Below are 456,464 nucleotides of genomic sequence, written 5' to 3'. Positions count from 1 at the left end.
GCCGCCCGACAGCGACGACAGCTCGGTATCGGGCTGCAGGCCGATCTGCTGCAGCACGTCGTTGATGCGGCTCTCCAGCTGCCACAGATTGTGGTGGTCAAGGATGCTCTGCAGGCGCCCCATCTCGTTGAGGTTCTTCTCGCTGGGATCGAGCATCACCGCATGGGAAATCGCGTGGTAGGCCTTGAGGTGTTCGGCCTGCTCTTCCACCCCTTCAGCGACAAAGTCATAGACCGAACCGGTAATATTGCGCGGCGGATCCTGCTGCAGACGCGCCACCACCAGGTCTTGCTCAAAAATAATGCGGCCATCATCCAGCGGCTGTTCGCCGTTGATGATCTTCATCAGGGTCGATTTGCCCGCGCCATTGCGGCCGACCAGACAGACGCGCTCGTTCTCTTCGATATGCAGCTCGGTGTTGTCGAGCAGCGGCGCGTCGCTGAAAGAGAGGTAAGCGCCATGAATACTGATTAATGACATCTGAACTTATTCCTTACCGGCGTGAGTAATCAGCCAGCAGTTGTGAATTTGACGGTTGCGGGCAAAATCCTGCGACAGGGTTTTCTGGGTAATGTCCTGCGCCTTCAGGCCCAGCGACGCCAGCCCGTCGAGATCCATTTTAAAGCCGCGTTTATTGTTGGAGAACATGACGGTGCCGCCCGGGCGCAGCAGGCGTTTCAGGTTGCGCATCAGCATAATATGATCGCGCTGCACGTCGAAATCCTCTTCCATACGTTTGGAGTTAGAGAAGGTCGGCGGATCGATAAAGATCAGGTCGAAGGTCTCGTCGCTTTCGCGCAGCCAGCTCAGGCAGTCGGCCTGCATCAGGCGATGCTGACGCCCGGTCAGCCCGTTCAGGCGCAGGTTGCGCTCCGCCCACTCCAGATAGGTGCGCGACATATCGACCGTGGTGGTGCTGCGCGCGCCGCCCAGCCCGGCGTGCACGCTGGCGCTGCCGGTATAGGAAAAGAGGTTAAGAAAATCTTTATCCTTACTCATTTTACCGAGCATATGGCGCGCGATGCGGTGATCGAGGAACAGGCCGGTATCGAGATAGTCCGTCAGGTTGACCAGCAGGCGCGCGTTATACTCCTGCACCTCGAAGAAATCGCCCTTCTCGCCGAGCTTCTGATACTGATTTTTGCCTTTCTGGCGCTCGCGCGTTTTCAGCACCAGCCGGTTGGCGGGCAGCTCCAGCACGCTAAGCGTCGCACCGATAACGTCGAACAGGCGCTGGCGCGCTTTCGCGGCGTCGATGGTTTTCGGCGGCGCATACTCCTGCACCACCACCCACTCGCCGTAGCGATCCACCGCTACGTTATATTCCGGCAGGTCGGCGTCATAGAGGCGATAGCATTCAATGCCCTCCTGACGGGCCCATTTTTCCAGCTTCTTCAGGTTTTTGCGCAGGCGGTTAGCGTAATCTTCCGCAATCTGTGCGCCGCCTTCGCTGCTGTTTGCCGCCAGCTGATAGTTTTTCTGCACGCACTCGATCGGGCCGTTTTTCGCCTTGAACTGGCGCTCAGCGCGCAGCTGCAGGCAGCTCAACAGCTCAGGGGAGCCGCTGAACAGCGACAGCGTCCAGCCGCCAAAGTGCTGTTTCATAATGCGGCCGAGCTGGCTGTGCAGGGCAATAAGCGCCGGCTCGCTCTCCAGACGCTCGCCGTAAGGCGGGTTGCTTAACACGGTGCCGTGCTGCTCGCCCGGCAGCGGGTTTTTCAGCTGCAGCACATCCTGACGCGCGAAGGTAAAGAGATCGGCGATGCCGGCGCGGCGCGCGTTAGCCTGCGCCCATTCCAGCACGCGGCCGTCGCTGTCGTAGCCGAAGAAACGCGCCTGCGCGGCGGCGGTGCCGGCGCGCGCGCGCTGCTGCGCCTCGCTTTTCACTTCGCGCCACAGCGCATCGTTATGCTGACGCCAGTGGGTAAAGCCCCAGCGGCTGCGCAGCAGGCCCGGCGCGCGGTCGCAGGCGATCAGCGCTGCCTCAATCAGCAGCGTGCCGGAGCCGCACATGGGATCGAGCAGCGGCGTGGTCGGCTGCCAGCCGGAGCGCAGCACGATGGCCGCCGCCAGGTTCTCCTTAAGCGGCGCCTGGCCGGTCTGCTGGCGATAGCCGCGCTGATGCAGCGCGTCGCCGCTCAGATCGAGCGCGATGCTGGCGCGATCTTTATTCAGCCAGACGTTAATGCGGATATCGGGCTGCTCGCGATCCACGTTGGGACGCGGCAGCTTCTGACGGGTAAAGGAGTCGACAATGGCGTCCTTGACCTTTAATGCGCCAAACTGGCTGTTGCGAATCGACTCGTTGGTGCCGCTGAAGTGCACCACAAAGGTATGCTGGCTGCCGAACAGTTCGGTCCAGTCAATACTTTGTACGCCGACGTAGAGATCGAGATCGCTGTAGACGCCGAACTCGCCGAGCGGCAGCAGAATGCGGGACGCCAGCCGGCTCCACAGCAGACTCTGATACATCGTACGGTCATCGGCTTCAAAGTGAACGCCTCCCTGTACCACCTGCAGATCCTGCGCGCCCAGCGCGTCCAGCTCACTTTTTAACAGCTCTTCGAGCCCACGCGCCGTACTGGCAAAGAGAGAATTCATATCGTCACTATTACTCTTGAGAAAATTGCTGCGCATTATACCCTAAATAAGCGGCATTGTTGGAAGGCTACGCGCGCGGCTCTGGCCCGGCCGCTAACGAGGCTATAGCGTCCCGACGCCATGTATCATAAAGTTAGCTTCTTTTGCCGCCCACGCCCGCTTATCTGGAGATCGCCATGCTCTCGCTGTCCCGTCTGTTTATTCATCCGGTCAAATCAATGCGGGGTGTACAACTTTCCCACGCGCAGGCGCTGGAGAGCGGGCTGGCGTTCGACCGCATTTTTATGGTGACAGAGCTGGACGGCACCTTTATTACCGCACGCCAGTATCCCGAGATGGTGCGCTTTACCCCGGCGCTGCTGGCTGATGGCCTCTCTCTTCAGGCGCCCGACGGCAGTCAGGCGATGAGCCGCTTCAGCGATTTCGCCGCGCAGGAGGCGCCAACGGAAGTATGGGGCAACCAGTTTACCGCACGCATCGCGCCTGACGCCATTAACGCCTGGCTCAGCGCCTTTTTTCCTCGCCCGGTGCAGCTGCGCTGGGTTGGACCGCAGCCGTCGCGCCGGGTAAAACGCTTTGAGGGCGTGCCGCTCGGCTTCGCCGACGGCTTTCCCTTTTTGCTGGTCAACCAGGCCTCGCTGCAGGATTTACAGCAGCGCTGCCCGGCCAGCGTGCGCGCCGAACAATTTCGCGCCAACCTGATTGTCAGCGGCGCGCCAGCCTGGGATGAAGACAGCTGGGCAACGGTGCAGATCGGCGGCGTGATCTTCGACGTGCCCAAACCCTGCAGCCGCTGCGTCTTTACCACCGTCGGCACCGAAAGCGGCCGCAAACATCCAGAGGGCGAGCCGTTAAAAACCCTGCAGGGCTTCCGCAGCGCGCAGGACGGCAGCGGCGATATCGACTTTGGTCTGAATTTGATTGCGCGCGGCAGCGGCATCGTGCGCGTCGGGGACGAGGTGCAGGTGCTGGCGCGCCATACGCCGCGCGCCTACGGGCCTGGCGCGGTGGTAGAAACCCTTAAGCCGCAGCAGCAATCGGCGGCGACGGTGTCGGTCACCTGGCAGGGGGAACGGTTTCAGGGTGATAACCAGCAGGTGCTGCTGGAGCAGCTGGAGCAGCAGGGCTTTAAAATCCCCTACTCCTGCCGAGCGGGCCTGTGCGGCAGCTGTAAAGTGACGCTGGTGTCAGGAGAGGTAAAAGCGCTGAAGAAAAGCGCCATTCGCGACGACGGCACCATTCTGAGCTGCAGCTGTATTCCAGCCGGTGATATTGAACTGGCGTAAGGATTAGACCGCGTAAGCGAAGCGCGGCGCGCTCTCCGCATGGTGCGGCAGCAGGCGATCGTTCATGATTTTAATGGCGTCGCCCAGCACCATCTGCTTGCCCGCCAGGGTAAGCCCAGGCTGCGCCAGTAAACAGAGGGTGGCGTTGCCGCCGCTTTCTATTGCCAGCAGCCGCGCCTGTTCGCCGTTTTCCGCCAGCGTGACCTCAACCATATCTCCCGCCTCAGGCTGCAGCACGCAGGTCCAGGCGGTGAAATGCCAGCTTTTTGGCATCAGCGGCTTCAGGAAACGGCTCGCCACCAGCGCGTTAAGCGTCAGCTCGGCGCGCTGATTAGCGCTAAGCGAACTCTGCCGGCAGCGTTCTTCAAAGGTGTAGTAGAGGGCGGCGTCGTCAACGCTAAATCCAGTCTGGCGGAAGGCGTCGGGGGTCAGCATTTTACGGGGAAAGCGAGAGCGGAACAGCATACCGTCAGCCAGGTCCAGCATCATCCGGTCATGGTCGGCATCAAAATACCAGCGCCAGTTATCGTCAGGTTTCATCTTCATAATTTGCCTCGTCATTAACCGCCGCGTTTCTCTGCACAGACTCAGCGAAGCCCTGTTTATGGGGAAAAAGCTGAAAATAGGTACAACAGGGAAAAAATATAAACGAGCCGAAGTCAGAAATAAACCCCCCGGCGTCGTTTTATTAGAATTGTCTTAGAGATGGGTCACGATATCTTTTATTAATCCTGGCCCCTTATAAATAAAGCCGGAGTAAATCTGTACCAGCGTCGCGCCTGCGGCCATTTTTTCTCGCGCCGCGGTTAATGAATCAATGCCGCCGACGCCGATAATCGGCAGCGCGCCATCCAGCTCCTGCGCCAGCCGCTTGATGACCGCCGTGCTGCGCGACTGCACCGGACGACCGCTCAGGCCGCCTGACTCCGTGCTGTATCGCAGGCCGCTGACCAGCGAGCGATCCAGCGTGGTATTGGTGGCGATCACGCCATCGATATTATGGCGCACCAGGCTATCGGCAATTTGTATTAATTCTTCTTCAGAAAGATCGGGCGCAATTTTTACCGCGACCGGCACATATTTCAAATGCTGCTGCTCCAGCGCTTTCTGTTTCGCTTTAATCGACGCCAGCAGATCGTCGAGCGCTTCGCCATATTGCAGCGTGCGCAATCCTGGCGTATTAGGCGAGGAGATATTTATCGCGATATAGCCCGCATGGGCATACACCTTCTCCATGCAGATCAGGTAATCCTCTTTGCCCTTTTCCACCGGCGTGTCTTTATTTTTGCCGATATTAATACCGAGGATCCCCTTGAAGCGCGCTTTTTTGACGTTCTCCACCAGGTGATCGACGCCGAGATTATTAAATCCCATGCGGTTGATAATGCCTTCAGCCTCTACCAGCCGGAACATACGCGGCTTGTCGTTGCCCGCCTGAGCGCGCGGCGTCACGGTGCCGACCTCGACGAAGCCGAACCCCATCGCGCCGAAGGCGTCGATGCACTCCGCGTTTTTATCCAGTCCGGCCGCCAGCCCCAGCGCATTGTCAAAGCGTAAGCCCATGCAGGTCACCGGACGGGAAGGAAGACGCTGACGGATCAGGGCCTCCAGCGGGGTGCCGCTGATAAAACGCAGTTGCTGAAAAGTGAGTTCGTGAGCGCGCTCGGGATCGAGCTTAAACAGCGCAGGTCGGACGATAGGATAAAGCATGCACTCTCCTGGAGGTCGGAAGCGATGAGTTGTCGGGGTGCACGGGAAAAGGTGCGCCAGAATGGTAAAGGCCTCTGGCGCAAAAGTAAATTACTGACGGGACAAGATTATTGATCGAGATCAGCGCCTGCTGGCATAGCGCGCCAGGCGACGGCAAGCCTGCAGACCGCTGTAGATCGTCGGATAGTACCAGAGCAGTTTAAGGCGTTTGCTTTCGCCCGTGACCTTGCGCACCAGCTGATCGATAGTGGTATGCCAGGAGGCGGGCACCGAAATATTGTTTTTGCGGATCTCGATCAGGCAGCCGTACATCACCGGCTGATAGTAGATATCCAGCAGCTTCTCTTCCGGCGGCAAACCCTGCTCGCGCAGAAAGCTTTCGCTGCTGCGCCGGGCAATGTAGTAGTTCTCTACCCAGGAGAAGGTCGCCTTGCTCTGCGACAGGGAGGTCGGCATAAAGCGCTTGTTGTAGTAGCTTTTGCGCGTAAAGCCGATCTGCCGCGCCGACATATAGAGCGCAAACATATAGGGCGCGTCCTCATGATTCTGGATCGGCAGAAACTGTATGCCGGTGCGCAGAATGAGATCGCGGGAGAGAATGCTGCTCCAGAGCACGCGGTGCGCCGAGCGGTGCGGGATCATGCTGCGCAGCGTGTCGGCGCCGCCGGGCCAGACGCCGTCGACGTGGCGCTGATGAAACTGCTCATACTGACGCTCGGCGACCGGTTTGTCGGTAAACATACGCGCGCCAAAGCAGAACATCTCCATCTCGGGATGCTGCGCCAGCGTACGGCGGAAGTCGGCAAAGAGATCCCGGGAGACAAAATCGTCGGCGTCCATAAAGTAGATAAAGTCGCCGGTGGCAATCTCCAGCCCCTTAGTGCGCGCCGCGCTGACGCCGCCGCGCTCGCCGCGCAGCAGCGTCAGCTGCGGATGACGGGCGGCCAGCGCTTCCAGCAAGGCGATGCTGTCGTCGATGGAGCCGTCGTCGATAACAATCACCTGCTCCGGCGGAGAAGACTGGCCCAGCAGCGACTCGATCGCTTCCGGCAGCCAGGGCGCGCAGTTCCAGTTTGGCACGATAACAGAGATCGTCGCTGCGCGGCTGTCAGGGTTCCGTGTGCTCATTCTCGCTCCTCAATAGTAAAACGTTTGGCTCGGGCAGGCAGCAGACGCTTAATCACCAGGCTGTGCAGCAGACAGCAAACTGAAAGGTTTACCAGGCCAATCAGCCCAAGCCACAGCAGGTTAAGCCAGCGGTTCTGGTTCCACTCCACGGGCAGGAAGGTGCAAAGCCAGGCGATCAGCCCCGCCACCGCCCAGATCAGCAGCACGTCGCGCGTCAGCCAGGTAAAGTGAATGCCCGGCGCGAAGCGGCGATGCACCAGCCAGGCCCAGCCGGCCAGATAGAAGACGTTCTGCCCCAGCCACAGCCAGCCGGTGCCCTCTGCGCCATAGTGAATCGCTGCCCAGATGTTCAGCGGAACCAGGATGACGGCGAAGCAGGAGAAGCCTTTCAGATGCAGCTTGAGGTTGCCGTTGACATACTGCAGATGGTAAAGCAGGCCGCAAATAGCCTGCACGCCGCTACCCAGCGCATAGAGGCTGAGCACAAACGACATATCGGTCACTACCTGGGCGTTCTGCGTCCAGGCCCAGAGCAGCGGCGTGGCGAACATCGCGATAGTAATGCTGAGCGGCGCCATAAAGATCGCCACCGCCTGGGTGGTATAGCGGTAGAGCGTCAGGGATTCGGCATCCCCCTCCTTGCGCGTTTTAATACCGGTCATGCGCGGCACAATCGCCTGCATAATCGGGCTGCTGAGCAGGATAATGCCGGTAGCAGCGGTGGCGACCACGGTAAAGGAGCCGTAGGCGCTCAGCGGCAGCGTTTTAGAGAGCACCAGACGGTCAATTTGTGAAATAAAGGTCCAGATGGCGCTGGCGAACGCTGCACTCAGCGCAAAGCGAATAAAGGGCTTTAACACCGCCTTTAAATTTTCATGCTTCTGCTTACGCGCGGCGGCAGGCACCAGCTGATAGGATTTAGCGATCAGGCAGACCGCTTCCGCTATCGACACCGCCAGCTGCCAGATAAAGAAGCTCAGCACCGGGTTGGAGAAGAGCTGAATCACCAGCACCGCGCCGAAGGTACGCAGCGTTACGATGACCAGGTTGACGCCGTTAAGCCAGACCTGATGCTCAAAGCCGACAATCACGCTGCGGTAAGGGCTGGTGCGCCAGCGGATCGCCGCCGTGATCACCATAATGGCGACGGCAATGGTGACGTCAGCCGACGGCAGATGCCGCGCATCGAGCCAGTTATGGGCGATCCAGGGCGTGGCAAGCCAGCCGATGACCACCAGAATCAGCGTGGAGATAAGGAAGAACTTCGACAGCGCGGAGAAGAGCGCCGGGAACCAGATAAATTCCGCCTGGTTAGCGCGATAGCGCGCCGCTTCACGCATCAGCGTGGTCGATACGCCGGCGTCGAGCAGCTGGAGCCAGGTTAACAGAATCGAGAAAAAACCCACTAGCCCGTAAGCTTCCATCCCGAGATGTTGAATATAAAGCGGCACGACCAGAATACCTGACAGCGTCAGGTAAATCTGACCGACATAATTGGCGATCGCGTTACGTTTTATTGACATATGTATGATTGTATCTGGGCAGTTTTCTCGGAGGTCACAAGCGTGGCACACATCATCGGAGCTGCCTACCAGACATAGTCTTAAATTTATCTCTGGCGCTACGCGCCAGATTAAATCTGAGCTGGCGCGAAATAAGCCAGAAAGTGAAATAACATTTATTCGCGTTGAATAAGGTCCGGCAGGCAGGCATTCCAGCAGCAGCGAAAAAGTCAGGCCGCTTTTTTCAGCTCTTTTGTAACCTTATATTTTTGCAGCTGGATAAACAGGCGCGGGCGATTAATAAGCAGCCACTCTTTGAAGTTAACCGGCTTAAACTTGCCGCCCATATAACGAATCGCGTTAATAACATATTCCGGCACCGGCGTGCCGTTGTAGAGCGACAGATAAATCATCAGGCGGAACGAGTGCATTAAATAGGCTTTTTCCAGCTGCTTCTTCAGCGGCGAATGATCTAAATTCTGCTTAAGTATGCCGTAGGTCTGCATAAAGGCGTTGTAGCGCTGCAGAAAATAGTCATCATTTTTACGGCTGTTAGTCAGCGAGCCGCTGCGGACGCGCTGAAGATAGTAAACGTGCTGGCTCACCCAAGCGCGCGTCGCCTGAACGAAGACCGACAGCGTGAATTTATGATCCTCATGCACGCGATCGACAAAACGCAGGCCGTGCTGCACGATAAGGCTTCTTTTCACCGCGTAATTCCAGGCTGCGGAGGTATAGGAGCCGTTATTGAGCAGACGCGACAGCACCTGCTGCGGCGACTGCAGGCCGAACTGGTCGTGGCGCACTTTCGGACGGGTCTGGTTTTCACGGCCATCCTCAAACATCTGCGAACTAAAGCAAAACAGGTCAACGTCAGGGTGCGCGGCAGTGACCTGCTGCAGTTCGGCCACAAAGCCTTCCGGTACGATATCGTCTGGATCGCAGAAGAAAACAAACTCCCCCTGCGCGGCGTCGATGCCGGTATCACGCGCTTTACCCGCGCCGCCGTTGGGAGTGGTGATAATGCGAACCTGTGGCTGGTGGCCATATTTCTGCTCTACCAGTGCCAGGGTTCCGTCAGTGGAGCTGTCGTTAACAATGATAATTTCCGCGGTCGCGTCAGCCTGACGCAACAGGGAGTCGACACATTCGACAATATATTTTTCCACGTTATAAGTGGGAATGATGACTGATAGCAGCGTCTTTGCCATACATCTTTCTCTGGTTCGATTAAAAGAAAAAGCACGAGCATTACACAAATATTAAATTTGTGTTAAAGCATGGCGCAGAAAGAATTAAACGAGACGCAATCAGCGAATCTCTTCTCATGGTGGAATAGTATAAGCAGAAGATTTTTTCTATTAACAGGGCCAGCCTTTTATTAAGAGGCGCGTCCGGCGCTGAATCTATCACGGCAGGTAAAGTATCGAAGGAGATGCGCAGCGGTTACTTTACTTCGCTTAACTTTTCTGGCGAAACAGGCAACATTTTTAAACGTAAAAAAGGTCACAAAGCGTTTCAGTCTGGTTACTTTATTATCACTGAACGGAATTTATCTCTCCTTAACTGCCGCCGCCTGCATGGCGATATTCTGATAATAGCGATAGCGCCTCCCCAGCCCATCAGGCATAGTGACATTTGTCACATTTTTGCGCTTAACAGCGCGCCAAAAAGTTTGCCGGTTACATATTGCGCGGTTTAGCTAACCTGATTACTTCCCCTGTTCCCCCGGTATGCAAATACTTTTGCTGCTATTTGTTTAGCCAGAGTAAAGAATCCGTCTGGACCTGCTTTAGTCTTTTAGGATTTTTCTAAAGCCCGCACCGTCCGCTGCGCCAGCCCTTTCATTAATAAAGCAGCGCGTTTTGCACTTTTCACCTTTAGATTGCCGGATAAATCATTTAAGCCCTCCTCCCCGCTCTGTCAGGATGTGAGCATCAGTTCTCAACAATAGCTAATCAATAACTTTCAGTTATAAGGAGTAACAATGCGAGTTATTACGCTAGCTGGCAGCCCGCGTTTCCCGTCACGTTCAACCTCGCTGCTTACCCTTTGCCAGCGCGCGCTGGAAGCGCGTGGCGTTGAGGTTATCCCCTGGAATATCCAGAACTTTCAGCCAGACGATCTGATTAATGCGCGTTTCGATGCCCCGGCGCTGCTGGCGCTGCGCGACGATCTGCTCGCCGCCGACGGCGTTATCGTCGCCACGCCGGTTTATAAAGCCTCTTTCTCCGGCGCGCTGAAAACCCTGCTCGATCTGCTGCCCGAACGCGCCCTGGAGCACAAAGTCGTGCTGCCGCTGGCCAGCGGCGGCAGCGTGGCGCATATGCTCGCGGTCGATTACGCCCTGAAGCCGGTGCTGAACGCGCTGAAGGCGCAGGAGATCCTGCACGGCGTATTTGCCGAAGATCATCAGATTACCCATTACGATCGCCAGCCGGAGCTGCAGGCAGCGCTGGCGCGCCGGCTCGATGAGGCGGTGGAGGCGTTCTGGCTGGCGTTAACCCGCCATCATAAGCCGCTGGCTCAGGCTGTTTAAAGGAAGAAACCGATATGAAAAGCCTCACTGGCTGGCTACTCGCCGCACTTGCCGTACTGAGCCTGCAGGCGCAGGCGGCGGACGCCCCCGCGCAGATTCGCATCGGCTATCAGAAAGGTTCCGTCAGCATGGTGCTGGCGAAATCGCACCGGCTGCTGGAGCAGCGTTTCCCCGATACCAAAATCCAGTGGATCGAATTTCCCGCGGGTCCGCAGATGCTGGAGGCGCTGAACGTCGACAGTATTGACCTGGGCAGCACCGGCGATATACCGCCGCTGTTTGCTCAGGCGGCGGGCGCCGATCTGCTTTACGTCGGCTCGGAGCCGCCTAAGCCGAAAGCGGAGGTGATCCTGGTGGCGAAGAACAGTCCGCTCAACAGCGTCGCCGATCTGAAAGGGAAAAAGGTCGCGTTTCAAAAAGGCTCCAGCTCCCACAATCTGCTGCTGCGCGCGCTGCAGCGTGAAGGGCTGAGCTTTAAGGATATTCAGCCGGTTTATCTGACGCCCGCCGATGCCCGCGCCGCCTTTCAGCAGGGCGACGTAGACGCCTGGGCGATCTGGGATCCCTACTACTCCGCCGCGCTGCAGCAGGGCAACGTGCGCGTGCTGGCCGACGGCAGCCAGCTTAATCTGACCGGATCGTTCTATCTGGCGACGCGCAAGTTTACCGAGCAGAACGGCGCTTTCGTGCAGCAGGTGCTGGATACCTTTAGCCAGGCTGACGCGCTGACGCAGAGCCAGCGTGAGCAGAGTATCGATCTGCTTGCCGCCGCGATGGGCCTGCCGAAGCCGGTTATCGCCAGCTACCTCGATCACCGTCCGCCGACCCATATTTCGCCGGTCAGCGCGCAAACCGCCGCTGCGCAGCAGCATACCGCCGACCTGTTTTATTCCAGCCACCTGGTGCCGGTAAAACTGACGATCGCCGATCGCATCTGGCATCCCAGCACCCCTCTTCAGTAAGGAGCGAATAATGAGCTTATCCGTATTCTGGTTTCTCCCGACGCACGGCGACGGACACTATCTTGGCACCTCAGAAGGGGCGCGCCCGGTCGACCACGGCTATTTGCAGCAGATCGCGCAGGCCGCTGACCGTCTGGGCTTCGGGGGCGTGCTGATCCCTACCGGTCGCTCGTGCGAAGACGCCTGGCTGGTGGCCGCCTCGCTGATCCCGGTGACGCAGCGCCTGCGCTTTCTGGTGGCGCTGCGCCCCGGTGTGATTTCGCCGACCCAGGCGGCGCGCCAGGCCGCGACGCTGGATCGCCTCTCTAACGGCCGCGCGCTGTTCAATCTGGTGACCGGCGGCGATCCGGAAGAGCTGGCGGGCGACGGCGTCTTCCTCGACCACCATGAGCGCTATGTCGAGTCGGCGGAGTTTACCCGCGTCTGGCGTCGCGTGCTGGAGGGCGAAACGGTCGATTACGCCGGCAAGTATGTGAAGGTGCGCGGCGCGCGCCTGCTGTTCGACCCGGTGCAGCAACCACGTCCGCCGCTCTGGTTCGGCGGCTCCTCCGAACCGGCGCAGGATCTCGCCGCTGAACAGGTCGACGTCTACCTCACCTGGGGCGAACCGCCGGCGCTGGTAAAAGAGAAGATTGAACAGGTGCGCGCCAAAGCGGCGGCGCAAGGACGCAAGGTACGCTTCGGCATCCGTCTGCACGTTATCGTTCGTGAAACCAGCGATGAAGCCTGGCGCGCCGCCGATCGTCTGATTGCCCATCTCGACGACGCCACTATTGCGAAGGCGCAGGCCGCCTTCGCCCGCACCGATTCCGTCGGCCAGCAGCGTATGGCGGCGCTGCACAGCGGCCGCCGCGACCAGCTGGAAATCAGTCCGAACCTGTGGGCGGGCGTCGGCCTGGTGCGCGGCGGTGCAGGCACTGCGCTGGTGGGCGATGGCCCCACCGTTGCCGCGCGCATGCAGGAGTACGCCGACCTCGGCATCGAGACCTTTATTCTTTCCGGCTATCCGCATCTGGAAGAGGCGTATCGCGTCGGCGAGCTGCTCTTCCCGCATCTCGACCTTGAGGTGCCGCAGATCCCGCAACCGCGCAACGTGCAGGCGTTTGGCGAAACCGTCGCCAACGATTTCCGCCCGCAGAAAGTGTCGCAGAGCTGAGAGAGAGATCATGGCGAAAACCACTAAACGCATTACCAACCAGCTGGTGCCCTGGGTGTTCCCGGCGCTGCTGGTGGTGGTCTGGCAAATTGCCTCGCAGACCGGGCTGCTTTCGACGCGCATTCTGCCGTCGCCGGAAAATATCGTTATCACCTTCTGGCATCTGGCCGCCAGCGGCGAGCTGTGGCAGCACCTTGCCATCAGCGGCTGGCGTGCGCTGATCGGCTTTAGCATCGGCGGCTCCATTGGGCTGCTGCTGGGGCTGATCACCGGCACCTCGCGTCTGGGCGAGCGGCTGCTCGACACCTCAGTGCAGATGCTGCGCAACGTGCCGCATCTGGCGCTGATCCCGCTGGTGATCCTCTGGTTCGGCATCGACGAGGCGGCGAAGATTTTTCTGGTGGCGCTCGGCACGCTGTTTCCGATCTACCTCAATACCTACCACGGCATTCGCAATATCGATCGCGGCCTGGTAGAGATGGCGCGCAGCTACGGCCTTTCGGGCTGGAGCCTGTTTCTTCAGGTTATCCTGCCCGGCGCCCTGCCCTCGATTATGGTCGGCGTACGTTTCGCGCTCGGCCTGATGTGGCTGACGCTGATTGTCGCCGAGACGATTTCCGCTAACTCGGGCATCGGCTATCTGGCGATGAACGCGCGTGAATTCCTGCAAACCGACGTGGTGGTGGTCGCCATTATTCTTTACGCCCTGCTCGGCAAGCTGGCGGATGTCGCCGCCCTGCTGCTGGAGCGCATCTGGCTGCGCTGGCATCCGGCTTATCAACTGAAGGAGGAGAACGCATGAGCACTTCACTCTCTCCGGCGCGACTAAATGCCGGTACGCCGGTTGGCGTCAACGGCGTCAGCAAGCAGTACGGCAGCCGCACTATCCTGAATAATATCGATCTGCATATTCCCTCCGGCCAGTTTGTCGCGGTGGTGGGACGCAGCGGCTGCGGCAAGAGTACGCTGCTGCGCCTGCTGGCGGGGCTGGAGCAGACCACGCGGGGCGAGCTGCTGGCGGGCAACGCGCCGCTGCACACCGCGCGTGAAGATACCCGCCTGATGTTTCAGGATGCGCGCCTGCTGCCGTGGAAACGGGTGATCGATAATGTCGGTCTCGGCCTGAAGGGGCGCGAATGGCGCAGCGCGGCGCTGGAAGCGCTGGAGGCGGTCGGGCTGGCAGAGCGCGCTAATGAGTGGCCCGCCGCGCTCTCCGGCGGCCAGAAGCAGCGTGTGGCGCTGGCGCGTGCGCTGATCCACCGTCCGGGGCTGCTGCTGCTCGACGAGCCGCTCGGCGCCCTTGACGCGCTGACGCGTATTGAAATGCAGGGGCTGATTGAGTCGCTATGGCAGCAGCACCATTTTACCGTGCTGCTGGTGACACATGACGTCAGCGAAGCCGTCGCGATGGCGGATCGCGTGCTGCTGATCGAAGAGGGACAGATCGGGCTTGATTTGCTGGTGGACCTGCCGCGTCCGCGTCGTCGCGGATCGGTCAGGCTGGCGGAGCTGGAGGCGGAGGTGCTGGATCGCGTGATGCGCCGCAGTGAAAGCGAGCAGCCGGTGCGCTACGCCCACCAGCGTTAAAGTTAAAATAGTTGCGAAAACACTGGGTCAGGCACCCACGCGGATAGCATGGCCCGATCGCAAAGTCGCTCAAGGCATCCCTGCGCGCTCGGCCCGCGACATCCCTGTCGCGGGACGCTTTGCTCTTCGGCCCATGCTACCCGCGTTTCAACTCATCTGCGGTGTGTAAGGCGGGATTTACCCGCCATTGCCGTTTAAGCGTTCAGCGCGCGGGTGATCTTCTCATAGAGATCGCCCGACAGCTTATCCAGCCCCTGCAGCGTCACCAGCGCCTGACGCATCATCGCCTGACGATCGGCATCGTAGCGCTTCAGACGGATCAGCGGCTCGATCATCCGTGCCGCTACCTGCGGATTGCGGGTATTAAGATCGGTCAGCATCTCCACTAGGAACTGATAGCCGCTGCCGTCTTTAGCGTGGAACGCTGACGGATTGCCGGAAACGAACGCGCCGATCAGCGCGCGGATGCGGTTGGGGTTGCTCATGGTGAACGAGCGATGATGCAGCAGCTCGCGCACCTTCTGCAAGGCGTCCGGCGACGGGCTGGTCGCCTGCAGCATCAGCCATTTGTCCATTACCAGGCCATCCCGATGCCAGCGCTCGTCGTAGTGCGCCAGCAGCGCGCCGCGGCACGGCAGCTGCGCCGCAACCGACGCCGCCAGCGCCGCCAGCGCATCCGTCATATTGTTCGCCTGCTGATACTGCGTCTGTACCAGCCTGTCCGCCAGCGCGGTTTCGCCGAACGCCAGATAGTACAGGCAGACATTCTTCAGGGCGCGCTGCCCCATCGCGTCGTGCTCGATGCGGTACTCGCCCTGCTGATTAGCGTTGTAGACGGCATAGAACTCATCCGCCAGCTCGGCAGCCAGCGTGCGCACCAGCGCTTCACGCACCACCGCAATGGCCTGGGGATCGATCACCTCGAACAGCTCGGCGATCTCATTCTCTCCCGGCAGCGTCAGGATCTGTGCGGTCAGCGCCGGATCGCGCCCCTCGTCCAGCAGAACCGCGCGGAAGGCGTCGGCAACGTGCAGCGGCAGCGAGAGCGGCTGGCCCTGCTGATGGCGCGCCACGTTAAGGCGGATATAGGTAGCCAGCAGGCTCTGCGCCGCATCCCAGCGCGCAAAGTCGTTGCGCGCGTGGCGCATCAGGAAGGTAAGCTGAGCGTCGCTCCACTTATAGTCGAGCTTCACCGGCGCGGAGAATTCGCGCAGCAGCGACGGCACCGGCTGGAAGTAGACGTTATCGAAGATAAAGGTCTGGAACTCCTCGGTCACGTTCAGCACGTGGTGCACCGGATGGCCATTGTGCTGCAGCGGGATCACCTTGCCTTCGCCGTCATAGAGTTCGATATCGAGCGGGATATGCAGCGGCAGCTTCTCTTTCTGATCGGCCGTTGGCGGCGTGTGCTGCGTGACGTGCAGCGTATACTGCTCCAGCTCGGGGTTATAGTCGTCGCGCACCGTCAGCACCGGTGTGCCGCTCTGGCTGTACCAGCGGCGGAACTGCGACAGATCGACATTGGAGGCATCTTCCATCGCCTGCACAAAGTCGTCGCAGGTCGCCGCGCTGCCGTCGTGGCGCTCAAAATAGAGCTGCATTCCTTTCTGGAAGTTCTCTTCGCCAAGCAGCGTGTGCATCATGCGGATCACTTCCGATCCCTTCTCGTAGACGGTCAGGGTATAGAAGTTGTTCATCTCCATCACCTGATCCGGGCGGATCGGGTGCGCCATCGGGCTGGCATCCTCGGCGAACTGCGCGCCGCGCATTACGCGTACGTTATCGATGCGGTTAACCGCGCGCGAGCCAAGATCGGAGCTGAACTCCTGGTCGCGGAACACCGTCAGCCCCTCTTTCAGGCTAAGCTGGAACCAGTCGCGGCAGGTAACGCGGTTGCCGGTCCAGTTGTGGAAATATTCGTGGCCGATCACCGCTTCGATACCGAGATAGTCTTTATCGGTGGCCGTTTCCGCCTTCGCCAGCACATATTTAGAGTTAAAGACGTTCAGCCCTTTATTCTCCATCGCCCCCATATTGAAGAAGTCGACGGCAACAATCATAAAGATGTCGAGGTCATACTCGAGGCCGAAGCGCTCCTCGTCCCACTTCATGCTGTTTTTCAGCGAAGTCATCGCCCAGTCGGCGCGATCCAGATTGCCGCGGTCGACGAAGATCTCCAGCGCCACGTCGCGGCCGGAACGGGTTGTAAAGCTGTCGCGCAGCACGTCGAAATCGCCCGCGACCAGCGCAAAGAGATAGCAGGGCTTCGGGAAGGGATCCTGCCATTTCACCCAGTGTTTGCCCTGCTCCGCTTTGCCGCCGTCGATGCGGTTGCCGTTGGAGAGCAGGTAGGGATAGCGCGCTTCGTCAGCGATAATCGTGGTGGTAAAGCGCGCCAGCACATCCGGGCGATCCAGATACCAGGTAATATGGCGGAAGCCTTCCGCTTCGCACTGGGTGCAGAGCGCTTCGCCAGACTGATAGAGCCCTTCCAGCGCGGTATTTTTATCGGGATGGATATCGTTGACGATCCTGAGCTGAAACTGCTCCGGCAGCTGGCTCAGCACCAGCGCGCCCTCTTCCTGACGGTACGCGCTCCAGGGCGCGCCATCCACTTCAATGGCGATCAGGGTTAACGCTTCGCCATCGAGACGCAGCTCAGCCTGCGCATCGCCGAGACGTTTAACCTGGCTGATGGCGGTGACGCGCGTTGTCGCGGCGTCGAGCGCAAAGGTCAGGTCGATGTCGGTGATGGTGTAATCCGGCGCACGATAGTCGTGGCGATATTTAATTTGGGGCTGTTGCGTCATATTCCGTCTCGCATTGTTATAGGTTTACCGCCAAAGTCTAAGCGCGTTGCCTTTAGCTTGCCATGCACAATGCGCATCGCGGCATAAATAGCTACAATTCATTAACAACGGCACGTTTTACCCTCGACCCACAGTCGTGAAATATGCTGTGATCGGTCGCAGTTACTGATTTATACTCCTGCGTCTTTATGACTTTCACACACCGGGCTCTGCGCCGCCGAACAGGATGCTGAAACGCACCATGACAGGACATGCTTCCCCGATACTAACTTCCCTGCTGGATACGGACGCCTACAAGCTTCATATGCAGCAAGCCGTCTTCCACCGTTATCATGACGTCACGGTGGCGGCTGAGTTTCGTTGCCGCGGCGACGATCTGCTCGGTCTCTATGCGAACGAGATTCGCGAGGCCATTAACGCCATGCAGACGCTAGCGCTGACCGATGACGAATATACGTATCTCTCCAGCCTGCCCTTCTTCCACGCCGACTACCTTAACTGGCTGCGCGATTTTCGTTATAACCCCGACCAGGTGCAGGTGCGCAATCGCGACGGCCATCTCGCTATCCGCATCACCGGGCCCTGGCGCGAGGTCATTCTCTGGGAGGTGCCGCTGCTGGCGCTGATCAGCGAGGTAGTGCATCGCCACCGTTCACCGCTGGTGGGCGCGCAGCAGGCGGTTGACCATCTGCAGCAGAAGCTGAGCGCTTTTCGGCGCGAGGTTGCCGACATCGATATGTCGCGCTTTCGCCTGATGGACTTCGGCACCCGCCGTCGTTTTTCGCAGGAGGTGCAGCAGGCCATCGTCGCCACCCTGAAGCAGGAGTTCCCCTGGCTGATTGGCACCAGCAACTACGATCTGGCGCGCCGCCTGGCGCTGACGCCGGTCGGCACCCAGGCGCACGAGTGGTTTCAGGCCTTTCAGCAAATCAGCCCGGTGCTGGCCAACAGCCAGCGCGCGGCGCTGCAGGCGTGGCTCGACGAGTATGACGGCGAGCTGGGCATCGCGCTGACCGACTGCATCGCGATGGACGCTTTTCTGCGCGACTTCGGCGTCAACTTCGCCAGCCGCTATCAGGGGCTGCGCCACGATTCAGGCGATCCCGTCGAATGGGGCGAAAAGGCGCTGGCCCACTATGAGAAGCTGGGCATCGATCCGCACAGCAAAACCCTGGTCTTTTCCGACAATCTCGATCTGGATAAGGCGCTGGCGCTCTATCGCCACTTCGGCCAGCGCGCCGGCGTGGTGTTCGGCATCGGCACGCGGCTGACCTGCGATATTCCCGGCGTCAGGCCGCTCAATATCGTGATTAAACTGGTGGAGTGCAACGGCAAGCCGGTGGCGAAGCTCTCTGACAGTCCGGGCAAAACCATCTGTCAGGATCAGGCCTTCGTTCGCGCCCTGCGCAAAGCCTTCGATTTGCCGCTGGTGAAAAAAGCCAGCTAATCCTCGCTTTATCGGGGCGTTGACGCGCCCCGCTTCTGCTGTAATAAATCTCCCCTCCCGCCGGATTTTGCTTGTTTCCTTGCGACTCGCAAGTAACATAGCAACACCCCGGTCTGGGGAGATTGTTTAAACTCACTTCTTCTATATAGAGAGATATTTATGAGCGTAGTGCCTGTAGCGGACGTACTGCACGGTCGCGTCGCGGTTGACAGTGAAGTCACCGTACGTGGTTGGGTGCGTACCCGCAGAGATTCAAAAGCCGGTCTTTCCTTCGTCGCCGTTTATGACGGTTCCTGCTTTAATCCCGTTCAGGCCGTTGTGAATAATTCTCTGAATAATTATCAGGATGAGGTTCTGCACCTGACCACCGGCTGCTCCGTGATCGTGACCGGCACCGTGGTGGCTTCGCCGGGCCAGGGCCAGGCGTTTGAGATTCAGGCGACCCGCGTGGAAGTGACCGGCTGGGTGGACGATCCCGACACCTATCCGATGGCGGCGAAGCGTCACAGCATCGAATACCTGCGTGAAGTGGCGCATCTGCGTCCGCGCACCAACCTAATCGGCGCCGTGGCGCGCGTACGCCATACCCTGGCGCAGGCGCTGCATCGCTTCTTCCACGAAAACGGCTACTTCTGGGTGTCGACGCCGCTGATCACCGCTTCAGACACCGAAGGTGCCGGCGAGATGTTCCGCGTCTCAACGCTGGATCTGGAAAACCTGCCGCGCACGCCGCAGGGCGCCGTGGACTTTAACGAAGATTTCTTCGGCAAAGAGGCCTTCCTGACCGTTTCCGGCCAGCTGAACGGTGAAACCTACGCCTGCGCCCTGTCGAAAATCTACACCTTCGGCCCGACCTTCCGCGCGGAAAACTCCAACACCAGCCGCCACCTGGCGGAGTTCTGGATGCTGGAGCCGGAAATTGCCTTTGCCACGCTGGATGACGCCGCCGCGCTCGCCGAAGCGATGCTGAAATATGTGTTTAAAGCGGTACTGGACGAGCGCGCTGACGATATGGCGTTTTTTGCCGAGCGCGTGGATAAAGAGGCGGTTGAGCGTCTGCAGCGCTTTATCTCTACCGACTTTGCGCAGGTGGACTACACCGACGCCATTAGCATTCTGGAAAACTGCGGGCAGACCTTTGAGAACCCGGTCTCCTGGGGCATCGATCTCTCTTCCGAGCATGAGCGCTATCTGGCCGAGCAGCACTTTAAAGCGCCGGTGGTGGTGAAAAACTACCCGAAAGATATCAAAGCGTTCTATATGCGCCTTAACGAAGACAATAAAACCGTGGCGGCGATGGACGTGCTCGCGCCGGGCATCGGCGAGATTATTGGCGGTTCGCAGCGTGAAGAGCGTCTCGACGTGCTGGACGCGCGTATGGAAGAGATGGGCCTGAACAAAGAAGATTACTGGTGGTATCGCGATCTGCGCCGCTACGGCACCGTGCCCCATTCCGGCTTTGGTTTAGGCTTTGAACGTTTAATCGCCTATGTCACCGGCGTACAAAATGTAAGGGACGTTATCCCTTTCCCACGTACCCCGCGTAATGCAAATTTCTAAAATTATCTATTAATTATAAGAAATTCATATATATAACAAGGTCGGCACTGCCGGCCTTTTTTTATTTTTGTAAATTTTGAGTTCTCTCACAAAGTTCCCCAATATTTACATTTTGTAATACAAATTTTCTTTTAGAAACCAGATTACGAGTTTAGTAGCATTTTCAGTGTGGCATATCCCGCTTCGGGATGGAAAGATGCGTGCAGACACAGGAAGACACCAAACTTCTTTCAGGGTTCCGTAACGGTTTCTTGACGGCAGTGGCAGGTGTCCGAATAAACTCCAATGAGGGTAATAAATAATGATGAAGCGCAACATTCTTGCAGTGGTTATCCCTGCTCTGTTAGCTGCAGGTGCAGCAAACGCAGCAGAAATTTATAATAAAGACGGCAACAAGCTGGACCTGTATGGCAAGGCTGTTGGTCTGCACTATTTCTCTGATAATGACGGCAACGACGGCGACAACACTTATGTTCGCTTCGGTTTCAAGGGTGAAACTCAGATTAACGACCAGCTGACCGGTTACGGCCAGTGGGAATACAACATTCAGGCTAACAACTCTGAAGGCTCTTCTGACGCTCAGGACGGCAACCGCACCCGTCTGGGCTTTGCCGGTCTGAAATTCGGCGACGCTGGTTCAATCGACTACGGTCGTAACTACGGCGTTGTCTACGACGCCATCGGCTGGACCGATATGCTGCCAGAATTCGGCGGCGACTCTGGCTACTCAGACAACTTTATGAACGGTCGTAGCACCGGCCTGCTGACCTACCGCAACAAAAACTTCTTTGGCCTGGTAGATGGCTGGGACTTCGCGGCACAGTATCAGGGTAAAAACGACCGTGACGAAATTCGTCGTGCAAACGGCGACGGCTGGGGCCTGTCAACCTCCTACACCTCGCCGATCGGCCTGGGTATCGTAGGCGCATACAGCAGCAGCGATCGTACTAACAGCCAGGCGGCTGGCGTAGCTGACGGCACCGGCAATCTGGTTGGTCAGGGCAAACGCGCTGAAAACTGGGGCACGGCTGTTAAATATGACGCCAACAACGTCTACCTGGCGGCTTACTACGGTGAAACCCGTAACTCTACGCCGTTCACTCTCACCACAACAACTGGCGATACTACTGCGTTCGCTAACAAAGCACAGAACATCGAGCTGGTTGCACAGTATCAGTTCGACTTCGGTCTGCGTCCGTCTATCGCCTACGTGCAGTCTAAAGGCAAAGACATCGAAGGCGTGGGCGATGCTGACCTGGTTAAATACATCGACGTGGGCGCAACCTACTACTTCAACAAAAACATGTCGACCTATGTTGACTATCAGATCAACCAGCTGGATGACAACAACCGCCTGGGTCTGAACACCGACGACACCGTAGCAGTAGGCCTGGTTTACCAGTTCTAAGTTACCTGTCGCAGAAAAAACGGAGCTTCGGCTCCGTTTTTTTATGCCTGCTATTCGCCCCTTAGCGGCGCCCTTGTTATGTTTTTCCTGCGCCCGCGTCATCTTCGACGCCCGGCAACGATTTTTTGCGTAAACGGTTGGCAATGCGCAGCGCTGACGTTAACCTGAAGGCTCATTTCGTTAAAGTTCACGCTACTGGACACGACTCATGTTTGAATCTATCTCTGCGGCACCCGCCGATCCTATTCTTGGGCTGGCCGATCTGTTTCGCGCTGATGACCGCCCGCACAAAATCAACCTTGGCATCGGCGTTTATAAAGATGAAACCGGCAATACGCCGGTGCTCACCAGCGTAAAAAAAGCCGAGCAGTATCTGCTGGAAAACGAGACCACAAAAAATTACCTCAGCATTGATGGCCTGGCCGATTTTGCGCGCTGTACTCAGGAGCTGCTGTTTGGCGCAGAGAACCCGCTGATTGTCGCTGGCCGCGCGCGCACCGCGCAGACCCCCGGCGGCACCGGCGCACTGCGCGTTGCGGCAGATTTTCTCGCCACGCAGACGACGGTTAAGCGCGTCTGGGTGAGCAATCCAAGCTGGCCGAACCATAAAAATGTGTTTAACGCAGCGGGTCTGGAGGTGTGCGAATACGCTTACTACGATGCGGAAAACCACCAGCTCGACTTTGACGGCATGCTGGCCGCGCTGCAGGAAGCCAAAGCAGGCGATGTGGTTCTGTTCCACGGCTGCTGCCATAACCCGACCGGCATCGATCCCACGGCAGAGCAGTGGAGCCAGCTGGCGCAGCTCTCTCAGGCAAAAGGCTGGCTGCCGCTATTTGATTTCGCCTATCAGGGCTTTGCGCGCGGCCTGAATGAAGATGCGGAAGGCTTGCGTATTTTCGCCGCCTCGCATCAGGAGCTGATTGTCGCCAGCTCTTACTCTAAAAACTTCGGCTTATACAATGAGCGTGTAGGCGCCATCACCCTGGTGGCGGCCGATGCAGCGACCGCTGACACCGCCTTTAGCCAGGTGAAGTACACCATTCGCGCCAACTACTCCAACCCGCCGGCGCACGGCGCCGCGGTAGTGGCAACCATACTCAGCAATCAGGCGCTGCGTACCATCTGGGAGCAGGAGCTGACCGATATGCGTCAGCGCATCCAGCGTATGCGTCAGCTGTTTGTGAATACCCTGGCGGAGAAAGGCGCAACGCGCGATTTCAGCTTTATTATCCAGCAGAACGGCATGTTCTCTTTTAGCGGCCTGACCAAAGATCAGGTTATCCGTCTGCGTGACGAGTTTGCCGTCTATGCGGTCAATTCCGGCCGGGTGAACGTGGCGGGTATGACGCCAGATAATATGTCGGCGCTGTGCGAGGCGATTGTCGCAGTGCTGTAAAACAGCCGCACATCCCGCGCCCGCGCGGGATGCTTTGCGCTGAGACGCCTGCGTCAGGAGAGAGAATGGGCCGCTACGGCCCATTTTTTATTGCAGAAAAGGATTGCTTATACGTTCGCGCCCCAGCGTCGAGATGCTGCCGTGGCCGGGAACAAAGGTAATATCGTCACCCAGCGGCAGCAGCATCTCTTTAATTGAGGCGATCAAATCCTGATGGCTGCCCTGCGGGAAATCGGTTCGCCCTACGCCGCCGTGGAAAATCACATCGCCGGAAATCAGCAGACGGCCCGCGCGGTCGAAAAAGACGATATGGCCGGGCGTATGCCCCGGTGTATGCAGGATCGCCAGCTCCACCTCCCCGACCTGCACGCTGTCGCCCTCCTCCAGCCAGCGATCTGGCGTAAGGGGCGCGCACTCCGCCAGACCAAACATGCGGCTCTGCGTCGGCAGCGCGTCCAGCCAGAAGGCATCCAGCCGGTGCGGGCCAACGACTGGCACCTGATAGTGCGCCGCCAGCTCCGCCGCCGCGCCGACGTGATCCAGATGGCCGTGCGTCAGTAAAATCTGGCGAGGGGTAAGATCGAGCTGCTGGAGCGTTGCGATAATGGTCGCCGCATCGCCGCCGGGATCGACCAGGGCGGCGTCGCGCGTCGCCTCACACCAGATAACCGAACAGTTCTGCGCAAAGGCGGTAACGGGAATAATGTGGTAGTTCATAACGCTCCATGGCCGGCGCACGCAGCGTTGCCGGCGTCATTACCAGTGCCGTACCGGCCCGGTATCAATATGAACGAAGTTGCTGCGAGGATAATATCCTACACCACCCGCGCGCATTGTTAAGGCCGCTTTGCGGATGTTATTCAGCGCAATGCCTTCGATATGAAAATCCATCGCCTGCCCTTTGGTGTGATAGCTGTGCTTCGCTACGCCCGGGCCGCTTTCGCGCAGCATATTGTTGGTCGCCAGCGAGCGATAGCCGGAGACCAGCTGGATCGACTTGCGGGTTCCCAGCAGCGTCTGCAGTCGATAGATCTGATCGAAGAGATGGGGATCGATGCTTTTCGTCAGATTGGCGCGATAATCGCGGAAAAAGTGGTTCAGGCGAGCCAGCTCGCTCTTATCGTAACTTTTCCCATTAAAAAACTCAGTTTTAAGGGTTTCACCGGTGTGAAGATTGCTCAGCGTCAGCACGCGAGGACGCGACGTTGAAAGCGAGGCGATAGCGGCGTCAGGCAGCAGCGCCATGCCGGCCACAGCCGTTCCGCCAAGAAGCAATTTGCGACGTGTTAAGTTAAAACTGGACATGAAAAACGGTTACCTGAGATTGAAGCCAACGAAATGTGCAAAAACCGCACAAGGCCGAACCATAACCGGCTGGCCGGGTCACGTCAACCGACCTTACTCAGGTTTGTGCGGCGACCCTCATCAGGGTCGCCAGAGTAAAACAGAGCAAAAAAGAGGTGGGTAGAACAACAGCGGTTAAAAATCAAGGATTAGAGTAGTAGCTGCCCTGCGCGCGTGAGCACCTGGCTACCCGAACGCGCCGGATTATCATAATTGTAAATATCTGTGCGGAATTGCGGCTTGCCGTCATCAGCGACCCAGGCGGTCAGATAGTACAAATTAACCGGAATGCGATGGCGGATCGGAACATAACGCGTATCCCCCTGTTTTAGCTGATCGGAGATGCGAGAGTCATTCCAGCCAGCATCCTGCAGCAGCAGTCCCGCCAGCTCTGACGCTTTATTGACGCGTACGCAGCCTGAGCTGAGCGCGCGGATATCGCGCTGGAACAAGGCGTGGTTGGGCGTGTCGTGCAGGTAGATCGCGTCCGAACTCGGCATGTTGAACTTATAGCGGCCCAACGAGTTGGTGTTGCCCGGCGCCTGGCGCAGGCGATAGGGGAACGACGAGGCGGAGACCATGCTCCAGTCAATCATGCTGGGATCGATAACCTCCGCGTCCGCGCTCCAGCCGGAGAGCAGCGTATAGCCGTGCTTGTAGAGATAGCTCGGATCCTGCTTCACCCTGGGAATGATGTCCTGACGCACCAGCGTCGTCGGCACGTTCCACGGCGGGTTAAGCACCACGTTATTCAGCGCGCTGCGCATCAGCGGCGTTTTACGGTCGGGACGCCCGACAATCACGCGCGACGACAGGATCTTGTTGCCGTTGTTGTAGTAGGTCAGCGAGAAGTTAGGGATATTGACCATGATGCCGTTGTGCATATCGTCCGGCAGCAGACGCAAACGCTGGATATTCAGCGCCAGCAGCGCGGCGCGCATCTGCGGCGTCACGTTAAGCCATTCACGGGTGCGCGGCCCGATAGCGCCGTCGCTGCCGAGCCCTTGCCACTGCTGGAAGCGTTTAACGCCCTCTACCAGCGCGGCGTCATAGACGTTGTCGCTGACCGCATCAGCGGTGCCGTTCTGCACGCTGCCCGCCTGCTGCGGCGTCTGCGCAGCGAGATCGCCCACGCTGGCGGCCGATGGGCTGACCGCCACAGGCTGACCGCTCTGGCTCACCGGAACCGGCGCGGTTGGCACCGCATCGTCCGCAGGGCCCGGCGCGACCGGCTGCGCGGCGAGCATGCCGGTGCGCCGTAAGATTTCGCGCAGCGCCGGAACGTCATCGCTCACCTGACCCGGCCGCAGCGTTTCACGATTCTTCAGCTGGGGCCAGGGGCGCGAGTCGCTCAGCAGCTGCTTCAGCGCGGCGTGCATCGGCGCATATTGCGGATGCTGCGGCACCAGCGAAGCGACAAAGGCAGCGGATCCGCCGGCCAGCACCGCATTTTGCCACTGATTAACTACCGATACCGACGGCTGCGCCAGCTTGTAGGGCACATTGCTGTAGAGCCAACTTTCGCCCTGCGTCGGTACGCTGGAGACGAACTGCAGATAGCCCAGCATGGCGTCGCTCAGCACCACGTCGCGCGCAAAGCCGGTGATGCCGGGATCGGTCAGACGATCGACCCAGCGCGTAAACTGCGGCTGCACGCCTGACATGGCCACTTCCGCCAGCTGCTGCTGAAACTGCTGCACCGCCGCGCGATCTTGCCACATCGGCTGCATATTGTGCGCCGCGTAGAGGGTTGCCAGCGAGGCCAGATAAAACGGTGGCTCTTTGCCGGCAAAGGCCTGGCGCAGGCGCTGCTGGCTGTCGCTAACTGAAATGGACGCGTGCGTAGTGCCGGGTAACGCGGCAATAACGGCCGCGTGCGTCAGATGCAGAGGCGTAAAGGCCAGCGCTAGTGCCAGAAGCGAAAAAACATAATTGTTGGTTTTATTGGTCAGCAACATCCCTGCCCCCTCATTTGTTTACCACGCAGCGTTTCCTGGATCCGCTGCAACCGGGCTGCTACTCATATGCTGAGTATACAAATAAAAAACGGCATTTGCCTCACAGGACAAATGCCGTTTACAGATTACTGAAAGCGGTAATTTTTGACCAGATTAAACCTGCGAGTTTTCAGCCTCCAGCCCCGCCTGCTCTTCACTGTCGCGGCGCGTCGCTGGCGCGTCGGCAGAGAAGCCGCGCAGGCCGACCACGTGCACATGCTCCGTGTTATTGAACACTTTACGGACCAGCTTATAGGTGGTGCCTTTTTCCGGGCTGATGTTTTCCGGTGCCGCAATCACCAGCTGCATCTCCAGGCGTTCGCAGAGTTCAAACAGCGTGGCGATAGATCGCGCATCGAGACGCGCCGCTTCGTCGAGGAACAGCAGGCGGCAGGGAGAGATATCCTTGCCGCGCAGGCGGCGCGACTCCTCTTCCCAGCTCTGCACCACCATCACCAGAATCGACATGCCGGTGCCGATCGCCTCGCCGGTCGACAGCGCCCCGCTCTCGGCGCGCAGCCAGCCGTCGGAGCCGCGGTTAACTTCCACTTCCATCTCCAGATAGTTGCGGTAGTCCAGCAGCTCTTCGCCGATGGTCTGCGGCGTGCGCTGCCCCATATCAATCTGCGGATTAAGGCGCTGATAGAGCTTCGCCAGCGCTTCAGAGAAGGTCAGGCGGCTGCTGTTAAAGAGATCCTGATGCTGCTCATGCTCTTCCGACAGGGTATCGAGCAGCGTGGCGTGGGCCTCGCGCACGTTCACGTTAAGCCGCACGCTGCGCACCTGACCGAAGCTCACCATCTGCAGCCCCTGGTTCAGCTGGCGAATGCGGTTCTGCTCGCGCTGAATGGTTTTGCGGATAATATTCGACACGCTGCGCGAGCTGATCGCCAGCGTCTGCTCGCGCGCCGTCAGCTCTTCGGTCAGACGGTTCAGTTCGATCTCCATCTGCTCGATCGCCTCGACCGGATCGTCGGTGCGGATAATATCCTGACGGATGCGTTCGCGCAGATGCTGATAGACGGCGATAAAGAACTGGATCTTACGCTCTGGCCGCTTCGGATCTTCCGACAGGCGCAGCACGTCGCGCAGATGCTCGTTATCCGCCACCGCCAGGCGCAGCGCACCCAGCGCCTTATCTGACATTGAGCGCAGCTCATCGCCGCTCAGGTAGGCCAGCTCGCGGCGGTGCAGACGTCGCTCAACGCCGTTCTCTTTCACCAGACGCAGCACGCTGCACCAGCCCGCTTTGGCGCTGACCACCTGCTCGCGAATGCGGTGATAGTCGCGCTCCAGCACGCGCAGCCGTTTCTGCAGGTTCTCCATCTCCGCTTCGCAGAAAGTGAGCTGCTTTTCCAGCTGATTGCGTCGAGCGCGGTTGTGGCTCAGCGCGGCGTAAAGCTCGTCGCGGCGAATGCGCGCGCGCTCTTCCGCACTGGCGTCGGCCTGTACGCCGATATCCTGCATCTCCTGCAGCAGCTCTTTCAGCATGTCGCGTTTGGTGTCGTGCGAGCTTTTCAGAGAGGCCAGCACCTGGCTGTACTGCGCCATTTGGGTTCGCTGCTCGCGCAGGCGTTCGCGCGCGCGGCTGCGCTCGCCTTCAGCCTGTTCCAGCTGGCGACGCAGCTTATCGCTGAGATCGTTGTTGCCGTTGAGCATGCCGGCAGAGTCGCCGTAGCTGAAGTGGGCGCGGCGCTGCACCACTTCTGTCAGGGCAAACGCCTGCTGACGCGCGACGCGCTGCTGCTGCTGCGCCTGCTGATAGTCCGCCTGCAGCTGCTCATGCTGCTCGGGATCGCTCTGCAAGACGCCGATCAGCGACTCGAGCTTCGCCAGCTTCGCGCCGTGCTGATGCAGGAAGCGCGCCGCCTCCTGCGCCTCTTCGACCTGCTCGCGGATCTCGTCGCAGCGATCGGCCAGCGTCTCGTCCAGCAGCAGATTAACGCGCGGCAGCAGGCGGTTAAGCTGCGCCACGCCCTCTTTCGCCTGCTCATACTGCTGACGCTGCTGCTGGTTGTCGCTTTCATGCTGATTCAGCGCGCGCTCCAGCTCGCTGCGGCGCGCGTTGTACTGGCGAATCTGCGCTTCGGGATCTTCTTCAAAGGCGACCGCCAGATGGCTGCCGATAAAACGGCTGAAAGACTGATGCAGACGCTGCGTTTTCTGCACGTCGAACGAGAGCGTAGCATAGCGCTCCGCGAGGCGATCGCGCTCGTTGTGCAGCAGCTCCAGCTGATTCTCACGCGCGGCGCGGCCGAACAGCGGGATTTTCGGGAAGCGCGAATAGCGCCACTGGCGCTCCGCCACTTTCACGACCACGGCGTTTTGCAGCTCTTCGACGGCGAAAACGCTGTCGTCAAACGACTGCGGATCGCCCTCGATCAGATAGAGATCTTCCGGGCACTCCTCCAGCCCCTCGAGCTGCTCGCGCACCAGCGACAGATCCGGCACCACGATAGCGTGGCGCGACGGACCATAGAGCGCCGAGAAGTAAGGCGCGTCGTCCAGCGTTACGTCGTCGTAGATTTCAGAGAGCAATACGCCGCCAAAGCGTTCCGCCAGCTGCGTCAGGCGCGCATCTTCTGCGCCGCCGGGCTGGCTCAGACGTTCGATCTGGCGCTCTACGTCGCGTTTGCGCGCGGCGATTTCGTCGCGCTCTACCGTGGTTTCACGCTCGCGCTCCAGCAGCTGCTGCATATATTCGGTAATCTGCTGGCTGTTTTCCAGCGCCTGACCGGTCTGCTCGCTGAGCTGCGTCAGGATCTCCTGCGCCGCCAGCCAGTGTGGCGCGCGCGCGGTCAGGGTGGCGATACGTTCGCGCAGCGACTCCAGCTCCTGACGCATCACCATGCGGCGTTCGCCCGCGTCGGAAACGCTGGCGCTGAGCTGCTCGATCTGCGCTTCCAGCTCGCTATGCAGCCCTTCCAGCGCGTCGGCGTCATAGTGCGCGCCCTGACGCTTGCAGAACTCCGCCAGCAGCCGCTCCGCCTCATGCTGTTCGCGCAGGCGCTGCTCCAGCTCGTTAAGGCGCAGGCGCAGCGACGAGAGCTGCTCGGCGTAGTGACGCTGATTGGCGGCGTCGCGCAGCAGCTCGCGGCCGGTTTGCCAGGCCTCCTGGCGCGGCACGTTGCCTGCGATGCTGGTTACCAGCGCCAGCGCCTGTTCAAACTGGCTGTGCGCCGCTTCCGCCACGCTCAGCTTCTGCTCCAGACGCAGCAGGGTATCGGTCGCCTCCTCTTCGGTCGCCTGGAACCGCTGCTGCCACTCGCTGGCGTTGTCGATGGTGAGATCGGGCAGCTGGCAGAGCGTCCTGGCGCGCTCCAGCGCCTGCAGCGCCTGCTGATACTGAATCGCCCGCGTCTGCTGTACGTCGAGCGCCTGCTGGAAATCGGCCAGCTGGTTTTTCAGCTCGTCCACCTCCAGCTCCGCCGCTTCGACGCGCGCCTCGTTCTCTTCCTGCGCTTCGCGCGCTTCCGCCACCACTTCGTTCTGCTCTTCAAGACGATGGGTCAGCTCGTCGAGATCGGCCTCGTAGCGCTCAATTTTTTCCTGCTGGCGCATAGCGGTCTGCACCAGATTCAGATGATCGCTGGCGGCCTGATAGTCCGCTTCCAGATCGTTCTCCGCCCCGCCGTGCTCGGCCAGCTCGCGCGCCATCTCAATATGGCGATACTGCTCCGTAGCCAGCTGTTTGCGGCTGGAGAGGAGATCGCGGCGCAGCTGCAGCGCGCCATCGAGATGGATGCGCCGCTCGTTGGCGTGACGCATATAGTCCGCCGAAACATAGCTGGTGGCTTCGGAGATAAGATGTTTAAACAGGTCGCGATCGGACTGCGTGACGCGAATCGCCTCCAGCGTCATGCGGTTCTCGCGCAGCGCCGCTTCCATATCCTGAAACGCTTTGCGCACGCCGCTGTTTTCCGGCAGCAGGTAGTCGCGCAGCGAGCGGGTAATGGCGCTGGAGATACCGCCGTAGAGCGAGGCTTCGATTAGCCGATAGAATTTACTGCGATCGCCGGCGGAGCGCAGGCGGCGCGGCACGATACCGTGCTCGAACATCATCGCGTGATAGTCGGTGACCGAGCTGAACTGGCGGAACTGCACCTCTTCCTGCGCTTCAACGCGCTCTTTGACCTCGCTCAGCGGCAGCACGCGCGCCTGACGGCTGTTCATAATCTCGGTCAGCATATCGGTCGGCTGACTATCCATCGGCAGCCCGTGAATGCTGAACGGCTTGATGTCGACCTTTTTATCGCGCCCGGCTACCTGCTGCAGACGAACGCCGGCGATGACGCGCTGGTGACGCGAGTTGATAACGTCGAGCACCGCGTAGCAGACGCCGGCGCGCAGCTTGCCGTGCAGGCCCTTATCGCGCGAGCCGCTGGTCGCGCCCGCTTCCGTGGTGTTACGGAAGTGCAGCAGCGTCAGATCCGGGATGAGCGCCGTTACAAAGGCGGCCATGGTGGTGGATTTGCCTGCGCCGTTACCGCCCGACAGGGTGGTGACCAGTTCGTCGAGATCAAAGGTGCGGGCAAAAAAGCCGTTCCAGTTGATCAGGGTAAGCGAACGAAATTTGCCGCGTTCAATCATGCCTGTTCTTCCTCCGCGCTATCACTCGCGTCGCTGTCAATATCATCCTGCTCGCTGGTCGCGCTCACGCTGTCGAGCGCCATGGCTTCGCCGTCGCGGATCAGACGCAGCTGCGCCTCGCGCGGATCGTCGCCGCTGCGCACGTCGGCACCAAAGCGGAACACCGATTCGGTAATGCGGAATTTGCTGCTGTCGTTGCCCATAAACCACACCATGCCGAGTCGACGCAGTCGGCTCAGCGAGGCGCGCATTTTCTCCTGCAGCCTGGCCCGATCGAGATCGGAGCCGGTTGAGCGCTGGTTCACCAGCTTGAGCAGCTTATTCTCGTCAGCGAGCGTCAGCAGCTCGTCATAGAGCTCCTGCTGGGTGAAGATGCCCTCGTTCGCCAGACGCTCCGGGCTGAGGTAGAGATAGCAGAGCAGCTTGCCCACCATCATATCCAGCTCGGAGAGCACCGAGCGCGGGATCAGGGTGGTGGAGCGCGGACGCAGATAGAAAAAGCCCTCTGGCGCGCGAATAAGTTCGACGTTGTAGCGGGCGTAAAACTCTTCCAGGAAGGTCTGGTAGTCCATCAGAAAAGCGTGCTGGTCCAGCTCTTCAATGCCGATATGGCGACCGGCGCGCAGCTGGCTGTCGAGCGCGGGAAAAATCGGGTTCGCCAGTGCCTGCGCCAGCTTAAGCGGCATCACTTGTTCAATATTTGTCGATGACATGTGCCTGCACCTTGGCTCCGTAATCATTAATGGCCTGCCACTGCGCGGGCAGGCCGGCTAAATCGGCTTCCGCCACGCCGAGACGCACCGCCTGATCGACCACGATACGCGCCAGATCAAAGTGGCGCGCGCGCGGATACTGGGCAAGATAGTCGCGCATCACCGTGGCGAGGTTGAGCGGTTTCTGTTCAGATTTGTAGCTCAGCAGCGCCTCTTCAATCATCGCCGCCAGCTGTTCGCGGATTTCGTTAAACTCTTCATATTCCAGCTCGGCGGGCAGTTCGCCCATTACCTCGTCGTTGCGCAGCGTCAGATCCTCGTCGCGCATATCGAACAGGCGATCGGCGCTGGCGTAGGTGAGCACCCACGGCTGGTCGAAGTAGTTCTGCACCGACTGGCGCAAGCGCTGCGCGAATACGCGGTTCTTGTCCATGTCGATGGCGGTTCGAATAAATTTATGGACGTGGCGGTCATAGCCGATCCACAGGTCAATCGCCTGCTGGCCCCAGCTGATAATGCGATCCAGCTTGTTTTGCAGGTCAAATACCAGCTTATCGACGAAGCCGAGGTCGGGGCTGCTGAGGGTGGCGTCCTGAATGCGCAGCAGATTGGCCTGCAGCTTGTCACCCGCCGCCTCCAGCGTATCCTGCAGCTCGCGCAGCGTGCCGGAGGTTTCCGACAGCAGCATTTCACAGCTGGAGATCGCCGCGCGCCAGTCTTTGTTCAGCAGATCGGCGATATCGTTCTTCACCGCCTGCTGCTGTTCATCCATCAGGCGCTGCGTCATGTCGATACTGTCGAAAATCTCCGCCACGGAATATTTCAGCGGCGCGAAGACGTTGCGGTGCCAGTGGAATTCATCACCATCCTCTTCCGCCGCATCGGCGGCGCGCTTCAGCTCGCCCGCCACGATCGACAACTGCATCGACAGGCGCAGCGTCGAAAACTCGCGCTGGCGGATATAGTAGTCAGTGATGCCGATCGCCAGCGGCGTCAGACGATAAATGGCGTGGCCTTCCGTCATCTCGCTGGTAAAGCGGTTGATCAGGCGCTGCCGCACCATATCGTTGATGGCGTTATTGGCGCGCACCATCACGGTTTCATGGGTTTGCTCAAAGGCTTTGCTGACGTGCTGGAAAGCGTCGATCAGCTCTCCCTCACTCATTTCGCCATCCATACGCTCGCCGTTCAGGGTGGCGATGGCCAGCAAAAAGGCCAGACGATCGACCGGCAGCGCAAGGGAAAAGTCGTTCTTACGCGCCCAGCTGACCAGCTCGGGTACCGTCTGGGAAAATTCACTCATAGTTCGTCCTTCTGCCCTGGTTTACGCGCAGTCACGTGGATATAACGTCCCAGGCTTAAAAAGGGTTCCTGGCGACAGTAGCGTCGCTCCATCTCAAGAATGCTCGCATCGCCTCCGCCGTCCGCCGGCGGGGCTTTCATATAGTCGCTGAAGACGCGCACTCCCGTACGCTGTTCGATATCGAAGCCGCAGGCGGTGAGCCAGCGGTAGACATCGTCCGGATCGCGCGGGTAGTCGGGCGACAGGGAGCGCTTCTTCTGCTTCGCCATATTGACGCGCAGATAGCCGAAGTTTCCCAGCGTCAGATTGCGAAACACCAGACTGTGGCGGTTAAAAAACATCAGCGACATCACGCCGCCGGGACGCAGCGCGTCAAACAGCGCCTGCAGCGCTTTTTCAGGCTCGGCGACCCACTCAAGCACAGCGTGAAACAATACCAGATCCACCGGCGTATCCAAATGCTCGCCCACCTGCTGCACGGCGATTTGTCTGAATTGCATGTTGTGGCTCACATCCTGCGCTTCGGCATGCTGCTGCGCCCGGCGCAGCATCTCCGCCGAGAGATCGCAGAGCAGGATCTGGTGGCCGCGCTGCGCCAGCCCGCTGGAGATTTGCCCCAGTCCGCCGCCGGCATCCAGCACGCGCAGCGGCGCCGCGCCGAGCGTCGGCAGAATCGTCTCCAGCTCGTCCCAGAGGATCGCCTGACGCACCATCCCCTTGGTGGTGCCGTAAATATTTTGCGAAAATTTTTCCGCGAGATCGTCGAAGTTACGATCCTGCATGGCGTGGGCTCCGGTATGCTGCGCTCAGACTTGTGCTATTTTGTCACAGGCTCATGAAGAATGAACCTTTCATCCCCTTCTTCCTTTCCAGCTGCTGTTTTTTCGGACAACAAGGAGTTTTTTTGATGTTTTTTGGACTGAAAAAACTGGTGGGCGGGCTGTTGATGCCTTTACCCATGCTGCTGCTGTTGATGGCAGCGGGTATTTTACTGCTTTGGTTTAGCCGCTGGCATAAAAGCGGCAAAATTTTAGTCTCCCTGAGCTGGGCGCTGCTGCTACTGCTGAGCCTGCAGCCCGTCGCCGATCGCCTGCTGCTGCCGCTGGAGTCGCGCTACGCGACCTGGAACGGCGACCAGAAGGTCGATTTTATCGTGGTACTGGGCGGCGGCTATACCTTTAATCCCGACTGGGCACCGAGTTCGAACCTGATCGGCAACAGTCTGCCGCGCGTCGCTGAAGGCGTCCGCCAGTGGCGACGCAACCCGCAGGCGACGATGATCTTTACCGGCGCCGCCGCCGGACAGAATCCCGTCAGCAACGGTCAGGTCGCCGCCTCGGTGGCGCTGAGCCTGGGCGTGCCGCCGGATCATATTCTGGTGCTGGACCAGCCGAAAGATACCGAACAGGAGGCGCGCGCGGTGCGCGGCGTCGTCAGCCAGCGGCCCTTTCTGCTGGTCACTTCCGCCAATCATATGGCACGCGCCCTGAATTTCTTTCACGCCGCCGGCTTAACGCCGCTTGCCGCGCCGGCTAATCAGCTGGCAATTACCTCGCCGCTCAACTGGTGGGAGCGCGCGATGCCTTCCCCGCTCTGGCTGAGCCACAGCGAGCGCGTCGTCTATGAGGCGCTGGGACAGGCGTGGCAGTGGCTTAAAGGCGGCGGCGCGCCTTCAGCCCAGCCAGGGCAGTAGCTGCGCCCGGGCGTAATCAAAGCGTGCGCGATCAAACTCGCCATACTGCACCAGCCCCTCAATGCAGTCCCACAGCTGATAAAGCCAGCGCCGCCAGAGAAAACCTTCAGAAACCGGCGCGCACTGTAAATAGCGCGCCATCAGCGCCTGTTCCGCCGGGCTTTCGCCCAGCTGCCTCAGCTCATATTCGCGCGGCCCCCATAAAATAGCGCCGGGCTGGGTCATCGCCAGCAGCTGATCGCTGCGCGCATTTTTGACGATGCTGGTCAGGCGCAGATTGCCATGCAGCATGACGCAGGGATCGTCGAAGTCGCGAAAGAGGTGCGCCAGCTGCTCGCGGCTGCGGAATAGTACCTGGCGGTCGGCAAAAGTGAAGGCGGGCGGCTGCAGATAGCTGAGCGTGGACCAGAGCACTTCCACGCGCTGGTGAAACCAGGCAGGCCAGCTGTTCTGCTGGGTGCTGTCGACGGTGCCCACCAGACCGTGGCTGCTGATGCGATGCCAGGCGAGCAGCCCCTCAACCACCTCTTCGCACAGCTGCTGCCAGCGAGCGGCGTCGCGGGTCGGCGCCTCGGCGGAGACGCCGTTGAGGCGCGCCATCAGCAGCATTTCATGCACCGGCGGCTGCTGGCTCAGCACCAGGCCATAGACCGCCGGCACGGCGATTAGCCCTTCATGGCCAAGCAGCGCCAGCTTTTTCGCCTCCAGCGCAGCGCGTCCCTGATGACGGAAATATTTCGCCACCAGCGGCATCGGTTTGTCCTGGCGATCGTAGAGCGCATAAAGCCGCGTCGGCGGCTGTTCGCTGATGGTTTCGAGCCGGCCAACCGTCTCGCCTAACACCAGCGACAGTTCAGATTTGAGACTTTCCATGCATCCTCCTCAAGGAAAACATCACACCATCCTGGAGGCCTCAGCGGGCAAAAATATGGAAACAGATCAATAAAAGCGTCGGGGATGGCTCCCCGACGCCGTTAGCCCTGCAGCGCGGCGCGCACGCGCGCCAGATCTTCTGGCGTATCCACGCCTGTTCCCGGCACGGTTTCCGCGACGGCAACATGGATCTTTTCGCCATACCAGAGCACGCGAAGCTGCTCCAGCAGTTCGATACGCTCCAGCGGGCAAGGTGCCCAGGCGACGTAGCGACGAATAAAACCGGCACGATAGGCGTAGATGCCGATGTGGCGCAGCAGCGTATCGCCGATCGCCTCGCGGGAGGCGGCGTAGCGCTCGCGATCCCAGGGAATGGTGGCGCGTGAGAAATAGAGCGCATAGCCCTGCGCGTCCATCACCACCTTCACCGCGTTGGGGTTAAACGCCTCTTCCGCATCATGAATCGGCACCGCCAGCGTTGCCATGCCCGCCTGCGCGCCCGCCAGGTTCGCCGCCACCTGGCGTACGATTTCCGGTGGGATCAGCGGCTCGTCGCCCTGCACGTTGACGATAATCTCATCGTCGGCGAATCCGCAGGTTTCGATCACCTCAGCCAGCCGCTCGGTGCCCGACTGATGGTCAGCGCGCGTCATGCAGATTTCACCGCCCGCCGCTTCAACCGCCGTTTTCACATCCGGATGGTCGGTGGCGACAATCACGCGGCTGGCGCCGGAGGCGCGCGCGCGCTCCATCACATGAACGATCATCGGCTTACCGGCGATATCGACCAGCGGTTTGCCGGGCAGGCGCGTTGAGGCGTAGCGCGCGGGAATAATCGCCGTGAAACTCATGGGTGGATCTCTTCCACGACGAGGGTGCGCGCTTCGTTTTCCAGCAGCACTGGAATACCGTCGCGTACCGGAAAGGCCAGCGCGTCAGGTTTGCAGATCAGCTCCTGCTGGGCATTGTTGTAGTAAAGCTTGCCGTTGCACACCGGGCAGGCAACAATTTCGAGTAAACGGTGATCCATATGTCCTCCATTGCGGACCGATTGCATAAGGCGCTAAGGATACCATAGCGCAGTGTCTCAGCGTGCGCGGAAAGCAGCCGCGAAACTGCGGCGCAGACCGCAAAGCTCAGGAATCGAGCGCCCAGGCGGCAGGCCAGTGCGGCCGCAGCGCGGCGGGCATCTGTTCGAACAGCACACTCTGCGCCTCCTGCCAGGCCGCAAAGCGCTCAATCGCCTGGCGGATATCCCTGACGAATGCGGCGGTAACGCGCACCTCCGGCTCCAGCCAGAAATTCTTAATCACCAGCTGCCGCGCCTGACGCTGCATGCGGGCGTCCAGCCTGGCCTTGATCGCGCCGCGATGCAGCACCGGCAGGACGAAATAGCCGTACTTGCGCTTCGCCTCCGGCGTATAGCATTCGATGCGGTAGTCGAACTGGAACAGCTCCCGCGTGCGCCGCCGATCCCAGACCACAGGATCAAACGGCGACAGAATGGCGCTGTGCGTGGCGTTAAGCGGCGCGTCGAGCAGCGGCAGCAGATCGCAATGCAGCCACATTTCGCCCAGTCCGGCTACCTCGACCGGTACAATCTCGCCCCCCTGGCGCGCCCTCTCCAGGTAAGGCTTCAGCGCCACCCGTTTGAGACGGTAGTAATCGGGCAGCCAGGCGGCGCGGAAAATACCGAGACTGCGCGCGCTGTTGCGCAGCATTTCCCACTGCGCGTCCGCTTCGCTGAGCGCGTGCAGCGCATCCTGCCACTCCGGCAGCACGCGTGAACGCAGATCGTAGACCCGCTGAAAATTGCGCCGCTCGCTGACCATCAGCTCGCCGGCGCTGAAAAGATTTTCCAGATGACGCTTGTGCGGCTTCCAGGCCCACCAGCCGGGTTTGTGATCGGCGCCGCTGGTGAAGTCGGCGGCGCGAACCGGCCCCCGCTCGGCAATATGCCGCAGCAGCTCGTCGATCTCCTGCTGATGCTCCTGCATCCACCGGGCGTTATATTTCCAGCCGAGGCGCTCAGGTTCGAGCATGCGGTGGCGCAGCAGCCGGAAATCTTCGCGCGGGATAAAGCAGGCTTCGTGCGCCCAGTACTCAAACAGTTCGCCCTGCGCCAGCGCCTCTTCCAGCCAGCGCGGCGGGTAGCTGCCGAGGCGGCTGAACAGCACCAGCCAGGGGCTACGGGCGACGACGTGAATAGTATCGATTTGCAGCAGCGACATGCGCCGCACCGTGGCGAGCAGATCCGGGTAGCGCGCGCGTTTCAATGGCGTGCGCAGCAGACCCTGCGCCGCCAGATGAAGATTTCTTGCCTGTTGAAGCGAAAGCGAAAGCGTGGTGTTCATTCCCTTCCTGCGTTCGGCGTGAGGTTAGCTGACGGCCCTGCCTGCGCGCTGCCGCGCCAGGCGCTCGATCTCATCCAGCAGCGGCGCGACGGCGCTGCCGCTTAGCTCGGCTTCCACCGGCAGATACCACCAGTTGGGCTGGGCGAAGCCGCGACACTTAACCGCGTCTTTTTCGGTCATCAGCAGTATCTGGCCCTCGGCCACCAGGGCGGCGAGTTCCTGCTGGCTGTAGGCGTGGTGGTCGGCGAAGGCGATTTCAGCGACCGGCGTGACGCCATGCTGTTTAAGGGTAGTGAAAAAGCGCGGCGGATGCCCTATGCCCGCCATGGCCACCACATTGTCCAGCGCGGACAGCGGCGCGCGCTGGTGGGTATGCAGATTAACCGCATCGCCGGGCCGCAGCGACATCGCGATTTCGTCCGCCTCGGCGTGGCCGCCGTTAATAATCACGGCATCAACCTGGCGCAGGCGCGAAGCGCGCTCGCGCATCGGTCCGGCCGGCAGCCACCAGCCGTTGCCGAAGCGGCGAACGCCGTCGACCACGACAATCTCGCGATCGCGCTGCAGCGCGTAGTGCTGCAGGCCATCGTCGGTAATGATGAGATCGATATGCTGACTGAGGAGCAGCGCCTCCACCGCGGCGCGGCGCACCGGCGCGACCGCAACCGGCGCACCGGTGCGCTGGGCAATCAGCACCGGCTCGTCACCCGCCTGGGCGGTCGGCGTGTCGCCGTCGACCAGCAGCGGATAGCGTTCCGCTTTGCCGCCGTAGCCGCGCGAGACCACGCCTACGCTGAGGCCGCGACGCTGTAATGCCTGCACCAGCCAGATTGCGACCGGGGTCTTTCCATTGCCGCCGGCGGTGAGATTGCCGACCACTACTACCGGTACCGGCGCGCGCCAGCTTTTACGCCAGCCGCGCTGATAGCTGAGGCGGATCAGAGAGGAGATGGCGCCGTAGATCAGGCTAAGCGGCCACAGCAGCAGCCACAGCGGCGAGCGTCCACTCCAGATGCGCTCGATCATTGCCCAAACTGCATCTTATGCAGCTGAGCATAGGCGCCCCGCTGAGCAAGCAGCTCGGCATGGGTGCCGCGCTCAACGATACGGCCATCTTCCACCACCACGATCTCATCAGCTTTTTCGATGGTCGACAGGCGGTGAGCGATAACCAGCGAGGTGCGGTTTTTCTGCAGCTCGTCCAGCGCCGACTGGATCGCGCGCTCCGACTCGGTATCGAGCGCAGAGGTCGCCTCGTCCAGAATCAGAATCGGACAGTCGCGCAGCAGCGCGCGCGCAATGGCGATACGCTGACGCTGGCCACCGGAGAGCAGCACGCCGTTTTCACCGATTACCGTATCCAGCCCGTTATCCATCTTGTTGATGAAATCCATCGCGTGCGCCATGGTCGCGGCGCGCTCGATCTCGGCGCGGCTGTACTGCTCGCTGCGCGCATAGGCGATGTTGTTGGCGATGGTGTCGTTGAACAGATGAACATTCTGCGACACCAGCGCGACCTGATTACGCAGCGAACGCAGCGTGTATTCGCGCAGGTCGTGACCATCCAGCAGAATCTCCCCCTGCTGGATATCGTAAAAGCGCGTCAGCAGGCTGGCCAGCGTCGACTTGCCGGAGCCGGAGCGCCCAACCAGCGCCACGGTTTTGCCTTCCGGCAGCGCCAGGTTGATGTCGCGCAGCGCCGGAATATCGCGGCCAGGATAGCTAAAGGTAACGTTGCGGAATTCGACGTCGCCTTTGGCGCGCTCAATTTCGCGCGTGCCGGTGTCAACTTCCTGCTCGCTGTCGAGAATAGAGAAGAGCGTCTGACAGGCTGCCATACCGCGCTGGAACTGCGCGTTGACGTTAGTCAGGGATTTCAGCGGGCGCATCAGCGCAATCATCGACGAGAAGACCACGGTGATGGTGCCTGCGGTCAGCGTATCCATCACGCTGGGGAAGCTGGCGGCATAGAGCACGAATGCCAGCGCCAGCGAGGCGATCAGCTGGATCACCGGATCGGAGATAGATGAGGCCGATACCAGCTTCATGCCCTGCTGACGCATGCGGTTGCTGACGCGGGCGAAACGCTCCGACTCCACTTCCTGGCCGCCGAAAATCAGCACTTCTTTGTGCCCTTTCAGCATCTGCTCGGCGCTGGTAGTGACCTGCCCCATGGTGTTCTGCATGGTTTTGCTGATGCTGCGAAAACGCTTAGAGACCGAGCGAATCGCCAGAGAGACGATCGGCGCCAGAACAATCAGGATCAGCGACAGCTGCCAGCTGTAGTAGAACATCATAATAAACAGGCCGATAATCGACGCGCCCTCACGCACGACGGTAACCAGCGCGCTGGATGAGGAAGAGGCGACCTGCTCAGAGTCGTAGGTAATGCGCGACAGCAGCGTGCCTGTTGACTGCTGATCGAAGAACGAGACCGGCATGCCCATCATATGGCTGAAGAGGCGACGACGCATATTCATCACGACGTTGCCGGAAACCCAGGAGATGCAGTAGCTGGAAACATAGCTGGTGACGCCGCGGATCAGCATCAGGCCGATGACGGCCAGCGGCATCCAGATCAGAACCGATTTATCCGCTTTGCCGAACCCATCATCCAGTAAAGGCTTCAACAGGGAGAGCATAAGCGTGTCGCCCGCGGCATTAAGTATCAGGGCCACAGCGGCCACGCATAAACCCGCTTTATGGGGCGCGATCATCGGCCAGAGTCGACGAAATGTCTGCCACGTTGAGAGATCTTTATCTTGATGCATTATTTATTCACGCTGTTTGAAATAGCCGCTCATTCTACCTGGATTACCGTTTGACGCCAAACCACTGATGGTACCATCGGGGCAAAATTTGCTCTCTTAGCCCAGAAACCGCTATTTTACGCCCGTCGATAGAAAGGGTTAGCTGCCCCGAGCGGGCGGTGTCGTACCAGGCGAAGCCCGCGCGGCGATAGTTTTCCAGCACGCTGTTGACCGGCATTCGCCAGGCGTTGTAGCGCGCCATGGAGGCGATGGCGACACGTCCAGCGACGGTGCGCAGCAGCAGCGGCGTCGACGAGGTGCGGCTGCCATGATGCGGTACCTGAATGATATCGGCCCTGAGCCGGCCTTTTTCCAGCGCCACCAGCTGCCGCTCCGCCGACGCCTCCAGATCGCCCATCAGCAGCAGGCGCGTGACGCCGTCATCCACGCTCAGCACGCAGGAGTCGTTATTGTTGCTGATTTCCGAGCGCGCTGGCGGCCACAGCGCTTCAATATTTAACGCCTTCCAGCGCCAGCGCACGCCGCGTACGCAGGGCAGATGATCGGCCTCGAGCGTGGCGCTGCGTACCGGCACCGCGGGCCAGCGTTGCTTTATCGCGCTGAGCCCGCCGCTGTGATCGAGATGGCGATGGCTGAGCACTATCGTCTGAAGGCGCAGCCGCTTCCGCGCCAGCCAGGGAATAACGTGGCGCGTACCGGCGTTGCCGTTTTCCCAGGCAGGGCCGGTATCATAAAGCATCGCCTCCCTCCCCTGACGGATCACCACGCTTAGCCCCTGCCCGATATCCAGCATATCAATGCGCCAGCCCGGTTCGTCGCGCGGCCAGCGCCAGACCAGCAGCGCCAGCACCACAGCCGCACAGCTGACCGGCGCGGCGTAAAACAGCGCGCAGCGCCAGACAATCAGCCCGCCCCACAGCAGCAGCGCCAGCGTGGCGGCGTCATGAAACGCCCACCAGCCATCAGGTAAAGCCTTGAGCGCCGCCATTAGCCAGACGACAGAGAGATCGGCCAGCCGCCAGAGCGCGGCGCAGATCGCGCTGACCGGCGTCAGCATCGCCAGCAGGATAAGCGGCACGCTGATAAAAGTGATAACCGGGATCGCCAGCATATTCGCCGCCAGCCCCGAAAGGCTGATGCCCTCGAACAGCATGACCTGAAGCGGCGCCATCAGCAGCATCATGCCGAGCTGCAGGTGCAGCAGCTGAACCGGCAGCCAGCGCCAGCCGCGGCGGCAGCGCGCCGGTAAGGGAAACCAGTGAGACCAGGTCAGTAAAATGGCGACCGCCAGCGCCGATAGCCAGAAGCTTTCTGAGAGCACGCTGAGAGGATCGAGCAGCAGCAGTCCACCGACGCACAGGCTCCAGACCTGCCAGCCGCTGAGCTGCACTCCCCTGATGCGGAAAGCGACCCACAACGTCAGGGCGAACAGGGTTCGCTGAGCGGGCGCATCGCTGCCGGAGAGCCAGGTATAAAGTGCCGCTGCCAGCCAGTTCATCAGCAAGGGGAACCGGTAGCCGATAAGGCGCGCCGGCAGCGCCAGCTGAACCGCACGCGCCAGCAACCAGCCGCTGCTGGCGGCCAGCGCGATATGCATGCCTGAAATCGCCATCAGATGCGCCGTGCCCGTTTCCCGCAGCAGCCGTCGCAGTGCGTCGCTCATTTCTGCCCGCTCGCCAAAAGCGAGCGCGAGGATAACGGCGCGCTGCTCCAGCGCATTAATCATCGGCAGATCGCGCAGGATTAGCCGCCAGCGCCAGCTGCAGCTCAGGGATTCGGGCCGCTGCTGCTGAATACGGCCTCGCAGCCCCATATGATTCGCCAGCGCAAAACGCTGTGCATCAAACTCGCCTTCATTGAGCCTGGCGTGTACGGGTCGCAGGCTAAGCTGCATCGTCCATCGCTGCCCCGGGCACCAGTTCTGCTGGCCCTCTGCGAACGACAGCCAGGCGAAACGCGGTGGAAACAGGTAGCGCCCTTCTCGCGCTATCAGCTGTACCTTAACCTGACGCCTCTCCTGCCGGACTTCATCAATGCGCACGCTGTAGGTCGCAGGGGCGGCGCTGGCAGTTTCAATCGTGGTAACCGCTGAACGCGCGGCGCACAGCATCCAGGCGCACAGCAGCAGCGCTACCGCTGCGATACGCAGCCAGGCCGCCTGCCTCCACAGCATTAAGCTGCCCGCGCAGGCGATCGCCGCGATGACGATTGCCGACGGAAGCCGGTGCAGAAACAGCAGCGGCAGCGCGGCGAAAATAGCGGTTCTGGCAAATAGCGTCGCTGTCATTATGCTCTCGTCCCGGATTAACAGGCTGAGAGTATGCGGATAACAGGGCGCGCGGTCAGGCGGAGAGTGACGCGCTTCAGCGCCGCTTCGCAATAAAAGAGGATAATTTCAGCGAGGATACAGAGGATGTCGCACTGGCTCGCACAGAAACAGCAGGCAAAAAAAAACGACATCCTGGGATGTCGTTTCTGCGTTCGGTTACGGCTTAACCGTAGATGTTTGCACGGTCTCGCAGCTCTTTGCCCGGCTTAAAGTGGGGAACGTATTTACCTTCCAGTTCCACTTTGTCGCCCGTTTTCGGGTTACGCCCCGTACGCGGTGCGCGGTAATGCAAAGAAAAGCTGCCGAATCCCCGGATTTCAATGCGTTCGCCCTGAGCCAGCGTAGTGGCCATGTGCTCCAGCATCTCTTTTACAGCATCCTCAACGACTTTCGCCGGAATATGAGTCTGCTGGCCAGCAAGTCTTTCAATCAGTTCTGACTTGGTCATGTAACCTCCGGTTAATCCTTGTGGGAAAGGTATGACAGCTTGCTACCGTAACCGGGCAGATTTCCCTGCCCGGTTGCTTCAGGTCGATTACTCGCCTTTAGCTGCTTTGAACGCTTCAGCCATAGCATTGGAGAAATTGCTTTCTTCCTGCTTGTTGTTCACAGTTGCGATGGCATCTTTCTCGTCAGCTTCGTCTTTCGCACGGACAGACAGGCTAACAACGCGGTTTTTACGATCAACGCCGGTGAATTTAGCTTCAACATCGTCGCCAACATTCAGAACCAGGGTTGCGTCTTCAACGCGGTCACGTGAAGCTTCAGAAGCGCGCAGGTAGCCTTCAACGCCGTCTGCCAGTTCAACTGTAGCACCTTTAGCGTCAACTGCAGTTACTTTACCAGTAACGATGGCGCCTTTCTTGTTCAGGGTGATGTAGTTGTTGAACGGATCTTCAGCCAGCTGTTTCACGCCCAGAGAGATGCGCTCACGCTCTGCGTCAACCTGCAGTACAACGGCAGCGATTTCGTCGCCTTTTTTGTACTCACGAACGGCTTCTTCGCCAGTCGCGTTCCAGGAGATGTCAGACAGGTGAACCAGGCCGTCGATGCCGCCGTCCAGGCCGATGAAGATACCGAAGTCAGTGATTGACTTGATTTTACCTTCAACGCGGTCGCCCTTGTTGTGAGTCTCAGCGAACTGCTGCCATGGGTTAGATTTGCACTGCTTCAGACCCAGGGAGATACGACGACGCTCTTCGTCGATGTCCAGAACCATAACTTCAACCACGTCGCCCACGTTAACAACTTTAGACGGGTGGATGTTTTTGTTGGTCCAGTCCATTTCAGAAACGTGTACCAGACCTTCAACGCCTTCTTCGATTTCTACGAAGCAGCCGTAATCAGTCAGGTTGGTTACACGACCGGTCAGGCGGGTGCCTTCCGGGTAGCGCTTAGCGATAGCCACCCACGGATCTTCGCCCAGCTGTTTCAGGCCCAGAGATACACGGGTACGCTCGCGGTCGAACTTCAGCACTTTAACAGTGATTTCGTCGCCCACGTTGACGATTTCGCTCGGATGCTTAACGCGTTTCCAGGCCATATCGGTGATGTGCAGCAGGCCGTCGACGCCGCCCAGATCCACGAATGCGCCGTAGTCAGTGAGGTTCTTAACGATACCTTTGACTTCCATGCCTTCCTGCAGGTTTTCCAGCAGCTGATCGCGCTCAGCGCTGTTCTCAGATTCGATAACTGCACGGCGTGAAACCACGACGTTGTTACGTTTCTGATCAAGCTTGATTACTTTGAATTCAAGCTCTTTGCCTTCCAGGTGCAGGGTGTCGCGTACCGGACGCACGTCAACCAGTGAACCTGGCAGGAACGCACGAATACCGTTCAGCTCAACTGTGAAGCCACCTTTAACTTTGCCGTTGATAACACCGGTAACAGTTTCAGCGTCTTCGTAAGCTTTTTCCAGCGTGATCCAGGCTTCATGACGTTTAGCTTTCTCACGGGACAGCAGGGTTTCACCGAAGCCGTCTTCCACTGCATCCAGGGCAACGTCAACTTCGTCACCAACCTGGATTTCCAGTTCGCCGGCTGCGTTCTTGAACTGCTCTGCCGGAATGGCAGACTCAGATTTCAGACCCGCATCAACCAGAACGACGTCTTTGTCGATAGAGACAACAACGCCACGAACGATGGAACCCGGGCGGGTTTCGATTTCTTTCAGGGACTCTTCAAAGAGTTGAGCAAAAGATTCAGTCATATTGATAATCTTAGGATTCTTCAATTTAACGTCCACCTGACGTCACTGTCGGATGGGGTTGTTTCACATGCCCTGCGCGCTTTCCGTGGCACAGGGTTACAGCAATTCTGTTCGGCCGAAAAGATTAAACGCCCAGCTTTTTGCGGGCATATTCCAGCGCCTGATCAATGACTTGCTCGATGGATAACTGCGTAGAATCCAGAACCAGCGCATCGGCGGCGGGGACTAAAGGCGCAATGGCGCGGTTGCGATCGCGGTCATCACGTTCTTTTATCTCGGCTAAAAGGCGATCAAAGTTAACACTAAAGCCGCTTTCCTGCAACTGTAGCATACGGCGCTGGGCGCGCTCTTCCGGGCTGGCGTCGAGGAAAATTTTTACCGGCGCGTCGGGGAAAACGACCGTGCCCATATCGCGGCCGTCGGCGATTAAACCCGGCTCGTCGCGAAAGGCGCGCTGACGACGCAGCAGCGCTTCGCGCACGCGAGGAAAGGCGGCAATACGCGACGCAGTGTTGCTGACTTCCTGGGTGCGGATTTCACCGGTAACCTCTTCGCCCTCAAGGATTACCTGCAGTTCGCCCTCCTGCGAGACGAAACGCACGTCCAGATGGGCCGCCAGCGGCACCAGCGCCTCTTCGGCTTCAATATCTACCTGATGATGCAGCGCAGCCAGCGCCAGAACGCGATAGATGGCGCCAGAGTCGAGCAGATGCCACTGCATCGCTTCCGCCATCGCTTTGCACAACGTGCCTTTGCCAGCACCGCTAGGTCCGTCGACAGTTATAACCGGGGCAGTTGCCGTCATTATTCTCTCCTGTTGCTGCGCAAAATAGTCCAGCCTTCAGGCTGTTCAGAACTGGATGCATTATACGCGGACAAGGGGAATGACGTTACCTTTTAGCGGAGACATCGCTAAAAATTGCAGCAGATTCAGAACATATCTTGGTCAATGAGGCCAGAGGCAGTGAGAATGCCGGAAAGCGTCGCTCTCCGGCACGGTGAAAATCAGGCGATCTGGCTGATCTTAGCCAGCTGCTCGAAATAGTCGGGGAAGGTTTTCGCGGTACAGCCGGGATCGAGGATGGTCACGGGCGTATCGGAGAGCGCCACCAGCGAGAAGCACATCGCCATGCGGTGGTCGTTATAGGTACCAATCTCCGCATGACGCAGTTTTTCCGGCGGCGTAATGCGAATAAAATCATGTCCCTCTTCCACTTCCGCGCCGACTTTACGCAGCTCGGTGGCCATCGCCGCCAGGCGATCGGTCTCTTTCACGCGCCAGTTGTAGATGTTGCGCAGCTGCGTCGGACCTTTAGCGAACAGAGCCGTCGTGGCGATGGTCATCGCGGCGTCGGGAATATGGTTCATATCCATATCGATGCCGTTCAGTTCGCCGGCGGTGCAGGCGATATAGTCGCTGCCCCACTCCACGGTCGCGCCCATTTTTTCCAGCACGTCAGCAAAGCGGATATCGCCCTGCACGCTGTCGCGGCCAATGCCGGTAACGCGCACGGTTCCACCTTTAATGGCGGCGGCGGCCAGAAAATAGGAGGCGGAAGAGGCATCGCCCTCGACCAGATAGTCCCCTGGCGACTGATACTGCTGTTGACCCTTGATGATAAAGCGCTGGTACTGCTGGTTCTCGACCTCGACGCCGAAGCAGCGCATCAGATGCAGCGTAATATCGATATAGGGTTTGGAAACCAGCTCGCCTTTGATCGCGATCTGCGTATCGCGCGCCGCCAGCGGCGCGGTCATCAGCAGCGCAGTCAGAAACTGGCTGGAGACGCTGCCGTCAACGCTGACGTCGCCGCCGGTGAAGCCGCCTTTCAGGCGCAGCGGCGGATAGTCGCTGTTCTCCAGATACTCAATCTGCGCGCCGCCCTGACGGAGCGCGTCGACCAGATGCCCGATTGGACGCTCTTTCATCCGCGGCTCGCCGGTCAGAACGATATCCTGCTCGCCGAGACAGAGCGCCGCCGCCAGCGGTCGCATCGCCGTGCCGGCGTTGCCGAGAAACAGCTCCAGCGGCTGAGAAGCGCGCAGCGCGCCTGCCTGCCCCACCACCTCGCAGCGGGTGCGGTCGGCGGACAGGGTAAAATCGACGCCCAACGCCTTCAGGGCGTTCAGCATATGTTTAACGTCATCGCTGTCCAGCAGGTTCGTCAGACGCGTGGTGCCTTGCGCCAGCGCCGCCAGCAGCAGCGCGCGGTTAGAAACGCTTTTTGAACCCGGCAGGTTAACGGTGCCGTCAACGCGTGCAATCGGTTGTAAGGTCAGGGAGTCCTGCATGTGAAACCAAATCTCCAGAAAAGGACAAAACCCCGCCGCGAGGCGGGGTCTGAAGTCGGCGCAAGCGCCGACGCTACTGCTCAGGCTTAACCGTGGCGACGCGCGAAGTCCGCCATAAAATCGGTCAGCGCTTTAACGCCTTCCAGCGGCATCGCATTGTAGATCGATGCGCGCATGCCGCCTACTACGCGGTGGCCTTTCAGAGCGTGAAGCCCCGCGTTGAACGACTCCTCTAAAAAGAGGCTGTCCAGCGCGGCGTCCGCCAGCTGAAAAGGCACGTTCATACGCGAACGGTTTTCCGTCGCGACGTCGTTGCGGTAGAACGGGTTGCTGTCGATCAGGCCGTAAAGCAGGTCGGCTTTCGCCTGATTGATCTTGTCGATTTCGCCTACACCGCCCTTCTCTTTCAGCCATTTAAACACCAGGCCAGAGAGATACCAGGCAAAGGTCGGCGGGGTATTGAACATTGAGTCGTTCTCCGCCAGTACCTGATAGTCGAGAATAGAAGGAACCGACTGGCGGGCTTTGCCCAGCAGATCGTCGCGTACGATAACGATGGTCAGCCCGGCCGGGCCGATGTTCTTTTGCGCGCCGGCATAGATCACGCCATAACGATTGATGTCCAGCGGACGCGACAGAATGGTGGAGGAGAGATCGGCGACGACGATTTTGTCACCGAAGTCAGGCTGCTCGTCGATCGCGATGCCGTCGATGGTCTCGTTCGGGCAGTAGTGTACGTATGCGGCGTCGCTGCTGAGCGCCCACTGGCTCATCGGCAGGATAGCGCGCTTGCCGTCACGGGTGGTTTTGACATCCAGGGTGCGCGGCGTGCAATACTTTTCCGCTTCTTTGATGGCGCTGTGCGCCCAGTAGCCGCCGTCGACGTAATCCGCTGTGGTCGCCTCGCCCAGCAGATTGCCCGGCACCGCAGCGAACTGCGCGCGCGCGCCGCCGTGGCAGAATAAAACTTTGTAGTTAGCCGGGATTTTCAGAAGATCGCGTAAGTCCTGCTCCGCCTCTTCCGCTACCTTGAGAAACTCTTTGCTGCGATGGCTGATCTCCATAACGGAGGTCCCCAGACCGTGCCAGTTTGTCAGTTCTTGTTCTGCACGACGGAGCACTTCAACCGGCAGCATCGCTGGACCGGAACTAAAATTATAAATCTGCGTCATTTCCCCTCACCACGGTTATCCCAAACGGTTATGAATTGCTTACCGGTTTTATCACTGCCTTATGACGCCTGCAATGATAAATCGGGAAGGGATCACATTTTCTGAATCTGCCGCGCCGCAGCTTATGTTACAAATGTAATACAGCGCGAAATTTTGTGAGGCGACTCGTCAGGGGGAGAAAAAAGAGCGCTACTGCGACGTCTCTTGCGGGAAAATAGCGGGCAGAAATTTATCTCGTCTTCATAGCGCCACGACGGCAAAGTCCGTATCATTGCGCGCTTTACGCCCACTATATATGAGAGAGCGGCTCCATGACGCAAACGTTCATTCCCGGTAAAGACGCAGCACTGGAAGATTCCATCGCGCGCTTCCAGCAAAAGCTGGCCGACCTTGGCTTTAACATTGAAGAAGCCTCCTGGCTTAATCCGGTTCCTCACGTCTGGTCCGTGCATATTCGCGACCGCGATTGTCCGCTCTGCTTTACCAACGGCAAAGGCGCCAGTAAGAAAGCTGCGCTGGCCTCAGCGCTGGGCGAATATTTCGAGCGTCTCTCGACCAACTACTTCTTCGCCGATTTCTGGCTGGGTAAGTCGATCGCTAACGGCGACTTCGTTCATTACCCGGACGAGAAATGGTTCCCTCTGCCTGCTGACGGATCGCTGCCGGAGGGCATCCTGGATGCTCGCCTGCGCGCCTTTTACGATCCTGACAATGCGCTGACCGCGCCAGAGCTGGTGGATCTGCAGTCCGGCAACGCCGAGCGCGGCATCTGCGCCCTGCCCTTTACCCGCCAGTCCGATCAGCAGACCGTCTATATTCCGATGAATATCATCGGTAACCTCTACGTCTCTAACGGCATGTCGGCGGGCAATACGGCCAACGAAGCGCGCGTGCAGGGTCTTTCCGAGGTGTTTGAGCGCTATATCAAAAACCGCATTATCGCCGAAGCGATCAGCCTGCCGACCATCCCCGAGAGCGTGATGCAGCGCTATCCTGGCGTGGTGGAGGCGATTGCGCGCCTTGAAGCGGAAGGCTTCCCGATCTTCGCCTACGACGCTTCGCTGGGCGGCCACTATCCGGTGATCTGCGTGGTGCTGTTCAACCCGCAAAACGGCACCTGTTTCGCCTCGTTTGGCGCACATCCCGACTTCGGCGTCGCGCTTGAGCGTACCGTTACCGAGCTGCTGCAGGGCCGCAGCCTGAAAGATCTCGATGTCTTTACGCCGCCGACCTTCGACGATGAAGAAGTCGCCGAGCACGCCAACCTTGAGACGCACTTTATCGACTCCAGCGGCCTGATCTCCTGGGATCTGTTTAAAGAGAAAGCGGATTACCCGTTCGTCGACTGGTCGTTCAGCGGCACGACGCAGGAAGAGTTCGCTACCCTGATGGCGATCTTCCGCCAGGAAGGACAGGAAGTCTATATCGCGGATTACGATCATCTGGGCGTCTACGCCTGCCGCATTATCGTGCCGGGCATGTCCGATATCTATCCGGCAGAAGATCTGGTGCTGGCGAACAACAATATGGGCGCGAGCCTGCGCGAAACGCTGCTGGCGCTGCCCGCCAGCAACTGGAATCCGGAAGAGTATCTCGACTTGATCGCCCAGCTGGATGAAGAAGGCCATGACGACTTCACCCGCGTGCGCGAACTGCTGGGCCTGGCGAGCGGCAAGGACAACGGCTGGTACACGCTGCGTATCGGCGAGCTGAAGGCGATGCTGGCGCTGGCCGGCGGTGACCTCGACCAGGCGCTGATCTGGACCGAATGGACGATGGAGTTCAATGGTTCGATCTTTTCGCCGGAACGCGCCAACTACTACCGCTGCCTGCAGACGCTGTTGCTGCTGGCGATGGAGGATGAACGCGACCCGCTGCAGTATCACCACGCCTTTACACGCATGTATGGCGCGGACGCGCTGGAAGCGGCATCAGCGGCCATCAGCGGCGAAGCGCCCTTCTACGGGCTGCAGGCCGTCGACGACGATCTCAACGCCTTCCCGGCGCACCAGGCGCTGCTGCAGGCCTATGAAAAACTTCAGGCGGCAAAGCGTCGTTACTGGAAAAAGTAATAATGGACTCAGCCGTGCAAGGCTGAGTTAAACAGTTATGGCGCCAATATTATTGGCGCCATTTTTTTGTCATAAAATCCTTTTATTATTTCTGGTCGCTTATCCGCTTATTTTTTTAACACTATAGACTAGTCTGATAACATTTATTAACAATCAATACCCTGGCTGCCCTCCCACATTTCAAATAAGCTTATAAAAATTAAAAAATATTTATTATAACACATTCAATTACTTACATTATTTTTTCCGCTTACCGCCCTGCGCCGCGCCGCTCTCTTCTGGGCATATATGATCCAGATCAAATCCTGTCCTATACTCCTTTGTTAGTATTTTTCCAGACATCTTTTGGAGAGCGTTAGTGTGAAAGCTGACAACCCTTTTAATCTGTTATTACCGGCCGCAATGGCTAAAGTGGCGGAAGATGCTGGAGTTTATAAAGCCACTAAACATCCCCTGACCACGTTTTTCCTTGCCATCACCGCCGGCGTTTTTATTTCCATCGCCTTTGTTTTCTATATCACTGCCACCACCGGCACCGCAGGCATGCCCTACGGCGTGGCGAAGCTTATCGGTGGTATCTGCTTCTCGCTGGGGCTGATTCTGGTGGTGGTGTGCGGCGCCGATCTCTTTACCTCTACCGTGCTGATTGTCGTCGCGAAAGCGAGCGGTCGCATCACCTGGGGACAGCTGGCGCGCAACTGGATTAACGTCTATTTCGGCAACCTCGTGGGCGCGCTGTTTTTTGTCGCGCTGATCTGGTTCGCTGGCGAGCATATGACGGCCAACGGCGCATGGGGCCTCAATGTATTGCAAACCGCCGATCACAAAATGCACCACAGCTTTATTGAAGCCGTCTGCCTGGGCACGCTGGCGAACCTGATGGTCTGTCTGGCGGTCTGGATGAGCTATTCCGGCCATAGCCTGACGGATAAAACGCTGGCGATGATTCTGCCAGTCGCCATGTTCGTTGCCAGCGGCTTCGAACACAGCATCGCCAATATGTTTCTTATCCCGTTAGCTATCGTCATTCGCGACTTTTCCGGCCCGGCGTTCTGGCAAGCCGTCGGCACCAGCGCCGACCAGTTCCAGGCGCTTACGCCCGTCAACTTTATTCTCGACAACCTGATTCCGGTCACGCTCGGCAACATCATCGGCGGCGGCCTGCTGGTTGGGTTGACCTACTGGGTGATCTATTTACGCAACGGTTCTACCGCACATTAATGATTCTGACCGACGCCGCGTAGCTGGCGGCGCCAACGTAACGTCTTCTTAGATAAGGCAGGTATATCATGACCGATCTGAATACAAAACAGGCTGCGGCCTGGGAAGGATTCGCTCAGGGCGAATGGCAGAACAGCGTCAACGTTCGCGATTTTATTCAAAAGAACTATACGCCGTATGAGGGCGATGAGTCCTTCCTGGCTGGCGCCACCGAAGCGACCACTAAGCTATGGAACGACGTGCTGGAAGGCATTAAGATTGAGAACCGCACGCATGCGCCCGTCGATTTCGACACCGATCTCGCCTCAACCATTACCGCGCACGACGCGGGCTATATTAATAAATCGCTGGAAAAAATCGTCGGCCTGCAAACTGAAGCCCCGCTGAAACGCGCCATTATCCCGTTCGGCGGTATCAAAATGGTGGAAGGTTCCTGTAAGGTTTACGGCCGCGAGCTGGACCCTAACCTGAAAAAAATCTTCACCGAATACCGTAAAACCCATAACCAGGGCGTGTTCGACGTCTATACCCAGGATATCCTGCGCTGCCGCAAATCGGGCGTGCTGACCGGTCTGCCGGACGCCTACGGCCGTGGCCGCATCATCGGTGACTATCGCCGCGTCGCCCTCTACGGCATCGACTTCCTGATGCAGGACAAACTGGCACAGTTCCACTCGCTGCAGAACGATCTGGAAAACGGCGTAAATCTGGAAGCGACCATCCGTCTGCGTGAAGAGATCGCCGAACAGCATCGTGCGCTGGCCCAGATCAAAGAGATGGCGGCCAAATATGGCTGCGATATTTCCGGTCCGGCAACCAACGCGCAGGAAGCGGTACAGTGGACCTACTTCGGCTACCTCGCCGCGGTGAAATCGCAGAACGGTGCAGCTATGTCCTTTGGCCGCGTTTCTACCTTCCTCGATATCTATATCGAACGCGATATGAAGGCGGGCAAACTTACCGAAGAGCAGGCGCAGGAGCTGATTGACCATCTGGTAATGAAGCTGCGTATGGTGCGCTTCCTGCGTACGCCGGAATATGATGAACTCTTCTCCGGCGACCCTATCTGGGCAACAGAATCGCTGGCGGGCATGGGCGTCGACGGCCGTACGCTGGTGACGAAAAACACCTTCCGTTTCCTGAATACCCTCTACACCATGGGTCCATCGCCGGAGCCGAACATGACCATTCTGTGGTCAGAAAAACTGCCGGTGAACTTCAAGAAATATGCCGCCAAGGTCTCCATCGATACGTCATCGCTGCAGTATGAGAATGACGATCTGATGCGTCCAGACTTCAACAACGACGACTACGCCATCGCCTGCTGCGTCAGCCCGATGATTGTCGGTAAACAGATGCAGTTCTTCGGCGCGCGCGCCAACCTGGCGAAAACCCTGCTGTACGCAATCAACGGCGGCATGGATGAAAAAATGAAAATGCAGGTCGGCCCGAAAGAGGCACCTGTAATGGACGACGTGCTCGATTTCGATACCGTTATGGCGCGTCTGGACCACTTTATGGACTGGCTGGCGAAACAGTATGTAACCGCGCTGAACATCATCCACTACATGCATGATAAGTACAGCTACGAAGCTTCGCTGATGGCGCTGCACGATCGCGATGTCTATCGCACCATGGCCTGCGGTATCGCCGGTCTGTCAGTGGCTGCCGACTCGCTTTCCGCGATTAAATACGCCAAAGTAAAACCGGTCCGCGACGAAGATGGCCTGGCTATCGACTTCGAAATCGAAGGCGAATATCCGCAGTTTGGTAATAACGATCCGCGCGTCGATGACCTGGCCTGCGACCTGGTTGAACGTTTCATGAAGAAAATTCAGAAACTCGCCACCTACCGCAACGCCGTACCGACGCAGTCAGTGCTGACCATTACCTCTAACGTGGTTTACGGTAAGAAAACAGGTAACACCCCGGATGGTCGTCGCGCTGGCGCGCCGTTCGGACCAGGTGCTAACCCAATGCACGGCCGCGATCAGAAAGGCGCAGTCGCTTCGCTGACCTCTGTCGCTAAGCTTCCCTTCGCCTATGCGAAAGATGGTATTTCCTATACTTTCTCTATCGTGCCGAACGCGCTGGGTAAAGACGACAACGTACGTAAAGCTAACCTTGCCGGCCTGATGGATGGTTACTTCCATCACGAAGCGAATATCGAAGGTGGCCAGCACCTTAACGTTAACGTGATGAACCGCGAGATGCTGCTGGATGCGATGGAACACCCGGAAAACTATCCGCAGCTGACCATCCGCGTGTCCGGCTATGCCGTCCGCTTCAACTCGCTGACAAAAGAGCAGCAGCAGGATGTGATAACCCGTACCTTCACAAACTCGCTGTAAGCCTGACGCATTAAGCTGTAAAAAGGCTCCTTCGGGAGCCTTTTCTCCAAGGCCCGTTTTGTCTGCGATCTCACGGCAGAAATCAGTCAAAACCGACTTTATCATCAAGCACAACAGAGATTGTGCGCCTGCTGACAGGCTAACCTGGAGAAACATCGCAATGTCTTGCAAAGGTCGTATCCACTCATTCGAATCCTGCGGGACGGTTGACGGTCCCGGCATCCGTTTTATCACCTTCTTTCAGGGCTGCCTGATGCGCTGCCTCTACTGCCATAACCGCGATACCTGGGATACGCACGGCGGAAAAGAGATTACCGTCGAAGAGCTGATGAAGGATGTGCTTTCCTATCGCCACTTTATGAACGCGTCCGGCGGCGGCGTGACCGCGTCCGGCGGCGAGGCGATCTTACAGGCTGAGTTCGTACGCGACTGGTTCCGCGCCTGCAAAGCGGAGGGCATTCATACCTGTCTGGACACCAACGGCTTTGTGCGCCGCTACGATCCGGTGATAGACGAGCTGCTGGAGGTCACCGATCTGGTGATGCTCGATCTGAAACAGATCAACGACGACGTTCACCAGATTCTGGTCGGCGTCTCTAATCATCGCACCCTCGATTTCGCCCGCTACCTGCAGAAGAAAGGCAAGCGCACCTGGATTCGCTACGTAGTCGTGCCAGGCTACTCCGACGACGACGACTCGGCGCACCGGCTTGGGGAATTCACGCGGGATATGGATAACGTCGAGAAAATTGAGCTGCTGCCCTACCACGAGCTCGGCAAGCATAAATGGATTGCAATGGGCGAGGAGTACAAGCTCGACGGCGTGAAGCCGCCAACGAAAGAGACCATGGAGCGCGTGAAAAACATTCTCGCCAGCTACGGCCATCATGTGATGTATTAACAAAGAGGGAGCCCTGGGCTCCCTTTTCTTCGCCGTGCTTCAGACGGCTGTGCGGCAAAATCAGGCGTGCGCCACCGGCGTTGCCTGCTGATCGGCCTTACGCAGCAACATCATCAAATAGACCAGCGCCACTCCGGCGATCATCACAAACAGAATACGATCGGAATAGCTCTGCATCAGCACCGCCGTCATGCTGGGCCCCGCCAGGCTGCCGATGGTGTAGCTCAACAGCAGCGCCTGGTTCATCGCCACCAGCTCATGATGCGCCACGGTTTCACAGGCCCATGACATTGCTACCGGATAGAGGGTAAAACCCGCCAGCCCCAGCACAAAGAGCGCCGGTGCCATCGCGGCATTGGTGAGCATCGCTATCGCGCCGAGGATCACCACAAAGACCTGAACGCGCAGCACCAGCAGGCGGCCGAAGCGATCGGCCAGACGGCCTACCGGCCACTGTCCGACGATACCGGCGCTGACCAGCAGCGCCATCCAGTAGCCGACGTTGGCGTCGCTCATGCCCTGATGCGAGAGATAGAGCGGCATCAGGCCGTAGAGCGATCCCAGCACGATGCCGGAAATAATACAGCCGTTGATCCCGAGCCGTGAGCTACGACGACGCAGCATCGGCCAGATCTTGCCCGGCGCGGCTTCGGTCGCCTCGCCGGCGGCGGTGACTTTAACGAACACCAGCGGCAGAATAGCGCAGATCATCAGCGCGGTAAGCCAGGGAATAACGCTAAACAGCTCGGTCGAAACTTTGCTTACCAGCAGCTGGCCTGCCACGGTGCCCAGATAGTAGATAATCATATAGGCGGCCAGCAGCTGGCCCCGGTTGCGTACCGTGCCGCTGCAGAGCAGCGCGCTCTCGACCACCACCCAAATCAGCGCGCAGCCGATGCCGGCGCCGAAACGCAGAAGCGACCAGGCCCAGAAGCCATCCATCATCAATAAACCGGCGGTCGCCGCGGCAAACAGCGTGGTGGCCAGGTAGTAGCTGCGGTTAAAGCCGTAATGCTTGATCAGCCAGCCGGCCACCAGCGTGCCCGCCAGATTGCCGGTATAGAAAGAGGAACTCACTACGCCTACCTGCCAGGTCGCCAGCGCATCGTGAGTCAGCCACAGCGGAACCAGCGTATTGAGCACAGCAATTGCAACCGTCAGCAAAAGCAGGCCGCAAAGCAGCAGCACCACGGGACGTGACCATGTGGACATAGGGATAAAACCAAAGAAAAGAGAGGAAGTTGCGCGCAGTTTGCCACTGGCTAATTTAAAGGAAAAGCACAAAAAAATAGCGCAGCACATTTTGCTGCAAGATAATTTAATTTATTAATCTTCAGTAGGTTATAGAAGTGTCAAACCAGACGGGATTTAACGCTATCTCAATGAAAAACAGGCTTTTTAAGCGCGACGCTGCTGCACATGTCGATAACGTTTATTTCTGATAACTTTTCACCGCAGGCGGGCTCTGGATATAAAAAACCCGGACGGGTCCGGGCTTATTTATCACGCGCGTATCAGCCGATAAACTCTACGCCGTTCATATAGGGGCGTAACACTTCCGGCACCTGAATACGGCCGTCAGCCTGCTGATAGTTCTCCAGCACCGCTACCAGCGTACGGCCGACCGCAAGGCCAGAACCGTTGAGGGTATGCACCAGACGCGGTTTCTTGTCGGTTTTGCTGCGGCAGCGTGCCTGCATGCGGCGCGCCTGGAAATCCCACATATTGGAGCAGGAGGAGATCTCACGATAGGTATTCTGCGCCGGCAGCCAGACTTCCAGATCGTAGGTCTTGGCGGAGCCAAAGCCCATATCGCCGGTGCAGAGCAGCACTTTGCGGTACGGCAGGTTAAGCAGCTGCAGCACTTTCTCTGCGTGACCGACCAGCTCTTCCAGCGCATCCATTGACGTCTCAGGCGTGACGATCTGCACCATCTCCACCTTGTCGAACTGATGCATACGGATCAAGCCGCGCGTATCGCGACCGTAGGAGCCAGCCTCAGAGCGGAAGCAAGGCGTATGCGCGGTCAGTTTGATCGGCAGGCTTTCCTCTTCCACAATCTCGTCGCGCACCAGGTTGGTCAGCGGCACTTCCGCCGTCGGGATCAGCGCATAGTTGCTGCTCTCTGACTCCTCTTCCAGCGGTCGGGTATGGAACAGATCTTCGCCAAACTTCGGCAGCTGACCGGTGCCGTACAGAGTCGCGTGGTTAACCAGATAGGGCACGCTGGTTTCCAGATAGCCGTGCTGCTCAGTATGCAGATCGATCATAAACTGGCTCAGCGCGCGATGCAGACGGGCAATCTGTCCCTGCATTACCACAAAGCGCGAGCCGGTCAGCTTCACCCCGGAGGCGAAGTCGAGGCCTTTTGCCATCTCGCCCAGCTCGACGTGATCTTTGGCCGGGAAATCAAACTGGCGCGGCTCGCCCCAGCGGCTGACTTCCTGGTTCTCGCTGTCATCTTTGCCCAGCGGCACTTCATCCGCCGGCAGGTTTGGCAGTGCCAGCGTGAAATCACGAATTTCGTTTTGCAGGGCGTCCAGTTCCGCTTTAGCCGCGTCCAGGCGTTCGCCCAGCGCGTTCACTTCCTGACGCAGCGGCTCGATATCTTCCCCACGTGCTTTGGCCTGACCGATGGATTTGGATCGGGAGTTACGCTCAGCCTGCAGATTTTCCGTTTCGACCTGCAAGACTTTACGACGCTCTTCCAGGGAGCGCAGCGTTTCCACATCCAGTTTAAATCCTCGGCGTGCCAGTTTTTCTGCGACTGCGTCTGGCTCATTACGCAGCAGATTGGGATCGAGCATGCTTATCCTGTGTAATAAAAGGTTGAATAAAGGGACGCACTCCCGCTGGAATGCATTGAAATCCTTGCCCACCTTACCGTAACGTCTGTTTTAGCGGTAGCGTTTTGTCGGGCTATTTTGATCCTGTTCGGCCAGCCAGGCGAGCTTTTCGCCAATTTTACCTTCAAGCCCGCGCTGGGTCGGCTGGTAGTAGCGCGTCTGTGCCATTTCCGGCGGAAAATAGACCTCGCCAGCCGCATAGGCGTGCGCTTCGTCATGGGCGTAGCGGTACTCTTTGCCCAGCCCCATCTCTTTCATCAGCCGGGTTGGCGCATTACGCAGATGCTCCGGCACATCATAGTCGGGGTGCTCGCGCGCATCGCGCATCGCCGCCTTAAAGGCGTTGTAGACGGCGTTGCTTTTCGGGGCGCAGGCAAGGTAGACGATCGCCTGTGCGATAGCGCGTTCCCCCTCCGCAGGCCCAACGCGGGTAAAGCAGTCCCAGGCGGCGATTGCCACCTGCATTCCGCGCGGATCGGCGTTGCCGACATCTTCCGAGGCGATTGCCAGCAGCCGCCGCGCGACATAGAGCGGATCGCCGCCGGCGGTGATAATACGCGCATACCAGTAAAGCGCCGCATCCGGCGCGGAGCCGCGCACCGATTTATGCAGCGCGGAGATCAGGTCGTAAAAGCGGTCGCCTTTGTTGTCGAACCGCGCGGCGCGCTCGCCGGAGACCTCGGTCAGCAGCTGCGGCGTCAGCTCGCGTTTGCCCTGCGCGTTGATCTCCGCCATATCCGCCATCATTTCCAGCGTATTCAGGGCGCGGCGTGCATCACCGTTCACCAGCTCGGCGATCATACGTCGCGTATTGTCGGGCAGAAGAATATCGCTGTCGCCATAGCCGCGGGTTTTATCCTGCATCGCCTGATCGAGCACCTGCTCAATATCCTCTGTGGTCAGCGACTTCAGCAGATAAACGCGCGCGCGAGAGAGCAGCGCGGAGTTAAGCTCAAACGAGGGATTTTCGGTCGTGGCGCCAATAAAGGTGATGGTGCCGTCTTCAATATGCGGCAAAAACGCATCCTGCTGGCTTTTGTTGAAGCGATGCACTTCATCGACAAACAGAATAGTGCGGCGGCCAACCTGACGGCTGTGGCGCGCCCGCTCGATCGCTTCACGGATCTCCTTGACGCCCGAGGTGACGGCGGAGATACGCTCGACGTCGGCATTGCCGTAGCGCGCGATAATCTCCGCCAGCGTGGTTTTACCTGTACCCGGCGGCCCCCAAAGAATCATCGAGTGCAGATGGCCAGCCTCGATTGCGCGCGGCAAAGGCTTGCCGGGCGCCAGCAGATGCTGCTGCCCGATATACTGCTTAAGCGTTTCGGGGCGCATACGCGCCGCCAGCGGCTTAAAATCTTCAGAGGAAAAATCCAGAGACAGATTACCCACGCTCACCTCACTGACGCTGGTCGTCTACCGTCACCCCTTTAGGCGGCGTGAAGGTAAATTTATCTGGACTGATGGCGCCGTTTTTCTGACTTTTCAGCTGGTAGCTGCTGCGCTGACCGTCCTGCTCAATGGCGCTGAACTGATTGATGGTGCCCGACGGCGTGACCGACAGGGTAAACTGCTTGAGATTGCCATCGCTGTTTTTCGGCGTCAGCTCGAAGGTATCGCCCTGCTGCTTGATGTTGTACTGCTGCCAGTCGCTCGGCTGATTGCGCGCAATCAGCATAAAAGGCGTATTGCTGGTGGCATTTTTCAGCAGGCTGACGCTGGCCTGTTCAACAAACGGGTTATAGAACCACAAATTTTTGCCGTCAGAGATAATCACGCTCTCGTCCGGCGCGGTCATGTGCCAGTTAAACAGGCTGGGACGCTTCACCCAGAGCTCGCCCTCGCCTTCCTGCACGCTGGCGCCGCTGCTGTCGGTCACTTTTTGGCTGAAGCTGGCGTGGAAGCTGTTCACTTTGTTCAGTCGCTGCTGCAGATCGCTGGAAGCATCCGCCATTACGCTGGCAGAGGCAAAAACGGCCAACAGGCCAGGCACGATTACGCTTAATTTCATCCGCTTCAATTCCTTATTTATCTCTATCCAGTGAATACCGTTTTAATTCTGGTCGCCGTTTTGGCATTGGGCCAGGAGAAAAACCCGAAAGCTTTCTCTGATATAAGGGGTAAATGTCGCCTGAACAATGGGCCAGTAAAAACTGGCCCATGATTGTTTGTTGCAAAGCGTTTCGCGTTACATGTCGTGCGGCGGCGGCGAGAGCACCTCTCGGTTGCCGTTGTGGCCTGGCTCCGAGACGATGCCCTGCGCTTCCATCTGTTCGATAATGCGCGCGGCGCGGTTATAGCCGATACGGAACTGACGCTGTACGCCAGAGATAGAGGCGCGACGCTTGTCGACCACAAAGGCCACCGCCTGATCGAACAGCGGATCCAGCTCCTCATCGCCTTCCAGGCCGCCAGCACCGCCCTCGCTCTCTTCGCCCGCGGTAATGCTTTCAATGTATTGCGGACGTCCGCGCGCCTTCCAGTCCTGCACCACGGCGTGCACTTCCTGATCGCGCACGAATGCGCCGTGCACGCGCACCGGCATGGAGGAGTTAGGCGGCATATAGAGCATGTCGCCCATGCCCAGCAGCGATTCGGCACCGCCCTGGTCGAGGATGGTACGGGAGTCGATCTTGCTTGAAACGGTAAAAGCGATACGCGTTGGAATGTTGGCCTTGATCAGACCGGTAATCACGTCCACTGACGGGCGCTGCGTCGCCAGCACCAGGTGAATGCCCGCTGCACGCGCTTTCTGCGCCAGACGCGCGATCAGCTCTTCAACCTTTTTACCGACCGCCATCATCAGGTCAGCGAACTCATCCACCAGCACCACGATATAAGGCAGTTTTTCCAGCACCGGCGGCGTAATATCCATGCTGTCGCCCGGCTTCCAGAACGGATCGGGAATCGGACGGCCCATCGCTTCCGCCTGTTCCACTTTTTCGTTGTAACCTGCGAGGTTACGCACGCCAAGCGCCGACATCAGCTTATAGCGCCGCTCCATCTCGCCGACGCTCCAGCGCAGCGCGTTAGCTGCGTCTTTCATGTCGGTGACAACTTCGGTCAGGAGATGCGGAATGCCTTCATAGACCGACAGCTCGAGCATTTTCGGGTCGATCATGATAAAGCGCACCTCTTCCGGCGTCGCCTTGTAGAGCATGCTGATGATCATGGTGTTAACGCCCACCGACTTACCGGAACCGGTGGTACCGGCGACCAGCAAGTGCGGCATTTTCGCCAGATCGGCAACCACCGGCTGACCGGCAATATCTTTACCCAGCACCACTGAGAGCGGCGACGGGTTATCACGGAATTTGGCGCAGTCGAGCACTTCGCGCAGATAGACCGTCTGGCGATGTTTGTTAGGCAGCTCCAGGCCAACATAAGGCTTGCCTGGGATCACCTCAACCACGCGCACGGCAACTGCCGAGAGCGAACGCGCCAGATCGCGCGACAGGTTAGAGATGCGCGCGGCCTTAACGCCCGGCGCCAGATCGAGTTCAAACCGGGTAATCACCGGACCCGGTGAAATACCCACCACCTCAGCCTTCACGCGATAGTCGCCCAGGCGCGCTTCGACCAGGCGCGCCGTTTGCTCCAGCGCAAACATATCGACCGGCTCCTCTTCCGCTGGCGGCGAGGTCAGCAGATCGAGCGTCGGCAGCGGCGTAGAGGGTTTCTCCAGCGGCTGGTTATGACGCATCAGGAAAGGATGGATCAGGCTGTTATCCAGCGAGCCGGGCTGCGTCGCCGACGGCTGTGCAGCGGCAGGTGCAGGCGTCTGAGACGCAGGCTCTGCGGCGGCCGGCGCGTAAGCAGCAGCCGCAGGTTCAAAGGCGGCGGCAGGTTCAAACGCGGCGGAAACTGTCGGCGCGGCCACGGAAACCGCTGGCTGAGCAGCCGGCGCTTCCACGGGCTGTTGCCACGGCGTATGGGTCGCCGCAGGCGCTTCAGGCTCCGGCGTGCTGGCGATGGTGAAGAGCGGTTCATTCGGCCCCTCATCCACCAGATCTTTCATAGGCGAGAAGTCGAACGCGGCGGAGGTATCCAGGCTAAAGGCAGGCGTCTTCTCTTCCTGCTCTTCAGTGCCATAACGCTGCTGCTGCTGAGCGGCGAACTGCTGCGCCAGCGCAGCCTGCTCCATCGCCGCTTCTGCGTCGGGCTCCTCTTCCTGCTGCCAGCTCTCACCGTAGCGCTGCTGCTGCTGGCTGGCGAACGCGTCACGCAGCTGCGCCTGCTCTTCAGCCTGCTGCTGCTGTTCAGTCCATTCGGCATGCGCCTCTGCAGGCCGATCGGCCTCGGCGCGCTGCTGCTCCTGCGCTTTGGCTTTTTCTTCCGCCATACGCTGAGAAGGCAGCTTGATGCCGTAAGAGGCAAGCTCGCGGCGCGTGGGCAGTTTTACCGGATTAGGACGCGGCAGGGCCGGCCCAATGCCCTGCTTCACCTGAGGATTGTGAGTAGCTTCAGGGACAACATCGAACAGCGGCGCTGATGCGGCCTGGCCGGCGGCGGCCGTTGTGCCTGCCGCAGCGGTCATATCGGCATCGCGCCAGTTGCCCATCTGCGGACCATCATCCTCTTCCCAGCCGGTAAAGGCGGGCGCAGCGGGCTCCTGAGGCAGATCGAAATGATAGCGAGGCGGCTCGGCGGGCTGAACCGGCGCCGGGGTAAAGGCGCTGGTGGTCTGCTGAGGTGCGGTGAACGGGCTGGCCGCCGCAGAAGATGTGGCCGCGGCCGACGTGGCAGCAGGCATGACGCTACCTGGAGTCGATATCGCAGCGCCGAAAGCCGGTGCTGCCGCAGGAGTCGCGGTTGCGGCAGTAGCAGAAGCCAGAGTTGCTGCGGTAGCCGGAGCTGCAGCAGCAGCGGAAGTCAGGGCTGCTGCGGGAGCCGGGGTTGCGGCAGCAGCGGGAATGGTGGTTGCAGCTGCAGCGGGAGCCTGCGCCGCCGCAGGTTCAGCTGACAAAGCCGCACCGGCGGCCGCTGTAGCGGCAGTCGAGACGGGCGACGCCACAGCAGATACGCCCGCAGCCTGGGCGGCTGACGTCAGCGCGGCGTCCGTCGCCGCAGCGGCTTTCGCCAGCAGCGGATCGGCCGTCTGCGGGACGGCGTGGCCAGCCTGCGCGCGCGGCGCGGCGAGCAGCACGTCTTCTTCATCCTGCGCGGTCGCCTCAAAGCGCGGCGCGACGTCAGCGTCGAAGTCATCCTCCTCTTCCTGCCACGGCTCGTCGCGACGCGAACGGTTGCTGGCGAACGTCAGCACGCCCATCACCACGCCGCCGATGCGCTCGGCGATAGTCAGCCATGACCAGCCGGTATAAAGCGTAATGCCTGCCGCCCAGACGCACAGCAGCGCCAGCGTACCGGTAGCCGGCGTGAACCACGGCGCGATGGCGTTGCTCACCAGGCTGCCGATAACGCCGCCGGAGGCGAAATACCAGATATCGTCGGCGTTGAGCGCGGCCAGGCCGCAGGTGGTCACCACCAGCGCCAGAACGCCGATCAGGCGCAGGCCGATAGCGAAATAGTCGATGTAATCCTGCTGATCGCGCTGGCGGAAGGCGATCCAGCACAGACCCACAATCACTGGCGGAATAGCGTAGGCCATCACGCCGAAGATAAACAGCAGCGTATCCGCCAGCCAGGCCCCCACGCCGCCGCCGAGGTTATGAATCGGCTCATGCCAGGCAGTTTGCGACCAGCTCGGATCGGAAGGATTGAAGCTGACGAGCGAGACCATCAGATAGACGGCGAAAAGCGAGACGAGAATAAGCAACGCTTCCAGCAGACGGCGTCCGCTGCTCAGCGGTTTTAACGAAACTTCTTTGTCTTCTGTGTATTCCTGGCTCAAGAGAACTCTCCAGGTGCCTGTAAATTATGAAGGCAACAGCGTCGGGCAAGCCCGACGCTGGTCCTGTATGAATTCACAGGAGTGTATCGAAATATCGCAGGTTTTGCACCTGCGCTGCGTTATCGGGTTTTAATCACCAGCCGATTACTCTGTTTGACCTCTTCCATCACCACGTAAGTGCGGGTGTCGTTGACCCCCGGCAGGCGCAGCAGGGTTTCGCCAAGCAGCTTACGGTAGGCGGACATATCCGGCACGCGCGTTTTCAGCAGGTAGTCGAAGTCGCCGGAAACCAGGTGACACTCTTGAGTTTCCTCAAGTTTTTGCACAGCGGCGTTAAACTGTTCAAACACATCCGGCGCACCACGATTCAGAGTAATCTCAACGAAAACCAGCAGTGATGCATCAAGATAGTGCGGGTTAAGTTGCGCGGTATAGCCAAGAATAAAACCCTGACGTTCCAGACGACGCACACGCTCAAGACATGGCGTGGGCGATAATCCTACGCGTTTGGAAAGCTCTACGTTGGAAATACGACCATCTTTCTGAAGCTCATTCAGAATGTTTCTGTCGATTCTGTCGAGATCTTTTCCGGGGCGTTTCTTATTGTCTACCATTATTATTGTCTCTCTTAATTCCTTCCCTTTACCTGCCGCGCCCTGGAAACGTTCACTGTTCAAGGCATTAGTGAAGCGACGAATCAGAGCCTGTGCGCTGTCGCGCATCCATCCGCATGACGCATGTTGTCTGTCCACATCATGCGTCATTACCCATGTCAGGCTGTAATTTATCGGGAACAAAGGGCAAAACGAGGAACGAAATCCTGTTTTGACTCTCTCCTTCTTCTTCGCTTCTGCCATTGTTTTCGCAAAAGCGCAGGCGATTGTCAAAGTAAAAAGACCAAATTCAGTACAAGATGCCAGACAGACCGCTGGGTAACTGTTTTTAAATGAGAATTTTTATACTTTTGCACCAGTAAAAGCCGATTATTGCCCCTTTTTAGCGCAGCCGGCGTGCAGAACCCGCCGTTATCGTCTACGCCGCTTGCAGCTATCGGTAACAAAATTCCCCAGCCCTTTTTTTGCCACGGTAAATTCCCTACAATTCCAGGTCATGTTGTCAGCCGAATGAAACTGAGGATCATATGAGTACGGCCAAACACAGTAAATTGCTCATTCTGGGCTCAGGCCCGGCGGGTTATACCGCAGCGGTCTATGCTGCTCGCGCTAACCTGAATCCGGTGCTGATCACCGGCCTCGAAAAAGGCGGTCAGCTGACCACCACGACCGAGGTAGAGAACTGGCCCGGCGACCCGCACGATCTCACTGGTCCCTCGCTGATGGAGCGCATGCATGAGCATGCCGAGAAATTCAATACCGAAATCATTTTCGACCATATTCACACCGTCGATCTGCAGAACCGTCCGTTCCGTCTTACTGGCGACAGCGCGGAATATACTGCCGACGCGCTGATTATCGCCACCGGCGCATCGGCGCGCTATCTGGGCCTGCCTTCCGAAGAGGCGTTTAAAGGCAAAGGCGTTTCCGCCTGCGCCACCTGCGACGGCTTCTTTTACCGCAACCAGAAAGTAGCGGTAATCGGCGGCGGTAACACCGCCGTGGAAGAGGCGCTCTATCTGGCGAACATCGCGGCGGAAGTGCATCTGATCCACCGTCGCGACAGCTTCCGCGCGGAAAAAATCTTGATCGATCGCCTGATGGAAAAAGTGAACAGCGGCAATATCGTGCTGCATACCCATCGCACGCTGGAAGAGGTAGTCGGCGACCAGATGGGCGTGACCGGCCTGACGCTGCGCTCGACGCTGAACGAAGCGGAAACCGAGTCGCTTGAGGTGGCGGGCCTGTTCGTCGCCATCGGGCACAGCCCGAACACGGCCATTTTCGAAGGTCAGCTGGCACTGGAAAACGGCTACATCAAGGTGCAGTCGGGCCTGCACGGCAACGCTACCCAGACCAGTATTCCCGGCGTATTTGCCGCGGGCGACGTCATGGACCATATCTATCGCCAGGCGATCACCTCTGCCGGGACCGGCTGTATGGCCGCGCTGGACGCCGAGCGTTATCTCGACGGTCTGGTTAAAAACGATCGGTAAGTTGTTAATTAGCTGATCTAACTTATACGGGGCGACTGTTTTTCAGTCGCCTTTTTTTATGCCTCCGTGCTAGATTCAGGCGCCTGAAGAGCTACCTTCTTATCCTTTTTTGGGTATCGACAACGCTACGGTCTCGCATGAACAAAACCCGGCAACAGGAACTGACCCGCTGGCTGCGCCAGCAACGCGCTTACGGCGGCCGCTGGCTGCGGCTGACGTCGCTGTTTGGACTGGCGAGCGCGCTGGCGATTATCGCCCAGGCCTGGCTGCTCGCCTTTTTGCTGCAGGCGCTGATTGTCGAACAGCGGCCGCGCGGCGATCTGCAGCTCCCCTTCGCGCTTTTGCTGCTCTGCTTTGCGCTGCGCGCGCTGCTTAACTATGCGCGCGAGGCTGCAGGCTTTCGCGCCGGCCAGGCAATTCGCCAGGCGCTGCGCCAGCAGGTGCTGGATCGCCTCTCCGCGCTCGGGCCGGCGTGGATCCGCGGCAAACCGGCAGGCAGCTGGGCGACGCTGCTGCTGGAGCAAATTGAAGAGATGCAGGAGTATTACGCGCGCTATCTGCCGCAGATGACGCTGGCGGCGCTGATCCCCTTATGCATTCTGCTGACCCTTTTCCCACTCAACTGGGCCGCTGGCCTGATCCTGCTGGTGACCGCACCGCTGATCCCGCTGTTTATGGCGCTGGTCGGCATGGGCGCGGCTGACGCCAACCGCCGCAACTTCGTTGCGCTGGCGCGCCTTAGCGGCGATTTCCTCGACCGCCTGCGCGGACGTGAAACCCTGCGCCTGTTCCATCGCGCCGAAGCGGAAACCGCCGCCATCGCCGTCTCCACCAGCGATTTTCGCCAGCGCACCATGGAAGTGCTGCGGCTCGCCTTCCTCTCCTCCGCCGTGCTGGAGTTTTTCGCCTCGCTGGCGATTGCGGTGGTCGCGGTTTACTTCGGCTTCTCCTATCTCGGCGAGCTTCATTTTGGTACCTGGGGTAGCGGCGTAACGCTGTTTGCCGGTTTCGTCGCCCTGATTCTCGCGCCGGAGTTCTTTCAGCCGCTGCGCGATCTCGGCGTGTTTTATCATGCGAAAGCGCAGGCGGTGGGCGGTGCGGATGCCCTGGAGCGCTTTATGCGCGAGAGCCCGCAGCCTGCTGCGGCCGACGAGGGTGCAGCGGAGTTGCCTGACGACGCGGCTCTGACTCTTGTCGCTCAGGATTTAATTCCCCTGAGCGCGGAGGGCAAAAAGCTGTGCGGCCCGTTCGACTTTACCCTTGCGGCCGGGGAGCGCGTGGCGCTGGTCGGCCAGAGCGGCGCAGGCAAAACCGTGCTGATGAATGTGCTGCTCGGCTTCCTGCCCTATCAGGGATCGCTGCGCGTCAACGGCGTCGAGCTGCGCGAGATGAGCCGCGCCTACTGGCAGCGGCAGATCGCCTGGCTCGGACAAAACCCGCAGTTGCCCGCCGGGACGCTGCAGGAGAATATTGTGATGGGAAACAGGCGAGACGAGATCGATCTGCATGCCCTGCTCTCTGACTGCGGCGTCAGCGAATTCTTGCCGCGCCTCTCGGCAGGCTTACAGACGCCGGTCGGCGACGACGGCGCGGGGCTTTCCGTTGGCCAGGCGCAGCGCATCGCGCTGGCGCGCACCCTCTACAAGCCTGCGCGTCTGCTGCTGCTGGACGAGCCCGCCGCCAGCCTCGACAGCCGCAGCGAGCAGCATGTAATGCGTGCGCTTGACAGCGCGTCGCGCCGCCAGACGACTCTGATGATTACTCACCAGCTCGATGCGCTGCAGCAGTGGGACGCGGTCTGGGTGATGCAGGATGGCAGGCTGGTGCAGCAGGGCTGCTGGCGCGAGCTGGCCGCCGAGCCGGGCCCGTTTCGCCAGATGGTCTCGCATCGTCAGAAGGAGATTTGCTGATGTCCGCTCTGCGTCCTTTCCTGCGCCTGTTTTTGCGTCATCCGTGGCGGCTGTCGCTGGGCGTGCTGCTCGCTATCGTAACGCTGCTCGCCAGCATCGGCCTGCTGGCGCTGTCGGGCTGGTTCCTTGCCGCCTCCTCGCTGGCGGGCCTCGCCGGACTCTACAGTTTTAACTATATGCTGCCGGCCGCGGGCGTTCGCGGCGCGGCGATCACACGCACCGCCGCGCGCTATTTCGAACGGCTGATCAGCCATGACGCCACTTTTCGCGTGCTGCAACACCTGCGCGTCTTTACCTTCAGCCGGCTTATCGCGCTGGCGCCGGGTCAGCTGGCGGCGTTTCGCCAGGGCGATCTGCTGAACCGTTTTGTTGGCGATGTCGACACGCTCGACCACCTGTATCTGCGGGTCATTGCGCCGCTGGCTGGCGCGTTCGTGGTAATTGTGGTGGTCACGCTGGGCATCAGCCTGCTGGACGTGCGGCTGGCGCTGACGCTGGGCGGCGTCATGCTGACCACGCTGCTGCTGTTGCCGCCGCTGTTTTATCAGCTGGGCGCGCCGGCCGGGCGTGCCATTGCGCAGCAGCGCGCGCAGTGGCGCCTGCGGCTGATGCACTGGCTGAGCGGACAGGCTGAACTGGCGATTTACGGGCTCTCCGATCGCTGGCGTGAGCAGCTCGACCGCGACGAAGCGCGCTGGCAGAAAGCGCAGCAGCAGCAGCAGCGCCTGCAGGCGCTGTCGCAAAGCCTGCTGCTGCTGATAAGCGGTGCCACCGTGACGCTGCTGCTGTGGATGAGCGCGGGTAGCCCCTCATCCGGCGCGCTTATCGCACTGGTGGTCTTTTGCGCGCTGGCCGCCTTCGAAGCGATGGGCCCGGTCGCCGGCGCCTTTTTGCCGCTGGCACAGGTGATCGCCGCAGCAGAGCGCGTCACCGGCATTATCGAGCAGACGCCCGCCATTCGCTTTCCGGCCAGCGCGCGCTGTGCAGCGGGCAGCCTCTCGGTGGCGATCGACAACGTTACTTTCCGCTATCCGCACCGCCCCGAAGCGGTGCTGGATCGGTTTTCGCTGCAGGTGCGAGCGGGCGAACGCGTAGCGCTGCTCGGCCCCACCGGCTGCGGCAAATCCACCCTGCTGTCGCTACTGACGCGCGCCTGGGACACAGAGGCGGGATCGATCGCGCTGCAGGGGATTGCGCTGCGCAGCTGGGACGAAAAATCGCTTCGTCAGCGCATCAGCGTGGTCACCCAGCGCGTGCATCTGTTTAACCAGACGCTGCGCGAGAACCTGCGCGTCGCGCGTCCCGATGCCAGCGATGCGCAGCTCAGCGACGTGCTGCGCCAGACCGGCCTGACGCGGCTGCTGGAGAACGAAGAGGGACTTAACGCCTGGCTTGGCGAAGGCGGTCGTCCGCTGTCAGGCGGCGAACTGCGTCGCCTGGCGATTGCCCGTGCGCTGCTGCACAACGGCGATCTCTGGCTGCTGGACGAGCCTACCGAAGGACTCGACGCCGCCACCGAACATCAGATTCTGGCGCTGCTGCAGCAGGTCACCGCTGGCAAAACCCTGATCCTGGTGACGCACCGGCTGACCGGGCTGGAAGCGATGGATCGCATCTGCGTAATGGAAAACGGCCTGATTGTTGAACAGGGCACGCATAACGAATTAATCTCAAAAGAGGGGCGCTACTGGCTTTTCCAGCAGCGCTTTGCGCTATAGTCTTAGCGAAAAAGCGACGAGTAGAGATGCGATGAGACTGGTGCAACTGTCACGGGAATCCCTTCATTTTCCACCGCCGGAGATGGCGCTGCGCGAGCCGAACGGCCTGCTGGCGATGGGCGGCGATCTCTCCCCTGCCCGCCTGCTCAGCGCCTACCAGCACGGCATCTTCCCCTGGTTTTCGCCGGGCGATCCGATTTTGTGGTGGTCGCCCGATCCGCGCGCGGTATTGCTGCCGGAATCTTTTCACCTCAGCCGCAGCATGGCGCGCTTTCATCGCCGCTCACCGTTCCGCGTAACGATGAATCAGGCCTTTTTCGAGGTGGTAGAAGGCTGCGCCGCCGGCCGCCAGGAAGGCACCTGGATCACCTTCGAGGTGAAGCGTGCCTGGCAGCGTCTCTACGAGCTGGGCCATGCCCACTCCGTCGAAGTCTGGCAGGATCAGCAGCTGGTGGGGGGCATGTACGGCCTCGCGCTGGGGCAGATATTCTGCGGCGAATCGATGTTCAGCCGCGCCGAGAACGCCTCGAAAACCGCTCTCTGGGTCTTTTGCCAGCATTTTATTAAATATCAGGGCAGGCTGGTGGATTGCCAGGTTTTAAATCCACACACCGCCTCGCTGGGGGCGCGCGAGATCCCGCGTGTCGACTATTTGCAGTATGTTCAGACCCTTGCCTGGCAGCCTGTCAGTGCCGGTTGCTGGCGTACTCAGACCCTTTTTTAAGCCCGCGCAGATGTTTTGCACACAATCAGGCGTAAAAGTGGTATAATAGTCGCGTTTGGTATGTCGTCCGCGCTTCGCAACGGCGAGCCGGAATTGCCAGGCTGGGAATCACAACGCACTCCCGGAACTGTTTCAGATGAGCGCGTGTTACCGCCTACTGATGCAGATTCTTAGCCCGTTAATCCCCCGCAGACGTCACATAAACACCCGAATTTAACCGAGATGCTCGTGCCCTCGCGCGAAGCACGGCGAAGCGTTGGCCTTACCGCCAACGTTTCTTTACATAAATCGTGGAATTCGGCATTATCTTGCCGGTTCACTGAAAGCTAGTCCACCCAGAGGATTCGATGGCCAAAGAAGACAATATTGAAATGCAAGGTACCGTACTTGATACGTTACCTAACACCATGTTCCGTGTAGAACTCGAAAACGGTCACGTGGTTACCGCTCATATCTCCGGTAAAATGCGCAAAAACTATATCCGCATCCTGACGGGCGACAAAGTGACTGTTGAGCTGACCCCGTACGACCTGAGCAAAGGCCGCATTGTCTTCCGTAGTCGCTAAGCGGCTTCGTTTCGCTTTCGCCGCCTGAAAGGCGGTGAAAAAAAAGGCCAGATTCGCATCTGGCCTTTTCTATTTCTACCGTACGGCGTTTAGTGAACCGTGCCTTCCGTTTTGCGTTTTTCCGCGCTGAGGAAGTGGTAGGTCAGCTGATTCTTCTCTTTGTCGAGCGCCACAGAGACCGATCCGCCATCCACCAGCGAGCCGAACAGCAATTCGTTGGCCAGCGGTTTCTTGAGGTTTTCCTGCACCGTACGCGCCATCGGACGCGCGCCCATCGCCTTGTCGTAGCCCTTCTCCGCCAGCCAGTCGCGCGCTTCGTCGCTGACCTCCAGCGAAACGCCCTTCGCATCCAGCTGCGCCTGCAATTCGACAATAAACTTGTCCACGACCTGATGGATAACTTCCGGTGACAGGTGGCGGAACCAGATAATGTTGTCGAGACGGTTGCGGAACTCCGGCGTAAAGATCTTTTTGATCTCTTCCATGGCGTCGGTGCTGTTGTCCTGATGGATCAGACCAATCGACTTACGCTCGGTTTCACGTACGCCCGCGTTTGTGGTCATCACCAGCACCACGTTGCGGAAGTCCGCTTTACGCCCGTTGTTATCCGTCAGCATGCCGTTATCCATCACCTGCAGCAGCAGGTTAAAGACGTCCGGATGCGCTTTCTCGATTTCATCGAGCAGCACCACCGCATGCGGATGTTTGATCACCGCATCGGTCAGCAGACCGCCCTGATCGAAGCCGACATAGCCCGGAGGCGCACCAATCAGGCGGCTCACCGTATGACGTTCCATATATTCGGACATATCGAAGCGCAGCAGCTCAATGCCGAGCGCCTTCGCCAGCTGAACCGTAACCTCGGTTTTCCCGACGCCGGTCGGACCGGCAAACAGGAAGGAGCCGACAGGTTTGCGATCCTGGCCCAGTCCGGCGCGGCTCATTTTGATCGCTTCAGTCAGGGCTTCAATGGCGTTATCCTGGCCGAACACCAGCATCTTCAGGCGGTCGCCGAGATTTTTCAGGGTGTCACGGTCGGTAGCTGAAACGCTCTTCTCAGGGATACGCGCAATACGCGCCACCACGGTCTCAATATCAGAGACGTTAATGGTCTTCTTACGCTTGCTGGCCGGCATCAGACGCGCACGCGCGCCCGCCTCATCGATCACGTCGATCGCCTTGTCCGGCAGATGACGGTCGTTGATATATTTCACCGCCAGCTCAACCGCAGCGCGTACCGCTTTCGCGGTGTAACGCACGTCGTGATGCGCTTCATACTTCGGCTTGAGACCGTTCAGGATCTGCACGGTTTCGTCCAGCGTCGGCTCCGTGATATCGATCTTCTGGAAGCGACGCGCCAGCGCGCGATCTTTTTCGAAGATATTGCTGAACTCCTGATAGGTGGTAGAGCCCATCACGCGGATTTTCCCGCTGGAGAGCAGCGGCTTGATCAGGTTAGCCGCATCGACCTGGCCGCCGGACGCCGCGCCTGCACCGATGATGGTATGGATTTCATCGATAAACAGAATGCTGCTGTTGTCCTGCTCCAGCTGCTTCAGCAAGGCTTTAAAGCGCTTCTCGAAGTCACCGCGATATTTTGTGCCCGCCAGCAGCGAACCGATATCGAGCGAGTAGATGGTGCAATCCTTCATCACTTCCGGCACGTCGCCCTGCACGATGCGCCAGGCCAGGCCTTCCGCGATGGCGGTTTTACCGACGCCCGATTCACCCACCAGCAGCGGGTTGTTTTTACGACGGCGGCACAGCACCTGAATGGTACGCTCCAGCTCTTTGTCGCGACCAATCAGCGGATCGATTCCGCCGACGCGAGCAAGCTGATTAAGATTGGTGGTGAAGTTTTCCATACGATCCTCCCCGCCTGCTTGCTCTTCGTTAACCGGATTCTCACTGTGCGGCGCCTGACCAGGTTCGTCTTTACGCGTACCGTGAGAGATGAAGTTCACCACGTCAAGGCGGCTCACTTCATGCTTACGCAGCAGATAGGCCGCCTGCGACTCCTGCTCGCTGAAGATGGCGACCAGCACATTGGCGCCAGCGACTTCGCTGCGGCCCGATGACTGGACATGGAATACCGCGCGCTGCAGTACGCGCTGGAAGCTGAGCGTAGGTTGGGTATCGCGCTCCGCTTCACTGGCGGGCAGCACCGGTGTGGTTTGTTCGATGAACGCTTCGAGTTCTTGCCGCAGGGCGACAATATCGACGGTACAGGCTTCCAGTGCCTCTCTGGCCGACGGGTTGCTGAGCAGAGCCAGCAACAAATGCTCGACGGTCATAAACTCATGACGGTGCTCACGCGCTCTGGCGAAAGCCATGTTTAAACTGAGTTCCAGTTCTTGATTGAGCATAGGCACCTCCCCCAATTATCGCTCTGACAACCTCACCTTAACTATATGAGGGCGAGTTCAGGCTTTTTCCAGCGTACACAGCAATGGATGCTGATTCTCCCGTGCGTACTTGTTCACCATCGCGACTTTGGTCTCCGCCACTTCGGCGGTAAAAACACCGCAGATCGCCTTTCCATGGTAGTGAACTTTCAGCATCAGTTGCGTTGCACGTTCAACATCATAAGAAAAGAACTTTTGCAGAACGTCAATAACAAATTCCATAGGTGTATAATCGTCATTATTCAGGATGACTTTATACATAGAGGGCGGCTGCAGTCCCTCTTTCGCTTTGTCTTCGGCCAGGTGTTCAAAGTTAAGCCAGTCGTTAGTATTTGCCATAATGTTCCGTTGAAATTCTGCGCATCGATACGGACGATTAACTGTCCATACGTAGAGTTTAACACGCCTGTCAAGCACCCTTCTGCCGCATCGATTTTTTGCGAAAAAACCTGCGCGCGACCTGTATCACAAAATTCGCAATAGCGTTAACTGCCTCAAATTTTGATGATTTTGTCCCTACGCTCTCCGGTGGTTTGCTTGACGCCAGGGGCCCTTTCTCTACATTCTACAGACACAAGCTGATTGAGTTTTAAACAAACTTGACCCCAGCTTTAATTTACTCACCTGGTTATCAAAATGTCTTGCGAGGGAAGTAAAAGCATGGAGACGGGTACTGTTAAATGGTTCAACAACGCCAAGGGCTTCGGCTTTATCTGTCCGATCGGCGGCGGAGAAGATATCTTCGCGCACTACTCTACGATTCAGATGGATGGCTACAGAACATTAAAAGCCGGCCAACAAGTTCAGTTTGATGTTCATCAGGGCCCGAAAGGCAATCACGCCAGTTTGATCGTGCCGGTGGACGCTGTACAGCACGCCTGAACTGCTATCACCCCATTCTGAACGCTCTCCCAAAAAATGCCAGCCGTGTCGCTGGCATTTTATTTTATTGCGCACGTGCGGTTAATCCGCCTTGCCGCGCGCCAGCCACATCACGCGGGAAAACATCTGGCGCATCAGCGGCGGCATCGCCTGCTCTCCGCGCTCGGCGGCGGCCGTTGCCACGGCGATCGCCAGCTCCGGCTTGGAGGCGTGCTGAAGCGCTTTGGTAATAATACGCCTTGGGCTTAGCGCCGCATTTAACGGCAGATGCGCCATCTGCAGATAGACATTTTTAAAGCCCGAGCTGAACAAGAAATGCTCCATATCGAGGGCGGGCAGCTGCGTAAGATGGTGGTCGCTCTCATCATGGGCCTTCATCTGGCTGCGCGCCGTGGCGGCGTATTTATTGCCGGCGTCGTCGCCGTCGGTCAGCACGTGCCAGGCGATGCCCATGCGCGCGGCGAACTTCAGCAGCGGCTTCAGGCCCGCCTGCGCGAACTCGATCACCTTAACGCCCTCCGCCGCAAAGTGGAAGCCGCACTGGCGCGCCAGCTCGTTGATAATCCATACCTCGGTTTCGCCCTCCACCAGCAGCCAGCAGCGGGCAAAGAGCGCCGACGGCCGGTTGACGCGAATATGGAAGCCGATACGGCGGCTCTCTTCGGCGCTCAGCCCCTGCGGGCCGATACGCCAGGCGGCGACGCGCGTCGGCTCACGCACCAGCCGGCAGACATTTTCCACCGGCGTCAGCGACAGCAGTTCGCCGGAGTTGGTGGTGGCGATTTTCTGTAGCGGGATAAGATCGAGCAGATTCCAGGCCACCGACAGCATAATGGGATGCAGCCGGGTTTCCGGATCTTCAATCAGCAGCAGCGGACGCGCCTCGGGCGAGATCGCCGCCGCGCCGCGCGCCTGCGCCAGCAGCACAAACATGCGTAGCAGCACGATCTGCTGGCTGCGCGAATCGGTTTCGCCGATCAGCTGATTAAGCCGATCGAGCGCGCGCCAGCCGTGTGCGCCGTTGCGCGTTTGCGGATCGCTGCGCCGCGCGCCGCCGTCAGCGGGCTGCAGCACCAGAAAATAGTGCTCCATCAGCTGCTGCAGGGTGGCGACGCCCTGCCGCAGCGTTTCATCGCTGATCTGATGGGGCTGCGACGCCAGCTGCCGCGTCAGGCTGCTGATATCCGCCGCCAGTGCGCTGGCCTGGGTGCTTTGTGCCTGCGCATCCTCTGCGTCATGGCGTGACCGCCGGCTAAAACGCGCATCGCGCAGACGCAGCACCGGATGCAGCCGCGCCAGCTGTCGTATCGCCTCCTCGCTGCCCGTCAGCGGCAGTACCTCGCCGTCGGCGCGCAGAAAGCGACGCGAGGCGGTAACCTCTCTCGCGCGCAGCCGGGCGCGAGTGCTGAAGTAGAGCCAGCGCGTGCCCTGGGCGTCGCGCTGCCAGAACGGCGAGAAAGCCGCCGCCTGCTCGCTGCCGTCATCGCGAAAATGAAACTGGATCTGTAACCGCCGCACCGGGCTCTCTTGATTGCCGGGCGTAAAGTGAAAATCGTGCCGGGAAAACTGATAGGGCGTCTCCTGGGGCGCAAGCAGCAGGCTGAGAGCGTCCAGCAGACTCGATTTCCCCCAGGTATTTTCGCCAATCAGCAGGGTAGTCTGGGTGAGCGGCAGCGATAAATGATTAATGCCGCGAAAGCCGCTAATCTCGATATGTTCCAGAATCATGAAACTCTCCTCAGGTCCAGCCATGCCGCTGTAATACAAAGGTTTACTCTATCAGGCTTTTTCGCTAGCGTGTCCGCACTCTCTGCAAGGAAACGCATCCGTTATGTACTCTGGGCTTCTTATTATTCTGCTGCCGCTGGTGGCGGGCTGGCTGCTGCCGCTGCATCAGCCCGCATTTTTACGTCTTGTGAATCGTCTGCTGGGCTGGATGGTTTATATCATTCTCTTTTTTATGGGCATCAGCCTCGCCTTTCTCGATAATCTCAGCCGCAATCTGCTTAGCGTCTTTCATATCGCGCTGGTGAGCGCGCTGGCGATCCTGCTGTGTAACCTGCTGGCGCTGCGTCTGCTGGAAAAAAAGCGCCCCTGGCAGCACAAGCATAGACAGGAAGCGCTGCCGTCGCGGCTGCGTATGGCGCTCGACTCGCTGACGCTGTGCGGCGTGGTGGTGGTGGGCTTTCTGACCGGGCTGACGCAGCTCGCCTTTCTGCGCCACGCCTCGACCGCCAGCGAATATGCGCTGATCCTGCTGCTGTTCCTCGTCGGGGTGCAGCTGCGCGGCAGCGGCATGACCCTGCGCCAGATTCTGCTGAATAAACGCGGTATGCTGGTGTCAGCTGTGGTGCTGCTGAGCGCGCTGCTGGGCGGCGCGATTGCCGCCGCGCTGCTGGGTCTGCCGCTGAAAACCGGCCTGGCGCTGGCCAGCGGTTTCGGCTGGTATTCCCTTTCCGGCATCCTGATGACCGAGGCGTTCGGGCCGGTGATCGGCAGCGCCGCCTTTTTTAACGATCTGCTGCGCGAGCTGACCGCTATTATGCTGATCCCGGCGCTGATTGCCCGCCACCGCTCCAGCGCGCTGGGGCTGTGCGGCGCAACGGCGATGGATTTTACCCTGCCGGTGCTGCAGCGCGCGGGCGGTAACGAAATTGTGCCGGCCGCTATTGTGCATGGCTTTGTGATGAGTCTGCTGGCACCGCTGCTGATCGCTTTTTTCTCTGCGTAACGCACAGCGCACTTTTTCACGGCTGCGCTGGCGAAACCTCGTCTAGTCTTCTCTTTTTGTCCGCCATCTGGAAGATGGCTTGCAGCCAGAGGAGAGTACGATGAAACAGACCGTTGCGGCGCTGATCGCAAAAACGCTGGAAAACGCCGGCGTTAAACGTATCTGGGGGGTGACCGGAGACTCCCTGAACGGGCTGAGCGACAGCCTGAACCGCATGGGCACCATTGAGTGGATGCCGACGCGTCATGAAGAGGTCGCCGCCTTCGCTGCGGGCGCGGAAGCGCACGTCAGCGGCGAGCTGGCGGTCTGCGCCGGCTCCTGCGGGCCGGGCAACCTGCATCTGATTAACGGCCTGTTCGACTGCCACCGCAACCGCGTGCCGGTGCTGGCGATCGCCGCCCATATTCCCTCCAGCGAGATCGGCAGCGGCTATTTTCAGGAGACGCATCCGCAGGAGCTGTTCCGCGAATGCAGCCACTACTGCGAGCTGGTCTCAAGCCCGGAGCAGCTGCCGCAGGTGCTGGGCGTTGCGATGCGCGAGGCGATCCTTAACCGCGGCGTATCGGTGGTGGTGCTGCCGGGCGACGTGGCGCTGAAGCCTGCGCCTGAAGGCGCCTCGTCCGCCTGGTATCCGCCGCTGCTGCCGCAGGTTCTGCCGCAGGAGAGCGAGCTGGCGCTGCTGGCACAAACGCTGAACGAGGCCAGCAATATTACGCTGCTGTGCGGCAGCGGCTGCGCCGGCGCTCATGACGAAGTCGTGCGGCTGGCGGAGACGCTGAAGGCGCCGATCGTCCATGCGCTGCGCGGCAAAGAGCACCTTGAGTACGATAACCCTTATGATGTCGGCATGACCGGGCTGATCGGCTTCTCATCGGGCTATCATGCGATGATGAACGCCGACACGCTGCTGCTGCTCGGCACCAAATTCCCCTATCGCGCCTTCTATCCCGAACACGCCAGAATTATCCAGCTCGATATCAACCCCGGCAGCCTCGGCGCGCACTGCCATCTCGATCAGGCCTACGTCGGCGCGGTGAAGCCGACGCTGCAGGCGCTGCTGCCGCGGCTGGAGAAAAAAACCGATCGCCACCATCTCGACAGCGCGCTGGAGCATTACGCCGACGCGCGCAAAGGCCTGGACGAGCTGGCGAACGCCAATGATAAGCAGGCGATCCATCCGCAGTATCTGGCGCAGCAGATTAGCCACTACGCCAGCGATGACGCGATTTTTACCTGCGACGTCGGCACGCCCACCGTCTGGGCCGCGCGCTATCTGAAGATGAACGGCCGTCGCCGTCTGCTTGGCTCCTTCAACCACGGTTCGATGGCGAACGCCATGCCGCAGGCGCTCGGTGCCCAGGCGCTGAACCGCGATCGTCAGGTGGTGGCGCTGTGCGGCGACGGCGGCTTCAGCATGCTAATGGGCGACTTTATTACCCTGGCGCAGCTTAAGCTGCCGGTGAAGCTGGTGATCTTCAATAACAGCGTGCTGGGCTTTGTTGCAATGGAAATGAAGGCGGGCGGCTATCTTACCGACGGCACCGAGCTGGACAATCCCGACTTCGCCGCCATTGCTGAGGCGTGCGGCATCAAAGGGCTGCGCGTAGAGAAGGCGTCCGAGCTTAACGGCGCGCTGGAGCAGGCGTTCGCGCACCCCGGTCCGGTGCTGGTGGACGTTATCACCGCTAAAGAGGAGCTGGCGATGCCGCCGCAGATCAAGATGGAGCAGGCGAAAGGCTTCAGCCTTTATATGCTGCGCGCGATCCTGAACGGCCGCGGCGATGAGGTGGTGGAGCTGGCGAAAACCAACTGGCTGCGGTAAAAGAGAGAGAAGACGCTGAGCGTTGATGTCTCTTTCAGCGTGCTCAAAGCCTGGATAGAGGGTGGCATGGGCACCTGCTGGTATTCCTAACGGGCGTTTACGCCCGCTTTTCTTTTCTCAGGAGAGCAACGTGATCGATTTACGCAGTGATACCGTAACCCGGCCGAGCGCCGCAATGTTGCAGGCGATGATGGCCGCCGAAACCGGCGATGACGTCTATCGCGACGATCCCACCGTCAACGCGCTGGAGGCGGAGGCCGCCCGACTCAGCGGCAAAGCGGCCGCGCTGTTCTTCCCCACCGGCACCCAGGCCAATCTGGTGGCGCTGCTGAGCCACTGCGAGCGCGGCGACGAATATATCGTTGGCCAGCAGGCGCATAACTACAAGTATGAAGCGGGCGGCGCCGCGGTGCTGGGCAGCATCCAGCCGCAGCCGATCCTTGCCGCCGAAGATGGCACGCTGCCTCTCGATCTCGTGGCGGCGGCCATCAAGCCGGACGATATCCACTTTGCTCGCACCCGCCTGCTCAGCCTGGAGAACACCCACCATGGCAAGGTGCTGCCGCTCGACTATCTCGCCCGCGCCTGGGCGTTTAGCCGCGAGCGCAAGCTGGCGCTGCATATCGACGGCGCGCGCATCTTTAACGCGGTGGTGGCACAAAAAGTGACTCTGGAAGCGATCGCGCGCTACTGCGACACGCTGACGATCTGCCTGTCAAAAGGGCTGGGCACGCCGGTGGGATCGCTGCTGTGCGGCGATGAAGCCTATATCGAGCGCGCCCGCCGCTGGCGCAAAATGGTGGGCGGCGGCATGCGCCAGGCCGGCATTCTGGCGGCGGCGGGCCTCTATGCGCTGCAGCACAACGTGGCGCGCCTGCAGGAGGATCACGATAACGCCGCATGGCTGAGCCAGCAGCTGCAGCAGGCGGGCGTCGAGGTGGTGGATCAGCAGACCAATATGGTATTCGTGCGCGTGCCCGCCGAGCAGATTGCGCCGCTGAAAAGCTGGTTCGCCGAGCGCGAGGTGCTGCTCAGCGTCGGGCCGGTAACGCGTATCGTCACCCATCTCGATGTCGACCGCCATGCGCTGGAGCAGCTGGTCGCCTGGTGGAAAGCGTTCCTGCAGCGCTAATCGCCATATCTCTCCAGCAGCGCCTCGGCAATTGCCAGGGTCTCCGCGTCCGGCAAACCGCGATAGTCCGCCGGACGAAAATGCATCTGGAACGCCGCGATGAGCCGCTGCTGCTGACGCGGCGTAGCGGCACCGCTGACCTCATAGCCGTAGCGCGATAGCGCCGCCAGCAGCCTCTCCATCGCCACCGGCGACTCCGCCGCCCTGCCCGCTAAATAGTGCTGCACGCGCGACGCCTCCGGCCAGGCGCCGATGCCCTGCTGCGCCAGCGTCCGCCACGGAAACAGCGGGCCGGGATCCTGCTTGCGCTGCGGCGCGACGTCGCTGTGGCCGACGATATTCTGCGGCGCGATGGCGTAGCGCCGCGCGATATCCTTTAGCAGCAGCGTCAGGGCAGCGATCTGCGCCTCGGTAAAGGGCTGCCAGTCGCGCCCGGTCAGGGTGCGCCTGTAGCCGCGGTTCACCAGTTCAATACCGATCGAGGTGTCGTTAAGGCGCGTCGCGCCGCGCCAGAAGCTGGGGCCGGCATGCCAGGCGAGCTGTGCCTCCGGCACCAGCTGCCAGATCACTTGCTTTCCGGCGCGCTGCGGCGGCTGACGGGGAATAAGATAGTGGGCGCTGACGTCGCGATCGGTCAGGGTCGCCAGCGAAGAGGGAAAATCTTCGGCGGTATAGTGAATGACGATCGCTTTAATACGTGGCCTGGCGCCGTAGGCCGGATGCCGGGTGTCAACCCAGTAGCCCTGCCGCGATTCCAGCCCGCTCTGGCAGCCCGCCAGCAGTAGCGCCAGCGCGGCCAGCAGCAGCCTCAACGGAGTTTCACCGCCGTACCGCTGACGCTGACCATCAGCATGCTGCCATCTTTGCCAACGGTTTCATAATCGATATCGATGCCGACCACCGCGCTGGCGCCCAGCGCCTTCGCCTGTGCTTCCAGCTCTTCAAAGGCGATTTCGCGCGCCTTGCGTAGCTCTTTCTCGTAGGCGCCGGAGCGGCCGCCGACCACGTCGCGAATACCGGCGAAAAAGTCGCGGAAAATGTTAGCACCGAGGATCGCTTCACCGGTGACGACGCCGCAGTAGTCACTGATGCTGTGTCCTTCCAGCGTGGGCGTGGTGGAAAATTTCATCGCTCTCTCCTGATATGAAATAGGTGCCAGGGCTCTTTCAACTAAAAAGCACGGCTATACTCTATGCTAAAAATAGCGCTTTGCCAGAGAACAATAAGGAAATCGAGATGAGAAACAAAGCCTTTGCGCTGCTGCTTCCCGCCGCGCTGCTGCTCTCCGCCTGTAGCACGGTAGAGCCGGTGATTAAGGACAACGGCCCTCGCACCGCGCCCTGCGTTGAGGGAGGCCCCGACAGCGTCGCGCAGCAGTTTTACGATCTGCGCGTTCAGCAGCCGACGCCAGGCCTGCCGGGCAGCGATCGGCTGGCGAAATATCGTCCCTACCTGAGCGAGCGCCTCTATCAGGCGCTGCAGCAGGCGAACGCGCAGAGCGGCAACGCCACTGCCCCGTGGCGCAGCGGCGATCTCTTCTCCAGTCTGGCGCAGGGGCCGACCGCCGCCAGCGTGGCGGACAGCTCTACCATCCCAAACCGCGACGCGCGCAATATTCCGCTGCGCGTCGAGCTGAGCCGCGACGGCAAAAGCTGGCAGGATGAGGTGCTGATGATCCGTGAAGGCACCTGCTGGGTGGTGGATGACGTACGCTACGTCGCCGACTGGGCGCATCCGGGTGGCGGCACGCTGAGCCAGACGCTGGAGCAGGCGAAAAAATAATCTCTTCCCCGGCGCGCCGCTCTCCTGCGGCGCGTCTCTTTTGCGGCTGCGCCGCCCGGTTACGCAGCCTGCCGCTAAGTGGCGCGATTTTGTGCTACGCTTTACCTGCTTCGCTGCAGTTTAATAAATTTTAACCCACTCCATTTGCATAACTATTCTGGTGCGGTTAAGATTCGCGGCACTAATGGCTATTCAAAATTTGCGCATGAGTATTCAACTAAACGGGATTAACTGCTTTTACGGCGCCCATCAGGCGCTGTTTGACATCAATCTGGATTGCCCGCAAGGCGAAACGCTGGTGCTGCTCGGCCCAAGCGGCGCGGGGAAAAGCTCACTCCTGCGCGTGCTTAACCTGCTGGAGCAGCCACGCTCGGGCAGCCTGAAAATCGCCGGTAATCATTTCGACTTCAGCAAGACGCCGTCCGACGCTGCCATCCGCGAGCTGCGTCAGAATGTCGGCATGGTTTTCCAGCAATATCATCTCTGGCCGCATCTCACCGTGGTGCAGAACCTGATCGAAGCGCCGTGCCGCGTGCTGGGCCTCAGCAAAGCAGAGGCGCGCGCGCGCGCCGATAAGCTGCTGGATCGCCTGCGCCTGACGCCCTATGCCGACCGTTTCCCGCTGCACCTTTCTGGCGGCCAGCAGCAGCGCGTCGCCATTGCGCGCGCCCTGATGATGGAGCCGCAGGTGCTGCTGTTTGACGAGCCGACCGCCGCGCTCGATCCGGAAATCACCGCGCAGATCGTCAGCATTATTCGCGAACTCGCCCAGACGCACATTACTCAGGTCATCGTGACGCACGAAGTGGAAGTAGCCCGTAAAACCGCCAGCCGCGTGGTTTATATGGAGAACGGTCATATCGTGGAACAGGGCGATGCCAGTCGATTTACACAGCCGCAAACCGAGGCGTTTGCACATTATCTTTCGCATTAAGTCAGGAAGCTCCCAATGAAAAAAATCGTACTTGCTGCACTGCTTGCTGGTCTGAGCCTGAGCGCGTCGGCGGCCCAGACTATTCGCTTCGCCACCGAAGCCTCCTATCCGCCGTTTGAGTTCGTCGACGCCAGCAACAAAATCCAGGGCTTCGACGTTGATCTCGCCAATGCGCTCTGCAAAGAGATGAACGCCACCTGCACCTTTACCAACCAGGCGTTTGACAGCCTGATCCCGAGCCTGAAGTTCCGCCGTTTCGACGCGGTGATGGCCGGTATGGACATCACCCCCGAGCGTGAAAAACAGGTGCTGTTCAGCAAGCCCTACTATGACAATTCCGCGCTGTTTATTGCGCAGAAAGGCAAAGTGGCCGACGTGGCCGCGCTGAAAGGCAAGCGCGTCGGCGTGCAGAACGGCACCACGCACCAGAAATACCTGAACGACCAGCATGCCGATATCATCACCGTGCCTTACGACAGCTACCAGAACGCGGTGCTGGATCTGAAAAACGGCCGTATTGATGCGGTGTTCGGCGACACGGCGGTGGTTAACGAATGGCTGAAGCAGAACGCCAGCCTGGCGGCGGTCGGCGATAAGGTTACCGACAAAGCCTACTTCGGCACCGGTCTCGGCATCGCCGTGCGTCAGGGCAACACCGATCTGCAGGCGAAGTTCAACGCCGCGCTGGAGAAGGTGAAGGCCGACGGCACCTATAAAACCATCTACAGCAAATGGTTCCAGCAGTAATTAACCATGAGTGAGTTCTATCCTCTCGCCAGCGCCGCCGGCATGACCGTCGGCCTCGCTGTTTGCGCCCTGATCGCCGGCCTTGCGCTGGCGATGATTTTCGCCGGCTGGGAGTCGCTGCGCATCAAGCCGCTGGCGTGGATCGGCACGGCGCTGGTGACTTTAATTCGCGGCCTGCCGGAAATTCTGGTGGTGCTGTTTATCTATTTCGGCGCCTCGCAGCTGCTGCTGGTGCTCTCCGACGGCTTTACCCTCAATTTCGGCCTGTTTCAGCTGCCGGTGCAGGTTGAGATCGAGAACTTCGACGTCAGCCCGTTTCTGTGCGGCGTTATTGCGCTGGCGATCCTCTACTCCGCCTACGCCTCGCAAACGCTGCGCGGTGCGCTGAAGGCGGTACCGCAGGGTCAGTGGGAGTCGGGTCAGGCGCTGGGCATGAAAAAGTCCGCCATCTTCCTGCGTCTGATTATGCCGCAGATGTGGCGTCACGCGCTGCCCGGACTGGGCAACCAGTGGCTGGTGCTGTTAAAGGATACCGCGCTGGTGTCGCTGATTAGCGTTAACGATTTGATGCTGCAGACCAAAAGTATCGCAACCCGTACCCAGGAGCCCTTTACCTGGTTTTTGATTGCCGCAGCCATTTATCTGGTGATTACGCTGCTGAGCCAGGCGGTGCTGCGCCGTATTGAGCTGCGCACGACGCGGTTTGAGCGGGGGAACGGCTGATGCTGAGCTACTTACCTGAGATTCTGAAAGGGCTGCATACCAGCCTGACGCTGACCGTCGCGTCGCTGCTGGTGGCGCTGGTGCTGGCGCTGCTGTTTACGGTGGTGCTGTCGCTGAAAACGCCGCTGCTTAACCCGCTGGTGAAAATCTATATCACCCTGTTTACCGGCACCCCGCTGCTGGTACAGATCTTCCTGATTTACTACGGTCCCGGCCAGTTTCCCAGCCTGCAGAGGATTCCCTGGCTCTGGCACCTGCTGTCGCAGCCGTGGCTGTGCGCCATGCTGGCGCTGTCGCTAAACAGCGCCGCCTATACCACGCAGCTCTTTTACGGCGCGATGCGCGCTATCCCGTCAGGCCAGTGGCAATCCTGCGCCGCGCTGGGGATGAACCGCAAGGATACGCTGCGTATTCTGCTGCCCTATGCGTTTAAGCGCGCCCTCTCCTCCTATTCCAACGAGGTGGTGCTGGTGTTCAAAGGGACCTCGCTCGCCTACACCATTACGCTGATGGAGGTGATGGGTCATGGCCAGCTGCTTTACGGCCGCACCTACGACGTGATGGTGTTCGCCGCCGCCGGACTGGTCTATCTGGTGGTGAACGGCCTGCTGACGCTGATGATGCGGCTGATAGAGCGACGCGCGCTGGCTTTTGAGCGCAGAAGTTAATATCCAGGCGAGCAATGCTCGCCTTTTTAATTTTTTACTCACAAATATTGCATAAGGATTCATTTACTGGCATCGTGTCAACCATTCCGCCTCTGGTATGGTTTTCAGGAGTTATACAGTGAAAAAATGGATCCTTGCCGCCGCGCTGGCGACGCTGACTCTAAGCGCCCACGCGGCGGATACCCTCCGTTTCGCCTCTTCCGCGACCTATCCCCCGTTTGAATCGCTGGATCGCGACAATCAGATTGTGGGATACGATATCGATCTGGCCAAAGCGATCTGCCAGCAGCTGCAGACGGAGTGTACCTTTACCAACAACGCCTTCGACAGCCTGATCCCTTCGCTGAAGTTCCGCCGCTTTGACGCGGTGATCTCCGGTATGGATATCACCGAGGATCGCAGCAAGCAGGTCGATTTTACCCAGCCCTACTACGCCAACTCCGCTATCGTTATCGCGCGTAAAGGCAAGTTTAGCGATTTTGCCTCGCTCAAGGGCAAGCGTATCGGCGTTGAAAACGGCACGACGCACCAGAAATATCTGCAGGAGAAGCATCCTGAGATCGTCACCGTCGCCTATGACAGCTATCAGAACGCGATTCTCGATATGAAAAATGGCCGTCTTGACGGCGTGTTCGGTGATACGGCGGTGGTGAACCAGTGGCTGAAAACCAACGCTGATTTAGCGCCGGTAGGCGAACACGTGACGGATAAGGCTTACTTCGGCACCGGCCTGGGCATCGCGGTGCGCAAAGGCAACGACGCGCTGCGCGACAGGCTGAACGGCGCGCTGGCGGCGCTGAAGAGCAACGGCACCCTGCAGCAGCTGAATCAGAAGTGGTTCCCTGAGTAACCCGCAGCTATGGGCCAGCGGACAGGCGTCCGATCGGTTCTGCATCGTTCCTGGATCTGATGCTCAGGACGCTGGCCCACCCTCCTCTTCCGCGCGGCGGCGCGTCAGCAGGCACAGCACTTCGAAGTGCGCGGTATGTGGAAACATGTCGAACAGCTGCACGCGCGTCACGCGATAATCTGCCAGCCGGGCGATATCCTGCGCCATGCTCTCGGCATTACAGCTTGAATAGAGAATGGTCTCCGGCGCCATGCGGCTGAGATAGTCGCAGAGCGCCGCGCCAATGCCGCGCCGCGGCGGATTAACCAGCACCAGGTCGGGCACCGCGTCGCGCCCGGTAGCGAAGGCGGTCGAGTCCAGCGCGGCGAAGTTGACCTTTTCCAGCCCCAGCATCTCTGCCGAACGCTGCGCGCAGGCGATCGCCTCGGCGCTAATCTCAATGCCGGTCAGCTGCATCTGCGGTGTGGCGCAGTGCAGGCCGAAGCCGCCGACGCCGCAAAAGAGATCCCACATGCTGCTGATGCGCAGCTCGCTGACCCAGTCGCGCGCGGTGGCGTAAAGCGCAGCAGCGACCTGCGGGTTGGTCTGGAAAAAGCTTTGCGGACGGATCCAGAGCGGCACCTGATTGAAATTCTCCGCCAGCGACTGCGACGGCGTCAGGGCTATTTCCTCATCCCCTTCCAGAATTGCCATATGCACCGGCTGAATATTCGCCGAGATAACCTTTAGCTGCGGCAGCTGCTGCTGCAGCCAGGGCAGCGCGGCGCGCAGCTGCTCCAGCTTTTCACGGGAGCGCAGCACAAAGCGCAGCATCATGCCGCCCTGCGTGCTCTCGGTGAGCAGCAGAAACTTCAGCTCGCCGCGCCTGCGCGCCACGTTATAGGGGGTAAGGCCCGCCCAGGCGATAAAGGGCTTTAGCGCGGCGAAAACCGGCGCGAAGCTGGCGGGATAAAGCGGGCAGGCGCAGAGATCCACCGCGCTGCCGTCGCGCTGCACCATGCCCAGCACCGGCCGCTCGACGCTGCCGCTGACCACCATCTTCGCCTTGTTGCGAAACGCCTGCTGCGCCGAGGTGACCGGCGGCAGCCACTGCCCGACCGGCTGCTGCGCCAGCAGCGCCTTCAGCCGCGACTGCTTGTCGCTGAGCTGCTGTGAATAGGGTTTTTCCAGCCACTGGCATGAGCGGCAGCGGTCGGCGTCATAGAGCGCGCATTGCATGGGGTAAGGCCTGTGTCATTCAAGGGGGTCGGGCGGAGCGCGATTGTATCACCGCTTGCGGAAAAATGCGCGGCTGGCGGTCGGCACAAACAGCAGCCCAAGCACCAGCAGATCGGGCAGCTTTTGCATCAGGGTATGGTGAATGATCTGCGCATTGCTGGCGCCGCTGATGCTGAAGATCTCGGGATAGATAGTGCCGGTCGACGCCAGCAGCATATAGAACAGCACTACCGCCTGAGTGATGGCGAAGCCCCAGCGGCCGCGGTTGCTGCCGCGCAGCAGCAGAAAGGCGCAGCGCAGCTCATAGAAAAAGATCAGCTGGCTGGCGATAAAGATAAGGGTAGAGTCCCAGGCCTGCGCGCTGCGATGCACAAAATTGACGATCTCCTCGACACCCAGCTCGTTCGCCAGCATCAGCACGCTCAGACAGCGCGTGGCGATAATGGCGATGCCCGCTACCGTGACCGGTACGGGGGCAAGAGAGAGAAAATCGCCTTTTTTCAGGGTTTCGGACATGGCCAGGCTCCATCACTGCACGCAGACGGGCGGAAAAATCCGCCCGCCTTTATAGTGGCAAAGATCAGTGATTTCAGCCACGTCTGGCCTTCTGAATATCGCGAATCCGCTGCTTTTCTTCATGCGCCATCCAGCGCCAGGCGATAAAGCCCACCAGCCCGACGACGAACAGGATCAGCGACGCCAGCGCGTTGATCTCCGGGTTAACGCCGCGCCGCACGGTGGCGAAGATCGCCATCGGTAAGGTGGTCGCGCCCGGCCCGGTGACAAAGCTGGCGATCACCAGATCGTCCAGCGACAGGGTAAAGGCGAGCAGCCAGCCAGTGACGATCGCCGGAGCGATCATCGGTACGGTAATCACAAAGAAGACCTTGAGCGGCGTCGCGCCCAGATCCATCGCCGCCTCTTCAATCGAGCGATCCAGCTCGCGCAGGCGCGAGTTGATCACCACCGCCACATAGGCGGTACAGAAGGTAACGTGCGCCAGCCAGATGGTCAGCATGCCGCGATCGCTCGGCCAGCCAAAGGCGTTACCCATGGCGACGAACAGCAGCAGCAGCGACAGGCCGGTGATCACGTCGGGCATTACCAGCGGCGCGGTCAGCATAAAGGCGAAGCCGGTGTGCCCGCGGAAGCGGCCAAAGCGCACCACCACCACCGCGGCCATCGTGCCGAGCACCACCGCCATGGTAGCGCTCAGCGCGGCGATGGTCAGACTTAACCCGACCGCATCCAGCATCGCTTCATCCTGGAACAGCACGCGATACCAGTGGAATGAGAAGCTCTCCCACACCGTTACCAGCTGCGAGCTGTTAAAGGAGTAAACCACCAGCAGCAGCATCGGCGCATAGAGAAACAGGAAGCCGCAAAGCAGAATGGCGGTGCGCCACGGCGAGCGAATCGCAGGCAGCTGATTCATTCCTTCTCTCCCATTTCACGGTTTTGATGCTTATGGAACCAGACGATCGGCAGGATCAAAATCAGCAGGATAATCACCGCCAGCGCCGAGGCGACCGGCCAGTCGCGGTTGTTGAAAAACTCCTGCCACAGGATGCGGCCAATCATAATGCTGTCCGGTCCGCCGAGCAGTTCCGGGATCACGTACTCGCCCACCGCCGGGATAAATACCAGCATTGAGCCGGCGATAATGCCCCCTTTGGTCAGCGGCACGATAACGCTGAAAAAGGTTTTCAGCGGCTTCGCGCCGAGATCGAGCGAGGCCTCTACCAGCGAATAGTCGATGCGCGTCAGCGCGGTATAGATCGGCAGCACCATAAACGGCAGATAGCAGTAAACGATGCCGATATAGACCGCCGTGTTGGTATAGAGGATCACCAGCGGATGGTCGATAACCCCCAGCCACATCAGAAAGCGGTTCAGGATGCCGTTGTTATTCAGCAGCCCCATCCAGGCGTAGACGCGCACCAGAAACGAGGTCCAGGAGGGCAGGATCACCAGCAGCAGCAGGATGGTGCGCATCGAGGGCTTGCTGTGCGCCACCGCCCAGGCGAGCGGGTAGCCGACCAGCAGGCAGATCAGGGTCGAGATCGCCGCCACCTTTAGCGACTGCAGGTAGGCGTCCACGTAGAGCGGATCGTCGGTCAGCGTCAGGTAGTTGCCGAGATTAAGCACCAGGTTGAGCTGATCGTCAGCCCAGCTGATCAGCTCGGTATAGGGCGGGATGGCGCGCGCGATATCGGCAAAGCTGATTTTCAGTACGATTAAAAACGGCAGCAGGAAAAAGAGCACCAGCCAGAGGTAAGGCAGCGCGATCGCCAGCTTGCGGCCGTGGCGCATTTTCATGCGCGTCGCCCAGCGCTGCAGCGGCGTACCCGCCAGCCGTGCGCCCGGCGGTTTGCTGGGGTGAAAGAGTTGACTCATTGCGTCTCCTTAGGCCGTCAGAACCACACAGCTGTCAACATCCCAGCAGAGGCGGACTTCATCGCCCCAGGTTGGCTGCCCTTTGCGGAAGCGGTGGGCGTTCTGCAGCTGGGCGCTGATCATCTGTCCGCTTTTCAGCCGGACGTGGTAGATAGAGAGATCGCCAAGGTAGGCGATATGCACCACTTCCCCCACGGCAAAGTTGTAGCCATCCGCCGGAACCTCCTCGCACAGCATCACTTTTTCCGGGCGCAGCGCGACGTGAACCGGCACGTTATCCGGCACTGACACATCGGAATCGACCTTCAGCGGATGCACCAGCCCCGGGCTGTCGATCACCAGACCATTTTCCTGACGCTCGCGCAGCATGCCGCTAAAGACATTCACCGAGCCGATAAATTCGGCGCTGTAAACGGTGGTCGGATGCTCGTAAATCTCTTCCGGCTCGCCGATCTGCACAAACTTGCCGCGGTTCATAATGGCGATGCGGCCCGCCATGGTCATCGCCTCTTCCTGATCGTGCGTCACCATGACGCAGGTCGCGCCGACGCGCTCCAGAATATCGACCACCTCAAGCTGCATGCGGTCGCGCAGCTTTTTATCCAGCGCGCCCATCGGCTCGTCGAGCAGCAGCAGCTTGGGGCGTTTCGCCAAGCTGCGCGCCAGCGCCACGCGCTGACGCTGACCGCCGGAAAGCTGATGCGGCTTGCGCTTCGCATACTCCTGCATATGCACCAGCGCCAGCATCTCCTGCACGCGCGCGTTGATTTCGCCCTTCGGCAGTTTGTCCTGCTTCAGGCCGAAGGCGATATTCTGCTCCACCGTCATATGGGGAAAGAGCGCGTAGGACTGAAACATCATATTGACCGGGCGCTGGTAAGGCGGCACGTGGGAGAGATCCTGGCCGTCCAGGACGATCTGGCCGCTGGTCGGCGGCTCAAAACCCGCCAGCATGCGCAGCAGCGTCGATTTGCCGCAGCCCGAGGCGCCGAGCAGCGCGAAAATTTCGCCTTTATAGATGGTCAGGCTGACATCGTCCACGGCGTGCTGGCCGTCGAACGATTTGGTCAGGTTGCGGATCTCCAGCAAGGGCGTTAACGCCTTTGCGGTTTTAGGTTGGGGACGAGGGATCGCGTCGTTCACTAACAGTCACTCCGGTCTACGCGGAACGGCTAAGCCAGCCGCAAAAAAAGGAAAACAGAGGCCAGCGCAGCGCCTCTGTTCCAGGTTGTAAGCTTACGAAATAAAGAGCCGCTTATTTTCCGCTTTTCACTCGAGTCCATGCGCGAGTGCGCGCGCGATCCAGCTTCGGATCCTGCACCTTCAGCACGAACAGCTTCGACATCGCTTCCGGCGTCGGGAAGATGCCCGGATTGTTGCGGATATCGGCATTGATCAGCGGCAGCGACGCCTTGTTACCGTTAGCGTAGGACATCTTGTTGGAAACGTCGGCAATCACTTTCGGATCCATGATGTAGTTCAGCCATTGATAGGCGGCGTCGACGTTTTTCGCATCTTTCGGGATCGCCATCATATCGAAGAAGGCGAGCGCGCCCTCTTTCGGCACGCTATAGGCGAGATGCACGCCGTTTTTCGCCTGCTCAGCGCGGTTTTTCGCCTGCAGAATATCGCCAGACCAGCCGATAGCAACGCAGGTGTTGCCGTTCGCCAGGTCGTTGATGTACTGCGAGGAGTGGAAATAGCGGATGCTGGGACGCAGCTTCAGCAGCAGATCGGTCGCCGCGCCAGAGTAATCTTTGGCGTCTGAGCTGTTGGGATCTTTACCCAGATAGTTGAGCACGGTGGCAAAAATCTCTTCCGGCGCGTCGAGGAAGGAAACGCCGCAGCTCTTCAGCTTTTCAAGGTTTTCCGGCTTCAGCACCAGATCCCAGCTGTTAACCGGCGCGTCGGCGCCCAGCGCGGCTTTCACCTTCTCGACGTTATAGCCGATGCCGGTGGTGCCCCACAGATAGGGAATCGCATATTTGTTGTCTGGATCGTGCTGAGCAACCTTTTTCATCAGCTCAGGATCGAGATTTTTGTAGTTCGGCAGCTTGCTCTTATCCAGCGGCTGGAAGACGCCGGACTGCAGCTGGCGCGCGAGGAAGCTGGATGATGGCACCACCACATCGTAGCCGGTGCTGCCCGCCATCAGTTTGCCTTCCAGCACTTCATTGGAGTCGAAGACGTCGTAGACCACCTTAATACCAGACGCCTTTTCAAAATTCGGCACCGTGTCCGCCGAGATATAATCTGACCAGTTATAGACATGCAGCGTTTTATCTTCCGCCATCGATCCTGCAGAGGCGACCATCAGTACGCCGGTAACCGCAGCTGACAACCATTTTTTTTGATTGAACATCTTTTTATTTCCTCCTGAGCGGATCGTTACAGGCTGGCTAAAGCGGAACCCAGCGCTGCGAGCTGTGCGTCAATTCACAGACACAATGAATCAATATTCATTGAGAGTTTAATAGTAAAAACTGATACCTGCGCTGCGAATCCACGTCTTATGCAGCCCCGCAAGAATAGCCTCGCTACCCTGTCGCTACCATACCCCAGCGTAAAAAACGCCTTTTAGCGACAGGTTATGCATGTTTGTGCTATGTGGTCTGGCAGGAACGGCACAAACCACGAGAAATATCTGGCAGTAAAGGGCAAAATGCAGAATAAAAAATGGTGGGCCGGAAATGAAAACTGCCGCATAAAGCGGCAGTTAAAACGGGTCGGAAAAGGGGCTGTTCTAGTGCAGCAGCGAGTGGCTGAAGCTCACCGGCGCGCGCTCTTCTTCTTCGCCCATCATCAGCAGATTATTGGCGAAGGCTTCCATAATCACCATGGAGACCTGCTCTTCGCTCTGCTTCATAAAGCTGGCGAACTGGCCAAAGGTCAACCCGGCGCTGGTCGCAAGGGACTGGCAGACAATTAGCTTCGGCAGATTGTCGTCCTGAATGTCGACAAAGGCTTTTACCGTTAGCGAACTGGCGTTGATCTGCGACAGATCGCCGACCAGCGGGATCAGCGCTGTTGGCTTTACCTCCGCCAGCGCGGAGAAGAGAATAACGTTGTCGACCAGATCGATTTTGGCGTCGAATACCCCATCGAAATTTTGCATGTGCGGCAGATGAAGTGCCTGACAGGCATCACATTCGAACCAGGTGATATTTTGCTGATCCAGCCAGCGACGCAACAGGTCGATATCCGGAACGACAAGAGAATCCATCGTAGTGTCCCAAGGGGTGAATAAACAGGCGACTAAGCTTACGGAAAAAATGCGCATGACGCTACGAAAACCGCTGAAAAGCGCGCGTCAGCCGCCGGTTTTAAGACTGAAACCGGGCAAAGCGTTGCGCTCTATCCAGTCGATCATCCGCCCGGCGATATCGATGCCGGTACGGGTTTCGATCCCTTCCAGGCCAGGCGAGGCGTTAACCTCCATGACCAGCGGCCCGCGCCGCGCGCGCAAAATATCGACGCCCGCCACGTCCAGTCCCAGCGTCGCAGCCGCTTTAACCGCGATGGCGCGCTCCTGCGGCGTAATCTCTACCGGATGCGCTTTGCCGCCGCGATGCAGGTTAGAGCGAAAATCGCCCTCTTTCGCCTCGCGTTCAATCGCCGCGACCACTTCGTCGCCGATCACCAGACAGCGCACGTCCCGTCCCTGCGCTTCCTGAATAAACTCCTGCACCAGAATATTCGCGTTAAGGCCGCGGAAGGCGTCGATAACGCTCTCCGCCGCCTGCCGCGTCTCCGCCAGCACCACGCCGATACCCTGCGTGCCTTCCACCAGCTTCACCACCAGCGGCGCGCCTCCCACCATGGCGATCAGATCCTGCGTATCGTCCGGCGACGAGGCGAAGCCGGTTACTGGCATATCAATGCCCTGACGCGCCAGCAGCTGCAGCGAGCGCAGCTTGTCGCGCGCGCGGGCGATCGCCAGCGACTCGTTGAGCGGGTAGCTGCCGCACATCTCGAACTGGCGCAGCACCGCCGTGCCGTAAAAGGTGGCGGCGGAGCCGATGCGCGGAATAACCGCGTCGAAATGGCCGAGCGCCTCGCCGCGGTAGTGCACCGCCGGCGACGCCGGGTTGATATTCATGTAGCAGGAGAGCGGATCGATAATTTGAATCTCATGCCCGCGCTGCTCGGCAACCTCACGCAAGCGTCGGCAGGAGTAAAGTTGCCCGTCGCGCGACAGGATAGCGATTTTCATTATCGATCCTCTTCAGCGTTAGCGCGTCGCCCAGCCCTGCTGGTGCAGGTAGTCGAGCATAAAGGGGCGCGTCTCTTTTACGATCAGACGCTGAATCAGTTCGCTCCAGGTCTCGCTGCGCTGATTGCTGTCGCGCTGCTCGTAATAGATCTCTGTGCGGCTGTCGTAATCGGCCAGCACCTGCGGATCGATCGGCTGATAGCGGTTTTCATGCACCAGCATCGCGTGGGGCAGGCGCGGCTTAAGGTCGGGCACGGCAGCGGGATAGCCGATGCAGAAGCCGAACAGCGGCAGCACGAATTTCGGCAGGCCGAGCAGCTCAGTAACCTGCGCGATATTGTTGCGGATACCGCCGATAAAGACGCCGCCCAGGCCGAGAGATTCGGCGGCGACCATGGCGTTCTGCCCCATCAGCGCGGTATCGACGCAGCCGAGCAACAGCTGCTCGGCGCGGCCCAGCTGCGCATCGGGACAAATCTGCAGATGGCGGTTAAAGTCGGCGCAGAATACCCAGAACTCCGCGGCGTCCGCCACCCACTGCTGACCGCCAGTCAGCGTAACCAGCTGCTGGCGCAGCGCAGGATCGGTGATGCGAATAATCGAAGAGCACTGCAGAAAGCTGGAGGTGGACGCCGATTGCGCCGCGGCGATAATCGCCTCACGCTGTTCTGCACCGATCGCCTGGTCGGTAAAGGCGCGAATTGAACGGTGGCTGCACAATAGATCGATAGTCGGTGTCATTAAGGTCTCCGGCGAGTCTCATTTTTATTAACGGTGCGACCAAACAGCTGCGGCGCCATCGCTTGCGCGGTGCGCCATATCATCAGCCAGGCGGCGGGCAGCATCAGCAGAATACCGATAATCAGCAGCGCAGTCGCCAGCGTCTTGCCGTCAGCATTCGCGGGCAGCGGCAGCCAGCGGTTGGCCAGCAGCAGCGCGCACAGCGTCAGCAGGCCGCCGAGCGCTTCCATGATCAGCAAGACTTTGGGTAAACGCGCCACATTGATCATCAACATTCTCCTGGGTCGCACCGGGCTTAGGCCGTCAATTATGGTCAAGGTTCAAAAACTTGCATAGACGACGCGCATCAGACTAACAGGCATTTCCTGCTTTCTTTAAGCGGTTTGAGCGGGCATCATAATGACCATCCATCCTGAGCTTATGTGACATGGGTCACATTAAATAGCCCGAATTAAGGAGCTTTTCATGGTTACTGTGATTTTTGGTCGTCCTGGCTGCCCCTATTGCGTCCGTGCGAAAGAGCTGGCCGACAAGCTCAGCGCCGAGCGCGACGACTTTAGCTACCAGTATGTAGATATCCAGGCGGAAGGCATTACCAAAGCGGATCTGGAGAAAAGCGCGGGCAAACCGGTCAGCACCGTACCGCAGATTTTTGTTGATGAGCAGCATATCGGCGGCTACACCGACTTCGCGGCCTGGACGAAAGAAAACCTGAGCGCATAAGTTTTTTTGCCAGCGCAACGGGCCGACTCGGCCCGTTTTTTCGTTCTGGCGTCAGCGCCAGACGATGCGCGCCAGGCGAACCAGCAGCGCGCCGCTGCCTGCCCAGAAGAGCGCGCTCAGGCTCCAGACCAGCAGGGTAAGCCAGCTGGTGTGGGCCAGCAGCGTATTATGCAGCAGCACCACGCCCAGCAGCGTACCCCAGAGCGCCATCAGCAGCGTGCTTTTTAGCGGGCTATCCGCATGCAGCAGCGCCATTACCGCGCCCGGCAGCAGAAAAAGCAGCAGCTCTGGCTGTCCGCCCAGCGGCACATTGCCCACCAGCCAGTAACGATGCGCATAAATAAACACCAGACTGTAGAGCACAATGCCAGGCATCGCACTGGTCCAGCGTAAGGAACGCCGTGGCATATCACCCCCATCTATTGAAAATCATCACAATGACAACAACCTGCCGCGCTTTCTGGTGGAAATAAAATGAAACAGGCCGTTAGCGGTATGAAATTATAAGCTAATGGCTGAGGGTGATTTTTATGATTAGAATACCTGCCGTCTAAGAGTGACCTGTTTAAATCAAACAGCAGGCTCACTGCGCGGCCTGCACAAGATAGCGAAAAACAGGCCTCTCATCAACAGCTTACAAGTAAACAAGAAGTTAAACAGTGAACATAAACGTCGCAGATTTGTTAAGCGGAAATGACGTTCTGTTATTATTTGTCGTTTTAGCACTCGGCCTTTGCCTGGGTAAATTGCGCCTCGGCTCAGTGCAGCTAGGAAATTCCATTGGGGTATTAGTCGTTTCTTTATTACTCGGGCAGCAACACTTTGCGATAAATACCGCCGCATTGAGCCTCGGCTTTATGCTGTTTATTTTTTGCGTCGGCGTTGAAGCAGGCCCTAACTTTTTCTCTATTTTCTTCCGCGACGGTAAAAACTATTTTCTGCTGGCGATCGTGATGGTGCTCAGCGCCCTGCTGCTGGCGCTCGGCTTCGGCAAACTCTTTGGCTGGGATATCGGGTTGACGGCGGGGATGCTGGCGGGATCGATGACCTCGACGCCGGTGCTGGTCGGCGCGGGCGATACGCTGCGGCAGAGCATCAGCAACCGCGATCAGCTGGCGCTGATGCAGGATCACCTCTCTCTCGGCTACGCCCTGACCTATCTGATCGGTCTGGTGAGCCTGATTTTCGGCGCGCGCTATCTGCCGCGCCTGCAGCATCAGGATCTGCCTACCTGCGCGCAGCAAATCGCACGCGAGCGCGGCCTGGATGCCGACAGCCAGCGCAAAGTCTTTCTGCCGGTTATTCGCGCCTACCGCGTCGGCCCGGAGCTGGTGGCATGGAGCGACGGCAAGAATCTGCGCGAGCTGGGGATCTATCGCCAGACCGGCTGCTATATCGAGCGCATCCGCCGCAACGGCATTCTGGCCAGCCCGGACGGCGATGCGGTGCTGCAGCTCGGCGACGAAATATCGCTGGTGGGCTATCCCGACGCGCACGCGCGCCTCGACGCCAGCTTCCGCAACGGCAAAGAGGTGTTCGACCGCGATCTGCTCGATATGCGCATCGTGACGGAAGAGATTGTGGTGAAGAACCATAATGCGGTGAATAAACGCCTCAGCAAACTCAATCTCACCGATCACGGCTGCTTCCTCAACCGCGTTATTCGCAGTCAGATCGAGATGCCGATCGACGACAGCATTATGTTGCATAAAGGCGATATTTTGCAGGTCAGCGGCGAGGCGAAGCGCGTGAAAAACGTGGCGGATCGCATCGGCTTTATCGCGATCCACAGCCAGGTGACCGATCTGCTGGCGTTCTGCGCCTTTTTTATCGTCGGGCTGATGATCGGCCTGATCACCTTTCAGTTCAGCAACTTTAGCTTCGGCATCGGCAACGCCGCCGGGCTACTGTTCGCTGGCATTATGCTCGGCTTTCTGCGCGCCAACCATCCCACCTTCGGCTATATCCCGCAGGGTGCGCTGACTATGGTGAAAGAGTTCGGGCTGATGGTGTTTATGGCGGGCGTGGGCCTGAGCGCCGGCAGCGGTATTAATCACGGTCTCGGCAGCGAAGGCGCGCTGATGCTGCTGTGCGGCCTGCTGGTGAGCCTGCTGCCGGTGGTGATCTGCTACCTGTTTGGCGCCTACGTGCTGCGCATGAACCGCGCGCTGCTGTTCGGCGCGATTATGGGCGCGCGCACCTGCGCGCCAGCGATGGAGATTATCTGCGACACGGCGCGCAGCAATATTCCGGCGCTGGGCTATGCCGGTACCTACGCCATCGCCAACGTGCTGCTGACGCTGGCCGGCACGCTGATTGTGATTATCTGGCCGATTTTGCCCTTATAAAATTTTTTTGACTCCGTCCAGAACTTTTTTGTTAAGGGTGAGTCTGAATAAGTGCCACTGCTTTTCTTTGAAATCCCCAAATTGTGGAGCCCGCCAGCTTTTTGCTGACGGGTTTTTTTATGCCTGCGATGAAGCCGGTCGCGACAGGCAGAGCGGGCAAAGGATGCGCGCACCGTCACCGAACCTAAACCGTTCTGCAACCTGCGTGTCATTTAGGAGCTGGCGCTATATCTCCCGCCCTGCCGCATCGCCAGAATAGGCCTTTTCTTTGGCATTTTGTGCGCAGCGGCGAACGGGTGCAGTTATAAGATGAGGATTTCTTACCATTATGGAAGCGCTAAACCACTCTCTGTTTTTATTTATTAACGCGACGCCCGCTTCGCCAGGCTGGCTGCTGGCGCTGGCGACCTTTATCGCCAAAGATCTTATCGCCATCGTGCCGCTGCTGATTGTCGCGCTCTGGCTGTGGGGCCCGCGCGACCAGCTGAAATCGCAGCGCGTGCTGGTGTTGAAAACCGGCATGGCGCTGATCTATGCGCTCTCTATCTCCTGGTGCGTCGGCCAGCTTTTTCCGCATCCACGTCCGTTCGCTATCGGGCTGGGCTATCAGTTTCTGCATCATGCGCCTGACGACTCCTACCCGAGCGATCACGGCACGACCATTTTCACCTTCGCGCTGGCGTTTATCTTCTGGCACCGCCTCTGGTCGGGCGTGATGCTGATGGCGCTCGGCAGCGCCATCGCCTGGTCGCGCGTCTATCTCGGCGTACACTGGCCGATGGATATGCTGGGCGGATTTCTGGTGGGACTGCTTGGCTGTCTGGCGTCGCATCTCGCCTGGCAGGGATATGGCGCGCGCATGCTGGCGGCCATTAACGCCCTCTACCGCGCGCTGTTCGCCCTGCCGATACGCAAGGGCTGGATTCAGGATTAAGAAAGCTGGTCTGAAAGCGGATAGCCCTGACAGGCAACCTCACCGTCTGAAGCGGATGGCGTGGGCAGAGTAGCAAAGCGGCCCGCGACAGGGATGTCGCGGGCCGAGCGCGCAGAGATGCCTTGAGCAACGTTGCGATCGGCCTATGACCTCCGCATCTGCTCAGCACTTACAGCGCGCCGGTGTTAGCTAAACCACTTGCCGAACAGCGAGTGGAACTGCATCAGCACGAAATCGACGATGCGGCTGAAGAAATTGCCCTCCGGCACCTCCTCCATCACCACCAGCGGCCGCTGCTCAATGGTCTTGCCGTCAAGCTGGAAATCGATCGTACCCACCACCTGATTTTTCTTTAATGGCGCCTCAAGCTGCGGCGTGGTCAGGGTATAGCTCGCCTTCAGATTCTTCATCTGCCCTTTCGGCAGCGTCAGCGCTGCATCTTTCTCAACGCCGAGGTTAACCTCTTTACGATCGCCGAACCAGACGCGCTGCTGGGCGAAAGGCTTATCCGCCTTAATTGGCGTCACGGTCTCAAAAAAGCGGAAACCCCAGGTCAGGAGCTTCTCGCTCTCGCGAAAGCGCGCGGCGTCGCTGGCGGTGCCCAGCACCACCGAGATCAGCCGCATATCGTTTTCGGTGGCAGAGGCCACCAGATTATTGCCCGCCCCCGAGGTATGGCCGGTTTTGATACCGTCCACCTGGAGATTGGTGCTCCAGAGCAGACGGTTGCGGTTCATCTGGCGAATATGGTTAAAGGTAAACTCTTTCTCTTTATTCAGCGCGTACTCTTCCGGCACGTCGCGGATCAGCGCCTGGCCAATCAGCGCCATATCGCGCGCGGTGCTGTACTGCCCTTCCGCATCCAGCCCGTGCACCGTCATAAAGTGGGTGTTCTTCAGCCCGAACGCTTTGACATAGTTATTCATCAGCCCGATAAAGGCGTCCTGGCTGCCGGCAACATAGTCCGCCAGCGCAATGCAGGCGTCGTTGCCCGACTGAATAACAATGCCTTTATTCAGCTCCGAAACAGGAATGCGATCGCCGGGCTTGAGGAACATCAGCGACGAGCCTTTGAGTTTGGGATTGCCGGTGGCCCAGGCGTCCTGGCCGATAGTGACCATATCGTCGCGCTTGATTTTGCCCGACTTCAGCGCCTGGCCGACCACATAGCTGGTCATCATCTTGGTCAGGCTGGCGGGATCGAGCCGGTCGTCCGCGTTGCCCTCTGCCAGCACCTTACCGCTGGCATAATCCATTAATATCCAGGCTTTGGCCTCGACCTGAGGCGGCGCCGGCGCGTCTACGGCGAGAGCAACGGGGGCGATAAACAGCAGTAACGAGGCGGCAGCAGCGTGCCGCAGGCGGCGTGAGGAGCGAATAGTTGTCATGTGCGAGGAAATTCCATGTTAAATCGCGGTTTTAAGGCAAAAACCTACAGAGTGAAACGCTACCCTCTGCAGCGCATGAAAAAAACCGCCCAACCGTAAAGTTTTATAGAGTTTAGTAGAGTAACCCTGGCATGCGCCGGGCGCGCCTACCAGTTTCGCGCGGGTGAAGCGCACGGAAAAGCCGGTGAAATTCCGATTTTTCGCAGAAGGGTTAAGACCGTCACAAAATTCTGCCAGGCTGTTGTGAGTCTACAGAGGAGACCCACCATGGACTTAGCCGTATTCGATCTCGACGAAACCGTTATCTGCGCAGACAGTACCGGCCTGTGGCTGCGCTGGCTGGTGTCGCAGGGCTTTGCCCGTGAAGAACTGCTGGCGAAAGAGCAGGCGCTGATGGCGCAATACTATGCCGGCACGCTGGCGATGGAAGATTATATGGCGCTGACGCTCTCGCCGCTGGCCGGTCTGGCGGCGCCGACCGTCGCGGGCTGGGTGCGCCGCTGGATCCAGCGCGACATCCTGCCGCGCGTCTATCCAGAAGCGCGCGACCGCATCAGCTGGCACCAGCAGCGCGGCGACAAAGTGGTGATCTGCTCCGCCAGCGGCGAACATCTGGTGACGCCGATCGCTGAACGGCTGGGTGCGCACGGCGCGCTGGCGATTGGCGTAGAGGTGGTGGATGACCGCTACAGCGGCCAGACCTACGGCACCATGACGTATAAAGAGGGCAAGGTCACCCGGCTGAGCGACTGGCGCGCCCTGCAGCAGGAGCAGGCGTTCGCGCGCACCTGGGCCTACAGCGACTCGATGAACGACCTGCCGCTGCTGGCGCAGGCCGATCACGCGCTGGTCATCAACCCGGATGCGCTGCTGCATCAGGAAGCGCTGAAGCGCGGCTGGGAAGTCTGCCGCTGGGCGCGCTGATTAGCCGCGAGGCGCACCGGCCTGCTGCGCAAGTCCCACCTTCAGCAGCTTGCCGTTGTCGCTGTCGGTGAGCACGTAGAGATAGCCGTCCGGCCCCTGCCGGACGTCGCGGATACGCTCGTCGCGATCCTTCAGCAGGCGCTGCGTCTCCACCACCTTCTCGCCGTTAACGCTGAGCCGTATCAGGCTCTTATCTTTGAGCGCGCCGATAAACAATGAATTTTTCCACTGCGGAAAGCGTGCGCTGTTATAAAACGCCATGCCGCTCAGCGCAGGCGACTGTTTCCAGTAAAACACCGGCTGCTCGGTGCCCTCAACGTGCGATCCTTTTGACTCCGGCACCTTGCTGCCGCTGTAGTCGATGCCCCAGGTCGCCAGCGGCCAGCCGTAGTTTTTGCCTTTTTGCGGAATATTGACCTCATCGCCGCCTCGCGGGCCGTGCTCACTTTCCCATATCTGCTGCGTCCAGGGATTGAAGGCCAGCCCCTGCGGATTGCGCAGGCCCGAGGCCCAGATTTCCGGGCGCGCGCCGCTGCGGCCGACGAAGGGGTTATCCTTCGGCACGCTGCCATCCTGGTTTAGCCGCAGGATTTTGCCGGTCAGCTTGTCGAGATCCTGCGCGCTGCTGCTGTGAAAGTTATCGCCGAAAACGACATAGAGATAGCCGTCGCGATCGAAGGCCATGCGCGTGCCGAGGTTATTGCCCGCCGAGAGCTGCGGGGTCTGACGGATAACCGGTTTAAAGCCGGTCAGACGCCGGTTATCTGCGCTGAGCTGGCCGTAGCCGACCACCGCCCCCAGCTCGCCGCTGTCGCTCGCTTCGGTATAGCTGAGCCATACGCGACGGCTCTGCGCAAAGTCCGGCGCCAGCACCACGTCGAGCAGCCCCGCCTGCCGGCGCACCGCCGCTTTCGGCACCCCGTCGATGGGCGGCGACAGGCCGCTGTCGGGTCGCCAGCTGCGCAGCTCTCCGCTCCGTTCGGTAATCAGCAGCGTCTGGTTATCCGGCAGAAACGCCACCGCCCAGGGATGATTAAGCCTGTCCTGTAAAACCTGAACCTCTACCTCCTCCGCCAGCGCGGGAAGATTAAACAGCGCGCCGCCGAGTAGCAGCGCGGCAGTGAGTCGGGCCATAGTGTGCTCCAGTCGTCAGGGGATGAGCTTAAGGGTAGCCAGCACGACCAGATAATGTTCAGGCTTTACAAAAGATTAAAGAAGGCGTCCCTGCCCAACGTGCGGGACTCAGGGCGCGCTGAAGTGCACGGCGTCGCTGACCGTATCGTCAATGGCGCTTTTTACGTCGCCGTAGGTAATGGGCGCGCTGCTGTTGTTAAGCGGCTTGCCGAACGCCTTGCGTACCACCTTAATCAGCGGTTTGCCGGTCTGGGCGTCGCGTGCCTCAATCTCCAGAAACAGCGCGCTGTTTTGGGTGCGGTGACCGGTCGCCGCCATAGTGCTGGCGATCACCGCCGCCACCGGCACCACCTCATAGAACTGCACGCCCTCGTTTTCCGCCGTCACGCCGGTAATGGCGCTGCGAACGATCAGCGTATGTGGGCCAGGCTTAGTCACCAGCTGTTTACGTTCCCCTATCGCCGCTTTCAGGCGGGAGTCGGCATAGCTGCGGATGTGATCCAGCGTCTGCTGGCTGACGCGCGGCGTCGGCTTAGCCGCCGGATAGTAAACCACCGGCGTATAGACTACCGAGGTATAGTCACCGTCGCGGTAATCGGGCGAGATCCAGCGCAGCGTGGGGCGATCGCTGGCTGAGGTGGCGGGTTTAAGCTGGCTGTAATCAGTGATAAAACCGGAATATTGCTGTTTACTGGTAACGTGTGAGGTGCATCCCGCCAGCAGCATGGCGCTCGCCAGTAGGGTCAACAGGGAAATTTTGCGCATAGTCAGTTCTCAAATGGAAACAGGACCTTAATAGCTTAGATAATCCGTTGAGAACGCGCCGGGGGAAGCAGAAAGAAAACGCCCGCTGCACAGGCAGCGGGCGAAAGGCTTACTCGAAACAGGTTTCCGGGTTATCGGAGAGCGAAATAAAGCTCTTGCCGCCTTCGGTCAGGGCGATGATTTTGCCTGACTCGATATCGTAAACCCAGCCGTGCAGACGCACTTTGCCTTTACGCAGCGCCAGCGCCACCGACGGATGCGTCTTGATGTTGTTCAACTGGGCGATAACGTTCTCTTTCACCATCTCGTTCAGCTTCGCTTCCGGCGTATCATACTGGCGCTCTTCCACCACGGTTTTCGCCGCATCGGCGTAGTGCAGCCAGTGATCTACTGCCGGCATGTTGTCCATGCACTGACAGGAAGCGATAGCGTTCATCGCGCCGCAGTTGGAGTGGCCGCAGATGATAATTTCGCTTACGCCCAGCACCATAACCGCATATTCGATGGTAGCCGATACGCCGCCTGGCTCCGGCCCGAACGGCGGCACGATATTGCCCGCGTTGCGGATCACGAAGAGCTGACCCGGCTCCTGTTGGGTCACCAGCTCCGGTACTAAACGGCTGTCAGAACAGGAGATAAACAGCGCTTTCGGATTTTGGTTCGACGCCAGGCTTTTGAAAAGATCCTTCCTTTCAGGAAACACATTCTGTTGAAAACTCAGAAATCCGTTAACGATCTCTTTCATCATTGCGCTCTCACATTATCCACATAGTCGACTGCGGCGACAGGTGTCCGCAGCTGCCTTGTTATCTGCTTATTATTGAATTCACAGTAAATTTGAATTTCGGATTTAAGCACCAGGTCGCGCTAAACTCAACCCTGTTATGATTATTGACAAAAGATGCGGCGCTGGCAGATAAGAATTTTAGCTGAAATTCCCAGAGGTTAGCCGCTAAAGGTCTGGACGCGACGTTTGCACTTATTTACGAAGTCAGCGGTAAATGACCACCTTTTCAGCAGGCGAAATCGATGCGTATCTTACTGAAAAGACGCCATAATCTCCCTACAAAAAGCGCGGTATTTCAGATGGGACAGGACGAAATGGCGCGCCCAGCGCTGGCGACGTGCCGAATAGGGCCAGCGTCAGGTGGAGGTGGGTTACGACATTCTGCTGGTAGCGGACGAGGCGGATTTAGCCATAGAGCTGTTGATGCGCCTGCTTACGCCTCAGGTAGTCCTCATCTTCGCGCAGGCGATCCCAGTACGCTTTGAAAACGGCCGCCGCAGCGGCCTTTTCTTCATCGACGCCGCGCGGCAGTTCATTGCCCTCCGCGTCATACTTGCGACCGCCCTTATGATTGCTGTAGCGGCGCGCGCGGGTATAGCCCATCTGAATGAACTTGCGCGCCATATCCATACCGACAAAATCATCCTGCGCGCGATACTCCTCAAACAGCGCCATAATCTTCGCCGCCGAGGCCTCAGCTATCGGCACGGTGCGGAAGCGCCAGTGCGGCAAGATCTCGCTTTTATACGGCTCGACCATCAGCACGCCCTGCTCGCCGCGCCCGACCTGATAGCGCTCCGGGTGCTTGCGGAAGTCGATAGTTTTAAAGTCCTGCTCGTAATCGAATTTTTTCATGTCTTGAGTTTAGGATCGAGTGCGTCGCGAAGCCCGTCGCCAAGCAAATTAAATGCTAAAACCGTGAGAAAAATCGCGAGGCTGGGGAAAATCGCTACGTGCGGCGCCAGCACCATATCGGCGCGCGCCTCGTTGAGCATCGCCCCCCACTCCGGCGTCGGCGGCTGCGCTCCCAGCCCGAGAAACGACAGGCTGGCGGCGGTAATGATCGAGGTGCCGATGCGCATGGTGAAGTAGACCACGATAGACGACACCGTGCCGGGCAGAATATGGCGCAGCAGGATGGTGGCGTCCGAGGCGCCGATGCTGCGCGCCGACTCAATATAGGTCTGATGTTTCAGCACCAGCGTATTGCCGCGCACCAGACGGGCGAATGCCGGAATGCTGAAAATCGCCACTGCGATAATTACGTTGCTCATGCCGCTGCCCATAATCGCCACCACCGCAATCGCCAGCAGAATGCCGGGAAAAGCGAACAGCACGTCGCAGATACGCATGGTGATACGATCCCAGGCCCCCTCGTAATAGCCCGCCAGCAGACCGAAAAAGGTGCCGATGGCCGCGCCGATCGCCACCGAAAAGAAGCCGGCAATCAGCGAAATGCGCGTGCCGACCAGCACGCGGCTGAAGATATCGCGGCCCAGCGAATCGACGCCAAACCAGTGCACCAGCGAAGGGCCCTGGTTGAGCCGGTCGTAATCGAAATAGTTTTCGGCGTCGAACGGCGCGATCAGCGGCGCGATAAACGCCAGCACGATCAGCAGCAGCACGAACAGCCCGGAGGTCATCGCCACCGGCTGGCGGCGGAAGCGCCGCCAGAACTCGCTCCAGGGCGTACGAACCCGATTTTCCGTCGTCAGCGGCAGGCTTTTCAGCACCGCTTCGCGTCGCCAGTTTTTCATTGCGACTCCTTACCTGTAGCGAATAGCGGGATTGATTGCCGCATAGAGCAGATCGACAATCAGGTTAATCAGGATGAACTCCAGCGAGAAGAGCAGCACTTCGGCCTGGATCACCGGGTAGTCGCGCATCTCCACTGAATCCACCAGCAGGCGGCCAAGGCCGGGCCAGTTAAAGACCACCTCCACCACGATTGAGCCGCCGAGCAGAAAGCCAAACTGCAGGCCCATCATGGTAACCACCGGGATCATGGCGTTGCGCAGGCCGTGCTTGACCACCACCAGCGATTCGCGCACCCCTTTAGCGCGCGCGGTGCGCATATAGTCTTCCTGCATGACTTCCACGAAGGAGGCGCGGGTAAAGCGCGCCATCACCGCCGCTACCGCGGCGCCCAGCGTGATGGATGGCAAAATATAGTGGCGCCAGCTGTCAGCACCGACGGTCGGCAGCCAGCCCAGCTCGACGGAGAAGATCTGCATCAGCAGCATGCCGAGCGCGAAAGCAGGAAAAGAGATGCCCGAGACCGCCAACGTCATGCCGAGGCGATCGGGCCAGCGGTTGCGCCACACGGCGGAGACGATGCCGATCGCCATACCAAAAATCACCGCCCAGATCATGCTGGCCAGCGTCAGCCACAGCGTCGGCATAAAGCGGGTCGCGATCTCTTCCGCCACCGGCCGCTTCGAGACCAGCGAATGGCCAAAGTCGCCCTGCAGCGCATTGAGAATAAAGTGCCAGAACTGCTGCGGCAGCGGCTGATCCAGTCCCAGCTCCTGGCGAACCAGCGCCACTACCGTGGCGTCGGCGTCCTGACCGCCAATAAGGCGCGCCGGATCGCCCGGCAGCAGGTGAACGAACAGGAACACCAGCACCGCGACAATCAGCAGCGTCGGGATAAGCCCGAGCAGACGTTTAATAAAATAGTTAAGCATGCGAAATCCTGCGCAGCGGCGGCCAGCCCGCGCGGGCTGGCCGGTCGGGTTACTTCAGGTCGGCCTCGTCAAAGCTAAATGAGGTGTCGGGCATCACGTAGAACCCGGTCAGCGACGCCGTATTGGCGGAAACCAGCTGCTCCACCACCAGTGGGATCCACGGATGGTCGTTCCAGATTTTATCCTGCGCGTCTTTATAGAGGCTGGCTTTGCGCTCGCGATCGGTGGTCTTCAGCGCGTCGGCCAGATCTTTATCCACCTGCGGATTGCTGTAGAAAGCGGTGTTAAAGATGGCAGGCGGCCAGGAGGTGGTGGCGAACAGCGGCGTCAGCGCCCAGTCGGCTTCGCCGGTGGAGGCGGACCAGCCGGTATAGAACATGCGTACGCCGCTCTCTTTCTGCCCTTTACTCTCTACCTCCGCGGCGCGCTGGCCCGCGTCCATCGCCGTTACCTTGACCTTCACACCCACCTGCGCCAGTTGCTGCTGGGTAAACTGCAGCACTTTTTGCGCGGTGCTGTGGTTGTGCGACGACCAGAGCGTGGTTTCAAAACCGTTGGGGTAGCCCGCTTCCTTCAGCAGCTCGCGCGCTTTGGCCGGGTTATATTGTATCGCCGGGTAGGTCTGCGCAAAGTCGATCGACGGCGGCACGATGCCGGTCGCTGGCTTCGCGTAGCCGGCAAAGGCGACTTTGGTCAGCGCCTCGCGGTTAATGGCGTACGCCAGCGCCTCGCGTACTTTCGGGTTGTCGAACGGCTTCTGGGTGACGTTCAGGCTGATATAGCGCTGCATGATCGACGGCGACGTCACTACCTTCAGCTTCGCGTTCTTCTCCAGCAGTTTGGCCTGCTCAAAGGGGATCGGGAAGGCGAAGTTCGCTTCGCCGGTCTGCAGCATCGCCGCGCGGGTGTTGTTGTCCACCACCGGACGCCAGGTGATGCTGTCGAGCTTTGGATAGCCCTTCTTCCAGTAGCCGTCCCACTTTTTCACCTTCACGTAGTCGGTCTGGTTCCAGGTCACCAGCTCATAGGGGCCGGTGCCGACCGGGTGAAAACCGATCTCTTTGCCATACTTTTTCAGCGCGGTCGGTGAAATCATCGCCGCGGCCGGATGCGCCAGGTTGTTGATAAAGGCGGAAAAAGGCTGTTTCAGCGTGATCTTCACCGTGGTGGGATCGACCGCCTCGGTAGTGGCGATATATTTAAACAGGTTGTAGCGCTTAAGGTGATTATCGGGATTGCTGGCGCGCTCCAGGTTGACCTTAACCGCTTCGGCGTTAAAGTCAGTGCCGTCCTGGAATTTAATTCCCGGACGCAGCTTAATGGTGTAGGTGAGACCGTCCGGGCTGGCCTGATAGCTTTCCGCCAGCACGTTGGTCAGCTTCATCTCTTTATCGAAGCCGAACAGTCCCTGATAGAACGATTTCGCCACCGCCTGCGACAGCGTGTCGTTAGCGTCGTAGGGATCGAGCGTGGTGAAGTTGGACCCGACGGCGATAACCGCGTCTTTTGCCGCCCAGGCGGGCAGCGCCGCCATGGCGCTCATTACGCCTGCAGCCAGTAACCCTTTACGCATTGCGTTGTGCATCATGTTCTCCTGTATCCCTGCTTAGTGTGATTGTGATGTCAGGTGCTGCTGATTGCGTGGCGCGCAACGAAATGGCCCGGTGCCACCTCCATCAGCGGCGCCACTTCAGGCTCATCACCCAGCGCGCGCACGGCGCTGGGTATTTCATCCACCATCAGCGCGCGTTCGCGCCGACGATGCGCCGGATCCGCCACCGGAACGGCGGCCATCAGCTTGCGGGTGTAGGGGTGGCGCGGCTGCTCAAACACCGCCTGGCGCGGCCCTATTTCAACGATCTGTCCCAGATACATAACCGCCACGCGATGGCTGATGCGCTCGACAACGGCCATATCGTGGGAAATAAACAGGAAAGCGATGCCAAACTCGCGCTGCAGGTCGAGCATCAGATTGACGATCTGCGCCTGGATTGAGACGTCAAGCGCCGACACCGACTCGTCGGCGATGACCACTTTGGGATTGAGCGCCAGCGCGCGCGCGATACAGATGCGCTGGCGCTGGCCGCCCGAGAACTCATGGGGATAGCGCTGCGCGTGCTCTGGCAGTAGCCCCACTTTTTCCAGCAGCCAGGCGACGCGCTGTTCCGCCTCGCGGCGCGGCATCACCTTGTGTACCAGCAGCGGCTCCATAACAGAGAAGCCCACCGTCAGACGCGGATCGAGCGAGGCGTAGGGATCCTGAAAGATAAACTGGATATCGCGCCGCAGGTGCGCCAGCGCCGGGCCGCTCAGGGTGTCGATGCGCTGGCCGTTGAAGGTGATGGTGCCGCCCTGGCTCGCCACCAGCCGCAGCAGCGAGCGCCCGGTGGTGGATTTGCCGCAGCCGGATTCGCCTACCAGCGCCAGCGTCTCGCCGGCGTAGAGATCGAAACTCACCTTCTCTACTGCGTGAACGCGGCGCTTAACGCGGTTAAACAGGCCGCCGCGAATATCAAAGCGCGTCACCAGATCGCGCACCTGCAAAATCGGATCGAGATCGCGCCGCGCCGTATCCTGCGGCGTCTCCGGCTCCGCCTGTCCGCCCGGATGCAGCAGCGGAAAACGCGCGGGCAGCGGCTGGCCGCTCATCGCGCCGAGTTTTGGCACCGCGGCGAGCAGCGCCTGAGTATAGGGCTGCTGCGGCGCGTCGAACAGCTGCTGCACCGGCGCGCGCTCCACCACGTCGCCGCGGTACATCACCTGCACGCGATCCGCCATTTCCGCCACGACGCCCATATCGTGGGTGATAAAAATCACCCCCATCTGCATCTCTTTTTGCAGCACGCGGATCAGCTGCAGGATTTGCGCCTGAATCGTCACGTCGAGCGCAGTGGTCGGCTCATCGGCGATCAGCAGCGCGGGACGGCACGACAGCGCCATGGCGATCACCACGCGCTGACGCATACCGCCGGAGAGCTGATGCGGATAGCGCGACAGCACGCCCTGGGCTTCGGGAATGCGCACCAGATCGAGCATGCGGCGCGCTTCCGCCAGCGCCTGCTGGTGGCTTTTGCCCTGATGCAGACGGATCGATTCGGCGATCTGCTCACCAACGGTGAAAACCGGGTTAAGGGAGGTCATCGGCTCCTGAAAGATCATCGCCATATCGGCGCCGCGTACGCGACGCATCACGCCCGGCGTTGCGCGCGCCACGTCCAGCAGCTCGCCGCTGCGGCGGCGCAGCAGAATATCGCCGCTGACCTCGCCGCCCGCCTGCTCAATCAGCCGCATCAGCGCCAGCGAGGTGACCGATTTGCCGGATCCAGACTCGCCCACGATCGCCAGGGTTTCGCCGCGCTGCACCTCCAGCGAAAGGTCGCGCACCGCGTGCGTGATGCGCCCTTCATGGCTGAAGCGCACGTTGAGATTGCGTACCGCCAGAACCTGCTCCGGCGCCATTTGCTGCGTCATGCCTGCTCCTTAGCCTTCGCGGTAGATGCCGACCTCAATCTCTTCGCCCACGCGCGCCACACCGCGGTACATGCCTTCGCTGTTAAACGGCAGCGCCACGTTGCCAAAGCGGTCGATAGCGATCAGCCCGCCGCTGCCGCCCAGTTCGGGGATGGCGTCGTGGATCACGTTAACGCAGGCCTGCTGCAGCGAGTGGCCGCCGTAGCGCATCTGCGCGGCGATATCATAGGCCGCCAGGGTACGGATAAAGACCTCGCCCGTGCCGGTGCAGGAGACCGCCACCGTATCGTTGCTGGCATAGCAGCCCGCGCCCGGCAGCGGCGAGTCGCCGACGCGGCCCGCCTGCTTGTTGGTCATGCCCCCGGTCGACGTGGCGGCGGCGAGATTGCCCTCCGCGTCGATCGCTACCGCGCCCACGGTGCCAAATTTACGGTCGGGATCGAGCGGGTCGTCAGACTTCGCCGCGCCGTCGTGGTCGAGCACCATCTCGTCGCTCGCCAGCGCGCGCTGCAGCTGCTCCCGGCGTTCCGGCGTCGAAAAAAAGGTGGGGTCGACCTCCTCCAGCCCGTGCTCCCGCGCAAACTGCTCCGCGCCCGCGCCGATAAAGAGTACGTGCGGGCTCGCCTCCAGCACCTTGCGCGCCGCCAGCACCGGGTTGCGCAGGCGCGACACGCCCGCCACTGCGCCCACCGCCAGCGTGCGGCCGTCCATTACGCAGGCATCCAGCTCGTGCGTGCCCTGATGGGTAAAGACCGCGCCCCTCCCGGCGTTGAACAGCGGGCACTCTTCCAGCAGCCGCACCGCCTCGGTCACGACGTCCAGCGCGCTGGCGCCCTGCGCCAGCATCTGCTGCCCTACGCTGAGGATATCGCTCAGCGCCTGACGGTACGCCTGCTCTTTTTCTGCGCTCATTGCCGAGCGCGTAATGGCGCCTGCCCCACCGTGAATGGCGATGACTGCTTTAACCATAACGCTTGCCCTGTCCTTTTACCGGCGTGAAAACACTGATTTAAAATGGTTTTCAGCCAAATTAAATGATTTTTGACTATAGAAAGCCTGCCTGAGCTTGTAAAGCGGAAACTGGCGCGTCGGCCATAACCTTTTATTGTGGCTTATGCCGCGGCGGAAATGTGACTCCGCTGGCAATTAGCACCATAATAGTCAGCAACTGTCTTTACTCAGGTTACCAATACGATGGAAAGCTTTACCGCAGGATTAATTTCTCTGGAAGAGGCGCAGGCGAAAATGCTGGCGCAGCTTCAGCCTCTCCGCGATCGCGTCAGCGTGCCGCTGGCCGACGCGGTTGGCCGCATTACCGCCGTACCGGTGGCGTCGCCGATTGACGTTCCGCCGTTCGATAACTCGGCAATGGACGGCTACGCCGTACGGCTGGCCGATATCGCCTCCGATCGACCGCTGAAGATCGCTGGCAAAGCCTTTGCCGGCGCGCCTTTTAACGGCGACTGGCCAGCGGGAAGCGTGGTGCGCATTATGACCGGCGCGCCGGTGCCGCCGGGCTGCGAAGCGGTGGTGATGCAGGAAGAGACGCGCGAGGTTGAAGAGGGCATTGTCATTAACGCGCCGGTGCGGGCGGGACAAAATATCCGGCTGATCGGCGAAGATATCCGCCGCGACCAGCCGGTGCTGGCGGCGGGCGTGCGCCTCGGCGCGGCGGAGCTGCCGCTCCTCGCCTCGCTCGGCCTTGCCGAGGTCAGCGTATTGCGCAAGCTGCGCGTTGCGGTTTTCTCCACCGGCGACGAGCTGCAGCCGGTCGGCCAGCCGCTGGCGCCCGGCCAGATTTACGACACCAACCGCTTTACCGTCTCGCTGATGCTGCACAAGCTCGGCTGCGAAGTGATCGACCTGGGCATCATCAAAGATGATCCGCAGGCGCTGCGTCACGCCTTTGCCGAGGCGGATCGCCAGGCGGATGTGGTGATCAGCACCGGCGGCGTGTCGGTGGGCGAAGCGGATTTCACTAAAGCCATGCTGGACGAGCTGGGCGTTATCACCTTCTGGAAGCTGGCCATCAAGCCCGGTAAGCCTTTCGCCTTTGGCCGCCTCGCCAGCAGCTGGTTCTGCGGACTGCCGGGCAATCCGGTATCGGCCGCCGTAACTTTTTATCAGCTGGTGCAGCCGCTGCTCGCCGCCCTGACCGGCCAGAGCGAATCGCCGCTGCCGCCGCGCCTGCGCGCGCGCGCCGCCTCACGCCTGAAAAAATCCCCTGGCCGTCTCGATTTCCAGCGCGGCGTTATGAGCCGCGGCGCGGACGGCGAGCTGGAGGTGCGCAGCACCGGCCATCAGGGCTCGCACGTCTTTAGCTCGTTTGCTGCCGCCAACTGCTTTATCGTGCTGGAGCGCGATCGCGGCGCGGTCGAGCCGGGCGAATGGGTTGAGGTTGAACCTTTTAACGCGCTGCTGGAGGGGTGATGCTACCCGAACTCAGCGATGAAGAGATGCTGCGCTATAACCGCCAGATTGTGCTGCGCGGCTTCGACTTCGACGGCCAGGAAAAACTCAAGGCGAGCCGCGCGCTGATCGTCGGTCTCGGCGGGCTGGGCTGCGCGGCGTCGCCTTATCTGGCTGCCGCGGGCATTGGCGCGCTGACCCTGCTCGACTTCGATACCGTCGCGCTGTCGAATCTGCAGCGTCAGATCCTGCATCACGACGCGGATATCGGCCGCGCCAAGGTCGACTCGGCGGCGGAGAGTCTGGCCGCCATCAACCCGCATCTGCATATCGATACCCATAACGGCGTACTGGAGGAAGCGGCGCTTGAGGCGCTGATCGCCGGGCATCAGGTGGTGCTCGACTGCACCGACAACGTGCAGATCCGCGAACAGCTCAACCGGCTTTGCCGGGCGCGCGGCGTGCCGCTGGTGTCCGGGGCGGCCATCCGTATGGAAGGTCAGATTAGCGTCTTTACCTGGCAGCCAGGTACCCCCTGCTATCGCTGTATCAGCCGCCTGTTCGGCGAACAGACGCTAAGCTGCGTTGAGGCTGGCGTGATGGCGCCGCTGGTCGGCGTGATTGGTGCCATGCAGGCGATGGAGGCGATTAAAGTGCTGAGCGCCTTTGGCACCCCCGCTGCGTCGCGGCTGCTGATGTATGATGCGATGAGCGCGGAGTTCCGCAGCATGAAGGTGGCGCAGGATGCGCACTGCGAAGTGTGTGGTAAATAAGTAAGGGGATAGCCTGAGCTATCCCCTTTATAAAGCCGTCTGCCTGTTTTGCGCTAACGCAAGTGGCGTTGTTATTCGCCTGCGGTAACTGACCCGGCCCTGCTTATCTTGCTGCCAGCAATCAGTAAATACCCTGGCTGCGCAGATAATCTTCGTAGGTGCCGGTAAAGTCCACTACGCGGTCCTCTTTGATCTCCAGCACGCGGGTCGCCAGCGAGCTGACGAATTCGCGGTCGTGCGAAACGAAGATCAGCGTGCCTTCATACATCTCCAGCGCCATATTCAGCGATTCGATCGACTCCATATCCAGGTGGTTGGTCGGTTCATCCATAATCAGGATATTGGGTTTCTGCATCATCAGCTTGCCGAACAGCATGCGCCCTTTTTCACCGCCCGACAGCACCTTCGCCGGTTTTTTGATGTCGTCATGGCTGAAGAGCAGACGCCCCAGAATGCTGCGCACCGCCTGCTCATCATCCCCTTCCTGCTTCCACTGGCTCATCCAGTCGAAGACGCTAAGGTCATCGGCGAAATCGGTGGCGTGATCCTGCGCATAATAGCCAATGCGCGCATTTTCCGACCATTTAACGCTGCCGCTGTCTGGCGCAAGTTCGCCCACCAGCGTTTTCAGCAGCGTGGATTTACCAATACCGTTGGCGCCGATAACCGCCAGCTTCTCGCCAACTTCAAGCAGCAGATTGAGATTTTTAAACAGCGGGCCGTTATCAAAACCTTTGGTAAGCGCTTCGACTTCCAGCGCATTACGGAACAGTTTCTTGTCCTGTTCAAAACGAATAAAGGGGTTCTGACGGCTGGACGCTTTAACTTCATCCAGCTTGATTTTATCAATTTGTTTCGCGCGCGACGTTGCCTGACGCGATTTAGAGGCGTTAGCGCTAAAGCGGCTAACGAAAGACTGCAGCTCGGCAATCTGCGCTTTTTTCTTGGCGTTGTCCGCTAATAAACGTTCGCGCGACTGGGTGGCCGCCGTCATATACTCGTCATAATTGCCTGGATATACGCGTAATTCGCCGTAATCGAGATCCGCCATATGAGTACAAACCATATTCAGAAAATGACGGTCGTGCGAAATGATGATCATGGTGCTTTCACGCTCGTTCAGCACCTGCTCCAGCCAGCGGATGGTATCAATATCCAGGTTGTTGGTTGGTTCGTCCAGTAACAAAATATCGGGATTTGAAAATAACGCCTGCGCCAGCAGCACGCGTAATTTCCAGCCCGGTGCAATTTCGCTCATCGGGCCATAATGCTGCTCGACCGGAATGCCTACACCGAGTAATAACTCGCCAGCGCGCGATTCGGCGCTGTAGCCATCCATCTCGCCATAAAGCGCTTCCAGGTCCGCAACTTTATAGCCTTCCTCTTCGCTCATTTCCGGCAAAGCGTAAATGCGGTCGCGCTCCTGCTTTACTTCCCACAATTCATGGTGACCCATGATGACGGTGTCCAGCACGCTATATTGCTCAAACGCAAACTGATCCTGTCTTAACTTACCGATGCGTTCATTGGGATCGTAAGAGACATTACCGCCGGTAGGCACAAGGTCGCCGCCGAGGATTTTCATAAAGGTGGATTTACCGCTGCCGTTTGCACCGATTAAACCGTAACGATTACCGCCGCCAAATTTTACGGAGATATTTTCGAACAGTGGCTTGCTGCCAAACTGCATGGTGATATTGCTGCTTACTAACACGGCATTGACCTTTATGGCTGAGTGAGGGGAAAAACGGCGGCCATTATGCCAGACATCGCCTTACGCATGCCAGCGCCAGGCGTGCGCCCTGAGGCAAGCCGCTGGCAGTGGGGGAAAAATAAAAAGCCGGTGGCTGTTCAGGCCACCGGCTCCCACTTGCAAGGATTGGGTAAATTTAGCCGATCAGGAAATCGTCAAGGCTTTTGCCGGAATCCAGCGCCTTTTTAATTGCCGCTGGGGTACGGCCCTGGCCAGTCCAGGATTTTACTTCGCCGTTCTCGTCAGTATATGAATACTTGGCGGGACGCGGCGCGCGCTTGGCGCGTTTTTTACCGGTTTCCAGCGCACCCAGTAATTCGTTCGGGTCGATACCGTCAGCCAGCAGCATTTCACGATATTTAGACAGCTTTTCTTCTTTTTCGCGGTTTTGTGCTTCTTCAGCTTCCACTTCTTCACGACGTTCCGTAACGACGACGGTTAATTTCTCCAGAATTTCTTCCAGATCGCTCAATGGCAGTTCACGTGCCTGAGCACGTAATGTGCGAATGTTGTTCAGAACTTTAAATGCGTCACTCATTACAATGTCCTTGACTAGGGGTTTAATAAAACTGTAGCGACAAGATTACCCAATTCAAATAAAAAAATAAATTAATTTTCTACAACAGAAAATTCCGAAGTGTGAAGATGAATTTTGTTAGCGGAAACTTAAGCGAATTCTTACAGTGTTATTAATGATGAATTAACACTACACCTCTGGATAAAAGAGGCGGCTGAAATCGTTTTCATTCAAGGCTGATGGGTTAAATAGTGCCGCGGCCTGGGATAAAAAACGATATAAGGTGCTTCAAAAATAATATTTTACAAATAGTGTCAGGCCAGCTGTCACAGGGTGCCGACCTCCAGTTTAACCAGAGGCTGGCACAAATGGATAAAAAAAAGCCGGCGCGTGCGCCGGCTCCTGCCTGAATTGATAACCTTTAATTATGATGTTTTATTTGCGGGCCGTCCCAGGGGTTCGCGCACAAACTCATCATCGCGCGAGAGCGTTTCATGCAGATAGTGTTCAATCTGCTCAAGGCTACGATTACGCGTTTCCGGTACGCACTTAATGACAAATATCGCGCCTGCAATGCCTACCAGCGCAAAGATAAAGAAAGCGCCCGCCAGACCGACGCTTGCCAGCAGCACCGGAAACATAAGCGAAATAAGGAAATTGGCGATCCACATGGCGAATACCGCGCCGCCCATAAAAATACCGCGCAGGCGCGTCGGGAATATTTCAGACAGCAGCAGCCAGGTGACCGGTGATAACGCGCCCTGCTGAAAGCTTAAAAACAGCAGCATGCCCAGCAGCACCATATAGCTGCGCCACATATCAGGCTGGCCGTTAACGGTTTCCGGCATAAAAAGCGTTACCGCGCCGATAAAAATCAGACAGGCGGTGCAGCCAAACTGGCCGATCATCGTCAGCGTCCGGCGCCCCATTTTTCCCAGCAGCCAGATGCCGACAAAGGTCATTACCACCGAGATGGCACCGTTGGCGATGGTGGCAAAGAGTGCCGCGCTGTCATCCATGCCGACCGCTTTCAGCATGGTCGGCGCGTAATACATAATGGTATTGACGCCCGTCAGCTGCTGAATAACCGCAATGCCCATGCCGATCAAAAACAGCCTGAACAGCCAGGGTTTGCGCAGCTCACTCAGGCGCGGGCGCTGCTGCTGCTCTTCCGTCAGGGTCTCTTCAATCTCCGTCAGCTCCCATTCCACATCCTGCCGGGCGCGGGTTCGCTCCAGCACCCTGCGCGCCTCCGCCAGACGCCCTTTCATCGCGTACCAGCGCGGCGTGTCCGGCATAAACATCATACCGAAGAAGAGCAGCACCGCCGGCAGCGTCGCCACCGCCAGCATCCAGCGCCAGGTCGTTTCCCCACCCCAGGCGGCATTGAAGCCGGCGTTGGAGATATAGGCCAGCATCTGGCCGGAGACGATCATCAGCTCCTGCAGCGTCACCAGCTGGCCACGTCGGTTGGCCGGGGCGATCTCCGCAATATAAACCGGCACGGTGGCCGCCGCGCCGCCGACGGCGACGCCCAGCACCAGACGGAAGAAAATCATCCAGGCCACATCCGGCGCCATGGAGGTGCCCAGGGCGCCCACAGCGAAGATAACGGCTAATACCAGAATAATTTTTTTCCGTCCGGCCGCTGCCGCGAAATGGCCGGAGAGCAGCGCGCCGAAGGCCGCACCGAATAGCAGGCTGCTGGTCACCAGACCGGTAGTGAACGGCGTCAGATGGAGTTCCGGGCCCATAAACAGCAGCGCACCCGAGATAACGCCGGTATCGTAGCCAAACAGCAGGCCGCCAAGCGTAGCAACCACGGCGATAACTTTGACAAAGGGTTCGGTGCGAGCGTTGCTGTTCGGCCCTGAGGCTTTATTTAGCGTAAGGTAGGATTCTCTGGACATGTCTTCTCCCGATGTTGTGCAGGTGTCCAGTGAAAATAGATTATTTCTATCGCAAATAGAAAATATGAAATATTGGTTTTGCGTGGTGAATCATGTGCACCGCTTATTTTTGCCTGACCGATCACATTTATGCCCTGTAAGGCTTTACCTTATCGCCTGAATCGCGGCGTGGATAAAAAGCGCTGAAGGGTTAAAAAGAAATTTTTATTTCATTGCTGGCGGCGCGGCAGCGCGCCTGATGAGGGTCGGCTGCGGCCGGATGCCGCAGCCGAAAGCAGAGAAAAAAGCTAACTGGCGCTGGCGGCAGGGCCGAAAACGTCGAACTGCGGCAGCGTGACCTTTTGATAGGTCTCCCAGCCGCCGCCCAGCGCCTTATAGAGCGCTACCAGGTCGAGCGCGCTCTGCATGCGCGCCTGGGTCGCCTGCTCCTGCGCCTGCGCCAGCTGTCGCTGCGCGTCCAGCACGTCGATAAAGGTCGAAATGCCCTGACGATAGCTGTCGCTGGCCAGATCGAAAGCGCGCTGCAGCGAACCGGTGGTTTCATCCAGTGCCGTAACGCGCGCCTGATCGGCGCGATAACTCACCAGCGCGTTTTCCACATCCTGCAGCGCGGTAAGCACCGTCTGGCGATAGTCGAGCGCCGCGCTCGCCTGCTGGGCGCGCGCCAGCTTCACGCTGGAGACCAGACGACCACCCTGAAACAGGGGGATCGACAGCGAGGGGCCGACGGAATAGAAGTGGCTGCTCCAGTTATCGAGATAGCTGACGTCGGTATTGCGTACCCCGAGCTGGCCGGTAAGCGACAGGCTGGGGAAGAGCTGCGCCACTGATACACCGATGTTCGCCGTCTGCGCATGCAGCGTCGCCTCAGCCTGCCGAATATCCGGGCGGCGACGCGCCAGCGTGGCGGGAATGCCAACCGGCACAATCTGCGGCAAGGCAGGCATCGCTTTCGGCGTAAAGAGCTCATTATCCAGCGCGCCTGGCGTTTTGCCCAGCAGCACCGCCAGCCCGTTCATCGCCTGACGCGCCTGCGACTGATACTGCGGCAGCTGCGCCTGTAGCGAACTGAGCTGCGCGCGCGCATTCTCCACGTCGGTAAGGGGCGCCAGTCCGTTGCGCTGCTGGCTCTGCGTCAGCTCCCAGCTCTGCTGCGCCACCGCAATCTGCTGCTCCAGCGTGGCGACCGTCGCCTGCGCGCCGCGTAGCTGCAGGTAGGCGCGCGCCACTTCAGCCTCCAGCGAGACCAGCGCATCGTTGCGCTGCTCAATGGCCGCCTGGGTTTGCGCATCCGCCAGCTCGACCTGGCGGCGGACTTTGCCCCACAGATCCAGCTCCCAGCTGGCGTCGAAGCTGCCCTGATAGAGCGTTACCGGCTGGTCCAGGTTGCTGAGCTGGCTGGCAGTCTCGCTATCCAGCTGGTCGGTGGCGCCGTTGGCTTTCAGCAGCCCTTCCAGGCCCAGCTGCTGACGCGTAACTTTCGCGCTACCGTTCAGGCTGGGAAAGAGGCCGCCGCGCGCCTGCGCCAGTTCCTGTCGCGCGCCAGCGATGCGCAGCACCGCCTGCTGCAGCGTCAGGTTCCCCTCGACCGCCCGGGCGATCAGGCTGTTGAGCTGCGGATCGTTAAAGCTTTGCCACCAGCGCGTATTAACGGCGCCGGGCGCGGTTTTCGACGCCTGCTGCGCGTCCAGCAGATGATAGCCGCCGGGCATCTGCGGCTTCGGCGCCTCATAATCGGGGCCGACGGCGCAGCCCGCCAGCCAGAATGCCAGCGTCAGCAGGCTAAGCGGTCTTGCCAGCGCGCGCGTAGAGTTAACCTTCATGTCAGTGTGCTCCTGCACTGCCTTCGCTCTTAATCGGCGACAGCAGCCAACAAAATGGAATCAAGATCAGGGCGACGATGCTCAGGCCCGTAAAGACGTCGATGTAGGCCAGAATGCGCGACTGCGCCACCATCTCCTGATAGAGCTGACCGGCCGCCAGCGTGGCGGGATCGCCTACCGCCGAGGTAAAGTCGCGGATCGCCTGCGCCCAGTGCTGCACGGTGATATTGAACGGCTCGTTGAGCGGCGTCATGTTATGCACCATATGCGCCGATCGCACCTGCTCGCGCTCGGTGATCGCCGCGGTGGAGAGCGAAATACCGATCGAGCCCGCGACGTTGCGGAACATGGTAAAGAGCGCTGAGGCGTCGGCGTTGAGGCGCTGCGGAATGGTAATAAAGGCGATGGTGGTCAGCGGCACAAACAGGAACCCTAACCCAATCGACTGCGCGCTGCGCATCAGCACCAGGGTTTTAAAATCGACATCCGGCGTCAGGGTCGAGGAGTACATAAACGCCAGCGCCAGGCAGGTGAAGCCAAAGGCGATGATATAGCGTGTCTGCACCCGCGGCATCAGAGCGATAACCAGCGGAATGGTGAGCACGATCAGGATCGCGCCCGGCGACAGCACCAGTCCCGACCAGGTCGCGGTATAGCCGAGATCCTGCTGCGCCAGCTGCGGCAGCACCACGGAGCTGCCGTAAAGGATCATCGCCATGCCCGCCATCAGCAGCCCCGACACCCAGAAGTTGCGATCCTTCATCACCAGAATATCTACCACTGGCTTGCGGGCATACATCAGCCAGTAAACCGCGCCGACGATGCCGACCAGCGCCAGCGTAGCGAACAGCACGATAAAGTGCGAGGCGAACCAGTCTTCATCTTCGCCGCGGTCGAGAAACACCTGCAGGCAGCCCAGCCCAAGGGTGATCAGCCCGATGCCGATATAGTCAATTTTCAGCCGCCCTTTCGCCCATTTGCGCTCCCAGGGCGGATCTTCCAGCAGCTGATAGATCGCCAGCACCGTCAGGATGCCAACCGGGATGTTAATAAAGAAGACCCAGCGCCAGCTGTAGTTATCGGTGATCCAGCCGCCGAGCGTCGGCCCGATAACGGGCGCCACGATAATGGCGATAGAAGAGAGGCCGAACGCCTTGCCGCGATCTTCCGGCTTAAAGTAGTCGAGCAGCACCGACTGCTGCACCGGCTGCAGGCCCCCGCCGAAAAATCCCTGCAGCACGCGGAACAGGATGATCTGCCACAGCTCGGTGGCGATGCCGCACAGAAACGAGCAGATGGTGAACATCACGATGCAGATCAGGAAGAACTGCTTACGGCCGAAGAGTCGGCTGAAAAAGGCGGAGATGGGCAGGACGATACCGTTCGCCACCAGATAAGAGGTCAGCACCCATGTGGATTCGTCATAGCTGGAGGAGAGCGAACCGGCAATATGGGGCAGCGCCACGTTAACGATGGTGGTGTCCAGGATCTCCATAAACACCGCCAGCGTGACGGTCACCGCCACCAGCCAGGGGTTGCTGGAGGGTTGCCAGCTCTGCGCCTGGCTCATTCCACGGTAACCTTAGGCTCTACCGACAGACCGAGCGGCAGCGGATGGTTTGGATCCAGCCCTTTGTCGATAACGATTTTCACCGGTACGCGCTGGACGATCTTCACATAGTTGCCGGTGGCGTTCTCTGCCGGGAAGGTTGAGAAGCGCGAACCAGAACCCATCTGAATGCTGTCAACGTGCCCTTCCAGCTCCATATCGGGCCAGGCGTCGACGCTAATCGCCACTTTATCGCCGGGATTCATGCGCGCCAGCTGCGACTCTTTAAAGTTGGCGGTAATCCAGATATCGGGCGAAACCAGCGAAAACAGCGAGCTGCCCGCCTGTACCAGCGTGCCGAGCTGCACGTTGCGCTTAGTGACGAAGCCGTCATAGGGCGCGCGCACCTGGGTATAGGAGAGATTCAGCTCGGCGGTATTCAACTGCGCCTGCGCCTGCGCGACCTGCTGCTGTCGCGCCTCTACGTTGGTTTCCTGCTGGCGGATCTGCAGCGCGACCTGCGAGGCGACTTCCACCTGCGCTTTGGCGCTCTGCAGCTGCGCCTGGGCCGAACGCAGCTGTGCGGCGGCGGTATCGATATTTCGCTGGCTGGTGGCGCGCGGGTCGACGCCGCGCTGACGGCGATAGTCCGCCTCGGCGTTCAGCAGGTTAGCCTGCGCTTTTGCCTGATCGGCCAGCGCCTGGTCGCGCTGCGCCGGATACTGCACCTTCGAAAGCGCCAGCTGCGCCTGCGCCTGATGCAGCTGTGCCTGCGCCAGACCGAGCTGCGCTTTGGCCTGGTCACGCTGAGCCAGGGTGTCGCGCGGATCGATCTCTACCAGCAAATCGCCTTTTTTCACCCGCTGGTTATCTTTTACCAGCAGCTTTACCACGTAGCCGGACGCTTTAGGCGCGATGGTAACCGCATCGCCTTCGGTAAAGGCGTCGTCGGTGGTCTCTTCGTTGCGCGTGCTAAACCAGAACCAAAAGCCGACAATGACCATGATCACCACCACAATGCCTAGAATGATCAGTGGTTTTTTGCCGGGTCTTTTGCGTTCGGGCTCATCGTTATTCTGGTCAGACTGCTCACTGGATGGATCCTGCTTTTTCTTCACATCATCCTGATGAGATTCGCCTTTTTCATTCTCGCTCATAGTCAGTTCCGCATAGCTAACGCCCTAATTCCAGGGCATAAAAGGTCAGATAAACAGTAGATGGTAAACTGACATTTTCCAGCGTTTCTTGACCTTTCCAGACAAAAGAGGCACAACCTGCAACATTTTAGTAAGCGCAGCGGACGTTAGTGCAGTAAGCGCAGCAGCAGCCAGCCGCTCAGCATCGACCAGGCGAGCATCGGAATGGAAAAAAGATGAAACTGCCACCAGACCGCGCGGTCTTTCGCCATGCGCAGCGCGATCAGGTTGGCAAGGGAGCCAGGCAGCAGGCCAAAGCCGCCGATATTTACCGCCCAGGCGAGCACCTCGGAAGGCGGGATCTTCTGCAGCAGCAGAATCGTGGCGGGCACGTTGCTGATAACCTGCGACAGGCCGATGGCCAGCAGATAGATTGCGCCGTCGCCGAAGTGGGACACCGCGTCGAAGTGGCGCTGCACCACCGGCAGATGGGTAAGCAGGTAGACGTCGATAAACATGGCGATAAACACCACCAGCAGGCTCCAGTCGATAGCGAGCAATACCCTGCGCGCCATTAACAGATAGCAGCCCATAATCAGCAGCAGCGCCCAGCCGGTCATCTGCCACTCGAGCGCGGCGACGAACACCAGATAGAGCAGCACGCTGACGGCAAACAGCGGCTTCTGCCACGCGCGCGACTCGTCGTTGTCCTGTTTTTGAATATCGCGCGGCTTAAAGCTGAACCACGTCAGCGCCAGCAGCGTCACCAGCAGCAAGACCGCCAGCGGCGTCATTTGTAAGATAAATCCCGCCACGCTGAGTTTGCCGTGGCTCCATAACAGGATATTTTGCGGGTTGCCTACCGGCGTCAGCAGCGATCCGGCATTGACCGCCAGCGCTTCAAAGATAATCAGCCGGGAGAGAGGCAGGCGCGAATATTTGCGCAGCGTCAGGGTCAGCGGCACCAGAATAAACAGCGCCACGTCGTTGGTAAGAAAGGTAGAGAGCAGCGCGGCGGCCAGCACCATAAACAGCGCCAGCGCGCGTTCATGGCGAAAACGGCCAATCAGCCGCGCCCCCAGCACGTCGAAATAGCCGCTGGTTTCCAGCCCTTTGGTTAGCAGCAGCAACCCCGTCAGCGTGACGATAGTGTGCCAGTCGACTGCGCCAGGCAGATCACTCCAGTGAAAATTCGCCAGCAGCAACAACACCGCGCCGAGCGCTAACAGTAAATGCAGAATACGATCATGCAAAAAAGGGCGTAGCACGGTGAGCATGGTAGCGAGTCCGGTGATTAGTGACGGCTTTCGTAAAACTTCTGGAAGACAGCGAGGGTTTCATCGCTGACGTGATGCTCGATGCCTTCGGAATCGCGACGCGCGGTTTCCGGGCTGATGCCCAGCGCGAGCAGGAAGGTTTCCACGATATGATGGCGGGCGCGGCTTTCCGCCGCCAGCTTCTCGCCCTCGCCGGTGAGAAAGACGCCGCGATAGGGAACCTGTTCCACCAGGCCAGCGCTGCTGAGACGTTTCAACATTTTGGCGACGGTGGGCTGGGAGACGCCCAGACGGGCCGCCATATCAACCTGACGCGCTTCGCCGAATTCACCGATTAAATCTGAGATCAACTCAACGTAGTCATCGATCAGTTCGCGACGATGCGCTTCGCGAACCTGTCGAAATCCTTCGACATGCTCTTCGATATCTTTCAGGGGTCCAGGCGGGACAGAGACCCCAGTTTTGGCACGACGACTCATTCAGCTTCCTCTTTATTATTCTCCGCGCCCGCGCAGCGAGACGGGTTTGCTGCGCTCATTGTAAACCAGGCACAAAGAAGCTCAAATTTTTCGTAAATAGCATTGGCTACAGGGTATAGCCAGTGCTATATTTGTCGATATTGTAGGCAAACGCGCAGGCAATGGAGAGACGATCGTGCAGGATCCTTATCTGTTACTACTGCTGTTTCTCCTGTTTATCGCCGGGCTTTGCCTGCTATTACGACGTTACTGATTGGGAGGTCGATATGAGCACCCTGAAATGCTGCCTTGACTGCGGCAAATGCTTCCAGACTGAGAAACCGGCTTCATCCGCAGCGCTGAAATCCTGGCTTTGCCTGCTGAGCCGCTCCCCGTTTTCGCTCCGCCTGATGCTGGTTGAAAAACTGCTGGGCACAAAACAGAACGCTCGCCACTGCCCGAATCTTATCTGGCGCGGCTGACGCGCACCCGCTTACAGGCAGCCTCAGCGTTTTGCCTGAGCTGCTCCGCTATTCGCCTTTCCCCTCTTTCTTAACCTCGTCGCGCTGCTGCGCTGCAACCTTGCTCACTCCAGCGGACGCGCTTAAAAAAGAGATAAAAAAAACGGCCGCAAAGGGCCGTTTTTTCTGCAACTGGTCTAAGCAAAACTTAGAAGCTGTAACCTACGCCAGCAATCCAGGTGCCAACGTCGACGTTACGGATGCGGCTCTGCTCGTAACCAACGTCGATAGCGAACTGCTGGTACGGGTTGAACTGCAGACCGGCACCGTAGGAGAAGCCTACGTCGCTGGAGTCGCCTTTGTCGCGAACGACGGTGTCGTTCTGCTGGAATTTACCGTAGCCGATACCAACCACGCCGTAGATGCTCGCCCAGTCGTTCAGACGGTAAGCAGGACCTGCGGTGAAGCCGTAGTACTGGCCTTTGTTGTACACGCCAGATTCAGTGCGATCTTTTTCGGTGTAGGTGAAAGAACCGATCCAACCCAGCGGGTTAGAGCCGTCTTCATAACGGTATTTCAGGTTGAAACCGTTCGCTTTGTTAGCCACGCCCTGATAGTCGGACTGAGCGTAACCGCCGGTGACTGTGCTCTGCGCCATTGCGGAACCCGCAGAAACTGCCAGAACACAAGCCAGTGCTGAAAGACATGCAATTTTTTTCATAACCACCTCAAATGTGATAATACTTCTCTCCTGACAACGCTAAAAATATAACAAAACTCAGCCAGAAACTCTGCCCGCAAATTATTGTCTAACAGAATGTTTGGTGTAACAGAAAGTTAATGAAGCTTCCTATGCTATTCATTTTCCTTATATTTTCCGTCATTAAACTGCAATGAATTTCTCGCAAGAAAAATTGTCGTTTAAGTTAAATCCTAAAAAAACCTGACATTTCTTTACGCTACTGGCCCTGAAAGCGGTTAAAATTCGCGCGATCGTCCAGGAATTTACCTGATAGTTCCCTCTGCTTTTACCCGCCATTCGATTAAACTGAGCCTCTTATTGCCTCTCTGCTGACCATCAGGATGCGTTCACAGGATGTCACTTTCTCTTTCGGGTAAAACCTCTGCTCCGGCTTTGTCGGTCGCCGTACTACTGATCGCGATGCTGTCGCTACAGGGCGGCGCGTCTCTGGCTAAATCACTCTTTCCTGCGGTAGGTGCTACCGGTATCACCGCGCTGCGTCTCGGGCTTGGCACCCTGATGCTGTGCGTTATCTTCAAACCCTGGCGGCTGCGCTTTACGCGCGAGCAGCGCCTGCCGCTGCTGATGTACGGGCTGGCGCTGGGCTGCATGAACTTTCTCTTTTACCTGTCGCTACGCACCGTGCCGCTCGGCGTCGCGGTGGCGCTGGAGTTTACCGGCCCGCTGACGCTGGCGCTGCTGGGCACGCGCCGCCTGCTCGATTTTATCTGGGTGGTGCTGGCGGTTGCCGGACTCTGGTTTCTGCTGCCGTTCGGCGACAGCATGAAAACTATCGATCCGCTGGGCGCGGCGCTGGCGGTGGGCGCGGGCGCCTGCTGGGCGCTCTATATTCTGGCGGGACCGCGCGCTGGGGCGGAGCACGGCCCGGCGACCGTGGCGATGGGCTCGCTGATCGCCTCCGTTATCTTCGTGCCGCTCGGGCTGACGTTCGCCGAGCCGGGCATCTGGCACTGGAGCGTGATCCCTGTCGCGCTACTGGTCGCCCTGCTCTCAAGCGCTATCCCCTACTCGCTGGAAATGGTGGCGCTGACGCGCCTGCCGGCACGCATTTTCGGCACGCTGATGAGCCTGGAGCCTGCGGTAGCGGCGCTGTCGGGCATTTTGTTTCTGGGCGAAACGCTGTCGCTGAAGCAGAGCCTCGGCCTGCTGGCGATTATTCTGGCGTCAGCCGGCGCAACGCTGACCCTTAAGCCCCGAAATAACCAGCTAAAAGAAGTTGAAATAACCCCACCGCCGACGCAATAAGTTATTCCGCCTGCGTATAACGCGGGCTAAATAATATTCAGCCGCTTCAGGCGGCTTTATTTTAACCAATGATAAACATTATTATTATCATTCTGAAACATACTGTATAATCTCGGCGGAAATAAAAAATTAAATTTTTGATAATTAATGGTTTTGCTGTGAGCGAGTCATCTTTGGCAGACAGACGCGCGGTTATTGCCGCTTGCTCTTTATATGTAAATGCCAGCTATTTCAGCCATCGATAAGCTCAATCCTGCAAAGACGCAAAGCGCTGCTATACTTATTCCCGTGCTTGATTAGGACAACCCATCAAAGAGAGGATTCATACGATGAGTACCGCAAAACTGGTTAAAACGAAGGCTTCCGATCTGCTTTACACCCGTAACGATGTGGCTGACGACGAGAAAAAAGCCACCATTGAAGTGCTCAATCGTCTGGTAGTGGAATTTATCGATCTGTCGCTGATCACCAAGCAGGCGCACTGGAACATGCGCGGCGCTAACTTTATCGGCGTACATGAAATGCTGGACGGTTTCCGCACCACTATTACCGATCACCAGGATACCATTGCTGAACGCGTGGTGCAGTTAGGCGGCGTGGCGCTGGGCACTACCCAGGTCGTAAACGACAGAACCCCGCTGCAGAGCTATCCGCTGAACATTCACAGCGTGCAGGACCACCTGAAAGCGCTGGCTGACCGCTACGCCATCGTGGCCAACGATACCCGTAAAGCGATTTCTGAAGTGAAAGATGAAGACACCGCAGATATCTTTACCGCGGCATCGCGCGACCTTGATAAATTCCTGTGGTTTATCGAGTCGAACATCGAATAAAAGTGAATGCAGTTATCAGGCGGGGAAACCCGCCTTTTTTATGCCTGCTTAACCTCATGATCACTATTTTTTGACCTTCATTACATTTCTGAACGCCTCTCCTTCCCACGCCTGACGGCGCATGCAAAGGTGCATTGCACCAGAATAATCCTATGCACCATTATGGTGCTCAGTTTTGGTGCAAAAGTTTTTGCCCTTGCAAAATCGTGTCAGCTTTCAGGTTTAAGCCATTGATTGTGATTAAAATGAAAAGTTGGCATAATTTTTTCATATGGTAAGCCGTAAACACCGCTCTCGGGTCGGGAAGTAATAAGGAAAAATGATGAAGTCACTGTTTAAAGTCTCTGTGGCCGCGCTGGCGCTGGCCTTCTCTCTCTCCTCCACCGCAGCAGAAAAAAAACTGATCGTCGCCACTGACACCGCTTTCGTTCCTTTTGAGTTCAAGCAGGGCGACAAGTATGTTGGCTTTGACGTCGATCTGTGGGCCGCCATCGCCAAAGAGCTGAAGCTGGACTATACCCTGAAGCCAATGGACTTCAGCGGCATTATCCCTGCCCTGCAAACGCGCAATATCGACCTGGCGCTGGCGGGCATCACCATTACTGACGAGCGTAAAAAAGCGATCGAATTCTCTGACGGCTACTACAAAAGCGGTCTGCTGGTGATGGTTCGCAAAAACGAGAACAACATCAAAGGCATCGACGACCTGAACGGCAAAGTGGTCGCGGTGAAGAGCGGCACCGGCTCCGTGGATTACGCGAAAGCGCATATTAAAACCAAAGATCTGCGTCAGTTCCCGAATATCGACAACGCCTATATGGAGCTGGGCACTAACCGCGCCGACGCGGTGCTGCACGACACGCCAAACATCCTTTACTTTATCAACACCGCAGGCAAGGGCCGCTTTAAAGCAGTAGGCGACTCTATCGAAGCGCAGCAGTATGGCGTCGCGTTCCCGAAAGGCAGCGACGAGCTGCGTGAAAAAGTAAACGGCGCGCTGAAGACCCTGAAAGAGAACGGCACCTATAACCAGATCTACAAAAAATGGTTCGGCAGCGAACCTAAATAATAAATTTTTGCTTTTATTTTAGGCAGGGCCGCGCGCCCTGCTTTTTTCCACCGCAACACAACTGGAGTCACACCATGGAGTTTGACTGGAGCGTCATCTGGCCCGCCATGCCGGCGCTGATTGAAGGCGCGAAAATGACCCTGCTGATCTCGGTGCTCGGCCTGGTCGGCGGGCTGATTATCGGCCTGGTCGCCGGCTTCGCCCGCGCCTACGGCGGCTGGATCGCTAACAACCTCGCGCTGGTCTTTATTGAGATCATTCGCGGTACCCCTATCGTCGTGCAGGTGATGTTTATCTACTTTGCGCTGCCGATGGCTTTCCCCGATCTGCGCATCGATCCGTTCACCGCCGCGGTGGTGACCATTATGATCAACTCAGGCGCCTATATCGCCGAAATCACGCGCGGCGCGGTGCTGTCGATAAACAAAGGCTTTCGCGAAGCGGGCCTGGCGCTGGGTCTGTCGCGTCGCGAAACCCTGCGCTACGTTATTATGCCGCTGGCGCTGCGCCGTATGCTGCCGCCGCTTGGCAACCAGTGGATCGTCAGTATTAAAGACACCTCGCTGTTTATCGTTATCGGCGTGGCGGAACTGACGCGTCAGGGCCAGGAAATCATCGCCGGTAACTTCCGCGCGCTGGAGATCTGGAGCGCCGTGGCGATTATCTACCTTGTGATTACGCTGGTGTTGAGCTTTGTGCTGCGCCGCATCGAGAAAAGGATGAAAATCCTGTGATTGAATTTAAAAACGTTTCAAAGAGCTTTGGCACAACTCAGGTGCTGCACGATATCAACCTGAAGATTAACCAGGGTGAAGTGGTAGTGATTATCGGGCCGTCCGGCTCGGGCAAATCGACGCTGCTGCGCTGCATCAACAAGCTGGAAGAGATCTCCAGCGGGGAGCTGGTCGTCGACGGCCTGAAAGTCAACGATCCCAACGTTGACGAGCGCCTGATCCGTCAGGAAGCGGGCATGGTGTTCCAGCAGTTTCACCTGTTCCCGCAGATGAGCGCGCTGGATAACGTGGCGTTCGGCCCCATCCGCGTGCGCGGCGCGAATAAGCAGGATGCGCATAAGCTGGCGCGCGAGCTGCTGGCGAAGGTCGGTCTGGCCGAGCGCGCGCACCACTTCCCTTCTGAACTCTCTGGCGGCCAGCAGCAGCGCGTCGCTATCGCCCGTGCGCTGGCGGTGAAGCCGAAGCTGATGCTGTTCGACGAGCCGACCTCTGCGCTGGATCCCGAACTGCGCCACGAGGTGCTGAAGGTGATGCAGGATCTGGCGGAGGAAGGTATGACGATGGTGATCGTCACCCATGAGGTGGGCTTCGCACAGAAAGTTGCGTCGCGCCTGATCTTTATTGATAAAGGCACCATCGCAGAAGATGGCGATCCCGATGCGCTGATCACCCAGCCGCCGAGCGATCGCCTGCGCGAGTTCCTGCAGCACGTTTCCTGATTTTCCGGGCCGACATGCGTCGGCCCGTCGCCTTTTCCCCCGAGTAAGGCTATTTTGCCAGCCGCTGCGCCCGCGTCGCGGCTGGCATAAAGCTCCAGGCGAGGAAACGGCTCTGCTTCTGACCCTGCGCCATATTCACCACGCGCACCTCCGCCGCATCGAGCGCCTGCAGCTGTTTTTCCAGCGCCGGCAGGTTCTCACGGCGCGACACCAGCGAGGTGAACCAGATGCACTGGCGCGCCAGAGCCACGCTCTCGGCGATCATCTTGCCGACAAAGGCTTTTTCGCCCCCTTCGCACCACAGCTCGTTATGCTGCCCGCCGAAGTTGAGCGGCGTCGCGCTCTCCAGCCTGAGATTGCGCGCTTTACGCTGCGAGATGGCCGCCGCTTCCGCCGCCGAGGCGTGGAACGGCGGATTGCAGATTACGGCGTGGAAAAATTCATTTTTATTCACCACCCCCGCCAGTACCGCCTGCGGATTTTTCTGCCGACGCAGGCGAATCGCCCGCTGTAAGCCGGGATTGGCCGCCACGATACCATTAGCCGCCTTGAGCGTCCCCTCGTCGATATCCGTGCCGGTAAAGCGCCAGCCATACTCCGCCTGGCCGATCAGCGGGTAGATGCAGTTCGCGCCGCAGCCGATATCGAGAATATCCGCCTGCGGGATCACGCCGCGATTGTCCAGCGCCAGCAGATCGGCCAGATAGTGCAGATAATCGGCGCGGCCCGGCACCGGCGGACAGAGCGCGCCGGGCGCCAGCTGCCACTCGATGCCGTAAAACAGCTTCAGCAGCGCCTGGTTGAGCAGCATAACCGCCTCCGCGTCGGCAAAATCGATCGACTGCGCGCCGTAGCCGTTGGGCCGCACTTTAGCCGCCAGCGGCGGATGCGCAGCGGTCAAGGCGGCAAAGTCATATTCGCCCTGATGGCGGTTGCGAGCGTGGAATAAATGAGTGGCTGGCTTGTTCATGGCGTCTCCCGTTTTGCAGGCGCGTACAATACGCCGCAGCGCCGGGAAAATAAAGCCGCACAATCCGCTTACACATTTCTTCCCGATGCAGCCGATGCTGTAGCGCTAAGATATTGTTAACACTTCGCTACGGGATAAAAGATGACGCATAAACGCTACTCCTACCAGCCGCGCGCTGGCCACGGCCTGCCGCACGACCCGCTGAACGCTATTATCGGGCCGCGCCCGATTGGCTGGATCAGCTCAATTTCCGCGGCGGGCCAGCGCAACCTGGCGCCCTACAGCTTCTTTAACTGCTTCAACTACCATCCGCCCATTATCGGCTTCGCCAGCAGCGGCTGGAAAGACAGCGTGCGCAATATCAGCGAAAGCAAAGAGTTCGTCTGGAACCTGGCGACGCGCTCGCTGGCGGAAGCGATGAACGAGAGCTCGGCGTCGGTGCCGCCGGAGCAGGATGAGTTCGCGCTGGCGGGCGTCACGCCGCTGGCCGCCTCGCAGGTGAAGGCGAGCCTGGTGGCGGAAAGCCCGGTGAACTTCGAATGCCGCCTGACGCAGCTGATCCAGCTGCAGGATGCGCAGGGCAACCCGCTCGACAGCTGGCTGGTGCTGGGCGAGGCGATCGCCATTCATATCGACGAGTCGCTGCTGGATGAGGGGATTTACCAGACGGCGCGCGCGCAGCCTATTCTGCGCGCCGGCGGGCCGAGCGCCTATTACGGCATCAGCGAAAACGAACGCTTCGACCTGACGCGTCCGGACGCGCGCCGCAGCTAAGCGCGGCGCGGCCTCTGCTACAGAACGTTGCCGCGCACGATAAAGCGCTGCATCAGCGGCTTCAGCACCTTTTGCAGTGCTGAAGCCCGCTCCTGCCGCCAGGCGAACGGCGGCGTCTCATCCATATAGTTGCGCTGTGCCAGCTCCAACTGCACCGCCTCTACCTGCTCTTCCGGCTGACCATAGGCGCGCGTAATATAGCCGCCCTTAAAGCGTCCGTTGACCACCCAGCTGTAGTCGCTCTGCGCCGCGCAGACCGCTTCCAGACCCTGCGCAATCGCAGGCCGGCAGCTTTTGCCGTCGTTGGTGCCGATATTGAGATCCGGCAGACGCCCCTCAAACAGGCGCGGAATGACGCTGGCGATTGAGTGGGCGTCAAACAGCAGCGCGTAGCCGTGCTCCGCCTTCAGACGCGCCAGCTCCTGCTGGATCTGCTGGTGATAGGGCTGCCAGATATCGCGGAGATAGCCTTCACGCTGCGCCGCAGAGGGGGTCTGGCCCGGCGCAAAGGTCGGCGAGCCGTCAAACAGGGTTTCCGGAAAGAGACCGGTGGTGGCCGTGGCGTAAAGCGGCTGGTTATCCGGCGGGCGATTCAGGTCGATGACAAAGCGTGAATAGCGGCCGATAAGCACGCTGGCCCCCAGATCGCGCACAAAATCGAACAGCAGCGGAATATGCCAGTCGGTGTCGGGCAGGCCGCGCGCCGCCTCGCTCAGTCCCGCTTCCACCTCCGGCGTGAGCAGCGTGCCGGCGTGAGGAATGCTGACCAGCAGCGGCAGGCTGCCCGGCGTAAAGTCAAAAGGTGTCATTGCGCTTCTCCGCGATAGATAACGGTACAGGGCAGCTCGCCGCCCAGCCAGTAAACCAGCTCCGCCGGACGCGCCAGCGGCCAGTGGACGAAGTTCGCCACTTTGCCCGCCTCCAGCGAACCGTGCGTCTGCTGCAGCCCCAGCGCCTTCGCGCCCCAGAGCGTCACCCCCGCCAGCGCCTCTTCCGGCGTCATGCCGAACAGCGTACAGCCCATATTGAGCATCAGACGCAGCGAGAGCGCGGGCGAGGTGCCGGGATTGGCGTCGCTGGCCAGCGCCATGGGCACGCCGTGCTGGCGGAACAGCGCCACCGGCGGACGCTGGGTTTCGCGCAGCAGATAGAAGGCGCCGGGCAGCAGCACCGCCACCGTTCCTCGCTCGCCCATCGCCCGGGCGTCCTCTTCGGTAGCATATTCCAGATGGTCGGCGGAGAGCGCGCCGTAGCCCGCCGCCAGTCGCGCGCCGCCCAGCGAAGAGAGCTGCTCGGCGTGCAGCTTCACCGGCAGGCCAAGCTCGACGGCCTTATCGAACACGCGCGCCACCTGCGCCGGGGAAAAGGCGAGATGCTCGCAGAAGGCGTCGACCGCATCCGCCAGCCCGTTGGCTTTTACCTGCGGCAGGATGCGCTGGCAGATCAGATCGACCCAGCCGTCGGGATCCTGTTTAAACTCCGGCGGAAAGGCGTGCGCCGCCAGGCAGGTCGCCAGCACGTCAACGGGCGCGCTTTCGCCCAGCTGGCGAATGGCGCTCAGCATGCGCAGCTCGCTCGCCTCATCCAGCCCGTAGCCCGATTTAATCTCTACCGTGGTGACGCCTTCCGCCAGCAGCCGGTCGAGCCGCCAGCGCGCCGATGCCACCAGCGACGCCTCGCTGGCTTCGCGCGTGGCACGCACCGTCGAAAGAATGCCGCCGCCCTGCGCGGCGATTTCGGCATAGCTGGCGCCGTTAAGGCGCTGCTCAAACTCCGCGCTGCGGTCGCCGCCAAACACCAGATGGGTATGGCAGTCGATCAGCCCCGGCGTCAGAATGCCGCCGTCGAAGCGGTGCTGCTGACGCGGCGTAAAATCGGGCATCTCTGCGCGCGGCCCTACCCACACCAGCCTGTCGCCTGCTACCGCCAGCGCACCATCTTCGATGATGTGGTATTTGCCTTCGCGCATGGTGACCAGATCGGCCCCCAGCCACAGGCTGTCGATCGCTTTGCTTTCCGCCATTGCGCTTTCTCCCGTTGCGGACGATTTACTCCGCCTTTTAAAGTATGTATATGTATATACAACTACAGCCGGTGAGGATCAACTATGGCAACCTTTTTTGCTCCACGCGCGCTGCTGGCCGACGGCTGGCGACATCAGGTGCGCATTACCGTTAACGATGCCGGGGTGATTGAGCGCGTGACGCCCGACAGTAACGCGCAGGACGCTATCCGCCTGCCCGGCGCGACCCTTCCCTCTGTCGCCAACCTGCACTCGCACGCCTTTCAACGCGCCATGGCCGGGCTGGCGGAGGTCGCGGGCGATCCCCAGGACAGCTTCTGGACCTGGCGCGACCTGATGTATCGCATGGTGCAGCGCCTGACGCCGGAGCAGGTTGGCGCTATCGCCGCATACCTCTATATCGACATGCTGAAAGGCGGCTATACCCAGGTAGCGGAGTTTCACTATCTCCATCACGACCCCAGCGGTGCCCCCTATGCGCAGGACGCGATGCTGCAGCAGCTGATGCTGGCCGCCGAAACCGCCGGCATCGGCCAGACGCTGCTGCCGGTGCTCTACAGCCACAGCGGCTTCGGCGCGCAGCCGCCGCTGCCAGGCCAGAGACGCTTTATTCAGCAGACCGACGCCTGGCTGCGGCAGCAGGAGCGGCTGGCGGCGAGCGTGCGCGATAAGCCGCTGCTCAATCGCGGCCTCTGCTTTCACTCGCTGCGCGCGGTGAGCGAAGCGCAGATGCGCGAGGCGCTGGCAGCCAGCGACAGCAGGCTGCCGGTGCATATTCATATCGCCGAACAGGAGAAAGAGGTCAACGACTGCCTCGCCTGGAGCGGCGAGCGCCCGGTAGAGTGGCTGCTTAACCGCTTTGAGGTTGATGCGCGCTGGTGCCTGATCCACGCCACGCATCTCGACAAGCGCGAAATCACGCAGCTCGCCGCCAGCCGCGCGGTGGCCGGCCTCTGCCCCACCACCGAGGCCAATCTTGGCGACGGGATCTTCCCGGCGGCGGAGTTTATCGCCCAGCGCGGGCGCTGGGGCATCGGCTCCGACAGCCACGTCTCCCTTAGCGCGCTGGAAGAGCTGCGCTGGCTCGAATATGGCCAGCGGCTGCGCGATCGCCGCCGCAACCGCATCACCACGGCGGAGCAGCCTTCAGTGGGCGATCTGCTGTGGCACGGCGCGGCGCGCGGCGGCGCGCAGGCGTGCGGTGTCGCGCTCGGCGAACTCTCGCCGGGCAAACGCGCCGACTGGCTGGTGCTGGCGGAGGATGAATGGCTCGACAGCGTGGACGACCAGGCGCTGCTCAACCGCTGGCTGTTTGCCGGACGCCGCGAACAGATCCGCGAGGTGTGGGTCGCGGGCCGTATAGTAATCGAGGCGGGACGCCACGCCGCAGAAGAAAGCTGCGCGGCGGCGTTTCGCCAGGCGATGGCGGCGCTGCGATGAGAACGCGCTTCTGTTACGCCGATCTTCCGGTCAGCCGCTGGCGCAACGGCGGCGGCGAGACGCGCGAAATTGTCAGCTATCCGCCGGGCGACGCGGATTTTGCCTGGCGCGCCAGCATCGCTACCCTCGCCGGTGACGGCGACTTTTCGCGCTTTCCCGGCATCGATCGGGTGATTACGCTGCTGCGCGGCGGCGAGGTGTGGCTCAGCGCGCCCGACGCTTCCCACCGGCTGCAGCCGCTTCAGCCGTGGCGCTTCCCCGGTGAATGGGCGATTCATGCCGCGCTGCAGGGTGAAAGCGAAGATTTTAATATCATGACGCGGCGCGACAGCTGGACGGCGCAGGTGGCCGTAACCGCGCAGGCGGAGGCCAGCCTGCACGGCGTCGCCTGGGTTATCGCTGGCGAGTGGCGGCTGGCGAGCGGCGAACAGTTAAGCGCCGCGCAAGGGGTCTGGTGGCTGGATGAGGAGACGCAGCTGACGCCGGTTACGCCGGACGCGCAGCTGCTGCTGACGCGTCTTAGCCGTGTCCCTTAAAGCGGCCGAGCAGCTTATAGCGCGATCCCGGATAGAGCAGGCGCGCGTAGGTGACGATTTTGGTGTCGCTCCAGGTCTGGCGTCGAATCAGCAGGCAGGGCTCATGCTCATCCAGCGAAAGGTATTTACGCTGGCGCGCATCCGGCAGCACCGCCTCGACGATATGCTCGCCCGCGGTCAGCGGCGCCACCTGCATCAGATAGGTATAGGGGGTAAGCCGATGGTAATCCTGGCTCAGATAGTCTGGAGCCACCAGCGGGTTGACCAGGCGATCCTCCAGCTGCACCGGCAGATCGTCCTCGTAGTGCACGATCAGCGAATGGAAAATGGTCTGGCCGGTGCTTAAGCCGAGCACCGCCGCCTGCTCGGGATCGGCTTTATTCTGGCCGATCGCCAGAATCTGACAGCGGTGCTGATGGCCGCGCTGGGCGATCTCATCCGCGATGTTATGCACCTCAAGCATCGCGGTGTAGCCTTTCATCTCGGCGACGAAGGTGCCGACGCCCTGCATCCGCACCAGAAAACCCTCGCTGGTCAGTTCGCGCAGCGCACGGTTAATGGTCATGCGGCTGACGCCCAGTTCGTTGACCAGCTCGCTTTCGGACGGCACGCGCTGGTTCGCCTTCCAGCTGCCCGCGCGGATCTGGCTGACGATCGCCTGCTTGACGCGCTGGTAGATTGGGGCTGGCTCATCGCTCATCGCGGCTGCCAGCTGTGCGATTGCCGTATGCTCGACCATATTCATTTCCTTATTACGGTAGTGCCTGAAGTTTACTGTCTCGCGGCGTAAATGTATATACATCTTCCGCCGCGCCCGCCCTGCTTATGCCCGTTAGCGGGCAGGTGAATTTGTGATCGCGCTGGCATAGCAAATGCTTATAGCTTGCCAGTTGTATAGACAAGAATAGACACTTGTGTTTCACTCGATTTCATTCGCTGCGCAGAGAAAAAACGGTTTGGTTTTTTGCTCAACGCGCTTACTTGTATAGACAGGAGTAGACTATGTCAGGTTCGGCTCAGGCGATTCGCCTGGTTCCCGGTGAAGTGGATCTTGCCGCGCTGCGCAGGATTTATCAGGGCGGCGTGACGCTCGCGCTCGATGAGCAGGCCCATGAGGCTATTCTGCGCGCGCAGCAGACCGTGGATGAGATCGTCGCCTCTGGCAAGGTGGTGTACGGCATCAATACCGGTTTCGGCAAGCTGGCCCAGACGCAGATCCCCGCCGCCCGCCTCGCGGAGCTGCAGCGTAATCTGGTGCTGTCGCACAGCGTCGGCCTGGGGGATCTGCTGCCCGACAACGTGACGCGCCTGGTGATGGCGACCAAAATTATCAGCCTGGCGCGCGGCCATTCCGGCGTGCGTATCGCACTGATCGACGCGCTGCTGGCGTTGTTTAATGCAGGCGTGATGCCCTGCATTCCCGAAAAAGGCTCGGTCGGCGCCTCCGGCGATCTGGCCCCCCTCGCCCATCTCTCGCTGATGCTGCTGGGCGAAGGCCAGGTGCGCGTCGACGGCGCGCTGATCCCCGCACGCGAAGGCCTCGCCGCCGTCGGGCTGGAGCCTTTCGTGCTCGGCCCGAAAGAGGGTCTGGCGCTGCTTAACGGCACTCAGGTGTCGACCGCGCTGGCGCTGCGCGGCCTGTTCGAGGCGGAAAACCTGATGGCCGCCGGGCTGATGGCGGGCGCGCTGTCGCTGGAGGCGATCAAAGGCTCGCTGAAACCCTTCGATGCGCGCATTCACCAGGCACGCGGCCAGCGTGGGCAAATCGTGGTTGCCGCCGCCGTAGAGAAGCTGGTTAACGGCAGTGAAATTCTCGGCTCGCACGTCAACTGCGGCCGGGTGCAGGACCCCTACTCGGTGCGCTGCGTGCCGCAGGTGATGGGCGCCTGCCTCGACAACCTCACCCACGCCGCGCGCGTGCTACAGATCGAATCCAACGCCGCGTCGGATAACCCGCTGGTGTTCAGCGACAGCGGCGACGTCATCTCCGGCGGCAATTTCCACGCCGAGCCGGTGGCCTTCGCCGCCGATATTATCGCGCTGGCGGTGGCGGAGATTGGCGCTATTTCCGAGCGCCGCATGGCGCTGCTGCTCGACACCGGCCTTTCTGGTCTGCCTCCTTTTCTGGTGCGCGACGGCGGCGTCAACTCCGGCTTTATGATTGCCCAGGTCACCGCCGCCGCGCTGGCCTCAGAGAATAAGTCGCTGGCGCATCCGGGCAGCGTCGACAGCCTGCCGACCTCCGCCAATCAGGAAGATCACGTTTCGATGGCGACCTATGCAGCGCGCCGCCTCGGCAGCATGTGCTTTAACACCGCCGCGGTGGTCGGCATCGAAGCGATGGCGGCGGCACAGGGCATTGAGTTCCACCGCCCGCTGCAAAGCTCCACGCTGCTTGAGCGCGAGATAGGTCGTATTCGTCAGCAGGTCGCCTTCCTTGAGGAAGACCGTCTGCTGGCACCCGATATCGACGCCATGCGTCAGTGGGCCAGCCGCTGCGACTGGCCCGATTTTCTCACGGCGCTGCTGCCCAGCCAGCAGACCGTCTCTTCTGGTGAATAAGGAATCTGCTATGAGCGAAACTCTCTCCCAGGCCGTGGCGCGCGAAGTACGTGCGCCGCACGGCACTACGCTGCACTGCGCCAACTGGCTGATCGAAGCCGCCTGGCGCATGATCCAGAATAACCTCGATCCCGACGTCGCCGAGCGGCCTGAAGATCTGGTGGTTTACGGCGGCATCGGTAAAGCGGCGCGCAACTGGGAATGCTTTGAACAGATCCTGCGCTCGCTGGAGCTGTTGCAGCCTGATGAAACCCTGCTGATCCAGTCGGGCAAGCCCGTCGGCGTCTTCCGCACCCACGCCGACGCGCCGCGCGTGCTGCTGGCGAACTCCAACCTGGTGCCGCACTGGGCCAACTGGGATCATTTTCACGAGCTGGATAAGGCCGGGCTGATGATGTACGGCCAGATGACCGCCGGCTCCTGGATCTATATCGGCGCGCAGGGCATTGTGCAGGGCACCTATGAAACCTTCGTTGAAGCGGGTCGTCAGCACTATAACGGCGATCTGGCCGGACGCTGGATCCTGACCGCCGGTCTGGGCGGCATGGGCGGCGCGCAGCCGCTGGCGGGGGTGCTGGCGGGCGCCTGCGTGCTGGCCATCGAGTGTCAGGAGTCGCGCATCGATTTTCGTCTGCGCACCCGCTATGTCGATCACAAAGCCTATACGCTGGACGAGGCGCTGACGCTGATCGGCGAGGCGACGCAGGCGAAACAGGCGATCTCTGTCGCCCTGCTGGGCAACGCCGCCGAGATCCTGCCGGAGATGGTAAAACGCGCCCGTGCAGGCGGCCTCAAGCCCGATATCGTTACCGATCAGACCTCCGCGCACGATCCGGTGAACGGCTATCTGCCGATCGGCTGGGACGTGGCGCGCTGGCAGTCTGAACGTACCAGCGCGCCGAAGACGGTAGAAAAAGCGGCGCGCGCCTCGATGGCGGTGCACGTGCAGGCGATGCTCGACTTCTGCCATATGGGTATCCCGACGGTGGACTACGGCAACAATATTCGCCAGGTGGCGCTGGATGAGGGCGTTGAGAACGCCTTTGATTTCCCGGGCTTCGTGCCGGCCTATATTCGCCCGCTGTTCTGCGAGGGCAAAGGGCCGTTCCGCTGGGTGGCGCTTTCGGGCGACCCGGAAGATATCTACAAAACGGACGCGAAGCTCAAGGAGCTGTTTCCGCAGCATAAAAGCCTGCATCGCTGGCTCGATATGGCGCAGGAGCGTATCGCCTTCCAGGGGCTGCCGGCACGTATCTGCTGGCTGGGGCTGGGCGAGCGTCACCTGGCCGGGCTGGCGTTCAACGAGATGGTGCGCAACGGCGAGCTGAAAGCGCCGATTGTGATTGGCCGCGATCATCTTGACTGCGGTTCTGTCGCGTCGCCGAACCGCGAAACCGAGTCAATGAAGGATGGCTCCGACGCGGTCTCTGACTGGCCGCTGCTTAACGCTCTGCTGAACACCGCAGGCGGTGCGACCTGGGTAAGCCTGCATCACGGCGGCGGCGTCGGTATGGGCTTTTCGCAGCATGCGGGCGTGGTGATCGTCTGCGACGGCAGCGAGCAGGCCGATCGGCGTCTGGGCCGCGTGCTGTGGAACGACCCCGCCACCGGCGTGATGCGCCATGCGGACGCCGGGTATGAGCGCGCGCAGGCCTGCGCGGCCGAGCATGGGCTTAATTTGCCGATGGTGAAGTAAGGGGTGCCGGGGCGGGCGGCGGGTTTTGTCCCGCCAGGCGAGAGGGCTCAGGTTCGCTGCGCGTATGGGGCTGAGCGGGGTTCCGCCTGCCGGGGGTTTGACTGCGCAGCAGGTGGCTTATGTTCGCTGCGCGAACGGGCGCTGAGCGGGTTTCGCCCGCTGGGGGTTTGACTGCGCAGCAGGTGGCTTGTGTTCGCTGCGCGAACGGGGCGCTGAGCGGGTTCCCGCCCGATGGGGGTTTGACTGAGCGGCAGGTGAGGCTCTGAGTGGGTTCTGCTCGCTGGCGGTTTGACTGCGCGGCAGGTGGCTTGTGTTCGCTGCGCGAACGGGCGCTGAGCGGGTTCCGCCCGATGGGGGGTTGACTGCGCGGCAGGTGAAGCTCTGAGCGGGTTCCGCCCGCCAGGCGGCAGGGAGTTTCAGCAGCTCCGCTGCCGGCGTGCGTGTTAAGGGGCTCGCCAGCCCCTTAACAATCCCGGCTTCCGGCAGCCTCCACGCCGCGCTTCGCGCGGTCCCTTCGTTGCTTACGTCGGCCCCACGGACCGGTCGGGACAGGCCGTCCTGGCCTGGCCCTCCCTCTCGCCGACGTCCTGTCGGCTCGCCCTGGCCGCCGTGCGCGCCTCAGCGTGTCGGATGCCTCTGATACTGCCCCGCCTGTAATTTCCTTGTTTTTTTATTAACGGCTGCGTTGTCTGTATGCAGGGTTTGCACTTGCAGCGATAAGGTTGCGCCTTTAGAAATCAGGACGTGCAGCGGGGGGTGTGGGGGCCATCGCAGCCGCTGAGCGGAGGAAGGATTTCAGGACGAGCGGCAGGGATGCCGCGAAGAGGCTGGCATGAGCCAGGGATGGCGAATCCAGCCGGTCCGTCAGAAATCCTGACAGAGCGAAGGGACCCGCGCAGCGGGCGGGTGAGCTGGCCCGGGGCGCGGGTGCAGGGCCGGCGCCTACCGGCCCTGCTCGGTCGCCCGCAGAGGGCGAAATGAAACTGCCCGGCTGCCGGGCGAACGAAACCTGCTCAGAGCCACCTGCGCAGCAGACACCCCACCCAACAAACGAAACCCGCTCAGAGCCGCCTGCGCAGCAAGCACACCGCCCAACAAACGAACCCCGCTCAGAGCCGCCTGCGCAGCAAGCACACCGCCCAACAAACGAAACCCGCTCAGAGCCACCTGCGCAGCAGGCAACCCGCCAGCCGAACAAACCCCACTCAGCCTCCCTGCGCAGCAGGCTCCTACGCAAACAAAACCTGCTGCCCGCCTTAGCGCCAGCTACCCTCATCGTAACAGCCCCACACGCGCTAAGCGCAAAAGAGAGGCAAGAAAGCCACCCCATACCGCCCCCAGCCGGTCTGCCGCGCCTTATTCCCTTTGGTTCTGACCTATAGCCAAATTCCCAGCCGGGAAGATAGACGCGCCTGCGCCTTGCCACTAAAGTGGAGATTCATCACTACAGGAGCGCGATTCCGCATGACCTTATCCCCTGCCCTGCTCGACAAAGCCCAACACTGGCGTCATCAGCTGCACCGCGAACCGGAACTCGGTTATCAGGAGCATAAAACCAGCGATCTGGTCGCGCGGGAGCTGGAACTGGCGGGACTACAGGTGCATCGCGGGCTGGCAGGTACGGGCGTGGTCGGCACGCTGCGCAACGGCGAAGGCCCGGTTATCGGGCTGCGCGCCGATATGGACGCCCTGCCCATTACCGAAAAAGGTGCCCCGCAATGGCGCTCAGCAAATCAGGGCGTGATGCACGCCTGCGGCCACGACGGCCATACCTCGATACTGCTGGCGGCGGCGCTGCAGCTGGCGGTCACGCGTCGCTTCCGCGGCACGGTACACTTTATCTTTCAGCCCGCCGAAGAGAATCTTGGGGGGGCGCGCAAAATGGTGGAAGAGGGTTTATTTCAACGCTTTCCCATGGATGCGATCTATGCGCTGCATAACTGGCCGGGCATGCCGGTGGGGTCGCTGGCGGTCAATCCCGGCGCGATGATGGCGTCGCTCGATTCGTTTGAAATTACTCTGACCGGCAAGAGCTGCCACGCGGCGATGCCGGAAAGCGGCGCCGATCCGATGGTCGTGGCCGCTGAACTGATCCTGGCGCTGCAAACCATTCCGTCGCGTCGCCTCTCGCCACTCGCCTCGGCGGTGGTAAGCGTCACGCAGATCCACGGCGGCGAAGCGATTAACGTTATTCCGGAAACGCTGGTGCTGCGCGGTACGGTGCGATGTTTGCAGACCGACGTACGCAACAGGGTACGCGGTCTGATCGAAGAGTTTGTCACTACCCTGCCGCGCCCGTTCGGCGTCAGCGGGGCTATTCACTGGTATCCTGGCTATCCGGTGACCGCCAACCATGCCGAACCGGCTGAGCAGGTGCGCAGGGCGGCGCAGCAGATGTTAGGCGAAGAGCAGGTTCGCTGGCAGGTGAATCCCTCAATGGCGTCGGAAGATTTCGCCTGCATGCTGGATGTCTGTCCCGGCGCCTATTTCTGGCTGGGCGCCGATGGCGCAACGCCTTCTGCGCCGCTGCACAATGCCGAATATGACTTTAACGACGCGCTGATCCCGCTGGGCGTGACGTTCTGGCAGCGCCTGGTCGAACAGGCGCTGCCGCAAAGCTAACCTAAAATCCGGCGTCGCTCAGCCGCATCAGGCCCGCTTCCAGCGACGCGCTCTCGCCGCTGGCGCGCAGGCAGCAGGCGATTTGCAGACGCAGCGACTGCGGCACCGGACACTCTCCCTTCAGCACCCTTTCCGTCCAGCGCGCGGTCGCCTCGGCCGACTTATCCGCCGGCAGCTCCGGCGCCGCTTCCGGCTGGCGCTCTGTCCAGACTTCCGCTTCGCCTCCTGCACCGGGAATAAAGCTGATTGCCGGACAGCGCAGCGGGCTGGCGTAGACCTCTCCTTCCGTGCCGTTCAGCAGAATGGCGGGCGCGTCGATATCGCTAAAGAACTTCGCGACGCGCGGCACATATTCAGGATGCGATACGCTGGAGAGACGCAGCGCTTCGCGTTCGCCGAACGGCGTCGCCAGCTTCACCAGCGTATGGGCGCTGCTGCGCACTCCCATGCGCCAGCGCAGCGAGAGCTGCTGCGCCATTGGCGGGCAGAGATGGTCAATGGTGATAAAGGCGAGATCGCCCCGATCAAGCGCCGCCTGCGCCTGCTGCTGCGTCGTCACCGCCGCGATGCCGAGGGCGGCGAACACCGCCTCGCTGGTGACGCGCGTCGGATCGTCGCTGACGCCGTGCACCAGCACCGGAAAGCCCAGACGGTTAAGCAACAGCGCCAGCAGCGGCGTCAGATTGCCCTGACGACGCGCGCCGTTGTAGCTGGGGATCACAACTGGCTGCGGACGCTGCGCCGGCGCCTGCAGCGACATCATGCGCGCCTGCATCGCCTGATAGAAACCGCGCATCTCCTCTTCGCCTTCACCCTTGATGCGCAGCGCGATCAAAATGCCGCCCAGCTCCAGCTCCGGCACTTCGCCCGCCAGCATCGCCGTATAAAGCGCCTGCGCGGTGGCGAGGTCGAGATCGCGCGCGTGATTTTTGCCGCGCCCGATCTCTTTAATCACTTTGTTCAGTTCCATTCTTCGCTTCCGGTCAGGGGCCGCGCCAGGCGGCGGCCAAAAGTTAGTCAGTGGTTAACGCTTCGCCGCCGGACGCCGGGTGGGACGCCGTTTATTGCCGGTCAGCGCCGGCGCGCGTTTCACCTTCAGCGCGGCGGGTGCCTCCGGCTGCTCAATAGGAAACACCGGCAGCGCGGCCAGCAGGCGGCTGCCGTAGGCTTTGCTCAGCAGCCGACGGTCATAGATTACGATTTCGCCGTAGCACTGATGACTGCGGATCAGGCGTCCTACCTGCTGTATTAGCGTAAAGGAGGCGCTCGGCAGGCTTTGCACCTCAAAGGGGTAGCGATTCAGGCTCTTGAGCCATTCGCCCTCGGTCAAAATTACCGGACTGTCCACCGGCGGAAAAGCGATTTTATGAATATGTACCTGGCTCAGCAGCTCGCCTTTTAAATCCAGCCCTTCGGCGAACGACTGCAGGCCGACCAGAATGCTGGTCTCGCCCTGCGCCACCCTTTTGCGGTGCAGCTCCACCAGGCGCGAGCGCGGCTGATCGCCCTGCACCAGCATGGTCAGGCGCAGCTCCGGCAGCTGCGCAACGAACTGCTGCATGGCGCGCCCGCTGGCGAACAGCACCAGCACCCCTTTATGGGTCTCTTTTTTCATCTGCTGGCGGAAAAAGGCCGCCATTTCGGCGATATGTTCCGCCTCGTTAGCCAGCAGCGGCTCATAGCGCATCTGCGGGATCACCAGCTTGCCCTGCTCGACATGGTTAAAAGGCGAGTCGAGCGCCACGAAACGGTCACCGGCTTTCTCGCTCAGGCCGGACATCTCCTGCAGGCGGCCGAAGCTGTTGAGCGAGCGCAGCGTGGCGGAGGTCACCACCACATGGGGGATTTTGCGCCACAGCAGTTTCTCCAGCTGATCGCTGACGCGAATACCGGCGCAGTGAAACAGCAGATGCGGCTGCCCGTCGCGCAGCTCACGCGTGATCCACTTCGACACCGGCGCGCCCGACGCTTTCGGCATCGCCGCCAGCCGCCACAGCTTGCTGACCGATTCGAACCAGCCGAACTGGCGGTTAAGCTGCAGCAAATTGCGGTGCAGGCGCATCAGATCGACGCTGCCGGTCTGTTCGCTGAGGGCGTTAATTAATCCTTCCGCCAGCCCGCGCAGCGCGTCACTTAGCTTAAACAGGCGCGCGCAGAGCGCCAGCAGCTCTTCAGGCAGCTCGCCCAGCACGAAGCGAAACTCGCCCGGCTGATTGTCGGCGGGCAGCAGCGGATTGAGCGCCTGGCTCAGCGTGGTCAGCAGCTCGCGCAGTTCCTCGCAGTGCGCCTTGAGGCGCTCTGGATTGCTGAGCGGCGGCGGCGATTTCGGGCGCATCTGCGTCATAATACCCTCGACCAGCCGCACGAAGAGATCGAGCTGCAAACTGCTCCAGCCAGGCGTGACGTCGGCGCTCATCTCCAGCGCGTCGCGCGCTACCTCCGGCAGATGGTGACCTTCATCCAGCACCAGCATCAGGTGTTTCGGCGGCGGCAGCACCGACTCATTCTCCATCGCCGCCATTACCAGCGCGTGGTTAGCCACCACCACATCTGCCTGCTCGATTTCACGGCGGGCGACGAAGAAGGGACATTCGCGATACCAGCGGCAGTGCGAGCCGAGACAGCTCGCCTTGTCGGTGGAGAGACGCTGCCACAGGCTGTCGCTGATGTTCTCTTCGCTGTGATCGCGCAGTCCGTCCCAGGCGTAGCTGGCGAGCGACTTCTCCAGCCTGCCGCACTGCGTCTGCTCCTCCTGAGTGCCGCTCACCGCCTCGTCGTCGAGATAGAGCAGCAGATCGCCCTGCTGATCGTCGCTGGCGGCCAGCGCCGCCAGATTGCGAGGGCAAACGTAGCGCCCGCGCCCGAAGGCGGCGGTAAAGGTGAGATCGGGAATGATCTTTTTTAACAGCGGCAGATCTTTAGTAAAGATCTGATCCTGCAGCGCCACGTTGGCGGTGCTGACGATCAGCGTCTTCTCTTCGGCGCGGCTTGCCGCAATGCCGGGGATCAGATACGAGAGGGTTTTGCCGACGCCGGTCGGCGCCTCAATCGCCAGATGACGCGCGTCGTCGCCCGCCAGGCACTTCGCCACTTCGGCGATCATCTGGCGCTGCGGCGCGCGCGGAATAAAGTCCGGCACCTGCTGCTGTAGCGCCTTATACCACTGCGCTATCTGGCTTTTAATTGCTGCTGTCAGGGCCATAGTCGTTTTACCGCCGGGTGAAAATGGCCTGTATTTTTACACAGTAATCCGCCAGCGTCAGCTTTGGGGCGCATTTTTTCGCGCCGTCTCGAAGAATTACGCAGCGGAAAAATCTTGTCGTAGCCAGCAGCCGGGCTTCAGCGCTATGGTGTCGCATCACCACCGTTCTCATAAGGAAGAAGAGATGAGAGTTTCCCGCCGCGCCGTTACGGCTGTCTGCGCCCTGCTGCTCTGGTCGGCGCAGGCCGCCGCGCAGCCAACATATCAGCTGGAAAAGGTGGTGGAGCTGAGCCGCCACGGCGTGCGCCCGCCGACGCCGGGCAATCGCAAAGAGATCGAGGCCGCCACCCAGCGTCCCTGGACGCTATGGAGTACGCGCGACGGCGAGCTGACCGGCCACGGCTATGCGGCGGTGGTGAATAAGGGGCGCTGGGAGGGCGAACATTATCGCCAGCTCGGCCTGCTGCCCGCGGGCTGCCCGCAGCCGCAGGATATTTACCTGCGCGCCAGCCCGCTGCAGCGCACCCGCGCCACCGCCGAGGCGCTGGCAGACGGCGCCTTTCCCGGCTGCGGCGTGCCGGTGCATCGCGTGGCGGGCGAAGCCGATCCGCTGTTCCAGACCGACGCCTTCGCCGCGACGGCGATCGATCCCGCGCAGCAGCTGGCGGCGGTCACGGCAAAGGCGGGCGACCTGGCCGCGCGTCAGCAGGCGCTGCAGCCCGCTATTCAGGCGCTGAAGCAGGCGGTATGCCTCTCCGATGACCGCTGCGCCCTGTTCGATCAGCCCTGGCAGATCCGCCAGAGCAAAAGCGGCCACGCCTACATCGCCGGCCTGAGTGTGATGGCGAGCATGGCGGAGACGCTGCGCCTCGCCTGGAGTGAGAACCTGCCGCTCAGCCAGATCGCCTGGGGTCATATCACCCGCGCCGCGCAGATTACCGCTATCCTGCCGCTGCTAACGGCGAACTATGATCTCAGCAACGACGTGCTCTACAGCGCGCGAAAGCGCGGCTCAATCCTGCTGGATACCATGCTTAACCATATTGCGCGGGATGACGCTGAACCAAACGCGCGCTGGCTGCTGCTGGTCGCTCACGACACCAATATCGCTATGGTGCGCACCCTGATGGGCTTTAGCTGGACGCTGCCCGGCTACGCACGCGGCAATATTCCGCCCGGCGGCAGCCTGGTTTTTGAGCGCTGGCGCGACAGCGCCAGCAACCAGCGCTTCCTGCGCGTCTATTTTCAGGCGCAAAGCCTGGATGATCTGCGCCATCTGCAGCCGATTGACGCCGCGCATCCGCTGCTGCGCCAGGAGTGGCAGCAGGCGGGGTGCCGCGCGACGGCGGAGGGAACCCTCTGCCCGCTGGCGAGCGCCGTGCGCACCCTGAGTCGGCAGATTGACCAGCAGGCGGTGACGCCTGTCAGCTATGCGCTGCCCTGATCATCCAGCCGCTTGCCCAGGCACTGTGATTGCGGCATCGCGGTATAAGGTCCGTACGCGGCAATGGGCTGATAGCCGTGACGCGCGTAAAAAGCCAGCGCGCGCGCGTTGACGCGCCGCGTTTCCAGCCACAGCTGCCGATATCCCTCCCGCCGCGCCTGTTGCTCAAGAAAGTGCAGCAGCGCCGCGCCAGCGCCCTGGCTTCCGGGCAGCGCGAACATGCGTTTAAGCTCAGCCACGCCGGGCTGTAACGGGCGAAAGGCGCCGCAACCGATCGGCTGCCGCAGCCCATTGCGGGCCACGGCGAAGCAGCGTCCCGGCATCATCATCTCCGCCGCATTAAAACGGGCGCGGCCGCTGCTGCCGGTTAGCTGCGTCAGGGTGTCAGAAAGCTGATCCAGCAGCCAGCGAGCGTCGGGGTGGTCCACCTCTTCACGCGCTACCAGAATCATGGCAGACGCGTCAGCGGTTTAAACATCACCGTTGTCGCCTCCAGCTCGCCCGCGATCGATTCGGCGTAGTCTGGAATCGAGCCGGCGATCTGCCAGCCGAGCGACAGATAGAGCTGCGTGGCGACATCGCCGCTGCGGGTGTCCAGCACCAGCAGCGTTTTCCCCAGCGCCTGCGCCCGCTGCTCGGCCAGCTGCATTAGCTGGCGCGCAATGCCCTGCCGTCGGGCGGCGGGATGCACCAGCAGCTTGCTTATCTCCGTACGATGGCGGCCGTTGGGCATCCCGGCCGCGCTCAGGGTTAGCGTGCCGACCACCCGCTGGTGCTGGCGCGCGATGATAAGTTCATTCTCGCCCTCGGCGAGGCTGGCTGCGCGCTGCTGCCAGAAACGCGCCATCACCGCGCGGTCCTGCGGATCGGTAAAGCCGATGCTGGCACCGTCCGCCACGCACGCCTGCAGCAGATCGCTGAGGTGGCCCTGCTCAATGCGCGCCTGCTCTGCATTAATCCATTCATAAGTCGTCATGGTTTACACACCGCCAGCACATAGCGCGCGCCGTCGGTGAGATGCGCCTCAAACGCCGAGCGGCCGGTCAGGTGAAAACGCAGGCAATCGCCGCTCTGTAAGGTCCAGCTCTGGCTCTCCATGGTGACGGTCAGACCGCCCTGCTGCAGCCAGATATGCTGCTCCAGCCCCTGAACAGGGGGCGCATCGTAATCGATACGCGCGCCCGGCCGCAGCTGGCCTTCCACCAGCTCAGCCCGGAAGTGCGCGGCGGGCGGCGAGACGTTGCGGCGCACGAAGCCGCTTGCGTCGTCGCGCCATACCGGCTGCTGTTCCGGCGTCAGCAGCAGATTGACGCGCTCTTCTACTTCACTTAGCAGCCGCGACATGGTAAGACCATAGGCGACGCACAGGCGATTCAATAAGGCAGCCGTTGGGCTGGTTTCGCCGCGCTCAATACGCGACAATGACGCCCGGCTGATGCCGGTCGCGGTGGCAAGTTCATCCAGCGACCAGCCGCGCTGAACGCGGAGTTCCGCCAGGCGAGCCGCAAGGCGTTGTTCAGTCTCTTCAGTCAGCATGATTCTTATCTCATATTTGGGAATAAAATCTCATATGTGAGATTAAGCGTGAAACTGACGCCAGGGTCAACTTGTACATTTAAAAAACATTTGTACAAGTTGATCCTGTTGGTTAAGGTTATTGGATCGCAGTCAGGAAGTTTGGGGAAGTTATGGCCTTTTACAGTATCGGTGACGTCGCCGAACGCTGTGGAATAAACCCAGTCACGCTGCGCGCGTGGCAACGACGCTATGGGCTGTTAAAGCCGCAGCGATCGGAGGGTGGACATCGTCAGTTTGATGACGAGGATGTGCAGCGCATCGAAGAAATTAAACGCTGGATCGAAAGCGGCGTGCCGGTAGGTAAAGTCAAAGCGCTGCTCGAAGGCGAAAGCGTCAACGTCCACCACGGCTGGGGCAATCTGCAGGAAGAGTTGATGAGCGTGCTGCGCCACGTCAAGCCCTCAAAGCTGCGCGCCAAAATCGCTACGCTCGGGCGGGAAAACCCGGTGGATGCCCTTATCGATCACGTCATTATGCCGGTCCGGCAGAAACTTGGTCTGGATCAGAACACCGCGCGCGTTATGAGCAGCCTGCTGGACGGCGCGCTGATTGACTATGTCGCCTTCTGTCTGGCCGGCAGCCGTAAAAAAGCAGGTAAAGACGCGCTGATCCTCGGCTGGGCGGTCGAGGACCGCACCCGCATCTGGCTGGAGGCCTGGCGGCTCTCGCAGGAGGGCTGGCGGCTTGACGTGCTGGCAGAGCCGCTCGATCTGCCGCGACCCGAGCTTTTTCCCGGTCAGACTATCTTTGTCTGGACCGGCAAAAAGCTTACGCGTCGCCAGCAGGAACAGCTGACGCACTGGCAGGAGCAGGGATATACCATTCGCGCCCACGAAACGCGCTTTCAGTAAAACGCACGCAGGGCCCTTTTCGCCTCGCCCTGCCCGCGTTATTATCCCCGCCTTTCCGGCTTTAATCAGGTTTCCGCATGAACTGGCAAAAAATCTTCTTCGCAACGCTGTTTTTCATTATGGCCGTCGGCGGCACCGGCGGGCTGATGCTGGTCGGCTACACCCTTATTCTCCACTCACGCTAAGCCAGCGCTGCAGGCGCTCAAACAGGCGGTCACTGACAATCGCCAGCAGCGCCACCAGCAGCGCGCCCTGAATAACGTAGGCGGTGTTGAAGCCGCTCAGGCCGATGATCACCGGCGAACCGAGACTCTCCGCGCCGACGGTCGAGGCGATGGCCGCCGTGCCGATGTTGACAATCACCGAGGTGCGCACCCCCGCCAGTATCACCGGCGCAGCCAGCGCCAGCTCTACCTGCCATAAACGCTGCCATGTGCTCATGCCGACGCCGTCGGCGATCTCCCGACTGCTGGCGGGCACGCTATCGAGTCCGGCCAGCGTGCCCTGTAAAATCGGCAGCAGGCCGTAAAGCAGCAGCGCCACCACCGCCGGCCAGGCGCCAAACCCCATTACCGGCACGGCGATCGCCAGCACCGCGACCGGCGGAACCGTCTGTCCGGCCGCGACGATAGTCTCTACCATCGGCCGGAAGCGGCGTCCTGCGCGTCGCGTCACCAGTACGCCGCCGCCGACGCCCACCAGCAGCGCCAGCGCGCTGGCGGTCACCACCAGAAAAAGATGCGCCAGCGCCAGCTGTAAAAAGCTCTCCTGCTGATAGAGCGGACGCGCCTGCTCGGGGAACCACCAGGCGAAAAGCGGTCCGCTGTAGGGCAGGCCAAGCAGCAGCGCCATAAATAAAACAATCAGCCAGAGCAGCGGGTCTTTTAGCCAGCGCATTATTGTCCCTCGCGCAGGGTCAGCAGATCGCTGAAGTAAAGCACGCCCAGCGGCTGCTGCCGCTCATCCACCACCGGCAGTTTATCGGCGCGCCGGGCGATAAACTGCGACAGCGCTTCGCGCAGCGACTGCGCGGCCGCCAGCGGCTCCCCCTCCAGCCACTCGCCGCGCCGCGCCGCGTTGCCTACCTGCCCCAGCGACAGCAGACGCACCCCCAGCTCGCTTCTGCCGAAGAAGTCCTGCACAAAGTCGTTTTTCGGCTGCGTCAGCAGCGTGGCGGGCTTGCCCTGCTGCACAATCTCCCCTTGATCCATCAGCACGATGTTATCCGCCAGCGTCAGCGCCTCGTCGATATCGTGCGTCACCAGCACAATGGTGCGGCCCGACAGGCGATGGATACGCAGCATCTCCTGCTGCAGCGCGCCGCGCGTAACCGGATCGAGCGCGCCGAAGGGTTCATCCATCAGCAACACCTCCGGGTCCGCCGCCAGCGCGCGCGCCACGCCTACGCGCTGCTGCTGTCCGCCGGAGAGCTGATGCGGCAGACGCCGTCCCAGGTGCGCATCCAGGCTGAGCAGCGCCAGCAGCTCCTCAACCCGCGCGCGGATGCGGGCTTTCGGCCAGCCGAGCAGCGCAGGCACGGTGGCGATATTTTTTTCCACCGTCCAGTGAGGAAACAGACCGATCGACTGAATGGCGTAGCCCATGCGGCGGCGCAGGTCGCGCGCGTCAAGCTGGCGGATCGACTCGCCGGCGAACAGGATTTCCCCCTCGTCGAACTCCACCAGCCGGTTAATCATTTTCAGGGTGGTCGATTTGCCGGAGCCCGAAGTGCCGAGCAGCACGCTGAACTCTCCCTCGCCGATCTGCAGCGTCAGATCTTTTACCGCCGCTTTGCCGGCAAAGTGCTTACTGACGCCGTTAAAGTGAATCATGGGTTTTCTCCAGCAGGGAAATCAGCAGGCGGAACAGCGCGTCAATCGCCACCGCCAGCGCAATCACCGGGATAACGCCGAGCAGCACCAGATCGAGCGCGCTGCTGAGCAGTCCCTGAAAAATAATGGCGCCGAAGCCGCCTGCGCCGATTAGCGCGGCGATCACCGCCATGCCCAGCGTTTGCACCACCACCACGCGCAGCCCGGCGAGCCAGACCGGCAGCGCCAGCGGCACGTCAACGGCGAAAAAGCGCTGCAGTTGGCCCATACCCATGCCGCGCGCGCTTTCGCGCACGTCGCGCGGCACCTGCTGCAGCCCGGCCACCACGCTGCGCACCAGCGGCAGCAGCGCATAGAGCGTTAGCGCGATCAGCGCCGGCGCCATGCCGATGCCGCTGACGCCCCAGCTCTTCAGTCCGGGGAAGGCGGTTGCCAGCCCGGCCAGCGGCGCGATCAGCAGACCGAACAGCGCCACCGAGGGCACGGTCTGGATGACGTTTAGCACGCTGAAGACGCCGCTCTGCCACGCCGGACGTCGGTGCAGCAAAATGCCGAGCGGCAGGCCGATCAGCAGCGCAGGCAGCAGCGTGCCGCTGAGCAGCGTCAGGTGCCGCGCCAGCGCCGCGTCGAACACCGCGTGACGGTTGGCGTACTCTTTCAGCAGCGACAGCGCGTTCAGCTCGCCGCTAAACAGCATCAGCAGCGGCAGCAGCCAGATCTGCAGATTAAGCAGCAGCTGCCAGAACCTGTTGCGCGTCAGGGTGCGCGCCAGCTCCGCGCACAGCAGCAGCGTGACGCCGCACGCCAGCCACAGGCCGCCGCCGAAGCTGGTGCGCGCCAGCGCGCTACCCTGCGCCGCCAGCCTCGCCGCCTCGTGCCCGCTCAGCCACACCATACCGGTCAGCAGCGCGTCGCAGGCGAGCAGCATCAGCGCCAGCGCCGCGCGCGTCGGACGCGCCCACAGCAGCAGCCAGAGCGCCGCCAGCGGCAGCGCCAGCCATCCGGCATCGCTGACCTGCCCCAGCATCAGCGGCTGGCCGGAGACCAGCCGGTTCGGCGCGTAGCTGAGAAACGGCAGCCAGTAAAGCGCCAGGCTTAACAGCAGCAACAGCAGCAGCGCGACCGGCTGGCGCCGCGCCGCCAGCATCGCATCCCGCGATAGCGCCATGGGTTACAGCAGCTTCTGCTGCTGCAGCCATTCACGCGCCACGCTGCTGGCGTCCTGGCCCTCAACGGCGATCTTCGCGTTCAGCTGCTGCAGGGTTTTCTCATCCAGCCGACTGAAAACCGGCTTCAGCCAGCTGTCGATATCGGGCCAGGCTTTCAGCACCGAGGCACGGATGACCGGCGTCGGCGCATAGATTGGCTGCACCCCTTTAGGATCGCTCAGGGTTTGCAGACCCAGCGCCGCCACCGGGCCGTCGGTGCCGTAGGCCATCGCCGCGTTGACGCCGGAGGTCTGCTGCGCCGCCGCCTTGATGGTCACTGCCGTATCGCCGCCCGCCAGCGAGAGCAGCTGGCTCTGCGTCAGCTTAAAGTCATAGGCTTTTTCAAAGGCCGGCAGGGCGTCGCCGCGCTCGATAAATTCCGCCGAAGCCGCCAGCTTGAAGGTGCCGCCTTTTTTCAGGTAGCCGCTGAGATCCTCAAGCGAGCTGAGTTTGTTCTGCTGGGCGACATCCTGGCGCACCGCGATGGTCCAGGTATTGTTCGCTGGCGCAGGCGTCAGCCACACCAGCTGATTTTTATCGGCGTCGAGCTTTTTCACCTTCTCATAGCCCTGGCGCGCGTTTTTCCAGGCGGGATCTTTTTCGTCATTGAAGAAGAACGCGCCGTTGCCGGTATATTCGGGATAGATGTCCAGTTCACCGGCGGTGATAGCGCCGCGCACCACCTGCGTGGTGCCGAGCTGGATTTTATTCACCGTTTTGACGCCGTGCTTCTCCAGTACCTGCAGGATCACATTGCCCAGCAGCGAACCTTCCGTATCGATTTTCGAACCCACACGCACGGGATCGGCAGCCTGCGCCGCCCCTGTCGCCAGCAGCAGCGCGGCTGCCGTCAATGCCAGAAAACCAGACCTTGCCATAAGGTGTTCCTTTAATTTGGTTATATGTGAGGTGCTTATAGAGAATAGTCGTTTCGTCATGCATCGCGTAACACATTGCCTGAAGCGTGAAGCGTCGCGCCTCAACTTTTTCATATCGTTATCGGTGCGGTTATAACTGAAATGAATTTACGTCCAGACGTCTGGACGCTAAGCTGTCCATCACTTCACCTTAACCACAGATAACATCATGACCGACCTGACTTCTTCTTCTGCCCACGTGGCGCTAACAGGGAACCGACCCGAAGGCGAAACCCAGTGGATCCGCAGCGCAGCGGACGTATCGCGCCTGATTAACAGCGGCGACGGGGCGCGCAGCAACGCGCGCATCGTGGTGGCTATCGCGCTGGGCGGCGTGTTTCTCGACGCTTACGATCTCGGCGCGCTGGCGTTTGGCATTAAGGATGTGGCGCGCGAGTTCAACCTGACGCCGACCGGCACCGGCATGGTCGCCTCCGCCATTACCTTCGGCGCCATTGTCGGCGCGCTGATCGGCGGCTACCTCACCGATAAGATTGGCCGCTATCGCGTTTTTATGGCGGATATGTTCTTTTTCGTGGTGGCGGCGCTCGCCTGCGCCTTCGCCCCCAATGAGTATGTACTGGGCGGCGCGCGCTTTGTGATGGGGCTGGGGGTCGGCATCGATCTGCCGGTGGCGATGGCTTTCCTTGCCGAGTTTTCCCGCCTGCGCGGCAAGGGCAATAAGGCCGCCAGCGTGGCGATGTGGTGTCCTACCTGGTATGCGGCGATCAGCATCTCTTATCTGCTGGTGCTGCTGCTCTATGGGGTGCTGCCAGAGAGCCATACCGGCTGGCTGTGGCGCCTGATCCTCGGCTTCGGCGCGGTGCCGGCGCTGATCATTATCGCGATTCGCAGCCGCTATATGAGCGAGTCGCCGGTCTGGGCGGCCAGTCAGGGCGATCTGCAAGGCGCGGCCGCCATTTTACGCAGCGGCTGGAATATCAACGCGCAGGTGGCGGAAGAGGCGTCCGCGACGCCCGTCCAGCCTGCGCGCCGGGCCAGCTGGCGCAACTACGGCGCGCTGCTGCGCGGCGTCTACCTGCGGCGCACCCTGCTGGCGACCATCACGTCGGTCGCCTCCTCCTTTGCCTATAACGCGGTGGCGTTTGGCCTGCCGGTCATTATCAGCAGCTTTTTCGCCCAGTCGATGCTGACCACCATTCTGGTGTCGCTGGCGCTTAATCTGCTGTTCGCCTTTGTCGGCGGCGTGCTGGCGGTGCGGCTGGTGCCGCGCCTGGGCGCGTGGAAGATGTCGGTGGCGGGCTACGCCTGTCAGTGTGTGGCACTGCTGGGGCTGGCGCTAGTCGGGCGTCCCGAAGGCGGTCAGGAAGCGGCTATCGCCATTGCGATGCTGGCGCTGTTTCTGTTTGGCCAGGGCTTTGGACCCGGTTCGCATACCATGACCTTCGCTTCGCTCAGCTATCCGACTTCGCTGCGCGGCGTCGGGGTCGGTTTTAACCAGACGCTGATGCGCGGCAGCTCGACCCTTTCGCTGTTTCTGTTTCCGGTGCTGGTCGCCGCGCTGGGCACCGGCGTTTTCTGGGTGATTTTCCTTGCGCCGCTGGCGGGTCTGCTGGCGCTGCTGGCAATCCGCTGGGAGCCGTCGGGCTACGATGTGGACGCGGAAGATTTTGTCGGGCGTTAACGGGTTGCGTGCTAACGCTGAAGAGAGGGCCGATCGCAAAGATGCAAAACCAGCCCGGCCCCTCTCTCCTGCTTGCAGGCAGTCCGCAGCGGGTGCCGCTTTACGCCGGCATACTCAACGCATTTAAGTAGGCGGGTATGCGCGGAAAGGTGTAGAGAAACCAGGGCGTGAACTGCTGCGGCTCATCAAGCATGGCGCGCTGAATGTCGCCGACGGAGCGGTAGCACCAGTCGTCCGCCTCCTGAGGATTGGGCGTCGGCAGATCGTCGCTGACGGCAAAGTAGACATGGCCATACTCATGCTCAATCAGGCCGTTGCTCAACGGCAGGTTGTAGCTCAGCTCAAATACCGGCGTCAGCGACAGCTCCAGCCCCATCTCTTCCAGCAGGCGGCGCTCCGCTGCCTGCTGCGTCGGCTCCGCCGGATAGGGGTGACCGCAGGTGGTATTACTCCAGAGGCCGCCGCAGTGATATTTGCCGCTGGCGCGGCGCTGCAGCAGCAGCTCCCCGGACGAATTAAATACGTAAACCGTTACCGCGCGGTGCAGCAATCCCTTCTCATGCACTTCCAGCTTTTCCATTTTACCGGTAGGACGATCGAGATGGTCGACGAGAATAACTTCGATAGCAGACATGAGGATTCCTTAAGATAACTCCTACTATTCTGGCATATCCCTGCCGCTTCATGGCGCGTGAATTCGTGCGGTTCGCTGCAAAACAAGCACGGGCTCGCCTGCGCGAACCCGTGGATAAAAGACATGATGGTGAGGTGAGCCACAGGCTGCGATCGCTGGCAGGCAAAACGGGCGGTTTCTGGCAGCCGCATTTTGCCTTTGCCGACGAGCCGGTGAATCACGCCTACAGACGGAAGCTTTGCACCACCTGCTCCAGCTGAACGCTCTGCTCTTCCATCGCCTGCGCGGCGGCGGAGACCTGCTCCACCAGCGCGGCGTTCTGCTGCGTGGTACCGTCGAGCTGGGTGATCGCCACGTTGACCTGCTCGATGCCCATGCTCTGCTCGCGGCTGGCGGACATGATTTCGCTCATCAGCGTGGTGACGCTGCTGACGCCCTGCATCAGCTCGTCCATGGTCTCGCCCGCCTGCTCCACCAGCTGGCTGCCGGCGTCGATATTGGCCACCGACTCTTCGATCAGCTTTTTGATTTCGCGCGCCGAGTTGGCGGAACGCTGCGCCAGGTTGCGTACTTCAGAGGCAACCACCGCGAAGCCGCGGCCCTGCTCCCCTGCTCGCGCCGCTTCCACCGCGGCGTTAAGCGCCAGGATATTGGTCTGGAAAGCGATGCTGTCGATAACGCTGATAATATCGACCACCTTGCGCGACGAGTGATGGATCTCGCCCATGGTGCTTACCACCTGACGCACCACTTCCGTGCCGCGCGCCGCCACCTGCGAGGCGTTGCCCGCCAGCTGGTTGGCGTGGGTGGCGTTGTCGGCGTTCTGACGTACGGTGCCGGTCAGCTGCTCCATCGAGGCGGCGGTTTCAACGATTGAGCTGGCCTGATCTTCGGTGCGTGACGAGAGATTGGCGTTGCCGCTGGCGATTTCACGCGACGCGGCGGTGATCGCCAGCGCGCTGTCGCCTACCTGCCGCATCAGCCCCTGCAGATAGCTGATAAAGTTGTTAAAGCTCTGCGCCACGGCGTTGAACTCCGGGCTGTTGCTGGTCGGCAAGCGCTGGGTCAGATCGGCTCCGCCCTGCGCCAGCGCGTCGATGTTGCGATGCAGCAGGTTAAGACGCTGCATCATCGCGCGGATAAAGCCCAGCAGCACCAGCAGCAGCACGATCGCCAGCGGGATCTGCACCAGGCCGAGACGCGTCAGCATGCTGTGCGTCTGCACGGTCAGCAGGCTGGTCGGCACATCGCTGGCCAGATACCACGGGCTGCCAGGAATAGCCTGCAGAAACAGCGTATGTTCGCCATCCTCGCCGTCAAAGGTCGCCTCTGTCGGCTGCGTGCCCGCGCCGCTCAGCAGCCCTTTCAGCGCCGCCGCCATCGGCAGCTGCAGATCGCTCAGGTTCTCCAGTTTCGGCGTGCCGTCCACCAGCGCGGCGTTGCCCACAACTTTGCCATCGGCCTCAACGATCAGCACGCGTCCCTGAATGGCGTCGCCCATCTCTTTTGCCAGATGGTTGAAAAAGCCGAGGGTAACGTCGATGGTGGCGACGCCCCAGACGGTGCCGTCACGATAGATTGCCATGGCGCAGTTGGTACGCGGCTGCGGACTGGCGGCATCCTGGTAGGCTTTCGCCCAGGCGCACTGCCCTTTCGGCGCGGCCATTCCATCTTTGTACCAGGGTTGCTCCCAGTATTTGTCGGCGGCGTCGGAGTTCCAGTAGGTATTGACCTGCAGCTGGTTGCTGGCGTTGCGCGCAAAGAAACTGCTGTCTTTCTCTTTCGCCGGATCGCGGCGGTTTGGCAGCGGCCAGATGCCGCCGCCGAAGACGTTGCTGTCCTGATACTGGTTCACCAGCGCAGGCAGCATCTGATCGATGGCGGCACTCTCCATCACGCCTGCGGCTTCGGTGATAGCGCGCTGCTGCGCCTGTACGCGGTTCATCTGTTCCACAATCCCGGTCGCCAGCGCGTCAACCTGGTAGCGCACCAGCTGGCTCTGGTTAGCGGTCAGCTGCGGCGCGATAAACTGCTTAATCACCACCACCGTGATAAGCATCAGAACGAGAAAAAAGAGTACAAGAACCGCAGTGATGCGGGACTGAGTTGTTTTTAGCATCTGCTTTCCCCTGGCAGAAACGGCGCGATTGCCTGATCAGGGTTAACGGCGCAGCAGTAGCTAACTTGAGATGCGCGAGATCACAAATTTAACAATTCGTTGATAAAGGTGATTATTTAGACAGTAACGACCTGACAGCGCGCCGGGGAAACAGCGCGCTGACGTTAGATTTCGCTGTCCACCACCTGCTGGCGCGGGCGGAAGATATGGTTATTACCCGCCGCCATTAGCCGCTCTACCAGCTGCTGGCCGCCCAGCTCATCCGCCTGCGCGAACTGGCGCTCCGCTTCGGTAATGGGGGTCGCCCACAGCAGATTAGGCCGATCGCCGTCGCGCTTGGGCAGGGAGAACTGCGCGCTGTCGTCCGCCAGCGCGTTGGCGAGCAGAAAACTTTCAAAGCCGACCGGCGCCACTTCCGACGCCAGCGTATGGCCCTCGCCCAGCCAGGTAAGGCGCGCCCAGGGCAGATGGGCGAACTCCGCCAGCGCGCTCGCCATCTGCACCGCGTTGCCTTCGGTCATCACCTCGCCATCCACCGCCATCGCCAGCTCAACGCGGCGATACTGCGGCGCCAGCTCGTCAAACAGATAGTCGACCTGCGGCATCGGACGAATGCTCATGCCGAGCGTAAGGAAATACCATACGCCCTGATGCCAGTGCTGAGAGATGGCCATCGGCGGCCAGCTGCCCTGGTCGATGGCGTAATATTTCACCGACTCGCCGAACTGCGTCTGATAGCGCTGCATCAACGCCTGCTGCACCCGATCCCACTCGTTGCCGTCGTGCCAGTCGCGCCAGAACTGGCGCTGATGTTCCGCACGCGCGTAGTAATCGTTGGTGGAGGCCGATCCCAGCGGCGCGGTGAGCCGGTTTTTTTTGATGCAGCCAGCGGAGAAGCTGACCTGCTTATCCTGGTAGAGGCTCCAGCCGGGGATCACCGCCAGCAGTTGGCCGTAGTACCATAACGCCGCGCCGTCATCGCTCGGCTCCCACAGCACCTGCAGGCCCGCCGGATCGAGCGGCGGCTCCGCCTCCAGCGTGCGGCAATACTCCGCGCTGAGCAGCGGCGCAATGCCCTGCTCCATCGCCGCGCGATCTTCCTGCGCCGGCGCCGGCAGCAGATTGCGCAGCCAGCAGCCGCGCACCGCATACTGGCTGCGGAACAGATCTGTCGGCCAGATATAGAAGTAAGCGGTGCGCTCATCCTGTTCGACAATCGCCGTCAGTGTATGTTGCTGATTGTGGACCTCAGCAATCAGAGGTTGGTAAGTCATAGCGCCTCGACAAAGCTTAGGGATCCATTTCCCCGAGATTAGAGCAGGATCCCGGCTGCCGCCACGTTAGACAAGGGTAAAACTCTCAAAGTCGGCGCCATACGCCAGCGCAAGGGTAAGCAAAGGTAAAGCGAGGAACGCTACGAGGCGCATAAAGGCGCAACGCCGCTAAAGAGTTGGCGGCCCGGAGAGTGAAACGCTATTCGCGTTTCTCGGGCGCGGCCGCATGCTATGGTCGATCTACCTTTGTTATCGGAGGCGCATGATGCAGCCCGTTACCGATTTCGCATGGCGCGAGCTGGCGGTTCTCGCGCTTTTTCTCTGGCTTCTTTATCGCTACACCTGGCTGACGCTGTCGGTGACGCTGATGGCGATCGGCATCGCGGCGCTTATCGTGCTGCCGGTCGATTTGACCTTTAGCCTGGGTTCGCTCGCCGCTATCGGCACCGGGCTGGGCCTGCTGGCGCACCAGCTGCAGCAGCAGCGGGCTGCGCGCCAGCGCCAGACGCGCGCGCCGCGCAGCTATACCCGGCCGCACGATGAATTCCATACTTAACCGGCGATGACCTTTCCCGGCGCGGCGCTGTTAAGCGGCAGCGCTGTTCCGGCAGGATAATGCTCAGAAAAGGTTAAGAAGGCGTTAAGGCTGGCGCCCCATGCGCAGCATGGCGCGATGGTATGCGCCGCGCGTAATTGACCAGCGCAGGGTTTTCGCCAGCAGCCGCATTTCGGCGTCGAGCAGCGCGCGCGACAGCGGGCTGAAGCGATAGCCCGAGAGCTGCTGCGCCCAGTCGGGTAGCAGCGCCATGCCCGATCTCAGCATCACGTTCATCGCCGGCTTCGCCTGCCACCCTGGCGCAGGTGCCTCGCGCAGCAGCCGCGTCACCTCAGCGGTGCGCTCATCGTAGCGCAGCTCGCCGCGCATCGCCTGCAGGTAGCGCCCCACCGCCTCAACGCTTTTCGGCACGTGGGCGGCGCCCAGCGCTTCGGCGATCAGCGCCGCTTCCTGATAGTAGCGATCCTGATCCCCCAGGCTGAGCTGCGAATTTTTAAAGCGCAGATGCGCGGCGAGAAAGGCGCTGGTTTCCGCGACGTGTACCCAGGTGAGCAGGCGCGGATCGCTGGCGGCGTAGGGCTGGCCGTAGTTATCGACGCCGCTGACGCGCAGGTGGATATTTTTCACCCGCTCAATCAGCAGGCTGGCGTCGTGGCGGTTGCCGAAGGTGGTAACGGCGATAAACTGACTGGTGCGCCGCAGCCGCCCCAGCATATCCTGGCGAAAGTTAGAGTGATCCCAGACGCCCGCCAGCGCGGAAGGATGCAGCATCTGTAACAGCAAGGCGCTGATGCCGCCGCACAGCATGGCGGGAAAGTCGCCGTGTACGCGCCAGATTACGCTGTCGGGGCCGAACAGGCCGGGATCGCCCGGCGGCTGCGAGATATCAAACTCGTTGAGCGCCAGGCCGTTAACGCGAAAGACCTGATTCTGGATGCGGTTGCGGATGCTGTTCATAGCGGCGTGGCTGGATAAGTGGGCCCTCTTCTCCCGGCGGCAAAGCCGGGAGAAGCCTGTGGTGCCTGTTTACAGATAGTCGAACTGCGCGTTCTGGGTGCGCACCGAGTCGAGTCCAATCATCACGTTGAACTTGCCTGGCTCCGCCACCTGCTGCATCTGCTGGTTCCAGAACTTCAGCGCGTCGACGTCGATCTTAAAGCTGACCCGCTGCGATTCGCCCGCTTTCAGCATAATCCGCTTAAAGCCGCGCAGCTCGCGCACCGGACGGCTGATCGAGGCGACCGGGTCGTTCAGGTACATCTGCACCACCGTCGCGCCGTCGCGATCGCCGGTGTTGGTTACCGTGACGCTCGCCTCGACGGTGCCGTTACGCGGCATGGTGGTCGCCGACATTTTCACCGGCGACACGCTGAAGCGGGTGTAGCTCAGCCCGTAGCCAAACGGATAGAGCGGGCCGTTCACCGAATCATAGTAGTGCGAGGTGTATTTGTTCGGTTTAGCGAAGTTATAGGGACGACCGGTCGGCAGATGGTTGTAGTAAAGCGGGATCTGCCCCACCGAGCGCGGGAAGGTGATCGGCAGCTTGCCGGACGGGTTGTAGTCGCCAAACAGCACGTCAGCGATGGCGTTGCCGCCTTCGGTGCCGCTAAACCAGGTTTCCAGCAGCGCGTCCGCCATGCGATCTTCGTTGACCAGCGTCAGCGGTCGGCCGTTCATCAGCACGATGACCAGCGGTTTGCCGGTGGCCTTCAGCGCTGCCAGCAGCTTCTGCTGGCTGGCGGGAATAGAGAGTTCGCTGCGGCTGGAGGCCTCATGCGCCATGCCCTGCGCTTCGCCAACCGCCGCGACCACCACGTCCGCCTGCTTCGCCTTCTCGACCGCTTCGTCAATCAGCGCCTGCGGCGAGCGCGCGTCGACCGACACCGCCTGCTCGTAGAGGTTAAGGAAGTCCTGAACGCCCTTGTTGTCGCTGAGGTTGGCGCCTTTCGCATAGAGCAGCGTCGCTTTACCCGCGGTGGCGTTGCGCATCCCCTGCAGCAAACTCACCGACTGCTTCGCCACGCCCGCCGCCGACCAGCTGCCCATAATATCGCGCTGGCTGTCCGCCAGCGGCCCAATCAGCGCAATGGTGCCGGCGCGCTTCAGCGGCAGCGTATTGAGCCGGTTTTTCAGCAGCACCATGCTTTTACGCGCCACGTCGCGCGCTTCGGCGCGGTGCAGGCGGCTTTCGGCGTTGGTGTCCTGCGGATCGCTCTCTTTAGGGCCGAGATGGCTGTAGGGATCGTTAAACAGCCCCATATCATATTTCACGTTAAGTACGTGGCGCGCCGCGTCGTCAATCTCCGCCATGCTCACCGCGCCGCTTTTCACCAGGCCCGGCAGATATTTGCTGTAGTACTCGTCGCTCATGCTCATGTCGATGCCCGACTTCAGGGCAACGCGCACCGCATCCTCGGGATCGGTCGCTACGCCGTGCTTGAGCAGCTCTTTGATCGCGCCGTGGTCGCTGATGGTGATGCCTTTGAATTTCCACTGGTCGCGCAGCACCGTTTTCAGCAGCCAGCCGTCGGCGGTGGCGGGCACGCCGTTAAGGGAGTTAAGCGCCACCATCACGCCGCCGCTGCCGGCGTCGAGGGAGGCTTTATAGGGCGGCAGATAGTCCTGGAACAGGCGCTGCGAGCTCATATCCACCGTGTTGTAGTCGCGGCCGCCTTCGATGCCGCCATAGGCGGCGAAGTGCTTAACGCTGGTCATAACCGCGTAGCGATCGGCGGCGCTTTTGCCCTGCATCGCCTTCACCATGGTGCTGCCCATCTGCGAGGAGAGCCAGGTATCTTCGCCGAATCCTTCGGAGATGCGGCCCCAGCGCGGTTCGCGGCTGACGTCCACCATCGGCGCCCAGGTCATATTCAGACCGTCGTCGGCCGCTTCATAGGCTGAGACGCGCCCGACCTGACTGACGGCGTCGAGATCCCAGCTGGCGGCCAGCCCAAGCGGAATAGGGAAAATAGTGCGCTGGCCATGTACCACGTCATAGGCGAAAAAGAGCGGAATTTTCAGGCGGCTGAGCTGCATCACCTGATCCTGCATGGCGCGAATATCCTGACGCGTCACGGTATTGAAAATCGCGCCGACCTGCCCTTTATGGATCATGTCGCGGATCATCTCTTTCGGGTTGTCTGGTCCCACGCTGATGAGCCTGAGCTGGCCGATCTTCTCGTCCAGCGTCATTTTGGTCAGGAGTTGATTAACAAAAGCGTCGCGCGCCTGCGCGTTCATGGGGTGCGGCCCCGTCAGCTCTTCGGCCAGCGCGGGTTGCAGAGCGAGTGAGACAGCGAGACTAACAGAGTAAATCCATTTCATCAGGTCGGGTTCTCTTAAGTAACTGCGCAATATCGAATAAACAGGCGGCAGTGTGCCACAAGTTGAGGATAGCAGGTAGCCGTCAGCGTCACACTGCCTCGCGCTTTTCGCTGACGTGCTACAGTAAGTGCGCCATGTAATGACAAGGGAGTTGCACATGAACCATCCAGCGTCTCATTCCGCTTTACTCGCCGATCTGCGCCGCCAGGTTGGCGCTTCCCACCTGCTGACCGACCCGGAGCAGACCGCACGCTACCGCAAAGGCTTTCGCTCCGGCGAAGGCGAGGCGCTGGCGGTAGTCTTCCCCGGCACCCTGCTGGAGCTGTGGCGCGTGCTGCAAACGCTGGTTGCCGCCGACGCCATTATCCTGATGCAGGCGGCCAATACCGGCCTGACAGAGGGCTCTACCCCCAACGGCAGCGACTACGACCGGCCGGTGGTGATTATCAGCACGCGGCGGCTCGATAAGCTGCAGCTGATTGACGAAGGTAAGCAGGTGCTGGCGTTTCCTGGCAGTACCCTTTATCAGCTGGAGAAAACCCTGAAGCCGCTGAACCGCGAGCCCCATTCGGTGATCGGCTCCTCCTGCATCGGCGCCTCGGTGCTGGGCGGCGTCTGCAATAACTCCGGCGGCTCGCTGATTAAACGCGGCCCGGCCTACAGCGAAATGGCGCTGTTTGCCCAGGTGGATGAGCAGGGCAAGCTGAAGCTGGTAAACCATCTCGGCATCGATCTCGGCGCGACGCCGGAAGAGATACTGGGACGGCTGGACGACGAACGCTGGCGACCAGCGGATGTGCAGCACGACGGACGCCACGCCTCCGATCCCGACTATGCCGACCGCGTGCGGCACGTTGACGCCGATACCCCGGCCCGCTTCAACGCCGATGCGCGTCGGCTGTTTGAGGCCTCCGGCTGTGCGGGCAAGCTGGCGGTGTTCGCGGTGCGGCTGGATACCTTCCCCTGCGAGCCGCAGCAGCAGGTGTTCTATATCGGCACCAACGATCCGGCGGTACTGAGCGATATTCGCCGCCATATTCTCACCCACTTCACCCATCTGCCGGTGGCGGGCGAATATATGCATCGCGATATTTACGACATTGCCGAAGTCTACGGCAAAGATACCTTTCTGATGATCGACAAGCTGGGCACCGACAAGATGCCGCTGTTTTTCACGCTGAAGGGGCGCGTCGACGCCTGGCTGGCGAAGCTGAGCTTCGTGAAGCCCCACTTTACCGATCGCCTGCTGCAGCGCATCAGCGCCCTGTTCCCGGCGCATCTGCCAAAGCGTATGAAGCAGTATCGCGATAAATATGCGCATCACCTGCTGCTGAAGATGTCCGGCGCGGGCATCGAGGAGGCGCGCGACTATCTGAACGCGTTTTTCCGCGAAGGCGGCGGCGCGTTTTTCGAATGCGAAGGCAAAGAGGGGGCGCACGCCTTTCTGCATCGTTATGCCGCGGCGGGCGCGGCGGTGCGCTATCACGCGGTACATGCCGACGAGGTGGAAGATATTCTTGCGCTCGATATCGCGCTGCGCCGCAACGATCGCGACTGGTTTGAAACCCTGCCGCCGGAAATTACCCAGTCCCTGAGCCATCGCCTCTATTACGGCCACTTCTTCTGCCACGTGTTTCATCAGGATTACATCGTGAAAAAAGGGGTGGATGCGCATGCGCTGAAGGAGCAGATGCTGGCGCTGCTGGAGGCGCGCGGCGCGGAGTATCCGGCGGAGCATAATGTCGGCCACCTCTATCGGGCAAAGCCGCAGCTGGCCGATTTCTATCGTCAGCTCGATCCCACCAACACCTTTAATCCGGGAATTGGCAAAACCAGCAAGCAGAAAGGCTGGGCGGTGAAGCAGCCCTGAAAACGGGGCGTTCTCTGACAGGGGGACGTTTGCTGACGGCTCAGGGTGGGAAACGCGGGTGACCATCGAATCTGTCACCCGCGCAGGTGCCCCTTGCTGGCTTAAGGCTGCGGATCGGCCGCCTGCTCCGCCATCTGCTGGCGGCGCTCGATAATCATGGTCTGCGGCGTCGACAGCACAATGCCCTCTTTGCGCAGGCGCGTCAGAATATCGAACAGCAGGTCGCTTTTCGCGCCCGCAATCTGGCGCTGGCTGGCGACGTTGCCGGTAACGCTCAGCACGATGCCCTGCGCCGTCAGATCTTTAAACGAGACCGACGGCTCCGGCGCCTCGAGAATACGTTCGTTCTCGTTATAGACCTCCAGCAGCAACTCGCGCACCCGCACCGGATCGATATTGAGCGGGAAGGTCAGCGTAATGGTCACGACGCCCTGCGCGTTGCCCATGGTGGCGTTGCGCACGTTCTGCGAGATAAACTGCGAGTTCGGCACGATTACCGTCGACTTGTCGCCCAGCTGGATCTCGGTGGCGCGCACGTTGATGCGGCGGATATCGCCCTCGATGCCGCTGATGGTCACCAGATCGCCAACCTTAACCGGCCGCTCGGTCAGCAGGATCAGGCCGGAGATAAAGTTTTTCACAATCTCCTGCAAGCCAAAACCGATACCGACCGACAGCGCGCTGACGATCCACGCCAGCTTGTTCCACTGCAGACCCATAATCGACAGCGTCAGCAGGATCACCAGCACGTAGCCAATATTGCTGAACAGCGTGATCAGCGACACGCGCATGCCGGCGTCCATGGTGGTCTTCGGCAGGAAATCGCTGTCGAGCCAGCGGCGCACGCTGCGCAGCACATAGATGCCCACCACCAGACAGATAATGGCGTTGACCATGTGCGCCGGCACGATGTTCAGCGACTCCAGTCCTTTGCCGCCCCAGAACTCAATCGCCTTTTGCAGCAGCTCGATCGGCGTTGAGGACGCGAAGGTGCCGTTAAGCAGCGCCAGCGCGACAAAGCCAATCAGCAGGGTTTTACCCAGCGCGGCCAGCAGCGTTGCCGCCTGCTGCAGATGGCGTTCGTCGATATTCAGCGAGGTTTGCAGTCGTCGGCCGGTAAGGCTGTTGACGGAAAAGAGGCTTTCGCAGCCGTCGTTAACCAGGTGGCTAAGGAAGTAGAAGGAGCCGAACAGAATGCCGCACCACACCACCTCGTAACTCAGGAAGCGCGCCAGGGTAACGTAGCCGATAATCAGCGACAGCAGAATGGCGACCGCCGTCAGCGTCAGCGCCATCTGAATCAGCCCCACCAGCGTCGAGCGCACTTCCGGCGCATTACCCTCTTGCACCATGCGGCGGCGCACGCGGTTGGTGCGCATGCTGATCGCCAGCGCGGTGCTGCCGATCAGCAGCGCCGTCAGGCCGTTGGCAAAAATGGTGGTGTTGAGGCTGGTGCCAACGGTGTAGTTAAAGTTCTCTACCGTCTGGAAAATAAACACCAGCGCGGCGGTAATCGGCGGGAACGGCTTCAGCGCCATCGCCACTTCGTTAGAGATAGCGGGCAGACGCCAGCTCGGCCGACGCGTAGAGAGAAAGGCGCGTCCCAGGCCGGCGATCAGGCCGCAGAAGACGCTGAGCTTCACCAGACTGACAACGAAGTCCTGCACGTCGCCGGAGACCTCATCGCGGCGCGCGAACGCCAGCGCGGTGAAGTTAAAGGTCAGCACCACCGCCGCCAGCGTGGTCAGCGCGATCGCCGCGGCGAGGAAGCTGCGGCGCAGCCGCCCTTCCGGCATTTTGTGAATGCTGATCCAGGCGAGAAACTCTTCGCTGTAGCGACGTCCCAGCGTCATTACCAGTATTGCCGCCAGCAGCCAGGCGATGGTGCCGAAGCGGTAGCCTGGCTCCCACGACAGCGCGGCGGTATCCTGTAAATCCTGCAGGAAGCCGTCGATCTTCTCGTTGTCCAGATCCTGCTTCACAAACAGCGGCGCCCAGAAGCGCGGGCCGAGAATACTGCCGGAGTTGAGCGCCAGCTGGGTTTTCATCAGATCGCGGCGCAGGTTGGTGATCTGCGACGAGAGCATCAGGGCGCTGTTTTTAATCCCGTCCGCCTGCTTGATCTGATCGTCCAGCTTGCTCTTTTGCGACTCCAGCGAGCTGCGCTTGCGGGTCACTTCCGGCGTCTCTTTGACGCCGCTGTCCGCTTTGGGCGCGGGGCCGAGCACCGCCAGCTGGGCGTCAAGCTGCTGACGCTGCGGCTGCAGCGCCTGCGCGAGCGTATCGGCATTGCCCGACAGCTCCAGCGCCAGCTCGTTAAGCTGCGTCAGCTGGTTTTCGTTGGTCTGTCCCGACACCTGACCTTTAATCTTGTCGAGGACCTTCTGCATTTTCGGCAGTTCAACCGCCGCGTTCACTTTGGGCGCGGCGTCGGTTTGCTGTGCGGCATCGGCCACATCGTCGTCTGCCATGCTCCAGGCGGGGAACAGCGCCGCCGTCAGCAGCATCAAAAGCGGTAAAAAGAGGCGTAACGTAAACATTATAGAGGTTCCAGCACAAATTCAGGCGAACGACCATCGCATTGGCGCGTAGTTTAGGGCCAGGCGCATCGGGAAACTATAGGAATGCTGGCCGTTCTCGTCGAACAGGTTGCGGCGTCCGCGCGGGCGGACGCCGGTAAAGGGTTATTCCACTACCGCCGCGCCGTGAACGTTGTTCACCACCAGCCCCGCCTTCTGCTTTTTATAGGCCAGTGCCGCCGCCGGGACCGGCGCCGCCTTGCCGGTTTCCAGCCAGTCGCGCAGACGGTTGGCGTCAGCGAAGTGGGTATATTTGCCGAAGGCATCCAGCACCACCAGCGCCACCGGCCGGTTATTGATCATGGTGCGCATCGCCAGGCAGTGGCCCGCTTCGTCGGTATAGCCGGTTTTGGTGAGCTGAATGCGCCAGTCGTTTTTGTAGACCAGATGGTTGGTATTGCGGAACGGCAGCGCGTAGCTCGGATGGGTGAAGACCGCGGTCTGTTCTTTCGTGGTGCTCAGCTCGCCCAGCAGCGGATAGTTGCGCGTCGCGCGCAGCAGTTTAACCAGATCTTCCGCGCTGGAGACGTTTTGAGTCGACAGGCCGGTCGGCTCGACGTAGCGCGTATGGGTCATGCCCAGCGCGCGCGCTTTGGCGTTCATGGCGCGGATAAAGGCGTCGTAGCCGCCGGGATAGTGATGCGCCAGGCTGGCCGCGGCGCGGTTCTCCGATGACATCAGCGCCAGCAGCATCATATTGCGGCGGCTGATTTCGCTGTTGAGCTTGACGCGGGAAAAGACGCCGCGCATCTCCGGCGTGTGGCTGATATCCACCGAAATTCGCTCATCAAGGGGCTGCTTCGCATCCAGCGCCACCATCACCGTCATCAGCTTGGTGATAGAGGCGATAGGACGTACGCGATTGGGATGGCTGGAGAAGAGCACTTTCCCGGTGTTGAGATCGACGATCATCGCGCTGCCCGAGGCGATTTGCGGTTCGCCGACCGGGGCAAGCTGAGAAAGTGAGGTAGCCGCCTGCGCGGGCGCGATAGCCGCCTGGCCGCCGAACAGCAGCGCCAGCGAAAGCAGTGAATAGCGAATGGTTACAGGCATCTTATAAAAAGACCGATTAGGATAGTACGCCGTGTTTTACACAGGCCGCCCGCCGCAGAGCCGACTACGCGGAGGCTGGCAGCAGCATAATACGCGGAAGCGTAAGAAATTTCCTGGCGAGAATGTTTCCGGGCGTTAAAAAAAACGTCCTGGACATCGCTGTCACAGGACGCTTTGCACGGCGGCGCACCTTATCCGCCGTCGGTACGGCTGGCCAGCGGGTCAGAACAGCCGCGGCCCGTAGCCCCACAGCACCACGGTCAGCGCCAGCAGCACTTCGAACACCAGCACGCCTATCGCCAGCGTCGAGCCGGAAAAGCGCAGGCTCTCGTCACGGTCGATATTCAGGAACAGCGGAATGCCGATATAGAGCAGGTAGCCGGTATAGACCAGCGCCAGCGCGCCCGCCAGCACGCAGAGCCAGACCAGCGGATAGAGCGCCACAATGCCGCTCAGAAACAGCGGCGTGGCGACATAGCCGGCGAACACCGTACAGCGCTGGACGCTGGGCCGCTGCGGGTAGTCGCGCGCCATCCAGTGAATGACGCGGCCCATCACCGCCACGCCGCCTAAGATAATCAGATAAAAGAGCACGCCGAGCGCAATGCCGGTTAACAGGTTGAGCTGGACAAACTGACCTTCGCCCAGATTCCACCCCAGCTGCGTCGTGCCGATAAAGGCGCAGATCACCGGAATCGCCGCCATCAGCAGAACGTGGTGGGTGTAATGGTGCGAAACGCTTTCATTCTCTTGCTTGATATCGCGCATTTCCCGATCGGGATGCGCCATAAGACCCCAGACATGATTCATATCATCACCTCGCAGATGCGACAGGCCGCCCCGAATCCACGTCGCCGATCCCTCAGGCAGCATCACCTCAAGTATAAACGGCGTTGCTGCTTTTGTAGCCAGCGCGGCGGCAATCGGTAAAAAATAGTTACCGGCAGAGCCGCCTGCCTGAAGGATTTGCCGAAGCGGTATAGAATGTAGAGATGGCTGACTGAACAGGGAGTTTACTTTTGCATTTCGATATCAACGGATTAATCACGCAATATGGCTATCTGGCGCTGCTGATCGGCTGTATCGCCGAAGGAGAAACCTTTACGCTGCTGGGCGGCGTGGCGGCCCATGAAGGACTGCTGAACTTTGCTGGCGTGGTGCTGGCGGCGATGGCCGGCGGCGTGATCGGCGATGAGTTGCTCTACTGGATCGGCCGTCGCTACGGCACGAAAATTCTGCGCAAGCTGAAGAAACATCAGGATAAGGTGGGCAAGGCTAATCGGCTAATCCAGCGTCATCCCAGCCTGTTTGTGATCGGCGTGCGCTTTATGTACGGCTTTCGCATTATCGGCCCGATTATTATCGGCGCCAGCCACCTGAAGCCGCTGAAGTTCCTGCTGCTGAATATTATCGGCGCGGCAATCTGGGCGACAATTTTTGTCGCCCTGGGGTACTTCGCCGGCGGTATTATCGCCCCCTGGCTGCACAAACTCGACCAGCACCTGAAGCATATTCTCTGGCTGGTCGCCGCGGTGCTCTTCGCCTTCGCGCTGCGCTGGGTGATCCGTCGCTGGAACACCCGCCGCGCCGGTTAGATATCTTTCCCGCCGTAGAACTGCGGATTGGCCAGCATAAAACCGCCATCGACGACAAAGGATTGTCCGGTGGTGTAGCTGGCCCACTCTGAGCAAAGCCAGGCCACCAGGCTGGCAATCTCCCGCACGTCGCCCGGCCGTCCAATGGGAATCTCCGGCGTCTTAATCTTCTGCGCGTCGCCGTCGCCCATATTGTTCATCGGCGTGGCGATCGCGCCGGGTGCCACCGAGTTCACCAGAATATTATGGTTGATCAGGCTGATGGCCATCGACTTGGTCAGGCCGCCCATGGCGTGCTTCGCCGCCGTATAGGCGACGGCGTCGGGCAGCGGCGTATGCTCATGCACCGAGGTGATGTTGATAATCCGTCCGCCATCGCCCTGCTCCACCATTTTGCGCGCGGCGATCTGCCCGCAGACAAAGGCGCCATCAACGTCGACGCTAAAGACCTTACGCCACTCCTCAAACGGCGTGTCGAGGAATGGCGACTTAGCGTTGGCGCCCGCGTTGTTGACCAGCGCGTCGATGCGGCCCAGCTTGTCGATCAGCGCCGAGAGCGAGCGGCCGCCCTCCTGGGGATCGGCGAGATCGAGATGAATGATTTCCGCGCGGCGGCCTTTGTCGCGCACCAGCCGCGCCGTCTCCTGCGCGCCCTCTTCATCGGAACGCCAGGTGATGCCGAGATCGTAGCCCTGCTCCGCCAGCATCAGCGCGCTGGCGCGGCCGATGCCGGAATCAGATGCGGTAACGACGGCGACTTTGTTCTGTGGTGTGGTCATGATTGCCTCCTCAGGATATCGGGTAAGCTGAAGTATAGAAGCAATCCCGGTATGTCCAGCGGCGGCCGCTTTTGCCGGTTTGGCTATAGTTAACAGATTGCCCGCTATGGAGATAAGGATGAGCACGATAAAACGCCCGATCGAAGATCACGGCATTATTGGCGATCTGCGCACCTGCGCGCTGGTGGCCAACGACGGCACCATTGACTATCTCTGCTGGCCGGCGCTCGACAGCCCCTCGGTGTTCGCTGCCCTGCTCGACAGCGACGACGCCGGGCTTTTTTCGCTGGCGCCGGAGTGGGAAAACGTGCGTCGCCAGCAGCTCTACCTGCCGGATACCAATATTCTGCAGACGCGCTGGCTGGGTGCAGAGGGGGTCGCGGAGATCACCGACTATATGCCGATCTGCGACGACGAGAAAAAGCAGCCGCGCCTGGTGCGCCGGATCAAAATGGTGCGCGGCAGCGCCTGGTTTAGGATGCGCTGCGCGCCGCGTCACGACTACGCGCGCGCCGAAACCCGCGCGCAGGCCGCCGGCGACTGCATCGATTTTTACGCGGAGAACCAGCCGACGCTGCGGCTCGCCGCCACCGTGCCGCTGACCTGCGAAGCGGACGCCGCCACCGCGCATTTTGAACTGAAGTCAGGGGAGCACGTCGAGTTTGAATTTGGCAATCAGGAGGACGCGCGCATCGGCGCCGTCGCCACGGAAACCTGCTTCGAGGAGACCATTAACTACTGGCGACGCTGGAGCAGAAAAAGCACCTACAGCGGACGCTGGCAGGAGATGGTGCAGCGCTCGGCGCTGGCGCTGAAGCTGCTGACCTCCAGCCAGCACGGCTCTATCGCTGCCGCCGCCACCTTTGGCCTGCCGGAAGAGCTGGGCGGCGAGCGCAACTGGGACTATCGTGCCTCCTGGATACGGGACGCCTCATTCAGCATGTATGCGCTGATGCGCCTCGGCTACGTCGACGAAGCGAAACACTTTACCCGCTGGGTCGGCCGCTGCGTCGAGAACAGCCACCACGACGAGATGCGCCTGCAGGTGATGTATCGCCTCGACAGCGGCGTTGAGCTGCATGAGATAGAGCTGCTTAATCTCTCTGGCTACGCCAACTCGCGCCCGGTGCGCATCGGCAATGACGCCTGGCAGCAGACGCAGCTCGATATCTACGGCGAGCTGATGGACGCGGTCTATCTGTCGAACAAGTATGGCGAGGCGATCTCCGAACGCGGCTGGCAACACGTGGCGCAGATGATCGATATGGTATGCGAAAGCTGGAACCAGCCCGATGCCGGTATCTGGGAGATGCGCGGCGAGCCCGAGCACTTTCTTCATTCACGCCTGATGTGCTGGGTGGCGCTGGATCGCGCGCTGCGCCTCGGTATGAAGCGGTCGCTGCCGATGCCCTACGCCCGCTGGGACAGCGCGCGCAGCGAGATCCGCGCCGATATCTGGCAAAACTTCTGGAACGCCGAGCGCGGCCATTTCGTCTCGACCCGCCACGGCGATCATCTTGACGCCTCGATGCTGCTGATGCCGCTGGTGCGCTTCGTCGGCGCAACCGATCCCGAGTGGCTGTCGACGCTTGACGCCATCAAGCGCGAGCTGGTGAGCGACGGCATGGTGCGCCGCTATAACATCGACGAGACGCCCGCCGACGGCCTGAGCGGCTCGGAAGGCTCCTTTGGCGCCTGTTCGTTCTGGTACGTGGAGTGTCTGGCGCGCGCCGGGCGCATCCACGAGGCGCACTTTGAGTTTGAGAAGCTGCTGAGCTACGCCAATCCGCTGGGGCTGTACGCCGAGGAGTTCGACAATCACGGCCGTGCGCTGGGCAATATGCCGCAGGCGCTGACCCATCTGGCCCTGATCAGCGCCGCCTTTTTTCTCAACCGCAAGCTGAGCGGCGAAGTGACCTTATGGCAGCCCTGAGCGGCTTCGTTATTGCGGCAGGGAGGCCCGATAACACAGTCGGTTACCTAAAGTCTGCGATGGCTGCTAAAATCCTGATTCACAACATCGAAACAATGCCCATATAATGTGCAGCCGGCCACGCTGACCGGTACGGGTTCGATAAACTGACAAGCCTGCTAACAGGCCATAACGACTTGTAAAATATGAAAATGATTCGCGCGTTTGCTTCAATGGCTCTGGCGCTGGCTGCATTCAGTCAGTCCGCCTTCGCTGTGGTTTACCCCTTACCAGCCGCCAACAGCCGTCTGGTTGGGCAAAATATTGAGATTACCGTCCCTCAGGACAACAAACTGCCGCTGGAAGCCTTTGCGGCGCAGTACCAGATGGGCCTCAGCAATATGCTGGAAGCCAACCCGGGCATGGACGTCTACCTGCCGCAGGCGGGTAAAAAAATGATCATTCCGCAGCAGTTGATTCTGCCTGACGCCCCGCGCGAAGGCATCGTGATCAACAGCGCGGAGATGCGCCTTTACTACTATCCGAAAGGCACCAAAACCGTTGTGGTTCTGCCGATCGGTATTGGTGAGTTAGGCAAAGATACGCCGATTAACTGGACGACTAGCGTACAGCGCAAGAAAGCGGGTCCGACCTGGACGCCGACCAAAGCGATGCACGCAGAGTACGCTGCGCGCGGTGAGAACCTGCCGGAAGTCTTCCCGGCCGGCCCAGACAACCCGATGGGCCTCTACGCGCTCTATATCGGTCGCCTGTACGCCATCCACGGCACCAACGCCAACTTCGGTATCGGCCTGCGCGTCAGCCACGGCTGCGTGCGTCTGCGCGCCGACGATATCAAATGGCTGTTTGAGAATGTGCCGGTCGGCACGCGCGTGCAGTTTATCGACCAGCCGGTTAAAGCAACGGTGGAGCCGGACGGTTCGCGCTACGTAGAGGTGCATAACCCGCTCTCAACGACCGAAGAGCAGTTTAACTCGCGCGAAGTGGTGCCGATTACCCTGACCTCTGCGGTCACGAAAGTGATCACCGACGCCAGCGTCAGCCAGGATCAGGTCAACGCGGCGATTCAGAACCGCACCGGTATCCCGACCAAAGTCAACGGCGTTGCCGACAGCGTGCCGACCGCGCCGACCGAAGTACCGGAAGCGCCAGACGCACAGCCAAAAGAAGAGCCGATGACGCCGGTTACGCCGCAGGGCGCGAACATTGTCGATCCGAATGCTGCACCGCAGGCACAGCCTGCTGCGCCAGCGCCGGCTCCGGTTAATAACCCTTCTTAAGGGTTGCTGGTTTATCGCTGTTATCAAAGCCCGCTTCTGCGGGCTTTTTTATTCTGAGGATCGCGCCATGACCGCTTTTCATCAACTTACCGCCACCAGCCTGCGTGGCGAGCTTATTCCGATGGCTGACTACGCTGGCAAGCTGGTTCTCGTGGTCAATACTGCCAGCCATTGTGGCTTTACGCCGCAGTACGCAGGTCTTGAAAGGCTTTACAAGAAGTACGCCGACCAGGGGCTGGTGGTGCTGGGTTTTCCCTGTAACCAGTTCGGTAAGCAGGAGCCCGGCGGGGCCGACGAGATCGCGCAGACCTGCCACGTCAACTATGGCGTGAGCTTTCCGATGTTTGAGAAAGTGGCGGTCAATGGCGCCTTAACGCACCCGGTGTTTGGTTATCTGAAAGAGGCGCTGCCCGGCGTGCTGGGCGGGCGCATTAAATGGAACTTTACCAAGTTCCTGATTGGACGCGACGGCAAGCCGCTGAAGCGTTTTGCGCCGATGACGACACCAGAGAAAATGGAAGCGGCAATTCTTGCGGCGCTTTAAAGCCTGGCGGCTCGCAGGCTCCGCGCAGCTCTCAGAGCGGATCGGCCAGCTCAGCATCTAAAAAAGCCGGCATCTGCCGGCTTATATTTTTACGTTAATCCTGTTACTGACAGCAGGCTGGAAAATCAGCGACCGACGCGGTTCCCATCTTGATCAATGACCTGTTCGCCATCTTCTTTGGTAAAAGGGGCCTGCTGCGGGTTTGGCAGAATATCCAGAACCCCCTCAGACGGCCGACAAAGCTTTGTGCCGAGAGGGGTCACAACCACCGGACGGTTGATGAGGATGGGATATGTCAGCATGGCATCCAGCAGTTCGTCATCGCTGAATCTCTCCTCTGCCAGTCCGAGCTGCTCATACGGCTCCGTATTCTTACGCAGCAGCGCGCGCACGCTGATCCCCATATCCGCAATCAGCTTTTGCAGCTCGTCGCGCGCTGGCGGCGTTTCCAGATACAAAATTACCACGGGTTCCGTGCCGCTGTTGCGGATAAGCGCCAGGGTATTACGCGACGTCCCGCAGGCCGGGTTGTGGTAAATGGTAATGTCAGACATAAGCGGTGCTCCGTTAAGGCGCTGCCCGCACGCAGCACCCGATTAAGGTTAAACAGTCAGGCGCAGGGCCAGCGCGGCCAGCGTCACAAAAAGCACAGGCAGGGTCATTACGATGCCCACGCGAAAGTAATAGCCCCAGCTGACGGTGATATTTTTCTGTGCCAGTACGTGCAGCCATAGCAGGGTTGCCAGGCTGCCGACAGGGGTAATTTTCGGACCAAGATCGCAGCCGATAATGTTGGCGTAAATCATCGCCTCCTTCACCACGCCCTGAGCGCTACTGCCATCAATGGAGAGCGCACCAACCAGCACGGTGGGCATGTTGTTCATCACCGAAGAGAGAAAGGCCGTCAGAAAGCCGGTGCCCAGCGTGGCGCCCCATACGCCGTGCTCCGCAAAGCGGTTCAGGGCGGCAGAGAGATAATCCGTCAGGCCGGCGTTGCGCAGGCCATACACAATGAGGTACATGCCCAGCGAGAAGATGACTATCTGCCAGGGCGCACCTTTCAGCACCTTACGGGTATCGATCGCGCCCCCTTGCCGGGCCACCAGCCAGAGAATAGATGCTGCCACCGCGGCTACCAGACTGACCGGGACGCCGAGCGGCTCCAGAGCAAAAAACCCGGCCAGCAGCAGAAACAGCACCAGCCATCCGGCGATAAAGGTTTGCTTGTCACGAATGGCATTCCGTGGCGCCTTCAGCTTTGCCAGGTCATAGGTGACCGGGATCTCTTTACGGAAAAAGAGATGAAGCATAACCAGCGTAGCCGTGACGGAGGCGATATTGACCGGCACCATGACGGCTGCATATGCGCCAAACCCCAGCTTAAAAAAGTCCGCCGTAACGATATTGACCAGGTTGGATACGATAAGCGGCAGGCTTGACGTGTCCGCGATAAAGCCTGCTGCCATCACAAACGCCAGCGTGGCGCCGGGGCTAAAGCCCAGCGCCAGCAGCATAGCAATAACGATTGGCGTCAGGATAAGCGCCGCCCCATCATTGGCGAACAGTGCCGCTACCGTTGCGCCCAGCAGAACAATCCAGGTAAAAAGCAGCCTGCCTCTGCCGCCTCCCCAGCGTGAGACGTGCAGTGCAGCCCACTCAAAAAAGCCGGACTCATCAAGCAGCAGGCTGATGATGATAACCGCAATAAACGTGGCCGTGGCGTTCCAGACAATCTGCCACACGGCCGGAATATCCCCGATATGCACCACGCCGGTCAGCAGCGCCAGAGTGGCCCCGATAACCGCACTCCATCCAATACTGAGTCCCTTTGGTTGCCAGATAACCAGTACCAGCGTCAAAACGAATATCGTGCCCGCCAGAAACATACGTTCTCCTTTAATAAACCGCCCGCCTGGACCATTAAATGTCCTCAGCGCGTATAGATACGAAAAAACAGATATGTATAGTTAAATTTTTAAATGCAGACAGGCTTGCCGTTAGTGGTCACGTTTTCCCGCTCAGCCTGCTGGCTGAGATGCAGAATGCGATCCCGCTGGCACAGGTAAGCCTGTTCAATGACCGCTGCCGCCCAGGCAGGCATATGCGGCGACAGCCGGTAATAGATCCATTTGCCATCGCGCCTGTCGATAAGCAGACCGCTCTCTCTGAGCAGCGCCAGGTGGCGGGAAATTTTTGGCTGAGCTGCCCGGAGAATAGAGGTAAGCTCACAGACGCAAAGCTCCCCTTTTTCGCGCAGCAGCAGCACCACGCTGAGTCGGGTTTCGTCAGATAACGTTTTGAAGAGCTGAAGAGGATTAAGCTGAAGCATGACGACTCCTGTCGCTGAAACAGGAGTAGTATCGCTGCGTGCGGATTGACGATCAACTACACATTCGAAAAAACATATATCTGACCAGCCAGGATTTTCTCTTTTCCAGGCCGGCTTTGCCCTTCGCCTCCCCTCACTTCCCCGGCCTTCTCAGCGCCAGCCAGCCCGCGACAAAGGTAAACGCCAGCACCACCAGCACCAGAATCAAAAAGCCGTGCGGATTACCCGCCAGCGGGATGCCACCGACGTTCATACCGAAGAAGCCAGCCACGATATTGATCGGCAGCGCCAGTACGGTAATGACGGTTAACAGAAACAGCGTGCGGTTGCTCTGCTCCATCAGGCGCGCGGCAATCTCCTCCTGCAGCAGCCGGATGCGCTCCATCAGGCTGGCGAGGTCGTTAAGCACCACGCTGAACTCCTCGGTAAAGGCGCGCAGTTCGCGCAGCGTATCGCGATTCAGCCACGCAGGCGGACGATTCAGCAGGCGAAACAGCGCGGCCGGCTCCGGCGCCAGCAGACGCTGAATGCGCAGCAGCATGCGGCGCAGCTGCCCCAGCTCGCTGCGGTTCGCCTTGATGGCCGGGCTAAGCAGCCGCTCCTCAATCGCGTCCACCGCAAGGCTGCTGCGCCGCACCACCTGCTCCAGCTGGCGCTCCTGCTCGCCCAGCAGGCTGAGCAGCATCTCTTCGGCGTTGCGAAAGGCGCACGACTGCAGGCGCTGATGCATACGTTCAATCATCGCCACCTGACGATAGCGCGCGCTGACCAGCAGCTGGCGCCGACACCAGATCCAGAGCGTGGCGTTCTGCGCGCTGTGCTCTTCCTGGCTAAAGGTGACGTCATTAAGGATCGCCATCAGCGCTTCCCCCTGCTCCGCCAGCCGGGTGCGCGACGAGGCGGAGTGAATCTCTTCAAAGAAATCTTCATCAACCTGAAAATGGCTCTGAACCCAGTGCTGGGCGCGGGCGTGATTGAGATTGATATGCAGCCAGAGAAACTCGCCGGCGCGGCCGCTCGCCTGCCTGCACCGCCTCGCGCGCGTTGAGGCGGCGCGGCGGCGCGTCTGGGGAGATCAGGTAGCCGTAAATTAAGCCGGCGACCTCGTCGTCGAAACTGGATTTATCAGGGGCAAGCAGTAGCTCAGCAACCATGGATGGAGTAGATGTCAGGGCGGACCAGATCCACAGCCTGATGCAGAGTGATGACAGAATAATGACAGCGGCCCGGCAACATCATTGTTCTGTCATATAAAACGCGTATCCCTGCCAGTAATGGGTGCGATCAGGGCGCACCCGCCACTCTCCACCGAGGTGTTTATGAGCGAAAACAGCCTGTCGTCATCCCCATCGGTTGCCGGACGTCCTAATCTTACCGGCAAGCGCAGCCGCTTTTCAAAACCGCTGTTTGTGATTCTGCTGGTCGCCGGACTCTCCTTTGCCGGGTTTAATCTCTTTAGCGACGTGCAGGAGACCGACACGCCGGTCACCAGCTACGTTCCCTTCTTTTTGCTGGGCCTGGCGCTGGTGATCGCGCTGGGGTTTGAGTTTGTCAACGGCTTCCACGACACCGCTAACGCAGTGGCGACGGTGATCTATACCCACTCGCTGACGCCCGGCGTCGCGGTGGTCTGGTCAGGCCTGTGCAACTTTCTCGGCGTACTGCTCTCCAGCGGCGTGGTGGCGTTCGGTATTATCTCGCTGCTGCCGGTAGAGCTGATTTTACAGGCGAGCAGCGGCGGCGGCTTCGCCATGGTCTATGCGCTGCTCTTCTCCGCCATTATCTGGAACCTGGGCACCTGGTATCTCGGCCTGCCCTCCTCCTCTTCCCATACGCTGATCGGTTCGATTATCGGCGTCGGCGTCGCCAATGCGCTGCTGCACGGCCGCAGCGGCATGAGCGGCGTGGACTGGGATCAGGCGATTAAGATCGGTTATTCGCTGATCCTCTCGCCGCTGGTGGGCTTTATCTGCGCCGCGCTGCTGCTGCTGGCGATGAAGGCCTTTATCCGCAACCGCGAGCTGTATGAAGCGCCGCAGAGCAACGAGCCGCCGCCAGCCTGGATCCGCGGCGTGCTGATCCTGACCTGTACCGGCGTCTCCTTCGCGCACGGCTCCAACGACGGCCAGAAAGGCATGGGGCTGATTATGCTGATTCTGGTGGGCACCATGCCGATCGCCTATGCGCTGAACCGCTCGCTGCCGCCGGATCAGATCCCGCGCGTGGCGGCGCTGGCGCAGGTAACGGAAAACCAGCTGCTGCAGCTACAGCCCGCCAGCGCCCGTCCGCCGGTCTCGCGCGACGTGCTTACCGACTACGTGCGCACCGGTCAGATGAACCCCAACGTGCTGCCCGCGCTGGCGCTGACGCTGGGCGATATCAGCGAGCAGATCCGCCGCTACGGCTCAATGGAGAATATTCCGGCGCAGGCGGTGTCAAACACCCGTAACCAGATGTACCTGACCTCGGAGTCGATCAAGCATATTCAGGCCAATAAAGTCGCGATGCCGGAAGAGACGCAGCGCAATCTGACGGCGATTAAGCAGGAGCTGGACAGCGCCACGCGCTTTATTCCGATGTGGGTGAAGGTGGTGGTGGCGATTGCGCTGGGCCTCGGCACCATGGTGGGCTGGCGTCGCATCGTGGTTACCGTGGGTGAGCGCATCGGCAAAACCCATCTCAACTACGCGCAGGGTGCCAGCGCTGAGCTGGTGGCGATGGCGACCATCGGCGCGGCGGACAGTTTCGGCCTGCCGGTTTCCACCACCCATGTGCTCTCGTCCGGCGTGGCGGGCAGCATGGCGGCCAACCGCTCCGGCCTGCAGCTCGCCACGCTGCGCAATCTGGCGATGGCGTGGATCCTGACGCTGCCGGTCTCTGTTCTGCTGGCCGCCGGGCTCTACGCCCTTTTCTCGCAGTTTTGATGGCTGACGGCGCGGCGTTACGCCGCGCCGCTATAGCGCTGCATCAGGCGCAGCGTAATGGCGAAGGCGCCCAGCACCATTATCGCCGCCGCCAGATAGACCGACTGCATGCCCCAGTAGCCAATCAGCAATCCCGCCACCGGGCCGGTCAGGCCGAGTCCCAGATCGAGAAACGCCGAGTAGACCCCGAGCGCCGAGCCCTGATCCTGCCGCTCTACCTGCTTTACCGCCTCCACGCCCAGCGCGGGGAAAATCAGCGAAAAGCCGCAGCCGGTCAGCAGCGCGCCGAAATCCACCAGCAGGCTGCTCTCTGCCTGCCAGATAATCAGCAGCCCGGCGCACTCCAGCAGCAAGGAGACGATAGCGACGCGCAGCCCGCCGAAACGCGTAATGGCACGGCTGAAGAGCAGGCGAAACAGCACAAAGCCGAGGCTAAACAGCGACAGCGCGAAGGCGGCGCCGCTCCAGTCGCGGCTGGCGAAATAGAGGGTAATAAAGGTCGAGATAACGCCGAAGCCGATGGTGCCGAAGCCGAGCGCCAGGCCAAACAGCCAGACGCGCGAAAAGACGCGATGAAACGGAATGCGCTGCCCCTGGCTCACCTCGACCGCCGGTTTGCGGCTCGCCAGCAGGTAACCCACGACGCCCATCAGCGCCACCAGACCCGCAAAGCCGCTGATGCCCAGCCCCTGGTTCAGCATCACCCCGAGCGGCGCGCCAATCGCCATCGCCAGGTAGGTGGCGACGCCGTTCCAGGAGATGACGCGTGCGGTCTGCAGCGGCCCAACGATGTTCATGCCCCACAGCGTGGAGCCGGTGCTGCTGAAGCTTTCGCCGACGCCGAGGAACAGGCGTCCGACTGCCAGCAGCAGCAGGCTGATCGACGGCCAGTCGCGGCACAGCGCGGCGATAATGGTCATCACGCCGCTCATACCGCAAAGCAGCGTGCCGAGCATAACTACTCGCTTTGGCCCCAGGCGATCCGCCAGCCGGCCCGACTGCGGACGGCTCAGCAGCGTGGCGAAATATTGCAGGCTGATGATCAGCCCCGCCATAAACGAGCTGAAGCCGAGCTGGTTATGCACGAATCCCGGCAGCACCGCCAGCGGCAGCCCGACAGAGAGATAGCAGAAGAAGGTGAAGATCAGAACAGAGAGAATGCGTTTGTTGAGTTGACCGTTAGTCAGTACCGCGACATCAGACATAGCAGGCTGGCTTGTTGTGAAAAATGGCTTTCACTATACGCTTAGCCTGCTAATGGGTCGCCTGAATTTTTGTCACAGGGCCAGAGCAACGGCCTGCAGGTCGATCGCCTCGGCGATAGCGGAGGAGTGTTTCAGCGCGCGAATATTGGTAAACAGACCGTCGGCCTGCGGATAGGCTTTGCGCAGGTAGCCGAGCCACTGCTTAATGCGCGCGACGTGGTAGAGGCCGGTATCGCCCTGCTTCTCCAGCCGCGTGTACTTCTGCAGCAGCGCCACCACCTCTGGCCAGGCCATCGGCGCCTCGTTGTACTTCACGACACGACTGAGGTTCGGCACGTTGAGCGCGCCGCGACCGATCATTACCGCATCGCAGCCGGTCGCTTTCAGACACGCCTGCGCGCTCTGCCAGTCCCAGATCTCGCCGTTCGCCACTACCGGGATGCGCAGCCGCTGGCGGATCTCGCCAATCGCCTGCCAGTTGATCGCCTCAGCGCGGTAGCCATCCTCTTTGGTGCGGCCATGTACCACCAGTTCGCTGGCGCCCGCCTGCTGCACCGCGTCGGCGATTTCAAAGCGCCGCTCGCCGGAATCCCAGCCGAGTCGCACTTTTACCGTGACCGGCAGATGCGACGGCACCGCCTCGCGCATCGCTTTCGCGCCGCGATAGATCAGCTCGGGATCTTTCAGCAGCGTGGCGCCGCCGCCGCTGCCGTTCACCAGCTTCGAGGGGCAGCCGCAGTTGAGATCGACGCCCCAGGATCCCAGCTCGGCGGCGCGCGCCGCGTTTTCCGCCAGCCACTCAGGATGCTGACCGAGCAGCTGCAAACGCACCCGCGTGCCCGAAGGCGTGCGGCTGCTGTTGCGCAGCTCGGGACAGAGCCGGTAAAACGATTTTACCGGCAGCAGCTGATCCACCACGCGCAAAAACTCGGTGACGCAGAGGTCGTAATCGTTGACCTCGCTCAGCAGCTCGCGCACCAGCGAATCCAGTACGCCCTCCATCGGGGCAAGCAACACCCGCATGGCGTTACGCGGTTCCGGTTTTCTTCGCAGCCGGACGACGCGACGGACGCGCAGGCTTAGCGCCCTGCTCCGACTGGCTCTGACGGCGTGGCTGCGGCGCACGTTTGTCGCCCTGCGGACGTGAAGATGACGGCGCGCCGCCCTGTCCACGACCGCGACCGCGCGGCTGCTGTTGCTGGCCGCGACCGTTCTGAATCGGCTCCGCCTTGATGCTCGGATCCGGCTCGTAGCCCGGTACCGCCATGCGCGGGATCTCGCGCTTCAGCAGTCGCTCGATATCGCGCAGCAGCTTGTGCTCATCCACGCAGACTAACGAGAGCGCGGCGCCGGTTGCGGCGGCGCGGCCGGTACGGCCGATGCGGTGTACATAATCTTCCGCCACGTTCGGCAGCTCATAGTTCACCACGTGCGGCAGCTCTTCGATATCGAGACCGCGCGCGGCGATATCGGTCGCCACCAGCACGCGGATGGCACCGGTTTTAAAGTCGGCCAGCGCGCGAGTACGGGCGCCCTGGCTTTTATTGCCGTGGATCGCCGCGGCGGTGATGCCGTCTTTATTCAGCTGTTCTGCCAGGTGGTTGGCGCCGTGCTTGGTGCGGGTAAAGACCAGCACCTGCTGCCAGTTACCTTCGCCGATCAGCTGCGAGAGCAGCTCCCGCTTGCGCTTTTTGTCGACGAAATGCACCAGCTGCGATACCTGCTCAGAGGCGGTATTGCGGCGCGCCACTTCGACCTGCTCCGGGTTATGCAGCAGTTTTTCCGCCAGCGTTTTAATGTCGTCGGAGAAGGTTGCGGAGAAGAGCAGGTTCTGACGCTTCGCCGGCAGTTTGGCCAGCACGCGACGGATATCGTGGATAAAGCCCATGTCCAGCATGCGATCCGCTTCGTCCAGCACCAGCACTTCGATCTGCGACAGATCGACCGCGTTCTGGTGCTCCAGGTCGAGCAGGCGGCCCGGCGTGGCGACCAGAATGTCGACGCCGCCGCGCAGTTTCATCATCTGCGGGTTAATGCTGACGCCGCCGAATACCACCAGCGAACGCAGTTCAAGATATTTGCTGTAGTCGCGCACGTTTTCGCCGATCTGGGCGGCCAGCTCGCGCGTCGGCGTCAGGATCAGGGCGCGTACCGGACGGCGGCCGCGGCCCGATGCAGCCGTCGTTGAGAGTTTTTGCAGCAGCGGCAGCGTAAAGCCGGCGGTTTTGCCGGTACCGGTCTGCGCGCTGGCCAGCAGATCGCGCCCGGACAGCACCACAGGGATCGCCTGGCGCTGGATAGGCGTAGGTTCACGGTAGCCCTGTTCAGCGACCGCACGCAAAATATCGGCGCTCAGGCCGAGAGAGTCAAAAGACATTAAGTGTTTTACTCCGGTCCGCCCTGACCGCGATTCACGGTGTAGTTTTCAGGGGGGAAAGTGACGCCAGCCGAGGGCTAACGTGTGAAAAGGGCACAAACTACGATGCGTAAGCCAGGCAGTGTAGCAGCTTTCGTCGCGGGGTGCGAGAAAGGCGAAAATAACAGGGGCCGCCTTGCGGCAGCCCCCGGATAGCGAACCCAGAAGGTTAGCTACGCTTCTTCTGGATGCGCCCTGCCGGCTCCTTCGCCAGCAGCGAGACCAGCGCCGGCCCTACCAGCATCACCACGCCCAGCATGCCAATCAGCAGGGCGTTGTGTATGTAGCGCGAGACGATAAACAGCGTCATCATCGCCGCGCCAAAATAGTAGGTGGTGGTCGCTTCTTCAAGATAATCACCGATGCTACGCAAACGAACACTACGCTGCAGGACCAGCATGGCGATAAACACCACGGCATAGGCGGCTACCAGCGTGCTGCACACTTCGATCAGAGCTTTGTGTTTCCAGCCCCAGATCAGCGCGGCGATCACCAGCGCATGCATAGCAATATGCACGCAGGTTTGTCCGGTGATGATTTGAACACGATTAGACCATTTCATTCTTTTCTCCTGGCAGACCCAACAGATCGCCCAAGTGCAACCGGCACAGGCCGGTAACGGTTTCCTCAATGTAAAGCAATTTTCGGATAACGCCCTAAATTTCCATCCTTATCCGCACCCGTTTGTGACAAAGACTACACTTTACTTTTGTTGCTGATGAAAAGGAGTGCGTCGAGAGTATGCCACAAACTAAGCAAGGATTTTCCTTTAAAGTCCTGACGATCAATACCCACAAAGGATTTACCACCTTTAACCGTCGCTTCATCCTGCCGGAACTGCGCGAAGCGGTACGCGCCACCTCAGCAGATATCGTCTTTTTGCAGGAGGTGATGGGCACCCATGCCGTCCACCCTCTGCATCACGAGAACTGGCCGGGGACGCCGCACTACGAGTTTCTGGCTGACACCATGTGGAACGATTTCGCCTATGGCCGCAACGCCGTCTATCCAGAAGGGCACCACGGGAACGCGATTTTGTCACGGTTTCCCATTCAGGAGTATGAAAATCGCGATATTTCTGTTGCAGGAAGTGAAAACCGCGGCATGTTGCACTGCAAAATCAGCCTGCCGGAGCCGCACGGCACGCTACACGTTATTTGCGTGCATCTGGGCCTGAAAGAGGCGCACCGCCACGCCCAGATGAAGATGATGTGCGACATGGTGGCCTCGCTGCCGCACGACGCGCCGCTGGTAGTGGCGGGTGATTTCAACGACTGGCAGCTGCGCGCTAATCACATTCTGAAGCATGGCGCAGGATTAAAAGAGGTTTTCAGCATGAAACACGGTCGCCCGGCGCGCACCTTCCCTGCGCGCTTTCCGCTGCTGCGGCTCGATCGTATTTACGTACGCAACGCCACCGTCAGCCAACCCTGGGCGCTGCCGCGTAAGCCCTGGTCGCACCTGTCCGATCACGCCCCGCTCGCCGTGGAGATCCACCTATGAATTTTGAATGGCGAGAAGGCAACAGTCTGCGCCTGCTGGAAAACGGCGAAGAATTTTTCCCGCGCGTATTCGGCGCGATTCAGCGCGCCGAGCGCAGCGTGATGCTGGAGACCTTTATCCTGTTTGAGGATGAGGTCGGCAACGCGCTGCACCGCGAGCTGCTGGCTGCCGCGCAGCGCGGCGTAAAGATAGAGGTGATGGTGGACGGCTACGGCTCGCCGGATCTCTCCGACAAATTTGTTAACAGCCTGACGGCTGAGGGCGTGCGCTTTATCTATTACGATCCGCGTCCGCTGGTCATGGGGATGCGCACCAACGTCTTCCGCCGCCTGCACCGGAAAATCGTGGTGGTGGATGAGGTTATTGCCTTTGTTGGCGGCATTAACTTCTCCGCCGAGCACAACACCAGCTACGGCCCGGAGGCGAAGCAGGACTACGCCGTCGAGGTCAAAGGCCCCATCGTTGACGATATCACCCGCTACGTGCGTGAGGCGATGGGCAGCGAAGCGGTAACGCGCCGCTGGTGGGGCGGCCGCTCCCATCGTCCGGCGGTTAACGCCACCCCCGGCAACGCCCAGGTGCTGTTCGTCTATCGCGACAACGACGACCACCGCGACGATATTGAAAAGCACTACCTCGATATGCTGCGCACCGCGAAAGAGGATGTGATTATCGCCAACGCCTACTTTTTCCCCGGCTATCGTCTGCTGCGCGAGATGCGCAACGCGGCGCAGCGCGGCGTGCGGGTCAGGCTAATCGTGCAGGGCGAACCCGATATGCCGATTGTTAAAGTCGGCGCGGAACTGCTCTATAACTACCTGGTCGATGCGGGCGTTGAAGTCTATGAATATATTCGCCGCCCGCTGCACGGCAAGGTGGCGGTGCAGGATCGTCAGTGGTCGACCGTCGGCTCCAGCAACCTCGATCCGCTGAGCCTGTCGCTTAACCTTGAAGCCAATCTGATCGTCTACGATCGCGACTTCAACCAGACGCTGCGCGACAACCTGGAGCAGCTGCTGGCGAAAGATTGCCAGCGCGTGCAGGAAGATCGGCTGCCGCCGCGCAACTGGTGGCAGCTGACCAAAAGCGTGGTGGTGTTTCACTTCTTACGCCATTTCCCGGCCATCGCAGGCTGGCTTCCCGCGCACACACCGCTGATTGCGCAGGTCGACCCGCCGGTTCAGCCGGAGATGGAGACGCAAGACCGTGTCGAAACAGACAATGAAGGGGCTAAATCCTGATGGCGGAAAAACATCCAAAGTGGAAGCTGGCGAAGAAGGTGCTGACCTGGCTCTTTTTCATTGCGGTGATTGTGCTGCTGGTGGTCTACGCGCGCAAAGTGAACTGGGAAGATGTCTATAACGTCATCGTCAACTATAACCGCCTCGCGGTGCTGAGCGCCGTCGCGCTGGTGATCGTCAGCTACCTGACCTACGGCTGTTATGATCTGATCGGCCGCGCCTACTGCGGCCACAAGCTGGCGAAGCGGCAGGTGATGCTGGTCTCCTTTATCTGCTACGCCTTTAACCTGACGCTAAGCACCTGGGTTGGCGGCGTGGCGATGCGCTACCGGCTCTATTCGCGGCTGGGGCTGGACAGCGCCACCATCACGCGCATCTTCTCGCTCAGCATCGCCACCAACTGGCTCGGCTATATCCTGCTGGCGGGGGTGGTGTTCAGCGCCGGCATGGTGCCGATCCCCGGCGGCTGGTTTATCGGCGAGACGACGCTGCGCATTATTGGCGTCGTACTGCTGGCGGTGGTGGCGATCTTTCTCTGGGCCTGCGCCTTTTCAAAGCGCCGCAAGTGGACTATCCGGCGTCAGACGCTGCAGCTGCCGTCGCTGCGCATGGCGCTGTTTCAGTTCGCTGTCTCTTCCGCTAACTGGCTGGTGATGGGCGCGATTATCTGGCTGCTGCTGGCGCGTCAGGTGGATTACCCTGTTGTGCTCGGCGTGCTGCTGATCAGCAGTATCGCCGGGGTGATTATTCATATTCCGGCCGGGATTGGCGTACTGGAGGCGGTGTTCCTGGCGCTGCTGAGCGGACAGCATGCGTCGCACGGCACCATTATCGCCGCGCTGCTCGCCTATCGCGTGCTCTATTTTATCCTGCCGCTGCTGCTGGCACTGGTGCTCTATCTGATGCTGGAGAGTCGCGCGAAGCATCTGCGCGCGAAGAATGAACAGAAACTGCAGAAGAGTGCCTAGTGCGACACTGCTCCATCCCGCCAGCCCGGCCGGGATGGAGCACTTTACCGGTTAACGACGGTTGCCGAAGATACGCAGCAGCATCAGGAACAGGTTGATAAAGTCGAGATAGAGCCTCAGCGCGCCCATAATTGAATAGCGGCGCAGCGACTCGCGGTCGCGCACGTCGATCTGCTCGCCAATCTGGCGCAGCTGCTGGGTATCCCAGGCGGTCAGTCCCACAAACAGCACCACACCGATATAGGTAATTGCCCACATCAGCGCCGGGCTTTTCAGCCAGTAGTTCACCAGCGACGCCAGCAGAATACCAATCAGCCCCATAAACAGCAGGCTGCCGAAGCGGCTGAGGTCGCGTTTCGTGGTATAGCCGTAAAAGCTCATCGCGCCAAACATCCCCGCCGTGATAAAGAAGGTGCTGGCGATAGAGGTATAGGTATAGGCGATAAAGATGCTGGCCATTGTCAGCCCGGTCAGGGCGGAATAGAGCATAAACAGCCCGGTAGCAACCGCGCCGCTCAGGCGATTCACCATGCCGGAGAGCACAAAGACCACCGCCAGCTGGGCGATAATCAAACCGAAGAAGGTCATACGGCTGGAAAAGATAAAGAACATAATGCGTTCGTTGCCCGCCGCATACCAGGCGACAAAGGCGGTGAGCAGTAACCCGCAGGTCATCCAGCCGTAGACCTGCGCCATATAGGTTTGCAGGCCGCTGGTCGCGGGCTGCACCAGAGAATCATTGCGTGGATATCGATCCATGATGCACCTCATGTAAGTGAAAAGGCGCCGGCAAGCCGACGGATATGCCTAATTGTGGCACAGCATAGCTTAACTGACCCACAACGCACGCCTCAGCGGCGCGATAAACACTGTTGGTAACGGCTGTCGACGCGCTGCGCGAACCAGGCCGTGGTGAGATTGCGGGTGATTTTCGGGCTCTCCAGCCTGATGCCCGGCAGCATCTCACGCGGCAGCGGGCGACCGGCCATCTTGTCCGCCAGCGCGAAAACCTGCTTCCAGAGCGTGCTGTCGCTGAAGCTCGCCTGCTCCCCTTTCTCCAGGTCGCGGCGAATGGCGCTGTCGCTCATATCAATCTGCTTCGCCAGGGTGCGCACCGCCAGCTCCGTCGCGCCCGCCTTGTCCGAACCGTAAAGGATCAGATCGCCATCCAGCGCCAGCTTCATTCCGGTGGCGCGCGCCACCGCCGCCTGGAAGGCCGCGTTGCGGCTGGCGTACCAGCCGGCGTTAAAGTCGGCGAAGCGGTAGAGCGGCTTGCTGTAGTCCGCCGGATAGCCAAGCAGATGCATAATGCCAAAGTACATGCCGCCGTGGCGGGTAAAGACCTCGCGACGAATCGACCCGTCTACCGGCCACGGATAGCCTTTGGCATGGGCTTCAGCAAAGCTGATACTCACCTGCATCGGGCCGCCGGTGTGGATCGGGTTCAGGTTACCGAACAGCGTCTGCCCCATCGGCACCATATCAATAAAGTCGTCGAAGATGGCGCTCAGCTCTTTTTCGCTGCGCACTTTGTCGAGCCGCGCCGCATAGCTCTCGCCGTTAGAGGATTTGATCAGCAGCGCGGTGCGCACCAGGAAGGCCGGCACATGCACTTTCGCCGCGCGGCGCTCAATTTCACCCCAGGCGATTTTCGACAGGCCGGGCACCGCCGCCTCGGCGCTGAAGTTCGACTCCTGATCGGCCACGGCGATGGCGGCGCACAGATTGCTGACGCTGGGGTCGATCTGCTGGGTGCGGAACGCGGTGTAGATATCTGTAGCCCAGCCGGGCTTATCGCTGACGTGGGCGGGCAGCAGGCGCTGAATTTGCGCCTTGACGTCGGCCGGCTGACGCACCGGCGCCTCGGGCGTTTTTTTGCTGCTACAGCCCACCAGCACCAGCGCGGCGAGCAGTGAGAAACGTTTGAGGGATGCGGAAACTGACATAGCTGTCCTTGCAGGAAAACAAACCCTTACCTTAGCACCGAAGCGCGGACAAACCATCAGACAGGGCGTAAATTCCCATGCTGCCGTCGCGCTTGCGTATCGCCGTTTCTCAGCCAGGCTGAGGTTTTCTCGCGTAAAAGGAAATAGTTATGCAAAAACTCTGGCTCGGTGCCGCCATTGCCCTGCTGCTCAGCGGCTGTGGCGCAAATAATACGCCCGCTCAGGTCGCCTCGCCCGGTGCGCCCACCTCGGCAAAAATGAAAGCGCTCGCCACCGGCGCAGACCTGCTGCAGTCGCGTCCGCCCATTGAGGCGATCAACACCTATCTCGACGGCTTTCACTTCTATAACGGCGACCAGAATGGCCAGATGGAGGCGCACCACTACGTGACGGTGCTGAACGACGACGTGATGCAGGCGGTAATCTACGACGGCAACACCAAAGACGCGCGGCTGATGGGGGTGGAATACATTATCAGCGCGCGGCTCTATCAGAGCCTGCCGCCGGAAGAGAAAAAGCTGTGGCACAGCCATGAATATGAGGTGAAATCGGGCACGCTGATTGCGCCGGGCCTGCCGCAGACGGCGGACCACGCGCTGATGGCGCGCATCGCCAACACCTACGGTAAAACCTGGCACACCTGGCATACCGATCGCGATAAAACCCTGCCGATCGGCATACCGGCGCTGATGATGGGCTTTACCGCCGACGGCCAGCTCGATAACCGCCTGCTGGCGGATCGCGACAAACGTTTTGCTATCGACAGCCGCAAGCTGCGGGCGTCGCGCGCCGATATTGTCACCCAGCCGGTGGTGCCGGGCGCCAACGCCTGGCAGCGCGGCGAGGTTATCCAGCTAAAACGCGTCTCCGGCGGCGGCGAACACGCTCACGGCAAGACCCATTTCGGTCCGGCGGAGCAGCTCAGCAAGCCTTAATCCCAGCGCTGCGCGGCCTGATGGTCGCTGTCGCGGGCGTCGACCCAGCGATCGCCCTGGGCGGTGGCTTCACGCTTCCAGAAAGGGGCGCGGGTTTTCAGGTAGTCCATAATAAATTCCGCGGCGGCGAAGGCGCTGCCGCGGTGCGCGCTGGTGACGCCGACAAACACAATCTCATCGCCAGGGAACAGCTCGCCGATGCGGTGGATAACGCTGACGCGCTGGAGCGGCCAGCGGCTGCGCGCCTCCTCGACAATTTCGTGCAGCGCTTTTTCCGTCATCCCCGGATAGTGCTCAAGGGTAAGCGCGGCGACGCTGTCGCCCAGATTGTGGTTGCGCACCTTGCCGGTAAAGGTCACCACCGCCCCATCTTCACTGGAGGTTGAAAGCCAGGCGTACTCGTCAGCCATGCTGAAAGGCGCCGCGCCGACGCGAATTTGCGTTGCCATCCTAACCTCCCGTGACCGGCGGGAAAAACGCCACTTCGTCACCGGCCTTCAGCGGATGTGACATCGGCACCAGGGTCTGATTTACGGCGGCCAGCAGTTTGCCCGGCTCCAGCGCCAGCGCCCAGCGATCGCCTTTTTGCGCCAGCGCAGCGCGCAGCGTCGCCACGTCGGGAAAGTCGGCGGGCATCTCCAGCGCGCTGGTGCCTGCCAGCTCGCGCACCTGGGCAAAAAACAGCACCTTAATCATGGGCCACCGCCTGGAAATCGCCGGACTTGCCGCCGCTTTTGCTCAGCAGGCGCAGCTGATCAATAACGATATCTTTCTGCACCGCTTTACACATGTCGTAAATGGTCAGCGCCGCCACCGACGCGGCGGTGAGCGCTTCCATTTCGACGCCGGTTTTGCCGCTCAGGCGGCAGAGAGAGGTAATGCGCACGCGCTGATGTTCCGGCTCGGCGACCAGGTTAACTTCAACTTTGCTCAGCATCAGCGGATGACAGAGCGGGATCAGCTCCCAGGTGCGCTTGGCGGCCTGAATGCCGGCGATGCGCGCCGTGGCGAAGACATCGCCTTTATGGTGGCTGCCGTCGACGATCATCTGCAGCGTCTCGGCGGCCATCAGCACCAGCGCCTCCGCGCGCGCCTCGCGCACCGTTTCCGCCTTGGCGGAGACGTCGACCATATGGGCTTCGCCCGCGGCATTAATATGTGTCAGTTGCATGGCTTACAGCTTCTTTAGGTGTGAAACGAAATTACAGGGGCCGGTGCGGGCGTCGATCTGGTCGGCGATAATGCGCTCCCAGGCGCTCTCGCAGGCGCTGGTGGAGCCCGGCACGGCGAAAATCAGCGTGCCGTTAGCCATACCGGCGACGGCGCGCGACTGCAGCGTCGAGCCGCCGATATCCTCCCAGGAGAACATGCGAAACAGCTCGCCGAAACCCTCAATTTTGCGATCGAACAGCGGCTCAATCGCCTCTGGCGTATTGTTCTTCGCGTTAAATCCCGTGCCTCCGTTGATCACCACCACCTGCACATCCAGGCTGGCGATCCAGCGCGACACGATGGCGCGAATGCGGTAGCGATCTTCAGCGACGATGGCGTGATCGACCACCACGTGACCCGCTTCGTGCGCGGCAGCGCGCAGATAATCGCCGGAGGTGTCGCTGCTGGCGTCGCGTCGATCGGAAACGGTCAGCACCGCCAGGTTGACCGGAATAAATTCACCCGTAGATTTGCCCATTGGCTCGCTCCTGAGATTAACCGCCGATAAAGGAAAGGTTCTGCGTGATGCCGGTATTCCCCTGATGCAGGAAGTGCGTCTGCTTCTTCGCGCCCAGGCTGTGCGCGATACGCGCCTGCAGCTCCCCCTGCTGCGCGTCAGAAACCAGCAGATCGCGCAGCGGCACGCCGCTGTCGCCAAACAGGCAAAGGTGCAGATTGCCGTGCGCCGAGACGCGCAGACGGTTGCAGCTGGCGCAGAAATCACGCGAATAGGGCATAATCAGGCCGATCTCGCCAACGTAGTCAGGGTGATAAAAGACCTGAGCCGGACCGTCGCTGCGGCCGCGTTCGCGGCGCTGCCAGCCCTGCGCCACCAGCTGGTCGCGGATCACCGCGCCAGAGACGTGCTGCTGGCGGAACAGCGCGCCGCCCTCGCCTGTCTCCATCAGCTCGATAAACCGCAGCTGAATCGGGCGCGTGCGGATCCAGTCGAGAAAGGTTTGCAGACTGCGGCTGTTGAGGTCGCGCATCAGCACGCTGTTGACTTTGACCTGCTGGAAACCCGCGTCGAAGGCGGCGTCGATGCCCGCCATCACCTGATGGAACTTATCCTGTCCGGTAATGGCGTGGAACTGGCGCGCGTCGAGACTGTCTACGCTGACGTTCAGCGCCGTCAGCCCGGCATCGCGCCAGGCGGCGACGTCACGCGCCAGCCGATAGCCGTTGGTGGTAACGGCGATCTGACGAATGGCGCGGTTTTCCCGCACGGCGGCGATAATATCGGTAAAATCGCGACGCAACGACGGCTCGCCGCCGGTCAGACGCACCTTTTCGGTGCCGGCCGCGGCGAAAGCGCGCGTAACGCGTCGAATTTCATCGAGTGAAAGAAAGCTTTTGTTGCGCACGCCCTGCGGCTTGTAGCCGTCGGGCAGGCAGTAGGTGCAGCGGAAGTTACAGACATCCGTCACCGAGAGACGCAGGTAATAAAACCGACGTGCAAATGCATCAGTAAATTGTGACACCAGAACACCTTTTCCAAATACGGGAGATGCAGGCATTTCTTTCTGCACCCTGGCAGCGCGTCGGCTGCGGCCTGCACCCCCTATCATTTGACTTAGGCGTACAGGCTTTGAGTGTATGTCGCCCACATGGACGACATGGTTGGCAAATGGTAGCGCGAATTTGGCTGCTCTGCCATCCACTAATTTCGCTGTATATATTGATATACAACGTTTTTTCGCCGCATTTTCGCGGCAGTAGCGTTAATATGGCCCGCTAAAAAAGATGCCGTTACGGTTAGTCGGCAGCGGGTGTAAAGAGGAAATATGAACCGAACTTTGTCAGACCTCGATCGCGTGGTGGCGCTGGGCGGCGGACACGGGCTGGGACGCGTGATGTCCGCCCTGTCGCCGCTGGGCTCGCGCCTGACCGGCATTGTCACCACCACCGATAACGGCGGCTCTACCGGGCGCATTCGCCGTTCAGAAGGCGGTATCGCCTGGGGCGACATGCGCAACTGCATCAATCAGCTCATCACCGAGCCGAGCGTCGCCTCGGCGATGTTTGAGTATCGCTTTACCGGCAACGGCGAGCTGTCCGGGCATAACCTGGGCAACCTGATGCTGAAAGCGCTGGACCACCTTAGCGTCAGGCCGCTGGAGGCGATCAATATTATTCGCAACCTGCTCAAGGTTGACGCCTTTCTTATCCCGATGTCGGAGCAGCCGGTCGACCTGGTGGCGTTAGACAGCGAAGGCAATATGGTTTACGGCGAAACCGACATTGACGCCATGCAACAGCCGCCGCAGGAGCTTATGCTGCACCCGAACGTCACGCCGACGCGCGAAGCGCTGGAGGCGATCGCCGAAGCGGATCTGATTCTGATCGGACCGGGCAGCTTTTATACCAGCCTGATGCCGAGCCTGCTGATGGAGGAGATGGCGCGCGCGCTGCGCCGTACGCCCGCCACCATGGTGTTTATCGGCAACCTGGGGCGCGAGCTGAGTCCTGCCGCCGCCAGCCTGACGGTGGCGGATAAGCTGGCAATGATGGAGAAATATATCGGCAAGCGGGTCATTGACGCGGTGGTGGTCAGCCCGGCCGCCGATACCGCCGGCGTGGAAGATCGCCTGATCGTCCGCGAGCCGCTGGAGGCCGCCGATATCCCCTATCGTCACGACCGCCAGCTGCTGCGCGTGGCGCTGGAACACGCCATCCAGCGATTTAGCTAAGCCGCTACGAGGCGGCGATAAAGAGTTCGCGCAGCTGATGCAGCTTGTCGCGCACGTTCGCCGCCTCTTCGAACTCCAGGTTTTGCGCATGCTGCTGCATCTGCGTCTCCAGCTCGTGGATCTTCTTCTGCAGCGCCTGGGGCGTCAGCGCCAGATAGCTGGCATCCGCCTCGGCGGCACCGCGGCTGCTGGCTTTGGCTTTGCCGCGCGTCTTGATGACGTTCTGACCCAGCTCGAGGATATCGGTGATCTTCTTGTTGAGCCCCTGCGGCACAATGCCTCTTTCCTCGTTGTACTTCTGCTGCTTCTCGCGACGGCGTTCAGTCTCTTCAATGGCGCGCGCCATGGAGTTAGTGATCTTGTCGGCGTAGAGGATCGCCTTGCCGTTAACGTTACGTGCGGCGCGTCCGATGGTCTGGATCAGAGAGCGTTCTGAACGCAGGAAGCCCTCTTTGTCCGCATCGAGGATCGCCACCAGCGACACTTCCGGCATATCCAGCCCTTCGCGCAGCAGGTTGATCCCCACCAGCACGTCGAACTCGCCGAGACGCAGATCGCGGATGATCTCCATACGCTCGACGGTATCGATATCTGAGTGCAGATAGCGCACCTTCTCGCCGTGCTCTTCAAGGTATTCGGTAAGATCTTCCGCCATACGCTTGGTCAGCGTCGTCACCAGCACGCGCTCGTTGAGGGTAACGCGCTTGCGGATCTCCGACAGCAGATCGTCCACCTGAGTCGCCACCGGACGCACCTCCAGCAGCGGATCGAGCAGGCCGGTAGGACGCACCACCTGATCGATCACCTCGCCGCCCGACTTCTCCAGCTCGTAGTTGCCCGGCGTCGCCGAGACGTAGATAGTCTGCGGCGCCAGCGCCTCAAACTCTTCGAACTTCATCGGGCGGTTATCGAGCGCGGAAGGCAGGCGGAAGCCATACTCCACCAGCGTCTCTTTACGCGCGCGGTCGCCTTTATACATGCCGCCGATTTGCGGAATGGTAACGTGCGATTCATCGACGATCAGCAGCCCGTCCGCGGGCAGATAGTCGAACAGGGTCGGCGGCGGCTGGCCCGGCCCGCGCCCGGAGAGGTAGCGCGAGTAGTTTTCGATGCCCGAGCAGTAGCCAAGCTCGTTCATCATCTCCAGATCGAACTGGGTGCGCTGCGTCAGGCGCTGCTCTTCCAGCAGCTTATTGTTCTCCAGCAGCACCCGACGGCGATCCGCCAGTTCAACTTTAATATCTTCCATCGCCTGCAGGATACGTTCGCGCGGCGTAACGTAGTGCGTTTTGGGATAGATCGTAAAGCGCGGCACGGTGGAGAGAATCTGTCCGGTAAGCGGATCGAACAGCGACAGCCGCTCGACCTCTTCATCGAACAGCTCGACGCGCAGCGCGGTATCTTCCGACTCCGCCGGGAAGATATCGATCACCTCGCCGCGCACGCGGAAGGTGCCGCGCTGAAACGCCTGGTCGTTGCGCGCATACTGCAGCTCCGCCAGACGGCGCAGAATGCTGCGCTGATCGATAATCATGCCGCGCGTCAGGTGCAGCATCATTTTCAGATAGAGATCGGGATCGCCGAGGCCGTAAATAGCGGAAACTGACGCCACCACGATCACGTCGCGACGCTCCAGCAGCGCCTTGGTCGCCGACAGACGCATCTGCTCAATATGTTCGTTTACCGAGGCGTCTTTTTCGATAAAGGTGTCGGAGCTCGGCACATAGGCTTCAGGCTGGTAGTAGTCGTAGTAGGAGACGAAGAACTCCACCGCGTTATCGGGGAAGAACTCTTTCATCTCACCATAGAGCTGCGCCGCCAGGGTTTTGTTGGGTGCCAGCACCATCGCCGGCCGGTTGAGATCGGCAATAACGTTGGCGACGGTAAAGGTCTTGCCGGAGCCGGTTACGCCGAGCAGCGTCTGATGGGCAAGACCATCCTCCAGCCCCTCTTTGAGGCGACGAATCGCCTCTGGCTGGTCGCCGGAGGGCTGAAAGGCGGAATTTAGTTTAAAGACTTTACTCATGAGATGCGGTTCCTGCTGAAGAATGCGGCGGCTAGCCGAGTCATTTTACTCTGCCGTGGCGATTTTGCCAGAAAATAATACTGGATAAATCACCAGTAACGCGGCACATTAGCAGGCTGGCGCCGCGCTGCGTCTCTTTCGCTGTAACAGTGCGACAACATTTTTGCCGTTGCGCAAGGTTATCCCCAGCCGGAGCGGATTTATAACATTTGTCAAGAGACCGTCATTAAATTTCAGCCGTAATACGCAGCGGAGAATTCTCAGGCTTGTTTTTTATTAACTATCTGTTTTATATATAAATAATCCAAAAGCCCAGTTTCTCAGCATTATGTAACCAGGCCGCGTATTTCCTCGCTTGCGCTCTGTTTTCACTGTCTAATGCACAAGGTTATCCACAGGAATGGTGGATAACTAAAGGCAGCCCTTTCGCCATCGGCTGTGCATAATTTTTTGTTGTTAAGCCGCCCGCGTGAAAAAAAATTTTTTCCGCTTAAATTCCCGCCGAAAACGTGGCGGTTAGCTATGCTTTTTCAGCCTGGCGCTGAATTTTCAATCAGCCACGACCCACTTTAAGACCAGCTAAATTCAACAGGCTGCCTTGTCACAGCCCTGTTGCACCAGAAACGTTAACGCATCAGCACCGTGAAAGTGCAGCACCCTGATTACCTGAAGCAATTGTTAAGCATTTTTCATCTTTTCCCGGCTAATTGTGCCCCGCTGAAGCTTTAACTGCCTCAGGACGATTCTGGCCCGGTAATTGCAATGTTTATCGGGAGAGTTGAGGGAAGTAAGGCAAGGCGACATTCGCGATAGCGCCACCGTTGAAGACTTGTTTGCCAGACGTCAAAGAGCGGAAGCATTCAGGCAAAATCTGCAAGAGGAGAGTCAGATGCTGAGTTTACGTTCGGTGAATCAGTTTTATGGGCAGAACCATATTCTGTGGGATGTGGATCTCGACCTGCCGCCCGGCACCTGCACCGGCGTGCTGGGGCGTTCGGGCATGGGGAAAACCACGCTGGTAAACTGCATTATGGGTCGCCTGCCAGTTAACAGCGGCTCGATGACCTGGCAGGAGGATGGCTTTCCGCCGCGCGATCTGCTGCTACAGCCGGCCGAGCAGCGCGCGCGCATGGGCATCGGCTATGTGCCGCAGGGACGCCATATCTTCTCGCAGATGAGCGTGGAGGATAATCTGCTGATCGCCCTGCTGGCGGGCAGCGGTCAGAGCGAAAAACCACACGTGATCCCCGAGATGGTGTTCGACCTGTTTCCGGCGCTCTATTCGCTGCGACAGCAGCGCAGCGGCGAATTGCCGGTTGACCAGCAGCAGCAGCTGGCGCTGGCGCGTGCGCTGGTGCTGCGTCCCAGACTGCTGATTCTTGACGAGCCCACCGACGGCATGTCGCCCTGGCTGGAAGAGGAGATGGGCAATCTGATCCGCCGCCTGAATCTGGATTACGGCCTGACCGTGCTGCTGCTGGAGCAACGCGTCTCGCTGATCCGCCGCGTCGCCGACTACTTTCTGCTGCTGCACCGCGGCCGCAACGTCGCGCAGGGGCGCGTGGCGCAGCTGGACGATCTCACCGTCAACAAGTGGCTGACGGTGAGCTGAACGCTAGCGGGGCAGCGTTACGAAGCGGCCGCAGTCCGCCTGCGCCGCCGCGTCGGGCAGCCAGGGGATTTCGCCGAGAAACGGGGCGGGAATACGCTGTTTCAGCGTCGCCATATAGGCCTGATGCCGCTTGCCCGGCGGTTCGATATCGTTGGCGATCCAGCCCGCCAGCCGCAGGCCGCGCGCCTGCACCGCATCGGCGGTGAGCATGGCGTGATTAATGCAGCCCAGTTTGACCCCGACCACCAGAATGACCGGCAGCTGCTCCTGCGCAACCCAGTCGGCGTAGGTTTGCGTCTCTGACAGCGGCGTATACCAGCCGCCTGCCCCCTCGACCAGCACCCACTCCGCCTGCGCCTCCAGCGCGCGCAGCCCGCTTGAGAGCGTGTCAAAGGCGATAGGCCTGCCCTCTTCCGCGCTGACGATATGGGGCGCTGTCGGCTCGATAAATGCCAGCGGATTGACCTGCTCATAGCGCAGCGCCAGGCTGCTGTAGCGCTGCAGTGCCAGCGCGTCGCTGTTGCGCGCCCCCTCTGGCGTGACGTCGCAGCCGGACGCTACCGGCTTATAGCCGGCGGTGCGGTAGCCCGCCGCGCTCGCCGCCTGCAGCAGCGCGCCGCTGGCGACGGTTTTGCCGACCTCGGTGTCGGTACCGGTAATAAACCATTTCATCGTTGCGTGACTCCAAAAAGCAGTTGATAGGTCAGACGGTAGCCCTGCGCATCGCGCGGCCACAGCGCTTCGAGCCGCGCCAGCCGCTGCCGCGTCAGCGGCGCGCCGTCCCGGCCCTGGTGCAGATGCGTGGCGCCGATGCCCTTCAGCGATCGCATCGCGCTCAGCGCGCTGGGAAAATGCATCACCTGCGTCTGACGGATAAAGCAGAGATTGAGACCGGCACCTGCCGCGCGCACCCGATCTTCAGTTAAAAAGCGATTGGCGTGCTCGCCGACGCCCAGCGGGCGCCAGGCGTCGTGCACCTCCTGCAGCGAACCGGCCAGCAGCGTTGAGAAGAGCATGACGCCGTCGGGACGCAGCACGCGAGCGAACTGCTGCAGCGCGGTGCGCAAATCGCTGCTCCACTGCACCGCCAGATTACTCCAGACGCAATCGACGCTCTGGCTCGCCAGCGGCAAGGCGTCGATATCGCCCGCCAGATAGCTGCTCGCCGCGTCGAGGCTGCGCGCCTGCCGCAGCATCTGCGGCGAGAGATCGAGCGCCACGACGCGCTGCCCGCGCTGTTGCCACAGGCGGCTGTACCAGCCGGTGCCGCAGCCCGCGTCGAGCAGATCGCCCTTGACCAGGGGCGGTGCCAGCGCCAGCAGGGCGTCGCCGCAGCGGCGCTGCAGCTCGGCGTGCTGTTCGTAATGGCCCGCCGCGCGGCCAAACGCGCGCGCTACCGCCTCTTTATTCACCCGCAGCGTCATGCAGCGCCTCCAGCAGTGCGTCGATATCCTCTGCCCGATGGGCAGCGGTCAGGGTAATGCGCAGCCGCGCGGTGCCGGGCGGCACGGTCGGGGGGCGAATGGCGCTGACCCAGCAGCCCGCCTGCGCCAGCCGCTGCGACAGCGCCAGCGCGGCGCCGTTGTCGCCGACGATCAGCGGCTGTATCGCGCTGTCGGACGGCATCAGCGACCAGGGCAAGCCCGCCGCGCCGCGGCGAAAGCGCTGAATATTGTCGCTGAGCCGCTGACGCAGGGCGTCGCCGCGCTGCACCTCGCCCAGCGCCGCCAGCAGCGCACTCGCCTGAGCGGGCGGCATCGCCGTGGAGTAGATAAGGTGACGGGAGAACTGCAGAAAATAGTCGGCGGTGGCGTCATCGCACAACAGCGCCGCGCCGCTGACGCCGAAGGCCTTGCCAAAGGTGACCACCAGCAGCTCCGGCTTAACACCCTGCCGCCAGCAGCTGCCGCGCCCCTGCTCGCCCACCACGCCGACGCCGTGGGCGTCATCCACCAGCAGCCAGCCGTCGGCGCGGCGGGCAGCGGCGGCGATCTCCGCCAGCGGCGCGCTGTCGCCGTCCATGCTAAAGATCCCCTCGGTAATCACCAGGGTTTCGCCGTCGCACGGCGACGCCAGCCGCTGCGTCAGGCTTGCGACATCGTTATGGTGAAAGCGGCGCAGCGTCGCAGGCGTATGGCCCGCCGCATCAAGCAGCGAGGCGTGCGCCAGCCTGTCGGCGATAATGCGGTCCTGTTTCTGCGCCAGCAGATGCACAATCGCCTGATTGGCGGCGAAGCCGGAGATAAACAGCAGCGCGCGCGAATAGCCGAGCCAGTCGGCGAGCTGCGCCTCCAGTTCGCGGTGGCGTTCGCTGTAGCCGGTGACGTGGCTCGACGCGCCAGCCCCCGGCGCCCCCTGACGCCAGCCGGCGATCACCGCCGGATGCTGGCTCAGGCCGAGATAGTCGTTGCTGGAGAAGTGGCGATACAGGTTGCCCTCAACCTGCAGCGTGCGGGTATCGTTGCGCGCTACCAGACGGCGCTGCCGCCAGCCATCAGCGGCGCGGCGCATCGCCAGCGCCTGCGCCATACGCGTGGAGAAGCTCATTACAGCGCCGCGTTATAGAACTGTTCTGTGTCGGCGTGGAACAGCTGCTCGCTCAGCTGCTGCTGCTGTTCGTTATCGCCGTGTGCGGTGTGGGTATGTTCCGGGTTAAGGCCCAGCTTGCGGAACAGCAGCAGGTCTTTATCCTCTTCCGGGTTCGGCGTGGTGAGCAGCTTGCAGCCGTAGAAAATAGAGTTGGCACCCGCCATAAAGCACATCGCCTGGGTCTGCTCGTTCATCTGCTCGCGGCCCGCTGAGAGGCGTACGTGCGAGGTCGGCATCATGATGCGCGCCACGGCGATGGTGCGAATAAAGTCGAACGGCTCGACGTCGTCATTGTCCGCCAGCGGCGTGCCTTTGACCTTTACCAGCATATTAATGGGCACGCTCTCCGGCGGCGTCGGCAGGTTCGCCAGCTGCACCAGCAGTCCGGCGCGGTCGCTTACGGTCTCACCCAGCCCGACGATGCCGCCCGAGCAGACTTTGATCCCGGCGTCGCGCACTTTGCCGAGCGTATCCAGCCGCTCCTGATAGCTGCGCGTGGTGATGATGCTGCCGTAAAATTCCGGCGAGGTGTCGAGATTGTGGTTATAAAAATCGAGCCCGGCGCCCGCCAGCCGCTGCGCCTGACTGTCGCTTAGCGTGCCAAGCGTCATGCAGGTTTCCATTCCCAGCGCTTTTACGCCCTGCACCATCTGCTCCAGATAGGGCATGTCGCGGTCGTTAGGGTTTTTCCACGCCGCGCCCATGCAGAAGCGGCTCGATCCCGCCGCTTTTGCTTTGCGCGCCGACGCCAGCACCTCCTGCACCTCCATCAGCCGCTCGGACTCAAGGCCGGTTTTATAGCGGGCGCTCTGCGGACAATATTTGCAGTCTTCCGGGCAGGCGCCGGTTTTAATCGACAGCAGCGTGCTGACCTGAACCTGACGCGGGTCGAAATGCTGGCGGTGCACCTGCTGCGCCTCAAACATCAGCTCAAGAAAAGGTTTATCAAACAGCGCCTGCGCCTGCGCCAGAGTCCAGTGTTGTGCCATTGCCTACTCCAAAAAAAGGGTGTCATCCCGACAGTTAACGTGGTTATACTTGTAAACTAAATCTTTTTATTTTGGTTTACAACTACCATGTTCACCTCTCAGGACGCCGAATTTGACCGCCAGCACATCTGGCATCCCTATACCTCAATGCGCGATCCCTTGCCCTGCTACCCGGTGGTTGCAGCGCAGGGCACGCAACTGCAGCTGGCTGACGGCCGCGAGCTGGTGGACGGCATGTCCTCCTGGTGGGCGGCGATCCACGGCTATAACCACCCGCGCCTGAACAAGGCGATGCAGGATCAGATGGCGCAGATGTCGCATGTGATGTTCGGCGGCATTACGCATCCTGCGGCGGTGAAACTCTGCCGCCAGCTGGTGGCGATGACGCCCGCCGCGCTGGAGTGCGTATTTCTCGCCGATTCTGGTTCGGTCGCGGTGGAAGTGGCGATGAAGATGGCGATGCAGTACTGGCTGGGCCGCGGCGAAACGCGCCAGCAGTTTCTTACGCTGCAGCGCGGCTACCACGGCGACACCTTTGCGGCGATGTCGGTGTGCGATCCCGATAACTCGATGCACAGCCTGTGGCGCGGCTATCTGCCGATGCACCACTTCGCCGCCGCGCCGCAGTGCCGCTTTGACGATCCCTGGGACGAGCGCGACGCGGATGACTTTGTCCGCCTGATTGAGCAGCACCATGCGCAGCTTGCCGCGGTGATCCTTGAGCCCATCGTGCAGGGCGCGGGAGGAATGCGCTTCTATCATCCGCGCTATCTGCAGCGGGTGCGCGCCTGCTGCGATCGCTATGATGTGCTGCTGATCGCCGACGAAATCGCCACCGGCTTCGGCCGCAGCGGCAAACTTTTCGCCTGCGAACATGCAGAGGTGACGCCCGATATTCTCTGCGTCGGCAAGGCGCTGACCGGCGGCATGATGACGCTGGCAGCGACCCTGACCACGCGCCGCGTCGCCGAGGCTATCAGCGACAGCCCGGCGGGCTGTTTTATGCACGGGCCGACCTTTATGGGCAATCCGCTGGCGTGCGCCGTCGCCGCAGAGAGCCTCGCGCTGCTTAACGAAGGCCACTGGCCGCAGCAGGTGGCGCGCATTGAGCAGCAGCTGCGCGACGAGCTGATGCCGCTGCGCGCTGCGCCGCAGGTGGCGGATGTGCGCGTGCTGGGGGCGACTGGCGTTGTTGAGACGCGTCGTCCGGTGAATATGGCCGCGCTGCAGCGCTTTTTCGTCGAGCGCGGCGTCTGGATCCGTCCCTTTGGCCGCCTGATCTATCTGATGCCGCCCTATATCATCACGCCGCAGGCGCTGCGCCAGCTCACCCAGGCGATTGCCGAGGCGCTGACGCAGGAGGCGCATTTCAGCGCGTAAACGTCGCTAACTGCTGGAACCGCCTCTGTTTTTCGCTAAGATGGAAAGCGTTCATACTGAAGGTTCATGACAACCGAGGAGAGAAGATGCGCGTTTTCAGCAATGACTTTAACGACGGCGACAAAATGCCGGAGCGCCAGGTGTTTAACGGCATGGGCTACCAGGGAGATAACATCTCTCCGCACCTGGCGTGGGACGATGCGCCGGAAGGCACCAAAAGTTTCGTTGTGACCTGTTTCGATCCCGATGCGCCGACCGGTTCCGGCTGGTGGCACTGGGTGGTGGTAAATATTCCCGCCAGCACCCAGCTGCTGGAGCAAGGCGCCGGTTCCGGCCAGGCGATGCTGCCGCAGGGGGCGCTGCAGACGCGCACCGATTTCGGCAAAGCGGGCTACGGCGGCGCAGCGCCGCCGCAGGGCGAAAGCCATCGCTATATTTTTACCGTGCATGCGCTGGATGTAGAGACGATTGAGGTAGACGCCGAGGCGAGCGGTGCCATGGTCGGCTTTAACGTGCACTTCCATGCGCTGGCGAGCGCCAGCATTACGGTGAACTATTCGTAACGGATTTGAAGGCGGCGCGCGATAAGCGGCGCCGCTACGCCAGCGATTAGTGACGGATTTGCGCCAGCTCCGCCTCGCTCAGGCCGGTCGCTTGCTGGACCGACTCGCTGGCCATGCCCATCTCCAGCAGGCGTCGCGCGACTTCAAGCTTGCCCTCGTTGCGGCCCGCCTGACGGCCAAGCTGGATGCCTTTTTCCATCCCTTTTTCCATCCCTTTTTCGATACCTTTCTGTTCAAGCTGTTCTGCAATAGTCATCAATTCCTCCTCCTGCTGCGGCATCCGCTGTGCCAGCTCGCGAACAAAAGCTTTGGCGTCTGAGGTTTCGCCAGCCTGAAGAATGTAGTGTATCAGCGATATTAACTGCGATGAAGAGAGATAGCCGGCCAGAAGGATGGACGCCAGCTTGTCCAGAATCTCGATTAAGTCGCGTTGATGAATATGCTTTTGCAGCAGCGTCAGCGCGGCCATCGTGCGATGACCGGCAATCTCTTCATCAGGTATCACGGTGACGTCTACCAGCGGAAACGCGCTGCCGTAGAGCCCCGCCGCCAGCGCCGGATCGCTGAACTCATCCAGCCAGCAGGTTGACCAGGGATAGGGGCGGCGCTTGCCCACGTAGAACAGCACCGGTATCACCAGCGGCAATTTTTTATGACCGGCATCGAGATGGCGCTGCATAGCGGCTACCGCATAGCGCAGCAGCCTGAATGCCATATGTTTATCCGGCGTGGACTGGTGCTCAATCAGCACATAAACATAGCTGTCATCGCCGGCGGTGGTTTTCAGGCTATAGAGCACGTCGCTGATATAGTGTCGCAGATCGTCCTCAATAAACGAGCCGGACTCCAGCTTTAGCGTGCTGAGATCGCAGACGGCGCGCAGTTCAGGCGGAAGGTGGATTAACATAAAATCGCGGGCGATTTCCGGCTGGGCGAGAAACTGCCGGAACGCAGCGTCGTGCGGGGTGGGCGTGCGGTTTTTCTTCTTCATCGTTCCTGACTCCGAAAAAAACAATCCGCCTATCCTGTCACAGCCTGAAGGGGTCGATATTGATCCTGCCGCGGCCTCCTGCCATTTAGCTAAAGGCGCGCGGGGCCGCGACCCCGCTGCACCTGAGTTATCTGCTTAGTCGAGCTGGTGGATCACCACCCACATCGGGCCCTGGCCTACCGCGTAGCGCGCCAGCGGAGTCAGCAACCCTTGTGGCTCGCTGATGCGGTACACTTCGATATGGTGCGATTTCTGGCCTGCCGCCACCAGATAGCGCCCGCTGTTATCGATATTAAAGCCGCGCGGCTGGGTTTCGGTCGGCTGATAGCCCTCGATAGAAAGCAAGCCGCCATCTTCGCTGACGCTGAACACCGTAATGGTGCTGCTGGTGCGATCGCAGGCGTAAAGGAAGCGGCCATTGGGCGTCAGATGGATATCCGCCGCCCAGCGCGTTTCGTTAAAGCCAGGCGGCATCATGTCCAGCGACTGCACGCGCTCAACTTCCCCGCGCGCGTTGCTCAGCGCCCAGACGTCGACGGTGCTGTCGAGCTCGTTGACGCAGTAGGCGTAGTTGCCGTTGGGATGAAACGCCATATGGCGCGGGCCCGCGCCCTCTACCGTGGTGACCTGCGCCTGCGTGCGCGGCGCCAGCGTGCCGTCAGCGCTCAGCGAATAGAGGCAGATGCGATCCTGCTTCAGCGCCGGGACGAACAGCGTCTGATTGACGTTGTCGATATTGGCGGAGTGGCAGCCGTCCAGCTCGCGGATCACCTGCGTCGGCGCCTGCGGCAGGCCATCTGCGCCAATCGGGCTGACGCTGACGCAGGCGTCGTTATAGGAGCCGCAAAACAGGTAGCTGCCGGTGCGATCGGTGGAAATATGGGTCGGACTGCCCGGCAGCGGCGCTTCGCCCGCCTCGCTCAGGGTGCCGTCAGCGGCAATGCGGAACGCCAGCACGCGGAAGTTCGGGCGCACGCCGACGTAGAGAAAATCTTTTTTCGGGCTGACCATCATCGGCTGAACCTGGCCGGAAACGTCAGTTACCTGCAACAGCGAAAGCGCGCCCTCTTCATCTAACCGCCACGCGTGGATCTGCTGGCTCTCGGGACTGGCGGTATAAACGACTTGTTTCATGCATTCTCCTTGTTCGCAGCCTGTCAGTTTATGTCTGTGGCTCACTGTAGCCTGTTTTGCCACGGTGCGCCGGAATCATTTGTGCCCTGCTTTTTGTCTCAGGCCCGCGCCCGGGTGTAGACTCGATGCCTCTTTAATCCTTCAGACGGAATAAGCCATGAGCTATCGCGTAATCGCCCTCGATCTTGACGGCACACTGCTGACGCCCGCAAAAACCATCCTGCCCCAGTCAATCGAGGCGCTGAAGCGCGCTCGCCAGGCTGGCGTAAAAGTGGCTATCGTGACCGGCCGTCACCACTGCGCCATCCACCCTTTTTATCAGGCGCTGGAGCTTGATACACCCGCAATCTGCTGCAACGGCACCTATTTGTATGATTATCAGGCAAAAAAGGTGCTGACTGCCGATCCGCTGGATAAGGATCAGGCGCTGCGCGTCATTGAGATGCTGGATGCGCACCAGATTCACGGCCTGCTCTACGTCGACGATGCGATGCTCTATCAGACGCCAACCGGCCACGTAACGCGCACCCTGAAATGGGCTGAATCACTGCCGCCGCATCAGCGTCCGCTGTTTGTTCAGGTGCCGAACCTGGCGCAGGCGGCGCGCGACGCACAGGCGATCTGGAAGTTCGCGCTTTCCCATGAAAACACCGCCGAACTGCAGCAGTTCGCGACGCACGTGGAAGCGGAGCTGGGACTGGCGTGCGAATGGTCGTGGCACGATCAGGTGGATATTGCACAGCGCGGCAACAGCAAAGGCAAGCGGCTGGCGGAGTGGGTCGCCTCACTGGGCCTGACCATGCAGGACGTTATTGCCTTCGGCGACAACTACAACGATCTCAGCATGCTGGAAGCGGTCGGGCTGGGCGTGGCGATGGGCAATGCCGACGAGGCGATCAAGGCGCGTGCGAAGCAGGTGATCGGCACCAACCTTGAGCCGGGCATCGCCGCGGTGATCGAGCAGCAGCTGCTCTAGTCAGGCGGCGACCGACACGCTTTTTATCTGGGCATAGAGCCACTGATCCGGCCGAATGCCCAGCTCATCTCGCGCCCAGGGCGAAATGCGCGCCCAGAGTTCGCTGACGCCGATGCGCAAGCGAACCTCGACCTGATCGCCCACCTCAAGCAGCTCCACCACCTGCGCCGGCAGTATATTGCGTATTGAACTGTGCTGCGGCTGCTGCAGCGCCAGCGAGACGTCCGCCGAGGCGATGCGGATGCGCAGCACCGTTTTTACCGGATAGTTAACCCGGCTTACCCAGATATGCTGGTTGCCAAGCGACAGCGCGCTCATGGGATAGTCGGGATGATGCTCCAGCACCTGCACGCGCAGCACGCTGGTCAGCTCGCTTACCGGCAGCCAAGGCCGCATCGCGCTGCTGCTCCAGACCTTCTCCAGCGGGCCGAAAGCCTTAACGCCGCCGCGATCAAGCACCAGCACGTTCTCCGCCAGCTGTAAAATTTCATCCAGGCTGTGGGTAACGTAGAGCACCGGAATATCGACCTGCTTCGCCAGCTTCTGCAGATAGGGCATCAGCTCGCGCTTGCGCGGCAGATCGAGCGAGGCGAGCGGCTCGTCCATCAGCAGAATATCGGGCGCGCTCAGCAGCGCGCGGCCAATGGCGACGCGCTGCTTTTCACCGCCCGACAGCGACAGGGGAAAGCGATCCAGCAGCGTTTCCAGCCCCAGCAGCGCCACCAGCGCATCGAACTGCCCTTTCATCGCGGGCGACATGCCGTAGTGCAGATTGCCGCGCACGCGATAGTGTGGAAAGAGCCGTGCATCCTGAAATACATAACCGACGCGGCGTTTTTCCGGCGGCAGCATTACGCCCTTTTCTACGTCGAGCAGCACGCGGCCGTTCAGCGCAATCGTGCCGCGCTGCGGCTGCGTCAGACCGCTGATGGCGTTAATCAATGAGGTCTTGCCGGCGCCGGAGACGCCAAATAGCGCAGTAATCCCCTTCGCCGGGATCTGCGCGTCGATATCGAGCTGGTGATCCCCCAGCCGCTGTGAAAAATTCAGCGTCAGCATCAGGCACCCATCCTTTTACGGCCCCAGCGCGCCAGCCATTCTGAAATCAGCAGCGACAGCAGCGCCAGCGCGATGGCGATAACGCAGAGCCGCGCCGCCGCCCCCTCAGCGCCGGGGGTTTCAATCAGGGTAAACATCGCCAGCGGCAGCGTGCGCGTCTCCTGTGGAATATTAGAGACAAAGGTAATGGTAGCGCCGAACTCACCCAGCGAGCGGGCAAAGGCCAGCACGGTGCCGACGATAATGCCGGGCAGGGTCAGCGGCAGCGTGATGGTGAAGAACACGCGCCAGCGCCCGGCGCCGAGGGTACGCGCCGCCTGCTCCAGCCGCAGATCCACCGCCTCCAGCGCCAGCCGGATGGCGCGCACCATCAGCGGAAAGGCGATCACCGCCGAGGCGAGCGCCGCGCCGCGCCAGCTAAAGGCGAAGCTAAAGCCGAACCAGTCATAGAGATACTGGCCAATCACGCCGCGCCGGCCCAGGCCTATCAGCAGCAGATAGCCCACCACCACCGGCGGCAAGACCAGCGGCAGATGAATAATGCTGTCGAGCAGCGATTTGCCTGGAAACTGGCAGCGCACCAGAATCCAGGCCGTAAGGATGCCAAACGGCAGGCTGAACAGCACCGCGATGCTGGAGACTTTCAGGCTAAGCACCACTGCCTGCCATTCGGGATCGCTGAGTATCATGCTTTTGGGGAGAATCCGTACTGTTTGAATACCGCGGCCGCCTGCGGCCCTTTCAGATAGTCATAAAACGCCTTTACCGCGGCGTTGCTATGCCCTTTTACCATTGCCATCGGGTATTCCACCGGCTTATGGCTGTCAGCCGGGAACGTGCCGACCACCTGAACTTTCTCGCTGGCCACCGCGTCCGAACCATAGACGATGCCGTAGGGCGTCTCATTGCGCTCAACCAGCGCCAGCGCGGCGCGCACATTATTGGCGCGCGCCAGCGACGGCGAGAGCTGCTCCCAGGCGCCCAGCTTCTGCAGCGCTTCCTGCGCGTAGATGCCGGCAGGCACATGGTCTGGATCGCCGACCGCCAGCCGCTCGCCTTTCAGCAGGCTTTGCCAGTCGGTCTGCTGATTCAGCGTCACCGACTGCACGCCGGCGCTGCGCGGCGCCACCAGCACCAGCTCGTTGCCGAGCAGGGTCACGCGCGTGGTCTCCTCCATGCTCTTTTTCGCCACGGCGTCATCCATCCACTGCTGGTCCGCTGAGATAAAGAGATCGGCGGGTGCGCCCTGCTCAATCTGGCGCGCCAGGGTAGAAGAGGAGGCGAACGACGAGACCACCTCCACGCCGGTTTTCTTTTTATACTGCGTCGCAATCTCCTGCAGCGCGTTAGTCAGCGACGCGGCGGCGAAGACGGTAATTTTTTCAGCAGCAACCGCCTGACCGGCCAGCGTGACGCTCAGCGCGGCGGTAAGGCCCCAGCAACAGGATCGGAATGACATGGTGTTCTCCAGTTATGCGTTGTGTAAGTGATGATACAACGCGCGCCAGAACAGCGTGAAAAAATTATCGGCAGGAAAAGAAGAAGGTTGAGCAGGCACAATAAAAAACGCCCGCTCAGGCGGGCGTCGGGGAATTAACGGGTAGAGCGTGAAGCGTGTTCGCGGCGGCCAAATTTCGAGATGACGTTGAACACCTCGCCCAGACCATAAATCAGGCCCAGCATAATTGCCATCACCACCGGCACCATAATCACCGCCACAGCAAGGCTTTTTAACAGTTCCAGCATGGAAGTCTCACTCAGCAAAGCAAAAAAGTGATTGTAACGTCTGAGGAAAAAAACGCACTGCCCTTTTCGTGCTTTTACTTTTTGCGCCGCTCCCCGCTATGATCGTTGCATTTACCCGTTCTGGAGACGCCACTATGCAGGCTGAACTATCCCTGTCCATCCGGCTGCAGCAGAAGCTGTTCGCCGATCCGCGCCGCATGATGTTACTCAAGCGCATCCGCGAAACCGGCTCTATCAGCCAGGGCGCAAAGCTGGCGGGCATTAGCTACAAAAGCGCCTGGGATGCGATCAACGAGATGAACCAGCTGGCTGACGACGTGCTGGTGGAGCGCGCCACCGGCGGCAAAGGCGGCGGCGGCGCGCGGCTGACGCGCTACGGCGAACGGCTTATCCAGCTGTTTCAGCTGCTGGAACAGATTCAGCAAAAGGCGTTTGACGCGCTGCAAAACGACGCGGTGCCGCTCGACAGCCTGCTGGCGACCATCGCACGTTTCTCTCTACAGACCAGCGCGCGCAACCAGCTGTTCGGCACGGTCGTGGCCCATGACCAGCAGCATGTGGTACAGCATCTTCAGGTTCAGCTGGCCGACGGCGTCACCCAGCTAAAGGTGGCGCTGACCGAGCGCAGCGTGGCGCGCCTGCAGCTTGAGGCGGGCAAAGAGGTGCTGGTGCTGATCAAAGCGCCGTGGATTCAGATCAGCCGTGAAGCCTCTCAGGGGGATAATCAGCTGAGCGCGCAGGTAAGCCAGATTGAACCCGGCGAGCAGATGAGCGAAGTGCTGATGACCCTGCCGAGCGGCGAAACGCTCTGCGCCACGCTCACGAACCAACAGGTGCAGCAGCAGGATCTGCAGCCGGGCGCGCGCGTCACGGCGAGTTTTAATGCCGAACACGCGATTATCGCTACGCTGCTCTGACCTGCGCGCCATGATTTGACTTCCCTGGCGGCACTGGGTACAACCCGGTATTACAGTGCATAAAATGGGACACAACATGGCATTATTGCAAATTTCGCAAGGCACGTTTCGTCTTAGCGACACCCGATTACTTAACCTGAACGATCTCCGCCTGGCGGGCGGTCAGAGCTGGGCCTTCGTCGGCGCCAACGGCAGCGGCAAGTCATCGCTGGCGCGCGCGCTGGCGGGCGAGCTGACGCCGGAAAAAGGCGACTTCACCAGCCAGTTCGCACGCCCAACGCGCCTGTCGCTGGAACAGCTGCAAAAGCTGGTCGCCGACGAATGGGAACGCAACAACACCGATCTGCTGAGCGAAGGCGAAACCGATACCGGCCGCACCGCGCTGGAGATTATTCAGGATGACGTTCAGGACGAGGCGCGTGCGCAGGCGCTGGCGGAGCGGTTCGCCATTGACTACCTGCTCGACCGGCGCTTTAAATATCTCTCAACCGGCGAGACGCGCAAGGTGCTGCTCTGCCAGGCGCTGATGAAACAGCCCGATCTGCTGATCCTCGATGAGCCCTTCGACGGCCTGGACGTTGCCTCGCGCGCCAGCCTGACGGAGACGCTGGCGAACCTGCAGCAGCCCGATGTCGCGCTGGTGCTGGTGCTCAATCGCTTTGACGACATTCCCGGTTTTGTTCAGCAGGTCGGCGTGCTGGCGGAGTGTACCCTGACCCACGTCGGCGCGCGCGAGGCGATCCTCGCAGAAGCGCTGGTGGCGCAGCTGGCGCACAGCGAACGGCTGGAGGGCATGGCCCTGCCGGAGCCGGATCATCTCGATCGGCTTCCGCCGCTGGCAGAGGATACGCCGCGCGTTATCCTGCGCAACGGCGTGGTTCGCTACAACGATAAGGCGATCATTAACGGGCTGAGCTGGCAGGTCAACGCCGGTGAACACTGGCAGATTGTCGGACCGAACGGCGCCGGAAAATCGACGCTGCTGAGCCTGGTGACCGGCGATCACCCGCAGGGCTACAGCAACGATCTCTGGCTATTCGGCATCAAACGCGGCAGCGGCGAAACCATCTGGGATATTAAACAGCATATCGGCTACGTCAGCAGCAGCCTGCACCTGGAGTATCGCGTCAGCGTCAACGTACGCACCGTGATCCTCTCCGGCTTCTTCGACTCCATCGGCCTCTATCAGGCCGCGTCGGAGCGGCAGAAGGCGCTGGCGCGGCAGTGGCTGGCGCTGCTCGGTATGGATAACGCGCTGGCGGACGCGCCGTTCCATAGCCTCTCCTGGGGCCAGCAGCGCCTGGTGCTGATCGCCCGCGCGCTGGTGAAGCATCCGGCGCTACTGATCCTCGACGAACCGCTGCAGGGGCTGGATCCCATTAATCGCCAGCTGGTGCGCCGCTTCGTCGATATTCTTATCGGCGAGGGCCGCACCCAGCTGCTGTTCGTTTCGCACCACGCCGAAGACGCGCCGCGCTGCATTACCCATCGACTCAGCTTTGTGCCTGCCACCGAAGGCTACACCTGTCAGCAGGAGCGCCTGGCTTAACCCCCGCGACGCCGCCTGGCGGCGTTTGCCTGTTCCCCCCGCGCAAGTGATGTAACCGCTACCATTGCTCCGCGCTTTTCTCCTGTTTATCCACCAGCAAAACGCTTTGAATAAGAATTTTCAGCTTGTGTAAACGATTCCATTTATCCAGACTTGATCACGCTTTACCGGGCGCTGATGTGCTACTTTTTAACCCTGCCTGTCTGGCTTTTTGACGTTAACCAGGACTCAACATGGAAAAATTTAACCCGGTCGATCATCCGCATCGCCGTTACAATCCGCTGATCGATCAGTGGATCCTCGTTTCGCCCCATCGTGCCAAACGTCCCTGGCAGGGCGCGCAGGAAACCCCTTCGCAAGAGAAGCTGCCGGCGCACGATCCCGACTGCTTCCTCTGCGCGGGCAATACGCGCGTCACCGGCGATAAAAACCCTGACTATAAAGGCACTTACGTTTTCACCAACGATTTTGCCGCGCTGATGACCGATACGCCGGAAGCGCCGGAGAGCAGCGACCTGCTGATGCGCTGCGAGAGCGCGCGCGGCACCAGCCGGGTTATCTGCTTCTCGCCCGACCACAGCAAAACCCTGCCGGAGATGTCGCTGCCCGCGCTGGAAGAGGTGGTAAAAACCTGGCAGGCGCAGACCGCCGATCTCGGCCAGCACTATCCCTGGGTACAGGTTTTTGAAAACAAAGGCGCGGCGATGGGCTGCTCTAACCCCCATCCGCACGGCCAGGTATGGGCCAACAGCTTCCTGCCTAACGAAGCGCAGCGCGAAGATACGCATCAGCGTGCCTACTACGCCGCGCACCGTTCGCCGATGCTGGTGGACTACGCCGCGCGCGAACAAGCCGACGGCAGCCGTACCGTGGTTGAGACCGAACACTGGCTGGCGGTGGTGCCCTGGTGGGCGGCCTGGCCATTCGAAACGCTGCTGCTGCCGAAAGCCCATATCAAACGCCTCAACGACCTCTCGCCGGAACAGAGCGTGGATCTGGCGAAGGCGCTCAAGCAGCTCACCAGCCGCTACGACAACCTTTTCCAGTGCTCTTTCCCCTACTCCATGGGCTGGCACGGCGCGCCGTTCAACGGCGAAGAGAACGATCACTGGCAGCTGCACGCGCACTTCTACCCGCCGCTGCTGCGCTCGGCAACGGTTCGCAAATTTATGGTCGGCTACGAAATGCTGGCTGAAACCCAACGCGATTTAACGGCGGAACAGGCGGCGGAACGCCTGCGCGCCGTAAGCGATATTCATTTCCGCGAGGCACAATAATGTTGAAAACCACCACGCAGCAGATTTTCACCGATACCTTCGGCTATGCGCCGACCCACACCATTCAGGCACCGGGCCGCGTAAACCTGATTGGCGAACATACTGACTACAACGACGGCTTTGTGCTGCCGTGCGCCATCGACTATCAGACCGTTATCGCCTGCGCGAAGCGCGACGATCGTCAGGTGCGCGTCGTGGCGGTGGATTACGATAATCAGCAGGACAGCTTCTCGCTCGACGCGCCGATCCTCAGCGTAAAAGAGCCGATGTGGGCCAACTACGTGCGCGGCGTGGTGAAACACCTGCAGAAGCGCGACGCCAGCTTTGGCGGCGTCGATATGGTGATCGCCGGCAACGTACCTCAGGGCGCAGGCCTCAGCTCGTCGGCGTCGCTGGAAGTGGCGGTCGGCACCGTATTCCAGCAGCTCTATCACCTGAAGCTTGACGGCGCGGCTATCGCCGTTAACGGTCAGGAGGCGGAGAACCAGTTCGTCGGCTGCAACTGCGGCATTATGGACCAGCTGATCTCCGCGCTGGGCAAGAAAGATCACGCCATGCTGCTCGACTGCCGCACCCTCGGCACTCGTCCGGTCTCAATGCCGAAAGATATCGCGGTGGTGATCATCAACTCTAACTTCCGTCGCAATCTGGTAGGCAGCGAGTACAACACGCGCCGCGAGCAGTGCGAAACCGGCGCGCGCTTCTTCGCCCAGCCGGCGCTGCGCGACGTGGATATCAATCAGTTCAAAGCGGTGGAGCATGAGCTGGATCCGCAGGTCGCGAAGCGGGTGCGTCACGTGCTGACAGAGAACGCCCGTACGCTGGAAGCCGCCGACGCGCTGAGCAGAGGCGATCTGAAACGCATGGGCGAGCTGATGGCGGAATCACACGCCTCGATGCGCGACGACTTCGAAATTACCGTTCCACCTATCGACACCCTGGTTGAGATTGTTAAGGCGGAGATTGGCGAGCGCGGCGGCGTGCGTATGACCGGCGGCGGCTTCGGCGGCTGCGTGGTGGCGCTGATGCCGTTCGATCTGGTCGATAGCGTGAAGGCGGCCGTAGCGGAACAGTACGAGGCGAAAACCGGCATCAAAGAGACTTTTTACGTCTGCACCGCTTCAGAAGGAGCCGGCCAATGCTAAGCGACGTCAATTCACACGCGCCAGACGGTCAGCCGTGGCGTATTACCGTGCTGCGCAACGCCAGCGGCATGGTCGCGACCTTTATGGACTGGGGTGCCACCTGGCTGTCGGCGCGCGTGCCGATGCGTGACGGCAGCGTGCGCGAAGCGCTGCTCGGCTGCGCCACGCCGTCCGACTATCTGCATCAGGATGCCTATCTCGGCGCCACTATTGGGCGCTACGCCAACCGCATCAGGAAGGCGACGCTGGTGCAGCAGGGGATTCAGCTGACGGCGAACCAGGGCGAGCACCAGCTGCACGGCGGACCGCAGGGCTTTGACAAGCGCCGCTGGCAGATCGTCAGCCAGAGCGAGAACAGCGTGGTTTACCGTCTGGACTCGCCGGACGGTGACCAGGGCTATCCCGGCAACCTGCTGGCGCAGGTAAGCTATACGCTGGACGATGACAACTGCCTGTCGATCAGCTATCAGGCAGAGGTCGATCGCCCCTGCCCGGTCAACCTGACCAACCACGCCTACTTTAATCTTGATGCGCATCATGGCGACGCGCGCCAGCATCGCTTACAACTGCTGGCCGAACAGTATCTGCCTGTGGACAGCGACGGTATTCCCAACGCGCCGCTGAAAGCGGTGGCGGGCACCAGCTTCGATTTTCGCGCGGGCAAGAGCGTGGCGCAGGATTTTCTCGCCGATGCCGATCAGCAGGCCGTGAAAGGATACGATCACGCCTTTCTGCTTAACAGCGCCGGCGACGCCAGCCAGCCTGCCGCGCATCTCTGGTCCGCCGATGGCGAACTGCAGCTGACCGTGACCACCGCCGCGCCCGCGCTGCAGTTCTATACCGGCAACTACCTGGCGGGAACGCGCGCGCGCGAACAGGAAAGCTATACTGCTTTTCAGGGCATTGCGCTGGAGAGCGAATTTTTACCCGATTCGCCGAACCATCCTGAATGGCCCCAGCCGTCATGCTGGCTGCAGCCGGGCGAGCGCTGGGAGTCGGTAACGCGCTATCGCTTCACGCCGCGCTGAGCCGCCGGCTGAAAAACGCGCAGTGCGTCGCCGACAGGCTTACACCCTGCGCCGTTTTCCGCTATGGTATGGCGCTATCCATGTGCCGCCGGGCGCGCGCGCCGGGTTGGTTGCAGCAAAGTTTCCATTATCAAAGAAACATTAAAGAGTTAAGGAGTTAACTATGGCCGTAACTAAGCTGGTTCTGGTCCGCCACGGCGAAAGTCAGTGGAACCAGGAAAACCGCTTTACCGGATGGTATGACGTGGATCTTTCTGATAAAGGTCGCACCGAAGCCAAAGCAGCCGGTCAGCTGCTGAAAAAAGAAGGTTTCGTCTTTGATTTCGCTTACACCTCCGTGCTGAAACGCGCCATTCACACCCTGTGGAATGTTCTCGATGAGCTGGATCAGGCCTGGCTGCCGGTTGAAAAATCCTGGCGTCTGAACGAGCGTCACTACGGTGCGCTGCAGGGCCTGGATAAAGCGGAAACCGCAGCCAAATATGGCGACGATCAGGTGAAACAGTGGCGTCGCGGCTTTGCGGTAACGCCGCCGGAGCTGGATCGCAGCGATGAGCGTTTCCCTGGCCACGACCCGCGCTATGCGAAGCTGAGCGCTGAGCAACTGCCGACCACCGAGAGCCTGGCGCTGACTATCGATCGCGTTATCCCTTACTGGAACGAGAGCATTCTGCCGCGCATCAAGAGCGGTGAGAAAGTGATCATCGCGGCGCACGGCAACTCCCTGCGCGCGCTGGTGAAATACCTCGACAACATGAGCGAAGATGAGATCCTTGAGCTGAACATCCCGACCGGCGTGCCGCTGGTGTATGAGTTCGACGAGAATTTCAAACCGATCAAACACTACTATCTGGGCGATGCCGACGAGATCGCAGCTAAAGCTGCTGCCGTCGCTAACCAGGGTAAAGCAAAGTAAGCATTAGCTGAAATGTAAAAAGGCCAGACAATGTCTGGCCTTTTTTATGGCTGCGAATTGAATGTTGAAAACTATAAAGGCGCACGGCATTCAAAACGCGGTAAGCATGGACCGAAGAGCAAAGCGTCCCGCGCCAGGGATGGCGCGGGCCGAGCGAGCATGGATGCCTTGAGCGACTTTGCGATCGGTCCATGTTTGCCACGTCAGCACCTTGCTGTCCTTCGCTGTTAATCAGCCGCGGCGCTGCTTCACTGCTGCGGCCAGCTGGCGCAGCACCTTGTCGGTGTCACTCCAGCCGATGCAGGCGTCGGTTATGCTCTTGCCGTAGACCAGCGGCTCGCCGCTCTCCAGGCTCTGGTTGCCCTCAACCAGATGACTCTCAATCATTACGCCGATAATGCCGCGCTCACCGCCCGAAATCTGCGCTGACACATCATCCGCCACTTCCATCTGCTTTTGATACTGCTTGCTGCTGTTGGCGTGGCTAAAGTCGATCATCACCTGCTGCGGCAGACCGGCTTTCTCCAGCCCGGTTTTCACCGCGCTGACGTGCTGCGCGCTGTAGTTCGGCTCTTTGCCGCCGCGCAGAATAATATGGCAGTCGGCGTTGCCGCTGGTTTCGACAATCGCCGAGTGGCCATATTTGGTCACTGAGAGGAAACAGTGCGGCGAACCAGCGGCGTTGATGGCGTCGATCGCCACCTTGATGGTGCCGTCGGTGCCGTTTTTAAAGCCGACCGGACAGGAGAGCCCTGACGCCAGCTCGCGATGCACCTGCGATTCGGTGGTGCGCGCGCCGATAGCGCCCCAGCTCATCAGATCCGCCACATACTGCGGGGTAATCATATCGAGAAACTCGCCCGCCGCCGGCAGGCCGCTGTCATTGATCTCCAGCAGCAGCTGACGCGCCAGGCGCAGACCGTCGTTCAGCTGGAAGCTGCCGTCCATATAGGGATCGTTAATCAGCCCTTTCCAGCCAACGGTGGTGCGCGGCTTTTCAAAATAGACGCGCATAATCACTTCCAGCTCACCCTTCAGCTCGTCGCGCAGCTTCAGCAGGCGCGAGGCGTACTCTTTTGCCGCCTGCGGATCGTGAATGGAACAGGGGCCAATGACCACCAGCAGACGATCGTCTTCGCCCTGCAAAATCTGGTGGATCGACTCGCGCGCGCGGGCAACGGTGCGTGCGGCATTATCGGTTGCGGGAAACTTTTCCAGCAGCGCAACGGGAGGCAACAGCTCTTTAATATCGCGAATACGTAAATCATCATTCTGGTAATTCATAAATCATTCCATTTATTTCTGGCCCAACGCGCGTCGGGCACAACCCGTCCAATTTATCCCGTCGCGCCCGGAGTGTAAATTCAGGGCGCATCTTAAATGCACGCGTGAAATTTGCATTTATAGGGTTCTCAGCTAGGCTTTTACATGTAAGCACTGAGGAATGCTTCGCTTACATTATTTATCCCTTCCGGACGACCTTTGGGTGAAATTAAATTTCGCCGGAATCTCTTTGCGTCAAACTGCACCATCGGGTTCAAAACAGCAGCTATCATTGATTACAGGAGCATAATGATGAATAAGTTTGCAATTATCTTTCTGACGGCAGCAATGACTTTAGGCAGCGGCGCGGCAATGGCCGACAATAACGGTACGGCTAACCAGGCGGCTGAAGCAGGCGCAGCAGCAGGCGGCGCGAAACAGAATCTTCCGCCGAATAACGTCGACAACAGCAAAATTAATAATACCGGCACCAATACCAATCCAGCGGCCAACGGCGGCACCACCAGCGGCAGCAACATGTCCGCCAGTGAAATGGATCAGAATAGCCAGTGTAAAGATGGCAAGTGCCCGGATATTAACAGCAAGGTGCAAACCAAAGAGGGCGGCGGCACGGTCGACCGCAAAACTGACGGCACCTCGCAGTAATATCTTCTGGAGAGCTTCGGCTCTCCATTATTTTTCTCTGCGTTAACTTCCGCTATGCTGGGGCAATGAATTCTGTCAGGAAATGTTCATGGCCTCGCTGTTGTTAATAGACGATCACCCGCTGGTCGAAGTGGCGCTGGAAGCCGCGCTCGACCGGGCACCCTTTCCCATCCATTTACGCTCCGCCGCCAGCGAACAGCAGGCGCGCCAGCTGCTGACGCAGCCCACCGACATTATCGTGCTGGATATCGGCCTGCCGGACGGTGACGGGCTGGAGATCCTGCGTCGCCTCAAAATTCACTTCCCGCAGATCCCGGTGCTGATCTATTCGGCGCAGCAGAGCAGTCACTATGTGCGCAGCGCGCAGGCGCTGGGAGCGGCGGGCTACGTGGTCAAAAGCCAGCGGATGGAGCAGCTGCTGAGCGCAATTATCGCCGTGCTGGGGGGACAGCTCGCCTTTCCCCCCGAGGTGACCGCCCCTGCCCTGCCGCTTACCAGCAAAGAGCAGCAGGTGCTGGCGCTGCTGGCAAGCGGCCTCTCAAATCTGCAGATCGCCGAGCAGCTGCACATCAGCAATAAAACCGTCAGCACCCATAAAAAGAACATTCTGGAAAAAACCGGCGCGCGTTCCGTAGTGGAGCTGGCCGACCTGTGGAAAGCGCAGCAGTGAAACGATTTCTGCTGCTGCTGTTGCTTGCTCTGACGACTACGCTGGCCTGGGCCGAGCTGCGGCCGGTCAGCAGCCTGGATCTGCCGATGATGATGCCGGTCAGCGGCGCCGACGCGATGCAGGGAAAAACCCTGCAGGTCGGCCTGCTGGAGGAGAGCAACGCCCCCTGGACGATGCGCGTCGGTGACGAGCTTTATGGCCTGGACGCCGATGCGCTGGCCGCGCTGCATCAGCTCACCGGCGCCCGGTTTACGCTCAGGCTGTTCGCCGATCGCGCGCAGCTGATGGCGGCATTGCAGAGCGGCCAGATCGATTTTGCGCTGGGCGCGCTGGCGAACCCGCTTCCGGCGGGCGTGCTGCACAGCGAAAGCTGGTTCAGCAGCCCGCTGCGCATCTATCGCAGCCAGCGCAACGCCCGCGCCGTGATGTTCAACAGCGAGAATGCGCAGCTTGCTATCAGCGAAGTCACGCTGGCGCAGCTGCCCGCGGCGGTGGCGCAGAAGCACCGCTGGCGCACCTACAGTAATGACCTGCAGGCGATCTCGACGCTGCTTAACCAGCAGAACGACTATGTGGTGGCGGATGAGATCAGCGCCAGCTTTCTGCTCAGCCAGCTGCAGCAGGGCGAAATCTATCAGATCGCTTCGCAGCTGGATGTTGGCCAGCTGACGCTGCGCGCGTTTGCGCGCGATGCAGCGCTTATCGACTGGCTGAATCAGAGCCTGCGCCAGCTGCCCGCCGAGCTGGCGACCACCCTGCAGTCGCGCTGGGGCGCGCCGCTGCCGCGCTATCAGGATACGCAGACTCTGATGCTGAGCGCGGCGGAGCGCGCATGGCTCAGCGCCCATCCGGTGATCTATTACGCGGCGGAGAGCGACAACGCCCCCTGGAGCTACCGTGACGGCAACGGCGCGGCGCGCGGCTACAGCGTCGACCTGCTCAACGCCATCGCGCAGAGCAGCGGCGTGCGCTTCGCGCCGCGCTGGGTCGCCGGTCCGCAGCAGGCTGACGAACTGCTGGCGCAGCGTCAGGTGATGCTGCGGCTGACGCAGCCGCTCAACGGCGACGCCTCGCAAAACGCCACGCTGCCGGTCTGGCGCGCCCTGTGGGGCATCTACAGCCGCCGCGACGCCAGCTTCAGCCGCTGGCACGATCTGGCGGGCAAGCGGGTCGGTATCCTGCGTGACGATGTCGCGACGCGGCTGCTGCCGCCGGAGGTGACGCCGCAGGTGTTTGCCGATCGCGCCAGCCTGTATGAGGCGCTGGCAAACGGGCAGATCGACGCGCTGGCTGATAATGTGCTGTCGGCGCGCTGGCGCATTGCCGCGCGCTACGGCGATCGGCTGCGTCTCGCCTTTGCCGCCAGCGATATCGCCTGGCCAGTGGCGCTGGGCGTTGCCGCCGACCAGCCGCTGCTGCGTCCGCTGATCAACCGCGCGCTGCAGCAAATTCCCGTCGATACGCAGCGGCAGATGCGCGACGGCTGGCTGACGCCGCCGCAGCCGACCAATGCGATGACGATGCGTGCGCTGCCCCAGCTGGTGCTGGCCGCGGCGGGCGTGGCCATCGTCGTGCTGCTGCTGCTGCTGGCACGCCGTTACTGGCAGCAGCGGCGCGAACGTCTTCAGCGCCAGCAGGCCGAGCGCGCCAACGCGATGAAAAGCCAGTTTCTCGCCACCGTCAGCCATGAGCTGCGCACGCCGATGCAGGCGATCCTCGGTTTGCTGGAGCTGGAAAAAACGCGGTCTACCAACCTCTCGCTGGTCTACAGCAGCGCCCGCTCGCTGCTGACGCTGCTGAACGATCTGCAGGATCACGCGCGCATTGAGAGCAACAGCTTTACCCTTGCGCCGCGTCCGCTGGCGCTGGCGGCGTGGCTGGCACAGCAGCAGCGTTTTTATCACCCGCTGATGCGCGTGGGCGGCCCGACGCTGATCGTCGAGGCGCTGACGCCGCTGCCGGAATGCGTGCTGATCGATGCGGATCGGCTGCAGCAGGTGATCAATAACCTGATGACCAACGCGCTGAAATTTACCGCCCAGGGCGAAATTCGCCTGACGCTCGCCGCCGGCGAGCAGCTGATATTTAACCTGCGCGACAGCGGCAGCGGCATTCCGCCGGAAGAGCAGCCGAAGCTGTTCGATCCCTGGTATCAGGCGCCGTCGGGCAAAAAGGTGTCGGTGCAGGGCAGCGGTCTGGGCCTGTTTATCTGCCGCGAGATCGTGCAGCGCATGGGCGGCGATATCGCGCTGCGCTCACAGCCAGGCCAGGGTACCGACGTCACGGTGACGCTGCCGCTGGCGCGCTGCGAGGCCGCGCCGCAGGAGAGCGCCGCGCTGCCCCGCTACGCCGCGCTGCGCTGCGCCATCGTTGACGATCACCCCGCCAATCTGATGGTGCTGCAGCAGCAGCTGGCGCGCTTCGCCGTGGAGGCGGACTGCTTCGCCGACGGGCGCGCCCTGCTGCGCGCCGATGCCGAGCGCCCCTACGATCTGCTGTTTATCGATCAGATGATGCCGCGGCCGGATGGCCAGCTGCTGTTGAGGCTGCTGCGCCGCCGCGATCGTCAGCGCCAGCGCGCCGCGCTGCGGGTGCTCTGCTCCGCCGACGCGCAGCTGCTGAGCCTGCCGCTGCAGGCAAACGAGCGCGTGCTGATTAAGCCGGTGCAGCTCAGCGATCTCGCCGCGCTGCTGGCGCATTTCGACCAGGATCCGCTGGCGGCGCTGGATGACAATCTGCGCCAGCTGGCGCAGCAGAGCGAAAAATTTCTGGCCCGGCTCAGCCAGACGCTGCGCGACGCGCTGAACAACGACGTGGCGCGCATCACGGCGGCGCGCGCGGCGGGCGACTGGCCGCAGCTGGCGGAGGCGGCGCACCGCATGAAGGGGAGCTGGCTGCTTATCGGTCTGGAGCAAGGTGCTGAACTCAGCCAGCGGCTGGCAGATCGCGCCAGAGAGCAGCAGGACGCGCCGGATGAATGGGATTTGCTACTATTACTCACCAACAGGTTACTGATAAAACTGGACTCTTATGGCTCATAACCACACTCACAGCGCGCCGGCGGGCAATCGCAAACGCCTCGCGGCCGCTTTCGCCGTCACGGCAATTTTTATGCTGGCGGAGGCGGTCGGCGGCTGGATCTCCGGCTCGCTGGCGCTGCTGGCCGACGCCGGGCATATGCTTACCGACGCCGCCGCGCTGCTGATGGCGCTGCTGGCGGTGCAGTTCGCCCAGCGCAAGCCCAACGCGCGTCATACCTTTGGGCTGCTGCGTCTCACCACGCTGGCCGCCTTCGTCAACGCTATCGCCCTGCTGGTAATCACCGCCCTGATCGTCTGGGAGGCGCTGCGCCGCTTTTATCAGCCGCAGCCGGTGACCGGCGGGCTGATGCTCGGCATCGCGGTCGCGGGCCTGCTGGCCAACCTGCTCTCATTCTGGCTGCTGCATCACGGCAGCGAAGAGAAGAACCTGAACGTGCGCGCCGCCGCGCTGCACGTTATGGGCGACCTGCTCGGCTCGGTTGGGGCAATTGTCGCAGCGCTGATTATCCTCTATACCGGCTGGACGCCCATCGACCCGATTCTGTCGCTGCTGGTGTCACTGCTGGTGCTGCGCAGCGCCTGGGCGCTGCTGCGCGAGAGCCTGCATGAGCTGCTGGAAGGTGCGCCAGAGGTGATTAACGTTGAGAAGCTGGCGCGCGACCTGACGCTGAATATTCCAGAAGTGCGCAACGTGCACCATGTGCACGTCTGGCAGGTCGGCGAGAAGCCGGTGGTGACGCTGCATGTGCATGTGATCCCGCCTTACGATCACGATGCGCTGCTGCAGCGCATCCACCGCTATCTGCACCAGAAGTATCAGATTGGACACGCCACGGTGCAGATGGAGTATCAGCCGTGCGCCACGCCCGACTGCGAGCTGGGCTTTGACGACGACGGCTCAGACGCGGCGCACCACCATCATCATCATCACGGCGAACAGGCGCATCATCACTGACGCGCCAGCGCGCGCGAGCCATGCTGGCGCGCGCTCGCTATCCACATCCGCGATCCGTTCAGGGCGATCAGCGTCAGGATGGCGTACTCCAGCGACATGGCGTATACCCCCTGGCGCGCAAAGATCATCACGCTGATAACGTTGATCACCACCCAGAGCAGCCAGTTTTCGACATATTTGCGCGTCATCAGGATCATCGCCACGATTGAGAGCACCATCATGCAGGCGTCCCAGAACGGGAAGGCGTCGGGCTGCAGCGTCGGCATCGCCACCTGCAGGCCGAGCGCGTTCATCAGCGACACGGCGATCTGCGTCAGAAAGGCGAAAACCGGATCGATATAGCGCGTCATCAGCGCAATGGCGATAACGCAGACCGCGCCCCACCCTAGCGCCTTCGGCAGCGGCAGCCAGCGGATTTTCAGCGCCGCCTGGCGATCGTCGGTCTGCCGGCTCCAGGCGTACCACCCATAGACGTTGGCGACGAAAAAGAAAAGCTGCAGCAGCAGGCTGGCGTAGAGCTGGATCTGAAAGAAGATGGCGGCAAACAGCGTGACGTTAATCAGGCCGAACGGATAGTTGATCACTTTCTCCAGGCTGGCGAGCCAGATGCAGAGCAGACCCGCCAGCGTGCCGATGGCTTCAATCCAGGAGAGATCGTAGCCGCCCGCGCCAAGCGGGATATGGACCAGGATATTGCTTGTGCTGAAAAAATCCATCATGCGTTCCTCAGGCGTTCCCTTTTACCTTCAGTTTAAGTGCCGCAGCAAAAGAGAGCATGCGGTTGAGCGGCAATAATGCCGCCTCGCGCAGCGCGGCATCAACCTCTATTTCATGCTGCGCGCCGCCCTGCTCCAGCCCGTCGGCGATCGCTTTCAGGCCGTTCATCGCCATCCACGGGCAGTGGGCGCAGCTGCGGCAGGTCGCCCCTTCGCCCGCGGTCGGCGCTTCCAGCAGGGTTTTTTCCGGCACCGCCTGCTGCATTTTGTAGAAGATACCGCGATCGGTCGCCACGATCATTTGCGGATGCGGCAGCCGCTGCGCCGCCTGAATCAGCTGGCTGGTCGATCCCACCGCGTCGGCGAGATCGACCACCGCCTGCGGCGATTCCGGATGCACCAGCACCGCCGCGTCGGGATAGAGCGCCTTCATACGCAGCAGCGCCTGGGTTTTGAACTCGTCATGCACAATGCAGGCGCCCTGCCAGCAGAGCACGTCCGCGCCGGTTTTCTGCGTGACGTAGCGGCCGAGGTGGCGATCCGGCGCCCAGATGATTTTTTCGCCCAGGCTGTCGAGATGGTCGATCAGTTCAACCGCGATGCTGGAGGTGACCACCCAGTCGGCGCGCGCCTTGACCGCCGCCGAGGTGTTGGCGTAGACCACCACGGTACGGTCGGGATGGGCGTCGCAGAAGGCGGTGAACTCGTCGATGGGACAGCCCAGATCGAGCGAACACTCCGCCTGCAGCGTTGGCATCAGCACGGTTTTTTCCGGGCTGAGGATTTTGGCGGTTTCGCCCATAAAACGCACCCCCGCCACCAGCAGCGTCGACGCCGGATGCGCGCTACCGAAGCGCGCCATCTCCAGCGAGTCCGCCACGCAGCCGCCGGTCGCTTCCGCCAGCGCCTGAATTTCCGGGTCGGTGTAGTAGTGAGCCACCATCACCGCGTCGCGCTCTTTAAGCAGGCGTTTGATTTTGCTCAGGTAAAATTCTTTTTCGTCGCCGCTGAGGCGCGCGGGTTTTGCTGGAAAGGGCCAGGCTGCGTTTTCTGTATCGAATAAAGCACTCATCACACCGCTCTCGTTTTATCAAATGAACGAAAATCGCTGAAAATGGCGAAAACCTGCGTTCAGCCCGCCATCATGTTTTATATGCTAAACAAGATAGCGGAAACGCGCAGCGGTGTCGTGCTCTTTTTATACGCGCGGCGGTGAAGACTCCTCGGCAAACAGCGGCAGCACCGCCGCCTTTTGCGGCATTTCCAGATCCAGCAGAAAGGCTTTTACCTCCAGGCCGCCGGCAAAACCGGTCAGCTTGCCGTTGGCGCCGATGACGCGATGGCAAGGCGCGACGATCGAGATCGGGTTTCTGCCGTTGGCCGCGCCAACCGCGCGCACCGCCTGCGGATGGCCGATCTGGCGGGCGATTTCGCTGTAGCTGCGCGTTTCGCCAAAGGGGATCGCCACCAGCGCGCTCCACACTTTTTTCTGAAACTCGGTGCCGACAAAGTCGAGCGGCAGCGTGAAGGCGCGGCGCTCGCCGACAAAGTACTCCCGCAGCTGGCGTTCCGCCTCCATCAGAATTGGATGCGCCTCGTCGCGCGTTTGCGGCAGAAAGCGCGCGCCGTGCGGGTCGTCATTTTTCCAGAGGATGCCTGCAAGCCCGCGTTCGCTCGCCACCAGCTTTAGCTCGCCCACCGGCGTGGAGACAAGTTTGTAGTGATACATAATGCTGTTCTCCCTGTTTAAGACATCCGCTATTGTCGCATTTTAGCCATACTGCGCTGGCCGTTTTCGGCCACCAGACTAAACTGCTTTGCTGTCCGAAAACAGCGAGTCTGCATCAGAAAGCGGGTATAGGCTCTGTTTATTTGCAGGAGTCACTATGTTCGATCCTGAGATTGCTTATCAGGCGCTTACCTCGCGCGATACCCGTTTCGACGGCGTGTTTTTCGTCGGCGTTACCTCGACCGGCATCTACTGCCGCCCCATCTGCCCGGTTAAAGCGCCGCAGCAGAAGAACTGCCTGTTTTTCGCCAGCGCCGAAGCGGCGGAGAAGGCCCATTTCCGCCCCTGCCTGCGCTGCCGCCCCGAGCTTGCGCCGGGCAATGCGCCGGTCGATCAGCCTCACCGCGTGGCGGACAGGCTGATTCAGCGCATCGAAGAGGGCATGCTGGAGGAGAGCGAAGGGCTGGAGGCGATCGCCGCCGAGTTTGGCGTCAGCCTGCGCCAGCTGCGCCGCATCGTGCAGCAGGAGCTGGGCGTGTCGCCGCTGGAGCTGAAGCAGACGCGGCGCATGCTGCTGGCGAAGCAGCTGCTGACGGAGACGCAGCTGCCGGTGACGGAAGTTGCCTATGCCAGCGGCTTTAGCAGCCTGCGCCGCTTTAACGATGTGTTTCGGGCGCGCTATCGCCTGACGCCGAGCGCGCTGCGCAAAGGCGTCAGCGCCTCGACGCGCGCGCAGCCGGGCGACAGCACCACCCTGCTGATGGTCTACCGGCCGCCCTACGACTGGCAGGCGATGCTGGCCTTTTTGCAGACCCATGTGATGAAAGAGGTCGAGGCGGTGCAGGAGGACGCGTACCGCCGCACCGTGGCGCTGGGCCGCTGCCGCGGCTGGATCAGCGTGTCGCATCTGCCGCAGAAGAGCGCGCTGCAGCTGACGTTTTCTACCTCGCTAACGCCGGTGCTGCCGCTGCTGCTGCGCCGCCTGCGCGATCTGTTCGACCTTAACGCGCAGCCGCAGCTGATTGCTGCCCGGCTGGCGCAGGATGCGCTGCTGGCGCCAGGCCTGGCGCGCCAACCCGGCCTGCGCGTGCCGGGCGCATTCGACGCCTTTGAGCTTGGCGTGCGCGCCATTATCGGTCAGCAGGTAACGGTGAAGGCCGCGACCACCGTGAGCAGCCGTTTTGCCGCCGCCTTTGGCGAGCCCTGCGTGACCCCCTTTGCCGATTTGACGCGCTACGCCGCGCTGCCGGAGCGCGTCGCCAGCCTGACGGTGGACGACGTCGCGCCGCTCGGTATCGTCAGCGCGCGTTCACGCGCCATTATCGCCTTTGCGCAGGCGTGCGCCGGGGGATCGCTGCGCTTTAACGCCACGCAGTCGCCGGAGGCGGTGATGAAGCAGCTGGTGGCACTGCCGGGCATCGGCCCCTGGACGGCGCACTATATTGCGATGCGCGCCCTGCGCTGGCCGGACGCGTTTCCCAAGGAGGATATCGCTATTCGTAATAATCTGGGCGGCCTGAAGCCCGCCGAGGCGGAGGCGCGTTCGCAGCAGTGGCGTCCGTGGCGCAGCTATGCGGTGATGCATATCTGGGAGAATCTCACCGTAGCAAAGGCGAAGAAAGAATCTTAACGAGGCGCAGGATAGCCATAGCTGCAGGTATAGTGCGCGGCGCAGAGGTAGCGAGCGCGATCGCAAAGGAATCCCACATCCCTGTGGGTCGTGCAGGATTTGCCTCGGCCCGTCCAGGGCCTCGCCCTGCGGGTGATGCTGCGCATCAGCCTGAATCGCCTCGGCGATTCAGTCGAACCTGCGCAGCTTCTCATCCTGCACGCTAGCCTGCGTGCGCACAGAAACGAAAAAAGCGCCCAGTGGGCGCTTCTTTCTGAATTGGTGGGTCGTGCAGGATTCGAACCTGCGACCAATTGATTAAAAGTCAACTGCTCTACCAACTGAGCTAACGACCCGCTCGGGGCTTACAACCCGCAAACCTGAAGCCTGCGTAAAGATGGTGGGTCGTGCAGGATTCGAACCTGCGACCAATTGATTAAAAGTCAACTGCTCTACCAACTGAGCTAACGACCCATCTTTAGGTTGTGAAGCAATGCTGAAGTTTCGCAGCAACAGAGAAGAAAACCTGTTCGCTGAGAAGATGGTGGGTCGTGCAGGATTCGAACCTGCGACCAATTGATTAAAAGTCAACTGCTCTACCAACTGAGCTAACGACCCATCTTCAGGCTTGCCAGACACATTTGCAATCTGTCCCGGCAACGGCGGCATATATTACTGATTTACCGAGGTAGCGCAACCCTTATTTTCCACCAGCAGCGTCAACTGCTTACCTTTCATGCTGCCAGACCAGAAATCAGGCAAATTCCGGTGCTGGCTGCACAAATTACAGCCCGTCGAGACGTTTTTGCGCCTGCTTTGCCGAATCGGTATTGGGGTAAAGTTTTATCACCTGCTGGAAAACGGCCTTAGCTTTCGCCGTGTCCTTTTTCTCCTGCATGATAACGCCAACCTTTAACAACGCTTCAGCCGCCTTCGGCGACTTCGGGTAATTTTTAACCACGGTGGCGTAATAGTACGCCGCGTCGTCTTTTTTACCCTTGTTGTAGTTCAACTGACCCAGCCAGTAATTGGCGTTCGGCTGGTAGGTTGAGTCAGGATAGCGCTTGACCCACGCCTGCAGCGCGGTAATCGCCTGGTCATACTGTTTTTTTTCCAGAATCAGCGCCACCGCGGCGTTATAGTCGCTGTTGGCGTCGCCGCTCTGCACCGGCGCGCCTGATGAGGCTGCAGCCGCGCCGCCTGCGTCTGCCGCTGCGCCGGTATCGGCGCTCGCCGCTGGCGCATCCGTGCCGCTTTGCGCCGCGCTGTTTGCGCCGCTGCTGCTCAGGCTGTCGATCTGCTGATAGAGCTGCTTCTGCCGCTCGATAACCTGATTAAGCTGGTAGCTGTTTTGCTGGATTTGCCCGCGCAGCGAATCGATGTCGCTTTGGTTGTCACTCATCTGCTGCTGCAGTTGCTGCAGAAGCTGAGCCTGGGCGTTGGAAATGCGTTCAAGAGTGGTGACGCGGTCTTCGACCGAGCCAGAGCCGACGTTACTGATTGATGCCTGGGCATTAGCGGCCCAGGGGGCCGCTACGCCAACCAGTAACGACAGACCCAACAGGTGAAGTCTGAAGTTACTAATCATGTGATTCTCTTAGTAGACCAGAACGGCACGACGGTTTTTAGAGTAAGCCGCTTCGTCATGACCCAGAACAGCCGGTTTCTCTTTACCGTAAGAGACGATAGACATCTGGTCAGCCGACACGCCTTTGCCCTGCAGGTACATCTTCACGGCGTTAGCACGACGCTCGCCCAGTGCGATGTTGTATTCCGGCGTACCGCGCTCATCCGCGTGACCTTCGATGGTCACTTTGTATGACGGGTTGCTGCGCAGGAAGGCTGCGTGCTGGTCCAGCATCTGAGCGTAGTCAGACTGCACGTCATACTTGTCCAGACCGAAGTAGACGATGTTGTTCTGCTGCAGCTGCTGCATCTGCAGACGCGCCTGCTCGTCAGAAGACATGTTGCCGTTGCCGCTGCCGTTCATGCCAGCACCGTTGCCGTAAGCGCCGTCAGCGCCCATGCCAGTCTGGTCATTGTTGTTATTTTTGTGTGAGCTACAAGCGGCTACAGCCAGAACCGGCAGAGCCAGCATCAACCCTTTCAGCACTTTGTTCAGTTGCATTTTTTTATCCTGTTATATTGTTTATCATACATTTAACCCCCTGCTGCGCAGGGGACCTATGCATTACAGATACGGCGACCAGGCAGGTGATTTTACCTGTCCATCAGTTGCCGGAAGACGCGCTTTGAAACGCCCATCTGTTGATACCAACTGCAACACGGAACCCATCCCCTGAGTAGAGCTATAGATTACCATCGTGCCGTTTGGAGCCAGACTTGGCGATTCATCCAGGAACGTGCTCGTTAACGTTTGAACGGCTCCCGTTACCAGATCCTGTTTGGCGACATGCTGAGCGCCACCGGCGCTGCTGATCATCACCATGGTTTTACCATCGGCAGAGACATCCGCATCCTGGTTTTGTGAACCTTCCCAGGTAATACGTTGTGGCGCACCGCCGTTGATACCAATTTTATAAATTTGAGGCGCTCCAGCCTGATCCGAGGTGTACGCCAGCGTCTGGCTATCCGGGAACCAGCTCGGTTCTGTGCTGTTGTAGCGACCGTCGGTGATTTGACGCGTCTGGCCGGAAGCCAGGTCCATCACATAGAGGTTCAGGCTGCCTGTTTTTGACAGCGCGAAAGCGAGTTTCGTCCCATCCGGCGAGAAGGCCGGCGCGCCGTTATGACGCGGGAATGAGGCAACCTGGCGAATAGCGCCGTTTGACAGCGTCTGCACCACCAGCGCCGATTTACCGCTTTCAAAGGTCACGTAGGCCACTTTGCTGCCGTCTGGCGACCAGGCCGGAGACATCAGCGGCTGAGGCGAGCGGTGCACCACAAACTGGTTAAAGCCATCGTAGTCAGAGACGCGCAGCTCATACGGGAACTGGCCGCCGTTGGTCTGCACCACGTAGGCGATACGGGTACGGAATGCGCCCTTAACGCCGGTCAGCTTTTCGAACACTTCGTCGCTGGCGGTGTGCGCAGCATAGCGCAGCCACTGTTTAGTAACTTTGTAAGAGTTCTGCGCCAGAACGGTTCCCGGCGCGCCGCCGGTGTCCACCAGCTGATAGGCAACCTGATAGCTGCCATCTGGATTCGGCGTGACCTGACCAACGACCACCGCATCGATACCCAGCGCGCTCCAGGCGGCAGGCTGAACTTCCTGCGCGCTGGTCGGCTGCTGCGGCAGACGTGAACGATCGATGGGATTGAATTTACCGCTGTTGCGTAAGTCAGCAGAGACGATGCCGCCAACATCCTCAGGCGCGGCGCCTGAGCCAGCCCATTTAAACGGCACCACACCAATTGGGCGCGCGGTGTTTACGCCCTGCGTAATTTCAATGCGTACTTCTGCGTGGAGCATTGCCGCCCACAGCAGAACAAAAAAACCTAAGGTTACACGAAGTGCCTGCTTCATCTTTTCTCCCTTACCTGAACCTGAGTTCATGATAATTCGCACAGTTCCTGAAAAACACGAGTATTCATTAAGTACGGCAAGCTAACCTTAGTCCAACCTGCCGTGGGTTACTGCATTATTCCGGTTTGAAACGCATCGGCGCGTTTTTAAACACTTCATAGACTGCTTGCGATGGCGGCTTAGGAATACGAGCCTGCTTCGCGGCAGCAATCGCCGCCTGGCATAATGCTGGGTCGCCACCTTCAGATTTAACGTCAATCAGCAAACCATCGGGCGCCAGCTTGATACGCAGGTTACACTCTTTCCCCTTATAAGTATCAGCATCATAGAAGCGGCTCTGAATCGCGCCCACAACCTGTCCCAGATAAGAGTTGATCTCTGCGCCTGACGCGCCGGCTTTCTTCTGATTGCCCTGCCCTGCCGTGCCGCCGCCAGCGGTGCCACTTTTCGGCGCATTCTTACCAGAGGTCAGGCCGCCAAGCAGATCGTCGACGTCGCTGCTGTTTTTCGCCGCTTCCGCCGCCGCTTTTTTCTTCGCGTCGGCGGCAGCCTTCGCTTTCGCGGCCGCATCGGCTTTGGCTTTCGCCTCGGCCGCCGCTTTCTCTTTAGCGGCTTCCGCTTTTTCTTTTGCTTCCTGCGCCGCCTTCTCTTTGGCTGCTTCAGCTTTCTCTTTTGCTTCCTGCGCCGCCTTCTCTTTGGCCGCTTCAGCTTTCTCTTTCGCTTCCTGCGCCGCCTTCTCTTTGGCCGCTTCAGCTTTCTCTTTCGCTTCCTCGGCCGCTTTGGCCTTCGCCTCCTGCGCCGCTTTGGCTTTCGCCTTCGCATCGGCTGCTGCTTTTGCCTCGGCTACCGCTTTCTCTTTGGCGGCGGATGCGGCGGCGGCTTTCGCCTGCTCTTCCGCTTTTTTCTTCGCGTCGGCAGCAGCCTGTTTCGCCTGCTCTTCCGCCTTCTGCGCCGCCTCGGCAGCCGCCTTGGCCTGCGCCTGCGCTTCCGCTTTCGCATCAGCTTTCGCCTGCGCCGCGGCCGCCTCAGCCGCTTTCTGCTGCTCCTGCGCTGCTTTGGCTGCGGCTTCCGCCTGTTTCTGCTGCTCAGCCTGCGCTTTCGCCGCTTCCTGCGCCTGCAGGCGCTCTTTTTCCAGCGCTTTCAGACGCTGCTGTTCCGCGGCCTGCTTCTGCTGCAGCTCTTCAGCCTGCTGCTGCGCCTGTTTCTCACGCTGCTTCTCGGCGCGCTGACTGTCGCTTTTCTGGTTCTGCTGACGATTGTACTGCTCGACCACGGCGCCGGGATCGACCATTACCGCGTCGATGTCGCTGCCGCCGCCGCCGCCGCTCGCCTCAATCTTCTCGTTGAACGAGCTCCAGATCAGCAGGGCGATCAGCACCACGTGCAGAGCCACCGATATAATTATCGCGCGCTTTAACTTCTCGTTTTGCTCGGTTGCCTTCGACACACTCGGTTCCCAAAAAACGGTTCGACTTTAAATCGGCTGCGTCATCAAACCGACAGATTTAACGCCTGCCTGGTGCAGCAGGTTGAGCGCTTTAATAATTTCGTCATAGGGCACATCCTTCGCGCCGCCGATTAAAAAGACGGTTTTCGGATTCGCCTCGATGCGACGCTGCGCCTCGCTTACCACCTGCTCCGGCGGCAGCTGCTCCATACGATCGTGATCCACCACCAGGCTGTACTGGCCAACGCCCGAGACCTCAACGATGACCGGCGGATTATCGTCGCTGGAGACCGTTTTCGAATCGGTGGCGTCCGGCAGATCCACTTCTACGCTCTGGGTAATGATCGGCGCTGTCGCCATAAAGATCAGCAGCAGCACCAGCAGGACGTCGAGCAGCGGAACGATATTGATTTCCGATTTCAGGTCGCGGCGGCCGCGACCACGTACTCTGGCCATGGGTTACCTCCGCTTACTTCGCGCTGTCGCTGGAGAAGGCCTGACGGTGCAGGATGGCCGTAAACTCTTCCATAAAGTTGTCGTAGCCCTGCTCCAGTTTGTTAACGCGCTGGTTCAGTCGGTTGTAGGCCATTACCGCCGGAATTGCCGCAAAGAGGCCGATCGCGGTGGCGATCAGGGCTTCAGCGATGCCGGGTGCAACCATCTGCAGCGTCGCCTGTTTCACCGCGCCCAGCGCGATAAAGGCGTGCATAATGCCCCATACGGTGCCGAACAGGCCGATATAGGGACTGATAGAGCCGACGGTGCCGAGGAAAGGAATATGGTTTTCCAGCGTTTCCAGCTCGCGGTTCATCGAGATGCGCATTGCGCGGCTGGCCCCCTCCACCACCGCTTCAGGCGCGTGGCTGTTGGCGCGGTGCAGACGGGCGAACTCTTTAAAACCGGCGTAGAAGATCTGCTCTGAACCGCTCAGCTCTTCGCGACGCCCCTGACTCTCCTGATAGAGACGCGACAGCTCGATGCCGGACCAGAATTTATCTTCAAAGGCTTCCGCCTCGCGTCCCGCCGCGTTCAAAATTCGGGTGCGCTGAATAATGATGGCCCATGAGGCAATGGAAAAGCCGATCAAAATCAACATGATAAGTTTGACCAGAAGGCTCGCCTTCAGGAACAAATCAAGAACGTTCATGTCAGTCACTGCTTGAACTCCGCGACAATAGACTTGGGAAGCGCAATCGGCTTCATAAGATGTGGGTTAATGCAGGCAATCAGGACTTCTGCTTCATTCAGGACTCTGCCTTCTGCATTCACGATACGCTGGGAAAATGTCATGGTTGCGCGCGTCATCGCGGTCACTTCGCTCTGGATCTCCAGAAGGTCGTCAAGACGCGCCGCCGCAACATAGTCCACCGTCATGCGCCGCACCACAAAAGCCACCTGCTGTTCCAGCAGCCTTTGCTGATTGAAATGGCGCTGACGCAGCATTTCGGTACGTGCTCGTTCATAAAAAGCGATATAGCTGGCATGGTAAACCACGCCACCAGCATCGGTGTCTTCGTAATAGACCCGAACCGGCCAGCGAAACAGCGTTGTACTCACTCTACATCCCGGTCTCGTTTTTAAACGTTGCTACTATACGCAAGAGATTTGGGGTTGGGAATGGGATGCCAGAGCCAGGAGAAAATAATTATCGGAAGGTAACAATCAGAAGGATTTTCAGTAGATTTCTTGACCTGCCGCTGACAATACCCCACGACCAGCGGCGGCAATTGCTCGTCAGCGCCAGAACCAGTAGAGCGCAAACAGCAGAACGATCAGAGCCACCAGCGGCGAGAAGAGCGCCTGCCAGCGCGTCCGGCGCGGATGAAAGCCTGTGCCGTGGATCACGCCAGCGCAGACCGCCCAGATAACCAGAATGCCCTGCCAGACCGACAGCGTGCTGGTGTGCGCGGCGTAGCGCGAGGGATCCCAGAATAAGCAGCCCGCAACAATCAGCGCCAGGATGAGCGAAAGGGCCCGCAAGGGCCCTTTGTTCATCAGACGGTATGACGTCCGAATCAGTTTGCGCATCAGGCGCGCTCGTCCTGCGCGGCGCTATCTTCAACGTGCTCCAGCGCCAGCGCGGTGATGATGCCGAAAGCGCAGGCCAGCAAGGTGCCGAGAATCCAGGCAAAGTACCACATGCGTCGTCTCCTTAATCAGTAGAGAGAGTGCGTATTGCGCTCAATATGTTCTTTAGTAATACGCCCGTACATCTTGTAGTAGCACCAGCTGGTGTAGGCCAGAATAATCGGGACGAAGATAATGGCGGCAAAGGTCATCACCGTCAGGGTGCGCTGGCTCGAGGTGGAGTCCCACATTGTCAGGCTCATGCCGGGTTCAATGCTCGACGGCATGATAAAGGGAAACAGCGCGATGCCGGCGGTCATAATCACGCACGCCAGCGTCAGCGACGAGCTGATGAACGCCCAGCCCCCCTTCTCGCAGCGCGAGAAGATCACCGTCAGCAGCGGCAGCAGCACGCCGAGCAGCGGGAAGAGCCACAGCACCGGCATATGGTTAAAGTTCACCAGCCAGGCGCCCGCCTCGCGCACCACGGTTTTACCCAGCGGGTTCGACGCCGCGTGGTGATCGATGGCGCTGGTAATCACGTAACCGTCGATGCCATATTTCACCCAGACGCCCGCCAGCGCGAAGCAGACCAGCATCACCAGCGCCGCCACCTGCGCCACCGCGCGCGACCGCAGGTGCAGCTCGCCCTCGGTACGCATCTGCAAATAGGTCGCGCCCTGGGTCAGGATCATCGCCACGCTGACCACGCCCGCCAGCAGCCCGAACGGATTGAGCAGCTGGAAGAAGTTGCCGGTGTAGTCGAGGCGCAAGAATTCATCCGCATGGAACGGCACGCCCTGCAGCAGATTGCCGAACGCCACGCCAATAACCAGCGGCGGCACAAAGCTGCCGATGAAAACGCCCCAGTCCCACATGCCGCGCCAGCGCATATCTTCAATTTTAGAACGATAATCGAAACCCACTGGACGAAAAAAGAGTGACGCCAGTACCAGAATCATCGCCACATAGAAGCCGGAGAAGGCGGCGGCATAGACCATCGGCCAGGCGGCAAACAGCGCGCCGCCGGCGGTGATCAGCCAGACCTGGTTGCCGTCCCAGTGCGGCGCGATGCTGTTGATCATAATGCGGCGTTCGGTGTCGTTGCGCCCCATCAGACGCGTCAGCATGCCGACGCCCATATCAAAGCCGTCCGCCACGGCGAAGCCCACCAGCAAGATGCCGATCAACAGCCACCAGACAAAGCGCAGAACTTCATAATCAAACATGGTTGCTCTCCTTAACCGCGTGCCGGCTCAGCCGCCGTTGCGACCTGCTCATGGTGATAGCGTCCGGTTTTCAGGCTGCTCGGCCCGAGGCGCGCGAATTTAAACATCAGGTACATCTCCGCCACGAGGAAGAGCGTGTAGAGACCGCAGATCAGCAGCATGGAAAAGAGCAGATCGCCTACGGTCAGCGAGGAGTTGGCCACCGAGGTCGGCAGCACTTCGCCAATCGCCCACGGCTGACGGCCATATTCGGCGACGAACCAGCCCGCCTCGACCGCAATCCACGGCAGCGGCATACCGTAGAGCGCCGCCTTCAGTAGCCAGCGAGACTTGCCGACGCGGTTGCGGATCACGCTCCAGAAGGAGAAGGTAATAATGCCCAGCAGCAGCACTCCCGCCAGCACCATGATACGGAAGGCGAAATAGAGCGGCGCCACGCGAGGAATAGAGTCTTTCACCGCCTGTTTGATTTGCGCCTCGGTGGCATCCGCCACGTTCGGGGTATAGCGTTTCAGCAACAGCCCATAGCCCAGATCCTCTTTGCTCTGGTCGAAGGCCGCGCGCACCGCCGGATCCTCGCTGCCGCCGCGCAGCTGGTTCAGCAGCGCGTAGGCTTTCATGCCGTTGCGGATGCGCACCTCATGCTGCGCCATCAGATCTTTCAGGCCGGTGACCGGCGTATCGATAGATCGCGTGGCGATCAGGCCAAGCAGGCCAGGGATCTGCACCGCCGCGGCGTTTTCCTGTTTCTCCTGATTCGGCAGGCCAAACAGCGTAAAGGCTGCCGGCGCAGGCTGGGTTTCCCATTCGGCTTCGATGGCGGCGAGCTTGGTTTTCTGCACGTCGCCCATTTCGTAGCCCGACTCATCGCCCAGCACGATAACCGACAGCACGGCCGCCATGCCGAAGCTGGCCGCAATGGCGAACGAACGCTTCGCAAAGGCAACGTCGCGGCCCTTCAGCAGATACCAGGCGCTGATGCCGAGGATAAACATCGCGCCGGTGGTGTAGCCCGCCGCCACGGTATGCACAAACTTCACCTGCGCTACCGGGTTAAGCACCAGCTCAGAGAAGCTCAGCATCTCCATACGCATGGTTTCGTAGTTAAACGCCGAGGCGATGGGATTCTGCATCCAGCCGTTCGCCACCAGGATCCAGAGCGCCGACAGGTTAGAACCGAGCGCCACCAGCCAGGTGACCGCCAGATGCTGCGTTTTGCTCAGGCGATCCCAGCCGAAGAAAAACAGGCCGACAAAGGTGGATTCCAGGAAGAACGCCATCAGCCCTTCAATGGCGAGCGGCGCACCGAAGATGTCGCCGACGTAGTGAGAGTAATAAGACCAGTTAGTCCCGAACTGAAATTCCATGGTCAGGCCGGTAGCTACACCCAGCGCAAAGTTAATGCCGAATAACTTGCCCCAGAATTTAGTCATATCTTTATAAATTTGTTTGCCGCTCAGGACGTAAACCGTTTCCATAATGGCCAGCAAAAACGCCATACCCAGCGTAAGCGGGACAAACAGGAAATGGTACATCGCCGTTAAGGCAAACTGTAAACGCGACAGCTCGACGATATCTAGCATAATGACTCCTTGCTCCTCGCATGACCTTACTTTGCGAATAACAACGACGAACAGCTGGCATTAACGCAGTGAATAAGATCAGGAACGACTGTTTATTAATTCCAGTTTTTTATTACTGATAGATCTCACTCATTCGCGGCCCGAGGTGAGCGAGTAACAGTGGTGAAACTTCCCCGAAAAACACCATTCAGTTCAATTTCAGGCTGGCGAGAGAAAAGCGGCCGGCATTGATTTACCGCTAATTAGCGCAATCTCCTGAGTCTATTTGGAAGCGACTGAATTGATGCAGCGCAATTAAAACCGGTTGGCTTACGCTTTGCCAGCGGTAAAGTTTGTTAAATAGCGGGGTTTGTTGATCTGGATTAAAGCTTTTAATATCGCGATATGTAGCAATAAGAATATTGTTAATTAGTTGTCACTGATAAATAGCGTAATTAAGAAAAGCATTACCTTTCATCTCACTTTTTAACTTTCCTTCTTAAAAGAAACTTTTTGGCTTCTCCCCGCCAGAATAACGGATCGCACCGCCCTGCTCTCGCCGCAGGCAAAAAAAAAGCCACCCCGAAGGGTGGCCTGATAGCTGATGCATCCGCGCTTATTTCGCCGGCAGCACCGCTTTTACCGCGTCGCCGATATCTGCGAGGCTGCGCACGGTTTTCACGCCCGCCGCTTCCAGCGCCGCGAACTTCTCGTCCGCCGTGCCTTTACCGCCGGCGATGATTGCGCCCGCATGGCCCATACGCTTGCCTTTCGGCGCGGTCACGCCGGCGATATAGCCAACAACCGGCTTGGTAACGTGCTCTTTAATGAACGCCGCCGCCTCTTCTTCCGCGCTGCCGCCGATCTCACCGATCATCACGATCGCTTCGGTCTGCGGGTCATCCTGGAACATTTTCAGGATGTCGATGAAGTTAGAGCCTGGGATCGGGTCGCCGCCGATGCCGACGCAGGTCGACTGGCCGTAGCCGATGTCCGTGGTCTGCTTCACCGCTTCATAGGTCAGGGTGCCTGAACGCGACACGATGCCGACGCGGCCCGGCTGGTGAATGTGGCCCGGCATGATGCCGATTTTGCATTCGCCTGGGGTGATCACGCCCGGACAGTTCGGGCCGATCATACGCACGCCCGCTTCGTCCAGCTTCATTTTCACCGTCAGCATATCCAGCGTCGGGATACCTTCGGTGATGGTGATGATCAGTTTGATACCGGCATCAATCGCTTCCAGGATACCGTCTTTGCAGAACGGTGCCGGAACGTAGATTACGGTTGCGGTCGCGCCAGTGGCTTCTACCGCTTCGCGCACGGTGTTGAACACCGGCAGGCCGAGATGGGTGGTGCCGCCTTTACCTGGCGTCACGCCGCCAACCAGCTGCGTGCCGTAGGCCAGCGCCTGTTCAGAGTGGAACGTACCCTGACCGCCAGTGAAACCCTGGCAAATCACTTTAGTGTTTTTGTCGATCAGAATAGACATTATTTCCCCTCCGCAGCCGCAACAACGCGCTGTGCCGCGTCTGTCAGGCTGGTTGCTGCAATGATGTTCAGGCCGCTGTCCGCCAGTTTCTGTGCGCCCAGCTCAGCGTTGTTTCCTTCCAGACGTACCACAACCGGTACGTTAACGCCCACTTCGGCTACCGCGCCGATGATGCCGTCAGCAATCAGGTCGCAGCGTACGATGCCGCCGAAGATGTTGACGAATACCGCTTTTACCGCGTCGTCGGAGAGGATGATTTTAAAGGCTTCGGTAACGCGCTCTTTGGTGGCGCCGCCGCCTACGTCGAGGAAGTTAGCCGGCTGGCCGCCGTGGTGCTTAACGATGTCCATGGTGCCCATCGCTAGGCCTGCGCCGTTAACCATACAGCCGATGTTGCCTTCCAGCGCCACGTAGTTCAGTTCCCACTGCGTAGCGTGTGCTTCACGCGGGTCTTCCTGGCTCGGATCGCGCATTTCACGCAGCTCCGGCTGGCGGAACAGCGCATTGCCGTCCACGCCCAGTTTGCCGTCGAGGCAGACCAGGTCGCCCTGCTTAGTGATCACCAGCGGGTTGATCTCTACCAGCGCCAGGTCGCGCTCGAGGAACATGGTCGCCAGGCCCATAAAGATTTTGGTGAACTGGCTGACCTGCTTACCGGTCAGGCCGAGTTTGAACGCCAGCTCGCGGCCCTGATAAGGCTGCGGGCCCGCCAGCGGATCGAGCGCCATTTTGTGGATCAGGTGCGGGGTCTCTTCCGCCACTTTCTCAATCTCAACGCCGCCTTCGGTAGAGGCCATAAAGACCACGCGACGGGTAGCACGGTCAACCACCGCGCCCAGGTAGAGTTCCTGATCGATGTCGGTCGCCGCTTCAACCAGGATCTGGTTTACCGGCTGCCCTTCGGCGTCAGTTTGATAGGTCACCAGGCGTTTGCCCAGCCAGTGTTCAGCGAAAGCACGGATATCTTCCTTGCTGTTAACCACTTTCACGCCGCCCGCTTTACCGCGTCCACCGGCATGAACCTGACATTTTACTACCCACGGGCCTGCACCAATTTTAGAGGCCGCTTCTTCTGCTTCGCGTGGCGTAGTACAGGCGTAGCCAGTGGGTGCCGGCATACCATACCGTGCAAACAGCTGTTTCGCCTGGTATTCGTGTAAGTTCATGATGTTCTATCCATTCAGGTCTGAAAAGATTAATAAGGTTGGGCGCGCCGGATTCTGGCGCGCCCGGCAAAAATCAGACGTCCAGCAGCAGACGTGCCGGATCTTCCAGCAGCTCTTTCACCGCCACCAGATAGCCGACCGATTCACGGCCGTCGATCAGACGGTGATCGTAGGAGAGCGCCAGATACATCATCGGCAGCACCACAACCTGACCATTCACCGCCATCGGACGATCTTTAATGGCGTGCATACCCAGGATGGCGCTCTGCGGTGGGTTGATGATCGGGGTCGACATCAGCGAGCCGAACACCCCGCCGTTGGTGATGGTGAAGTTACCGCCGGTCAGCTCCTCGACCGTCAGCTTGCCGTCACGGCCTTTGATCGCCAGCTCTTTAATTTTCTTCTCGATGTCTGCCATGCTCAGCGCATCAACATCTTTCAGCACCGGCGTCACCAGGCCGCGCGGCGTAGAGACCGCGATGCTGACGTCGAAGTAGTTGTGGTAAACCACATCTTCGCCGTCGATAGAGGCGTTCACTTCCGGGAAACGCTTCAGCGCTTCAACCACCGCCTTGAGATAGAAGGACATAAAGCCCAGGCGCACGCCGTGACGCTTCTCGAAGGATTCGCCGTACTGCTTACGCAGATCCATGATCGGCTTCATGTTCACTTCGTTGAAGGTGGTCAGCATCGCCGTGCTGTTTTTCGCTTCCAGCAGACGCTCGGCCACGCGCTTGCGCAGACGGGTCATCGGCACGCGTTTTTCGCTGCGGTTGGCGACCGCTGGCTGCGGTGCAGCTTCAGCGGCGGCCGGGGCAGCTTTCGCCGCGGCAGGTTTGTTCGCCAGATGTTTTTCCACATCTTCGCGGGTGATACGACCGCCAACGCCGCTGCCTTTAATCTGCGAAGCGTCGAGATCGTGTTCGGCGATCAGACGACGAATCGCCGGGCTCAGCGCATCGTTGCTCTCTTCTTCCAGCGACGCGGTCTGGCGCTGCGCCGGCGTGGACTCGTTGGCCTCAGCTTTCGCGCTGGTCTCTTTGCCTGCGCTGTTGCCCTCTTTCAGGCGGCCGAGAATCTGGCGTGAGGTCACCGTTGCGCCCTCATCTTCCAGCACGGCTTCCAGCACGCCGTCAGCCTGGGCTGGCACTTCCAGTACCACTTTGTCTGTTTCGATCTCTACCAGCACTTCGTCGCGGTTTACCGCATCGCCTGGTTTTTTGTGCCAGGTTGCCACGGTGGCATCGGCAACGGATTCAGGCAGGTCGGGAACGAGAATATCTACGCTACTCATTATCTTTCCTTTTAAATTAACCAAGGTTCAGCGCGTCATTAACCAGGTCTTGCTGCTGTTGTTGATGTACGGACATATAGCCCACGGCCGGCGAAGCGGAGGCCGGACGGCCCGCATAGCGCAGTGAAGCACCAAACGGAACCACTTCGCGGAAGTGATGCTGGCTGCAATACCATGCGCCCTGATTCAGCGGCTCTTCCTGACACCAGACAAAATCCTGCACATGGGCATAATCTTTTAACGCTTCCTGCACCGCTTTATGCGGGAACGGATAGAGCTGCTCGATACGCACGATGGCGACATCGGTCTGCTCATTTTTACGGCGCTGCTCAAGCAGGTCGTAGTAAACCTTACCGGAACAGAGCACCACGCGTTTCACCTGCTGCGGATCGAGCGCGTCGATTTCGCCGATGGCGGGCTGGAAGCTGCCGTTGGCCAGTTCATCCAGCGAGGAGATCGCCAGCGGATGACGCAGCAGCGATTTCGGCGACATCACGATCAGCGGACGGCGCATACCGCGCAGCGCCTGACGACGCAGCATGTGGTAAACCTGCGCCGGCGTTGAAGGCACGCACACCTGCATATTCTGCTCAGCGCAGAGCTGCAGATAGCGTTCCAGACGCGCGGAAGAGTGCTCTGGACCCTGGCCTTCATAGCCGTGCGGCAGCAGCATCACCAGGCCACACATCCGGCCCCACTTCTGCTCGCCAGAGCTGATGAACTGGTCAATTACCACCTGTGCGCCGTTGGCAAAGTCGCCGAACTGCGCTTCCCAGATGGTCAGGGTACGCGGCTCTGCAGTGGCATAGCCATATTCGAACGCCAGCACCGCCTCTTCCGACAGCACGGAGTCCCACACCTTGAACTGCCCCTGGCCATTATGGATATGGTGCAGCGGCGTATAGGTTGAGCCGTTGGACTGATTGTGGATCACCGCATGGCGATGGAAGAAGGTGCCGCGACCGGAGTCTTCGCCAGAGAGACGCACCGGAATGCCCTCATCCACCAGCGTGGCGTAGGCCAGGTTCTCGGCGCCGCCCCAGTCGAAAGGTTTGTTGCCTTCCGCCATCTCTTTACGGTCGTTGTAGATCTTCGCCACGCGCGCCTGCACCTCAACCGCTTCCGGGATCTGGCTGATACGACGCGCCAGCTCCTGCAGACGTTTGGGTTCGACGGTGGCCGGGTAGCTCTCATCCCACTCATGGTTGAGATAAGGCGACCAGGTAAAGGAGTGCAGGCTCATCGGGCGCCATTCGGCCACCACGCATTCACCCGCATCCAGCGCGTCGCGGTAGAGATTGACCATCTCGGTCGCATCTTCCGGGCTGGCGGAGCCTTCCGCCGCCAGGCGATCGGCATAGAGCTTACGCGGCGTCGGATGCTTTTTGATTTTCTGGTACATCAGCGGCTGGGTCGCGCTCGGCTCGTCGGCTTCGTTATGGCCGTGACGGCGGTAGCACACCAGGTCGATAAAGACGTCGCGCTTAAAGGTGTTGCGATAGTCGAGCGCCAGGCGGGTAACAAACGCCACCGCTTCCGGGTCGTCCGCGTTGACGTGGAAGATCGGCGCCAGCACCATTTTACCGATATCGGTACAGTACGGCGTCGAGCGTGCGTCGCGCGGGTTAGAGGTGGTGAAGCCCACCTGGTTGTTGATCACGATACGGACGGTGCCGCCGACTTCGTAGCCGCGCGCCTGAGACATGTTCAGGGTTTCCTGCACCACGCCCTGACCGATAACCGCGGCGTCGCCGTGGATAGTGATCGGCAGAACCTGGTTGCTGCCCGGCGAATCGAGACGATCGAGACGCGCGCGCACCGAGCCCATCACTACCGGGCTAACGATCTCCAGATGCGACGGGTTAAACGCCAGCGCCAGATGCACCAGGCCGCCTTCGGTCTCGACGTCAGACGAGAAGCCCATATGGTATTTCACGTCGCCGGTGCCGAGGTGATCCTTATGCTTGCCGGAGAACTCGTCGAAGAGATCCTGCGGCTTTTTGCCCAGCACGTTGATCAGCACGTTAAGACGACCGCGGTGCGCCATACCCAGCACCACTTCGCGCGTGCCGCTTTTACCCGCGTGGCGGATCATCTCGCGCAGCATCGGGATCAGCGCATCGCCGCCCTCCAGCGAGAAGCGTTTCGCGCCGGGGAATTTCGCGCCGAGGTATTTTTCCAGCCCTTCTGCCGCGGTCAGCTCTTTCAGGAAACCTTTTTTCTCTTCGCTGCTAAAGGCTGCACGGCCCGCCGCCGATTCGAGACGCTGCTGGATCCAGCGCTTTTCTTCGGTGTTGTTGATGTGCATGTACTCTGCGCCGATAGAGCCGCAATAGGTCTGCTGCAGCGCGTCGAAGAGGTCGGCCAGCTTCATGGTCTCTTTGCCGATGGCGAAAGAGCCTACGTTAAAGCTTTCCTGAAAATCGTCCTCGGTCAGATCGTGAAAGGCGGGATCGAGGTCAGCGACACGATCCTGCTTCCACAGGCCAAGCGGGTCGAGATTCGCATGCTGATGGCCGCGAAAACGGAAGGCGTTAATCAGCTGCAGGACTTTAACCTGCTTTGAATTGGCAGCCGGATCGGAGACGGTGGAGGTGTAACGAGATGCATCTTTCGCCAGGCGACGAAAGTATTCGCGCGTGGTGGAGTGAAACTGTTCAGGCTTCACGCCGGTGCCCGGCAGCTGTTGGAACATCGTGCGCCACACTGCATCGACAGAGTCCGGATCGGTCAGGAAATCCTCATAGAGTTGCTCTATGTAAGACTGGTTCGCGCCGGCCAGCCAGGAGGAGTCCAGCCAGGGCTTCATCGCGCTGTTCTGCATTGTGATCCCTTAAGCATTACTATGCTTTTTTGAGGTTTCATTTGTTGCCGCTTTCGCGGTTTGCCGTAGTGAGTTCAGCGATACGAGCCTGTGCGCTCACACGCGCCCTGCCCGTAAGGGAACCTTGCTAAGCGTGGCTCCGCCGCGCTTAGCAAGGCTTCCGTAAAACGCCGGGAACCTGAGGTTCCCGGACGAATTAAGGTGTTACGCCCCCCGCTGCAGCAGCATCGACTTGATATGGCCGATGGCGCGCGTTGGGTTCAGCCCTTTCGGACAGACGCTCACACAGTTCATAATGCTGTGACAGCGGAAAACGCTGAAAGCGTCGTTCAGATTGTCCAGGCGCGCTTCGGTTTCAGTGTCGCGGCTGTCAATCAGGAAGCGGTACGCGGCCAGCAGGCCCGCCGGGCCAACAAACTTGTCTGGATTCCACCAGAACGACGGACAGGAGGTGGAGCAGCAGGCGCAGAGGATACACTCATACAGACCATCCAGATGCTCGCGCTCGCCCGGCGACTGCAGATGTTCGCGCGCCGGCGGATTCTCTCCGTTATTCAACAGGTAAGGCTTAATCTTCTCATACTGCGCGTAGAATTGCCCCATATCTACGACCAGGTCGCGGACCACCGGCAGGCCCGGCAGCGGACGGATAACGATTTTCTTCGTGCCGTTGCCCAGCGCGGAGATCGGCGTGATACAGGCCAGACCATTTTTGCCGTTCATATTCAGGCCGTCGGAGCCGCACACGCCTTCGCGGCAGGAGCGACGAAACGCCAGCGTCGGATCTTTCTCTTTCAGCCGGATAAGCGCGTCCAGCAGCATCATGTCGCGGCCGTCTTCCGATTCCAGCGTGTAATCCTGCATGCGCGGCGCGGCGTCAACCTCAGGATTGTAGCGATAAATTGAAAACTCGAGTTTCATGATCGTCTCCGCTATTAGTAGGTACGCACTTTCGGCGGGAAGGCCGCGCGCAGTTTCGGCTGCATGTTCACCTCGCGGCGCGTCATGCTCTCGGTTTCGGGGACGTAGAGACTGTGGCACAACCAGTTTTCATCATCGCGATCCGGGAAGTCGAATCGACTGTGCGCGCCGCGGCTTTCGGTGCGGAAGTTAGCCGCAACCGCCGTGGCGTAAGCCGTTTCCATCAGGTTATCCAGCTCCAGGCACTCAATACGCTGGGTATTGAAGTCCGGTGAACGGTCATCCAGACGGGCTGATTTCAGACGCTCGCGAATCTGTTTCAGCTCTTCCAGACCCTGCTTCATCGCATCGCCTTCGCGGAATACTGAGAAGTTGTTCTGCATGCAGCGCTGCAGCGCCTTACGGATTTCTACCGGATCTTCACCGGTAGTGTTGCTTTCCCAGCGGTTGAAACGCGCCATCGCGGCGTCGATTTCGTCCTGAGTGGCGTCGCGCAGCGGGCCCTGTTGTTCGATGCACTCCATCAGATGGACGCCGGCCGCGCGGCCGAACACCACCAGGTCCAGCAGCGAGTTGCCGCCGAGACGGTTGGCGCCGTGCACCGATACGCAGGCGATTTCGCCGACGGCAAACAGGCCAGGGATCACTTCATCTTCGCCCTGCGCGTTGACGCGCAGCGCCTGACCGGTCACTTTGGTCGGAATGCCGCCCATCATATAGTGACAGGTTGGAATAACCGGAATCGGCTCTTTGATCGGATCGGCGTGCGCGAAGGTGCGAGACAGTTCGAGGATGCCCGGCAGACGCGACTCCAGCACTTCGGCACCCAGGTGATCAAGCTTCAGCTTGATATGCGGACCCCAGGGGCCATCGCAGCCGCGGCCTTCGCGGATTTCAATCATCATGGAGCGCGCGACCACGTCACGGCCCGCCAGATCTTTGGCGTTCGGCGCGTAACGCTCCATAAAGCGTTCGCCATGTTTATTCAGCAGGTAACCGCCTTCGCCGCGGCACCCTTCGGTCACCAGCACGCCCGCGCCGGCGATGCCGGTCGGGTGGAACTGCCACATCTCCATATCCTGCACCGGCACGCCTGCGCGCAGCGCCATGCCGACGCCGTCGCCGGTATTGATATGCGCGTTGGTGGTGGACTGATAGATACGGCCTGCGCCGCCGGTCGCCAGAATGGTCGCTTTGGCTTTGAAGTAGACGGTTTCGCCGGTTTCAATGCAGATCGCCGTACAGCCGACGATGGCGCCATCCTGATTTTTTACCAGGTCGAGCGCATACCATTCGGAGAAGATGGTGGTTTTGTTCTTCAGGTTCTGCTGATAGAGGGTGTGCAGCAGCGCGTGGCCGGTACGGTCCGCCGCCGCCGCGGTGCGTGCCGCCTGCTCGCCGCCGAAGTTTTTCGACTGGCCGCCGAACGGACGCTGATAGACGCGGCCGTCTTCCAGACGGGAGAATGGCAGACCCATATGCTCCAGCTCCAGAATCGCTTCCGGGCCGGTTTTACACATATATTCGATCGCGTCCTGGTCGCCGATATAGTCGGAACCTTTGACGGTATCGTACATGTGCCATTCCCAGTTATCTTCATGGGTGTTACCGAGCGCAACGGTAATACCGCCCTGCGCAGACACGGTGTGGGAACGGGTTGGAAAGACTTTCGACAGCAGGGCGCAGCTCTGGCCCGACTGGGAGATTTGCAGTGCGGCGCGCATTCCCGCGCCGCCTGCGCCGATCACCACGGCATCAAATTCTCTGACTGGCAAATTCATTTACACACCCCACACCACAACAGTTCCATAAATTGCATACGACAACAGCGCGACCACAATCACCAGCTGCAGAATCAGACGAACAGCGAGACCTTTTACGTAGTCGGTCAGCACTTGCCACATACCAATCCAGCCGTGGATCAGAATGGAGAACAGCGTCAGCAGGGTGAACACTTTGGTGAATGACGAGGCGAAGAAGCCGCGCCAGACATCATAGGTCAGCGTGTCGGTCAGGGCGATAAAGCCCACGATGTAGAGGATGTAGAGCGTTATGAGGATTGCCGAAGCGCGCAGCAGCAGCCAGTCCTGAATGCCGCTGCGGCCCAACGCGGATGCATTGCTTACCATACGAGAACTCCTGCCAGGATTGAAAGCACGACAGTAATACCGAAGGTGACCCAGGCAGATTGGCGGCCGATAGCCAGCGTCTCAGCAAGGTAACCAAAGTCCATCAACATATGACGAATCCCGCCCACCGTATGGAACGCCAGCGCGGTAAGAATGCCCCACAGAATAAACTTCACGAAGAAGCTATCCATAATGGCGGCAGCGTGCTGGAAACCTTCCGGGGAAGAGAGAGAGGTGCCCAGCAACCAGAGCAGGATACCGAGAGCCACAAAGGTTATGACGCCGGAAACGCGATGGAGAATGGACGATATTGCAGTAACGGGAAACCGGATCGTCGAGAGATCCAAGTTGACAGGTCTTTGTTTTTTCACGGTTTTGCCCACACAGCTCTTTTTTATTTTGCTTCCTCCGGTCCCTGAGGCGGAGTCGAATCACAGGTGTGTTCAGACTTTAACCGTCACCAAATCAGCAACATCCAGTGTTAATTGACGCGGTAGAAACGCTGGGTGGCTCCTGGTGTCAGGGGGTTTCCGGAGACCTGGCGGCAGTATAGGACGATCACATTCTTATTACAATTACCCTACAATCTCTTTGGGTACATTTGCGTGAAACAGTGATCCGACTCACGAATTTCACATTTAATACAAATTTAATTATCTGATTTGACAAAAGTTCAACAATTCAGTTACAAACTAGGGCATCAAACCCCAGTGATGCATAAAAGTTATGGGGATACACTTTCCCCTAAGCACAAGTTATGTAACATTCTGATCATGAACACCCTAAAACAACAGGTTGTTGATTACCAGAAAGTTATGTCCAGACCGGATCTTTAACAACCGCGATATGCAGAATTTCATGACTGCCTCGTTCCCTGCCGGGACACGCCTCTCACTCTGTACCCTGCACCCGTGTTGTTACCGCAGAGTGTTATTGTGAAGTTAATGGCGACCGCAACATGACCGCTTTTCAGGTGTCTAAGATCCATACTTACATAAGGCGCTATGGAGACGAAAATGACAGATAAAAAAGTGACGCTAACCCTACAAGATGAAACGGCTCTTGAGCTGGACGTGCTGAAAGGCACCCTTGGGCAGGATGTGGTTGATGTTCGCGCCTTAGGCTCCAGCGGCCTTTTCACCTTTGACCCGGGTTTCACCTCTACAGCGTCCTGCGAATCCAAAATCACCTTTATCGACGGCGATGAAGGCATTCTGCTGCATCGCGGCTTCCCTATCGATCAGCTGGCGACCCACTCTAACTATCTCGAAGTGTGCTATATCCTGCTGAACGGCGAAGCGCCGACCCAGAAGCAGTTTGAAGAGTTCCGCGAGACGGTGACCCGCCACACCATGATCCATGAGCAGATTACCCGTCTGTTCCACGGCTTCCGTCGCGACTCGCATCCGATGGCGGTCATGTGCGGCGTGACCGGCGCGCTGGCTGCCTTCTATCACGACTCGCTGGATGTGAATAATGAGCGTCACCGTGAAATCGCCGCGTTCCGCCTGCTGTCGAAAATGCCGACCATGGCGGCGATGTGTTACAAATATTCTATCGGCCAGCCTTTCGTTTATCCGCGCAACGACCTCTCCTACGCCGGCAACTTCCTGCATATGATGTTTGCGACGCCTTGCGAAGAGTACAAGGTGAACCCTGTGCTGGAGCGCGCGATGGACCGTATTCTGATCCTGCACGCCGACCATGAGCAGAACGCCTCAACCTCTACCGTGCGTACCGCTGGCTCCTCCGGTGCCAACCCGTTCGCCTGTATCGCTGCGGGTATCGCCTCGCTGTGGGGACCGGCGCACGGCGGCGCGAACGAAGCGACCCTGCGTATGCTGGAAGAGATCAGCACCGTTGAGCATATTCCGGAATTTGTGCGTCGCGCGAAAGATAAAAACGACTCTTTCCGCCTGATGGGCTTCGGTCACCGCGTCTACAAAAACTACGATCCGCGCGCCACCGTGATGCGTGAGACCTGCCACGAAGTGCTGAACGAGCTGGGCATGAAAGATGACCTGCTGGAAGTGGCGATGGAGCTGGAACATATTGCGCTGAACGACCCCTACTTTATCGAGCGCAAACTTTATCCGAACGTCGATTTCTACTCCGGCATTATTCTGAAAGCGATGGGCATTCCGTCCTCGATGTTTACCGTGATCTTCGCCATGGCGCGTACCGTCGGCTGGATCGCGCACTGGAAAGAGATGCACGACGAAGGGATGAAGATTGCCCGTCCACGTCAGCTCTATACCGGCTATACCGAGCGCGAATTTACCTCTGCGCTGAAGAAATAACCGCAGCGGCCTCTGTTTCAGGCCGCACAGAAGCCTGGAGAGCGGGTCTGGCTACCCGCTCCTCAGGCTTTTAATCCGTCTGTAAGGCTAAATTGTGCGCGCTTTTATCTTAGTGCTGGCAGCCCGGACACCAGTAAAAGGGCCGCGACGACAGCGTCCCCTTCTGAATAATCTCGCCGCAGCGCCGGCACTTCTTACCCTGCCGGTGAAACACCTCAAAGCGAAACGCCGCGCCGTGATGGTACTTCTTCATGGTGCCGCGCATGCGGTAAGAGTGACGCGGGATCGCCAGCAGCGCCTCGCTGAGCCGGTCAAGCTGCTCATCCGTTAAATCTTGTGCGCGATGATGCGCCAGCAGGCCCGCCTGCCAGAGGATCTCCACGCGCAAATAGTTGCCCAGCCCCGCCAGAAACGCCTGATCGAGCAGCAGCCCGCTAAACTGACGGCGGCGAAAGCGCGGCGAGAGCAGCCGCTCGCGCACCGTCGCAACCTCAAGCTGCGCATCGAGTACGTCGGGCCCCACGCGATTTAAAAAGGGATGCGCCGCCAGCGACTCGGCATTCAGCAGTTCGATATCGGAGGCGCTGTAAAGCAGAATAGCGCGATCGGCGACCGCCAGCCGCACGCGCAGCTGGCGTTTGGTTTCCGGCACCGTGCCGCTCTCCACCACGCGCCAGACGCCGTAAAGCTGGTTATGGCTGTAGAGCGTCAGGCCGTTGGAAAAGTGCGTCAGCAGCGCTTTGCCGCGCGTCTCAATGGCGTTGACCTGCTCGCCCACCAGCGCGGGCTCATAAGTTTTGAGTTCAGGAAAGGCAAACCAGACCTCCGTCAACGGTTTGCCGACAATGGCTTCCTCAAGCTGATCCGCCGCGCGGCGGATCTCCGGTCCTTCTGGCATTTTCGTCCTCTCAGTGCGTTGCGCCGCCGGCAACTTTCAGGTCAGTTTCCGTCTCCAGCGAGACGCGGATCGCAATCTCCAGCGCCTGCATAACATGGTCGCGCGCCATGCTCGGCGCGCCAGGGTGCTGCGCCGCCTGCTCCGGCAAATAGGGAATATGCACAAAGCCGCCGCGCACGCGGTTGCCCTGGCTATGCAGCCGGTGCAGCAGGCCGTACATCACCCGGTTGCAGGTAAAGGTACCGGCAGTCTGCGACACCGAGGCGGGAATGCCAGCCGCGCGCACCGCCGCGACAATCGCCTTAATCGGCAGCGTGGAGAAATAGCCCGCCGGGCCGTCCGCCACGATCGGCTCATCCACCGGCTGCTGCCCTGCGTTATCGGCGATGCGCGCGTCGTCGACGTTGATGCCGATGCGCTCGACGGTGATGTCGCTGCGCCCGCCCGCCTGGCCGACCGACAGAATCAAATCGGGCTCGACCTCATCCATAGCGGCGTAGAGCACGCCCAGCACGTCGCTGAAGACTACCGGCAGCTGACGCGCTACGATGCGCGCGCCGCCAGTCTCCTTGCCCTCAAGCGCCCGTACCGCTTCCCACGAGGGATTAATGCTCTCGCCGCCAAATGGTTCGAACGCCGTCACTAATACCGTCTTCATACTGACCTCACCGGAACATCAGGAAATAGAGTAGAAATACGTTAACGATTAACAGTAGCACACCGGTTGGCACCTGGGCCTTGATCACCGCGTTGCGATCCGGCAGCTCCAGCAGCGCGGCCGGCACGATATTGAAGTTGGCCGCCATTGGCGTCATCAGCGTGCCGCAGTAGCCCGAGAACATGCCAATCGCCGCCATTACGGCGGGATCGCCATGGTGCTGCAGCACCAGAATCGGAATGCCGACGCCGGCGGTAATAATCGGGAACGCGGCGAAGGCGTTGCCCATTACCATGGTCAGCAGCGCCATGCCGACGGCGTAGACCGTGACGGCGACAAAGCGGTTGTCGACGGCCAGATAGTTCGCCGTCAGATGGGAAATGGCGCTGCCAACGCCGGCGCTGGTGAAGAGCAGGCCGAGGGTGGCGAGAATTTGCGGCAGAATAAAGGCCCAGCCGATGGCATCCAGCAGACGGCGCGTCTCCTGCATCGACTGCACCGGCTTCTCGTGCGTCATTTTCAGCGCAATCAGCCAGCCCAGCAGACAGCCGATCATCATGGAGAACAGCGTGACCAGCGTCGCATGATTGCCTGCGCCAAATACCGCTTCCTGCAGGCCGGGGATATGGTTAAAGGCCAGCACGCCAATGACCGTTACCACCGGGATCGCCAGCGCGGGCAGGAAGAGCCGGTTGCCGAGGCGGCGGGCGCTGACCTGCTTCTCCTCGTCGCTGCGCTGATGGTAGCGGCCAAGGCGGACGCCGCCGCAGCCGGCGATCAGCGCCATCGCCACGACCAGCACGCCGACGCCAATATGCAGATAGCGCACGCCCAGTTCCGGCGTGCCGCTCAGCGCGCTTACCAGCTGCGTTGTCCAGTCGCCGACCAGAAATATCAGGCCGTAGAGCGCCCAGAACAGGCCGGTGGTGAAGCGGCGCGGGTTATGGCTGTCGCGCCAGGAGAGCACGGCGACCACCAGCAGAATCACGCCCGCCAGCCACATCAGATATTGTTGCTGGAACATTAGCGGCCCCCTTTCGCTTTCAGCGCGGCGCCATTCAGCGCCTGCAGCTCGCGCGCCAGCTGGCGGTCAAGCCGCACCATACGCGCCGAATGGATAAGAAAGGCGGCCACGGCGGTGGGAATGCCCCAGACGGCGATATGCAGCGGCTCGGTCTGAATATTGGCCGACTCCAGCATAAAGTTGTGCATAAAAATAATCGCGCCAAAGGCGACGAAAATATCCTCGCCGAAGAAGAGCCCGACGTTATCCGTCGCCGCCGACATAGCGCGCAGACGATGCCGCACCTCCGGCGGTACCTCGCCGTAGCGGTTCTCGGTCGCCCCTTCCGCCATCGGGGCCAGCAGCGGACGCACCATCTGCGGATGACCGCCAAGGCTGGTCAGGCCAAGCGCCGCCGTCACCTCGCGCACAAAGAGATAGACGATCAGCAGACGTCCGGCGGTAGCGGTTTTGATCTGCGCGATCCAGGCCTGCGCGCGCTCTTTCAGACCGTGCCGCTCCAGCAGGCCGATAACCGCCAGCGGCAGCAGCAGGATTAGCGGCAGGTTGCGCGTATTGAGAAAGCCCGCGCCCAGTTTTTCCAGAATATCGCCCAGCGGCATCAGCGCGGCGAAGCCGGTGACGAAGCCAGCGACAATCACCACCAGCACCGGATTGAAGCGCAGCAAAAAGCCGATGACGATTGCCGCAATGCCCAGAAGCGGCCAGAGGTTGATCACGTTATCCATGTTTACCCTTATGTTGAAAAAGCCCGGCTGCGAGGCCGGGCAAAGAAGGAAAAATTACGCGCTGGTGACGGCAATCTGCTCGGCGGCGAAGAGATCGCGCAGACGCTGCGCAAACAGCAAGGCGTGCGCGCCGTCGCCGTGCAGACAGACGGTCTGCGCGTTTACAGCGACCCACTCGCCGCTGACGCTCTCGACCCTTCTCTCTTTAACCATGGTCAGCGTCTGCTGAATAGCGCGCGCTTCGTCTTCAATCATCGCGCCCGGCTGGCTGCGCGGCACCAGCGCCCCGCTGCTGAGGTAGCCGCGATCGGCGAACACCTCTTCGCGCGTGCGCAGCCCGTGGTGCGCCGCGGCGCGTATCGACTCGCTGCCCGCCAGACCGACCAGAATCAGATCCGCGTCGATCGCCTTTACCGCGCGCGCGATGGCGTCCGCCAGCGTCGCGTCGGCGGCGGCCTGGTTATAGAGCATGCCGTGCGGCTTAACGTGTACCAGCCGTTCGCCTTCGCTCTCCGCCAGACTCTTCAGCGCGCCGATCTGATAGATCATCTGCGCATAAACCGTTTCCGGCGGCAGCTGCATCGCGGTGCGCCCGAAGTTTTCGCGATCCGGGAAGCTGGGATGCGCGCCAATTGCCACGCCGAACTCTTTTGCCCAGCGCACCGACTGCAGCATGGTCTGCGCGTCGCCAGCGTGAAAACCGCAGGCGATATTGGCGGAGCTGACCAGCTGCAGCAGCGCGCGATCGCTGTCGCCGCCTTCCCCGAGATCGGCGTTCAGATCAATCTTCATCAGCAAGTCCCCATGCCATATGATCCAGCGCGCGCCGCTGATGCATGCGGGCCTGCATGGCCACCGGCAGCGAACACTGAAGAAAGTGAATCGGCTCGCCCAGACGGATCTGCGCCAGCTGATAGAGATCGGCGTCGATCACGCAGGCGATACGCGGATAACCGCCGGTGGTCTGCGCATCGGCCATCAGTACGATCGGCTGCCCGTTCGGCGGCACCTGCACCACGCCGGGCACCAGCCCGTGCGACAGCAGCTCGCGGGTGGTTTCGCGTTTCAGCTCCGGCCCCTGCAGGCGATAGCCCATGCGGTTGCTCTGCGGGCTAAGCGTCCAGGGCGTGCGCCAGAAGGCCTGCTGCGCCTCGCGGCTGAACTCATGATATTCCGGGCCCGGCAGCGCGCGAATGCGGTTGCTCCACAGCAGCTGACGCACGCCCGCCTTGCGCGTAAAGACCCGCGTCGGCTTGCCGAGCGGCAAACGGTCGCCATCTTCCAGCTTGCGCCCTTCCCAGCCGCCGAAGCCAGCTTTCAGATCGGTGCTGAGCGAGCCGAGCACCGGCGCGACGTCGAAGCCGCCGTGGATCGCCAGATAGCTGCGCATGCCGTGCAGCGGCATGGAGAGCGTCAGCACCTGCCCTTTCTTCACCGGCAGCCGCCAGCCGGTCCAGACCGGTTTGTCGTCCAGCTCGGCATTGCAGGCGGCGCCGGTTAAGGCGAACCAGCCGTCGCGCATAAATTCCGCCTTGAACTGGCCCAGCACGATTTCCAGCACCGCGCTGTCCGGCGCGTTGCCGACCAGCAGATTGGCGGTGCGCATCGCCGGCAGGTCGAGCACCCCACCGACGCTGATGCCGGACTGACGCCAGCCGGCGCGGCCGCTGTCCTGAAGGGTTGTCGCCAGTCCGGCGCGCAGGATCCTTAACATATGCCCTCCTTTTGCGGCACAAAGCGCACGCTGTCGCCGGGACGCAGCAGCGTCGGCGGCTGCTGTTGCGGATCAAACAGCGCGACGGGCGTCCGCCCCAGCAGCTGCCAGCCGCCGGGCGTGGCGAGCGGATAGATGCCGGTCTGGCTGCCGCCGATGCCCACGGAACCGGCCGGTACGCTCAGGCGCGGTTCGGCGCGGCGCGGCGTGTGAAGACGGCTGTCAAGGCCGCCCAGATAGGGGAATCCCGGCTGAAAGCCGATAAAATAGACCACGTAGTCGATGCTGCTGTGCAGCTCCACCACCTGCTGCGGCGTCAGGCCAGCGCAGTCGGCTACCAGCTGTAGATCCGGCCCGCCGTCGCCGCCGTATATTACCGGGATCTCCACCAGCCGCGACGTCGCCTCCAGCACCTCGCTCTCTTCCCACCAGCGCTGCAGACGTTCAATGGCGTCCGGCGCGCTCTGCTGCGGGTCGCGCAGCAGCAGCGTGATGTTGTTCATGCCTGGAATCACATCCACCACCTGCTCATGCTGCTGCAGATGCTGCGTTAATCCCCAAATGCGCTGCTGGCTTTGCAGCGATACCGGCGGCTCAAGCTCCAGCACCACCGCCTGTTCGCCAAGCAGATAACATCGTGCTCGTTGCAAATTCCACCTCCACTTTTCCGCTGCGCGAGGCGCGACGGCTGACGATTATCAGAATAAAGCGAATAGTTATGCGAAAGTGTCAGAACAGTGTCAACAGATTTGCGCCCGAAAGCGGGCGCGTCGGAGGAGAATAATCAGGCGGGATTGGCGATATCGATAAAGGTGACGTCCAGGCCATGCTCGCTGGCCAGCCACTCGCCCAGCGCTTTAATACCGCCGCGCTCGGTGGCGTGGTGGCCAGCGGCGAAGAAGTGAAGCCCCTGCTCGCGAGCGCTGTGAATCGTCTGCTCGGAGACTTCGCCGGTGATATAGGCGTCAACGCCGAAGCTGGCCGCGCTGTCGATAAAGCCCTGGCCGCCGCCGCTGCACCAGGCGATGCGACGGATCTGCGCCGGGGCGTTGTCGCCGCAGTGCAGCGGCGCACGCCCCAGTTTTTCTTCGATGCGGCGCGCCAGCGCCTCGCCGCTCAGCGGCGTTGCCAGCTCGCCCCAGAAGACCAGCGGCTGGATCTCGCCTTTGACTTCGATATCCAGCAGCTTCGCCAGCTGGGCGTTGTTGCCCAGCGTCGCATGGGCGTCAAGCGGCAGGTGCCAGCCGTAGAGATTGATGTCGTTCGCCAGCAGCGCGCGCAGGCGATTGCGCTTCATGCCTTTAATGACCGCCGGCTCGCTTTTCCAGAAGTAGCCGTGATGCACCAGTATCGCGTCGGCGTTGCGCGCCACGGCTTCATCCACCAGCGCCTGGCAGGCGGTTACGCCGGTGATCACGGTTTTCACTTCGGTTCGTCCCTCAACCTGCAGGCCGTTCGGCGCATAGTCGCTGAAGGCGCCGCTGTTCAGCTGCTGGTTGACGATATTTTCAAGTTCGTAATGGTTCATAACGGCTCCATGCCGCCTCAGGCTGCGTTTTTCGCGCGCACAAAGGCGTCTAATGTCTTTTTACGTGCCTGCTTATGTTCCACGATTGGCGCCGGATAATCGAGTCTCTTGTGGTTTTTCTCTGCCCAGCGCTGCGGCTGATGGATATCGCTGTCCGGTACCTCTTTCAGCTCCGGCAGCCACTGACGGATAAATGCGCCCTGGCTGTCGAAGCGCTCGCCCTGGGTGGTCGGGTTAAAGATGCGGAAATAGGGAACCGGATCGGTGCCGGTCGACGCCGCCCACTGCCAGCCACCGTTGTTCGCCGCCAGATCGCCGTCGATCAGGTTTTGCATAAAGTAGCGCTCGCCTTCGCGCCAGTCGATGAGCAGATCTTTTACCAGAAAGCTGGCGGTGATCATGCGCAGGCGGTTATGCATCCAGCCCAGCGCGTTCATCTGCCGCATCGCCGCATCCACAATTGGGTAGCCGGTTTTGCCCGCCTGCCAGGCGGCAAAGTGCGCGTCGTTGCGCTGCCAGTCTACGTGGCGCGTCCAGTCAACAAAGGGCTGATGCCGACAGAGCGCCGGAAACGCTACCATCAGGTGACGGTAAAACTCGCGCCAGATCAGCTCGTTGAGCCAGGTAAAGAGTTGGCTCTGCTCCAGCGCGCGCGGATGCTCATGCAGCACGCGATGCAGGCACTGACGCGGCGACAGCACGCCGGTGGTGAGATAAACCGAGAGTCGGCTGGTGCCGTCTACCGCGGGCGCGTCGCGCGTGGTGCAATAGTCGACGATCGGCTGACGGGCGAAATGGCGCAGCCGCTCCAGCGCCGCGCGCTCCCCTGGGGGAAAGCGCTCGCGGTCGTACTCTTGCAGGGGATAGTCGAAGCGCGCTGGCGCGGCCCCCGCCTTAATGGCGCCGCCGTGGCGCGGTTTCGGCGCGGCGACACACTCCGGCAGCTGCTGCTGCAGCCGCCGCACAAAAGCCTTGCTGAACGGGGTGTAGACTTTGTACATCTTGCCGTCGCCGGTCTGCACGCTCCCTGGCGCCAGCAGCACGCTGTCGTCAAATCCCTGACAAACCACGCCCGCTTGATCGAGGCGCTTTTCCGCCTCGGCGTCGCGCCTGCGTTCGTTCAGCTCATACTGATAGTTATAAAACAGCGCGTCGACGCGATGCTTTTCGCAGAAGGCGCTCAGCAATTCCAGCGAAGCAGCGAAGTCGTCGCACGTCTGGGTGTAGAGCGCAATGCCACGATCGGCCAGCGCCTGCTGCAGTTCAAGCAAGCTGTCGTAGATAAAAGCCGCCTGTTTCGGCGCCATATCGTGCTGACGCCACTGCTGCGGGGTGGCGATAAACAGCGCGATCACCTTTGCCTCGGGGTCGCGACAGGCGGCGCTCAGCGCCAGATTATCGTTTACGCGCAGATCGTTACGCAGCCAGACCAGATGCGTGCGCATATTACTGGCCGTAGCGCAGGCGCAGCGCCTCCGGGTAGGGATCGAAGTAGCGCTGCTGCGTCAGCCAGGGGTGCGGATATTGCGTCATATAGTGCTTCAGCATGGTAATGGGCGCCAGCAGCGGCTGTACGCCGCAGCGGTAGCGATCGATCAGCTCCGCCAGCTCCTGGCGCTGCGGCGAGCTGAGCTGACGGCGGAAATAGCCCTGCGCGTGCATCAGCACGTTGGTGTGGTTACGACGCGACGCCGGCTGCGACAGCAGCGCCATCATGCGGTTGCGATATTCAAATGCGAACGCCTCCAGTGAATCCCACTGGCTCATCGAGGCGACGAACGGCCCAAGCTCGCGATATTTCTCCTGCGAGTGCGCCAGCATCAGCAGCTTATAGCGGCTGTGGAACGCGATCAGCTGCGCGCGCGTTAAGCCGCGCTGCCACATCTGGTTAAATTCGTGCAGCGCGCAGATGCGTCCTACAAAGTTCTCGCGCAGCACCGGATCGTGCAGGCGACCATCCTCTTCCACCGGCAGCCAGGGCAGTTCCGCCTTGAGCTTTTCGGCGAACAGCCCCATGCCCGCTTTACGGTTGTTGTTGGTGTCGGGTTCATAGACGCGCACGCGCTCCATACCGCAGCTGGGCGATTTAGCGCACAGGATGTAGCCGCACAGATGATGCAGCGATTTAACCCGTTCGGCAGACCAGTCGTTCATCTGCTGGGTCATCTCTTCGCCGCCCTCTTTGCTGAAGCAGAGATGAATTTCTTCATCGCGCTGTTTTACCAGCCGCAGCGCCGGACGCGGCGTCGGCAGGCCTATCGCCATTTCGGGGCAGATCGGTTCAAAGCGTACAAAGGGCGCGAGATCGTTGACGGCAAAGGCCAGACGTTTATGACCGCCGTCGAAACGGACTTGTTCCCCCAGCAAACAGGCACTGATACCCAGCGGAATTTTTACGCTCATACTTGTACAACCTCCGAAATCTTGTAGAGGTTTAAGTGTAGCTGAAAATTGCGTGAATAACAGCCTCCAGCCAGCGCTGGAGAGGCTTTTCTCTGTGACGAGGCTTCAGAAACAACAAAGCCCGACGGTTAAATCGGGCTCTGTTTCGCTATGCGGACGGCTTACCAGAAGACGCCGCCTGCAGCTTCGCTTTGCGCCAGCCAGACCGGCTTGGCGCTGGTTTTGCACCACATGCGATGAAGATAGCTGTAAAAACGCGCGCGATCCTGGCGAAACAGCATCACCGGCAGCGCCACAACGCCCAGCAGGATAACCAGCGCACGACGCAACAGGATTTTAGAAAAGGGATATTTTTGATACATCGTTGGCCTCCTTTAAAGCTGTGACTGAAATGTGATCTTGCTCAGATATTACGCTTCCCTGTGTAATTTTGCTACTCATCCGACCACTATTTTTCCCTTTTTAAGACTCATCTTCAGATGATAATGAAAGTAAGTTACAAAATGGTTAAAGTCTTGATCACGTTATGATCAATTCGCAGCCGGATATTTTGCTGCTACAGTAGCGCCAGGTTTTCAGGCATGGAGCACCGCTGCGTGGCCACCGTATTAATCGTTGAAGATGAAAAAGAGATCCGGCGCTTTGTGCGCCTGGCACTGGAAGGGGAAGCGCTGAAGGTATTTGACGCCGATACGCTGCAGCGTGGGCTGATTGAGGCGGCAACGCGCAAACCTGACCTGGTGATCCTCGACCTGGGCCTGCCCGACGGCGACGGACGCGATTTTATCCGCGAGCTGCGCCAGTGGAGCGCCGTCCCGGTGATTATCCTGTCGGCGCGCGTTGACGAGCAGGATAAGATCGACGCGCTCGACGTCGGCGCGGACGACTATCTTACCAAGCCTTTCGGCATCGGCGAGCTGCTGGCGCGCGTGCGCGTGGCGCTGCGCCGCCATCCCGGCCAGCAGCCGGAGCCGGTGATTCGTTTCGCCGACGTCAGCGTCGATCTGGCCGCGCGCCGCGTGGTACGCGCCGATAAAGAGGTTCACCTGACGCCTATTGAGTTTCGTCTGCTGGCCGTTCTGCTGAACAATATCGGCAAAGTGCTGACGCAGCGCCAGCTGTTAAGCCAGGTGTGGGGGCCGAATGCGGTTGAGCACAGTCACTACCTGCGCATCTATATGGCGCATCTGCGTCAGAAGCTGGAGGCGGATCCGGCACAGCCGAAACACCTGCTGACTGAAACCGGCATCGGCTACCGCTTTGTGCCATAAAAAAAGCGCCCGACGGGCGCTTGATGCGGAGTATTGAGCCGCCTGAAAACCTTCTGGTCTGTCGGTCGGCTCAATTTTATCAGGCGTTTTTCAGCACTTCGCTGACGATCTCTACCGCTTCTTTCTCAATCTGCGCGCGATGTTCCGCGCCCAGGAAGCTTTCGCAGTAGATCTTGTAGGCGTCTTCGGTACCTGACGGACGGGCAGCGAACCAGCCGTTTTCCGTCATAACCTTCAGGCCGCCGATAGAGGCACCGTTGCCCGGCGCCGCCGTCAGACGCGCGGTGATCGGATCGCCCGCCAGGGTATCGGCGCTGACCATCTCCGGCGACAGCTTAGAGAGCGCCGCTTTCTGTGCAGAGGTGGCAGGCGCCTGCAGACGGTTGTAGCTCGGCGCGCCGAAGCGTGCAGCCAGCTCGTCGTAGTGCTGCTGCGGGTTCTTGCCGGTGACCGCGGTGATTTCCGCCGCCAGCAGGCAAAGAATGATGCCGTCTTTATCGGTCGACCAGGCAGAGCCGTCGAAGCGCAGGAAAGAGGCGCCCGCGCTCTCTTCGCCGCCGAAGCCGAAGCTGCCGTCGAACAGGCCGTCAACGAACCACTTAAAGCCCACCGGCACTTCCACCAGCTTGCGGCCAATGTCGTTAACCACGCGGTCAATCATCGCGCTGGAGACCAGCGTTTTGCCAACGGCGACCTCTTTGCCCCACTGCGGACGATGCTGGAACAGGTAGTTGATCGCAACGGCCAGATAGTGGTTCGGGTTCATCAGGCCCGCCGGCGTGACGATGCCGTGACGGTCATAGTCCGGGTCGTTGCCGAACGCCAGATCGAACTTGTCTTTATAGGCGAGCAGGCCCGCCATGGCGCACTCAGAGGAGCAGTCCATGCGCACCACGCCATCTTTATCCAGATGCATAAAGCGGAAAGTCTGGTCGATGGCGTCGTTCACGATGGTCAGATCGAGCTGGTAGTGCTCAGCGATGCGCTTCCAGTACTCCATCCCGGAGCCGCCGAGCGGATCGACGCCCAGCTTCAGGCCCGCTTTCTGGATAGCGGCGAAGTCGATAACCTGCGCCAGCCCTTCAACGTAAGGCTGGATCAGATCTTTCTCGACGATGCGGCCGCTCGCCCACGCCTGATCCAGCGGCAGGCGTTTGACTTCCTGCAGGCCCGCTTTGATCAGCTGGTTGGCGCGATCCTCGACCACTTTAGTGACGTTGGTATCGGCCGGGCCGCCATTCGGCGGGTTGTACTTGATGCCGCCATCTTCCGGCGGGTTGTGCGACGGCGTAATGACGATACCGTCCGCCTGTGCGCCGCCCTGCTTGTTGTGCTCAAGGATAGCGTTGGAGATAGCGGGCGTCGGCGTGTAGCCGTTGTCCTGCTGCACAATGACGTCTACGCCGTTTGCGGCCAGCACTTCCAGCACCGACAGAATCGCCGGCTCGGAGAGCGCGTGCGTATCTTTACCGACGTAGCAGGGTCCGGTGATGCCGTTTTTCTTGCGCTCTTCTGCGATGGCCTGCGCGATCGCCAGAATATGGTGCTCGTTAAAGCTCTGACGTCCTGCGCTACCGCGATGCCCTGAGGTGCCAAATTTCACCGCATGGTCCGGGTTCGCCACGTCGGGCTGCAGGACATAATACTGTGATGTTAACTGTGCAACGTTAATCAAATCGCTCTGCTGGGCGGGTTGCCCGGCACGGGGGTGACTGGCCATTGGCGCTTCTCCCTGACGCTTCAGTTTAAATGGTGCCGCAAACTTTCTCAGCCAGCTCCTGCGGGAACTGCATTGAGACCATGATGTGTTCCACCATGCTGCATTTACGGCCGGTATTGGTATTGGTGATCACCCAGTACGGCGTGCCGGGCACATGCTTCGGCTTAGTATGGGTGCCATTCTGCAACAGCGTTTGCTCGTCGCCCGCAAAATAGACGCGCGTACGGCCCTGCAGCGACGCAGTGGCTTCAGCAAAGGCCGAGGGATCAAGACGATAGAGCGTTGAGAGAACCATCATAAAGCGATTAACCGCTTTCTTCTGTTCGGCATATTCATCCGACAGCAGCAGTTCACGCACGGCGCGCACGCGATCCTGCGGGCGGTTTTCCGCACGCACGGGCTGGATCGCTTTTTGCGTCGCGTCGCCGGCGGCTAACGGCGCCGCCGCCGCAGGTGCGCTTTGACCGGCGTTAAATTTAAGCATCCGCCGCAAAATGTCAGAGGCGCTCTCGCCGATATGTTGCGTGTGGCTGGCGATATAGCGGTAGAGGTCTTCGTCAACTTCGATCGTTTTCATCTTTTTCCGTACGGTTTCGACTCGTGACAGAACCACGCCAGCCTGAAAAACGCCGCTGCAACGCAGAGTTGCTGGCGAGACGGGCGGGTTCTAACATAAGGATTATAAAGTTAAATCCAGGCGGGCTGATAGCATTCGCACGCTCAGACGGCAAAAGTCGGAATATGCCCTAAAGCCTGCTGTGTCGTCGCGCCTGGAAAGGTGAAAGCATGATAACCTAACCCAAGGTCCCCATCTTAAGAACTTTGCCATGATTTTAAATGCTCGTCTGCAAACTGACCAATCAATCGCTGATTCCTTGCCCATCCTGCTTATTCACGGCCTGTTCGGCAGCCTGGATAACCTTGGCGTGCTGGCGCGCGGCCTGAAAGACGCGGGTCCGCTGATACAGGTTGATGTGCGCAACCACGGCCTCTCGCCGCGCGCCGACGAGATGAGCTATCGCGCCATGGCGCAGGATATGTTCGATACCCTGGACGCGCACGGTATCGATCGCGTCGCCGTTATTGGCCACTCAATGGGCGGCAAAATCGCCATGGCGATGAGCGCGCTGGCGCCGCAGCGCCTGGCGCGTCTGGTGATGATCGACATCGCGCCGGTGGATTATCAGACGCGTCGCCACGACGAGATTTTTGCCGCTATCCGCGCCGTCAGCGACGCAGGCGTCCGCCAGCGCAGCGAGGCTGCGCAGGTGATGCGCGCTCATATTAAAGAGGAAGGCGTTATCCAGTTTATTCTCAAGTCGTTCCAGGAGGGCGAGTGGCGCTTCAACGTTCCGGCGCTATGGGAAAACTACGCTACACTCTCTGGCTGGGAAGCGGTGCCCGCCTGGCCGCATCCCGCGCTCTTTATTCGCGGCGGCGACTCGCCCTATCTCGACAATCAGCATCGCGACGCGCTGCTGCGTCAGTTTCCCGCCGCCCATGCGCACGTGATCAGCGGTGCCGGCCACTGGGTACACGCCGAGAAACCTGATGCCGTATTGCGCAGCGTTCGTCGCTTTTTTGCGCTTTAAAAGCAAAAGCTTGCCGTTCGCGGTTTAGCATTGGCGTCATCACTTCCGCTGGAGTATGATGGCGCGCTAAATTTTGCCGCTGTGCGTTTTTTGCGGCGGCAATGGCCCATTTCTCGTTATAAGCGCGCCTGTTCGCGCCCCTAGTTTTACTAACCCATGGCAAAAGAAAACACTGATCGCACCACGCTGGATCTGTTTGCAAACGAGCGTCGGCCCGGCCGACCGAAAACCAGTCCGCTTTCGCGTGATGAACAGCTGCGCATCAATAAGCGCAATCAACTGAAACGTGACAAAGTGCGCGGGCTGCGTCGTGTCGAACTCAAAATGACCAGCGAAGCCGTGGACGCGCTAAACACCCTGGCTGAGCAGCGCAACATCAGCCGCAGCGAACTGATTGAACAGATGCTGCTGGCGCAACTCAAACTGGGCTGACGCGCGCAAAGCGCACGCAGAAGCAAATGGAGCGGCTTTTCGAGTTCCGCCCTTTTGCCCGCTCTGCTATCATTCGCTTAATTGTGCGCTCCGCGCATGCACTCATTATCAGGATTTAAGAGGTTATTTACCCCATGGCAATCGTAGGCATCTTCTTTGGCAGCGATACCGGCAACACCGAAAACATTGCAAAAATGATCCAGAAACAACTGGGCAAAGAGGTTGCGGAAGTACACGACATTGCCAAGAGCACGAAAGAAGATCTCGAGGCGTTCGATATCCTGCTGCTGGGCATTCCGACCTGGTACTACGGCGAAGCGCAGTGTGACTGGGACGACTTTTTCCCGACGCTGGAAGAGATCGATTTCAACGGCAAGCTGGTGGCGCTGTTTGGCTGCGGCGACCAGGAAGACTACGCAGAATATTTCTGCGACGCGATGGGCACCATTCGCGACATTATCGAGCCGAACGGCGCGGTGATCGTCGGCCACTGGCCAACCGAAGGCTACCACTTTGAAGCGTCTAAAGGCCTGGCAGACGACAAGCACTTCCTTGGCCTGGCTATCGATGAAGATCGTCAGCCGGAACTGACCAGCCAGCGCGTCGAAGCATGGGTGAAGCAGATTTACGATGAGCTGCAGCTGCAGGCGATCATCGAAGCCTGATTACCCACATACTCAATGTGGGCGCTGGCTCACATTGAGTTAATGGTTTTTCCTATAGAAATAATAGCTACAGTTTTTTAACTTTTATCTTCGATTCTGTACAATACCCACATCGGTTATCTGCTTATTTCTCCCGCGAGGTCAGGAAGTTAGCGAAATGATAACGAACCTCCTGCATTTCTCCGCCCGGCGCCGTTACGCATCTTCTTACAGCCCGTGTTGATTTCAGGCGTTTACCTCGGTTTTCATTTTAAAACTTCACCTCTATAATGAGACGCAAATGAGAATAGATAACGAACGACATTCAAGGCAAGGCGCCTCAAGTAACCAGCAAAGTAACAGGACAATATCCGCATGACTGACAACAACACCGCATTAAAGAAGGCTGGCCTGAAAGTCACGCTGCCCAGACTTAAAATTCTGGAAGTGCTTCAGGAACCTCAGTGCCATCACGTCAGCGCGGAAGATCTTTATAAACGCCTGATTGATATGGGCGAAGAGATTGGTCTGGCTACCGTTTATCGCGTACTGAACCAGTTTGACGATGCGGGCATCGTGACGCGTCACAACTTCGAAGGCGGGAAATCGGTTTTCGAACTAACCCAGCAGCATCATCACGATCACCTGATCTGTCTGGACTGCGGCAAAGTCATCGAATTCAGCGACGAATCAATCGAAGCGCGCCAGCGGGATATCGCCACCCGCCACGGCATCAAGCTGACGAACCACAGTCTCTATCTCTACGGACACTGCGCGCTGGGCGATTGCCGCGAAGACGACACGCTCCACGATCAGTAAAGATGTGCTATGCAGTGATTTTAAAAGCCGGTATGCGTACCGGCTTTTTTTATGGCCGTCAGGCGACCAGCGTTTCGTGCAGGTAGCGCCAGCGGGGAATGGAGGTGGTGCAGTCGAGGATTGCCAGTGAGATGCGCGCCTGATCGCTGCCGTTCATCATCTGTAGCTCGCGGTACTGAATAGTGACTTCATCTTTACGCTGCGAGATCACCGCGTGCTCGCTGGTGGCAATGCGCATACCTTCACGGCGCCCCTGCAGCTGACGGAACAGATCTTCGGTCTGATTTAAATCGAGCAGCCTGCCCTGCGTCGTGACCATGCGGAAATCGGGATGGAAGTGCGAAAGCAGCAGATGGAAGGTATCATCCTCGCCGGATGGCTGGTTGAATATACGTTCGATTAACTGATGTAAAACCACCACGCTGTGTTTTGCTTCCTGACCAAGAGCTGTCATCTTTTTTCCTTTTTATGCCCGCATAGCCTCTTTAAAGAGCGAATAGCCTACCTGAAAAAAAGAAATTCACATCTGTAAATTGATTAATTTTCGTTAACTCAGATAATTGCCAGAGTGGTCCGACAAGCTTTAATCGTTTGTTACAGAACAATAAAACGCCCTTGCGCCGATTGCAGGTATAAAAAAGGGCGATTGCTCGCCCTGTAATGATTTTATCACGCCGTTAATGCAAAACCTTAATCGCCGATTTTTGCCCAGGTATCGCGCAGGCCAACGGTGCGGTTAAACACCAGCTGGTTTGGACGCGAATAGTGGCTGTCGGCGCAAAAGTAGCCTTCTCGCTCAAACTGATAAGGCGCTTCCGGGCTGGCGTTCTGCAGGCCAGGCTCAACAAATCCCTGACGGATCTCCAGCGACTTCGGATTGATGGTGGTCAGGAAATCCTCTTCCGCGCCCGGATTCGGCACGCTAAACAGGCGATCGTAGAGGCGGAACTCTGCTGGCAGCGCATGGTCCGCTGAAACCCAGTGAATGACGCCCTTCACCTTGCGGCCATCTGCCGGATCTTTGCTCAGGGTATCAACGTCGCAGGTGCAGTAGATGCAGGTAATATTCCCCTCTTCATCTTTCGCAACGCGCTCGGCGCGGATCACGTAAGCGTTGCGCAGACGCACCTCTTTGCCCAGCACCAGTCGCTTGTACTGCTTGTTAGCTTCTTCGCGGAAGTCGGCGCGATCGATCCACACCTCACGGCCAAACGGCACTTCACGCGTGCCCATCTCCGGCTTGTTGGGATGATTTGGCATAGTGATGACTTCGTTATGGCCCGCCGGCAGGTTTTCAATGACCACTTTCAGCGGATCGAGCACCGCCATGGCGCGCGGTGCGTTTTCGTTCAGATCGTCACGAATGCAGGACTCCAGCGACGCCATCTCAACCACGTTGTCCTGTTTGGTGACGCCGATACGGCGGCAGAACTCGCGGATCGAGGCGGCGGTGTAGCCGCGACGGCGCAGACCCGATACGGTCAGCATGCGCGGATCGTCCCAGCCCTCTACCACCTTTTCACTGACCAGCTGCGTCAGCTTACGCTTCGACATCACCGCATATTCAAGGTTAAGACGGGAGAACTCATACTGGCGCGGATGCACCGGAATAGAGATGTTATCCAGCACCCAGTCATAGAGGCGACGGTTGTCCTGGAACTCCAGCGTACAGAGCGAATGGGTGATATTTTCCAGCGCATCGGAGATGCAGTGGGTAAAGTCGTACATCGGATAGATGCACCACTTTTTGCCGGTCTGGTGATGTTCGGCGAACTTAATGCGGTAGAGCACCGGATCGCGCATTACGATAAAGCTGGAGGCCATATCGATTTTGGCGCGCAGGCAGGCTTTGCCCTCGGCGAATTCGCCGTTGCGCATTTTTTCAAACAGCGCCAGGTTCTCTTCCACGCTGCGATCGCGATAGGGGCTGTTTTTGCCCGGCGCGGTCAGGGTGCCGCGGTATTCACGGATCTCTTCCGGCGTCAGCTCGTCGACATAGGCCAGACCTTTGGTGATCAGTTCAACCGCGTAGTGATAAAGCTGATCGAAGTAATCTGAGGAATAACGAACGTCACCACTCCACTCAAAGCCCAGCCACTGTACGTCGCGCTTGATGGATTCGACGAACTCCATATCCTCTTTAACCGGGTTGGTATCGTCGAAACGCAGGTTGCACTGCCCCTGATAGTCCTGAGCGATGCCGAAGTTCAGGCAGATCGATTTAGCATGGCCAATATGCAGATAGCCATTAGGCTCAGGCGGAAAACGGGTATGCACGCTGTTGTGCTTACCGCTCGCCAAATCTTCGTCAATGATCTGACGAATAAAGTTAGTTGGGCGGGCTTCAGCCTCACTCATCTCTCAATCCTCAATACGTATAGCGGATGGTTTGTACCACGAAGTAACGGAGTATGATCCACAAAGCGTCGAAGGGAAACAACCGGTTTGTTAAGGCGATAAAACGAAAAAGGCAGGAATCGCTTCCTGCCTGCTTTTTTTTACAGCGATGCGGTTAAGGGCTTAGCTTTTAACCTCGTAAAGCGGGGTTTCGCCAGCCACCACCTGCCCGGTCGCCAGCAGCGTCAGCCCGGCGAAATCTTCGCTGTTGCTGATCACCACGGGGCTGATCATCGAACGGGCACTGGCGTTGAGGAAATCGAGATCCATCTCCAGTACCGGCTGACCCGCCGCAACCGTCGCGCCCTCTTCCACCAGCCGGGTAAAGCCTTTACCACCCAGCGCCACGGTGTCGAGACCCATATGCACCACAATTTCAACGCCGCTGCTGGTTTCCAGGCAGAAGGCATGATTGGTGTCGAAGATTTTCACTACGGTGCCGGCAGCGGGTGCCACCACGGTTTTTCCGGTCGGCCTGATCGCCAGCCCTTCGCCTACCGCCTGGCTGGCGAAGGCTTCGTCAGGCACCGCCTCCAGCGCGACGACTTCACCGCTGACCGGCGCCATCAGCGTCACAATGGTTTTGGTCTCGCGGTTCAACACCCCCTGCGGTTTTGCCGCGGGTGCCGCTGGCGCGCTCGAAGCGCCGCCCGCAGAGGCGACCGGCCCTTTCGTCAGGACTTTTTTCATTGCGGACGCAATGCTTTCCGCCTGGGTGCCGACAATCACCTGCACGCTCTGCTTGTTCAGGCGAATAACGCCTGACGCGCCCAGATTTTTGGCCACCGACTCGTTGACCTGCGACGAGTCTTTAACGTTCAAACGCAGACGCGTGATACAGGCGTCGATGCCGGTCAGGTTGTCTGAGCCGCCCACCGCGCCGATATAGCGACGCGCCAGCGACTCGGTTGCGCTTTCGCCGTTGCCGGAGTGGTCAACGTTCACGTCGTAGCCGTCCGTTTCGTCGCCCGCCACCGCCAGCTCGCGGCCCGGCGTCATCAGGTTAAATTTCTTAATGGTAAAGCGGAATACCACATAGTAGAGCACAAAGAAGACGATGCCCTGCGGGATCAGCATCCACCAGTGGGTCGCCAGCGGGTTGCGGCTCGACAGCACCATATCCACCAGACCGGCGCTAAAGCCGAAGCCGGCGATCCACTGCATGCTGGCGGCGATAAACACCGAGATACCGGTCAGCACGGCGTGGATAACGTAGAGCACCGGCGCGACGAACATAAAGGAGAACTCCAGCGGCTCGGTAATGCCGGTGAAGAAGGCGGCAAAGGCCGCGGCCAGCATAATACTGCCGACTTTGACGCGGTTTTCGGGACGCGCGCAGTGATAGATCGCCAGCGCCGCGCCAGGCAGACCGAACATCATGATCGGGAAGAAGCCCGCCTGATAGCGCCCGGTGATGCCGACAATGCCGGTGCCGTTAGCGATCGACTGTGCGCCGCCGAGGAATTTCGGAATATCGTTGATGCCCGCGACGTCGAACCAGAATACCGAGTTCAGCGCGTGGTGCAGACCAACCGGGATCAGCAGACGGTTAAAGAAGGCGTAGATACCTGCACCGACCGAGCCCAGCTTCTGAATATGTTCACCAAAGTTCACCAGGCCGTTGAAGATCACCGGCCAGATGTACATCAGAATAAAGGCCACCAGGATCATCAGAAAAGAGACCAGAATAGGCACCAGGCGACGGCCGCTAAAGAAAGAGAGCGCCTTCGGCAGTTCCACATGGCTGAAGCGGTTATAGACCTCCGCCGACAGGATACCCACCATAATGCCGACAAACTGGTTTTGAATTTTGCCAAAGGCCGCGGGCACCTGATCGGCCGGGATCTTCTGGATCATCGCCACTGCCGCTGGTGAACAGAGCGTGGTCACCACCAGAAAACCGACAAACCCGGTCAGCGCCGCCGCGCCATCTTTATCTTTTGAGAGGCCATACGCCACGCCAATTGCGAACAGCACCGACATATTATCAATAATCGCCGAGCCCGATTTTATCAGCAGCGCGGCGAGAGCGTTGCTTGCGCCCCATGCGTCCGGGTCAAGCCAGTAGCCGACCCCCATGAGTATTGCGGCGGCTGGCAGGACCGCTACCGGTACCATCAGCGCGCGGCCGACTTTTTGTAAGTAACCTAACATTTGTCCTTTCCCCCTATGAGACTGACTTGTCGCCCTGCGCCGCTTGCTTTTTATTGTCAGCCGCAGGGGTTGAATGACACTACACTTCACGGTGCGCAGTGTAATGACAAATTAATTCGCCTCGCAAATTATACGCGTCTCTTCTGTGATAATTATCACCAAAAGGCACCATTAACTGCCGATACGTCTGGCGAACCACCCCAACTTATTTTATGATGAAAAATATCAAGACGCAGCGATCGCGCGCTGAATCCGGTTTACGGCTTTACCACCAGGCTAACTGCGTCGTCCCCTTTTCTTTTCTCAGAATGAGGTGAAACATGCGACTTATTCCTTTGGCTACCCCTACGCAGGTCGGTAAATGGGCAGCCCGTCATATCGTTAATCGTATCAATGCCTTTAACCCCACCGCAGACCGTCCCTTTGTGCTGGGACTGCCGACGGGCGGCACGCCGCTGGAAGCTTATAAGCATCTTATCGAGATGCACAAAGCGGGCCAGGTCAGCTTCAGGCATGTGGTAACCTTCAATATGGATGAATATGTCGGCCTGCCGAAAGAGCACCCGGAAAGCTATCACAGCTTTATGTACCGCAACTTTTTCGATCACGTTGATATTCAACCAGAAAATATCAATCTTCTGAATGGCAATGCGCCAGATATTGACGCAGAATGTCGCCAGTATGAAGAGAAGATCCGCGCGCTGGGCAAAATTCATCTGTTTATGGGCGGCGTTGGTAACGATGGCCATATCGCCTTTAACGAACCCGCTTCTTCGCTCGCCTCGCGCACCCGCATTAAAACGCTGACGCACGACACCCGCCTGGCGAACTCGCGCTTCTTCAACGGCGATGTGGATCAGGTGCCGAAATATGCCCTGACCGTCGGCGTCGGCACGCTGCTGGATGCGGAAGAGGTGATGATTCTGGTGACCGGCCATGTCAAAGCGCAGGCGCTGCAGGCCGCCGTGGAAGGCAACGTCAACCATATGTGGACCATCAGCTGCCTGCAGCTGCATGCAAAATCGGTGGTGGTATGCGACGAACCCGCCACCATGGAACTGAAAGTGAAAACCGTTAAATATTTCCGCGAGATGGAAGCGGAAAATATGAAAGGCGTGTAAGACGATGTAGTAATGCCCGCCGCGAAGCTCTGGCGGGCTCAGCCGGGAGAACCACGATGTACGCATTAGTAAACGGCCGAATTTATACCGGTCATGAAATTCTGGATAACCACGCGGTGGTTATCGCCGATGGGCTGATCGAACGCGTCTGTCCGCGCGACGCGCTGCCAGCCGATATCGCCCTGCGCGACGTCGCAGGCGCGCTGATCGCTCCCGGCTTTATCGATTTGCAGCTGAACGGCTGCGGCGGCGTGCAGTTCAACGACGACATCGACGCCCTGAGCGTTGAGACACTGGAAATCATGCAGCGTGCCAACGAAAAGTCGGGCTGCACCAGCTTTCTGCCTACCCTGATTACCAGCAGCGACGAGCTGATGAAGCGCGCCATCGACACCATGCGCGCCTATAAAAACAAACATCAGCATCAGGCGCTCGGCCTGCATCTGGAAGGCCCCTGGCTGAATAAAGCCAAAAAAGGCACCCATAATCCCGATCTAATCCGCCTGCCCGATCCGGCGCTGGTGCGCTACCTGTGCGATAACGCCGACGTCATTACCAAGGTGACGCTGGCGCCGGAAAACGCCGGCGACGCGGTGATCCGTCAGCTGACGCAGGCGGGCATTATCGTCTCCGCCGGCCACTCCAGCGCCACCTATGAGGAGGCCAAAGCGGGCTTCCGCGCGGGCGTGACCTTTGCCACCCACCTCTATAACGCGATGCCCGCCTTTGCCGGACGCGAGCCGGGCCTGATCGGCGCGCTGTTCGATTCCCCGGATGTTTATTGCGGCATTATTGCAGACGGGTTGCACGTCCATTACGCTAACGTACGCAACGCGAAGCGTATTAAAGGCAACAAGCTGGTGCTGGTCACCGACGCCACCGCGCCCGCAGGCGCTGAAATTGATAAATTCATTTTCGCAGGCAAAACAATATACTATCGCAATGGCCTGTGCGTGGACGAGAACGGCACCCTGAGCGGCTCTGCGATTACTATGATTGAATCGGTACGCAACGCCGTCGAACATGTCGGCATCGCGCTGGATGAAGCGCTGCGCATGGCGACGCTCTACCCGGCGCAGGCAATGGGCGTGGAAAAACAGCTGGGCACGGTCGAAGCGGGAAAAGTCGCCAACCTCACTGTTTTTACGCGTGATTTCAACATCACTAAGACGTTTGTCAACGGAGACGACGTCCTGAGCGAGTAAGCACTGAATGACCACTGGCGGCCAGACACAAATAGGAAATGTCGATCTTGTCAAGCAACTCAACAGCGCGGCCGTTTACCGGCTAATCGACCAGCAAGGCCCTATTTCGCGCATTCAGATTGCCGAACTTAGTCAGCTTGCGCCCGCCAGCGTCACCAAAATTACCCGCCAGCTGATTGAGCGCGGACTGATCAAAGAGGTGGATCAACAGGCCTCCACCGGCGGTCGCCGCGCGATCTCCATCGTAACTGAAACGCGCAATTTCCATGCTATCGGCGTGCGGCTCGGCCGCTACGATGCCACCCTGACGCTGTTCGATCTCAGCGGCAAGTCACTGGCGCAGGAAGATTACGCCCTGCCGGAACGCACCCAGGAGACGCTGGAGCATGCGCTGTTCGCCGCTATCGACAGCTTTATTGAGGCGCACCAGCGTAAAATCCGCGAGCTAATCGCTATTTCGGTGATCCTGCCCGGCCTGGTTGACCCGATAAACGGCGTGATTCGCTATATGCCGCATATTGCCGTCAGCCACTGGCCGCTGGTGGCCGGACTGCAAAATCGCTTTAAGGTCACCAGCTTTGTCGGTCACGATATCCGCAGTCTGGCGCTGGCGGAGCACTACTTTGGTGCAAGCCGCGACTGCGCCGACTCGATTCTGGTGCGGCTCCATCGCGGCACCGGGGCCGGCATTATCGCCAACGGCCATATTTTCCTTGGCAGCAACGGCAACGTAGGGGAAATCGGCCATATTCAGGTCGATCCGCTCGGCGAGCGCTGCCACTGCGGCAACTTCGGCTGCCTGGAGACCATCGCCGCTAACGGCGCGATTGAAAACCGCGTACGCCATCTGCTCAGCCAGGGCTACCCCAGCGTGCTGACGCAGGAGGCCTGCCAGATGGCACAGATTTGCAAAGCCGCCAACCAGGGCGATGCGCTGGCGTGCGAAGTCGTTGAGTATGTCGGCCGCTACCTGGGCAAAGCGATCGCCATTGCCATCAACCTGTTCAACCCGCAGAAAGTAGTGCTGGCGGGGGAGATCACCGACGCTGAGAAAGTGCTGTTCCCGGCCATTGAGGGCTGTATCAACACGCAGGCGCTCAACGCCTTCCGCAAAAATCTGCCGGTGGTGCGTTCCGAACTCGATCATCGCTCCGCAATAGGCGCCTTTGCGCTGGCAAAACGCGCTATGCTCAACGGCATTCTGCTGCAACATTTACTGGAAGAGTAAACGCGACCCGGACTGAAACTATGACGATAAAAAGCGTAATTTGCGATATTGACGGCGTGTTAATGCATGACAACACCGCCGTACCCGGCGCGCAGGAATTTCTCCAGCGCATTCTGCAAAAAGAGATGCCGCTGGTGGTGCTGACCAACTATCCTTCGCAGACCGCGCAGGATCTGGCGAACCGCTTCGCCAACGCCGGCGTCGAAGTGCCTGACTCGGTGTTCTATACCTCCGCGATGGCCACCGCCGATTTCCTGCGTCGCCAGGAGGGCAAAAAGGCCTACGTCATTGGTGAGGGCGCGCTGATCCATGAACTCTATAAAGCGGGCTTTACCATCACCGACGTCAATCCCGATTTTGTGATTGTCGGCGAGACGCGCTCCTTTAACTGGGAGATGATGCATAAAGCCGCCTTCTTCGTCGCCAGCGGCGCGCGCTTTATTGCCACTAACCCCGATACCCACGCGCGCGGCTTCGTGCCCGCCTGCGGTGCGCTCTGCGCCGGTATTGAAAAAATCTCCGGCCGCCGCCCGTTTTACGTCGGCAAGCCCAGCCCCTACATCATGCGCGCCGCGCTGAATAAGATGCAGGCCCACTCAGAAGAAACGGTTATCGTTGGCGATAACCTGCGTACCGATATCCTGGCCGGTTTTCAGGCGGGACTGGAAACCATTCTGGTGCTCTCCGGCGTCTCGACGCTAAGCGATATCGACGCGATGCCTTTCCGTCCCGACTGGATCTACCCTTCTGTCGCCGATATCGACCTGTTTTAATCGCTCGCTTCGCGCCGCCTGACGCCAGGCGGCCGCTTCCCCCTGCGCTCCCGTCGCCTGCCTGACGCTTTTTTCGCCACATTTAGCCATTCATTGCCGATCCATCAAAGAAATGGCATTTAAATTGAATAAGCTTCAAATAAATTGACCTGGCAACAATCTTTTTATCAGTAAAAGGCGAATATGCTTGCATTGATTGCATGAAATAGCGCATTTTCTTATACATCACGCAGCCGCTGGCTGCCGGACAGGCAACGATAACATCGCCGACAGGCGAGCTCAGGAGTCAGAATATGTGTTCTATTTTTGGTGTGCTGGATCTGAAAAGCGATCCGATTGAACTGCGTAAAAAAGCGCTGGAGAGTTCTCGCCTGATGCGTCACCGCGGGCCGGACTGGTCTGGCGTATACGCAGATGATAAGGCGATTCTCGCGCATGAGCGCCTGTCGATTGTCGACGTCAACAACGGCGCACAGCCGCTGTATAACGCCGACCACACCCATGTTCTGGCGGTTAACGGCGAAATTTATAACCACCAGGCGCTGCGCGCCGAGCTGAGCGACCGCTATCAGTTCCAGACCGGCTCCGACTGTGAAGTTATCCTCGCGCTCTATCAGGAGAAAGGGGTTGATTTTCTCGATGACCTCGAAGGGATGTTTGCCTTTATTCTGTGGGACAGCGTGAAGCAGCAGTATCTGATTGGCCGCGACCATATCGGCATTATTCCGCTCTATATGGGCAACGACGAACACGGCAACCTGTTTGTCGCGTCGGAAATGAAAGCGCTGGTGCCGGTGTGCCGCTCAATTAAAGAGTTCCCGCCGGGAAGCTATCTCTCCAGCACCGACGGCGAAATTCGTCGCTACTGGCAGCGCGACTGGATGGAGTACGCCGCGGTAGAACACAACGTCACCGATGCGGCGGGCCTGAAGCATGCGCTGGAAGAGTCGGTGAAAAGCCACCTGATGTCAGACGTGCCGTACGGCGTGCTGCTCTCCGGCGGTCTGGACTCCTCTATTATTTCAGCGGTAACCAAACGCTTCGCCGCGAAACGCGTCGAAGATCAGGACAAAAGCGACGCCTGGTGGCCGCAGCTGCACTCTTTCGCGGTCGGCCTGGAAGGCTCGCCGGATCTGAAAGCGGCGAAAGCGGTGGCGGAGCACCTGGGCACGGTGCATCACGAGATCCACTTTACCGTGCAGGAAGGGCTGGATGCGATTCGCGATGTGATCTATCACATTGAAACCTACGACGTCACCACCATTCGCGCCTCAACGCCGATGTACCTGATGTCGCGTAAAATCAAGGCGATGGGCATCAAAATGGTGCTGTCGGGCGAAGGCGCAGATGAAGTATTCGGCGGCTACCTCTACTTCCACAAGGCGCCGAACGCCAAAGAGTTTCATGAAGAGAACGTGCGTAAACTGCTGGCGCTGCATATGTATGACTGCGCGCGCGCCAACAAAGCGATGTCCGCCTGGGGCGTGGAGGCACGCGTGCCTTTCCTCGACAAGAAATTCCTCGACGTCGCGATGCGCATTAACCCGCAGGACAAGATGTGCGGCAGCAACGGCAAAATGGAAAAACACATTCTGCGCGAATGTTTCTCTTCCTATCTGCCGGAAAGCGTCGCATGGCGTCAGAAAGAGCAGTTCTCTGACGGCGTCGGCTACAGCTGGATCGACACGCTGAAAGAGGTAGCGGCGAAGCAGGTAAGCGATCAGCAGCTGGCGACCGCGCACTTCCGCTTCCCGTACAACACGCCAGCGTCGAAAGAGGCCTACCTCTATCGCGAAATCTTCGAAGAGCTGTTCCCGCTGCCGAGCGCGGCGGAGTGTGTGCCGGGCGGTCCGTCGGTCGCCTGCTCCTCTGCGAAAGCGATTGAGTGGGACGAAGCCTTTAAGTCGATGGACGATCCTTCAGGTCGCGCGGTGGGTGTGCACCAGTCCGCTTATAAGTAAGTAAAATAAGCCATAACCAAATGGGCCTTGCGGGGCCCCTTTTTTTTAGCTTTGATGTGGTTACGATCAAAATTTGCCGAATAATTCATCAGCCTGGTTACAAGCCAGACAAACAGGCGTCAGGAGACGAAAATCGGCAAAAAATGTGTTGACGCTCCACAGCTCAATACGCATAATGCGCCCCGCAACGCCGATGAAGGTAACGCGAAAAAAGATGGCTACGTAGCTCAGCTGGTTAGAGCACATCACTCATAATGATGGGGTCACAGGTTCAAATCCCGTCGTAGCCACCATCTTTTTTGCGGGAGTGGCGAAATTGGTAGACGCACCAGATTTAGGTTCTGGCGCCGCAAGGTGTGCGAGTTCAAGTCTCGCCTCCCGCACCATTTCAGTCTTCGGCAGCCGGATGGGGTATCGCCAAGCGGTAAGGCACCGGTTTTTGATACCGGCATTCCCTGGTTCGAATCCAGGTACCCCAGCCAATCCGATACGCTCTCGTGGATACGAGTCGACGAATGGGATATCGCCAAGCGGTAAGGCACCGGTTTTTGATACCGGCATTCCCTGGTTCGAATCCAGGTATCCCAGCCACATCGGGTGCAGTAAGCAGTACATTTGGCTACGTAGCTCAGCTGGTTAGAGCACATCACTCATAATGATGGGGTCACAGGTTCAAATCCCGTCGTAGCCACCAAATTATTGGGGTATCGCCAAGCGGTAAGGCACCGGATTCTGATTCCGGCATTCCGAGGTTCGAATCCTCGTACCCCAGCCATACAAGACAATTTGACAAGACACTATTGGGGTGTCGCCAAGCGGTAAGGCACCGGATTCTGATTCCGGCATTCCGGGGTTCGAATCCCTGCACCCCAGCCAAATTGACAACAAGGCCCGCTTTTGCGGGCTTTGTTGTTTTTGTCGTCTGCTGATTTTTTTCACCCTGAGCGTTTTCAAACAGCAACGCAGCGGTTAAATCTGGCCGCGGTGGAGCTTCCCGACGAGCCAGGCGTCCCGCGACGGAAAAAAGGCCGGGAACGTTTTGAACAACGCAGCGCGCTGGCCCGTTTACGGACGCTTCCCAGGGATGAGGTGCGTAACCGCGCGGGCCGAGCGGTCATGAATAACGAACAGCGACGTTGCGATCGGGGAGCCTCTCCGTGGCCGCGCACGAAGGCAACAGCCGCTCCCGCTTTCGCTCATGGAAGCAGCCTGCAACTAAAGCCCCAGCGCATACCGCAGCACCTTGCGCTTCAGCGCGCCCGAACGCTCGGCCGCCATCAGCCCCAGGTTGCGGGCGAACTTCAGCGGCGGCAGCCGGTTGCTGAAGGTGAAATAGAACAGATCCATCCCGCTCTGCATCAGCAGGTTATCGCGGCGACGCTGCGACTGATAACGACGCAGCACATTTTCAGACGCCCACTCCTGCGCGTTGGCGCGCGCCTCCACCAGCACATCCACCAGCGCGTCCACGTCGCGATAGCCCAGGTTGACGCCCTGCCCCGCCAGCGGATTAATGGTATGCGCCGCATCGCCGATCAACGCCAGTCCGGGCAGCACATAGCGCTGCGCATGACGTCGCACCAGCGGGAAGCTCGCCGCCGTCTGCGCTTTAAAACGCCCCAGCCGAGCCGGGAAAGCGGCGGCAATCTCCTTCTCCAGCTGCGGCAGCGGCATCCCCTGCAGCTGACGGATACGCGCCGGCGCGTCATACCACACCAGCGAGGCGCGATTGTCATACAGCGGCAGAAAAGCGCGCGGCCCCTGCGGGGTAAACTGCTGCCAGGTCGCGTCGCCCGCCGGATGCTCACAGGTGACACCGATCAGCAGACAGGATTGCGCGTAGCTCCAGCCGTCGATGCCGATGCCCGCCATCTGTCGCACCTGTGAGTTTGCTCCGTCGGCGCCAACCACCAGCCGGGTATGCAGCGCCTCGCCGTCGCTGAGATCGAGTCGCCAGCCGCCGTTCTCCTGCTGCAGACCCGCGAGCGTTGCAGGCGCGCGCAGCGTGATATCGAGCTGCACCATTCTTTCCCACAGTGCGCGCTGCAGCACGCTATTCTCGACCATAAAGCCCAGCTCCGGCAGGCCGAGCGACGCGGCGTCGAAGCTGACGTGAGCCGTCTGCCACTCCCAGGTTTCCAGCTTGCGATAGGGCGCAAAGCGCATCGCCTGCACGCGCGGCCAGACCTCCAGCTGTTTCAGCAGCCCCGCCGAGGCGCTGCCGATGGCGGAGATACGCACGTCGGGATCGCTGTCGGGGTCAAAAGGCGCAGGCTCCGCGCGCTCCACCACCGCGACGCGAAACTGCTGAAGCGCCAGACCGCACGCCAGCGCAGCGCCGACCATGCCGCCGCCCACCACCACCACATCAAAGCGGTTATCCTGCATTGCTCATCTCCTTCTGATCTCTACCCGCCGCAAAAAAAGCGGGATAACTGGCGCAAAGTGTACCGGAAAAACGTCCCGGCGGCAGAAATGGCCGGCCAGGGGCGCGACGGACTGGCGCTTGCGCCGTGGATATGCGAAGTATGGCGGCTATGCGCTGGTCACAACAGCGTCAAAGCATTACAATACGCGCCCTGCACCTCACTGCACTGAATCAATGGCTAGTTCGACAATGAAAAAACTGCATATCAAAACCTGGGGCTGTCAGATGAATGAGTACGATTCATCCAAGATGGCTGACCTGCTGAACAGCACCCACGGCTACACGCTGACCGAGGAAGCTGACGAGGCGGACGTGCTGCTGCTCAACACCTGCTCTATTCGTGAGAAGGCGCAGGAGAAAGTTTTCCATCAGCTGGGCCGCTGGAAAACCTTAAAAGAGCGCAACCCTGATTTGATTATCGGTGTCGGCGGCTGCGTGGCGTCGCAGGAGGGGGATCATATTCGCCAGCGCGCCAGCTATGTGGATATCGTGTTCGGTCCGCAAACCCTGCATCGCCTGCCGGAAATGATCAACAGCGTACGCGGCAGCAAAAGCCCGATCGTCGATATCAGCTTCCCGGAAATCGAAAAATTTGACCGTCTGCCGGAACCGCGCGCGGAAGGTCCCACCGCCTTCGTCTCCATCATGGAAGGCTGTAACAAATACTGCACCTTCTGCGTCGTGCCCTATACGCGCGGCGAAGAGGTCAGCCGTCCCTGCGACGATATCCTGCTGGAGATCGCGCAGCTGGCGGCGCAGGGCGTGCGTGAAGTTAACCTGCTGGGCCAGAACGTCAACGCCTATCGCGGCGCAACCTTCGACGGCGAAATCTGCACCTTCGCGGAGCTGCTGCGCCTGGTGGCCGCCATTGACGGCATCGACCGCATTCGCTTCACCACCAGCCACCCGATAGAGTTCACCGACGATATTATCGAGGTCTACCGCGATACGCCGGAGCTGGTGAGCTTCCTGCACCTGCCGGTTCAGAGCGGCGCAGACCGCATCCTGACGCTGATGAAGCGCGCCCATACCGCGCTGGAGTACAAAGCGATTATCCGCAAGCTGCGCGCCGCGCGTCCGGATATTCAGATCAGCTCTGACTTTATCATCGGCTTCCCGGGTGAAACCCAGCAGGACTTCGAACAGACCATGAAGCTGATTGCCGACGTTAACTTCGACATGAGCTTCAGCTTTATCTACTCTGCGCGTCCCGGCACGCCGGCGGCAGATCTGCCGGACGACGTCTCGGAAGAGGAGAAAAAGCAGCGCCTCTATATCCTGCAGGATCGCATCAACCAGCAGGCGATGGCATGGAGTCGCCGTATGCTCGGCACGGTGCAGCGCATTCTGGTGGAAGGCACCTCGCGTAAAAACGTGATGGAGCTGTCGGGCCGTACGGAAACCAACCGCGTGGTGAACTTTGAAGGTTCACCGGAGATGATCGGCAAGTTTGTCGATGTCGAGATTGTCGACGTCTATACTAACTCCCTGCGCGGCAAAGTGGTGCGCACCGAAGATGAGATGGGCCTGCGCATCGTAGAAAGCCCGGCATCGGTTATCGCGCGCACGCGCAAAGAGAACGAAATCGGCGTCGGCACCTTCCAGCCTTGATACGCTTTTCACTCAGCGGCGACGCTTCTCGCGCCGCCGCTCTTTTCTTCTGCACGCCCTTGGTTTCTGGACGCGCTGCCCAAATATCATTAGCTACGCTTGCGCCCCGGCGACATGCCATAAATAATTTCTTAAAGTGCCGAGGTTAATCGATCCGGCATCAGCACCCATTCTAACTGGCCCTGAGTGACCCAAAGGATTCGTTTGAATATCGAAACTCGTGAAATCGCCCTTGAACCGGCAGATAACCGCCGACTGATGAGCCTGTGCGGTCCGTTCGACGACAACGTCAAACAGCTTGAGCGTCGTCTGGGCATTGAGATCAACCGTCGCGACAACAGCTTTAAGCTGGTTGGCCGCGCACTCTGCGTTAACGCCGCGGAAGATATTCTGCGCACGCTTTACGTCGATACCGCGCCGGTGCGCGGCGTCATCCCGGATATCGATCCCGAGCAGATCCATCTGGCGATTAAAGAGAGCCGCGTGCTGGAGCAGACCGCCGACAGCGTGCCGGACTTCGGCAAAGCCGTGCATATTCAGACGAAACGCGGCGTTATCAAGCCGCGCACGCCGAATCAGGCGCAGTATATTGCCAATATCCTTGACCACGACATCACCTTCGGCATCGGCCCGGCCGGTACGGGTAAAACCTACCTCGCGGTCGCCGCGGCGGTGGATGCGCTGGAGCGTCAGGAGATTCGCCGTATTCTGCTAACGCGCCCGGCTGTGGAAGCGGGCGAAAAGCTCGGCTTCCTGCCCGGCGATCTGAGCCAGAAAGTCGATCCCTACCTGCGTCCGCTCTATGACGCCCTGTTCGAAATGCTCGGCTTCGAGCGCGTCGAAAAGCTGATGGAGCGCAACGTGATTGAGGTCGCCCCGCTCGCCTATATGCGCGGCCGTACGCTGAACGACGCCTTTATTATCCTGGATGAGAGCCAGAACACGACTATCGAGCAGATGAAGATGTTCCTGACGCGTATCGGCTTTAATTCCAAAGCGGTGATCACCGGCGACGTCACGCAGATTGACCTGCCGCGCAGCACCAAATCGGGCCTGCGCCACGCCATTGAAGTGCTCTCCGAGGTTGAAGAGCTGAGCTTTAACTTCTTCCAGAGCGAAGACGTGGTGCGTCACCCGGTGGTGGCGCGTATCGTAACCGCCTATGAAGCCTGGGAAGAGGCGGATCAGAAGCGCCGCGACAAGCTGGCGGAAGAGCGCAAGCGCGAAGCGCTGGCGGCGCAGAGCGAGGCGCAGGAGAGTAAATGAGTCAGGTAATTCTTGATCTGCAGCTCGCCTGCGAACAGACCGGCGGCCTGCCTGACGAGGCCGCGTTCCAGCGCTGGCTGGAAGCGGCGGTTACCCCTTTTCAGCCGGAAAGCGAAGTCACCATTCGCCTGGTGGACGAGGCGGAGAGCCATGAGCTAAATCTGACTTATCGCGGTAAAGACAAGCCGACCAACGTGCTCTCTTTTCCCTTCGAGGCGCCGCCGGGCATTGAGCTGCCGCTGCTGGGCGACCTGATTATTTGTCGTCAGGTGGTGGAGCAAGAGGCGGAAGAGCAAGGGAAAAGCCTTGAAGCGCACTGGGCCCATATGGTGGTACACGGCACGCTGCATCTGCTGGGCTACGACCATATCGACGATGACGAAGCCGAAGAGATGGAAGGGATCGAGACAGAGATAATGCTTGCTCTTGGTTATCCCGATCCGTACATTTCGGAAAAAGAAGACGCCTGAGCCGCTGGCTCAGTTTATCCCGCTGTCGGCGAGGACGCCGACAGCGACCACCCTCACCAGAGAGATCTCTAAAAAAACGCCATGAGCGACGACCATTCTCAAAACAGCGACGCACCCAGTAGTAAAAAGGGATTTTTTTCCCTGCTTATCAACCAACTGTTTCACGGCGAACCGCAAAACCGTGATGAACTACTGGAGCTGATCCGCGACTCCGAGCAAAAAGAGCTGATTGACGAAGATACCCGCGACATGCTCGAAGGGGTGCTGGATATTGCAGAGCAGCGCGTGCGCGACATTATGATCCCGCGTTCGCAAATGATTACCCTGAAGCGCAACCAGTCGCTGGATGAGTGCCTGGACGTGATTATCGAGTCCGCGCATTCACGTTTCCCGGTAATCAGCGAAGATAAAGACCATGTCGAAGGCATTTTGATGGCGAAAGATCTGCTGCCGTTTATGAGCAGCGAATCTGAGCCGTTCAGCATGGAAAAAGTGCTGCGCCCGGCGGTTGTGGTGCCGGAAAGCAAGCGCGTCGACCGCATGCTGAAAGAGTTCCGTTCTCAGCGCTATCATATGGCGATCGTTATCGATGAGTTTGGCGGCGTGTCCGGCCTGGTCACTATCGAGGATATCCTCGAGCTGATCGTCGGCGAAATCGAAGATGAATATGACGATGAAGAAGATCGTGATATCCGCCAGCTGAACCGCCAGACCTATACGGTGCGCGCCCTGACCCCGATTGAAGATTTCAACGAGGTGTTCGGCACGCAGTTCAGCGACGAAGAAGTGGACACCATTGGCGGACTGGTGATGCAGGGATTCGGCCATCTTCCCGCCCGGGGAGAGAGCATTGACATCGACGGTTATCATTTCAAGGTCGCCATGTCCGACAGCCGTCGTATCATCCAGGTACATGTAAAAATTCCGGAAAACTCGCCGTTACCCCAACTGGATGACGAATAACTCTATGTCTCTGGCCCTGCTTTACCCGCGCCAGCGGGTACGTTTGTTGCTGGCATTGTTAACGGGTGCCCTTGGCACCCTCGCCTTCTCGCCCTATGATTTTTGGCCCGCCGCGCTGCTGTCGCTGTGCGGCCTGCAGCTGCTGACGCTGGATCGACGCAGCGGCCAGGCCACCGCCATCGGCTTCGCCTGGGGTTTTGGCCTGTTCGGCAGCGGCATAAACTGGGTCTACGTCAGTATCGCCACCTTCGGCGGCATGCCCGGCCCGGTCAACGTCTTCCTGGTGATTCTGCTGGCCGCCTATTTATCGCTCTACCCCGCGCTGTTTGCCGGCGTGCTGAACCGCATCTGGCCGCGCGCCACGCTGTGGCGTCTGGCGCTGGCGGCCCCGGCGCTGTGGCAGCTGAGCGAGTTTCTGCGCGGCTGGGTGCTGACCGGCTTCCCCTGGCTGCAGTTCGGCTACAGCCAGATTGACGGCCCGCTGAAAGGCCTGGCACCGCTGGCGGGGGTGGAAACCCTCACCTTTATTTTGATGATAGTCGCGGGTCTGCTGGCCTACGCGCTTCACCAGCGCAGCGTGAAAAGCGCTATCGCTGCGCTGCTGCTGCTGGCGCTGCCCTGGCCGCTGCGTTATATCCACTGGACCCAGCCGCAGCCGGCGCGCAGCGTCGACGTCGCGCTGGTTCAGGGCAACATTCCGCAGTCAATGAAGTGGGATCCGCAGCAGCTGCTCAGCACGCTGCGCGCCTATAACGGCCTGAGCCAGCCGCTGATGGGCCGCGCACCGCTGATTATCTGGCCAGAGTCGGCAATTACCGACCTGGAGAGCAATCAGCAGCCTTTCCTGCGTGCACTCGACGACGAGCTGCGCCAGCGCGGCAGTGCGCTGATTACCGGCATCGTCGATTCCCGACTGGAGCAGAACCGCTATCACGACTACAACTCGGTGATCGTACTGGGCGGCGCGACGCCCTACAGCTACCAGAGCACAAACCGCTATCAGAAAAATCATCTGGTGCCTTTCGGTGAGTTCGTGCCGCTGGAAAACCTGCTGCGGCCGCTGGCGCCCTTCTTCGATCTGCCGATGTCCTCCTTTAGCCGCGGCGACTATCTGCAGCCGCAGCTGCGGGCGGCGGGCTACCACCTCACCAGCGCCATCTGCTATGAGATTGTGCTGGGGGAGCAGGTGCGCGCCAATTTCCATCCCGACACCGATTTTCTGCTTACCGTCTCCAACGATGCCTGGTTCGGCCACTCTATCGGCCCGTGGCAGCATTTCCAGATGGCGCGCATGCGCGCGCTGGAGCTGGGCCGACCGCTGCTGCGCGGCACCAATAACGGCGTAACCGCCGTGGTAAATGCGCAGGGCGAAGTTGAGAAGATCCTGCCGCAGTTTACCCGTGGCGTGCTGCTGGATAAGGTGACGCCGACCACCGGCGAAACGCCATACGCCCATGCCGGTCTCTGGCCGGTCTGGCTGCTGACGCTCTGCGCCGCGCTGCTGGCGCTGTGGCGTCGCAAAGCCTGATCTGCCCTACGGCGGCGAGCGCGCTGCTCGCCGCCTTCTCCCCATATTCCGCTCGCCTTCTCCCCTTCTTCCACGATTTTCTGCTGCGCCATTGATCTGGCACGATGCTTGCTATCAGTAACACGGTTTCCTGTAAACCGGGCGGAGTGACGCGTTAATGCGGGCTGGACTGCACCGTTAAAAGGCACAGGGGCGCACCTTTAGCGCGCAACCCGGTAAATACGCCTCAATTTGGTGCGGAACACCTCGCAAATTAAGAAACTTTTTCGTTTCATAACATTAACAATCCGCTATGTTAGTAAATATTCTTAGCGCGCCGACGCGATGAGATAACAAAAAAAGCAGCAGGAAATACACACAACATCACACATCTGCGCAGTTTATATTCTGCGCGACATATCTCGAAGGAGTTGGACCATGCAGATTCGCAAAGTGGCATTATCGCTTTTGCTGGCAGGCGTAGCGGCAGCGGGCGCAGCCCAGGCGGAAGACCTCAGCGGCACCCTGAAAAAAATCAGCGATAATGGCGTTATCGTTGTAGGACATCGCGAGTCATCTGTTCCTTTTTCTTATTACGACAACCAGCAAAAAGTCGTGGGCTATTCGCAGGCTTACTCCAGCGCCATCGTTGAGGCGATTAAAGCGAAGCTGAACAAGCCGGATTTGCAGGTCAAAATGATCCCGATTACCTCACAGAACCGTATTCCGCTGCTGCAGAACGGCACCTATGACTTCGAGTGCGGCTCCACCACCAATAACCTCGAGCGCCAGAAACAGGCTGCGTTCTCCGACACCATTTTTGTTATCGGCACGCGTCTGCTGGTGAAAAAAGGCGGCGACATCAAAGATTTCGCTGACCTGAAAGGCAAAACCGTGGTCGTTACCTCCGGCACCACCTCGGAAGTGCTGCTGCATAAGCTGAACGACGAGCAGAAAATGGATATGCGTATCATCAGCGCAAAAGATCATGGCGACTCGTTCCGCACGCTGGAAACCGGCCGCGCCGTCGCCTTTATGATGGATGACGCGCTGCTGGCTGGCGAACGCGCCAAGGCGAAGAAGCCGGACAACTGGGAGATCGTCGGCACGCCGCAGTCGAAAGAGGCCTATGGCTGTATGCTGCGTAAAGACGATGCGCAGTTCAAAACCCTGGTCGACGATACCATCGCTAAAGCCCAGACGTCGGGCGAAGCCGCGAAGTGGTTCGATACCTGGTTCAAGCAGCCGATTCCGCCGAAGAACCTGAACCTCAACTTCGATCTCTCAACGGATATGCAGGCGCTGTTTAAAACGCCAAACGACAAAGCACTTAACTAACAACGACAACAAGGGCGGCCTCGCTGCCCTCTCGATTGCTGAAAACCCGGCGCGGACAGACAAGCTGCTCAGGTCGTTCCCCTGAAGCAGGCCATACAGACGCCGTTCATCAATCTTCAGGGTAGCTTAGCTACCCTTTTTTACCGGAGCTCGTTATGGGTATCGACTGGAACTGGGGCATCTTTCTCGAACAGGCCCCGTTCGGCAACACGACCTACCTTGGCTGGCTGTGGTCCGGATTTCAGGTGACCATTGCGGTCTCCTGCTGCGCCTGGATTATCGCCTTTCTTGTAGGATCTTTATTCGGCATTCTGCGCACCGTGCCTAACCGCCTGCTTTCGGCGATCGGCACCTGCTATGTCGAGCTGTTCCGTAACATCCCGCTGATCGTGCAGTTCTTCTTTTGGTATCTGGTGGCACCGGAGCTGGTTGGCGAGAAGCTCGGCATGTGGTTCAAAGCGGAGCTGGATCCCAATATCCAGTTTTTCACCGCGTCGGTGATCTGTCTCGGCCTGTTTACCGCCGCTCGCGTCTGCGAGCAGGTGCGCGCCGCGATTAACTCGCTGCCGCGCGGGCAAAAGAACGCCGGGCTGGCAATGGGCCTGACGCTGCCGCAGACCTACCGCTACGTGCTGCTGCCCAACGCCTACCGCGTGATTGTGCCGCCGATGACCTCGGAAATGCTTAACCTGGTGAAAAACTCCGCTATCGCCTCCACCATCGGGCTGGTGGATATGGCGGCGCAGGCGGGCAAGCTGCTCGACTACTCGGCGCACGCCTATGAGTCGTTTACGGCGATTACGCTGGCCTATATCGCCATCAACCTGGTGATTATGCTGATTATGAGTCTGGTGGAGCGCAAGGTGCGCCTGCCGGGTAATCTGGGAGGAAAATAATGTACGAGTTTGACTGGAGTTCGATTCCTCCCAGCCTGCCCTACCTGCTTAACGGCATGGTGATTACGCTGAAGATCACCGTAACCGCCGTGGTATTCGGCATTCTCTGGGGCACGCTGCTGGCGGTAATGCGGCTGTCGACCTTTAAGCCGATCAGCTGGTTCGCCCGGCTCTACGTAAACCTGTTCCGCTCTGTCCCGCTGGTGATGGTGCTGCTGTGGTTTTATCTGGTGGTGCCGAGCTTTCTGCAGCAGGTGCTGGGGCTGTCGCCCAAAACCGATATCCGCCTGATTTCGGCGATGATCGCCTTTTCGCTGTTTGAGGCGGCCTACTACTCCGAGATTATTCGCGCCGGTATTCAGAGCATTTCGCGCGGCCAGTCTAACGCCGCGCTGGCGCTCGGCATGACGCACTGGCAGTCGATGCAGCTGATTATTCTGCCGCAGGCCTTTCGCGCCATGGTGCCGCTGCTGCTGACGCAGGGCATCGTGCTGTTTCAGGATACCTCGCTGGTTTACGTGCTGAGCCTGGCCGACTTTTTCCGCACCGCGTCGACAATCGGCGAGCGTGACGGCACCCAGGTGGAAATGGTTCTCTTCGCCGGTCTGGTCTATTTCGCGATCAGCCTGAGCGCTTCGCTGTTGGTCAGCTATCTAAAAAGAAAAAGGACGGTTTAAATGATTAACCTGAAAAACGTTTCTAAGTGGTATGGTCACTTTCAGGTGCTGACCGACTGCACGACCGAAGTCCAGAAAGGGGAAGTGGTCGTGGTATGCGGCCCATCGGGCTCGGGCAAATCGACCCTGATCAAAACCGTGAACGGCCTGGAGCCAATTCAGCAGGGCAATATTCTGGTGAACGGCATCGAAGTGAACAACAAGAAAACGAACCTGGCGCAGCTGCGCAGCAAGGTCGGCATGGTGTTCCAGCACTTCGAGCTGTTTCCCCATCTCAGCATTATCGATAACCTGGTGCTGGCGCAGGTAAAAGTGCTGAAGCGCGACAAGGCCGCCGCGCGGGAAAAGGGATTAAAACTGCTGAATCGCGTCGGGCTTTCCGCCCATGCGCAGAAGTTTCCCGGCCAGCTGTCGGGCGGCCAGCAGCAGCGCGTAGCGATTGCGCGCGCGCTCTGCATGGATCCTATCGCCATGCTGTTCGACGAGCCGACCTCGGCGCTCGATCCGGAAATGATCAATGAAGTGCTCGACGTGATGGTGGAGCTGGCGCAGGAAGGCATGACGATGATGGTGGTCACGCACGAAATGGGCTTCGCCCGTAAAGTAGCGAACCGCGTCATTTTTATGGATGAAGGCAAGATTATTGAAGATACGCGTAAAGATGACTTCTTTAATAATCCGCAGTCCGATCGCGCGAAAGATTTTCTGGCGAAAATTCTGCACTAGCGGGTAGGCCTGGCGCTTGCGCGCCAGAACCCTCTCGCTGCCAGCCGGCCTGCGACACGCTTGTCGCGGGCCGTTTTACTCTTCGGACGCGTTCATCCGCAGCACACTCGCCCTTCTTACGGCTCAAAGGGCTGACGCTGAAACTGATCGTGTCCGCACTCCGGGCAGCGCGTTAAGATCTCAGGCGTATAAATCGCGCGCGTAAAGTGACACTTCTCGCACACCAGATTGCCCAGCCCCACCACCTCGCCGCTCTGATAAACCCCGTGATGATGCAGATCCTGGAATACCTCGCGCCACTCCAGCTGGCTCTTGTCGGTAATATCCGCCAGCTCTTTCCACAGGCTCTCGCGCATGATGCGCATAAAGAGCGAATCGTTCACCTTCTCTGGCTGATGGATCTCCTGATAGCTGCGTGCAAACTCTTGTAAATCTCGTCGAACCGCCGCTAGCGCCCGATCGATTTCGTCGGGCGTCGCGGCGTCGCTGGCCATCAGCTGCTGACGTCGCGACGTCACCAGTGCGTCAATATCCCGATCGCCCTGGCGCAGGCGCTCGGTCAGCGCGGCCAGGGACTCACGGTAAATCTGCGCTACTTTGTTCATTTTATTCTCCTTTCTGCGCGGGTATGCCAGCTTTAAGTTTAGCCGCTTTGCGCCGTTTGCCGCGCTGTCTGGCAAAGCGAATCGGAATATGCGAGCGGGATACGCCCTTCTGCGAGAAATCGCCGCAACAGGGCGGTGAAGTGTTGTTGACCGGCAGCCATATGGGTATGCTATGCGGATCTTAAAGTAAGCTAAGCGTTATTCATTAAGGACCACAGGCTGCCATGCAAGAGCAATACCGCCCGGAAGAGATAGAATCCCGCGTCCAGCAACACTGGGACGAAAACCAAACGTTCAAAGTGACCGAAGATGAGAGCAAAGAGAAATATTACTGCCTCTCCATGCTGCCCTATCCTTCTGGCCGCCTACATATGGGCCACGTGCGTAACTACACCATCGGCGACGTGATCGCCCGTTACCAGCGTATGCTCGGCAAAAACGTGCTGCAGCCCATCGGCTGGGATGCGTTCGGCCTGCCGGCGGAAGGCGCGGCGGTAAAAAACAACACCGCGCCCGCCCCCTGGACCTACGACAATATCGAATATATGAAGAACCAGCTCAAACTGCTGGGTTTTGGCTATGACTGGAGCCGCGAGCTGGCAACCTGCAAGCCGGAATACTACCGCTGGGAGCAGTGGTTCTTCACGAAGCTCTATGAAAAAGGCCTGGTTTATAAAAAAACCTCGGCGGTGAACTGGTGCCCGAACGATCAGACGGTGCTGGCGAACGAACAGGTTATTGATGGCTGCTGCTGGCGCTGCGACACCAAAGTCGAGCGCAAAGAGATCCCGCAGTGGTTCGTTAAAATCACCGACTATGCCGATGAGCTGCTTAACGACCTCGATACGCTGGAAGACTGGCCGGAGCAGGTCAAAACCATGCAGCGTAACTGGATCGGCCGTTCCGAAGGGGTGGAAATCACCTTCGACGTCGCCGACAGCGAAGAGAAAGTCACCGTCTACACCACCCGTCCGGACACCTTCTTCGGCGCCACCTACGTCGCGGTCGCCGCGGGTCATCCGCTGGCGCTGCAGGCCTCAATGGGCAACCCGGTGCTGGCTGACTTTATCGCCGAATGCCGCAATACCAAAGTCGCCGAGGCAGAGATGGCGACGATGGAGAAAAAAGGCATGGCCACCGGCCTGTTTGCCATCCATCCGCTGACCGGCGACAACGTGCCGGTCTGGGTAGCTAACTTCGTTCTGATGGAGTACGGCACCGGCGCCGTTATGGCGGTTCCGGCGCACGACCAGCGCGACTGGGAGTTTGCCACCAAATACGATCTGCCGATCAGGCCGGTTGTGCTGAACCAGGACGGCAGCGAGCCGGACGTCAGCGCCGCCGCCATGACGGAGAAAGGCACCCTGTTCAACTCCGGCGAGTTCGACGGTCTGAGCCATGAAGCGGGCTTCAACGCTATCGCTGACCTGCTGGCTGCGAAAGGCGTCGGCGTGCGCAAGGTCAACTACCGCCTGCGCGACTGGGGCGTCTCCCGTCAGCGCTACTGGGGCGCACCGATTCCGATGGTGACGCTGGAAGACGGCACCGTGATGCCAACGCCAGAAGATCAGCTGCCGGTGATCCTGCCGGAAGATGTGGTGATGGACGGTATTACCAGCCCGATTAAAGCGGACCCGGAGTGGGCGAAAACCACGGTAAACGGCCAGCCGGCGCTGCGTGAAACCGACACCTTCGACACCTTTATGGAGTCCTCGTGGTACTACGCGCGCTACACCTGCGCCAACTACGATGAAGGCATGCTGGATCCGGCGGCAGCCAACTACTGGCTGCCGGTCGATCAGTATGTGGGCGGTATCGAACACGCCATCATGCACCTGATGTACTTCCGCTTCTATCACAAGCTGCTGCGCGATGCGGGCCTGGTTACCTCAAATGAACCCGCTAAGCGTCTGCTCTGTCAGGGCATGGTGCTGGCGGACGCCTTCTACTACCTCGGCGCGAACGGCGAGCGCAACTGGGTCTCTCCCATCGACGTCACCGTCGAGCGCGACGAGAAAGGCCGCATTGTGAAAGCGACCGACAGCCAGGGCCGCGACGTGATTTACGCCGGCATGAGCAAAATGTCGAAGTCGAAAAACAACGGCATCGACCCGCAGCTGATGGTTGAGCGTTACGGTGCGGACACGGTTCGCCTGTTTATGATGTTCGCCTCACCGGCGGAGATGACGCTGGAGTGGCAGGAGTCAGGCGTAGAAGGGGCGAACCGCTTCCTGAAGCGCGTCTGGAAACTGGCTTACGAGCATACCGCGAAAGGGGCGACGACGGCGCTGGATATCAGCAGCCTCAACGACGATCAGAAAGCGCTGCGTCGCGATCTGCATAAAACCATCGCCAAAGTTTCCGACGATATCGGTCGTCGTCAGACCTTTAACACCGCTATCGCGGCGATTATGGAGCTGATGAACAAGCTGGCGCGTGCGCCGCAGGAAAGCGAGCAGGATCGCGCGCTGATGCAGGAAGCGCTGCTGGCCGTAGTTCGCATGCTCTATCCGTTCACCCCGCACGCCAGCTATGTGCTGTGGCAGGCGCTGGGCGGCGAAGGCAGCGTGGACGACGCCAGCTGGCCGGTAGCGGACGAGGCGGCGATGGTGGAAGATTCGCTGCTGGTGGTTGTGCAGGTAAATGGTAAAGTCCGTGGTAAAATTACCGTGGCCGCCGATGCAACGCAGGAGCAGGTTCAGGCTCGCGCCGCCCAGGAACATCTGGTGGCGAAGTACCTTGACGGCGTCACCATCCGTAAAGTGATTTATGTACCCGGCAAACTGCTTAACCTGGTCGTAGGTTAAGTTCAGGAGGAACTGTGCGACATCTGATTATCAGGCTGTTTGTCCTGCTGGCGGTGATGGTTACCGCCGGCTGTGGTTTTCACCCGCGCGGCACCACGCAGGTGCCGAGCGAGCTGAAAACGCTGATCTTGAACAGCGGCGATCCGTACGGTCCGCTGGCGCGCACGGTGCGTCAGCAGCTGCGTATCAACAACGTCACTATCGTTGAGGATACCAAACAGAACCGTACCGATATCCCTACGCTGCGCCTTGGTGGTGAAACGCAGGGCCGCGATACCGCCTCGGTGTTTATCAGCGGTACAACGGCGGAGTACTCGCTGATGATGAACGTGACGGCGCAGGTTCTGCTGCCGGGCAAAGGCATCTATCCGATCAGCACCACGGTTTATCGTTCATTCTTCGATAACCCGAACGCGGCGCTGGCGAAAGATGCCGAGCAGGAGATGATCGTGCAGGAGATGCGCCAGCGCGCCGCCGAGCAGCTGGTGCGTAAACTGCTGACCGTGCACGCCGCGCAGATGAACCAGAAAGAGACGCTGCCGGCGTCGGCCAGCGAACCTGCGGTGCCCGCGCCAGCCTCCTCCTCTTCCGCTACCCGTACGCAATGATCAGGATCTATCCTGAGCAATTAGGCGCGCAGCTCCGTGAGGGGCTGCGCGCCTGCTATTTGTTAGCCGGAAACGAGCCGCTGCTGCTGCAGGAGAGCGCCGACGCGATACGCGCCGCCGCCGTTGCGCAGGGGTTCGAAGAACATCTGAGTTTTACGCTCGACGCCCAGACCGACTGGGAAAGCCTCTTTGCCAGCTGTCAGGCGCTCAGCCTGTTTGCACAGCGTCAGACAATGACGCTGCTCTTCCCGGAAAATGGCCCCAACGCCGCGATGGCCGAACAGCTGAATAAGCTGGCGGGCCTGCTGCACGGCGATATTTTACTTATTTGCCGCCTGGCGAAGCTGACCAAAGCCCAGGAGAACAGCGCCTGGTTTAAGGCGCTCTCTGCCCATGGCGTACTGGTGCCGTGCCAGACGCCGGAGCAGGCGCAGCTGCCGCGCTGGGTGGCGACGCGCGCTAAAAGCATGAAGCTCTCGGTAGACGACGCGGCGATCCAGCTGCTCTGCTACTGCTACGAGGGCAACCTGCTGGCACTGGCGCAGGCGCTGGAGCGTCTGTCGCTGCTCTGGCCCGACGGCAAGCTGACGCTGCCGCGCGTCGAAGAGGCGGTCAGCGATGCGGCGCACTTTACGCCGTTTCACTGGGTGGACGCCCTGCTGGCGGGCAAAAGCAAGCGCGCGCTGCATATTCTGCATCAGCTGGAAAAAGAAGAGAGCGAGCCGGTTATCCTGCTGCGCACGCTGCAGCGCGATTTAATGACGCTGCTGCACCTGCAGCGCCATCAGGCGCAGCAGCCGCTGCGCACGTTAATGGATCAGCAGCGCATCTGGCAGAACCGTCGCGCGCTGTTTACCGAGGCGCTGCAGCGCCTGGACGGCGCGCGCCTGCAGCGCGCGATTCACCTGCTGACGCAGATTGAACTAACCCTGAAGCAGGACTACGGGCAGCGTATCTGGCCGCAGCTGGAGACGCTCTCGCTGCTGCTCTGTCATCGCCATTTTCCTGCGAGCTTCGCCAGTGTCTGAACTCCACGCCCTGTTCGGCGGCACCTTCGACCCTATCCACTTCGGCCATTTGCGGCCGGTAGAGGCGCTGGCGCAGCAAACCGGCCTGGCGCGCGTGCTGCTGCTGCCCAACAACGTGCCGCCGCACCGTCCGCAGCCGGAAGCGAGCGCGACGCAGCGCGTCGATATGCTGCGCTGCGCCATTCGCGACCGGCCGCTGTTCGATATCGATACCCGCGAACTGCTGCGCGAAACGCCGTCGTGGACGGTGGCGACGCTGGAGGCGCTGCGCGCTGAACGCGGGCCGGCGCAGCCGCTGGGATTTATTATTGGCCAGGATTCGCTGCTCAACCTGTCAGGCTGGCACCGCTGGCAGGATTTGCTGTCGCTCTGCCATCTGCTGGTGTGCAAGCGTCCGGGCTATCCGGCCCAGATGGCGACGCCGGAGATGCAGCGCTGGCTGGACAGCCATCTGGCGAGCGAGACCTCGCAGCTGCATCAGCAGCCTGCGGGCTTTATCTGGCTGGCCGATACGCCGCTGGTGGATATCTCCGCCACGGAAATTCGTCAGCGCCGCCGCCAGGGGCTCTCCTGCGATCGGCTGCTGCCGCCGGCCGTTATCGACTATATCGACCGCGCAGGCCTCTATCTGAAATAAGCGCCGGTCGGACGTATATCACACAGGCAAAGGCGTGCTATACTGCGCGGCTTAATTTTTTGGCTGCCTTATCGGGGCCAGCAGCCGGCCCGCTACAATCCGTATTAAAGGGGAACCTTTTGCAAGGTAAAGCACTCCAAGAGTTCGTTATTGATAAGATTGATGATCTTAAAGGTCAGGATATCGTCGCGCTCAACGTTCAGGGTAAATCCAGCATCACCGACTGCATGATCATCTGTACCGGCACCTCGACGCGTCACGTCTCGTCTATCGCCGATCACGTGGTGCAGGAGTCGCGCGCCGCCGGATTGATCCCGCTTGGCGTAGATGGCAAAAACACCGCTGACTGGGTAGTGGTCGATCTGGGCGACGTCATCGTACACGTCATGCAGGAAGAGAGCCGCCAGCTTTATGAGCTGGAAAAACTCTGGAGCTGACGCGTGAAACTGCAGCTTGTAGCCGTAGGCACGAAGATGCCCGACTGGGTGCAAACCGGTTTTACTGAGTATCTGCGTCGTTTTCCCAAAGATATGCCGCTGGAGCTGGTAGAAGTCCCTGCCGGAAAACGCGGCAAAAACGCCGATATCAAGCGTATCCTGGAAAAAGAGGGCGAAGCGATGCTGGCCGCAACCGGCAAGGGCAACCGCATCGTCACGCTTGATATTCCCGGCCAGCCGTGGGAAACGCCTCAGCTTGCTCAGCAGCTGGAGCGCTGGAAACAGGACGGCCGCGACGTCAGCCTGTTGATTGGCGGTCCGGAAGGATTATCGCCCGCCTGCAAAGCCGCCGCCGAGCAGAGCTGGTCGCTTTCCGCGTTGACGCTGCCTCATCCGCTGGTGCGCGTGCTGGTCGCTGAAAGCCTCTATCGCGCCTGGAGCATCACCGCCAATCATCCTTATCATCGTGAATAACCGGTAAGGCTAACCCCGACATTTTAAGTAGCGGATGAAATTACAAAGCAACGCCTTTCGCGATTACAGTGCCGAACAGAAACTCTTTGTCCGTCGGGCGCTTATTGCGTTCTTCGGAATTCTGGTGCTCTCCAGCGTGCTGGTGGTCAATCTTTACCACCTGCAAATCCTGCGCTTTGAAGATTACAGTACCCGCTCTAACGAAAACCGCATCAAGCTGGTGCCGGTGGCGCCGAGCCGCGGCATTATCTACGACCGCAACGGCACCGCGCTGGCCCTCAACCGCACCATCTATCAGGCGGAGCTGGTGCCGGAAAAAGTCGACAACCTCAAGCAAACGCTGGAAGATCTGCGTCCGGTGCTCGATATCACCGACGAGGATCTCGACGCCTTCGATAAAGAGCGCAAGCGCTCACGTCGCTTTACCTCTATCCCGGTCAAGGTCGGCCTCAACGATGTGCAGGTGGCGCGCTTCGCCGTTAACCAGTACCGCTTTCCCGGCGTTGAGGTAAAAGGCTATCAGCGTCGCTACTACCCGTACGGCCCGACGCTGACGCACGTGGTCGGCTACGTCTCTAAAATCAACGACCGCGACGTGGCGCGCCTCGATAAAGAGGGCAAGTGGCCAAACTACGCCGCAACGCACGATATCGGCAAGCTGGGCATTGAAAGCTATTACGAAGATGTGCTGCACGGCATTACCGGCTATGAAGAGGTCGAGGTCAATAACCGCGGCCGCGTAATCCGCCAGCTGCACGAGCAGTCGCCACAGGCGGGACGCGATATCTGGCTGACTATCGATCTCAAGCTTCAGCAATATATCGAAACCCTGCTGGCCGGCAGTCGCGCGGCGGTGGTGGTGAGCGATCCGCGCACCGGCGAAATCCTGGCGATGGTCTCCACACCCAGTTACGATCCCAATCTTTTTGTCGACGGCATTTCGAGTAAAGATTATCGCGGCCTGCTCAACGACGAGAATCGCCCGCTCTATAACCGTGCCATTCAGGCCTCTTATCCCCCCGCCTCGACGGTGAAGCCCTACGTGGCGGTCTCTGCGCTCAGCGCCGGGGTTATCAACCGCAACACCAGCCTGTTCGATCCCGGCTGGTGGCAGCTGCCCGGCTCGGAAAAGCGCTACCGCGACTGGAAAAAATGGGGCCACGGCCGCCTCAACGTTACCAAATCGCTGGAGGAGTCGGCGGATACCTTCTTCTATCAGGTGGCGTATGACATGGGCATCGATCGCCTCTCTGAGTGGATGAACAAATTCGGCTACGGCCACCGCACCGGCATCGATCTGCCGCAGGAGAGCGCCGGTAATATGCCGACGCGCGACTGGAAGATGAAGCGCTTTAAAAAGCCGTGGTATCAGGGCGATACCATTCCGGTGGGCATCGGCCAGGGCTACTGGACCGCGACGCCGCTGCAGATGAACAAGGCGCTGATGATCCTGATTAACGACGGCGTGGTAAAAGTGCCGCACCTGCTGCGCGCCACCCGCGAGGGACGCACCATGGTGCCCTGGCGTCAGCCGCCGGGCGAGCCGATCGGCGACATTCACTCTGGCTACTGGGAGATCGCCAAAGACGGCATGTATGGCGTGGCGAACCGCGCAAACGGCACGGCGCATAAAAGCTTTGCCGACGCGCCCTATAAGATCGCCGCTAAATCGGGTACCGCGCAGGTCTTCGGCCTGAAAGAGAACGAAACCTATAACGCGCATAAAATTGCCGAGCGGCTGCGCGACCATAAGCTGATGACCGCGTTTGCTCCCTATGACAAACCGCGCGTCGCCGTCACCATGATCCTGGAGAACGGCGGCGCAGGCCCGGCGGTCGGCACGGTGATGAGACAGATTCTCGACCACATTATGCTGGGCGATAACAATACGGCTCTGCCGGACGCGGTCCCTACCCCGCCCGGCTATGAAGGTGAATAACGATGTCGATGAACGATAGCCCGCAGAAAAGATCGATCTGGATGCGTATCCACATCGATCCGCTGTTTATGCTGGTGATTCTGGCGCTGCTCACCTATAGCGCCATTGTGATCTGGAGCGCCAGCGGACAGGATCCGGGCATGATGGAGCGAAAAATCGGCCAGATTGCGATGGGCCTGGTGATGATGCTGGTGCTGGCGCAGGTGCCGCCGCGCGTCTATGAGGGCTGGGCGCCCTATCTCTATATTGTTTGCGTGATATTGCTGATCGCGGTGGACGCTTTCGGCCATATCAGTAAAGGGGCGCAGCGCTGGCTCGACCTCGGCGTGGTGCGCTTTCAGCCCTCGGAGATCGCCAAAATCGCCGTGCCGCTGATGGTGGCGCGCTTTATCAACCGCGACGTCTGTCCGCCGACCCTGAAGAATACCGGCATTGCGCTGATCCTGATCTTTATGCCGACGCTGCTGGTGGCGGCGCAGCCTGACCTCGGCACCGCAATCCTGATTGCCGCCTCGGGGCTGTTCGTGCTGTTTCTCTCTGGCATGAGCTGGAAGCTGATCGGCGTGGCGGTGGTGCTGGTCGCGGCCTTTATTCCGGTACTCTGGTTCTTCCTGATGCACGACTATCAGCGCGATCGCGTCATGATGCTGCTCGACCCGGAAAGCGATCCCCTTGGCGCGGGCTACCACATTATTCAGTCAAAAATCGCCATCGGCTCCGGCGGCCTGCGCGGCAAAGGCTGGCTGCACGGCACCCAGTCGCAGCTGGAGTTTTTGCCGGAGCGCCATACCGACTTTATTTTCGCCGTGCTCGCCGAAGAGCTGGGCCTGGTGGGCGTGCTGATCCTGCTGGTGCTCTATCTGCTGCTGATCCTGCGCGGTCTGGTGATCGCCGCGCGCGCCCAGACCACCTTTGGCCGCGTCATGGCGGGCGGATTAATGCTGATTTTGTTCGTTTATGTTTTCGTTAATATTGGCATGGTAAGTGGTATCTTACCGGTGGTTGGCGTCCCTCTGCCGCTGGTCAGCTATGGCGGCTCGGCGCTCATCGTGCTTATGGCGGGATTCGGCATCGTGATGTCGATCCATACTCACAGAAAAATGTTATCTAAAAGCGTTTAAGAGGCTGCACATGCGTAAGGAATGGCCTGCTGTTGCTCTGGCACTACTGGTTTTGACCGCCTGTACCACCACCGAGGAACCGCAAAACACCGCGCCGCCGCAACCGGCTTATAACGGCCCGGTGGTGGAAATACCGGGCGTCGAGCCGAAATATGAGCCCACTAATCCTGGCACCAGCCAGGATTACAGCGCGAACGGCAAGTCTTACCGTATCGTCAAGGATCCGTCGAACTTCAGCGAAGTGGGATTAGCAGCCTGGTACGGCGACGAAGCGCAGGGCAAACGCACCGCCACCGGCGAAAGCTACGATCCCGATGCGCTGAGCGCGGCGCACCCTACGCTGCCGCTGCCCAGCTACGTGCGCGTCACCAACCTCGCTAACGGTCGCCAGATCGTGGTGCGCGTCAACGATCGCGGCCCCTATACGCCGGGACGCATTATCGACCTGTCGCGTGCGGCGGGCGATCGCCTCAATATCTCTAACAACACCCGCGTACGGGTGGACTATATCAAGGTCGCACCGGACGGCACCCTCTCTGGTCCCGGCACCATCGGCACCGTGGTGGCGAAGCAGAGCTACGCCCTGCCCGCGCGGCCCGATCTCGGCGGCAACGGCGTGATGAACGGCAGCAGCGAGCCTGCCGCCGCGCCGGTACCGGCGCAGGACATTCGCGCCGTCGACAACAGCAGCCTGCAGAGCAACGGCGAAATGGGCGCACCGGTCAGCAGCAGCGGTTTCCTCGGCGCACCTCAGCCGCTGGCCAGCGGCGTGCTGGAGGGCAGCGAGCCTGCGCCGCAGCCTGTCGCCGCACCTGTGCCTGCCGCCGAACCCGCAGCGGCGGCGCCAGCCGCCCAGCCGACGCCGACCGGCGCTTTTGTGGTGCAGGTAGGCGCCATCAATGATGCTGCGCGCGCGCAGCAGATGGCGCAGAGTCTGGGCCAGAAATATGGCGTGCCCGGCTCGGTGGAGAATGCCGGCAATAACGTCTATCGCATTCAGCTTGGCGGTTTTAAAAACCGCGCCGACGCCGCTGCGCTGCAGCAGCGCCTGAATGCCAACGGCCAGGCGTCATTTATCACCAGCGCGCGTCGTTGAACCCCGGCTCACCGCGCCGGACATCTCTGCTAACAACAGAATGACAAAGCCAGATGCCTGTAAAACAGGCATTTGCTATGATAAGCCACTTTTTTTTAACCTTAACTCACGGATGTTGTAGTCCATAACATGAACACGCTGAAACCCTCTCGTTTTCTGAAACGCCTGACAGTGGGATCACTGGTCGCTTTCTCACTCAGCCACGTAGCATTTGCTGATGACGTCAACCTCAAAACGATGATCCCGGGCGTGCCGGATATCGATGCCGAAGCCTATGTACTGATCGACTACAACTCGGGCAAAGTACTGGCCGAGAAAAACGCCGACGCCCGTCGCGATCCTGCCAGCCTGACCAAAATGATGACCAGCTATGTTATTGGTCAGGCGGTCAAAGCGGGCAAGATCCATCAGGAAGATGTGGTTACCGTGGGCAAAGATGCCTGGGCAACCGGCAACCCGGTGTTCAAAGGCTCGTCGCTGATGTTCCTTAAGCCTGGCGATCGCGTGCCGGTCTCTCAGCTGACGCGCGGCATCGTGCTGCAGTCGGGCAACGACGCCTGCGTGGCGATGGCGGACTATGTCGCTGGCAGCCAGGACGCCTTTGTCGGCCTGATGAATAACTACGTGAAGGCGCTGGGCCTGCAGAATACCCACTTCCAGACGGTACACGGACTGGATGCGGACGGCCAGTACAGCTCGGCGCGCGATATGGCGCTGATTGGCCAGGCGCTGATCCGCGACGTGCCGGAAGAATATTCGGTTTATAAAGAGAAAGAGTTCACCTTTAACAATATTCGCCAGACCAACCGTAACGGTCTGCTGTGGGATACCAGCCTCAACGTCGACGGCATCAAAACCGGCCACACTGAATCGGCTGGCTACAATATCGTCTCTTCCGCCACCGAAGGCCAGATGCGTCTGATCTCGGCGGTGCTGGGCGGTCGTACCTTCAAAGGACGCGAAGTCGAGAGCAAAAAGCTGCTGATCTGGGGCTTCCGCTTCTTTGAAACCGTGGCACCGCTCAAGGCGGGCAAAGAGTTCGCTTCTGAGCCGGTCTGGTTCGGCAACAGCGATCGCGTCCAGCTGGGCGTAGAGAAAGACGCCTACCTGACCATTCCGCGCGGCCGCATGAAAGATTTGAAAGCCAGCTATGTGCTGAACAACAGCGAACTGCACGCCCCGCTGCAGAAAAATCAGGTCGTGGGCAGCATCAACTTCCAGCTCGACGGCAAAACCGTGGAACAGCGTCCGCTGGTGGTGCTGAACGAAGTGCAGGAAGGCGGATTCTTCAGCCGCATCATCGATTACATCAAGCTGATGTTTCACCACTGGTTCGGCTAAGCGGCCTGGCGGTTGAAAAGTCGCCACGTCGTCGCCATAACTACGCTATGATAATGCTCCCGCTTCGGCGGGAGCCTGTTTTTTATGCACCGGAGTCAATATGAAAACCAAACTGAATGAACTGCTCGAATTCCCTACCCCTTTTACCTATAAAGTGATGGGTCTGGCGCAGCCGGAGCTGGTTGATCAAGTGGTTGAAGTGGTGCAGCGCCATGCGCCCGGCGACTACTCGCCCGACGTTAAGCCAAGCAGCAAAGGCAACTACCACTCGGTGTCGATCACCATTAACGCCACGCATATCGAACAGGTGGAAACCCTGTATGAAGAGCTGGGCAATATCGATATCGTGCGCATGGTGCTGTAAGTGCCGCCGTCGGCGAAGGGTCTTGGTCTTGCCCTTTGCCGACGTTATACTCAGCCTTTCCTCCTTAACCGGACCGCCGTTTTGTCAGCAGATACGCTTCTTATCCGCCAGCTCGGCCAGCGCGACTGGCAACCCGTCTCCGATGCCATGCATCAGTTCACCGATCGCCGTAACGGCGACAGCCGCGACGAAGTCTGGCTGGTAGAGCATCACGCCGTTTTTACCCAGGGCCAGGCCGGCAAAGCTGAGCATCTGCTGATGCCGGGCGATATTCCGGTGGTCCAGAGCGATCGCGGCGGCCAGGTGACCTATCACGGCCCAGGCCAGCAGGTCATGTACGTGCTGATTGACGTTAAGCGCCGCAAGATCGGCGTGCGCCAGCTGGTGACCGCGCTGGAAGAGACGGTTATCAGCACGCTGGCGCACTTCGGCGTCGAGGCGCGCGCCCGTCCCGATGCGCCGGGCGTCTATGTGGGCGACGAGAAGATCTGCTCGCTCGGCCTGCGCATCCGCAAAGGCTGCTCGTTTCACGGCCTGGCGCTTAACGTGGCGATGGATTTAACGCCCTTCCTGCGCATCAATCCCTGCGGCTACGCCGGGATGCGCATGACGCAGCTCAGCGCCTTTCAGCCTGGCGTCAGCCTGGCGGACGTGCAGCCGCTGCTGGTGGCGGCCTTTGCGCACCAGCTGGGCTTTACCCAGGTTGAGTGGCTGGCGGCTGAAACCGCGCCGCTGCCTTAACCGCGCATGCGCATTTACAAAATTGTAACTTTTACCGCCGCCGGACGGCTGCTTCTGCCAGGCGGAACTGATATAATTTTTGAAATTTTATCAAATAAATTTGAAAGCTTTATCGCTGGCCTGAAGGCGAAAGCTCTCATCACGCAATCCGACCGGAACCTGCAGACTTATGAGTAAACCAATTCAGATGGAACGCGGCGTCAAATATCGCGACGCAGATAAAATGGCGCTGATCCCGGTAAAAACCGTGGTGACGGAACGTCAGGAGCTGTTACGCAAGCCCGAATGGATGAAAATCAAGCTGCCTGCGGATTCCAGCCGAATCCAGGGCATCAAGGCGGCGATGCGCAAAAACGGCCTGCACTCGGTGTGCGAAGAGGCCTCCTGCCCTAACCTGGCCGAATGCTTTAACCACGGCACCGCGACCTTTATGATCCTCGGCGCCATCTGCACCCGCCGCTGCCCGTTCTGCGACGTGGCGCACGGCCGCCCTAACGCGCCGGACGCCGGCGAGCCGCTGAAGCTGGCGCAGACAATCGTCGATATGGCGCTGCGCTATGTGGTTATCACCTCGGTAGACCGTGACGACCTGCGAGACGGCGGCGCGCAGCACTTCGCCGACTGCATCAGCGCGATTCGCGAAAAGAGCCCGAACATCAAAATCGAAACGCTGGTGCCCGATTTCCGCGGCCGTATGGATCGCGCGCTGGAGATCCTCACCGCTACGCCGCCCGACGTCTTTAACCACAACCTGGAGAACGTGCCGCGCGTCTATCGCCAGGTGCGTCCGGGCGCGAACTACGACTGGTCGCTGAAGCTGCTGGAGCGCTTTAAAGAAGCGCATCCCTCAATACCGACGAAATCGGGTCTGATGGTGGGCCTGGGCGAAACCAATGCGGAGATTATCGAAGTGATGCGCGACCTGCGCCGTCACGGCGTTACTATGCTGACGCTGGGCCAGTATCTGCAGCCGAGCCGTCACCACCTGCCGGTTCAGCGCTACGTCAGCCCGGCCGAGTTTGACGAGATGAAAGAGGAAGCGCTGGCGATGGGCTTTACCCATGCCGCATGCGGTCCCTTTGTACGATCTTCCTACCATGCGGATATGCAGGCGAAAGGTCTGGAAGTGAAATAGACCTGGCGCCCTGCCTCAGGCAATAAAAAACCAGACGCAAAGGGTCTGGTTTTTTTATGTCCGTGAGAAATAAATAGTTACATCTATTCTCTGACGGTCACGAATCACTCTTTATGGGTGACGCGTTCCGCCGGAACATCTTCAGCCGTTGTTTTGGTCGCGGTGGGTTCTTCGTCTTTCATGGCTTTTTTGAAGCCTTTGATTGCGGAGCCCAGATCGCCACCCAGTGAACGTAACTTGTTGGTGCCAAAAAGCAGTACGATAAGCGCACCGATGATCAGCAGTTTGGCAATACTGATACCTTCCATACTTTACCTTTTCAACCTAAGCGAAAACGAACGCTGCTATTTACGCGCAGATCGCCGCCAACCTCAACTAGATTCTGTAACAGAGTAAGATCGGTGACGCCGCGTTAAATAAAGCGGCTTAAAAACGCCTGGGTACGCGGATGCTGCGGCTGCGCGATAACCTGCTCGGGTGGCCCCTGCTCTACCACCACGCCGCCATCCATAAACACCACCCTGTCGGCCGCTTCGCGCGCAAAACCAATTTCATGGGTCACCACAATCATGGTCAGCCCCTGATCCGCCAGGGTGCGCATGGTGGCCAGCACCTCGCCCACCAGCTCCGGGTCAAGCGCCGAGGTTGGCTCGTCGAACAGCATCAGCGTCGGCTTAATCGCCAGCGCGCGAGCGATCGCCACGCGCTGCTGCTGCCCGCCAGAAAGATGCCGTGGCCAGGCGTCTGCTTTGTCGCTGAGCCCCACCGTGGCCAGCAGCGAACGCGCATAGGCGATCGCCTCGTGACGCGGAAACTTATGCACGCCGATCGGCGCCTCGATAATGTTCTGCAGCACCGTCAGATGGGGATAAAGATTAAACTGCTGAAACACCATACCGATCTTCTGGCGCTGAAGGGCGATCTTACGCGGCGAGAGGCGATGCAGAACACCCTTTTTCAGCTCATAGCCAATCTGCTCATCTCCCACCATGATCGAGCCGCCGTTCATATCTTCCAGATGATTGATGCAGCGCAGAAAGGTCGATTTCCCCGAGCCGGAGGGCCCCAGGATCACCACCACCTCACCTGGAAATACGTCGAGATCGATCCCTTTTAATACCGGGTTATGGCCGTAACTTTTATGAACGTTACGCGCGCTGACCAACGGCGCGACAGCACTCATATATCCTCCTTCTGCAGCAGGCGCGCGCCGGAGAGCGGCCTGGCTGGACGCGGTTTCGCCGCCTCTACCGTGCGGCGCGTGCCGCGCGCGTAGTAGCGCTCTATTGCCGACTGGCCGACGTTAAGGATCGAGGTAATCAGCAGATACCAGATCACCGCCACCATCAGCATCGGGATAATTTCAAAGGTGCGGTTGTAGATCGCCTGCACCGAATAGAGCAGATCGCCCATGGCGATAACGCTCACCAGCGAGGTCGCCTTGATCATGCTGATAAGCTGGTTGCCGCTGGGCGGAATAATGGCGCGCATCGCCTGCGGAATAATGATGCGTCGCAGCGCGCGGCTGCGGCTCATGCCAAAGGCCTGGGTGGTTTCAACCTGGCCGTTATCCACCGACAGCAGCCCGGCGCGGATAATCTCCGCCATATAGGCCGCCTCATTCAGCGCCAGCCCGGCGATGGCCGCCGTCAGCGGGGTGATCAGATCGTTGGTGTTCCAGCTGGCCCAGGTCACGGATGTCCAGGGCAGCGTCAGCGAGAGAACAGGAAACAGGGTCGAAAGGTTGTACCAGAATATCAGCTGCACCAGCAGCGGCGTGCCGCGAAAAAACCAGATATAGAGGCTGGCGAGGCCGCTCAGCAGCCGGTTCTCCGACAGACGCCATACCGCCAGCAGCAGGCCCAGCCCGGTGCCGAGGATCATTGAGACAAGGGTCAGGCCGAGCGTGACCTCCAGCCCTTTCAGCACCGACGCCTCGGTAAACCACTGCAGCACCACTTTCCATTCAAAGTTAGGGTTGGTCGCCACCAGCCAGAGAAAGTTGGAGGCGACGATCAGCGCCACAATCCAGGAGACCCAGCGTCCCCAGGCGGGTGCGCTGCGGGCGAAGGCCACGTCGCGCTGCTGCACGTCGGCCTTATCCCTGGCTCGTGTATTATGGGCGTTCAGACTCATTTTACCGCCCCTTTCGCCAGGTTAAGACCCGGCGCGCTAATCATATTGCCATCCAGCTTCCACTTTTTCATGATGGCAGCGTAGGTGCCGTTCTGGTAAAGCGCTTTATAGCCGTCCAGCACCACCTGGCCGAGCGGCGATCCTTTCGGCACCACCGTACCCTGGAAAATATCGCCAAAGCCGTTTTTCTGTCCCTTGCCCGCCAGCTCAAGCTGGCCGCTCGCCTGCTCGATAAAGTAGGTCAGGGGCGCCTGCGAAGAGAAGAAGGCGTCAGAGCGCTTCGAGCGTACCGCAAGAATAGAGGAGGGCTGATCGGTAAAGGATTGCACCACCACGGCCGGTTTGCCCGCCGCCACGCACGCCTCAGACTGCTTGCGGATCACCTGCTCTGCCGAGCCCGCCGCCATGACCGCGATGCGTTTGCCACAGGTATCCTCCAGCCCGTTGATCTGCTGCGGATTGCCCTTCTGCACCCCGAACACCACAAACTCCTGCACGAAATCGATAAAGTCCACTTTCTGCTGGCGATCCGGGTAGTCGCCTATCGGGCCGATCGCCAGCTGGTAGCGCCCCGAGTTAATGCCGGAGAGCACCCCCGACAGGCCGCTGACCGTGGCGTGCTCGATTTTCACGCCCAGCAGCTGGCTCAGCGCGGTGCTGAGGTCGGCGGAGGCACCGTCCATGGCGTGCGGCCCGCTGACAATTTCATAAGGGGGAAAGGAGCCGTTATTAACGGAGATCATCTTGCCCGCCTGTTTAATGGCCTCGGGCAGGCGGTCATGCAGCGCCTGGTCGACCTGCTGCGTCGGTATGGCGTCGGCGGCGTAGGCCAGCGAGGCGTTCAGCCCCAGCGCCAGCAAAATGGCGGTTGCACTCTTTTTCACGGTGGTTTCTCCCTGGCATTTTATTCTGTTTTGAGTTCCGGACGGGCGAAGCGACGATTCTCCAGCACCGGCAGCACGCTGCGCGCGTAGACGATGCGCTGCGGGTCGATATCCGCAAAGACCAGCGCGGTCGACTCAGGCGCTTTGGCGATGGCAACGCCAAGCGGATCGATCACCAGGCTGTTGCCGATATTGCGCGGGCCACACTCGCCCACTGCCACCATATAGCAGGTGTTCTCCAGCGCGCGTGCCGTGGTCAGCAGCTCCCAGTGCATCTCTTTTAGCGGTCCTTTCACCCAGGCGGCGGGCAGCACCAGCACCTCGGCACCGTCCAGCGCCAGACGCCGCGCCAGTTCGGGAAAGCGTACGTCGTAGCAGGTCATCAGCCCCACTTTCATGCCGGCGACCTCAATCAGCGGCGGGATAACGGCGCCGGGATTGACGCGCTGCGACTCCTGCATGGCAAAGGCGTCGTAGAGGTGCAGTTTTTCATAGGCAGCGATAATCTCACCGTTGCGCAGGGCAACCAGCACGTTCAGCGCCTTGTCGCCCTCCGTTGGCACATGCACGCTCATCATGGTGGTTAAGGCGCTGCCCTGGCTTTTCGCCAGCAGCTGCGTCAGAAAAGGGCCGTCCAGCGGCTGGGCCGCCTTCAGCACCAGATCGGGATCGGCGATATCGCGCGCCAGCACCCCTTCCGGCAGCACCAGCAGATCGGCGCCGCCCGCGTCGGCGCGCGTCATCAGATCGAGGCAAATTGCCGCGTTTTCCTGCCATTCGCGGCTGACCGCGAACTGCCCCATCGCTACTTTCATCATCACTCCCCCTTGCTGGCCGCCGGGAAGATCGCTTCCGGCGTCAGGCGCGTTTTTGTCAGTCCCTGCTGATAAAGCTCATCGGCAAAGTCGGCAATCATCTTCTTGTTAACCGCAAATCCGTTCTGATTCCAGCTGGCGGGCAATTCCTGCGCGGTGCGTCGCAAATCATCCAGCAGCCAGGGCGTGGTGTCGGCGTACTTCTCCCGCTTCTGCATCCACAGCCGCCATGAGCGGTCGATAATCTCGCTGAGCGCCTGCGGCAGCCAGGGATGCGCCTCGGCCAGTGCCGGCTTGAGCGCCAGTATGTGGATGCCCGGCACGTAGCCGACGCGGTGGAAATAGTCGCGCTCCGCCTGCTGGAAATCGGGCTGAAGCTGACGCAGCCCCGATCCCGGCAGGAAAAAGCCTTCCGGCATAAAGGGGGTAAACACCGCGTCCAGCTCCCCTGCCCGCAGCAGGTCGAGCAGCGGGCGCTCGCCTGGCGCGGCCTCAATGCGCCCCGGACGGCCAAAGCCCGCCAGGCGATCGACCACGGGATGTGCCGCGGTCAGGCGACCGGCGAACCAGTAGGCATCGTCGATCTCTACGCCCGCCTCGCGCAGTACGGTGCGCGTCCAGGTGTTGCCCGAGTCCTGCCAGCCGGTGACGCCGATACGCTTGCCTTTAAGCTGCGCCGGCGCGGTGAGCGGACTGTCGGCAGTGGTGATAATGCAGCGCTGACGAAAGCCGCGCATCAGAAAGTGCGGTATGCCCAGCAGGCCGGATTCGCCGCGGGCGCGCCCTTGGGCATAGCGGCTAAAGGAGACTTCGCCCCCCTCATAGTCAGGGCTGTCAGCCAGGTTATCCACCAGCGTGCCGACGCGATCGATAACCAGCTCAAATCCCTCTGGCTGAAGGTCCCCCAGCGCCAGCGGCGTAAAGTAGTCCCAGTCGCGCACGGCCAGTCTGACGATTAATTTGCTCATGTATGCCCCGTTGACAGGTTGCGCCCTGCCGCGCCGATGATTTATTCATCAAGTAGTGCTTGAATTTGATACTAGTTCGGGAATACTTATCTGAACAATCATTAATTCGTTACTGAACAAATTATTTTCTTATGACGCAAACGGTGGATATCGACTGGCTGAGCGAGCAGATAAGCGACGCCTCAGTAAAGGGCATCGCGCTGGCGGCCTCAACGCTGATCCGCGAGGGCAAAATTGCGGTGGGTATGCAGATGCCCGCGGTGCGCGAGCTGGCGGAGAAGCTGGGGGTCAGTCCGGCGACGGTGTCGGCAGCCTGGGGGCAGCTTAAAAAGCATAAGGTGCTGGCGGGCAAAGGGCGCAGCGGCGTCTGGGTATCAGGCAACACCGTGATGCCGCGCCCGATTCGCTTTGAGAAAATCGGCAACTACGGCGATAACATCCGCGCCGATCTGGCGATGGCCTCGCCCGATCCCGCGCTGCTGCCTGACCTGCAGCCTGCCCTGCTGGCCGCGCTGCAGTCACCGCACCTCAACAGCTATCACCGCGAGGCGATTTCACCGCTGCTGCTGTCGGCCATCACGCCGCGCTGGCCCTACGCGGCCGAAGCCTTTCTGGCGACGGATGGCGGCTTCGACGCGATGAATCTGGTGGTGCAGACGCTGATAGCGCCGGGCGATCGCGTGGTGATTGAAGATCCCACCGCAACGCGACTGCTCGATATGCTCGATAACGTCGGCGCGGAGATCCTGCCGTTAGCCTGCGACGATGAGGGGCCGCTGCCGGAGATGCTCGCCGCGCTGCTGCAGAAGTCGCCAGCGATGGTGATCTACCAGCCGCGCACCCATTCCGCGACCGGCAACAGCGTCAGCCAGGCGCGTCAGGCGGCACTGGCACAGACGCTGGCGCAAAGCACGACCCTGATCGTTGAAGATGACGGTCTGGGCGATCTCTCCGCCACCCCCGCCTGGAGCCTCGGCACGATTTTTCCTGACCGCACCCTCCACGTGCGCTCGTTTTCCAAAGCCTACGGCCCCGATCTGCGGCTGGCCGTTCTGTCCGCCACCGCGGAGATGGTGAGGCGCATTCAGGCCTGGCGCAACTTTGGCGTCAGCTGGACCAGCCGGATTTTGCAGGACAGCGTCGCCTGGCTGCTGCAGGATGCCGCGACCCAGGAGAGGATCGCCGCCGCGCGCGCGACCTACCGCCAGCGGCGCGAGCGCATGCTGACGGCGCTGGCGGCGCACGGGCTGAAGCTGCCGATGCGCGACGGACTCAGCATCTGCATACCGGTGGCGTCCGAGCAATATGCGATGATCACCCTGGCGGCGCGCGGCATCGCGGTGCTGCCCGGCGAACGCTGCCGGCTGGGGCCGACGCAGTTTATCCGCGTCAGCATCGCCTGTTTGCAGGCGACGCAGCTGGAGATGCTGGCCAGCGCGCTGGCCATCGCCGCCGGACGCGAGGCGCGGCTTAGTTCAGACCTTTGATATGGTAGCGCGGCGACTCTTCATAGCCTTCGCGCAGGTAAAACTGATTCGCCTTCAGCCGCGACGCGTGGCAGTGCACTTCCATACGGTCACAGCCGCGCTGCGCCGCCATCGCTTCAGCATGCTGCAACAGCTGCTGGCCAACGCCCTTGCTGCGCTCTCCTTCGGCGATGCAAAAGTAGCTGATGCGCGCAAAGTCACCCGCCAGCGCCAGCTGGGGAATAAAGTGCATCGACAGGAATCCCAGCACCTGCGTGCCATGCTCGGCGACCAGCAGCATCTCGTCGGGATCGCTGCTGAGCTGGGCAAGGCGTTTATCGATAAAACTCTCGGTGCCGCCGTAGCCTAATTCGGCCAGCAGCGCGCTGAGCGCAAAGCTGTCTTTCGCCTGTGCCTGACGTATATTCATCCTGCCTCCTGAAGAAGATAATGGTGCCGCTCTTTTATATAGCGTCGGCAGGAAAAAAGCTGCAGGCAAGGGTTGTTATAATAATGTTACGCGGATTTTATGTGACTGACGCCGCAAATTCAGCAGCGTCACCCCTTTGTCACCGGCGGGTAAGGTCAGGTTAATCTTCGCCTGCGAAGCTGGCGCTGACAGCCCGAGGAGAAGAGGATAATGAGAAGCGTGATGCCGCGTAGTCTGGAGGAGGCCGTAACGCTAATGCTCGCGCTGAGCAGCGTAGCCGGTGGGTTCTGCGCCTTCTTTCAGCCATAAAAAAACCCGCCATGCGGCGGGTTTTTGAAATTCTGACTGTTAACTTACAGGCTGATAACGTTAGCAGCAGATGGGCCTTTGGCGCCTTCGGTGATTTCAAACTCTACGCGCTGACCTTCAGCCAGAGTTTTGAAGCCGTTGCTCTGGATAGCAGAGAAGTGAACGAACACGTCTTTGCTGCCATCTTCAGGAGTAATGAAACCGAATCCTTTGGATTCATTAAACCACTTAACGTTACCTTTAATCTTGGACATCTATATTACCTTTACATGAAAAATGGACACTAAACTGTGTCGGCGTCTAGTACAGCAATTGCAGTGACATTTGTCCAGTGAGAATTGATGAAAAAGTGATAAATATCGCCTTTTTTTCACTTCGATCCCCTTTACCGCCGCGCCTGAAAAGCTAAAACTGCAGCCGCAGCCAGGCAAAATAGACGTTACCGTTATTGTAAGTGCCTGGAACATAAGTCATCTGAAAATTCAGCGGACCCAATCCTGTCGACGCCAGCGGCAGCAGCGCCGGAACGGGAATATAGCGCCAGTTATCGCGCGCCGTCACGCCGGCGGTATAGCCCGCGCCGAGATGAAAATCGCTACCGTCAACGGGATGCCAGGTCGCCTCCCAGCCGTAGCCAGCGAACGGCTCCCACTTGTTAAAGGAGTCTTTAAAAGCCATCAGGTAGAGACCGTGCCAGTTGCCCTTTTCGTCATAGCGCGAAATGCCGCCCCCTGCCCCCCAGGGGCGCTCGTTATAGCGACTGATATGTTCGTCGTCGTAGGTCCAGCGGTTATGCCAGGTGATGGCGGGCAGATAAAAATCGCTGTTTTGCGGCTGCGCCCAGGTCTGCTGCACGTTATTGCTGAAGCTGTGCCAGCCGTTCTCGACAGATTGCGTAAGGGGGAAGCTCACAACTTTTTCCTGTAACTCGACGGCGCGTCGGCCAGCGTGCCGCCTGCGCCCGGGTGAATAAAATTCTGCATCAGAAGCGCGATTATACCCAGGTGAAATCAAACCGCGGCAAAACAGGCCGGGCACCGCGTTTCTGGCAGCTGGAGCAACGCTGCCTGCGCAACTTCCTGTACCGGGTCGGCCGCTAACGGGTCGCGCTCCGTAAGATAACCAACGGATATAGTAACCCTATGTAATAGTTAAAAAATCAACTGCCGCGGCTACAAGGTAACTCACATTAATTGTTTAGAAGTTTTGATAAATAAAGCGGAGGAATTTGTTAGAATGGCGCCTGTTTGTTTCAGGCATGGAGAGCATTAGTATGGTAATGAAAATTCGCTGCACCACCTGCGGCAGTGCGAAGTTTACTTTTACCCACGATCCTTCAGCAGATCCGGCGCTTCACGGCGCGCGCTGCGCCAGCTGCAACAAGGGCCTGACCGCGCAGGATCTGTTGCCGAATACGCTTGTCGATCCTATTGCGCGCTGTCTGGTGGCGCAGACGTCAAAGAAAGCGAGAAGCAAGGGCACCTGAGCGGTGCCCGCGTTAATTCAGAAAATTAACTTAAATACGCCGGTCAGCGTCAGTAACCCAACAATGAAAATGATGGCGATAATCCACAAAATTATTTTCATATCCATGTTCCTTTGCCAGTAAAAAAACCTTTTCACAGAAGAGTATAGCCTGTCGTTGCGTTTTTGCTGGGGCGGCTCCTTGCTGGGCTGGCGTCTGGCTTTCCAGATAAACCCGAACTATTTCTGCGACGCCGGTCGCAGCAGCTGTTTTTTTAACCTGCTTACGCTTCGTTTGCTTCTTTGCGACCCGCTAAACTTTTTGCGGCAAAGGCAGGCCTCTGCGACGACTACCGTAAGACGAGTAACAAGGAGACGCTATGAGCACGATAAATACCAGTATGGGTCGCTACAGCCTTAAGGCGAAAAATGCCGGCGATCACATCAAAGGGTCTTTCGCTATTAACGATGAAGGCGGCACGCAGCTCACCATGCAAGAGTTTGATGAGCATTACCTTGATGATGTGGTTAACAACGTGATTTACCCCGTTACCGGCGGTAATCGCGAGATTACGCGCGCGCTGCGCGAGCAAATGGTCAAAGCCGGCTTTGAACAGCCGCATTAACCCCTGCTCTGGGCCACGCCTCGTGGCCCTTCGCCCCGGCTGAAACCATCACTTGCCGTTGCTTTTTTTTGGTCGCAGGATGCGCTGTACCCATAAAAAGGAGAAGAGCAAGGTGAGTGAACTCTATCGTATCGATGCTGCACGGCTGCACGCGTTCGTACAGGCGATATGGCTGCACGCGGGCAGCGAAGCCGACGAGGCGCGCCTGGTGGCGGATCATCTGGTGGCGGCAAATCTGGCCGGACACGACTCCCACGGCGTTGGCATGATCCCCAGCTATATGCGCTCGTTCAGTCAGGGCCATCTGCAGCTTAATCAGCACCCGGTGCTGGAGAAGGACGCCGGCGCGGTGCTGACCTTTCACGCCCATGGCGGCTTCGGCCAGGTCGCCGCCTTTGAGGCGATGCAGCAGGGTATCGCGCGCGCTAAACAGCTGGGGATCGCCGCGGTCGGCCTGCACCACTCGCACCATATTGGTCGCATCGGCCACTGGGCGGAACAGTGCGCGGCGGCAGGCCTGGTCTCTTTTCATTTCGTCAACGTAATGGGCGACCCGATGGTAGCGCCGTTCGGCGGCAGCGACCGCCGCTTCGGCACTAACCCCTTCTGCGCCATTTTTCCGCGCCGTGACGCCAGCCCCCTTTTGCTCGATTTCGCCACCAGCGGCATCGCCTTTGGTAAAACGCGCGTCGCCTGGAATAAAGGCGTCGACGTACCGCCCGGCTATCTGATCGACCATCAGGGCAAGCCCACCGAACACCCTTCCGTTATGCACGAGGCGCCCTGGGGCTCGCTGCTGCCGTTTGGCCTGCATAAAGGCTATGCGCTGGCGACCCTGTGCGAAATCCTTGGCGGCGCACTCTCCGGCGGGCGCACCACCCATGATGAAACGGTGCTCGCCAGCCATGATGCGATCTACAACTGCATGACCACCATTATCCTTAATCCGGACGCGTTCAACGCGCCGGCGATGCAGCAGGAAGCGGAGGCCTTTCTGGCGTGGGTGAAGCGCTCGCCGCAGAGCGGCAGCGAGCCGATTCAGGTACCGGGTGAATGGGAAGAGGCGAATCGCGCACGGCGCGAGCGTGAGGGGATCCCGCTGGACGCTAACAGCTGGCAGCAAATCTGCCAGGCAGCGACGCAGGCGGGCATGCCTGACGAGGAGCTGGCCGCGTTTCGCGCGCTGGTCAGCTAGCAACGCCGCCGGGCAGCGCCCGGCGGTAACGCTTAAATTACCATCGACAGCAGCATACAGCCCACCAGACCGCACACCGAAATAATGGTTTCCAGCGCTGACCAGGAGCGAATGGTCTCGCCAATCGTTAGGTTGAAATACTCCTTGAACAGCCAGAAGCCAGGATCGTTAACGTGAGAGAAGATAACGCTGCCTGAGCCGACCGCAATCACCATCAGCTCCGGGCTGGCACCGCTGCTGGCGATCAGCGGCGCGACGATGCCGCCGGCGGTAATCGCCGCGACGGTCGCGGAGCCAAGCGCAATACGCAGCACGGCGGCAATTGACCAGGCCATAAAGATTGGCGAAACGTTGCTCTCCTGCATCATGGCGGCGATATATTTATCGACGCCGCTGTCCACCAGCACCTGCTTGAACGCCCCGCCGCCGCCGATAATCAGCAGCATCATGGCGATGATTTTAATTGAGTCGGTAATGGTGCCCATTACCTCATCCATACTGCGCCCGCGATTGAGGCCGAAGGTGAAGATAGCGATCAGCACCGCAATCAGCGTCGCCATCACCGGGTCGCCGAAGAACTCCGCGTAGGGCAGCAGCGCATGCCCTTTCGGCAGCACCATTTCCGCCAGCGCGCGCAGCGCCATCAGCACCACCGGCACCAGCGCGGTCCAGACGCTGACGCCAAAGCCCGGCATCTCTTCTTCGCTAAAGGTTTTCGGGTTGTATAGCCCTTCCGGAATCGGTTTATCGATGCTTTTCAGGAAACGGGCGTACACCGGGCCGGCGAGGATCACCGTCGGGATGCCGAGCAGCGTGCCCCACAGCAGGGTTTTGCCCATATCGGCGTTAAACAGCGTGGCGATCGCCGTCGGGCCAGGATGTGGCGGCAAAAAGCCGTGCGTCACCGACAGCGCGGCCGCCATCGGCACGCCGACGTAGAGCAGCGGCACGCGCGCCGAGGCGGCGATGCTGAACACCAGCGGCAGCATCAGCACAAAGCCGACTTCATAAAAAAGCGCGAAGCCAACGGTAAAACCGGTCAGCACCAGCGCCCACTGAATATACTGCTTGCCGAATTTCTCAATCAGCGTGGTGGCGATACGCTGCGCGCCGCCGCAGTCGGCCAGCAGTTTGCCGAGCATGGCGCCGAAGCCCATGATCAGCGCCAGGCTGCCGAGCGTGCCGCCGACGCCGTTTTTGATAGAAAGAATCACTTTATTGACCGGCATGCCCTGCATCATGCCGACCACCAGCGCCACCAGAATCAGCGCGATGAATCCATTGAGTTTGAAGCGAATCATCAGCAGCAGCAGTAACGCCACGCCGATCGCCACAATAAGTAAGGGCATAGATTTTCTCCACCTTTCTGACCGGCCAGCGCCAGCAGCATATTGTTATCCTGGGTCCGAAACGGACATTGGGTACGGCATCGGAAAAACGAACTCACAGTCGGACACAACCTGTTACCAGTAACATGTTAAGGGTAACATCCTGATGAAAGCACCTCCCTGCGCAGGCTGAATTTCTGTTTTGCGAAGGTGATCAACTTTTCATCGCAGCGTTATCAGAAAGTTTGCCGCTGCCGCCGTTCGGCTTTTGGTTACACTCTCTCTTTCCCTGATGACATAAGGATGTTGCGGTGAGTGAGAACCTGATCGAGCTGTACAGCAATCAACGAACCCTCTCTGGGCGCGGAAGCATCAATAAGCTGGTGCCGCTGCTGCGCGCCGATCCTCAGCCAACTCTGCTGTTCTGCGGCCGCTCCTTTCTTAACGGCCCGATCTATGCGCGTCTGAAAAGCGAATTAAACGATCTCATTATTGGTTATGAAATCGTGACGCATGAAGCGTCGCCGGCTGAGATTGACGCCTGGGTCACACGCTGGCGCGGTCATGTGGATCGAGTCGTGGCAATAGGCGGCGGCAGCGTGCTTGACGGCGCCAAAGCGTTCAGCGCCATGATGCAGCATCCGCTCCCTACCGCGCGCTATCTGGAAAAGGTCGGCGATACGCCGGTGCAGGCGGTGACGCTGCCGCTGATCGCCGTGCCGACCACCGCCGGCACCGGCAGCGAGGCGACGCAAAACGCCGTCGTGACCGATCAGCATGAGATCAAGGTCAAGGCTTCGCTGCGCCATCCGGTGTTTGTGCCGCAGGTGGCGATTCTGGATGCGGATTTGCTGAAAGGCGCGCCCGATAAGGTGCTGGCAACCTGCGGCATTGACGCCTTTACCCATCTGTTCGAGGCCTACCTCTCCAGCAAGGGCAACCTGTTTACCCGTCAGCTGGCGCTAACCGGGCTGCGCCAGTTTGTTCAGGCCTGGCCCGCGCTGAACCGCGACGATGCAGAGGGCGACGCAGCGCGCGAAGCGATGATGCTCGCCTCCTGGCTGGGGGGCGTTTGCCTCAGCAGCGCCGGTCTGGGCGTGATCCACGGCATCGCCGGCGAGCTGGGTGCCATCAAGCCCTGGCACCACGGCGAAGTGTGCGGTCGGCTGCTCTTTCCGTTTCTCGATCTGCTGGCGGAAAGCGAGGATGACCAGCAGCAGCGGCTGATACAGGATTTGCAGCAGCAGCTGTTCGCCGTGCCGGAGGCACAGCCGGCGCGCTTTCTGAAAAACTGGCTGCAGCAGCAGGCCATTACGCCCTTCTGGCAGGAGGCGGAGACGCTGAGTGGCGAAGAGGCTGAGTGGATTCTGGCGCGCGCCAACAGCAAAAACGCGCGGGTGAACTACAGCCAGCAGGCGATGCGCAGGATGCTGACGCAGGCCTGGCACGTAACGCCAGCGCAGGGATAACGGACAGCAACGCCGCTGCCCGTCAGCGCCAGATTCAGGCGAACGGCGGCGCGCCCGCCAGCATCTGCTCAATCACCTGCAGCACGCCCGCCTCGTTATTGGCAGGGGCGGCGTAGCGCGCCGCCTCTTTAACCCGCTGCGGCGCGTTGGCCATGGCGAAGCTAAAGCCGGACTGTTTCAGCATCTCCAGATCGTTACCGCCGTCGCCGAACGCCAGCACCTGCTGATGCCCGATGCCCCAGCGCTGCGCCAGAATATTGAGTCCGTTAGCCTTGTGATGACCCGGAACGATAAGGTCCACCGAGCCGTGGCCGCTTGAGGTCGCCGCCACCGCTCCCGCGTGCAGCCGCTGAATATCCGCCATCAGCGGCTCAACGCTCTCGTCGGAGAGATTCAGCGCAAACTTAAACAGCCGATCGTCGCCGGTCTCCTCCAGCGAATCAATTCCCTTTAGCCGATGGCAGTAGTGGCGCATTTTCACCAGCCACTGCTCTTCCACGCCGTTAAAGTAGTAGGCGCTTTCCCGTCCGCACAGGATATAGCGCAGCCCCGGATAGCTGCCTTTTTGCAGCGTCTCGAGTACCGCTCGCACATCCGGACGGGAAAAGGCGCCGCAGAACAGCTCTTCTTCGCCATCCAGCACCCAGGCGCCGTTCTCCGCCACAAAGGCGATTTCGCTGGCGACAGCGGGAAAGAAAGATTTCAGCTGGTAGTACTGATTGCCGCTGGCGACGACAAACTTAATGCCGCGCGCTTTCATCTCTTCATAGCAGCGCATAAAGCGCGGACGATCGTACTGCTTCTGGTTATCGAGAAAGGTGCCGTCCATATCGACCGCCACCATTTTTACCGCTGTCATCGCGACTCCTTAATCAGGCGAAAGGAAACAGTATGGAAGCAAAGCATAGCCTGGCGAGCGTAAAAAAAGAGGTGCCGGCGCGTGCGCGAAGGCGGGTTTACAGCAGAGCGAGGCGGAGAGCAAAGAGAACGGGCGGCCGGGGCCGCCCGGGAGAGAAGCTTAGTTAAAGGCGTTGCCGAGGATCAGCGAGGTGATAATGCCCGTTGCGGCGGCAATCAGTACGTAGTTGCCGTCAATGTAGGACCAGTACTCGCCGCGCGGCGGCTCTGGCAGGCGGCGCTCGCGCCAGTCGTCAACCCGATAGTGGGGGCCGCGATACTCGTGCGGCATCGGATGGCCACGGCGGAAATCGTGTCCGTTCCAGGCGAAATGATCCCGGTCGCGATCGTCATGGCGGTCGCGGTGCGGATTGCCGGCGAAGCGATCGCGGTCCGGGCCGCGGTCCGGGCCGTGACCGTGCGGGCCACGATCGCGATCGTCGTGACGGTCGCCATCGTGACGGTCGCCGTCATGCTGCTGCCAGGGCTGGCCGTGGTGGTCGCCCGGGCCATCAGCCCAGGAAACCGTGGAAATCAGTGAGCTGCATGCAATAAAAGTCGCGATAACGCGTAATGTTGTTTTTTTCATTGTCTACCTCCAGTGGCAACAGCGATAGTCGCGCTGTTAAGCCTTACTATCGGCGATATCGGCTCGAGACTTCATCTCCAAAAGTCTTAAAAATCGGTAACTTACACACTATTACGCCCTTTAGCGCTTCCTTAACACTCGGCAGAAATTGTGGAGACGGCTGGACCTGCGTCCGCACAGCGGACGGCGCGGTGAAGAGAACGGCTTTTCGCCTGCAACAGCGCGGCCTGCGCGGCGGGAAAATTGAACCGGGGGCAAAAATGAAAAACCCGATCGAAAGCGATCGGGGGAATCGAAATTCCTTATTACCGAATACCGGCGAATCCTTGCCAAATCAAGGAAAAACTAGAAGTAACAACACCACATCACGAGTGTTGAAGAATGAGAATAACATCATCGCTATTATTTTGTCAGCGCCAGCCAGCCGAATTAAGATATTTCCTGATTTATATAACGCCTGCCCCGCTTATTTTACGCTTCGAACAAGCGGCTTCGCTAAATATCCCCACCGCGCCTTTTCAGGGCGGGTTAAACAGGTATGGGGTCTGACCAGATTGCACTATTAATTATTTTGACTATTAATTTGCCTGCTAAATATTACTGCCTGAAAAGGCTGGCGCACCGCCCTGTCCCAGGGTCGCACGCCGCTGCGGCTCAGGCGTTGTGAACCGTGGCGCGCAATTATAAAATGACAACTTTATTTTCACTTTATTTACGCTTTGCCTGTTAATCAGCAGCGCGCAAAAAGATCGATATATCTGTCGGCCAGTCAGCACCACACAAAAAGCGCGCCTGTCTGCCAGTAAAATAGCCTCAGCCTAAATATTGTGGCAAATCCTCTATCTCCAGGGCGCTAAAATAGTAGCCCTGCAAGCCGTAAAGCGGGATATGCTCCAGCGCCGCCAGATCGTCTTTATTTTCGACGCCTTCTACAATTATCTGCGGACAATAGCGCTGAATATTGGCCATCAATATCGGAAAAATCGATTTATCTTTCTGTTCCCAGAAAAAGCGCTTGTCGATTTTTACCGCGTCAAATAAACCGGTATAGAGCGCTTCCAGATTAGCGAAGCCGGTGCCGAGGTCGTCAAGGAAGAAACGTATGCCGCGCGCCTTAAGCCGCTGCAGCGCGTCGCGCGCGTCGCGATCCTGCTGAAAATCGATCGCCTCGGAGACCTCCAGCCGGATCACGCTTGCGGTGCTGAAGAGCCAGCCCAGCCGCGCATCTGCCTCCAGCATGGTCACCATATCGCGATCGATATTGACGCTGACAAACAGGTGGTGCTCCTCAAGCAGCGCCACGATCGGCGACAGCTCGCTGAGCTGCGCATAGAGCAGGTCGCGCTTCTCACTCTGCGGCATATTCTCAATCACCATAAAGGGATTGCGCGATTTGCCCGCCAGCGAGGTATAGCGCGTCAGCAGTTCAAAGCCTATCGCAACGCCGCTCTGCGACATAACCGGCTCAAGGATAAATTTTTTACTCAGCGTAGAGGCAAGGGTGTGTGGAGTCATAAAAACCTCGGGCAAAGCCCAAACGGCAGCGATTGCACGCATAAAGCCCGCGAAGGCCGACTGCATGCCAGGCGCTGCCCAATGAATAGTCTGTTTTTGCACTCCCTGTTGCACGGTTTATTACGTCCGCGCGAAATAAACGCGCGCATTTCACCATGTTTTTTTATTTTGGCAATCTTTTTCGACGGGTGACGTAGCGCCGCCTGACAATAGCGGAAACAAAAGTAAATAGCGCTTTGCTTAAGAGTAGCGGAAGATGGCGTGGCAGAAAGGTAAATTAACCGCGCGTTTTGTCAACGCGCGGCCGGTGGCTCAGGGTGCGCTGAGGGTGATGGGCGCATCCGGCAGACGGGTAAAGTGGGTCACGATGTAGTGGTAATCCGCGGTGGGATCGAGCTGCGCAAACGGCTGCGGATAGAGATCTTTCGCCAGAATCTCCATGCCGATAATGTTATAGGGGTGATTATAGAAGTGGTGATAAACCCCATAGACGCGGCCGTTCTCGACGGGCGCAATTTGCTTCAACCCGCTGCGGTTCAGCAAACCGCTAAAGGTGGCTGAGATCTGCTGCGGCGTGGTGTTATAGCCAAACGGCAGCACGCTCTGATTAGGGCGCTTCGAGCCGGTCATAATATAGACGTCCGGCTTCATGGCGATAATCTTCTCCAGCGAGACGAAGCCAGCGTTGCCCGGCAGCAGCGCGGAGCCGATATTCTTACCGCCGACCGCCTCCACCAGCCCGCCCCAGCCGTTGTGGCCGTGGGTGAAACAGCAGTTGTCGCTGTTGCCGGCAATCGGCTCGATAAACACCGTCGGCTTCTGCGGCACCCGGGCGATAGCCGCATCGAGCTGCTGTAAGCGCTGCTGATAAAAGGCGGTATAGTCCGCCGCCTCTTGCTCGCGGTTGAGCACCTTGCCGAGCAGCGCCACGCTGCGCGCGGTGTTCTCTTTCGGGTGCAGCTCATAATCGATAAACAGCACCGGAATATTAAGCCCTTTCAGCGTATCCAGCACGCCCGACTGCTGCAGCGCCGATTTCGCCCGCAGCTGGGCGATCATCAGGTCCGGCTTCTGCGCCAGCACGCTTTCGAGGTTAACCTGTCCCTGATCGTTAAAGCCCATATCGACGATGCTGCTCGCCTGCGGCCAGCGCTGCTTCAGCAGATCCCAGGTCTGGGTATCCTGCTTTTTCGGCAGGTTATTCCACGCCACCACGCGCTTAAAGGGGTTGTCGCGGTCAAGCAGCGCCAGCGCCAGCACGTCGCGGCCATCCTGCAGGATCAGATGCTGCGGCTCATGGTCGAGCCGAATGGCGTTGCCGTCGAGATCGGTGATCTGCAGCGGATAGGTGGTGGCGCCGCACGCCGCCGATGTCAGCAGCCCTGCCAGCAGAACGCCCTTTTTCATCGCTTACTTCCTTAGTAACTAATAATTATTCTCAATAAAGTTAGCATGTTGCGGAGCGTAAAAGCTATACCGCGGCTAAACGGCCCGCGCTTAGCGGGCCACGGCTTTTTAGCTGAGCAGAGAGTAGAAGATAGCGGAGATCGCCACCAGGCCGACCAGCACCACAAACAGATTGCTGAGATGGCCGCTGTATTTGCGCATCGCGGGAACGTGGCGGATGGCGTACATCGGCATCAGGAACAGGATGATCGCGATCACCGATCCGCCGAGGGTTTCGATCATATCGAGAATACTCGGGTTCCAGCTCGCCACCAGCCAGGTGCTGAGCAGCATAAACAGCGCGGTGGCCCGGTTCAGCTTCGCAGGCGCCAGGCTTTTGCCGCGGCTGTGCAGCATTTTGTTTACCAGCCCGTTAAAGCCTTCACGCGCGCCGAGATAGTGGCCGAGGAAAGATTTGGTAATGGCAACGATGGCGATCAGCGGGCCGAGCCAGGCGATGACCGGAACGTTAAAGTGGTTGGCGAGATAGGAGAGTATGGAGATGTTCTGCGCCTTCGCTGCGGCGAGATCCTGCGGCGACAGGCTGAGCACGCAGCTAAAGACGAAAAACATCACCGTCGCCACCATCAGCAGATGGGAACAGGCGAGAATTCGCGAGCACTTGCGCTCAGCGCCCTCGCCGTACTCTGCGCGCTTGGCCACCGCGAACGAAGAGATGATTGGCGAGTGGTTAAAGGAGAAGACCATCACCGGAATCGCCAGCCACAGCGTCATGGCGATCCCTTTGCCGCCGTCGCTGTTATGCAGCGACAGGGTCTGCAGCGCCGCGCCGTGCCAGTGCGGGATCAGATAGACCGCCAGCAGCATCAGCACCGCGACAAAGGGAAAGACCAGAATGCTCATCGCCCTGACGATCATCTGTTCGCCGAAGCGCACCACAGTCATCAGGCCGATAATCAGTATCAGCGACAGCAGCACGCGCGGCGGCGAAACCAGCCCCAGCTGGTGTTCGATAAAGCTCTCTACCGTATTGGTGATCGCCACGCTGTACATCAGCAAAATGGGAAAGATGGCGAAAAAGTAGAGCAGCGTAATGATTTTGCCCGCGCTGACGCCGAAGTGCTCTTCCACCACGTCCGTAATATCCTCTCCCGCGTTTTTACCGGAGAGCACAAAGCGGGTCAGCGCGCGGTGAGCGTAAAAGGTCAAAGGAAAGGCGAGGATCGCCATAATGATCAGCGGCAGGAGACCGCCAACGCCCGCATTGATCGGCAAAAAGAGAACGCCTGCGCCGATAGCGGTGCCGTAAAGCCCCAGCATCCAGGTGGTGTCGGTTTTGCGCCAGCCGCGTTCAGCGGGCGCCTCTGCGGCTGCGGTCAGCGCGCCGGTTTGCGTGGTTTTCATCTGCCTGTCCTGTCTTCATGACGTCAACGCCGTCGAGGGTGAGTAGGCATCGACGGCCGCATGGCCGCGCCGCCCTGCTCTGCCGCGGGGCGGCAGCGCGAGAGATCGCGGCAAAAAAATCGCTTCTCCGCAGCGGGAGTAAACGATTGCGCAGGATTTTTACACACCTTAACGACAGGCTTCAACCGCGATGCGCTAATCGTGCATATTTCGGCCGGATATCGGCGATTGCAGCGGCCAGCCGCGTGGTTGCAGGCCGCCGACGCACCTGGCTTAAATTTTTAAACGAAACCACAGATTGGCGTTACAAATGGCGGTCGTGCGTTCTATAGTTCACCCGCAACACTTAACCCTGAGGTTTATGCATGCGTGTTAAAGGACTAAATATCGGTTTCTTCATCGTCATCCTGGCGATAGTGACCGTTGCGTTTTTTGATGTACTGGCGCCCTACTTTTCCCCGATTCTCTGGGCCGCTATCCTGGCGGTGATCTTCGCTCCGCTGAAAACCTGGCTGCGCCACAAAATGGGCGATCGCAACGGCGTGGCGTCGCTGGTTACGCTGCTGATCATCTGCCTGATTGTGTTTACGCCGCTGGCGATTATCGCCTCTTCGCTGGTGGTAGAGATCAACACCCTCTACCTTAAGCTGCAGACCAATTCGGCGCAGTTCCCGGCGGTATTCGCCGATCTGCTCCACCACCTGCCGCGCTGGCTGCGCAGCTTCCTCTCTGAGCATGAGATGAATAACGCAACGCAGATCCAGCAGAAGCTGTCGACCTTCGCCCTGAAGGGCGGGCAGTATATGGCGGGCAGCGTTTTCCTGATCGGCAAAGGCACCTTTACCTTTACCGTCGGCTTCGGCGTAATGCTTTATCTGCTCTTCTTCCTGCTGAAGGATGGCTCCTATCTGGTGCATCTGATTCTGGAGGCGCTGCCGCTTTCGACCTACGTGAAGCATCACCTGTTTATGAAGTTCGCCGCCGTTTCGCGCGCCACGGTTAAGGGCACGGTGGTGGTGGGTATTGTGCAGGGGATTCTGGGCGGCCTGGCCTTCTGGTTTGTCGATATCGACGGCAGCCTGCTGTGGGGCGCACTGATGGCCTTCCTGTCGCTGATCCCCGCCGTGGGCTCGGCGATTATCTGGGTGCCCGCCGCGATCTTCTTTTTCGCCACCGGCGCGCTGTGGAAAGGGCTGTTCCTGGTCGGTTTCTTTGTGGTGATCGTCGGGCTGGTGGACAATATCCTGCGCCCGCTGCTGGTGGGCAAAGATACCAAAATGCCTGATTACCTGATTCTGATCGCCACCTTAGGCGGCATGGAGATCTACGGCATTAACGGCTTTGTGATTGGTCCGCTAATCGCCGCGCTGTTTATCGCCTGCTGGAACCTGCTGTCGGGCAAAGATAACCGCGATAACGTCGAAGAGATTGACGAAGAGTTTATCGAGGAAGGGAAAAAGCATTCTGACGAGGCGGCTATCGTCAATGACCGCGGGTAGTCGAACGTTTTTTTAAGCTGCATCCTCTCTGCGCGCGGCAGAGAGGGCGAAGCGCAGTCGGGTTATCTCTCCCGCGCTGGCAGTACACTGAGGGCCGCTTACGCGGCCCTGCTTTTAGTGAATCGCGTCGGTTTTGCCACGCCAGTGGTTATAGAGACGCAGCGCCGCAGGCTGAATCGCGTCGGTGCTCTGCAGATAGGCGATCTCATCCATTCCGTCGAGTTTCTCAACTTCGTTGATATCGCCATGCAGCGCAATGGCCTGCAGCGACGGCTGTAGTTCCGCCGGCAGCGCGGGCCACGCCGCCAGCGCGACGCCGGTCATATAGCCGAAGCACCACTCCTCCACCACCAGCAGTTCACGGCCGTCCATTTCCCGGTAGCCAAACAGCGGCTCAAACTGCTCCGGGTAGAGGCTGAGGCGCTCGGCGATATCATTCATCATCCGCGCCGCCAGCGTATTAAAGCGCTGCTCATCCGCCGGATCGTCCCACGCCGGCGCGCTTTCGCCCCAGATAACCGGCTTCATTGCATCCAGCGCCAGCGGCGACGGGCTGGAGAGCGCGGCGGTGAAAAGACCGTCCAGCTCGCTGATATCAATCAGGCCGTCTTCGCTGTCGTGCTCCATCAACACATCTTCCATCCACTCGATTTCGTCTGCGTTCAGTGGGCCTGTAGCCATGGTAATTCCTCTTGTGGTGTGTCGAAGGTGGGGGCGGCGCGCGCTGGCAGGCAGCCCTGTGAAAAGTTGGGTGAGAGAACGGCGTCTCAGCAGGGAATCCGTTTTACTGCGGCTAGTGTGCCTGAGAGCAGGCGCGAAGCCAACCAGAGAGTCCGGCTGCGGGCCGACGCCCTCTCTACGCCTGGTATGAAGCGGGTCACGAATTTGATAAAGGAAAACCGGGCCGTCAGAGGCGCCTCGCGGCCGCTTTATACGCGCTATCGCCAGTGGCTGCCGTGCCTCGCCCGCTTCAGCAAATATATTAATGTGCAACACGCATCAATCGATACATAAAATGCACTTATTAACTCTCCTTTCCTGTTCCAGTCTTTAGTCACAACAAAGTAATGATTCATTAACATTACGTAAACGCTGGAGCATTTAATGGAAACCACCTCTGCACCAATCAACACGGTTCGCGCCCGGGCTGGCGCGATCTTTCGCGTCACCTCGGGAAACTTTCTCGAGCAGTTCGACTTTTTTCTGTTCGGCTTTTACGCCACCTATATCGCGCACACCTTTTTTCCGGCGAGCAGCGAGTTTGCCTCGCTGATGATGACCTTCGCCGTTTTCGGCGCAGGCTTCCTGATGCGTCCCATCGGGGCGGTGGTGCTGGGCGCCTATATCGATAAGGTGGGCAGACGCAAAGGGCTGATCTTCACCCTCTCGATTATGGCGACCGGCACCTTCCTCATCGTGCTGATCCCTTCCTATGCGGCGATCGGCTACTGGGCGCCGCTGATTGTGCTGGTGGGCCGGTTGCTGCAGGGCTTCTCCGCCGGCGCGGAGCTGGGCGGCGTCTCGGTTTATCTCTCTGAAATCGCCACGCCCGGCAAAAAAGGCTTCTATACCAGCTGGCAATCCGGTAGCCAGCAGGTGGCCATTATGGTGGCGGCGGCGATGGGTTTCGCCCTTAACGCCCTGATGGATGAGAGCGCGATTCGCGAATGGGGATGGCGCATTCCTTTCCTGTTCGGCTGCCTGATCGTGCCCTTTATCTTCTTCCTGCGCCGCAATCTGGAAGAGACGGCGGAGTTCAGCGCGCGCCGTCAGCATCCTGAGATGCGCCAGGTGTTCAGGACGCTGCTCGGCAACTGGAAAACCGTGATAGCGGGCATGCTGATGGTGGCGATGACCACCACCGCCTTCTATCTGATCACCGTCTATGCGCCGACCTTCGGCAAAAAAGTGTTGATGCTCAGCGCCTCGGACAGCCTGCTGGTCACGCTGCTGGTGGCGGTATCCAACTTTATCTGGCTGCCGATTGGCGGGGCGATCTCCGATCGCTACGGGCGTAAGCCGGTGCTGGTCACCATGGCGCTGATCGCCATCGCCACCTCCTACCCTGCCCTTAAGTATCTGGCGGCCGATCCGAGCTTCTACTCAATGCTGGGCGTGCTGCTGTGGCTCTCGTTTATTTACGGACTCTATAACGGCGCCATGATCCCGGCGTTAACGGAAATCATGCCGGTCTCCGTACGCGTTGCGGGCTTCTCGCTCGCCTACAGCCTTGCCACCGCGCTGTTTGGCGGCTTTACGCCCGCCATCTCCACCGCGCTGATTGAAGTGACCGGCGATAAAGCCGCGCCCGGTTTATGGATGAGCTTTGCCGCCGTCTGCGCGCTGCTGGCGACCCTGTTTCTCTATAAGCAAGAGGCGGTCCATCATCACGCCGCTAAAAAAACCTTTGGTTAAGGAAAAACAGATGAAAAGAGTGTTACCCCGCCTGCTGCTGATCGCGCCGCTCTGCGTGATGAGCTGGGATGCACCGGCAAAAGAGATCACGGTGATGATCTCAGGCGGCTTCAAGGCCGCATGGGAGAAGCTAAACCCCGCCTTCGCCGCCGACAAAGGCTATACCATCAGAACGGTGCCCGGCCCGTCGATGGGCCAGTCGCCGGAGGCGATCCCTAACCGGTTAGCCGCCGGCGAAAAAGCGGACGTTATTATTATGGTCGGCTACGCGCTGGACAAGCTCGACAAAGAGGGGCGCCTGCTGCCCGGCTCGCGCACCGAGCTTGCCGATTCAAAAATCGGCGCGGTAGTGAAAAAAGGCGACGCCGTCCCCGATATCAGCACGGTAAACGCGCTCAGGGCGACGCTGCTGAAAGCGCACTCTGTCGCCTATTCTGACAGCGCCAGCGGAAAATATGTTGAGTCGACGCTGTTTAATAAACTGGGCATCGCTGAGCAGCTGAAGCCGAAAGCGAAGATGATTGAGAAAACCCCGGTGGCGCAAAGCGTCGCCAGCGGCCGTTACCAGATCGGTTTCCAGCAGGTCAGCGAACTGCTGCCGGTGGCCGGCGTAACCTTTATCGGCAAGCTCCCGGAGGAGATGCAGTATGTGACCCGCTTTGCCGGCGCGGTCTCCAGCCGCTCTACCCAGCCGGAAGAGGCGAAAGCGCTGCTGGCCTATCTCTCTTCGCCAGAGGTGCAGCAGCAGATTCAGGCAACCGGCCTGGATTCCGTTAGCGGCCGTTAGCCTGCCCCTCAGCCGCGTTTATCGCAATAATCATCGCCTCCAGCTCACCGGCAAGATGCGGCAGCTCTTGTCCGGTGCGCTTCACAATGCCAACCGTGCGGCGCACGGTTGGCTCATTCAGGGGAATGGTGGCTAAAAACGGATGTGCTGTTTTCGGCATCGCCATTCCCGGCACAGCGGCGATCCCCAGCCCGGCCTCTACCATGCCCAACAGCGTCGTGACGTGACGCGTTTCGCAGACGCTCGGCTTTTCCGGCTCGATGCCGCTCAGCGCCTGATCGAGCAGGTTGCGGTTGCCCGAGGATTTATCCAGCCAGACATAGGGCCAGCGATAAAACTCCCGCCAGCTCAGGCTCTTCCTGTCGGCGAGCGGATGGTTGCGCGGGCAGACGGCGACATAGGCCTCATCCACCAGCGGCAAAAATCTGACATCCGGCTGCGGCGCGCCGGTAAAGCTCAGGCCGAAATCGGCCTGGCCTGAGATTACCGCGTCGTAGACGTCGCCCGCGCTGGAATCGATCAGCCTGATACGCACGCGCGGATAGTGCAGCTGAAACTGCGCGATAACTTTGGGCATAAAATAGTAGGCGGCCGACGGCACGCAGGCGACGGTCACCAGGCCGGTTCGGTGCGGATTGAGATCCCCGACGTCGGCAATGGCGCTCTCGAGATCCTTCAGCACCTGCTGCGCGCGAGGCGCGAAACTTCGGCCCGCCATGGTCAGGCTCACCCGCCGCGTGGTTCTTTCGAATAGCCTGACGCCAAGCGACGTCTCTAACTTATCGATGCGGCGGCTCAGTGCCGGTTGAGAGAGATGAATCGCCTCCGCGGCGGCTTTAAAGCTCCTGAAGGTCACCAGAGCCTGAAAAGCGTAGAGATCGTTAAGGTCGACGTTTAACGTCATCGGCTTCATATCGCAGTAGGTTCCAGATTGACGGCGGTAAGCGCCTTATTCTACAGGGATATGCCGCCGTTGCGGGGATCTTTGCTGCAGCGTCGCCGCTCTCCCGTCACCTTAATCCTCTTTGCAGGCGACCAGCCCGCCAAAAAACGCCGGCGGCCGGTCAGGTCTCGCGCTGGCTGGTGCAGAACGAGACCCCAACCGGACGATTGCTGGCGTAGCCGCAACAGCCGGTGCGTCGCCGCCCGCCCTGGGGTATAAAGGAGGCAGGCACATTTCTGCATACTGAGGCGGTGACGTGATGACGGATGAAAAAAGAGGCATTACCCGCGAAGCGGAACTGGAAGCGATCTATGGCGCGGTCGCCAGACCTTCGCTAACCAAGGAGACCGACCATATCCATCCCGCCTACCGCCCTTTTATCGAGGCCTCGCCTTTTGTGGCGCTGGCGACCTCGGGGCCGGGCGGGCTTGACGTCTCGCCACGGCGCGATCCGGCTGGCTTTATCACCATCGAAGATGCGAAGACGCTACTGCTGCCTGACCGACGCGGCAACAACCGCATCGATAGCCTGCGCAATATTCTGCACGATAACCGCGTGGCGCTGCTTTTTCTGATCCCCGGCATTGGCGAAACCCTGCGGGTGAACGGCACGGCGGAGATCTGCACCGATCCCGCGCTCCTCAGCCGCTTCGCCGTCAATCGCCAGCTGCCGAAAACGGTACTGCGCATCGCGGTGGAGCGCGTCTTTTTTCAGTGCAGCCGGGCGATTATTCGCGCAAAACTCTGGGACCCCGCCGCTCAGATCGCGCGTGACCGGCTGCCCACTCCGGGCACGATTCTGCATCAGCTTTCCCAGGCGGAAATTGACGGCGACGCCTATGACCAGGCGCTGCCCGATCGCTTAAAGAGCACCCTTTACTGAGCCTGGGCGGCGCGCCGGGTTTTGCATCTTCTGTGGCGTCAGGATTACCATTTACGCTTCGGTTAAGGAGACCCGCGAGGATAACAATGCGCAACGATATCAATCAGGAGATTACCTTCCGCAAGCTCAGCGTGTTTATGATGTTTATGAGCAAAGGCAATATTGCGCGCACGGCGGAGGCGCTCGATCTGAGCAGCGTCAGCGTGCATCGTGCGCTGCACACGCTGGAAGAGGGAATCAACTGCCCGCTGTTTATCCATAAGGGACGCAATCTGGTGCCGCTGCCCGCCGCCTGGACGCTGCTGGAGTATTGTCAGGATGTCACCGCGCTGATGAGCAAAGGCATCGAAGAGGCAAGGCAGGTAGCGGGCGTCGGCTGTGGCCGCCTGCGCATCGGCACGCTCTACTCGCTTACGCTGGAGACCATTCCCCGCCTGATTATGGGCATGAAGCTGCGGCGGCCCGCGCTTGAGCTCGATCTCACCATGGGCTCCAACCAGATGCTGCTGAATATGCTTGAGGATGACGCGCTCGATGCGATTCTCATCGCCACCGACAGCGGCCAGCTCAGCGGCGCGAATTTCGATGTGATCCCGCTGTTTCACGATGATATTTTTCTCGCCGCGCCGGCGGGTGAAAAGCTCGATACCACGCAGGAGGCGGATCTGCGCGACTACGCCGACCGCGACTTCGTCTCGCTGGCGGAAGGCTTCGCCACCTACGCCGGATTTCAGGAGGCGTTTCAGGTGGCGGGATTCGAACCGCGCATCGTCACCAAAGTGAATGATATCTTCTCGCTGATAAGCCTGGTGCAGGCGGGCATGGGCTTCTCGCTGATCCCCGGCCGCATGAGAAAGGCCTATGAGAGCAGCGTGCAGCTGGTGAGGCTGGCAGAGCCTTACCAGATGCACCAGCTGGTTTCCATCGTCTACTCACACCATCGCGAGCGCGATCAGGATCTGCTGGCGCTGGCCGCGGAAGGCCGCATGTACGCGCGCAGCCTTAGCGGTTCAGCCGCGTAGCCAGGTGACACGCAACCTCAACGCTGTTGCGCGCCATGCAGATCGCCTCGCCCTGCCAGCCCGCCTGAAGCGTCAGCCCGGTCAGCACATTGCCCGGCGGCATCTCAATCGCCAGCCTGGCGTCGCGCTGATTGGCGGCGATAACCGCGTCGTTCCACTGCACGGTGCGCGCCATATTGTACGCCAGATCGTCGGCGATTCTGGCCGGCTCCCAGATCACGCGCCCGCTGGAGCCGCTCAGGTAGGCGCACGCGGGCCGCGACAGCGAGACCGAGGCGAAGGCGCTGGCCAGCTCGGCGGCGGGCTTATCCAGCAGCGCGCAGTGGGACGGCACGCTGACCGCCAGCCGCGTCGCCTTGCTGGCGCCTGCGTCGAGCGCCTTTTGCGCCACCGCCGCCATATCCTCGTCGCGTCCGGCGATCACCGTCTGGGTCTCCGCATTGATATTGGCGATATAGGTATTGCTGCCCACCATCAGCTTTTCCAGCCGGGTTAGCGTCAGGCCGACGATAGCGGTCAGGCCGTAGCCGTGGGGATAAGCGCGCTCCATCAGATCGCCGCGCAGCGCCACCAGCCGCAGCGCGTCGGCGAAATCGAGCGCCCCTGCCACCACGGCGGCGGGATAGGCACCGATCGACAAGCCGCTGACAATATCCGGCTTCACGCCGTTTCTGATCAGCTCGCGCGCCCAGGCGACGCCGACGATCAGCAAGCAGAGCTGCACCGCGCGGGTGTGACGCAGCGACTCGGCGCTGTCGAGCGCGTCGGTCTCCTCCCCCAGCACCGCGCGCACGCTGCTCAGCAGCGCGTCGCCATCGGGCAGATTGCCCAGCATGCCGGGACGCTGCGTGCCCTGGCCGGGAAAGGTAAAGAGTATTTTCATAAAGTCTCCCTGCTCCAGGGTGAGGTGGTCAGCAGCGGGCCAGCGGCGGTTTTTACCAGCGCGCGCCCGTCGCGCAGCCACTCGCTGAGCGCGAAGGCGCCTGACGGCGTTTCAACCTGGGTATCGACGCGGCACGGCAGCCTCTCCGTCTGCGCCTGCCACTGCTGTAAAAGGTCGCGCGCCAGCGGCTGCGGCGCGCGGATGGTTAAGTCGAGATCGCTGCCGGAATGCAGCACCGGAATAGCCGTCGCCAGCGCGTAGCCGACGCTGCCGGTAATGCCCCAGCGCCAGGGCCAGCTCAGCTCGCTGAGGGCGAGCGCCGCCTGAACCGGGGGAAAAGCCACAAACGGCGACGCCAGCAGGCAGGCGCGCTCGGCGACCCTTTCTGGCGTGGTGACGCGCAGGATATCCGCCGCCTGCACCCAGGCGGCGGCGCGCTGCTCCCGCCGCGCGCCGCGCACGCCGACCGGAATACGATCCGCCGTAACGACATCGCGCCGCACCACCACCGGCAATCCGGCGTGCCACTGCTCGCTGACCCACCCCTCGTTTACCGACAGCAGTGCGCTATCGGCGCGAAGCCAGAGGAGATCGTGAGGGCGTGGCGTCAGCGTCATATCAAATACCTGAAGTCAGAGTAATAAACAGCGGCAGGGAAAGAATACACAGGATCGAGCTGAGCAGCAGCACCGCCTCCGCATCGGGCGACTGCACGCCAAAGCGGTTGCCGAAAACCACGCCGAAGAAACCGGCAGAGAGCGCGATCATCAGGATGGCGGTAATGGCAACCGGGCCGCTCAGGCCGAGCGCGAGCACAATTCCCCAGGCGATAAAGGGCTGAACCAGCAGTTTGACGACGGTGCCGACGCCAACCACCGCGTTGAGTTTCAGCTTACGCGCTGAGAGGATCACACCGGTCAGGAACAGCGCAGCCGCCGTGGCCGCCAGTCCCAGCGGTTTAATCGCCGACAGCACCAGATCCGGCATGGTAATACCGATGGCCGACAGCACCACACCCACCAGCGGGCCAAGCACGATCGGTTTTTTCACCGAACGCCACATCAACACCGGCAGCATGGCAAGCGTTGATCCCTGGTTCTCGCCCGCGGTGCGCGCCTTTTCGCGCTCCAGAATCAGCAGGCAAAGCGGCGTCAGCAGAACGGAACCGCAGGCGATGGATATCGCCACAGAGAGCGAGGTGGTGGCGTTTTCACCCAGTACGCTGCCGAGGATCGGCAGGCCCAGCGCGGCGTAGTTTGGCAGCGCTACGGTCAGGGTCAGCACGGCAGCATCCTGGGGCGATTTTTTAAAGACTTTGGTCGCCATAAAATAGATAAACGCATAGGTAATCCACATGGCGCCGGTAAGGACCACAATCAGCGGCCACTGCGCCACTATTCCCGGCCAGGAGGTCTGTACCGTGGCGCTGAACAGCGCGGCAGGCAGCGCAAAGTCCATAACGAAGATATTTAGCAGCGAGACATTTTTATTGTCGACCATTCCCGCTTTACCGGCCCAGAAGCCGAGCAGCATGATGACAAATATTGGCGCAAGGGCATGAACAATTGTGTAAATCATAAATCACCTGTATTTAAGAAATAAGATTTCAGTCACGCGATGTTTATAATTTCTAAAAGCGGCCCCTGCGCCGGGGTGCAATGACGCACCCCGAACGGACCGTTTCCGGCAGGTCTTTTTTTTATTTATTTAGTTACGGCTATTACCAGGCTGCGCGCATTCGCTCGCGCACCAAAGATGAGCTGCGGCGGTTTTCCGCGCCGAGCCGGGTTTTCAGGGAGGGATCCTGACGCGTATCGGCAATCGCCTTTTGCAGCGCAATCTCTACCTGCGCCAGATCGGCGTCGGACGGGGCGTCAGGATTGCCCACCGTCAGCAGATCGGCCAGCAGGCCCAGCGTGGCAAAGTTGCTGACGTCATAGGCCATCGGCGGTATGGTCGCCGCCAGTTTCTCCAGCGCGTCAACCGTACGCAGCGTAATACGCGCGGCGGACTCTTTCCCCATCGCATGGACCAGTACGCCCCGATCGTTAATGGCGATCAGGCGGTTCGCCTGGTAGCCGTGCGCCAGAAATGCCCCCGACATCGCCTTGCCAACGATCAGACCGATCACCGGATGGCCGGCGAGGCGCGCTTTGGCATAGGCACCGGCGGCACCCGCCAGCGCCTGATGAATGCCGAACGCCTCTTCGCGTCGGCCATAGGCCTGGCTCGGCACGTCAATCACCGCGATAATCGGGCGCTTCACGCTGCTGTTTTGATCCGCGTCGATGGTTTCATTCACCACCTTCGCCAGCGTCCAGCCCTCCAGCAGGCCCACTTCGCCTTTGGCGGCGCGGGGATAGTGGTTGTTTGCATCGGGTACGACAGCGATCAGACGGACCGGCTCGCCGTTGAGTTCGCCATCGGCTACCTGAACCGAGTCGCACAGGCCGCTGAGGCGCTGCGCATTAGGTGCCAGTTTTTCCAGCCAGGTCGCACCGCGGCTGATAGTCTGGGTCATTATTTATCCTCCCGGGCAAAAAGCTGTTTAATCTGCGCCGTATCCGCCTGCTGACGCGTATCGAAACCGGTCAGACGCGGCAGAAAGTCGGCATAGTTGTCGCTGCGATGCTGCGTCGGCACGCCCTTCTCGATAAAGCTGTTCATCGCGCTTTTCACGGCGTTGACGCCGTCATCGACCAGCGCATCGACCAGGCCGCTCGCATAGCGGATTTCACCGCCGGTCATGCTCCAGATAAAGGGGCGGTCGCGCGAGTCATACTCGTCAATGCCCGCTTCCTGCTCGATAACCTGCGGGCCGTTCAGCCCCAGCCGCGCCTCGCGCGTCACAATCAGGTAGCTGCAGAGCGCGGCAGCAATCGACATGCCGCCGAAGCAGCCAACGGTGCCGGCGATAATGCCGATAACCGGCGTATAGCGGCGCAGATCGACAATCGCGGCGTGGATATCAGCAATCGCCGCCAGCCCCAGATTCGCCTCCTGCAGGCGCACGCCGCCGGTCTCCAGACAGAGCACCGCCTGGGTCGGAATGCCGTTGCGGTTGTCTTCCGCCGCCAGCTCCAGCGCCGCCGCCATTTTCGCGCCGGACACTTCGCCCATACTGCCGCCCTGGAAGGTGCCTTCGATGGCGATCACCACGGCGGACTGGCCGTTAATGGTGCCGCGCGCCACCACCATGCCGTCGTCGGACTGCGGCACGACGCCCTGCGGCGCCAGCCAGGGGGACATGATCCCCTCAAAGGGATCGAGCAATTCGCGGTAGCTGCCTTCATCCAGCAGCGCATGGGCGTGCTCGCGGGCGCGCAGTTCGATAAAGCTGGGATCGTTACGCATGGCTCACCTCTTCAAAAACCTGTTCGATACGGATGCGCGCAACGCCCGGCGTCGCGCCGAAATCGTGGATCACCAGCTGCCCGGCAGGCAGGCCGTTGATCAGGCTGAGGCGGTCAAACAGCGCCTTCCAGCGAGCGTCGCTGTTGTCGAGAGAGGTGGTGATATCAATACTCAGCGTTTGCCCTTCGGCGGCGGTGAACAGCACTTCCATATCACCGGAGCCAACGACCCCTGCAAGCGCTCTGCCGCTGAAGGTGCGGTTAGCAGGGAAAGATAATGTGATGTGTTCCATAACGTCCTCTAAAGAAAAGAGTGATGGGCAGTAACGGCTACCCTGTCAATGAACAGCGTGGCGGCCAGCAGATCGGCGGCACCGCCCGGCGAGGCGTTCAGCGCCAGCATTCCGGCGTCGAGGCGTGCCAGCGCCTGCTGGCCCTGCGCCGTCATGCAGCCTCCGGCCAGCAGCACCGCGCGGGCGCCCGCCTGCATCGTCTGCAGGCCTTCAAGGCCGGCGCGGGAGAGCACGCAGGTGTCGCTCAGCGAGGTCATGATCGCCATCAGCGCGTCCAGTCGGGCTTCGCTTTCGCTCGCACCCGCCGCGCGGCTGCGCAGCAGCTGTGGCAGCGCCAGCCTGACGACGTGAGGAAAGCCCTGCTGCGCCTCTTCCCGCGCCCCGGGCACGCGATAGCGATGCGTCGCCTTTAGCCCTTTGCTGAACAGCTTCGGCGCGGCGCGGTCAGGCAGGCAGGCGAGCGACGCCGCAGTACGAGCAAGGTGCGCCGGGTCGGCGCTGCCGCCGTTCATCGCCGCGGCGCTGACCAGCAGGCCCAGCGCCCAGATCGCGCCCCGATGGGTGTTGACCCCGCCGGTGGCCGCCATCATCTGCCGCTCCCCTTCCCGCCCGAGGCGGCCAACCGCTTCGCGCAGGGCGATATCCGCCGGACGCTGCCAGCACTGACGCGCCAGCTGCAGAAAGGTCGGCTGCAGGCTGCGGGCCGAGCGCTCCATTAGCGCCAGCGTTAAATCGTGATGCGCGCCGTTGCCGCGGCTGTCCACCAGACCCGGTTTCGGACTGAGTCGCGCCTCATCGATCAAACAGTCGCGCGCGATGGCGGCCAGCTGGCTGACCTGCGCCTCGGCTTGAGTCTGTGACAGGAGTTTCATTACCAGCTCCGGAATTTTGCCGGTGGGTTGTAGAGCCCGCCTGACCATTCAACCAGGTCCGCGACGCTGCCTGCGGCAAGCAGTGAGCGCGTCGCCTCTGAGCGGCGGATGCCCATATCTTCCGGATAGACGACCTTGCCGCTTTTACGCAGCGCGGCCACGCGCGCAGCGTCAACGCCCAGACCGATATCGGTGATGCCCGCTACCGCCGCCACCATAGCGCGGCGCTCTTCAAGGCTGTCGGCGCGGTAGAGATAGGCGATGCCCTCTTCGGTCAGCACGTGGGTCACGTCGTCGCCGTAAATCATCACCGGCGCCAGCGGCATACCGGACGATTTGGCCACCTCAACGGCGTCAAGCTGCTCAACGAAGGTCGGCTTCGCGCCCGCCTGGAAAGTTTCCACCATCTGCACCACCAGTTTTTTACCGCGCTGCATCGGGTCTGGCTCGGTGATCATATTGAGCCAGGCAGGGGTTGCATGGCGGCGGCCGTGCGGATCGTGGCCCATATTAGGCGCGCCGCCGAAGCCGGAGAGGCGTCCGCGCGTAACGGTTGAGGAGTTTGCCAGTCCATCCACCTGTAGCGTGGCGCCGATAAACATATCGACCGCGTACTGACCCGCTAACTGGCAGAAGGCGCGGTTCGAGCGCATTGAGCCATCAGAACCGGTAAAGAAGATATCGGGACGGGCGCGGATATACTCTTCCATCCCCAGCTCGCCGCCGAAGCAGTGCACGCTCTCTACCCAGCCGCTCTCAATGGCCGGGATTAGCGTCGGATGGGGATTCAGCGTCCAGTGTTTACAGATTTTGCCCTTTAGCCCGAGCTGTTCGCCGTAGGTGGGCAGCAGCAGCTCAATCGCCGCGGTGTTAAAGCCGATACCGTGGTTAAGCGACTGCACCTGATGTTCGGCGTAGATGCCTTTAATCGCCATCATCGCCATCAGGATATGCTCCTGTTTGATCAGGCGCGGATCGCGGGTAAAGAGCGGTTCGATAAAGAATGGCTTGTCAGCCACCACAATGTAATCGACCCAGGAGGCGGGTATATCGACGCGCGGCAGGTCGCTCTCGTCATCCACCAGTTCGTTAACCTGTGCGATAACGATACCGTCGCGGAAGGCGGCGGCCTCTACCAGCGCCGGGGTATCTTCGGTGCTGGGGCCGGTGTAGAGATTGCCTTTACGGTCAGCTTTATAGCCGGCAATCAGCGCCACGTTGGGGCTAAGGTCGACATAGAGTCGGGAGTAGAGTTCGATATAGGTGTGAATGGCCCCAATTTCCAGCTGGCCATCCTGCAAAAGCTGAGAAATACGTAAGCTCTGTGGGCCGGAAAAGGAGAAATCGAGTTTACGGGCGATGCCCTTTTCAAAAATATCGAGGTGTTCACTGCGGCCCACGCTGGGCATAATCATATGCAGGTCATGTATTTTTGCTGGATCAACATTTGCCAGCGTACGCGATAAAAAGTCTGCCTGCTTCTGGTTATTTCCTTCGAGGACAACGCGGTCGCCTGGCGCTATTAAACGCTCCAGTGCTTCAACCGCTCTTTCAGTCGGGATCACTTTACCGTCTACAGGAAAGGAGGCCAGACGACGCGCTTTTTCACTGCGGCGTGTGTTCCATTCCCGAACCGGCGCTTGACCAGTGTGCATTATAACCTCCTGATTCAGATAAGCATTCTTTCGTTTATGCTGAGGTAAGTCTGCGCTTTCTGTGCAAGTGGTTCAATTAAGGCAAGCGGACAATCGTTAGTCTTAGAGTAATGATTAAGGATGTGCAGGTTGAGATAAACGAAGCATGAGAATTGAGTGTAGACCTCATCCTGAACAGGAAAAGGTCAGAAGAGAATATTTCTTCAGTATGAAAATAATATTACCGTCCGCGCGCTGGCTATTATCCGCCGGGAAAGTTTCCCGGCCAGGATAATGCGTGGATTATGCAGGTTATTTTATCTCGTCAGAGAGCCCCATAAATAAAGAGCGGGTATTTTTAATAAAGTGTTGCATATCGTAAGTTTGTCTTCCCGCTTTCCAGCAAAGATAGAGCGACGTCGTAATATCGGTACCGGTAATATCCAGAGCGGCCACGTCCTGGCGCAGAAAGTTGCGCTGTGAGGAGGGAATACAGGTGATCCCGATGCCCATCGCCGCCAGGTTAATGGCGGTATTGACATCCCGCGCCCGCACAATTTTCACCGGCACCAGATCCGCCTCGGTAAAGAGACGCAGCATGGTGCCGCCCAGCCCGATCCCCTCGGGATCCTGCTGCAGGATCAGCGTCTCGTTCGCCAGATCCTGCAGGGCGATCGCCCCGTCGCCTGCGCGTGGATGATTATCTGGCACCACCACGCTTAGCGCCGACTGGTGAATTTCACAGCGGGCGATACAGCGAAAATCGGGAATCGGCCCGCGCAGGATGCCGACATCCAGCTCTCCGCTCTGTAACAGAGCAATCTGCTGATTGACGTTATATTCCGCTGGCTCCAGCCGCGTCTGGGGAAACTGGCTGCGAAAGCTACGCAGCGCGCTGACCAGCAGCGGCTCCAGCACCGCGGTGCCCACATAGCCGAGCCGCAGCACGCCCTGGCTACCGGCGGCCACCTCTTTGACGGTCGCGCGTAAATTTTCCAGCCGCTGCACCGTGCGCTCGGCTTCATCAAGCAGCAGCTGCCCCTGCTGGGTCAGGCTGACCTGACGCTTGTTACGCTCAAAGAGTTTCACCCCCCAATTCTGCTCCAGCGACTGAATATGCTGGCTCAGCGCAGGCTGTGTCAGGCTGACCTCGGCCGCCGCGCGGGCAAAGTGGAGCGTGCGCGCCAGGGTAATAAAAGATCGCAGCTTGGCATAGTCCATAATCTACCTGATAACGAATGCTTATTAATAAACCGATAATACCAATTAGATCGTTATCAGTCTCGCCATTATCCTCTTCTCTGTCAGGCATCCTGCCCCGCCGGGCAAGCAAGCTTTCACAGAGTCAGGAGGTTTCATGAGAATTATTGTCGGTATCACCGGCGCAACGGGCGCGCCGCTCGCCGTCACGCTGCTGCGCAAACTGGCTGAAATCCCCCATGTTGAGACGCATCTTATCGTCTCCCGCTGGGGCAAAACGACAATTGAGCATGAAACCGGTTTGCACCTTAACGAGGTTAAAGCGCTGGCGGATGTCTGTCACAGCTCGGGCGATCAGGCCGCAACCCTCTCCTCTGGCTCTTTTGTCACCGACGGCATGATCATTATTCCCTGTAGCATGAAAACCCTCGCCGGGATCCGCAGCGGCTATGCCGAAGGGTTGATTGGCCGTGCAGCCGATGTCGTGCTGAAAGAGCAGCGCAAGCTGGTGCTGGTGGCGCGCGAAACGCCGCTCAACACCATTCACCTGGAAAACATGCTCGCGCTGTCGCGCATGGGCGTCAGCATTATTCCTCCGGTTCCCGCCTGGTATAACCATCCCAAAACGCTGGCGGATGTTGAGAACCATATTGCCGGTCGTGTACTCGACCAGTTCGGACTGGATACCCCGCAGTCAACCCGCTGGCAGGGCCTTACCCGCTAACCCTTTGGCTGCGCTTTACTTTTCTTAAGGAGAGAACGATGACAGATAAATCGCTTCAGGCGACGGACGGCAAAAGTTTCGACCTCCGTGCCGCTATTGACATCTTAAAGCAGTATGACGGTGAATATATCGAAACCAGCGAGCCGGTCGATCCCGCCGCCGAACTTTCTGGCGTCTATCGCTATATCGGCGCTGGTGGCACGGTGATGCGCCCCACCCGCACCGGCCCTGCGATGGTATTTAACAAAGTAAAAGGCTATGACGATTTCCGCGTTCTGATCGGCCTGCTCGCTTCACGTCAGCGCGTGGCGCGTCTGCTGGGGGTGCCGAAAGAGAACCTGGCGCAGCTGCTGCGCGAATCGGTGCATCACGCCATTGCGCCGGTGGTGATTGCTAACGAACAAGCTGCCTGTCAGGAGGTGGTGCATCTGGCCACGGACGAGGGATTTGATATTCGTACCCTGCTGCCCGCGCCGACCAATACCCCTGAAGACGCTGGCCCCTACTTCACGCTGGGCATGTGCTACGCGGCGGATCCAGAAACGGGAGAGCATGATGTAACTATTCACCGCCTCTGCGTCCAGGGCAAAGATGAAATCTCAATGTATTTTGTGCCGGGGCGTCACCTCGATCAGTTCCGTATCAAAGCGGAGCAGGCGGGCAAAGCGCTGCCGATCACCATCAGCATCGGCGTCGATCCGGCGATTGAGATTGGGGCCTGTTTTGAGCCGCCGACAACGCCGCTGGGCTTTGATGAGCTGGCTATCGCTGGCGGGCTGCGGGGACGCGCCGTCGAGCTGGTTCGGGGCGTTGCGGTTGACGCGCGCGCCATCGCCAACGCGGAGATCGTGATCGAAGGCGAGCTGATCCCCAACTATCGCGTGCAGGAAGATCAGCACACCCACAGCGGCAAAGCGATGCCGGAGTTCCCTGGCTATACCGGCGAAGCGCAGGCGGCCGTACCGGTTATCAAGGTGAAAGCCGTTACCCATCGTAAAAACCCGATTCTGCAAACCTGCATCGGCCCAAGCGACGAGCATACCAACCTGGCCGGTATTCCGACCGAGGCGAGCATTCTCGATATGGTGGAGCGCGCGCTGCCGGGCCTGGTGAAAAACGTCCACTGCCCGTCGCCGGGCACCGGCAAATATATGGCGGTGCTGCAGATCAACAAACGCAGCGCGCAGGATGAGGGGCGTCAGCGTCAGGCCGCTCTGCTGGCTTTCTCCGCCTTCTCCGAGCTTAAGCACGTTTTCCTGGTGGATGACGACGTCGATATTTTCGATTTAAGCGATGTGATTTGGGCAATGACCACCCGCTATCAGGCCGATGTGGATACGGTGTTTATTCCCGGCGTGCGCTGCCATCCGCTTGACCCGTCGCAGGATCCGGCGTTCAGCCCCTCAATCCGGGGGCACGGTATCACCTGCAAAACCATTTATGACTGCACCGTGCCTTACGATCTGAAGGCTAACTTCCAGCGTTCGCAGTTTATGGAAGTGGATGTCGATCGTTTTGTGCCGGGCTTTATGGATGGTCTGAAATAACGCCCCGCGGTCGTTGCGCAGCGTGACCCGTCAGGCAACGACCCCAGCTCTTTTATGCGCTGCCGAACAGGCCTGCAGTGGCTGTCCGGCAGCGGCGTCTGATTAACCCGGCATCACTTAAGCTGACTTTCCTCTCTCTTCACCGGCTCTGCTTCTGTGCCGTGCGTTTAACAAGCACCCGAAAGCGTAGACGGCCGCCCTCTTTTCCCCCTTTTTCGCCTGAAATCAGCGCCAGCTATTTGTTGCCATCCATAGCAGAACGCGGCGCGGGCTGGCGCGCCCGGCGTAGATTTTAAAGCGCCTGATGGCGCTGCAATCCAGCGTATTCCTCTGCCGTAATGGCTATGAAAGATATTTCATTTTGTTACTGACTTGACCGAAGCGGGGTTTAGTGACCAGGCTTAAAGCGTCTTGCAACAGAACGCGCAAGGCATTTCAAAAACCTTAACCAGGATGGAGGCAATATGGTAAGCAAATCAGAAATCTTAGATCACGCTCAGGTTGTAGACGTTAACGGCGAACATGTCGGTATCGTCGACCATTTTGAGGGCGAAGATAAAATTAAGCTGGCCAAAAGCGATCCTGAAGCTGGCGGCAAACACCACATCATCCCGTTAAGCTGGGTGAAAGAGGTCGATGACAACAAGGTTATCCTCTCTAAATCGAAAACCGATGTGGAAAGTGAATGGCAGTCTGCCTGATTTTCCGCGCCGCGGCCTGCGCCGCGGCGTCTGTTTTCCCGCATCTCAACCCCACCGTTTCCAGCCCCTCTTTTTTTATCCGCCGTTAACGCATCTGTTGCTGTCTACGCAATCAGCCTGCGCGGGACGCCCGCTGTGCCGCAGTCTGAACAATGGGGCGGAAAGGCGCGACTTGTCTTACTGTCCGGCTTCAGAGTCGGCGGGATGACAGAGAGCAGCTGATGCTCTGCATAGAGCCATACGCCATTGCGAACTCCCCCTTCTGGCGGCTATCGGACATTAACTGAGCAAATTGTGATTCACATCTTATTTACATCACAAATAAAATCTTAACAGTAGCGGGGCACAAATTAACATCGCTATAGTAGTTTTATATTGTACAACCTTGTTGTACAAAGTAAAACAAAGCGAGGATCCTCTATGCCAAACGCAGACAACACCTTTATCAAACGCGATATCACTCGCGTTTCGCCAGAGCTGGTTAAACAGGCCGCGGAATTTCAGGCCGCTATCCTGGCGGATGTCGCGGGCCGTCGCGGCACGCTGCACGGTCGCGTTAAGCCGCTTGCCGCCACAATGAAAGTGGCAGGCCCCGCCATCACCGTTGAGGTTCGCCCCGGTGACAACCTGGCGATCCACGCGGCGCTGGCTATCGCTCAGCCTGGCGATGTGATTGTGGTGGATGGCAAAGGCGATATCAGCTGCGCGCTGATTGGCGAAATTATGTCGACCCAGGCCCACGCCTCCGGTATTGCCGGCATCATCATCGATGGTGCGGTGCGCGATGCGGATGCGCTGCGCGAAAATGGCTTTCCGGTTTTCTCGGCGGGTCTGAACCCCTGCGGCCCGACAAAGTCTATTGCCGGCCGCGTTAATTATCCGACTTCGGTTGCCGGTGCGTCGATAGAGCCGGGTGACCTGATTATTGGCGATGCCGACGGTGTGGTGGTGTTACCGCGCGAGGCCGTCCCTGCCCTGCTTGACCTGGCGCAGAAAAAGCTGGATGCCGAGAATAAACGTATTGCAGGCATTCGTGATGGCGATATTCGCGCGCCCTGGCTGGAAAAAGCGCTGCGTAATGCCGGTATGCTGGCTGACGGGGAGGCGCTGTAATGGCTCACTCTAAACCGGTTATTCTGATCACCGGCAGCGATATTGCGCCAGAGGCGCTGGCGCTGCTGACCAACTTTGAGCTGGTCTTTGCGGGCAGGCAGCCGAACGAAGATGACTTATGCCAGCTGTGTGAGCAGCACGATCCCGTTGCCTTTATCGTGCGCTACGGCAAGATCACGGCGCGCATTATGGATGCGGCCCCGAATCTGCGGGTGATCTCCAAGCACGGCAGCGGCATCGACGTGATCGATCAGAAAGCGGCGGCGGAACGGCACATCAGCGTTCAGTCAGCGCCGGGGGCAAATGCCGCGGCGGTGGCCGAACACGCCTGGACCATGATTCTGGCCTGCGCAAAATCGGTGCTGCCGCTGGATCGCCGTATGCGCGAGGGACACTGGGATAAGTCCACCCACAAGTCGGTAGAGCTGGAAGGCAGAACGCTGGGTCTGGTTGGGCTGGGCGCCATCGGCGCACGGGTGGCCCGTATCGGCAATGCGTTCGGCATGAAGGTGTTGGCTTACGACCCCTTCGCCAAAACCTTTCCCGACGGCTGCCAGTCCGTCTCGCTGGAGACGCTGCTGCAAAGCGCGGATGTGATCTCTCTGCACTGCCCGCTGACCGACGACACGCGCCATATGATCAACCGCGACACCCTGGCCCTGTGCAAAAAAGGGGCGATACTGGTCAACACCGCCCGCGGCGGCCTGATTAACGATGAGGATCTGCTGCGCGCGCTTAACGATGGCACCCTGAGCTGGGCAGCGCTCGACAGCTTTACCGTTGAACCCTTAACGGCTCCCCATATCTGGCAGGCGGTCGGGAACGTTATCCTGTCACCGCACATTGGCGGCGTAAGCGATAACTCGTTCGTCAAAATGGGCACGGCTGCGGCCAGTAACGTCCTGAAAGTGCTGGCAGAGCCGCTGAAAAGCGAAGGTGCGCTGCCATGATGTTCCTGTCCCCGCCAGAGATACGCACCACGACGCTGTTTACGCGTCTGCCTGATACGTTCCGCCAGCCAGACCCCGGCAATGCCTGGGCGCAGGCCAACCGGGGCGGCCAGCCGGTCGACTCGTTTCTGGAGGGACCGGTATGGCATCCATCAGGATGCCTTTACCTGACCGACATCCCTTACGGCCGCATTTTTAAAGTGGATATGCAGGGCAACTGGGAGCTGATCGTACAGTACGACGGTGAGCCGAACGGCATGAAACTGATTTCGGCGGATACGCTGCTTATCACCGATTACCGCCACGGTTTAATGAAGCTGTCGCTGAACGATCGCAGCGTGACGCCCTGGCTAGCCCGACGCAACAGCGAAAGCTTTCGCGGCGTCAACGATCTGACGCCAGACAGCCAGGGGAATCTCTATTTCACCGACCAGGGGCAGACCGGACTGCACGATCCCACCGGCCGCGTCTACCGCCTGTCGCCGCAGGGAAAGCTGGATTTGCTGCTCGATAACTGCCCCAGCCCGAACGGGCTGGTGTTATCGCCAGATGAAAAAGTCCTCTATGTGGCGATGACGCGCGGCAACGCCATCTGGCGCTGTCCGCTACAGCCAGACGGTTCCGTCAGTAAAGTGGGTCTGTTCTTTACCTCCTGGGGCCCCAGCGGGCCTGACGGGCTGGCGATCAATGCCGATGGCGAGCTGCTGATTGCCAATCCAGGGCTGGGACGCGTCTGGCATTTAAATGAGCTGGCTGAGCCGGTAGAGATCCTCACCAGCCCGCTGGGCCGGTCGACCACTAATCTCTGCTACGGCGGTGATGATTTACGCCAGCTGTACATCACCGAATCCGTTTCAGGCTCGATACTGACCTGCTCAATGGCCACGCCCGGCAAGCCTGTTCCCGTCCCGTCCCTCGTTCCTGCCAGATAAAAAGGTGTGCGCGCCACGCGCACAGGAGATCGCTATGGCCCTGCTTACCTCAACTGAAGAGAATAACAGGACTTCATTGCCGGGCGCGCCCGGCGTGCAGAGTCCCCTCAACGAGCACGATTTTACCCTCAGCGAAACGGCGGCAAGAAAAGCCTTCAGACGCATGCTGCCGTTTATTTTTATTTGCTATGTCGTCAGCTACCTGGACAGAACCAACGTGAGCTTTGCCGCGCTGGGGATGAACAGTGATTTAGGGATCACCGCCGAACAGTTCGGTTTTGGTGCCGGAATGTTCTTTATTGGCTACTTCCTGTTTGAAATTCCCAGCAACCTGATTATGCAAAAGGTGGGCGCGCGCGTCTGGATTGCGCGCATTATGATCTCATGGGGGCTGATCTCCATGCTCACCGCCTTTGTAACCGGCCCGACGAGCTTTGCCGCTGCGCGTTTCCTGCTGGGCGTGGCGGAAGCGGGCTTTACCCCAGGCATCTATCTGTTTTTCACCTACTGGTTCCCCGGCAGCTGGCGCGCCAGAATCACGGCGGCCTTTCTGGTGGGGATACCTGTCGCCAATATCATTGGCGCGCCGGTTTCAGGTGCGCTGATGCAAATCACCCATCACGAGCATATTCGCAACTGGCAGTGGCTGCTGCTGATTGAGGGCGCGCCGGCGGTGGTTTTAGGCATTGTCTGTCTGTTCTTCCTGAGCGATAAGCCAGCGAAAGCGAAATGGCTCAGCGATGCGGAAAAAAGCGTGCTGACCCGACGCCTGGAGTCGGAACAGCAAAAGATCGCCGCCTCCCACGGCTCGAGCCTGAAGGATGCGTTGAAAAATCCCCTGCTCTACCTGCTGGCCTTTATCAACTTTTGCGGCATTGTCGGCTCCATTGGGGTTGGCCTGTGGATGCCTCAGATCATTAAACAACTCGGCGTCAGCCATACGCAGACGGGCTTTCTGACCGCCGTGCCCTATCTGTGCGGCGCGGTAGCGATGCTGCTGTGGGCGCAGCGCGCCAACCGGGCAAAAAACCGCATCGTCTGGATTAGCGGGGCGCTATTTATCGCTGCGGTTGCCCTGGCCACCAGTGCGCTGGTGGATGAGCCGGTGCTGAAAATGATCGCCCTCTGCTTTACCGTCAGCGGCATCCTCTCTTTTCAGGCCTCGTTCTGGGCGCTGCCTTCCGGCTTTCTGACCGGCAGCGCGGCCGCAGGCGGGCTGGCGATGATCGTCTCCGTTGGTAACCTAGGCGGTTTCTTTGGGCCTTCGCTGATCGGCTATATCAAACAGATGACTGACGGGTTTATGTGGCCGCTGCTGGCGGTCTCTGCTGTGCTGCTGCTGGGCTCGCTGGCTGTCGCGCTGGTGAAAGATCCCTATCGTCATATCTGACCCTGCCCTGTCAGTGCAACCCGGTTGTACTGACAGCCCTGAGGCGTGCAGCGTGCGCCGGCACGGAAGCCGGTACCTGTTACTGGTAGGTCATAGTGAAGGAGGCCGTTGCGTTGACCGTGCCTGGCTGAAGCGCTGTTTCGGTTTGATAGTAGGCGGCACGAAACGGAATTTTCACGTTTTCCCCCTGCGTTGCCACGGTGCCGTAGTGAATAGCGGTGCCGAATTGCACGGGCGCATTGTTATAGAGTAACTGGATACCTACCCCTTTTGCCGTTGATTCACTGCTTAATCCCAGTACGCCATTGACCGCGTCGGCGAGGGGGGAGACGTTATCCAGCGTTACGTTAACGGAGGTCTGCGCGTCGCAGTTAAGCGAAAGATTAAAATCAACCGGATTTTGCGTGCTCCCCACCCCGCTGAATTTGGTGGCAAATGTATATCCCATATCGATATTTAAATGGGTATCCAGCACCTCACAGGCGACGGTGCGGGTATTCACCGCCGAGATAAAATATTTAAACAGCGAAGCCCGCTTAACACTGGGGCTCACCGGCGTGCTGTACTGCATAGCAATGGTGAGCGGGCCAACAATATCGGTTTTCGGCGTCATCGCCGTTTTAACCAGCTCGAACGTGTCATTGAAAGTGGCACCTGTTTGAGAAATACCTCGGTTCCACGTATTCAGATTAAGGCTGCCGTTGGTTACCGTACTGGTTGCGCCGGTGGTGCTGGAGTAGTTTTTCCACCTCAGGCCGATCCCCTCAACGTTGGTGTTGCGGACGCCCTCCAGCACCGAGGGGCCATTATCACTATTGGAGGGTGCCAGCTGAATGAGCCAGGATCCCTCCGCTGTCGTCTGGCCTTTCACATCGCATTTGACAGGATGACTAATTGTCACCGTGCCAAGCACCGCTCCCACCGGCTCGTCACGCTGAATAAGAATATTGTTATCGAAATTAACCGTCACATCGGATGCGCTACATAAGGCATAAGCCTGGGTCGACAGGAGACTGGTCGCAGCCAGGGCCAGAATGACAAAAAACCTGTTCATACCTGATTCCTTAATTATGCAAAAGTAGAGAAGGCGAGGCTCTGCGCACATTGCAGCGGGTTGCCGTTGTGTTATCTAACGGCAGGTTGCCGTTGCGTGTTGAATCACATCGGGACGGGGCGAAAAGGTGATTTTGGCCTGACAGGATGTTTGCCCCCAGCTGACGGAAATGGCATCGCTGCTATTCAGTCCGCTAAGAAAAACCTCGCCCTCGTTGCCCACGATGCTCATCAGGTCGCTATTTTTCACCCTGACCATCGCGCCAAAGGGCACAGGTTTATGATTGAAAAGCAGTTTCACCAGCGCGCGATAGCCGGTGGCGACCTTGTATGACGCGCGCACCACGGCACCGCGAGTCGGCACCACGGTGACTACCGATTCTGCAATATCGGTTTCAGTACCCAGCGAGCGGGTATCAATCCCGACGGCGTTTTCCTGATAGGCACTGACGTAGGGCACGACCGCGTATCCGCGCCAGTCGGTTTTTACCCCCGGATTGTTGCGAACCTTCAGGCCGGACGCGCCCGGCGCTTCGACCAGCGCCACGGTGTCGCCCAGTGGCTGTGAGAAAGTCACCCCATGCTTATGGGCGATAACGCCCCCCTGTAAGCCAAAGTTAAACTGGCGGTTATCGCGGCCAGCGTTATAGCCAGCGCTCAGGGTGCCATAACCCCCTTTATAGGTACCGCTCACCGAGCTTCGCGCTTCGCCGCCCGATGAGGCATAGCCCTGCTGAAGGGAGTAGCTCAGGTTGTTATCCGCCAGCGCCGTTCCGCTCAGCCCCACCTGATGCGTTTCCGGGCCATTTTTTTGCGCGTTTACGCTGTAGCTGACCCAGCTTTGCGGCAGCCATTTGCTAAGCGGCACCTGCATACTGAACGCGAGTATCTGATCTTTTTTTTCATAGCCCGGCGTTTCGCTGTAGGTGTAGCCCAGCGAATAGCTGATATCGCTAATGCTGGTATTGATACCGGTGCTGATGCTGCGCTCATATCCCGTGCGTCGCCAGTAGTCCTGCTGGTAGGCACTGATATAAAAACTGCCCCAGCTCGACAGCGACTGACTCAAATTAAGCTGGAGACGGCTACGTTTGTTGTAACGCTGCGAGGAGTAGTCGTTAACCTCCTGAAAGGTATAGAACCCCTGCGTTGAGTAACGGTAGCTGGCCAGCGTAACGGTGGTGTCGGTGGTGGTCACCGTTTTTGAGTACTGTAGTCGGTAGGATTGCCCCTGTTGCCGGGTGGTTTTCCCGTCCTGCAGCTTACTCTCCGCCAGCGTCGCATCCGCCGAGATCGAGCCCAGTTCGCCAAAGCTGACGCCAGCCCCGACGACGCCAGAAAGGTAGTTCTCTGCGCCAAGGGCGCCTGCGTAAAGCGTCAGGCGGCTGGAAACGCCATAGGCCAGCGTTCCCATGCCAAATGTGGGCGTTTGCGCACCCTTTTTACTGGTGCGGTATTCGCCGCCGCTCAGGGCATATTTAAGGCGCCCTTCGCGCAGCATCACGGGCACCGCTGAAAAGGGCTGAACGAAACGCTGCTCGCTGCCGTCCGCCTCCTTCACGGTCACCTCAAGGTCACCACTTGACGAGGTGGGATAGAGATCGCGGATCGCAAAGCTGCCCGGCGCAACGTAGGTTTGATAGACCGTATAGCCATTCTGCTTCACGGTGACCATGGCATTGGTGCGGGCAATACCCCGAATAATCGGTGCAAAACCGCGCATACTCTCCGGCAGCATAGTGTCGTCAGAATAGAACTGCATACCGCGAAACAGAAAGCTGTCAAAGATCTCGCCGGGTGTGCTGCTCTCCCCGACCTGGAACTGCCCTTTTAAAAACTGAATATCGCGGCTCAGCACGGTACTGACCGAGGAGACGTTATGCTTTCCGCCGCTTTTGATCGCGGTGCTGTAGTTACGCAGACGCCAGGGGCCCAGATTGACCCCGCTTTGCAGGTTCAGGTAGAACTGATCGTCGGTGCCGCCCTGTTTTGTCCAGTTGCGAGACCCATTGAAACTGTAATTTAACAACAGCGCGGAAATGCCCTGATCCCAGCGCGCAGGATCGACCTGGCCCCGCGCGTGGTTTTCCAGCGCAGACTGCGGAATAGAGATATCCAGCCGCTGCCTGTCAAAATCCAGGCTGGCCTTCGCATCTGGAATAAAATCACCCGGGTTGGTAATAATAGTGCTGTCGGGAAGCTCAGCTAGTTTAGAAAAGGCGCTTACGCGCACGCCCAGCTGCGCTAATATCGTTCTGTTCAGCTCAGGCGCCAGTCCCAGCCCGTTAATGGCGACGAAAGAGATATTGTCAGTACGAACATATTCATGGTTAAGCCATATTTGAACCCGATAGGTTCCAGGCAATTGCTCTCCCCGTTCAAAACGGCTTAAATCAATACTTTTTGCCGCGGCGCTCGTTTTTTCAAGCGCATCCGCCATAAAATAGAGTTCACCAGCCCTGGCTGGCGTGACAGCGGAAATAAACAACGCGATTGCTGACAAACGAACAACCCTATACGGCCGCGTGGCTGAGGAAAATAAATATCGGGTGCCAAAAACAGTCTTCACTTTGCTTTCCTGCCTGGGTGAGTAGCTGATTCTGTTCAGGAATTACGGCAGCGTCTGGCGCGCCTCTTTTGTAATGCCGCCAAAGTCATTAATGGCTTTCCAGACCACATCCTGCCCGCTGCCTGCGACGGTCGCTGAGGCAAAGGGTGAAACCATCGGCGGCTGCTTAATCGTCTTTCCCCCCACCGTCAGGGAGTAGAGCGAAATAAAATAGGGCGTCGGATTAGTAATAACGATCTGGTTTCCATTTTGCTTAAATACCAGGCTGCGCCAGGCCTCGTTCGCTTGATCATTTTTTAAGGCAGCAGGACGGTAAAAAAGCTTAATTCGGGTTTTAACCGCAATCAGCAACCGGTTCTCATCTGACTTTTCCATACCGGGAATAGACTTAACGTTTAGCCAGAAAACAGATTCACGATCGTCGGGCAGCGTTTTTTCACCGGTATAAATAACGCGCAGCGTGTTCTCATGTCCGCCGTCGAGACGAAATAACGGCGGCGTAACAATAAAAGGGGCTTTTTCAGCGGCGTGTTCATTCAGCTCTACCCATGACTGAATAAGGTAGGGTATGGAATCTTTACTGTTGGTAACTGAAATATCCGCCTCTTTATCAGCGGCGTTATAAACTAAACGTGTGCCGCCAACGGTTACGCTGGCCTGCGCAATGGTCGTGAAAAAACACGCGGCAAGTAAAAAAATTGCGCGGATGCAAAAGCTCATTGATTCGCTCCCAAGTGCCGTCGGGCGTTAAACGGGCGTGCGCAAGGCACGCCCGGGGTATTACTGATAGCTGATGGTGAAATCTGACGTGGCGTTGGCGGTACCGGCAACGATCGTCTGCTGCGTGGCTTTATACTTCGCAACGAACGTCAGGGTGTTGCTGTTTGCGGCGACAGCAGGCGACCCTGTAGAAGTGGTATCCAGCGTGATGCTTTTTGACTGCGTAGCCAGCGGGATGGGCGTTACACCATCTTCCTCATAGAGCGCAACACCGACGCCCTGCGCCGTCTGATCGCTGTTTAGCGCCAGAATGTCGGAATCGTTCGCGTTCGCGGTCCCGTCAAATTTGACCGTAACAGTGGGCAACGATGAGGGACAGTTGTTCAGCACAATGTTAAAGCGCGTCGCCGCGGCAACCTGGCCTACGCCGGTGAAGGCGCTTTTAAGCACTTTGCCCAGATTAACGGTCTGGCTGGCAGTGCTGGTATCAACAGTACAGGCCGAATCTACAACCTCTCCGGTGAAGTTAATGGTTCCGTCGGCCGCATGCGCGGCGAATGAGCTGCCCGTCACGACAGCCGCCGCCAGCACATTGCGAATTGCACAGGTTAGTTTCTTTTGCATCGGTTTATCCTCAGTGTACAATAAGCTGCGTCGAGACCATTTCGACGCAGGAAAAACACCCTTCCAGAAATTAAAATTATTGAGAGCATCTTTAAAAGATAAAATAAAAAACCCTGGCTTTTTTACTAAACAGCGCTGCACGCTGCGCTCTGAAAAATATAAAAATTATCTTCCGGCAATTTTCTACACCAGAAGGGAAATTAACTGCTTCATCTCAAGGCTATTACTAAGAGAAAGCCTGTTTCTTAAATAAACCATTTTGTTAATATCGCTTTTATCCTCACAAACATAGCGACAAGTTACAGGATCATAAACCGCATCGAGAAATGCCATATGCTCAGGCGACAACATTAAAGAGAGCCGGTAGCGCAATGCATCTTTTAATCTGCAAGGCCGGTAGCCCAGGGGAGTCCTGACCGCCTGATCGCACAATTTTTTGAGCTCGTTAATTGTTGTCACCAGGCCAAAAAGCTTCAGGTAATTGTTTTCAGCTATCTCCTCAGGCGCAATAAAATAAATATTTTTTATTCCCTTACGCGCGCTCAGGCAGGCATAAATCCAGCGCACATCCTCACCACACTCGTGTAAGGTATCAATAAGCACGCAGGGCTTTTCAAAAATCGAAGCACAGACTACAAACTCAAGCCGATTATCGAAGAAATATATCTTTCTCTCTTGAGAGGAGAGAGACATTATCGCCTGCCGAATAGCAAAGTTGCGAGTAAATACCAGTAATGTCGTCAACATCTATTCCTTTTGTAAAACAGATAACACTTAGCTAAGGCGAGGTTTTGACAACATATACGCGTTCCAGCGCGTCTCTATCTATTTTATACGCTTTCCCATCCAGCCTTGAAAAAGGGTATCTTTCAAATCCGACGCTATTAAAAGCAAACTGGATTTTCTTTATCATCGACAGTAAATAGGATTTTGAACAGCGCAGACCATAATCTTCAAAGACATGCACAATAATGTCATTATCGTATACGACTTCGGTATCCATTCCGGCAAGTAAATACTCAAACAGCCTGGCCTTTGTTGCTCCAAATCTTTTTATTCGACCATTTTTAATATTGATCAGCGTTCTGGTAGAAAGCCTGTACTCCAGGCTCTGGAATATATTGAATCCATAAAGAACCTTGTCAGAGACAGAAGGCATAATAACTCCTTAGGGGGGTAACTATCCCATATCTATGACACCTTTGACGTATGTCAGTGACAATTGACCGGCCACCGGATACGTTAAAAATATTATTTCAATGAAGAAAGCGTGACAATGAGACTGTTTTATAAAAAATAAAAACTAAAAACCAACATAAAAACAACACAACAAACTGTTTTTAAAATTGAGGTAGTTTTAAATACTAAATGAAAGCAGAATGTTACCCCTTGATGGCTATTTTTAACACAAAAGCAACCCTAGATAATTTATCTAAAAATTTTAATATTTTAGCCATAAAAACCACAATAAAGAAATTAACCAGCTTAATCATATGGTTAGGAAGATTCTAAATGGCGCGTAAATACTATCTTAACGGATGTAATTTAGGAATAGTCAGGACAATACTTTAATCCCCGCTAATAACCCGAATACACAAATAGATTTAATTTTACAAATGACCTCTTCTTCCTGCTGCGCAAAGGCCAGATCCCCATTAAAAACCAGTAAAATCAAACCATTAAAAAAACAGTAATCCAGATCAAATTATGCAGAACCTTGCCAGGTTGCTTTAATTAACCTGCATCAAACTGTGTAATTTTCTTATCAGCAAGGGGGGAAATCAGGCGTATGGCAAAATCCTGTTTGCAGCTCGGTCTATCCGATCGTTTAAGACAACGCTGATATTTAGTCACGCAGCTAAATTAATAATAGAGTAAGGAAAAGGCTGGCGGAAAGGAAATAAAGGAAGCGATCGGTTAACCAGCAGAGGATAAGAAGGAGACAGGAAAGGCCAGCCGCAGAAAGCACAGGCGCCGCACAATCTATGCGGCGCCGATCGCTCAGTAACCCACGCCTGAACAGTTAACCCCCTGACTATTATTGAGCCAGTCAATAACGCACTGGTTATTTCCTTTATTCAGATAGTCAAATTTCACGCTAAAGCTGTTGGTGGCAAGTATCGATTCCACGGTCGGCACCCAGCTGCCATACTGGCCTGCGACAGCATACTGCGAGTCATTTTTCCACGGGTGCGTGAACCAGTTATCCGTCACGATAATCGGCCCACGCTCAGGCTGTCCTCGTACGCCGATTGACGATCGATTACTGGTGCCCTGCTCGCCGTAGTCGAACCAATTATGCGTCACCTCCATAAACTCGCCGGCAATGTCTCCATAGCGGTGCATATCAAACTGATGATAAGCGCCCTCTTTGCCGCCGTTAAGCACCAGATTATGGTGCGCCGCATAGCCCTCGCCCGATCGTCCGTTGCCGGCAATGGAATGTCGGTTGCTGTTAAAGACGTTACAGGCGATCTCCGCCGTTGCGTTGCCATTCTGGGTCACCACGCCATAGCCGAGTTCAGATTTGATATTGTTGTGAATATAGCTGTGGTGAACGCGCACGTTGGTGGCGGTTTTTACGCTAACCGCCGCCCATGGCCAGCCCCACAGCTCCATATTGTCCACTTCAATATCGTGGCTGCCCGGAACGGTCTGTATGCCGATAGTAGAGCTGTCGGTATCGGTTCCTTTATAGGGCCCTTCATAGCGAATACCCGATATGCGCGAGCGGCTGTCCATCGCGATAATCGGGAAAGCATTTTTCTGCTCACCGAGATAGGGAATACTGAGGCGCGCCCCGTCGCTGCCGTTCAGGCCACGATCGCTGAAGATGGTGGTGCCGGTTTTAATAAACAGCGCATTTTGCTTCACCGGAAGCTCGATTTCGACATCGCCGGGGATATAGATATAGTCGGTGCCCGCGTCGACCAGCTTCTTCAGCGTGGCATAATCCCGGGCTTCCTTGTAGTTAACGCTCGCTTTATCAACGCGCGCGGCGTAACCGCTACCGCCTCCCACCACCGAGCATTGCCCGCTGGCATCCAGCAGACGGGTAGTGACGACAACATTGAGCGCCAGCGGCGCTGAAAGGTTTCCTTTCTTATCCACCGCGCGAAGGGTGACGGGGTAGCGGTTTTCACCGCCGACCTCAAAGCCCGGCAGCGTCAGATGAAAGACCCCCTCTTTCTCCTCAATCGCGCCGCCTGCCGCCTGAAACGCTGAGGCGTCAGTCTCATAGCGAGCCACGCCGTACAGGCTCTGCACGTCCGGCGAGACCACCAGGGTTGCGCGCTCGGTACCGGTTAGCGCGGTATCAGCCGTCAGGGTGAAGGGAGCCTGGCTGACGGAAACGTCCATGGTCACAGGTTCGCTGCTGTTCCCGAGGCCATCTTTAGCCGTAACGACAATGGCGTAGTGGTTACTCGCGCCCGCCCGCCATTCCGGCAGGGTGAAATGGAAATTCGGCATGGTTCCGGCAATTTTCCCCCCGGCAGCGATAAACTCCTCAGCGCTGAACTGAACTTCACCGGCCGCTGTCCCCTCCGTAACGACGCTGACAGCGGCGTCCACCCTCTGTTGTTCAGTGCCCGTCAGGGTGCCCGGCGCGGTTACGGTAATATTCACCGGCTGCACTTCCAGCGTGACGCTGACGGGTCGGGATGAACGTCCCTGTTTATCCCAGGCTACCGCGGTCAGGATATAGCGATTATCGCCCGCTTTTTTCCACAGCGGCAGGGTGAAGCGATAGCCATTTGCGCCATCCTGGCTAATGCTGCCTCCCGCGTTGAAAAAGGCTTCGCCCTGCCATTCGATGCGATCGATGCCGCCCTGAGCGCTGACCTGCGGTGCCACCACAAGCTGATCGCCCGACTTTCCTGACAGCTTGTCGTCAAGCACCAGACTGATGCTTGCCGAGGCCACTGAAATGCGGGTGGTGACCGGCAGCGAACGGCGGTTCTGGTCGTCCGCCGCGGTCAGCGAAAGGGTATACTGGTTGGCGGTGCCATCCGACCACGCCGGTAGCGTCAGCCACACCCTCTCTTTTTCCACCTCAACTTTCCCCCCGCTGGCGATAAACTCCGACGCCTCCCACTCCAGCCGGGTGATCGCTGTTTTCGCCGCGATCTTGAGCGGTAGCGCGACACGGGTACCCTCGGTGCCTGACAGCGTTTGCGGCAGCGTCAGGACGATAGAGCGAGGTTCAACCACGATTTTTGCCGAAGCGGTGTTAGAGACATTGCCCACGCTGTCGGTGACCGTGACTTCCACCGGGTAACTGTTTTCACCGTCAGCGCGGTAAGGCGGCAGGACGACGTAATAGTTCAGGCTCAGGCTCTCCTCTGTTGCCCGCTGCGTCTGAATAAACTTGCCACCGGCAGCGAGAAACGCAGGCGCCTTCCACTCTACTTTACTGACCGCGCCTCCCAGGCTGCGCGCATTCAACCCCGTCGCCAGCCTCTGCCCCTCTTCTCCTTTAAGATCCCCGGCCAGCGAGATTTTGACATTCAGCGGCAGCACCTCCACCTCAACGCGGAAGGGGTCTGACTGATTGCCCTTTTCATCCAGCGCTCGCCCGACCAGCTGATAGCGATTGGCTCCAGCAGGACGCCATTCGGGCAGAGAGAGCTGATAGCCGCCGTTTGCATAGTAAACGCTGCCGCCAGCGGCAAAAAAGTCATCCCCCTGCCAGCCAATACCGGTCACGGTATAGCGTGAAGTGATATTGAGATTGAGCATCAGCTTGCTGCTTTCGATGCCCGATACGCTCTGACTGGCCGTAATAGAAAAGAGCCGATCCTTTTTATACTCAAGGACGATAACGTTGTTTCGATCCACCAGATCGTACCGCGATCCCGCCAGCGTTCGGTTAAAGCGAACGCGGTCGGGATCGAGCTGGGTTTTAAGCGGCGTGCCGAACTGCCAGGAGAGGTTAAGGCCGACAGAGAATTCGTCGCGCCCGCCGCGGGCATTAAGCGTTTTTTGCATCGAGATGCCCACCAGCGGCACGGGCGTATAGCTGACGCCCAGGGTAAACAGCTCTGGATTTTTTTGCAGATCGTCCGGCCCGAATACGCCGACCCGATCGCCATAATAGCGTGCCCAGGAGAGCTTGCCGCCCAGCTGAGGTAACGAGGGCAGCCACGCCTCGGTGCGTACATCAAAGCCGTTCGCCACGCGTTCGTGATAATCACTAAAGTCGCGCGAGCGTTTCCAGTCGCTCAGGCGAAAATAGCCGTTGGCAGAGAGGCGAAAAAAATCGCGACCATATTCCAGACCGGTGCCCAGTCGCTTATGTTTACGGCTAATGTCGTAGTCATAAAAAAGATTGCTGCCGAGCATGGTCTGCTCTGAGGGCCAGTAGCGATAACCGAAGCCGATATTGGTCATGGTTCTGCCATCGATGCGCCTTATTCCCGTCTGAGAAAAAAACAGGTGGCTGCGGGTATCGCTAACGGGAAGTAAAAAATCGAATTCGCTTCCGTCGAAATGTGCGCTGCTTAAATTGAGCCTGGCACGAGCGGTGCCGAAGGGAGCCAGACCTTGCTGAACGGCAGAGCTAAACAGCCCGGAAGCCAGGGTGCCCCCGACGGCGCCGAGACGGTCGGCTGACGCATCCTGACCGAGCGCCTGCGCCAGTTTCGCGCCCGCGCCCGCTCGGGTCTGCAGGGCCGCTTCTTCGCTGCGCTGCTGCTGCGTCTGGAACGCCCGATAAACATTCTCTCTGACCGTAAGCGCGTCGTGGCGGGCGTCACTGACGCTTGCGACAGCCAGTCCCGGCTGAATAAATAAGGCAAAATAAAATCCGCGTTTACACTCAGGACGACGTGGATAGCAGGCCACCATGCAGATAATCACTCCATTGATTCAAATGGCGTTCTCCGGCTGAAAAAGCGGAATGCCGGAAAGCCATTAGGATTATTTTAAATAAATCGAATGACAAAAAATAAGCGAGCATTATACCTTCTCTTATTCCAGTCGTTCAGGTAACCCTTAAAAATCAGAAAAAAGATCCTGAAAAATCTTATACCAGGCAAGCAGATAAGCTCAGGCACACCTGAACCTTTGGCTATATATCCGGCTCAGGGGGTGTATATCCAGGATTATTTTAAAATGAGTGGATTTTCAAACTGAAATGATATGTCTGGTGGGCAAAGGACATCTATTGATAAATAATTTTCTTTTCTCGTCGGAACGCTGATAAGGGTAGCTGGCGCCTGTTTCTTTTTGCCCGAGCGTCTGTTTCCAGAGGCAGGATATCAATCGGGTGGTCAGCGCGAGGGATCGCTGTCTGAAAAGCAACAGGGCTGAATAAATCTTCTGCTCCCCTTAATCCGTAAGCCGCGTTTCCGGCTATGTCGATCCGCCTGGAGCCTGATGGAGAGTGAACCAGGCGGAATTGCCGTTCTGCGCCCCTCTTCCCGAGGGGCTTTGTTAAATTAAAAAGTGACCCAGTTGTTCTCAGCAGATGAAGCGATTACCGGCCTTTTAAGGCTGGCTCTGCTATCCGGCACGCTATGCCCGGCGGATGTGGAGGGGGGCAGACGGAAGACGGAGACGGTTTTTTCCAGCCCAAGCGCCTGCTCTTCAAGACTGCTGGCCGCCGCTGAAGACTCTTCAACCAGCGCCGCGTTCTGCTGTGTGGTGGTATCCATTTCCGTCATCGCCTGAGCAATCTGGGTAATGCCCCGATTCTGCTCATCCGACGCAGCGGCGATTTCGCCCATGATATCCCTGACCTGAGAAACAGATCGGACGATATCCTGCATCGTATCCCCGGCGCGATTAACCAGTTCAGTTCCGCCGTTTACCCGATCCAGCGACTCCCGGATTAACGTTTCAATCTCTTTTGCAGCCAGAGAACTCCGCTGTGCCAGATTCCTCACCTCGCCGGCAACCACTGCGAACCCACGCCCCTGCTCACCCGCACGGGCCGCTTCAACCGCCGCGTTTAGTGCCAGAATATTTGTCTGGAAGGCGATGCCGTTTATCACGGTAATTATCTCGCCGATTTTCCCGGAGCTCTGGCTGATGCCGCCCATAGTGGCAATGACGTCCCTGATGATTTCCCCGCCCCGCCCCGCATTATGCGAAGCCTCAGTTGCCAGCTGGCTGGCATGATGCGCGTTTTCGGCGTTCTGTTTTACCGTTGAGGTCAGCTCTTCCATACTTGCAGCGGTTTCAACGACGGCTGCCGATTGCTGCTCGGTTCGGGATGACAAATCGATATTGCCTGCGGCAATTTCCGAGGAGGCACGCGCCACCCCATTTACCCCGTCACGAACGCGCGAAATGATGGTTCGAAGGCTCAGGTTCATGGTGTTGACGGCTGTCATCAGCTGACCCAGCTCGTCAGCGCGCGTGCTGGCGATTTCCGACGTCAAATCGCCTTCCGCAATACGCTGCGCGGAAGAGAGGGTTTCTTTAAGGGGACGGGTAATGCTGCGCGTCATCTGCCAGGCAATCAGAAGGCTGAGCACAATGCAGGCGATAGTGGTAAAACCAATCTGCCAGAGCGCCGTCTGAATATATCTGCCAGCCATTTGTGACTGATAAAGCGCCAAATCTGTCATCGTTTTATTCAGAATCACTGCGGCCCCGGTCATCTCATCTGAGGCCACTTTTTCTGCAAGGGCTTGCTGTGAATATTTTTGCAACAGAGCAGGCATGGCTGCGCTTTTCTGCAGCATAGCGGTTAATAATCCACTGAGTTGAGTGTCATCAGAGGCGCCCGCTGTCACCATAAGCGGCTGAATTTCATCGAGCTGCCTGATGAGGGTATTCAGCAAGGGTTCATCTGGCTTTCTCAGATAGTCGCTTAATTTCAAAGAGAGAGTCAAGTTTCGATATCAAGGAAAAAAGCGTCGTCGCTGTTTCAGATGTTGCAACAGGCACGCGCGTACTGAGCTGCCCGGCAAATAGAGGAAAAGCTATCGCTGTTATCTCCGCTAATGCGCCGTCGGTGCTGTTGGTCGCGGCAAGAAAGCTCTCCCGTTTATCCCGGTACGCTTTCAGCGTTTGCTCGAGCCGAACGACTTTCGCCTCCCCTTCAGCAGACCATGCGTGTTCCTCCAGATTATCCTTCGCTACGGTCAGCTTATTCATCGCCATCCCGTTAAGCTCAAAGTACTTTTTATCCCTTGTATATTGAAACAGCGTGCGATTGAGTCTGGCGTCACTGAGCGTATTGGCCATATCAACGATAATGTCACGCTTGGCTGAGTTTTCCTGAATGCTGAAAAAACAGCGAAACGCAAGCACCGCAATAATAACAGACGCAAGAATAACTAACGTGAAGCCGAGCGTTAGCTTGCCGCCTATCTTTAGATTTTTGAGAATATTCATAAATTTCATTGATGCTGCCCCCTGTTTAACAGTTTTCTCAGTGGCGAAAAGCCTGCTGGATATCTGCTTTATCGGAACAAAATCCATAAAATTTATATCTGTTTTCAGGCGCAGCGCATCTGCCTCAAATAAAATTGACGAGAATCAATCTTTGCCAGAAAAGAATTAGAGGCACGACATTAAGAGCTCTAACTATTCACCGAGAAACAGTAAATATCAAAAGGAAAATAAATGCTGCCCCTGGCAGTCAACCTGAAGGTTTATGGCATCCCTGGAAGTTATCATTAACAGGCTAAGCCATCAACTAATGCCGAAACCCCCTTCAATGAATTGAAAAGATTAGCTTTTTCAAAAACATGTCGGGATAGGCTGACGCCATTTAGTCTTCCCCTACGCTAAAGAGTGACGGCAATAAATGATTTTAATCCTGCTCTGCATTTATACGGCTCGCTTCGTGCGAAAAGTTGAGATCGCTTCTGTCCGCGAACAAGGATTTATTTTTTGCAAAGTATGATAAATATCGAGCTGCCTTTGCAAAAGTAAGGGCATGCGCATCGAAAGATGCGTTGCAGCATAAGCCAGATGCAAAAAACCTCTCCGCCAGCCCTAAAGTAAACAGTAAAAATGACGTTAACTGTAATTGCCTCACCAGGGTAATTATTAAAAAGTAAAACACCTTTTACCCCCCTTAAATGGGGGGTTCTTTGTTACAGGCGCAGCAAGCCCACCCCCGCACCTGCCAGAGGGAATAGCGGGGATGCGATCGTTTTTATACAAAATGCGACTCACCCGGTTCAACAGCCGATAATAAACTCTGGCTACTATGCTACGGCGCCTGTCACCGACCGATAATAAGTCGGCAAAATGGCAGCAGATTTAAACCTGTTTTATCGTTTTTGACGCAATGAGATAAGGATATTAAGAAGAGAAAATGGCACGCCCTACAGGATTCGAACCTGTGACCTACGGCTTAGAAGGCCGGTGCTCTATCCAGCTGAGCTAAGGGCGCACGGGGATGGCGAGGATTATACGGCGAGACCTCAACGAGTCAACGATTTTGGCCGCTGTCGCAATGCATATGCCGAAGAATCAGACAACGGGCGGCGATTCAGAACCTGACAGCGCGCCGCGCTTCTGACAGAATAGGCGCCTTTCCCCGAATCAACACAACACAGTGGATTTCCTCTCTGATGGCAGCAAAAATTATTGACGGTAAAACGATTGCGCAGCAGGTGCGCCTTGAGGTTGCGGAAAAAGTAAAGCAGCGTCTGGCAGCCGGTAAACGCGCGCCCGGTCTCGCGGTCGTTCTGGTAGGCGAAAACCCCGCATCGCAAATCTATGTCGGCAGCAAACGCCGCGCCTGTGAAGAGGTCGGCTTTGTGTCGCGCTCTTACGATCTGCCCGCGACCACCAGCGAAGCTGAACTGCTGCAGCTGATTGACGCTCTCAATGACGATCGGGAGATTGACGGCATTCTGGTGCAGCTGCCGCTGCCGGCCGGCATCGACAACGTCAAAGTGCTGGAACGCATTACGCCTGATAAAGACGTTGACGGCTTCCACCCCTACAACGTCGGCCGTCTCTGCCAGCGCGCGCCGACGCTGCGTCCCTGTACGCCGCGCGGCATCGTGACGCTGCTGGAGCGCTACAATATCGATACCTACGGCCTGAATGCCGTGGTGGTTGGCGCCTCCAATATCGTGGGCCGTCCGATGAGCATGGAGCTGCTGCTGGCGGGCTGCACCACCACCGTCACCCACCGCTTCACCAAAGATCTGCGTCATCACGTCGAGCATGCCGATCTGCTGGTGGTCGCCGTTGGCAAGCCGGGCTTTATTCCCGGCGACTGGATTAAGCCGGGCGCGGTGGTGATCGATGTCGGCATCAACCGACTGGAGAGCGGCAAAGTGGTGGGCGACGTCGATTTCGACACCGCCTCGGAGCGCGCCTCATATATCACGCCGGTGCCGGGCGGCGTAGGGCCGATGACCGTCGCCACGCTGATCGAAAACACGCTGCACGCGTGCGAAACTTATCACGACAGAGAGGAAGCATAATGGCGACTTTTAGCCTGGGTAAACACCCACACGTCGACCTGTGCGATCTGCTGAAGCTGGAAGGCTGGGTAGAGAGTGGCGCACAGGCGAAGATCGTCATCGCCGACGGCGAAGTGACCGTTGACGGCGCGGTAGAAACCCGCAAGCGCTGCAAAATTGTTGCCGGACAGACCGTCGCGTTCGCCGGACAGCGCATCACCGTTACCGCATAAACAGCCTGCAGGCGGGTGAGCTGGCCGCAGGCGCCAGCCCCCGCTACGCCTCTCGCCTCTGCTACGCTCTGAACACCGCCCTCTTCCACCAGCGCCGCCGCACCCTCTGGTTGCCGCAGGCTCAGGCTATCCGCCTGGCATAAAAAAGGGCGCCTGAGCGCCCTTTTTGCGGTTACTTACGACGCCAGGTCGAGCCCTGCGGCCCGTCTTCCACAATCACGCCCAGCTCGTTGAGCTTGTCGCGCGCGATATCGGCCTGCGCCCAGTTTTTCTCTCTGCGCGCGTCGGCGCGCGCCTGCACCCAGCGCTCAATCTCCGCCACTTCGTCGGCGTTGCTCTGCGCGCCGCTCTGCAGGAACTGCTCGGGATCCTGCTGCAGAATGCCCAGCACGTTGGCAATCTCGCGCAGCTTCGCCGACAGCGCGTTCGCCGCGTCGCCGTTCTCCCCTTTCAGGCGGTTGACCTCGCGCGCCATATCGAACAGCACCGAATAGGCTTCCGGGGTGTTGAAGTCGTCATCCATCGCCGCGCGGAAACGTGCGTCAAACGCTTCGCCGCCCGCCGGCTCGGCGTTAGGGTCGGTGTGGCGCAGCGCGGTGTAGAGGCGCTCCAGCGCGGCGCGCGCCTGGTTAAGGTTCTCTTCGCCGTAGTTAAGCTGGCTGCGGTAGTGGCCCGACATCAGGAAGTAGCGCACCGTTTCGGCGTCATAGTGCTCCAGCACGTCGCGCACGGTGAAGAAGTTGCCGAGGGATTTCGACATCTTCTCGCGATCGACCATTACCATGCCGGAGTGCATCCAGTAGTTAACGTAGGGGCCGTCGTGGGCGCAGGTTGACTGAGCGATCTCGTTCTCATGATGCGGGAACATCAGATCGGAGCCACCGCCGTGAATGTCGAAGTGTTCGCCGAGCTGCTTGCAGTTCATCGCTGAGCACTCGATATGCCAGCCCGGACGGCCGTTGCCCCACGGCGAAGGCCAGGCGGGCTCGTCCGCTTTAGACATCTTCCACAGCACGAAGTCCATTGGGTTGCGCTTCGCTTCGGCCACTTCCACGCGCGCGCCAGCCTGTAGCTGCTCCAGATCCTGACGCGACAGCGCGCCGTAATCGGCATCGCTCAGCACATCGAACATTACGTCGCCGTTGTCGGCAACATAGGCGTGGCCGCGTTCAATTAAACGCTCCACCAGCTCGATAATCTCAGCAATATGACGCGTGGCGCGCGGCTCCTGATCCGGCGGCAGAATGCCGAGCGCGGCGAAATCTTTGTGCATCTCGCCAATCATGCGGTTGGTGAGGGTTTCGATACTTTCGCCGTTCTCGTTGGCGCGTCGAATGATTTTGTCGTCGATATCGGTGATGTTGCGCACGTAGTTCAGACGATAGCCGCAGTAGCGCAGGTAGCGCGACACCACGTCAAACGCCACGAAGGTGCGTCCATGTCCGATATGACAGAGGTCGTACACCGTGATACCGCACACGTACATACCGATTTCACCGGCATGGATAGGTTTGAATTCCTCTTTCTGTCGACTCAGGGTGTTATAAATCTTTAGCATTGAACAGTTCCGTTTAGACGAGTGCGGTAAACACTTTTATCAGGTTATTCAGTTATTGTGCCGTATTTTTCGCGCTTGCGCGACGGCAGCGTGCCGAGAGCGCCGCGGGCGTGCTGACGCGTCATCAGAATTTATGATATAAGGGGCGTCGACAAAAATGGCCAGCGCACTTTGCGGCGGCCAGAGAGCTGACGACAACCTTTACAGGACGAGAATGATGGTTACTTTCCAGACCAACCACGGCGACATCGTAATTAAAACCTTCGACGATAAAGCGCCTGCTACCGTGCAAAACTTCCTCGAATACTGCCGTGAAGGTTTCTACGACAACACTATTTTCCACCGTGTTATCAACGGCTTTATGATCCAGGGCGGCGGTTTTGAGCCAGGCATGAAGCAGAAAGAGACCAAAGCTGAAATTCGCAACGAGGCGAACAACGGCCTGAAAAACACCCGCGGCACCCTGGCGATGGCGCGTACCTCTGCTCCGCATTCCGCTACCGCGCAGTTCTTCATCAACGTTGCCGACAACGACTTCCTGAACTTCCGCGACGAAAGCCTGCAGGGCTGGGGTTATTGCGTGTTCGCAGAAGTTGTAGAAGGTATGGACGTGGTCGACAAAATCAAAGCGGTTTCTACCGGCCGCAGCGGCATGCATCAGGACGTACCGAAAGATGACGTCGTCATCCAGAAAGTAACCGTCAGCGAGTAATGTCGCGCACCCTGTTTATCGCAGATTTGCATCTGTGCCAGGAAGAACCGGCGATCACCGCCGGTTTTCTGCGTTTTCTGGCGCGTGAAGCGCCGCGCTGCGACGCGCTCTATATCCTCGGCGATCTGTTTGAAGCCTGGATCGGCGATGACGATCCCAATCCGCTGCACCAGCAGGTTGCCGCTGCGCTGCGCGCGCTGCCGGTACCGGTCTACTTTATTCATGGCAACCGCGACTTCCTGCTCGGCAAGGCCTACGGCCGCGCCAGCGGCATGACGCTGCTGCCGGAAGAGCAGGTGCTGGAGCGCTACGGTCACCGCGTGCTGATCCTGCACGGCGATACCCTCTGCACCGACGACGCGGGCTATCAGCGCTTTCGCGCTAAGGTGCATCAGCGCTGGCTGCAGCGCCTTTTTCTCGCCCTGCCGCTGTTTATCCGCCAGCGTATCGCCGCGCGCATGCGCGACGGCAGCAAACAGGCGAACCAGCATAAGTCGCTTACCATTATGGACGTCAACGCCGACGCCGTTGAGGCGGCGATGCTGCGCCAGCAGACCCGGCTGATGATCCACGGTCACACCCATCGTCCGGCCATTCACCGCTTTACGCTGCAGGGAGCGCCTGCCGAGCGCGCGGTATTAGGGGCGTGGCACGAGCGCGGCTCAATGATCCAGCTCGACGCCAGCGGCATCAGCCTTATCGAATTCGACTTCTAAAACGCGGCTAAACATGCCGGAACGGCCGCGACGCAACCGTTTTCCTTACGCCTTTCTCATGTTATTCTCTGTGCCCTTCTTTACCTGCCCGACCGGCCAGGTTCGTTTGTTTATTCACAGGAGTTGACCGCATGTCATCCAACGCCGCCCCGGCCCGCATTGCTATTGTAATGGGCTCCAGAAGTGACTGGTCCACCATGCAGTTCGCTGCGGAAATCCTTACCAGCCTGGACGTGCCCTTCCACGTTGAAGTGGTCTCCGCACACCGCACCCCGGACAAACTGTTCAGCTTCGCCGAAACAGCCGCCGATAACGGCTATCAGGTGATTATCGCGGGCGCGGGCGGCGCGGCGCATCTGCCGGGCATGCTGGCGGCGAAAACCCTGGTGCCGGTGCTGGGCGTGCCGGTGCAGAGCGCAGCGCTGAGCGGCGTCGACAGCCTCTACTCTATCGTACAGATGCCGCGCGGCATTCCGGTCGGCACCCTGGCCATCGGCAAAGCGGGTGCGGCCAATGCGGGCCTGCTGGCGGCGCAGATCCTGGCAATCCACGATGCGGCGCTGGCCGCGCGCCTCGGCGAGTGGCGACAGGCGCAGACCGACGAGGTGCTGAATAACCCGGACCCGCGGGAGGAAGCATGAAGCCGGTTTGCGTACTGGGCAACGGCCAGCTGGGCCGTATGCTGCGCCAGGCGGGCGAACCGCTGGGCATCGCCGTCTATCCGGTCGGCCTTGACGCCGAACCCGACGCGCTGCCGATTGCGCAGAGCGTCATCACCGCCGAAATCGAACGCTGGCCAGAAACCGCGCTGACCCGCGAGCTGGCGGTGCATCCGGCATTTGTAAATCGCGATATTTTCCCGCGCCTGGCGGATCGCCTGACGCAAAAGCAGCTGCTCGACCAGCTGAATCTCGCTACCGCCCCCTGGCAATTACTGGCTGACAAGAGCGAGTGGCCGCAGGTGTTCGCCTCGCTGGGGGAGCTGGCGATCGTTAAGCGCCGCACCGGCGGCTATGACGGCCGCGGTCAGTGGCGACTGCGCGCGGGTGAGACCGATGCGCTGCCGGATGAGTGCTACGGCGAATGCATCGTCGAACAGGGCATTAACTTTTCCGGTGAGGTGTCGCTGGTGGGCGCGCGCGGTCAGGATGGTAGCACCGTCTTCTACCCGCTGACCCATAACCTGCATCAGGATGGCATTCTGCGCACCAGCGTCGCCTTCCCGCAGGCGGACCCGGCGCAGCAGGCACAGGCGGAAGCGATGCTCGGCGCCATTATGCAGGCGCTGAACTATGTCGGCGTGATGGCGATGGAGTGTTTCGTTACGCCGCAAGGCCTGCTGATCAACGAGCTGGCGCCGCGCGTACACAACAGCGGGCACTGGACGCAGAACGGCGCCTCAATCAGCCAGTTTGAGCTGCACCTGCGCGCGGTGCTGGGCCTGGCGCTGCCGCAGCCGGTGGTGTTCGCGCCGTCGGTGATGGTGAACCTGATCGGTACCGCGCTGAACAGCAGCTGGCTGCAGCAGCCGCTGGTGCATCTGCACTGGTATGACAAAGAGGTGCGGCCGGGCCGCAAGGTCGGACACCTCAACCTGACCGACAGCAACAGCGCGCGGCTGACCGCAGCGCTGGAGGCGCTGGTGCCAATGCTGCCGCCGGAGTACGCCAGCGGCATCGCCTGGGCCGTAGAGAAGTTCTGATCCGCCGGCACGCCAGCGAACAAAGCGGGCCTGGCCCGCTTTTTTTTATGCTGACTCCATGCGCCGGAACAGCCCCTTGCCGCGCAGCAGCCGCACGCCGAGCCAGCCACCGCACAGCGAGAGCAGCAGCGCGCCGCCCAGCGGCAGCGCCAGCCACAGCGTCCAGTCGGGCTGCCACGGGAAGTCGAAAATCTTACGCTGCAGCGCCCAGAGCGCCGCTTCCGCGCCCAGCGCCGCCGCCACGCCAGAGACCACGCCGAGCAGCGCGAACTCCCACCACAGCGTCGCGCGCAGCAGTTTCTTGCTGGCGCCCAGCGTGCGGCAGACCACCAGCTCCTGACGCCGCTGACGCATCCCGACCTGAATCTGCGCCAGCAGCAGCAGTACACCGCAGAGGGTTACCAGCACCACCATAATCTCCAGCGCCTGGCTCACCTGCGCCAGCACCTGGCCGATCTGCCGCATAATGCTGCCGATATCGAGCAGGCTCAGGGTCGGAAAGGCGCGGTTCAGCTGCGCCAGCAGCGCCGGATCGCTATCCAGCCTGAAGCTGGTAAGCCAGGTTTGCGGCTGCGCATCCAGCGCGCCGGGGGGGAAAATAAAGAAAAAGTTAGGCCGCAGGCTCTCCCAGTCAACCTTGCGCAGGCTGGTAATCTTCGCGCTAAAGGTCTGGGTATCGCCGCTAAAGGTCAGCGTATCGCCCAGCTTCACGCCCAAACGACCGGCCAGCTCCGTCTCCATCGACACCTCGCCCGGCTGCGGCGGCCAGCGGCCAGCCGTCAGCGGATTGTGATCGGGTTGTTCGCTCATCCACGTCAGGTTCAGCTCGCGGTTCAGGGCGTTATCCAGCGTCGGATCGGCCGCTTTACCATTCAGGTCGGTGAGACGTGCCCGCGCCACGGGATAGAAGGTCTCCGGCTTCACCTGATGCGAGGCGAGGAAAGCGCGCACCTGCGGCACCTGATCCTGGGTCATATTGAGCAGGAAATAGTTCGGGCTGTCCGGCGGCAGCTGCTGCTGCCAGCGGTCGAGCAGATCGCCGCGCATCACCAGCAGCAGCGCCAGCAGCATAAAGGAGAGCGAAAAGGCCGCCAGCTGGCTCAGCGTCACGCCGGGCTGACGCAGCAGGCGGTTGATCGCCAGCCGCAGCGCCAGGCGGCGTACGACCAGGCGCCGCAGCAGCAACAGCGTGCCCCACCCCAGCAGCGCCAGCACGCCTGCCAGTGCCGCCACGCCCGCCAGCAGCGCCCACAGCATCTTGCTGCCGCCGACCAGCAACGCCAGCAGCGCAATCACCACCACGCCCATCGCCGGGATATAGCGCTTCAGCGGCCAGATATCGGCCACCGCGTCACGGCGCAGCACGCGCAGCGGCTGGGTCGCCAGCAGCAGCCGATAGGGGCGCAGCCCCACCAGCAGCGAAATCACGAACAGCGAGCCGATCGCCCAGAGCCAGGGCCAGCCGCTGGCGGGCGGCAGGGTCGCGGGCAGCACCGGCTTCAGCATCTGCATCAGCAGCGCCTCAACGCCCAGCCCGAGCGCCCCGCCGCACACCGCCGCCAGCAGCAGCACCGCCAGCCACTGGCCGACAATAAGCCGCCGCAGCGCACGCCGCGTCGCGCCCAGCGTTTTCAGCACCGCCACCAGATCGTAGCGGCTGCGGCAGTAGTGACTCATCGCCACCGCAACGGCGGCGATCGCCAGCATCAGGGTCAGCAAGGCGGAGAGCAGCAGAAACTGCTGGGCCCGCTGCATCGATCGCCCCAGCGCGTCTTCAGAATTCTCTACGCTGATCCAGCGCTGATCCGCCTTCAGCTGCGGCTGGATCCAGCGGTCGTAGCGCGCCAGCGGCTGCGGCTCGCCGGCGAACTTATAGCGCCATGTGAGCCGGCTGCCCGGCTGGATCGCGCCGGTCTTCTGCGCGTCGTCGAGGTTGATGAGCAGGCGCGGCGCCATCTGAAAGGGATTAAAGCCGCCGTCCGGCTCCTGGATCACCTCGCCCGCGATGCGCAGGCTGGCGTCGCCCACCTCCAGCCTGTCGCCAACCTTGAGGTTAAGCAGCGCCATCAGCCGCGGCGCGGCCAGCGCCGTGCCGGGCGCCGGTTTCAGGCCAGGGGGATCGGTCTGCAGCTCGCCGAACATCGGATAGCGGTTGTCCACCGCCTTCACTGCCGCCAGCTGTGGCGTGTCGCCAGCGAAAGTCATGGTCATAAAGCTGAGCTGACCGCTGACGCTTAACCCCTCCTCCCGCGCTTTGGCCAGCCAGGCCTCCGGCACCGCGGCGCTGCTGCGCAGCGTGCGGTCGCCCGCCATAAAATCGCGGCTCTGCTGGCTAAGCCCTTTTTCCATGCGATCGCCGATAGCGCCGAGCGCCAGTACGCAGGCCACCGACAGCGTCAGCGCCACCCAGACGATCAGCAGCGAGGGCGAGCGCCACTCGCGCCAGAACCAGCGCCAGATCATCGCTCCTCCCAAACTTTGCCGTCGCGCAGTCGCAGGCAGCGGTCGCAGCGCGCCGCCAGCTGTTCGTCATGGGTGACCAGAATCAGCGTGGTGGCGTAATCGCGGTTGAGGGAGAAAAGCAGATCGGCGATGCGGTCGCCGGTTTTGCGGTCCAGGTTGCCGGTTGGCTCATCGGCAAACAGCAGACCGGGCTGGCCGTTAAAGGCGCGCGCCAGCGCCACGCGCTGCTGTTCACCGCCGGAAAGCTGGGCGGGCAGATGCATCAGACGCTCCCCCAGCCCCAACTGGGCTAATAATTCGCGCGCCTGCTCGCGGCTGCGGCGATCGCTCTCGCCGCGCAGCAGCGCAGGCAGCTGCACGTTCTCCAGCGCGTTTAGCGTCTGCACCAGCATAAAAGACTGAAAGACAAAGCCGACCTGCGTCGCCCGCAGCGCGGCGCGCTGCTCTTCGTCCAGCCGATGCAGAGGCTGGCCCAGCAGCGTCACCTCGCCGCTGCTGCCGTCGTCGAGCCCCGCCAGAATCCCCAGCAGCGTCGACTTGCCGGAGCCAGATTCACCCGTTAGCGCGATGGTTTCGGCCCGTTTGACAATGAAGTCAACTCCGGTAAGGATGGACAACTGGTGTTCCCCCTGACCGACGGACTTTGTAAGATGATGAACTTCAAGAATGTTTTCCGCTGGCATTATCCTTTCCTGTTTTTCGTTCTTCTGCTGGTATCGCATCTGGCCGCTGCGAACACCCTGTTAGTTTTAGGCGATAGCCTGAGCGCCGGCTATCGCATGTCAGCCAGCGCCGCCTGGCCGAGCCTGCTGAACAGCAGCTGGCAGCAGCAGCCCAGAGTGGTCAACGCCAGCATCAGCGGGGATACCGCCGCGCAGGGCCTGGCGCGCCTACCGGCGCTATTAAAACAGCATCAGCCGCAGTGGGTGTTAATCGAACTGGGCGGTAACGACGGCCTGCGCGGCTTTCCACCGCAGGCTATCGAGCAGGATCTGCGTAAAATCATCGACGACGTAAAGGCGGCGAACGCCAGGCCGCTCTTGATGCAGGTGCGTCTGCCCGCTAATTACGGGCGGCGTTATACAGAAGCGTTCAGCGGGATCTATCCCAGACTGGCACAGCAGTACAACATTCCTCTGGTGCCCTTTTTTATGGAGCAGGTCTACCTGAAACCTGAATGGATGCAGCAGGACGGCATCCACCCGAACCCCGAAGCGCAGCCCTTTATCGCCGAGCTGATGGCGAAAGAACTGGCCCCTTTAGTTAAGCATGAGTAACCTGCAGCGACGCGCTTTTTATGGGTAAAGATATGCAAAAAACCGTTGTAATTACCGGCTGTTCCAGCGGTATTGGCCTGGTAGCGGCGCAGGATCTGCTGGCGCGCGGCTACCGCGTTATCGCCGCCTGCCGCAAGCCGGAGGATGTCGAGCGGATGCGCGCGCAGGGCTTTGTCGCCGTCACGCTCGATCTTGACGACGCGGCGAGCGTCGATCGCGCCGCCGATGAAATACTGGCGCTAACGGACCATCGTCTGTTTGCGCTGTTCAACAATGGCGGCTTCGGCCTCTACGGCCCGCTGCGTACGCTGTCGCGCCAGCAGCTGGAGCAGCAGTTCTCCACCAACTTTTTCGGCGCTCATCAGCTGACGATGCGGCTGCTGCCCGCGCTGGAGGCGAGCGGCGACGCGCGCATCGTCAACACCAGCTCCGTGCTGGGGCTGATCTCCACTCCGGGGCGCGGCGCCTATGCCGCCAGCAAATATGCGCTGGAGGCCTGGAGCGACGCGCTGCGCCTTGAGGTGCGCCGCAGCGGCGTGCGAGTCAGCCTGATCGAGCCGGGCCCGATTCATACCCGCTTTACCGACAACGTAACCCAGGGCGAGCCGGAGCGGCCGGTGCGCAATCCCGGCATCGCCGCGCGCTTCACCCTGCCGCCGGAGGCGATTCTCCCCAGCCTGCGCCACGCACTGGAGAGCCGGCGCCCGCGCCTGCGCTATCCGGTGACGCTGGTCGCACACGCAATGAGCATCCTGAAAAGAGTGCTGCCGGGCTGGATGCTGGATCGCATTTTAAGCAGACGCTGAGAATTCATCTTGAAGCGGGGCTGTCCGGCCCCATATTCTTTAAACACTTTCTGCCAAGAGACTTAGTCATGTCACCACAAGCTTCGATTATCGACGTTAACGAATCCAACCTGCATCAGACGCTGGAACAGTCCATGCAGATCCCGGTGCTGTTCTATTTCTGGTCGGATCGCAGCCAACATTGCCAGCAGCTGACGCCGCTGCTGGAACGTCTGGCGCAGGAGTATGCCGGCCAGTTTATTCTGGCGAAGCTCGACTGCGACAAAGAGCAAATGGTGGCGTCGCAGTTTGGCCTGCGCTCCATCCCGACGGTCTATCTGTTCCAGAACGGCCAGCCGGTCGACGGCTTCCAGGGACCGCAGCCGGAAGAGGCGGTGCGCGCGCTGCTGGAAAAAGTGCTGCCGCGTGAAGAGGAGCTCAAGGCGCAGCAGGCGCTGGCGCTGATGGACGAGGGCAAACCGCTGGAGGCGCTGCCGCTGCTCAAAGAGGCCTGGCAGCTCAGCCGTCAGGCGAGCGAAATCGGCTTTTTGCTGGCGGAAGCGTTGATCGGCCTGAACCGCAGCGACGAAGCAGAAGAGGTACTGGCGAAGGTGCCGCTGCAGGATCAGGATACCCGTTATCAGAGCCTGATGGCGCAGATCGATCTGCTGAAGCAGGCGGCGGATACCCCGGAAATCCAGCAGCTGCAGGCGCAGCTGGAGAGCGATCCCACCAATGCGGAGCTGGCTGCTAAGCTCTCGTTACAGCTGCATCAGGTTGGGCGCAACGAAGAGGCGCTGGAGCTGCTGCTCGGCTTCCTTAAGCGCGATATGAACGCGGCTGACGGCCAGGTGCGCAAAATGCTGCAGGAGATCCTTGCGGCGCTCGGCACCGGCGATGCGCTGGCGGCCCGCTACCGTCGCCAGCTCTACTCGCTGCTCTACTGAGTCGGCGTCGCGACACCGGGCCGAAGCGACTCGGCCCGTAAATTAACAATCGGGAGGTTATATGTTAACAGTCATTCCTGCGCTGATCGTGCTGGCGCTGGTAACGGTATGGGCAGGGGTAAAAATCGTCCCGCAGGGCTATCAGTGGACCGTGGAGCGCTTCGGACGCTACACCCGCACGCTGCAGCCCGGCCTGAGTCTGGTCGTGCCCTTTATGGATCGTATTGGTCATAAGATCAATATGATGGAGCGCGTGCTGGATATCCCCTCGCAGGAGGTCATCTCCAAAGACAACGCCAACGTTACCATTGACGCCGTCTGCTTTATTCAGGCGGTGGATCCGGCGCGCGCGGCCTATGAGGTCAGCAATCTCGAACTGGCGATCATCAATCTCACCATGACCAACATCCGCACCGTGCTCGGCGGCATGGAGCTGGATGAGATGCTGTCGCAGCGCGATAACATCAACACTCGCCTGCTGCATATCGTCGATGAGGCGACCAATCCCTGGGGCGTGAAAATCACCCGTATCGAGATCCGTGACGTGCGTCCGCCGCAGGAGCTGATCGCCGCCATGAATGCGCAGATGAAGGCGGAGCGCACCAAGCGCGCCGATATCCTTGCGGCGGAAGGCGTGCGCCAGGCGGCGATTCTGCGCGCCGAGGGCGACAAGCAGTCGCGCATCCTGAAGGCCGAAGGGGAACGAACCTCAGCGTTCCTTCAGGCGGAGGCGCGCGAACGCCAGGCAGAAGCGGAAGCGGCCGCCACTAAAATGGTCTCTGAAGCGATCGCGGCGGGCGACATCCAGGCGGTAAACTACTTTGTCGCGCAGAAATATACCGACGCGCTGCAGAAAATTGGCGAAGCCAGCAACAGCAAAGTCGTGATGATGCCGCTTGACGCCAGCAGCCTGCTCGGCTCGGTGGCGGGCATCAGCGAGCTGCTTAAGGGCGCATCCTCAGAGTCGAAACGCTGATGTTAATGGAGATCGTCGCCCATCCGCACTGGTTCTGGCTAACCCTGGGTGGCCTCTTGCTGGCGGCGGAGATGCTCGGCACCAGCGGCTATCTACTGTGGAGCGGCATCGCGGCGGTGCTGGTGGGCATAATAGAGTGGCTCACACCCTTTAGCTGGACGGCGCAGGGCACGCTGTTTGCCGTGCTGACCCTGGTTTGCGTCTATCTCTGGTATCGCTGGATGCGCCAGCGCGAGCGCCATCAGCAGCCCAATTCCCTTAACCAGCGCGGCAATCAGCTGATCGGCACCCATCTGACGCTGGAGGCGCCGCTGGTCAACGGCATCGGCCACGTGCGGCTGGGCGACAGCAGCTGGCGCGTGCAGGCCGACCGGGATCTGCCCGCAGGCACGCAGGTTGTCGTGACGGGCATCGAGGGCATTACGCTGCACATTACGCCGCGTTAGTCGGGCTGGCTATGGCCGCAGCAGCCCGCCAGGTTATTGATTATCGGACACTCGGCGCTGTCGTCGCCGGGGCAGGCGTCGGCCAGCGCCAGCAGCCGCAGGCGCATCGCCTGTAACGCCTCGATATGGGCGGCGATCTCCGCCGCTTTCTGCAGGGTGCGCGCCTTAACGTCAGCGCTATGACGCGCCGGATCGTTAAACAGCGTCACCAGCTCGCGGCATTCGTCGAGCGTAAAGCCCACCTGACGCGCCTGACGCAGCAGGTTAAGCTCATCGAGATGATGCGCGCTGTAGCGACGGTAGCCGTTATCGCTGCGCAACGGCGGCGTTACCACGCCCTTCTCTTCGTAGAAACGGATCGCCTTGCTGGTCAACCCGGTTTTTTTCGCGACATCGCTGATATTCACCCTGCTCTCCTCTTATAAATCGATTGCGGCCACGCTGTAAAAATAGTTTGACCTTCCCCTTGATGGAAGGTTTAGCCTGTATCACGAGTGATAAAAAGCTCGCATGGTTAACGGCAACACAACAGGAGAACGCTATGTCTCACACTATCTCACTGGCGCTGGAAGGTCTTTCCTGCGGCCACTGCGTCAAACGCGTTAAAGAGGCGCTCGAACAGCGCGACGATGTCGAACAGGCCAGCGTCACGCAGCAGGAAGCGCAGGTAACCGGCAGCGCCGATGCCGCCGCGCTGATCGCCACCGTAGAAGAAGCGGGCTATCACGCCACCCTCAGCGGCGACAGCCACCCAAAGCCTGAGCCGTTGACAGCTTCAGAGCCGCCGCCGGAGGCGCTGACAACGGTGGCGGACACCCAACCGGCACAGGAGCATGAAAGCGCGCAGTTCCTGCTTATTGAAGGCATGAGCTGCGCCAGCTGCGTCAGCCGGGTGGAGAAGGCGCTGGAAAAAGTGCCTGGCGTGACGCAGGCGCGCGTCAACCTTGGCGAGCGCAGCGCGCTGGTCATGGGCGACGCTGCCGCGCAGCAGCTGGTCGAGGCGGTCGAGGCGGCGGGCTACCACGCTCAGCCGGTGCAGGATGAACAGGAGCGGCGTGATAAACAGCAGAGCAGCGCGCGCAAGGCGATGCGCCGCTTTAGCTGGCAGGCGGCGCTGGCGCTGGCGTTTGGCGCGCCCCTGATGATCTGGGGCATGCTCGGCGACAATATGATGCTTACCGACGCCAACCGCAGCCTGTGGCTTGCTATCGGCGTCATTACCCTGCTGGTGATGGTGGTCGCAGGCGGCCACTTCTACCGCAGCGCCTGGCGCAGCCTGCGCAACGGCAGCGCCACCATGGACACGCTGGTGGCGCTCGGTACCGCCGCCGCATGGCTCTACTCCATCAGCGTCGCGCTCTGGCCTGACTTTTTCCCCGCGCAGGCGCGCCATCTCTATTTTGAAGCCAGCGTCATGATTATCGGCCTGATTAATCTTGGCCACGCGCTGGAGCAGCGTGCGCGCCAGCGATCCTCTAAAGCCCTTGAGCGTCTGCTCGATTTGACGCCCGCGCAGGCGCGCCTCGTCAGCGAACAGGGCGACACGCTGGTGCCGATCGGCGCGGTGCAGCCGGGCATGACGCTGCGTCTCACCACCGGCGATCGCGTGCCGGTAGATGGTGAGATCAGCGACGGCGAAGCCTGGCTGGACGAGGCGATGCTGACCGGCGAGGCGGTGCCGCAGGGCAAGCGCGCCGGCGACAGGATCTACGCCGGCACGCTGGTGCAGGACGGCGCGGTGCGCTTCGTGGCGCGCGCCACCGGCCAGCACACCGCGCTGTCGCGCATTATTCATCTGGTGCGTCAGGCGCAAAGCAGCAAGCCAGACGTGGGCCGCCTCGCCGACCGCATCTCAGCGGTTTTTGTGCCCGTTGTGGTGGCTATCGCCCTGATCAGCGCCGCCATCTGGTATCTCTTCGGCCCGCAGCCGCAAATCGCCTACACGCTGGTGATCGCCACCACGGTGCTGATTATCGCCTGCCCCTGCGCGCTGGGGCTTGCGACGCCGATGTCGATTATCGCCGGCGTCGGGCGCGCCGCCGAGCTGGGCGTACTGGTGCGCGACGCCGACGCGCTGCAGCGCGCCAGCCGCATCGATACGCTGGTGTTTGATAAAACCGGTACGCTGACGGCGGGCACGCCGCGGCTCGATGCGGTGCTGACGTGGCACGGCTGGTCGCGCGAAGCGGTGGTGCAGGCCGCCGCCGCGCTGGAGCAAAACGCCAGCCATCCGCTGGCGCAGGCGATTACCGCGGCAGCGGGCGCGACCCGCGCCGGTGAGATTGCGCAATTTCGTACAATACGCGGCCAGGGCGTGAGCGGCATACTCAACGGCAAGCCGCTGCTGCTGGGTAATGCGGCGCTGATGCAGGATAACGGCGTCGCGCTGCAGCAGGCGCAGCCCGATATCGAGCGGCTGTCACGTCAGGGCGCAACGCCGGTGCTGCTGGCGCAAGACGGCGAGCTTGTCGGCCTGATTGCCCTGCGCGACCAGCTGCGTCCGGAGAGTAAAGCGGCGCTGGCGCGGCTGCGCCAGGCTGGCTACCGCCTGATGATGCTTACCGGCGACCGGGAAGAGACCGCGCGCGCTATTGCGCAGGAGGCGGGCATCGACGAGGTCATTGCCGGGGTGCTGCCGGAAGCGAAGGCGCAGACTATCGCCGCGCTGCAGCAGCAGGGAAGCCGCGTCGCCATGGTCGGCGACGGCATCAATGACGCTCCGGCGCTGGCACAGGCGGATGTCGGCATCGCCATGGGCGGCGGCAGCGACGTGGCGCTGGAAACGGCACCCATTACGCTGATGCGCGCCGATCTGAACAGCGTCGCCGATGCGCTGGCGCTCTCCAGCGCGACGCTGCGCAATATTCGTCAGAATTTGCTCGGGGCCTTTATCTATAACAGCCTTGGCATTCCGCTGGCGGCGGGCGTGCTCTATCCGCTGACCGGCGCGCTGCTCAGTCCGGTGGTGGCGGGCGCGGCGATGGCGCTCTCGTCGATTACCGTTGTCGGCAACGCCAACCGGCTGCTGCGCTTTCGCCCAGCGAAGCGACAATAGCCGCTAATGCTCTGTTTTTCAGCGACGGGAATCGCTAGCATGGCGTTTTGACTCAGTAAGGACCGGGAATGAAAGGCAGCATTTGGCGCAGTGTGCAGGGGCTGGCAAGCCGACTCTTTCCCGCCAGCTATCGCTGGCCCGCTCAGGATATCCGGCTGGACGATCGCCTGCTGCACCTGGTCGGCAGCATTCATATGGGCACGCGCAATATGCAGCCCTTGCCCGCGCGTCTTCTGCGGCAGCTGCACAAGGCGGACGCCTTGATTGTCGAGGCGGATATCACCCAGGGCGGCTCGCCGTTCGACGATACCGACCCGCGCGACCCGCTGGAGACGCGGCTGGCACCCGACGACCAGGCGCGGCTGGCGGCGCTGTGCGGCGAGCTGCACCTGTCGCCGACGATGTTTGACGCCCTGCCCGCCTGGCAAATCGCGCTGATGCTGCAGGCACAGCAGGCGCAGCGGCTGGGCCTGCGTCCCGACTACGGCATCGACCTCCAGCTGCTGCAGGCGGCGAAAGCGCTGAACAAGCCGGTTATTGAGCTGGAAGGCGCAGAGACGCAAATCGCGCTGCTGAAGTCTCTGCCGGATGACGGGATGGCGCTGCTGAAGGATACGCTGACACACTGGCACACCAATGCGCGGCTGCTGCAGATGATGGTGAGCTGGTGGCTGGATACGCCGCCGCGTGAGCCGCAAATCACCCTGCCCTCGACGTTCAGCAGTGCGCTTAACGACGCGCTGATCTCCCGGCGCAACGCGCAGTGGTGTGAGCGGTTACGGGCGCTGCCGTCCGGGCATTATGTGGTGGCGGTAGGCGCGCTGCACCTCTATGGCGACGAGAATCTGCCTGAGCTGTTACGGCGCTAGAAAAAAAAGCAGGCCGGTATTGCTATCGGCCCGTCAAAGAGGAATTTGTTTATGATTTTGGTTATCGCTCAGCCTTTCGGCCGGCGCGGAAACCATTTTCACGCAAAGCACAAACTTTCGCCACTATTAATTTATTTAATTTAGGAATGAGATTTTTCCTATAAGGATAAGTTTATGACGCCTGCTGTAAAATTACTGGAAAAACAGAAAGTTGCCTTTACCCTTCATCCCTACGAGCATGACAGCCAGGAAACCAGTTTTGGCGACGAAGCGGTGCGTAAACTTAACCTGGACGCGCGGCAGGTGTACAAAACGCTGCTGGTGGCGCTTAACGGCGACGCGAAACATCTGGCGGTGGCGGTCACGCCGGTCGCCAGCCAGCTTGATTTGAAAAAGGTGGCGAAAGCATTAGGCGCAAAAAAAGCGGATATGGCCGATCCGCAGCTGGCGCAGCGCGTGACCGGCTATCTGGTGGGCGGTATCAGCCCGCTGGGGCAGAAAAAGCGGCTGCCGACGGTTATCGACCGCTCCGCCGCCGACTTCGCCACGATTTTCGTCTCCGGCGGCAAGCGCGGCCTGGATCTGGAGCTGGCGGCGCAGGATCTGGCGCGCCTGCTCGACGCGCCGCTGGCGGATATCGCCCGGCGCGACTAGCTGCGCGGCTGGGCGCAGAGCTGGTCAATCATCCAGCGCCCCGCCGGGCCAGGGGGATTGCGGCGCGACCAGATCGCCTCCACAGCAATCAGCTGCGGCCAGCCCGGCAGCGCAAGCTCTTGCAGTAGCCCATGGCCAAACTGCGTCACCAGCCAGCGCGGCAGAATGCTCCAGCCAAATCCCTGCTCCGCCATCTCCAGCAGCAGTAGATAGGTCGGTGCCGACCAGATGCGCCCCGGCGGCGCAATTGCGTGCGGCTCGACCCAGGTGTTAAGCCGCAGCTGACGCACCTGCTCCAGCGCGCTTTCCGAAACGCCGGATTGCTGCGCCAGCGGATGATCGCGGTGGATATAGATCGCCATTTCCGCATTGACCTGCAGCCGCGCAACGGCGATATCGGGCGGCAGCGCAGGCTGGGCGCGCACCACGCCCAGATGTATCCGTCCCGCCTGTAGCAGATCCAGCACATCCTCATCCTCGGCGATCATGCACTCCAGCTCGATCTCGGGAAAGCGCGCGTCGAACTGTTTCAGCAGCTGCTCATGGTGTTGGGTTTGCCAGAAATCTGATACGGCGAAGCTGAGGCGCGGTTCGACGCCCTGCGCCAGCCGGATAGCCACCGCGTCCAGCCGCTCGCTGGCGGCCAGAATCTGCTGCACCTGCGCCAGCGCGCCCCTCCCCTGATCGGTCAGGATCGGCTGACGCCCGCTGCGATCGAACAGCTTAAAGCCGAGATCGTCCTCCAGCCCGGCGACCGCCATGCTGATGGTTGACTGGCTTTTACCCAGCGCGCGCGCCGCTGCGGAAAAGGAGCCGCTGCTGACGGTCTGCACAAAGGCCTCTAAGGATTCAGGTGAGTAACGCATTTTTATCCATCGGTTTTATCGATAGGTCATCATTTTATCTTATCACCATGAAGTGCCAGAATGCGCGCCTTACTGTTGGAGGTTGATCATGCGTACCCGTTCGTTAAAAGAACGCTTTTTACATGCGCTGGGGTTTGAAACCCTGGCGATCCTCACCGTGTCGCCGCTGGCTGCCTGGGCGATGGATAAGCCGCTGTTTGAGATGGGCGCACTGGCGCTGATACTCTCAACCGTCGCGATGCTGTGGAATATGATTTACAACGCCCTGTTTGATCGTATCTGCCCCCCAGGCCGGGTTCATCGCGGCGTGCTGATCCGCACCCTGCACGCGCTGCTGTTCGAAGGCGGCTTTATTTTGATCGGTTTGCCGATTGCCGCGTGGATGCTCGGCATTTCGCTATGGCAGGCGTTGCTGCTGGAAGTGGCTTTTTTCCTGTTTTTCCTGCCCTACACCATGGCCTATAACTGGGTGTGGGACAGACTGCGTCCGCGCTGGTTCGAACGTAACGCCTGCGAGGCCTGATCTCTCAGACGGTCAGGATATCCAGCAGCGGGTGTTTTTGCACAACGCAGCGCGTTGGCCCGGCAGCGGGCGCACCTCATGCAGAGGTGCGCATCTGCGCGGGCCGAGCGAGCATAGATGCCGTGGACGTTGCGATCGGGCTTTACTACCTGCGCCATCATCCCGTTGGGATTTACGGCGCGTTATGCGCCGTCTCCCGCCCCCATGGCCAGAGCCACGCCAGAATCATCTGTGGGTAGCTGCGCTTGTGCGGCTTTTCGCGCGCCTTTTTCTCCGCTTCCGTTAGCCTGTGGATCGCGTCCGTCGGCGCATAGTCAGCTGCGTTTAGCGGCGAATGGGCTTTGACATAGTCGCGCAGCACCTCAGCATCGATAGTTCCCGTATTCTGATAGCCCGGATGGGTATCGATGCGCGGATAGCCGTCGCCGCCCGCGGCGTTAAAGCTGTTGGTCGCCATGCGGTAGGTCTTGTTCTCCTGCAGCGGCTGCCCGTTAATGCGCACGTCGCTCACCGTGCTGCCGTCCGCCACCAGGCTGACATGCGCGAACTGCGCGAAGCCGCCGGTGTCCGGCTTCATGTTCGCAACGACATCAAGATATTTTTTCACCTCGACGCCGGTTAGCGTCACCGACACGACCTGATTGCCGAACGGCTGCACCTGCAGCAGATCGCGCCAGCTCAGTTTGCCCGTCGGCAGCGAGGCGCGAATGCCGCCGCCGCTCATCACCGCGAAGTCCGCCTGCGTTTTCGCCATCTGCGCGCGCAGGATCAGCTGCCCGAGACTGGTCTGGGTAAACCGCACCTGCTCGCGCTCACCGTCAAACTGCCCCGTTGCACTGCCGACAGCGACGTTCAGACGCGATTCGGCTCGCTTCTGATAGGGCATCAGCAGCTTCATCATGGCGGTGTTTTTTGGGATCTCCTGCTGATAGGTCAGCCAGGTCTCGCTGCCATCGGCATTTTTGATCTTATGCTTCAGGTTGACCGGCACCAGCGCGTAGGACTCCAGCGCCACCTCGCCGTTGCGCCAGGTAAAATCGCCGCGCCCCACATATTCACCCCACTGCCCGGCCTGCATAATCCAGACGCCGTTCTGCTTGTCCGGCTGGCAGGCTTCCCCAGGCTGATAGCTTTTGACCCGCTCGTTCTCTTTTGCCATGCAAAGCGCATAGTGCGAATGGCCGCCGACGATCATCGCGACGGTGCCGGGCGGCAGGCTGCGCGCCAGCGTTACGTCGCCGGGGGCGCTGCTGCCGTGCTCGCCGTTATCGTCATAGCCGAGATGGCTCAGCACCACGATAACGTCAGGCTTTTCGCCGGCGCGCAGCTCCGCTACCGCCTTTTCCGTTTCGCTGACTGGATCGCGAAACTCCATATCGCGCAGATGCGCCGGATTCGCCAGCTTAACGGTATCGGGCGTCGCCAGGCCCAGCACGGCGATCTTCAGCCCCATACGATTGAAAATCGCCCAGGGTTTGAAGAGTCGCTGACCGGTGCTTTTCTGGTAGAGGTTGGCGGCAAGAAAAGGAAAGCGCGCCCAGCCCTCCTGCTTGCGCAGCACCTCGAGCGGATGGTCGAACTCATGATTGCCGAGCGCCATGGCGTCATAGCCGATCAGGTTCATGCCGCGAATATCGGGCTCTGCCTGTAGCGCGTCCGACTCCGGCACGCCGGTATTGACGTCGCCTGCTGAGAGGATCAGCGCGCCGCCGCCTTTAGCCTGTACGTCGTAGCGCAAGGTATCCATTAAGGTTTTCTGCGCCGCGAGGCCATATTCGCCCTGCGCGCTGTACCAGAAATGGCCGTGCTCGTCGTTGGTATGGAGAATGCTAAAGCGGTAAGTGCGATCCGGCTCGGCGGCCTGAGAAAGCAGGGGGGTCAGCGCCAGCAGCGCAAGGCCGGTGGCAGCCCATCGTGATAACAGCAAAGCCTGTCTCCTTATTTTACGCAGTCCCGTTCCGGGTGGTATCAGCATGCTGACCCACTGTGTCGCATATTCCACTGTTTAACTCAAGATGAAACAGGGCTACCGCTGGCACTAACTGGTTTTAACACTGATTCCCAAAAAAGAAGCGAAGCGTTAAATCTGGCGCAAAGTTGCCGCTCAGGTCGCTTACCGTCATTCTTCGCGCATTCCAGCGTGATAGTGGTCATCAGCGCGCCTTTTTCCAGCCAGATATTGTTATAACGTGCCTCGCAAACTTGCTTTACTGCGGCCCGGATTAGCGAAAACAGAGAAAAACAGCCGTTCGACTCTGCTTTCCTCTTATTTTTAAACTTTTTTCTTATTATCCCGCAAATAGCACAGCGAAAAATGGTTAATTGCCTTAAACTTAATTGTTACAGGCAGATACATTTGCACACAAGGAGACAGGCATGCATCACACCACACCGTTGATCACTACCATCGTCGGGGGACTGGTCCTGGCGTTTCTCCTTGGCATGCTCGCACACCGGCTGCGTATTTCGCCGCTGGTTGGCTATTTGCTGGCGGGCGTGCTGGCCGGGCCTTTTACGCCGGGCTTTGTCGCCGATACCAATCTTGCGCCCGAGCTGGCAGAGCTGGGCGTTATCCTGCTGATGTTCGGCGTCGGACTTCACTTCTCCCTAAAGGATTTGATGGCGGTAAAGAGTATCGCCATTCCCGGTGCCGTGGCGCAGATCGCCGTCGCCACGCTGCTGGGAATGGGCCTCTCCGCCTGGCTGGGCTGGTCGCTGATGACGGGCCTGGTGTTTGGCCTTTGTCTCTCTACCGCCAGCACCGTGGTGCTGCTGCGCGCGCTGGAAGAGCGTCAGCTGATTGACAGCCAGCGCGGCCAAATCGCCATCGGCTGGCTGATTGTGGAGGATCTGGTGATGGTGCTGACGCTGGTGCTGCTGCCCGCCATTGCCGGTATGCTGGAACAGGGCAACGCCAGCCCGCAGCTGCTGGCGTGGGATCTGCTGCTGACTATCGGCAAGGTCGCCGCCTTTATGGTGCTGATGATGGTGGTCGGGCGTCGCGTGGTGCCCTGGATCCTGGCGAAAAGCGCCGCCACCGGCTCGCGCGAGCTCTTTACCCTGTCGGTGCTGGCGCTGGCGCTCGGCATCGCCTTTGGCGCAGTGGAGTTTTTCGACGTCTCTTTCGCGCTCGGCGCCTTCTTCGCCGGCATGGTGCTGAATGAATCTGAGCTGAGCCACCGCGCCGCTCACGACACCCTGCCGCTGCGCGACGCCTTCGCGGTGCTCTTTTTTGTGTCGGTCGGCATGCTGTTCGATCCGATGATCCTGGTGGAGCAGCCGCTGGCGGTGCTGGGGGCGCTGGTGATTGTGGTGCTGGGTAAATCTGTCGCCGCCTGGCTGCTGGTGACGCTGCTGGGCCATTCGCGCCGTACCGCACTGACCATCTCCGTCAGCCTGGCGCAGATCGGCGAGTTCGCCTTTATTCTGGCCGGCCTCGGCATCTCCCTTAATCTGCTCACCAGCGAAGGGCGTAACCTGGTACTGGCGGCAGCGATCCTCTCTATTATGCTCAACCCTATCCTGTTCAGCCTGCTGGAGCGTTTCCTGGCGAAGAGCGAAAGCCGTCAGGAGCAGTCGCAGGAAGAGACGATCGAGGAAGAGAAGCAGAGCCCGGTGGATATCTGCCATCACGCGGTGGTCGTCGGCTATGGCCGGGTTGGCAGCCTGCTGAGCCAGAAGCTGCTGGAGGCGGACGTGCCTTTCGTGGTGGTGGAGAACTCTCGCGCGCGCGTTGAGGCACTGCGTGAACAGGGCATTCGGGCGGTGCTGGGCAATGCGGTGCGCGCCGAAACCATGGAGCTGGCGCGGCTCGACTGCGCGCGCTGGCTGCTGCTGACCATTCCCAACGGCTTCGAATCAGGCGAAATCGTCACCACCGCGCGCGAGAAGTTTAACGACATCGAGATTATTGCGCGCGCACACTATGACGATGAGGTGGAATACATTATGACGCGCGGCGCAACGCGCGTTGTGATGGGCGAGCGCGAGATCGCCAGCAGCATGCTGCATATGCTGGAGGCGGAGATCGCCGAGCGCCCTATCGTGCGCGAGTGCCCGATTTAAGCTGCGCGGCGTTTTACCCCCGCGCAAGAGAAAGGGGCATCCGGCTCGCGTCCGCCCTTTCTCCCCTGTGGCTTAGCGATCCCAGTAGGACTCTTCCAGGCTGTCCTCACGCTCCGGCAGGCCACGCGTCAGGCGCGGCGAATGCTGGTTAAGCACCTGATAGCTGACGCGGTTGGCATATTTGCACACCTGCGCCAGTGATGAATAGGTCAGGTATTCGCGCGCGTGCTTGCTGGAGTTCGGCACGTTCTGGCGATGGTAATTATTCGCCGTGATGTCGTGCAGCAGCGCTGCCAGCGCGCCGTCGCCTGCGCCGTTGGTGTTCATGATCTTCTCCGGCCCGCCCATATAGGGCGCGATATGCGAGAAGATGCGCAGCGGCTGCTCGCACGCCTGCCGGCGCATGGCGCGGCTGAACTCATACTGGTTGAACTCCGCAATGGCGCCTGGCAGCAGCGGATGATTGGTTTTGCGCTTAAACGCCTCCTCGGTGTAGCCCGCCATATAGAGCCCGGTCGGGCCAGCGGTGCAGAGCACCAGATCGACCCACTCCAGCGCCATATCGGCCGCGCGCAGCGGATCGGACTCGCCGGTCAGCGCCAGCGCTTCCTCTTCATTCATCGCCACGATAGTAACGTGATCGCGCAGAAAGTCGCGCCAGTACTGCGGGTTGTCGCCGATCACATACTTTGTGCCCAGCGTCAGCACTACCGGCACGTTGTGGCGTTTCGCGTACTCAATCGCCTGCAGCGTGGCCTGCGGCATCGGCTCACCTTCGGCGCAGCGCACCAGGTAGGAGGTGAGTACCAGCGCCGACGCGCCGGCGATAACCGCTTCGGGAATGCTTTCGGCGTGCAGCTGGTTCATCTGCCCAGGACTAATGGCGAAGGTGCGCTCGCCCTGCTCGCCGATCAGGGTAAAGCAGCGGCCAATAGCGCCGTCGACGCCCTGTAGATAGTTAAGATCGACCCGGCTCGAGGTGTTGCAGAGATAGCGGTAGGCGTAACCACCGATCTGAATATTGCTGCACATCACGCCAAGCAGCACCGAACGGTCATCGGCCAGCACCGAGTAGTTGTGCAGCGTATTGCCGATAGTGCCGCCGGCGAACTGATGGCTAATCAGGTTATCGCGCAGCAGCTCGTGATAGAGCGCCTCAGCAACGTCGTCGTCGATCACTAAGGAGTGCCCGGCGCTCAGGCCGTAGCGAACCAGAAAGGCGTCATCGACTTTGGCTTCGATATCCACCAGCGTCTGATCGATTCCCACGACCCAGCTGCCCTCTTCCACCTCCTGCGAGGCGGCGTGCAGCAAGGGATCGCGAGCGCTAACGGGAAAATAGTGTTTGGATTTACGTTTGCCGGGAAATTTCATGATGGGCGCCGTCAGAAAAACAGGCGGAGGATGATAGCACATTCTCCGCCGCGGCTTTAACGACGCGCGTTGACCAGCTGCACCATCATCTCAATATGGGCGTCATCCGCGTTCAGCGCCGGGATATATTCGAACTTTTCGCCGCCGCCGTGCAGGAAGAACTCACGGTTCTGCTCGTTGATCTCCTCCAGCGTCTCCAGGCAGTCAGAGGCAAAGCCAGGGCTCATCACCTGCACATGCTTAATGCCCTTTTTCGCCAGCCCCTGCATGGTTTCATCCGTGTAGGGCTGCAGCCAGGGTTCGCGGCCAAAGCGCGACTGGAAGGTCATCATGATTTGATCGTCGCGCAGGCCCAGCGCCTGCTGCAGCAGTGCCGTGGTATCGCCGCAGCGCAGGGGATAATCATCCCCCTCTCTGGCGAAGCGCTGTGGAATGCCGTGATAGGAGAGCACCAGCAGATCCGGCTGGCCATGCGCCGCAAAGGCGCGCTCAACCGAGGCTTTCAGCGCGGCGATATAGGCGGGATGTTCGGCATAGTCGCGAATAAAGTTGATATCCGGCAGGGTGCGCGCGGTTTTAAAGGCGCTGTATAAACCATCCCAGACCGCCGCGACGGTAGAGCAGGAGAACTGCGGGTAGAGCGGCAGTACGATCAGGCGCGTTACGCCCTGCGCCATCAGGCTGTCCACCGCGCTCTGCAGGCTGGGGTTGCCGTAGCTCATGCCCAGCTCGACCGGCATATCGACGCGCGCCGCCAGCGCTTCGCGCTGCTGCTTGCTATAAACCATCAGCGGCGAGCCACCCTCCATCCAGACGGAGGCGTAGAGCTTTGAGACGCGGGGCGAGCGAAACGGCAGAATAACGCCATTAAGAATCGGCCACCAGAGCCAGCGCGGCGTATCGACCACGCGAGGATCGCTAAGAAACTGTTTCAGATAGCGCTTTACAGCGGCAGTTGTGGGGGCGTCTGGCGTACCGAGATTAACCAGTAACACGCCGGGCTTGTCTTGCCTCATTGTTATTCCTTGATAGCGGAGATGCGTGAAAACAGGAGAAATTGTAGCGGAAAGCGGGAGAGGGAAAAGCAATTACTGCAAAAGGGGCTGGCACTGCCAGCCCCAACGGCGTTAGCCGAGAATGCTCGCCAGCTGCTTGCTGACGTCGGCGACCGGCTGGGTGCCGTCGATTTTGTGGTAAGCGGTGTTGCCCGCTTCCGCTTCTTTGCTGTAGTAGGCGATCAGCGGCGCGGTCAGCTGATGGTATTCTACCAGGCGCTTGCGCACGGTCTCTTCCTGATCGTCTTTACGCGTGGTCAGCGCTTCGCCGGTGACGTCGTCCTGACCTTCCACCTTCGGCGGATTGTACTTAACGTGATAAACGCGGCCTGACGGCGCATGAACGCGGCGGCCGACGATGCGATCGACGATCAGCTCGTCCGGCACCGCGAACTCCAGCACGCAGTCAATTTTGATGTTGGCCTGTTTCATCGCATCCGCCTGTGGGATGGTGCGAGGAAAACCGTCCAGCAGAAAACCGTTTTTGCAGTCTTCCTGCGCGATACGCTCTTTTACCAGCGCGATAACCAGCTCGTCAGTGACCAGTTTACCGGCGTCCATGATGGCTTTCGCCTGGTTGCCGAGCTCGGTGCCGGCTTTAACCGCTGCACGCAACATATCGCCCGTGGAGATTTGCGGAATGCCATATTTCTCCATGATGAACTGAGCCTGAGTGCCCTTACCTGCGCCCGGAGCACCGAGCAGAATAATACGCATTGCGTAAATCCCCTTGCGAATCGCATTGATCAATCTAGAAGGCGAAGACCATACCATTATGACCCGCTCACCACAAGAAAGGCGCGGCTTCCTTGCCGGCGGCAGCAGCCCGTTTCTCCATAAACGGCGGCCGGCAGGTGCGACTACTCTCTTTTTTCAGATTTGCCGCCGGGGCTGAACAGCGCCTGAACCCGACTGAGGATCTGCGGCGTCAGGTTGGTTTGCCTGCGCGCGCCGCCGCGCTGGCTGGCACGCACCAGCAGATAGCCCTGCTGCAGCCCTATCTCCAGATCGCTGGCGGGGCTCAGCGTAGCCAGCAGCGTCTGCGGCAGCGAAAAGCTGGCGAACGGCATGCCAGGCGTATGGCTGGAGGCGAGCAGCACCGGCGCGTTAAGCGCGATCGCCTCGACGCGGGCGTGATTATAAGGACGCCAGTCCGGCTCCCGCACGCGACCCAGCGCGGCCAGCACCGGCGCGTTTAGCGGCAGGCCCTGCTCGAACAGGCGCAGCTCGCTGCGCACCAGCGTGCTGAAGTCGGCGGTGCGCAGCGCCACCAGCACCAGACCGCCCGGCAGATCGGCATGATGGTCGAGGCGCGCAACGAAGAGGCCAGCCTGAGCGATCACCTCTTCATGCAGCACGCTGGCGAAGCTCTCGCTGACGTCGACCACGCCCTGCTGCTGGCAGGTGAGCAGCGACCGCACGCGACCATGGGGCAGCTCCACGTGCGCGATGAAATTGATATTTCCGGCCATCAGCGGCACGGCAGGCAAGACGTGCAGCTCCGTCACCGGATAGTGCGTGGCGTAGCGCGTCTGATTGCGCATCTGCTCCTGGCGCAGAAACAGCTGGGAAAGCAGAATGCGCGCCACATGCAGCGAAGGAGCAAAGAACAAATCAAACTGCTCCAGCCGGTAATGCCGTGATAACAGGGTGCGTAAGCGGTCTCGCGCCTCGAAAGGTCGGTCGGCCCATGAGTGAAATGCCATCGCGTCGTGGTTCTCTTCTCTTTGTCGGGTGATGGCGGGCGTGGCGGCAAGACCAGACCACGCATAGCTTTGCCTGGCAGTCAACCCGCTATAATCAGCGGGCCAGGTTAACGGAATGCGGCTGGACTTTAAAATGATATAAACTGACAATCCCTGTTAGGTTTTTACACAGGGGATGAGTATGACCCGGCTACCTCCGCTAAGGGCGCTGCACCATTTTCACCAGGCGGCGCTGCACTGCAGCTTTAGCGTGGCGGCCGAGCATCTGCACGTCACTCACAGCGCCGTCAGCCATCAGATTCGCCAGCTGGAGAGCTGGATGGGTAAGCCGCTTTTCGTGCGCACCAACGGACGCGTAAAGTTAACCTCACACGGCGAGCGGCTGCTGCTGAGCTGCCAGAAAGCGTTTAGCGAGCTTTCCACCACCTGCGCCAGTATTCGTACCGGTATGCGTCACCACCTGACCGTCTCATGCGCCCCCAGCTTTTTGTCGCAGTGGCTGATCCCGCGTATCAGCACCTTTTATCAGCGCTATCCCGATATTGAGATCCACTTTCAGGGGCAGATGGCGCTAAGCCAGCTGCGCAGCGAGCATATTGACGTGCTGATCCTTAGCTACGAACAGCCGCCCGAAGGGGATATCGACGCGACGCTGATCGGCGACGACTATACCGGGCCGCTCTGCGCGCCGCTGTTCGCCTCGCGTTTTCGCAGCGCGCAGGATCTCGCCGCCCTTCCCCTGCTGCACGTCGATACGCGCCTGCACGCCTGGGCGGAGTGGGCGAAAAACGCTGAGGTACAGGGTAATTTCTGGTCGGGAAAGCATTTCGACAACCTGACGCTCGGCATTCAGGCGGCGAAAAACGGGCTGGGCGTGATTGTGGCGCCGCGGCTGCTGGTGCGCCACGAGCTTGAAGACGGAACGCTGATCGCCCCGCTCGGCTTTGTGCGCGTCGATCGCGCCACCTGGATGATGACGAAGGCGTCGCGGCGCCACGACGGGGAGATTACGCTGTTTCGCGACTGGCTGCGCGAGGCGGCGCAGCAGTAAGGTCTGTTTAGAACCTGAACCATTGGCGCAGGGGCCCAAAAAGCGCACGGCCAGGTGTAACTTAAAGACAGGCACCCAACTCAAGGCGCGGGTGGCATGGCCCGAGGAGCAAAGCGTCCTGCGCCAGGGCAGGCGCAGGCCGAGCCGGCATGGATGCTGCTTTTGGCGTCTTTGCGATCGGGCCATGCCCCCCGCGACAGCACCGCTGTAAAAAAAAGCCGGTGCTTAAGCACCGGCCTTTATCTTTGTCGCTGCGAGCTTACGCCGTCAGCAGCTGATTCATTCGACGGATAAACTGGTTAGGATCGTCCAGCGTGCCGCGCTCGGCCAGCAGCGCCTGATCCAGCAGCAGCTCTACCCATTCGCCGAAGCGTGCATCGTCCTGGGTATCCGCAACGCGTTTCACCAGCTGATGGTCGGGATTGATCTCGAAGATATACTTCACTTCCGGCACCGCCTGGCCCGCCGCGGCGAACAGCTTCGCCATCTGGGTGCTCATTTCGTTAGCGTCGGTGGTGACGATAGCTGGCGTATCGGTCAGACGATGCGTCAGACGCACCTCTTTCACGCGGTCGCCCAGCAGCGTTTTCACGCGATCCACGAACGGCTCCAGCGCCTTCTCCGCCTCTTTCTGCTCTTCGCTCTCTTCGTCTGCCAGCTTGCTCAGCGACTCATCCGCCTTGCTCACCGACTGGAACGGCTTGCCGTCGAACTCGGTCAGGTAGCTCATCATCCACTCGTCGATGCGATCGGAGAGCAGCAGCACCTCGATACCTTTTTTGCGGAACAGCTCCAGATGCGGGCTGCTCTTCGCAGCGGCGTAGCTGTCGGCGGTGATGTAGTAGATCTTCTCCTGACCTTCCACCATGCGGCTGACGTACGCGTCCAGCGATACCGTCTGCTCGGCGCTGTCGTTATGAGTGGAGGCGAAGCGCAGCAGTTTAGCGATCGCTTCCTGGTTAGCGCTGTCTTCCGCCGGTCCCTCTTTCAGCACCAGGCCAAACTCTTTCCAGAAAGTCTGGTATTTTTCGGCGTCATCCTTCGCCAGCTTCTCCAGCATCTGCAAGGTACGTTTGGTCAGCGCGCCGCGCAGGGTCTGGGTAACGCGGCTGTCCTGGAGGATCTCGCGCGAGACGTTCAGCGGCAGATCGCTGGAGTCAATCAGGCCACGCACGAAACGCAGGTAGTTCGGCATAAACTGTTCGGCGTCATCCATGATGAAGACGCGCTGCACATAGAGCTTCAGCCCGTGCTTGTGGTCGCGGTTCCACATATCAAACGGCGCGCGCGACGGGATATAGAGCAGGCTGGTGTACTCCTGCTTCCCTTCTACGCGGTTATGGCTCCAGGTGGCCGGATCGCTGAAGTCGTGGGCGATATGCTTATAGAACTCGTTGTACTCTTCGTCGCTGATATCCGCTTTATTGCGCGTCCACAGCGCCTGGGCTTTGTTGATCTTCTCCCAGGTGGTGGTGTCGTTTTCAGCGTCTTTGGTTTCAATCTCTACCGGCAGCGCAATGTGATCGGAATATTTGCCGATGATGCTGCGCACGCGCCAGGCGTCGAGGAATTCATCCTCGCCTTCGCGCAGATGCAGGGTGATCTCGGTGCCGCGATCGGCTTTGGTGATATCGGCGATAGTGTACTCACCCTCCCCGGCCGACTCCCAGAACACCCCCTCGTCTGCTGCGGCACCGGCCGCGCGGGTGCGCACCGATACTTTGTCCGCCACGATAAACGCCGAGTAGAAGCCGACGCCGAACTGGCCGATCAGCTGGCTGTCTTTCGCCTGGTCTGAGCCTAGCGATTCGAGGAAAGATTTGGTGCCGGATTTGGCGATGGTGCCCAGGTTCTCAATCACCTCGTCGCGACGCATGCCGATACCGTTGTCCGACAGCGTCAGGGTGCGTTTGTCCTTATCCACAGAGAGACGCACGCGCAGCTCGCCGTCGCCTTCATAGAGGCTGGCGTCCGACAGCGCGCGGAAGCGCAGCTTGTCAGCAGCGTCCGAGGCGTTGGAAATTAGCTCGCGCAGGAAAATCTCTTTGTTTGAATAGAGGGAATGGATCATCAGGTGCAGAAGCTGTTTTACCTCTGACTGAAAGCCACGCGTCTCTTGTCCTTTCATGGTCATTGTTACCTCAACGGAATCAGGTTGAACGAACGTTGAGGTTGATGTGGGGATGGTGCAGAAAATTTCAAGCCGACGTCGTTAACGACGTCGGCAAGCGTTCAGAAAGTAATCTTGTGGCGCCCGGCCAGCGAGTGGGAGAGCGTGGTGCCATCCACCATCTCCAGCTCGCCGCCAACCGGCACGCCGTGAGCGATGCGGCTGGCTTCGACGCCATACTGGCCGCACAGCTCGGCGATATAGTTGGCGGTCGCTTCGCCCTCAACCGTGGGGTTGGTGGCGAGGATGACCTCTTTGATGGTTTCGCTCTCCAGCCGCTGCTCAAGCCGATCCAGCCCGATATCCTGCGGGCCGATGCCGTCCAGCGGAGAGAGATGCCCCATCAGGACGAAATAGCGGCCGGCAAACTGACCGGTCTGCTCGATGGCGTGAATATCCGCCGGGCTCTCCACCACGCAGATAAGCCCATTCTGCTGACGCCGCGGATTGGCGCAGATGGTGCAAATTTCCTGCTCGGTGAAGGTGCGGCAGTCGGCGCAGTGGCCGATTTCGGACATGGCGCGCGTCAGCGCCTGCGCCAGCCGCATGCCACCGCTGCGATCGCGCTGCAGCAGCTGAAACGCCATGCGCTGCGCCGACTTCGGCCCAACGCCGGGCAGGCAGCGCAGCGCCTCCATCAGAGCTTCAAGCAGTGGACTGGTTTGCATCAGAACGGCATCTTGAAGCCGGGCGGCAGCTGCATGCCCGCGGAAACAGAGGCCATTTTCTCTTTCTGCGTTTCGTCGATACGACGAGCGGCGTCATTGAATGCGGCGGCAACCAGATCTTCCAGCATCTCTTTGTCATCTTCCAGCAGGCTGGGGTCGATCTCCACGCGGCGGCAGTTGTGCGCGCCGTTAATGGTGACTTTCACCAGGCCCGCGCCCGATTCGCCGGTCACTTCCAGCGCGGCGATCTCTTCCTGAACTTTGGCCATTTTGTCTTGCATCTGCTGGGCCTGCTTCATCAGGTTGCCCAGTCCGCCTTTACCAAACATAGTTTTCTCTCTCAGCTAAGGCCGCATCGCTATCCATGAGACAGCGGCAGCGTGGTCAAACGGGTCGGATACTCTCTTCATCCAGATCGGCGTCGAAGAAACGGCGCAGCGTCTGGATGTGCGTATCGCTAATGATAGACTGGCGCGCCTGCGCCAGCTTCTCTTCGTAAATGGCCTGCCGCCACTCAAGTGGCGTCAATACCGCAGGATTATCATCTTCAATGATAGTCAATTCAACCGGCTGACCGGCGGCGTTGCTCAGCGCGGCGGCAAGCACCTGCTGCGCCGACGCGGAGTTCAGATGACGCTGCGCGGCGCGCAGATGCAGGCAAACGCCCTGCTCCGTCGTCTCTTTCCAGGCATTGAGCGCCAGCTGCTGCACCAGCTTCGGCAGGGGCAGCGCGGCGATTTCCGCCGCCCAGGGATCGCGCTGCTGCGCTTCTTCCATCAGGCGCGCCGCCAGCTCAGGGGTTTTCTCATGCTCAAGCGCCGAACGCAAGGCTTTTGGCGTCGCCACCGGCTCGGGCGCCGCCTCGACCGGCGACTGCGCTTTCCAGCGGTACGCCTCTTTTTTCGTCGGCGCCGCCTCGCGCGGACGCGCTGCCTGCGCGCGTTCGGTAACTGAGGCCAGGCGCTCCAGCGCGGAGGTAGCCGGCCGCGTCAGGGACGCTGCCGGCTCACTCTTTTTTGGTTTGCTGGCCCCCTGGCGCAGCAGCTGAGTGCGCGCCTGCAGGAGCTGGCTGGTGGTATCGGAGAATGAGCCGTCCGGCGCGGCGGCCGGTGGCGCTTCGACCGGCGCGGCAACCCGTTCCGGCGGCGGCGCGGGCGGTGCCATCTGCGGCTGCGCGGCGGCGACATGCGGCTGCGTGGGGGCAATACGCGGCTGCGCGGCGGCACTATGCGGCTGCGGCGCAACGGCGCTCGGCTCCGCCTGCGGCGTCATAGCTGGACGCGCCGCCGGTTCGGCGATCGCCGTCTGCGGATGAAACGCCAGCGCGCGCAGCAGCGTCATTTCAACGCCCATGCGGCGATCGGGCGCCAGCGGCAGATCCTTGCGCCCCATCAGCAACGTTTGATAGTAAAGCTGAACGTCGGCGGGCGGCACAACGCGCGCCAGTTCGCGCAGACGCGGCGCGTGGCTCTCTTCTTCGTCGCTAAGCGAGCCGGGCAGCAGCTGCACCATCGCAATGCGGTGCAGCAGACGCAGCATCTCCACCAGCAGCGCCTCCCACTCCACGCCGCGCGACGCGGCCTGGTTAAGCAGGGTCATCACCTGTTCGCCGCTGCCGTCCACCAGCGCCTCGATCAGCCCCAGCGGCTGCTCGTCGTCCAGGGTGCCGAGCATCTGGCTGACAACAAGGCTGCTGACCACGCCCTGCCCCATGGCGATCGCCTGATCGGCGAGGCTGAGCGCGTCGCGCATGCTGCCGTCGGCGGCGCGCGCCAGCAGCTGCAGCGCGCGCGGTTCGTTTTCGATCTGCTCCTGCTGCAGCACATAGTCGAGCTGTTTGCGGATCAGCTCAACGTCGAGCGCCTTAAGATGAAACTGCAGACAGCGGGAGAGGATAGTTACCGGCAGCTTTTGCGGATCGGTGGTGGCAAGCAGGAATTTGACGTGCGACGGCGGCTCTTCGAGCGTTTTCAGCAGCGCGTTAAAGCTGTGGCGCGACAGCATATGCACTTCATCGATCAGGTAGACCTTAAAGCGGCCGCGCGCGGGCGCATACTGCACGTTGTCCAGCAGATCGCGCGTATCCTCCACCTTGGTGCGCGACGCGGCGTCGATCTCGATCAGATCGACAAAGCGGCCCTGTTCGATCTCGCGACAGTTGTCGCATTTGCCGCACGGCGTGGCGGTGATGCCGGTTTCGCAGTTGAGTCCCTTCGCCAGCAGGCGCGCGATGGTGGTTTTGCCCACGCCGCGCGTGCCGGAAAAGAGATAGGCATGATGGAGACGTCCCAGTGACAGTCCATTCGCCAGCGCGGTCAGGACATGTTCCTGACCGACAACGTCAGCAAATGCCTGGGGACGCCATTTTCGCGCAAGTACCTGATAGCTCATGTGGATTCGATCACTGGATGTGGTTGGAAAGATGAGCGCAGACGCGCTGCAACCCCTGTATATCGTTGCAGTAGTTTAACAGCGACGGCGGGCAATGCCTATCACTTGCTGGCCTCGCGCGCGGCGAGGCCATCATCACTTAGTGACCGGGAAAGTTGACCAGGCTGTAGCAGTTGACGCCCAGCGCTTTCAGGCGAGATTCGCCGGTCAGATCGAAGAGGTTAATGACAAACGCGGCGTCTTTCACTTCGCCGCCTGCGCGGCGGATCAGCTTGACCGTCGCTTCGATCGTGCCGCCGGTCGCCAGCAGATCGTCCACCACCAGCACGACGTCGCCAGGCTTAATCGCGTCTTTATGCAGCTCGAGCGCATCGGTGCCATATTCCAGCTCGTAGGATTCGCTGAAGGTAGCGCGCGGCAGTTTGCCCGGCTTGCGCACCGGCACGAAGCCGACGCCTAATCCCAGCGCGACCGGCGCGCCGAACAGGAAACCGCGCGCTTCGGTGCCGACCACTTTAGTAATGCCCCGATCGCGATAGCGCTCGACGAGCAGCGCGATAGTCGCGGCGTAGGCTTGCGGATCTTCCAGCAGGCTGGTGACGTCGCGGAAGAGGATCCCGGGTTTCGGGTAATCCTGAATGCTTTTAATGCTCTCTTTAATGAATTCAAGCTGCTGCGCAGTTGCGGTCATAATGTTACGCCTGGTAAAAACTTTATATCGCGCAGCTTCCATAGCGTCAGATTCCAAAATGAATCAGACGCAGAGAGTAAAAAAAGGGAAGCCACGCACGAAGATGCCCAAATCTAAGCAAATGGCCGGCTAAATGCAACCTTATCGCGGCGGCGCGCGATCGTCGGACGATTCGGCCACCACAGGAATACGCCACATCATCAGCAGCAAAAAGCAGAGCATTACGCCAAGGAACAGGCGTACCCACAGAATTTTCACCAGCCAGATCGAAACGCAAAAAGTCACCAGCGTCAGCGCCATAGCGCGGCCTTTCGCGCCCGGCGGCATCGCGCGATGGCGCTGCCAGTGGCGCAGATAGCGCCCGAACGGCGAACGCCACAGCAGCCAGTGATGAAAGCGCGGCGACGATCGGGCGAAGCACCAGGCCGCCAGCAGCACAAATGGCGTGGTCGGCAATAATGGTAATACAATGCCCAGCGCGCCGAGTATGATGGCCAGCCAGCCGAGAGTCAGAAGTAAAATACGTTGCATAGCCTTGCCTGGATCTTTTGCATGCGCGCTACGTTAGCACAGATAAGGAAAAGATAATGGCGTCCGCCACCACTCAACAGCGCCTGGCCGCCTGCCTGACGGCGCTCAAGACGCAGATCGCCCAGCATCCCGACGGACGCTGCCGCACCCCGCGCTTCGACAAACAGCTATTTACCACCAGCGGCACGCGGCTGGCCGACTACCTGCAGGAGATAGAGCGTAATCTGCAGCTGCTGTGCGATTCGGCAAACGAGTCAGAGCGCGTCTGGCTGGCGGAGAAGCTGGTGAATCAGATTGCCGCCCTGCAGCGCGAAGCGAATACGCAGCAGCTGCGCCCGCGCCGCGAACGGCCCGCGACGCCGCCGCGTCAGCAGAAGCTGGCGGAATACCGCGAGTATGAGCGGCGGCTGCAGGCGATGATTGACCAGCGCGAACAGCGGCTCGCGCTGGCGGAGAGCCTGGCGGCGCAGCAGCAGTTAAAGCAGGATCTTGAGGTGCTGGAAGGCCGCATGGCGCGCTGCCGCCAGGCGATTCACGCGGTGAACTGGGCGCTTTCTCTGCGCGACGATGCCCACTGACGCCTATACTTAGGCCATCTGATCAGGAGCCTGAAATGGGAATCATCGCCTGGATTATTACTGGAGCGGTCGCTGGCTGGCTGAAGCGGCGCTTTTTTCCCGGTCGGCCCGGCGGCCTTGCCGCCACCCTGGTGCTGGCGGTGATCGGCGCGCTGGTCGGCGGCTATATCGCCAGCTATTACAATCTCGGATCGCTGGCGACGCTCCATCCCGCTGCGCTCGGCATTGCGCTGGGCGGCGCGCTACTCATGCTGCTGGTCGCAGCGAAACTGCGTATATAAGGAACGAAAATGTCACTGGAAACCGCGCCCGACGAGATAAAACTGGCGGTAGACTTAATTCAGCTTCTGGAAGAGAACCGCTTGCCTGCCGAAACCGTGCTGGCGGCGCTGGCGATCGTGCAGCGCGACTTTGAGAAAAAGCGCGACGCAGAACGTCAGGGCTGATGCGACGCGCTTAACGTCGGGCTCAGACGTAGCATATCGATACAGGCTTCGACAATTTGCGGCGCGCTCGCCGCCAGGTCAAAGCTCTCCGGCGCAAACAGCCAGCTCTCCATCATGCCGTTGACGTAGCCCCGCATCAGCAGCGCCGCCTGGCGGGTGTTCAGTCTCACGGGTAATTGCCCTGCCTCAATGCACTCTTTCAAAACATCTTCTATTTTGTCATAGCACTCTGAAAGCAGGCTTTGCTGCATGATTTTCAGCGCCGCCATTTCGCCGACGAATTCGCACTTATGGAAAATAATCTCCATCAGCGCGCGTCGCTGCGGATCCTTTGCTGTTGCTTCAAAGATATAGATCAGCATTGCGCGCAATACAGAGAGTGGATCGCCAGGGTATTTTGACTGATACTCAAGTTCCACATCATCAAGCCCAGCGTCGGTGCGCAGCCAGATTTCATGTAACACATCGGCTTTATTTTTAAAGTGCCAGTAAATTGCGCCCCGCGTTACGCCGGCCGCTGCTGCGATATCCGCAAGCGAGGTGGTGGAGACGCCCTGGCAGGAAAATAACGCAAGGGCGGCATCAAGAATTTGATGACGCGTTTCAAGTGCTTGGGCTTTGGTTTTTCGTGCCATAGGGAGTTTTTTTTACGAACTGGCAAGTTTACATACATTTGTGAATGTATGTACCATAGCATGACCCGGGTTTTAGCGCAGCAATGGGTTTATCGGTTTGTGATCCATTGATCAATTGATATCGGACACTAGAGGTTTATTTATGAATAAAAACAGAGGATTATCGCCTCTGGCGGCCGTCCTGATGCTTTCAGGCAGCTTTGTGTTAACAGGATGTGATGATAATAAATCCCAGCAAGCCGCCCAGCAGCACCCGCCGGAAGTGGGGGTTGTCACCCTTAAAAGCGAACCCCTGAAGATCACCACGGAGCTGCCGGGCCGCACCTCCGCCTATCGCGTGGCTGAAGTGCGTCCTCAGGTTTCCGGTATCATTCTGAAGCGTAATTTTGTGGAAGGCAGCGATATTAAAGCGGGCGAATCGCTTTATCAGATCGATCCTGCTACCTACCAGGCAAGCTACGACAGCGCGAAAGGCGATCTGGCGCAGGCAGAAGCCAACGCCCGCATCGCGCAGCTGACGGTTAACCGTTACAAGCCGCTGCTCGGCACCAAATATATCAGCCAGCAGGATTACGATAACGCCGTCGCCACCGCCGCGCAGAATGCCGCTGCCGTGCAGGTAGCGAAAGCAAACGTCGAAACCGCCCGCATCAATCTGGCCTACACCAAAGTGACCTCGCCTATCAGCGGTCGTATCGGCAAATCGTCCGTGACCGAAGGGGCGCTGGTGCAGAGTGCGCAGACCACCGCGCTGGCCACTGTGCAGCAGCTCGACCCAATGTATGTTGACGTTACCCAGTCCAGCGACGAGTTTATGCGCCTGCGCGCTGAGCTGGAGTCTGGCCAGCTGAAGCAGGTCGATGGCAAAGCAACCGTTACCCTGCTGATGCAGGACGGCAGCGAATCGCCGCAGAAAGGCACGCTGGAGTTCTCCGACGTCACGGTTGACGAAACCACCGGCTCTATCACCCTGCGCGCTATCGTGCCGAACCCGGATCACCGTTTGCTGCCGGGCATGTTCGTCCGCGCGCGTCTGGAAGAAGGCACCAACCCGAATGCGCTGCTGGTTCCGCAGCAGGCCGTGGCCCGCACGCCGACCGGTCAGGCGACCGTGATGGTGGTTGGCGCGGACAACAAGGTTGAAGTACGCAGCGTCAACGCCTCGCAGGCGATCGGCGACAAATGGCTGGTGACCTCTGGTCTGAAAGAGGGTGAACGCGTAATCAGCGTCGGCACGCAGCGCGCGAAGCCAGGCGCTCAGGTGACGCCGCAGGAAGTCGCTGCCGAGCAGAAATCTGACGCCGGTGCGCAATCTCAGACCCAGTCTGAAAAAACTTCGTCTTAACAGGAGCCGTTGATACATGGCTAAGTTCTTTATCGATCGCCCCATCTTTGCGTGGGTAATCGCCATCATCGTGATGCTGGCGGGTGCGCTATCGATTCTTAAGCTGCCGATCGAGCAATATCCCAACGTTGCTCCGCCGGCCGTGCAGATTCGTGCCGCCTATCCGGGCGCCGATGCGAAAACGCTGCAGGACTCCGTAACGCAGGTTATCGAACAGAATATGAACGGTATTGATGGGCTGATGTACTTCTCATCAAACAGTGACTCTTCCGGTAACCTGCAGCTGACCCTGAGCTTTGAATCCGGCACCGATCCCGATATCGCGCAGGTCCAGGTGCAGAACAAACTGCAGCTGGCGATGCCGCTGCTGCCGCAGGAAGTGCAGCAGCAGGGTATTCAGGTGCAGAAATCCTCCAGCAGCTTCCTGATGGTGGCGGGTTTCGTCAGCGATGACGGTTCAATGACCCAGAACGATATCTCCGATTTCGTTGCGTCAACCATTAAAGACCCCATCAGCCGTACCGCGGGCGTCGGCGATACCCAGATCTTCGGTGCGCAGTATGCGATGCGTATCTGGATGGATCCGGCAAAGCTGAATAACTATCAGCTGACGCCGGTCGACGTCATCAGCGCCATTAACACCCAGAACGCCCAGGTCGCAGCGGGTCAGCTAGGTGGGGCACCTGCCGCGCCGAACCAGCAGCTCAACGCCTCAATCATTGCGCAGACGCGTCTGACCTCGACCGATGAGTTTGGCAAAATTCTGCTGAAGGTGAACACCGACGGTTCGCAGGTTCGCCTGCGCGACGTGGCGAAAATCGAGCTGGGCGGCGAGAACTACGAGGTTATCGCGCGCTATAACGGTAAACCGGCTTCCGGTATCGGTATCAAGCTGGCGACCGGCGCGAACGCGCTCGATACCGCCAACGCGGTGAAGGCGGAGCTGGGCAAACTGCAGTCGACCTTCCCGGCCGGCCTGAAAGTGGTTTATCCCTATGACACCACGCCGTTCGTTAAGATCTCTATCTTTGAAGTGGTCAAAACCCTGTTTGAAGCGATCGTGCTGGTGTTCCTGGTCATGTATCTCTTCCTGCAGAACTTCCGCGCCACCCTGATCCCAACCATCGCGGTACCGGTTGTGCTGCTCGGTACCTTTGCCATCATCAGCGCCTTCGGCTACTCGATAAACACGCTGACGATGTTCGGTATGGTGCTCGCCATCGGCCTGCTGGTGGATGACGCCATCGTGGTAGTTGAGAACGTTGAGCGCGTGATGGCCGAAGAGGGGCTGCCGCCTAAAGAGGCGACGAAGCGTTCGATGGAGCAGATTCAGGGCGCGCTGGTCGGTATTGCGCTGGTGCTCTCGGCGGTCTTTATCCCGATGGCCTTCTTCGGCGGCTCCACCGGGGTTATCTATCGCCAGTTCTCCATCACCATCGTTTCTGCGATGGCGCTGTCGGTGCTGGTGGCGTTAATCCTGACGCCGGCGCTCTGCGCCACGATGCTGAAGCCGATCAAAAAAGGCGATCACGGCAAAACCACCGGTTTCTTCGGCTGGTTTAACCGCCTGTTTGACAAGAGCACCAACCACTACGTCGACAGCGTTGGCCATATCGTGCGCAGCACCGGCCGCTATCTGGTGATCTATCTGGTAATCGTGGTGGGTATGGCCTATCTGTTCCTGCGCCTCCCCTCCTCGTTCCTGCCGGAAGAGGATCAGGGCCTGCTGCTCGCTCAGGCGCAGCTGCCTGCGGGCGCGACGCAAGAGCGTACGCAGAAGGTCATGGATCAGATTACTGACTACTTCCTTAATAAAGAGAAGGACAGCGTCAAGTCGGTGTTTACGGTTAACGGCTTCGGCTTCTCCGGCCGTGGTCAGAACACCGGTATCGCCTTCGTCAGCCTGAAACCCTGGGATGAACGCAGCAACAGCGATCTGAAGGTGCCGGCTATCGCCGGTCGCGCTATGGTCGCGCTGGGCCAGATCAAAGATGCGTCAGTGTTCCCGTTCAACCTGCCGGCGATTATCGAGCTGGGGAACGCGACCGGCTTCGACTTTGAGCTGATCGACCAGAACAACCTTGGTCATGAAAAACTGACCGAAGCGCGTAACCAGCTGCTGGGCATGGTGGCGCAGCACTCCGATACGCTGGTGGGCGTGCGTCCCAACGGCCTGGAAGATACGCCGCAGTACAAGCTGACTATCGATCAGGAAAAAGCGCAGGCGCTGGGAGTATCGATCTCCGATATCAACACCACGCTCGGCGCAGCCTGGGGCGGCTCTTACGTCAATGACTTTATCGATCGCGGTCGCGTGAAGAAGGTCTACGTAATGGGCGAAGCGAAAGACCGTATGCTGCCGGACGACATCAGCAAATGGTATGTGCGCAACAGCAGCGGCAATATGGTGCCCTTCTCCGCCTTCTCATCGGCGAAGTGGCAGTACGGCTCGCCGCGTCTGGAGCGCTATAACGGCCTGCCGTCAATGGAGATTCTGGGCCAGGCTGCGCCAGGCAAAAGCTCCGGCGACGCGATGAACCTGATGGAAGAGCTGGCGTCGAAACTGCCTGCGGGCATCGGCTATGACTGGACGGGCATGTCCTATCAGGAACGCCTCTCCGGCAACCAGGCGCCTGCGCTCTACGCCATCTCGCTGATTGTGGTCTTCCTCTGTCTGGCAGCGCTCTATGAGAGCTGGTCGATTCCGTTCTCGGTTATGCTGGTGGTGCCGCTCGGGGTTATCGGCGCGCTGATCTTTACCACGCTGCGCGGACTGAGTAACGACGTTTACTTCGTGGTAGGTCTGTTGACCACCGTCGGGCTGTCGGCCAAGAACGCCATTCTGATCGTCGAATTCGCCAAGGATTTGATGGAGAAAGAGGGCAAAGGCCTGGTGGAAGCGACGCTGGAAGCCTGTCGTATGCGCCTGCGTCCGATTCTGATGACCTCGCTGGCCTTTATTCTCGGCGTGTTGCCGCTGGCGATCAGCACCGGCGCAGGTTCCGGCGCGCAGAACGCCGTCGGTACCGGCGTAATGGGCGGGATGGTCACGGCGACCGCGCTGGCGATATTCTTCGTTCCGGTGTTCTTCGTGGTGGTGCGCCGCCGCTTCGGCAAGAACAAATCGGAGCTGGAAAAAGGTCATCCGACCGAACAGAACCATCAGCATTAATCTTTGCTGAATGATAAAAGGCCGCGCAAGCGGCCTTTTTTATGGGTGTTGCGCCAGCACGGACAGCTTCCCCAGTGACAAAAATACTCAAGCCGCCTCCCCCCTTCTCACCAGCCAGCCTGAGTTTCCACCAAAAGAGTGGGCAAAAGCTCCGATCGCCCTGGCCAGCATGGGTTGCATTTCGCGTCGCCGCGCGCCATAATAATGTTACTTTATAACATAACATTTGCGAGGCGTTATGAAACCGAATATCCATCCTGATTACCGTCCGGTGGTGTTCCACGACACGACCGTCGATAAATATTTCAAAATCGGCTCCACCATTAAAACGGAGCGCACTATCGAGTTTGAAGGCGAGACCCTGCCCTATATGACGCTGGACGTCTCGTCCGCTTCTCACCCCTATTACACCGGCAAGCAGAAAGAGTTTGCTAAAGAGGGCAGCGCCGCGCGCTTCAACCAGCGCTTTGGTCGCTTTCTTAAAAAATAAGGTCGCTAAAGATGCAGGTATTAAATTCGCTGGCGTCGGCCAGAAAACGTCATAAGGATTGCAAAGTTGTGCGCCGTCACGGACGCGTTTTTGTCATTTGCAAATCGAATCCGCGCTTTAAGGCGGTACAGGGAAGAAAGAAAAAACGTTAGAAGGTGTCGTGATAACTGGCCGGGGAATTCCCCGGCCTTTTTTATTTCATGCTGCGGATCATGGCGTCGACGTTGTGGCGGAACGCCGCGACATAGGTGGGCGCCGGGCCAGAAGGCTGCGACAGCGCCTCTGGATAAAGCTCGCCGCCGGGCTGGGCGCCGGTTGCGCTGGCGATCTGTTTCACCAGGCGCGGATCGGTCTGGTTTTCAATAAAGTAGCTGTGAATATGCTCGGCCTTGAGCTGCCTGATCAGCCCACCGACCTCGCTGGCGCTCGCCTCCGATTCGGTAGAGAAGCCGACCGGTGCCAGGAAGGTCACGCCGTAGCGCTGCCCGAAATAGCCGAACGCATCGTGACTGGTGAGCACCTTGCGCTTCGCCACCGGTATCGCCGCAAAGGCGGTTTTTGCCCAGCCATCCAGCGTCTGCAGCTGTTCGATATAATGTTCACCGCTGCGGCGAATAGCCTCGGCGTCTTGCGGATCGGCCTTGATCAGCGCGTTCATCACATTGGTGGCGTAGATAACCCCGTTGCGCATGCTATTCCACGCGTGGGGATCGGTAACGCTCTTGCCATCCTCTTCCATACTGCGCGTCGCCACTCCGCGCGAGGCGACCACCGCGTCGCCTTTGTAGCCCGAAGCGCTCACCAGCCGATCCATCCAGCCCTCAAGCCCCAGGCCGCTTACGAATACCAGATCCGCACCAGCCAGCGCCTGGCTGTCCTGCGGCGTCGGCTCGAAGGTATGGGGATCGCCATTCGGCCCGACCAGCGACTTCACGTTAACGTGCTCGCCCCCCACCTGCTTTACGATATCCGCCAGTACGGTAAAGCTGGCGACAACGTTCACGGTTTTCGCCATGGATAACGGGCTGATCAGCAGCGCGCCGATCGCCATGCTCAATGATAACGTCTTCATAAATACCCCTGTTTAATGGCGGCGCAAAATGCCGCCGCATGGTCCTGCCAGAATGGAAAGAAAAAAGAGCAGCGCGGCGCTCAGCACCACCGCCGGCCCCGCCGGCAGCGAGAAGCGCCAGGAGAGCATCAGCCCGATCGCGGCGGCGGCGATCGCCAGCGCCATCGCAGTGGCCAGCATCCATGCCAGATGTCGGCTCCAGAAACGGGCGCTGGCGGCAGGCAGCATCATCAGCCCGACCGACATCAGGGTGCCGAGCACCTGAAAGCCTGCTACCAGGTTGAGCACCACCAGCATCAGAAACAGCCCATGCACCAGCGGTGCGCTCCATTTGCCCTGCGCGCGCAGAAAATCGGGATCGAAAGCGTCAATTACCAGCGGACGATAGATAATTGCCAGCATCAGCAGAGTAAAGGCGGCGATGGCGCCGACCAGCAGCAGCGCCGGGTTATCTACCGCCAGCAGCGAACCGAACAGCACGTGCAGCAGATCGACGCTTGATCCGCGCAGCGATACCAGCGTGACGCCCAGCGCCAGCGAGCCCAGATAGAAGCCGGCGAAGCTGGCATCCTCTTTTAACGGCGTGTAGCGGCTTACCGCCCCTGAGAGCAGCGCCACCGCCAGCCCGGCGATAAGCCCGCCGATGCCCATCGCCACCAGCGACAGGCCCGAAATCAGGTAGCCGATGGCCGCTCCCGGCAAGACCGCGTGCGACAGCGCATCGCCAATCAGGCTCATGCGGCGCAGCGATAAAAAGACGCCGAGCGGCGTAGCGCTGACCGCCAGCGCCACGCAGGCGACAAGGGCGCGCCGCATAAAGCCAAATTCAATAAAAGGCTGAATCAGCGTCATGAGGCCAGGCTCCGCGGCGCGACAGGCACTTCGCTGACCGCCTCGTCCAGCGACAGCACCTCGCTGAAATAGCGCGCCACCAGCGGTCGGTCGTGCAGCACCACCAGCAGCGTGGTACCTGCCTGCTGCTGCTGTTGCAGGATCGACATCAGCAGCGTCACCGTTTTGCTGTCGATACCGTTAAAAGGTTCATCCAGCAGCCACAGCGGGCTACGCTGCAGCAGCAGGCGGGCGAAAAGCACGCGCTGCAGCTGGCCTCCCGACAGCGTGGCGGGCTGCGCGCTGGCGAAATCGCGCATCTGAACCGCATCCAGCGCCTGGTCGATCTCCTGCCGCATGCTGCGGCTGATGCCGCCGAACCAGCCGCAGCGCGGCCAGCAGCCTATCGACACCAGCTCAAATACGGTTAACGGAAAGCGCGTCTCCAGTTCGCTGCGCTGCGGCATCCAGCCGATAGCCTTCTGAGGAAGCTGCAGATCGCACCTTCCTGCCACCGGTTTTATCAGTCCGGCAATGGTTTTCAGCAGCGTCGATTTACCGCTGCCGTTGGCGCCAGTCAGCGCCGTCATGCTTCCGGAGGTTAATTCGGCATCAATAACCGGCGTCACCGCTCTGTTTTGATAGCCCGCCTGCAGCCGGGTAAAACGCATCATGATGCGACTCCCCACGCTATTGCCAGCGCGAGCAGAGCGATAATAAACAAGGCAACCGCGACTCTTCCGCCCAGCGAAAGCAGCATTCCACTTTGACTCATGATTAACTCATTATGTTATAACATAACAACAATCTACCGCATATTGAGATTGGGACGTGCAGGTAATATGTTTCAAAAGGTATCAGCAGCGCGTTTTCGCTCAGCAAATCGGCATGCCATTTATCTGATTCATTGAGGAAAAAGCCTTTATGAATAACAACAATAGATTTTGTCGTTAAAAGAGGCGTTGCAAAGTGGTTGCACAAGTCTAATGATCGGTTTAACAATCTACTGAAGCGGTAAATGAAATGTCTCTGCAGCTTGAAAGCAATATCAACCCGGAAAACCCGACCGTCCCAGAATTAACGGCGTTTATCCAACGGAATATTCCCAAAATAGCACAACCTCTGGCAGGTGATTTGCACTGGTATTCACCACATGCACAGTTAGTTCCAGAGAGTTTTAAAATAAAGTCTGTTGAAAAGTTAGCCAGCAATCGTTTTAAAATGCTTTATCAATTTGATGGGCATATATTTAGTCCTTGTCTGGATTTAAATGAAGTTTTTACCCGCGAAGAGCAGGTTCTGTTTCAGGTTCTGCCCGGCAGGCTTGAGTTTGAGCTGATAGCCAACCAGCAACCCTCACCCGCCGACGAATTGTAATATTTGGTAATTGAGGTGAGCAAATCTAATGATTGTGTTTTATATTTAATGTATCCCAAGCTTTGACCGCAATTCGTAATCACTTCCTGGCCGCTTAACCTTAACTCGCCGCGCAGCGGTATCCGTGCAAGCTATGGAGGGGAAAAAGATGGACGAGTACTCACCGAAACGGCATGATATTGCCCAGCTTAAATTCCTGTGTGAGAACCTGTTTGACGAAAGTATGGCGACGCTGACCGACAGCCATCACGGCTGGGTTAACGACCCGACTTCTGAGAACAATTTACAGCTTAATGATTTGATTGAGCACATTGCTTCTTTCACGATGAATTACAAAATAAAGCATGCTGAAGATGAAGATTTGATAACGCAGATCGATGACTATCTTGACGATACCTTTATGCTATTCACTAATTATGGTATCAACGCGCAGGATCTGAATCGGTGGCAGCGTTCCGCTCGACGCTTATTTAATCTGTTTAGCGAAGAGTGCGCTTTTCTTCAGCAACCCAGCCACTCCATTTAGGTAAACATGAGACCGGTTTATTTATGAACGATAAAAATCTGACGAAAACTGATTATTTGATGCGGCTGAGACGCTGCCGATCGATCGATACGCTTGAGCGCGTAATTGAAAAGAATAAGTATGAGTTATCTGATGATGAACTGGCGGTATTCTACTCTGCCGCTGACCATCGTCTTGCTGAACTGACGATGAATAAGCTTTACGACAAAGTCCCTGGTTCAGTATGGAAGTTTGTGCGTTAACACACTGTTTTTCCTTCCCGTTTGCTGCAACCCACCCGCTTTATTCTAAATAAATCTTTAACGCGCCATGGAGTGGCGGTTATGGGAGACGTCTGGGGATTTTTCGAGGGGAGAAAGTGGTGGAGGCCCTGCCAGCCACATCCCGGCACACGCGTCGCCTGCTGCGGCTGCTTCCTTCCGGACCTGACCGAGTTCACAAGTTAGCATTGCGGGAGGACCAACAGAGCCTCCATTGACAAGCCCTCTTTCGAAGGCGGGGGCATTATCAGGGAAGCCCCCGCCAATTGCAAGCGCCGCCCGGATGACCGTTGTTTTCTTGAACAATGCGTCTCACCAGACGGCCACCTCGCTGTGCTACAGTAGCGTTTTTGCTTCTATGGAAGGCCAGTATGGATCCCCAGGAGAGTTTTCAGCAGCGCATATGGCATATTGTTGCCGCTATTCCCCAAGGTAAAGTAGCCACCTACGGCGATATCGCCCGCCTGGCGGGGTCGCCGCGCGCGGCGCGTCAGGTGGGCGGCGTTCTGCGTCGGCTGCCGCCCGGCAGCCAGCTCCCCTGGCATCGCGTCATTAACCGCCACGGCGCAATCTCCCTGCAGGGTGACGATCTGCTCAGACAGCGCGACGCGCTGGCGGCGGAAGGCGTTGAAATCAGCGACGATGGCCGCATCGCGCTGGACGCTTATCGCTGGCAGCCCTGACAGCGGGGCGAGAGCGCCCCGCTTCTCTCAGGTTACAGGCTGGTTGGCGCAGGAACGGAAGAAGATGGCGTAACCTGCGTTGGCGAGGTTGACGGCACCGTGGTGACCGCGCCGGGCTGGGTAGGCAGCGCAGTTTGCGGCACCGGTACCAGCAGCAGTTCCGCTTTGGTGCCGCCCTGGTTGATAACCGGCTTCACCGTATCGGTAATAAACGCCAGCTTGCCGTCGATAGTGATCGCTGCGCTCAGCAGAATACGCGCGTTGGGCTGGATATCGGCCGGATTAAACGGCAGCACGAACTGGAACGGCGCCTGCTTACCCTGCGTATGTACAGCGCGCTGCGACAGCACTTTCGACGGCGCGTTCGCCATCGTCGCGTCGGAGAGCGTAACCGTCAGCACCGCGTCAGGCGGCAGTGCTATCCGCTGACGGATATAGACCGAACCGCTCACGTTAGGCTGCGCAATGGCCGCCTGTTGCCCTGCCGCGCTGGCCCCCAGCGTCGGCACCGGCACCGGCACCGGTTTGCTGTGATCGGCGCAGCCTGCAGCGGCTGCAATCAAGGTAATACCACTTACCACTTGCCAGAGTTTCATTGATGTCGTCTCCATCTGATCACTATGATTATCGGCTGCGAATTCTTCGCCTGGGGTTTCATTCGCCTTATGTGGTTAATCCTGGCATAAAATCCAGATATTTCCTCTCTGCTCCGCGCGGCCTCTGCTGCACTCTTTGATTGACGGAAACTGGTCGGATCTTTCACACTGAGCGGGTTAACTTTGTGAGGATTGCACTATGAGCCAGGCGCTGCAGAATCTGCTTAATTTATTAAATCTGGAAAAGCTGGAAGAGGGTCTCTTTCGCGGCCAGAGCGAAGATTTAGGACTGCGTCAGGTATTTGGCGGCCAGGTGGTCGGCCAGGCGCTCTACGCGGCGAAACAGACCGTGCCGGAAGAGCGTATTATCCACTCTTTCCACAGCTACTTTTTGCGGCCGGGCGACAGCAAGAAAGGCATTATTTACGATGTGGAAACCCTGCGCGACGGCAAAAGCTTTAGCGCGCGCCGCGTCAGCGCGGTGCAAAACGGACAGCCTATTTTCTATATGACCGCCTCTTTCCAGGCGCCTGAGAGCGGCTTTGAGCATCAGAACGCCATGCCCGAGGTGCCTGGCCCGGAAACGCTGGCATCGGAGCAGGATCTGGCGCAAAAGATGGCGCATCTGCTGCCGGAAAAGGTGCGCGAGAAATTTATCGCCGAGCGGCCGCTGGAGATACGTCCGGTTCAGATTCACAATCCGCTGAAAGGCCGCGTTGACGAGCCGGTGCGCCAGGTGTGGATCCGCGCCAACGGCGGGCTGCCCGCCGATCTGCGCATTCACCAGTATCTGCTTGGCTACGCCTCCGACCTCAACTTCCTGCCGGTGGCGCTACAGCCCCACGGCAAGGGTTTTCTTGAGGCGGATATGCAGGTCGCCACCATCGACCATTCGATGTGGTTTCACCGCCCCTTTAACTTCAGCGACTGGCTGCTCTACAGCGTGGTAAGCACCTCCGCCTCAGGGGCGCGCGGTTTTGTGCGCGGCGAGTTCTATAACCAGCAGGGCGTGCTGGTCGCCTCAACCGTGCAGGAAGGGGTGATGCGTCAGCGCAGCGAATAAGCTGCCAGAGGCAAAGAGGCAAAAAATAAGGGGCGAATAGTAGCCCCTTTTTGCTTTTTATTTTTAGCGCACTGCTTCTCTCTGCCCGACGGCTTACTGGTTGTAAGCGTTCTCGCCGTGGCTGTTGACGTCCAGACCTTCGCGCTCCTGCTCTTCCGGCACGCGCAGACCCACAATCATATCCGCCAGCTTAAAGCCGATAAAGGCGACCACTGCCGACCAGACGATAGTCACGCCGACGCTGAACAGCTGCACCCACACCTGATGGCCCATGGTGACGCCTTCCGCATAGCCGACGCCGCCCAGCGAAGAGGAGGCAAACACGCCGGTCAGGATACAGCCAACGATGCCGCACACGCCGTGCACGCCGAAGACGTCGCACGGGTCATCCACGCGCAGCATTCTCTTCAGGGAGGTTACGCCCCACAGTCCTGCCAGACCGCCCACCAGGCCGATAATCAGCGCGCCGCCGACGCCTACATAGCCGCAGGCTGGGGTAATGGCCACCAGACCGGCGATAAAGCCCGAACAGGCACCCAGCAGCGACGGTTTGCCGCGCACCGCCCACTCGCCGAAGGTCCAGGAGAGCACGGCGCCTGCGGTAGCGACCACGGTGTTCAGGAAGGCCAGCGCAGCGATTTCGTTGGCGGCTGAGGCTGAACCGGCGTTAAAGCCAAACCAGCCGACATAGAGGATTGCCGTGCCGGTGAAAACCATCGGCAGGTTGTGCGGCTTAAACGCCTCTTTGCCGAAGCCGGCGCGTTTGCCCACCAGATAGGCACCCACCAGGCCCGCGATCGCGGCGTTGATATGCACAACGGTACCGCCGGCGAAGTCCAGCGCGCCATCCTGCGCGAGGAAGCCGCCTGCCCAGACCATGTGTGCAATCGGCAGGTAGGCCAGCGTCACCCACACGCCAACAAAAATCAGCACGGCGGAGAAGCGAATACGTTCAGCGATGGCGCCGACAATCAGCCCCACGGTGATACAGGCGAACGACGCCTGGAACGCAACGTGGATATATTGATAGAAGCTGCCCATCACCGCTTTCAGCTCGATATTTTTCAGCATTGCCCACTGGAAGCTGCCGAAGAAGGCGTTGCCTTCGCTGAAGGCCAGCGAATAGCCATACACAATCCACAGCACGCAGACCAGCGCAAAGGTCACCGCCACCTGCGTCAGCATAGAGAGCACGTTTTTGCCGCGGATTAAGCCGCCGTAAAACAGCGCTATCCCTGGAATCGTCATAAACAGCACCAGCGCGGTGCAAATCATCATAAAGGCGTTGTCGGCCTTATCCGCTACGGCCGGCGCAGCCATCGCCAGCGACGGTAACAGCGACAGGCTGATGAGGCCCAACAAGGTGAGTGCTTTATTCATTTTTTTCCATCCCATCAGATTACGTAGCCGAAATTAGAGCGCTGCTTCGTCGGTTTCACCGGTACGAATACGGATGACGCGCTGCAGCTCGGCGACAAAAATTTTGCCGTCACCGATCTTGCCGGTGTAGGCCGCTTTGCTGATCACATCCACCACTTCGTCGAGCTGGTCGTCGGCGATAGCGACGTCGATCTTGACCTTGGGCAGAAAGTTCACGCTGTATTCGGCGCCGCGATAGAGCTCTGCATGGCCTTTCTGGCGGCCGAACCCTTTGACTTCAGAGACGGTCAGCCCCTGAATGCCGATAGAGGAGAGAGCTTCGCGCACATCCTCCAGTTTGAACGGTTTGATGACCACGGTAACCAGCTTCATTGCATCCCCTCCGGGTAGTAGACAAGTGAGTCGCCTCAGACACGCAGAGACAGAAGCAAAGGCTGTGCCAGGAATGAAAAAGCGCAGGCGACGCGGCATAAATGCAGCCCGCCACGGCTTAGCATGGCGTAAGAAGCAGGCGGGAAAAGAAAAGCGAAACGGGATAGTCACGCAGCTGCACTTCTTTGGTGCTGATGGCCTCAAAGAAGTGCAGCGATAGGGAACATTCTGATAAATGCGCGCAAAAAAGGTGCAAATTACTCTACGGCGGCGACGGTTTTGCCCGACGCGAGTTCATCGCCCGCCTGCTGCAGCTGATACATCTGCCAGTAGCGCCCCTGCCGCGCCAGCAGCGCGGCGTGATCGCCCTGCTCCACAACCTGACCGCGATGCAGCACCAGAATGGTATCAGCCTCGGTAATGGTCGACAGACGATGGGCGATAACGACCAGCGTGGTGTGCTGGCGCAGCCTGCGCAGCGTCTGCTGAATCGCCTGCTCAGTGCCGGAGTCAATATTGGCGGTCGCCTCGTCGAGGATCAGAATCTGCGGCATCTCCACCAGCACGCGCGCCAGCGCCAGCAGCTGCTTCTGCCCGACCGACAGGTTATTGCCCTGCTCCCCCAGTCGCGTATGAATGCCCTCGGGCAGCGCGCGCGCCAGCGAGGCGAGCTGCACCTGCTCCAGCGCCTGCCAGACCGCCTCTTCGCTGATATCGCGGCCAAGGCGTACGTTAGCCAGCAGGCTGTCCGCCAGCACCACCGGATCCTGCTGCACCATGGCGATACCGCGGCGCAGCGTCTGATGACTGAGCTGGCCGATGGGACGATCGTCCAGCCATATTTCGCCGCGCGTCGCCGGGTAGTAGCCCATCAGCAAACTGGCCAGCGTGCTTTTGCCGCTGCCGGTGTGGCCGACCAGCGCCACAAAACTGCGCGCTGGCACCTCCAGGTTGATATCGCTCAGCACGTCGCGATCGGCGCGATAGGCGAAGCTCAGCTGACGCAGCGAGATGCGTCCCGACGCCAGCGGGCTATCGTCGCTGCCGTAGCGCTGCTGCGTCGCATCCATCAGCTCAAAAATACGTTCCCCCGACACCACCGCCTGCTGCAGCATCGACTGCTGCGTCGTGAGTTCGATCAGCGGTTCATTGAGGCGGCCAAGATAGGTGATAAACGCATAGAGCACGCCGACTTCAAAAACGCCCGGCGAGGTGAAGCTGAACAGCATCAGCAGCCCGCAGAGGATCATCGCCGAAAAGAGGCTGAGCAGCGGACGCAGCAGAAAACCGTCGAGCCGTAGCGTCTGCATGCGCGCCAGATAGTGCGAACGGCTGGCCTGGCTCATACGCTCGCCGAAGCGCGCCTGCTGCCGAAACTGCTGGATCACGCTCATGCCGTTGATCACTTCGTTAAAGCCGTTGTTGATATCCGCCAGATAGCTGCGCACCCGGCGCGCGATGGGCGTGCTGTAGCGCTGGTAAATCAGCATCACCGCCAGCACCAGCGGGAAGATCGCCATCGCCACCAGCGCCATGCGCCAGTCGAGGCTGAACATCGCCACCATCATCGCGCCGATCAGCGCCGCGCTGCGCAGCACCGTCGCCACCACCGTCACGTAGAGATCCCTGATTACTTCGGTGTCGTTAGTGACGCGCGAGATAATCTGTCCGACCGGCTGCGTGTCGAAGGCGCTGAGCGGCTGACGCAGCGCCGCGTCCATAACGTCGCTGCGCAGCTGCTGCACCACGCCGATCGCCGCGCGGTTAAACAGCAGCGCCTGGAAATAGTGCAGCCCCGCCGCCAGCAGCTGAAGGAGAATAAAGCCCGTTACCAGCCCGGCGACAATGCCCCAGGGCATCTGATGCTTCGCCACCAGGTTATCGATAAAGTAGCTGACCAGCACCGGACCGGTCACCTCGGCCGCGGCGGCGATCCAGAGCAGGCTGACCGCCAGGCTCAGCGATTTGCGCCACGGCTTGCCGTAGGCGAGCAGCCGCTTCAGCGTCGGCCATAAGCGTTTAGAGGTCGCCATCGCGCGCTCCTTTTGCCGATTCGTCTTCATCCAGCGCCGCCTCAAGCTGCTGATAGCGATACATATCGCGATACCAGCCCGGCTGCGCCGCCAGCGCGTCGTGATCGCCGCGCTGAGCGACCGCGCCCTGCTGCAGCACCAGAATTTCGTTCGCCTCCGACAGCGCCGAGAGGCGATGCGCGCTGATGATCAGCGTGCGCCCTTTGCCCCACAAACGCAGGTTGTGCAGAATATCGTGCTCGGTGCGGCCGTCGACCGCTGACAGGGCATCATCGAGAATCAGGATCTCTGCATCGAGCAGCAGGGCGCGCGCAATAGAGAGTCGCTGCTTCTGGCCGCCGGAAAGCATCACGCCGCGCTCGCCGACTTCGGTTTCGTAACCCCGCGGCAGCCGCAGAATATCTTCATGCACGCAGGCCAGCTTCGCCGCGCGCTCAATCTCTTGCTGGCTGGCGTCGGGCTTGCCCAGCGCAATATTGCTCGCCACGCTGTCGGAGAAAAGAAACGGCGTCTGGCTGACCACCGCCAGCCGACTGCGCCAGCTGTCGATACGCAGCTGCGTCAGCGGGATATCGTGGTAGCGAATATCTCCCTGCTCAAGGTCGAAATGGCGCTGCAGCAGGCTAAGCAGCGTGCTTTTTCCGCTGCCGGTCGGGCCGCAAAGGCCAAGCATCTGCCCGGGTTTCAGCACAAAGCTGAGGTTGCTCAGCACCGGCGCCGCGCTGGCGGGGTAGCGAAACTCACGGATTGCCGCCCGCAGCACGCCCGCTTCCGCAGGGGGTTCCCGATCGCCATCCTCAACCGCGGGCGCTTCCGCCAGCAGCGCGCCAATGCGGCTCCAGGCGGCGCTGCCGCGCTCGACGATATTAAACATCCACGCCAGCGCCAGCATTGGCCAGATCATCAGCCCGAGGTACATCACAAAGCTGGTAAGCTGGCCAAGCGTCAGTTGGTTATGCCAGACCATCCAGCTGCCGCCACCGATCGCCAGCAGGTTTGAGAAGCCGATGGCGATGTAGATAGTGGGGTCGAAACGGGCGTCGACGCGCGCCACGCGCAGGTTTTTCGCACCGGTATCGCGCGCAATGGCGGAAAACTGCTCCGACTGATGCGACTCCAGGCCGAACGCCTTGATCATGCGGATGCTGGTAAGGCTCTCCTGCGTCTGGTCATTCAGGCTGGAGAACGCCGCCTGCGCCAGCTTAAAGCGGTCATGCAGCTGGTTGCCGTAGCGGTGGATAAACAGCGCCATGATCGGCATCGGCACCAGCGACAGCAGCGTCAGCTGCCAGCTGATCTGCAGGCTCATCACCAGCAGCACCACGCAGCCCATCACCAGCGAATCCACCAGCGTCAGCACCCCTTCGCCGGCGGCGAACACCACGCGATCCACGTCGTTGGTGGCGCGCGCAATAAGATCCCCGGTGCGATGACGCAGGTAAAAAGCGGGATGCTGGCGGCTCAGCTGCCGATAGAAATCTTCGCGCAGTTCAACGGCCAGCTGATAAGAGGCGCCGAACAGCAGCACGCGCCAGACGTAGCGCAGCAGATAGGTCGCCAGCGCGGTAGCCAGCATCACGCCAATCCACATCATAATGGTGCGGCCGCTCATGGTGTGGTGCGTGACGCCATCGACAATCACCCCCACCAGATGCGGCGGCAGCAGCTGCAGGATAGCGATAATGATTAAGAGAGTGATCGCGCCCAGATAGCGTCGCCACTCGCGGATAAAATACCAACTTAACTGGCTGAATAATCGCACTACGCTCTTCTCTTTCTTTTGCCTCAGGGGGCAACGGGTAACGCCGTGGTGTATTTAATCTCCTCCATGGCGAAGCTGGAGGTGACGTCGATCAGGCCCGGCACGCTGTTGACCAGACGCTTATAAAAGTCGTCGTAACGCTTCATATCCGCAACCTGAATGCGCAGCAGATAGTCGAACTCGCCCGCCGTACGGTAGAACGCCAGCACCTCGGGCATCTCCTGCACCGCCGTAACGAAGCGCTGATACCATTCGCGACTGTGCTGCTGCGTTTTTACGAACATAAAGGCGGTGAGCGACAGGCCGAGCTTTTCCGCATCCAGCAGCGCGACGCGAGCGCGGATAATACCGTCATCCTCCAGCTTTTTCAGTCGCTTCCAGCAGGGCGTGGTGGTGAGGTTAACGGCGTCCGCCAGCGCCTGCAGCGACAGCGTGCAGTCCCGCTGCAGTAAATCGAGTAGATGACGGTCAGTTTTATCTAACATTTGCCTCTCCGAGAGAATATTTTTCTCCAGACGCGCCATTATAGCTGGAATAAAGCCAACTCTTTTTCCTGCCCGTGCCTTACAATCAGCACAACTTTTCAGCCGGAATAGCATCATGAGTAACTGGACTCGCCACGCCATTAATGAGATCAACGCGGACTTTCAGCGCTCCGCCGAAACCCACCTGATTCGTTTTCGCCTGGCGGATTATCCCGGCATCGAATTTTATCTGAAAGATGAGAGCACCCATCCCAGCGGCAGCCTGAAGCATCGGCTGGCGCGCTCGCTGTTTCTTTACGGGCTGGCGAACGGCTGGATCAAAGAGAACAGGCCGGTGATCGAAGCCTCTTCCGGCAGCACCGCGGTCTCGGAGGCCTACTTCGCACAGCTGCTCGGCCTGCCCTTTATCGCCGTGATGCCGGCAAGCACCGCGAAGCGCAAAATTGAGCAGATCGCGTTCTATGGCGGCCAGTGCCATTTCGTCACCGATCCCTGCGAGCTTTATAGCGCCTCAACGCAGCTGGCGCGCGAGCTGGACGGCCATTTTATGGATCAGTTTACCTATGCCGAGCGCGCCACCGACTGGCGCGGCAATAATAACATCGCCGAGAGTATTTTCCGTCAGATGGCGCTCGAGCCCTGCCCCGTGCCGCACACCCTTATTATGGGGGCCGGCACCGGTGGCACCTCGGCGACGCTGGGCCGCTATATTCGCTATCAGGGCTTCGCTACGCAGCTGCTGGTGGTCGATCCAGAGCATTCGGTGTTTTACGACTACTGGCACAGCCGCGACGCGACGCTGCGTAGCCCGCGCGGCAGCCAGATTGAAGGCATCGGCCGGCCGCGCGTCGAGCCCTCTTTTATGCCCGACGTGATTGATGAAGTGATGAAGGTGCCGGACGGTGCCACGCTGGCGGCGATGCTGAAGCTGGCGCGCATTATCGGTCGTAAGCCTGGCGCCTCAACCGGCACCAATTTCTGGGGCATGATGCAGGTGGCGAAGCGGATGCGCGCAAAAGGTGAAAGGGGCGCGCTGGTGACGCTGATGTGCGACAGCGGCGAACGCTATCCCGACAGCTACTACGATGAGAAGTGGGTGGCGCGGCAGATTGGCGACATCAGCGGCTGGCAGCGCGAGCTGGAATAAAATTGCGGACTCCCTGTCCGCTTCACTGTAATCCTCAGCATTCGGGGGAATACGCGAGGTGCGGCGTCGCCATCCAGTGATTTAAATAGTGAGACACCGCCTGTGTCTCGCAATGGCCGATAACCGGCAAATGGGGCAGCGCGGACTTGAGCTGGCTCATGGCGTTGCCCATTACAAACCCCTTCCCTACCAGCGACAGCATTTCGCGATCGTTCATCGCGTCGCCGAAGGCCATGCACTCCGCCAGCGGCAGCGAAAGATGCTGACAGAGCATGGCGAGCGCGCTGCCTTTGTTGCAGTTCAGCGGCAGCACCTCCAGACAGTCCAGCGCCGAGAAACAGAGATGTGCGCGGTCGCCAAGCGCCGCGTCCAGCTGCGTTTTTAGCTGGCACAGCGCGTCATGGCCGTCGACAAAGCAGATCTTGGTGACCTCATGCGTGGGAAAGCTTTTCAGGTCGCGCAGCTGATAGCTAAAGCCGCTCAGCGCGTGTGCCTGCAGCATCTGCGGCACCGGCACGTCGGTAAACCAGCCGTCGTCATTGAAGACGTGTACCGTCGCGGTGCTCTCCCAGCGGCTGTGCAGCACCTCTTCCGCCACCGAGGGGGAGAGGTCGCTGGCGAACAGCAGATTGCCGTCCAGATCGTGCACGCGCGTGCCGTTACCGGTGATCAGCCAGGCGGGCAGCGTGATGCGCTGCCGCAGGATCTGCATCTCCAGCAGATGACGGCCGGTGGCGAAGGCCAGCAGCACGTCGCGCTGATGCAGCGCCAGCAGGCTGCTTAACGTCTGCTGACCCAGCTGGTGGCTGGGCAGCAGCAGCGTGCCGTCCATATCGAATGCGGCAAGTCGCGCCATTGCTCTCTCCCGTTGATTAACCTGGGTTCACTATCGCCTGGTAATCCCGGAACTAATAGTGAATACTTTGAGAAAACTGTTCCGGGTTTCCTGTGCGCCAGCTTAATCGCCTTAACCAGTTCCAGCGCCTGTGGCAGCACAGCCAGGGCGCGCCCCAGCAGACCTGCATCACCGAGATGGCCAGCCGCTGCTTTTGCAGCGACCGCCACCTGCGCACTCTGCTGTCGCAGTGGCAGCAGGCGGGCTGGCTGCGCTGGCAGGGCGAGCCGGGACGCGGCAAGCTGGGGTTGCTGACCTTTCTCCGCACCCCCGAGCAGCTGCGGCAACAGCTGTTGCAGACGCAGCTGCAGGCGGGCAACGCCGCCGAAGCACTGCAGGTGCTGGATATGGCGCCGGAGCGGCTGGTGAATGTGCTGCGTCCGCTGATGGGGGGACAGTGGCAAAACGACGCGCCGGTGCTGCGCATCCCCTACTATCGTCCGCTCGACTCCGTCGCGCCGCTGCAGATTGTTGGTCGCGCCGAACAGCATCTGGCGCGCCAGCTCTTTTCTGGACTGACGCGTTTTGAAGCAGACGAGCCGGTCGGCGATCTGGCGCATCACTGGCAGCACGACGACGATGGCCGCGTCTGGCTGTTCTGGCTGCGCCCGCAGCTCTTCTGGCATAACGACGAGCCGCTGCAGGCCGCGCAGCTGGTCGAGCAGTTTCAGCGCATTTTGCAGGACGCCCGCGCGCGACGCCTGCTGGCGGAGGTTGAAAGCGTAGAGGCGCCGCATCCGCTGGCGCTGCGTTTTCAGCTCAGCCGTAGCGACTACTGGCTGCCCTGGCGACTGGCGCATCAGCTCTGTTTATTGCCGCATCCGCAGCAGCCACACCTCGGCAGCGGCCCGTGGAAGCTGGCGCACTTTACCCCCGAGCTGGTACGTATCGAGAGCCATGGGCGCTGGCACCTGCAGCTGCCGCTAATGCAGGCGGTTGAGTACTGGATTACGCCGACGCTGTTCGATCGCGCGCTTGGCACCAGCTGCCGCCATCCGGTGCATATCGCCATCGGCGATGCGGCGGATCTGGCATCGCTGCGTCCGGTCAGCCGCAGCATCAGCCTCGGCTTTTGCTACCTCGCCTGCCGGCCGCGCGCTGGCTTTAGCCCGGCGCAGGCGCGTCGCCTGATCCGCCTGCTGCAGCAAAGCGGCATTGTGGCGCAGCTGCCGCTGGAAGAGGGCCTGATTACGCCAGGCAAAGAGCTGCTGCCGGGCTGGCCGGTGCCAGCGATTGAGGATGAGGCGGCAGATCTGCCGCCGCGCCTGACGCTACACTACCAGCTTCCGGTTGAGCTGCATGAAATGGCGCAGGCGCTGCGTCAGCTGCTGCTGGCGGAGGGCTGCGAGCTTACCCTGATCTTTCACGACGTAAAAAGCTGGCAACGTATTGAGGATCTGGCGCAGGCCGATCTGGTGATGGGCGACCGGCTGATTGGCGACGCGCCGCTCTTTACCCTGGCGAGCTGGCTGGAGATCGACCAGCTGTGGCCGACGGAAACCAGCCATCGTCTGCGCCAGCAGCTGTCGGCGATACAGCAGCTGGCTGAGCCCGAGGCACGCCGCACCGCACTGCATCAGCTCTACCACGGCCTGATGTGCGACGGCCTGCTGCTGCCGCTGTTTAACTATCGCTATCAAATCTTCGCGCCGCCAGGGGTAGAGGGCATTCAGCTCAATACCCTGGGCTGGTTTGACTTCAGCCGCGCCTGGGTTCCACCGCCGCTGACGGCGTGAAGCCACGCTTCAGGCTGTTCAGCGGCCCGCAGAGTGATTACCATAGGCGCAAAATTTTCGACCAGGACAATATGATGAAACGAGCCGTTGTGGTATTTAGCGGTGGCCAGGACTCCACCACCTGCCTGATTCAGGCGTTACAGCAGTATGACGAAGTACACTGCGTTACCTTCGACTACGGTCAGCGCCATCGCGAAGAGATCGACGTTGCGCGCGCGCTGGCGCTGAAGCTGGGCGCGCGCGCCCATAAGGTGCTCGACGTTACCCTGCTGAACGAGCTGGCGGTGAGCAGCCTGACCCGCGACAATATTCCGGTCCCCTCTTACGATCCCGCCGCCAGCGGCCTGCCGAGCACCTTTGTGCCGGGACGCAATATTCTGTTTCTGACGCTGGCGTCGGTTTACGCCTGGCAGGTCGAAGCGGAGGCGGTGATTACCGGGGTGTGTGAAACCGATTTTTCCGGCTATCCCGACTGCCGCGACGAGTTCGTCAAGGCGCTCAACCATGCGGTCAGCCTCGGCATGGCGCGCGAGGTGCGTTTCGAAACCCCGCTGATGTGGCTCAACAAAGCAGAGACCTGGGCGCTGGCCGACTACTGGCAGAGCCTGACGCTGGTGCGCGAAGAGACGCTGACCTGCTATAACGGCGTCAAGGGTGACGGCTGCGGCGAATGCGCCGCCTGCCATCTGCGCGCGCGCGGCCTGAACGACTATCTTGCCGATCGCGACGCCGTGATGGCGGCGATGAAGCGCAAAAGCGGCCTGGCCTGAGGCCGGCGCGGCACAGCCCGGTAGTGCCGCGCCGCCCGCTCAGCCAGAGAAGGCTTCCAGCCGCGCGCGCAGCTCGCTCTCCAGCGCGACCGCTTTCTGCGTACGCAGATCGATGCAGACAAAGGTCAGCGCGGCATCCGCCACCAGGGTTTCGCTTCCCTCAAGCGTTACCCGCTGGGTAATCACGCCGCTTTTTCCGTTAAGCTGCGTGATTTCGCTGTGGATCACCAGAACGTCGCCCAGCACGGCCGGACGACGGTAGTTGATATTGATATTCACCACCACGAACGCCAGCTGCTGCTGCTGCAACCAGTTAAACGCGTCCGCCTCTTCAAGCCACTGCCAGCGCGCCTCTTCGAGAAATTCCAGATAGCGCGCGTTATTGACGTGCTGATACACATCGAGGTGGTAGCCGCGAACTTTAATGGTGGTCTGCATGCCTGACATCTCCTGTCGTAAAAGAGGACCTAACTGGTATGACCTCTTTAGCGTAGCAAAAGCCTTTTTGCCGCGCGGCAAAAGCGTCAGGGTTGCGTCTCAGCTCACAGTTTCAGCCGCTCAGCGTTACGCTCGATAAGCGAATTGCCGATGCCCGGCACCTCCTTCAACTGTTCGACAGCGGTAAAGGGGCCGTACTGCTCGCGGTAGTTGACGATCGCCTGCGCCTTTTTCAGCCCGACGCCGTTCATCGCCGCCGAGAGCTGCTCGGCGCTGGCGTCATTGATGCTGATCTTCTCGTGTTGCGTCTGCGGCGTCTGAAGGGCTGGCGTCACCTCCGTCTCTTCCGCCGCCGAAAGGCTGGAGTAGCCGAGTGCGCCGCCAAGCGCGAGGGTAAAGCAAAGTGCTGACAATAGTGATTTAGACATGCTCTGTTTCTCCTTATGTTTAACAGCCAGGAGAGCGTGACAGAGAAGAGTGAAGGCCTCAAAAGGCAAAATCCATGAATGGAAAAGGCCGCGCAAGCGGCCTTTTCTTTTTTCACTGCAAAACAATTTTTTGCGAGCGTTACTGCATTTGTGCTGCAGCGCCGTATTTGATTTTGGCGTCTTTGCGCAGGTTAGCGAGCAGCGCTTCAAACGCCAGCTGTGCGTTGTTCTGCGTCACGCCTTTAATCATTTCGTCTACCTGCTCCTGCGGCAGCGTACCGCTGCTGACCTTGTCCAGCGCCACCAGCACCACATTGCCCTGCATATCTTCGCTTACGCCCCACGACGTTTTACCGTCAACGGGCTGCGGCAGATTGAAGGCAGTCTGCGCCACCGGATCCTGGCTGTTGCGGTCGACGGTTTTGCTGGCGCTCAGCGTCAGGCCGGCCGCGCTCAGCGCCTCCTGCTTACCAGCTTTAAGATCGGCCAGCAGCTTATCCGCCTGCGCCTTCGCCTGCTGTTCCGCTTTATCATGCTTCAGCGTGTCGGCGATCTGCGCTTTTACCTCATCCAGCGGTTTGACCGCCTCAGGCTTATGCTCGCTGATGCGCAGCACGAATGCGCGGTCGCCGTCTACGGTGATGACGTCAGAGTTGTTGCCCGGCGCGCCGTTCTGGCCGGTCAGACCGCCGTTGAACACCGCGTTTTTCACCGCGTCGAAGTTCAGCTCCTGCGGCACGCTGTCGCGGCTGAACCAGCCGGTCTCAACCACTTTCAGGCCGGAAGCCTGCGCGGCACCGGCCAGCGACTCATTGTCGTTGCTCGCTGCTTCGCTTACCTTCTGCTGCTGCTGGTAGAAGGCGTCAACGGCTTTCTCCTGCTTCGCTTTATCAGCCACCGCGTCGCGCACCTCGGCCAGCGGTTTGATCTGCTCCGGCTGGATATCGTCGAGGCGCACCACCAGGAAACCGACTGACGATTTAATCACGCCCGAAAGCTGGCCTTTCTGCGTCAGTCCGGCGTTTTTCAGCTCGTCCGGCGTGGTGCCCGGCTCGAGCCAGCCCATATCGCCGCCCTTACGCGCGGAGATAGGATCGATCGATTTGCTTTTCGCCAGCGCGGCGAAGTCCGCCCCACCCTTCAGCTGCGCCAGGATAGCGCTGGCGTCCGCTTCGGTTTTGGTCTGGATAATGCTGTAGCGGTTGCGCTGCGGCTGAGTGTAGTCCGCTTTATGCTGGTCGTACCAATTCTGAATATCCGCATCGCTGACGTTAGCCTGCATGCTGGCGGCATCCATTTTGATATAGCTGACGCGGAACTGCTCCGGCGCCATAAAGCTGTTTTTATGCTGCTGATAGTACTGCGCGATTTCGTCGTCGGTAGCGGTTTGTTTCGTCGCCAGTGCATTCACGTCGATGGTCGCCTGACGAATGTCGCGCTTCTGCGACACCAGATCCACCAGCTTGCTGGTTTCGCCTTTCAGCATAAAGTCGGTATTGGCAACGGCGTTGATCAGCTGCTGGGTCGCCAGCTGCTTACGCAGTGCTTCCGCGTAGCGATCGGCGGTAAAGCCCATGCGGCTCAGCAAACCGTTATATTTAGCGTTGTCGAATTTGCCGTTGGTCTGGAACGCCTGCTGCGCGAAAATCGCCTGCTTAACCTGATCGTCGCTGATAACAATGTGCAGCTCGTTGATGTACTGATCGAGCAGCGCCTGGTCTACCAGCTGAGACAGCGCCTGCTGACGCATCTGCTGCATAAAGCCGTCGTTGCCGGCCAGCTGAGAGAACTGGTCGCCCAGCATCTGCTGCTGGCGGCTGCGCTCGTTGTTGAACGCCTGATCGAGCTGCGCGCGGCTGATCTCCTGTCCGTTGACTTTAGCGGCGTAATCGCTGCCGCCGCCGATAAGGTAGTTGCCAACGCCGGTCAGCACGAAGGAGAGAATAATCAACCCCAAAATAACCTTGAGCACGACATGATTCGACGCCGCGCGTAAATTGTCCATCATGGTATGACAACGCTCCGCTGTAGTGTGGATATCAATCTCGGGCGCAACGCCTGTCGGATAAAGGTCGTTACGCAACTGCCGTTTAGCCTGGCAGCTTCACCCCTGTTGAGACAAGTCTTAGCGCGATTTATCCCCGGATCCGAATAAAAAAGGCACATCAAATTTGATGTGCCCGTATGTTACATGAGAACGCTTGAACCGTCCTCTAGTCCACGGAAGAAAATGGCGCCGCGGACGGGTGCGTTGTCAGGCGTTGACAGCGTCTTTCAGCGCTTTACCGGCGCGGAAGCCCGGCACTTTACCTGCGGCAATGGTGATCTCTTTGCCAGTCTGCGGGTTGCGGCCGGTACGTGCGGCACGCTCGCGTACGGAGAAAGTGCCAAAGCCCACCAGAGCCACTTCGTCGCCGCCTTTCAGCGCGTCGGAAACAGAACTGGTGAATGCGTCCAAAACACGTCCCGCTGCTGCTTTAGAAATGTCAGCGTCTGCAGCAATTTTGTCGATCAACTGTGACTTATTCACTCTCTTCATCCCCTCTTTTATTATTCACTTCATATCCGCGCGTCCCGGCGGATACGAATGCGCAGCACGTTATATCAAGCCTGTTGAGCCGAAACAACGGAATTCATCTTAATCGCTGAATCCGCAGCCCCCTAAATTAACGGCACTAAAAAAAGCTGGCAAGCGCTCATTGGCCTGCCAGCTTCGCTTTTTAATGCTTTATGTCACTAATCACTATTTTGCGGTAGCAACCTGCATGCCGTAAGGGGCGTTTTCCAGCGCAAGGCCTAATACTTCTTCAATGCGTTTCACCGGATGGATCTCCAGATCGGCGATAACGTTAGCCGGAATCTCTTCCAGATCGCGTTTATTATCGTCCGGGATCAGCACCACTTTAATGCCACCGCGATGGGCCGCCAGCAGCTTCTCTTTCAGGCCGCCGATCGGCAGTACCTGACCACGCAGCGTGATCTCACCGGTCATCGCCACGTCGGAGCGCACCGGGTTGCCGGTCAGGCAGGAGACCAGCGCGGTACACATCGCGATACCGGCGCTCGGGCCATCCTTCGGTGTCGCACCTTCCGGTACGTGAACGTGGATGTCGCGCTTCTCGTAAAAATCGCCGTTGATACCCAGCTTCTCGGCGCGCGCGCGCACTACCGTCAGCGCCGCCTGGATCGACTCCTGCATCACTTCGCCCAGCGAGCCTGTGTAGGTCAGCTTGCCCTTGCCCGGTACGCAGGCGGTTTCGATGGTCAGCAGATCGCCGCCGACTTCGGTCCACGCAAGACCGGTGACCTGGCCGACGCGGTTTTCGCTTTCGGCACGGCCATAGTCGAAGCGCTGTACCCCCAGGTAATCCTTGAGGTTATCGCCGTTGATGGTGATGTGCTTCTGCTCTTTATTCAGCAGCAGCGCTTTCACCGCCTTGCGGCACAGCTTCGACAGTTCGCGCTCCAGGCTACGCACGCCCGCTTCGCGGGTGTAGTAGCGAATGATGCCGACGATGGCGCTGTCTTCAACCACGATTTCGCTCTGCTTCAGAGCGTTACGCTCGATCTGCTTCGGCAGCAGATGCTGTCTGGCGATATTGAGCTTCTCATCCTCGGTGTAACCAGAGAGGCGAATCACTTCCATACGGTCCAGCAGCGGTGCCGGAATGTTCATGGAGTTAGAGGTGGCAACGAACATCACGTCGGAGAGATCGTAATCCACTTCGAGGTAGTGATCGTTAAAGGCGATGTTCTGCTCGGGATCGAGCACTTCCAGCAGCGCGGAAGCGGGATCGCCACGCATGTCGGATGACATTTTGTCGATCTCGTCCAGCAGGAACAGCGGGTTTTTCACCCCGACCTTCGCCATTTTCTGGATCAGTTTACCAGGCATAGAACCGATGTAGGTACGACGGTGACCACGGATTTCCGCTTCATCACGCACGCCGCCCAGCGCCATGCGCACATACTTACGGCCGGTCGCTTTGGCGATAGACTGACCCAGCGAGGTTTTACCCACGCCCGGCGGTCCCACCAGACAGAGGATCGGGCCTTTGATTTTGCTGACGCGACTCTGTACGGCGAGATATTCCAGGATACGGTCTTTGACGCGCTCCAGGCCGTAGTGGTCAGTGTCCAGCGTCTCCTGGGCTTTGCGCAAGTCTTTCTTCACCTTGCTGCGCGCGTTCCACGGCACCTGAACCATCCAGTCGATATAGCCGCGCACCACCGTTGCTTCGGCGGACATCGGCGACATCATTTTTAACTTTTGCAGCTCAGCTTCGGCTTTTTCACGCGCTTCGGTCGGCATTTTCGCCGCGTCGATTTTGCGCTTCAGGGCTTCGTACTCATCCGGCACGTCGTCCATTTCGCCCAGTTCTTTCTGAATGGCCTTCATCTGCTCATTCAGGTAATACTCGCGCTGGCTCTTCTCCATCTGCTTTTTCACGCGGTTGCGAATGCGCTTCTCAACCTGTAGCAGATCGATTTCCGATTCCATCATTGCCATAAGATATTCCAGACGTTCGTTCACGTCTGACATCTCCAGCACTGACTGTTTATCGGCTAATTTCAGCGGCATATGCGCCGCAACGGTGTCGGCAAGACGCGCCGCATCGTCGATATTGTTCAGCGAGGTGAGCACTTCCGGCGGGATCTTTTTGTTCAGCTTGATATAGCCTTCAAACTGATTGATCGCCGTACGTACCAGCACTTCCTGCTCGCGCTCTTCGATTTCCGGCGAGATTAGGTACTCCGCCTGCGCGGTAAAATGGTCGCCATTATCCGCGAGGGTGGTGATATGTGCGCGCTGCAGGCCTTCGACTAAAACTTTTACGGTGCCGTCAGGCAGTTTTAGCATCTGCAGCACAGAGGCTACGGTCCCTACAGAGAAGAGATCGTTAATGCCAGGTTCATCCGTTGAAGCCTCTTTCTGGGCAACCAGCATGATCTTCTTGTCATGATCCATCGCCGCTTCAAGGCAACGAATCGATTTTTCCCGACCAACAAACAACGGAATTACCATGTGCGGATAAACCACCACGTCGCGCAGAGGCAACACGGGGATTTCAATGCGTTCAGAACGCTCAGGATTCATAGAGCTCTCTCTTAGTTAGTGTCCGCCAGGTGATGGGCACCGCATAATGCAGGGAATGTGCAGTTAAACCCACAGGATTATGAGTATATGGGGATGATCGTCCGACATTCAACGTCATGAGAGTGAGAAAAACAAAAGGGGAAAGAATTTTCCCCTTTTTTAATAATATCAACGCCCTTGCGGTGGCGAATTATTCGCCAGATGCCTGGGCTTCATGCTTGCCGTAGATCAGCATCGGCTCTGACTGGCCTTCGATAACCGACTCGTCGATTACCACTTTTTCCACGTCTTCCATAGAAGGCAGGTCATACATGGTTTCCAGCAGCGCGCCTTCAACGATAGAACGCAGACCACGCGCACCGGTTTTACGCGACATCGCTTTTTTGGCGATGGCGGTCAGGGCTTCGTCGCGGAACTCCAGCTCAACGCCTTCCAGGTTGAACAACGCCTGGTACTGTTTGGTCAGAGCGTTTTTCGGCTCGCGCAGGATCTGGATCAGCGCCTCTTCACTCAGCTCGTTGAGCGTCGCCACGACCGGCAGACGGCCAATGAATTCCGGGATCAGGCCAAATTTGATCAGATCTTCAGGCTCAACCTGAGAGAGCAGCTCGCCTTCGCTCGCTTTTTCCGATTTGCCTTTCACCGTGGCGCCGAAGCCGATGCCGGAGCCGGTTTCCACGCGCTGGGAGATCACTTTATCCAGGCCCGCGAACGCGCCGCCGCAGATAAACAGAATTTTTGAGGTATCTACCTGCAAAAACTCCTGCTGCGGATGCTTGCGGCCGCCCTGCGGTGGAACTGCCGCCACGGTGCCTTCAATCAGCTTCAGCAGCGCCTGCTGCACGCCTTCGCCGGAGACGTCGCGGGTAATCGACGGGTTATCCGACTTACGCGAGATTTTATCGATCTCATCGATGTAGACGATGCCGCGCTGCGCTTTCTGCACGTCGTAGTCGCACTTTTGCAGCAGCTTCTGGATGATGTTTTCCACATCTTCGCCCACGTAGCCCGCTTCGGTCAGCGTGGTGGCGTCAGCCATGGTGAAAGGCACATCCAGCAGGCGCGCCAGCGTCTCTGCCAGCAGGGTTTTACCGCTACCGGTCGGCCCGATCAGCAGGATGTTACTTTTACCCAGCTCAATGCCGTTGCTGGTATCGCCGTTGCGCAGGCGTTTGTAGTGGTTGTACACCGCAACCGCCAGCACTTTTTTCGCCTTTTCCTGGCCGATAACATAATCATCGAGGTGATGGCGGATTTCGTGCGGCGTAGGCAGCGCGCTACGTTCGCGATGCGGGGCAACTTCTTTAATCTCTTCGCGAATGATGTCATTGCACAGATCGACACATTCGTCGCAGATATACACTGACGGCCCGGCAATCAGCTTACGCACTTCATGCTGGCTTTTGCCGCAAAAAGAGCAGTACAGCAACTTACCTGAACCGTCTTTGCGCTTATCTGTCATCAGTTAACCTCTTCTTGTTCTCAGGCCATACAGGCGTACGGCGCAGGCCGTGCGAACACGGCCAATATTCATTCAACTCAAACCCGTTTCCCACTAACTATAGCGTAAGGAGACGGGCAGATGAGTCTTATTCGCGATGTGTCAGGACGGAGTCGACTAAACCATACTCTACCGCTTCACTCGCCGAGAGGAAACGGTCACGCTCGGTATCGCGCTCAATTTCTTCCAGCGACTTGCCGGTATGCTCCGCCATCAGCTCATTCATGCGCTGTTTCACTTTCAGAATCTCTTTCGCATGAATCTCAATGTCGGTCGCCTGGCCCTGATAGCCGCCCAGCGGCTGGTGGATCATCACGCGCGAGTTCGGCAGGCAGAAGCGCTTGCCTTTAGTGCCGGCGGTCAGCAGGAACGCGCCCATAGAACAGGCCTGGCCCATACAGATAGTGCTGACGTCAGGCTTGATAAATTTCATGGTGTCGTAAATCGACATGCCCGCGGTGATAACGCCGCCCGGGGAGTTAATATAGAGATAGATATCTTTCTCAGGGTTTTCCGCTTCCAGAAACAGCATCTGCGCCACGATCAGATTGGCCATGTGATCTTCAACCTGACCGGTCAGGAAGATGACGCGCTCTTTCAGCAGGCGAGAATAGATGTCGTAGGAACGCTCGCCGCGCGAAGTCTGTTCAACCACCATGGGCACCAGCGCATTGCGCGGCGCAGTAAATTCACGATCGCCACTGTATGACATTACCGTCTCCTGGATATAGTTCATTGGCTACATTCTGTACCGATTGTTTCTGAAGCGAGCACGCTTAGCGCTGCTCCGCTCCGTTTCCGACACCTTCAAGGACGGTTAATCAGCCAGTCTAACTCTCTTCTGCATACTCCCTCAATCTGGGGATACTGCCCTGCTGTTTCAAGCATAACAACCTTTTCTCTATTCGCTAACCGGGAAAAAGCGCAACGTGAATAATTTGCCGATTTATTAAGCGAATAGCGGCGGATAAGAGGCGATGGTGCCGGAAAAACAAAAAAGCCCGCGACTTTGCAGCCGCGGGCTTAGCACTTCTGGTTAAATCAGCGATCAGGCAGCGGTGGTCTGATTCATCAGTTCCTGGAAGCTGGTCGCTTTCTCAGTCACTTTCGCTTTTTCCAGAACGGCTTCGACCGCCTGCTCTTCCAGCGCAACGTTGCGCATGTTGTTCATCAGCTCGTTGTTCTTGCTGTAGAACTCGATTACTTCCTGCGGATCTTCGTAAGCAGAAGCCATCTCTTCGATCAGTGCGTTAACGCGCGCTTCGTCAGCCTTCAGCTCATGGGTGCGAATCACTTCGCCCAGCAGCAGACCAACAACCACACGGCGTTTCGCCTGCTCTTCGAACAGCTCGCGCGGCAGTTCCAGCGCTTGCTTCTCGTTGCCGCCGAAGCGCTGTGCAGCCTGGCGACGCAGCACGTCGATTTCGCTGTCGATCAGGGCAGCCGGCACGTCGATGTCGTTGGCTTTCACCAGACCGTCGATCGCCTGGGTTTTCACGCGGTTGCGGATAGCGCCTTTCAGCTCGCGGTCCATGTTTTTACGCACTTCAGCGCGCAGACCTTCGATTGAACCATCTTCCACGCCGAAACGCTTGATGAAATCTTCGGTCAGCTCCGGCAGCTCGCGCGTTTCAACTTTCTTCAGCACGATCTCGAACTTCGCGTCTTTCCCTTTCAGGTTTTCCGCGTGGTAGTCTTCCGGGAATTTCACGTCGATGGTGAACGTTTCGCCCGCTTTATGACCCACGATGCCCTCTTCGAAGCCCGGGATCATACGGCCCTGGCCCATCGCCAGCACGAAGTCAGAGGCTTTGCCGCCTTCGAACTCTTCGCCGTCTACAGAGCCGGTGAAGTCGATGGTCGCGCGATCTTCAGCAGTCGCTGCCGCATCGCTCTCTTTCCAGTTGGCCTGCTGCTTGCGCAGGGTGTCCAGCATGGCGTCGACGTCAGCGTCGGTCACTTCTACCAGCGGTTTTTCAACTTCGATGCTGTCCAGACCCTGCAGTTCAACTTCCGGGTAGACTTCGAATTCAACGGCGTAGGTAAAATCTTCGCCTTCTTTATACTCGCCCGGCACGTAGTTTGGCGCGCCAGCCGGATTGATTTTTTCTTTGATGATGGCGTCAACGAAGTTGCGCGTCATCAGCTCGCCCAGTACGTCCTGGCGAACGGAAGCGCCGTAGCGCTGTGCAATGATATTGGCCGGCACTTTGCCTTTACGGAAACCATCGATACGGACTTTTTTCGCCACTTCCACCAGTTCTTTCTTCACTGCGCTTTCGATGCTGTCAGCGGGGACAGTAATCGTAATGCGACGGCCCAGACCCTGCGTGGTTTCTACTGAAACTGTCATCTTGTTACCTCAAAAAATCGCGTGCTCGGTCAACTTCAGACACCACACATTATGCAATGCGCCGTATCCAACAACCGGGACGGCTTCCATTAAGAGAACCTGATCCCTGTCACCAGAAGCGTCCCGAAGACATTCCGGAAAAATAGACGCAGCATTATAGCGGCATCGCCCTGGTGAGTCGAGGCTGTAAACTCACCACTTTTTAACGGGTTTGCTGCTTTTTTGCGCCGGAGATCGCGTTTATCGCTAAATAATGAAAAAAAACGGCCCGCAGGCCGTTTTTTAAATGTGGAGAGGGATTAGGCAAGGGTGCCGGCGCCGCGGCAGTTTGGTGAGGCGAGTACGGTATCCTGCAGCCCTTCCCACTCTTTCAGGGTGTAGGTATGCAGCGCCAGCGCGTGTACGCTGCCAGCCAGTTCAGCGGCTAACTCGCCATAAATCGCCCGGTGACGCGCCAGAAAGCGCTGGCCAGCAAAGACGTCGCTGACGATAACCACCTTGAAATGGCTTTCTGAACCCGCCGGAACATTGTGACGATAGCTTTCGTCATGCACTTCCAGATGAGCCGGCTCAAAAGCCAGGCGCAGCTTCTCTTCAATCTGTTCGCGAATCATCGTCTCTTTCCTCAATGGCGAGCGCTGTGCCCCATCTGGTTAAATATTAGTAGCTTTTCAGGCGTACCCGCACAAATGTGTGAAAATATTTCCACCGCCCTCTAAACCGACCAGCATGATAGCGCAGCGAGAAAGGCGGTCAATGCCCCGGTTTTTCTTAGGGTATAAAAAAGGCGGTTAGCGCGAATTTCCCCCTCGCGAGGGCTTTTTTCACCGCCGCGCAATGCTATGATGGCCGCAGTTTTTGCAAACCAACCCACACCATTAATGAGAATAAGCATGTTGAAAAAACTGTTATTTCCCCTGCTGGCCGCGTTCATTTTGGCCGGCTGCGCCACTAACAGCAATACGTTGACCATTCAGCCGAAAATCGAGCTGCCCCAGCAGGATCCGAGCCTGATGGGCGTGACCGTCAGCATCAACGGCGCCGATCAGCGCAGCGACCAGGCGCTGGCGAAAGTCAATCGCGACGGCCAGCTGGTGACCCTGACGCCGTCGCGCGACCTGCGCTTCCTGCTGCAGGAAGTGCTGGAGAAACAGATGACCGCGCGCGGCTATATGATCGGCCCGGAAGGCGCTGTTGATCTGCAGATCGTGGTAAACAACCTCTATGCAGACGTTACCCAGGGCAACGTGCGCTACAGCATCACGACCAAAGCGGATATTTCGATTATCGCCACCGCGAAAAATGGCAATAAGCAGGTGAAAAACTATCGCCAGACCTACAGCGTCGAAGGCGCATTTAGCGCGACCAACGACAAGATCACCAAAGCGGTGAACTCGACGCTGGGCGATGTAATCTCCGATATGGCACAGGACACCAGCATCAACAACTTCATCAAGCAGAACGCGCACTAATCCGCCGTACTGTATGCCCGGCGCACCGCCGGGCATCGCTTCAGGGTCAGCATGAATCACTATCTTCGCATCTTCACCCAACGAAACGCCGCCGTCTTACTGCTGCTCGGCTTTGCTTCAGGCCTGCCGCTGGCGCTGACCGCCGGCACGCTGCAGGCGTGGATGACGGTAGAAAATGTCGATCTCAAAACCATCGGCTTCTTTTCGCTGGTGGGCCAGGCGTACGTCTTTAAGTTTCTCTGGTCGCCGGTTATGGACCGCTTTACGCCGCCGTTTCTCGGTCGCCGCCGCGGCTGGCTGCTGCTGACGCAGCTGGCGCTGATCGCCGGCATCGTCGCTATGGGCTTTATGCAGCCCGGACGTGACCTGACGCTGCTCGCCGCGCTGGCGGTGCTGGTCGCCTTCTGCTCCGCTTCGCAGGATATTGTTTTCGACGCGTGGAAAACCGACGTACTGCCGCCGGAAGAGCGCGGCAGCGGCGCCGCAATCACCGTGCTGGGCTACCGGCTGGCGATGCTGGTTTCAGGCGGGCTCGCACTCTGGCTGGCGGATCGCTATCTCGGCTGGCAGGCAACCTACTGGCTGATGGCGCTGCTGATGCTGCCCGCGCTTATCGCTACCCTGATGGCGAGCGAGCCCGACACGCGCGCCTCCACGCCGCACTCGCTGCGCGAGGCGGTATCGCTGCCGCTAAAAGATTTTTTCCAGCGCAACAACGCCTGGCTGCTTATTACGCTTATCGTTCTTTATAAGCTGGGCGACGCTTTCGCTGCCTCGCTGACCACGACCTTCCTGATCCGCGGCGTCGGCTTTAACGCCGGCGACGTCGGGCTGGTCAATAAAACGCTCGGCCTGCTGGCGACCATTATCGGCGCGCTCTACGGCGGCGTGCTGATGCAGCGCCTGAGCCTGTTCCGCGCCCTGCTGATTTTCGGCGTGCTGCAGGCGCTCTCAAACTTCGCCTACTGGCTGCTGGCGGTGACGCCACAGCACTTGTGGAGCATGGCCAGCGCGGTCTTTGTGGAGAATCTGTGCGGCGGTATGGGCACGGCGGCTTTCGTTGCGCTGCTGATGACGCTGTGCAACAAGTCATTCTCCGCCACCCAGTTCGCTCTGCTGTCGGCGCTGTCGGCGGTAGGCCGCGTCTACGTCGGCCCGGCGGCTGGCTGGCTGGTCGAGCTCTGGGGCTGGCCCACTTTCTATGCTTTCACCGTGCTGGCAGCGCTGCCCGGTCTGCTGCTGCTGCTGCTCTGCCGCGACACCCTGAACGAGGCGCAAACCCGTGAGCGCTTTCTACCCCGCACCTGCTTTGCCGCCGGCTATCGCTGGACGACGCGCCTGTTCTGCCTCGGATGCCTTTTTATCGCCCTCTGGCTGACGGCGCTGGCGTGCCAGGCGCTGGGGCTGCTGCAGAACGTGCCGGGCGCGCTGTTTGAAACCGGCATGGCGCTGCTGGCACTGGCAGTCTGCGGCGGCGTGGCGCTTGACTACAGGGCGCAGCGAAAAAATGCGGCAGCGTAGCCCTGTTCATTAACTTCAGGTATTATTTCGCAAAGCAATTAAACCAGCCGCCTTCAGGGGCGGCAAAAGTTAAAATTTGTCATCCAGTGTTATTTTCCTGGAAATATTAAGATCCAGTTTTGGCATTTAGCGAACATATTAAAAACCGGTGCGCAATTATATTGTATAAATTTCATCACACAAATGATGCAGATTTGTTAAAGAATTGAGTATCAAAAGTAAGGGTTATTCTTTCCCTGATTTCTTTAAGGATACTTTCATTGGTTTTTGTTATATTAGTGCCAACTGCTTGTCGCAGTTAATAATTTATCACCCCAGGCAACATCTGTGACACCCTTAGCAAAAGGTGTCAACACGCTGCTGACACATCCTTATGCTGGTTTACACTGCATAAACCTTCCCGTAAAATGCGCGCACACTTAAACGACAATAAGCCCTTTGTCATTGAGGTCGTTAAATGAGACTCAGGAAATACAATAAAAGTTTGGGGATTTTGTCATTAATTGCAGGCACTTTGTTAATGAGTGGCTGCGATAATGCGTTGTTAAATCCCAAGGGACAGATTGCACTTGAGCAACGTTCGTTGATTCTGACAGCCTTTGGCTTGATGTTGATCGTCGTTATTCCCGCAATCTTGATGGCGGTGATGTTTGCATGGAAATATCGTGCATCCAACACTGAAGCGAAGTACAGCCCTAACTGGTCGCACTCTAACAAAGTCGAAGCCGTGGTCTGGACCATTCCGATCCTGATCATTCTCTTCCTCGGCGTGCTGACCTGGAAATCGACCCACGCGCTGGAGCCGAGCAAACCGCTGGCCTCCGACGTTAAACCGGTTGAGATCCAAGTGGTGGCGCTGGACTGGAAATGGTTGTTCATCTACCCGGAACAGGGTATTGCCACCGTTAACCAGATCGCTTTCCCGGCTAACACGCCGGTGAGCTTCAAAATTACCTCTAACTCCGTTATGAACTCCTTCTTTATTCCAACGCTCGGCAGCCAGATCTACGCCATGGCGGGCATGCAGACCAAACTGCACCTGATCGCCAATGAGCCGGGGACGTTCGACGGTATTTCCTCGAACTTCAGTGGTCGAGGTTTCTCTGGTATGAAGTTCAAAGCCATTGCAACCAAGGACGATGCGGAGTTCCAGCAGTGGGTCGCCAAAGTTAAAGCGGCGCCTAACACGCTGACCACTATGGAAGATTTCGAGAAAGTTGCCGTACCAAGCGAAAATCATCCGGTGGAATATTTCTCTTCAGCGAATCCTGAACTGTTCAAGCAAGTTATTGCTAAGTTCATGACCAGCCACGGGAAAATGGACATGTCTCAGCACGAAGGCATGGACATGAGTCATACCGCTTCCGCGGGAGCCGAGGAATAATACGATGTTCGGAAAATTAACACTGGATGCAGTGCCGTACCATGAGCCGATTATCATGGTTACGGTTGCCGGGATCATCATTGGTGGTCTGGCAATCATCGCTGCCCTAACCTACTTTGGTAAATGGCAGTACCTGTGGTCGGAATGGCTCACCTCCGTCGACCATAAAAAACTGGGTATCATGTATATCATCATGGCGTTCGTCATGCTGCTGCGCGGCTTCGCCGATGCCATCATGATGCGTACCCAGCAGGTAATGGCTTCCGCCGGGGAAGCTGGCATACTTCCACCGCACCACTACGACCAGATCTTTACCGCGCACGGCGTGATTATGATCTTCTTCGTGGCGATGCCTTTCGTGGTAGGTCTGATGAACATCGCGGTTCCGCTGCAAATTGGCGCGCGCGACGTTGCATTCCCGTTCCTGAACAACCTGAGCTTCTGGTTTACCGCGGTCGGTGTGATCCTGGTTAACCTGTCGCTGGGCGTGGGCGAGTTTGCACAGACCGGCTGGCTGGCCTATCCGCCGCTTTCAGGCGCGGAGTACAGTCCTGGCGTCGGGGTCGACTACTGGATCTGGAGTCTCCAGCTTTCCGGTATCGGGACCACGCTGACCGGTATCAACTTCTTCGTGACCATTCTGAAGATGCGTGCGCCGGGCATGGACCTGTTCAAAATGCCGGTATTTACCTGGGCTTCTCTTTGCACCAACGTCCTGATTATCGCTGCGTTCCCGGTTCTGACCGTGACCCTGGCGCTGTTGACGCTTGATCGTTACCTTGGCTTCCATTTCTTTACCAATGATATGGGCGGTAACATGATGATGTACGTCAACCTGATCTGGGTCTGGGGTCATCCGGAAGTGTACATCCTGGTTCTGCCGGTATTTGGCGTCTTCTCTGAAGTCACTGCGACCTTCTCGAAAAAGCGTCTGTTTGGCTACACCTCGCTGGTTTGGGCAACTATCGCCATCACCGTACTGTCGTTCATCGTCTGGCTGCACCACTTCTTCACCATGGGTGCGGGCGCGAACGTTAACGCCTTCTTCGGTATTATGACGATGATTATCGCCATCCCGACCGGTGTGAAAATCTTTAACTGGCTGTTCACCATGTATCAGGGTCGCATCGTGATGCACTCTGCCATGCTGTGGACCGTAGGCTTCCTGGTCACCTTCTCTGTCGGTGGTATGACCGGCGTTCTGCTGGCGGTGCCGGGCGCAGACTTCGTGCTGCACAACAGCCTGTTCCTGATTGCGCACTTCCATAACGTCATCATCGGCGGCGTGGTATTCGGTTGTATGGCTGGCGTGACCTACTGGTTCCCGAAAGCCTTCGGCTTTACCCTGAACGAAACCTGGGGCAAACGCGCCTTCTGGTTCTGGATCATCGGCTTCTTCGTTGCCTTTATGCCGCTCTACGTGCTGGGCTTCATGGGGATGACCCGTCGTCTGAGCCAGGATATCGATCCGCAGTTCCACTCTCTGCTGGTTGTTGCCGCAGTGGGTGCAGCGCTGATCGCGTGCGGTATCATCAGCCAGGTCATCATGTTCTACGTCTCTGTGCGTGACCGTCATCAGAACCGCGATCTGACCGGTGACCCGTGGGGCGGTCGTACGCTGGAGTGGGCAACCTCTTCACCGCCGCCGTTCTACAACTTTGCCACTATCCCGCATATCCACGAGCGCGACGCGTTCTGGGAAATGAAAGAGAAAGGCGAAGCGTACAAGCAGCCGGCGAAATATGAAGAGATTCATATGCCGAAGAACAGCGGCGCGGCTATCGTGATCGCAGCCTTCGCAACGGTATTCGGTTTTGCCGCAATCTGGCATATCTGGTGGCTGGCTGGCCTGAGCTTCCTGGGCATGATCGTGACCTGGATTGTGAAGAGCTTCGACGAAGACGTGGACTACTACGTTCCGGTTGCCGAGATTGAGAAGATCGAAAAGCAGCACTTTGACGATATTAGCAAAGCGGGTCTGAAATAATGTCGACTGAAACTCTGACAAAACACCACCACGACGCCCATGCGGAGCATGGGCATCACGATGCAGGAGCCAATAAGGTCTTTGGCTTCTGGATCTACCTGATGAGTGACTGCATTATCTTCGCAACCCTGTTTGCGACCTATGCGGTTATGGTCAACAGCACTGCCGGTGGCCCGGCAGGCAAAGACATCTTCGAACTGCCGTTCGTTCTGGGCGAAACAGCGCTGCTGCTGCTGAGCTCCATCACCTACGGTATGGCGGTTATCGCCATGAACCACGACAAGAAAAGCTCGGTCCTTAGCTGGCTGGCGCTGACTTTCCTGTTCGGTCTTGGCTTTATCTGCATGGAGATCTATGAGTTCCATCATCTGATCGAAGAAGGCTTCGGCCCGAATCGCAGCGGCTTCCTGTCAGGCTTCTTTACCCTGGTAGGCACCCACGGTCTGCACGTTACCTGCGGCCTGATCTGGATGCTGGTGCTGATGTTCCAGATTGCCAAACGTGGGCTGACGTCGACTAACCATACTCGTATCCTCTGCCTGAGCCTGTTCTGGCACTTCCTGGATGTGGTGTGGATCTGCGTATTTACCATTGTCTATCTGATGGGAGTCATGTAATGAGTCATTCAGCTAACGGAAATGTTGTTCCGCACAGCAGCGTGAAGTCCTACATGATCGGCTTCATCCTCTCTGTCATCCTGACCGGTATTCCGTTCTGGATGGTGATGAGCGGCGAGTCATCTCAAGGTATGACCCTGGGCGTCGTGGTTGCCTGCGCAGTTATCCAGGTCGTTGTTCACCTGATCTACTTCCTGCATCTGGACACTAAGTCTGAAGGCGGCTGGAACATGGTAGCCATCGTCTTCTCGGCGGTCATTATTCTGATCGTCGTGGTTGGCTCGCTGTGGATTATGTGGAACCTCAACTACAACATGATGGTTCACTAAAGAGTCGCGTAATGATTAAGCAATACCTGCAAGTAACAAAACCAGGAATTATTTTCGGGAATTTAATTTCTGTGATCGGCGGATTTCTGCTGGCTTCAAAAGGCAGCATTGATTACGCCCTGTTTCTCACCTCGCTGATCGGCGTATCGCTGGTTGTCGCCTCAGGTTGTGTTTTCAACAACGTGATCGACCGCGATATCGACGTCAAGATGGAGAGAACCCGGAATCGAGTGCTGGTTAAAGGCCTCATCTCTGCGAAAGTAAGCCTGATTTATGCTACCGCGCTGGGTATTGCTGGCTTTGCGTTGCTTTACTTTGGTGCCAATCCGCTGGCCATGTGGCTGGCGGTCATGGGCTTTGTGGTTTACGTCGGTATTTACAGCCTCTACATGAAGCGTCACTCGGTTTACGGGACGCTGATTGGCAGCCTGTCTGGCGCCGCACCGCCGGTGATTGGCTACTGCGCCGTCACCGGTGAGTTTGACGCGGGCGCGCTGATCCTGCTGGCGATCTTTAGCCTGTGGCAGATGCCGCACTCCTATGCGATTGCCATCTTCCGCTTTAAAGATTACCAGGCGGCGAATATCCCGGTTCTGCCGGTGGTAAAAGGCATTTCCGTGGCGAAGAATCATATTACGCTCTACATTCTGGCGTTTATGATCGCTACGCTGATGCTGACGCTGGGCGGCTACGCGGGCTATAAATATCTGGTGGTCGCGGCGGCCGTAAGCGTATGGTGGCTGGGAATGGCGTTATCAGGCTACAAGACCTCGAACGATCGTGTCTGGGCGCGTAAGCTGTTCGTCTTCTCTATCGTGGCTATCACCGCGCTGAGCGTGATGATGTCGGTGGACTTTATGGCCCCGGCGTCAAAAGACCTGCTGACCTACGTGTGGTAAAGCCGCACGCTAAGATCTGCTAAGGGCGCGATTTCGCGCCCTTTCTTTTTGTTACCACTTCTTAAACACTATTATTTTACCCGCCCTGCCCTGCTCCCTAAAATAGATACGGCAAACTTACAGAGGTTGGAATGAACGATAATAAAATGACGCCGGTGGAGCTGCGCGCCACATGGGGTTTGGGCACGGTATTTTCCCTGCGTATGCTGGGCATGTTTATGGTCCTGCCGGTATTAACCACCTACGGCATGGCTCTCCAGGGCGCAAGTGAAACGCTTATCGGTCTGGCGATCGGCATCTATGGCCTGGCGCAGGCGATCTTTCAAATTCCTTTCGGCCTGCTCTCTGACCGCATCGGCCGTAAGCCGCTGATTGTCGGCGGCCTGCTGCTGTTCGTACTCGGCAGCCTTATCGCCGCGACCACCACCTCTATCTGGGGCATTATTCTCGGCCGCGCCTTGCAGGGCTCCGGCGCTATCGCCGCTGCCGTGATGGCGCTGCTCTCCGACTTAACCCGCGAACAAAATCGCACCAAGGCGATGGCCTTTATCGGCATCAGCTTCGGCGTCACCTTCGCCATTGCGATGGTGGTCGGCCCGATCGTTACCCACGCCCTCGGCCTACACGCGCTCTTCTGGATGATCGCTATTCTCGCCTCGCTGGGTATCGTGATTACGCTGCTGGTGGTGCCCAGCGCGCCCGGCCATGTGCTGAACCGCGAATCGGGCATGGTAAAAGGCAGCTTCCGCAAGGTGCTCGGCAATTCGCGACTGATCAAACTTAACGTCGGCATTCTCTGTCTGCATATTTTGCTGATGTCCAGCTTCGTCGCCCTGCCCGGCCAGTTCGAGCAGGCGGGTCTGCCCGCCGCCGAACACTGGAAAATCTATCTGGTGACGATGCTGATCGCCTTTGTCGGCGTGGTGCCCTTTATTATCTACGCCGAGGTAAAGCGCCGCATGAAGCGGGTATTCGTCGCCTGCGTCGGCTTAATCGTTATTGCAGAGATCGTGCTGTGGGGCGCGGAAGACCACTTCTGGACGCTGGTGATCGGCGTGCAGCTCTTTTTCCTCGCCTTTAACCTGATGGAGGCGATTCTGCCGTCGCTGGTGAGCAAAGAGTCGCCGGCCGGCTATAAAGGCACGGCGATGGGGCTCTATTCCACCAGCCAGTTTATCGGCGTGGCGATTGGCGGCAGCCTCGGCGGCTGGGTATTTGGCCATTTCGATGCGCAGACCGTGTTTCTGGTGGGCGCCATCGTAGCGGCGCTCTGGCTGTTTGTCGCCATGACCATGCAGGAGCCGCCCTACGTCAGCAGCCTGCGTATCGTGCTGAGCGATAAGGCGCTGGCGCAGCCGAACCTGGAACAGCGCCTGAAAGCCCAGCCGGGCGTATCGGCGGTGCTGATCGTGCCGGAAGAGAAAAGCGCCTATATCAAGATCGACAGTAAAGTCACCAGCCGCCCTGAGCTGGAGGCGCTGCTGGCAAGCAGCTAGCGCGCAGAGGCTTCTTTGCGCTGAAACAAAAGAACCGGCTTCGCGCCGGTTCTTTGCTTTTCACGCCAGCGTTAAAGTGACATATCCACCACGATCCGCCCCTCAATTTTTCCGGCGTGCATACGTTCAAAGATGGAGTTGATATTACTCAGCGGCTCGACGGCAATGGTCGCTTTCACCTTATGCCGTCCGGCAAAATCGAGCGCCTCCTGCAAATCTTTTCGGGTCCCCACGATAGAGCCACGCACCGTGATACCGTCCAGTACCATATCAAAGATAGAGAGATCGAACTTGCCCGGCGGCAGCCCGTTAAGCACCATGGTTCCGCCGCGCCGCAGCGTGCCAATCGCCTGTTCAAAGGCCGCTGGCGACACGGCGGTGACCAGCGCGGCATGTGCGCCGCCAAACTGCGCGTGGAACACCTTCGCCGGATCGTCTTTACGTGCGTTCACCACCACGCTGGCACCGAGACGCTGCGCAAAAGCCAGCTTCTCATCGTCCACGTCTACCGCAGCCACGTTAAGCCCCATCGCCACCGCATACTGCACCGCCAGGTGACCCAGCCCCCCGATACCGGAAATCACCACCCAGTTTCCAGGTCTGGCTTCCGTCATTTTCAGCCCTTTATAGACCGTCACCCCGGCGCAGAGGATCGGCGCCACGTCGGCATACTCAAGGTTATCGGGCAGAATGCCGACGTAGTTGGCATCGGCCAGACAATACTCCGCAAAGCTGCCGTTAACCGAGTAGCCCGCATTCTGCTGCTCATGACAGAGCGTCTCCCAGCTATCGAGACAGTGCTCGCAGTGGCCGCACGCCGAATAGAGCCAGGGCACGCCAACGCGATCGCCCAGCTTAAGATGAGTAACGTTCGGCCCGACGGCCACAACCTCGCCAACCCCTTCATGACCGGGAATAAAAGGCGGCACGGGTTTAACGGGCCAGTCGCCCTCCGCCGCATGAAGATCGGTATGGCAAACGCCGGTCGCGGCAATTTTGACCAGCACCTGTCCTGCGCCAACTTCTGGTACCGGCACCTGCTCAATAACCAGCGGTGCACCAAACGCCTTAACCACGGCAGCTTTCATCATTTTCATGACTTCTTTCTCCTGTTTAGGGTTCCATCAAGAGATTTGCACACCTTGGGCGGAAAGCCTACCGATTTAACGCAGCGGGAGAGGGAGAAACAGGCGGAACGCCAGGGGGAGCAAGCAAAGCGTGCGGCAGATCACCTGCCGCACGCCTGAAGAGGATTAATCGCGGAAATTCTTGAACTGGAACGGCTGGCCAAGATTGCCGCCGCGCACCAGCGCCATCGCCCCCTGCAAATCGTCGCGCGACTTGCCGGTAACGCGCAGTGAATCGCCCTGAATCTGCGTCTGCACTTTCAGCTTGCTGTCTTTGATCAGCTTAACGATTTTTTTCGCGACCTCAGTCTCAATCCCTTTTTTCATTTTGGCATCGACGCTCCAGCTCTTACCGCTGTGCTCGATCTCCTCTGGGATATCGAGCGCGGCGCCCTCAATGCCGCGCTTGAGCATCTTCTCGCGCAGCATATCCACCAGCTGTTTCACCTGAAAATCGGACTCGCTGGTTACTTTGATGGTTTCACTCTTTTCGTTGAGCTCAAAACTGGCGCTCACGTTGCGAAAATCGAAGCGGGTCGTTAATTCACGGTTGGCATTTTCGACCGCGTTGCGGACTTCCTGCATGTCGATTTCTGAAACGATATCGAAAGATGGCATCTCTTCTTCTCCTGACGCTAAAGTGACATGCATAATACGCGTCTTGCCGCACTAAACAAAATCAGGCTGCGCACAACGCTATACTTATTATCGCTGTGTATAACAGAACAAACGACAACCCCGGATACGGGAGGCAGTATGAAAATTACCGTGTTGGGTTGCGGTGCTATCGGTCAGATCTGGCTCGCCGCTCTGGCGCGCCAGGGCCATGAGGTGCAGGGCTGGCTGCGCGTGCCGCAGCCCTACTGTTCCGTCAACGTGATTGATTACCAGGGCCAGGTGAGTAACAACACCTTTATCGCCAACGACCCGCTCTTCCTCGCCGACAGCCAGCTGCTGCTGGTGACGCTTAAGGCGCCGCAGGTTTCGCCCGCGGTGCGCAACCTGCAGAGCGTGCTGTCAGACGATTGCCCGGTGCTGCTGCTGCACAACGGCATGGGCACGCTGGAAGAGCTAAAAGGCCTGAGCCAGCCGCTGCTGCGCGGCATTACCACGCACGCGGCGATGCGCGACGGCACGGTGATCAAGCATGTCGCCAGCGGCATTACCCATATCGGCCCGGCAAACCGCAAAAGTGCGGCCTTCAGCGATCTCGCCGATATCCTGCACGCAGCGCTGCCGGACGTCGCCTGGCATGACAATATCGCCGCCGCCTGCTGGCGCAAGCTGGCGGTCAACTGCATCATCAATCCGCTCACCGTAGAGCACGACTGCCAGAATGGCGCGCTGCGCGCCTGGCCGCAGCAAATCGACCAGCTCTGCCAGGAGCTGAGCTGGGTGATGGAGCGCGAGGGCCAGCATATTACCGCCGACAGCCTGCGGGATATTGTCTACAACGTGATTGAAACCACCGCGGCCAATACCTCCTCAATGCTGCAGGACGTACGCGCGCAGCGCCTGACTGAAATCGACTATATCTCCGGCTTCCTGCTGCGACGCGCGCGCGCGCAGGGCATCGCCGTGCCGGAAAATACCCGCCTTTATGAGCTTGTAAAACGCAAGGAGTCCCATTATGACCGAGAACACGCCGGTTCTGGTTTGCCTGGCACATGGCAGTGAAGAGACCGAGGCGGTCACCACTATTGATTTGCTGGTGCGCGGCGGCCTGAAAGTCGTTACCGCCAGCGTAGAGAGCGACGGCGCGCGTGAAATCGTCTGCTCGCGCGGCGTGCGCCTGCTGGCGGATGCGCCGCTGGTAGAGGTGGCCGATGAGGACTATGCGGCGATCGTGCTGCCGGGCGGCCTGAAAGGCGCGGAAACCTTCCGCGACAGCCCGCTGCTGGTGGAAACCGTGCGCCAGTTTCATCTCTCCGGCCGTATCGTCGCGGCGATCTGCGCGGCGGCGGGCACGGTGCTGGTGCCGCACGATCTCTTTCCGGTGGGCAACATGACCGGCTTTCCCGGCTTAAAAGAGACCATCCCAGCGGAGAAGTGGATGGAAAGGCGCGTGGTGTGGGATCCGCGCGTTAACCTGCTCACCAGCCAGGGGCCGGGCACGGCGATGGATTTTGCGCTTAAGCTGATCGATCTGCTGGCAGGAAAAGAGAAAGCGGCAGAAGTGGCCTCCCAGCTGGTGCTGGCGGCGGGCATCTACGATTACAGCGAGTAAAAAAGGCTGCGCAGGGTGCGCAGCCCGTTTTATTACGGACGATAGACCTTCACGTTTTTAAAGCCCTGCTCGTGCAGATAGAGCGCCTGTAGCTTGCTCATCACGCCGCGATCGCAGTAGAGCAGCCAGGTTTTGCTCTGGTCGAGGTCACCGAACTGGCTGCTGAGCTTATAGAACGGCAGCGATTTCACCTCGGTGCCCTGCAGCGCCAGCGGCTTATCTTCCTGCTCGTCGATGGCGCGGATATCCAGCACCACGTCGTCGCTGCCGAACGAGTCAACGGTTTCTACTTCCACCACCTCCTCTTCAGCCTGCTCGGCGATATCGCGGATATCGACATTGCTCGCCTCTTCCACCACGCGCTGCAGAATCGCGAAGTCAAAATTCTGCTCTTCCGCCTCAATCTTCGCCTTGACCGCTTTCACCGTCGGGCTCTTTGAGATCACGCCGCAATATTCCGGCATGGTGCTGGCGAAATCTTCAGTGCCAATTTCGCGCGCCACCTTAATGATGTGCTCTTTATCGTGCGAGATCAGCGGACGCAGGATCAGCGTATCGGAGGCGTTGTCGATCAGGCGCAGGTTGGTCAGCGTCTGGCTGGAGACCTGGCCCAGCGCTTCGCCGGTCACCAGCGCCTGCACGCCGTAACGCTCTGCCACCATCGACGCGGCGCGCACCATCATGCGCTTCAGTACCACGCCCATCTGGCCGTCATCCACCTTTTCCAGAATCTCGCCGACGACCGGCTCGAAGTTGATCGCCACAAAGCGCACGCGATGCGAGCGGCCAAAGCGGTTCCAGATATAGTGCGCCACCTGACGCACGCCGATTTCGTGCGCCGCGCCGCCAAGATTAAAGAAGCAGTAGTGCACGCGACAGCCGCGGCGCAGCAGCATATAGCTGGAGACGCCGGAGTCGAAGCCGCCGGAGATCAGCGACAGCACATCTTCCTGGGTGCCGATCGGGAAGCCGCCCAGCCCTTCATAGCGGCCGGTGATCAACAGCAGGCGATCGTCGTCGATTTCGAGATGCACGGTAACGTCCGGCTTGTTCAGCTGCACTTTCGCGCTGGCGATATGCTGATTCAGACCGCCGCCGACGTAGCGCTCTACGTCCTGCGAGCTAAACTCATGTTTACCGCGGCGCTTAACGCGCACGCAGAAGCTTTTGTTCTGCAGGCTGTCGCCATACTGCGCCAGCGTCTGCTCGAAAATATCGTGCACGTCGGTATAGCTGCGCTCTTCGACCGAGAGCACATGGTGAATACCGGGAATACGGGTGAGCTCTTCCACAATCACGCTGCGCAGCCCTTCGTCTTTCGACCGGACTACGATGTGATCCCAGTGGCGCACCACGGCGATATCCTCGCCGACGGTCTTCAGCACGTTGCGGATATTGCTGGTGAGAATTTTAATAAAGCGCAACCGCACCGACTGACTTTTGATGGTGATTTCAGGAAATAACTTGATGATAAACTTCATGGCGACACGAATTCGTTGGGCAAATAAGTGCGAGAGAGCGGCACTTAGCTGGTAAAATCACAAAAATTGCGGGCAAAAGAGCGCAACCGCATCCGAGGCGCGGGAGTATATCACCTTTGTCAGATGACTGCTTCTGCAACCGCAGTCACATTGATTATTTTGCTAATCAAACGCTCTCCGCTACCATGACCGATTACGAGAGAAAGTCTTACACGTGAGTCGACACTGAATATGCCGAAAAAAGCCGAACAGCCCGCTAGTTTTGAAACCTCCTTACAGCAGCTGGAGCAGATCGTCAGCCGGCTGGAGAGCGGCGAACTGCCGCTGGAAGAGGCGCTGAATGAGTTTGAGCGCGGCGTACAGCTGGCGCGCAACGGTCAGCAAACATTACAACAGGCCGAGCAGCGCGTACGCATTCTGCTCAGCGACGATAAAGACGCCGATCTCAGCCCCTTCACGCCGGAAAAAGAGTAATGGATTTTATTCACCTGCTGAGCCTTTATCCGGAACGGGCTAACGCCGCGCTGTCTCGCTTACTCGCGCCGCTTCCCTTTCAGAGTTCTCCTCTGGTTAACGCCATGCGTTATGGGGCATTATTGGGCGGTAAACGCCTGCGTCCCTTTCTGGTCTACGCTACCGGCGAGATGTTCAACGCGGATCCGACGAGCCTTGACGCGCCCGCCGCTGCCGTGGAATGCATTCACGCCTACTCCCTGATCCATGATGACCTGCCAGCGATGGATGATGACGCGTTGCGTCGCGGCCAGCCGACCTGTCATATCAAGTATGGCGAAGATACCGCGATACTTGCCGGCGACGCGCTGCAGACGCTGGCGTTCTCTATTCTGGCCGACGAGCCGATGCCGGGCGTCAGCGACGCCAGCCGCATTGCGATGATCGCCGAACTGGCGCGCGCCAGCGGCGTGGCGGGCATGTGCGGCGGCCAGGCGCTCGACTTAGCGGCGGAAGGCCAGCGCGTCGGGCTGGAACAGCTGGAGCAGATTCACCGCCATAAAACCGGCGCGCTTATCCGCGCCGCCGTGCGCCTCGGCGCGTTAGCGGCGGGCGAGCGCGGGCGCGCTGCGCTGCCGGCGCTGGATACCTACGCCGACGCCATCGGCCTCGCGTTTCAGGTACAGGACGATATCCTTGACGTCGTCGGCGACAGCGCGGTTACCGGCAAAAAACAGGGTGCCGATCAGGATCTCGATAAAAGCACCTATCCGTCGCTGCTGGGGCTTGATAACGCCCGAGCGAAAGCCAGGGAGCTTCACCAGCAGGCGCTGAGCGCGCTGGATATTCTTGCGGCGCAATCGTTAGACACCACAGCATTGCAGGCGCTGGCAAGCTTCATAATTGAACGCGACAAATAACTTCCATAATGAGTCTCTGATGAGTTTTGATATTGCAAAATACCCGACACTGGCGCAGGCAAGCACCGTAGAGGAGCTGCGTTCTCTCCCGAAAGAGTCGCTTCCGGCGCTGTGCGACGAGCTGCGTCAATATCTGCTGGACAGCGTAAGCCGCTCCAGCGGCCATTTCGCCTCGGGTCTGGGCGTGGTCGAGCTGACCGTCGCGCTGCATTACGTCTATAACACGCCGTTCGATCATCTGGTGTGGGACGTCGGCCATCAGGCCTATCCCCATAAGATTCTGACCGGTCGCCGCGACCGCATCGGCACCATTCGCCAGAAAAACGGCCTGCACCCTTTTCCGTGGCGCGGCGAGAGTGAATATGACGTGCTGAGCGTCGGCCACTCTTCGACCTCTATCAGCGCCGGACTCGGCATGGCGGCGGCGGCAGAGCGCGAAGGCCTCGGCCGCCGCACCGCCTGCATTATCGGCGACGGTGCCATCACCGCCGGCATGGCGTTTGAGGCGATGAACCACGCCGGCGATATCAAACCCGATATGCTGGTGATCCTTAACGACAACGAGATGTCGATCTCAGAGAACGTTGGCGCGCTGAATAACCGTCTGGCGCAGATCCTTTCCGGCAAGACCTACTCGCGCCTGCGCGAAGGCGGCAAGCGCGTGCTGGGCGGGCTGCCGCCGATTAAAGAGCTGGTGAAGCGCACCGAAGAGCACCTGAAAGGCATGGTGGTGCCGGGCACGCTGTTTGAAGAGCTGGGCTTTAACTATATCGGCCCGGTAGACGGTCACGACGTGCTGACGCTGGTGGCGACGCTGAAAAATATGCGCAGCCTGAAAGGGCCGCAGTTCCTGCATATTATGACCAAAAAGGGCAAAGGCTATGCGCCGGCGGAGCAGGATCCCATCGCCTGGCACGCGGTGCCGAAGTTCGATCCCGCCAGCGGCGCGCTGCCCAAGAGCGCCGAAGGCCTGCCGAGCTACTCCAAAATTTTCGGCAGCTGGCTGTGCGAAATGGCGCAGGACGATCCCAGGCTGATGGCGATCACCCCTGCGATGCGTGAAGGCTCCGGCATGGTGGAGTTCTCCCGTCGCTATCCGTCACAATATTTCGACGTGGCCATCGCCGAGCAGCACGCGGTGACCTTCGCCGCGGGCATGGCGATCGGCGGCTATAAGCCGATCGTGGCGATCTATTCGACCTTTCTGCAGCGCGCTTACGATCAGGTGATCCACGACGTCGCGATCCAGAAGCTGCCGGTGCTGTTCGCCATCGATCGCGGCGGCATCGTCGGCGCTGACGGCCAGACCCACCAGGGCGCGTTCGACCTCGCGTTTCTGCGCTGCGTGCCGGAGATGGTGATTATGACGCCAAGCGACGAGAACGAATGTCGTCAGATGCTCTATACCGGCTATCACTATCAGGACGGGCCGAGCGCGGTGCGCTATCCGCGCGGCAATGCGGTTGGCGTCGAGCTGACGCCGCTGCAGAGTCTGCCGCTGGGCAAAGGCGTAGTGAAACGCCAGGGCGAGAAGCTGGCGATCCTTAACTTCGGCACGCTGCTGCCTGCGGCGGCGGAAGCCGCGGAAGCGCTGAACGCCACCCTGGTGGATATGCGCTTCGTTAAGCCGCTGGATGAGGCGCTAATCGCCGAGCTGGCGCAGAGCCACGAGTCGCTGGTGACGCTGGAAGAAGGCGCCATCAAAGGCGGCGCAGGCAGCGGTGTCAACGAGACGGTAATGGCGAAACGCCTGCGCGTGTCGGTGCTCAACCTCGGTCTGCCGGATGAATTTATTCCGCAGGGCACGCAGGATGAGGTGCGCCGTGACTACCAGCTGGATGCGCAAGGCATTCAGCAGCAGATCCGCGACTGGCTCGTAGAGTAAAGTCCCCTGCCCTTCGCTCCTGCTATGCTTACGGATTGTTTAATGCATAGCAGGAGCTTTCATGAAAACCACCCAGTTAGGCCAGACCGACCTTCAGGTTTCCCGTCTCTGTCTCGGCTGTATGACCTTTGGCGAGCCGGATCGCGGTCGTCACGCCTGGACGCTGCCGGAAGCGAGCAGCCGACCGCTGATCCAGCAGGCGCTGGATGCGGGCATTAACTTTTTCGATACGGCGAACAGCTATTCCGACGGCAGCAGCGAAGAGATCGTCGGCCGCGCGCTAAAGGCGTTCGCGCGGCGCGAGGAGATCGTGGTCGCCACCAAGGTCTACTTCCCGCTCAGCAATCTGTCGCAGGGCCTGTCGCGCAAAAATATTATGCAGTCGATTGACGACAGCCTGAAGCGCCTGGATATGGAGTATGTCGATCTGCTGCAGATCCATCGCTGGGATTATGAGACGCCGCTGGAAGAGACGCTGGAAGCGCTGAACGACGTGGTGAAAGCGGGCAAAGCGCGCTATATCGGCGCCTCCTCAATGCACGCCTGGCAGTTTGCTAAGGCGGTCTATACCCAGCGCCAGCACGGCTGGGCGCCGTTCGTCAGCATGCAGGATCAGTACAACCTGATCCAGCGCGAAGAGGAGCGCGAGATGCACCCGCTCTGTCAGGCGGAGAATATCGCCGTGCTGCCCTGGAGCCCGCTGGCGCGCGGCAGGCTGACGCGTCCCTGGGGCGAAGCCACCGCGCGTACCGCCTCGGACGAGTATGGTAAAACCCTCTATAGCGCGACGGAAGAGAACGATGCGGCGATTGCGCAGCGCGTTGAGGCGATTGCCGCACAGAAAGGGGTAAGCCGCGCGCAGGTGGCCCTCGCCTGGCTGCTGCATAAGCCCGCCGTTACCGCGCCGATTATCGGCGCATCGCGCGCTGAGCAGCTGGCGGATCTGGTGAAGGCGGTTGAGGTCGATCTGAGCGCCGAGGAGATTGCCGAGCTGGAGACGGTTTATCAGCCTCATCCAGTGGTAGGCTTTGAATAGGGGTTTGTTTCAGGCCGCACCATGTCGCCAAAAGCGGGGGCATGGGCAGCAGAGCAAAGCGTTGGCCCGTTTACGGGCGCACCTCATGGAAGAGGTGCGTATCTGCGCGGGCCGGGCGAGCATGGATGTCTGGAGCGACGTTGCGATCGGCCCATGCCACCTGCGTGGGCACAGCGGGTCAACGACTCAGGCGCCCAGCCACACCCCCGCCGCATAGAGCAGCGCCGCCGAAATAACCCCGGCGATAATATCGTCCACCATAATTCCCATGCCGCCGTGCACGTTGCGATCGAACCAGCGGATCGGCCAGGGCTTCCACATATCGAATATGCGGAACACCACGAAACCGGCCAGTACCCACTGCCAGCTATTCGCCGGAATCGCCATCAGCGTAATCCACATGCCGATAAACTCATCCCAGACGATGCTGCCGTGATCGTGCACCCCCATATCTTTGGCGGTGCGGTGACAGATATAGACGCCAAGGCTAATGCCCAGCAGCACAATCAGCGAATAGAGATCCTGTGGCAGCCGTGCCATCAGCCACCAGAACGGGATCGCCGCCAGCGACCCCATGGTGCCCGGCACGTAAGGACTCAACCCGCTGCCGAAACCAGTGGCGAGCAGATGCCAGGGGTTGCTCATGCGCAGGCGGCTCTTTGCCACATCCTTATTTCGCGTCAAAATGGTCAAATCCTTTATGGTTGAAAGTAACCGGCTTGCCGTGCTCCAGCAGCGTCAGTCCCTCGGCTTCAGGCATCAGCTGCCCGATGCAGGTAAAGGGCACGCCAAGGTGGCCCAGCGCGACGTCGAGCGCGCCGCGGTTCATCTCCGGCACGGTAAAGCAGAGCTCGTAATCTTCGCCGCCGCTCAGCGCCCAGCGCAGCACCTGCTCAGGGGCAAAATGGTCGCGCAGCGCCGATGACAGCGGCAGCGCCTCCAGATTGAGCCGCGCGCCGCAGCCGCTCGCTTTAAGGATATGGCCGAGATCGGAAATCAGGCCGTCGGAAATGTCGATCGCCGCCGATGCCAGCGAGCGCAGCGCCTGCCCCTGCAGGATGCGCGGCATCGGCCGCAGGTGGCGCTTAATCAGCGCCTCGTGCACCGCCGGATCCTGGATGCGATGGTGATGCTGCAGCAGCGACAGGCCCGCAGCGCTGTCGCCCAGCGTACCGGTCACGTAGAGCCAGTCGCCCGGCTTCGCGCCGGCGCGCTTCAGCGCGCGGCCCTGCGGCACCAGGCCGTGGATGCCGAGCGTCATGCTCAGCGGACCGCGCGTGGTGTCGCCGCCCACCAGCTGCATATCGTAATACTCCAGCAGCTCGAACAGGCTTTCGCTAAAGGCTTTCAGCCACTCTTCGTCGACCTCCGGCAGCGTCAGCGCCAGCGTCAGCCACGCCGGATCGGCGCCCATGGCCGCCAGATCGCTCAGGTTAACCGCCAGCGCCTTATAGCCGAGATCGGCAGGATGGATATCGCGTAAAAAGTGGACGCCCGCCACCAGCGTATCGGTGCTGATCGCCAGCGTCTGTTTCTCCGGCACGCTCATCAGCGCGCAGTCGTCGCCGATGCCGGTCTCGACGTCGCGGCGGCTGCGGGTTCTGCGATTGAAATAGCGTGCGATGAGTTCGAATTCGCCACAGGACATGGTTGCGTTCCGCTTACTGATGAAAAAAGGCCAGCAAGCTGGCCTTTTCTTTATTTGCGATTGGGTCTGATTTGTGGGGCGGCTTTATCCAGCACACCGTTGACGAACTTATGGCTGTCTTCAGCGCCAAATACTTTCGCCAGCTCAATACCTTCGTTGATCGCCACTTTATAGGGCACATCAGCGCGCTTGCTCAGTTCATACAGCGAAATACGCAGGATTGCTTTTTCTACCTGGCCCAGCTCTTCAAGCTGGCGCGACAGGTAAGGTTTCATCAGCCCATCCAGATACGCGCTGTTGGTCGCCACACCGGACAGCAGTTCGCGGAAATAGGTAATGTCGACGTCTTTGACGTCCTGTTCCGCCAGAAACTGGTATTCCACATCGGCAATGTCGTTGTTAGACAACTGCCAGGAGTAGAGCGCCTGGACAGCGCACTCGCGGGCGCGGCGACGAGCAGCAGGTTTCACAAAATTCCCCTTACAAAAATCAGGCTTTGATGGCTTTCAATACGTTAATCATTTCGAGTGCGGTCAGGGCCGCTTCGGCGCCTTTGTTACCCGCTTTGGTACCGGCACGCTCAATAGCCTGCTCGATATTTTCCGTGGTCAGTACGCCGAACGTTACCGGGATTTCGCTGGTCATCGCGACGTTAGCGATACCGGAGCTGGCTTCGCCGGCAACATATTCAAAGTGGGCGGTGCCGCCGCGAATCACGGTGCCCAGCGCCACAATGGCGTCGTGCTTACCGCTGTTCGCCAGCGCGCGGGCTGCCAGCGGCAGTTCGTACGCGCCTGGTACCCAGACGACGGTGATGTTTTCATCTTTCACCTGACCGATACGCTTCAGGGCATCGATCGCGCCGTCCAGCAGGCTGTCGTTGATGAAGTTGTTAAAACGCGCAATAACGATGGCAACATTGGCCTCAGGCGTGGCAACAGCAGCTTCGATAACTTTCATACTTATCCTTTCAGGGTTTTGTTATGGCCCCGCAGGGGGGCGGATTCTATCACACTCTTTGGCGGCGTGCTCTTGCTTTTCCGCCGCGGTCAGCGCGGCGTCAGCGTCAGGCGCAGATCGGGGCCAACCTGGCGCACGTCGCTAAATGAAAAGGCTGGCGCATCGGCCAGCTGCGCCAGGCCAGGCAGCTGGCAGAGGCCGCGCGCGGCGTCGCCGAGCAGCGTTGGCGCCATATAGACAATCAGCTCATCCACGACGCCGGTCTGCAGCAGCGCGCCAGCCAGCGACGCCCCCGCCTCGACCCACAGACTGTTTACCTGCCGTTTGCCCAGCAGCATCATCAGCGCCACCAGGTCGAGCTGCTCGCCGCGCGTCGGCACGGCGATCTGCGTGACGCTCTCCGGCCAGGCCTGTTGGTCCGGCGCGGCGCGCATCAGCCAGGTCTCGCCCGGCTGGGCAATAAGTTTGTGCTGCGGCGTGACCCGGTTGCGGCTGTCGACAATCACGCGCAGCGGCTGGCGCAGCTCAGCTTCGTTCAGCAGCGACCGCGACTCGCTATCGAGTTCCGGCCAGCGCACCGTCAGCGACGGATCGTCCGCCAGCACGGTGGCGCTGCTGCTGAGAATCGCCGAGCTTTGCGCCCGCAGGCGCTGCACGTCACGACGCGCGGCCGCTGAGGTTATCCACTGGCTTTCGCCGCTGGCCATGGCGGTGCGGCCATCCAGCGACGCGCCGAGCTTGAGCTGAACGAAGGGAAAACCGGTGCGCATGCGCTTCAGAAAGCCGCGGTTGAGCGCCTCCGCTTCCGCCATCATCAGCCCGTGGCTCACCTCAATGCCCGCCTGCTGCAGGCGATAGAGGCCGCGCCCGGCGACCTGTGGATTGGGATCCTGCATCGCCGCCACCACGCGACTGACGCCAGCGGCAATCAGGGCGTCGCAGCAGGGGGGCGTGCGGCCGTGGTGGCTGCACGGCTCCAGCGTGACGTAGGCGGTAGCGCCGCGCGCCCTGTCGCCCGCCATGCGCAGCGCGTACACCTCAGCGTGCGGCTCGCCGGCGCGCTGATGCCAGCCTTCACCGACAATCTCGCCGTCGCGTACGATAACGCAGCCGACGTTGGGGTTAGGCGTCGTCGTAAAGCGTCCGCGTCGCGCCAGCTCCAGCGCGCGCGCCATATAGCGTTCGTTCATGGTCAATCCTGTAACCTGGCGATCTCGGCGCCGAAATCGCGAATATCTTCAAAGCTGCGGTAGACCGAGGCGAAGCGAATATAGGCGACCTTGTCGAGCTTCTTCAGCTCGTCCATCACCAGATTGCCGATCAGCTTGCTGGGGATCTCGCGCTCGCCGGTGGCGCGCAGCTGGGTTTTGATATGGTTTACCGCGCTCTCGACCGCATCGGCGCTTACCGGGCGCTTCTCCAGCGCCTTCATCATGCCGCTGCTGAGCTTGTCTTCGTTAAAGGGTTCGCGTACGTCATTGCTTTTCACTACCCGCGGCATCACCAGCTCCGCCACTTCGAAGGTGGTGAAGCGCTCGTGGCACATCAGACACTGCCGCCGCCGCCGCACGGACGAGCCTTCACTAACCAGACGCGAATCAATGACTTTAGTGTCCACAGCAGAGCAAAATGGGCAGTGCATGACCTTTCCTGACGCTAAATAAATGGGCTACACAGTGTAGCGCGAATGACAAGTCAACAAAATGTATAAGCGTGCCTTTCCTCTTTTGCCATTCGGCAGGAGACGTAGCGAGAAAGTGTCTATGCTTACTGATGTCGTCAGAAAGACGGCCTACACCATAACCATCTGGAGGATATATATGGGTTTGTTTAACTTTGTGAAAGAGGCAGGCGAAAAACTGTGGGACGCGGTATCCGGCCATGATGATGCCAGCGAGAAGCTGAAAGAGCACATCAACAAGCTGGGCTTACCTGACAGCGACAAAGTGAACGTGGCGGTCAACGGCGATACCGTAACGGTGAGCGGCGACGGCATTTCCCAGGAGCTGAAAGAGAAAATTTTAGTGGCGGCCGGTAACGTCGCGGGCATTACCAAAGTGGACGATCAGGTTAAAACAGCCGACAGCGCGCCGGAAGCGGAATTCTATACCGTGAAAAAAGGCGACACGCTGAGCGCGATTTCGAAAGCGGTTTACGGCAACCCTAACGAGTACAACAAGATTTTCGAAGCCAACAAGCCGATGCTGACCCACCCTGACAAAATCTATCCGGGCCAGGTATTACGTATTCCTAAATAAGCACAAGGAAGAGTTTATGATCAGGACGGTTTGGGCGCCGCTGGCGTGTGCGATGGCGCTGTTAAGCGGGTGTAGCTCGCCACCTGCCAGCCCGAAAGTGAATCAGCTGCATCAGGAAGTGAGCCAGCTGAATCAGCAGATGCGCCACCTGACTACTCAGGCGAGCGCCATCGAAATCCAGGGGCAGCTTAACAGCAACTCCACGCAGGGTGCCTGGCTGGTGCCGCAGGCTAATACGCCGGTCGAACTGCAAACCCAGCTCGGCAAGCTGCGCCTCTCGCTGACGCGCGTGGCGGCGGAAGCCAACGGCGCGCGCGCTAACCTGACCATCAGCGCAACCGGCAGCCAGCCCGTTCCGGCGCTGCGTGCGCAGGTGGTTTGGGGCGAACGGGATCCGGCGACGGGCAAACCGCTTGAGGCCACCAGCCTGAGCCAGGAGATCGCGGTGCCGGCGACGCTGCTGCCGCGCGCTTCGGCAACCGTGCCGCTGCGTCTGAGCGGCTTTGCGCCGGGCCAGCTCGGTTTCGTGCGCGTGCATGACGTGGTGGGCGAGCCGCCTGCCGCCCCTGCCGCGCAGTAAGTCGCGCGTCCAGACAAAACGGGCTGCCAGATGGCAGCCCGTTTTTTATTACGCTTGTGCGTTACGGCATGATAGAAGGCTGATCCGCGCCCTCTTTCTCGACCTTCTGCACCAGCATATGTTCGCGCTTCATGCCCAGCTTCAGCGCCAGCGCCGAAGAGACATAAATTGACGAGATAGTACCGATAGAGACGCCGATCAGCATGGTGAGCGAGAAGCCTTTCAGCAGCGCGCCACCAAAGATGAACAGGATCAGGATCATCGCCAGCGTGGTCAGCGAGGTGATCAGGGTACGGCTCAGCGTCTGGGTCAGCGACACGTTGGTGATATCGTAAGAAGAGCCGCGGCGGATCTTGCGGAAGTTCTCGCGAATACGGTCGGAGACCACGATTTTATCGTTGAGCGAGTAGCCGATCACCGACATCAGCGAAGCGACGATGGTGAGATCGATCTCGATATGCGCCAGCGACAGAATGCCGCAGGTGATGATCACGTCGTGCGCCAGCGCCAGCACGGTGCCAAGCGCCAGACGCCACTCAAAGCGGAAGCCGATATAGATCAAAATCGCAATCAGCGCCGCCAGCAGCGCCATCGCGCCCGCCTGCGCCAGATCGTTGCCCACGCTCGGGCCAACAAACTCAATGCGCTTCACCGTCGCGTTCTGCTGGGCGGTCTGATTGATAATGGTAATGATCTTGTTGCCCAGCTCCTGGCCAGCCGGTCCGTCCATAGGCGCCATGCGCACCATGACGTCGCGGCTGCTGCCGAAGTTCTGCACGATAGGATCGGCATAACCCGCTTTTTCCAGCCCGTCACGCAGCGTATCCAGCTCGGCGGGTTTCTCCAGCGCGATCTCGATCACCGTACCGCCGGTAAAATCGAGACCCCAGTTGAAACCGCGCACGGAGACCATGGCAATAGATGCCACGATCAGCAGGCCGGAGATAATAAACGCCAGCGTGTCCCAGCGCATAAAGTCGACGACTTTACGCCCGTGGTTCAGCTGTTCAATATTGTATTCCTGTGCCACAACGCACTCCTCAGATAGACAGCTTGTTGATGCGCTTGCCGCCGTACACCAGGTTCACGATGGCGCGCGTTCCAACGATCGCGGTAAACATCGAGGTGGCGATACCAATAGCGGTGGTAATCGCAAAGCCTTTAATTGAACCCGTACCAACGGCATACAGGATGATGACCTTGATCAGCGTCGTTACGTTAGCGTCGACGATACTGGAGAAGGCGCCTTTGTAGCCCTCATGAATCGCCTGCTGCACGGAACGCCCGTTTCTCAGCTCTTCCTTAATACGCTCGTTGATCAGTACGTTCGCATCCACCGCCACCGCCAGCGTCAGCACGATACCGGCGATACCCGGCATGGTGAGCGTGGCGCCCGGCAGCAGCGACATAATGCCGACAATCAGCACCAGGTTGCACAGCAGCGCGCTGGTGGCGATCAGGCCGAACTTCTTATAGAACACCACCATAAACAGAATCGAGGCGATCAGACCCCACAGGCAGGCTTCAAGCCCCTGTGTGATATTCTGCGCGCCCATGGTCGGGCCGATGGTGCGCTCTTCCACGATCTGAATCGGCGCAATCAGCGCGCCCGCACGCAGCAGCAGCGAAAGCTGACGCGCTTCGTTCGGGTTGTTGATGCCGGTAATGCGGAAGCTGTTGCCGAGGCGAGACTGGATATTGGCGACGTTAATCACCTCTTCCTGCTTCACCAGCACCGCGCGACCGTTGGCGTCTTTCTTACCGCTGTCTTTGTACTCCACAAACAGGGTCGCCATCGGCTTGCCGATGTTGTCCTTGGTGAAGTTAGACATGATGTTACCGCCCGCGCCGTCCAGGGAGATATTAACCTGCGGCTGGTTGTACTCATCCATGCTGGAGGTTGAGTCGGTGATATGGTCACCGGTCAGGATCACCCGCTTGTAGAGCACGACCGGCTGGCCTTCACGCGTCTTCTTCACCTCCGAGTCGCCCGGTACGCGGCCGTTGGCGGCGGCGGTCGGATCGGCGGTGGTGTTCACCAGACGGAACTCCAGCGTTGCGGTGGCGCCGAGGATCTCTTTGGCGCGCGCAGTATCCTGAATGCCCGGCAGTTCAACGACGATGCGGTCAGTGCCCTGGCGCTGCACCAGCGGTTCGGCGACGCCGAGCTGGTTAACGCGGTTACGCAGGATAGTGATGTTCTGCTGTACGGCGTATTCGCGCGCTTCGCTGAGGCGTGCGTCACTCATCACCGCGCGCAGCGCGTCGCTGCCGCTGGAGGAGATCACCATGTCGCGATGGCGCGCGCTCAGCCAGTTAATCGCCGCATCGCGGCTGTTGCCGTCGCGGAAACGGATTTCCACGCCGTAGTTGGCGATTTTATTGACGTTGGTATAGGGGATATTCTTTTCGCGCAGGTCGCTGCGCAGGCTGTCGGCATTCTGCTCCTGCAGCTTGCCCAGTGCGGTGTCCATATCCACTTCCATCAGGAAGTGAACGCCGCCGCGCAGATCGAGACCGAGCTTCATCGGCTCAGCCGCCAGCATGCTCAGCCAGCGCGGCGTTGCCGGCGCAAGGTTAAGCGCGACGACGTAATCTTCGCCCAGCTTGTTCATAATCGCTTCACGGGCGCGCAGCTGCACATCCGTGTTGGCGAAGCGCGCCAGAATGGCGCCGTTTTCCAGCGCGAGGGATTTGCTCTGGATATTCTCTTGTTTTAACAGGTTCTGAATCTGATCCAACGTTTGCTCACTGGCGGCGCCGCCGCGCGCGCCAGTGATCTGAACGGCCGGATCCTCACCATACAGGTTGGGAAGCGCATAGAGCAGGCCGACGAGAATGACGACGACCAGCATCACGTACTTCCACAAAGGATAACGATTTAACACGGCAGTTCCCTTAGGGAAGTAAATATTAGAGCGCCTTCATCGTACCTTTCGGCAGGACGGCAGCCACGAAATCACGTTTGATAACCACTTCGTTGGTTTCGTTCAGGGCGATAGAAACATAGCCCGTGTCGGAAACTTTGGTTACGCGGCCTACCAGGCCACCGCTGGTCAGCACTTCGTCGCCTTTGGAGATGGAATCCATCAGCTTTTTGTGCTCTTTCGCACGCTTCTGCTGCGGACGCAGGATCATGAAGTAAAAAATCAGACCAAACACCACCAGCATGATCACCAGAGAATACGGACTTCCCTGCGACGGTGCACCTGCGGCAGCCACGGCGTCAGAAATGAAAAAGCTCATTTAATTTCCCTCATTGATAGAATTATCAGACGTTTAACGGTGGAACCGCTTTGCCCGTCCGTTGGTAGAACTCGCTAACAAAGCGCTCCAATTTACCCTCTTCAATAGCCTGGCGTAAACCCGCCATCAGGCGCTGGTAGTAGCGCAGGTTATGAATGGTATTCAGGCGCGCGCCGAGTATTTCGTTACAGCGATCAAGATGATGCAAGTAGGCACGGCTGTAATTGCGACAGGTGTAGCAATCACACTCCGCATCCAGCGGCGAGGTGTCGTCTTTATGCTTCGCATTACGAATTTTCACCACGCCGTCGGTGACGAACAGATGACCGTTGCGCGCGTTGCGCGTCGGCATCACGCAGTCGAACATATCAATGCCGCGACGTACGCCTTCCACCAGATCTTCCGGCTTGCCGACGCCCATCAGGTAACGAGGTTTATCCTGCGGGATCTGCGGACAAACGTGCTCCAGGATGCGATGCATGTCCTCTTTCGGCTCACCCACCGCCAGGCCGCCCACAGCGTACCCATCAAAGCCAATCTCTACCAGACCTTTGACGGAGACATCACGTAAATCTTCGTAAACAGAGCCCTGAATAATGCCGAACAGCGCGTTCTTGTTGCCCAGGCTGTCAAAGCGGTCGCGGCTGCGTCGCGCCCAGCGCAGCGACATCTCCATCGAACGCTTCGCGTAGTCCCAGTCCGCCGGGTAAGGCGTGCATTCGTCAAAGATCATCACGATGTCCGATCCCAGATCGTACTGGATCTCCATCGACTTTTCGGGATCGAGGAAGATCGGATCGCCGTTGATCGGGTTGCGGAAGTGCACGCCCGCTTCGGTGATCTTGCGAATATCGCCGAGGCTGAACACCTGAAAGCCGCCGGAATCGGTGAGAATCGGCCCTTTCCACTGCATAAAGTCATGCAGATCGCCGTGCAGCTTCATAATCTCCTGGCCAGGACGCAGCCAGAGATGGAAGGTATTGCCGAGGATAATCTGCGCGCCGGTATCCTGTACCTCTTCCGGCGTCATACCCTTAACCGTGCCGTAGGTGCCCACCGGCATAAACGCCGGGGTTTCCACCACGCCGCGATCGAAAATCAGACGGCCACGGCGCGCGCGCCCGTCGGTAGTGTCGAGTTCAAACTTCACAAAGCCTCCATCAGAGAAACAGTCTGATGCGATGGTTAAACAAGCAGTTCACGGCGTCGCCGCAAACCGGACGTCATCAGGCACCGACTTTTTCGTGCGGCGCCTGCGGATTTTTGGTAATGAACATCGCGTCGCCATAGCTGAAGAAGCGATACTGTTCCGCCACCGCGGCCTTATAGGCCGCCATGGTGTGCTGATAGCCGGCGAAGGCCGATACCAGCATAATCAGGGTCGATTCCGGCAGATGGAAATTGGTGATCAGCGCGTCGATCACCTGATACTCATAGCCGGGATAGATAAAGATCTGGGTGTCGTCGAAGAAGGGGGCAATCAACGCTTGCTGACTTGCCTGCGCGGCGCTCTCCAGCGAGCGTACCGAGGTCGTGCCGACGGCGACCACTTTATTGCCGCGCGCTTTGCACGCCAGCACCGCGTCGACCACCTCCTGCGGCACTTCGGCATATTCGGAGTGCATCACATGCTCTTCAATGCTGTCGACGCGCACCGGCTGAAAGGTGCCCGCGCCGACGTGCAGCGTGACGAACGCCATCTCAACGCCCTTGTCGCGCAGCGCCGCCAGCAGCGGCTCGTCAAAATGAAGACCTGCGGTCGGTGCCGCCACGGCGCCGGGACGCGCGCTGTAGACGGTCTGATAAAGCTCGCGATCCGCCTCTTCGTCGGGGCGATCGATATAGGGCGGCAGCGGCATATGGCCGACGCTGTTAAGGATATCCAGCACCGCGCGATCGTCTTCAAAGGCGATTTCGAACAGGGCGTCATGTCGCGCCACCATCGTTGCCTTCACGCTCTCGTCGTCGCCCAGCAGCAGCTGGGTGCCTGGCTTCGGCGCTTTAGAGGCGCGCACGTGCGCCAGCACGCGCTTGTCGTCCAGCATGCGCTCCACCAGCATTTCGATTTTTCCGCCGCTCGCCTTACGGCCAAAAACGCGCGCCGGGATCACCCGCGTATTGTTGAACACCAGCAGATCGCCGGGATTCAGCTTCTCCAGCACGTCGGTAAAGACCCCGTGCGTCAGCTGCCCGCTCGGACCGTCCAGCGACAGCAGGCGACAACCGCTGCGCTGCGCCTGCGGATAGTGGGCGATAAGAGATTCAGGCAACTCAAAAGTAAAATCGGCGACACGCATGGCTAACTTCTTACTCAGGGATAAAAACAGGCGGCACAGTTTAGCGGAAAAGCGGCCAATTCTGAACAACTGGCTGCGCGTTCGCACTTCTGGCTATAATGCGGCATGAACTTTCTCGCCCATCTTCACCTCGCTCACCTCGCCGAAAGCTCGCTGCTCGGCAACCTGCTGGCGGATTTCGTCCGCGGAAACCCGCACGAACAGTGGCCGACGCCGGTCGCTGACGGCATTCTGATGCACCGCCGGCTCGACGCGATGACCGACGCGCTGCCTGAAGTTCAGGAAGCGCGCCCGCTGTTTCGTCCGGAAACGCGCCGCGTCGCGCCCATTACCCTTGACGTGGTGTGGGACCACTTTCTCGCCCGCCACTGGGCAACCATCCACCCCGATATGCCGCTGGCGGCCTTTTCGCGCTTTGCCGAACAGCGCGTGGTGCCGCAGATGGCGGGCACGCCAGAGAGCTTTCAGGCGCTGAACGCGGTGATGTGGCGCGAACGCTGGTTCGAGCACTACGCCGATCCGGCGCGCATGGCGCGCGTCCTCAGCGGCATGGCCCAGCGGCGGCCGCGTCTCGCCGCGCTGCGCGACTCCTACCAGGATTTCACCGACCACTACACCCAGCTGGAGACGCTCTTTTTCCGCTTCTATCCGCGCCTGATGGCGCTGGCGCGCAGCAAAACGCTCTAATCTTTTCCCGACTTGCCAGCACTTCGCATTTGCGGCTTAATGAAACCCTGCTTAACAATAGCGTGCGCCCTGCGCGCTATTTCCGGCGAATGATCGATTCAGCCGCGTGACCAATCATAAGAGGGAAAGGATGTCATCCGCTTCGCAAACCGAAACAGACGCGCGTTACCACTATGCCTGTGAAATCGCCCGCGCCGCGGCCAGCCGCGCCTACGCCTGGTACCAGCAGCGCCAGCAGCTGGTGGTGGAACACAAGCGTGATTTACAGGATGTGGTCAGCGAGGCGGACCGCAACGTTGAAGAGCTGATTAAAACCCTGATCGCCGAACGCTTCCCGGAAGATGCGGTGCTGGGCGAAGAGAGCGGCGGCAACGTCGACGGCGCGCGCTGGGTGTGGGTGGTGGATCCCATTGACGGCACCGCCTGCTTCCTTAACGGCCTGCATAACTGGTGCGTCTCGCTGGCCGTGCTGTGCGACGGCGACGCGCTGATCGGCGTGGTTTGCGATCCCAATCATCAGGAGCTGTTTCATGCCCGCGCGGGGCGCGGTGCCTGGGTCAACGACACGCGCCTGCAGGCGCACGGGGCGCGCCATCTCAGCGAAGGCGTGCTGGGATTAAGCAACTCCAGCCGCGCGCCGGCGCAGCAGACCGCGGCGTTTATTCAGGGCCTGCTTGCCGAGGGCGGCATGTTTGTCCGCATCGGCTCCGGCGCGCTGACCACCGCCTGGGCGGCGGCAGGCCGTCTGATCGGCTATTACGAAGCGCATATGAACCCCTGGGACAGCCTGCCGGGCATCGTGCTGATGCGCGAAGCGGGCGGCGTCACCAATGACTATCTCGCCAACGACGGCCTGAAAAATGGCAATCCGGTGCTGCTGGCCAACCCGGCTATCTACGCGCAAATCAACGCGCTGCTCGGCCCCGACGCCATTAAAGAAGCCTGACGCCAGCCCCCCTGTTACAGAGACCGCACACCAGCCCACGCGCAAAGCAAAGCGTCCCGCGCCATACCAGCAACGCCGGGAACGCTTTTGCTCAACGCGGCGCCTTGCCTTCTTTCGCTGCCTTAAGCCCGCCTGAACTGTTGCTATTTTATCCTTAACCGCCGCTGCACTATTTTTTCAGCGCCACTGCGAACTTTTCTATATTCGCGGCGGCACGCTTTCTTCGCCTTTTTTTGTTTTAAAATAGAGGCGTCAATCATCCCTTTATCATTATTTTTTTAATTTTGTCTTTTGATTAATTCGGCGACTGGATTCGCCGATTTCTTTATGAGCGGCGCCAACGACATCAGCGGTGTTAAATACCTTTGTCGATACTCGGGGGATCCGATAATGAAAACGCCTCTGTCACACCATTATCGCGCGGATATTGATGGCCTGCGCGCCGTGGCGATCCTGATGGTTGTCTTGTTCCACGCGGGCGTCAGCGCCCTGCCCGGCGGCTATGTCGGGGTCGACATCTTCTTTGTTATTTCAGGCTTCCTTATCGGTGGCAGCCTCTACCGCGACTTCGTTTCTGGTCAGTTCTCGCTATTTCACTTCGCAGTGCGCCGCATTCGCCGCATCGCGCCTGCGCTGCTGACCATGCTGTTCGGCCTGCTG

419 protein-coding genes, 11 tRNA genes, 2 other RNA genes, 2 pseudogenes, 1 riboswitch and 1 other annotated feature (2 of these 436 running past the window's edge) are annotated in these 456,464 nt (G+C 59.6%); of the genes and pseudogenes, 187 read left to right on the top strand and 247 right to left on the bottom strand.

The genetic code is table 11. The features are described from left to right. Both MHZ97_RS02440 and rlmKL read right to left on the bottom strand, forming a co-directional pair. On the bottom strand, nt 1–480 hold the 5' portion of the coding sequence (locus MHZ97_RS02440) for an ABC transporter ATP-binding protein (RefSeq protein WP_103795384.1). 1,437 nt of this gene lie to the left of the window's left edge; 480 of the gene's 1,917 nt are visible here — the first part of the coding sequence; it begins with the start codon at nt 478–480; the stop codon falls past the left edge of the window. Between the two features lie 6 nt (nt 481–486). Continuing rightward, nucleotides 487–2,601 carry a bifunctional 23S rRNA (guanine(2069)-N(7))-methyltransferase RlmK/23S rRNA (guanine(2445)-N(2))-methyltransferase RlmL gene (gene rlmKL / locus MHZ97_RS02435; RefSeq protein WP_239312198.1) on the bottom strand — a complete coding sequence of 705 codons (2,115 nt, stop codon included), beginning with the start codon at nt 2,599–2,601 and terminating at the stop codon, nt 487–489. Nucleotides 2,602–2,777: 176 nt separating this feature from the next. Here rlmKL and MHZ97_RS02430 point away from each other — a divergent pair, with 176 nt between their 5' ends. Then, nucleotides 2,778–3,887 carry a YcbX family protein gene (locus MHZ97_RS02430; protein WP_239312201.1) on the top strand — a complete coding sequence of 370 codons (1,110 nt, stop codon included), beginning with the start codon at nt 2,778–2,780 and terminating at the stop codon, nt 3,885–3,887. A gap of 3 nt (nt 3,888–3,890) precedes the next feature. Here the strand turns inward: MHZ97_RS02430 and MHZ97_RS02425 are convergent, their stop codons facing one another. The 5 genes from MHZ97_RS02425 to MHZ97_RS02405 form a co-directional block, all read right to left on the bottom strand. Further along, nucleotides 3,891–4,433 carry a cell division protein ZapC gene (locus MHZ97_RS02425; RefSeq protein WP_103795381.1) on the bottom strand — a complete coding sequence of 181 codons (543 nt, stop codon included), beginning with the start codon at nt 4,431–4,433 and terminating at the stop codon, nt 3,891–3,893. A gap of 153 nt (nt 4,434–4,586) precedes the next feature. Beyond that, the gene (gene pyrD / locus MHZ97_RS02420) at nt 4,587–5,597 is read right to left on the bottom strand and encodes a quinone-dependent dihydroorotate dehydrogenase (protein ID WP_103795380.1); all 1,011 of its coding nucleotides are present in this window, start codon (nt 5,595–5,597) and stop codon (nt 4,587–4,589) included. 120 nt (nt 5,598–5,717) lie between these two features. Beyond that, nucleotides 5,718–6,725 (bottom strand): glycosyltransferase family 2 protein, encoded by a 1,008-nt coding sequence (locus tag MHZ97_RS02415; protein ID WP_239312204.1) that lies wholly within the window; start codon nt 6,723–6,725, stop codon nt 5,718–5,720. Next, nucleotides 6,722–8,248 carry a lipopolysaccharide biosynthesis protein gene (locus MHZ97_RS02410; protein WP_103795378.1) on the bottom strand — a complete coding sequence of 509 codons (1,527 nt, stop codon included), beginning with the start codon at nt 8,246–8,248 and terminating at the stop codon, nt 6,722–6,724. The genes MHZ97_RS02415 and MHZ97_RS02410 overlap by 4 nt, the downstream gene beginning before the upstream one ends. Nucleotides 8,249–8,457: 209 nt before the next feature. Continuing rightward, the gene (locus tag MHZ97_RS02405; RefSeq protein WP_239312207.1) at nt 8,458–9,438 is read right to left on the bottom strand and encodes a glycosyltransferase; all 981 of its coding nucleotides are present in this window, start codon (nt 9,436–9,438) and stop codon (nt 8,458–8,460) included. Between the two features lie 776 nt (nt 9,439–10,214). Between MHZ97_RS02405 and ssuE the strand changes: the two genes are divergently transcribed. The 5 genes from ssuE to ssuB are packed head-to-tail and all read left to right on the top strand — an operon-like array spanning nt 10,215 to nt 14,471. After that, nucleotides 10,215–10,766, top strand: a complete 552-nt coding sequence (gene ssuE, locus MHZ97_RS02400; protein WP_103795376.1) for an NADPH-dependent FMN reductase — start codon at nt 10,215–10,217, stop codon at nt 10,764–10,766. Nucleotides 10,767–10,780: 14 nt separating this feature from the next. Further along, on the top strand, nt 10,781–11,728 hold the full coding sequence (locus tag MHZ97_RS02395; RefSeq protein ID WP_239312210.1) for a sulfonate ABC transporter substrate-binding protein: 948 nt from the start codon (nt 10,781–10,783) through the stop codon (nt 11,726–11,728). Between the two features lie 10 nt (nt 11,729–11,738). Beyond that, nucleotides 11,739–12,884 carry an FMNH2-dependent alkanesulfonate monooxygenase gene (gene ssuD, locus MHZ97_RS02390; protein WP_239312232.1) on the top strand — a complete coding sequence of 382 codons (1,146 nt, stop codon included), beginning with the start codon at nt 11,739–11,741 and terminating at the stop codon, nt 12,882–12,884. Between the two features lie 10 nt (nt 12,885–12,894). Further along, nucleotides 12,895–13,686 (top strand): aliphatic sulfonate ABC transporter permease SsuC, encoded by a 792-nt coding sequence (gene ssuC, locus MHZ97_RS02385; protein ID WP_103795373.1) that lies wholly within the window; start codon nt 12,895–12,897, stop codon nt 13,684–13,686. Beyond that, complete coding sequence (gene ssuB / locus MHZ97_RS02380; protein WP_103795372.1) at nt 13,683–14,471, top strand: aliphatic sulfonates ABC transporter ATP-binding protein; 789 nt, start codon at nt 13,683–13,685, stop codon at nt 14,469–14,471. The genes ssuC and ssuB overlap by 4 nt, the downstream gene beginning before the upstream one ends. 194 nt (nt 14,472–14,665) lie before the next feature. Here the strand turns inward: ssuB and pepN are convergent, their stop codons facing one another. Then, nucleotides 14,666–17,281: an aminopeptidase N gene (pepN, locus tag MHZ97_RS02375; protein WP_103795371.1), complete on the bottom strand. Its 2,616-nt coding sequence runs from the start codon at nt 17,279–17,281 to the stop codon at nt 14,666–14,668. A 241-nt stretch (nt 17,282–17,522) separates the two neighbouring features. Here pepN and pncB point away from each other — a divergent pair, with 241 nt between their 5' ends. From pncB to MHZ97_RS02355, 4 genes are all read left to right on the top strand, one after another. Next, on the top strand, nt 17,523–18,728 hold the full coding sequence (gene pncB / locus MHZ97_RS02370; RefSeq protein WP_103795574.1) for a nicotinate phosphoribosyltransferase: 1,206 nt from the start codon (nt 17,523–17,525) through the stop codon (nt 18,726–18,728). A 159-nt stretch (nt 18,729–18,887) separates the two neighbouring features. Then, nucleotides 18,888–20,288, top strand: coding sequence for an asparagine--tRNA ligase (gene asnS, locus MHZ97_RS02365; RefSeq protein ID WP_103795370.1), 1,401 nt, complete (start codon nt 18,888–18,890; stop codon nt 20,286–20,288). 301 nt (nt 20,289–20,589) lie between these two features. After that, nucleotides 20,590–21,696 (top strand): porin OmpF, encoded by a 1,107-nt coding sequence (gene ompF / locus MHZ97_RS02360; RefSeq protein WP_293648111.1) that lies wholly within the window; start codon nt 20,590–20,592, stop codon nt 21,694–21,696. Nucleotides 21,697–21,904: 208 nt separating this feature from the next. After that, on the top strand, nt 21,905–23,095 hold the full coding sequence (locus MHZ97_RS02355) for an amino acid aminotransferase (RefSeq protein ID WP_103795367.1): 1,191 nt from the start codon (nt 21,905–21,907) through the stop codon (nt 23,093–23,095). A gap of 87 nt (nt 23,096–23,182) precedes the next feature. On the opposite strand, the gene MHZ97_RS02350 is transcribed toward MHZ97_RS02355, so the two are convergent. The 7 genes from MHZ97_RS02350 to cmoM all read right to left on the bottom strand — a co-directional run bounded on the left by MHZ97_RS02350 (nt 23,183) and on the right by cmoM (nt 33,824). Next, nucleotides 23,183–23,812 carry an MBL fold metallo-hydrolase gene (locus MHZ97_RS02350; RefSeq protein ID WP_239312235.1) on the bottom strand — a complete coding sequence of 210 codons (630 nt, stop codon included), beginning with the start codon at nt 23,810–23,812 and terminating at the stop codon, nt 23,183–23,185. A gap of 39 nt (nt 23,813–23,851) precedes the next feature. Continuing rightward, the gene (locus MHZ97_RS02345; protein ID WP_239312238.1) at nt 23,852–24,400 is read right to left on the bottom strand and encodes a YcbK family protein; all 549 of its coding nucleotides are present in this window, start codon (nt 24,398–24,400) and stop codon (nt 23,852–23,854) included. A 188-nt stretch (nt 24,401–24,588) separates the two neighbouring features. Beyond that, nucleotides 24,589–26,397, bottom strand: coding sequence for a L,D-transpeptidase (gene ldtD / locus MHZ97_RS02340; protein WP_103795364.1), 1,809 nt, complete (start codon nt 26,395–26,397; stop codon nt 24,589–24,591). A 153-nt stretch (nt 26,398–26,550) separates the two neighbouring features. Further along, nucleotides 26,551–31,026 carry a chromosome partition protein MukB gene (gene mukB, locus MHZ97_RS02335; RefSeq protein ID WP_239312248.1) on the bottom strand — a complete coding sequence of 1,492 codons (4,476 nt, stop codon included), beginning with the start codon at nt 31,024–31,026 and terminating at the stop codon, nt 26,551–26,553. After that, entirely contained in the window at nt 31,023–31,739 is a 717-nt protein-coding gene (gene mukE, locus MHZ97_RS02330; protein WP_033789292.1) for a chromosome partition protein MukE, read from the bottom strand. Before mukE ends, mukB begins: the two co-directional genes overlap by 4 nt. Next, nucleotides 31,720–33,042, bottom strand: a complete 1,323-nt coding sequence (mukF, locus tag MHZ97_RS02325) for a chromosome partition protein MukF (RefSeq protein ID WP_103795362.1) — start codon at nt 33,040–33,042, stop codon at nt 31,720–31,722. Before mukF ends, mukE begins: the two co-directional genes overlap by 20 nt. Next, entirely contained in the window at nt 33,039–33,824 is a 786-nt protein-coding gene (cmoM, locus tag MHZ97_RS02320) for a tRNA uridine 5-oxyacetic acid(34) methyltransferase CmoM (RefSeq protein WP_103795361.1), read from the bottom strand. Before cmoM ends, mukF begins: the two co-directional genes overlap by 4 nt. A gap of 125 nt (nt 33,825–33,949) precedes the next feature. Here cmoM and elyC point away from each other — a divergent pair, with 125 nt between their 5' ends. Continuing rightward, nucleotides 33,950–34,735: an envelope biogenesis factor ElyC gene (gene elyC, locus MHZ97_RS02315; protein ID WP_239312250.1), complete on the top strand. Its 786-nt coding sequence runs from the start codon at nt 33,950–33,952 to the stop codon at nt 34,733–34,735. On the opposite strand, the gene MHZ97_RS02310 is transcribed toward elyC, so the two are convergent. The 12 genes from MHZ97_RS02310 to serC form a co-directional block, all read right to left on the bottom strand. Beyond that, nucleotides 34,715–35,608: a fructosamine kinase family protein gene (locus MHZ97_RS02310; protein WP_103795359.1), complete on the bottom strand. Its 894-nt coding sequence runs from the start codon at nt 35,606–35,608 to the stop codon at nt 34,715–34,717. The two genes, elyC and MHZ97_RS02310, sit on opposite strands and share 21 nt — an antisense overlap. Nucleotides 35,609–35,709: 101 nt before the next feature. Further along, a complete protein-coding gene (gene kdsB, locus MHZ97_RS02305; protein ID WP_239312253.1) occupies nt 35,710–36,459 on the bottom strand; it encodes a 3-deoxy-manno-octulosonate cytidylyltransferase in 750 nt (249 codons plus the stop codon). Continuing rightward, nucleotides 36,456–36,638: a Trm112 family protein gene (locus MHZ97_RS02300; RefSeq protein WP_239312256.1), complete on the bottom strand. Its 183-nt coding sequence runs from the start codon at nt 36,636–36,638 to the stop codon at nt 36,456–36,458. Before MHZ97_RS02300 ends, kdsB begins: the two co-directional genes overlap by 4 nt. A 106-nt stretch (nt 36,639–36,744) precedes the next feature. Continuing rightward, complete coding sequence (locus MHZ97_RS02295) at nt 36,745–37,962, bottom strand: winged helix-turn-helix domain-containing protein (RefSeq protein WP_239312259.1); 1,218 nt, start codon at nt 37,960–37,962, stop codon at nt 36,745–36,747. A 24-nt stretch (nt 37,963–37,986) separates the two neighbouring features. Then, nucleotides 37,987–38,988, bottom strand: a complete 1,002-nt coding sequence (lpxK, locus tag MHZ97_RS02290; RefSeq protein WP_239312276.1) for a tetraacyldisaccharide 4'-kinase — start codon at nt 38,986–38,988, stop codon at nt 37,987–37,989. After that, entirely contained in the window at nt 38,985–40,733 is a 1,749-nt protein-coding gene (gene msbA, locus MHZ97_RS02285; RefSeq protein ID WP_103795355.1) for a lipid A ABC transporter ATP-binding protein/permease MsbA, read from the bottom strand. The genes lpxK and msbA overlap by 4 nt, the downstream gene beginning before the upstream one ends. 43 nt (nt 40,734–40,776) lie before the next feature. Continuing rightward, nucleotides 40,777–43,020 (bottom strand): DNA internalization-related competence protein ComEC/Rec2, encoded by a 2,244-nt coding sequence (locus MHZ97_RS02280; protein WP_239312279.1) that lies wholly within the window; start codon nt 43,018–43,020, stop codon nt 40,777–40,779. Nucleotides 43,021–43,225: 205 nt separating this feature from the next. Continuing rightward, a complete protein-coding gene (gene ihfB, locus MHZ97_RS02275) occupies nt 43,226–43,510 on the bottom strand; it encodes an integration host factor subunit beta (protein ID WP_033751281.1) in 285 nt (94 codons plus the stop codon). 87 nt (nt 43,511–43,597) lie between these two features. Then, entirely contained in the window at nt 43,598–45,271 is a 1,674-nt protein-coding gene (gene rpsA / locus MHZ97_RS02270) for a 30S ribosomal protein S1 (RefSeq protein WP_103795573.1), read from the bottom strand. A 124-nt stretch (nt 45,272–45,395) separates the two neighbouring features. Beyond that, complete coding sequence (gene cmk / locus MHZ97_RS02265) at nt 45,396–46,076, bottom strand: (d)CMP kinase (RefSeq protein WP_103795353.1); 681 nt, start codon at nt 46,074–46,076, stop codon at nt 45,396–45,398. Between the two features lie 200 nt (nt 46,077–46,276). Next, nucleotides 46,277–47,563: a 3-phosphoshikimate 1-carboxyvinyltransferase gene (aroA, locus tag MHZ97_RS02260; protein WP_103795352.1), complete on the bottom strand. Its 1,287-nt coding sequence runs from the start codon at nt 47,561–47,563 to the stop codon at nt 46,277–46,279. Nucleotides 47,564–47,649: 86 nt separating this feature from the next. Then, nucleotides 47,650–48,735 (bottom strand): 3-phosphoserine/phosphohydroxythreonine transaminase, encoded by a 1,086-nt coding sequence (serC, locus tag MHZ97_RS02255; RefSeq protein WP_103795351.1) that lies wholly within the window; start codon nt 48,733–48,735, stop codon nt 47,650–47,652. A 311-nt stretch (nt 48,736–49,046) separates the two neighbouring features. Here serC and ycaO point away from each other — a divergent pair, with 311 nt between their 5' ends. The 4 genes from ycaO to pflA all read left to right on the top strand — a co-directional run bounded on the left by ycaO (nt 49,047) and on the right by pflA (nt 55,280). Then, on the top strand, nt 49,047–50,807 hold the full coding sequence (gene ycaO, locus MHZ97_RS02250) for a 30S ribosomal protein S12 methylthiotransferase accessory factor YcaO (protein ID WP_239312294.1): 1,761 nt from the start codon (nt 49,047–49,049) through the stop codon (nt 50,805–50,807). Between the two features lie 360 nt (nt 50,808–51,167). Then, the gene (gene focA / locus MHZ97_RS02245; RefSeq protein ID WP_103795349.1) at nt 51,168–52,028 is read left to right on the top strand and encodes a formate transporter FocA; all 861 of its coding nucleotides are present in this window, start codon (nt 51,168–51,170) and stop codon (nt 52,026–52,028) included. A 68-nt stretch (nt 52,029–52,096) separates the two neighbouring features. Further along, on the top strand, nt 52,097–54,379 hold the full coding sequence (pflB, locus tag MHZ97_RS02240; RefSeq protein WP_103795348.1) for a formate C-acetyltransferase: 2,283 nt from the start codon (nt 52,097–52,099) through the stop codon (nt 54,377–54,379). A 160-nt stretch (nt 54,380–54,539) separates the two neighbouring features. Next, a complete protein-coding gene (pflA, locus tag MHZ97_RS02235; RefSeq protein WP_103795347.1) occupies nt 54,540–55,280 on the top strand; it encodes a pyruvate formate lyase 1-activating protein in 741 nt (246 codons plus the stop codon). 60 nt (nt 55,281–55,340) lie between these two features. Here pflA and MHZ97_RS02230 read toward each other — a convergent pair whose 3' ends face one another. The 6 genes from MHZ97_RS02230 to lrp all read right to left on the bottom strand — a co-directional run bounded on the left by MHZ97_RS02230 (nt 55,341) and on the right by lrp (nt 64,594). After that, nucleotides 55,341–56,492, bottom strand: coding sequence for an MFS transporter (locus MHZ97_RS02230; protein ID WP_103795572.1), 1,152 nt, complete (start codon nt 56,490–56,492; stop codon nt 55,341–55,343). A 302-nt stretch (nt 56,493–56,794) separates the two neighbouring features. After that, on the bottom strand, nt 56,795–58,087 hold the full coding sequence (gene serS / locus MHZ97_RS02225; RefSeq protein ID WP_103795346.1) for a serine--tRNA ligase: 1,293 nt from the start codon (nt 58,085–58,087) through the stop codon (nt 56,795–56,797). 90 nt (nt 58,088–58,177) lie between these two features. After that, entirely contained in the window at nt 58,178–59,521 is a 1,344-nt protein-coding gene (locus MHZ97_RS02220; RefSeq protein ID WP_103795571.1) for a replication-associated recombination protein A, read from the bottom strand. Between the two features lie 7 nt (nt 59,522–59,528). Further along, on the bottom strand, nt 59,529–60,140 hold the full coding sequence (gene lolA / locus MHZ97_RS02215; protein WP_103795345.1) for an outer membrane lipoprotein chaperone LolA: 612 nt from the start codon (nt 60,138–60,140) through the stop codon (nt 59,529–59,531). 177 nt (nt 60,141–60,317) lie between these two features. Then, nucleotides 60,318–63,980, bottom strand: a complete 3,663-nt coding sequence (locus MHZ97_RS02210) for a DNA translocase FtsK 4TM domain-containing protein (RefSeq protein ID WP_239312317.1) — start codon at nt 63,978–63,980, stop codon at nt 60,318–60,320. A gap of 119 nt (nt 63,981–64,099) precedes the next feature. After that, nucleotides 64,100–64,594 carry a leucine-responsive transcriptional regulator Lrp gene (lrp, locus tag MHZ97_RS02205; RefSeq protein WP_006118610.1) on the bottom strand — a complete coding sequence of 165 codons (495 nt, stop codon included), beginning with the start codon at nt 64,592–64,594 and terminating at the stop codon, nt 64,100–64,102. Nucleotides 64,595–65,121: 527 nt separating this feature from the next. Here lrp and trxB point away from each other — a divergent pair. The 5 genes from trxB to infA all read left to right on the top strand — a co-directional run bounded on the left by trxB (nt 65,122) and on the right by infA (nt 71,008). Beyond that, nucleotides 65,122–66,090 (top strand): thioredoxin-disulfide reductase, encoded by a 969-nt coding sequence (gene trxB / locus MHZ97_RS02200; RefSeq protein ID WP_103795343.1) that lies wholly within the window; start codon nt 65,122–65,124, stop codon nt 66,088–66,090. Between the two features lie 137 nt (nt 66,091–66,227). Continuing rightward, nucleotides 66,228–68,000 (top strand): cysteine/glutathione ABC transporter permease/ATP-binding protein CydD, encoded by a 1,773-nt coding sequence (cydD, locus tag MHZ97_RS02195; RefSeq protein WP_239312336.1) that lies wholly within the window; start codon nt 66,228–66,230, stop codon nt 67,998–68,000. Next, entirely contained in the window at nt 68,000–69,718 is a 1,719-nt protein-coding gene (cydC, locus tag MHZ97_RS02190; RefSeq protein WP_239312373.1) for a cysteine/glutathione ABC transporter ATP-binding protein/permease CydC, read from the top strand. Before cydD ends, cydC begins: the two co-directional genes overlap by 1 nt. Before the next feature lie 31 nt (nt 69,719–69,749). Beyond that, nucleotides 69,750–70,442, top strand: coding sequence for a leucyl/phenylalanyl-tRNA--protein transferase (gene aat / locus MHZ97_RS02185; RefSeq protein ID WP_239312394.1), 693 nt, complete (start codon nt 69,750–69,752; stop codon nt 70,440–70,442). A gap of 347 nt (nt 70,443–70,789) precedes the next feature. After that, complete coding sequence (gene infA / locus MHZ97_RS02180; protein ID WP_002211347.1) at nt 70,790–71,008, top strand: translation initiation factor IF-1; 219 nt, start codon at nt 70,790–70,792, stop codon at nt 71,006–71,008. Nucleotides 71,009–71,097: 89 nt separating this feature from the next. Here infA and clpA read toward each other — a convergent pair whose 3' ends face one another. Both clpA and clpS read right to left on the bottom strand, forming a co-directional pair. Continuing rightward, complete coding sequence (clpA, locus tag MHZ97_RS02175) at nt 71,098–73,374, bottom strand: ATP-dependent Clp protease ATP-binding subunit ClpA (protein WP_103795339.1); 2,277 nt, start codon at nt 73,372–73,374, stop codon at nt 71,098–71,100. A gap of 57 nt (nt 73,375–73,431) precedes the next feature. Next, nucleotides 73,432–73,752, bottom strand: coding sequence for an ATP-dependent Clp protease adapter ClpS (gene clpS, locus MHZ97_RS02170; RefSeq protein WP_033751321.1), 321 nt, complete (start codon nt 73,750–73,752; stop codon nt 73,432–73,434). A gap of 321 nt (nt 73,753–74,073) precedes the next feature. Here clpS and cspD point away from each other — a divergent pair, with 321 nt between their 5' ends. After that, nucleotides 74,074–74,295, top strand: a complete 222-nt coding sequence (gene cspD, locus MHZ97_RS02165) for a cold shock-like protein CspD (protein ID WP_103795338.1) — start codon at nt 74,074–74,076, stop codon at nt 74,293–74,295. Between the two features lie 81 nt (nt 74,296–74,376). Here cspD and MHZ97_RS02160 read toward each other — a convergent pair whose 3' ends face one another. Further along, nucleotides 74,377–76,023 (bottom strand): ATP-dependent endonuclease, encoded by a 1,647-nt coding sequence (locus MHZ97_RS02160; protein ID WP_239312397.1) that lies wholly within the window; start codon nt 76,021–76,023, stop codon nt 74,377–74,379. Between the two features lie 103 nt (nt 76,024–76,126). Here MHZ97_RS02160 and MHZ97_RS02155 point away from each other — a divergent pair, with 103 nt between their 5' ends. The 3 genes from MHZ97_RS02155 to ltaE all read left to right on the top strand — a co-directional run bounded on the left by MHZ97_RS02155 (nt 76,127) and on the right by ltaE (nt 79,980). Next, the gene (locus tag MHZ97_RS02155) at nt 76,127–77,026 is read left to right on the top strand and encodes a lysine exporter LysO family protein (protein ID WP_103795336.1); all 900 of its coding nucleotides are present in this window, start codon (nt 76,127–76,129) and stop codon (nt 77,024–77,026) included. A gap of 100 nt (nt 77,027–77,126) precedes the next feature. Then, entirely contained in the window at nt 77,127–78,848 is a 1,722-nt protein-coding gene (gene poxB, locus MHZ97_RS02150; protein WP_239312400.1) for a ubiquinone-dependent pyruvate dehydrogenase, read from the top strand. A 130-nt stretch (nt 78,849–78,978) separates the two neighbouring features. After that, complete coding sequence (ltaE, locus tag MHZ97_RS02145; protein WP_239312403.1) at nt 78,979–79,980, top strand: low-specificity L-threonine aldolase; 1,002 nt, start codon at nt 78,979–78,981, stop codon at nt 79,978–79,980. Here ltaE and MHZ97_RS02140 read toward each other — a convergent pair. Both MHZ97_RS02140 and MHZ97_RS02135 read right to left on the bottom strand, forming a co-directional pair. Then, nucleotides 79,977–80,792: an N-acetylmuramoyl-L-alanine amidase gene (locus MHZ97_RS02140; protein ID WP_239312405.1), complete on the bottom strand. Its 816-nt coding sequence runs from the start codon at nt 80,790–80,792 to the stop codon at nt 79,977–79,979. The two genes, ltaE and MHZ97_RS02140, sit on opposite strands and share 4 nt — an antisense overlap. Further along, on the bottom strand, nt 80,789–81,109 hold the full coding sequence (locus MHZ97_RS02135; protein ID WP_033751347.1) for a heavy metal-binding domain-containing protein: 321 nt from the start codon (nt 81,107–81,109) through the stop codon (nt 80,789–80,791). Before MHZ97_RS02135 ends, MHZ97_RS02140 begins: the two co-directional genes overlap by 4 nt. Nucleotides 81,110–81,216: 107 nt before the next feature. Here MHZ97_RS02135 and MHZ97_RS02130 point away from each other — a divergent pair, with 107 nt between their 5' ends. The 6 genes from MHZ97_RS02130 to MHZ97_RS02105 all read left to right on the top strand — a co-directional run bounded on the left by MHZ97_RS02130 (nt 81,217) and on the right by MHZ97_RS02105 (nt 85,684). Beyond that, nucleotides 81,217–81,762: a lipoprotein gene (locus MHZ97_RS02130; protein ID WP_103795332.1), complete on the top strand. Its 546-nt coding sequence runs from the start codon at nt 81,217–81,219 to the stop codon at nt 81,760–81,762. A gap of 205 nt (nt 81,763–81,967) precedes the next feature. Next, nucleotides 81,968–82,696, top strand: a complete 729-nt coding sequence (gene artP / locus MHZ97_RS02125; protein WP_103795331.1) for an arginine ABC transporter ATP-binding protein ArtP — start codon at nt 81,968–81,970, stop codon at nt 82,694–82,696. Nucleotides 82,697–82,711: 15 nt separating this feature from the next. Continuing rightward, nucleotides 82,712–83,443, top strand: a complete 732-nt coding sequence (gene artJ, locus MHZ97_RS02120) for an arginine ABC transporter substrate-binding protein (RefSeq protein WP_239312408.1) — start codon at nt 82,712–82,714, stop codon at nt 83,441–83,443. A gap of 6 nt (nt 83,444–83,449) precedes the next feature. Next, nucleotides 83,450–84,166, top strand: coding sequence for an arginine ABC transporter permease ArtQ (gene artQ, locus MHZ97_RS02115; RefSeq protein WP_239312411.1), 717 nt, complete (start codon nt 83,450–83,452; stop codon nt 84,164–84,166). Then, nucleotides 84,166–84,834 (top strand): arginine ABC transporter permease ArtM, encoded by a 669-nt coding sequence (gene artM, locus MHZ97_RS02110; RefSeq protein WP_239312414.1) that lies wholly within the window; start codon nt 84,166–84,168, stop codon nt 84,832–84,834. Before artQ ends, artM begins: the two co-directional genes overlap by 1 nt. Nucleotides 84,835–84,952: 118 nt before the next feature. Next, a complete protein-coding gene (locus tag MHZ97_RS02105) occupies nt 84,953–85,684 on the top strand; it encodes an arginine ABC transporter substrate-binding protein (RefSeq protein WP_103795327.1) in 732 nt (243 codons plus the stop codon). 63 nt (nt 85,685–85,747) lie between these two features. Here MHZ97_RS02105 and rlmC read toward each other — a convergent pair whose 3' ends face one another. From rlmC to MHZ97_RS02055, 10 genes are all read right to left on the bottom strand, one after another. Continuing rightward, nucleotides 85,748–86,902, bottom strand: a complete 1,155-nt coding sequence (rlmC, locus tag MHZ97_RS02100) for a 23S rRNA (uracil(747)-C(5))-methyltransferase RlmC (RefSeq protein ID WP_239312428.1) — start codon at nt 86,900–86,902, stop codon at nt 85,748–85,750. A 48-nt stretch (nt 86,903–86,950) separates the two neighbouring features. Further along, a complete protein-coding gene (locus MHZ97_RS02095) occupies nt 86,951–87,418 on the bottom strand; it encodes a YbjO family protein (RefSeq protein WP_103795325.1) in 468 nt (155 codons plus the stop codon). Nucleotides 87,419–87,491: 73 nt separating this feature from the next. Further along, nucleotides 87,492–88,337: a putrescine ABC transporter permease PotI gene (gene potI, locus MHZ97_RS02090; RefSeq protein ID WP_103795324.1), complete on the bottom strand. Its 846-nt coding sequence runs from the start codon at nt 88,335–88,337 to the stop codon at nt 87,492–87,494. Beyond that, entirely contained in the window at nt 88,334–89,299 is a 966-nt protein-coding gene (gene potH / locus MHZ97_RS02085; protein WP_103795323.1) for a putrescine ABC transporter permease PotH, read from the bottom strand. Before potH ends, potI begins: the two co-directional genes overlap by 4 nt. A 9-nt stretch (nt 89,300–89,308) precedes the next feature. Beyond that, nucleotides 89,309–90,442 (bottom strand): putrescine ABC transporter ATP-binding subunit PotG, encoded by a 1,134-nt coding sequence (gene potG, locus MHZ97_RS02080; protein ID WP_158253390.1) that lies wholly within the window; start codon nt 90,440–90,442, stop codon nt 89,309–89,311. Nucleotides 90,443–90,554: 112 nt separating this feature from the next. Beyond that, nucleotides 90,555–91,661 carry a spermidine/putrescine ABC transporter substrate-binding protein PotF gene (gene potF / locus MHZ97_RS02075; protein WP_103795321.1) on the bottom strand — a complete coding sequence of 369 codons (1,107 nt, stop codon included), beginning with the start codon at nt 91,659–91,661 and terminating at the stop codon, nt 90,555–90,557. 381 nt (nt 91,662–92,042) lie between these two features. Continuing rightward, nucleotides 92,043–92,522 carry a YbjN domain-containing protein gene (locus tag MHZ97_RS02070; RefSeq protein ID WP_033789230.1) on the bottom strand — a complete coding sequence of 160 codons (480 nt, stop codon included), beginning with the start codon at nt 92,520–92,522 and terminating at the stop codon, nt 92,043–92,045. Nucleotides 92,523–92,609: 87 nt separating this feature from the next. After that, nucleotides 92,610–93,512 carry a 30S ribosomal protein S6--L-glutamate ligase gene (rimK, locus tag MHZ97_RS02065; protein ID WP_103795320.1) on the bottom strand — a complete coding sequence of 301 codons (903 nt, stop codon included), beginning with the start codon at nt 93,510–93,512 and terminating at the stop codon, nt 92,610–92,612. A gap of 18 nt (nt 93,513–93,530) precedes the next feature. Continuing rightward, a complete protein-coding gene (gene nfsA / locus MHZ97_RS02060; protein ID WP_103795319.1) occupies nt 93,531–94,253 on the bottom strand; it encodes an oxygen-insensitive NADPH nitroreductase in 723 nt (240 codons plus the stop codon). Further along, nucleotides 94,253–94,522 (bottom strand): DUF1418 family protein, encoded by a 270-nt coding sequence (locus MHZ97_RS02055; protein ID WP_239312448.1) that lies wholly within the window; start codon nt 94,520–94,522, stop codon nt 94,253–94,255. Before MHZ97_RS02055 ends, nfsA begins: the two co-directional genes overlap by 1 nt. A 196-nt stretch (nt 94,523–94,718) precedes the next feature. On the opposite strand from MHZ97_RS02055, the gene MHZ97_RS02050 reads away from it, so the two are divergent. Continuing rightward, the gene (locus MHZ97_RS02050; protein ID WP_103795317.1) at nt 94,719–94,976 is read left to right on the top strand and encodes a GrxA family glutaredoxin; all 258 of its coding nucleotides are present in this window, start codon (nt 94,719–94,721) and stop codon (nt 94,974–94,976) included. Between the two features lie 51 nt (nt 94,977–95,027). Here the strand turns inward: MHZ97_RS02050 and ybjM are convergent, their stop codons facing one another. Beyond that, a complete protein-coding gene (gene ybjM / locus MHZ97_RS02045; RefSeq protein ID WP_239312451.1) occupies nt 95,028–95,384 on the bottom strand; it encodes an inner membrane protein YbjM in 357 nt (118 codons plus the stop codon). Between the two features lie 251 nt (nt 95,385–95,635). Between ybjM and MHZ97_RS02040 the strand changes: the two genes are divergently transcribed. Next, the gene (locus MHZ97_RS02040) at nt 95,636–97,324 is read left to right on the top strand and encodes an aspartate:alanine antiporter (RefSeq protein WP_103795315.1); all 1,689 of its coding nucleotides are present in this window, start codon (nt 95,636–95,638) and stop codon (nt 97,322–97,324) included. A gap of 328 nt (nt 97,325–97,652) precedes the next feature. Next, nucleotides 97,653–98,258 carry an undecaprenyl-diphosphate phosphatase gene (ybjG, locus tag MHZ97_RS02035; protein ID WP_239312454.1) on the top strand — a complete coding sequence of 202 codons (606 nt, stop codon included), beginning with the start codon at nt 97,653–97,655 and terminating at the stop codon, nt 98,256–98,258. 185 nt (nt 98,259–98,443) lie between these two features. Here the strand turns inward: ybjG and MHZ97_RS02030 are convergent, their stop codons facing one another. Then, nucleotides 98,444–99,646, bottom strand: coding sequence for a serine hydrolase (locus tag MHZ97_RS02030; RefSeq protein ID WP_239312457.1), 1,203 nt, complete (start codon nt 99,644–99,646; stop codon nt 98,444–98,446). Nucleotides 99,647–99,913: 267 nt separating this feature from the next. Here MHZ97_RS02030 and MHZ97_RS02025 point away from each other — a divergent pair, with 267 nt between their 5' ends. Next, nucleotides 99,914–100,570, top strand: coding sequence for an HAD family phosphatase (locus tag MHZ97_RS02025; RefSeq protein ID WP_239312459.1), 657 nt, complete (start codon nt 99,914–99,916; stop codon nt 100,568–100,570). Here MHZ97_RS02025 and MHZ97_RS02020 read toward each other — a convergent pair whose 3' ends face one another. The 9 genes from MHZ97_RS02020 to MHZ97_RS01980 all read right to left on the bottom strand — a co-directional run bounded on the left by MHZ97_RS02020 (nt 100,571) and on the right by MHZ97_RS01980 (nt 110,383). Beyond that, a complete protein-coding gene (locus MHZ97_RS02020; protein ID WP_239312461.1) occupies nt 100,571–101,704 on the bottom strand; it encodes a PQQ-dependent sugar dehydrogenase in 1,134 nt (377 codons plus the stop codon). It lies immediately after the preceding gene. A gap of 108 nt (nt 101,705–101,812) precedes the next feature. Further along, a complete protein-coding gene (locus tag MHZ97_RS02015) occupies nt 101,813–102,469 on the bottom strand; it encodes a DUF3313 domain-containing protein (RefSeq protein ID WP_103795310.1) in 657 nt (218 codons plus the stop codon). Between the two features lie 109 nt (nt 102,470–102,578). After that, nucleotides 102,579–103,214, bottom strand: coding sequence for a carbonic anhydrase (locus MHZ97_RS02010; protein ID WP_103795570.1), 636 nt, complete (start codon nt 103,212–103,214; stop codon nt 102,579–102,581). 447 nt (nt 103,215–103,661) lie between these two features. Further along, complete coding sequence (locus MHZ97_RS02005) at nt 103,662–104,111, bottom strand: DUF4385 domain-containing protein (RefSeq protein WP_239312464.1); 450 nt, start codon at nt 104,109–104,111, stop codon at nt 103,662–103,664. Further along, nucleotides 104,108–105,013, bottom strand: coding sequence for a glutathione ABC transporter permease GsiD (gene gsiD, locus MHZ97_RS02000; protein ID WP_103795308.1), 906 nt, complete (start codon nt 105,011–105,013; stop codon nt 104,108–104,110). The genes MHZ97_RS02005 and gsiD overlap by 4 nt, the downstream gene beginning before the upstream one ends. 9 nt (nt 105,014–105,022) lie before the next feature. Continuing rightward, nucleotides 105,023–105,943 carry a glutathione ABC transporter permease GsiC gene (gsiC, locus tag MHZ97_RS01995; RefSeq protein WP_239312467.1) on the bottom strand — a complete coding sequence of 307 codons (921 nt, stop codon included), beginning with the start codon at nt 105,941–105,943 and terminating at the stop codon, nt 105,023–105,025. A 49-nt stretch (nt 105,944–105,992) separates the two neighbouring features. Further along, on the bottom strand, nt 105,993–107,528 hold the full coding sequence (gsiB, locus tag MHZ97_RS01990; RefSeq protein WP_103795306.1) for a glutathione ABC transporter substrate-binding protein GsiB: 1,536 nt from the start codon (nt 107,526–107,528) through the stop codon (nt 105,993–105,995). A 38-nt stretch (nt 107,529–107,566) separates the two neighbouring features. Beyond that, a complete protein-coding gene (gsiA, locus tag MHZ97_RS01985; RefSeq protein WP_239312470.1) occupies nt 107,567–109,414 on the bottom strand; it encodes a glutathione ABC transporter ATP-binding protein GsiA in 1,848 nt (615 codons plus the stop codon). 9 nt (nt 109,415–109,423) lie between these two features. Continuing rightward, the gene (locus MHZ97_RS01980; protein WP_103795304.1) at nt 109,424–110,383 is read right to left on the bottom strand and encodes an isoaspartyl peptidase/L-asparaginase family protein; all 960 of its coding nucleotides are present in this window, start codon (nt 110,381–110,383) and stop codon (nt 109,424–109,426) included. Between the two features lie 225 nt (nt 110,384–110,608). On the opposite strand from MHZ97_RS01980, the gene moeA reads away from it, so the two are divergent. Together moeA and moeB are read left to right on the top strand one after the other, a co-directional pair. Next, nucleotides 110,609–111,844: a molybdopterin molybdotransferase MoeA gene (moeA, locus tag MHZ97_RS01975; protein WP_103795303.1), complete on the top strand. Its 1,236-nt coding sequence runs from the start codon at nt 110,609–110,611 to the stop codon at nt 111,842–111,844. Then, entirely contained in the window at nt 111,844–112,596 is a 753-nt protein-coding gene (moeB, locus tag MHZ97_RS01970) for a molybdopterin-synthase adenylyltransferase MoeB (RefSeq protein WP_239312485.1), read from the top strand. The genes moeA and moeB overlap by 1 nt, the downstream gene beginning before the upstream one ends. 121 nt (nt 112,597–112,717) lie before the next feature. Here the strand turns inward: moeB and MHZ97_RS01965 are convergent, their stop codons facing one another. The 8 genes from MHZ97_RS01965 to mntR all read right to left on the bottom strand — a co-directional run bounded on the left by MHZ97_RS01965 (nt 112,718) and on the right by mntR (nt 123,040). Then, nucleotides 112,718–114,310, bottom strand: a complete 1,593-nt coding sequence (locus tag MHZ97_RS01965) for an ABC-F family ATPase (RefSeq protein ID WP_103795301.1) — start codon at nt 114,308–114,310, stop codon at nt 112,718–112,720. A 175-nt stretch (nt 114,311–114,485) separates the two neighbouring features. Further along, the gene (locus MHZ97_RS01960) at nt 114,486–114,887 is read right to left on the bottom strand and encodes an H-NS family nucleoid-associated regulatory protein (RefSeq protein WP_033751426.1); all 402 of its coding nucleotides are present in this window, start codon (nt 114,885–114,887) and stop codon (nt 114,486–114,488) included. A 404-nt stretch (nt 114,888–115,291) separates the two neighbouring features. Beyond that, nucleotides 115,292–116,776, bottom strand: a complete 1,485-nt coding sequence (locus MHZ97_RS01955) for a sugar porter family MFS transporter (protein ID WP_103795300.1) — start codon at nt 116,774–116,776, stop codon at nt 115,292–115,294. A gap of 287 nt (nt 116,777–117,063) precedes the next feature. Then, nucleotides 117,064–118,599, bottom strand: a complete 1,536-nt coding sequence (locus MHZ97_RS01950) for an efflux transporter outer membrane subunit (protein WP_239312487.1) — start codon at nt 118,597–118,599, stop codon at nt 117,064–117,066. Nucleotide 118,600: 1 nt separating this feature from the next. Then, nucleotides 118,601–120,169 carry a DHA2 family efflux MFS transporter permease subunit gene (locus MHZ97_RS01945; protein ID WP_239312504.1) on the bottom strand — a complete coding sequence of 523 codons (1,569 nt, stop codon included), beginning with the start codon at nt 120,167–120,169 and terminating at the stop codon, nt 118,601–118,603. Beyond that, on the bottom strand, nt 120,166–121,305 hold the full coding sequence (locus MHZ97_RS01940) for an HlyD family secretion protein (protein ID WP_239312507.1): 1,140 nt from the start codon (nt 121,303–121,305) through the stop codon (nt 120,166–120,168). The genes MHZ97_RS01945 and MHZ97_RS01940 overlap by 4 nt, the downstream gene beginning before the upstream one ends. Before the next feature lie 146 nt (nt 121,306–121,451). Then, on the bottom strand, nt 121,452–122,561 hold the full coding sequence (locus tag MHZ97_RS01935; RefSeq protein WP_239312510.1) for an SLC13 family permease: 1,110 nt from the start codon (nt 122,559–122,561) through the stop codon (nt 121,452–121,454). A 17-nt stretch (nt 122,562–122,578) separates the two neighbouring features. Next, nucleotides 122,579–123,040 (bottom strand): manganese-binding transcriptional regulator MntR, encoded by a 462-nt coding sequence (mntR, locus tag MHZ97_RS01930; RefSeq protein WP_103795295.1) that lies wholly within the window; start codon nt 123,038–123,040, stop codon nt 122,579–122,581. A 266-nt stretch (nt 123,041–123,306) separates the two neighbouring features. Between mntR and MHZ97_RS01925 the strand changes: the two genes are divergently transcribed. Then, entirely contained in the window at nt 123,307–123,501 is a 195-nt protein-coding gene (locus tag MHZ97_RS01925; RefSeq protein ID WP_103795294.1) for a hypothetical protein, read from the top strand. Nucleotides 123,502–123,688: 187 nt separating this feature from the next. Here MHZ97_RS01925 and ompX read toward each other — a convergent pair whose 3' ends face one another. Continuing rightward, nucleotides 123,689–124,201, bottom strand: coding sequence for an outer membrane protein OmpX (gene ompX / locus MHZ97_RS01920; protein WP_103795293.1), 513 nt, complete (start codon nt 124,199–124,201; stop codon nt 123,689–123,691). 375 nt (nt 124,202–124,576) lie between these two features. On the opposite strand from ompX, the gene rhtA reads away from it, so the two are divergent. The 5 genes from rhtA (at nt 124,577) to glnQ (ending at nt 128,843) form a co-directional block, all read left to right on the top strand. After that, complete coding sequence (gene rhtA, locus MHZ97_RS01915) at nt 124,577–125,488, top strand: threonine/homoserine exporter RhtA (RefSeq protein ID WP_103795292.1); 912 nt, start codon at nt 124,577–124,579, stop codon at nt 125,486–125,488. Between the two features lie 329 nt (nt 125,489–125,817). Then, on the top strand, nt 125,818–126,321 hold the full coding sequence (gene dps, locus MHZ97_RS01910; protein WP_103795291.1) for a DNA starvation/stationary phase protection protein Dps: 504 nt from the start codon (nt 125,818–125,820) through the stop codon (nt 126,319–126,321). A gap of 322 nt (nt 126,322–126,643) precedes the next feature. Beyond that, on the top strand, nt 126,644–127,390 hold the full coding sequence (glnH, locus tag MHZ97_RS01905) for a glutamine ABC transporter substrate-binding protein GlnH (protein WP_239312523.1): 747 nt from the start codon (nt 126,644–126,646) through the stop codon (nt 127,388–127,390). Between the two features lie 74 nt (nt 127,391–127,464). Next, nucleotides 127,465–128,124, top strand: a complete 660-nt coding sequence (gene glnP / locus MHZ97_RS01900) for a glutamine ABC transporter permease GlnP (RefSeq protein WP_033789185.1) — start codon at nt 127,465–127,467, stop codon at nt 128,122–128,124. After that, a complete protein-coding gene (gene glnQ, locus MHZ97_RS01895; protein WP_103795289.1) occupies nt 128,121–128,843 on the top strand; it encodes a glutamine ABC transporter ATP-binding protein GlnQ in 723 nt (240 codons plus the stop codon). Before glnP ends, glnQ begins: the two co-directional genes overlap by 4 nt. Before the next feature lie 49 nt (nt 128,844–128,892). Here glnQ and rlmF read toward each other — a convergent pair whose 3' ends face one another. Continuing rightward, nucleotides 128,893–129,813, bottom strand: coding sequence for a 23S rRNA (adenine(1618)-N(6))-methyltransferase RlmF (rlmF, locus tag MHZ97_RS01890; protein ID WP_239312525.1), 921 nt, complete (start codon nt 129,811–129,813; stop codon nt 128,893–128,895). 141 nt (nt 129,814–129,954) lie between these two features. On the opposite strand from rlmF, the gene MHZ97_RS01885 reads away from it, so the two are divergent. Continuing rightward, on the top strand, nt 129,955–130,587 hold the full coding sequence (locus MHZ97_RS01885) for a flavin reductase family protein (RefSeq protein ID WP_103795287.1): 633 nt from the start codon (nt 129,955–129,957) through the stop codon (nt 130,585–130,587). 17 nt (nt 130,588–130,604) lie between these two features. On the opposite strand, the gene hutG is transcribed toward MHZ97_RS01885, so the two are convergent. Then, a complete protein-coding gene (hutG, locus tag MHZ97_RS01880; protein WP_239312540.1) occupies nt 130,605–131,396 on the bottom strand; it encodes an N-formylglutamate deformylase in 792 nt (263 codons plus the stop codon). Further along, nucleotides 131,393–132,610 (bottom strand): imidazolonepropionase, encoded by a 1,218-nt coding sequence (gene hutI / locus MHZ97_RS01875; RefSeq protein ID WP_239312542.1) that lies wholly within the window; start codon nt 132,608–132,610, stop codon nt 131,393–131,395. Before hutI ends, hutG begins: the two co-directional genes overlap by 4 nt. 84 nt (nt 132,611–132,694) lie before the next feature. On the opposite strand from hutI, the gene MHZ97_RS01870 reads away from it, so the two are divergent. Together MHZ97_RS01870 and MHZ97_RS01865 are read left to right on the top strand one after the other, a co-directional pair. Continuing rightward, nucleotides 132,695–134,050 (top strand): formimidoylglutamate deiminase, encoded by a 1,356-nt coding sequence (locus MHZ97_RS01870; RefSeq protein WP_239312544.1) that lies wholly within the window; start codon nt 132,695–132,697, stop codon nt 134,048–134,050. After that, the gene (locus MHZ97_RS01865) at nt 134,047–134,586 is read left to right on the top strand and encodes a HutD family protein (protein ID WP_239312559.1); all 540 of its coding nucleotides are present in this window, start codon (nt 134,047–134,049) and stop codon (nt 134,584–134,586) included. The genes MHZ97_RS01870 and MHZ97_RS01865 overlap by 4 nt, the downstream gene beginning before the upstream one ends. Here the strand turns inward: MHZ97_RS01865 and hutC are convergent. Beyond that, nucleotides 134,570–135,325 (bottom strand): histidine utilization repressor, encoded by a 756-nt coding sequence (gene hutC, locus MHZ97_RS01860; RefSeq protein WP_103795282.1) that lies wholly within the window; start codon nt 135,323–135,325, stop codon nt 134,570–134,572. The genes MHZ97_RS01865 and hutC overlap by 17 nt on opposite strands. Nucleotides 135,326–135,588: 263 nt before the next feature. Here hutC and hutH point away from each other — a divergent pair, with 263 nt between their 5' ends. The 3 genes from hutH (at nt 135,589) to MHZ97_RS01845 (ending at nt 141,466) form a co-directional block, all read left to right on the top strand. Beyond that, complete coding sequence (gene hutH / locus MHZ97_RS01855) at nt 135,589–137,148, top strand: histidine ammonia-lyase (RefSeq protein WP_239312562.1); 1,560 nt, start codon at nt 135,589–135,591, stop codon at nt 137,146–137,148. Between the two features lie 10 nt (nt 137,149–137,158). Further along, a complete protein-coding gene (gene hutU / locus MHZ97_RS01850) occupies nt 137,159–138,844 on the top strand; it encodes a urocanate hydratase (RefSeq protein WP_239312565.1) in 1,686 nt (561 codons plus the stop codon). 1,464 nt (nt 138,845–140,308) lie between these two features. Beyond that, the gene (locus tag MHZ97_RS01845) at nt 140,309–141,466 is read left to right on the top strand and encodes a M20 aminoacylase family protein (protein WP_239312568.1); all 1,158 of its coding nucleotides are present in this window, start codon (nt 140,309–140,311) and stop codon (nt 141,464–141,466) included. A gap of 1 nt (nt 141,467) precedes the next feature. Here the strand turns inward: MHZ97_RS01845 and ybiB are convergent, their stop codons facing one another. Together ybiB and dinG are read right to left on the bottom strand one after the other, a co-directional pair. Then, the gene (gene ybiB / locus MHZ97_RS01840) at nt 141,468–142,436 is read right to left on the bottom strand and encodes a DNA-binding protein YbiB (RefSeq protein WP_103794869.1); all 969 of its coding nucleotides are present in this window, start codon (nt 142,434–142,436) and stop codon (nt 141,468–141,470) included. A 54-nt stretch (nt 142,437–142,490) separates the two neighbouring features. Next, nucleotides 142,491–144,668 (bottom strand): ATP-dependent DNA helicase DinG, encoded by a 2,178-nt coding sequence (dinG, locus tag MHZ97_RS01835; protein WP_103794870.1) that lies wholly within the window; start codon nt 144,666–144,668, stop codon nt 142,491–142,493. 184 nt (nt 144,669–144,852) lie between these two features. Here dinG and MHZ97_RS01830 point away from each other — a divergent pair, with 184 nt between their 5' ends. Then, nucleotides 144,853–146,112, top strand: a complete 1,260-nt coding sequence (locus MHZ97_RS01830; protein WP_224481516.1) for a histidine-type phosphatase — start codon at nt 144,853–144,855, stop codon at nt 146,110–146,112. Here the strand turns inward: MHZ97_RS01830 and MHZ97_RS01825 are convergent. From MHZ97_RS01825 to MHZ97_RS01815, 3 genes are read right to left on the bottom strand one after another with little or no spacing between them, the layout of a single operon-like run. Continuing rightward, entirely contained in the window at nt 146,097–146,564 is a 468-nt protein-coding gene (locus MHZ97_RS01825) for a GNAT family N-acetyltransferase (RefSeq protein WP_239312571.1), read from the bottom strand. The genes MHZ97_RS01830 and MHZ97_RS01825 overlap by 16 nt on opposite strands. Further along, nucleotides 146,561–147,088, bottom strand: coding sequence for a GNAT family N-acetyltransferase (locus MHZ97_RS01820; protein ID WP_239312574.1), 528 nt, complete (start codon nt 147,086–147,088; stop codon nt 146,561–146,563). Before MHZ97_RS01820 ends, MHZ97_RS01825 begins: the two co-directional genes overlap by 4 nt. After that, nucleotides 147,085–147,648, bottom strand: coding sequence for a helix-turn-helix domain-containing protein (locus MHZ97_RS01815; protein WP_239312576.1), 564 nt, complete (start codon nt 147,646–147,648; stop codon nt 147,085–147,087). Before MHZ97_RS01815 ends, MHZ97_RS01820 begins: the two co-directional genes overlap by 4 nt. 152 nt (nt 147,649–147,800) lie before the next feature. Here MHZ97_RS01815 and MHZ97_RS01810 point away from each other — a divergent pair, with 152 nt between their 5' ends. Further along, nucleotides 147,801–148,541: a MerR family transcriptional regulator gene (locus tag MHZ97_RS01810; protein WP_239312578.1), complete on the top strand. Its 741-nt coding sequence runs from the start codon at nt 147,801–147,803 to the stop codon at nt 148,539–148,541. A 165-nt stretch (nt 148,542–148,706) separates the two neighbouring features. Here the strand turns inward: MHZ97_RS01810 and MHZ97_RS01805 are convergent, their stop codons facing one another. The 4 genes from MHZ97_RS01805 to MHZ97_RS01790 are packed head-to-tail and all read right to left on the bottom strand — an operon-like array spanning nt 148,707 to nt 152,459. Then, entirely contained in the window at nt 148,707–149,438 is a 732-nt protein-coding gene (locus tag MHZ97_RS01805) for an ABC transporter permease (RefSeq protein ID WP_239312580.1), read from the bottom strand. Next, nucleotides 149,438–150,373, bottom strand: coding sequence for an ABC transporter ATP-binding protein (locus MHZ97_RS01800; protein ID WP_239312582.1), 936 nt, complete (start codon nt 150,371–150,373; stop codon nt 149,438–149,440). The genes MHZ97_RS01805 and MHZ97_RS01800 overlap by 1 nt, the downstream gene beginning before the upstream one ends. Continuing rightward, a complete protein-coding gene (locus tag MHZ97_RS01795; RefSeq protein ID WP_103794877.1) occupies nt 150,360–151,541 on the bottom strand; it encodes an ABC transporter permease in 1,182 nt (393 codons plus the stop codon). The genes MHZ97_RS01800 and MHZ97_RS01795 overlap by 14 nt, the downstream gene beginning before the upstream one ends. A gap of 3 nt (nt 151,542–151,544) precedes the next feature. Then, nucleotides 151,545–152,459 carry an ABC transporter substrate-binding protein gene (locus MHZ97_RS01790; RefSeq protein ID WP_103794878.1) on the bottom strand — a complete coding sequence of 305 codons (915 nt, stop codon included), beginning with the start codon at nt 152,457–152,459 and terminating at the stop codon, nt 151,545–151,547. A 208-nt stretch (nt 152,460–152,667) separates the two neighbouring features. On the opposite strand from MHZ97_RS01790, the gene MHZ97_RS01785 reads away from it, so the two are divergent. After that, nucleotides 152,668–154,143 carry an MFS transporter gene (locus MHZ97_RS01785; RefSeq protein ID WP_239312584.1) on the top strand — a complete coding sequence of 492 codons (1,476 nt, stop codon included), beginning with the start codon at nt 152,668–152,670 and terminating at the stop codon, nt 154,141–154,143. Nucleotides 154,144–154,243: 100 nt separating this feature from the next. On the opposite strand, the gene idi is transcribed toward MHZ97_RS01785, so the two are convergent. The 3 genes from idi to MHZ97_RS01770 form a co-directional block, all read right to left on the bottom strand. Next, nucleotides 154,244–154,777, bottom strand: coding sequence for an isopentenyl-diphosphate Delta-isomerase (gene idi, locus MHZ97_RS01780; protein ID WP_103794880.1), 534 nt, complete (start codon nt 154,775–154,777; stop codon nt 154,244–154,246). Nucleotides 154,778–155,000: 223 nt separating this feature from the next. Further along, nucleotides 155,001–156,896, bottom strand: a complete 1,896-nt coding sequence (locus tag MHZ97_RS01775; RefSeq protein WP_103794881.1) for a methyl-accepting chemotaxis protein — start codon at nt 156,894–156,896, stop codon at nt 155,001–155,003. Nucleotides 156,897–157,060: 164 nt separating this feature from the next. After that, entirely contained in the window at nt 157,061–158,170 is a 1,110-nt protein-coding gene (locus MHZ97_RS01770; protein WP_239312586.1) for a suppressor of fused domain protein, read from the bottom strand. A 262-nt stretch (nt 158,171–158,432) separates the two neighbouring features. Between MHZ97_RS01770 and MHZ97_RS01765 the strand changes: the two genes are divergently transcribed. Then, on the top strand, nt 158,433–158,726 hold the full coding sequence (locus tag MHZ97_RS01765; RefSeq protein WP_239312588.1) for a hypothetical protein: 294 nt from the start codon (nt 158,433–158,435) through the stop codon (nt 158,724–158,726). A gap of 84 nt (nt 158,727–158,810) precedes the next feature. On the opposite strand, the gene MHZ97_RS01760 is transcribed toward MHZ97_RS01765, so the two are convergent. Together MHZ97_RS01760 and bglX are read right to left on the bottom strand one after the other, a co-directional pair. After that, complete coding sequence (locus MHZ97_RS01760) at nt 158,811–159,683, bottom strand: oxygenase MpaB family protein (RefSeq protein WP_239312605.1); 873 nt, start codon at nt 159,681–159,683, stop codon at nt 158,811–158,813. Between the two features lie 69 nt (nt 159,684–159,752). Continuing rightward, the gene (gene bglX / locus MHZ97_RS01755) at nt 159,753–162,050 is read right to left on the bottom strand and encodes a beta-glucosidase BglX (RefSeq protein WP_239312607.1); all 2,298 of its coding nucleotides are present in this window, start codon (nt 162,048–162,050) and stop codon (nt 159,753–159,755) included. Nucleotides 162,051–162,207: 157 nt separating this feature from the next. Between bglX and dld the strand changes: the two genes are divergently transcribed. Continuing rightward, nucleotides 162,208–163,920, top strand: coding sequence for a D-lactate dehydrogenase (gene dld / locus MHZ97_RS01750; RefSeq protein ID WP_239312609.1), 1,713 nt, complete (start codon nt 162,208–162,210; stop codon nt 163,918–163,920). A gap of 101 nt (nt 163,921–164,021) precedes the next feature. Here the strand turns inward: dld and MHZ97_RS01745 are convergent, their stop codons facing one another. From MHZ97_RS01745 to MHZ97_RS01735, 3 genes are all read right to left on the bottom strand, one after another. Then, nucleotides 164,022–166,460, bottom strand: coding sequence for a DUF3772 domain-containing protein (locus tag MHZ97_RS01745; protein WP_239312612.1), 2,439 nt, complete (start codon nt 166,458–166,460; stop codon nt 164,022–164,024). A gap of 144 nt (nt 166,461–166,604) precedes the next feature. Continuing rightward, entirely contained in the window at nt 166,605–167,552 is a 948-nt protein-coding gene (gene pbpG / locus MHZ97_RS01740) for a D-alanyl-D-alanine endopeptidase (protein ID WP_103794888.1), read from the bottom strand. A gap of 222 nt (nt 167,553–167,774) precedes the next feature. Further along, the gene (locus tag MHZ97_RS01735) at nt 167,775–168,362 is read right to left on the bottom strand and encodes a Yip1 family protein (protein ID WP_033751944.1); all 588 of its coding nucleotides are present in this window, start codon (nt 168,360–168,362) and stop codon (nt 167,775–167,777) included. Between the two features lie 209 nt (nt 168,363–168,571). Here MHZ97_RS01735 and MHZ97_RS01730 point away from each other — a divergent pair, with 209 nt between their 5' ends. Beyond that, nucleotides 168,572–169,147, top strand: a complete 576-nt coding sequence (locus tag MHZ97_RS01730) for a DedA family protein (RefSeq protein ID WP_103794889.1) — start codon at nt 168,572–168,574, stop codon at nt 169,145–169,147. Here the strand turns inward: MHZ97_RS01730 and MHZ97_RS01725 are convergent. Further along, nucleotides 169,144–169,926: an SDR family oxidoreductase gene (locus MHZ97_RS01725; RefSeq protein WP_103794890.1), complete on the bottom strand. Its 783-nt coding sequence runs from the start codon at nt 169,924–169,926 to the stop codon at nt 169,144–169,146. The two genes, MHZ97_RS01730 and MHZ97_RS01725, sit on opposite strands and share 4 nt — an antisense overlap. 118 nt (nt 169,927–170,044) lie before the next feature. On the opposite strand from MHZ97_RS01725, the gene MHZ97_RS01720 reads away from it, so the two are divergent. From MHZ97_RS01720 to MHZ97_RS01710, 3 genes are all read left to right on the top strand, one after another. Next, the gene (locus MHZ97_RS01720) at nt 170,045–171,859 is read left to right on the top strand and encodes a glycoside hydrolase family 15 protein (protein ID WP_239312615.1); all 1,815 of its coding nucleotides are present in this window, start codon (nt 170,045–170,047) and stop codon (nt 171,857–171,859) included. Nucleotides 171,860–172,044: 185 nt separating this feature from the next. Then, a complete protein-coding gene (locus MHZ97_RS01715) occupies nt 172,045–173,139 on the top strand; it encodes a L,D-transpeptidase family protein (RefSeq protein ID WP_239312634.1) in 1,095 nt (364 codons plus the stop codon). Between the two features lie 67 nt (nt 173,140–173,206). Beyond that, a complete protein-coding gene (locus MHZ97_RS01710) occupies nt 173,207–173,683 on the top strand; it encodes a glutathione peroxidase (RefSeq protein WP_103794893.1) in 477 nt (158 codons plus the stop codon). A 125-nt stretch (nt 173,684–173,808) separates the two neighbouring features. Here MHZ97_RS01710 and arsC read toward each other — a convergent pair whose 3' ends face one another. The 4 genes and pseudogenes from arsC to MHZ97_RS01690 all read right to left on the bottom strand — a co-directional run bounded on the left by arsC (nt 173,809) and on the right by MHZ97_RS01690 (nt 177,166). Then, complete coding sequence (gene arsC, locus MHZ97_RS01705) at nt 173,809–174,237, bottom strand: glutaredoxin-dependent arsenate reductase (RefSeq protein WP_103794894.1); 429 nt, start codon at nt 174,235–174,237, stop codon at nt 173,809–173,811. 48 nt (nt 174,238–174,285) lie between these two features. Further along, nucleotides 174,286–175,569: an arsenic transporter gene (locus MHZ97_RS01700; protein WP_239312637.1), complete on the bottom strand. Its 1,284-nt coding sequence runs from the start codon at nt 175,567–175,569 to the stop codon at nt 174,286–174,288. Nucleotides 175,570–175,658: 89 nt separating this feature from the next. Further along, nucleotides 175,659–176,012 (bottom strand): metalloregulator ArsR/SmtB family transcription factor, encoded by a 354-nt coding sequence (locus MHZ97_RS01695; RefSeq protein WP_239312640.1) that lies wholly within the window; start codon nt 176,010–176,012, stop codon nt 175,659–175,661. Between the two features lie 133 nt (nt 176,013–176,145). Next, a pseudogene (locus MHZ97_RS01690) lies at nt 176,146–177,166 on the bottom strand (transporter). Between the two features lie 165 nt (nt 177,167–177,331). Here MHZ97_RS01690 and MHZ97_RS01685 point away from each other — a divergent pair. After that, a complete protein-coding gene (locus MHZ97_RS01685) occupies nt 177,332–178,936 on the top strand; it encodes an inorganic phosphate transporter (protein ID WP_239312642.1) in 1,605 nt (534 codons plus the stop codon). 17 nt (nt 178,937–178,953) lie between these two features. Here the strand turns inward: MHZ97_RS01685 and MHZ97_RS01680 are convergent, their stop codons facing one another. From MHZ97_RS01680 to MHZ97_RS01665, 4 genes are all read right to left on the bottom strand, one after another. Further along, nucleotides 178,954–180,141: an MFS transporter gene (locus MHZ97_RS01680; protein WP_103794899.1), complete on the bottom strand. Its 1,188-nt coding sequence runs from the start codon at nt 180,139–180,141 to the stop codon at nt 178,954–178,956. A gap of 72 nt (nt 180,142–180,213) precedes the next feature. After that, complete coding sequence (gene dusC / locus MHZ97_RS01675) at nt 180,214–181,164, bottom strand: tRNA dihydrouridine(16) synthase DusC (protein WP_239312645.1); 951 nt, start codon at nt 181,162–181,164, stop codon at nt 180,214–180,216. Nucleotides 181,165–181,168: 4 nt separating this feature from the next. Then, complete coding sequence (rhlE, locus tag MHZ97_RS01670) at nt 181,169–182,518, bottom strand: ATP-dependent RNA helicase RhlE (RefSeq protein ID WP_103794901.1); 1,350 nt, start codon at nt 182,516–182,518, stop codon at nt 181,169–181,171. 208 nt (nt 182,519–182,726) lie between these two features. Then, complete coding sequence (locus MHZ97_RS01665) at nt 182,727–183,119, bottom strand: YbhQ family protein (RefSeq protein ID WP_103794902.1); 393 nt, start codon at nt 183,117–183,119, stop codon at nt 182,727–182,729. 179 nt (nt 183,120–183,298) lie between these two features. Here MHZ97_RS01665 and MHZ97_RS01660 point away from each other — a divergent pair, with 179 nt between their 5' ends. From MHZ97_RS01660 to MHZ97_RS01650, 3 genes are read left to right on the top strand one after another with little or no spacing between them, the layout of a single operon-like run. After that, nucleotides 183,299–184,060 (top strand): endonuclease/exonuclease/phosphatase family protein, encoded by a 762-nt coding sequence (locus MHZ97_RS01660; protein ID WP_103794903.1) that lies wholly within the window; start codon nt 183,299–183,301, stop codon nt 184,058–184,060. After that, the gene (gene clsB / locus MHZ97_RS01655) at nt 184,057–185,301 is read left to right on the top strand and encodes a cardiolipin synthase ClsB (protein ID WP_239312648.1); all 1,245 of its coding nucleotides are present in this window, start codon (nt 184,057–184,059) and stop codon (nt 185,299–185,301) included. The genes MHZ97_RS01660 and clsB overlap by 4 nt, the downstream gene beginning before the upstream one ends. Beyond that, on the top strand, nt 185,301–186,269 hold the full coding sequence (locus MHZ97_RS01650; RefSeq protein WP_103794905.1) for a lysylphosphatidylglycerol synthase domain-containing protein: 969 nt from the start codon (nt 185,301–185,303) through the stop codon (nt 186,267–186,269). The genes clsB and MHZ97_RS01650 overlap by 1 nt, the downstream gene beginning before the upstream one ends. Nucleotides 186,270–186,320: 51 nt before the next feature. Here MHZ97_RS01650 and MHZ97_RS01645 read toward each other — a convergent pair whose 3' ends face one another. Both MHZ97_RS01645 and MHZ97_RS01640 read right to left on the bottom strand, forming a co-directional pair. Then, nucleotides 186,321–187,028 (bottom strand): Bax inhibitor-1/YccA family protein, encoded by a 708-nt coding sequence (locus tag MHZ97_RS01645; RefSeq protein WP_103794906.1) that lies wholly within the window; start codon nt 187,026–187,028, stop codon nt 186,321–186,323. A gap of 92 nt (nt 187,029–187,120) precedes the next feature. Further along, nucleotides 187,121–188,215, bottom strand: a complete 1,095-nt coding sequence (locus tag MHZ97_RS01640; RefSeq protein ID WP_239312651.1) for a DUF1615 domain-containing protein — start codon at nt 188,213–188,215, stop codon at nt 187,121–187,123. Nucleotides 188,216–188,364: 149 nt separating this feature from the next. On the opposite strand from MHZ97_RS01640, the gene MHZ97_RS01635 reads away from it, so the two are divergent. Then, a complete protein-coding gene (locus tag MHZ97_RS01635; RefSeq protein WP_239312654.1) occupies nt 188,365–189,150 on the top strand; it encodes an OBAP family protein in 786 nt (261 codons plus the stop codon). On the opposite strand, the gene moaE is transcribed toward MHZ97_RS01635, so the two are convergent. From moaE to moaA, 5 genes are all read right to left on the bottom strand, one after another. Further along, a complete protein-coding gene (gene moaE / locus MHZ97_RS01630) occupies nt 189,147–189,599 on the bottom strand; it encodes a molybdopterin synthase catalytic subunit MoaE (RefSeq protein WP_103794909.1) in 453 nt (150 codons plus the stop codon). The genes MHZ97_RS01635 and moaE overlap by 4 nt on opposite strands. Nucleotide 189,600: 1 nt before the next feature. After that, the gene (gene moaD / locus MHZ97_RS01625; protein WP_103794910.1) at nt 189,601–189,846 is read right to left on the bottom strand and encodes a molybdopterin synthase sulfur carrier subunit; all 246 of its coding nucleotides are present in this window, start codon (nt 189,844–189,846) and stop codon (nt 189,601–189,603) included. Next, nucleotides 189,839–190,321, bottom strand: coding sequence for a cyclic pyranopterin monophosphate synthase MoaC (gene moaC / locus MHZ97_RS01620; RefSeq protein ID WP_103794911.1), 483 nt, complete (start codon nt 190,319–190,321; stop codon nt 189,839–189,841). Before moaC ends, moaD begins: the two co-directional genes overlap by 8 nt. A gap of 3 nt (nt 190,322–190,324) precedes the next feature. Next, nucleotides 190,325–190,840: a molybdenum cofactor biosynthesis protein B gene (gene moaB / locus MHZ97_RS01615; RefSeq protein ID WP_103794912.1), complete on the bottom strand. Its 516-nt coding sequence runs from the start codon at nt 190,838–190,840 to the stop codon at nt 190,325–190,327. Between the two features lie 16 nt (nt 190,841–190,856). After that, entirely contained in the window at nt 190,857–191,843 is a 987-nt protein-coding gene (moaA, locus tag MHZ97_RS01610) for a GTP 3',8-cyclase MoaA (RefSeq protein ID WP_224481519.1), read from the bottom strand. Continuing rightward, nucleotides 191,833–191,967: riboswitch (molybdenum cofactor riboswitch) on the bottom strand. Its footprint overlaps the gene before it by 11 nt. A gap of 179 nt (nt 191,968–192,146) precedes the next feature. On the opposite strand from moaA, the gene yvcK reads away from it, so the two are divergent. Then, on the top strand, nt 192,147–193,052 hold the full coding sequence (gene yvcK / locus MHZ97_RS01605; RefSeq protein ID WP_103794914.1) for a uridine diphosphate-N-acetylglucosamine-binding protein YvcK: 906 nt from the start codon (nt 192,147–192,149) through the stop codon (nt 193,050–193,052). A gap of 4 nt (nt 193,053–193,056) precedes the next feature. On the opposite strand, the gene uvrB is transcribed toward yvcK, so the two are convergent. Further along, nucleotides 193,057–195,078 (bottom strand): excinuclease ABC subunit UvrB, encoded by a 2,022-nt coding sequence (gene uvrB, locus MHZ97_RS01600; protein WP_224481520.1) that lies wholly within the window; start codon nt 195,076–195,078, stop codon nt 193,057–193,059. Between the two features lie 889 nt (nt 195,079–195,967). On the opposite strand from uvrB, the gene MHZ97_RS01595 reads away from it, so the two are divergent. Beyond that, complete coding sequence (locus MHZ97_RS01595) at nt 195,968–196,690, top strand: ABC transporter ATP-binding protein (protein WP_103794916.1); 723 nt, start codon at nt 195,968–195,970, stop codon at nt 196,688–196,690. Between the two features lie 3 nt (nt 196,691–196,693). Here the strand turns inward: MHZ97_RS01595 and bioD are convergent, their stop codons facing one another. Genes bioD through bioB form a run of 4 tightly spaced genes read right to left on the bottom strand, consistent with a single transcriptional unit; the run spans nt 196,694 to nt 200,268 of the window. After that, nucleotides 196,694–197,362: a dethiobiotin synthase gene (gene bioD, locus MHZ97_RS01590; protein WP_103794917.1), complete on the bottom strand. Its 669-nt coding sequence runs from the start codon at nt 197,360–197,362 to the stop codon at nt 196,694–196,696. Further along, a complete protein-coding gene (gene bioC / locus MHZ97_RS01585) occupies nt 197,359–198,114 on the bottom strand; it encodes a malonyl-ACP O-methyltransferase BioC (RefSeq protein WP_239312694.1) in 756 nt (251 codons plus the stop codon). The genes bioD and bioC overlap by 4 nt, the downstream gene beginning before the upstream one ends. After that, nucleotides 198,095–199,237: an 8-amino-7-oxononanoate synthase gene (bioF, locus tag MHZ97_RS01580; RefSeq protein WP_239312697.1), complete on the bottom strand. Its 1,143-nt coding sequence runs from the start codon at nt 199,235–199,237 to the stop codon at nt 198,095–198,097. Before bioF ends, bioC begins: the two co-directional genes overlap by 20 nt. Continuing rightward, nucleotides 199,237–200,268, bottom strand: a complete 1,032-nt coding sequence (bioB, locus tag MHZ97_RS01575; RefSeq protein WP_103794920.1) for a biotin synthase BioB — start codon at nt 200,266–200,268, stop codon at nt 199,237–199,239. Before bioB ends, bioF begins: the two co-directional genes overlap by 1 nt. An 87-nt stretch (nt 200,269–200,355) precedes the next feature. On the opposite strand from bioB, the gene bioA reads away from it, so the two are divergent. Then, a complete protein-coding gene (bioA, locus tag MHZ97_RS01570) occupies nt 200,356–201,648 on the top strand; it encodes an adenosylmethionine--8-amino-7-oxononanoate transaminase (protein WP_103794921.1) in 1,293 nt (430 codons plus the stop codon). 86 nt (nt 201,649–201,734) lie between these two features. Further along, nucleotides 201,735–202,211, top strand: coding sequence for a kinase inhibitor (locus MHZ97_RS01565; RefSeq protein WP_103794922.1), 477 nt, complete (start codon nt 201,735–201,737; stop codon nt 202,209–202,211). A gap of 46 nt (nt 202,212–202,257) precedes the next feature. On the opposite strand, the gene MHZ97_RS01560 is transcribed toward MHZ97_RS01565, so the two are convergent. After that, the gene (locus MHZ97_RS01560) at nt 202,258–203,202 is read right to left on the bottom strand and encodes an Rpn family recombination-promoting nuclease/putative transposase (RefSeq protein WP_239312700.1); all 945 of its coding nucleotides are present in this window, start codon (nt 203,200–203,202) and stop codon (nt 202,258–202,260) included. 135 nt (nt 203,203–203,337) lie between these two features. Continuing rightward, entirely contained in the window at nt 203,338–204,336 is a 999-nt protein-coding gene (gene pgl / locus MHZ97_RS01555; protein ID WP_239312703.1) for a 6-phosphogluconolactonase, read from the bottom strand. 157 nt (nt 204,337–204,493) lie between these two features. Here pgl and MHZ97_RS01550 point away from each other — a divergent pair, with 157 nt between their 5' ends. Next, entirely contained in the window at nt 204,494–205,312 is an 819-nt protein-coding gene (locus tag MHZ97_RS01550; protein WP_103794925.1) for a pyridoxal phosphatase, read from the top strand. Here the strand turns inward: MHZ97_RS01550 and modC are convergent, their stop codons facing one another. The 4 genes from modC to MHZ97_RS01530 all read right to left on the bottom strand — a co-directional run bounded on the left by modC (nt 205,313) and on the right by MHZ97_RS01530 (nt 208,117). After that, a complete protein-coding gene (gene modC, locus MHZ97_RS01545; RefSeq protein WP_239312705.1) occupies nt 205,313–206,371 on the bottom strand; it encodes a molybdenum ABC transporter ATP-binding protein ModC in 1,059 nt (352 codons plus the stop codon). Next, nucleotides 206,371–207,060 (bottom strand): molybdate ABC transporter permease subunit, encoded by a 690-nt coding sequence (modB, locus tag MHZ97_RS01540; RefSeq protein ID WP_103794927.1) that lies wholly within the window; start codon nt 207,058–207,060, stop codon nt 206,371–206,373. The genes modC and modB overlap by 1 nt, the downstream gene beginning before the upstream one ends. Then, entirely contained in the window at nt 207,057–207,830 is a 774-nt protein-coding gene (gene modA, locus MHZ97_RS01535; protein ID WP_239312708.1) for a molybdate ABC transporter substrate-binding protein, read from the bottom strand. Before modA ends, modB begins: the two co-directional genes overlap by 4 nt. A 134-nt stretch (nt 207,831–207,964) precedes the next feature. Further along, on the bottom strand, nt 207,965–208,117 hold the full coding sequence (locus MHZ97_RS01530) for an AcrZ family multidrug efflux pump-associated protein (protein WP_033751635.1): 153 nt from the start codon (nt 208,115–208,117) through the stop codon (nt 207,965–207,967). Between the two features lie 134 nt (nt 208,118–208,251). Between MHZ97_RS01530 and modE the strand changes: the two genes are divergently transcribed. The 6 genes from modE (at nt 208,252) to gpmA (ending at nt 214,949) form a co-directional block, all read left to right on the top strand. Further along, nucleotides 208,252–209,034 (top strand): molybdenum-dependent transcriptional regulator, encoded by a 783-nt coding sequence (gene modE / locus MHZ97_RS01525; protein WP_239312722.1) that lies wholly within the window; start codon nt 208,252–208,254, stop codon nt 209,032–209,034. Between the two features lie 76 nt (nt 209,035–209,110). Then, the gene (modF, locus tag MHZ97_RS01520) at nt 209,111–210,583 is read left to right on the top strand and encodes a molybdate ABC transporter ATP-binding protein ModF (protein WP_239312723.1); all 1,473 of its coding nucleotides are present in this window, start codon (nt 209,111–209,113) and stop codon (nt 210,581–210,583) included. Between the two features lie 233 nt (nt 210,584–210,816). Continuing rightward, entirely contained in the window at nt 210,817–211,860 is a 1,044-nt protein-coding gene (gene galT, locus MHZ97_RS01515) for a galactose-1-phosphate uridylyltransferase (protein WP_239312725.1), read from the top strand. After that, nucleotides 211,857–213,005, top strand: coding sequence for a galactokinase (gene galK / locus MHZ97_RS01510; protein ID WP_103794933.1), 1,149 nt, complete (start codon nt 211,857–211,859; stop codon nt 213,003–213,005). The genes galT and galK overlap by 4 nt, the downstream gene beginning before the upstream one ends. Then, a complete protein-coding gene (gene galM / locus MHZ97_RS01505) occupies nt 212,999–214,033 on the top strand; it encodes a galactose-1-epimerase (RefSeq protein WP_239312727.1) in 1,035 nt (344 codons plus the stop codon). The genes galK and galM overlap by 7 nt, the downstream gene beginning before the upstream one ends. A gap of 163 nt (nt 214,034–214,196) precedes the next feature. Further along, nucleotides 214,197–214,949, top strand: a complete 753-nt coding sequence (gpmA, locus tag MHZ97_RS01500; RefSeq protein ID WP_103794935.1) for a 2,3-diphosphoglycerate-dependent phosphoglycerate mutase — start codon at nt 214,197–214,199, stop codon at nt 214,947–214,949. A 231-nt stretch (nt 214,950–215,180) separates the two neighbouring features. On the opposite strand, the gene aroG is transcribed toward gpmA, so the two are convergent. Then, a complete protein-coding gene (aroG, locus tag MHZ97_RS01495) occupies nt 215,181–216,233 on the bottom strand; it encodes a 3-deoxy-7-phosphoheptulonate synthase AroG (protein WP_239312730.1) in 1,053 nt (350 codons plus the stop codon). Nucleotides 216,234–216,521: 288 nt separating this feature from the next. Here aroG and MHZ97_RS01490 point away from each other — a divergent pair, with 288 nt between their 5' ends. The 4 genes from MHZ97_RS01490 (at nt 216,522) to zitB (ending at nt 221,544) form a co-directional block, all read left to right on the top strand. Then, on the top strand, nt 216,522–216,878 hold the full coding sequence (locus MHZ97_RS01490; protein WP_239312733.1) for a YbgS-like family protein: 357 nt from the start codon (nt 216,522–216,524) through the stop codon (nt 216,876–216,878). A gap of 88 nt (nt 216,879–216,966) precedes the next feature. After that, on the top strand, nt 216,967–217,548 hold the full coding sequence (locus tag MHZ97_RS01485) for a response regulator transcription factor (RefSeq protein WP_103794938.1): 582 nt from the start codon (nt 216,967–216,969) through the stop codon (nt 217,546–217,548). Continuing rightward, on the top strand, nt 217,530–220,589 hold the full coding sequence (locus MHZ97_RS01480) for an ATP-binding protein (protein ID WP_239312736.1): 3,060 nt from the start codon (nt 217,530–217,532) through the stop codon (nt 220,587–220,589). The genes MHZ97_RS01485 and MHZ97_RS01480 overlap by 19 nt, the downstream gene beginning before the upstream one ends. Then, entirely contained in the window at nt 220,579–221,544 is a 966-nt protein-coding gene (zitB, locus tag MHZ97_RS01475) for a CDF family zinc transporter ZitB (protein ID WP_239312739.1), read from the top strand. The genes MHZ97_RS01480 and zitB overlap by 11 nt, the downstream gene beginning before the upstream one ends. On the opposite strand, the gene pnuC is transcribed toward zitB, so the two are convergent. The 3 genes from pnuC to MHZ97_RS01460 form a co-directional block, all read right to left on the bottom strand. Then, nucleotides 221,538–222,260: a nicotinamide riboside transporter PnuC gene (pnuC, locus tag MHZ97_RS01470; RefSeq protein WP_103794941.1), complete on the bottom strand. Its 723-nt coding sequence runs from the start codon at nt 222,258–222,260 to the stop codon at nt 221,538–221,540. The genes zitB and pnuC overlap by 7 nt on opposite strands. A 10-nt stretch (nt 222,261–222,270) precedes the next feature. After that, on the bottom strand, nt 222,271–223,332 hold the full coding sequence (nadA, locus tag MHZ97_RS01465; protein WP_103794942.1) for a quinolinate synthase NadA: 1,062 nt from the start codon (nt 223,330–223,332) through the stop codon (nt 222,271–222,273). Nucleotides 223,333–223,458: 126 nt separating this feature from the next. Then, complete coding sequence (locus MHZ97_RS01460) at nt 223,459–223,989, bottom strand: methylated-DNA--[protein]-cysteine S-methyltransferase (protein WP_239312759.1); 531 nt, start codon at nt 223,987–223,989, stop codon at nt 223,459–223,461. 157 nt (nt 223,990–224,146) lie between these two features. Here MHZ97_RS01460 and MHZ97_RS01455 point away from each other — a divergent pair, with 157 nt between their 5' ends. Next, a complete protein-coding gene (locus MHZ97_RS01455; RefSeq protein ID WP_239312762.1) occupies nt 224,147–225,619 on the top strand; it encodes an AlkA N-terminal domain-containing protein in 1,473 nt (490 codons plus the stop codon). An 81-nt stretch (nt 225,620–225,700) separates the two neighbouring features. Here MHZ97_RS01455 and MHZ97_RS01450 read toward each other — a convergent pair. From MHZ97_RS01450 to sdhC, 23 genes are all read right to left on the bottom strand, one after another. After that, nucleotides 225,701–225,834: non-coding RNA, RtT sRNA (locus MHZ97_RS01450), on the bottom strand. A 44-nt stretch (nt 225,835–225,878) separates the two neighbouring features. After that, nucleotides 225,879–225,954: transfer RNA gene (locus tag MHZ97_RS01445), tRNA-Lys, on the bottom strand. 42 nt (nt 225,955–225,996) lie between these two features. After that, nucleotides 225,997–226,072, bottom strand: a tRNA-Lys gene (locus MHZ97_RS01440). Between the two features lie 68 nt (nt 226,073–226,140). Further along, nucleotides 226,141–226,216, bottom strand: a tRNA-Lys gene (locus MHZ97_RS01435). Nucleotides 226,217–226,382: 166 nt separating this feature from the next. After that, the gene (cpoB, locus tag MHZ97_RS01430; protein ID WP_103794945.1) at nt 226,383–227,186 is read right to left on the bottom strand and encodes a cell division protein CpoB; all 804 of its coding nucleotides are present in this window, start codon (nt 227,184–227,186) and stop codon (nt 226,383–226,385) included. Nucleotides 227,187–227,195: 9 nt separating this feature from the next. After that, on the bottom strand, nt 227,196–227,726 hold the full coding sequence (pal, locus tag MHZ97_RS01425) for a peptidoglycan-associated lipoprotein Pal (RefSeq protein WP_033751676.1): 531 nt from the start codon (nt 227,724–227,726) through the stop codon (nt 227,196–227,198). A 63-nt stretch (nt 227,727–227,789) separates the two neighbouring features. After that, nucleotides 227,790–229,085, bottom strand: coding sequence for a Tol-Pal system beta propeller repeat protein TolB (tolB, locus tag MHZ97_RS01420; protein WP_103794946.1), 1,296 nt, complete (start codon nt 229,083–229,085; stop codon nt 227,790–227,792). A gap of 115 nt (nt 229,086–229,200) precedes the next feature. Continuing rightward, nucleotides 229,201–230,532: a cell envelope integrity protein TolA gene (gene tolA, locus MHZ97_RS01415; protein ID WP_239312779.1), complete on the bottom strand. Its 1,332-nt coding sequence runs from the start codon at nt 230,530–230,532 to the stop codon at nt 229,201–229,203. Between the two features lie 27 nt (nt 230,533–230,559). Continuing rightward, complete coding sequence (gene tolR / locus MHZ97_RS01410) at nt 230,560–230,988, bottom strand: colicin uptake protein TolR (protein ID WP_033751683.1); 429 nt, start codon at nt 230,986–230,988, stop codon at nt 230,560–230,562. A gap of 13 nt (nt 230,989–231,001) precedes the next feature. Continuing rightward, a complete protein-coding gene (gene tolQ, locus MHZ97_RS01405; protein WP_033751685.1) occupies nt 231,002–231,688 on the bottom strand; it encodes a Tol-Pal system protein TolQ in 687 nt (228 codons plus the stop codon). Further along, the gene (ybgC, locus tag MHZ97_RS01400; RefSeq protein ID WP_103794948.1) at nt 231,685–232,089 is read right to left on the bottom strand and encodes a tol-pal system-associated acyl-CoA thioesterase; all 405 of its coding nucleotides are present in this window, start codon (nt 232,087–232,089) and stop codon (nt 231,685–231,687) included. The genes tolQ and ybgC overlap by 4 nt, the downstream gene beginning before the upstream one ends. A 177-nt stretch (nt 232,090–232,266) precedes the next feature. Further along, the gene (gene ybgE / locus MHZ97_RS01395) at nt 232,267–232,560 is read right to left on the bottom strand and encodes a cyd operon protein YbgE (RefSeq protein WP_103794949.1); all 294 of its coding nucleotides are present in this window, start codon (nt 232,558–232,560) and stop codon (nt 232,267–232,269) included. Continuing rightward, a complete protein-coding gene (cydX, locus tag MHZ97_RS01390; protein WP_065426323.1) occupies nt 232,560–232,673 on the bottom strand; it encodes a cytochrome bd-I oxidase subunit CydX in 114 nt (37 codons plus the stop codon). The genes ybgE and cydX overlap by 1 nt, the downstream gene beginning before the upstream one ends. 15 nt (nt 232,674–232,688) lie before the next feature. Then, the gene (cydB, locus tag MHZ97_RS01385) at nt 232,689–233,828 is read right to left on the bottom strand and encodes a cytochrome d ubiquinol oxidase subunit II (RefSeq protein WP_239312782.1); all 1,140 of its coding nucleotides are present in this window, start codon (nt 233,826–233,828) and stop codon (nt 232,689–232,691) included. An 11-nt stretch (nt 233,829–233,839) separates the two neighbouring features. Further along, a complete protein-coding gene (gene cydA, locus MHZ97_RS01380) occupies nt 233,840–235,411 on the bottom strand; it encodes a cytochrome ubiquinol oxidase subunit I (protein ID WP_103794951.1) in 1,572 nt (523 codons plus the stop codon). A gap of 595 nt (nt 235,412–236,006) precedes the next feature. Then, nucleotides 236,007–236,882, bottom strand: a complete 876-nt coding sequence (gene sucD / locus MHZ97_RS01375; RefSeq protein WP_013025067.1) for a succinate--CoA ligase subunit alpha — start codon at nt 236,880–236,882, stop codon at nt 236,007–236,009. Beyond that, complete coding sequence (gene sucC, locus MHZ97_RS01370; RefSeq protein WP_239312785.1) at nt 236,882–238,048, bottom strand: ADP-forming succinate--CoA ligase subunit beta; 1,167 nt, start codon at nt 238,046–238,048, stop codon at nt 236,882–236,884. The genes sucD and sucC overlap by 1 nt, the downstream gene beginning before the upstream one ends. A gap of 73 nt (nt 238,049–238,121) precedes the next feature. After that, nucleotides 238,122–239,342 (bottom strand): 2-oxoglutarate dehydrogenase complex dihydrolipoyllysine-residue succinyltransferase, encoded by a 1,221-nt coding sequence (gene odhB, locus MHZ97_RS01365; protein ID WP_239312788.1) that lies wholly within the window; start codon nt 239,340–239,342, stop codon nt 238,122–238,124. 16 nt (nt 239,343–239,358) lie between these two features. After that, nucleotides 239,359–242,166, bottom strand: coding sequence for a 2-oxoglutarate dehydrogenase E1 component (gene sucA, locus MHZ97_RS01360; RefSeq protein ID WP_103794954.1), 2,808 nt, complete (start codon nt 242,164–242,166; stop codon nt 239,359–239,361). 204 nt (nt 242,167–242,370) lie between these two features. Further along, nucleotides 242,371–243,087: a succinate dehydrogenase iron-sulfur subunit gene (locus tag MHZ97_RS01355; RefSeq protein WP_103794955.1), complete on the bottom strand. Its 717-nt coding sequence runs from the start codon at nt 243,085–243,087 to the stop codon at nt 242,371–242,373. Between the two features lie 14 nt (nt 243,088–243,101). Next, nucleotides 243,102–244,868 (bottom strand): succinate dehydrogenase flavoprotein subunit, encoded by a 1,767-nt coding sequence (gene sdhA / locus MHZ97_RS01350; protein ID WP_103794956.1) that lies wholly within the window; start codon nt 244,866–244,868, stop codon nt 243,102–243,104. Next, complete coding sequence (gene sdhD, locus MHZ97_RS01345) at nt 244,869–245,216, bottom strand: succinate dehydrogenase membrane anchor subunit (RefSeq protein WP_103794957.1); 348 nt, start codon at nt 245,214–245,216, stop codon at nt 244,869–244,871. Further along, entirely contained in the window at nt 245,210–245,599 is a 390-nt protein-coding gene (gene sdhC, locus MHZ97_RS01340) for a succinate dehydrogenase cytochrome b556 subunit (RefSeq protein ID WP_033751718.1), read from the bottom strand. Before sdhC ends, sdhD begins: the two co-directional genes overlap by 7 nt. A 633-nt stretch (nt 245,600–246,232) precedes the next feature. Between sdhC and MHZ97_RS01335 the strand changes: the two genes are divergently transcribed. Next, nucleotides 246,233–247,516, top strand: a complete 1,284-nt coding sequence (locus MHZ97_RS01335) for a citrate synthase (protein ID WP_103794958.1) — start codon at nt 246,233–246,235, stop codon at nt 247,514–247,516. A 109-nt stretch (nt 247,517–247,625) separates the two neighbouring features. On the opposite strand, the gene nei is transcribed toward MHZ97_RS01335, so the two are convergent. From nei to MHZ97_RS01280, 11 genes are all read right to left on the bottom strand, one after another. Beyond that, nucleotides 247,626–248,414, bottom strand: coding sequence for an endonuclease VIII (nei, locus tag MHZ97_RS01330; RefSeq protein ID WP_239312791.1), 789 nt, complete (start codon nt 248,412–248,414; stop codon nt 247,626–247,628). A gap of 10 nt (nt 248,415–248,424) precedes the next feature. Beyond that, a complete protein-coding gene (pcp, locus tag MHZ97_RS01325) occupies nt 248,425–249,072 on the bottom strand; it encodes a pyroglutamyl-peptidase I (RefSeq protein WP_103794960.1) in 648 nt (215 codons plus the stop codon). Nucleotides 249,073–249,079: 7 nt separating this feature from the next. Continuing rightward, on the bottom strand, nt 249,080–250,096 hold the full coding sequence (locus tag MHZ97_RS01320) for a DUF979 domain-containing protein (protein ID WP_239312794.1): 1,017 nt from the start codon (nt 250,094–250,096) through the stop codon (nt 249,080–249,082). Continuing rightward, nucleotides 250,096–250,824: a DUF969 domain-containing protein gene (locus MHZ97_RS01315; RefSeq protein WP_239312797.1), complete on the bottom strand. Its 729-nt coding sequence runs from the start codon at nt 250,822–250,824 to the stop codon at nt 250,096–250,098. Before MHZ97_RS01315 ends, MHZ97_RS01320 begins: the two co-directional genes overlap by 1 nt. Before the next feature lie 54 nt (nt 250,825–250,878). Continuing rightward, nucleotides 250,879–251,616: a 5-oxoprolinase subunit PxpA gene (pxpA, locus tag MHZ97_RS01310; RefSeq protein WP_103794963.1), complete on the bottom strand. Its 738-nt coding sequence runs from the start codon at nt 251,614–251,616 to the stop codon at nt 250,879–250,881. Continuing rightward, on the bottom strand, nt 251,606–252,538 hold the full coding sequence (pxpC, locus tag MHZ97_RS01305) for a 5-oxoprolinase subunit PxpC (RefSeq protein ID WP_103794964.1): 933 nt from the start codon (nt 252,536–252,538) through the stop codon (nt 251,606–251,608). Before pxpC ends, pxpA begins: the two co-directional genes overlap by 11 nt. Beyond that, complete coding sequence (gene pxpB / locus MHZ97_RS01300; protein ID WP_103794965.1) at nt 252,532–253,188, bottom strand: 5-oxoprolinase subunit PxpB; 657 nt, start codon at nt 253,186–253,188, stop codon at nt 252,532–252,534. The genes pxpC and pxpB overlap by 7 nt, the downstream gene beginning before the upstream one ends. A gap of 134 nt (nt 253,189–253,322) precedes the next feature. Next, nucleotides 253,323–254,066, bottom strand: coding sequence for a type 2 GTP cyclohydrolase I (locus MHZ97_RS01295; protein ID WP_103794966.1), 744 nt, complete (start codon nt 254,064–254,066; stop codon nt 253,323–253,325). A 17-nt stretch (nt 254,067–254,083) separates the two neighbouring features. Next, nucleotides 254,084–255,511: a deoxyribodipyrimidine photo-lyase gene (gene phrB, locus MHZ97_RS01290; protein WP_103794967.1), complete on the bottom strand. Its 1,428-nt coding sequence runs from the start codon at nt 255,509–255,511 to the stop codon at nt 254,084–254,086. Between the two features lies 1 nt (nt 255,512). Further along, the gene (locus MHZ97_RS01285) at nt 255,513–256,469 is read right to left on the bottom strand and encodes a 2-thiouracil desulfurase family protein (protein WP_103794968.1); all 957 of its coding nucleotides are present in this window, start codon (nt 256,467–256,469) and stop codon (nt 255,513–255,515) included. 161 nt (nt 256,470–256,630) lie between these two features. Beyond that, complete coding sequence (locus tag MHZ97_RS01280) at nt 256,631–256,831, bottom strand: YbfA family protein (protein ID WP_103794969.1); 201 nt, start codon at nt 256,829–256,831, stop codon at nt 256,631–256,633. Nucleotides 256,832–257,065: 234 nt separating this feature from the next. Here MHZ97_RS01280 and kdpE point away from each other — a divergent pair, with 234 nt between their 5' ends. Next, complete coding sequence (gene kdpE, locus MHZ97_RS01275) at nt 257,066–257,740, top strand: two-component system response regulator KdpE (protein ID WP_103795263.1); 675 nt, start codon at nt 257,066–257,068, stop codon at nt 257,738–257,740. A gap of 79 nt (nt 257,741–257,819) precedes the next feature. Here the strand turns inward: kdpE and pgm are convergent, their stop codons facing one another. Both pgm and seqA read right to left on the bottom strand, forming a co-directional pair. After that, nucleotides 257,820–259,460 (bottom strand): phosphoglucomutase (alpha-D-glucose-1,6-bisphosphate-dependent), encoded by a 1,641-nt coding sequence (gene pgm / locus MHZ97_RS01270; protein WP_033751752.1) that lies wholly within the window; start codon nt 259,458–259,460, stop codon nt 257,820–257,822. Nucleotides 259,461–259,485: 25 nt separating this feature from the next. After that, on the bottom strand, nt 259,486–260,037 hold the full coding sequence (gene seqA / locus MHZ97_RS01265) for a replication initiation negative regulator SeqA (protein WP_103794970.1): 552 nt from the start codon (nt 260,035–260,037) through the stop codon (nt 259,486–259,488). A 250-nt stretch (nt 260,038–260,287) separates the two neighbouring features. Between seqA and ybfF the strand changes: the two genes are divergently transcribed. The 4 genes from ybfF to fur all read left to right on the top strand — a co-directional run bounded on the left by ybfF (nt 260,288) and on the right by fur (nt 262,947). Next, nucleotides 260,288–261,052: an esterase gene (gene ybfF, locus MHZ97_RS01260; RefSeq protein WP_239312800.1), complete on the top strand. Its 765-nt coding sequence runs from the start codon at nt 260,288–260,290 to the stop codon at nt 261,050–261,052. A 156-nt stretch (nt 261,053–261,208) separates the two neighbouring features. Then, complete coding sequence (gene ybfE, locus MHZ97_RS01255; RefSeq protein WP_103794972.1) at nt 261,209–261,484, top strand: LexA regulated protein; 276 nt, start codon at nt 261,209–261,211, stop codon at nt 261,482–261,484. A gap of 134 nt (nt 261,485–261,618) precedes the next feature. After that, nucleotides 261,619–262,149 carry a flavodoxin FldA gene (gene fldA, locus MHZ97_RS01250; protein WP_103794973.1) on the top strand — a complete coding sequence of 177 codons (531 nt, stop codon included), beginning with the start codon at nt 261,619–261,621 and terminating at the stop codon, nt 262,147–262,149. Nucleotides 262,150–262,503: 354 nt separating this feature from the next. After that, nucleotides 262,504–262,947, top strand: coding sequence for a ferric iron uptake transcriptional regulator (gene fur / locus MHZ97_RS01245; protein ID WP_081136331.1), 444 nt, complete (start codon nt 262,504–262,506; stop codon nt 262,945–262,947). Between the two features lie 58 nt (nt 262,948–263,005). Here the strand turns inward: fur and MHZ97_RS01240 are convergent, their stop codons facing one another. The 3 genes from MHZ97_RS01240 to nagE form a co-directional block, all read right to left on the bottom strand. Beyond that, nucleotides 263,006–263,401: a hypothetical protein gene (locus MHZ97_RS01240; RefSeq protein ID WP_103794974.1), complete on the bottom strand. Its 396-nt coding sequence runs from the start codon at nt 263,399–263,401 to the stop codon at nt 263,006–263,008. Nucleotides 263,402–263,637: 236 nt separating this feature from the next. Next, complete coding sequence (gene glnS, locus MHZ97_RS01235) at nt 263,638–265,305, bottom strand: glutamine--tRNA ligase (RefSeq protein ID WP_103794975.1); 1,668 nt, start codon at nt 265,303–265,305, stop codon at nt 263,638–263,640. A 162-nt stretch (nt 265,306–265,467) separates the two neighbouring features. Continuing rightward, complete coding sequence (nagE, locus tag MHZ97_RS01230) at nt 265,468–267,498, bottom strand: N-acetylglucosamine-specific PTS transporter subunit IIBC (RefSeq protein WP_103794976.1); 2,031 nt, start codon at nt 267,496–267,498, stop codon at nt 265,468–265,470. Nucleotides 267,499–267,818: 320 nt separating this feature from the next. Between nagE and nagB the strand changes: the two genes are divergently transcribed. The 12 genes from nagB to MHZ97_RS01170 all read left to right on the top strand — a co-directional run bounded on the left by nagB (nt 267,819) and on the right by MHZ97_RS01170 (nt 274,662). Continuing rightward, a complete protein-coding gene (nagB, locus tag MHZ97_RS01225; protein WP_103794977.1) occupies nt 267,819–268,619 on the top strand; it encodes a glucosamine-6-phosphate deaminase in 801 nt (266 codons plus the stop codon). A 56-nt stretch (nt 268,620–268,675) separates the two neighbouring features. After that, on the top strand, nt 268,676–269,824 hold the full coding sequence (nagA, locus tag MHZ97_RS01220) for an N-acetylglucosamine-6-phosphate deacetylase (protein WP_103794978.1): 1,149 nt from the start codon (nt 268,676–268,678) through the stop codon (nt 269,822–269,824). A gap of 7 nt (nt 269,825–269,831) precedes the next feature. Further along, nucleotides 269,832–271,052 (top strand): N-acetylglucosamine repressor, encoded by a 1,221-nt coding sequence (locus tag MHZ97_RS01215; RefSeq protein ID WP_103794979.1) that lies wholly within the window; start codon nt 269,832–269,834, stop codon nt 271,050–271,052. Between the two features lie 20 nt (nt 271,053–271,072). After that, complete coding sequence (locus MHZ97_RS01210; protein WP_033751787.1) at nt 271,073–271,825, top strand: HAD-IIA family hydrolase; 753 nt, start codon at nt 271,073–271,075, stop codon at nt 271,823–271,825. A 293-nt stretch (nt 271,826–272,118) separates the two neighbouring features. Next, nucleotides 272,119–273,786 carry an asparagine synthase B gene (gene asnB, locus MHZ97_RS01205; RefSeq protein ID WP_239312802.1) on the top strand — a complete coding sequence of 556 codons (1,668 nt, stop codon included), beginning with the start codon at nt 272,119–272,121 and terminating at the stop codon, nt 273,784–273,786. Nucleotides 273,787–274,002: 216 nt separating this feature from the next. After that, a tRNA-Met gene (locus MHZ97_RS01200) sits at nt 274,003–274,079 on the top strand. Between the two features lie 8 nt (nt 274,080–274,087). Further along, a tRNA-Leu gene (locus MHZ97_RS01195) sits at nt 274,088–274,172 on the top strand. A gap of 21 nt (nt 274,173–274,193) precedes the next feature. Next, a tRNA-Gln gene (locus MHZ97_RS01190) sits at nt 274,194–274,268 on the top strand. 34 nt (nt 274,269–274,302) lie between these two features. After that, nucleotides 274,303–274,377: transfer RNA gene (locus MHZ97_RS01185), tRNA-Gln, on the top strand. A gap of 26 nt (nt 274,378–274,403) precedes the next feature. Beyond that, nucleotides 274,404–274,480 (top strand) — tRNA-Met (locus MHZ97_RS01180). Between the two features lie 6 nt (nt 274,481–274,486). Continuing rightward, a tRNA-Gln gene (locus tag MHZ97_RS01175) sits at nt 274,487–274,561 on the top strand. Between the two features lie 26 nt (nt 274,562–274,587). After that, nucleotides 274,588–274,662: transfer RNA gene (locus MHZ97_RS01170), tRNA-Gln, on the top strand. 339 nt (nt 274,663–275,001) lie between these two features. On the opposite strand, the gene ubiF is transcribed toward MHZ97_RS01170, so the two are convergent. Next, nucleotides 275,002–276,174 carry a 3-demethoxyubiquinol 3-hydroxylase gene (ubiF, locus tag MHZ97_RS01165; protein ID WP_239312804.1) on the bottom strand — a complete coding sequence of 391 codons (1,173 nt, stop codon included), beginning with the start codon at nt 276,172–276,174 and terminating at the stop codon, nt 275,002–275,004. Between the two features lie 214 nt (nt 276,175–276,388). Between ubiF and miaB the strand changes: the two genes are divergently transcribed. The 9 genes from miaB to MHZ97_RS01120 all read left to right on the top strand — a co-directional run bounded on the left by miaB (nt 276,389) and on the right by MHZ97_RS01120 (nt 285,668). After that, nucleotides 276,389–277,825, top strand: coding sequence for a tRNA (N6-isopentenyl adenosine(37)-C2)-methylthiotransferase MiaB (miaB, locus tag MHZ97_RS01160; protein WP_103794982.1), 1,437 nt, complete (start codon nt 276,389–276,391; stop codon nt 277,823–277,825). 204 nt (nt 277,826–278,029) lie between these two features. Next, complete coding sequence (locus MHZ97_RS01155; RefSeq protein ID WP_103794983.1) at nt 278,030–279,091, top strand: PhoH family protein; 1,062 nt, start codon at nt 278,030–278,032, stop codon at nt 279,089–279,091. Next, nucleotides 279,088–279,561 (top strand): rRNA maturation RNase YbeY, encoded by a 474-nt coding sequence (ybeY, locus tag MHZ97_RS01150; protein WP_103794984.1) that lies wholly within the window; start codon nt 279,088–279,090, stop codon nt 279,559–279,561. Before MHZ97_RS01155 ends, ybeY begins: the two co-directional genes overlap by 4 nt. A gap of 81 nt (nt 279,562–279,642) precedes the next feature. Continuing rightward, complete coding sequence (corC, locus tag MHZ97_RS01145; RefSeq protein WP_103794985.1) at nt 279,643–280,524, top strand: CNNM family magnesium/cobalt transport protein CorC; 882 nt, start codon at nt 279,643–279,645, stop codon at nt 280,522–280,524. A 4-nt stretch (nt 280,525–280,528) separates the two neighbouring features. After that, complete coding sequence (gene lnt / locus MHZ97_RS01140; protein ID WP_103794986.1) at nt 280,529–282,052, top strand: apolipoprotein N-acyltransferase; 1,524 nt, start codon at nt 280,529–280,531, stop codon at nt 282,050–282,052. Nucleotides 282,053–282,469: 417 nt separating this feature from the next. Continuing rightward, nucleotides 282,470–283,369 (top strand): amino acid ABC transporter substrate-binding protein, encoded by a 900-nt coding sequence (locus MHZ97_RS01135; protein WP_239312807.1) that lies wholly within the window; start codon nt 282,470–282,472, stop codon nt 283,367–283,369. Between the two features lie 155 nt (nt 283,370–283,524). Continuing rightward, complete coding sequence (locus MHZ97_RS01130; RefSeq protein WP_103794988.1) at nt 283,525–284,265, top strand: amino acid ABC transporter permease; 741 nt, start codon at nt 283,525–283,527, stop codon at nt 284,263–284,265. Beyond that, nucleotides 284,265–284,942, top strand: coding sequence for a glutamate/aspartate ABC transporter permease GltK (gltK, locus tag MHZ97_RS01125; RefSeq protein ID WP_103794989.1), 678 nt, complete (start codon nt 284,265–284,267; stop codon nt 284,940–284,942). The genes MHZ97_RS01130 and gltK overlap by 1 nt, the downstream gene beginning before the upstream one ends. Next, nucleotides 284,943–285,668: an amino acid ABC transporter ATP-binding protein gene (locus MHZ97_RS01120; protein WP_103794990.1), complete on the top strand. Its 726-nt coding sequence runs from the start codon at nt 284,943–284,945 to the stop codon at nt 285,666–285,668. Nucleotides 285,669–285,784: 116 nt separating this feature from the next. Here MHZ97_RS01120 and MHZ97_RS01115 read toward each other — a convergent pair whose 3' ends face one another. After that, the gene (locus MHZ97_RS01115; RefSeq protein ID WP_103794991.1) at nt 285,785–286,273 is read right to left on the bottom strand and encodes a zinc ribbon-containing protein; all 489 of its coding nucleotides are present in this window, start codon (nt 286,271–286,273) and stop codon (nt 285,785–285,787) included. A 224-nt stretch (nt 286,274–286,497) separates the two neighbouring features. Between MHZ97_RS01115 and leuS the strand changes: the two genes are divergently transcribed. The 13 genes from leuS to lipA all read left to right on the top strand — a co-directional run bounded on the left by leuS (nt 286,498) and on the right by lipA (nt 300,001). Beyond that, nucleotides 286,498–289,080, top strand: a complete 2,583-nt coding sequence (leuS, locus tag MHZ97_RS01110) for a leucine--tRNA ligase (protein ID WP_103794992.1) — start codon at nt 286,498–286,500, stop codon at nt 289,078–289,080. 14 nt (nt 289,081–289,094) lie between these two features. Further along, the gene (lptE, locus tag MHZ97_RS01105) at nt 289,095–289,688 is read left to right on the top strand and encodes an LPS assembly lipoprotein LptE (protein WP_103794993.1); all 594 of its coding nucleotides are present in this window, start codon (nt 289,095–289,097) and stop codon (nt 289,686–289,688) included. Continuing rightward, entirely contained in the window at nt 289,685–290,716 is a 1,032-nt protein-coding gene (holA, locus tag MHZ97_RS01100; RefSeq protein ID WP_103794994.1) for a DNA polymerase III subunit delta, read from the top strand. Before lptE ends, holA begins: the two co-directional genes overlap by 4 nt. Next, nucleotides 290,709–291,353, top strand: a complete 645-nt coding sequence (gene nadD / locus MHZ97_RS01095) for a nicotinate-nucleotide adenylyltransferase (RefSeq protein WP_103794995.1) — start codon at nt 290,709–290,711, stop codon at nt 291,351–291,353. Before holA ends, nadD begins: the two co-directional genes overlap by 8 nt. Nucleotides 291,354–291,472: 119 nt before the next feature. Beyond that, nucleotides 291,473–291,790 (top strand): ribosome silencing factor, encoded by a 318-nt coding sequence (gene rsfS, locus MHZ97_RS01090; protein WP_103794996.1) that lies wholly within the window; start codon nt 291,473–291,475, stop codon nt 291,788–291,790. 3 nt (nt 291,791–291,793) lie between these two features. Then, nucleotides 291,794–292,264, top strand: a complete 471-nt coding sequence (gene rlmH / locus MHZ97_RS01085; RefSeq protein WP_081139401.1) for a 23S rRNA (pseudouridine(1915)-N(3))-methyltransferase RlmH — start codon at nt 291,794–291,796, stop codon at nt 292,262–292,264. A gap of 34 nt (nt 292,265–292,298) precedes the next feature. Continuing rightward, nucleotides 292,299–294,203 carry a peptidoglycan DD-transpeptidase MrdA gene (gene mrdA / locus MHZ97_RS01080; protein WP_224481523.1) on the top strand — a complete coding sequence of 635 codons (1,905 nt, stop codon included), beginning with the start codon at nt 292,299–292,301 and terminating at the stop codon, nt 294,201–294,203. A gap of 8 nt (nt 294,204–294,211) precedes the next feature. Further along, a complete protein-coding gene (mrdB, locus tag MHZ97_RS01075) occupies nt 294,212–295,324 on the top strand; it encodes a peptidoglycan glycosyltransferase MrdB (RefSeq protein ID WP_103795264.1) in 1,113 nt (370 codons plus the stop codon). A 10-nt stretch (nt 295,325–295,334) separates the two neighbouring features. Continuing rightward, entirely contained in the window at nt 295,335–296,420 is a 1,086-nt protein-coding gene (gene rlpA / locus MHZ97_RS01070) for an endolytic peptidoglycan transglycosylase RlpA (protein ID WP_103794998.1), read from the top strand. A 129-nt stretch (nt 296,421–296,549) separates the two neighbouring features. Beyond that, nucleotides 296,550–297,761 (top strand): D-alanyl-D-alanine carboxypeptidase DacA, encoded by a 1,212-nt coding sequence (gene dacA / locus MHZ97_RS01065; protein WP_103794999.1) that lies wholly within the window; start codon nt 296,550–296,552, stop codon nt 297,759–297,761. 100 nt (nt 297,762–297,861) lie between these two features. After that, on the top strand, nt 297,862–298,125 hold the full coding sequence (gene ybeD / locus MHZ97_RS01060; protein ID WP_033751835.1) for a DUF493 family protein YbeD: 264 nt from the start codon (nt 297,862–297,864) through the stop codon (nt 298,123–298,125). Nucleotides 298,126–298,206: 81 nt separating this feature from the next. Then, complete coding sequence (lipB, locus tag MHZ97_RS01055; RefSeq protein WP_239312810.1) at nt 298,207–298,866, top strand: lipoyl(octanoyl) transferase LipB; 660 nt, start codon at nt 298,207–298,209, stop codon at nt 298,864–298,866. 169 nt (nt 298,867–299,035) lie between these two features. Beyond that, on the top strand, nt 299,036–300,001 hold the full coding sequence (gene lipA / locus MHZ97_RS01050; protein ID WP_239312833.1) for a lipoyl synthase: 966 nt from the start codon (nt 299,036–299,038) through the stop codon (nt 299,999–300,001). A gap of 104 nt (nt 300,002–300,105) precedes the next feature. On the opposite strand, the gene tatE is transcribed toward lipA, so the two are convergent. The 6 genes from tatE to MHZ97_RS01020 form a co-directional block, all read right to left on the bottom strand. Next, the gene (gene tatE, locus MHZ97_RS01045; protein WP_033751842.1) at nt 300,106–300,309 is read right to left on the bottom strand and encodes a twin-arginine translocase subunit TatE; all 204 of its coding nucleotides are present in this window, start codon (nt 300,307–300,309) and stop codon (nt 300,106–300,108) included. A 104-nt stretch (nt 300,310–300,413) separates the two neighbouring features. Then, nucleotides 300,414–301,184 (bottom strand): amino acid ABC transporter ATP-binding protein, encoded by a 771-nt coding sequence (locus MHZ97_RS01040; RefSeq protein ID WP_103795002.1) that lies wholly within the window; start codon nt 301,182–301,184, stop codon nt 300,414–300,416. Then, a complete protein-coding gene (locus tag MHZ97_RS01035; protein WP_103795003.1) occupies nt 301,181–302,137 on the bottom strand; it encodes an amino acid ABC transporter permease in 957 nt (318 codons plus the stop codon). Before MHZ97_RS01035 ends, MHZ97_RS01040 begins: the two co-directional genes overlap by 4 nt. Further along, nucleotides 302,134–303,021: an ABC transporter substrate-binding protein gene (locus MHZ97_RS01030; protein WP_239312836.1), complete on the bottom strand. Its 888-nt coding sequence runs from the start codon at nt 303,019–303,021 to the stop codon at nt 302,134–302,136. Before MHZ97_RS01030 ends, MHZ97_RS01035 begins: the two co-directional genes overlap by 4 nt. 20 nt (nt 303,022–303,041) lie before the next feature. Next, a complete protein-coding gene (locus MHZ97_RS01025; protein WP_239313265.1) occupies nt 303,042–303,836 on the bottom strand; it encodes a deaminated glutathione amidase in 795 nt (264 codons plus the stop codon). 2 nt (nt 303,837–303,838) lie between these two features. Beyond that, on the bottom strand, nt 303,839–304,804 hold the full coding sequence (locus MHZ97_RS01020; protein WP_239312839.1) for a nitrate ABC transporter substrate-binding protein: 966 nt from the start codon (nt 304,802–304,804) through the stop codon (nt 303,839–303,841). 131 nt (nt 304,805–304,935) lie between these two features. Here MHZ97_RS01020 and MHZ97_RS01015 point away from each other — a divergent pair, with 131 nt between their 5' ends. Next, nucleotides 304,936–306,291 (top strand): aminotransferase class I/II-fold pyridoxal phosphate-dependent enzyme, encoded by a 1,356-nt coding sequence (locus tag MHZ97_RS01015; RefSeq protein WP_239312842.1) that lies wholly within the window; start codon nt 304,936–304,938, stop codon nt 306,289–306,291. On the opposite strand, the gene MHZ97_RS01010 is transcribed toward MHZ97_RS01015, so the two are convergent. From MHZ97_RS01010 to pagP, 3 genes are all read right to left on the bottom strand, one after another. Beyond that, nucleotides 306,275–306,700: a GNAT family N-acetyltransferase gene (locus MHZ97_RS01010; RefSeq protein ID WP_103795007.1), complete on the bottom strand. Its 426-nt coding sequence runs from the start codon at nt 306,698–306,700 to the stop codon at nt 306,275–306,277. The genes MHZ97_RS01015 and MHZ97_RS01010 overlap by 17 nt on opposite strands. Nucleotides 306,701–307,053: 353 nt before the next feature. Continuing rightward, nucleotides 307,054–307,263 (bottom strand): transcription antiterminator/RNA stability regulator CspE, encoded by a 210-nt coding sequence (cspE, locus tag MHZ97_RS01005; RefSeq protein WP_033751857.1) that lies wholly within the window; start codon nt 307,261–307,263, stop codon nt 307,054–307,056. A 151-nt stretch (nt 307,264–307,414) separates the two neighbouring features. After that, nucleotides 307,415–307,921 carry a lipid IV(A) palmitoyltransferase PagP gene (pagP, locus tag MHZ97_RS01000; RefSeq protein WP_293648565.1) on the bottom strand — a complete coding sequence of 169 codons (507 nt, stop codon included), beginning with the start codon at nt 307,919–307,921 and terminating at the stop codon, nt 307,415–307,417. 361 nt (nt 307,922–308,282) lie between these two features. On the opposite strand from pagP, the gene MHZ97_RS00995 reads away from it, so the two are divergent. From MHZ97_RS00995 to MHZ97_RS00985, 3 genes are all read left to right on the top strand, one after another. After that, entirely contained in the window at nt 308,283–308,495 is a 213-nt protein-coding gene (locus MHZ97_RS00995; RefSeq protein WP_239312847.1) for a hypothetical protein, read from the top strand. A 358-nt stretch (nt 308,496–308,853) separates the two neighbouring features. Further along, nucleotides 308,854–309,099: a hypothetical protein gene (locus MHZ97_RS00990; RefSeq protein WP_103795010.1), complete on the top strand. Its 246-nt coding sequence runs from the start codon at nt 308,854–308,856 to the stop codon at nt 309,097–309,099. A gap of 112 nt (nt 309,100–309,211) precedes the next feature. Beyond that, nucleotides 309,212–310,294: a malate/lactate/ureidoglycolate dehydrogenase gene (locus tag MHZ97_RS00985; protein ID WP_239312850.1), complete on the top strand. Its 1,083-nt coding sequence runs from the start codon at nt 309,212–309,214 to the stop codon at nt 310,292–310,294. A gap of 32 nt (nt 310,295–310,326) precedes the next feature. Here MHZ97_RS00985 and gntT read toward each other — a convergent pair whose 3' ends face one another. Then, nucleotides 310,327–311,643: a gluconate transporter gene (gene gntT, locus MHZ97_RS00980; RefSeq protein ID WP_103795011.1), complete on the bottom strand. Its 1,317-nt coding sequence runs from the start codon at nt 311,641–311,643 to the stop codon at nt 310,327–310,329. Nucleotides 311,644–311,933: 290 nt separating this feature from the next. Between gntT and MHZ97_RS00975 the strand changes: the two genes are divergently transcribed. Next, nucleotides 311,934–313,091: an iron-containing alcohol dehydrogenase gene (locus MHZ97_RS00975; protein WP_239312852.1), complete on the top strand. Its 1,158-nt coding sequence runs from the start codon at nt 311,934–311,936 to the stop codon at nt 313,089–313,091. Nucleotides 313,092–313,125: 34 nt separating this feature from the next. Here the strand turns inward: MHZ97_RS00975 and MHZ97_RS00970 are convergent, their stop codons facing one another. Both MHZ97_RS00970 and MHZ97_RS00965 read right to left on the bottom strand, forming a co-directional pair. Further along, nucleotides 313,126–313,950 carry a Cof-type HAD-IIB family hydrolase gene (locus MHZ97_RS00970; RefSeq protein WP_103795013.1) on the bottom strand — a complete coding sequence of 275 codons (825 nt, stop codon included), beginning with the start codon at nt 313,948–313,950 and terminating at the stop codon, nt 313,126–313,128. A 159-nt stretch (nt 313,951–314,109) separates the two neighbouring features. After that, nucleotides 314,110–314,577: an RcnB family protein gene (locus tag MHZ97_RS00965; RefSeq protein WP_239312854.1), complete on the bottom strand. Its 468-nt coding sequence runs from the start codon at nt 314,575–314,577 to the stop codon at nt 314,110–314,112. A 191-nt stretch (nt 314,578–314,768) separates the two neighbouring features. On the opposite strand from MHZ97_RS00965, the gene MHZ97_RS00960 reads away from it, so the two are divergent. Further along, the gene (locus MHZ97_RS00960) at nt 314,769–315,143 is read left to right on the top strand and encodes a hypothetical protein (RefSeq protein WP_239312857.1); all 375 of its coding nucleotides are present in this window, start codon (nt 314,769–314,771) and stop codon (nt 315,141–315,143) included. Nucleotides 315,144–315,390: 247 nt separating this feature from the next. Here the strand turns inward: MHZ97_RS00960 and MHZ97_RS00955 are convergent, their stop codons facing one another. From MHZ97_RS00955 to MHZ97_RS00945, 3 genes are all read right to left on the bottom strand, one after another. Beyond that, nucleotides 315,391–316,092, bottom strand: a complete 702-nt coding sequence (locus tag MHZ97_RS00955; RefSeq protein ID WP_158253387.1) for an EAL domain-containing protein — start codon at nt 316,090–316,092, stop codon at nt 315,391–315,393. Nucleotides 316,093–316,404: 312 nt separating this feature from the next. Further along, on the bottom strand, nt 316,405–317,499 hold the full coding sequence (locus MHZ97_RS00950; protein WP_103795016.1) for an ABC transporter substrate-binding protein: 1,095 nt from the start codon (nt 317,497–317,499) through the stop codon (nt 316,405–316,407). A 108-nt stretch (nt 317,500–317,607) separates the two neighbouring features. Beyond that, nucleotides 317,608–318,903: an HAAAP family serine/threonine permease gene (locus MHZ97_RS00945; RefSeq protein WP_239312860.1), complete on the bottom strand. Its 1,296-nt coding sequence runs from the start codon at nt 318,901–318,903 to the stop codon at nt 317,608–317,610. Between the two features lie 365 nt (nt 318,904–319,268). Between MHZ97_RS00945 and MHZ97_RS00940 the strand changes: the two genes are divergently transcribed. Next, nucleotides 319,269–320,402, top strand: coding sequence for an AI-2E family transporter (locus MHZ97_RS00940; RefSeq protein WP_103795018.1), 1,134 nt, complete (start codon nt 319,269–319,271; stop codon nt 320,400–320,402). Nucleotides 320,403–320,516: 114 nt separating this feature from the next. Here MHZ97_RS00940 and MHZ97_RS00935 read toward each other — a convergent pair whose 3' ends face one another. Then, on the bottom strand, nt 320,517–321,083 hold the full coding sequence (locus MHZ97_RS00935) for a UPF0149 family protein (RefSeq protein ID WP_103795019.1): 567 nt from the start codon (nt 321,081–321,083) through the stop codon (nt 320,517–320,519). Nucleotides 321,084–321,506: 423 nt separating this feature from the next. On the opposite strand from MHZ97_RS00935, the gene MHZ97_RS00930 reads away from it, so the two are divergent. After that, a complete protein-coding gene (locus MHZ97_RS00930) occupies nt 321,507–322,817 on the top strand; it encodes an MFS transporter (RefSeq protein ID WP_103795020.1) in 1,311 nt (436 codons plus the stop codon). A 10-nt stretch (nt 322,818–322,827) separates the two neighbouring features. Beyond that, nucleotides 322,828–323,604, top strand: coding sequence for an extracellular solute-binding protein (locus MHZ97_RS00925; RefSeq protein WP_239312863.1), 777 nt, complete (start codon nt 322,828–322,830; stop codon nt 323,602–323,604). On the opposite strand, the gene MHZ97_RS00920 is transcribed toward MHZ97_RS00925, so the two are convergent. Next, a complete protein-coding gene (locus tag MHZ97_RS00920; RefSeq protein WP_103795267.1) occupies nt 323,591–324,508 on the bottom strand; it encodes a LysR family transcriptional regulator in 918 nt (305 codons plus the stop codon). The genes MHZ97_RS00925 and MHZ97_RS00920 overlap by 14 nt on opposite strands. A 298-nt stretch (nt 324,509–324,806) precedes the next feature. Between MHZ97_RS00920 and MHZ97_RS00915 the strand changes: the two genes are divergently transcribed. Then, on the top strand, nt 324,807–325,430 hold the full coding sequence (locus MHZ97_RS00915; protein WP_239312866.1) for a pyridoxamine 5'-phosphate oxidase family protein: 624 nt from the start codon (nt 324,807–324,809) through the stop codon (nt 325,428–325,430). A gap of 86 nt (nt 325,431–325,516) precedes the next feature. After that, complete coding sequence (locus MHZ97_RS00910; protein ID WP_103795023.1) at nt 325,517–326,452, top strand: LysR family transcriptional regulator; 936 nt, start codon at nt 325,517–325,519, stop codon at nt 326,450–326,452. Here MHZ97_RS00910 and mdcH read toward each other — a convergent pair. The 9 genes from mdcH to MHZ97_RS00865 all read right to left on the bottom strand — a co-directional run bounded on the left by mdcH (nt 326,433) and on the right by MHZ97_RS00865 (nt 334,708). Further along, on the bottom strand, nt 326,433–327,335 hold the full coding sequence (gene mdcH / locus MHZ97_RS00905) for a malonate decarboxylase subunit epsilon (protein ID WP_239312869.1): 903 nt from the start codon (nt 327,333–327,335) through the stop codon (nt 326,433–326,435). The genes MHZ97_RS00910 and mdcH overlap by 20 nt on opposite strands. Beyond that, nucleotides 327,332–327,952, bottom strand: coding sequence for a malonate decarboxylase holo-ACP synthase (locus MHZ97_RS00900; protein WP_239312872.1), 621 nt, complete (start codon nt 327,950–327,952; stop codon nt 327,332–327,334). Before MHZ97_RS00900 ends, mdcH begins: the two co-directional genes overlap by 4 nt. A gap of 1 nt (nt 327,953) precedes the next feature. Then, a complete protein-coding gene (locus MHZ97_RS00895) occupies nt 327,954–328,913 on the bottom strand; it encodes an AEC family transporter (RefSeq protein WP_239312874.1) in 960 nt (319 codons plus the stop codon). Between the two features lie 142 nt (nt 328,914–329,055). Continuing rightward, nucleotides 329,056–329,856 (bottom strand): biotin-independent malonate decarboxylase subunit gamma, encoded by an 801-nt coding sequence (gene mdcE / locus MHZ97_RS00890; protein WP_239312877.1) that lies wholly within the window; start codon nt 329,854–329,856, stop codon nt 329,056–329,058. Continuing rightward, a complete protein-coding gene (locus tag MHZ97_RS00885; RefSeq protein ID WP_239312896.1) occupies nt 329,856–330,689 on the bottom strand; it encodes a biotin-independent malonate decarboxylase subunit beta in 834 nt (277 codons plus the stop codon). Before MHZ97_RS00885 ends, mdcE begins: the two co-directional genes overlap by 1 nt. After that, entirely contained in the window at nt 330,682–330,981 is a 300-nt protein-coding gene (gene mdcC, locus MHZ97_RS00880) for a malonate decarboxylase acyl carrier protein (protein ID WP_103795029.1), read from the bottom strand. The genes MHZ97_RS00885 and mdcC overlap by 8 nt, the downstream gene beginning before the upstream one ends. An 8-nt stretch (nt 330,982–330,989) precedes the next feature. Then, entirely contained in the window at nt 330,990–331,853 is an 864-nt protein-coding gene (locus tag MHZ97_RS00875; protein ID WP_239312898.1) for a triphosphoribosyl-dephospho-CoA synthase, read from the bottom strand. Then, nucleotides 331,853–333,508, bottom strand: coding sequence for a malonate decarboxylase subunit alpha (mdcA, locus tag MHZ97_RS00870; protein WP_103795031.1), 1,656 nt, complete (start codon nt 333,506–333,508; stop codon nt 331,853–331,855). Before mdcA ends, MHZ97_RS00875 begins: the two co-directional genes overlap by 1 nt. 291 nt (nt 333,509–333,799) lie before the next feature. Next, a complete protein-coding gene (locus tag MHZ97_RS00865; protein ID WP_239312900.1) occupies nt 333,800–334,708 on the bottom strand; it encodes a LysR family transcriptional regulator in 909 nt (302 codons plus the stop codon). 136 nt (nt 334,709–334,844) lie between these two features. On the opposite strand from MHZ97_RS00865, the gene MHZ97_RS00860 reads away from it, so the two are divergent. From MHZ97_RS00860 to MHZ97_RS00830, 7 genes are all read left to right on the top strand, one after another. Continuing rightward, nucleotides 334,845–335,411: a non-oxidative hydroxyarylic acid decarboxylases subunit B gene (locus tag MHZ97_RS00860; RefSeq protein ID WP_103795033.1), complete on the top strand. Its 567-nt coding sequence runs from the start codon at nt 334,845–334,847 to the stop codon at nt 335,409–335,411. Nucleotides 335,412–335,449: 38 nt separating this feature from the next. Further along, nucleotides 335,450–336,958: a UbiD family decarboxylase gene (locus tag MHZ97_RS00855; protein WP_239312902.1), complete on the top strand. Its 1,509-nt coding sequence runs from the start codon at nt 335,450–335,452 to the stop codon at nt 336,956–336,958. A gap of 464 nt (nt 336,959–337,422) precedes the next feature. After that, nucleotides 337,423–337,659, top strand: a complete 237-nt coding sequence (locus MHZ97_RS00850) for a DUF2171 domain-containing protein (protein ID WP_103795034.1) — start codon at nt 337,423–337,425, stop codon at nt 337,657–337,659. 420 nt (nt 337,660–338,079) lie between these two features. Beyond that, nucleotides 338,080–338,772 (top strand): RraA family protein, encoded by a 693-nt coding sequence (locus MHZ97_RS00845; protein ID WP_103795035.1) that lies wholly within the window; start codon nt 338,080–338,082, stop codon nt 338,770–338,772. Further along, nucleotides 338,772–339,722, top strand: coding sequence for a hydroxyacid dehydrogenase (locus tag MHZ97_RS00840; RefSeq protein ID WP_239312904.1), 951 nt, complete (start codon nt 338,772–338,774; stop codon nt 339,720–339,722). The genes MHZ97_RS00845 and MHZ97_RS00840 overlap by 1 nt, the downstream gene beginning before the upstream one ends. After that, entirely contained in the window at nt 339,719–340,654 is a 936-nt protein-coding gene (locus MHZ97_RS00835) for an SMP-30/gluconolactonase/LRE family protein (RefSeq protein ID WP_239312907.1), read from the top strand. The genes MHZ97_RS00840 and MHZ97_RS00835 overlap by 4 nt, the downstream gene beginning before the upstream one ends. Nucleotides 340,655–340,688: 34 nt before the next feature. Next, nucleotides 340,689–342,044, top strand: a complete 1,356-nt coding sequence (locus MHZ97_RS00830; protein ID WP_239312910.1) for an MFS transporter — start codon at nt 340,689–340,691, stop codon at nt 342,042–342,044. A 79-nt stretch (nt 342,045–342,123) separates the two neighbouring features. Here the strand turns inward: MHZ97_RS00830 and MHZ97_RS00825 are convergent, their stop codons facing one another. The 9 genes and pseudogenes from MHZ97_RS00825 to MHZ97_RS00780 all read right to left on the bottom strand — a co-directional run bounded on the left by MHZ97_RS00825 (nt 342,124) and on the right by MHZ97_RS00780 (nt 356,365). Further along, the gene (locus MHZ97_RS00825) at nt 342,124–343,098 is read right to left on the bottom strand and encodes a fimbrial protein (RefSeq protein ID WP_239312913.1); all 975 of its coding nucleotides are present in this window, start codon (nt 343,096–343,098) and stop codon (nt 342,124–342,126) included. A 75-nt stretch (nt 343,099–343,173) separates the two neighbouring features. Continuing rightward, a complete protein-coding gene (locus MHZ97_RS00820) occupies nt 343,174–345,537 on the bottom strand; it encodes a fimbria/pilus outer membrane usher protein (RefSeq protein ID WP_239312915.1) in 2,364 nt (787 codons plus the stop codon). Nucleotides 345,538–345,708: 171 nt separating this feature from the next. After that, a complete protein-coding gene (locus tag MHZ97_RS00815; RefSeq protein WP_103795041.1) occupies nt 345,709–346,386 on the bottom strand; it encodes a molecular chaperone in 678 nt (225 codons plus the stop codon). Nucleotides 346,387–346,446: 60 nt separating this feature from the next. Then, nucleotides 346,447–347,010, bottom strand: coding sequence for a fimbrial protein (locus MHZ97_RS00810; protein WP_103795042.1), 564 nt, complete (start codon nt 347,008–347,010; stop codon nt 346,447–346,449). A gap of 183 nt (nt 347,011–347,193) precedes the next feature. Next, nucleotides 347,194–347,754 carry a hypothetical protein gene (locus MHZ97_RS00805; RefSeq protein ID WP_103795268.1) on the bottom strand — a complete coding sequence of 187 codons (561 nt, stop codon included), beginning with the start codon at nt 347,752–347,754 and terminating at the stop codon, nt 347,194–347,196. Between the two features lie 34 nt (nt 347,755–347,788). Next, on the bottom strand, nt 347,789–348,169 hold the full coding sequence (locus MHZ97_RS00800; RefSeq protein WP_103795043.1) for a hypothetical protein: 381 nt from the start codon (nt 348,167–348,169) through the stop codon (nt 347,789–347,791). 842 nt (nt 348,170–349,011) lie between these two features. Continuing rightward, nucleotides 349,012–352,857: an inverse autotransporter beta domain-containing protein gene (locus MHZ97_RS00795; RefSeq protein ID WP_239312933.1), complete on the bottom strand. Its 3,846-nt coding sequence runs from the start codon at nt 352,855–352,857 to the stop codon at nt 349,012–349,014. A 593-nt stretch (nt 352,858–353,450) separates the two neighbouring features. Next, nucleotides 353,451–355,365, bottom strand: a pseudogene (locus MHZ97_RS22400) (methyl-accepting chemotaxis protein). Nucleotides 355,366–356,288: 923 nt separating this feature from the next. After that, nucleotides 356,289–356,365: transfer RNA gene (locus tag MHZ97_RS00780), tRNA-Arg, on the bottom strand. 181 nt (nt 356,366–356,546) lie between these two features. Between MHZ97_RS00780 and folD the strand changes: the two genes are divergently transcribed. Both folD and ybcJ read left to right on the top strand, forming a co-directional pair. Beyond that, entirely contained in the window at nt 356,547–357,413 is an 867-nt protein-coding gene (gene folD / locus MHZ97_RS00775) for a bifunctional methylenetetrahydrofolate dehydrogenase/methenyltetrahydrofolate cyclohydrolase FolD (protein ID WP_239312939.1), read from the top strand. After that, the gene (gene ybcJ / locus MHZ97_RS00770) at nt 357,413–357,625 is read left to right on the top strand and encodes a ribosome-associated protein YbcJ (RefSeq protein ID WP_048781499.1); all 213 of its coding nucleotides are present in this window, start codon (nt 357,413–357,415) and stop codon (nt 357,623–357,625) included. The genes folD and ybcJ overlap by 1 nt, the downstream gene beginning before the upstream one ends. 172 nt (nt 357,626–357,797) lie before the next feature. Here ybcJ and cysS read toward each other — a convergent pair whose 3' ends face one another. Beyond that, a complete protein-coding gene (cysS, locus tag MHZ97_RS00765) occupies nt 357,798–359,183 on the bottom strand; it encodes a cysteine--tRNA ligase (RefSeq protein ID WP_239312942.1) in 1,386 nt (461 codons plus the stop codon). 217 nt (nt 359,184–359,400) lie between these two features. Between cysS and ppiB the strand changes: the two genes are divergently transcribed. From ppiB to purK, 4 genes are all read left to right on the top strand, one after another. Further along, nucleotides 359,401–359,895 carry a peptidylprolyl isomerase B gene (gene ppiB / locus MHZ97_RS00760; RefSeq protein WP_033752889.1) on the top strand — a complete coding sequence of 165 codons (495 nt, stop codon included), beginning with the start codon at nt 359,401–359,403 and terminating at the stop codon, nt 359,893–359,895. Further along, on the top strand, nt 359,895–360,611 hold the full coding sequence (gene lpxH / locus MHZ97_RS00755) for a UDP-2,3-diacylglucosamine diphosphatase (protein WP_103795047.1): 717 nt from the start codon (nt 359,895–359,897) through the stop codon (nt 360,609–360,611). Before ppiB ends, lpxH begins: the two co-directional genes overlap by 1 nt. A 131-nt stretch (nt 360,612–360,742) precedes the next feature. Continuing rightward, on the top strand, nt 360,743–361,252 hold the full coding sequence (purE, locus tag MHZ97_RS00750) for a 5-(carboxyamino)imidazole ribonucleotide mutase (RefSeq protein ID WP_103795048.1): 510 nt from the start codon (nt 360,743–360,745) through the stop codon (nt 361,250–361,252). Then, nucleotides 361,249–362,313 (top strand): 5-(carboxyamino)imidazole ribonucleotide synthase, encoded by a 1,065-nt coding sequence (gene purK, locus MHZ97_RS00745; protein ID WP_103795049.1) that lies wholly within the window; start codon nt 361,249–361,251, stop codon nt 362,311–362,313. The genes purE and purK overlap by 4 nt, the downstream gene beginning before the upstream one ends. Before the next feature lie 45 nt (nt 362,314–362,358). Here the strand turns inward: purK and ybbP are convergent, their stop codons facing one another. Then, complete coding sequence (ybbP, locus tag MHZ97_RS00740) at nt 362,359–364,776, bottom strand: putative ABC transporter permease subunit YbbP (protein ID WP_239312945.1); 2,418 nt, start codon at nt 364,774–364,776, stop codon at nt 362,359–362,361. Further along, nucleotides 364,773–365,459 (bottom strand): putative ABC transporter ATP-binding protein YbbA, encoded by a 687-nt coding sequence (gene ybbA, locus MHZ97_RS00735; RefSeq protein ID WP_239312948.1) that lies wholly within the window; start codon nt 365,457–365,459, stop codon nt 364,773–364,775. Before ybbA ends, ybbP begins: the two co-directional genes overlap by 4 nt. Here ybbA and tesA point away from each other — a divergent pair. The 5 genes from tesA (at nt 365,427) to MHZ97_RS00710 (ending at nt 369,207) form a co-directional block, all read left to right on the top strand. Beyond that, nucleotides 365,427–366,053, top strand: a complete 627-nt coding sequence (gene tesA / locus MHZ97_RS00730) for a multifunctional acyl-CoA thioesterase I/protease I/lysophospholipase L1 (RefSeq protein WP_199187301.1) — start codon at nt 365,427–365,429, stop codon at nt 366,051–366,053. The two genes, ybbA and tesA, sit on opposite strands and share 33 nt — an antisense overlap. A 32-nt stretch (nt 366,054–366,085) precedes the next feature. Further along, complete coding sequence (locus tag MHZ97_RS00725) at nt 366,086–366,859, top strand: SDR family oxidoreductase (RefSeq protein WP_239312951.1); 774 nt, start codon at nt 366,086–366,088, stop codon at nt 366,857–366,859. 68 nt (nt 366,860–366,927) lie between these two features. Continuing rightward, the gene (locus MHZ97_RS00720) at nt 366,928–367,785 is read left to right on the top strand and encodes a co-chaperone YbbN (protein WP_103795052.1); all 858 of its coding nucleotides are present in this window, start codon (nt 366,928–366,930) and stop codon (nt 367,783–367,785) included. Between the two features lie 61 nt (nt 367,786–367,846). Beyond that, on the top strand, nt 367,847–368,761 hold the full coding sequence (locus MHZ97_RS00715; RefSeq protein ID WP_103795053.1) for an SPFH domain-containing protein: 915 nt from the start codon (nt 367,847–367,849) through the stop codon (nt 368,759–368,761). Then, nucleotides 368,761–369,207, top strand: coding sequence for an NfeD family protein (locus tag MHZ97_RS00710; RefSeq protein ID WP_239312954.1), 447 nt, complete (start codon nt 368,761–368,763; stop codon nt 369,205–369,207). The genes MHZ97_RS00715 and MHZ97_RS00710 overlap by 1 nt, the downstream gene beginning before the upstream one ends. Here MHZ97_RS00710 and cueR read toward each other — a convergent pair. Continuing rightward, the gene (gene cueR / locus MHZ97_RS00705) at nt 369,204–369,614 is read right to left on the bottom strand and encodes a Cu(I)-responsive transcriptional regulator (protein ID WP_103795055.1); all 411 of its coding nucleotides are present in this window, start codon (nt 369,612–369,614) and stop codon (nt 369,204–369,206) included. The two genes, MHZ97_RS00710 and cueR, sit on opposite strands and share 4 nt — an antisense overlap. Before the next feature lie 134 nt (nt 369,615–369,748). Here cueR and copA point away from each other — a divergent pair, with 134 nt between their 5' ends. The 3 genes from copA to ybaK all read left to right on the top strand — a co-directional run bounded on the left by copA (nt 369,749) and on the right by ybaK (nt 373,785). Beyond that, nucleotides 369,749–372,262 carry a copper-exporting P-type ATPase CopA gene (gene copA, locus MHZ97_RS00700; RefSeq protein WP_239312957.1) on the top strand — a complete coding sequence of 838 codons (2,514 nt, stop codon included), beginning with the start codon at nt 369,749–369,751 and terminating at the stop codon, nt 372,260–372,262. 68 nt (nt 372,263–372,330) lie between these two features. Further along, entirely contained in the window at nt 372,331–373,131 is an 801-nt protein-coding gene (locus MHZ97_RS00695) for a TraB/GumN family protein (protein ID WP_239312975.1), read from the top strand. Between the two features lie 174 nt (nt 373,132–373,305). Then, nucleotides 373,306–373,785 carry a Cys-tRNA(Pro)/Cys-tRNA(Cys) deacylase YbaK gene (gene ybaK / locus MHZ97_RS00690; RefSeq protein ID WP_048784540.1) on the top strand — a complete coding sequence of 160 codons (480 nt, stop codon included), beginning with the start codon at nt 373,306–373,308 and terminating at the stop codon, nt 373,783–373,785. On the opposite strand, the gene MHZ97_RS00685 is transcribed toward ybaK, so the two are convergent. Next, complete coding sequence (locus tag MHZ97_RS00685; protein WP_239312978.1) at nt 373,782–374,651, bottom strand: LysR family transcriptional regulator; 870 nt, start codon at nt 374,649–374,651, stop codon at nt 373,782–373,784. The two genes, ybaK and MHZ97_RS00685, sit on opposite strands and share 4 nt — an antisense overlap. Nucleotides 374,652–374,739: 88 nt before the next feature. Between MHZ97_RS00685 and MHZ97_RS00680 the strand changes: the two genes are divergently transcribed. Beyond that, the gene (locus tag MHZ97_RS00680) at nt 374,740–375,174 is read left to right on the top strand and encodes a multidrug/biocide efflux PACE transporter (RefSeq protein WP_239312992.1); all 435 of its coding nucleotides are present in this window, start codon (nt 374,740–374,742) and stop codon (nt 375,172–375,174) included. 172 nt (nt 375,175–375,346) lie between these two features. Here MHZ97_RS00680 and ushA read toward each other — a convergent pair whose 3' ends face one another. Next, nucleotides 375,347–377,101 (bottom strand): bifunctional UDP-sugar hydrolase/5'-nucleotidase UshA, encoded by a 1,755-nt coding sequence (gene ushA, locus MHZ97_RS00675; RefSeq protein WP_239313009.1) that lies wholly within the window; start codon nt 377,099–377,101, stop codon nt 375,347–375,349. Between the two features lie 449 nt (nt 377,102–377,550). On the opposite strand from ushA, the gene ybaL reads away from it, so the two are divergent. After that, nucleotides 377,551–379,239 carry a YbaL family putative K(+) efflux transporter gene (ybaL, locus tag MHZ97_RS00670; RefSeq protein ID WP_103795061.1) on the top strand — a complete coding sequence of 563 codons (1,689 nt, stop codon included), beginning with the start codon at nt 377,551–377,553 and terminating at the stop codon, nt 379,237–379,239. A 72-nt stretch (nt 379,240–379,311) separates the two neighbouring features. On the opposite strand, the gene MHZ97_RS00665 is transcribed toward ybaL, so the two are convergent. From MHZ97_RS00665 to MHZ97_RS00650, 4 genes are all read right to left on the bottom strand, one after another. After that, nucleotides 379,312–380,613 (bottom strand): inosine/guanosine kinase, encoded by a 1,302-nt coding sequence (locus tag MHZ97_RS00665; protein WP_103795272.1) that lies wholly within the window; start codon nt 380,611–380,613, stop codon nt 379,312–379,314. A gap of 56 nt (nt 380,614–380,669) precedes the next feature. Continuing rightward, nucleotides 380,670–381,629, bottom strand: coding sequence for a ferrochelatase (gene hemH / locus MHZ97_RS00660; RefSeq protein WP_239313024.1), 960 nt, complete (start codon nt 381,627–381,629; stop codon nt 380,670–380,672). 111 nt (nt 381,630–381,740) lie between these two features. Continuing rightward, nucleotides 381,741–382,385 (bottom strand): adenylate kinase, encoded by a 645-nt coding sequence (gene adk, locus MHZ97_RS00655; protein ID WP_103795063.1) that lies wholly within the window; start codon nt 382,383–382,385, stop codon nt 381,741–381,743. Between the two features lie 143 nt (nt 382,386–382,528). Next, nucleotides 382,529–383,374 carry a DUF6024 family protein gene (locus MHZ97_RS00650; protein WP_103795064.1) on the bottom strand — a complete coding sequence of 282 codons (846 nt, stop codon included), beginning with the start codon at nt 383,372–383,374 and terminating at the stop codon, nt 382,529–382,531. A 181-nt stretch (nt 383,375–383,555) separates the two neighbouring features. Between MHZ97_RS00650 and MHZ97_RS00645 the strand changes: the two genes are divergently transcribed. Continuing rightward, complete coding sequence (locus MHZ97_RS00645) at nt 383,556–384,425, top strand: LysR substrate-binding domain-containing protein (protein WP_103795065.1); 870 nt, start codon at nt 383,556–383,558, stop codon at nt 384,423–384,425. Between the two features lie 259 nt (nt 384,426–384,684). Here MHZ97_RS00645 and htpG read toward each other — a convergent pair whose 3' ends face one another. From htpG to MHZ97_RS00615, 6 genes are all read right to left on the bottom strand, one after another. Then, the gene (gene htpG, locus MHZ97_RS00640; RefSeq protein ID WP_103795066.1) at nt 384,685–386,559 is read right to left on the bottom strand and encodes a molecular chaperone HtpG; all 1,875 of its coding nucleotides are present in this window, start codon (nt 386,557–386,559) and stop codon (nt 384,685–384,687) included. A 98-nt stretch (nt 386,560–386,657) separates the two neighbouring features. Further along, nucleotides 386,658–387,263, bottom strand: a complete 606-nt coding sequence (gene recR, locus MHZ97_RS00635) for a recombination mediator RecR (RefSeq protein ID WP_103795067.1) — start codon at nt 387,261–387,263, stop codon at nt 386,658–386,660. Continuing rightward, nucleotides 387,263–387,592: a YbaB/EbfC family nucleoid-associated protein gene (locus MHZ97_RS00630; protein WP_103795068.1), complete on the bottom strand. Its 330-nt coding sequence runs from the start codon at nt 387,590–387,592 to the stop codon at nt 387,263–387,265. Before MHZ97_RS00630 ends, recR begins: the two co-directional genes overlap by 1 nt. 55 nt (nt 387,593–387,647) lie before the next feature. Then, nucleotides 387,648–389,654, bottom strand: coding sequence for a DNA polymerase III subunit gamma/tau (dnaX, locus tag MHZ97_RS00625; RefSeq protein WP_239313027.1), 2,007 nt, complete (start codon nt 389,652–389,654; stop codon nt 387,648–387,650). After that, nucleotides 388,239–388,300: a sequence feature (DnaX frameshifting element), on the bottom strand. It overlaps the preceding gene by 62 nt. Before the next feature lie 139 nt (nt 389,655–389,793). Then, entirely contained in the window at nt 389,794–390,345 is a 552-nt protein-coding gene (gene apt, locus MHZ97_RS00620; protein WP_103795070.1) for an adenine phosphoribosyltransferase, read from the bottom strand. Between the two features lie 141 nt (nt 390,346–390,486). Further along, the gene (locus MHZ97_RS00615; RefSeq protein WP_239313030.1) at nt 390,487–390,876 is read right to left on the bottom strand and encodes a DUF454 family protein; all 390 of its coding nucleotides are present in this window, start codon (nt 390,874–390,876) and stop codon (nt 390,487–390,489) included. Between the two features lie 56 nt (nt 390,877–390,932). On the opposite strand from MHZ97_RS00615, the gene priC reads away from it, so the two are divergent. The 3 genes from priC to rsmS are packed head-to-tail and all read left to right on the top strand — an operon-like array spanning nt 390,933 to nt 391,900. Then, complete coding sequence (gene priC / locus MHZ97_RS00610) at nt 390,933–391,454, top strand: primosomal replication protein PriC (protein WP_103795071.1); 522 nt, start codon at nt 390,933–390,935, stop codon at nt 391,452–391,454. A gap of 35 nt (nt 391,455–391,489) precedes the next feature. After that, nucleotides 391,490–391,735: a GlsB/YeaQ/YmgE family stress response membrane protein gene (locus MHZ97_RS00605; RefSeq protein ID WP_103795072.1), complete on the top strand. Its 246-nt coding sequence runs from the start codon at nt 391,490–391,492 to the stop codon at nt 391,733–391,735. Between the two features lie 9 nt (nt 391,736–391,744). Continuing rightward, nucleotides 391,745–391,900, top strand: coding sequence for a pleiotropic regulatory protein RsmS (gene rsmS, locus MHZ97_RS00600; protein WP_103795073.1), 156 nt, complete (start codon nt 391,745–391,747; stop codon nt 391,898–391,900). Here rsmS and acrR read toward each other — a convergent pair. Next, entirely contained in the window at nt 391,891–392,535 is a 645-nt protein-coding gene (gene acrR, locus MHZ97_RS00595; RefSeq protein ID WP_224481528.1) for a multidrug efflux transporter transcriptional repressor AcrR, read from the bottom strand. The genes rsmS and acrR overlap by 10 nt on opposite strands. Nucleotides 392,536–392,677: 142 nt before the next feature. Here acrR and MHZ97_RS00590 point away from each other — a divergent pair, with 142 nt between their 5' ends. From MHZ97_RS00590 to ykgO, 4 genes are all read left to right on the top strand, one after another. Then, the gene (locus tag MHZ97_RS00590; RefSeq protein WP_103795074.1) at nt 392,678–393,880 is read left to right on the top strand and encodes an efflux RND transporter periplasmic adaptor subunit; all 1,203 of its coding nucleotides are present in this window, start codon (nt 392,678–392,680) and stop codon (nt 393,878–393,880) included. 16 nt (nt 393,881–393,896) lie between these two features. Then, a complete protein-coding gene (locus tag MHZ97_RS00585; protein ID WP_103795075.1) occupies nt 393,897–397,052 on the top strand; it encodes a multidrug efflux RND transporter permease subunit AcrB in 3,156 nt (1,051 codons plus the stop codon). 238 nt (nt 397,053–397,290) lie between these two features. Further along, nucleotides 397,291–397,542 (top strand): type B 50S ribosomal protein L31, encoded by a 252-nt coding sequence (locus tag MHZ97_RS00580; RefSeq protein ID WP_103795076.1) that lies wholly within the window; start codon nt 397,291–397,293, stop codon nt 397,540–397,542. An 11-nt stretch (nt 397,543–397,553) separates the two neighbouring features. Continuing rightward, a complete protein-coding gene (gene ykgO / locus MHZ97_RS00575) occupies nt 397,554–397,694 on the top strand; it encodes a type B 50S ribosomal protein L36 (RefSeq protein ID WP_103795077.1) in 141 nt (46 codons plus the stop codon). Between the two features lie 41 nt (nt 397,695–397,735). On the opposite strand, the gene MHZ97_RS00570 is transcribed toward ykgO, so the two are convergent. From MHZ97_RS00570 to MHZ97_RS00560, 3 genes are read right to left on the bottom strand one after another with little or no spacing between them, the layout of a single operon-like run. Beyond that, nucleotides 397,736–398,614, bottom strand: a complete 879-nt coding sequence (locus MHZ97_RS00570) for a metal ABC transporter substrate-binding protein (protein WP_103795078.1) — start codon at nt 398,612–398,614, stop codon at nt 397,736–397,738. A 12-nt stretch (nt 398,615–398,626) separates the two neighbouring features. Beyond that, the gene (locus tag MHZ97_RS00565) at nt 398,627–399,466 is read right to left on the bottom strand and encodes a metal ABC transporter permease (RefSeq protein ID WP_103795079.1); all 840 of its coding nucleotides are present in this window, start codon (nt 399,464–399,466) and stop codon (nt 398,627–398,629) included. After that, nucleotides 399,463–400,119: a metal ABC transporter ATP-binding protein gene (locus tag MHZ97_RS00560; RefSeq protein ID WP_239313033.1), complete on the bottom strand. Its 657-nt coding sequence runs from the start codon at nt 400,117–400,119 to the stop codon at nt 399,463–399,465. Before MHZ97_RS00560 ends, MHZ97_RS00565 begins: the two co-directional genes overlap by 4 nt. A gap of 349 nt (nt 400,120–400,468) precedes the next feature. Between MHZ97_RS00560 and MHZ97_RS00555 the strand changes: the two genes are divergently transcribed. From MHZ97_RS00555 to MHZ97_RS00545, 3 genes are all read left to right on the top strand, one after another. Continuing rightward, nucleotides 400,469–400,822: a hypothetical protein gene (locus MHZ97_RS00555; protein ID WP_103795081.1), complete on the top strand. Its 354-nt coding sequence runs from the start codon at nt 400,469–400,471 to the stop codon at nt 400,820–400,822. Nucleotides 400,823–400,970: 148 nt separating this feature from the next. Then, nucleotides 400,971–401,348 carry an Hha toxicity modulator TomB gene (gene tomB / locus MHZ97_RS00550; RefSeq protein WP_239313036.1) on the top strand — a complete coding sequence of 126 codons (378 nt, stop codon included), beginning with the start codon at nt 400,971–400,973 and terminating at the stop codon, nt 401,346–401,348. A gap of 23 nt (nt 401,349–401,371) precedes the next feature. Further along, nucleotides 401,372–401,590, top strand: coding sequence for an HHA domain-containing protein (locus MHZ97_RS00545; RefSeq protein WP_033752683.1), 219 nt, complete (start codon nt 401,372–401,374; stop codon nt 401,588–401,590). Between the two features lie 126 nt (nt 401,591–401,716). On the opposite strand, the gene ffs is transcribed toward MHZ97_RS00545, so the two are convergent. Next, nucleotides 401,717–401,813, bottom strand: an RNA gene (ffs, locus tag MHZ97_RS00540) — signal recognition particle sRNA small type. Nucleotides 401,814–401,979: 166 nt separating this feature from the next. On the opposite strand from ffs, the gene MHZ97_RS00535 reads away from it, so the two are divergent. Further along, nucleotides 401,980–402,291 (top strand): MGMT family protein, encoded by a 312-nt coding sequence (locus MHZ97_RS00535; RefSeq protein WP_239313039.1) that lies wholly within the window; start codon nt 401,980–401,982, stop codon nt 402,289–402,291. A gap of 32 nt (nt 402,292–402,323) precedes the next feature. Here MHZ97_RS00535 and MHZ97_RS00530 read toward each other — a convergent pair whose 3' ends face one another. After that, nucleotides 402,324–402,887, bottom strand: a complete 564-nt coding sequence (locus tag MHZ97_RS00530; protein ID WP_239313041.1) for a YbaY family lipoprotein — start codon at nt 402,885–402,887, stop codon at nt 402,324–402,326. 199 nt (nt 402,888–403,086) lie between these two features. On the opposite strand from MHZ97_RS00530, the gene tesB reads away from it, so the two are divergent. Next, the gene (tesB, locus tag MHZ97_RS00525; RefSeq protein WP_033788820.1) at nt 403,087–403,950 is read left to right on the top strand and encodes an acyl-CoA thioesterase II; all 864 of its coding nucleotides are present in this window, start codon (nt 403,087–403,089) and stop codon (nt 403,948–403,950) included. 93 nt (nt 403,951–404,043) lie between these two features. Here the strand turns inward: tesB and amtB are convergent, their stop codons facing one another. From amtB to MHZ97_RS00500, 5 genes are all read right to left on the bottom strand, one after another. Then, nucleotides 404,044–405,330 carry an ammonium transporter AmtB gene (gene amtB / locus MHZ97_RS00520; RefSeq protein ID WP_033788819.1) on the bottom strand — a complete coding sequence of 429 codons (1,287 nt, stop codon included), beginning with the start codon at nt 405,328–405,330 and terminating at the stop codon, nt 404,044–404,046. Nucleotides 405,331–405,363: 33 nt separating this feature from the next. Further along, nucleotides 405,364–405,702 carry a P-II family nitrogen regulator gene (gene glnK / locus MHZ97_RS00515; protein ID WP_033752690.1) on the bottom strand — a complete coding sequence of 113 codons (339 nt, stop codon included), beginning with the start codon at nt 405,700–405,702 and terminating at the stop codon, nt 405,364–405,366. A 257-nt stretch (nt 405,703–405,959) separates the two neighbouring features. Continuing rightward, complete coding sequence (locus tag MHZ97_RS00510) at nt 405,960–407,735, bottom strand: SmdB family multidrug efflux ABC transporter permease/ATP-binding protein (protein ID WP_103795085.1); 1,776 nt, start codon at nt 407,733–407,735, stop codon at nt 405,960–405,962. Beyond that, entirely contained in the window at nt 407,722–409,497 is a 1,776-nt protein-coding gene (locus tag MHZ97_RS00505; protein WP_103795086.1) for a SmdA family multidrug ABC transporter permease/ATP-binding protein, read from the bottom strand. The genes MHZ97_RS00510 and MHZ97_RS00505 overlap by 14 nt, the downstream gene beginning before the upstream one ends. 23 nt (nt 409,498–409,520) lie before the next feature. Then, nucleotides 409,521–409,982, bottom strand: a complete 462-nt coding sequence (locus MHZ97_RS00500) for an Lrp/AsnC family transcriptional regulator (protein WP_103795273.1) — start codon at nt 409,980–409,982, stop codon at nt 409,521–409,523. 115 nt (nt 409,983–410,097) lie between these two features. Here MHZ97_RS00500 and MHZ97_RS00495 point away from each other — a divergent pair, with 115 nt between their 5' ends. Continuing rightward, complete coding sequence (locus tag MHZ97_RS00495; protein ID WP_224481532.1) at nt 410,098–411,129, top strand: PLP-dependent cysteine synthase family protein; 1,032 nt, start codon at nt 410,098–410,100, stop codon at nt 411,127–411,129. A gap of 34 nt (nt 411,130–411,163) precedes the next feature. Here the strand turns inward: MHZ97_RS00495 and cof are convergent, their stop codons facing one another. Further along, nucleotides 411,164–411,985 (bottom strand): HMP-PP phosphatase, encoded by an 822-nt coding sequence (gene cof, locus MHZ97_RS00490; RefSeq protein ID WP_239313044.1) that lies wholly within the window; start codon nt 411,983–411,985, stop codon nt 411,164–411,166. 92 nt (nt 411,986–412,077) lie between these two features. Here cof and MHZ97_RS00485 point away from each other — a divergent pair, with 92 nt between their 5' ends. Both MHZ97_RS00485 and queC read left to right on the top strand, forming a co-directional pair. Beyond that, nucleotides 412,078–413,760: an SgrR family transcriptional regulator gene (locus MHZ97_RS00485; protein WP_239313056.1), complete on the top strand. Its 1,683-nt coding sequence runs from the start codon at nt 412,078–412,080 to the stop codon at nt 413,758–413,760. Between the two features lie 74 nt (nt 413,761–413,834). Further along, a complete protein-coding gene (gene queC, locus MHZ97_RS00480; protein WP_103795274.1) occupies nt 413,835–414,530 on the top strand; it encodes a 7-cyano-7-deazaguanine synthase QueC in 696 nt (231 codons plus the stop codon). A gap of 39 nt (nt 414,531–414,569) precedes the next feature. Here queC and MHZ97_RS00475 read toward each other — a convergent pair whose 3' ends face one another. The 9 genes from MHZ97_RS00475 to bolA all read right to left on the bottom strand — a co-directional run bounded on the left by MHZ97_RS00475 (nt 414,570) and on the right by bolA (nt 424,962). Then, nucleotides 414,570–414,968, bottom strand: a complete 399-nt coding sequence (locus MHZ97_RS00475) for a YbgC/FadM family acyl-CoA thioesterase (RefSeq protein WP_158253388.1) — start codon at nt 414,966–414,968, stop codon at nt 414,570–414,572. Nucleotides 414,969–415,072: 104 nt separating this feature from the next. Next, nucleotides 415,073–415,396, bottom strand: a complete 324-nt coding sequence (locus MHZ97_RS00470; protein WP_239313069.1) for a helix-hairpin-helix domain-containing protein — start codon at nt 415,394–415,396, stop codon at nt 415,073–415,075. 139 nt (nt 415,397–415,535) lie between these two features. Then, on the bottom strand, nt 415,536–417,404 hold the full coding sequence (gene ppiD, locus MHZ97_RS00465) for a peptidylprolyl isomerase (RefSeq protein ID WP_239313072.1): 1,869 nt from the start codon (nt 417,402–417,404) through the stop codon (nt 415,536–415,538). Nucleotides 417,405–417,650: 246 nt separating this feature from the next. Then, nucleotides 417,651–417,926: a nucleoid-associated protein HU-beta gene (gene hupB / locus MHZ97_RS00460; RefSeq protein WP_033752705.1), complete on the bottom strand. Its 276-nt coding sequence runs from the start codon at nt 417,924–417,926 to the stop codon at nt 417,651–417,653. Between the two features lie 213 nt (nt 417,927–418,139). Continuing rightward, entirely contained in the window at nt 418,140–420,494 is a 2,355-nt protein-coding gene (gene lon, locus MHZ97_RS00455) for an endopeptidase La (protein WP_103795093.1), read from the bottom strand. A gap of 190 nt (nt 420,495–420,684) precedes the next feature. Further along, nucleotides 420,685–421,956 carry an ATP-dependent protease ATP-binding subunit ClpX gene (clpX, locus tag MHZ97_RS00450; protein ID WP_033752707.1) on the bottom strand — a complete coding sequence of 424 codons (1,272 nt, stop codon included), beginning with the start codon at nt 421,954–421,956 and terminating at the stop codon, nt 420,685–420,687. 127 nt (nt 421,957–422,083) lie between these two features. Then, on the bottom strand, nt 422,084–422,707 hold the full coding sequence (clpP, locus tag MHZ97_RS00445; RefSeq protein WP_033752709.1) for an ATP-dependent Clp endopeptidase proteolytic subunit ClpP: 624 nt from the start codon (nt 422,705–422,707) through the stop codon (nt 422,084–422,086). Nucleotides 422,708–423,043: 336 nt separating this feature from the next. Continuing rightward, nucleotides 423,044–424,348 (bottom strand): trigger factor, encoded by a 1,305-nt coding sequence (tig, locus tag MHZ97_RS00440; protein WP_103795094.1) that lies wholly within the window; start codon nt 424,346–424,348, stop codon nt 423,044–423,046. Nucleotides 424,349–424,647: 299 nt separating this feature from the next. Continuing rightward, on the bottom strand, nt 424,648–424,962 hold the full coding sequence (bolA, locus tag MHZ97_RS00435; RefSeq protein ID WP_033752711.1) for a transcriptional regulator BolA: 315 nt from the start codon (nt 424,960–424,962) through the stop codon (nt 424,648–424,650). A gap of 279 nt (nt 424,963–425,241) precedes the next feature. On the opposite strand from bolA, the gene MHZ97_RS00430 reads away from it, so the two are divergent. From MHZ97_RS00430 to MHZ97_RS00395, 8 genes are all read left to right on the top strand, one after another. Further along, complete coding sequence (locus MHZ97_RS00430) at nt 425,242–425,820, top strand: lipoprotein (RefSeq protein WP_103795095.1); 579 nt, start codon at nt 425,242–425,244, stop codon at nt 425,818–425,820. Between the two features lie 51 nt (nt 425,821–425,871). Further along, nucleotides 425,872–427,341, top strand: coding sequence for a muropeptide MFS transporter AmpG (gene ampG / locus MHZ97_RS00425; RefSeq protein ID WP_239313075.1), 1,470 nt, complete (start codon nt 425,872–425,874; stop codon nt 427,339–427,341). A gap of 457 nt (nt 427,342–427,798) precedes the next feature. Then, nucleotides 427,799–428,725 (top strand): cytochrome o ubiquinol oxidase subunit II, encoded by a 927-nt coding sequence (gene cyoA, locus MHZ97_RS00420; RefSeq protein ID WP_103795097.1) that lies wholly within the window; start codon nt 427,799–427,801, stop codon nt 428,723–428,725. Between the two features lie 4 nt (nt 428,726–428,729). Continuing rightward, nucleotides 428,730–430,712, top strand: a complete 1,983-nt coding sequence (gene cyoB, locus MHZ97_RS00415; RefSeq protein WP_224481533.1) for a cytochrome o ubiquinol oxidase subunit I — start codon at nt 428,730–428,732, stop codon at nt 430,710–430,712. Beyond that, nucleotides 430,712–431,329: a cytochrome o ubiquinol oxidase subunit III gene (locus MHZ97_RS00410; protein ID WP_033752718.1), complete on the top strand. Its 618-nt coding sequence runs from the start codon at nt 430,712–430,714 to the stop codon at nt 431,327–431,329. The genes cyoB and MHZ97_RS00410 overlap by 1 nt, the downstream gene beginning before the upstream one ends. Next, nucleotides 431,329–431,658, top strand: a complete 330-nt coding sequence (locus tag MHZ97_RS00405) for a cytochrome o ubiquinol oxidase subunit IV (RefSeq protein WP_103795099.1) — start codon at nt 431,329–431,331, stop codon at nt 431,656–431,658. The genes MHZ97_RS00410 and MHZ97_RS00405 overlap by 1 nt, the downstream gene beginning before the upstream one ends. Nucleotides 431,659–431,669: 11 nt before the next feature. After that, complete coding sequence (cyoE, locus tag MHZ97_RS00400) at nt 431,670–432,557, top strand: heme o synthase (protein WP_103795100.1); 888 nt, start codon at nt 431,670–431,672, stop codon at nt 432,555–432,557. 131 nt (nt 432,558–432,688) lie between these two features. Next, complete coding sequence (locus MHZ97_RS00395) at nt 432,689–434,053, top strand: MFS transporter (protein ID WP_103795101.1); 1,365 nt, start codon at nt 432,689–432,691, stop codon at nt 434,051–434,053. Between the two features lie 71 nt (nt 434,054–434,124). On the opposite strand, the gene adhP is transcribed toward MHZ97_RS00395, so the two are convergent. Then, on the bottom strand, nt 434,125–435,150 hold the full coding sequence (gene adhP / locus MHZ97_RS00390; protein ID WP_103795102.1) for an alcohol dehydrogenase AdhP: 1,026 nt from the start codon (nt 435,148–435,150) through the stop codon (nt 434,125–434,127). A 156-nt stretch (nt 435,151–435,306) separates the two neighbouring features. Continuing rightward, nucleotides 435,307–435,798 carry a YajQ family cyclic di-GMP-binding protein gene (locus tag MHZ97_RS00385; protein WP_103795103.1) on the bottom strand — a complete coding sequence of 164 codons (492 nt, stop codon included), beginning with the start codon at nt 435,796–435,798 and terminating at the stop codon, nt 435,307–435,309. Between the two features lie 138 nt (nt 435,799–435,936). On the opposite strand from MHZ97_RS00385, the gene panE reads away from it, so the two are divergent. Beyond that, complete coding sequence (gene panE, locus MHZ97_RS00380) at nt 435,937–436,857, top strand: 2-dehydropantoate 2-reductase (protein WP_239313079.1); 921 nt, start codon at nt 435,937–435,939, stop codon at nt 436,855–436,857. Next, the gene (gene yajL / locus MHZ97_RS00375) at nt 436,811–437,407 is read left to right on the top strand and encodes a protein deglycase YajL (RefSeq protein WP_239313081.1); all 597 of its coding nucleotides are present in this window, start codon (nt 436,811–436,813) and stop codon (nt 437,405–437,407) included. The genes panE and yajL overlap by 47 nt, the downstream gene beginning before the upstream one ends. Before the next feature lie 32 nt (nt 437,408–437,439). On the opposite strand, the gene thiI is transcribed toward yajL, so the two are convergent. Beyond that, nucleotides 437,440–438,888, bottom strand: coding sequence for a tRNA uracil 4-sulfurtransferase ThiI (thiI, locus tag MHZ97_RS00370; RefSeq protein ID WP_103795106.1), 1,449 nt, complete (start codon nt 438,886–438,888; stop codon nt 437,440–437,442). A gap of 231 nt (nt 438,889–439,119) precedes the next feature. On the opposite strand from thiI, the gene xseB reads away from it, so the two are divergent. The 4 genes from xseB (at nt 439,120) to MHZ97_RS00350 (ending at nt 443,182) form a co-directional block, all read left to right on the top strand. Beyond that, nucleotides 439,120–439,362 (top strand): exodeoxyribonuclease VII small subunit, encoded by a 243-nt coding sequence (gene xseB, locus MHZ97_RS00365; protein ID WP_033752728.1) that lies wholly within the window; start codon nt 439,120–439,122, stop codon nt 439,360–439,362. Then, a complete protein-coding gene (gene ispA / locus MHZ97_RS00360) occupies nt 439,362–440,261 on the top strand; it encodes a (2E,6E)-farnesyl diphosphate synthase (RefSeq protein ID WP_103795107.1) in 900 nt (299 codons plus the stop codon). Before xseB ends, ispA begins: the two co-directional genes overlap by 1 nt. A 19-nt stretch (nt 440,262–440,280) precedes the next feature. Beyond that, nucleotides 440,281–442,146 (top strand): 1-deoxy-D-xylulose-5-phosphate synthase, encoded by a 1,866-nt coding sequence (gene dxs, locus MHZ97_RS00355; protein ID WP_239313084.1) that lies wholly within the window; start codon nt 440,281–440,283, stop codon nt 442,144–442,146. A 61-nt stretch (nt 442,147–442,207) separates the two neighbouring features. Next, nucleotides 442,208–443,182, top strand: coding sequence for an aldo/keto reductase (locus tag MHZ97_RS00350; protein ID WP_239313087.1), 975 nt, complete (start codon nt 442,208–442,210; stop codon nt 443,180–443,182). Between the two features lie 186 nt (nt 443,183–443,368). On the opposite strand, the gene pgpA is transcribed toward MHZ97_RS00350, so the two are convergent. The 6 genes from pgpA to nrdR form a co-directional block, all read right to left on the bottom strand. Then, nucleotides 443,369–443,875, bottom strand: a complete 507-nt coding sequence (gene pgpA, locus MHZ97_RS00345; protein WP_374044240.1) for a phosphatidylglycerophosphatase A — start codon at nt 443,873–443,875, stop codon at nt 443,369–443,371. Then, the gene (gene thiL / locus MHZ97_RS00340; RefSeq protein WP_103795111.1) at nt 443,853–444,830 is read right to left on the bottom strand and encodes a thiamine-phosphate kinase; all 978 of its coding nucleotides are present in this window, start codon (nt 444,828–444,830) and stop codon (nt 443,853–443,855) included. The genes pgpA and thiL overlap by 23 nt, the downstream gene beginning before the upstream one ends. A 50-nt stretch (nt 444,831–444,880) precedes the next feature. Then, complete coding sequence (nusB, locus tag MHZ97_RS00335) at nt 444,881–445,300, bottom strand: transcription antitermination factor NusB (protein ID WP_103795112.1); 420 nt, start codon at nt 445,298–445,300, stop codon at nt 444,881–444,883. Nucleotides 445,301–445,319: 19 nt separating this feature from the next. Further along, a complete protein-coding gene (ribE, locus tag MHZ97_RS00330) occupies nt 445,320–445,790 on the bottom strand; it encodes a 6,7-dimethyl-8-ribityllumazine synthase (RefSeq protein WP_103795113.1) in 471 nt (156 codons plus the stop codon). A gap of 89 nt (nt 445,791–445,879) precedes the next feature. Beyond that, complete coding sequence (gene ribD / locus MHZ97_RS00325; protein WP_239313090.1) at nt 445,880–446,980, bottom strand: bifunctional diaminohydroxyphosphoribosylaminopyrimidine deaminase/5-amino-6-(5-phosphoribosylamino)uracil reductase RibD; 1,101 nt, start codon at nt 446,978–446,980, stop codon at nt 445,880–445,882. 2 nt (nt 446,981–446,982) lie between these two features. Then, on the bottom strand, nt 446,983–447,432 hold the full coding sequence (nrdR, locus tag MHZ97_RS00320; protein ID WP_033752736.1) for a transcriptional regulator NrdR: 450 nt from the start codon (nt 447,430–447,432) through the stop codon (nt 446,983–446,985). A 178-nt stretch (nt 447,433–447,610) separates the two neighbouring features. On the opposite strand from nrdR, the gene lysM reads away from it, so the two are divergent. Both lysM and MHZ97_RS00310 read left to right on the top strand, forming a co-directional pair. Then, complete coding sequence (gene lysM, locus MHZ97_RS00315; protein WP_103795115.1) at nt 447,611–448,048, top strand: peptidoglycan-binding protein LysM; 438 nt, start codon at nt 447,611–447,613, stop codon at nt 448,046–448,048. A 16-nt stretch (nt 448,049–448,064) separates the two neighbouring features. After that, entirely contained in the window at nt 448,065–448,628 is a 564-nt protein-coding gene (locus MHZ97_RS00310; protein WP_239313093.1) for a DUF3251 domain-containing protein, read from the top strand. Between the two features lie 61 nt (nt 448,629–448,689). Here MHZ97_RS00310 and secF read toward each other — a convergent pair whose 3' ends face one another. The 5 genes from secF to queA form a co-directional block, all read right to left on the bottom strand. Next, the gene (gene secF, locus MHZ97_RS00305) at nt 448,690–449,658 is read right to left on the bottom strand and encodes a protein translocase subunit SecF (protein WP_239313096.1); all 969 of its coding nucleotides are present in this window, start codon (nt 449,656–449,658) and stop codon (nt 448,690–448,692) included. A gap of 10 nt (nt 449,659–449,668) precedes the next feature. Next, nucleotides 449,669–451,516, bottom strand: a complete 1,848-nt coding sequence (gene secD, locus MHZ97_RS00300; protein ID WP_103795118.1) for a protein translocase subunit SecD — start codon at nt 451,514–451,516, stop codon at nt 449,669–449,671. A gap of 25 nt (nt 451,517–451,541) precedes the next feature. Next, a complete protein-coding gene (yajC, locus tag MHZ97_RS00295) occupies nt 451,542–451,874 on the bottom strand; it encodes a preprotein translocase subunit YajC (protein ID WP_031374695.1) in 333 nt (110 codons plus the stop codon). A gap of 25 nt (nt 451,875–451,899) precedes the next feature. After that, the gene (tgt, locus tag MHZ97_RS00290; RefSeq protein ID WP_103795119.1) at nt 451,900–453,024 is read right to left on the bottom strand and encodes a tRNA guanosine(34) transglycosylase Tgt; all 1,125 of its coding nucleotides are present in this window, start codon (nt 453,022–453,024) and stop codon (nt 451,900–451,902) included. Between the two features lie 76 nt (nt 453,025–453,100). Further along, complete coding sequence (gene queA / locus MHZ97_RS00285) at nt 453,101–454,171, bottom strand: tRNA preQ1(34) S-adenosylmethionine ribosyltransferase-isomerase QueA (protein WP_239313099.1); 1,071 nt, start codon at nt 454,169–454,171, stop codon at nt 453,101–453,103. Nucleotides 454,172–454,276: 105 nt separating this feature from the next. Here queA and MHZ97_RS00280 point away from each other — a divergent pair, with 105 nt between their 5' ends. The 3 genes from MHZ97_RS00280 to MHZ97_RS00270 all read left to right on the top strand — a co-directional run. Continuing rightward, nucleotides 454,277–454,858, top strand: a complete 582-nt coding sequence (locus tag MHZ97_RS00280; protein WP_239313102.1) for an ACP phosphodiesterase — start codon at nt 454,277–454,279, stop codon at nt 454,856–454,858. A gap of 130 nt (nt 454,859–454,988) precedes the next feature. Next, nucleotides 454,989–455,804 carry an inositol monophosphatase family protein gene (locus MHZ97_RS00275; RefSeq protein WP_103795122.1) on the top strand — a complete coding sequence of 272 codons (816 nt, stop codon included), beginning with the start codon at nt 454,989–454,991 and terminating at the stop codon, nt 455,802–455,804. A gap of 390 nt (nt 455,805–456,194) precedes the next feature. Continuing rightward, nucleotides 456,195–456,464, top strand: partial view of an acyltransferase family protein gene (locus MHZ97_RS00270; protein WP_239313105.1) — the beginning only. Its footprint extends 1,686 nt past the window's final position; the window shows 270 of its 1,956 coding nt (coding positions 1–270); it begins with the start codon at nt 456,195–456,197; its stop codon lies beyond the right edge, outside the window.

Source organism: Pantoea sp. ACRSC (genome assembly GCF_022346785.1).
GTDB classification, from domain to species: Bacteria; Pseudomonadota; Gammaproteobacteria; order Enterobacterales; family Enterobacteriaceae; genus Pantoea; species Pantoea alvi.
This window is presented reverse-complemented; position numbering and strand designations above follow the sequence as displayed.

Coding starts and splice junctions, on each gene's coding strand:
- lon (WP_103795093.1), bottom strand. CDS start 420,494: ATGAATCCTGAGCGTTCTGAACGCATTGAAATCCCCGTGTTGCCTCTG.
- dnaX (WP_239313027.1), bottom strand. CDS start 389,654: ATGAGCTATCAGGTACTTGCGCGAAAATGGCGTCCCCAGGCATTTGCT.
- moeA (WP_103795303.1), top strand. CDS start 110,609: ATGGAAAGCTTTACCGCAGGATTAATTTCTCTGGAAGAGGCGCAGGCG.
- tomB (WP_239313036.1), top strand. CDS start 400,971: ATGGACGAGTACTCACCGAAACGGCATGATATTGCCCAGCTTAAATTC.
- potI (WP_103795324.1), bottom strand. CDS start 88,337: ATGAATCAGCTGCCTGCGATTCGCTCGCCGTGGCGCACCGCCATTCTG.
- MHZ97_RS00385 (WP_103795103.1), bottom strand. CDS start 435,798: ATGCCATCTTTCGATATCGTTTCAGAAATCGACATGCAGGAAGTCCGC.
- MHZ97_RS00715 (WP_103795053.1), top strand. CDS start 367,847: ATGTTAACAGTCATTCCTGCGCTGATCGTGCTGGCGCTGGTAACGGTA.
- ybfE (WP_103794972.1), top strand. CDS start 261,209: ATGGCAAAAGAAAACACTGATCGCACCACGCTGGATCTGTTTGCAAAC.
- MHZ97_RS01870 (WP_239312544.1), top strand. CDS start 132,695: ATGGCAACCTTTTTTGCTCCACGCGCGCTGCTGGCCGACGGCTGGCGA.
- MHZ97_RS01765 (WP_239312588.1), top strand. CDS start 158,433: ATGATGCAGCCCGTTACCGATTTCGCATGGCGCGAGCTGGCGGTTCTC.
- MHZ97_RS00845 (WP_103795035.1), top strand. CDS start 338,080: ATGCCAAACGCAGACAACACCTTTATCAAACGCGATATCACTCGCGTT.
- MHZ97_RS01215 (WP_103794979.1), top strand. CDS start 269,832: ATGACCACTGGCGGCCAGACACAAATAGGAAATGTCGATCTTGTCAAG.
- seqA (WP_103794970.1), bottom strand. CDS start 260,037: ATGAAAACGATCGAAGTTGACGAAGACCTCTACCGCTATATCGCCAGC.
- MHZ97_RS01135 (WP_239312807.1), top strand. CDS start 282,470: ATGCAGATTCGCAAAGTGGCATTATCGCTTTTGCTGGCAGGCGTAGCG.
- moaB (WP_103794912.1), bottom strand. CDS start 190,840: ATGGGCAAATCTACGGGTGAATTTATTCCGGTCAACCTGGCGGTGCTG.
- MHZ97_RS00410 (WP_033752718.1), top strand. CDS start 430,712: ATGTCGACTGAAACTCTGACAAAACACCACCACGACGCCCATGCGGAG.
- gltK (WP_103794989.1), top strand. CDS start 284,265: ATGTACGAGTTTGACTGGAGTTCGATTCCTCCCAGCCTGCCCTACCTG.
- sucC (WP_239312785.1), bottom strand. CDS start 238,048: ATGAACTTACACGAATACCAGGCGAAACAGCTGTTTGCACGGTATGGT.
- MHZ97_RS01665 (WP_103794902.1), bottom strand. CDS start 183,119: ATGAAATGGTCTAATCGTGTTCAAATCATCACCGGACAAACCTGCGTG.
- rlmC (WP_239312428.1), bottom strand. CDS start 86,902: ATGCAATGCGCGCTCTATGACGCCGACCGCTGCCGCTCATGCCAGTGG.
- cydB (WP_239312782.1), bottom strand. CDS start 233,828: ATGTTTGATTATGAAGTTCTGCGCTTTGTCTGGTGGCTGTTGATCGGC.
- MHZ97_RS01025 (WP_239313265.1), bottom strand. CDS start 303,836: ATGAAAGTAGCGATGGGGCAGTTCGCGGTCAGCCGCGAATGGCAGGAA.
- hutH (WP_239312562.1), top strand. CDS start 135,589: ATGTCAGGTTCGGCTCAGGCGATTCGCCTGGTTCCCGGTGAAGTGGAT.
- MHZ97_RS01885 (WP_103795287.1), top strand. CDS start 129,955: ATGACGCATAAACGCTACTCCTACCAGCCGCGCGCTGGCCACGGCCTG.
- MHZ97_RS02095 (WP_103795325.1), bottom strand. CDS start 87,418: ATGTCCGAAACCCTGAAAAAAGGCGATTTTCTCTCTCTTGCCCCCGTA.
- MHZ97_RS00560 (WP_239313033.1), bottom strand. CDS start 400,119: ATGATGCGTTTTACCCGGCTGCAGGCGGGCTATCAAAACAGAGCGGTG.
- clpA (WP_103795339.1), bottom strand. CDS start 73,374: ATGCTCAATCAAGAACTGGAACTCAGTTTAAACATGGCTTTCGCCAGA.
- MHZ97_RS00810 (WP_103795042.1), bottom strand. CDS start 347,010: ATGCAAAAGAAACTAACCTGTGCAATTCGCAATGTGCTGGCGGCGGCT.
- MHZ97_RS01660 (WP_103794903.1), top strand. CDS start 183,299: ATGCCACAAACTAAGCAAGGATTTTCCTTTAAAGTCCTGACGATCAAT.
- dacA (WP_103794999.1), top strand. CDS start 296,550: ATGAACACGCTGAAACCCTCTCGTTTTCTGAAACGCCTGACAGTGGGA.
- hemH (WP_239313024.1), bottom strand. CDS start 381,629: ATGAGGCAAGACAAGCCCGGCGTGTTACTGGTTAATCTCGGTACGCCA.
- rlmKL (WP_239312198.1), bottom strand. CDS start 2,601: ATGAATTCTCTCTTTGCCAGTACGGCGCGTGGGCTCGAAGAGCTGTTA.
- MHZ97_RS00590 (WP_103795074.1), top strand. CDS start 392,678: ATGAATAAAAACAGAGGATTATCGCCTCTGGCGGCCGTCCTGATGCTT.
- arsC (WP_103794894.1), bottom strand. CDS start 174,237: ATGTCTGACATTACCATTTACCACAACCCGGCCTGCGGGACGTCGCGT.
- MHZ97_RS01120 (WP_103794990.1), top strand. CDS start 284,943: ATGATTAACCTGAAAAACGTTTCTAAGTGGTATGGTCACTTTCAGGTG.
- MHZ97_RS02030 (WP_239312457.1), bottom strand. CDS start 99,646: ATGACAACTATTCGCTCCTCACGCCGCCTGCGGCACGCTGCTGCCGCC.
- modB (WP_103794927.1), bottom strand. CDS start 207,060: ATGATACTCAGCGATCCCGAATGGCAGGCAGTGGTGCTTAGCCTGAAA.
- MHZ97_RS00800 (WP_103795043.1), bottom strand. CDS start 348,169: ATGCCTTCTGTCTCTGACAAGGTTCTTTATGGATTCAATATATTCCAG.
- mdcA (WP_103795031.1), bottom strand. CDS start 333,508: ATGCACACTGGTCAAGCGCCGGTTCGGGAATGGAACACACGCCGCAGT.
- MHZ97_RS00395 (WP_103795101.1), top strand. CDS start 432,689: ATGAACGATAATAAAATGACGCCGGTGGAGCTGCGCGCCACATGGGGT.
- MHZ97_RS00995 (WP_239312847.1), top strand. CDS start 308,283: ATGGTAATGAAAATTCGCTGCACCACCTGCGGCAGTGCGAAGTTTACT.
- lysM (WP_103795115.1), top strand. CDS start 447,611: ATGGGTTTGTTTAACTTTGTGAAAGAGGCAGGCGAAAAACTGTGGGAC.
- artQ (WP_239312411.1), top strand. CDS start 83,450: ATGAGTGAGTTCTATCCTCTCGCCAGCGCCGCCGGCATGACCGTCGGC.
- pnuC (WP_103794941.1), bottom strand. CDS start 222,260: ATGGATTTTTTCAGCACAAGCAATATCCTGGTCCATATCCCGCTTGGC.
- MHZ97_RS00580 (WP_103795076.1), top strand. CDS start 397,291: ATGAAACCGAATATCCATCCTGATTACCGTCCGGTGGTGTTCCACGAC.
- ybfF (WP_239312800.1), top strand. CDS start 260,288: ATGATTTTAAATGCTCGTCTGCAAACTGACCAATCAATCGCTGATTCC.
- MHZ97_RS01240 (WP_103794974.1), bottom strand. CDS start 263,401: ATGACAGCTCTTGGTCAGGAAGCAAAACACAGCGTGGTGGTTTTACAT.
- msbA (WP_103795355.1), bottom strand. CDS start 40,733: ATGCATCAAGATAAAGATCTCTCAACGTGGCAGACATTTCGTCGACTC.
- MHZ97_RS00310 (WP_239313093.1), top strand. CDS start 448,065: ATGATCAGGACGGTTTGGGCGCCGCTGGCGTGTGCGATGGCGCTGTTA.
- moaE (WP_103794909.1), bottom strand. CDS start 189,599: ATGGCAACGCAAATTCGCGTCGGCGCGGCGCCTTTCAGCATGGCTGAC.
- dusC (WP_239312645.1), bottom strand. CDS start 181,164: ATGCGGGTGTTGCTTGCCCCGATGGAGGGCGTACTGGATTCGCTGGTG.
- bioA (WP_103794921.1), top strand. CDS start 200,356: ATGTTCACCTCTCAGGACGCCGAATTTGACCGCCAGCACATCTGGCAT.
- ppiD (WP_239313072.1), bottom strand. CDS start 417,404: ATGATGGACAATTTACGCGCGGCGTCGAATCATGTCGTGCTCAAGGTT.
- rpsA (WP_103795573.1), bottom strand. CDS start 45,271: ATGACTGAATCTTTTGCTCAACTCTTTGAAGAGTCCCTGAAAGAAATC.
- pgl (WP_239312703.1), bottom strand. CDS start 204,336: ATGAAACAAGTCGTTTATACCGCCAGTCCCGAGAGCCAGCAGATCCAC.
- MHZ97_RS00935 (WP_103795019.1), bottom strand. CDS start 321,083: ATGGCTACAGGCCCACTGAACGCAGACGAAATCGAGTGGATGGAAGAT.
- MHZ97_RS02430 (WP_239312201.1), top strand. CDS start 2,778: ATGCTCTCGCTGTCCCGTCTGTTTATTCATCCGGTCAAATCAATGCGG.
- ybbA (WP_239312948.1), bottom strand. CDS start 365,459: ATGCCAGCGGAAAACATTCTTGAAGTTCATCATCTTACAAAGTCCGTC.
- MHZ97_RS01830 (WP_224481516.1), top strand. CDS start 144,853: ATGAGAGTTTCCCGCCGCGCCGTTACGGCTGTCTGCGCCCTGCTGCTC.
- MHZ97_RS01315 (WP_239312797.1), bottom strand. CDS start 250,824: ATGGATAACGTGATCAACCTCTGGCCGCTTCTGGGCATTGCGGCAATC.
- MHZ97_RS01940 (WP_239312507.1), bottom strand. CDS start 121,305: ATGAGCGAGAATGAAAAAGGCGAATCTCATCAGGATGATGTGAAGAAA.
- potF (WP_103795321.1), bottom strand. CDS start 91,661: ATGTTCAATCAAAAAAAATGGTTGTCAGCTGCGGTTACCGGCGTACTG.
- clpX (WP_033752707.1), bottom strand. CDS start 421,956: ATGACAGATAAGCGCAAAGACGGTTCAGGTAAGTTGCTGTACTGCTCT.
- MHZ97_RS01015 (WP_239312842.1), top strand. CDS start 304,936: ATGACGCAAACGGTGGATATCGACTGGCTGAGCGAGCAGATAAGCGAC.
- cyoE (WP_103795100.1), top strand. CDS start 431,670: ATGATTAAGCAATACCTGCAAGTAACAAAACCAGGAATTATTTTCGGG.
- asnS (WP_103795370.1), top strand. CDS start 18,888: ATGAGCGTAGTGCCTGTAGCGGACGTACTGCACGGTCGCGTCGCGGTT.
- MHZ97_RS01935 (WP_239312510.1), bottom strand. CDS start 122,561: ATGCTCACCGTGCTACGCCCTTTTTTGCATGATCGTATTCTGCATTTA.
- queC (WP_103795274.1), top strand. CDS start 413,835: ATGAAACGAGCCGTTGTGGTATTTAGCGGTGGCCAGGACTCCACCACC.
- ldtD (WP_103795364.1), bottom strand. CDS start 26,397: ATGTTGCTGACCAATAAAACCAACAATTATGTTTTTTCGCTTCTGGCA.
- infA (WP_002211347.1), top strand. CDS start 70,790: ATGGCCAAAGAAGACAATATTGAAATGCAAGGTACCGTACTTGATACG.
- MHZ97_RS00555 (WP_103795081.1), top strand. CDS start 400,469: ATGTCTCTGCAGCTTGAAAGCAATATCAACCCGGAAAACCCGACCGTC.
- pbpG (WP_103794888.1), bottom strand. CDS start 167,552: ATGCCTGTAACCATTCGCTATTCACTGCTTTCGCTGGCGCTGCTGTTC.
- tig (WP_103795094.1), bottom strand. CDS start 424,348: ATGACAGTTTCAGTAGAAACCACGCAGGGTCTGGGCCGTCGCATTACG.
- MHZ97_RS00860 (WP_103795033.1), top strand. CDS start 334,845: ATGAGAATTATTGTCGGTATCACCGGCGCAACGGGCGCGCCGCTCGCC.
- MHZ97_RS01785 (WP_239312584.1), top strand. CDS start 152,668: ATGACCGACCTGACTTCTTCTTCTGCCCACGTGGCGCTAACAGGGAAC.
- potH (WP_103795323.1), bottom strand. CDS start 89,299: ATGAGTCAACTCTTTCACCCCAGCAAACCGCCGGGCGCACGGCTGGCG.
- ybcJ (WP_048781499.1), top strand. CDS start 357,413: ATGGCGACTTTTAGCCTGGGTAAACACCCACACGTCGACCTGTGCGAT.
- thiI (WP_103795106.1), bottom strand. CDS start 438,888: ATGAAGTTTATCATCAAGTTATTTCCTGAAATCACCATCAAAAGTCAG.
- MHZ97_RS01805 (WP_239312580.1), bottom strand. CDS start 149,438: ATGCGCTGGCTAAAAGACCCGCTGCTCTGGCTGATTGTTTTATTTATG.
- modE (WP_239312722.1), top strand. CDS start 208,252: ATGCAGGCTGAACTATCCCTGTCCATCCGGCTGCAGCAGAAGCTGTTC.
- clpS (WP_033751321.1), bottom strand. CDS start 73,752: ATGGCAAATACTAACGACTGGCTTAACTTTGAACACCTGGCCGAAGAC.
- MHZ97_RS00955 (WP_158253387.1), bottom strand. CDS start 316,092: ATGACTCCACACACCCTTGCCTCTACGCTGAGTAAAAAATTTATCCTT.
- MHZ97_RS00915 (WP_239312866.1), top strand. CDS start 324,807: ATGACGGATGAAAAAAGAGGCATTACCCGCGAAGCGGAACTGGAAGCG.
- MHZ97_RS01810 (WP_239312578.1), top strand. CDS start 147,801: ATGGCCTTTTACAGTATCGGTGACGTCGCCGAACGCTGTGGAATAAAC.
- MHZ97_RS00280 (WP_239313102.1), top strand. CDS start 454,277: ATGAACTTTCTCGCCCATCTTCACCTCGCTCACCTCGCCGAAAGCTCG.
- bglX (WP_239312607.1), bottom strand. CDS start 162,050: ATGAAATGGATTTACTCTGTTAGTCTCGCTGTCTCACTCGCTCTGCAA.
- MHZ97_RS01115 (WP_103794991.1), bottom strand. CDS start 286,273: ATGAACAAAGTAGCGCAGATTTACCGTGAGTCCCTGGCCGCGCTGACC.
- nei (WP_239312791.1), bottom strand. CDS start 248,414: ATGCCAGAAGGACCGGAGATCCGCCGCGCGGCGGATCAGCTTGAGGAA.
- MHZ97_RS02300 (WP_239312256.1), bottom strand. CDS start 36,638: ATGGATCACCGTTTACTCGAAATTGTTGCCTGCCCGGTGTGCAACGGC.
- MHZ97_RS02395 (WP_239312210.1), top strand. CDS start 10,781: ATGAAAAGCCTCACTGGCTGGCTACTCGCCGCACTTGCCGTACTGAGC.
- MHZ97_RS00565 (WP_103795079.1), bottom strand. CDS start 399,466: ATGACGCTGATTCAGCCTTTTATTGAATTTGGCTTTATGCGGCGCGCC.
- purK (WP_103795049.1), top strand. CDS start 361,249: ATGAAGCCGGTTTGCGTACTGGGCAACGGCCAGCTGGGCCGTATGCTG.
- cyoB (WP_224481533.1), top strand. CDS start 428,730: ATGTTCGGAAAATTAACACTGGATGCAGTGCCGTACCATGAGCCGATT.
- ybeD (WP_033751835.1), top strand. CDS start 297,862: ATGAAAACCAAACTGAATGAACTGCTCGAATTCCCTACCCCTTTTACC.
- tesA (WP_199187301.1), top strand. CDS start 365,427: ATGATGAACTTCAAGAATGTTTTCCGCTGGCATTATCCTTTCCTGTTT.
- MHZ97_RS00695 (WP_239312975.1), top strand. CDS start 372,331: ATGAAAGGCAGCATTTGGCGCAGTGTGCAGGGGCTGGCAAGCCGACTC.
- ssuD (WP_239312232.1), top strand. CDS start 11,739: ATGAGCTTATCCGTATTCTGGTTTCTCCCGACGCACGGCGACGGACAC.
- gsiB (WP_103795306.1), bottom strand. CDS start 107,528: ATGCACAACGCAATGCGTAAAGGGTTACTGGCTGCAGGCGTAATGAGC.
- MHZ97_RS00275 (WP_103795122.1), top strand. CDS start 454,989: ATGTCATCCGCTTCGCAAACCGAAACAGACGCGCGTTACCACTATGCC.
- aroG (WP_239312730.1), bottom strand. CDS start 216,233: ATGAATTACCAGAATGATGATTTACGTATTCGCGATATTAAAGAGCTG.
- MHZ97_RS01775 (WP_103794881.1), bottom strand. CDS start 156,896: ATGCTAAAAACAACTCAGTCCCGCATCACTGCGGTTCTTGTACTCTTT.
- ompX (WP_103795293.1), bottom strand. CDS start 124,201: ATGAAAAAAATTGCATGTCTTTCAGCACTGGCTTGTGTTCTGGCAGTT.
- mukB (WP_239312248.1), bottom strand. CDS start 31,026: ATGATTGAACGCGGCAAATTTCGTTCGCTTACCCTGATCAACTGGAAC.
- MHZ97_RS00840 (WP_239312904.1), top strand. CDS start 338,772: ATGGCTCACTCTAAACCGGTTATTCTGATCACCGGCAGCGATATTGCG.
- MHZ97_RS00865 (WP_239312900.1), bottom strand. CDS start 334,708: ATGGACTATGCCAAGCTGCGATCTTTTATTACCCTGGCGCGCACGCTC.
- MHZ97_RS01980 (WP_103795304.1), bottom strand. CDS start 110,383: ATGGTTAAAGCAGTCATCGCCATTCACGGTGGGGCAGGCGCCATTACG.
- modF (WP_239312723.1), top strand. CDS start 209,111: ATGGCATTATTGCAAATTTCGCAAGGCACGTTTCGTCTTAGCGACACC.
- sdhA (WP_103794956.1), bottom strand. CDS start 244,868: ATGAATTTGCCAGTCAGAGAATTTGATGCCGTGGTGATCGGCGCAGGC.
- MHZ97_RS01320 (WP_239312794.1), bottom strand. CDS start 250,096: ATGTTCCAGCAACAATATCTGATGTGGCTGGCGGGCGTGATTCTGCTG.
- mntR (WP_103795295.1), bottom strand. CDS start 123,040: ATGAGTCGTCGTGCCAAAACTGGGGTCTCTGTCCCGCCTGGACCCCTG.
- lpxH (WP_103795047.1), top strand. CDS start 359,895: ATGTCGCGCACCCTGTTTATCGCAGATTTGCATCTGTGCCAGGAAGAA.
- moeB (WP_239312485.1), top strand. CDS start 111,844: ATGCTACCCGAACTCAGCGATGAAGAGATGCTGCGCTATAACCGCCAG.
- lpxK (WP_239312276.1), bottom strand. CDS start 38,988: ATGATCGAGCGCATCTGGAGTGGACGCTCGCCGCTGTGGCTGCTGCTG.
- MHZ97_RS00900 (WP_239312872.1), bottom strand. CDS start 327,952: ATGACGCTGACGCCACGCCCTCACGATCTCCTCTGGCTTCGCGCCGAT.
- MHZ97_RS00815 (WP_103795041.1), bottom strand. CDS start 346,386: ATGAGCTTTTGCATCCGCGCAATTTTTTTACTTGCCGCGTGTTTTTTC.
- rsmS (WP_103795073.1), top strand. CDS start 391,745: ATGTCACTGGAAACCGCGCCCGACGAGATAAAACTGGCGGTAGACTTA.
- glnK (WP_033752690.1), bottom strand. CDS start 405,702: ATGAAGCTGGTTACCGTGGTCATCAAACCGTTCAAACTGGAGGATGTG.
- MHZ97_RS01770 (WP_239312586.1), bottom strand. CDS start 158,170: ATGACTTACCAACCTCTGATTGCTGAGGTCCACAATCAGCAACATACA.
- MHZ97_RS01720 (WP_239312615.1), top strand. CDS start 170,045: ATGAGCACGATAAAACGCCCGATCGAAGATCACGGCATTATTGGCGAT.
- MHZ97_RS00720 (WP_103795052.1), top strand. CDS start 366,928: ATGTCACCACAAGCTTCGATTATCGACGTTAACGAATCCAACCTGCAT.
- ppiB (WP_033752889.1), top strand. CDS start 359,401: ATGGTTACTTTCCAGACCAACCACGGCGACATCGTAATTAAAACCTTC.
- ybeY (WP_103794984.1), top strand. CDS start 279,088: ATGAGTCAGGTAATTCTTGATCTGCAGCTCGCCTGCGAACAGACCGGC.
- pgm (WP_033751752.1), bottom strand. CDS start 259,460: ATGGCCAGTCACCCCCGTGCCGGGCAACCCGCCCAGCAGAGCGATTTG.
- MHZ97_RS02015 (WP_103795310.1), bottom strand. CDS start 102,469: ATGCGCAAAATTTCCCTGTTGACCCTACTGGCGAGCGCCATGCTGCTG.
- MHZ97_RS00665 (WP_103795272.1), bottom strand. CDS start 380,613: ATGAAATTTCCCGGCAAACGTAAATCCAAACACTATTTTCCCGTTAGC.
- MHZ97_RS02020 (WP_239312461.1), bottom strand. CDS start 101,704: ATGGCCCGACTCACTGCCGCGCTGCTACTCGGCGGCGCGCTGTTTAAT.
- dps (WP_103795291.1), top strand. CDS start 125,818: ATGAGTACCGCAAAACTGGTTAAAACGAAGGCTTCCGATCTGCTTTAC.
- MHZ97_RS02350 (WP_239312235.1), bottom strand. CDS start 23,812: ATGAACTACCACATTATTCCCGTTACCGCCTTTGCGCAGAACTGTTCG.
- hutI (WP_239312542.1), bottom strand. CDS start 132,610: ATGGCGGAAAGCAAAGCGATCGACAGCCTGTGGCTGGGGGCCGATCTG.
- holA (WP_103794994.1), top strand. CDS start 289,685: ATGATCAGGATCTATCCTGAGCAATTAGGCGCGCAGCTCCGTGAGGGG.
- MHZ97_RS00875 (WP_239312898.1), bottom strand. CDS start 331,853: ATGAAACTCCTGTCACAGACTCAAGCCGAGGCGCAGGTCAGCCAGCTG.
- mukE (WP_033789292.1), bottom strand. CDS start 31,739: ATGTCATCGACAAATATTGAACAAGTGATGCCGCTTAAGCTGGCGCAG.
- MHZ97_RS00615 (WP_239313030.1), bottom strand. CDS start 390,876: ATGCAACGTATTTTACTTCTGACTCTCGGCTGGCTGGCCATCATACTC.
- MHZ97_RS01490 (WP_239312733.1), top strand. CDS start 216,522: ATGATGAATAAGTTTGCAATTATCTTTCTGACGGCAGCAATGACTTTA.
- MHZ97_RS00945 (WP_239312860.1), bottom strand. CDS start 318,903: ATGAAAACCACGCAAACCGGCGCGCTGACCGCAGCCGCAGAGGCGCCC.
- sdhD (WP_103794957.1), bottom strand. CDS start 245,216: ATGGTAAGCAATGCATCCGCGTTGGGCCGCAGCGGCATTCAGGACTGG.
- MHZ97_RS01960 (WP_033751426.1), bottom strand. CDS start 114,887: ATGAGTGACGCATTTAAAGTTCTGAACAACATTCGCACATTACGTGCT.
- MHZ97_RS00545 (WP_033752683.1), top strand. CDS start 401,372: ATGAACGATAAAAATCTGACGAAAACTGATTATTTGATGCGGCTGAGA.
- MHZ97_RS01560 (WP_239312700.1), bottom strand. CDS start 203,202: ATGAAGAAGAAAAACCGCACGCCCACCCCGCACGACGCTGCGTTCCGG.
- poxB (WP_239312400.1), top strand. CDS start 77,127: ATGAAACAGACCGTTGCGGCGCTGATCGCAAAAACGCTGGAAAACGCC.
- MHZ97_RS00825 (WP_239312913.1), bottom strand. CDS start 343,098: ATGAACAGGTTTTTTGTCATTCTGGCCCTGGCTGCGACCAGTCTCCTG.
- mdcE (WP_239312877.1), bottom strand. CDS start 329,856: ATGACCCAGACTATCAGCCGCGGTGCGACCTGGCTGGAAAAACTGGCA.
- cydC (WP_239312373.1), top strand. CDS start 68,000: ATGTCCGCTCTGCGTCCTTTCCTGCGCCTGTTTTTGCGTCATCCGTGG.
- ybaL (WP_103795061.1), top strand. CDS start 377,551: ATGCATCACACCACACCGTTGATCACTACCATCGTCGGGGGACTGGTC.
- pncB (WP_103795574.1), top strand. CDS start 17,523: ATGACAGGACATGCTTCCCCGATACTAACTTCCCTGCTGGATACGGAC.
- MHZ97_RS01950 (WP_239312487.1), bottom strand. CDS start 118,599: ATGAAGGTTAACTCTACGCGCGCGCTGGCAAGACCGCTTAGCCTGCTG.
- MHZ97_RS00965 (WP_239312854.1), bottom strand. CDS start 314,577: ATGAAAAAAACAACATTACGCGTTATCGCGACTTTTATTGCATGCAGC.
- artM (WP_239312414.1), top strand. CDS start 84,166: ATGCTGAGCTACTTACCTGAGATTCTGAAAGGGCTGCATACCAGCCTG.
- lnt (WP_103794986.1), top strand. CDS start 280,529: ATGTCTCTGGCCCTGCTTTACCCGCGCCAGCGGGTACGTTTGTTGCTG.
- MHZ97_RS01130 (WP_103794988.1), top strand. CDS start 283,525: ATGGGTATCGACTGGAACTGGGGCATCTTTCTCGAACAGGCCCCGTTC.
- moaD (WP_103794910.1), bottom strand. CDS start 189,846: ATGATTAAGGTGCTGTTTTTTGCCCAGGTGCGCGAGCTGGCAGGCACC.
- clpP (WP_033752709.1), bottom strand. CDS start 422,707: ATGTCATACAGTGGCGATCGTGAATTTACTGCGCCGCGCAATGCGCTG.
- nagA (WP_103794978.1), top strand. CDS start 268,676: ATGTACGCATTAGTAAACGGCCGAATTTATACCGGTCATGAAATTCTG.
- pal (WP_033751676.1), bottom strand. CDS start 227,726: ATGCAACTGAACAAAGTGCTGAAAGGGTTGATGCTGGCTCTGCCGGTT.
- MHZ97_RS02010 (WP_103795570.1), bottom strand. CDS start 103,214: ATGAAAGAGATCGTTAACGGATTTCTGAGTTTTCAACAGAATGTGTTT.
- ykgO (WP_103795077.1), top strand. CDS start 397,554: ATGCAGGTATTAAATTCGCTGGCGTCGGCCAGAAAACGTCATAAGGAT.
- rhtA (WP_103795292.1), top strand. CDS start 124,577: ATGTCACTTTCTCTTTCGGGTAAAACCTCTGCTCCGGCTTTGTCGGTC.
- MHZ97_RS01820 (WP_239312574.1), bottom strand. CDS start 147,088: ATGACGACTTATGAATGGATTAATGCAGAGCAGGCGCGCATTGAGCAG.
- dinG (WP_103794870.1), bottom strand. CDS start 144,668: ATGGCCCTGACAGCAGCAATTAAAAGCCAGATAGCGCAGTGGTATAAG.
- corC (WP_103794985.1), top strand. CDS start 279,643: ATGAGCGACGACCATTCTCAAAACAGCGACGCACCCAGTAGTAAAAAG.
- nagE (WP_103794976.1), bottom strand. CDS start 267,498: ATGTTAGGTTACTTACAAAAAGTCGGCCGCGCGCTGATGGTACCGGTA.
- aat (WP_239312394.1), top strand. CDS start 69,750: ATGAGACTGGTGCAACTGTCACGGGAATCCCTTCATTTTCCACCGCCG.
- MHZ97_RS01635 (WP_239312654.1), top strand. CDS start 188,365: ATGCAAAAACTCTGGCTCGGTGCCGCCATTGCCCTGCTGCTCAGCGGC.
- MHZ97_RS02310 (WP_103795359.1), bottom strand. CDS start 35,608: ATGGAAAGTCTCAAATCTGAACTGTCGCTGGTGTTAGGCGAGACGGTT.
- elyC (WP_239312250.1), top strand. CDS start 33,950: ATGTTTTTTGGACTGAAAAAACTGGTGGGCGGGCTGTTGATGCCTTTA.
- leuS (WP_103794992.1), top strand. CDS start 286,498: ATGCAAGAGCAATACCGCCCGGAAGAGATAGAATCCCGCGTCCAGCAA.
- ybiB (WP_103794869.1), bottom strand. CDS start 142,436: ATGGAACTGAACAAAGTGATTAAAGAGATCGGGCGCGGCAAAAATCAC.
- bioC (WP_239312694.1), bottom strand. CDS start 198,114: ATGACGCTGCGGGTGAATAAAGAGGCGGTAGCGCGCGCGTTTGGCCGC.
- MHZ97_RS00990 (WP_103795010.1), top strand. CDS start 308,854: ATGAGCACGATAAATACCAGTATGGGTCGCTACAGCCTTAAGGCGAAA.
- cysS (WP_239312942.1), bottom strand. CDS start 359,183: ATGCTAAAGATTTATAACACCCTGAGTCGACAGAAAGAGGAATTCAAA.
- MHZ97_RS01295 (WP_103794966.1), bottom strand. CDS start 254,066: ATGAACCATTACGAACTTGAAAATATCGTCAACCAGCAGCTGAACAGC.
- MHZ97_RS01650 (WP_103794905.1), top strand. CDS start 185,301: ATGGCGGAAAAACATCCAAAGTGGAAGCTGGCGAAGAAGGTGCTGACC.
- pflA (WP_103795347.1), top strand. CDS start 54,540: ATGTCTTGCAAAGGTCGTATCCACTCATTCGAATCCTGCGGGACGGTT.
- MHZ97_RS02025 (WP_239312459.1), top strand. CDS start 99,914: ATGGACTTAGCCGTATTCGATCTCGACGAAACCGTTATCTGCGCAGAC.
- kdsB (WP_239312253.1), bottom strand. CDS start 36,459: ATGAGTTTCACGGCGATTATTCCCGCGCGCTACGCCTCAACGCGCCTG.
- MHZ97_RS01725 (WP_103794890.1), bottom strand. CDS start 169,926: ATGACCACACCACAGAACAAAGTCGCCGTCGTTACCGCATCTGATTCC.
- ssuB (WP_103795372.1), top strand. CDS start 13,683: ATGAGCACTTCACTCTCTCCGGCGCGACTAAATGCCGGTACGCCGGTT.
- rlpA (WP_103794998.1), top strand. CDS start 295,335: ATGCGTAAGGAATGGCCTGCTGTTGCTCTGGCACTACTGGTTTTGACC.
- MHZ97_RS00710 (WP_239312954.1), top strand. CDS start 368,761: ATGTTAATGGAGATCGTCGCCCATCCGCACTGGTTCTGGCTAACCCTG.
- mdcH (WP_239312869.1), bottom strand. CDS start 327,335: ATGAAAATACTCTTTACCTTTCCCGGCCAGGGCACGCAGCGTCCCGGC.
- hutG (WP_239312540.1), bottom strand. CDS start 131,396: ATGACACCTTTTGACTTTACGCCGGGCAGCCTGCCGCTGCTGGTCAGC.
- ribD (WP_239313090.1), bottom strand. CDS start 446,980: ATGAACGAACGCTATATGGCGCGCGCGCTGGAGCTGGCGCGACGCGGA.
- glnH (WP_239312523.1), top strand. CDS start 126,644: ATGAAGTCACTGTTTAAAGTCTCTGTGGCCGCGCTGGCGCTGGCCTTC.
- MHZ97_RS02405 (WP_239312207.1), bottom strand. CDS start 9,438: ATGGCAAAGACGCTGCTATCAGTCATCATTCCCACTTATAACGTGGAA.
- serS (WP_103795346.1), bottom strand. CDS start 58,087: ATGCTCGATCCCAATCTGCTGCGTAATGAGCCAGACGCAGTCGCAGAA.
- MHZ97_RS01715 (WP_239312634.1), top strand. CDS start 172,045: ATGAAAATGATTCGCGCGTTTGCTTCAATGGCTCTGGCGCTGGCTGCA.
- MHZ97_RS02005 (WP_239312464.1), bottom strand. CDS start 104,111: ATGAAAAAATTCGATTACGAGCAGGACTTTAAAACTATCGACTTCCGC.
- mrdA (WP_224481523.1), top strand. CDS start 292,299: ATGAAATTACAAAGCAACGCCTTTCGCGATTACAGTGCCGAACAGAAA.
- MHZ97_RS01845 (WP_239312568.1), top strand. CDS start 140,309: ATGACCTTATCCCCTGCCCTGCTCGACAAAGCCCAACACTGGCGTCAT.
- modC (WP_239312705.1), bottom strand. CDS start 206,371: ATGCTGACGCTGAATTTTTCACAGCGGCTGGGGGATCACCAGCTCGAT.
- MHZ97_RS02230 (WP_103795572.1), bottom strand. CDS start 56,492: ATGTCCACATGGTCACGTCCCGTGGTGCTGCTGCTTTGCGGCCTGCTT.
- MHZ97_RS01485 (WP_103794938.1), top strand. CDS start 216,967: ATGGCCTCGCTGTTGTTAATAGACGATCACCCGCTGGTCGAAGTGGCG.
- MHZ97_RS00495 (WP_224481532.1), top strand. CDS start 410,098: ATGAGTAACTGGACTCGCCACGCCATTAATGAGATCAACGCGGACTTT.
- MHZ97_RS00350 (WP_239313087.1), top strand. CDS start 442,208: ATGAAAACCACCCAGTTAGGCCAGACCGACCTTCAGGTTTCCCGTCTC.
- MHZ97_RS00535 (WP_239313039.1), top strand. CDS start 401,980: ATGGATCCCCAGGAGAGTTTTCAGCAGCGCATATGGCATATTGTTGCC.
- serC (WP_103795351.1), bottom strand. CDS start 48,735: ATGACGCAGATTTATAATTTTAGTTCCGGTCCAGCGATGCTGCCGGTT.
- pxpC (WP_103794964.1), bottom strand. CDS start 252,538: ATGTTAAGGATCCTGCGCGCCGGACTGGCGACAACCCTTCAGGACAGC.
- gsiA (WP_239312470.1), bottom strand. CDS start 109,414: ATGACGCAGCAAATGGCGCCGGAGCAGGTTCTGGCGGTACGCAATCTC.
- phrB (WP_103794967.1), bottom strand. CDS start 255,511: ATGCGCACGCATCTGGTCTGGCTGCGTAACGATCTGCGCGTAAACGAT.
- lolA (WP_103795345.1), bottom strand. CDS start 60,140: ATGAAATTAAGCGTAATCGTGCCTGGCCTGTTGGCCGTTTTTGCCTCT.
- MHZ97_RS01955 (WP_103795300.1), bottom strand. CDS start 116,776: ATGTCCAGAGAATCCTACCTTACGCTAAATAAAGCCTCAGGGCCGAAC.
- MHZ97_RS00850 (WP_103795034.1), top strand. CDS start 337,423: ATGGTAAGCAAATCAGAAATCTTAGATCACGCTCAGGTTGTAGACGTT.
- MHZ97_RS01530 (WP_033751635.1), bottom strand. CDS start 208,117: ATGCTGGAACTGTTAAAAAGCCTTGCTGTGGCGGTGATTATGGTGCCG.
- yajL (WP_239313081.1), top strand. CDS start 436,811: ATGACCGAGAACACGCCGGTTCTGGTTTGCCTGGCACATGGCAGTGAA.
- cof (WP_239313044.1), bottom strand. CDS start 411,985: ATGGCGCGACTTGCCGCATTCGATATGGACGGCACGCTGCTGCTGCCC.
- ycaO (WP_239312294.1), top strand. CDS start 49,047: ATGACGCAAACGTTCATTCCCGGTAAAGACGCAGCACTGGAAGATTCC.
- hutC (WP_103795282.1), bottom strand. CDS start 135,325: ATGGTCGAGCATACGGCAATCGCACAGCTGGCAGCCGCGATGAGCGAT.
- gsiD (WP_103795308.1), bottom strand. CDS start 105,013: ATGAAAAACTGGCGACGCGAAGCGGTGCTGAAAAGCCTGCCGCTGACG.
- sucA (WP_103794954.1), bottom strand. CDS start 242,166: ATGCAGAACAGCGCGATGAAGCCCTGGCTGGACTCCTCCTGGCTGGCC.
- MHZ97_RS00685 (WP_239312978.1), bottom strand. CDS start 374,651: ATGCGTTACTCACCTGAATCCTTAGAGGCCTTTGTGCAGACCGTCAGC.
- modA (WP_239312708.1), bottom strand. CDS start 207,830: ATGTCATTCCGATCCTGTTGCTGGGGCCTTACCGCCGCGCTGAGCGTC.
- rlmF (WP_239312525.1), bottom strand. CDS start 129,813: ATGAACAAGCCAGCCACTCATTTATTCCACGCTCGCAACCGCCATCAG.
- fur (WP_081136331.1), top strand. CDS start 262,504: ATGACTGACAACAACACCGCATTAAAGAAGGCTGGCCTGAAAGTCACG.
- rhlE (WP_103794901.1), bottom strand. CDS start 182,518: ATGTCTTTTGACTCTCTCGGCCTGAGCGCCGATATTTTGCGTGCGGTC.
- MHZ97_RS02130 (WP_103795332.1), top strand. CDS start 81,217: ATGAGAAACAAAGCCTTTGCGCTGCTGCTTCCCGCCGCGCTGCTGCTC.
- MHZ97_RS02160 (WP_239312397.1), bottom strand. CDS start 76,023: ATGATTCTGGAACATATCGAGATTAGCGGCTTTCGCGGCATTAATCAT.
- MHZ97_RS01280 (WP_103794969.1), bottom strand. CDS start 256,831: ATGTATCAAAAATATCCCTTTTCTAAAATCCTGTTGCGTCGTGCGCTG.
- cydX (WP_065426323.1), bottom strand. CDS start 232,673: ATGTGGTACTTTGCCTGGATTCTCGGCACCTTGCTGGCCTGCGCTTTC.
- ybjG (WP_239312454.1), top strand. CDS start 97,653: ATGGAAGCGCTAAACCACTCTCTGTTTTTATTTATTAACGCGACGCCC.
- pyrD (WP_103795380.1), bottom strand. CDS start 5,597: ATGCTTTATCCTATCGTCCGACCTGCGCTGTTTAAGCTCGATCCCGAG.
- MHZ97_RS01865 (WP_239312559.1), top strand. CDS start 134,047: ATGAGAACGCGCTTCTGTTACGCCGATCTTCCGGTCAGCCGCTGGCGC.
- yvcK (WP_103794914.1), top strand. CDS start 192,147: ATGAACCGAACTTTGTCAGACCTCGATCGCGTGGTGGCGCTGGGCGGC.
- nrdR (WP_033752736.1), bottom strand. CDS start 447,432: ATGCACTGCCCATTTTGCTCTGCTGTGGACACTAAAGTCATTGATTCG.
- pepN (WP_103795371.1), bottom strand. CDS start 17,281: ATGACGCAACAGCCCCAAATTAAATATCGCCACGACTATCGTGCGCCG.
- fldA (WP_103794973.1), top strand. CDS start 261,619: ATGGCAATCGTAGGCATCTTCTTTGGCAGCGATACCGGCAACACCGAA.
- MHZ97_RS00630 (WP_103795068.1), bottom strand. CDS start 387,592: ATGTTTGGTAAAGGCGGACTGGGCAACCTGATGAAGCAGGCCCAGCAG.
- MHZ97_RS00405 (WP_103795099.1), top strand. CDS start 431,329: ATGAGTCATTCAGCTAACGGAAATGTTGTTCCGCACAGCAGCGTGAAG.
- MHZ97_RS00725 (WP_239312951.1), top strand. CDS start 366,086: ATGCAAAAAACCGTTGTAATTACCGGCTGTTCCAGCGGTATTGGCCTG.
- ribE (WP_103795113.1), bottom strand. CDS start 445,790: ATGAAAGTTATCGAAGCTGCTGTTGCCACGCCTGAGGCCAATGTTGCC.
- ispA (WP_103795107.1), top strand. CDS start 439,362: ATGGATTTTATTCACCTGCTGAGCCTTTATCCGGAACGGGCTAACGCC.
- galT (WP_239312725.1), top strand. CDS start 210,817: ATGGAAAAATTTAACCCGGTCGATCATCCGCATCGCCGTTACAATCCG.
- sucD (WP_013025067.1), bottom strand. CDS start 236,882: ATGTCTATTCTGATCGACAAAAACACTAAAGTGATTTGCCAGGGTTTC.
- queA (WP_239313099.1), bottom strand. CDS start 454,171: ATGCGTGTCGCCGATTTTACTTTTGAGTTGCCTGAATCTCTTATCGCC.
- MHZ97_RS00930 (WP_103795020.1), top strand. CDS start 321,507: ATGGAAACCACCTCTGCACCAATCAACACGGTTCGCGCCCGGGCTGGC.
- MHZ97_RS00570 (WP_103795078.1), bottom strand. CDS start 398,614: ATGAAGACGTTATCATTGAGCATGGCGATCGGCGCGCTGCTGATCAGC.
- MHZ97_RS01700 (WP_239312637.1), bottom strand. CDS start 175,569: ATGTTTCTGGCGGGCACGATATTCGTTTTGACGCTGGTACTGGTTATC.
- MHZ97_RS00835 (WP_239312907.1), top strand. CDS start 339,719: ATGATGTTCCTGTCCCCGCCAGAGATACGCACCACGACGCTGTTTACG.
- MHZ97_RS01925 (WP_103795294.1), top strand. CDS start 123,307: ATGAGCACCCTGAAATGCTGCCTTGACTGCGGCAAATGCTTCCAGACT.
- MHZ97_RS02425 (WP_103795381.1), bottom strand. CDS start 4,433: ATGAAGATGAAACCTGACGATAACTGGCGCTGGTATTTTGATGCCGAC.
- MHZ97_RS00470 (WP_239313069.1), bottom strand. CDS start 415,396: ATGTCTAAATCACTATTGTCAGCACTTTGCTTTACCCTCGCGCTTGGC.
- MHZ97_RS01815 (WP_239312576.1), bottom strand. CDS start 147,648: ATGCTGACTGAAGAGACTGAACAACGCCTTGCGGCTCGCCTGGCGGAA.
- MHZ97_RS00940 (WP_103795018.1), top strand. CDS start 319,269: ATGCGTGTTAAAGGACTAAATATCGGTTTCTTCATCGTCATCCTGGCG.
- MHZ97_RS02295 (WP_239312259.1), bottom strand. CDS start 37,962: ATGAACACCACGCTTTCGCTTTCGCTTCAACAGGCAAGAAATCTTCAT.
- pxpA (WP_103794963.1), bottom strand. CDS start 251,616: ATGAAGATTGATCTGAACGCCGATCTCGGGGAAGGCGGCGACAGCGAT.
- hutU (WP_239312565.1), top strand. CDS start 137,159: ATGAGCGAAACTCTCTCCCAGGCCGTGGCGCGCGAAGTACGTGCGCCG.
- MHZ97_RS00585 (WP_103795075.1), top strand. CDS start 393,897: ATGGCTAAGTTCTTTATCGATCGCCCCATCTTTGCGTGGGTAATCGCC.
- idi (WP_103794880.1), bottom strand. CDS start 154,777: ATGTCTGCTATCGAAGTTATTCTCGTCGACCATCTCGATCGTCCTACC.
- bioB (WP_103794920.1), bottom strand. CDS start 200,268: ATGGCACAACACTGGACTCTGGCGCAGGCGCAGGCGCTGTTTGATAAA.
- MHZ97_RS00475 (WP_158253388.1), bottom strand. CDS start 414,968: ATGCAGACCACCATTAAAGTTCGCGGCTACCACCTCGATGTGTATCAG.
- gntT (WP_103795011.1), bottom strand. CDS start 311,643: ATGCCCTTACTTATTGTGGCGATCGGCGTGGCGTTACTGCTGCTGCTG.
- purE (WP_103795048.1), top strand. CDS start 360,743: ATGTCATCCAACGCCGCCCCGGCCCGCATTGCTATTGTAATGGGCTCC.
- MHZ97_RS01455 (WP_239312762.1), top strand. CDS start 224,147: ATGTTCGATCCTGAGATTGCTTATCAGGCGCTTACCTCGCGCGATACC.
- tatE (WP_033751842.1), bottom strand. CDS start 300,309: ATGGAAGGTATCAGTATTGCCAAACTGCTGATCATCGGTGCGCTTATC.
- MHZ97_RS01640 (WP_239312651.1), bottom strand. CDS start 188,215: ATGTCAGTTTCCGCATCCCTCAAACGTTTCTCACTGCTCGCCGCGCTG.
- mrdB (WP_103795264.1), top strand. CDS start 294,212: ATGAACGATAGCCCGCAGAAAAGATCGATCTGGATGCGTATCCACATC.
- artJ (WP_239312408.1), top strand. CDS start 82,712: ATGAAAAAAATCGTACTTGCTGCACTGCTTGCTGGTCTGAGCCTGAGC.
- MHZ97_RS00830 (WP_239312910.1), top strand. CDS start 340,689: ATGGCCCTGCTTACCTCAACTGAAGAGAATAACAGGACTTCATTGCCG.
- ompF (WP_293648111.1), top strand. CDS start 20,590: ATGATGAAGCGCAACATTCTTGCAGTGGTTATCCCTGCTCTGTTAGCT.
- cydA (WP_103794951.1), bottom strand. CDS start 235,411: ATGCTAGATATCGTCGAGCTGTCGCGTTTACAGTTTGCCTTAACGGCG.
- MHZ97_RS00530 (WP_239313041.1), bottom strand. CDS start 402,887: ATGAAACTCTGGCAAGTGGTAAGTGGTATTACCTTGATTGCAGCCGCT.
- bioD (WP_103794917.1), bottom strand. CDS start 197,362: ATGAAATGGTTTATTACCGGTACCGACACCGAGGTCGGCAAAACCGTC.
- MHZ97_RS01595 (WP_103794916.1), top strand. CDS start 195,968: ATGCTGAGTTTACGTTCGGTGAATCAGTTTTATGGGCAGAACCATATT.
- cpoB (WP_103794945.1), bottom strand. CDS start 227,186: ATGATTAGTAACTTCAGACTTCACCTGTTGGGTCTGTCGTTACTGGTT.
- nfsA (WP_103795319.1), bottom strand. CDS start 94,253: ATGACACCGACTATCGATCTATTGTGCAGCCACCGTTCAATTCGCGCC.
- folD (WP_239312939.1), top strand. CDS start 356,547: ATGGCAGCAAAAATTATTGACGGTAAAACGATTGCGCAGCAGGTGCGC.
- MHZ97_RS00500 (WP_103795273.1), bottom strand. CDS start 409,982: ATGTTAGATAAAACTGACCGTCATCTACTCGATTTACTGCAGCGGGAC.
- MHZ97_RS01790 (WP_103794878.1), bottom strand. CDS start 152,459: ATGGCAAGGTCTGGTTTTCTGGCATTGACGGCAGCCGCGCTGCTGCTG.
- MHZ97_RS00925 (WP_239312863.1), top strand. CDS start 322,828: ATGAAAAGAGTGTTACCCCGCCTGCTGCTGATCGCGCCGCTCTGCGTG.
- gpmA (WP_103794935.1), top strand. CDS start 214,197: ATGGCCGTAACTAAGCTGGTTCTGGTCCGCCACGGCGAAAGTCAGTGG.
- glnP (WP_033789185.1), top strand. CDS start 127,465: ATGGAGTTTGACTGGAGCGTCATCTGGCCCGCCATGCCGGCGCTGATT.
- thiL (WP_103795111.1), bottom strand. CDS start 444,830: ATGTCCTGTGGCGAATTCGAACTCATCGCACGCTATTTCAATCGCAGA.
- bolA (WP_033752711.1), bottom strand. CDS start 424,962: ATGATTCGCGAACAGATTGAAGAGAAGCTGCGCCTGGCTTTTGAGCCG.
- copA (WP_239312957.1), top strand. CDS start 369,749: ATGTCTCACACTATCTCACTGGCGCTGGAAGGTCTTTCCTGCGGCCAC.
- MHZ97_RS00910 (WP_103795023.1), top strand. CDS start 325,517: ATGCGCAACGATATCAATCAGGAGATTACCTTCCGCAAGCTCAGCGTG.
- cydD (WP_239312336.1), top strand. CDS start 66,228: ATGAACAAAACCCGGCAACAGGAACTGACCCGCTGGCTGCGCCAGCAA.
- dxs (WP_239313084.1), top strand. CDS start 440,281: ATGAGTTTTGATATTGCAAAATACCCGACACTGGCGCAGGCAAGCACC.
- MHZ97_RS02280 (WP_239312279.1), bottom strand. CDS start 43,020: ATGACAGCGACGCTATTTGCCAGAACCGCTATTTTCGCCGCGCTGCCG.
- MHZ97_RS01285 (WP_103794968.1), bottom strand. CDS start 256,469: ATGAGCGTAAAAATTCCGCTGGGTATCAGTGCCTGTTTGCTGGGGGAA.
- MHZ97_RS00510 (WP_103795085.1), bottom strand. CDS start 407,735: ATGGCGACCTCTAAACGCTTATGGCCGACGCTGAAGCGGCTGCTCGCC.
- MHZ97_RS01685 (WP_239312642.1), top strand. CDS start 177,332: ATGAGCGAAAACAGCCTGTCGTCATCCCCATCGGTTGCCGGACGTCCT.
- MHZ97_RS00605 (WP_103795072.1), top strand. CDS start 391,490: ATGGGAATCATCGCCTGGATTATTACTGGAGCGGTCGCTGGCTGGCTG.
- MHZ97_RS02070 (WP_033789230.1), bottom strand. CDS start 92,522: ATGGATTCTCTTGTCGTTCCGGATATCGACCTGTTGCGTCGCTGGCTG.
- MHZ97_RS01335 (WP_103794958.1), top strand. CDS start 246,233: ATGACAGATAAAAAAGTGACGCTAACCCTACAAGATGAAACGGCTCTT.
- adhP (WP_103795102.1), bottom strand. CDS start 435,150: ATGAAAATGATGAAAGCTGCCGTGGTTAAGGCGTTTGGTGCACCGCTG.
- artP (WP_103795331.1), top strand. CDS start 81,968: ATGAGTATTCAACTAAACGGGATTAACTGCTTTTACGGCGCCCATCAG.
- amtB (WP_033788819.1), bottom strand. CDS start 405,330: ATGAATAAAGCACTCACCTTGTTGGGCCTCATCAGCCTGTCGCTGTTA.
- tolR (WP_033751683.1), bottom strand. CDS start 230,988: ATGGCCAGAGTACGTGGTCGCGGCCGCCGCGACCTGAAATCGGAAATC.
- MHZ97_RS00645 (WP_103795065.1), top strand. CDS start 383,556: ATGACCCGGCTACCTCCGCTAAGGGCGCTGCACCATTTTCACCAGGCG.
- dld (WP_239312609.1), top strand. CDS start 162,208: ATGAACCATCCAGCGTCTCATTCCGCTTTACTCGCCGATCTGCGCCGC.
- htpG (WP_103795066.1), bottom strand. CDS start 386,559: ATGACCATGAAAGGACAAGAGACGCGTGGCTTTCAGTCAGAGGTAAAA.
- ybgE (WP_103794949.1), bottom strand. CDS start 232,560: ATGCGCAAACTGATTCGGACGTCATACCGTCTGATGAACAAAGGGCCC.
- MHZ97_RS00950 (WP_103795016.1), bottom strand. CDS start 317,499: ATGAAAAAGGGCGTTCTGCTGGCAGGGCTGCTGACATCGGCGGCGTGC.
- MHZ97_RS01035 (WP_103795003.1), bottom strand. CDS start 302,137: ATGAGTCTGAACGCCCATAATACACGAGCCAGGGATAAGGCCGACGTG.
- lrp (WP_006118610.1), bottom strand. CDS start 64,594: ATGGTAGACAATAAGAAACGCCCCGGAAAAGATCTCGACAGAATCGAC.
- ampG (WP_239313075.1), top strand. CDS start 425,872: ATGAATCACTATCTTCGCATCTTCACCCAACGAAACGCCGCCGTCTTA.
- MHZ97_RS00795 (WP_239312933.1), bottom strand. CDS start 352,857: ATGGTGGCCTGCTATCCACGTCGTCCTGAGTGTAAACGCGGATTTTAT.
- MHZ97_RS01550 (WP_103794925.1), top strand. CDS start 204,494: ATGAGCTATCGCGTAATCGCCCTCGATCTTGACGGCACACTGCTGACG.
- ybaK (WP_048784540.1), top strand. CDS start 373,306: ATGACGCCTGCTGTAAAATTACTGGAAAAACAGAAAGTTGCCTTTACC.
- MHZ97_RS01020 (WP_239312839.1), bottom strand. CDS start 304,804: ATGAGCAAATTAATCGTCAGACTGGCCGTGCGCGACTGGGACTACTTT.
- MHZ97_RS00895 (WP_239312874.1), bottom strand. CDS start 328,913: ATGATTTACACAATTGTTCATGCCCTTGCGCCAATATTTGTCATCATG.
- MHZ97_RS01710 (WP_103794893.1), top strand. CDS start 173,207: ATGACCGCTTTTCATCAACTTACCGCCACCAGCCTGCGTGGCGAGCTT.
- yajC (WP_031374695.1), bottom strand. CDS start 451,874: ATGAGCTTTTTCATTTCTGACGCCGTGGCTGCCGCAGGTGCACCGTCG.
- ihfB (WP_033751281.1), bottom strand. CDS start 43,510: ATGACCAAGTCAGAACTGATTGAAAGACTTGCTGGCCAGCAGACTCAT.
- mdcC (WP_103795029.1), bottom strand. CDS start 330,981: ATGGAACACATCACATTATCTTTCCCTGCTAACCGCACCTTCAGCGGC.
- ssuC (WP_103795373.1), top strand. CDS start 12,895: ATGGCGAAAACCACTAAACGCATTACCAACCAGCTGGTGCCCTGGGTG.
- zitB (WP_239312739.1), top strand. CDS start 220,579: ATGGCTCATAACCACACTCACAGCGCGCCGGCGGGCAATCGCAAACGC.
- MHZ97_RS01795 (WP_103794877.1), bottom strand. CDS start 151,541: ATGGCGCTATCGCGGGATGCGATGCTGGCGGCGCGGCGCCAGCCGGTC.
- nagB (WP_103794977.1), top strand. CDS start 267,819: ATGCGACTTATTCCTTTGGCTACCCCTACGCAGGTCGGTAAATGGGCA.
- MHZ97_RS00650 (WP_103795064.1), bottom strand. CDS start 383,374: ATGGCATTTCACTCATGGGCCGACCGACCTTTCGAGGCGCGAGACCGC.
- MHZ97_RS01945 (WP_239312504.1), bottom strand. CDS start 120,169: ATGAGCCAGGCGCAGAGCTGGCAACCCTCCAGCAACCCCTGGCTGGTG.
- cspD (WP_103795338.1), top strand. CDS start 74,074: ATGGAGACGGGTACTGTTAAATGGTTCAACAACGCCAAGGGCTTCGGC.
- MHZ97_RS01040 (WP_103795002.1), bottom strand. CDS start 301,184: ATGAGTGCTGTCGCGCCGTTGGTCAGCGCGCGTAACGTTCATAAAAGT.
- MHZ97_RS01745 (WP_239312612.1), bottom strand. CDS start 166,460: ATGTTTACGTTACGCCTCTTTTTACCGCTTTTGATGCTGCTGACGGCG.
- MHZ97_RS01210 (WP_033751787.1), top strand. CDS start 271,073: ATGACGATAAAAAGCGTAATTTGCGATATTGACGGCGTGTTAATGCAT.
- MHZ97_RS01800 (WP_239312582.1), bottom strand. CDS start 150,373: ATGATTCACTTTAACGGCGTCAGTAAGCACTTTGCCGGCAAAGCGGCG.
- MHZ97_RS00885 (WP_239312896.1), bottom strand. CDS start 330,689: ATGCGTAACGATCCCAGCTTTATCGAACTGCGCGCCCGCGAGCACGCC.
- cmoM (WP_103795361.1), bottom strand. CDS start 33,824: ATGCAGGATCGTAACTTCGACGATCTCGCGGAAAAATTTTCGCAAAAT.
- MHZ97_RS01355 (WP_103794955.1), bottom strand. CDS start 243,087: ATGAAACTCGAGTTTTCAATTTATCGCTACAATCCTGAGGTTGACGCC.
- priC (WP_103795071.1), top strand. CDS start 390,933: ATGGCGTCCGCCACCACTCAACAGCGCCTGGCCGCCTGCCTGACGGCG.
- acrR (WP_224481528.1), bottom strand. CDS start 392,535: ATGGCACGAAAAACCAAAGCCCAAGCACTTGAAACGCGTCATCAAATT.
- MHZ97_RS02415 (WP_239312204.1), bottom strand. CDS start 6,725: ATGAGCACACGGAACCCTGACAGCCGCGCAGCGACGATCTCTGTTATC.
- MHZ97_RS01760 (WP_239312605.1), bottom strand. CDS start 159,683: ATGAACAGCATCCGCAACCGCATCCAGAATCAGGTCTTTCGCGTTAAC.
- MHZ97_RS00430 (WP_103795095.1), top strand. CDS start 425,242: ATGTTGAAAAAACTGTTATTTCCCCTGCTGGCCGCGTTCATTTTGGCC.
- lipA (WP_239312833.1), top strand. CDS start 299,036: ATGAGTAAACCAATTCAGATGGAACGCGGCGTCAAATATCGCGACGCA.
- cmk (WP_103795353.1), bottom strand. CDS start 46,076: ATGACGGCAACTGCCCCGGTTATAACTGTCGACGGACCTAGCGGTGCT.
- MHZ97_RS00820 (WP_239312915.1), bottom strand. CDS start 345,537: ATGGCGGATGCGCTTGAAAAAACGAGCGCCGCGGCAAAAAGTATTGAT.
- asnB (WP_239312802.1), top strand. CDS start 272,119: ATGTGTTCTATTTTTGGTGTGCTGGATCTGAAAAGCGATCCGATTGAA.
- MHZ97_RS01460 (WP_239312759.1), bottom strand. CDS start 223,989: ATGTATCACTACAAACTTGTCTCCACGCCGGTGGGCGAGCTAAAGCTG.
- glnS (WP_103794975.1), bottom strand. CDS start 265,305: ATGAGTGAGGCTGAAGCCCGCCCAACTAACTTTATTCGTCAGATCATT.
- bioF (WP_239312697.1), bottom strand. CDS start 199,237: ATGAGCTTCTCCACGCGTATGGCGCAGGCGCTGGCGATGCGCCGCGCC.
- MHZ97_RS00970 (WP_103795013.1), bottom strand. CDS start 313,950: ATGACAGCGGTAAAAATGGTGGCGGTCGATATGGACGGCACCTTTCTC.
- MHZ97_RS02345 (WP_239312238.1), bottom strand. CDS start 24,400: ATGTCCAGTTTTAACTTAACACGTCGCAAATTGCTTCTTGGCGGAACG.
- uvrB (WP_224481520.1), bottom strand. CDS start 195,078: ATGAGTAAAGTCTTTAAACTAAATTCCGCCTTTCAGCCCTCCGGCGAC.
- MHZ97_RS02410 (WP_103795378.1), bottom strand. CDS start 8,248: ATGTCAATAAAACGTAACGCGATCGCCAATTATGTCGGTCAGATTTAC.
- recR (WP_103795067.1), bottom strand. CDS start 387,263: ATGCAAACCAGTCCACTGCTTGAAGCTCTGATGGAGGCGCTGCGCTGC.
- ybjM (WP_239312451.1), bottom strand. CDS start 95,384: ATGCCACGGCGTTCCTTACGCTGGACCAGTGCGATGCCTGGCATTGTG.
- MHZ97_RS02155 (WP_103795336.1), top strand. CDS start 76,127: ATGTACTCTGGGCTTCTTATTATTCTGCTGCCGCTGGTGGCGGGCTGG.
- pcp (WP_103794960.1), bottom strand. CDS start 249,072: ATGAAGACGGTATTAGTGACGGCGTTCGAACCATTTGGCGGCGAGAGC.
- ybbP (WP_239312945.1), bottom strand. CDS start 364,776: ATGATCTGGCGCTGGTTCTGGCGCGAGTGGCGCTCGCCCTCGCTGCTG.
- cspE (WP_033751857.1), bottom strand. CDS start 307,263: ATGTCCAAGATTAAAGGTAACGTTAAGTGGTTTAATGAATCCAAAGGA.
- MHZ97_RS02135 (WP_033751347.1), bottom strand. CDS start 81,109: ATGAAATTTTCCACCACGCCCACGCTGGAAGGACACAGCATCAGTGAC.
- xseB (WP_033752728.1), top strand. CDS start 439,120: ATGCCGAAAAAAGCCGAACAGCCCGCTAGTTTTGAAACCTCCTTACAG.
- MHZ97_RS00920 (WP_103795267.1), bottom strand. CDS start 324,508: ATGACGTTAAACGTCGACCTTAACGATCTCTACGCTTTTCAGGCTCTG.
- aroA (WP_103795352.1), bottom strand. CDS start 47,563: ATGCAGGACTCCCTGACCTTACAACCGATTGCACGCGTTGACGGCACC.
- MHZ97_RS01010 (WP_103795007.1), bottom strand. CDS start 306,700: ATGAATATACGTCAGGCACAGGCGAAAGACAGCTTTGCGCTCAGCGCG.
- ssuE (WP_103795376.1), top strand. CDS start 10,215: ATGCGAGTTATTACGCTAGCTGGCAGCCCGCGTTTCCCGTCACGTTCA.
- MHZ97_RS02055 (WP_239312448.1), bottom strand. CDS start 94,522: ATGATCAATGTGGCGCGTTTACCCAAAGTCTTGCTGATCATGGAAGCG.
- MHZ97_RS02050 (WP_103795317.1), top strand. CDS start 94,719: ATGGTTACTGTGATTTTTGGTCGTCCTGGCTGCCCCTATTGCGTCCGT.
- tesB (WP_033788820.1), top strand. CDS start 403,087: ATGAGCCAGGCGCTGCAGAATCTGCTTAATTTATTAAATCTGGAAAAG.
- tolB (WP_103794946.1), bottom strand. CDS start 229,085: ATGAAGCAGGCACTTCGTGTAACCTTAGGTTTTTTTGTTCTGCTGTGG.
- MHZ97_RS02355 (WP_103795367.1), top strand. CDS start 21,905: ATGTTTGAATCTATCTCTGCGGCACCCGCCGATCCTATTCTTGGGCTG.
- apt (WP_103795070.1), bottom strand. CDS start 390,345: ATGACCGCAACTGCGCAGCAGCTTGAATTCATTAAAGAGAGCATTAAA.
- miaB (WP_103794982.1), top strand. CDS start 276,389: ATGGCTAGTTCGACAATGAAAAAACTGCATATCAAAACCTGGGGCTGT.
- cyoA (WP_103795097.1), top strand. CDS start 427,799: ATGAGACTCAGGAAATACAATAAAAGTTTGGGGATTTTGTCATTAATT.
- trxB (WP_103795343.1), top strand. CDS start 65,122: ATGAGTACGGCCAAACACAGTAAATTGCTCATTCTGGGCTCAGGCCCG.
- MHZ97_RS01825 (WP_239312571.1), bottom strand. CDS start 146,564: ATGATTCTGGTAGCGCGTGAAGAGGTGGACCACCCCGACGCTCGCTGG.
- MHZ97_RS01695 (WP_239312640.1), bottom strand. CDS start 176,012: ATGCTTCAGCTTAATCCTCTTCAGCTCTTCAAAACGTTATCTGACGAA.
- ubiF (WP_239312804.1), bottom strand. CDS start 276,174: ATGCAGGATAACCGCTTTGATGTGGTGGTGGTGGGCGGCGGCATGGTC.
- adk (WP_103795063.1), bottom strand. CDS start 382,385: ATGCGTATTATTCTGCTCGGTGCTCCGGGCGCAGGTAAGGGCACTCAG.
- MHZ97_RS00680 (WP_239312992.1), top strand. CDS start 374,740: ATGCGTACCCGTTCGTTAAAAGAACGCTTTTTACATGCGCTGGGGTTT.
- MHZ97_RS01645 (WP_103794906.1), bottom strand. CDS start 187,028: ATGGATCGATATCCACGCAATGATTCTCTGGTGCAGCCCGCGACCAGC.
- moaC (WP_103794911.1), bottom strand. CDS start 190,321: ATGCAACTGACACATATTAATGCCGCGGGCGAAGCCCATATGGTCGAC.
- MHZ97_RS00855 (WP_239312902.1), top strand. CDS start 335,450: ATGACAGATAAATCGCTTCAGGCGACGGACGGCAAAAGTTTCGACCTC.
- pflB (WP_103795348.1), top strand. CDS start 52,097: ATGACCGATCTGAATACAAAACAGGCTGCGGCCTGGGAAGGATTCGCT.
- galM (WP_239312727.1), top strand. CDS start 212,999: ATGCTAAGCGACGTCAATTCACACGCGCCAGACGGTCAGCCGTGGCGT.
- MHZ97_RS01680 (WP_103794899.1), bottom strand. CDS start 180,141: ATGTCTGATGTCGCGGTACTGACTAACGGTCAACTCAACAAACGCATT.
- gsiC (WP_239312467.1), bottom strand. CDS start 105,943: ATGCTTAACTATTTTATTAAACGTCTGCTCGGGCTTATCCCGACGCTG.
- rimK (WP_103795320.1), bottom strand. CDS start 93,512: ATGAAAATCGCTATCCTGTCGCGCGACGGGCAACTTTACTCCTGCCGA.
- odhB (WP_239312788.1), bottom strand. CDS start 239,342: ATGAGTAGCGTAGATATTCTCGTTCCCGACCTGCCTGAATCCGTTGCC.
- MHZ97_RS01565 (WP_103794922.1), top strand. CDS start 201,735: ATGCGCGTTTTCAGCAATGACTTTAACGACGGCGACAAAATGCCGGAG.
- clsB (WP_239312648.1), top strand. CDS start 184,057: ATGAATTTTGAATGGCGAGAAGGCAACAGTCTGCGCCTGCTGGAAAAC.
- nadA (WP_103794942.1), bottom strand. CDS start 223,332: ATGAGTGCTTTATTCGATACAGAAAACGCAGCCTGGCCCTTTCCAGCA.
- panE (WP_239313079.1), top strand. CDS start 435,937: ATGAAAATTACCGTGTTGGGTTGCGGTGCTATCGGTCAGATCTGGCTC.
- MHZ97_RS01735 (WP_033751944.1), bottom strand. CDS start 168,362: ATGAATCATGTCTGGGGTCTTATGGCGCATCCCGATCGGGAAATGCGC.
- mukF (WP_103795362.1), bottom strand. CDS start 33,042: ATGAGTGAATTTTCCCAGACGGTACCCGAGCTGGTCAGCTGGGCGCGT.